The sequence below is a fragment of the Paramesorhizobium salinisoli genome, assembly GCF_003335045.1.
GTDB classification, from domain to species: Bacteria; Pseudomonadota; Alphaproteobacteria; order Rhizobiales; family Rhizobiaceae; genus Paramesorhizobium; species Paramesorhizobium salinisoli.
Map to the genome: position 1 here is coordinate 287,190 of NZ_QOZG01000001.1, position 455,185 is coordinate 742,374.

The following is a 455,185-nucleotide window of genomic DNA, read 5'->3' on the forward strand; positions in this document are numbered from 1 at the left end:
GCGCGGCAGGAATGTCGGCTCGATCAGCTTGCCGCCATTCATCAGCGCCGCGGCGCCGACCGCCGTCTGCAGCGGCGTCGTCATCATGCCATGCCCGAACGCGATCGTCATGGAATGTACCTTCTTCCACACGCGCGGTTCGACCGGACGCGCCACTTCCGGCAGTTCGGTCTGCATACGGTCGAGAAGACCGACTTTTTTCAGGAAGGCCCGGTGACCTTCGATCCCCACCACGTTGGCTTCATGACCGGAGCCGATATTGGAGGAATAGATGAACACCTCCGGCAGGGTCAGCACCCGGCCTTTGCCGTGGAAATCGTGGATTGTCTGCCGTCCGACGCGTAGTGGACGCGACGCGTCGATTTTCGACTGCAAGGTGAACTTGCCGGAATCGAGCGCCATGGCTGTGGTGAAGCTCTTGATCGTCGATCCCATCTCGTAGGTGCCGGCCGACATGCGGTTCAGACGGTCTTTGTCCAAGGCATTGACGGGATTGTTCGGATCGAAATCGGGCACTGAGGCCATCGCCATGACCTCGCCCGTCTTGGCGTTCAGCACCACAGCGCCCGCCGCAATCGCGCGATAGCGCTGCATGGCCTGCACGAGTTCGTCGCGCACGACATGCTGCACGCGCAGATCAATCGAAAGCTTGACCGGCTCCAGTCCCTGCTGGACGGCGAGCCCGGTCGATTGGAGATCCGTCAGTCCCTGCGAGTCGATATATTTCTCCATTCCCGCAATGCCCTGGTTGTCGATATTGACCAGGCCGAGAATGTGCGAGGCGGTCGGACCCCCGGGATAGAAGCGGGTCTTTTCGGTGCGGAAGCCAACGCCGGGAAGACCAAGCGCCATTACCTGGCTTTGCTGGCGCGGCGTCAGGCCGCGCTTGATCCAGACGAAACCGGCGCCGCTCTTCAGCTTGCGATAGGTCGCCTCCCAATCGAGATTGGGCAGGACCGTCGACAGAAGCTCGATCGTCTCGTCGGGATCGACGATGCGTTTTGGTTCGGCAAAGAGCGAAAACGTCTTGATGTCGGTTGCCAGCACCTCGCCGTTGCGGTCGAGGATATCGGGCCGCGAGGCGAGATTCTGAACCGCCGGGCCGTGATAGTCGGCATCCTCGCCACCCTGTGCGGCGTAATAGACAAGCCGGCCGCCAATGATGGCATAGATGCCCATGAAGCAGCCGATGGCCATGATCACGCGGTTGCGTGCCCGGTTTCCGCTTTTCTTGCGCGCGCCGTCGACGGCGATATTGCCCTTATCGGCATTCGCGACCGGCCGCTCGCTCGCGACACTGTCCCTGAACTTTCCGCGCCTGATCCAATTCGCGCCCATTCTACTGTCCCTGCCCTACGCTGCCGGTTTTGATCTGGTCCGGCTTCTTGATGCTCGCCAGAAGTTCGTCGCTCGAGGAGATGATGTTCTCGATATCGTCTGCGGGCCGCTCCGGAATATCCTCGATGCTGCCGATCTGATGGGCGTCGATCGGCTTGAGATCGAGCTCGGATTGATAGACATCGACCAGCTTCTGGAGGCGATTCGGCTGGGTGAGCAGGCTCCAGTCGGCCTTGAGCAGCGTAATCGTATCCTTCTCGAAATTGATCTTTCGCTGCAGCGTGCGGACATCGGCCATCTGCTTTTCCGCGTCGTATTTGATCTTGTAGGTCACGGTCGCCGCAGCGAGCATGATCGTGATCAATATGATGTCGAAGGTACGCAGCACTGGCTAATTCCTGTTCAAATCATTGGCGTCGGGCAGTTTTGGGAGCCCAAAAATCGTGAGATCGGCGGCAAGCGGCGGATTGGCGGTCCGAATAGCAGCACGCAGCTTGGCCGAGCGCGCTCGCGGATTGCGCTCTTCTTCTTCAGGTGAAGGGCCGACCATGCCCTTGCCGAGAGGCGTGAAGCTTGGCAGGCGCTCATGAACCTGTGGCAGATGGCGCGATCCGCCCGTACCGCCCAGCCGATCCGTGAAGAAGCGCTTGACGATGCGGTCCTCCAGCGAATGGAAGGTGACGACCACAAGCCTGCCGCCCGGCTGAAGCGCGCGCTCCGCTGCAAACAGCGCACGCGCCAGTTCGCCGAGTTCGTCATTGACGAAGATGCGCAGCGCCTGGAAAACCCGGGTTGCCGGATGGATCCGGTCCTTCGGATGCCGGCCGACCAGCGCCTCTATCGCATTGGCAAGATCACGGGTTCGCGTGAACGGCTCGCTCACCCGGCGCTTGTCGATCATCCGGGCGATGCGGCCCGCATTCTTCTCCTCACCGAGAAAATTGAAGATGCGGGCGAGATCGCCCAGTTTCAGCCGGTTGACCACATCAGCCGCGCTGACACCCTCGCTGGACATGCGCATGTCCAGCGGCCCGTCCTTCTGGAAGGAAAAGCCCCGCTCCGCCTCGTCGATCTGCATGGATGAAACGCCGATATCGAGAACAATGCCGTCAGGCGTGCCCTGCACCAGCGTGTCGAGCTCGGAAAAGCGGCCCTGAACCAGCGTCAGCCTACCCGGAAATTCCTGCTCCAGGGCACGGCCTGCCGCGATTGCGGTCGGGTCGCGATCGATCGCGGTGACGGAAGCCCCGGCATCAAGGATGCGCCTGGTATAACCGCCCGCGCCGAAGGTCCCGTCAACGATATGCTTGCCGCTTGCCGGCTGAAGCGCCGCGATGACCTCGTCGAGAAGAACCGGAATGTGGCGGGCCGGTCCGCCATCGGCATGAGAACCATCTCCGCCGAGGCCCGCCATCATTCCGTCCCCCTTTGGGGCGGCGCGCCCGCCCCGTTTGCCGTCTGCAGTTCGGCCCGCCGCCGCTCGGCCAGCCTCTCGCGCACTTTCGTGCGATGTTCCTCGAAACGCTCCGGCTGCCACATCTGAAAATGCGTGTTCGCACCCGCAAATGTCACATCCGATGAGATGCCGGTATGTTCCCGGATGAAATCCGTCATCGTGATACGTCCGTCCTGGTCGAGCTTCAGAAAAGTGCCGTCCGCGTGCAGATAGAAGGACATGTCGTCCGCCGTCTCCGCGAAAGGGTCCTCGCTCTCCAGCCGCCCGTCGTACCGGGTCAGGAAATCCGGCCCGCCGACGTCGAATGCCGGCAGATGCAGCGATCGCAACGCATAAAGCTCCGTGTGGCCGGCCTTCTGGATCAACGAACGGAAATGCGCCGGAACGGAGACCCGCCCTTTCGCATCGATCCTGTTCGTCACATGTCCCAGGAACCGGTCCACTACACAATACCACTTCCGCCGCGAAGGGCCGTTTCATCGCAACCCCCTCTCGTCAGGGGCCTCGCCATAAAGCGCGCGAACGAGCGACATCCGGGCCGAGAACCCAGCCTGGCGGCCTGGTGAGACCGCCCCTGACAATGTCGGGAAACACCGTGTCGAACAAACGCTACTGACGATACAAATGGATATCATGGGACACTATGGGCGTCAACGGGATCAAGCTACACGAAGCGGGAAGGCGCCCGACTGTGGGCGCATTTTCCCTCGTTCCTGATTTATCGAATATTAAGCTTAAGGAAGCGTTAGAGCGCTTTCCTCCAGATGAAAGCGGGCGGTGGTCGAGGCGATTTTTACCTGTGAGAAAATCTGCCGATTGCGGGCTGGCGAACTATCGGCCAACCGCCGCCATTCCAGCGATTGCAACCAGGACGGATCTAACGGCGCAGAACAGTTCAAACCATTTTTTTGGGGAACCGCTTCATTTTTCCCGGGTTTCTATCGGGCCCCCTTCAGCGGGAGCAACATCCATCGATATCGGCTCATCACAAACGCGTGCCATCCTCGGCGCGGTCTTGACGAGGCCGTTTCCCGCCCTTATTAATTGCAAATAATTCGCAATTGCATCTTCTGGATCAGGCGAGTCTAGGAATCAAGCAGCATGGATCGACCAGAACCTGAGTTTCCGGATGAATTACTGCTCAAGCGCCGTCCTGAGATGACGTTGAGCGGCTGGCGCCGCGACCGGGGCACTGCTTCCCTTTCCGAGGTCCACAAGTCGGTCCCGGTCAGCAGCGTAGGCCCGAGCTGGCGCAAGGCGCTCGCCTTTTTTGGCCCCGGCTATCTCGTTGCCGTAGGCTATATGGACCCCGGCAACTGGGCCACATCGCTCGCTGGCGGATCGCGCTTCGGCTATGCGCTTCTCGTCGTCGCCCTTATCTCCAATATCATGGCGGTCATACTGCAATCACTTTGCGCCCGCCTCGGCATCGCGACGGGCCGTGATCTGGCACAGGCCTGCCGCGACGCCTACCCACGCGTGGTGTCGTGGCCGCTGTGGCTCATGGCCGAGATCGCCATCTGCGCCACCGACCTGGCCGAGGTCATCGGCACCGCCATCGGCCTCAACCTGCTTTTCGGCATCCCGCTGGAGATCGGCGTGATCATAACCGCGCTCGATGTGTTCCTCATTCTCTATCTGCAGAACAAGGGCTTCCGCTGGGTCGAGGCGCTGGTCATCACCCTCCTGGGCGTCATCGCGGTCTGCTTCCTCATCCAGATCATCATGGCCGATCCGCAATGGGGCGCTGTCATCCGCGGCTTCGCGCCGACGACCGACATCGTGACCAACCCCGACATGCTCTATCTCGCGCTCGGCATCATCGGCGCCACGGTGATGCCGCACAATCTCTATCTCCATTCCGGCATCGTCCAGACGCGCGACTATGGCGAGACGGTGGAGGACAAACGATCAGCCATCCGCTATGCGACGCTCGATTCCACCATCGCGCTCACCTTCGCGCTTGCCGTCAACGCCTCGATCCTCATCCTCGCCGCCGCCAGCTTCCATGCTACTGGCCACACCCATGTCGAGGAATTGGGTGACGCCCATTCCCTGCTCAGCCCGCTGTTGGGTTCGGCAATAGCGCCGAGCCTCTTTGCCATCGCCCTCCTCTGCTGCGGGTTGAACTCCACAGTCACCGCGACCATGGCCGGCCAGATCGTCATGGAAGGCTTCCTCGATATCCGGCTTGCGCCCTGGCTGAGACGCCTCATCACCCGCGTCGTCGCCATCGTGCCCGCCGCCGCCGTCACCATCGCCTATGGCGAAAGCGGCACGGCGAAGCTCCTGATCCTGTCGCAGGTGGTCCTGAGCCTACAGCTTCCCTTCGCCATCATTCCGCTAGTAATGTTCACTGCCAACCGCGGCAAGATGGGCGCGCTCGTCGCGCCGCGCTGGCTCACGGTACTCGCCGCTATCACGACCGTCATCATCGTCGCCCTCAACGTGAATCTGCTCTTCGACTTCATCACGGGATATGGCTCGACTGCAGGGTATTAGGATCGAAAAAGCTACCGGATTAAGTGAAAACAAAGGCTTGCAGTGGCTTCCGGATTCGAGATGAGAGCCAGCCTACTCCTGAAGATTGATGGTCCGCCAGCGCCCCGGCGGCATGCCATATGCCTGCTTGAACTGCCGTGTCATATGGCTCTGGTCGGCAAATCCGCTTGAAAGCGCCGCTTCGGCTAGGGCCGCACCCTGGCGCATTACCCGCTTCGCATGGTCGAGCCGCCGCATGGTCAGATAGCGGTAGGGACTTGTCCCTAATTGCTGGCGGAAATGGCGCGCCAACGCATAGCGATCGAGCCCCGTGATCTCCTCCAGTTGCCCCGATGCGACGGTGCGGCCGAAATTCTCATTGAGAAATTGCCGCGCCCTCTCTACCGCGATGGAGCTGATGGCGGAACTTGACCGCTTGCCGGCGGTTGGATCGCGCGCCAAAAGCGCGTCGGCGATGGCAACGACGATCTGGTCCATCTCCAGCCCTTCCAGCCCGTTATCAAGCGCCGCGAAAGCCGGGCGCAGGGCGACAAGCAGCCGGGGATCATCCGCCGCCACATCGCGCACGAAGGGCAGGCTCCCCGCCCGCTCCCCCAGCGCATCGCGGATCATGAATGGTTCGATATAGAGCATTCGGTAGCGGAAACCTGTTTCCAAACCCGAATGTCCATTATGGACCTCGTCGGGATGGATGACGATGACCTTTCCAGCCGTGCTGTCCACCTTGACGCCACGATAATCGAAGGATTGCACGCCGTTCAGCGTATAGCCGATGGCATAAGTGTCGTGCCGATGCGGATCAAAGGCATGGCCGCCGAAGAAGGCCTCCATCCGCTCCAGCCCAGGTTCGGGCGGCGCAAGCCGGATCCAGTCGTGCGAAGGCGTGCACGATCGTTCAAGACCCGCCTGCACATCTGCGCCAATAACTGCGTTCATGACTGACATTACGCGCTTCGATACCAAAATCGCTATTGTGGTCCGCGACGATCTCGCGACCTGGCAAAAACTCAATGTCGCCAGCTTTCTCGCCGGCGGCCTCGTCGGATCATATCCCGAACTGGCCGGCGAGCGCTACGCCGATGCATCGGGGAAAGACTATGGCCCGCTCATACGCCAGCCGATCCTGATCTTTGCCGCCACCGCCGACGATCTGACAAGAGTCCTGAACCGTGCCACTGAGCGCGGACTGCAACCGTCAATCTATACGCGGGAACTGTTTTCGACGGGCAATGATACGGACAATCGCGCCGCGGTCGCCGCCGTTCCCACCCAAAATCTAGATCTCGCGGGCGTCGCAATCCATGCCGAGCGCAGGATCATCGACAAGATTGTCAAAGGTCTTTCACTGCATCCCTGAAGAAGAGGAAATCGCCCATGGATACCACCATGTCTGATGCAGGCCGGCTCGCCGCCGCATTCGAGGCAATCGACAAATACTGGTCGCCGCGTGTCATCGCGATGGCCAACGGGCAATATGTCAAGATAGCCAAGGTGATGGGAGATTTCGTCTGGCACTGCCATGCGGGGGAAGACGAATTCTTCCTTGTCCATCGCGGCACGTTCGTCCTGCGTTACCGCGATGGAAGCAGCACCGTCCTGAAGACCGGCGACTTCCACGTCATCCCGCGCGGCGTCGAGCATTTCCCTTCGGCGCCGGAAGAAACGTGGATCATTTTCGTTGAACCGGCGGGGACGAAGCACGCCGGCGACAGCGAGACGCAACGGGCGAAATCGATCGAAGAGCAGACCACGCATCTGCGGCACGCTCTCTCTGAACCCGACCGATGAAATGCAAAATGTCAGTTGGCCTGTAAGCCGGGTTCTGTATGGCTGGACTTGCGTCCAACGTGGCAGCCATTCATCTGGGACGGATGTCGCCACCCGCCTCTTGCAACCTACCCGGACGACTGATCCGGAAACAGATCGCCGGGCTTTCACCCGGCACGCCGTCCCTATTCGGTCTTGCTCCCGATGGGGTTTACCGTGCCGTCGCCGTTACCGGAGACGCGGTGGGCTCTTACCCCACCCTTTCACCCTTACCCCGTCATCCCTTATGCCCGGTTTTTGGCATAACGGAAGACGGGGCGGTCTGCTTTCTGTGGCACTTTCCCTGGGGTCACCCCCGCCGGGCGTTACCCGGCATCGTGTTTCCATGGAGCCCGGACTTTCCTCGCCTGCCGCCTTTCGGCATATGACAGGCGCGGCTGCCCGGCCAACTGACAGTGCGTATAAAGGTGCTTCGCGGCCAAAACGCAACAAAAAAGCCGGATTGTCATCCGGCTTTTTTCTGAAAGTTCAATATTTCACGTTTAGAACGAGCGCATATAGACCTTCACCTGGCTGCAATATGCCGCGGAGATCGGGTTCATGCGGGTGGCGCCGTGGCCGGCATTGTACTTGAGGATCGTCCCGCAGGTCGAGCCGCCGCCCAGCTTGCGTGCCATGGCGAGATATTTCATGCCGTACTGCACGTTGGTGGCGGGGTCGTAGAGGCCCGCTGCCGAACCGGTATAGCCGAGCCCACGCGCCGTCGAGAGCTTGACCTGCATGAGGCCAATCTCGCCGGCCGCGCCCCGCGCATCGGCGCGATAGCCACTTTCATGACGCACAACCGCATGGGCGAGCGAGGTCGGAACGCCATAGGTGGCGGCATAGCGGCTGATGATGCCGGCATAGGGCGTCTTACCCGCCGCCGGAGCGGTTACCTTGGCGGAAATCACCTTCTTGGTAACGCCCTCCTTTGAAACGCGCTCGCTCGAAATCTTCCGGAGCGAAACTTTCTGGGGCTTCTTCCTGGCGGACGCCTGCGCGACGTTTTTCCTGGAGGTAGCCTTCCTGGCGGACGCCTTGACAGCTTTCCTGTGCGCAGATGCCGCCTTGCGAGCGGTAGTATGACGTTTTTCCGCCCTTGTTTCTGTCTTGGCTTCGGCTGCTTGCGCGGCTTCTGCCGCTGCTTGCCTTTTTGCCTGTATGATTGCGGCAATGCTTGTCTTTTCGATTGCCGGTGCGCTATAGGCCAAATTTGAGCCAAGCATTCCCACTGCGCCGGCGAGGGCGCACACAAAACTAAATTTTCTTTTCATTAACCTAACCGTTTGGATCTGTTTCAAAAGTCAGGCCGGCACTCGAATGAGAAATCGCCAGCCCAGGCTTTGCCCCTATATGAAGCGGCGGATGCACAATGCCGCCTCAGGAAACATGAGGGTTGATCTGACGGCGAAATGCAGCCGAAGATTGATCCGCAAAATAACTTTAGGTTAACCAGTGTAACAAAAGGCCCTCGCCCGGTATGATGGCGCCGAAAATATTATTTTATATCAGTTACTTAGGACAAAGTGGCGGAAAGCCCAGAAAGTAGCCTGTGCAGCGTCTCGATGGTCGAGATATCCGCGACACCATCAACTTTGTGGGAGCGAAAATGTCGTTGAAACCCCTTTAAGGCCGCTTCCGTCTTCATGTCGAACACGCCATCGATGGGCACATCATAACCGTAAAGTGCCAGCATTGACTGCAGAGCTTCCACCGGTTGCCCTTGATCGCCCGGGGTGAGAAAGCGCCCTCCCCGGATCGGCGATGGCTCGACCCAATGGCCAATGCCGGCGCGATGGAGCCGCTCCCACGGAAACTTCTCACCTGGATCGATCTTGCGCACCGGCGCTATATCTGAATGCGCCAGAACCCGCTCGGGGCGGATGGAATGGCGCGCGCAGATATCCTGGCTCAGCCTGATAACCGCCTCGATCTGCGCATCGGGATAATCCGGAAAATCGCCGCGCGGCCCCTGGTTGACGATCTCAATGCCGACCGAGCATGAATTGATGTCGGTCTCGCCACGCCAGAAGCTGTTTCCCGCATGCCATGCCCGCTTGCTCTCAGGCACCATCTGCACGATCCGGCCATCCTCATGCACCACGTAATGGGCTGAGACTTCGCTCTCGGGACTTGCGAGCAGAGCCTCCGCCGCTTCGCCGCTTTCCATGCCGGTGTAATGCATGATGAGGGTGGTAATTCGCTTTCCGTCCCGGCGTGGGCCGAAATTGGGCGAAGGCCGAACGGACGCTCCCGCGTGATCGGGGACGAAAACGTCTTCTCCTATGGCGGTCATGCGGCTTTCAGTTCTTTCTCGATCTTTTCCCAGGCCCCATTGATCGCCGCTATGCGGTCATTGGCGATGGCCAGGAATTCTCTCGGCACACCCCGCGCGGCCAACCGGTCCGGGTGGTTCTCGGCAGCAAGCTGGCGATAGCGCCGGCGCGCCTCCTCGAAGCTCGCGCTGCGCGGCAGCCCGAGCACGACATAGGGATCGGCATCGCCGAGATGGACATGCCGTGCGGCGATGGCCTGGAAATGCGCCTCGTCGAACCCGAATATCTCGCCGACACGCGTCAGGAACGCCAATTCCCTCTCGTGGACATAATCGTCCGCCTTGGCGATATGGAACAGGCCGTCGAGAATATCCTCGAGGCACTTGCAATTCGGATCCCCCGATCCGCAAAGGGTCGCCATCTGAGCCGCATAGGTTTCATAGCCTGCGGTATCCTGCTTCGCCAGATTATAGAGGCGGGCGACATGCTCCCTTTCCGATTCCGGAATAGAGAATATCTGCTGGAATGCTTCGACCTCGTTACGGGTGACGACACCGTCCGCCTTCGCCATCTTGGCTGAAAGCGCGATCATGGCGATGGAAAAGGATACACGGCGGCGAGTTTCGGGATCGCCCTCGAATGCCGTGCGCACGGCCTCGACAATGCTCGTCAGAGCGCTCGATGCCACATTGGCCACGAAATCACCGACACGAATCCAGATAGACATGAAGGCCTTCTAACCGCAAATACAGGAAACGGCGAGAGGCCGATGCAACCGCCGGAATGGTCTTGAATACGAATCATAAAGCAAATCACGCCAAAACGGGAGCCGGTTTTTCCACCCGGACTTTCATGAACAACCAGATGCCCACGTCGATAAAGCGGACGGCCGGCGCTGTGGCCGGCCGTCACGTTCGGTCGGCTAGCAGCACCTTACTGCACGCCGAGCGCCTTCTGTGCCGCGTCAGCTGCCGCCTCGCCGGCCTGCGTGATCAGAGCATCGCTCTGTCCCGCGGCCCTCGCCGCGGCTTCCGCAGCGGTGCGGGCATCGCCTATGGCCGCGGTCTTCTGGGCAGGCGTCATCGACTTCACCAGTTCCTCGGCGGTCTTCATCGCCTCGGCCTCTGTGGATGATCCTGCGGCAGCGGCTGCCGTCGGCTGGGTTGTCTGTGCTTCGGACGCCTGTTGGCTGTCAGAGCAACCGGCAAGTGCTGCCAGTGAAACTGCAGCAATTGCGAGAATGAAATTCTTATTCATAATATATCCCTCTGTCGTAGCATGCGTTTCATGCAGCGTTATTATCCACAGAAAGATTAAGGAAAAAATTTCCGCATTATTTTAATTTTCAACACTTTATCCGTATATTTCCGGGAAAACGCGGGAAATCATCCGAGTATTCGAAAAAGATACTTGGTAAAATTTGATAACAACATGAAATATTCTGTTTCATAAGTGGAAGCGGCCCAGCACAGCCGGACCGCTTCTCTGTTTTGCCAAATTAGTACCGGCTATTCGCACATCTCTTGGGAGAGTTTTACTGGCTGGGCGAAGAACCAGGCGTCGTGCCGGGCTGCGCCGGAGCCGGATCGGTGGCCGGAGGTGTCGCGTTCTGCTCGGTATTGGGCTGCGTCGCCGGAGCCTGGTCAGGCTGCGTGGCGTTAGTCGTTGTATTGTCGGTGCTATCGCTGCAGGCTGCGAGCCCCAGAACCGAAAGAGCGGCAACCGATGCGATAAGAAGCTTCTTCATTGATATTCTCCTTCGTCTTCAGATAAGCCCGCCCGAATGGGCAAAGCCAACTTCGCAGTCAAAACGGGCAGCTTGGTGAAAGGTTCTCTCAACTTCTCTTACGCGCCGTTACATACCGGAGCCTGCCCCAGCCGACATTGACAAACCAGCTCGGGCCGGACACCCGCCGCAGCCGCCGGCCTGGCAGAGAGCCCGGACCGCGAACGGGCGATTGGGCCACCAGCATTTGATGGCTCGTCACGGGGTTGTTACATCCCGGTGCTAGGCGGAACGAACTCTCTCCCAGAAAGGGATTCGTGCGCCATGCCCGAGATCAGGTCCACAATGAAGCAAGCCGCCCCGCGCAATGAAAAGCTCAACCGCGCCGTGCGTCAAAATTCGCTTTTCTCCAAAGCGGGCGTATCCGAACGACTTTTTGCCCATGTCTTCAAGGGGCTGGTCTATCCCCAGATATGGGAGGATCCGGAAGTGGACATGGCGGCGCTGGAGATTGGCCCCGGCCACCGCATCGTCACCATCGCATCCGGCGGCTGCAACGCGCTTTCCTATCTCACCGCCGATCCGGCCAGCGTCGAGGCGGTCGACTTGAACCAGGCGCATGTGGCATTCAACCGGCTGAAACTTGCAGCCCTCGCCCATCTGCCCAATTACGATGCCTTTTACCGTTTCTATGGCACCGCCGACGACAAGACCAATCTGCAGGCCTATGAGCGATTCATTCAGCCGCATCTCGATCCGCAAAGCCGCGCCTATTGGGAAAAGCGGATGCTCTCGGGCCGTCGCCGCATTTCGATCTTCTGGCGCGATCTCTACCGTCACGGCCTGCTCGGCGTATTCATCGGCATGGGCCATCGCGTCGCCCGCCTCTACGGCATCGATCCGCGAGATATCCTGAAGGCGCGCACCATCGAGGAGCAGCGCACCTTCTTCGACACAGCCCTGGCGCCCCTCTTCGACAAACGCATGATCCGCTGGGCAACGGCCCGCAAATCCTCGCTCTTCGGCCTGGGCATCCCCCCACAGCAATATGATGCGCTGGCGACCGCCGGTAATGGCGACATGGCGGCCATCCTGCGCGGCCGGCTGGAAAAGCTTGCCTGCGGATTCCCGCTGGCAGACAATTATTTCGCCTGGCAAGCCTTTGGCCGCGGCTATAGCGCCGATGCCGAAACCGGTCCGCTGCCGCCTTATCTCTCCCGCGCCAATTTCGACAAGGTGCGGACACGCGTGGCCCGCATGAGCGTCGTCAATGCCTCCTATACGGAGTTCCTTGCCGCAAAGCCCGATGCGTCGGTAGACCGCTTCATCCTGCTCGATGCGCAGGACTGGATGAATGATGCGCAGTTGAACGATGTCTGGCGCGAGATCACCCGCACGGCGGCGCCCGGCGCACGCGTCATCTTCCGCACTGCCGCCGAGCCGAGCATCCTGCCTGGCCGCGTAGATCCCGCCATTCTCGCCCGCTGGGGCTATCGGGAGGAATTGTCGCGCGAACTCCACGACCGCGACCGCTCCTCCATCTATGGCGGGTTCCATCTCTACCATCTGGTCTGAAGGACGTCCGGCATGTTCGGCAAGGTTGAGAAGATCGATCATGGAAGCCTGATGGACCGCGTCTATCGCCGGCAGCGCCATGTCTACGACGCGACGCGAAAATATTATCTGCTCGGGCGCGACCAGATGATTGCCGGTCTTGATATTCCCTCGGGCGGCAGCGTTCTCGAAATCGGCTGTGGCACCGGGCGCAATCTTATCAAGACGATGAATCTGTTTCCCAGCGCACATCTCTACGGCATTGATATCTCCCGTGAAATGCTCGACACCGCGCAGAAGGCGGCAGAGCGCGCGGGTATCGCCGACAGGCTTAAGCTGGCCTATGCCGACGCCGCCCGCTTTGATCCGCAGGCGCTATTCGGGCGCAAGGATTTCGACCGCATCTTCATCTCCTATGCCGTGTCGATGATCCCGCAATGGCAGGCGGTGATGCGCGAAGCGGTGGCGCATCTGGCGCCGGGCGGCGAACTCCATATCGTTGATTTCGGCGACCAGAAAAGGCTGCCGCGCTGGTTTCGGGCCGTCCTCTATCGATGGCTGGAATTGTTCCACGTCACGCCGCGCAACGATCTCTTTGTGCTAGCAAGCTCGATCGCCGCCGGCACCGGCGCAAAGGCCGAGGCGCGCGCACTCTATCGCGGCTTTGCCTGGATTTCAGTCATACGGTGTCCATAAGTTTTTTCAGGTCATGAATTCGGATGACGGCCAGCGGCGGATCGCGTAACGCTTTATAAACGCTGTTTCCAATATGGCCTTTTCCATGAAGCGCACCGCCACCGTTATGCTGTCCCTGTTCCTGTCTGCATTGTCTTTATCTGCATGCACGACGGTGGATTACGATTTTTCCGAGCCGGCAAAAACCGTCAGGACGGAGCGTAAAGTCACGTTTGCCTATCCTGCCGTCCGGGCGCCGAAATTCGGCGACCGCAAACCGCATGAGTGGAAGGGCAAGACCCCCTGGCACTATGCAGTCCATGGGACCGATGTCTCCAAATATCAGAGTTCCATCGATTGGAAGACCGCGCGCGAAAGCGGTATTTCCTTCGTCTTCATCAAGGCGACGGAAGGCGGCGACCGGGCGGATGAACGCTTTGCCGAACATTGGTCCAAGGCGCGTGCGGTCGGAATGCCACGCGGCGCTTATCATTTCTTTTATTTCTGCCGACCGGCAATCGAGCAGGCGCAATGGTTCATCCGCCATGTGCCGCGCGATCCCGGCGCCTTGCCGCCGGTCCTTGACATGGAGTGGAACCATCTGTCGCCCACCTGCAAGCGGCGCCCCGAAGCAAGCGTCGTACGCCGCGAAATGCAAGTTTTCCTCGATATGGTCGAACGCCATTACGGCAAGCGCCCGATCATCTATACGACGGTCGATTTCTTCGACGAGAACGGTCTGGAGAGCATGAAGGAATACCCCTTCTGGCTGCGGTCCGTCGCGGGGCATCCGAGCGAAAAATACGGCTCCCATCCCTGGACCTTCTGGCAATATACGGGGACCGGTAAAGTGCCCGGTATTGACGGCGATGCCGATATAAACGTCTTCGCCGGAAGCCCCGAGCAATGGCGTAACTGGGTCGAGGGCAAAAAGCGCTGATTTCAGCGCCGTCCCGGCCATTATATCAGCCGCAGTCCAAGAATAGTCTCAATTGCGCGCATCTTGCTCTGCCACAAGCTCCCCTACACCGATAGAAATGATCCCGAGAGAACATCATTCATGAAGAAGACCGCCCTTCTGCTGGCAGCATCGTTCTTTGCCTCGACAGCGCTCGCAGCAGCCCAGCAGCCATCCCCCGCCCCCGGCGCCGTCAATGGTACAGCCGATGGGACCGCAGCCATCAAACCGGCTTGCGGCGGCGATATGGAGGCCTGGCTTGATGGCGTGATCAGGGAAGCCCGCGCGGCCGGCGTCACCGACAAGGGCATCAGCGAACTCTACAAGGCCTCGATCGACGACAAGGTGCTTGCCCGCGACCGCTCGCAAGGCATCTTCAACATGACCTTCCTTGATTTCTCCAAGCGGCTCATCTCGGACGCTCGGTTGAGGAAGGGTCGTGAAAACCTGGTCAAATACGCTGATGTGTTCAAGAAAGCGGAAGAGACCTACGGCGTTCCCGGCCCCGTTATCGCATCTTTCTGGGGCCTCGAAACCGATTACGGCGCGGTGCAGGGCGATTTCGACACGCTGAATGCGCTTGTGACATTGTCCTATGATTGCCGCAGGCCGGAACTGTTCCGCCCGCAACTGATCGCGCTCCTGAAGCTGTTCGACCAGGGCGTAGTCGATGCGCGTACGACGGGCGCATGGGCTGGCGAGATCGGCCAGATGCAAATCCTGCCGCTCGATTATCTCGAACGCGGCACCGATGGCGACGGCGACGGGCGCGTCAACCTGAAGGACAGCCCGCCGGACGCGATCATGACTGCGGCCCGGATGTTGCATGATCTCGGCTGGAAGAGGGGTCAACCCTGGCTGGAAGAAGTGCGGCTAACGAAGGATCTCCCCTGGGAGCAGGCGATCCGCACCAACCGCATGCCCCATTCCAAATGGGCGGCATGGGGCGTGGAAGGCATGGACGGCCCGCTCGGGCCCGATGATGGCGACGCCTCGCTGCTTCTGCCGATGGGACGCAAAGGCCCGGCCTTCCTCTCCTATCCAAACTTCGACGTCTTCGTCGAATGGAACAAATCGATCGTCTACGCGACCACCGCCGCCTTTTTCGCTGCTCGCCTTGCCGGCGCGCCCGCTTTGGAGGCAACCACCCCGGAACCAGGTCTCGACACCGAGCAGATGAAGGCGCTGCAGACGAAACTCGCGGCGCGCGGCTACGAAATGGGCAAGATCGACGGCGTCTTCGGCGTGCTGACGCGCGACGCGGTACGCGCCGAACAGATCCGCTTCGGCATGCCCGCGGATTCCTGGCCGACGGCCGAGTTGCTGAACAAGCTTCAGTAGCGAATAGCGAATAGCGAATAGCGAATAGCGAATGTAATCACTGACGATGCATAGGGAGTAGAGATTTTTCTACTCCCTATTTACTACTCGTATCTCACTCATTCCTCACGCCACCCGCTTCTCCTCGCCGAAATATGCTCCGATGATGCCGGCGACATTCTCCGATGCGACGGGCGGGCTGAACAGGAATCCCTGCAATTCACCGCATTGTTCGGCCCGCAGGCGCTCGAGCTGAGCGGCCGTCTCGACCCCCTCTGCCGTGGTGTCGATGCCAAGGCTCGCGCCGAGCCCAATGATCGCCCGCACGATTGCCAATGATTCCGGGCTATTGTCGATTTCGCGCACGAAAGAGCGGTCGATCTTCAGCCGGTTGAAGGGAAACTGCTTGAGATAGTGCAGGCTGGAATAGCCGGTGCCGAAATCGTCGAGTGCAATGCGTACGCCACGCTCGCGAAGCTGCCGCAGCAGCGCGAGATTGGCCGCGCTGTCGTCGAGGATAACAGATTCGGTAATCTCGATCTCGAGCCTTTCGGGAGCAAGCCCGCTCAGACGCAACGCATCTTCGATCACCTCCAGGAGCCCTCCGCTTCGGAACTGCACAGGAGAAACATTGATGGCGACCATGAGCGGATCAGGCCAGGAAGCCGCCTGACGGCAGGCCTCGTGCAGCATCCAGCGTCCGAGCCGATCGATCTGGCCGGTTTCTTCGGCAATCGGAATGAACTCCATGGGCGATACCATGCCGCGGCTCGGATGACGCCAGCGCATCAGCGCCTCGAAGCCGCACAATATACCCGATTGGACCGAAAGGATCGGCTGGAAATGCGCCTCGAACTGGCTGGCGATGTCGGCACTGCGCAAGTCCATTTCCAGCGACCGGCGGGTGCTGACCTGCACATCCATCTCCGGCTCGAAGAAGCGCACCACGCCCTTGCTTGACCGTTTGGCACGGTAGAGAGCCAGGTCGGCGCATCTGAGCAGATCGTCGGCCACGGTCGCGTCAACTGGCGCGACCGCTCCGCCGATGCTGGCGCCAATGCGGACCGGTCTGCCCTCGACGCTGGAAATCAATGACAGTTCCTTGCCGATGCGCCGGGCGAGCACCTCGATCTGCTCCCGGGAGTCCAGTCCCGGTGCGAAGATAGCGAACTCGTCTCCGCCGAGCCGCGCGACAATATCCCCTTCGCGCAGGCGCTTCTTCAGCCGCTTCATCACTTCGATTAACACCGCATCGCCCGCAGCATGGCCGAGTGTGTCATTGATCACCTTGAAATCGTCCAGGTCGATCATCAACACACCGAAAGCCCGCCCACCGGTGGCGAGATCGCTGGCCGCCTCCTCGATGGCGCGTGTGAACACCGTCCGGTTGGCTGCGCCCGTCAGCGGGTCGTGATGGGCCAGATAGGTGACATGCGCCTCGGCCCGGCGACGTTCGGTGATATCCATGATGGTTGAAAGCGTCGCCGGCCGGCCATCGACGAGGACTTCGCTGGCATATTCGATGATATCGAGAATCCTGCCATCGGCCGTACGGTGGCGCAGGCTGGCTTCAGACGAGGCGATATTTTCGTTACTGTTATCCCGCCCGCCAGCGCAGAGATCCGCCCCATCGAGTTTCAGGAATGCTTCGCGGCAATAACCATAAAGGCGCAGAGCCGCCTCGTTGACATTGAGAAAGCCCTCCTCACCGTAGGCACGCACATACATCGGCGCCGGATTGTCGTCGAAGAGCGACCGGAAGAGCGTCACGCGTGATTTGAGTTCACGAATATCGGTCAACGTGACCGCGAGTATTCCGTCCGCGGAATTCACGCCGACCTGCAAGGCAAGCGGGTTTGCACCGAACTGGTAGGTCAGTTCGAACGGTTCGATCGGCTCGCCGCGCGCTGCCCGGAGCAGTCGGGCAGGCACGCGATCAATACCGAGCCGGGCGAGCGCCTGGGAAAGAAGGGTAGATTGCAGGAGATCGGGCTGCGATCCGAGAAATCGTGCAGCAGCCTCGTTGATGCTCAATATGTAGAAGTCGCGCGGCAATCCGTCTTCGCCCACAACGGGATTGAGCCCGAGAATGCCCTGCTGCGAAGCGTTGATCAGCAGTCTGGGGAGATTGAGCAACGCCTTGCGCGGACGCATGATCAGCAGGAAATATTCCCCGCTCCAGCGGCACGAAAGCGGGAAAGCGGTGATCTCAACGGTCGATACATTGTTATCGATCAGCCATCGGCAAAGCGCGAGACGCGGTTCGCCGGCGAGCCGCGATCGACCGATCGCCGAAGCGATGGCCTGCCTGAAGATGAAGGACACATCTCCAAGAACGGGAGCCGCCGTCTCGCTGAGGCGGATAATAGACCTGACTGCTTTGCCGATGCGCAGGATTCTGTCGGCCGCGCCGGGCAGGCAGTGGACCACCGCGATCTCGTCTGCGAAGCGGCCCATATTACCCAGCGTGAAATCCTCGTAGGAAGGCAACGGGGTATTGATGCGTGCGGCCTGCCAGCAATGCAGCATGTAGCGCACGTCTTCGAACTCGGTCGGGATATTGATCGCATCTTCCGGCAAATCGCCTGATGCGTTCACCTCGCCGCTCCAAGGCCCCGCCCTATCGGCATCCGGTGCGCAAAACACCGCTCGCGACACCGCTTCGTTCCTGAATGCAAACATGACAGTTCCTCGTCGGGATCGATGATCCTGACGCTGTGAGGGAGTGAAACACGGAACATGCCGATGAAGCTCGGCTTCGACGGACGGCATCATGCCTCGCGCCTGAACTGCGCGCCGCTCTGGTCGGACTTTAGCCAGCCATCCTTACAAAGGCCTTAAACCTGCCGTGACGAAAACGTCATATGGCAGGCTAGCCCGCCATCGTTTCGAGCGAAGCAAATCCTTCCGGTTCCCCACCCTCATGGAACGGGGTCACAACCTCAACGAAGGTATCGGGATAAAACCCGTTGAAATGGGTGCGCAACGCCATGGAATAGGCGCCGATATGGCCGATTTCGATCCAGTCGCCGGTATCCACCGTCTCCGGCAACCAGAACGGCCGTGACAATATATCGACGGAATCGCAGGTCGCGCCGCAGACCCGGAACGGCACGATGGATTTGGCGTCGCCGCTGCGGCTCTTGATCGCCGGATCGGGGATGAAGCGGGCGGGCAGCGTGATCTTGCCAGTCCATGAATCCGACAGCGAAGCCCATATGCCGTCATTGATGTAAAGCCGCCTGCCCTTGCGAAGCAGCACGCGCACGATCAGCGAAAACGCCCTGGCGACGATCACGCGCCCTGGCTCCGCCACCAGCGGTAGATCGCCGAAGCCCCATTCCGCGATATCGCCGCGCAGGCGCGACATCAATTGGCCTAGCGATGGCATCTCGACATGCTTGCGGCGCGGGTCATGACCATATTCAGCGGGAAAGCCGCCGCCGATATCGAGGCCCGCCAGAGGAACAGCCGCGCGATTGCGCACCCAGTCCGCAGAGCGCAGCGCCCGCTCGTAAGTATCGGGATCGCTGATCTGACTGCCGACATGAAAGCAAATGCCCGTCTTGTAGCCCGTTCGGTGCAGCCGCTGCAAAAGCTCGACCGCGTGGGCGGGCGCCGCGCCGAACTTCTTCGAAAGCTCGTAGGCTGCATGGCCCTTGGTCTGGATGCGGACATAGATGGTGACGCTACCAGGATCGATATCGAGCGCGCGCACGATCCGCGTGACCTTGGCAATCTCGTCCTCATGATCGACCGCCAGCACGCGAATCCCGTAGGTTTCCAGCGCCAGGCGGATATCAGACTGCGCCTTGACCGGATGCATGTAGAGCATCCGCGCATCGGGCGAGGCCTGCCGCACCGCCGCGAACTCCGCCGGCGAAGCGACGTCGAACAGGTCGATCCCGTTCGCCGCCAGCGTTTCAAGAACCATCGGCTCCCCGTTTGTTTTCACCGCATAGGCGGTTTCCCCGGGGAACATCTCCCTGAATCGCCGTGCATCTTCCGCGAGCACTTGAGGACGGAAACAATAGACGGGGTGATCCGGACGTGTCGAAAGTGCGACATCCCGTGCGGTTTCGAATCGTTGCATCGGACCTCCATGCCGGTCTGGCGCGAGGAACCTAACAAGGCTTGATGATAGAAAAAAGCCATTAAGACGAGTTGGGCTTAATTGAGCATTTACAGGATCGACAGCCCGCCGGAAAATGGCAGAATTCTGTTTTCCACCGCGGCGGCTTCATGCTTCACGAAAAGTGAACGAACGAAGTAAACGTTTCTTTTCAGTGATTTAGGTCGAGAAAGAGAAAAAATTTCCCCAAGCTTGCCGCAACGCAGCACAGATTCCGCTTTTTTTGTGACGCGTCCGAGCATAGATTCACCCTGTTAACCCAACGCCACGGGTCATCATTCGATGATTCATGGCGCTTCGAAGGAGGCAGACCGATGGGACTTACACGTTCGCTTAACGTCCTGATGATCTGTGCAGCGTTCGCATTTGTTGGTGCGATGGTAATGGGCCTTCTCCCGTAAGGGCGGCCCAAGACTGCAGATGGGGGTCCTCAATCCCTGGGGAAGATACAAAACGAAAAAGCCCGGCACAGCGTCCGGGCTTTTTCATTTTCAGCAGTACGGGTCAGGCCGCCGCCCCCGCCAGATCCTGGCTTGCCTCTTTGGTCAAGCCTGATTCCGCCCCATGCTTCTGCGGGCGGATGCCGATCAGATGGCAGATGGCAAAGGCGAGATCGGCGCGATTCATCGTATAGAAATGGAAATCCTGAACGCCGCGCTCGACAAGATCGAGCACCTGCTCGGCGGCGACGGCGGCCGAGACCAGCATGTGGGTCTGCGTGTCGCTTTCCAGCCCGTCGAAGCGCTCGGCCAGCCAGGCCGGGATATGCGTCCCCGCCCGCGAACAGAAGTTCGTCACCTGTTTGAAATTGTGGATGGGAAGAATGCCCGGCAGGATCGGAATATAGATGCCGGCCCGGCGCACCCGCTCGACATAGCGCTCATAGAGATCATTATCGAAGAAGAACTGGGTAATCGCCCGCGTCGCACCATTGTCGACCTTGCGCTTCAGCATGTCGATATCGGTGGCGAAGTCGGGGCTTTCCGGATGCTTTTCGGGATAGGCGGAAACGGAAATGTCGAAATCGGCAAAAGCCTTCAGGCCCGCGACCAGCTCGGCGCCGTTGAGATAGCCTCCCGGCGTCGGCCGGTACTGATCGCCCACGCCGCCCGCGGGATCCCCGCGCAGCGCCACGAAGCGCTTGATGCCCAGCGCCGCGAATTCACGGACCACCGTATCGACCTCCTCCTTCGTCGCATCGACGCAGGTCAGATGCGCCGCCGGCGTGACATCAGTCTCCTTCAGGATACGGGCCACGGTGCGCAGCGTGCGCTCCCGCGTCGAGCCGCCGGCGCCATAGGTCACCGAGACGAATTCAGGCTTGAGCGGCGCCAGCCGCGTCACCGTTTCCCAGAGTCGCTTTTCCATTTCCTCCGTCTTCGGCGGAAAAAACTCAAAGGAAACCCGCGTCGTCTGCCCGATATCCGGACGGCGGGAAAGACCGAAAACACTCATCAAACACTCTCCGTCGCGTTTTGAGGGGAAGAGGAAACCGGATCGGCGATAACGAGGCGCGGATCGCAAGCCAGCCAGAGCTTCACGGTGAGCCCCGCTTCACCGCCTTTCGATTCCAGTTCCTGGATTTCTTCGACGGCGAGCCCAGCCTCCGAAAGCCAGCCGCGCATCTGTTCGTCGCTGAAGCCAAGGCGCAGATGCGCATGCTCCTCTCGTAGAAACTCCAGCGTATGCGGCGCGAAATCGACGATCAGCAGCCGTCCGCCGGGCCTGAGCGCCCTCGCCGCCTCGCGGATCGCCGCATGAGGATCGTCGAGGAAGTGCAGCACCTGATGGATGGTGACGAGATCGAAGCTCTCCCGCTCCACCGGCAATGCATAGATATCGCCCTGCCGCACCTGAGCATTGTTGATGCCCGCGCGATCGAGATTGGCGCGCGCCACCGTCAGCATGTCGCGGTTGATGTCGATGCCGACGCCACGCACATAAAGCGGCGAGAACAGCTCAAGAAGACGCCCCGTTCCGGTGCCGACATCTAGCATCGACTGGAAAGGCGTCTTGCCGACGATGCGCTTCAGCGCCGCCTCGACCGCGCTGTCGGAGACATGCAGCAGCCGTATGCGGTCCCAGCTATGGGCGTTGGCGCTGAAATAGGCCGTCGCCTTCTCCAGGCGCTGCGACTTGACTGCCGCCAGGCGCTCCATGTCGCGCTCCAGCAGCGGATCGGCGCCATCGAGCCGGGCGATCAGCGCGCGGGCGATCCAGCCAGGCACCGCTTCATCGGAAAGCCTGAAATAAGCCCAGGCGCCCTCCTGATAGCGATTGATGAGACCGGCTTCGTAAAGCAGCTTGAGATGGCGCGAAACGCGCGGCTGCGATTGACCGAGGATGGAGGTAAGGTCGGAAACCGTCAGATCGCCGCGCGAAAGCAGCGCCAGAATGCGCAGGCGGCTGGATTCAGCCGCCGCTTTCAGCGTATCAACCATCAGGTCGAGATGAAGACTGGTATTGCGCATCGCATTTTCCCGTGAGAGGCATTTGCCTCGAAAGACATAAAGATATGTTTATGTGAAAATGAGAAATCGCGCAAGCGAAAAGCGTGATCGCCAGGATCGAAACGGAAAGGGAAGAATGGCATGAGCACGGGTACAGCGCGCCAGCGCGCCATCGGCAAGTCCTTGACGGTGCTCCTGCCGGCCGTGCCTTATGCTGATTCCGAGCCGATCCGCGCGGCGGCCCAGGCCCCTCATATGAAGACGCTGCCGCCCTCCGTCGCCGTCTGGCTGGCGACGGTCGCCCATGTCCGCCACGTCTACACCGATTACGATGCGCTGCGTGACGAAGGCTACGACAAGGATTCCGCCCGCTTCTTCGTACTCGATGCGATCAACGTCAAACTGACGGAATGGCGCGCTACGCGGCTTCTGAATGCGGATGAAGAGGAGAGCGGCTGAACACGCGCAATCTCAACCCGGATAATACCATTGCTCCGGTATGCGGACTTCCATCTTCTCGTCCGTCTTCACGACACCCGGCTTCTCCACCCAGGCCACCAGCCCTCGAAGCCGCTTCGCTACCCTGACGAATTCCAGCGACATCGCCGTCTCATCGGCAGCGCCGGTATTCTCGGCCAACGCTTTTCCGGCAAACTTGCACGGCGCGTTCTGGCCATCGACCTTCAGCGTCACGCCGCCCTCGAAGAACAGCAGCGTGCGCGGCGGCAGCATGGAGAGGAACGGGATACCCTCAACCGTCATGTTCGCGCCGATCCACTCCGCCTTGACCTCGTCAATCCCGAGGCCGCCTGCGATGACAGCGAGTTCGTCTGGAGCCACGAGCGAAAGCTGTCGCTCGTTGCGCATCTCCGTGCCACGCGGATACCACGGCTCACGGCCGCCTGATTTGCGCGTCAACCCCGCATGGTAATCGCCGCGAATGCCCTCGAACGACAATTCCAGGACGTCGGCTGCCTGCGTGCCGAAATGGCCTTGCAATGCCTCGAAAAGACCGGCGACCCTGCCCGATATCCGGCGGCTCGGCGCGATCTCGGGAACGGTCGTGTTTTCAAGCGACGATAGGAGATCGGTCATGGCATTGCCCCCCTGCTTCGGCAAGAAGGATATAACCCAACCAGCAGACGCGAGCTATCGCGCGGCGCTGATGGGTTCAGGATAAATTTTGATGATTTCAGCCCTTCTGCGCCACGAGAAAGAGACGCGGGAAACGCAGAAGCGCCTTGCCGTCGCGCGCCAGCGGATAATGCTCGGCAATGCGCGCCGTATAGACGGCAAGATAATCGGCCTGCTCGCTCTCATTCAAGGCGTCGAGGAACGGTCTGAGTCCCGTCCCCTTCACCCATTCGACGATCGCCTCCGCGCCCGCCAGCGGATGATTGTAGATCGTATGCCATATGTCGATGCGTGCGGCGTCTGCCGACAGCGCGTCATAATAAGCGGAAACGGGCGGCAGCGGCTCACGCGCCTTGGCCCCGATCCGCTCTGCCCAGCGGGCATCGCGCGCAACTTCCGTCATCAGCCGGTGTGTCGGCTCTGTGAGATTGTCGGGCATCTGCACGGCCAGCACCGCGCCCGGCTTCAACGCCCCGAAAAGTCGCGCCAGATGCGCAATATGATCGGGCAGCCATTGGAAGACGGCGTTGGAGAACAGGAGATCGACACCTCCATCCGGCGTCCACGCCGCCACATCGGCAAGCTCAAAGCGAAGCTTGGGCAGGCGCGCCTTCGCCTTTTCGATCATGTCGGGTGAGCTATCGAAGCCGAGGATTTCCGCCTCCGGCCAGCGCGCCGCCAAAAGTTCGGTCGAATTGCCCGGCCCGCAGCCAATATCGACGATTTTTTGCGGGACCTCTATTGGCACCTGCGCCAGAAGATCCCGTGCCGGCCGGCTGCGTTCGTCCTCGAATTTCAGATATTGGGCGGCGGACCAATCTTTCATCACGAAGCCTCCTTCACACCTGCAAAAAAGAAAAGGCCGGCGTAACAGGCCGGCCTTACTTCTTGTTCTACCGCGTCAGCCGCTTGTACGACACCCGTTTCGGATTGACGCTTTCAGCGCCGAGGCGGCGGATTTTATCGGCCTCGTATTCCTGGAAATTGCCCTCGAACCATTCGACATGGCTGTCGCCCTCGAAGGCGAGGATGTGCGTCGCCAGCCGATCGAGGAACATGCGATCATGGCTGATGATAACGGCGCAACCGGCGAAATTTTCCAGCGCGTCTTCGAGCGCCGCAAGCGTTTCGGTGTCGAGATCGTTGGTCGGCTCATCGAGCAGGATGACGTTGCCGCCCGCTTTCAGCATCTTGGCCAGATGCACGCGGTTGCGCTGGCCGCCCGAGAGATTGCCAACTTTCTGTTGCTGGTCGCCGCCCTTGAAATTGAACGCACCGCAATAAGCCCGCGAATTCATCTCGTGCTTGCCAAGCTTGATGATGTCGTTACCGCCCGAAATTTCCTCCCAGACATTCTTGTCGGCGGCAAGATGGTCGCGGCTCTGGTCGACATACCCCAGATGCACCGTATCGCCGATGCGGATCGAGCCAGAATCCGGCTTTTCCTGGCCGGTGATCATCTTGAAGAGCGTGGATTTACCCGCGCCGTTGGGCCCTATGACGCCGACGATGCCGCCAGGAGGCAGCTTGAAGTCGAGGTTTTCGATCAGCATCCGGTCGCCGAAAGCCTTGGTCAGCCCCTCAGCCTCGATCACCACCTGGCCCAGCCGTTCGCCGACCGGGATGATGATCTGCGCCTCGCCCGGGCGGCGGTTATCGGCCGCCTCGACCAGTTCGTCATAGGCCTTGATGCGCGCCTTGGATTTTGCCTGCCGCGCCTTGGGGCTCTTCGCCATCCACTCGCGTTCGCGCTCCAGCGCCTTCTGGCGGGAGTCTTCCTCGCGGCCCTCCTGCTTCATGCGCTTGGCTTTGGCTTCGAGATAGGCGGAGTAATTGCCCTCGTAAGGAATGCCGCGACCGCGATCGAGCTCGAGGATCCAGCCGGTTACATTGTCCAGGAAGTAGCGATCATGGGTAATGATCATCACAGCGCCCGGATATTGGCGCAGATGGTTTTCGAGCCACCCGGTCGTCTCGGCATCAAGATGGTTGGTCGGCTCATCGAGGAGAAGCAGATCGGGCTGCGACAGGAGCAGCTTGCACAGCGCCACGCGGCGCCTTTCGCCGCCGGAGAGCGTGCTCACATCGGCATCGGCCGGCGGGCAGCGAAGCGCTTCCATCGCCATCTCGACCTGGCTTTCCAGATCCCACAAATTCTGGCTGTCGATGATGTCCTGCAGCCTTGCGCCCTCGTCCGCCGTCTCGTCGGAATAGTTCATCATCAGTTCGTTATAGCGATCGACGATCGCCGTCTTCTTGGCGACGCCCTCCATGACATTGCCCATGACGTTCTTGGTAGCATCGAGCTCCGGCTCCTGCGCCAGATATCCGCAGGTTGCGCCCTCGGCGAGCCAGGCTTCACCGGTATAGTCCTTGTCGAGACCGGCCATGATGCGCAGCACGGTCGACTTGCCGGCGCCATTCGGGCCGAGAATGCCGATCTTGGCATCGGGATAAAACGATAGATGCAGGTTTTCGAGGATTTTCTTGGTGCCGTAGACCTTGTTGAGGTCGGCCATATGATAGATGAACTGGCGTGCCATTGCGCGCATCGTCTCCGCTGCTTGGGGGAAATTTTAATTGCGCCGTATGTAGGCGAATTGGGACGCGGGGGCAATGATGGAGAAGTGCTTGACCCAAAAAGTGCGAAACCGGGCGCGGATATTTCCGTCACCCGGTTTCCCCTCTGGTTCCGCTTGCGGAAGCACCTCTCTTCCATGGGCGGCATGCAAAACGCTGAAGACGGCTTTTCCAAAAGGGTCGAGAAACCCGTTCAGCCGCCCCTGACAAGTCAGGTTATGTCGTCGTTGAAAAGAACACCCTATAAGCCCGCCAGCCCTGGAAGATTGTCTTTCAACCAATTCCGAAAAGCACTTTTGCGCAGCTTCTAAAAATTATCAAGTGGCTTTGCCAAAATAAATTGCACGACTAAATTTTAGGCAAGTTAAGCCAGTGCTGCATATGACAAAGTCATGACAGAACAGCAATTGACTATTGGATCGCCACACAGTCAAGATTATTCATATCTGGCGCACGGGGAGAACGGATTGCCTTTCCAGACAGCGGAACATTTCACCTCGCCTACCGGCGCTGCAATCTCCCTGCGCCATGCGGTGGCCCGTGGCAAACCACGCGCCGCCATTCAGATCAATCACGGGCTGGCCGAACATTCCGCCCGCTATATCGGTTTCGCCAAGCGCCTCGCCGCAGCGGGCTTTCATGTCTACGCGCACGACCATCGCGGCCATGGCGAAACCACGGCGCCGGATGCGCCGCGAGGCATGTTCTCGGTGCGTGGCGGAGCGGCAAAGGTTCTGGCCGACGTCGCCGCCGTCAATACCCATATCCATAGGGTGCATTCGGACCTGCCAATAGTAATCTTCGGCCATTCCATGGGCGGGCTGATCACACTTTCCCATATACTGCGCCATCCAGAGACGGTCGATGCAGCGGCGATCTGGAACGCCAATTTCTCGGCCGGCGCTGCCGGTCGGCTCGCGCAACTCATCCTGAAGGCGGAGCGGATGCTGCTCGGCTCCGATGTGCCTAGCCATATTCTGCCGAAGCTCACCTTCCGCGCATGGGGACGCGGCATCCCAAACCGCCGCACGGATTTCGACTGGCTTTCCCGGGACCCGACCGAGGTGGATGCCTACATCGCCGATTCCCATTGCGGCTGGGACGCCTCGGTCGGCATGTGGCTCGATGTCTTCGATTTCGTCTTTTACGGAGCCCGTGACGGGAATTTCGCCAAAGTCCGGCGTGACATGCCACTTCATCTGGTCGGCGGCGAAAAGGATCCGGCAACCGACAATGGCAAGGCCGTTGCTGCTCTGGTGCAACGCATGCAAGCCATGGGCTTCAGGAATGTGACTGAACGCATCTATCCCGAAACCCGGCATGAAAGCCTGAACGAGATCAACCGCGATGCCATTACCGACGATTTCATCGCGTGGCTGAACAAAATCGTCGAACAATCACCGCGATATCCGCGATAAATTGCCTGTAAGGGGAGATTCCTTTGAAAAAAGTGCCGGACCAAACCCGCAAAAGACAAGACCACCATGTCTGATGCGCCGCTTTCCGGTATCCGGGTGATAGAACTCGCGCGCGTGCTGGCGGGTCCATGGGCCGGTCAGATTCTGGCCGATCTCGGGGCCGACGTGATCAAGGTCGAGAGTCCCAATGGCGACGAGACGCGTGGCTGGGGCCCGCCCTTCGTCACCGCCGCCGATGGCGAAAATCTCTCCGCCGCTTATTTCCATGCGTGCAATCGCGGCAAGCGTTCGATCACCGCCGACTTCACCACCGAAGAGGGCCGGGAAACCGTCCGCGCCCTCTGCCGCACCGCCGATGTGGTCATCGAGAACTTCAAGGTCGGCGGCTTGAAGAAATACGGGCTCGACTATGAAAGCTTGAAAGCGCTCAATCCGCGCCTCGTCTATTGCTCCATCACCGGATTTGGCCAGACTGGCCCTTATGCCAAGCAGGCGGGATATGATTTCATCATCCAGGGCATGTCGGGGCTGATGTCGGTGACCGGCGAGCCGGACCGCGAGCCACAGAAGGTCGGTCTTGCCGTCGCCGATATCTTCACCGGCCTCTACGCCGCGACGGCCATTGAGGCTGCCCTTATCCATGTGGGCCGAACCGGCGAAGGCCAGTGGATCGACATGGCGCTCTTCGACGTGCAATCCGCCGTCATGGCCAATCAGGCAATGAACTATCTCGTGAGCGGCAAGAGCCCGAACCGCATGGGCAACGCCCACCCCAACATCGCGCCCTACGAGGTCGTGCCCACCTCCGACGGGCATTTGATCCTCGCCGTCGGCAATGACGGCCAGTTCGCCCGCCTCTGCGCCATTCTCGGCCTCGACACCCTGCCGGGCGATCCCAGCTTCGCTACCAATCGCGCCCGGCTCGACAACCGCGCGGCGTTGACCGCCACGATCAGCGCGGAGACGTCGAAGCGCACCCGCGCCGACCTGCTCTATGCCTGCATCGAAAGCAGCGTTCCCGCCGGGCCGATCAACCGCATCGGCGAAATGTTCGACGATCCGCAGATCGTCGCGCGCGGCCTGCGCCTCGATCTCGCCGACGGCCACGGCAATAGCATCCCCTCCGTGCGCACGCCCATCCTCATGTCGGCCAGCCCGCTCGTCTATGACAGGCCCTCGCCGCGCCTGGGCGAGCACACGGAAGAAGTATTGGGGGAACTGACAAAGGGGAAGAAGCCATGAAGACGGGTGCCCAACTGATCGTCGATGCGCTTGCCGCCAATGGCGTCAAGCGCCTGTTCTGCGTGCCCGGTGAGAGCTATCTCGCCGTGCTCGACGCGCTGGTGGATAGCGATATCGGCATCACGATCTGCCGTGCCGAAGGCGGCGCGGCGATGATGGCGGAAACATGGGGCAAGCTCACAGGCAGGCCCGGCATCTGCTTCGTCACCCGCGGCCCCGGCGCCACCAACGCCTCCCCCGGTATCCATATCGCCATGCAGGATTCCACGCCGATGATCCTCTTCATCGGCCAGGTGCAACGCGATGCGCGCGAGCGCGAGGCATTCCAGGAAGTGGAATACCGCCGCCATTTCGCGGACATGGCGAAATGGGTGGCGGAGATAGACGATCCTGCTCGTATTCCGGAATTCGTCACCCGAGCCTTCGCGGTGGCGACATCGGGCAGGCCCGGACCGGTCGTGCTCGCTTTGCCGGAGGATATACTCGTCGAGAGGGCGGAGGCACCTGCGCCGCAGGCCTCGCAGCCGGTGGAGACAGCGCCCTCCCCGGCTATGATAAAAAAGCTCCACGAGCTTCTCGAAACCGCCAAGAAGCCCTTCATGATCCTCGGTGGCTCTCGCTGGGATGCCGAAGCAGTCAGCCGCATCACTCGCTTTGCCGAGAGATGGGAACTTCCCGTGGGTTGCTCCTTCCGCCGCCAGATGTTGTTCGACCATCTCCACGCCAACTATTCCGGCGATGTCGGCATCGGCATCAATCCGGTCCTGGCAGAGCGGGTAAAATCAGCCGATCTTCTGCTGCTGATCGGCGGACGTTTCGGTGAAATGCCCTCCTCCGGCTATACGCTGATGCAGAGCCCCTATCCTGACCAGATGCTGGTGCATATACACCCCGACCCGCAGGAACTCGGCCGCGTCTATCGCCCGACGCTTGCCATCAATGCGGCGCCAGATGCCTTTGCGGAAGCAATCGATGAACTGACGCCGATCGGGCCGCTGCCCTGGTCGGGCGAAGCCGCCGCCGCCCATGCCGCATATCTCAAATGGTCGACGCCCCCCGAGAGCGGGCCGGGAGCGGTGGCCATGGGACCGATCATGGCCTGGCTTGAGGCCAACCTGCCCGAAGATGCGATCATGACCAATGGCGCCGGCAATTACGCCACATGGCTGCATCGTTTCCACCGCTTCCGCCGGTTTGGTACGCAGGCCGCCCCGACCTCCGGCTCGATGGGCTACGGCCTCCCCGCTGCCGTCGCCGCCAAGCAGCTCCATCCCGACCGTACCGTTATATGCTTTGCTGGAGACGGTTGTTTCCTGATGAACGGGCAGGATTTCGCCACGGCGGTCCAGTACGATCTTCCCATCATCGTGCTGGTCATCAACAACGGCATGTACGGCACGATCCGGATGCACCAGGAGCGCGAATATCCCGGCCGCGTTTCCGGCACCCAACTCACCAATCCCGATTTCGCGGCACTCGCCAGGGCCTATGGCGGCCATGGCGAAACGGTTGAAACGACGGACGATTTCGCCCCCGCCTTTGAACGGGCAGTTGAGAGCGGCAAGCCGTCGATCATCGAGATCCACCTCGATCCGGAAGCCATCACCCCGGCGCGGACGCTCACCGACATCAGGGAAAAACGCTGAAGCACGGAAAGGTATCACAAGTTCTTCGTGGCAATGTCACGTTTTCGGTGCTATTCAGCCGCGCAATCTCGCACCCGCCCGGGGTGCGTTAAGATTCCGAAGGATTTGGATAGTGCCCGATACGATGATCTCGGTGGTCATTCCCTGCCGGAACGAAGCCGATAATCTCGCATTTCTGCTCGATGAAGTTGACGCTGCCATGGCAGGCCGCGCCTATGAGATCATCGTCGTTGACGATGGCTCCACCGACGCGACCGGCGAGGTTCTGGCAAAGCGGATAAAGGCAGGCCTGCCGCTGCGCCATATCCGCCATGACCGCTCCGCCGGACAGAGCGCCGCCGTGCGCTCCGGCGTCTTCGCAGCAAAGGGCAAGATCATTGCCACGATAGACGGCGACGGCCAGAACAACCCCGCCTATCTGCCGAAACTTAGCGATGCACTTATTGCCGCGGGTCCTTCGACGGGCATAGCGGCCGGCCAACGGTTGAAGCGCACCGACACGAAACTGAAGCAACTTTCCTCCCGCGCAGCCAACAAACTGCGCAGCGCGCTTCTCAAGGACGATACGCGCGATTCCGGCTGCGGCTTGAAGGCGGTCCATACCGAACTTTTCCGGCAATTGCCGTTCTTCGACGGTTGGCACCGCTATCTGCCCGCGCTGGTGATCCGCGAGGGATTTGGCGTCGTCCATGTCGATGTGATCGACCGGGAGCGGCGCCACGGAAAATCCAACTATGGCATTCTGGATCGTGGAGCGCGCGGCATTCTCGATCTGTATGGCGTCTGGTGGCTGCGCCGCCGCCGCAAAATCGTGCCCGGCGTAACGGAGATTACCCATGGCTGAAATGTTCGCCCATCTCGCTGAGTGGCTCCACGATGTCTTCATCAAGCAACTGGACGCCTGGGTGATTCTGGGTTTCGTCGCGCAGGCCTGCTTCAGCATGCGTTTCGTGGTGCAGTGGGTAGCATCCGAAAAGGCCAAGCGAAGCGTTGTGCCCGTCGCCTTCTGGTTCTTCTCGCTGTTCGGCGGCACGCTGCTTCTCGTCTACGCCATCCAGCGACAGGACCCGGTCTTCATCGCCGGCCAGGGCATGGGCCTCTTTATCTACATCCGCAATCTCTGGCTGATCGCTAATGAGAAGAAGGCTGTGACGAAAGTCGATTGAGGGCAAAGTCACGCCCAGTCGGAATCGCTTACCGATTCGGGATCAACCCCTTGGACCGCGTTTTGAAGAAATGAGATCAGCCCGCCACCGGCCCCGCTGGCAGGCTGATGCAATGCTCAGTGCTTGCGCTCTGGCCCCTTCCGCTCCGCTGAAGCAGCCCAAAGATTGATGTCTGCATCTTGGGCGTGAGCGTCCATCTCGCGCAGTTCCTCCTCGCTGAAATCACCGTTTTCCAGCGCCTTCACGCAATCCACGATCTGTTCGGGACGGCTAGCGCCGATGAGGGCGGAAGTGACACGGCCGCCACGCAAAACCCAGGCGAGCGCCAACTGCGCCAGCGTCTGCCCGCGCCTTGCGGCGATTTCGTTGAGCCCGCGAATGCGCGCGATGGTGGCCTCGTTGATGAAATCAGGACGGAGCGATTTGCCCTGCGCCGCCCGGCTCTCCTCGGGTATGCCTTTCAGATATTTCGTCGTCAGCATGCCCTGAGCCAGCGGCGAGAAAACGATCGAGCCGATGCCGAGATCGTCAAGCGTATCGATCAGGCCATCCTCCTCAACCCAGCGGTTGATCATGGAATAGCTAGGCTGGTGGATCACGCAGGGCGTGCCGAGCGCCTTCAGGATCGCAGCGGCTTCGCGCGTGCGCTTTGAGTTATAGGACGAGATGCCGACATAGAGCGCCCTGCCCGAGCGCACGATATGATCCAGCGCGCCGCATGTTTCCTCAAGCGGTGTCTTGGGGTCGAAACGGTGCGAATAGAAGATATCGACATAGTCGAGGCCGAGCCGCTTCAGGCTCTGGTCGCAGCTGGCGATCAGATATTTGCGGCTGCCCCACTCGCCATAAGGGCCCGGCCACATGAGATAGCCGGCCTTCGACGAGATGATCAGCTCGTCGCGATGTGCGCGGAAATCCTCGCGCAGGATGCGGCCGAAGGCGGTCTCCGCAGAGCCGGGAGGTGGACCGTAATTGTTGGCGAGATCGAAATGGTTGATGCCGAAGTCAAAAGCCGTACGGCAGAGCGTCTGCTTCAGCGCGTGGGGCGTGTCGTCGCCGAAATTGTGCCAAAGTCCGAGCGAAATCGCCGGCAGATGCAGGCCGCTGCGTCCGCAGCGGTTATATTTCATCGTGTCATACCGATCGGCACGCGGTTCCCATCCCATCTCAGTTCCTTTCGCGTTTCCTCAGGATGAATATCAGGCAAGCCATTTGTCGTAATCGGACACCAGCAGGTGAACTGGCTTCACATCTTCCTCGATGGTCGAGAAGCGGCCGATCTTTTCGCGGAAGATATTGTCAGTGAGATCGTCATTGACCGTCGATACCTCGCCGATGAGCACATCGCCGCCTTCGCCCCAGAACGCATGCCAGTTGCCCGGCAGAAGCGTTACGCTCTCGCCCGGCTTGAGCTTCAGGAGTCCGCCCGCCTTTAGCGTGACGAGGCGTCCGTCGCAGGCGACCGTGACGTCCGTTTCCTCGTCAACGCTGCCATCGGCTAATGAATTGAAGAGTTCCAGCGTCAGGGTTGCGCCGCCGCGATTGATGATGTCCTCCGCCTTGACGATATGGCGGTGCATCGGCGAAAGCTGGTCTTTGCGCGAGATCATGATCTTTTCAGCATAGAGCATGCCGGTGCCCTTCTTCAGGTCCTCGGCATTGCCGTTGCGCGTCGTGAACAGGAAGAGGCCGAGATCGGCGAACTTGCCCTGGCCGTAATCGGTGATGTCCCAGCCGAGCCGCGCATCGAGGATCGCCGCCGCATCGCTTGATGTGTGGGTCTTCATCTCTTCCGGCGACCAATAGGCGAAAGGCGGCATGACATACCCGAAGGAGCGAATAAAAGCGTCGCTTTCGCGAATGATTTCGTTGATTTCGGAGCGTTTCATAGGTCTCAATTCCTCCATGCGGGGCTATAACGCCGGGTGACGCTTGGTAGCCCCCTTCGCAGCCCCCTGACAATCCTAAAATTGACAATCCCGAACCTGTGCCAGCCGCCACATCCCGGCATTCGTCAGCGGTGTCGTCTTTACGTGAAGCCGATGTCGTTTCTGCATGAGCTTCCATACCCATCCAATGATTAGATCATGGCATTCAGGTGCTGCTCTCTAGGGAGGGCGATAATTGGGAAATCGGTGGGAAACCGATGCTGCCCCCGCAACGGTATCGGAGTCGGAAAACGGCAATAAGACCACTGGGCAAAATCAGCCTGGGAAGGTGCCGCAATCATCCGCAAGGATCGCTCCGAAGCCCGGAAACCAGCCTGAAGGACAAGATTCGACTGATCGCGGCGGGCGGTCAAGCGGAGTCCCGTGTACGCCACGTCCTCAGCCCGGGGCCGTGCGCCGTCGCTGGCCTCTTCTCCCTCGCCGTTCGACTAAACATTCGCTATGCGAGGCAAAGGCATGGACGTTCGCAATGAAATGCTCAAACATCTGAAGGGGCGCAATGCCAATTTCAGCCTAGAGCAGAAGTTCTACACCGACCCAGACTATTTCAAGCTGGATCTGGAGCACATTTTCTATCGCGAATGGCTCTTCGTCGGCCATGATTGCGAATTGCCGAAGACCGGCAGCTACCTGACGCTCCAGATCGGAGCCTATCCGGTGGTGGTGGTGCGCGACGCGCAAGGCCAGATCCGCGCCTTCCACAATTCCTGCCGCCACCGCGGCTCGCGCATCTGCTCTGCGGAAAAGGGAACGGCGGCGAAGCTCGTCTGCCCCTATCACCAATGGAGCTACGAACTCGACGGCCGCCTGCTTTTCGCCCGTCAGGTCGGCCCGGATTTCAAGCCGGCCGAATATGGCCTGAAACCGGTCCATTGCGAGAGCGTTGCCGGCTATATCTTCGTCTGTGTCGCCGATCACGCGCCGGACTTCTCCGCGACGCGCGCCGCGATCGAGCCTTATCTCGCGCCGCATCGCCTGGGCGAAACCAAGGTCGCCTATGAAAGCACCATCATCGAGAAGGGCAACTGGAAGCTCGTCTGGGAAAACAACCGCGAATGCTACCATTGCGCCGCCAATCATCCCGAACTCTGCCGCACCTTTCCCGAAGCGCCCACGGCGACCGGCGTGCAGGGGCTGATGGACGATCCCGAGATCACCGCGCTCTGGCGGAAATGCGAGGCAGCCGGCCTGCCTTCTACCTTCAACATGTCCGAGGACGGCCAGTACCGCATCACCCGCGTGCCGCTGCTGCGCGATGCCGAAAGCTATACGCTTTCGGGAAAGCGGGCGGTGAAGAAGCCGCTAAGCCCGGATGTGACCGAAAGTCATATCGGCACGATGCTGCTGTTTCACTACCCATCGAGTTGGAACCACGTCCTGGGCGACCACGCGATCTCCTTCCGCGTGTTGCCGATCAGCGAGAATGAAACGCAGGTCACCACCAAATGGCTTGTCAACAAGGATGCGGTCGAGGGCGTCGATTACGATCTCCACGAATTGACCCATGTCTGGACCGAGACCAATGACCAGGACCGCCGCGTGGTCGAGGAGAACGCCATCGGGATCAAATCCCCTGCCTATCAGCCCGGCCCCTATTCGGTCGGACAAGAGGGCGGCGTCATGCAGTTCGTCGAATGGTACGCGAATTTCATCACCCCTCGCCTTGAGGGCAAGGCCGCGCCGCTCAACCGGGTTGCATAAGGGAAAAACAGGTCATGACCGTCATGCTGTCCCATCCATTAAAGCACCTCGACGAGATGCTTCCCTGGAACGACAAGCTGCAGATGCTGGAATGCATCTCTGCTGTCGAGGAGGCGCCCGACGTCATGACCTTTTCCTTCCGCACGCCGGATCACAACTGGTTCCGCTACGCGCCCGGCCAGTTCGTGACCCTCGAACTGCCGGTCTCGCCGGAGCCCGTGATGCGCACCTATACGCTTTCCTCGACCCCCTCGCGGCCCTATTCGCTGGCCGTGACGGTCAAGGCGCAGAAGGATTCGATCGGCACGCGCTGGATGCTCGATCATTTGCGTCCGGGAATGCAGATCAGGGCCTATGGGCCCACCGGTGATTTCTCGCTTCACAACCATCCGGGCGAGAAATATCTCTTCATCTCCGCAGGCTCCGGCATCACACCCATGATGTCGATGACCCGCTGGCTGCACGATTGCTCGCCCGCGTCCGACATCGTTTTCATCAACTGTGCCCGCACCCCTGACGAGATCATCTTTCACGATGAACTGCGCCTCCTGGCCACCCGCGTGGAGGCGCTGAAACTCGCCTTTATCGTCAAGCAATCCGCTCCGCGTCATGCCTGGAGCGGCCTGCACGGCAGGATCGACCGTTCCAGGCTAGAACTGCTCGCACCCGATTTCATCGACCGCACCGTCTTCTGCTGCGGCCCCGAGCCCTTCATGCGTGCAGTGCGTGAGGCGCTGCAGGCCATGGGCTTCGACATGGCGCGCTATCATCAGGAGAGCTTCCAGCCGGCGGCCGAAACCGTGGTGACGCCTCCCTCGCCCGCGACCGGCAGTCCTGACGCGGCGTCGCAAGCCGCGACCGTGCGGTTCACCCTGTCCGGCGTCGAGGTGGAATGCGCCGCTGATGACACCGTTCTTCTCGCAGCGCGCAATGCCGGGCTGAAGATCCCGAGCGCCTGCGAGTTTGGCGTCTGCGGGACCTGCAAGGTGCTGTGCAGCAGCGGCGAGACGATGATGAGCCACAATGGCGGCATCCGCGATGACGAGATCGAGGAAGGCTATATCCTCGCCTGCTGCACCCGCCCCATCGGCCAGATAGAGATCGACGCCTGACCCAAATAGCATTCTGTCAGTTGACGAAACGGCATTTCTGACGCACCTCTTCGCCGGGAAAAAATAAGAAAAGATCAGAATGAGGGTGGTTAGGCGATTCCAGGGATCGGAATCGCTCCGGAAACGCGTGGCAGGAGGTTCGCATGGCGGAAGAAGCATTGATTGTGATCGATATGCAGAATGATTTCTGCCCCGGTGGCGCGCTGGCCGTGGACGGCGGCGACGAGATCGTGCCCGGCATCAACCGCCTCATCCAAACGTCCGATCACGTCGTTCTGACGCAGGACTGGCACCCGGCCGGCCATTCCAGCTTCGCCTCCAGCCATCCCGGCAAGAGCCCGTTTGAAACGGTGACCATGCCCTATGGCGAGCAGAAGCTCTGGCCCGACCATTGCATCCAGGGAAACCCTGGCGCCGATTTCCACCCGCAACTGGAGTGGACCAAGGCGGAACTGGTGGTGCGCAAGGGCTTCCGCACGGCGATCGACAGCTATTCGGCGTTTTTCGAGAACGATCACACCACCCCAACGGGGCTCGGCGGCTATCTACGCGAGCGCGGCATCCGACGATTGACGATTGCCGGGCTGGCGACCGATTTCTGCGTCGCCTATTCCGCCCTTGACGCGGTCGAACAAGGCTTTGCCGTCACCGTGCGTCTGGAGGCATGTCGAGGCATCGACCTTGCCGGGTCGATGGCTGAGATGATCGGCCGGATGCGCGGAGCAGGCGTCACGCTCGCCTGAGCGCATTCCAGCCTCCAAGCCGCCAGCGCACGACGGTTTCCGCCTCCTCGGAGCAAACCGCTCTTTGCGAGAACACTGTCGTCGTTGGCACCATGATTTCCCCCGTTCTCCACGGGTCTTTTCCGGTTCATTGCAATGACCACCACCATAGAAGCGCAAATGCGCAGTATCGATTCTTTCTGGCATGAAGCACGCGCCATGCTGGCGCTTGCCTGGCCGATGATCCTGACCAACGTCGCCCAGACGGCGATGACCGCAACCGACGTCATGATGATGGGCTGGATCAGCCCGGATGCGCTTGCCGCGGGCGCCCTTGGCTCCAACCTCTATTACACCCCGATGTTCTTCGGCATGGGGCTGACACTCGCCACCTCTCCCATGCTGGCCCGGCAGCTCGGGGCAAACCGCCATTCCGTGCGCGAGGTGAGGCGCACCGTCCGCCAGGGCCTGTGGGTAGCGCTGTTCATTTCGGTGCCTCTCTGGCTCATGCTTTGGCAGGCTGAAGCGATCCTGCTCCTGATGGGGCAGAAGCCGGATCTTGCACGCGTGGCCGGGCATTACGTCCATACGCTGCAATGGAGTCTCCTGCCCTTCTACGGCTATATCGTGCTGCGCTCGTTCATCTCGGCGTTCGAGCGGCCGGGCTGGGCCATGGTGGTGGTCCTCTTCGCCGTGCCGTTCAACGCGCTGGCCAACTGGTGCCTGATGTTCGGCAAGCTCGGTTTTCCAGCACTTGGCGTCGCCGGCTCAGGACTGGCCACTACGCTTTCGAGCAGCGTGATGTTCCTGGGGCTGATAATCGTCGTTCTCAGGGAAAAGCAGTTCCGCCGTTACAGGCTTTTCGGCCGGTTCTGGCGGGCCGACTGGCCGCGCTTCCTCCAGATCCTGCAACTGGGGCTGCCGATTGCCGCCATCATCGTCTTCGAGGTATCGCTTTTCAATGGCGCGGCCCTGCTGATGGGCCTCATCGGCGCATCCTCGCTCGCGGCGCACGCCATCGCCATCCAGATCTGTTCCCTGGCCTTCATGGTGCCGCTCGGCTTTGGCCAGGCGGTGACCGTCCGCGTTGGACGTTTCTTCGGCGCTGGCGACGGTGAAGGCGTACGCCGGGCCGGATGGACAGCCTATGCGCTCGGCGTCGGTTTCATGACGCTGACTGGGCTTGTGATGGTGCTGGCGCCGCATTTTCTCATCAGCGCCTTCATCGACATCCACGCGGTGCAGAATGCCGAAGTGGTCGCGCACGCCGTCACCTTCCTGATCTTCGCCGCACTCTTCCAGATCGCCGATGGAGCCCAGGCCGTCGGCAGCGGGATGTTGCGCGGCCTTCACGACACGACGATGCCGATGATCTACGCCGCGATCGGCTATTGGGGCGTCGGTATGCCGCTCGGCGTCTATCTGGCGTTCTGGATGGGATGGGAGGGTGCGGGCATATGGACGGGCCTGTTCATCGGCCTCGCCGTGGTAGCCGCCCTCCTTCTCTGGCGCTGGCTCACCCGCGCCAGATGGGTCCCGGCGGAACTGGCTTAGCCGCAGCCGCGCGCGGGTTCCCTACCGCTCGCGCGCGTCCTCCTCCGCCTCCTGCCATCCCGGATTGGCCCTGTTGTAGCGCATGGACGAGATGAGCGAGAGCAGGATCAGCGCCGCGCCGATCAGCCCGGTGATGACTTCGGGAATGTGCATCAATGTCTGGACATACATGATTACGGCGAGGACGAGGATGGCGTAGAACGCGCCGTGCTCGAGATAACGATACCGGCCGAGCGTCTGTTTCTCGACCAGCATGATGGTCATCGAGCGGACATAGAAGGCGCCAATGCCAAGGCCGATGGCGATCACGAAAAGATTGGTCGAAAGCGCGAACGCGCCGATCACCCCGTCGAAGGAAAAGCTGGCGTCGAGCACTTCGAGATAGATGAACGCACCGAGACCGCCTTTATGAACGGTGTTCATCTGCTCTTGCGTGGCATCCAGCACTTCGCCAAGCCCTTCCACGGCCAGGAAGGTCAAGAGCCCGTAGATGGCCGCGGTCAGGAATGTATCGGCCTCGCCCTGCGGCAACTGCCGGGAGAAAACCAGGATCAGCACCAGCACGATGCCGATTTCCACCCCCTGCACGGAAGCAAATTTCGACAGGCGGCTTTCCAGAACCTTGATCCAGTGCACATCTTTCTCGACATTGAAGAAATATTTCATCCCCACCATCATCAGGAAGGTGCCGCCGAAGGCCGCAATCCCGGTATGCGCCTCGCCGATGATGCGCGCATATTCGGCCGGCTGAAAGATGGCGAGGCGTATTGCCGAGATCGGATCGATCCACGCCGCGATGGCGACGACGGCGAGCGGAAAAATGATCCGCATGCCGAACACCGCGATGATGATGCCCCATGTCAGAAAGCGATGCTGCCATTTGGGCGTCATGTCGCGCAGGATGCGCGCATTGACGATGGCGTTGTCGAAGGAAAGCGAAATTTCCAGGATGCCTAGCACGAGGCAGATGATGAAAACCGAAACGGCGCCCTCGATATTGCCCGTGGTCTCATATCCAAGCCAAGCGCCAAGCGCGAGGCCGACGATCGTGAAGAGGAAGGCCCAGGTGAAATAACGAAGATTGGCCATGACCACCCGCTGAAACGAGATGACGATCCACACGCGAGCGACCGGCACCTAAAGCGGCTAAGATGCTTCGGCGTGCCTGGCGGTGCGAACGGCAGCGCAATCTACGAAACCGTTAAGACCTATTTAGAACCGGAACCCCGTGCGAACAAGGGACGAGGGTCGATTCCAACCACGGCGTCGCTTCACGACTCAAAGCGCGGCCCTGCTCGATATAAAAGACCCGAACTTGGCCGATCACTAAAGGCCTATCCGGATGCTTTTTTTGAATATTACAGAGTAAAATCAAATAATACTGTTAAATATCAAAACCAAATGTCGCCAAAATTACTGGCCTTCGCTCTTTTCCTTTAAAGATGCTATTATTTTCCAATAACAAATTCGGCATTATTGGAGTTATCGCAACAAAGTCATGGCTAATGTTATTGTCCTCGCCACTACAGAAGCACGAAACCTCGTACTCTTGGGAATGGGCAATTCTCCAATAGAGATTCGGTGCAACGTATGACTTACAAAGAATGGTGGGCCCGGAGGGACTCGAACCCCCAACCAAGCGGTTATGAGCCGCCGGCTCTAACCAATTGAGCTACAGGCCCCACGCATCACTGCCCTAGCCTAAACGTCTCGCTTAAACAAGCGTTTTGCCCTATTACGCACATATTCACTTGCGACCCATGCAGGGTTGGGACAATTTTTCAATTGGAGCTTTCTTGATGACCAAGGCAACTCAGGCTTTTTTCGGATCTGCGCTTTTCGCCGCCGCGCTCATCGGCGCTACAGCCCTTCCCGCCATGGCCCAGGAGAATGACATGTCAAAGCCCGTGCCGCGCATCATGGTGACAGGCGAAGGCGAGACCACGGCGGCGCCCGACATGGCGATCCTCACGCTCAACGTGCTGCGCGAGGCCGACACCGCCCGCGAGGCCATGACCGCCAACAACGACGCCATGGGCAAGGTCCTCGCCGCCATGAAGGAAGCCGGCATCGAGGATCGCGACCTCCAGACCTCCGGCGTCAACATCCAGCCGCGCTATGTCTATCCCGACGACAAGAACGGTCTGAAGGAGCCGAAGATCACCGGCTATACCGTGACCAACTCGCTCACCGTGCGGGTCCGCGATCTCGACAAGGTCGGCGCCGTTCTCGATCAGTCGGTGACGCTTGGCGTCAACCAGGGCGGCAATCTCAGCTTCACCAACGACAATCCCTCCGCCGCCATCAACGAAGCGCGCAAGCGCGCCATGGCCGACGCCCTGACTAAGGCAAGAACGCTGACAGATGCCGCCGGTGTCGGTCTCGGCCGCGTGATCGAAATCAGCGAGCAGTCGTTCCGCCCGCAGCCGATGCCCTTCGCCCGCAACAAGATGATGATGGCCGAGGCGCAGGCTGCAGGTGATGCGGTGCCGGTCGCAGCCGGTGAAAACACCTATCATGTCACGGTGAACGTCACGTTTGAGCTGAAGCAGTAACAATCTGAGGAAAAACGGGAGCCGGTTTCGGCTCCCGTTTTTCTCGAGACGTTTTTACCACGCTATGAGAAAAGGGCGCCACGAGGCGCCCTTTTTGCATCTACATCCAATCCGTCTTAGCGAATAGTCGGGCATCCCGGAGCGCGCGCGAAGACCACGCTGCTGCGGAAGCCACGCCGCCAGCCATTGACGCGGACGACATTGCGGCGGACGACGACGCGGGGATTGCGGAAGCCCATGCGCATCGCCTTGCGGGCGGCCTGGTTGGCAGTGCAGGCTGGGCCCGGACGATAGCCGGGGCGATGACCCCACCGGTGATCGACCTGCACAACATTGCCCTGGACACCGGACATGACCGAAACCGCCGGCGCGATCGCTGCCGCACTGGCCGGTGCGCCGGCCGAAAATGCGGCCGCAAGGCCGATCACTGCAGGCAGGACGAGACGCTTCAGGGAGATACGTGACATGGGGATTCCTCCATCATGATTGACCGGCAACCCGTTCGCCGGCTCTGTTGCATCGATAGCAGGCACAAGCTGAACGCACTGCCAACTTGCTGTTCATCTGCTATTCATCGGTGCAAATTTAAGGCGGATATCAGCCTGTTCCAGTCATATGTGCGAGAAAGTCGTCGTCGCTCTTCATGTCATGGTCGAAGGCCGTGATCTTGCCGCGCACCGAGATGCCTGCTTCATGCACCGTGTTTGGATCGCCTGATACCAGCGGATGCCACCAATAGAGGTCCTGCCCTTCCGCCACCAGCCGGTAGCCGCAGGTCCTGGGCAGCCAGTCGGATTCCTGGACGATCTCCGGCGTAAGGAAAACGCAGTCCGGCACCTTTTTCTTGCGATCGGGATAATCGGAACATTGGCAGCTCTCCGCATCGAGCAATGTGCAGGCGACGCTCGTCCAGTAGATCTCGTCCGTATCCTCGTCCTGCAATTTGTGCAGGCAGCACCGGCCGCAGCCGTCGCAAAGGCTTTCCCATTCCTTGCGGCTGAGTTCCTCCAGCGTCTTCGTCTGCCAAAATGGTCGCGTCATGCGGGCGGGATACAGCGGCGGGCGCGGTTCGTCCAGTCAAGATGGCGTGCAGATGAACGGATGTTTCAGCAGCGGTCCAGATTTGAACGGCAGGAAGACACCATCGTGACCTGCACCCGAGCCGGAACAAAGTGCAGTCATATTCGTTTGTCAGGCCTTGGTCTCACGAAAATAAAAACCGACCAGAAGTCACCAAGGTCCCGGAGAATAGATGAAACGTTCCCTACTGCTCGCCTCTACAGCCATGCTGCCCCTGTTCATCGCCAGCCCAGCCGGTGCTCAAACGGATATGCTGGAAAGCCATATTCTTCTGGCCCAGCAGGAGGGGGAGCCGCCCGCAGCAGAGCCGCAAGTGGACGAACTCCGCAAGCAGCAGGAAGAAGAAGCTTCGCGCGCGGCGGAAGAGGCAAAACGCGCCGCTGAGAAGGAAGCCGATCAGCAGATCAAGCAACAGCGCGCGGCGGAACAGGACGCCAAGCAAAAAGCTGACGAGGCTGCGGGAGAAGCGGCCGAAACCCAGGAAAAGGTGGAGCAGAAGGCCCGCCGTCAGGCGGACCAGGAAGCTGAGAAGCAGGCCGAGGAAGCCGAGAAGCGGGCACCGGACGAAAAGGCCAAGCGCATAACTGAAGAGGCACAGCGCGAAGCTGAGGCGGCAGCGGAAAAGCAGGCCGAGGAAGCGAAAAAAGAAACGGAAGCCGAAATCAGGCAAACCGAAAAAGCCCAGGAAAAGGCCGCTGAACAGGCAAAGCGCCAAACCATGGATGCCCAGAAGGCAGCCGAAAAGGACGCGGAAAAAGCTGCCGAAAAGGCCAAGCAGCAGGCGGACGACGCGGTAAGGCAACAGGAGGAGCAGAAACAACCGGCTACGCCGACGCCCGACCCGGAAAGTGCTCCCGCTCAAGACCCCGCAAACCCCGCTCCCACCCCGGAGCAGGAGCCGTCAAAGGAATCATCGGAGCAACCCATCCCGGAACAACCCACGCCTGCGGACAAACAGCCGGCAGCTCCCCCACCCTCCGATCAAGTCGAGCAACAGCCAGCCGTCACGCCCGAAGCTCCGTCTTCGAGCGACGCCGCACCGAACACCGAAAAGGCCGCACCCGCGCTCGACAGCGCCAAGGAAGCCACGCCGCCGGCGCCAGAAGTACCGGCGCAGGATGGCGAGCCATCGAAGCGTTCACAAGGGCGGGTCGAAGGCGAACAGGGCGGAGCCCCAGCCGTACCCGACGATACGGCCCAACCCGCCCAGCCCCCTGCCCCGCCGCCGGCAAGCGATGCCGAAGCGCAGCGGCTGGAGAATCCCATCCGCGTCGCGCCGGTCCGCGCCGAGGAAGGCCGGCGTGTCGAGCGCACGCCGCGCCTGGAACGCCGGGAGGGTGCGCAGGTCCTTCAGCAGTTCGATGATCGCACGGTCGTCGAGTTCAACAACAACATCTATGTCGAGAGCCAGGACCGGCCCCGCCTGTCGCGCGATGCACGTGAGGTCTATTACGAAGACCTGCCGCGCCGGCGCACCCGCGAAACCATCGTGCGGCCAAACGGTGCGCAGATCATCACCATCCGCAATCGCTATGGAGATGTCGTTCAGCGTTCGCGCATCACGCCCGATGGCAGGGAGGTCATATTGAGCTATTCGCCCGATGACGACCGCGAAGAGAGGGGCGACTGGCGCGATCCGGGCGACGACCTGCCACCGCTGCGCCTGGCTATCCCCGTAAACGAATATATCTTCGATGATCCGGATGCACCGGAGGATGACTATTACGAATTCCTCGCCCAGCCGCCTGTGGAACGCGTGGAGCGCACCTATTCGATCGACGAGGTAAAGCGCTCGGCACGCATCCGCGACAAGCTCCGCCGTATCGATCTCGATACCGTCACTTTCGCCTTCGGCTCGGCCGATATTGCAGAAGATCAGGTGGCCCGCCTGGAAAATGTCGCCAAGGCCATGCAGGAGGTCCTGAGCAAAAATCCGGCGGAAACCTTCCTGATAGAAGGCCACACAGATGCGGTCGGCTCCGACCGGGCCAATCTGGTTCTATCAGACCGCCGCGCCGAAGCTGTGGCCGTGGCGCTCACCAATGTCTTCGAAATTCCACCGGAGAACATGGCTACCCAAGGCTATGGCGAGCGTTACCTGAAGATCAACGTCCAGAAGCCGGAACAGCAAAACCGCCGCGTCGCCATCCGTCGCATCACACCACTGATCGCTCCCATGGCGAGCAAATAACGCCTGCCCCAGTAGCGCCGGCGGAGAAATCTGCCGGCGCAGAAGCACCGCTCGGGAATGAATTCCGGGCGGTTTGTTTTTCTATCGAGGAAGTCGATTAATTCTGCGGCGTGATTTCACTGTGTGAAGGCTTCCACCTGAAAGCCATTCCTAGTCAAACATCCGTTCGCCTTGTTCGTCGACGATCTGGCGTCCCTTGGAGAGTGATATGTTGACAGCATCGTCGAGGCTGGCGAACTTATCCGCGCGGATGAACTTATGTTCCTTCGTCACGCCGTTCACCTCCTTGGAGATGATGCCGCAGGTCTGGTACTGCCCACCCTCATTGTAGGGCGTGGCCCGGATGCGGAAGCCATTGTGCTCGATTTCCTTGACCGCAGCAGCTTCCCCCGCTCCCTCACGGGCTTCACCGCCACCACCGCCGAAAAGGCGCTTCAGAAAGGACATACCCACCTCGCTTTCGATTTCACGGGCAAACTAGCGGGTTCGAAAGGCGCTGTCGAGACGATCGGCACCGGTCATCGTGGCCAAACCTCCCACCAACCATATCAACGCACGAAAACGCAAAAAGGGCGGCACGAGCCGCCCTTTTTATGATTTCCAAAAAACGATCAGCTATCGAGGAACGAGCGCAGCTTCCTGGAGCGGCTCGGATGCTTCAGCTTCCTCAGCGCCTTCGCCTCGATCTGGCGGATACGCTCACGCGTCACCGAGAACTGCTGGCCGACTTCTTCAAGCGTATGATCGGTGTTCATGCCGATGCCGAAACGCATGCGCAGCACGCGCTCCTCGCGCGGCGTCAGCGAGGCGAGAACCCGCGTCGTCGTATCGCGCAAATTCGCCTGAATGGCCGCGTCGATCGGCAGGAGCGCGTTCTTGTCCTCGATGAAATCGCCGAGATGTGAATCCTCCTCGTCGCCGACAGGCGTTTCGAGGCTGATCGGCTCCTTGGCGATCTTCAGAACCTTGCGCACCTTTTCGAGCGGCATGGCGAGCTTTTCCGCCAGTTCCTCCGGCGTCGGCTCGCGGCCGATCTCGTGCAGCATCTGGCGGGAGGTACGCACGATCTTGTTGATCGTCTCGATCATGTGCACCGGAATGCGGATCGTGCGGGCCTGATCGGCGATCGAGCGGGTGATCGCCTGCCTGATCCACCATGTGGCATAGGTCGAGAACTTGTAACCACGGCGGTATTCGAACTTATCGACCGCTTTCATCAGGCCGATATTGCCTTCCTGGATCAGATCCAGGAACTGCAGGCCGCGATTGGTGTATTTCTTGGCAATCGAGATGACGAGGCGCAGATTGGCCTCGACCATCTCCTTCTTGGCGATGGCCGCCTCGCGTTCGCCCTTCTGCACCTGATTGACGATGCGGCGGAACTCCCCAATGGAAATCGCCGTCTCCTGCGCCAGATTCTGGATCTCGTGGCGCAGATTGCCGATCGCCTTGGCTTCGTTCTTGCTGAATTCCTTCCAGCCACGCGTCGGCAGGGTCGAGACTTTCTCGATCCAGTTCGGGTTAAGCTCGCTGCCCTGGTATTCCTTCAGGAAATCCTCGCGGCGCACGCCATAGGATTCGGCAAGGCGGAGGAGCTTGCCCTCGTTCTGCACCAGGCGCTTGTTGATGTCGTAGAGCTGTTCGACCAGAGATTCGATACGGTTCTGGTTGAGCGAGAGCGATTTGACCGCTGAAATGAGCTGATCCTTCAGCTCCTTGTAGCGGCGCTCCTGGCTCGACGAAAGCGAACCCGACGCGGCGAGATGGCTTTCCACCTGCTGGTCCTGCAGCTTCCGCAGCTTCTTGTAGGTATCGGCGATCAGGTCGAGCGTTTCCATGACCTGGGGACGGAGCTCTGCTTCCATCGCGGCAAGCGACAGATTGGCCTCATCGTCTTCGTCGTCATCCTCCTCCATGGAGGTCTCACCGCCGACATTGGTGATGTCGTCATCGTCACGCCCGCCGCGGCGCGGCTTTTCGTCAACGCGGGGCTTTTCTTCCTCGACCCGCTCGATAACCGGCGCCTGCTTGGCTTCCGGACCGGCATAGGTGGTTTCGAGGTCAATGATTTCCCGCAGCAATATCTTCGAATCGTTGAGCTCGTCGCGCCAGATGATGATGGCCTGGAAGGTCAGCGGGCTTTCGCAAAGCCCGGCGATCATTGTCTCGCGGCCGGCCTCGATGCGCTTGGCGATGGCGATTTCGCCCTCGCGCGACAGAAGCTCCACTGAGCCCATCTCGCGCAGATACATGCGCACCGGGTCGTCGGTACGGTCGGTCGGCTCTTTTTTCGTCGTCGTGGCTGCGACTGCGGTGCCGGTCGCCTCGACCAGTTCGCCGCCTTCTGCCTCTTCTTCGCTCTCCGCCTCTTCGGCGTCGGCGTCCTGCTCGTCATCCTCGACGACATTGATGCCCATATCGGACAGCATCGCCATCGTGTCTTCGATCTGCTCGGAAGTCACCTCCTCGGAGGGGAGAACGGCGTTAAGCTCGTCCATCGTCACATAGCCGCGCTTTTTTGCGACCTTGATCATCTTCTTGACAGCGTCGTCAGAAAGGTCGAGAAGCGGCCCATCGGTTGCGCCTTCGCGCTCGACTTCAGCTTCCTCGTTTTCCTTTACCTTCGTTGCCATATATTCATCTCCAGGCGACCCGGTCGCTTTTCTATAGGGGCAAAGAGTGCGGACGGCTTCGCCAGTTGGGGGCTTCGCACATCGTCATGACATCAGCGATTAGCTGTTTCCTGTTAATGACCGATTAACCCTGTTTTCGGCATCGCAGGTTTTGCATATTCAGGCGGCCATACCGCCCATTTCAGACAACATCGCGGGAAAATTTGCTGAGCTATTGCCAGTTTTCCGTTTTCACCCAATGATTAAAACGTTCTGATTCCGTCATTTTGGCCGCTCGTCAAGAGCGAGTCATCTGATTCGGCCTAAAAAAGCGAATCATTTTGTGCATTCTCATTCCAGCGAATCAGAAACCGCCCGCCGGTCGTCCGGATGGAATCCCGAATCCCTCGATCAATGCTTCAATTGCCTCCGCTTTGCGGATTTCATTCTGGATATCGATAAGACGGCCGAAAACTTCGCCCGTTTCATCGTCCATAAGCGCGGCTTCCACCGCTCTGAGCTCCTTATGTAGAGTTCTTGCGCGTTGATGCAAGTGAACCGCCTGCCGCAATGCTTCGCGCGCGTCCTCTTCCGCTGCTCGTTCCGTCGCCGTCCAGACGCGGGCGCGCCGCACGATAACTTCCAGCGTCTCGATCGTTTCGCCATGGCCTGCGGCGCGCAACGCCTGGCGCATCTCCAGCCCGTCCTGCAGATGTGCCGCCGCCATCGCGTCCAGCATCGCCAAATGCAGCCGGCGCAACTGCGGATGTTCGAGGTCGAGCGCCGCCATCGCCTCGAAATCCTCATCGATCAGCCGGGGATGGTTGATGAGGATCAACAGGATCGCCGTTTCGCGCAAGGGCGGCATTGATGTGGAGGAAGCGCTTTTGACCAGTGATGAGCGGGCGAGGCTTTCGGAGACGGCGAGACGACCCGGAGCGCCGCCCCGACTCCGCTGACCATATCCGCCCTGCCCGTATCCGCCCTGACCATACCCGTTCTGGCCAAAACCGTTCCGGTTGTTGCCCCTCGGATTGTCGTTCTGATTGCCTCGGCGCGCCTGCCCGAAGAACTGCTGCGCCCGGTCGCGCATCTCCTGTGCATAATGCCGCCGCACATTTTCGTCGCCGATGCGCGCCGTTATCTCGCGCAGCCGCGCTTCAAGTTCCGCGCGCCGCTCCGGCGTATCGAACACGCCGCCCGACGCTTCGCGCGTCCACAGCATGTCGGCGAGCGGCCGCGCATCCCTGAGCACGGCATGGAACGCCTGCGGCCCATCCGCCTTGACCAGATCGTCCGGATCCTTGCCCTCGGGCAAAAGCGCGAAGCGCAGCGACTTGCCCGGCTTGAGCGCCGGCAGCCCGAGATCGACAGCGCGATGGGCCGCGCGGATACCCGCCTGGTCGCCATCGAAACAGAGCACCGGTTCCGGGCTCATCCGCCATAGGAGTTCCAGCTGATCCTCGGTCAGCGCCGTCCCCATTGGCGCCACCACCTGCGCGAAACCCGCCTGAGCCAGCGCGATGACATCCATATAGCCTTCCACGGCAATGACCGCCTTGGCCGGCTCGCCGCCCTGCGGCTGGCAGGCCTTGCGAGCGCGCAGCGCATTGTAAAGCATCCGCCCCTTGTGGAAGAGCTCCGTCTCCGGTGAGTTCAGATATTTGGCAGGCGCATCCGGGGAAAGCGCGCGTCCGCCGAACGCGACGACCCGCCCGCGCGTATCCTCGATCGGAAACATGATGCGGTCGCGGAAGCGGTCATAGGAAACGGCGATGCCCTCGCCCGAATAGACCAGCCCGCACGCCTCGATCTGCTCGCGCGTCGCGCCCTTGCTCGCCAGATGTTCCTTGAGCGCATTGCGACTTTCCGGTGCGTAGCCGAGGCGGAACGCCTGCTGCGTCGCCGCGGACAGGCCCCGATCGCGCAGATAGGCACGCGCCTTCGCGCCCGCTGCGGATTGCAATTGCTGCTCGAAAAAGCGCGCCGCCATATCCATTACGTCGTGCAGCGTGGCTCGCTCGGCCTCGCGCTTTTCCGATTCTGCATCCCGCGCCGGCATCGGCACTCCGGCCATATCAGCGACGCGCTGCACCGCCTCGGGGAAATTCAGCCCTTCCAGATCAGTCAGGAACTTGAAATGATCGCCCGTCACGCCGCAGCCGAAGCAATGATAGCGCCCCTTGCGGTCCTCGCAATGGAAGCTTGGCGTCTTTTCACCATGGAATGGGCAACAGGCCCAAAAATCGCCCTTGGCGGCATTGGTCTTCTTGCGGTCGAACGAAACCCGCATCCCGATCAGCGTCGAGATCGGCACGCGGTCTCGTATCTCATCGAGAAAGGAAGGCGGAAAACGCATTTGCACAACGCTCGGGGGGTTCAAATTGGTTTTGGAAAGCCTGATGGCCTCAAGACCATCTGTTACCATACGCCACAACTGTACCGCTCGCCAAACGGTGAGTTCGGTTTATCCCCACGCGAATATACGAATCATCATCTGCACGGCTCCCCGCCAATAAAGCGGCCACCTTCTCTCAGGCCCCGTCACCTGGGCGTTATAAACAGACCATCCAATTGTCATAAAATTGTCACACTACCTGCACGAACGCACGGGAATAATGCCAGGATACCTATTTTTAAGCAAAAAACTGTTTAGCCGGAACATATTTTTTTCTGTTAAGTTACACTTGCTTGAACGATGCCTTCGGTCAGTCCATCGCATTGGTTCGGCGCGCTGTCCCGAAAGGACGTGATCTCGTGAACGGTTCTGTTGTCTTGCTGCATCTGGCTGGAGCGGTCGCCCTTCTCTTGTGGGCGACGCGCATGGTGCGCACGGGCGTCGAAAGAACCTATGGCGACCAGCTGCGCCAGCGCCTGCGTGGCGTGATAAAGCGTCCGATCCTGGCAATCGGCTTCGGCACGGCGCTTGCCATTGCCCTGCAGAGCTCCACGGCGGTCACCCTTCTCGTCGGCTCCTTCGTGGGCTCCGGTTTCGTCAGCGGCATCGCCGGGCTTATGGCCGTGCGCGGCGCTGAGGTCGGCTCAGCCCTTGTCGTCAAGATCCTCAGCTATGACCTGACCATTCTCGTGCCGATCTGCATTCTCGCCGGCACCGCCATTTTCATGACCACCGAGCGGCGCGACTGGCGTCAGAACGGTCGGATACTGGTCGGTGTCGGCCTCCTCATCCTGTCGCTTGAAATGACCGGGCAGGCAACCGAACCGCTGCGCCATAGCCAACTCCTGCCGATCATCGTCGATTATCTCTCGGGCGACCCGATCACTGCCTATCTGCTGGCTGCGCTCATCACCTGGCTGTTCCATTCCAGCATCGCCGGCGTCATCCTTCTCACCACTTTCGCTTCGCGCGGCCTGATTCACCCGGAACTCGGCCTCGTCATGGTGCTCGGCGTCAATCTCGGCTCCTCGATCATCGCCCCGATCCTGACCCGCAACGCCCCCCCCGAAACCCGCGTCGTGCCGCTCGGCAATCTCCTGATGCGGGGCGCGGGCTCGCTTATCGTCCTGGTGCTGTTCCTTACCTTCCATCCCCCGCTGGGCCTGCTTGGCAGCGATCCGGTCAATCAGATCGTCAACGCCCACATCCTGTTCAACATCATCATCCTGCTTGCCGGCATCCCGCTTTCTGGAATGGTGCTGCGCGCTACAGAAGGATTGGTGAATCTCAACAAGCCCAAGGCCCAGCCGCAGCCGATGGCGGCGGAAGAATTGAGCGCCCTTGATCCGAGCGTTCTCGACACACCGTCGCAGGCGCTTGCCAACGCGACCCGCGAAGTGGTGCGCGTCTGCGAGACCGTGGAGATCATGCTGCAACGGGTCATGGATCTCTATGAAAACCCCGATCCGGCGCGCATCAAGGAACTGGCGGCGCTCGACGACCGCGTCGACCGGCGTCATGCAGCCATCAAGCTCTACCTCGCCAAGCTCGCCACCGGGGAGCTTTCCGACTATGAGGCTCTACGCACGCAGGAACTGCTTGGCGCATGCGTCAAGCTGGAGCAGGTCGGCGACATCATCGTGCGCAACATGCTTGCCCATGTGCAGAAAAAGATGGATCGCAAGCTGGAGTTTACCGAGGAAGGCTGGCGCGAGCTGTCCCAGTTCCACGCCTTCGTCCTGGCCAACGCGCATCTTGCCTTCAACGTTCTCGTCTCGCGTGACGGCCACACCGCCCGCCAACTGGTGCAGGAGAAGGATCGGCTGCGCGACATGGAGAAGGATACCAGCCAACGCCATTTCTCGCGCCTGCGCGAGGGAGCGACGCGCAGCCTGGAGACAAGCACCATCCACCTCGACACCATCCGCGATCTCAAGCAGATCAATTCCCTCCTCGCATCGATGGCCTATCCGGTTTTGGAGGAACAGGGCCTGCTCAGGGACACAAGGCTGAAAGTGGCGCAGAGCTGAGGCGGATGCGCCTTCACATGGAAACAGGCGTTATACCTCTCCCTCTGCCCGGTCGGGCATCTCCCCCACAAGGATGGAGATTGGCTGACATGGATCTTACCCTCACTCTTCAACATCTATGATTGGTGGTGAACGTTGATGAAGGCGTAATCTCCACCCTTGTGGGGGAGATGCGCGGCAGGGCAGAGGGGGGTGTCGAGAAGCGCCAACCTGCGCGACCCCTTCAAACAAAAACGGCGGCTCGTTTCCAGGCCGCCGTCGAATCTCCGTTCAGTCCCAAGGCAGCCTACTGCAGCAGTCCCTTGACGATGCCGCTCGCCTTGCTGAAATCCATCTTGCCGGGGAAGCGTTCCTTCAGCGCGTTCATGCACTTGCCCATGTCACGCAGGCCACCGGCGCCGACTTCCTCGACGACATGGGCGCAGGCCTTCTTCACGTCGGCCTCGCAGAGCTGCTGCGGCAGGAATCCGCGAATGACCTCGATCTCGGCGCGTTCGCCTTCGGCCAGTTCAAGACGGCTGCCTTCCTCGTATATCTTCGCTGATTCCTCGCGCTGCTTGATCATTTTGCAAAGGATCGCGCTCAATTCGTCATCCGAAACCGGGTCTTTGCCGGCCGTGCGATTGGCGATGTCGCGGTCCTTCAACGCCGCAAGGATAAGACGGAGCGTCGAAACGCGGCGTTTGTCCTGTGCCTTGACGGCGGTGTTGAGTGCCTGGGCGATCTGGTCGCGCAACATGGCGGTATCTCCTGATTTGGTATCCGATTTTAACGCTTCGTGAACGCGAAATCAATTGTTGCTGAACAGCAAACAATTGAATCTCCTCATGAAATTATTTCGTGGAGCGTTTATCGTAAACGATTGACCGAAGCGTCCGGTTTCTCTATTGTCCAAAGCCTAGCTGGACATTGTTATGGACACGCGGCGGCAGGCTTGATCGGCCCGTCGCGTTTTGTCATGTCATATGGAATGAAACTGGCTTGCTTTCAAGCCCTGTTCACGAACCGATCTGGAGTGCCTGATGACCGCCCCCGCCAAGAAGACCGCGCCCCAAACCGCAGCCTGGACGACGACCAGACCGACCGCCCTGCTCGTGCTCGCTGATGGTACGGTTATCGAGGGCATGGGCGCCGGCGCGACCGGCGCGATCGAGGCCGAAGTCTGCTTCAACACCGCGTTGACGGGCTATCAGGAAATCCTGACCGATCCCTCCTATGCGGGACAGATCGTCACCTTCACCTTCCCCCATATCGGCAATGTCGGAACCAATGGCGAGGATATCGAGGATCTGACGCCGGCGAACCGGTCCGGCGCCGTCGGTGCGGTCTTCAAGGCGAACATTACCGAACCCTCCAATTATCGCGCCGCCGCCGATCTCGACCAATGGCTGAAGAGCCGCGGCATCATCGCCCTTTCCGGCATCGATACCCGCGCGCTGACGGCGTTAATCCGTGAAAAGGGAACGCCCAACGCCGTCATCGCCCATGACCCCTCGGGCGAATTCGACATTCCGGCGCTCAAGAAACGCGCAGCCGCCTGGCATGGCCTGGTCGATCTCGACCTTGCCAAGGACGTCACCTCCGGCCAGACCTCCGTCTGGAACGAGACGCCTTGGGTCTGGAACGAGGGTTATGCCACCGAGGACGCGCCGCGCTACCACATCGTCGCCATCGATTACGGCGTGAAGCGCAACATCCTGCGGCTGATGACCGGGCTCGGCGCGAAAGTCACGGTCCTGCCCGCAACCGCGACGGCGGAAGACGTGCTGGCGCACAATCCGGACGGCATTTTCCTGTCGAACGGCCCCGGCGATCCGGCGGCGACCGGTGAATACGCCGTACCCACCATCAAGAAGCTGATCGACACCGATATTCCGCTGTTCGGCATCTGCCTCGGCCACCAGATGCTGGCGCTGGCGCTCGGCGCCACGACGCAGAAGATGCATCAGGGGCATCATGGCGCCAACCATCCGGTCAAGGATCACACCACGGGCAAGGTGGAGATCGTCTCGATGAATCACGGCTTCGCGGTCGATTCCGACTCGCTGCCCGATGGCGTGGACGAAACCCATATCTCGCTGTTCGACGGATCGAATTGCGGCCTGCGCCTTGCCGGCAAGCCAGTCTTCTCGGTGCAGCACCATCCGGAAGCCTCGCCCGGCCCGCAGGATTCGCACTATCTCTTCAGCCGCTTCTTCAACCTCATTCGTGAGAAGAAGGGCGAACCACTGCTACCGGAACGGCCGCAGGCAGCACACGCCGCCTAAAGCAAAGGTTGAAACAAAACAAAAAAGCCGGCGTTACTCGCCGGCTTTTTTGCATTCCAGTGGGAAAACTCAAATATCTGCGTTGAACGTATCGCAGGAATCGACCTTGCCGGAATTATACCCGCGGGTGAACCACTCGGCCCGCTGCGCCGACGTGCCGTGGTTGAAGGACTCTGGCACGACATAGCCCTGTGCGCGCTTTTGCAGCGTGTCGTCGCCGATCTGGTGGGCGGCGTTGATCGCCTCCTCGAGATCGCCCTGTTCGACGATGCCTTTCTGGTTGGTGTAATAGCCCCAAATGCCGGCGAAGCAGTCCGCCTGCAGCTCGACGCGCACTGATAATTTGTTCGAGTCGGCTTCGTTCATCGACTGCCGCATCTGATTGACACGTGGCAGGATGCCGAGCAGGTTCTGCACATGATGTCCGACCTCATGCGCCAGCACATAAGCCTGGGCGAAATCGCCGGATGCGCCGAAGCGGTTGGCGAGCTCATTGTAGAAACTCAGATCGATATAAACCTTGCGGTCGCCGGGGCAGTAGAATGGCCCGGAGGCGGAGCTGGCGAAGCCGCATGCCGATCGCACCTGATTGCTGAACAGCACCATGGTCGGCGGCGTATAGGTCGCGCCATTCGCCTTGAAGATGCCGCTCCACACATCCTCGGTTTCTGCGAGGATGGTCTTGACGAATTGGGTCATCTCGTCATTGCGCTGCTGCGAAGGCGCGCCGGATACCTGGGTTTGGCTCTGCCCCTGGGTTTGGACAGGCGTAAGATTGCCGTTCAAAAGGAACTGCATCGGATCGAGCCCGCAGGCTTTCAGTCCGAAGAACAGCACGACCAGGATGACGATGCCGGAAATGCCGCCGCCGCGCACCAGTTGGAAGGCCGGTCCGACCATCCCTCCACCGCCGAGGCCGCCCAAGCCCCCCTGGCCAGGGCCGCCCTGGGCTCCGTCATTCTCGCCCCGGAGGTCTTCCACATTGTCGCTTTGCCTGCCGCCTTGCCAGCGCATGATCCCGACACTCCTTGATGCTGCCTGTGGAATTAATGGCGCAAAACACAAATGTTCACAACCAGCCTTTGCACATCCTAACAGGCAAACCGTTTTCGGCGTGATTTTAAGGCAAACGCGGTATTCGCTTTCTTAAGAACAGGCGGAATCCGCCTTGTTCGCGCGGCTTCTGCGACGACATTTCCGAAGAAAGCCCGAAAATAACCATGAATAATCGTGTTTTTGGGGGTTACGCCGCAGCGATCCTTTGCCTATAAGGCCCGCTTAGCCTCATAGACGAATTTTGCTGTCAACCCGCCGGGAAACCCTCGCGGGCTTTCAGGGCAGCGCGTGGCCTAAGCGACAGGATAGCATCATGCCGAAACGTACAGACATTAAATCGATCCTGATCATCGGTGCGGGGCCGATCGTCATCGGCCAGGCATGTGAGTTCGATTATTCCGGCACCCAGGCCTGCAAGGCGCTGAAGGAGGAAGGCTACCGCATCATCCTCGTCAATTCCAATCCGGCAACGATCATGACCGATCCGGAACTGGCTGACGCCACCTATATCGAGCCGATCACGCCGGAAGTCGTCGCCAAGATCATTGCCAAGGAACGGCCAGACGCGCTCCTGCCCACCATGGGCGGCCAGACCGCGCTCAATACTGCCCTGTCGCTCCGGCGCATGGGCGTGCTCGACCGCTACAATGTCGAGATGATCGGCGCCAACGCAGAGGCGATCGACAAGGCCGAAGACCGCGCGCTGTTCCGCGAGGCGATGCGCAAAATCGGGCTGGAAACGCCAAAATCGATGCTCGCCAATGCGACCGATGCCAAGGATAAAGATCGCAAGGCGCACGAGGAACAGCGTAAAGCGCTGAAGGCCAAATATACCGGAGCCGAACTCGACACCGCCTTGGACAAGCTGGAAACCGAATGGCAGCTCGGCGAAGTCGACCGCAAGCAGCGCTATATGGCGCATGCCATGGGCATGGCGGGCCAGGCGCTGGAGCATGTCGGCCTCCCCGCGATCATCCGCCCCTCCTTCACGCTCGGCGGCACCGGCGGCGGCATCGCCTATAACCGTTCTGAATTTTACGAGATCATCGAGCGCGGCCTCGACGCCTCGCCGACCACCGAAGTGCTGATCGAGGAATCCGTGCTCGGCTGGAAGGAGTATGAGATGGAGGTCGTCCGCGACAAGGCGGACAATTGCATCATTATCTGCTCCATCGAGAATCTCGACCCGATGGGTGTCCATACCGGCGACTCGATCACCGTCGCCCCGGCGCTGACGCTCACGGACAAAGAATACCAGATCATGCGCAACGCCTCCATCGCGGTGCTGCGCGAGATCGGCGTGGAGACCGGCGGCTCGAACGTACAGTTCGCAGTCAATCCGGCAGACGGCCGTCTGATCGTCATCGAGATGAACCCGCGCGTGTCGCGCTCTTCCGCGCTCGCCTCCAAGGCGACCGGCTTCCCCATCGCCAAGGTCGCGGCCAAGCTTGCCGTCGGCTATACGCTGGACGAACTGGAAAACGACATCACCGGCGGCGCAACGCCTGCCTCCTTCGAGCCGTCGATTGATTATGTCGTCACCAAGATCCCGCGTTTCGCCTTTGAAAAATTCCCAGGCGCCTCGCCCATCCTGACCACCGCCATGAAATCCGTCGGCGAGGTCATGGCCATCGGCCGTACCTTCCAGGAATCGCTGCAGAAGGCTTTGCGCGGTCTTGAAACAGGCCTCACCGGCCTTGACGAGATCGCCATCCCCGGCATTGAGGAAGGCGACGACAAGAACGCCATCCGCGCGGCAATAGGCACGCCGACGCCCGACCGGCTGCGCATGGTCGCGCAGGCGATCCGCATGGGCATGTCGCTCGAGCAGGTGCATGAGAGCTGCAAGATCGATCCGTGGTTCCTCGAACAGATCGAGGGCATCATCGACATGGAGGCCCGCATCCGCGAGCACGGCCTGCCGCACGACCAGGAAAATCTGCGCATGCTTAAAGGCATGGGCTTCTCCGATGCCCGCCTTGCCAGCCTGACAGGCCAGGATGCCGAGGATGTAGCCAAGCTGCGCGCCAAGCTCGACGTGCATCCCGTATTCAAGCGCATCGACACCTGCGCCGCCGAATTCGCCTCCCCCACCGCCTATATGTATTCGACCTACGAGACGCCCTTTGCCGGTGAGACGCGCTCCGAGGCGCAGGTCTCTTCAGCCAGGAAGGTCGTCATTCTCGGCGGCGGCCCGAACCGTATCGGCCAGGGCATCGAGTTTGATTATTGCTGCTGCCATGCCGCCTTCGCGCTCGGCGACGCCGGCTACGAATCGATCATGATCAACTGCAATCCGGAGACGGTGTCGACCGACTATGACACCTCCGACCGCCTTTATTTCGAGCCGCTGACGGCGGAGGACGTGCTGGAGATCCTACGCGCCGAACAGGCGGCAGGCACGCTCGTCGGCGTCATCGTCCAGTTCGGCGGACAGACCCCGCTGAAGCTCGCCGACGCGCTGGAAAAGGCCGGTATCCCGATCCTCGGCACCTCGCCCGACGCGATCGACCTTGCCGAGGACCGCGACCGCTTCCAGAAGCTCCTGATGAAGCTCGGCCTCAACCAGCCGAAGAACGGCATCGCCTATTCCGTCGAGCAGGCCCGGCTGATCGCCGGCGATCTGGGCTTTCCACTGGTCGTCCGCCCCTCCTATGTGCTGGGCGGTCGCGCCATGCAGATCATCCATGACGAGCGGGGCCTGCAAAGCTATCTGCTCGACACCGTGCCCGAACTGGTGCCGGAGGATATCAAGGCGAAATATCCCAACGACAAGACCGGCCAGATCAATACGCTTCTGGGCAAGAACCCGCTTCTGTTCGATACCTATCTGAGCGAAGCCATCGAGGTCGATGTCGATTGCCTGTGCGACGGCAAGGACACCTATGTCTGCGGCATCATGGAGCATATCGAGGAAGCCGGCATCCATTCGGGTGACAGCGCCTGCTCGCTGCCGGTTCACACGCTGTCTAAGGAAATGGTGACCGAACTCGAGCGCCAGACGGCGGCGCTCGCCAAGGCGCTCAATGTCGGCGGCCTGATGAACGTCCAATACGCCATCAAGGAGGGCACGATCTACGTGCTCGAAGTCAATCCGCGCGCATCGCGCACCGTGCCTTTCGTCGCCAAGACCGTCGGCACGCCGATTGCCAAGGTCGCCGCCCGCATCATGGCCGGCGAAACGCTTGATGAGGCGCTGGGCGCTTATGGCGGCAAGCCGGATCTGGCGACCCGCCCGCATATCGCCGTCAAGGAAGCCGTGTTCCCCTTCGCCCGTTTCCCAGGCGTCGATATCCTGCTTGGACCGGAAATGCGCTCGACCGGCGAGGTCATGGGCCTTGATTACGACTACGCGCTGGCCTTCGCCAAGGCGCAGCTCGGCGCAGGTGTCGATCTCCCGCGCGACGGCACGCTGTTCGTATCGGTGCGCGACGAGGACAAGGCCGGCATCCTGCCCGCCGTGAAGCGCCTTGCCGGCATCGGCTTCAAGGTTCTCGCCACCGGCGGCACTCAGCGCTTCCTGGCCGAAAACGGCGTCGAGGCGGCGAAGATCAACAAGGTCCTGGAAGGCCGCCCCCACATCGAGGACGCCATCCGCAACCGCCAGGTCCACATCGTCTTCAACACCACCGACAGCGCCAAGGCGGTCTCCGACTCAAAGTCGATCCGCCGCGCCACGCTGATGCAGAAGGTGCCGTACTATACGACCCTCGCCGGCGCGGAAGCCGTAGCCGAAGCCATCGCCGCGCTGAAGGCCGGATCGCTGGAGGTCAGGCCGTTGCAGGATTATTTCAACTGAATATCGGAGGTAGGGCGGGAGCTTTGCCCCGCCCTCACCCATATTTATGCACCGGCAGTTCCAGCGGCTCCCCGGCCTCGTTCTTCTCCAGATGCAATATTCGTGAAAACACGTTGCCATGCGTCTTTCGCCGACCGATATGGATGATGGCCGCGTCCTGCAGATGATTGCGTAGAATGTCGAGGACGCGTTCGAGCGCGTCCTCCTCCATGCCGTCGAGCGCTTCGTCCACCACTACCCAGCGCGGATTGATAAGGCTGAGCCGCGCGAAGGCGAGGCATTGCTGTTCGTCCTCGGCCAGTACACGGTCCCAGCGCGCAACGCGGTCGAGACTTCCGGCCAGTCGCTCCAGCCCGCCCCGCTGCAACGCCGCCTGCAGGTCGTGCTCTGAAAAGCGGCCGCTGTCGAGCGGATAGGCGAGCGCGCCGCGTAGCGACGAGGGCGGGAAATACGGCGTGCGCGGCATGTAGACGACATCGCTGCCTTTGGGCAGGCCGATCCTGCCTGCTCCCCACGGCCACAGCCCGGCAAGAGCACGGAACAGGAGCGTCTTGTCGGTGCCGGGCTGGCCGACGATCAGCACGCGCTCCTTCTCGTTGATTTCTATATGTGTCTCGCGCAGTTTCATGCCGCCCTCGGTCGAGACGATTTCGAGATTGTTGATGGTCATGCGGCTGTCTTCATTCTCCTCAATGGCGATCCGTCGGTCGAGCGTACCCATCTCGTCCATCTTGAGCACTGCCTGGCGGAACGAAGCGACGCGCAGCAGCGTCGCGCGCCAATCCGCGATAGCGCCGAAATTATCGACGAACCAGCGCAGCGACGTATGTACCTGCGTGAAAGCGCCAACAGCCATCATCAGCCCGCCGAAGGTCAGTCCCCCGGCGAAATAAACAGGAGCGGCGACAAGGATCGGCGCGACGATGGTGAACCAGCCATAGCCGGCGGTCACCCATGTCAGATTGGTCAGCGCCAGGACGATACGCCTGATGGCGATCAGAACCGCACCCAAATCGAGATCGAGCCGCCGTTTTTCATCGGCCTCGCCACGCGCCAGCGCGATCGCATCGATATGCTCATTGACGCGCATCAGCGAAAACCGAAGCTCCGCCTCCCGCGCGTAGCGGTCGGCATTGATCGTCACCAGCCTGCGTCCGACCATCCATGTCAGCCAGGAAGCCGAAGCCGCATAGAGCATCGCTGCCCAGACCATATAGCCGGGAATGGAGAAATTGTAGCCGCCGACATGGAAGATGAAGCCGCTCGACAGCGCCCACAGGACGCCGACGAAACTGATGAGCAGGATCGACGCCTGCAGCAGCCCGATGCCGAGATCGGCCGTCATCTCAGCCAGATGGCGCGCATCCTCATGCAGCCGCTGATCCGGATTGACGCCGATTTCGCCGGCGCCGGACAGGCGGAAAGCACGACCCGGCACCATCCATTGACCAATCAGATCGCCTGCCAGCCCCTCGCGCAGCTTGAGCTTGAACATCTGGTTGAGCCAGGTCTGCGTCACGTTGAGCACCAGAAGCGTTCCCGCGATGCCAAGGAAAATCAGCAGTTGATGCAGGAACGCGGGCATGTCCCGCCGCGCCAGCGCATCGTAGAACGGCACATTCCAGCGGTTGAGGTAGAGCTGGCCATAGGCGATGGCCGCAACGAGGAGGAAAATCGAACTGCCGGTAAAGATGAGGGCGCTGCGCACTGGCGACGCCCAGAAGGCGCCGAGCATCATCGAACCCTGCGACACGATATCCAAACCGCCACCCATGCCGCCCTTGTCGGGGCCGGCGCGTGAGCGGAACAGGCGCTCGCGCCAGGATGGTGCCTCTTTTCCCGCTTTCGGTGTCTCAGCCTCGCCGGAAACCGGTCCAGACGCTCTGCGCGGGGTCTTCAATGCCATGAGCCCTCCATATGTCTGTTCCCGCCATCTTCCAATCGGGAAGAATCAATATGAGCTCCTCTCTCTTGAAGATGCGCAGGAAGCGCCAATCATGGAAAGATGTGGCAGAAACATATTGATGGCAACATGGGGGTTTTAAGGCGCGCGCTGCATTGATCGCCAGGGCGGACGGCAGCCCGGCAGGATGCAAGGCCACAACCGATAATCCCTCTACAGAACGGCTTGTAATCAAGGCAATTGTGTCATAGAATTTTGCCATCGATATTTCGGTCGAGTGACTTTGCGACCCGTGCGACTAGTTCGCGCTTCCTGACGATCTCCTCTCTATAATCGATCCACGGGCGCGTATGCGAATGATGCGGGCCTTTATTTTTACGACGTTAAAGGAGTTTCCCATGGCTACGGGAACAGTGAAGTGGTTCAACGGCACAAAAGGCTTCGGCTTCATTCAGCCTGATCAGGGCGGCGCGGACGTTTTCGTCCACATCTCAGCCGTCGAGCGTGCAGGTCTGCGCGGCCTCGATGAAGGCCAGAAGATCAACTACGAAATCGTGCTGGACCGCCGTTCCGGCAAGTCCTCCGCAGACAACCTCTCGGTTGCCTGATCACCGCTTCACAGCGATAGAACCAGAATGAAAAAGGCGGGGGAAACCCCGCCTTTTTCTATGCTGATGACCGAACGTTATTCCGGCAGCCAGCCGAGCGGCACATGCCCGGGATCGGCGGCGACGCGGCCGAGCCAGGCCGACACGGCGGGATAGCGCGTCAGGTCGAAGCCGCCGCGTTCCGCATCATGCGTATAGGCGTAGAGCGCAATATCGGCGACACTGATCGCCTCGCCCGCAAGAAAGGGCGTCTTTTGCAACTGCGCTTCCATGACGCCGAGCGCCTTGTCTCCGCCTTCAAGCGTGGCGGCAAGCCTTTCCGGCGTCGCGAGTTTCGCCCGCTCCGGATAGGTCATCAGCGCACGGCGCACCGCTATGGAGGGCTCATGGCTATATTGCTCGAAGAACAGCCATTGATAGACCAGCGCCCGTTCATAGGTGTCGGACGGCAGATACCGAGTGCCTTCGGCCAGATGCAGCAGGATGGCGTTGGATTCAGCAAGGAAGCGCCCATCGTCGAGTTCGAGCAGCGGAAGCTTGCCGTTCGGGTTTTTGGCGAGATATTCCGGCGTCCGCGTCGAACCATCGCGCGAGGACATGGTGACATGGCGAAACGGCATCCCCAGTTTCGCCAGCAAAAGCCGCGGCTTGTAGGAATTTCCTGAATCAGGATGCGAATATAGGACGGGCATGGATCAAATCTCCGGTTACGGGCGATTCATGCCGCACCAGCCGCTTGCCGTCCAATCAGTTCCGCTGAACTGTTCGCCAAGAAATACTGATGTTTCCGCCGTTTACTGCAACACCCCGCGCAAAATCGCCGGCTGGTGAAAGCCGCGATCAAAGCTTTTCTTGCGATTCCCCCCGCATTAGGACATAGCAATGCCGCAAACCGGACCGATGCCCGGCCTCCGGTTGCGGCTAAACAACTGCCATTCAGGAGAACGAACCATGGCATTCCTCGCCGACGCCCTTTCCCGCGTAAAGCCTTCCGCCACCATCGCGGTCAGCCAGAAAGCACGTGAACTGAAGGCGAAAGGCAAGGACGTCATCGGCCTTGGCGCGGGCGAGCCCGATTTCGACACGCCGGATAATATCAAGAAGGCGGCCATCGCGGCCATCGAGCGCGGCGAGACGAAGTACACGCCCATCTCCGGTATTCCCGAACTGCGCCAGGCGATCTCCGCCAAGTTCAAGCGCGAGAACGGCCTCGACTACAAGCCGGAGCAGACCATCGTCGGCACCGGCGGCAAGCAGATCCTGTTCAACGCCTTCATGGCGACGCTAAACCCCGGCGACGAGGTGATCATCCCCGCCCCCTATTGGGTCAGCTATCCCGAAATGGTGGCGATCTGCGGCGGCACGCCGGTTTTTGTCGCAACGACCATCGAGAACGATTTCAAGGTCACGGCTGGTGATCTCGAAGCCGCCATCACGCCCAAGACCAAATGGCTGATCTTCAACTCGCCGTCGAACCCTTCCGGCGCCGCCTATACCGAGGCCGAGCTGAAGGCGCTGACCGATGTGCTGGTGCGCCATCCCCATGTCTGGATCCTCACCGACGACATGTACGAGCACCTGGTCTATGGCGATTTCGTCTTCACCACGCCCGCGCAGGTGGAGCCGTCGCTCTATGACCGTACGCTCACCATGAACGGCGTGTCCAAGGCCTATGCCATGACCGGCTGGCGCATAGGCTATGCCGGTGGCCCGCTACAACTCATCAAGGCGATGGACATGATCCAGGGCCAGCAGACCTCCGGCGCCTGCTCCATCGCCCAATGGGCGGCGGTCGAGGCGCTCAATGGCCCGCAGGACTTCATTCCCGAGAACAAGAAGATCTTCCAGGGTCGCCGCGATCTGGTCGTCTCGATGCTCAACCAGGCCAAGGGCATCACCTGCCCGACGCCCGAGGGTGCGTTCTACGTCTATCCCTCTTGCGCCGGCCTGATCGGCAAGACGGCCCCCTCAGGCAAAATCATCGAGACCGACGAGGATTTCGTCACCGAGCTTCTGGAGAGCGAAGGCGTGGCGGTGGTGCACGGCTCGGCCTTCGGCCTCGGCCCCAACTTCCGCATCTCTTACGCCACCTCGGAAGTGCTGCTGGAAGAAGCCTGCTCCCGCATCCAGCGCTTTTGTGCCTCCTTGCGCTGAGGCAACGGATAGTCGATCGAAACAGAGGGGCCGCAAGGCCCCTTTTTCGTTTCCGGTGATGGATGGCTTGAAAAAAGCGCAAAAAAAAGCCGGACAAACTGTCCGGCTTATAGTTTTGAAGGTGCCGTTTCCGGCTAAACCTCCAGAGGGGAACACTCAAGGATGCGCAATGGGAGGAGGAGACGCATCGTTGAGATGACGTGGATATGAGCCCTTCACCCCGATAATACAAGCGCACGAAATCGCATGGCAGCCATGCGTTTGCTGCATGGCAAAAATCGCCGGGAATCCGCTTCGATTTCAATGCCTTATACGACAGTCACGGGAACGCGACTTCTATTTTAGGTAAAATTCTCAGCCAAGGCGAGTGTTTCCCTGCCTTCGACATGTGCAGTGCAGCGGGAATTTGGGCAAATCATTGCGGAGAAAAACAGCGGCCTGCCCGATTCAGCAGCGAAAATCTTCGCACCGCGTGCGCCGATGGTCCTGTATTTTGATCATTTGCATCGCCGGGCAATGAGACGACGAGGATTGGAGCCGCGACAGCTAAAAACACAGCCGACCAAGGGAAAACCTGCCCAACCGCGCTCAATAGGACCAGGTGCGCGCCTTGGAAAACAGGAAATCGCGGAAGACATGCAGCTTGGCGGAATTCTTCAACGCTTCGGGATAGCAGAAGAACGTATCGAAGGAGGGTATCTCCTCCATGTCAGGAAGAAGCTGAACAAGGCCCGATTCCTTGTCGACCATATAATCGGGCAAGACCGCCATGCCGACGCCGCGCTGCACGGCGCGCTTGATCGACAGGAGATTGTTGACCTGCAATGTCGGTATGCGCGGGCTGCTGTCGCCGCGGCCGGCGATCTCCAGCCAGTTGAGCCCGGTCAGGTAGCTCGGCGCTGGTTCCCCGAAGGTCACGATGCGATGCTCGCCGAGTTCGTCCACCGACGCAAGCTTGCCATGCTTCGCGATATAGCTGGCCGCGGCATAGACATGCATGTGCACCGTGAAAAGTCGGCGCTGGATCAGATCCGGCTGCTGAGGCTGGCGCAGGCGGATGGCACAATCGGCATGCCGCATGGTCAAATCGAGCTCCTCATTGTCGAGGATAAGCTGCAACCTGACATCGGGATAAAGTTCTATGAACTCCTGCACACGCTCGATCAGCCAACCCGAACCAAGCCCGACGGTCGTGGTTACCCGGAGGCGGCCAGTCGGCTTCTCCCGGCTCTCTGCGAGCCGCGAGCGGACATTCTCAAGCTTCATCAGCACGTCATGCGCCGTGCGGTAGAGCAATTCGCCCTGCTCGGTGAGGATCAGCCCGCGCGCATGGCGCTGGAACAACGGCACCCCGACATCCTGCTCAAGCGCGCTTACCTGGCGCGAGATGGCTGACTGCGAAAGATGCAGCGTCTGCGCGGCATGGGTGAACGACCCAGCCTCAGCGGCGGCATGGAATATGCGCAGTTTATCCCAGTCGAGCGGTGCAACCAATTTCCCGTCCTTTAGAGCGTAATCCCGAACTGAGGTCAGCATCAGCAAAAAGATGATAGACTTTTTGGATAAGGATTATGCGTGAAGAATGCCCTAACTGTCAGCTATTCGGCAGCCTGGCGGATCGGCTCCTGCGCGGCGAGCCAGCGTTCGGCTTCGAGCGCGGCCATGCATCCCATGCCCGCCGCCGTCACCGCCTGACGGAACACGTCGTCGGTGACGTCACCGGCGGCAAAGACGCCGGTGACGTCTGTGGCCGTCGAATCAGGCGCCGTCCAGAGATAGCCGTTCGGCTTCTGCTTCAACTTGCCCTCGAAAAGCGAGACCGAAGGCGCGTGGCCAATAGCGACAAAGACGCCATGCGTCTCCAGTTCGCTCACCAGACCCGTCTTGACGTTCTTCAGTCGCACGCCGGTCACGGTGGCGCCCATCGGCGGCTTAGCCTCGGTGCCAACGATCTCCTCGATAACACTGTCCCATATGACCTGCACATTCGGCTTGGAGAACAGCCGGTCCTGCAGGATTTTTTCAGCCCGGAACCCATCGCGGCGATGGACTACCGTGACCGATTTCGCCAGATGCGAGAGATAGAGTGCTTCCTCGACGGCCGTATTGCCGCCACCGATCACCACGACATCCTTGCCGCGATAGAAGAACCCGTCGCAGGTAGCGCAGGCAGAGACACCGCCGCCCATGAAGGCCTGTTCGCTGTCGATGCCGAGCCATTTGGCCTGCGCGCCGGTGGCGATGATCAGCGCATCACAGGTATATTCCGTGCCGGAATCGCCCTTCAGGCGAAACGGCCTGACCGAGACATCGGCCTCGACGATGATATCGCTGACGATCTCGGTGCCGACATTTTCAGCCTGCTTGGCCATCTGCTCCATCATCCACGGCCCCTGCACCGGATCTGCATAGCCTGGATAGTTCTCCACGTCCGTGGTGATCATCAATTGCCCGCCCTGCTGCAGGCCCGCGACGAGCACGGGTTTCAGCATGGCTCGCGCCGCATAGATAGCTGCCGTATATCCGGCGGGGCCGGAACCGATGATGAGGACGGGCGCGTGGCGCTGTGACATGGCGAAATCCCTAAATTTGGCTGCGGGCAACTGACTTTCGGTTCAAGGGCCTCGGCAGCATTGATCGCGCAATGCCCGGAGCCCCCGAAGACATTGCGTCAGTTATTGCCAAAGTAATGTTTCGCGCACCTGTTTTGCAAGGCATGCACTGCATGGCTGGAGGTTTAGCCACAGCTTGTCCGAGGCTTGCAACCTTCGCCCAATGCAGCGAGGGAGGAATTGCCGCCCGGCGCTTATCGCGTTAAGAAGGCCGCAATTGTATTGGGCAGCAGCCAACCGGGATTTTCATCATTTTTCGTACTGTCAGCAATATATGCGCGCGTTTCGGCCTGGTGATGGCGCTCGCCATGCTGGTTCCGGCCGCCGTGGATTTCGGCGACGGCAGCCCTGACTGGCCGGTCTTCGTCCAGACCGCCATTTTTACCGGAATGATTTCCGGGCTCGTGGCGATGGCAACACAAAATCAGGGGGTCCGGTTCTCGCCGCGCCTTGGCTTCCTGCTGACCGCATCGCTTTGGCTGACTGCCGCGTTTCTTGGTGCCCTGCCCCTCTATTTCTCCCATCTGCCGATCAGTTTTGCCGGCGCCTTTTTCGAGTCGATGTCAGGCATCACCACGACAGGCTCTACCGTCCTCACCGGCCTCGACAAGATGTCACGAGGTGTCCTGCTGTGGCGCTCGCTCCTGTGCTGGCTCGGCGGCATCGGCTTCATTGGCTTGGCCCTGTTGCTTCTGCCGTCGCTGCGCGTCGGCGGCATTCAGCTTTTCCATATGGAATCCTCCGACAAATCGGAAAAGATCCTGCCGCGCGTCAACCAGATCGCGCTCGGCATCGTGCTCGCCTATGTCGGGCTGTCAGCGCTTTGCATGCTTTCCTATTTCCTGGCCGGAATGAGCATGTTCGACGCCATAAACCACGCGATGACCACGCTCGCCACGGCCGGATATTCCACCCATGACACATCCCTCGGCTTTTATGCCCATAATCGCCTGCTGCTGGTGATCTCCACCATCTTCATGATGCTCGCCGCACTGCCCTTCGTCCTCTATATCAAGGCGGTCATGCCGCGCCGCCTCTCCTCGCTGGTCGATCCACAGGTCACGCTCTTCCTCTTCCTCGTCGTCGGATTCAGCTTCACGCTCGCCATCATGTTGCGCGTCGGCGACGGCCTGCCCTTTAGCGACGCGCTCATCACCGCCGCCTTCAATCTCGTCTCCATCATCACGACGACCGGCTATGCCACGGAAGACTATTCGCTCTGGGGACCGCTCTCGATCGGCATATTCTTTCTCGCCTCGTTCATCGGCGGCTGCGCCGGATCGACATCGGGCGGCATCAAGATGAACCGCCTGATCATCCTTTGGCGGCTGGCCATCGCGAGCATGACGCGGCTCATCATGCCCCATGCCATCGTCAAGATCCGCTACGGCGAGTCCGAGGTTTCCACCGAAGCGGCACAGACCGTGCTCCTGTTTTTCTTCCTCTACATGGCTTCGCTCATTCTTGGCGCCATGGTGCTCGCCACGCTCGGCCTCGACTTCGTCTCCGCCTTCACCGGCGCCCTCACCGCCCTTTCCAATGTCGGCCCCGGCCTTGGCGACACGATCGGCCCCGTCGGGAATTTCTCGACCGTCAGCGATCCCGCACTCTGGGTCCTGAGCTACCTCATGCTTGCCGGACGGCTGGAGATCGTCACCATCGTCATCCTCTTCACCCGCAGCTTCTGGGCGCGTTGAGCAAGAGCGCGACGCGGCAACATCCGTTTGCGGGAAAACGGGAATCGGATATTATTATTACCCGCAAGCGCAATTTCCTTGCGCAGGAAAGCCTCTACCGGAGCCCAAGCCTATGCCGATCAAGGCCGATCTCGACGATATAGACTGGAAGATCCTGCGGGAATTACAGAACAATGGACGGATCACCAATGTCGAACTGGCCGACCGAGTCGGCATATCTGCGCCCCCCTGCCTGCGCCGCGTGCGTAAGCTTGAGGAAAGCGGCGTCATTCGTGGCTATCGCGCGATTTTGAACGGTTCCGCCGTTGGGCAGGACCTCGTCGCCTTCTGTTCGGTCGGGCTGCACAGGCAGGCGGACGCGGATCTCAAGGCATTCGCCGAGAAGACCAAGCACTGGCCGCTGGTGCGCCGCGCATGGATGGTCTCGGGCGAGTCGGATTTCCTGCTCCATTGCGTCGCCCGCGACATCAATACCTTCCAGACCTTCGTCATCGAGGAACTGACGGCGACGCCCAATGTCGATTCCGTGCGCACCGCCCTCACCATTCGTCCGGTCAAGGACGAGGCCCTGATGCAGATTTAAGTAAACGTTTCCGTCAGGTTTTCTCTCAGAGGAAGCCGTCCGTCAACGCTCCCGCTATGGCTGCGGTGCAGAACAGATAGCTGATCGGCGGTCCGGCCAAGGCATTACGCACCGCAACCGATGCGCGGTAAAGAGGCCGTCTCACTTCCCGGTTGACGATCTCGGAGAGCGTCTTCGACTTGTTCTGCACCACGGTGCCGCCGAGCGCGCCTGAAATTTCCCTGATGCAGATCGGACGCGCGGAAAGGATGCGGACATTGTTCACCCAGCGCATCTGGACCGTCGTATCTACCGGACGGTCGAATTGCCGCGTCATGTCGAGCAGAAGCGCCGCCGCCTCGCGCCCGACAAGTTGCATCTGCATCCCGAGACCAGGCGAACCCGGAGCAATCAGCGATACTTCGCCCGCCTCAGCCACCACAGGCCCTTTTTCGCGGCGTGCGGTGCAGGGAAAGCGGATCAGATCCCGCGGCTGGATCGTCTCCAGCGCCAACCGCAGCACCGGCGCGAAGCTTTGCGCATCCGGCTCGACATCGTCCTCGACGATGAGTCCTGCATCGAGATCCTGATCGATGATCGCCTGCCATGCCTTTCGGTGCGAGAGGAAACAGGCGATTTCGGTCCGGCGCAGGGTAAAGGGATAGGCTGGACGATGGAGATTCCTGCGATAGACCGCATCCGTGTCGCGCTCGGATAGAACGGCCGCATCGACAGCATCGAGAATGCGCGCCGGCAGGCCGAGTTCACCGAGCAGCTTTTCAGCCTGCGGCCTGCGACCGCTGGCGCGCGCCAGATGAATGACAAAGGCTTCGGCTTTCATGTCCTCACCGCGTTTCATCTCCCAAGGCAAATACCTGTTCGTAAACCGTCATGATCGCCGCCGCTTCTTTTTCCAGCGGGAAATTTTCCCGCACATGGGCAAGCGCATTGTCGCCATGCATGGCCGCAAGAACGGGATCGGCAAGATAGGCCCGGATCGCCTCCCGCAACGCGGCGCCATCGCCCGCCGGCACGACCGTCCCGGTCCTGCCCGGCTCGATCATTTCGGCATAGGCTCCGGCATCGCTTGTCACCACCGCCGTGCGCGAAGCCATCGCTTCCAGCGGCGTCAGACCGAAGCCCTCGTTACGCGATGGTGCAACATATAGCGAAAGCCGTCTATACCAAATCCTGACATCCGGCACTTCGCCGAGAAAAAGGAGGCGCTCCTGCAGCCCGGCCTGCGCAATGCGCGCCTTGAGATCGTCCCGGAAGCTCTCGTGCTCGGAGGTTGTTCGTCCGGTGATGACGGCCGTCCAGTCCGGATAATCAGGCAAAAGCGCGATCATCGCATCGACGAAAAGATCCGTGCCCTTTTGATGACGCACCCGGCCGAAGCAGCCGACGGCATAACGTCCAGGCAAGCCGGAGGCCGCAAAATCATCCTCTGCCGTCTGCGCGGGATGAAACCGCCTGGTATCGACCCCATGCATGATGACGGTGTGGGGTACCTTGAGATAACTGCCGGAACGCGCGCTGGTGGCAATGACAGCATCCATGCGCCGGATCAGCCATTTGGTGAAAGGCTTGTGATCGCGCTGGGCGGCGGAGGTGAAGACCAAACGGAGCGGCATGCGCAACACGTCGCGCATGAGCACGCCCGCCACCATCTCATTGTTGCGCCGCGCGTGCCAGATACGGACATCGCGCCCCTTCGGCTTACGCCACAGGCCGAGCAGTGACGACCAGCCGATCTTGGGCAGTCCCTCCGGCAGGCCCGGCCCGAGCGTGGCAATCCGCAGGCCCAACCGTCGCTGCAACGGAATAAGCTGAACGATGGTCGAGGTCACGCCCGAAAGCTGGCGCTTGAAATTGGGCGCGAGGATATCGACGTCGCTTGTCGGTTCTGACACGCGGCCTCTTAGCTGAACTTGAGACCGATAATCTCGTAGGAACGCGCGCCACCGGGAGCGTTGACCTCGATCGTATCGCCCTCGGTCTTGCCGATCAGCGCCCGCGCGATCGGCGAGGAGATGGAGATCCGGCCCTGCTTCACATCGGCTTCCTGGTCGCCGACGATCTGGTAGACCTTTTTCTCTTCGGTATCCTCATCCACCATGGTCACGGTCGCGCCGAATTTGATCTTGCTGCCCGACAGTTTGGAGATATCGATGATCTCCGCGCGTGCGATATAATCCTCGAGCTCGCCGATGCGGCCCTCATTGTGGCTCTGCGCTTCTTTGGCGGCATGATACTCCGCGTTTTCAGAGAGATCGCCATGCGCGCGCGCCTCGGAAATCGCCTCGATGATGCGCGGCCGTTCCTCCTGTTGACGCCAGCGAAGCTCTTCCTTGAGCTTGTCGAATCCGCCTTGAGTCATCGGGAACTTATCCATGCCCAGTCCTTTCCTCTGCCTATGCTGCGCCCTCCTGCCTTGCTGCGGCAGCGGCATTGAGACACAAAAAGAAAACGGCCCCCGAAGCAAAACCTCGGAACCGTTCAAATTTGCTAATCGACATAATATAGCATTGATCACGCAGATTTCACGAAGAAAATTGAATGTCCGGAAGATCATAAAATCGCACATTCACGGGCTGGTGACTTGAACGAAACCGCTGCATCGCTACATTTCAGCCATGACGAACAGAACGACAATTGCCATCGCCGGCCTCTTCGCCATCGCCGCCACCACACTTGGCGGTCTCGATTTCGCCAATGCGCAAGATTCGGCACGGGAAATCGCCACCGAGAAGGTCAAGGTCAAGGCGGAAACGGTCGCGACCGGTCTCGCCTCCCCCTGGAGCCTCGCCTTTCTCCCCGACGGCGCACTGCTTGTGACCGAAAAAGCCGGCACCATGCGTATCGTCCGCAATGGCGAGCTTTCGGAGCCCATATCGGGTGTGCCCAAAGTCTGGAACAGTGGCCAGGGCGGATTGCTCGACGTCGCGCTCGCGCCGGATTTCGAGAAAAGCGGCGCTATCTATTTCACCTATTCTGAGCCCGGCAGCGGTGGCGCCGGCACGGCCATCGCCAGCGCGCGCCTCGTGGACGAGGGTGAGACGGCCCGTCTCATAGATGTGAAGACGCTGTTCTCGACGAAGAAGAAGACGTCACGCGGCCAGCATTTCGGCTCGCGCATCGTCGTTGCGCCCGACAACACGCTGTTCGTCACTTTCGGCGAACGCGGCGACATGAACCGGGCACAGGATTCACAGGATCCTGCCGGATCGGTGCTGCGAATCAACGCCGACGGCTCCGTCCCTGCGGATAATCCGTTCGCCGACGGCCAAAAGGCGCTGCCGCAGATCTGGTCGACGGGACATCGCAATCCGCAAGGCGCCGCCTGGGATCCGGTGACCGATTCATTATGGATTACCGAACACGGCGCGCGCGGCGGCGACGAGGTCAACCGCCCCGAAGCCGGCAAGAACTATGGCTGGCCTGTTATCAGCTATGGCCGTCACTATTCGGGCGCCAAGATCGGTACCGGCACGGCGGCCGAAGGCTATGAACAACCGCTCCACTACTGGGATCCCTCGATCGCGCCGTCTGGCCTCGCCGTCTATGACGGAGCGATGTTCCCTGAATGGCAGGGCGATCTCCTGGCCGGCGCCTTGAAACACCAGATGCTGGTACGACTCGACCGCGACGGCAATGCCCGGATCACCGGTGAGGAGCGCATGTTCAAGGGCGAGTTCGGCCGCATCCGCGACGTCCGCGTCGCCCCCGATGGTTCGGTCTATCTCCTGCCCGACGGCAAAGGCGCGTCGATCATCCGGCTGTCGCGGGCGTGAACGCTAACTGATCACTTTTTCAAAGGCCAACTGGCGGGCCAGTTTTCTGGACCACCTCCGTTGTTGCCGTCGCAATCGCCCTTGCTGCGCGATTGCATGAGCACGAAGGCGATCCCCTCCTGATCGCTTTCCGTCGCCTTCCACACATTGTAATTGCCGCAATCCCCGATGCCTCGTCCTTTGAAAAAGGCGGTCAGCGTCCTGGAACCCTGGCTCCAGTCGATATTCCATGCGGTTCCAGTCGTGGTCGGCCCCTCGTCGCCCATCACAGGTAGAGCCAGCGGGGTCACCCGCCCGGCGTGCTCCTGATAGAACACATAGGGCTGATTATAGGCCCCGCCCGCACTGCAGGGCAGACCCAGCAGTGTTCGGTCGCCGATCTTGGCTGCAAAACCACCGACGGCCGCAAACCTGTCGGCATCCATGTCGCCACAAACGGAGTCTGTGCCGGTAAAATCCGCGCGGATCGCTTTCGGGATCTTGTCGAAACTATCGATTGCAGTGACCTCCGGCTTCGCCGCCGCCGGTTTGTCACCTTTCGCCTGTAGGGCGTCCACCCTCCCGACACGCCCTTGGCTCTCATCCATGAAGATAAGTCCGCCGACAAACCCGGCAAGCGGAAACTCGGCCTTTAGCGGCCCGCTAGTAGTCCGCATTTGAACTTCGGCTTTGCTTCCCGTCTTCATCGCACGGATCAGTTCCGCCATCCCGGCCTTGTCGGCATAACGATATTGGCCGCTGTCTCCCGGCGGGGCGAAAGACGAAACAGGGATATTCAGGACTTGTTTGCCGTCCACGGCAATGCTGACCGTCGATTGCGGCGTCAGTTGCGATGCGGCCAGCACCAGCACCGGTTCAGTCGGGGAACCCGCCGCGCGTTCGATCGACAGCGCATAGATCCCCTGGACTTTGTTTTGGGAGGAAGAAAGCGTGCAGGTCTGAATGAAATCGCAGGCGACGGAAACATCGCGCACTTTTTTATAGGAGGCAAAGACTGGCACGGCGGAACCTGCTATCAGCATAGCAGCGCAAACGGCAACCGGCCCGGCGCGCTTCGTCACGAGTATCTTCCCGAGCATCTGTCTCTCCTTGTTGGCTGCAGGCACTTGCCGCCACAACGCGCAGTGGCTAAGGCTCCATGCAAATCAGCCAGAACAATGAAGGCGCTTTCACAACAAATAGTTTAAAAGCTGCCAAGGAGTGGTAAATGCCGCGTACGCGCGCCAATCTGGTTCTTCTTCTCGCCGGCGCGATCTGGGGGCTCGGCTTCGTTGCGCAATCGACGGCGATGGCCAGCATCGGACCATTGATGTTCATCGGCTTGCGCTTCCTGCTGGCGGCATTGACCGTGCTTCCCCTCGCTATCCGTGAATCGCTTCAGGCACAAAAAGCGCTGAAATCCTCCGACCATTTCGCCTTCCTGTTCATCGGGTTCCTGTTATTCGCCGGCATCGTCGCTCAGCAATTCGGCATGTTGACCACATCCGTCACCAATGCCGGCTTCCTGACAGGGCTTTACGTCGTGATGGTGCCGTTCGTCGGCGTGGTGCTGTTTCGCCATTGGCCGCACCCGGTCATCTGGCCCTGCGCGCTGGCCGCGCTCGTGGGCATATGGCTTCTATCAGGCGGAAAACTCGATGCTCTCACGGCGGGCGACTGGATGGTCATCCTCGGCGCCTTGTTCTGGGCGCTGCAGGTGCTCTTCATTACGCGCTCCCTCGACCGCACCGGGAGGCCGCTGACGCTCTGCCTTGTCCAGTTCACCTTCTGCGCAGTCGTCGGGCTTTTGATGGGATTGGCGCGGGAAGGCGTAGACTGGACGGCCATATGGGCGGCTGCGCCGGAAATCCTCTTCACCGGCATCTTCTCCTCAGGCATCGCGTTTACGCTCCAGGCAATAGGCCAGCGCTACACCACTGCCCCGCAGGCCGCCATCTTCCTGTCATCGGAAGCCCTTTTCGCGGCCCTCTTCGGGGCGCTCCTGCTCGGTGAACGCCTGCCTCCCACCGGGCTCGCCGGCTGCGCGCTGATCTTCGCCGCCATGCTCGCAGTCGAGCTTATTCCCATGATGCGCCAACGTCGCGCCAGCCTATAGGCTCAGGCCTCAATGGCGCGCGACGCCCCAATTCCTTGAGAGTTGCTATCGTACACGACTTATATACTTCTCATGCATAATAATAATCAATAATTCCGAGTATTATCCAGCTTTCGGGAAGGAAGCGCCATGGACACTGCCTTGGTCTGCCTCGACTATATCATCGACATCATGCATCCCGATGGCAAGATTGCCCGCACGGCCGAGCAGGCCGCCAAGCGCGATATCATCGCCAAGGCGAACCGCGCTCTCGCGATAGCCGGCGACAAGGGCTGGTTGCGTATCCTCGTCAAGGTCGGCTTCGCGCCAGGCTATACCGATCAGCCGAAGCATTCGCCCTTGTTCGGCCGGGTGGATGAATTGGGAGCCTTGGCACTTGGAAGCCATGGTACCGAATTTCATCCCGACCTCGACGCGGCGAGCGCCGATCTCGTCATCGTCAAGCCACGGGTCGATGCTTTCTACGGCACAAACCTTGATGCCGCCCTTCGGGCGCGGCGCATCGAACGGCTTGTCGTTTGCGGCGTCAACAGCGTGTGGGCGGTTGAGAGCACTGTGCGCTCCGCTCATGATCGCGACTATGCCGTCTTTATCCTGGAGGACGCATGCGCGTCCGTTGACGAGGCACAGCACAGAAGCGCCATGGAGCGGCTTGCGGCTATCGCGAAGATCATCACAGTCGACGACCTCGCGCGCCTGTGACTCTGGCAATACGCCTCCGCTCCATCTTCGATGCACATCAGCTCGGCCAGGCAGCTCTTGTGCTGGCGCCGATCCTGGCGCTCTCCCTCGTCACTGGCTACGATGCCTGGCTGAAGGCGGCCGTCGTGACGATCTCGACCTTCATAGCCTTCGAGCGCGGTCGTCTCACGCCGCTCGGCGTGTTCCTGCATGCGATCGCCATTCTCGCGGGCTTCCTCCTCATGATTTCAGCACTCCGAGTGCCCCTGCTTTTCGTTCTCGCCGCCTCTCTGATGGCGGCCGGAGCGGTCTGGATGACGACCTATGGCCGCAAGCTGCGCTCGGTAGGCAATTTCACCTTCATCCCGGCTCTCTACATCGCCTGCGAAACGGCGGAAAACACGTCCCCTGGCATGTTCATGGCCCGCGCTGTCGAACTTCTGCCCTATCTCGCAGTCGGCGCGCTGCCGGTTCTCATCCTCGCTATCGTCCACGAATTGATACCGGATACCGAGGCTGCGCAGCGTGCGCGAAACCTCTTTCGCTTGCGGCGGGACGGCGCCGATGAAGAGCGGATCGCTGCGGGCGAAGCGGTGATCGCGGTCATTCTCGCTGTCGCAGCAGCCGCAACACTGGTCGAATGGCGTCATCTCGACCATGGCCAGTGGGTGGTGTGGTCGGCGGCAAGTGTTGTCACGGGCGACGCGGCGACAGCGCATCTGAAGCTGCGCGATCGGGCAATCGGCGCCTTTCTGGGCGTCCCGGCAGGCATCGGCCTTGGCTTCTTTCTGCCGCACGGGCCGCTCTCCTATGGTCTTGCGGTCGTCGCCTCCCTCATGACGCTGGTGGCGTTCCACTCCTACCGGCTGGGTTTCGGCACGCGCTGCGCGGCGATTGCCGTCGCGCTCGTCATCGCCGACCAGTCGACGGTGATCGCCGCGGAGCGTGTGGTCAACGTGCTGATTGGCGGCATCATCGGCGTGGCCTTCGTGTTCGCTGTCCATGCAATGGTGCGCATGTCTCGACCAGTGTAAGGCTGGATACGTCACTCATGCCTTGAAGATCAACGCCGCGCCGCAGGCGATCAGCGCGAAACCCAACAGGTGCTGCCATGTCAGCGGCTCCTTGAGGTACAGCACCGAGAACGCCACGAAAACGGTGAGCGTGATCACTTCCTGTATCGTCTTCAGCTGCGACGTCGAATAGACCTCGTGGCCGATGCGGTTGGCAGGAACCGCGAAGCAATATTCCAACAGCGCGATGCCCCAACTGACCAGGATCACCATGATCAGCGGTACTTTGGTGAATTTGAGATGCCCATACCAGGCGAACGTCATGAAAACGTTGGAAGCGACCAGCATCAGGATGGGCAGGATAGAGGGAGATAAAAGCACCCGCATAGGCGTCCTCGAAAAAAGCACAACGCCCGCCATTGCGCGAGGAGCGGCTGGAAAATCAAGAGTATAACGCCTGGAATGCTGATCCGCCGCGGTGATATCACGGCGACGCCGCTTTTCGGACACAGCTCTTAACGCCGGCGCTGACTCTTCCTTTACGCTTGCCGCCTATCGTCGCCCCGTTCCAGCATCAATGTGGATCAGGCGCCGGCGTTGAGGCGCAGCAGGAAGTATTTGGACATGAGTATCCCGTTGTCCCGGCTCCGTTTGCAGTCTCGCCTTGCCGTGATTCTGGCTGTCGGCGCGGCAGCCTTCATCGCTTCATGTTCGCGCGAGACGGTTCGCCGCCCTGAAGCCGATGTCGGTATGTCGCTTTCCGCACCGGCCAGCCAACCTCCGGCCGAAGAACAGACCTACGGATTCCTGCCGCCGGTTGAAAATCCGGTGACCACAGGTGAAAATATCTACGCGCAATCCTCCGACGAAATGGCCTGCCGCCTGCGGCTGAAGCGGCTCGGCGTAGTCTTTTCGGAACTTCCGCCGATCAATGATGGTGGATTCTGCCGTATCGACAATCCCATTCTGGTGTCGGGTTTTGCCGGCGGCGCGATCGGCTTCAAGCCCGCCGCCAAGCTCAATTGCGCGATCACTGAGGCCTTCGCCCGCTGGGTCAAGGGAGATCTCGTGCCGTCGACGCGTCTGCGCTATCTCTCCGGTGTCGACACCATCTACAATGCCGGCGGATATTCCTGCCGCACGATGAACCACCGGCGCGGCGCCAGGATGTCGGAACATTCGCGCGGCAATGCCATCGACGTTACCCGGATCAAGCTCAACAACGGCAAAGCGGTGAAAGTGCATAAGCCCGGCTGGTTTTCCTTCCGCGAGCGCGGATTGCTCAACAGCGTACGCGCCGAGGCTTGCGATTATTTCACGACCGTACTCGGCCCCGGCTACAACCGCGAGCACAATGACCATTTCCACTTCGACCTCATGCACAGGCGCAACGGCTACCGCGCCTGCCGATAAGGATTCAGGAACAGCAACTTGGAGCCGGCACCTGAATCAACTGGTGAGCGGCGCCCCCGGTACTGGCGTCGGCTTCCCGTTCTTGTCGAGGGCGACCATGATGAATTCGGCATGGGTGACGAGTTCCAGATTGAGCGTCAGATAGCGCTGAGCCCATGCCTGGACTTTCAGCGTGATCGAGCTGCGCCCGACGCGGATGATATCGGTATAGATGCAGAGCGTGTCGCCGATCTTGACCGGCTTGGCGAAGGACATCTCGTTGACGGCGGCAGTCACGACGCGGCCCTGCGCCCGCTCCGCCGCATGTATCCCGCTGGCGGAATCCATCTGCGCCATCACCCAGCCGCCGAAAATATCTCCAGCGGCATTGGCATCGCGCGGCATGGCCTGGGTGCGCAGCGTGAGTACCCCGGTTGGGCTTGCCTCTTTCGTCATTATCGATCGTCCTTTCGTTGGATACGGGAACCAGAATCGCACCCTGCCGCCATGATGATGCAGGGCGGAACCGGTGAGAAGCGATTTATACGACCCCGCCTATAGGTCTGGTCTGTGGCAGGTGTATGCCAAACGCAACAGTCTGCCGCCCAATGCCATCGACCCGTGGATATCGAGGCGATCACGGTTGCGGCACCGCCCGATTGCTGTTGTTGTGCTCACATCCTCCGCAGGTTGCTTGCGGGATTTCGTAGAAATGAAACCGCAGGCGGACGCCGGGACACCTGATGACCACAGCACGAATTTCCGCGCTTCTGCTGACGCTGCTGTTCCTGGCAGGATGCGGCGGACCGCGGGCGGTCCTGTGGCACGGCCCCAACAGTAACGATATCGTGGTCGATACGGCGGCAAAACCGGCCGACATCGTGCCCATCTATGTGGCCACCAGCCGCCAGCGTTCCAACGACCTGTCCCTGCCCTACAATGCCAAGCGCTCGCCCAAGCTCAATTTCGCGCGGGTCGATGTCGGCATTCCGTCCGCCCACAAGAGCGGATTCGTCGAATCGACCGGCTACAAGCCCAACCCGGCCAAGAATTTTGCCGCCGTCGCCTTCCAGCCCTATGACAACGGCAAGGTCTTCCTTGAAAAGCTGAATGCCGCTCTTGCCGCCCGCCCGGCGGACGAGCAGGAAATTCTGCTCTTCGTGCATGGCTACAACAACAATTTCGCCGACAGCACCTTCCGTGAGGCACAGTTCGTCCACGATTTCGGCTTCAAATCGGTCGCCGTCCATTATGCCTGGCCGTCCGCCGGTTCGCTGGGCCTCTATGCCTATGACCGCGATAGCGCCAATTTCGCCCGCGACGGGCTTGCCGAATTGCTCGAGATCGTCAGCCGGAGCAAGGCCAAGCGTATCCTCCTGGTGGGCCATTCCATGGGCACGCTGGTGGTCATGGAGGCCCTGCGCACGCTTGCCATCTCCGGTAAACGCGAGCCCCTCGACCGGCTGACCGGCGTCATGCTCGCCGCCCCCGATATCGACGTCGACGTATTCGAGGAGCAGGTCAGGGATATCGGCAAATTGCCGCGTCCCTTCGCCGTTTTGGTTTCCAGCAAGGACCGGGCGCTCAACCTCTCCGGCCGCATCACAGGCGGCCATCCTCGGGTCGGCGACGGATCCAGTATTCAGATGTTGCGGGACAACGGCATAGCCGTGCTCGACCTTTCCGCTGTTGATGGCGGCAGCCATGACGTCTTCGCCAGTTCGCCCACTTTGATGACGCTCGTGCGCCGGGGCGGTTTGACGGAACGCACCCTGCAAGGCGAAGGCCAGACGCCGGGCGAGGCGATCCTTGCCGACGGTTCCTCCGTCATTGAGGGCGCGGCCTCTCTGGTCATCTACCTGCCGGTACGCATCTTCACCGCCGCCGCCGGACTGCAGCGATGAGCCAGGCGCGGCGGTCAATCGGAACATTTCCTCCCGATTGACGTTATCGAACCGGGACAATCCGCAGAACGGAGCGCATCCATGAAATCCTTGTTGCGAACTGCCGTACTGGCCGCAGGGGTACTAGCCACGACCTTTGCACAGGCCGCTACCGCGCTGGTGACCACCGATTTGAACCTGCGCACTGGACCGGGAACGCGCTATGCCGCTATCGGCGCGATCCCCAACGGTGCACGCGTCCATGTCAACGGCTGCACCGCGGGCTATGGCTGGTGCCGCGTCAATTATGGCGGCACGGCCGGTTGGGCCTCCTCGCGCTATCTTGCGATCCGGGAAGGGTCAGTAGGTTCCTCAGGCGATTTCGGCAACAGCGCCGCCGCCATCGGCATTCCGCTGATCGCCGGGGCGCTGATCGCCGGCGCATTGAGCGACCGCCATTATGACCGCGACCGTTATTATTACCGTGATCGCTGGCACCGTCGGCAATGGGACGGCCGGTGGGACAGGCCGCGCTGGCGCGACCGGCCGCGCTACTGGGATCGTCCCCGTTTTGACCGGGACCGCCCACGCTGGTACGGCAGACGCATCCGGCCAGGCATGGGAGACGGCCCGCACGGCCAATAGTCCGGCAGCCAATTTCGATATGCTCCTGACAACGTAATGTCAGGAGACCCCGATATGAGATGAGGGCCGTGGGGGCTTTTGGTCGACGCGCCCTTTTCATTTTTCCTGACTCTCTCCATATTGGACCCATGGCACCATCAGCAAAGAATTCATCCACGCCACACCCGGACGTGACGTCAGACGTGACGTATGACAACGACACTTCCGAGAACGAGGGTTTCGGCGAAGCGCCTCAGGCCGCGCTGACGGGCACTCCGCTGTCCGGCTCCATAGCCGACTGGGCCGCCGGAATCAGCGCCGAGGCGGAAAAGACAAAGACAGCAAAGCCGAAACAGCCGAAGAAAATACCGGAACGCAGCACGGAACCGTCACGGAGTGGACGCGGCACGTCCATGGGCGGCGCGGCATCGGCCAAGGAGCGTGCGGCGGCAGGCCTGAACCCGGTCGCGGGCCTGGACATCAGCCTGGAAGATGCAACGGGGCTTTCGCCCTCCGGCGCGACCGCAACGGTCCAGGCGTTGGCGGACTTGATTGAATCCGGCAACCCGCTGTTCAAGAACGGCGTGCTGTGGACACCGCACCGCCCTGCCCGCCCGGAAAAATCCGAAGGCGGCATTCCCATCCGCATGGAGACGGAATTCAAACCCTCCGGCGACCAGCCAACCGCGATACGCGACCTCGTCGCAGGCATCAATGACGGCGACCAGACGCAGGTGCTTCTTGGCGTCACCGGCTCGGGCAAGACCTTCACCATGGCCAAGGTCATCGAGGAGACGCAGCGCCCGGCGCTCATTCTTGCGCCGAACAAGACGCTGGCTGCCCAGCTCTATGGCGAGTTCAAGAGCTTCTTCCCCAACAACGCGGTGGAGTATTTCGTCTCCTACTACGACTACTACCAGCCTGAAGCCTATGTGCCGCGTTCCGACACCTATATCGAGAAGGAATCCTCGATCAACGAGCAGATCGACCGGATGCGCCACTCGGCCACCCGCGCCCTGCTCGAACGCGACGACGTGATCATTGTCGCCTCTGTCTCCTGCATCTACGGTATCGGCTCGGTCGAAACCTATACCGCCATGACCTTCGAGATGAAGATCGGCGACCGGCTCGACCAGCGCCAGCTTCTCGCCGACCTTGTCGCCCAGCAATATAAACGCCAGGACATCAATTTCGTCCGCGGCTCGTTCCGCGTGCGCGGCGACACCATTGAAATTTTTCCGGCCCACCTTGAGGACCGCGCCTGGCGCATCTCGATGTTCGGCGACGAGATCGAGACCATTATGGAATTCGATCCGCTGACCGGGCATAAGACCGGTGATCTGAAATCGGTCAAGATCTACGCCAATTCGCACTACGTCACGCCGCGCCCGACGCTGAATCAGGCGATCAGATCCATCAAGGAAGAGCTCAGGCACCGGCTCGACGAATTGAACCGCGCCGGCCGCCTGCTGGAAGCACAGCGCCTCGAACAGCGCACCACCTTCGATCTCGAAATGCTGGAGGCGACGGGCTCCTGCGCCGGTATCGAAAACTATTCGCGCTACCTCACCGGCCGCAAGCCGGGCGATCCGCCGCCGACGCTGTTCGAATACATCCCCGATGACGCGCTGGTTTTCATCGACGAGAGCCACGTCACCGTTCCACAGATCGGCGGCATGTATCGCGGCGACTTCCGCCGCAAGGCGACGCTGGCCGAATACGGTTTCCGCCTGCCCTCCTGCATGGACAACCGTCCGCTGCGTTTCGAGGAATGGAACGCCATGCGCCCGCAGACCATCGCGGTCTCGGCCACCCCATCCAAATGGGAGATGGAAGAGGCGGGCGGCGTCTTCGCCGAGCAGGTCATCCGCCCGACCGGCCTGATCGACCCACCAGTCGAGGTGCGCCCCGCCAAGTCCCAGGTTGACGATGTGCTGGGCGAAATCCGCGAAACCGCCAAGGCCGGTTATCGCACGCTGGTGACCGTGCTGACCAAGCGCATGGCCGAGGATTTGACGGAATATCTGCACGAGCAGGGCGTGCGCGTGCGCTACATGCACTCCGATATCGACACGCTCGAGCGCATCGAGATCATCCGCGACCTGCGCCTCGGCGCCTTCGACGTGCTGATCGGCATCAACCTGTTGCGCGAAGGCCTCGATATTCCCGAATGCGCGCTGGTCGCCATTCTGGATGCCGACAAGGAAGGCTTCCTCCGCTCCGAGACATCGCTGGTGCAGACCATCGGCCGCGCCGCGCGTAATGTGGACGGCAAGGTCATTCTCTATGCCGACCGCATTACCGGCTCGATGGAGCGCGCGATGGCGGAAACCACGCGCCGCCGCGAGAAGCAGACCGAATACAATGTCGCCCATGGCATCACGCCGGAGAGCATCAAGAGCAATATTTCGGATATTCTCAATTCGGTCTACGAACGCGACCATGTCCGGGCCGATATATCGGGCTTCGCCAAGCAGGGCGCGCTGGTCGGGAGCAATCTCAAGACCCACCTCGAACATCTGGAGAAGGAGATGCGCAACGCCGCCGCCGATCTCGATTTCGAGAAGGCAGCCCGGTTGCGCGACGAAATCAAGCGCCTGCGCGAGACGGAGCTTGCCATTGCCGACGATCCGATGGCCCGCGAGGTCGAACTGGAAAGCCCGGTGACGGGGCGCGCCAAGGGCAAGCATAATGCGGGCCGCAAGGTGCATCGCACTGTTGATGATGGAAAGCCTTCCCTTTTCCACAAGCCCGAACTCGACGAGATGGGCACCTCCGGCGCCCATGCGGTGCCGGCTGGGGAAAGCCGCTTCCGCAAGAATTCTCTCGACGAAATGACCGTGCGCCGCACAGAAGTACCAGCGGGCGGCGAGGCCCCGATCAAGCGCGAACGCGCCGGTGTCGGCTCCTATGAGGACCCGGCGGAAGTCTCCCGAAAGAAGCGGCGACCCGGAAAGACTGGCCGGCCTGGGCGGTAAGCGGCCGCGATCCGCCTGGCCTTCATTCGCTTTCGACGGCTACCCGACAATAACCACACTTCAGGAGGGTGCGTTTTCCAGCAATGCTTTCAACTGCTGCAGATCGCGCTTGACCCAACCGGCATCCTCCAGGAACCGCTCCTCATCCATGCCTTCGATCCGGAATAGCGTGAAGATCACTTCACTGCCGCTGCCATTTCGAATGACGCGCAAGGGGATGTAAACCTCCGTTCCATCAGCCAGGATGACCGTATGGTCGGCAACGCCGAATTCATTGGACGGCGAGAACAATATCCGCACGCGGCCCGATGGGCCGTCCGCGAACCATCCCTCTGCAGATTTTTCGAGACCGCTGGCGAGGCCGGACGCCCATAAGGGGAAATTTTCGGGCCGCGCCAGGAATGGACTGACCTCAAGCCAGGGCCGGTCGATGGCGATGCTGATGGTGTGGCTCTCGTAGGTGCTCATACGCATTTTCCTTCAAATGATCGCAGAAGCCTCTCACCCACAAGCTGTCCTCTTCTTCCCCGCTCCAAGCTTGTCGCCCGACGGGAAGAAGAGGACGCCTTGCGGCATATTATCTGCAGGGACCTCTGTCGATGACCCTATAGCCGCCGCGTTCCGCCTCGCAGGAGTTCGGGAAGGTCTGGATGGACCTGCCCCGGCGCCCGCAGACGGGAGCATATTCTTTCGTGCAGAACTCCGGCCGCTCCGGCCTGCCGGGACGCGGTGGGCGAACCGGCCCCGGTCCCCCTCCACCATTCCAGCTTCCGCCATTCGGACGGCCGCCGCATTCGCCACGACCCACGACCCGGAAGCCTTCCGCGCCTGCCTGGCAGGCATTGCCGAAAGTTTGACGCGTCCGGCCGCGCTCGCCGCAAACCGGCGCATAGATCATCGGGCACATCTGCTGACCGCCGGGCTGCATTCCGGGAGCAGAACCGCCACCGTCCTCGACGGCAACACAGCCCGCCAGCAGCAGCGCCGCAAGCGCGCCTAGACCACGCATTCCCTTGGGGATGAACGTCATGAAACCCTCTCCTTGTGCCATGCTGGGACCGCACCGCGCAAAGCCTGCGCGATTCCCGTCACCATGCTATGGTAAGGCAGCACGTCATAATCGCAAGCAGAACACAAACGTACTGGAAGAAAGCCTTCACCACCCCAGCATTGCTTGCTTCGCTTTTTGTCACGTCTATGCTTATTCTTTGCGGAAACGGCGGTTGCTGCGAATGAGGGCACAGCATTTGGGCAAAAGGAAATCCAGCTTCACGATGGACGTCATGCGGCGACGGCTCGGTGGCCTCCTCCACAGCGCCCTGGTTGTCGGCTGTTTGCTGGGTTTGAACTCGACAAGCGCAGAAGCCACCCCCGCGCCGGCGAGCCCTCCGCCCGTCACGGCTCCTGTCTCGCCTCCCGTCACGCCCCCGGACTTGACTGAACAGCCTCCGGCAACCGGCACACCGGCATCGCCGCCGCAAACCTCCCCGGAAAAACCAGCGGCGGCCAAACCAGCGGAGACGACTCCGACAAAACCGAAGGAAGCGCCAACCGTCGCCCAGATATGCTCTTTGATCGCCACGCATGCCGACGGATATGGCGTACCGCGCGATTTCTTCGCCCGACTGATCTGGAAGGAAAGCCGCTTCAATTATTTGGCTGTCAGTCCCGTCGGCGCGCAGGGCATAGCCCAGTTCATGCCCTACACGGCCAAGGAGCGCGGTCTCGCCAATCCGTTCGACGTCAGCCAGGCCATTCCCGCCTCGGCCTCCTTGCTCAAGGATTTGCAGGCTGCTTTCGGCAGTTGGGGATTGGCCGCTGCGGCCTACAATGCCGGTGCCGGACGGATCTCTTCATGGCTCAAATCAGGCGGGTTCCTGCCGCTCGAAACCGAGGGATATGTGCTCGACATCACCGGCCAGCCGGCGGATGATTTCGCCGCAGGCGCAAAACTGCAGCCACGGCCCCTCAACGCCAAGCTTACCTTCGACCAGGCATGTCGTCGCCTGCCCGTCGTCAGGGCTGCCACCGTTCCCATGGCGCGCATCAAGCCCAAGCCTTGGGGCGTCCAGGTGGCCGGCAATTTTCGACGCTCCGCCGCGCTCGGGCAATGGGAGCGGACCAAACGCCAGTTCGGGCCCGTCCTCAAGAACAGCTTCGCGGTGGTCAGCCGTGTCCGCTCGCCACTGGGCCGGGGCGGCATCTATGCCGTCAGGATCGGCGCCGACAGCCGCTCCGAGGCTGATCGCATCTGCAGCAGTCTGCGCTCGGCCGGTGGCGCCTGCATTGTGTTGAAAAATCGTTGACAACCCACACGGGCAGAAGAATTCTCCTGTCAAACCGGGGCCTGAAGCTTATACTGCATGCGGCTAAAATAAGGCGAAATAGTTTTGCCTGCCAAAATTCACTTGCCAAAAATCTCTTCATGGATCAGTCTCACCTCGTTCGGGCATTTTGCGAACAATGGAAGACTGGAAGAACGGCGCGCCGGAACCGCTATAAGTCCCGGGCCGGGAGTTTCCTGGCAATGATCGGCTCCTTCCCTGATTTCGAGAACTGCCTGCATGACCCTCCGCCGGGCGTGGTGCGCATGGCGGTTCTACTAAACCCGCTTTCCCGGAGGGAAGCGGCGCCAAGGAAAAGGAACGGATCCCATGGCACAGACCGGTTCGGTCAAATTCTTCAACAGCGAAAAAGGTTTCGGCTTCATCAAGCCGGATAATGGCGGCCCGGACATCTTCGTCCACATCTCCGCCGTGCAGGCCTCCGGTCTCACGGGCCTGGCCGACAATCAGAAAGTTTCCTTCGACACTGAGCCGGATCGCCGCGGCAAGGGACCGAAGGCTGTGAACATCGCGGTCGCTGACTGACATTCCGTTCCCGGTCCTACCGGAACGAACCCCGGCCGCAAAGCCGGGGTTTTTTGTTGTTCGCTCAACACCCCCTGCGATCTCCCGCCATTGATCTGAGCCATAATAATACCGCGTTGGCCGTTCAGCTTGTGTTCATACAGGTTTGGATAAACCTGCAACCAGGTTGGGATAGAAGCGTTATCCCCACCGGAAATTTCCATGCTTCTGAAGGAGGCAAAAAAAATGAACCGCATTGTTAAGGCAGCAGTTCTGGCCGCTGCATCGGTAGCAGCCGTAGTCGCTCCGCTTTCGATGACCACCGCATCCGCAGGCGACTGGGGTAATCGCGGTGGCGGGGGCTGGGGTCACCATCGTGGTGGCTGGGGCCCAGGCCCGGCCTGGGGCGGAAGGCCATACTACCGTCACCGGAACCGTAGCGGCGACGCTTGGGCAGCCGGCGCCATCGGCCTCGCAGCCGGCGCGCTGATCGGCAGCGCGATGTCGCAGCCGCAATATGCGCCGCCACCGCCGATCATTTACGACCAACCCCCGGTCTATGGTGGCTATTATGCCCCGGCGCCGCGCCGCGTGATCTATCAGCGCTCTGTCGGCTTCCAGCCATGGTCGAACGGATGGTATAACTATTGTTCGAACCGCTACCGCTCATTCAACCCGCGGACGGGCACCTATCGGGGCTATGACGGTGCAGACCATTTCTGCACTGCAAATTGATAGACGGCGGCACTCACATAAATAAAAGTAAAAGCCACCAGAAGTGGTGGCTTTTACTTATTAATACAGAGCAATAGATAAATTTTCTGAATCTATTTACTAAGTTATATCGCGCCTTTTATCCAACCAGGAACGGATTGGTCCGGCGCTCCTCGCCGAAACGCCCGCCCGGTCCGTGGCCGCAGATGAAGCCGATATCATCGCCGAGCGGCAGCAGCTTTTCTTTGATCGAGCTGATCAGCGCCGCATGATCGCCGCCGGGAAGATCAGTGCGCCCGATCGAACCGTTGAACAACACGTCCCCCACATGGGCAAAGTTTGCATCCCTGTTGAAATAGACGACGTGGCCCGGCGCATGGCCGGGGCAGTGCAACACCTCGAACACATGGCTGCCAAAGGAAACCTTGTCCCCGTCCTGGAGCCAGAGATCGGGTGTCATGTTGCGGACGCCGCCGCTAATGCCATATCTGAGTGCGATCATCTCCAGATTGTCGAGGAGAAATTTATCCGCCTCGTGCGGACCGGTGACCTCGATGCCGAGCGCCTCCTTGAGATCGAGAGCGCCGCCCGCATGATCGATATGGCCATGAGTGAGCCAGATCGCCTGCGCGGTGATCCCGTTGGTATGCAGCGCTTCTAGGATACGGTCGACATCGCCGCCCGGATCGATAATCACGCCTGTTTTATCCTCATCATCGAACAGAATCGTACAATTCTGCTGAAAGGGAGTGACAGGAATGATGTGCGCCTTCAATTGACCCATGAATTGTCTCCGGCAAAAGCAGATTTTGTTTCGATCGAGCGGTCGGAAGAATGATACTGCACGGCCTCATTTGAGACCGCAAATGGGTACCGCCCTCTCACCGATCAAGATGGACCTTTTCAGACTGCAACGTCTGCTCTACCGGCGCGACTATAATCACCGAACTGGGCATCATGAAAACGGGCGGTCAAAGACCGCCCGTAAATCGTAATATATGGCAGTTCCCTCTTTTAATCGCCCGCAAAGCGGACGACCACTATCTCATCCAGCATCCCGGCAAAGCCACGCCCACGGCCAGTGTCAGGCCCTATTGGAGCATGTCTATGCCGTCCGGCTCACGCCTTGCTGGCAACCGCGTTCTTGATCAGACCGACAATGGCGGTCACGATGAGTCCGCCAGCGCCGCCGCCGATAGCGTGGCCAACAACGCCGGTGAGGACTGAATCAACGCTGCCATTCGTCAGAAGCGGCATAAGTTGGCCGAGCAAAAGGCCGCCAATACCACCTGCTACGGTATTACCAGCAGTACCGAGACTGAGATTCTTTGCTGCGCCGGCAACATTGCCGCCAAGCATGCCAGTAACCAGCTGAATGATGATCGGAAGAAGAGCTTCCATAATTGTCACCCCGTCAAAGTGTTTCTCGCCAAAGCAGAATCCTCAGGCAAGGTTGATGTTGGACGGTTTACCGGCAAAGTCAAACCAGAACACAGTTCAAAAAGAAAAATGCGGCGAAAACCGCCGCATTTCTTGTTTAAAACTTAACAGAGCATTTCCAGTAAAAAGCAGGAACCAATTTTACCTGCAGAAATAAGTTTATTCTGCTGCTGCCCGTTTTGGCTGAACCTCAGCCATGTAATCGTGCATCAAGTTGGTCGCGACATCGCCAACAGTAAAGCGATATGGCCCGATTTCAGCAACCGGAGTGACTTCCGCCGCAGTTCCTGTCAGGAAGCATTGCTCGAAACCTTCCAGTTCCTCCGGCATGATGACGCGCTCTATCACTTCGTAGCCACGGCGCTTGGCCAGGTCGATGACCGTGCGGCGCGTGATGCCGTCGAGGAAGCAATCGGGGATAGGCGTATGAATGACGCCATCCTTGACGAAGAAGATGTTCGCGCCGGTCGCCTCGGCCACCTGGCCGCGCCAGTCGAGCATCATCGCGTCGGCATAACCCTTGGCTTCCGCCGCATGCTTGGAAATCGTGCAGATCATGTAAAGGCCGGCGGCCTTGGATTTCGACGGCGCAGTCCTTGGATCCGGACGGCGATATTCCGCGATATCGAGGCGGATACCCTTAAGCTTCTGCGCCGGATCGAAATAGCTCGGCCACTGCCAGATGGCGATGGAGAGATTGATGCGGTTGTTCTGTGCGGAAACACCCATGGATTCGCTGCCGCGCCAAGCAATCGGACGCACATAGGCATCCTCGAAACCTTGCTTGGCCAATAGTTGTCGGCACGCCTCGTTGATCTCAGCGACGGAATAGGGAATATCGAAGCCAAGAATACGGGCGGATTCGTGCAGGCGCTCGTTATGCTCGTTGAGCTTGAAAATTTCACCGCCATAAGCGCGCTCACCTTCGAACACGGCGCTGGCATAGTGCAGACCATGGGTCAACACGTGCACCTTCGCATCCCCCCAGCGAAGGAACTCGCCATTCATCCATATGTAACCTTGAAGCTGATCGAACGGAACGGATGCCATGTTAACCTCCAGGCGTTTTCATCCCTGAGCATGATCGGGAAAAGTTGTGGACCTTTCCGGCAAGATCATGCGGCTATAAATTTTCCGGGTTTTCGCGTTACCATCCGTTCCCGGTTATCGAATGGCAGACTATCGAGCAAAACTGATTATATACGCAATTCAGAGAGGGATTATGTCTTGAAAAGCGGTACTAAGTTTATGTTTCTTTCAAAATATGCCCCGACAGCTTAGCGAAAATTATCAGCGCCGCGAAACTAAGTCAACAAGGCTGACATATTTTTACCATGACCGGAGCCAACGAAGTGAAGCGCACCATGGATTCCCGTATTACAAAGGCCCTCTCGAACGAGGACGCACCGGACCTCAATCTGATCGAGTTGCTGTTCTTTGCCTATCGAGACTTCACTGCCGACCCGGATCTGATCCTTGAGAAGATCGACTTCGGGCGGGCGCACCATCGCGTCCTCTATTTCATCAACCGGAAACCTGGCATGACCGTCGCCGAACTCCTGGATGTGCTGAAGATCACCAAGCAGAGCCTTGCCCGCGTCCTCAAGCAACTCATCGATACGGAGCACGTCGTGCAGGTGACCGGCCCCCGCGATCGCAGGCAGAGGGAACTTTATCCTACCGCCAAGGGAAGGGAACTGGCGCTTGCCCTCGCCCTGCCACAGTCGCGCCGTATCGCGCAGGCGCTGCAGGAAAGCGGTCCCGAAAATCGCAGGGCGATCGAATCTTTCCTCAAGGCCATGGTCAATCCCGATCAGCGCGCGCAGATCGACAGTTTGCCCGCCGCGGGTTAGAATTCGCGCAGCGGTGGAATCGTAAGGACGAGCAGGAAACTATATGATGAAGACAAGGGATGCCGACATGGTCATGGAAGAAAAAACAGTTTCCGACGATGCACCGCATCTTCTCGTTGTCGATGACGACACCCGCATCCGTAGCCTCCTGTCGCAATATCTGACCGGCAGCGGCTTCCGCGTGACGGTGGCCGCCAACGCAGCCGAGGCGCGGCGCAAACTGGAAGGCATCGACTTCGATCTGCTGATCGTCGATATCATGATGCCCGGGGAAAGCGGCGTGGCCCTGACAAAATCGCTGCGCGAGCAGAAGGATGTGCCGATCCTGATGCTGACCGCCCTGTCGGAAACCGACAGCAGGATCGACGGACTGGAAGCGGGTGCGGATGACTACCTGCCCAAGCCCTTCGATCCGCGCGAGTTGATCCTGCGGATCAACAATATCCTGCGCCGCGGCTCGGCGCCGCAGCAGCCGAAGATCGAGCAGGTGGTGTTCGGTCCCTACACATTCTTCATTCCTCGCAAGGAACTGAAGAAAGCTGGCGAAAACATCAAGCTGACGGACCGTGAACAGGACATCATGGCGATCTTCGCCGAGCGGGCGGGCGAGACCGTGCCGCGTCACGAACTGACCGGACAGGAAGGCGAGGTTGGCGAGCGCACCATCGACGTGCAGATCAATCGGTTGCGCCGCAAGATCGAGCAGGACCCGGCCAATCCGGTCTGGCTTCAGACCGTGCGCGGCATCGGATACAAGCTCAGCATCGAATGAGTTCTTACAAGAGCCGCGGGAAACTTCTACAAAACCAATCTGGCCTTGGCCGTGTGGCGTCGACCGGAGTTTTGATCTGACAAGATGAAATCGCTCTGGACGAGATCCGCCAGGTGGCTGGCGCGCAAGATGCCCAAGCGGCTTTATGCCCGCTCGCTCATCATCATCATCGCCCCGATGGTGCTGCTGCAGTCGGTCATCTTCTTCGTTTTCATGGAACGCCACTGGCAGATGGTGACTGAGCGTCTTTCGACGGCTGTCGTGCGGGATATCTCCGCCATCATCGACATTATCGAGACCTATCCGCAGGATCCGGGATATGAAAACATCATCCGCATCGCCCAGCAGCGTCTTGCGCTCAACATATCCATCCTGCCGCCCGATCCCCTGCCCCCGCCAGGCCCCAAGCCGTTCTTCTCGATCCTCGATTACTTTTTGAGCGAGGAAATCACGCGCCAGATCAACCGGCCGTTCTGGGTCGATACAGTAGGCGATTCCGATCTGATCGAGATCCGCATCCAGCTTGAAAACAAGGTGTTGCGCGTTTTTGCCCGCCGCAGCCAGGCCTATGCCTCCAACACGCTGATCTTCCTGATATGGATGGTCGGAACAGCGCTGGTGTTGCTCACCATCGCCATCCTGTTCCTGCGCAACCAGATCAGGCCGATCCAGCATCTCGCCCAGGCGGCCGAAAGCTTCGGCAAGGGCCAGCCCATGCCGGAGGGTTTCCGCCCGCGCGGTGCCGAGGAGGTCCGCCGCGCCGGTCTCGCCTTCATCCAGATGCGCGAGCGCATCGAGCGTCAGATCGAGCAGCGCACGGCGATGCTGAGCGGCGTCAGCCATGATCTGCGCACCATACTGACCCGCTTCAAGCTGCAGCTGGCGCTGGCCGGTTCCAAGATCGATGCCGAACCGCTCAACCAGGACATCGCCGACATGCAGACCATGCTCGAGGGCTATCTGGCCTTCGCCCGCGGCGAGGCGTCGGAAGAGCAGGGAACGTTCGATCTCGCTCGCCTCTTCGACAAGCTTGGCGAGGAGGCGAGATTGCGCCAGCGCGAATTCCGGTCAGCGATCGAGGGGGACAGCATCGTGCAGGTCCGCCCGAATGCCTTTTCGCGCCTGATCAGCAATCTGGTTTCGAACGCCTTCCGCCACGCGGAAACGGTCGAGGTGACGGCTGTTCACAGCGAGGCCGGGCTGACCATCACCGTCGACGACGACGGAAGCGGAATTCCCGCCGATAAGCGCGAGGATGTCTTCAAGCCCTTCGTCCGGCTCGACGAGGCGCGCAACCAGGACGCCGGCGGCACCGGTCTCGGCCTCGCCATCGCCCGCGACATCGCCCGCAGCCACGGCGGCGACATCACTCTCCATGACAGCCCGCTCGGCGGCCTGCGCGCGACGGTGAGAATACCGGCTTGAGTTGGAGGGGATAGCCCATGAGGGATGGGCAAACATCCGCGACACGATCCAGAAATCATCAGCTGAGGTGCAGGCATAGCCTTGAATTCGCAGAATGGCGAGCCCATACGTCACTTCCGCAGGATTTGCCTGTCCACGCCGTGCAAGACTTTCTATAATTTCGAGCACGAAAGAGGGCTGCTATGCACCATCAGGAGAACTACAAGGACCGCCTCGACCGGGTGCTCGATTACATCTACGCCCATCTGGAGGATGATCTCTCTTTTGACCGGCTGGCGGAAGTTGCTTGCCTTTCTCCCTATCACTGGAGCCGGATTTATTCGGCCATGCGCGGAGAAACCGTTGTCGCGACGATCCGCAGGCTGAGGCTCCAGCGCGCTGCTGATCAGCTTGCTAACTCCGATCTCGAAATCGGAGCAGTTACCGTGCGTGCTGGCTATAGCTCGACCGACACGTTCGGGCGGGCATTCAAGGACGCATTCGGCGTGAGCCCCGTCGCCTACCGCGAGAAAGGCTCGCACGCTGCCTTCAAGGCCGCTAATGCGGCCAGCGATGCAAGCGGCTTTCCAGTGGTAGTGGAGAGCTTGTCGGAACGCCGCTGCGCCGGGATCGATCACACCGGTTCTTACATGGAAATTGACCATGCCATGGGTAGACTCTTTACCGAGCTTGCCACCCGTCATGCCATGCCGCCCCAGCCCGCCATGATCGGGGTGTTTTTCGACGATCCCGATCTGGGAACTGAGGAGGAATTGCGCTCGCGCGCCTGCCTGCCGGTGGCAAGTTCCGTCACAATCGATGCGCCACTGGTGGAGACGGTTCTGCGCGGCGGGCCATATGCGAAACTGAGCTATACAGGTCCCTATGCCGATATGCGCGGTGCCTACCGCTGGTTTCTGGGCGTGTGGCTACCCGCTTCCGGCTATGAGCCGGATGATGCTCCGATCTTCGAAGCCTATCTCAACGACCCACGTGAGGTGCCGCAAAGCGAATTGCGCACCGATATTCACCTGCCTCTCAAGATAGCGCCATGACGAGTCCGCCTGTCCCTGGACCCGTTGCCGAAGCGCTATCGCGCTACCCGGAGCCGCTGCGGGCGCGTCTGTTGGAGATTCGCGAGATGGTATTTGCGGTAGCCACTGAAACCGAAGGCATCGGCCCGCTGACCGAAACGCTCAAATGGGGCGAACCGGCCTATCTGACCGAGGCAAGCAAGAGCGGAACAACCATCAGGCTGGGCACCACCAAATTGGCACGCCAGGAATGCGCGGTGCTATTCAACTGCAAGACAGAACTTGTCAAAACGTTCCGAACCCATTTTCCTGACGATTTCGCATTCAGGGGAAACCGCGCACTCGTCGTACCCATGGCGCGAGCTCTGCCGCACGAGCCACTGAAACTCTGCCTGCACGCGGCGCTGATCTATCATCGGCGGAAAGGCGCGGGTTCCTGGTCATAACGAAGCGCGGAGTTCGACCACGCCGAGACTGCTCGCAGTTCAGCCTGTTGCTCTCGCAACCCTGATTGTTGACAACCAGAGCTTTGCGGCGGCAAGCGCCAGGAAGCCGAAGTGGAGACGGCGGCCTTGTCATATAGGGTTGTAATGCGGCGGAACGGCCTTCAGCGGTTTGGGAATCCTTTGTCACAGGTCCTAAAACAGCTTGCCGCCGTTCGGCACAGGCTTGTCGACCGAGGCGAGTACGACAGCGCCCTCTTCGTCCGGCAGGCCGAGCGTCAATACCTCGGACACGAATGGCCCGATCTGGCGCGGCGGAAAATTGACGACCGCCAGGACCTGACGGCCGACCAACTGCTCGGGGGTGTAATGCTTGGTGATCTGGGCCGAGGATTTGCGGACCCCGATCGTCTCGCCGAAATCGATCTTCAGCTTGATGGCCGGCTTTCGCGCTTCCGGAAAGGGTGCGGCTTCGATGATCGTGCCGCACCGTATGTCCACTTTCTCGAAATCGTCCCAGCTAATCGTGTCAGGCTTGCTCATTTCTCGTGACCCCGAAAAATATCCTGTTGCGATCAGGCGTGGCCGACGGTCTCGAACAGGACGCTATCCAGCGCCTCGCGCGCCGAAATGCCCGACCAGACGACGAACTGGAATGCCTGGAAATAGCATTCGCAGGCGTCGAGCGCGCTTCCCAGAAGCACCTCAACCTGACGGCTCGTCGGCTCGGCGCCGCCGGCCAGGAGCAGCGACTGGCGAAACATGATCGCGCCTTCCTGCTGCCAGAAATCGAAGTGCCCCATCAGCAATTGCTCATTGATGAGCGAGAGAAGCCGCATCACTTCGTTGACGCGCGGCTCGCCGACCTTGATGTCGAATGCGCATGCCAAGTGAAGTGCCTCGAAATCCTCCATCCAGGAGAAGGAGACATGATAGTCGGTCCACAACCCAGCCACGGACATCGCAATTTCATCGTCGCCTGTACGCTCGAACGACCAGTCGTTTGAATGCGCGACCTGTTCGATGACATCCACGGGATGCGCATCGCGAGCGATTTCAAGCTCAAGAAGGCTCATAACCATTTCCTGTATCTGGAGCAGACCTTCATAAAAAAGTCATGCTCAAAATCTTGACGAGCGCACCACACGCCCGCCTGAAAGACACGCAAACACATACTGATACTGGAGAACGGCCTAAGGCACCTTGACCCGCTAAAACCCCCTGTGCCGTCACCACATGACCCGGTTTCGAATCATGTAGTGTTTTCAGTCTATTGATGCTGAGTCAGAGCGCTAGTCCCTTTTCGAAAAGAGACGCGAAAGCATGTGGACAGAGCCTGCCGTGCAAATGCACCGGGCCGCTATAAGCGACTCTAAGACAAGGGTTTTTGGCGTCCGAAGCCTGTTGATAAATTTTTAAGAATTATCTCGGGGTTTTGTCGAGGCAGAAGACGATTTGGCGGATTTGGGCGCGGATTGCGCCTCGATTTTCGAAAGGCGCGCCTCAAGTGCTTCGATCCGCGCGGTGAGCGCGCTGTTTTCGGTGCGTGCCTTCGCCGCCATTTCGCGCACGGCCTCGAAGTCCTCGCGCTGCACGACATCCATGGAGTTGAGGATGCGCTCGACCTGCGCGCGCATGGCGGTTTCCACTTCGCGACGCACGCCCTGGGCAGCACCGGCCGCGTCGGTCACAAGCTTGGCAAGTTCGTCAAGCACCCTGTTCGTTCCGCTGGTCATGGCAGTCACCTCTGTTGAGCATTCTTAATCAGATAAGCGCCCATATTATGCGATGCAAGCGCCTGATGGAAATCCGTAGCGAATTCATACCTCAACGCGAGCGATCGGACATCATGCTTGACCGGCGCTGGATCGTCTTGCATGGTCCGCGCAATTTTCGGAGAGACCCATGATCGAACCGCTTCTACCGCTTTCCGCCCTCGCCTTTCCCGATATCAATCCGGTAATCTTCTCGATCGGGCCGCTGGCAATCCATTGGTATGGCCTTGGCTATGTCGTGGGCATCCTCTTCGCCTGGTGGTACGGCAAGCGTCTTCTTTCCACGCCCCGCCTCTGGGCCGGCGACCAGCCCCCGATGAAGCCCGAAGCGCTCGATGATTTCGTGCTCTGGGCTGCCCTCGGCGTCGTGCTGGGCGGCCGCATCGGCTACGTGCTCTTTTATAATCTTAGCTTTTATCTCGCCAATCCGCTCGCCATCCCTGCGGTATGGGACGGCGGCATGTCGTTTCACGGCGGCATTCTCGGCACCACGCTCGCCATGATTCTCTTCGCCCGCCGCCACGGCATCGGCGTTTGGAGCATGTTCGATACGGTCGCGGCTGGCGTGCCCGTCGGGCTCGGATTGGTGCGCATCGCCAATTTCATCAATTCCGAATTGTGGGGCCGAGTTACCGACGTTCCCTGGGCGTTCTATTTCCCGAATGGCGGTCCGCTTCCGCGCCATCCCAGCCAATTGTACGAAGCGGCGCTGGAAGGCCTCGTGCTGTTCGTCATCCTGTGGCTGCTCGTCCACAAAGGCCTGAAGCTCAAGATGCCGGGCTATATCAGTGGCGTCTTCGTTGCCGGCTACGGCCTCAGCCGAATCATCGTCGAATTCTACCGCGAGCCGGATCCGCAGCTCGGCTATCTCTTCGGTGGCTGGCTCACCATGGGCATGGTGCTTTCCCTGCCGATGGTGCTGATCGGCCTCTGGGCCGTGCTGCGCGCCAGGAGCGCTGCACGCCGCGCGGCAGCATAATCCCAGCATGACGGCTCTGAAACAGCGCCTCGTCAGGCTGATCGACACCGCAGGACCGATCAGCGTCGCCGAATATATGGCGGCCTGCCTCGGCGACCGCGAGGCGGGCTATTACACGACGCGTGAACCTTTCGGCCGCGAAGGCGATTTCATCACCGCGCCGGAGGTGAGCCAGATGTTCGGCGAGCTGGTCGGCATCTGGTGCGCCGGCGTCTGGCAGGCATTGGGCCAGCCGCAAAATGCAGTGCTTTGCGAAATCGGCCCCGGACGCGGTACGTTGATGGCGGATATGCTGCGCACCCTGGCAAAGGTCGCGCCGGCCTTCCTCGGTTCCGCCCGCGTCGCCATGGTAGAGACCAGCCAGCGCTTGACCGAAATCCAGCAGAAAAAGCTGGCCGGCGCCGTGCCATCCATCACTTGGCACCGCGAGATCGAAGATGTTCCCGAGGGTCCGCTGATCCTTGTCGCAAACGAGCTTTTCGATGCGCTGCCGGTCCGTCAATATGTCAAGGTCAATGGCCGCTTCGTCGAGCGTCTCGTCACGACGATGCAGACTGCCGATGGCACGGAACTGGGTTTTTCCGCAGGCGCCGGTTCGATCGACGCAGCACTTCTGCCGCCCCGCCACGCCCAGGCCCCCGACGGCGCCATCTTCGAGGCCGCCCCTGCCCGCACAGCCTTGATGCAGCGGATCGCCGAACGCATCGCCGCAAGCCGTGGAGCCGCCCTCCTCATCGACTACGGCCATCTCGAAACGGGATTTGGCGACACGCTGCAGGCAGTGTCGAAGCACAAACCGCAAGGCGTCTTCGAAAAACCGGGGGAAGCCGATTTGACCAGCCATGTGGATTTCGCGGCGCTGGCCGACACAGCCCGCGCCTTTGCCTGCCGGACGGGCGCGATGACGCAAGGCGATTTCCTGCTTGCGATGGGGCTGCTCGACCGCGCCGGACAGCTTGGCGCCGATAAGAACGAAGCCTATCGCGAGCAGATAAGAACCGATGTCGAACGCCTCGCAGGCCCCGGGCAGATGGGCACGCTCTTCAAGGTGCTCTGCGTCAGCGATCAAAAGAGCCGCATCTTTCCATTCGATCCGTCAGTTTGACCCGTCCCGCTTTGACGACAATGGAGCGATTGACTTCCCTTTCCCTCTCGCTCAACATCCCGCGCCTTGAGGAGACCTGCTGATGCTGACCATGGACCGCCCTGCCCCGATACGCTCACCACTGCTCCAGGCTGGGGACGGCAAGAATATCGTGCATGGCTTTTTCACCCGTCAGGGCGGCATTTCCCAAGGGATATATCAGGGCCTCAATGTCGGCGCAGGTTCCCACGACCAGCCGCAACATGTCGCCGAAAACCGCCGAAAGGTGGCCCAGAGCCTTGGTGTGCAGCCGGACCACCTCCTGACGGTCCATCAGGTCCATTCCCCCGACGTCATCATCGTAACCCGCCCCTTCGAGGGCGAACGGCCGAAAGCGGACGCCATGGTCACTGCCACGCCGGGCATCGCTCTCGGCGCGCTCAGCGCCGATTGCGGGCCGGTGCTCTTTGCGGATATCGAAGCCCGTGTCATCGGCTCGGCGCATGCCGGCTGGCGCGGCGCCATCGGCGGCGTTCTCGAAAATACGGTGGAGGCGATGATCGCGTTGGGAGCCGACCGCTCGCGCATCGTCGCGGTGCTCGGGCCGACGATCGGACCGGAAAACTACGAGGTCGGCCCGGAATTTTTTGCTCAATTCGTTGAGCGGGATGCTTCCTATGCCGGTTATTTCAGCCCATCTCCGCAGGATGGCTACAAGATGTTCGATCTGTGGAGCTTCATCATCGACCGGCTGGAAGCAGCAGGCGTCGCGGCCGATGCCCTCAGGCAATGTACCTATGCCAACGAGGCGCAATTCTTTTCCTACCGGCGCGCCACCCACCGCAACGAAGCGGATTACGGTCGCCAGATTTCAGCCATAGCCATCGCGGAGTAAACCAATGGCCCTTCATTTCCAGCCGGAAGAGTATGCCGCTCGCCACGACCGCCTGCTTCTGAAGATGGCGGAGGAAAAACTCGATGCGCTGCTGCTCTTCTCGCAGGAGAGCATGTATTGGCTGACTGGCTACGATACGTTCGGCTTCTGCTTTTTTCAGTGCCTGGTCGTCAAGTCCGACGGCTCGATGGTGCTCATGACCCGCTCGGCGGATCTGCGCCAGGCGCGCCATACGTCGAATATCGACAACATCGTGCTGTGGACCGACCGGGAAAATGCCAACCCGGCGATCGACCTGCGTAATATTCTCAACGAGATGGATCTGCTCGGCAGCCGCATCGGCATCGAATACCAGACCCATGGGCTGACCGCCGCCAACGGCCGCCTGCTCGACGAGCAACTGACCAGCTTCGCCAAGCTGGCCGACGTCTCGGGCCTTGTCGATCGGCTGCGTCTCCTGAAGAGCCCGGCGGAAATCGCTTTCGCCCGCAAGGCCGCGAACCTCGGCGACGATGCGCTTGACGCCGCGTTGAAGATCGTCAAGGCCGGCGCCAGCGAAGCCGACATCCTCGCCGCGATGATGAGCGCGAATTTCCAAGGCGATGGCGATTATCCGGCCAATGAATTCATCATCGGTTCGGGCGCCGACGCCCTGCTCTGCCGCTATAAGTCTGGCCGGCGCAACCTGACGAAGAACGACCAGCTCACGCTGGAATGGTCCGGCGTCTACCGGCATTATCACGCGCCGATGATGTGCACGATTCTGACCGGCAAGCCGACCAAGCGGCATCTGGAACTCTATGACGCCGCCCGAGAGGCGCTCGAAGCCGTCGAAGCGGCGCTGACCCCCGCCTCCACCTTCGGCGACGTCTTCGACGCCCATGCCAAGGCGATGGAAGCCCATGATCTGACTCGTCACAGGTTGAACGCCTGCGGATATTCCGTCGGCGCGCGCTTCACTCCGTCGTGGATGGATCCGCAGATGTTCTATTCAGGCAATTCGGAGCGCATCGAGCCCGATATGACGCTCTTTGCCCATATGATCATCATGGATTCCGACAGCGGAACCGCGATGACGCTGGGCCGCACATATCTGACCACGAGCGCCGCCGCCGAGCCCCTTTCGCGCCATTCTCTTGACTTGATTGTCAAGTGAATCGGAATCCTTATAAGTTGCCAATTGAGCGCCATGTGTCCAGTTTTTGGCGTGTAAGAACGATCTAAGTCTTTGAATCTACCCATCGCGCTTTCTGAAAAACGATTCCGGTTTTCGGGCCGATGCAATAGGATGGAAATCGCGGAGATTGCCGCAGCTTCTGGAGCAAGCAGCCGAAAATGAAAAAACAGTTCACTTCGATTGTTCTGCTCCTCGCAGGAGCTCTTGCCGCATGCAACAGCACGGAGGCAACGCTGTCCGTGCCGAGTTCCGGCGGCACTGCCGCGTCTGGTGCAACAACAGGCCAGGCAGCGGGACAGACCGCTACCCAACCGGGCACGGGATCACAGACCGCCGGAACGCTGCGTCTCGACAAGCTGCAGATCGCGCCGATCGTCGGTGCCCCGGTCAGTGTCGTCACGCCGCTGTCGCGCCGGCTCGCAGCCGATGCGAAAGCCAAGGGCGTGACATTGGCCGGACCCAACGAAGCCGGTCAGGCCTATGTCATGAAGGGCTATTTCTCAGCCCTTGCCGAAAACAACGAGACGACGGTTCTCTATGTCTGGGATATTCTCGATCCCTCGGGCAACCGCCTGCACCGCATACAGGGCCAGGAGAAGGTTGCAGGCAGCGCGCCGGATTCCTGGAGCGCCGTTCCCGCCTCCGCGATGGAGGCGATCGCCGGGCGCACCATGCAGGAATACGCATCCTGGCTTGCGGCAAACCGCGCACCGGCCGCGCAGACCGGCGCTTCCGCCCAATAGCAGGAAATCCGCATAAAGCGTTGGAATCTGGCCAATAATCCCCATTTCATGTCCCATTTTCGCTTGCCGGGCCTACGAATTTTTCGGTGATTGTTAGCCACGTATCACTAATGGACGCTTGCATTGTGCGAGAGTCGCGGTAAAAGGCCGCTCATCCATAGGGCTCGACCAGCGCCAGGGGCAGATCAAGCATGAAACTTTTTGCGGGCAACTCCAATCGTGTGCTGGCTGAATCTGTCGCAAAATACCTGAATATCCCCCTTGGAAAGGCCAGCGTCCGGCGCTTTGCCGATCAGGAGATCTTCGTCGAGATTCAGGAGAATGTCCGTGGCGAGGATGTTTTCGTCCTCCAATCCACATCCTATCCGGCAAACGATCATCTGATGGAACTGCTCATCATGATCGACGCCTTCCGCCGCTCGTCCGCCCGTCGCATCACCGCCGTCCTGCCCTATTTCGGCTATGCCCGGCAGGACCGCAAGCCCGGCCCGCGCACGCCGATTTCCGCCAAGCTGGTCGCTAATCTCATCACCGAGGCCGGTGCAAACCGTGTCCTCACGCTCGATCTCCATGCCGGCCAGATCCAGGGGTTCTTCGACATCCCGACCGACAACCTCTACGCCGTTCCGGTTATTGCACGCGATGTGAAGGCGCATTACAGCACCTCCAATGTCATGGTCGTTTCGCCTGATGTCGGCGGCGTCGTGCGCGCCCGCTCGCTGGCGAAGCGCATCGATGCGCAGCTCGCCATCGTCGACAAGCGCCGCGAGCGCCCGGGCGAATCGGAAGTCATGAACGTCATCGGTGACGTAACCGGCAAGGATTGTATCCTTTTCGACGATATCGTCGATTCCGGCGGCACGCTGTGCAACGCCGCCGAGGCGTTGCTGGCCAAGGGCGCGAAGAGCGTCACCGCCTATATCACCCACGGCGTGCTCTCCGGCGGCGCCGTCGCGCGCATCGCCGCATCCAAGCTGAAGGAACTGGTCATCACCGATTCCATCCAGCCCACCGCCGCAATCATCGCCGCGCCCAATATCCGGGTTCTGCCCATTGCCGACCTGATCGGCGAAGCCATCTCCCGCACGGCTTCAGAAGAGTCGGTTTCGAGCCTCTTCGATTAAAGCGGCACTGCAGACCGCCCTTTTTCAGTAGCGATTCCCGGTATTGGTTGAGGAATGGATCTCAGTGACAGGCACTGGGATCCATTCCTCGTCATCTCCATAGCCGCGACGGGCAAAATAGCTCAAGCAGAGCGCTTCGTTATAACAAGAAGCGCTGACCGGCTACTCGGCAGCCGAACGTTCTTCCGCCGCCTCATCCGGTGCATTCGGGTCGCCCGGCCCCGTCTCGCAGCCCAGATCGGGAAAGGCGACGATGCGTTTCCCGGTAAAATCGGTGCGAACCACCAAAAGCCCCCTCTCCTCGAAATAGGTGAGAAGCCGCCGCGCCCGGCTCACGGAATGCGTGCCATAAGCGCGCGCCAGCACCGCGTCGGACGGGCAAGGTGCGCCTGTGACAGCGGCTTGCGCAACGATGAGGAACACACCCTGGACATCGTCGGTCAGGCTTTCCGAAAGATTGAGCGCCTCCTGCCAGGTCTTCCCCGCGGCCGTCTCGCCATCGAGATTGGTCTGCGCCAGCGCCAGCTTGCGGCGGAACGCCGGCAGCGCCAGCGGCTCTCCCGGCACGCGGTGGATGCGGCAACGGACGAGAAAATCCTGATAGAGTACGGCGACGGAGCGGAACGAGGCTTCGGGATCGTCGATGATCTCGCGCATCACCTTGTCGATGAGGTTTTCCCGCTCGGCTTCGGCTATCCCCGGAAAAAGCGGCTCCACCGGCGCTTCGGGCTCCGGCCTCGCCTTCGTGAGTTGCGCCAGGATCTCGGCGGTGGGACGCGGCGGCGGCGGCGCGGGCGCACGCTTCACCATGGGGCGTATCTCGCCGGGACTGGGCGTGAAGATCAGCCCACGCGCATCCTCCGGCGCATCCGGCAGCGGCATCAGCTTGGGGCTGCCCGACCGGGCGGAGGTTTCCACCGTGCCGATCTTGATCGGCAGCGGCCGCCGCGACAGCGCCGGCCCGAGCGCCACGAAATGGCCGCGCGCCAGGTCCCGGAACATTTCCGCCTGCCGCCGCTCCATGCCCAACAGATCGGCGGCCCGCGCCATGTCGATATCGAGAAAGGTCCGGCCCATCAGGAAGTTGGAGGCCTCGGCCGCCACATTCTTGGCGAGCTTCGCCAGCCGTTGCGTGGCGATGACGCCGGCAAGCCCGCGCTTGCGGCCGCGGCACATCAGATTGGTCATCGCGCCGAGCGAAAGCTTGCGCGCCTCGTCCGACACTTCGCCGCCGACGGCCGGAGCGAAGAGCTGCGCCTCGTCCACGACGACCAGCATCGGATACCAGTAATCGCGGTCGGCATCGAACATGCCGCCCAGGAAGGCGGCGGCGCAGCGCATCTGCTGCTCGACATCGAGCCCTTCCAGATTGAGGATGACCGAGACACGGTGCTGGCGAATGCGCGCGGCGATCCGCGTCAACTCGGCCTCGGTGCGGGCCGCATCGACCACCACATGGCCGAACGCATCGGCAAGCGTGACGAAATCGCCCTCCGGATCGATGATGCACTGCTGCACCCAGGGGGCGCTCTGCTCAAGCAGGCGGCGAAGAAGATGCGACTTTCCCGAACCCGAATTGCCCTGGACCAGCAGGCGCGTCGCGAGCAATTCCTCCAGATCGAGCATGGCCGCGGTCCCGCCGGACGTGGCTCCCATGTCGATGCCGACCTTCATCCTGCCTCCTGAAATGCCTGTTCGAATCGTTGATGCCACCGGACGAAGCAATCATCCCTGCAACCTGCCCCCTTTAGCACTCCCATTCCCCCGGCGCGCCTGTCTTGTCGCGAAACCCACAACAAGGTACCGACAGGAACGAAAAATCCCGATCAAACGAAAGTCTTGCATCAGACTTTGGAAGCATTCCAGGATTGTGCGACAAATATGCAGGAACCTGCAACCGGCCACGAGCCGAAATCAAGCTGCGACACCACCGAACGCCCTGCGAACTTGCACATTTGCGACCTTTCCGTTATAGAGCCGCCATCCGTGTAGACACCCTTGGAGGCAACACGGAATGGGGCGGCCTTTCGTTCGCGTGTTCGGACGGCAAATTGGGCCGCTTCATGTTTTTCTGCCCGGCTTGCCGGGAGGAAGAACACTCCAGATTTAGAACCTCGAAAGGAAATGCCATGAGCGAAACATACGAGCTCAAGGCCGAGGCGCGCGAACGGGTCGGTAAGGGGTCCGCCCGGGAACTTCGGCGCAACGGTAAAGTGCCAGCAGTCATCTATGGTGACAAGCAGGCCCCCATCTCGATTGCCTTGCCCTACAAGGAACTCTACTACAAGATTCACGGCGGCGGCTTCAAGACGACCATCGCCACGATCGACGTCGACGGCCAGAAGATCCAGGTCCTGCCGAAGGATTATCAGCTTGATCCGGTTCGCGATTTCCCGGTTCATGTCGATTTCCTCCGCGTTTCGGCGAAGTCGGTCGTTCACGTGAACATCCCCGTTCACTTCGTGAATGAGGAAGCGGCTCCCGGCATCAAGCGCGGCGGCGTTCTCAATATCGTTCGCCACGACATCGAGTTCACCGCGCCAGCCACGGCGATCCCCGATTTCATCGAGATCGACCTGACCGGCCTGCAGCTCGGCGATTCCATCCACATCTCGGCGGTTACCCTGCCGAAGGATGTGACGCCGGTTATCCAGGACCGCGACTTCACCATCGCCACCATCGCTGCCCCTGCCGGCCTCAAGTCCGAGGAAAACGCGGCCGTTGACGCCGCCGGTGTGCCCGCGACGGAAGAGAAGGAAGGCGAGTAATCGTCTTTCCGCATATCGGGGGCCGTTTCCATGCTGCTTATCGCAGGTCTTGGCAATCCTGGCTCCCGCTATGCGAAAAACCGGCACAATATCGGTTTCATGGCGGCGGATGAGATACACCGCCGCCATCGCTTTTCTCCCTGGCAGAAGAAATTCCATGCGGAGATCGCCGACGGCGCCATAGACGGCGAAAAAGTGCTCCTCATCAAGCCCCAGACTTTCATGAACCTTTCCGGCCAGGCGGTCGGCGAGGCCATGCGTTTTTATAAGCTCTCCCCCGCCGATCTCGTGGTCATCTATGACGAGCTGGACCTGCCGGCGGCCAAGCTGCGCATCAAGACCGGCGGAAGCTCGGGCGGGCACAACGGCATCAAATCGATCGATGCCCATTGCGGCAAGGACTACCGCCGCATCCGGCTCGGCATCGGCCATCCCGGCGTCAAGGAACTGGTGCACGCCCATGTGCTGGGCGATTTCGCCAAGGTCGACGGCGAATGGCTGGAACTGCTTCTAGGCGGCATAGCGGATAATGCGGGGTATCTGGTCAAGGGCGACGATAACGGTTTCATGAACCGCATATCGCTGGCCATGGGCGGCGGCGATCCGCGTTCGGGCGAGCGAAAAGAGAAAGCCGCCGGCGAAACGCAAAAGCCCGCCGCAGCGAAGGGCCAGAGCCATATACGCCAGGCGCGCACGCCGAAGTCCGCCGCCGATATCCCGGCCAGCGGACCTATGGCCGACATGCTGAAAAGGCTGTTCGGCAAGAAGGATTGAAATTCGCCTTTAAAGGCATTGAAATAGATAAGGACGGAATATCATGGGTTTCAAATGCGGCATCGTCGGCCTGCCGAATGTCGGAAAGTCGACGCTTTTCAATGCACTGACCAGGACGGCGGCAGCACAGGCTGCGAACTATCCCTTCTGCACCATCGAGCCGAACACCGGTGAAGTCGCCGTGCCGGACCCGCGCATGAAGGCAATCGCAGCCGTCGCCAAGTCGCAGAACATCATCCCGACCCGCATCTCCTTCGTCGATATCGCCGGCCTCGTGCGCGGCGCCTCGAAGGGCGAAGGCCTCGGCAACCAGTTCCTCGCCAATATCCGCGAGGTGGACGCCATCGTCCATGTGCTGCGCTGCTTCGAGGATGACGACATCACCCATGTCGAGGGCCGCATCGATCCGGTTTCCGATGCCGAGACGGTCGAGACGGAACTCATGCTCTCCGATCTGGAAAGTATCGAGCGCCGCATCGTGCAGATCCGCAAGCGCGCCACCACCGCCAAGGACAAGGAAGCGTTGGCTGTCCTGCCCCTGATGGAAAAGGCGCTTGAGCTCCTGCAAGCCGGCAAGCCCGTGCGCATCCTGCTCAAGGACATCGCGCCGGAGGATCTTCCGATTCTGCAGGAGCTGAACCTGCTGACCTCGAAGCCGGTCCTCTATGTCTGCAATGTCGCGGAAAGCGACGCCGTGGCAGGCAACGAGCACACCAGGGCCGTAGCCGCCATGGCCGATGCGCAGGGTGCTGAGTCGGTCGTCATCTCGGCTGCCATCGAGGCGGAGGTAGCCCAGCTTTCCGACGAGGAAGGCAAGGAATTCCTCGATGCCATAGGCCTTGAAGAGCCCGGCCTCGACCGGCTGATCCGCGCCGGTTACAGGCTTCTCGACCTCATCACCTATTTCACCGCCGGACCGAAGGAAACGCGCGCCTGGACGGTGAAGCGCGGCGCCAAGGCGCCCCAGGCTGCCGGCGTCATCCATACCGACTTCGAGCGTGGCTTCATCCGCGCGCAGACCATCGCCTTCGACGATTATGTAACGCTCGGCGGCGAAGTCGCGGCCAAGGAGGCAGGCAAGGCCCGCGACGAGGGCAAGGAATATGTCGTGCAGGATGGCGACGTGATGCTGTTCAGGTTCAACACCTGAGCCATCAGGTTCCAGACGCCGGCGGAGGAGACGGATATGGACATGAAGCCTCATCATTATGCCTATGAGGATTTTACGGTAGGACTGGAACTGCCTCTGGGTCCGAAGAAGGTGACGGCGGCGGAGATCATCGCCTTCGCCAGCGAATTCGACCCGCAGCCTTTCCACCTCGACGAAGCAGTGGGAAAGGCGAGCATTCTCGGCGGGCTCGCCGCTTCAGGCTGGCACACCGTTTCCATGCTGATGCGCATGATGTGCGACGCCTATATCACCGGCTCCACCTCGCAAGGCGCCCCCGGCGTCGATTTCGTCAAATGGAAGAAGCCGGTCCTGGCCGGGGATACGCTCACCGGCAGGAGCAAGGTTCTCGACCGCCGCCTTTCCAGGTCGAAGCCTAATCTCGGCTTCATCACCGTGCACCATGAATTGTTCAATCAGAACGGCGAAAGCGTCTGCGAAGTGCAGCACAGCGCCATGTTCCTCCTTCGCGATCCGCAACGCCAGGCCGAGGAGGCGGCGCGATGAGCCTGCTGGAAGAACAGATCGGCGTCGAGCAGACGCTGGGCAGCTACACCTTCAGCGCCGATGCGATCATCCGCTTCGCCACTCTCTACGACCCCCAACCCTTCCACATCGATCCGGAAGCGGCCAGGAAAAGCAATTTCGGCGGCCTCTGTGCTTCCGGCTGGCACACCACTGCAGTCTGGATGAAGCTCAATGTGCAATCGATGGGAGAAGCGCTGAAGCAAGCCACGGCGCGCGGCGAGCCGCTGCCGGTCTTCGGCCCCTCGCCCGGCTTCGAAAACCTCAAATGGCTGAAGCCCGTCTTTGCCGGCGACACCATCACCTACAAGCGCACCATCAAGGCAATCCGCCCCCTCACCTCCCGCCCCGGCTGGTCGATGCTGAACATGTACTCTTCGGCGTATAATCAAGATGGCCTGAAAGTGATGGAGTTCGACAGCGCCGCGCTGGTGAAGGTGTGACGACAAATTTGGGAACGCTGGCGGGACAGCGCGCCCCTCTGGGCTGCCGCCCATCTCCCCCGCAAGGGGGGAGATTAGCCTTCATAAAATATTCGCACCAATCGCAATCGTTGCAGAATAAGCATCGAAAATCGCGTCAGCCAATCTCCCCCCTTGCAGGGGAGATGTCCGGCAGGACAGAGGGGGCGCTGTCCCGTTAACCTTGCAATTTAACCTGAAGCGCCCTGACCAGCCGGTGGCCGATCAATCCCCTTCGAATTCCACCAGCGTACGCACCGTTACGCCGAGCGCCTCCAGCTTCTTCCGCCCACCCAGATCCGGCAGATCGATGATGAAGCACGCGGCGACGATATCGGCGCCCATCTGCATGAGAAGCTTGGCCGCGCCCTCCGCCGTTCCGCCGGTGGCGATCAGATCGTCGACGAGGATGACCTTTTCGCCCGGCACGATGGCATCGCGGTGCATCTCCATCTCATCGAGACCATATTCGAGACTATAGGCGATGCGGACCGTATCGTGCGGTAGCTTGCCCTTCTTGCGGATCGGCACGAAACCGGCTGAAAGCTGATGCGCGATCGCGCCGCCGAGGATGAAACCGCGCGCTTCGATACCAGCCACCTTGTCGGCCTTGCCGCCCGCATAGGGATAGACCAGTTCGTCCACAGCCCGCCGAAAGGCGCGCGCATTGCCCAAAAGAGTCGTGATATCGCGGAACATGATGCCGGGCTTCGGATAATCCGGGATCGTCCGGATGGCTTCTTTCAATGTTTCACGCAGCGCGGAATCCATGTGATTTCCTTTCGGTCGTACCGATTTTTGCAGGCATCTCTGTCAAAAGAAAGGGCGCCGTCGGCGCCCTTTCTTCAAATAGCGGTTAGATTTATTGCTCAATGCGCGACATTCGCCCAGACCCGACGCTTGACGAGATAGACCATGCCGGCAAACAGGATGAGGAAGATCATGACCCGGAAACCGGTCCGCTTGCGGGCTTCCAGATGCGGCTCTGCGGCCCACATCAGGAACGCCGAAACGTCGCGCGAATACTGATCGAGCGTCTGCGGCGCCCCGTCATCATAGGTGACCTGGCCGTCATCAATCGGCTTCGGCATGGCCAGCGACTTGCCCGCGATGAAATACGGGTTGTAGTGCGTGCCTTCCGGGATCTGCATGCCCTCCGGCGGAGTGTGGTCATAGCCGGTCAACAGCGCATGGATATAATCCGGACCGCCTTCAGCATATTGCGTGAAGATATCGAAGATGAAGGTCGGAAAGCCACGTTCGACGCCGCGCGCCTTGGCGATCAGCGAGAAATCCGGCGGTACCGCGCCATTGTTGGAAGCTGCCGCGGCCTCGTCATTGGGGAATGGCGAGGGGAAATAGTCGGTCGCAATAGCCTTGCGGGTGAACATCTCGCCATCCGCATTCGGGCCGTCCTGGACCTCGTATTCGGCGGCGAAAGCCTTCACCTGGTCTTCCGAATAGCCAAGTTCCTCCAGCGAGCGAAAGGCAACGAGCTTCATCGCATGGCAGCTGGCGCAGACTTCCTTGTAGACCTTCAGACCACGCTGCAGCTGGCCCTTGTCATAGGTCCCGAAGGGACCGGCAAAGGACCACTTTTCCTGCTGAGGCTTGATCATTGGGAAATGCGTCGGCTCCGCCGCGCTGTGTGCTTCCTCGGCAAGCGCGCTGCCGCCGACAAGACCGACAGCAAGCATGACGCCGAGGCTGAGCGTAGCGAGACCGGTGAGGATCGTTTTCATGAGACAGTCCTTAATATCTGGCAGTTCGCTCAGCCTTTGGTTTCCGGAGCGGCGGTCACGCCGGCCATCAGGCCACCGTTTTTCGACTTGGCCAGCACCGCTTCGGTAATCGAGTTCGGCAATCGCTTCGGCGTCTCGATCAATCCGAGAACCGGCATGATGACGAGGAAGAACGCGTAATAGTAAAGCGTGGCAAACTGCGCCATGTGGACATAGCTGCCCTCTGCCGGACGGGAGCCGAGCCAGCCGAGGAAGATGGCATTAACAACGAACAGCCAGAAGAACAGCTTGTACCATGGGCGATAAACGGCCGACCGCACCTTCGACGTATCGAGCCAGGGCACCAGGAACAGCACCGCGATCGAACCGAACATGACCAGAACGCCGCCGAGCTTGGAATCGATCGGGCCGATATTGAAGGTGATGGCGCGCAGCATCGCGTAGAATGGCAGGAAATACCATTCAGGGACGATGTGAGCCGGCGTCTTCAAGGAGTTTGCCGGGATGTAGTTATCCGGATGCCCGAGATAGTTGGGCATGTAGAAGACGAAATAGGCAAACAGGATGAAGAACAGAATCATGCCGAAGGCGTCCTTGACGGTCGCATAGGGCGTGAACGGCAGTGTGTCGGTCTTCGACTTGACCTCAATACCGGTCGGGTTGGTCTGCCCGGTCACATGCAGCGCCCATACGTGCAGGACAACGACACCCGCGATCATAAAGGGCAGGAGGTAATGCAGCGAGAAGAAGCGGTTCAGCGTCGGATTGTCGACCGAAAAGCCGCCGAGCAGCAATTGCTGGATCGGATCGCCAATGATCGGAAAGGCGGTGAAGAACCCGGTGATGACGGTCGCGCCCCAGAAGGACATCTGGCCCCATGGCAGCACGTAGCCCATGAACGCCGTCGCCATCATCAGGAGATAGATAATGACCCCGAGGATCCACAGAAGCTCGCGTGGCGCCTTGTAGGAGCCATAATAGAGACCACGGAAAATATGGGCATAGACGGCCATGAAGAACATGGAAGCACCGTTGGCGTGCATGTAGCGCAGCAGCCAGCCGGAATTCACGTCGCGCATGATCTTTTCGACCGAATCGAACGCGAGGCCGGTCGCTGCCGCATAATGCATGGCCAGCACCACGCCGGTCAGGATCTGTGACACCAGCATGATCGCCAGGATGCCGCCGAACGTATAGGCATAATTCAGATTGCGCGGAACCGGATACGCGATGAAGGAATCATAGACGAGGCGCGGCAATGGCAGCCTTGCGTCGATCCATTTTCCGAGGCCGGTGCTCGGCGTGTAGGTGGAATGTCCGCCACTCATATCGTGTCTCCCAATAACCCTTTAGCCGATCTTGATATGCGTATCTGAGACGAACTGATACGGTGGAATGGCCATGTTCTCCGGCGCCGGGCCGCTGCGGATGCGTCCGGCCGTATCGTAGGTCGAACCATGGCAGGGGCAGAACCAGCCGCCATACTCGCCTGATTCGCCGAGCGGAATACAGCCGAGATGCGTGCAGATACCGACCATGATCAGCCATTTCTCCTTGCCCGCGCCCGCCGAGCGGTCGATGTCGGTGGCCGGTGCATCGGACGCCAGATTGGCGTTGCGCGCGATCGGGTCCTTGAGCGCCGAGAGGGCCGTGTTCTTGGCGTCATCGACTTCTTTCGGCGTACGGTTGCGGATGAATATCGGCTTGCCGCGCCATTTGACCGTCAGCGACATGCCCTCTGTCACGGAGGAGATGTCCACTTCGACCGAGGCTGCCGCCAGCGTCGAAGCATCGGGGCGCATCTGATCGATGAAGGGCCATGCGAGACTTGCCGCCCCCACGGCGCCCGCCATACCGGTCGCTATGTAGAGAAAATCACGCCGTGTCGGCTCAGCCGTGTCGTGTGCGCTCACGAGACCTATCCTTTCCAACTTTCATTTCCACAAGGTATTCCGCGTCCCCTCTCATGAGATCGGCCCATGGCGAATGGGCCGGGCGGAATCCCCCGGCATGTTGCGTGGTTTCTAGGCGTGATGTTGCGGCTTGTCCAGACGGCAGGACGGGAGGACGGCAGGATGTCGCAGGCTGTACACAGCCGTGTTTTTGAACCCAAATCGGCGGTTCAGCCGCTGGCATCGACTTTGCCCAGGAAGCCGCCTGACTGGCGTGCCCAAAGCGCAGCGTAAATTCCGCCGCGCGCAAGCAATTCATCATGCGTGCCTTCCTCGACAATTCGCCCCTGATCCATCACCACGAGGCGGTCCAGCCGGGCAATCGTGGAGAGCCGGTGCGCGATGGCGATGACGGTTTTTCCCTCCATCAGGCGGTAAAGATTATCCTGTATCGACGCCTCCACCTCCGAATCGAGCGCCGAAGTCGCTTCGTCCAGTATGAGGATCGGCGCATTCTTCAGGATTGCCCGCGCGATTGCTATGCGCTGGCGCTGGCCGCCCGAGAGTTTCACCCCGCGCTCGCCGACAAAGGCATCGAAGGCCTTGCGCCCCTTTAAATCCTCCAGCGTCGCGATGAACTCGTCGGCCTCCGCCTGATGCGCGGCGGAAAGCACCTCCTCTTCGGTGGCATCGTCGCGGGCAAGCAGGATATTGTCCTTGAGCGAACGGTGCAGCAGCGCCGTCTCCTGGCTCACCACGGCAAAGGCCCGCCGCAGCGAAGCCTGCGTCACGCTGCTTATATCCTGGCCGTCAACCAGTATACGGCCCTTTTCAACATCGAAGAGCCGCAGGATCAGGTTGATCAGCGTGGTTTTGCCCGCGCCCGATTGACCGACGAGACCGATGCGCTCTCCACCCCTGATGGAAAGGTCGATATCGTCCAGAACGCCGTTCGCTTTCCCATAATGGAACGTAACGTGCTGGATATCGATCGCGCCCTTCGTGACCCGCAACGGCTTGGCGCCCGGCCGATCCTCGAGGCCGAGCGGCGCAGCGACGAGGCGCATCGAGTTCTCGATCAGGCCGAGTTGCCGCAACATGCCGTTCAACTGCATCATCAGCCGGCTGAGCAGCATGCTGAGGCGCAGCACCAGCCCGAGGGTGAACGACACCTCCCCCACCGTCATGATTCCCTTGGTCCACAAATCAATGGAAAGCGCCGTCACACTCACGATCATCAGGCCCGAAAGCGCGGTCAGCATTATCCGCACGCCCGTTATCGAGCGGTAGAACGGTAGGAGCGTGGCCACATAGCGATCAAACCCGTCCCGCAGATAGGCTTCGTCCGCATCTGCAGTGTTGAGCTTGATTGTCTGGATGTTGGAGTAGCTGTCGACGATGCGCCCGTTGATCATCGAGCCGGCTTCGGCGGCCGCCTCGGCGCGAACGCGGATTACCGGCAAATAATGCCGTGCGATGAACCCGAACGCGACGATCCACAGGATCACCGCCGCTGCCAGCCGCCAGTCCAGGCGGCCGACGAGCGTAAGCGTCGTGAAACTGTAGATCAGCATGAACCAGATCACCTGGATGAAGGTAGTCATCAGGTCGCCGGCCGCCTGCCCGGCCTGCCAGACCTTCGTGGCGATGCGCCCGGCGAAATCGTTCTGGAAAAACGCATAGGACTGACGCAGCACATGGGCATTGGCCTGCCAGCGGATCAGATTATAGAAACCCAGCGACAGCGTCTGATCGTCCAGAAGCGTGTTTACCGCCGTGACCGCCAGACGCACGATGAGAACCGTGATCGCCATGAAGAGCAGTTCCGGCCCTGCAGCAGCCATCAGGCCATGCCAGCTCTTGTCCGCCGTCTGGTCCAGGATATCGACCAGCCTGCCCATGAAATAGAACAGCCCCGCCTCTACCAGCGGCGCCAGTCCGCCGACGATGAGGGCGAGCGCAAGCGGGCCCCGCGCCTGCCGGGCATAATGCCAGAGGAAGCGCACCGTCGTACCGGGCGGGCGCAGATCGTCGATCTTGCGGAAAGGATCGACCCAGCGTTCGAAGAAGCTGTAGATCGCCTTCATGCCGTTCTGCTCTTATTCAGCGGCCAATCCCTCCGAAGTGTCATCGAAACCCAGGAAGCCGCCCGACTGCCGCGCCCAGAGACCGGCATAGATGCCACCCTGCGCGATCAGTTCCTCATGCGTGCCATCCTCGACGATCCGGCCCCGATCCATGACGATCAGGCGATCCAGCGCCGCGATGGTCGAAAGCCGGTGTGCGATAGCAATGACGGTCTTGCCCTCCATCAGGCGGTAGAGATTGTCCTGGATCGCCGCCTCCACTTCCGAATCAAGCGCCGAGGTCGCCTCATCGAGAATGAGGATGGGTGCATCCTTCAGCATGACCCTTGCAATTGCAATGCGCTGGCGTTGTCCGCCGGAGAGTTTTACACCGCGTTCGCCGACATGCGCGTCAAAGCCCGTGCGCCCCTTGGGATCGGTCAGCGTCTGGATGAAATCGCCCGCCTCCGCGCCCTTGACGGCCTCCAGCATCATCGCCTCCGTGGCGTCAGGACGGCCATAGAGGACGTTGTCGCGCACCGAACGGTGCAGGAGCGAGGTATCCTGCGTGACCATGCCGATATTGGCGCGCAAGCTATCTTGCGTCACCCCCGCGATATCCTGCCCGTCGATCAGGATGCGGCCGGCTTCGACGTCGTAGAAACGCAGGAGCAGGCTCACCAGCGTCGACTTGCCCGCGCCCGAGCGCCCGACCAAGCCGATCTTCTCGCCCGGACGGATCGTCAGCGCCAGATCGTCGATCACCCCCTTCCCCTTGCCGTAGTGGAAGCGGATATGGTCGAAGACGATCTCCCCCTTCGAGACATGCAGGGCGGGCGCACCGGGCACATCCGTGATCATCTGCGGCTGTGCGATCGATGCCATGCCGTCCTGCACCGTGCCGATGTTCTCGAACAGCGACGACATTTCCCACATGATCCATTGCGACATGCCGTTGAGCCGCAGCACGAGGCCGATGCCGACCGCCACCGCGCCGATCGTCACGGCTTCGCCGAGCCAGAGCCAGATGCCAATGCTGCCGACCGAAAACAGAAGCAGGCAGTTCAGGATGTAGAGCGAGAAATAGAATTTCGTCACCAGCCGCATCTGGCGGTTGACCGTTTCCTGGAAGGTAAGGAGACTTTCGTGGGCATATTCTTCCTCCCGGTTCGAATGGGAGAACAGCTTGACCGTCGCGATATTGGTGTAGCTGTCGACAATCCGGCCCGTCATGATGGAGCGGGCGTTCGCCTGCTCCTCCGAGATGACCCGCATCTTCGGAATGAAGAAGCGCAGCAGCCCGATATAGGCGATCACCCACACCGCGAACGGCACCATCAGCCGCCAGTTCGCCGAGGCCGCGATGATGAGCGTGCCGGTGAAATAGACCACGACATAGTTGAGCACGTCGAGCAGCTTCATCACCGTCTCGCGCACGGCGAGCGCCGTCTGCATCAGCTTGGTCGAGATGCGGCCGGCGAATTCGTCCTGGAAGAAGGTCATCGACTGGCGGATGAGATAGCGGTGGATCATCCAGCGCACCCGCATCGGAAAATTGCCGAGCAGCGTCTGGTGAATGACGAGCGAGTGGAACAGCACCACCGCCGGCAGGACGATCAGAACGACCCCAGCGATCAGCGACAGCCGCCACCCCTCATTGGCGAGGAATGTCTCCCGCGACTGGTGCGAAAGCCAGTCGACGATATTGCCGAGGAACGCAAACAGCGAAACCTCGATCATGGCGATCGTCGCCGCGCCGAGCGCCATCAGCACGATCCACAGCCAGGCGCCCCTGGTGTAATACATGCAGAACGCGACCAGAGTGCGCGGCGGCTCGCGCAGCTCTGTGTCCGGAAATGCCTGTAGCCTTTGCTCAAACCAGCGGAACATTATGAAACCTCATATGCGGTGGCCTCATCGCCCCGGCAAGGTCGCGCGGGGGGAGAGGCGGAAAAGAACGCCGAAACCAGTGGAAGGCTGCCGACCCGCAGCAGCGCCTCGAAACGCAGAATTCTGGACATGACGCAAAACCTGCTAGCGCGGAAAACGGCTGCGGCTCTGGTCAGGACTGGGATACGGAATCTGGAGAAGAACTACCGGAAACGATCGGACGCAGAACCGGGGGACATGGAGGAAGGAGACACCTTCGGCCATGGGAGAAGTCTGGTCGTGCTGATCATCGACACCTCCAGCGGTTCGTTTGCGGGAGTTTGCTATAGACAATCTTTCTACTTTTGGCGAGACCCCACGCGACAAAATGTCCTGCCGCCTGCCCTCAACTGACAGATGTTGCCATTCAGCCACCATCCGGCTACGCCGCCTCCATGGACCTGCGAATAGCCCTCTACCAGCCCGATATCCCCGGCAACACCGGAACGATCCTGCGCATGGCCGCCTGCCTCGGCATCGGCGTGGATGTGATCGAGCCAGCCGGTTTCGACATCTCCGATAGAGCTCTGCGGCGCGCCGGCATGGATTATCTCGAGCAGGCCGCCCTCACCCGTCATCTCGATTGGACGCATTTCGACCGATGGCGGAAGAGCGCCGGCAGTCGGCTGGTGCTGTTCTCCACCAAGGCCGCCGAGCCATATACAAGCTTTTCCTTCGGCCCCGGCGACGTGCTTCTGTTCGGGCGAGAATCGGCGGGCGTTCCTGACCACGTACATGAAAGCGCCGATGCCAGGCTGCTGATACCGATGGTGGAAAACGCCCGCTCGCTCAACATCGCCCTGTCAGCCGCGATGGCCGCAGGTGAAGCGCTGCGTCAACTTCGTCCATGAGCGAAAACGAATCGCGAAACAACGGGATAGAATGAAAGCCGGAATCAGGATGTGAACGCGGCCACATCCCCGAGCACCCCTTCAATCCGCCGTCGGCAGCCGCCTCATCGTGAACTCGATGACGTCGTCCGGCCGTTCGCACCAGCTCTCGATCTCGGTCCAGTAGGCAGCCTTGGGAAACATTGCGAACCATTCCCGCGCCTTTTCGCGGGCGTCGTGGCGCGGCAATGTGAATGTTTCGCGGATGAAGCCATCGCGCGGCAGGCGCTCTTTGCGGGCGCGGCCGGCCTCAAGCTGCTTGCGCAAGCCATTGAGCGGTGGACGGGGCAGATTGGCGGCCATCGTGAACCCTCGCAAAACCCTTCGCCGACAAGGTAGCTTGGTTGTAGCTGGAAAACGAGTCATTTCTTGGGGAGCAAGCCTTTCCGCCTCTGTTCGCTGGCGTTATCCCCTTTGCGCCATATCGAGAGTTTGCTACGAATTGATAAAAGGACAAAATTCTCATGCAACGCCCTGATATTCCAACCACGCTTCCAGCTGAACTCGAAGAGAAGAAGGCCCTCGCCAAGGTCTGGTTCGAGGAACTGCGCGACAGGATTTGTGCGACGCTGGAGCAGTTGGAAGACGATCTGGACGGCCCGCTTGCCGACCGCGAGCCCGGCCGTTTCGTTCAGACCCCCTGGCAGCGCGACGATGGCAATGGCGGCGGCGGCGTGATGTCACTCATGCATGGCCGCGTCTTCGAAAAGGTCGGCGTCCACACCTCGACCGTCTTCGGCGAGTTCTCGCCCGAATTCCGCAAGCAGATCCCCGGCGCGGAGGAAGATCCCCGCTTCTGGGCTTCCGGCATTTCACTGATCGCGCATCCGCAAAACCCCAACGTGCCTGCCGTGCACATGAATACGCGCATGGTCGTCACCTCACGCCAGTGGTTCGGCGGCGGCGCCGACCTGACGCCGGTTCTCGACCGCCGCCGCACGCAGGACGATCTCGACGCACGAGCCTTTCACAAGGCGTTGAAATTCGTCTGCGACAAGCATCGCGATGTCGTCGATTACGACAAGCTGAAGGAATGGTGCGACGAGTATTTTTTCCTGCCGCATCGCAATGAGCCGCGCGGCATCGGCGGCATCTTCTATGATTGGCTGCATTCCTCCGACGAAGCCGGCGGCTGGGACGCCGATTTCAACTTCACCCGCGATGTCGGGCGTGGCTTTTCGGTCATCTATCCACATATCGTGCGGCAGAACTTCAACATGGACTGGACCGCCGAAGACCGCCAGGAACAGTTGGTTCGCCGCGGCCGCTACGTCGAATTCAATCTTCTCTACGACCGCGGCACCATTTTCGGCCTGAAGACGGGCGGCAATGTCGACGCGATCCTGTCGTCCATGCCGCCGACGGTGAAATGGCCTTGAGCCGCTGAACGACCGAATGCTCAGCCCTTCCCGGAAATCTCCGGCAATCTGGCGAGGAGCGCCTCGCGGTCGAGCGAGAAGCCTGATTCGATCCAGATGTCCTCGAGCGCACGCTGTGCGCGGCCGACCTCCGGTCCCTTCTTCATGCCCGCCGCTATGAGATCGCCGCCGGTCAGGGGAAAGTGTGGGGTCTCGTAGGTCTCGGCCTTTTCCAGGAGGCGCGCATAGCGTCCCGCCTCCATCATCGCCGCCGCATCGCCGCTCCCCGCTCCGACGCGGGCTGCCGAAAGCGCCAGCCGCAACCGGTCGACGATCGCCTGCCTGCTGCCGCGATAGATCCGTCGGGCAAGTCCCATGTCGGAGAGGTTCGGCTTCAGCGCATCGGCCCGGGCCCAGGCCTCGATCCTCGCCCGCTCTGCGTTCGACATCTTCAGCCGCTCGCCCAGCGCCTCCATGCGCGCCGCATCCGGTGGGATGAGGCTTTCGAGCCGCAGGAGAGGGTCCGCCGGCCAGCCGAGGTCCAGTTCAGCGCGGGTGAGGCCGTGAATGGCATCAATGCCCCATTTCTCGCTTTCCGGCAGGATGACGTTCAGAACGCCGGTCTGCCGCATCCACAAAAGCGCCCGCGAGGGATCGGGGGCCGAGAGAAGCTTCTTCATCTCGTCCCAGATCCGCTCTTTCGACAGGCCCGCCAACCCATCCTTCAGCCGCGTGCAGGCTTTCAACCCCTGCGCTTCCGGCCGCCCGGACCCGTACCAGGCGAAGAAGCGGAAGAAACGCAGGATGCGCAGATAGTCTTCCTGGATACGCAATTCGGCATCGCCGATGAAGCGCAGCGTCCGCGTCTCGATATCCCTGAGCCCGCCGACATCATCGACCAAAGTGCCGTCGGCCTTGGCGTAGAGCGCGTTGATGGTGAAGTCTCGCCGCTCGGCGTCGGTCTTCCAGTCGCGCCCGAAGGCGACTTTCGCGCGCCGGCCGTCGGTTTCGATGTCGGCGCGCAGCGTCGTCACCTCGAAAGGCCTGCCGCCGGCGACGACAGTCACCGTCCCATGCTCGATGCCGGTCGGCACGGCCTTGAAGCCACGCTCCACGGCACGGCGCATGGTTTCATCGGGCGAGGTGGTCGTCGCGATATCAATGTCGGCGACCTTCTGGTCGAGCAACGTGTTGCGGATGGCGCCGCCCACGATACGCGCCTCCTCGCCATCGCTGGAAAGCGCACCCAGCAGCGATTGCAGGTTCTTGTCGGACAGCCACGGCGCCCGTCCTTCGATGGAAACGATATCGCTCAAGCGTAGAGCCTTTCATAAAGGGTGCGGATGATGCCGGCAGTCACGCCCCAGATGAAGCGCTCCTGATAGGGCATCGTATAGTAGGATCTCTCGCGGCCTTCCCATACCCTGCTCTCGCGGCGGTGGTTGCGCGGGTCCATCAGGAAGGAAAGCGGTACCTCGAACACGTCAGCCACTTCATCCGGATTGGCAACGAGATCGAATGGCGGGCGCAGGATCGCGAGAACCGGCGTGATCGAATAGCCTGTTGTCGTGAGATAGCGCGGCAGACGGCCGAGAAGCTCCGTCCTGTCGGCGGCAAGGCCGATTTCCTCATGCGCCTCGCGCAGCGCGGCATGTTCCGCCGTGCCGTCCCCCGGATCGATGGCGCCGCCAGGAAAGGCGATCTGGCCGGAATGCTTGCGCATGGAGGCGTTGCGCAGCGTCAGGAGCATCGTCGCTTCCGGCCCGCGATCGACCACGGGCACAAGCACCGCCGCATCCCGCATCTTCCCGGCAGTGACCATCTGGTCGAGATCGGACGCAAGTTCGGCATTGAGCAGATGGTCGCCGCGATCCGCGCTCACCCCGTCATGGCCGACATCGGCGATGCGCGCGGCGAAGGCTTGTGCGGAAAACGCGCCTGCTTCTTCGCCATGCCTGGCTTCCCCGGTGATGGCCCTCACGACCGGAACGCCTCCAGCGCGTCGGCAGGCAGGATCGGAAAGACCACGCCGCTCGAGCGGACCGCGAACATGGCCCTGCCGTCGATCTCCACATCCTCGCCCAAGCCCACCAGATCGTACATGACGGGCCGCGCCAGCAGCGCCTCCAGCCTGCCGCGGACCAGGAGATAGGGCTTCAACCCCTCGTTTTCGCGCGCAACCTCGAAGCGCAGCGGATTGCCGGGCCCGGCCTCCACCACATCGCCGACATTGGTGCGAAACGTCAGGACCTGCTCGCCGCCCTCACCCGACACATTCATCTCGACCGCCAGGAATGGCGCATCCTCTACCCGAATGCCCACCTTTTCCACAGGGGTCACAAGATAGGTCCGGCCGTCCCCGTCCTTGCGCAGGATCGTCGAGAAAAGCCGGATAAGCGGTTTGCGGCCGATCGGCGTGCCCATATAGAACCACGTCCCGTCGGCGCGGATTTCCATGTCGATATCGCCGCAGAAATCGGGATTCCACCGCTCGACCGGCGGCAGGCCCTTTTCGCTCGTCCCGTCGGCGCGCGCGCGGGCGATCAGGGCTTCCAGCCCCGCCATGTCCGATCCGGAAACTATACTGCTCTTTCCCATGCGACTCGGTTATTCTCACATTGAAAATTAAGGATACGTCACGAAATAGTCACCGTTTCGCGGCTTGTCAGCATGTCATAGTGATTTAACTTGTCCAGTGAGGGGCCAGTTTTAGAGCACTGTTCAGCTGTCATAGCGGCCGGACCATTTGCGAGGAAGCCATGAGCGTTGTCAAAACAGCCGATCCCATCGATCCCAAAGCTCTGGTTGCCGAAGCCGAGCGCGCCCTTCAGGACATCTCGAAAATCCGCGAAGCCGTCGGCACGGTCATCTTCGGACAGGAGAGCGTCATCGAGCGCACCCTCGTCGCCCTTCTGGCCGGCGGCCATGCGCTGCTCGTCGGCGTTCCCGGCCTCGCCAAGACCAAGCTGGTGGAAACGCTGGGCACTGTGCTCGGCCTCGATGAACGCCGTGTGCAGTTCACGCCCGACTTGATGCCATCGGACATCATCGGCTCGGAGGTCATGGAGCAGAACGCCGACGGCCGCCGCTCCTTCCGCTATGTGAAGGGACCAATCTTCGCGCAGCTCCTGATGGCCGACGAGATCAACCGCGCCAGCCCCCGCACCCAGTCGGCGCTGCTGCAGTCGATGCAGGAATATCATGTGACGGTCGCCGGCGAGCGCCATGACCTGCCCTCGCCCTTCCATGTGCTGGCGACCCAGAACCCGCTGGAGCAGGAAGGCACCTACCCGCTGCCGGAAGCCCAGCTCGACCGCTTTCTCATGCAGATCGATATCCTCTATCCCGAGCTGGACGCCGAGCGCCGCATCCTCCTGGAAACCACCGGCACCTCCGACGCCAAGGCCCGTGCTGTCATCACCGCCCTGCGGCTGAAGGAGATGCAGAACCTGATCCGCCGCATGCCGGTTTCGGAAAACGTCGTGGAAGCGATCCTCAAGCTGGTGCGCTCCGCCCGCCCCGGCGCCGGCAGCGAACATGCCGACCGCCACATCGCATGGGGACCCGGACCCCGCGCCAGCCAGGCGATGACGCTGTGCGCCCGCGCCCGCGCGCTTTATGACGGTCGTCTCGCTCCATCGGTCGACGACGTGAAGGCGCTTGCCGAGCCCGTCCTGCAGCACCGCATGGCGCTGACCTTCGCGGCGCGCGCCGACGGTATGAACGTCCGCGATGTCATCGCCAATCTCGTGAAGGCAGCCATTTGATGGCGGCGTTCGGCGCGCAAGTCCAGCCGGTCGCGACGACCGACGCGCTTGCCCGCGCCAGACAGCGCGCCGCGCTGGTGCCCGATCTCCTGGTCGAGGCGCGCCGGGTGGTCAATACGGTCATCACCGGCTGGCATGGCCGGCGCAGGCGCGGCATGGGCGAGAATTTTTGGCAGTTCCGTCCCTATGTCGAAGGCGAGGCGCTGTCGCGCATCGACTGGCGACGTTCGGCCCGCGACGATCATACCTATGTGCGCGATCGCGAATGGGAAGCGGCGCATACCGTCTGGCTATGGGCCGATCCTTCCGCCTCGATGCTTTTTCAGTCAGATCTCGGCGAAGTCGCCAAGGAATGGCGCTCGCTGGTCATCACGCTGGCTATGGCCGAGCTTCTGTCGCGTAGCGGCGAGCGCATCGCCTATCCCGGCATCATCGCCCCGTTCGCCGCGCGCAATGGCGCTGAAAGGCTTGCCGCAGCCCTCGTCCATTCCACGGGCGTGACCGCCCTGCCCGATATAGCCGGCATCAGGCGCTTCTCCGATATCATCCTGGTCAGCGATTTCCTCCAGCCCGTCGAGGAGATGCAGGAGCTTCTCGAACGTCTGGCCAAGCACGGCGTCCGCGCCCACCTGATCGAGATTGCCGATCCGGCGGAAGAGGTGTTTCCCTATTCCGGCCGCACCGAGTTCCGCGATCCCGAGACGGGCGAAAAGATCACCGCCGGCCGCGCCGAGACCTATGCCCAGGATTATCGCAAGCTCTATCTCGCCCGCCGCGAGACGCTTTCTGACTATTGCAAGCGGCTCGGCTGGAGCTACACCGTCAATCACACCGACCGCCCGGCATCCGAAGCGCTGGTGAAGGTGCATATGAACATGACCGCCGATATGGGCCGTCGCGGAGGTGCGGCATGAATGCGCTTCCGTTTGCCTTCGGCGCACCGATGATCCTCGCAGGCCTCATTGCCTTGCCTGTTATCTGGTGGCTCCTGCGCATGACGCCGCCGCGCCCGCAGGAAGAGGTGTTTCCGCCGCTCAGGATCCTCGCCAATGTGCTGAAGAAGGAGGAGACGCCGAGCAAGAGCCCATGGTGGATGACGCTTCTGCGCCTTTTGCTTGCCGCGCTGGTGATCCTGGCCCTGGCCGAGCCCGTCTGGAACCCGCGTCCCGTCACCCTTGCCGGCAAGGAGCCCGTCGCCATCGTACTCGACAATGGCTGGGCATCGGCCGAGAACTGGAACCAGAAGCTGGAAACGGCGGAGCGCCTCGTCACCGATGCGGAAGCCTCGGGCGCGTTGATCTATGTCATGGGCACCGCGGAGCGCACCAATGTCGAGATTGGACCTTTCGATGCCCCCCGCGCTCTGGAAAGGCTGCAGGCGTTAAAACCCCGTCCGATCCCCGTCAACCGCCAGGAGGCGTTCAACCGCCTTTCCACGTCGATCTCAGCCACCCCCGGCGCACGCGTCGCCTATCTCAATGACGGGATCGAGACGGCGGATGCCGCGGCTGCCCTCGCGAGCCTCGATCAGAGCGGCGCGTCCTCCATGCTCTGGTACAGGCCCGATACGTCTAACCTTGCCGCCCTCACCTCGGTCGAGAACGGTGCCGACGGGCTCGTCGTCCATGCCGTGCGGCCAAGCGACGCCAGCCAGCCGCGCAGCGTCACCGTCGGCGCTTTCGACACTAAGGGCCGCCGGATCGCCGAAACGAGCCTCGCCTTCGCCATTGGCAGCAGCACGGCCGAGGGCCGCATCGAGGCCCCCATAGAGTTGCGCAACGATTTCTCGTTCCTCCGCATCGATGGCGCATCGCAAGCGGCCGCGACGCGTCTCCTCGACAGCAATGCCAAAAGGCGGCGCGTGGCCCTTTTATCCGGCGCAGACGCCGATAGCGCCCAGCCGCTTTTGTCGCCGCTTTATTACATTTCCCGCGCCCTCAACCCCTATGCCGATCTCGTGCAGCCGCGCACCGCCGATCTTGCCGTTTCGGTGCCGGAACTGCTTGAGCAGAATCCGTCCGTTGTGGTGATGGCCGATATCGGCAAATTGCCGGAAGCGGCGGAACAGCGGCTGGCCGACTGGGTCGCCAAGGGCGGGACGCTCATCCGTTTCGCCGGGCCGAAGCTTGCAGGCGCCAGCGACGACGATACGCTGCTGCCGGTCACGCTCAGGCGCGGCGAACGCTCGCTTGGCGGCACGCTTTCCTGGACCGAGCCGCAGCCGCTGGCGGCATTTCCGGCAGCCGGGCCGTTCGCGGGCCTTCCCACCCCACGCGACGTTACCGTGACGCGTCAGGTGCTGGCGGAGCCTTCTCCCGGCCTCTTTGAAAAGAGCTGGGCGAACCTCGCCGACGGAACGCCTCTTGTAACGGGGGAAACCAGGGGTAGCGGCCGGATCGTGCTTTTCCACGTCGCGCCTAATGCCACCTGGTCAAATCTGCCGATCAGCGGCACCTTCGTTGAGATGCTGCGCCGTATCGTTGCCCTCTCGCAGAATCTCGGCGGCAGCGAGGATAAGGGTACGGCAAGCGTTTCGCTTCCGCCTTATCTCATGCTGGCGGCAGATGGCTCGACCATGCCACCGGCGCCGGAAACCAAACCGCTCACCATCGGCGGCGGCGCTACCCCTCAGGTGAGCTATGACAACCCGCCCGGCTTCTACGGCTCCGAGGAGGCGCTTTATGCGCTGAACCTTCTCGGCCCGCAGGCAAAGTTGAACCCGCTCATCCAGCCTTCGCTGTCCTTCCCCGTCACCGCGAGCGCCTATGCCGCCGATGAATCGATCCGCCTGCGCGGACCGCTCTTTGCGGCGGCGGCAATCCTGCTGGCGCTCGATACCCTGCTGGTGCTGTGGCTCGGAGGACATTTCCGCATGGGCGGTCCGCGCAAGGGTGGCCGGATGCAGGGCGGGCGCAAGGCGGCGGCCCTGGGCGCCCTGGCGCTGCTGCTTCTGCCGGCTGTGCTGTTCGCGTCCGCCTCTCCGTTTGCCGGCGGCGGGGCCATGGCGCAGACGACAGCACCCGCCCCTCCCGCTCCACCAGCGGCCCAACCGGAAAGCAGCGACAATGTCGTGCATGACGACAGCAGGCCCGGCGACCAGGCGATGATCGATGCGGTTTCCGTCACGCATCTGGCCTATATCGTTACAGGCGACAAGGCCGTCGACGATATCAGCAAGGCAGGCCTGCAAGGACTTACGCAGTTCCTGATGGAGAAGACGGCAATGGAGCCCGGCGAGCCGATCGGCCTAGACCCGGCGCGCGACGAGCTTGCCTTCTATCCGCTGATCTACTGGCCCATCGATGCCAACGCACCGATGCCGAGCGAGGCCGCGATCGCCCGCATTGACGCCTATATGCAGCAGGGGGGCACGGTGCTGTTCGACACCCGCGACGAATTTGCCGCCGGTGCAGGGCTAGACGGCTCGACCACGCCCGCCGGGCAGCGCCTGCGCGCCATTCTGGACGGCATGAACGTACCGCCGCTCGAGCCTGTGCCGAGCGATCATGTCCTGACGAAATCCTTCTACATCATGCCGGATTTTCCGGGGCGTTACCGTGGCAGCCCGCTCTGGGTGGAGGCCTCGCTCAACAGCGAGAGCCGCCAGGACCGCCCGGTTCGAACCGGCGATGGCGTCAGCCCGATCCTCATCACCGCCAATGATCTTGCCGGCGCCTGGGCCATCGACCAGCGTGGCGCGCCCTTGCTCCCGACTGTTCCCAACGATCCGATGCAGCGGGCCTATGCCCTGCGCGGCGGAGTCAACATCATGATGTACATGCTGACCGGCAATTATAAATCCGATCAGGTCCACGTCCCCGTTCTGCTCGAACGGCTCGGAAACTGAGCGGAGAAACCGATGCATCTGTCGCTTGATTTCCAACCGCTCTTCTCATGGCCCTGGCTTGCGGCCATCCTCGTGCCGCTGGCGCTGCTGGTGCTTGCCGGGCTCTTCTTCCGCCAGCGCGGCGGCGTCATCCGCTTGCTGGCGCTTCTGGCGCTTGTTCTCGCTCTCATCAATCCGATCCTGATCGATGAAGAACGCGAACCGCTGAAGAGCGTCGTCGCCGTCGTCGTCGACCGGAGCCAGAGCCAGGATATCGGCAACCGCCGTGCCGATGCCGACGCCGCCGTCAAGACGGTCGAGGAAGAGCTTGGGAAGCTGCCGCAATTCGACGTGCGCGTCGTGGAGGCCGGGCGCGCGAGCGACGATGATGACGGCACCTCGACAAAGCTGTTCCAGGCCCTGAACGGCGCCTTCCGCGACGTGCCGCCCTCGCGCATCGGCGGCGCGATCATGGTGACGGACGGCCAGATACATGACATTCCGGAAAACGCCGCCGCGCTCGGCTTCAATGCGCCCATCCACGGGCTGATCACCGGAACGCCCGATGAGTTCGACCGCCGTATCCGCTTCGTGCAGGCGCCGCGTTTCGGCATCGTGGGAAAACCGCAGCAGCTCGTCTATACCGTCACCGACGAGGGCCAGAATCCGCAGGCAAGTGGAGCTGCGCGCGTGCGTATCCTCGTCAACGGCAATATCGTAAGCGAGGAAAACGCCGTCATCGGCAGCGAAACGCCCGTCGAAGTGACCTTGCCCAAGGCGGGCGCCAATATCGTCGAGATCAGGACCGATCCGATCTCCGGCGAAGTCACCGAAACCAACAATCGCGCCGTGGCGATGATCGACGGCATTCGCGATAACCTCAAGGTTCTTCTCGTTTCGGGCGAGCCGCACAATGGCGAGCGCACCTGGCGCAACCTTCTCAAGGCCGACGCATCCGTCGATCTCGTCCATTTCACCATTCTGCGTCCGCCGGAAAAGCAGGACGGGACGCCCATAAATGAACTGTCGCTGATTGCCTTCCCGACGCGTGAGCTCTTTGTCGAGAAGATCGAGGATTTCGACCTCATCATCTTCGACCGCTACCAGCACCGCGACGTGCTGCCGCTGCTCTATTATGATTATATCGCCCAATATGTCGAAAACGGCGGTGCGCTGCTGATTGCGGCCGGCTCCGAATATGCGGGCAACCAGTCCATCGCGCGCACGCCGCTCCTGAGCGCCCTGCCCGCGCTCCCCACCGGCGAGATCACCGAAAAGGCCTTTTATCCGCGCCTGACCGACATGGGCAAGCGCCATCCCGTGACGCGTGGGCTGGAAGGTGGGGCGCAGGAGCCGCCGCGCTGGAGCCGCTGGTTCCGCATCATCGACATCAACCAGCCTCAGGGCGAGGTCATCATGAAGGGCGCCGACAACAAGCCGCTCCTCGTGCTCAACCGGGTCGGCGAAGGCCGTGTCGGCATGTTCCTGTCCGACCAGGGCTGGCTCTGGGCGCGCGGCTTCGAAGGCGGCGGTCCCTATGCCGCGCTCTACCGCCGCATCGCCCACTGGCTGATGAAAGAACCGGAACTGGAGGAGGAAGCGCTGACGGCAAGCGGCAGCGGCCGCACACTACATATCCGCCGCCAGACCATGGGCGACAATCCCGGCAATGCCACCGTCATCACCCCGACCGGCCAGACCGTCGAAGTGCCGCTTACCCGCACCGAGCCCGGTATCTTCAGCGGGTCGCTGCAGTCCGACGTGATCGGGCTTTTCCAGGTCGCCAATGGCGATCTGAGCACGCTCGCCCATGTCGGCCCGATCGACGCGCCCGAGTTCACCGACAGCATCTCGACCACCGCCAGCCTCGATCCAGTGGCGCGGGAAACCGGCGGCAGCGTGCGGCGATTGCGAACAGAAGCGGGTCAGGCGAACGTTGAAGTGCCCAGCATCATCGCCGTGCGCAACACGGCGGTGGCGAGTGGCAACAGTTGGATCGGCCTGCGCGAAACCGGCGACACGACGCTCAAGAGCGTCAACCGCCTGCCGCTCTTCTCGGGCTTCCTCGGCTTGGCCGCGATGCTCCTGGTGCTCGGCAGCATGTGGTATCGCGAGGGGCGTTAGAGCAATTCCAGGAAAAAGTGCGAAGCGGTTTTCCGTCCGGAATTGCGTAAAAATAAATGTTTAGAGCGGTTCTCCGATTCGATCAAAACAGGAACCGCTCTAAAGCCTCCGCCCTTCAGGCGCGATCGGCGTGACGCACCAGGCCTGATACATTCTCCAGCGCACGGACCGTGAATTCGCATGCGAGCAACCGGTGGGGATCGACGGGCGCGGGCATCATGATCCGGCCAGGCTCGACCTTGCGGAAACCGAAAGGCCCATAATAGGGCTCGTCGCCGACAAGCACGACCAGCCGGTGGCCGGCAAGCTTTGCCGCCTCCATCGCCTGGCTCATCAGCGCGCGGCCGATGCCCCGGTTTTTCCATTCCGGCCTCACCGCAAGCGGCCCGAGCAGCAGCGCCCGCGTCTTCCCGATCACGATATGCGTCATCCGTACCGAGCCGACGACGATGCCGCCCTGCAGCGCCACGAAGGAAAGCGAGCGGTCGTGCGAGCCGCCTTCACGGATGCGATACGCGGCCCGCGTGAAACGGCCCGGCCCAAAGGCCTGGCTGTTGATGGCTTCGATCTCGGGATCGTGCGCGGGATCTTCCTGCGCGTAGGTCAGTTCGAGTTGCAGCATGGCAAGACGGTCACAAATTGAGAAATCGGAACGCCGCGAAGGGCGCAGACAGGCATCGAGGGCAGCGCGCCTGGCGCCGCTCTGGTTTCATCGTCGGATGAAAGGCAATCCTGTCAAAGCATTTCTCCCGGAATACGGCCGCATCGGGCGCCGTATGGTTAAAACGGCTCCTATCATCAAAAAAACCTGGCGTAAACGAAATAAATCGCAGGTGGTTGCCGGGGGGTTACGCTGCGTTCAACGATCCGCGGCTGCCAAGTCCCACCCCTTTCCCTATATTGAGCTCAAAGGAGATATGACATGGGACTTCTGGTTGACGGCGTCTGGCACGATCAATGGTATAATACATCGGAGAGCGGCGGGCGCTTCGTGCGCTCCAAATCGCAGTTCCGCAACTGGGTGACGGCCGACGGCAGCGCCGGCCCGAGCGGCGAAGCGGGCTTCAAGGCCGAGCCGGGGCGCTATCACCTCTATGTCTCCTATGCCTGCCCCTGGGCGCACCGAACGCTGATCTTCCGCGCGCTGAAGAAGCTCGAGGACGTGATCTCCGTCTCGGTGGTCGATTATCACATGGGCGAGGAAGGCTGGACGCTGTATGGCGAAGATGGCGGAACGGGCGATCATCTCTATGGCGCGAAACGGCTGCACGAGATTTATACCCGCGCCGACCCGAAATATTCCGGCCGCGTCACGGTTCCTGTTCTCTGGGACAAGCAGCGCCAGACCATTGTTTCGAACGAATCGGCCGAGATCATCCGCATGCTGAATTCAGCCTTCGACGAATTCGGCGATGCTTCGCTCGATTTCTATCCGGAGGCCCTGCGCGCCGAGATCGACGAGATGAACAATTTTGTCTATCCCAATATCAACAACGGCGTTTACCGCGCTGGCTTCGCGACGACGCAGGAGGCCTATGAGGAAGCCTTCAGCCAGTTATTCGCAGCGCTCGATGACATCGAGGATCGGCTTTCCCGCCAGCGCTATCTCACGGGCGGCACGCTGACCGAAGCCGACTGGCGGCTGTTCACCACGCTTTTGCGCTTCGACCCGGTCTATGTCGGCCATTTCAAGTGCAACCGGCAGCGGATCGTCGATTATCCGAACCTCTCGAACTATACCCGCGAGCTCTATCAGGTGCCGGGGATCGCCGGTACGGTCAACATGCGCCACATCAAGGCGCACTATTACGGCAGCCATAAGACGATAAACCCAACCGGGATCATCCCTCTCGGGCCGGAGATCGATTATGGCGCGCCTCACGATCGCGACCGTCTTGCGGGCAAGGCCGCATGAGGGTTTCGGCCCTCAGGCTCGCGATTCCGGCTGATCGACGCGCACCGCCTGCCCCGCAAGCGCCACTTTGAACCGCCGCGGCGATGGAATGGGCAACCGGAATCAATTTGACAGGAAAGCCGCGCAAGCGATTCAACCCACTCAATAATTCACCACGAATCCGACGGTTTCTCGCCTTCAAGAATTTCCCTGAGACGGCGGCGCGTTGCCTGTGTTGTCGCCTCCGGCAGATCGTTGAGGGGAAAGAAACCGGATTCAGCGATCTCGCGGTTTCCGACATGCGGAGAAGTCTGGCGGAAATGACGGCAGACATAGAGCGCCACATGGTCCCGCTTGGAGGCATGCGAATTCTTGTAGAGCGCGAAAAGTTCAGGTGCTCCGGTCAATTCGATATTTCCCTCCTCCCGCAACTCCTTCGCCAAAGCCGCGCCGAAGGTTTCGCCGGTCTCGACGCCACCGCCCGGAAACTGCCAGCCAGGCACGTAGGTGTGGCGGATGAGGAAGACTGTTCCCGCCTTCTCGTCAATTACAGCGCCGCGCACCCCCAGCGTCATCGGCCGGCGCAACAGGAAATAGCTGTGGAACAGCCAGTGCCGCAGTTTCATGCTGATGTCTGCCATGTGAACCGCTTCCCTTTCGCTTTTCACGATACAATGCAGCCTGACACTGGATTTGAAACCGCCAACATTCTAAACCGGTAGGCATGTTTCATCTGGCGCACATCTCCGACATACATCTTTCTCCGCTGCCCGGCATCACCTATCGGGAACTGGCGTCGAAGCGTATCACCGGCTACTTCAACTGGCGACGCAACCGGCAAGCCGTGATGACCAGCGGCGCGCTTGAAGCGCTGACTGCGGAGTTGAAGGCACAAGCGCCGGATCATATCGCCATCACCGGCGATCTCGTCAATCTTGCGCTCAATCTGGAACTGGAAGCGGCGCGGCTTTGGCTGGAAACACTGGGCAATCCTGCCAATGTTTCGCTTGTTCCCGGCAATCATGACGCTTATGTGCCGGGCGCCCTCGACAATGCCTGCCGCATCTGGGAGCCCTGGATGCGCGGCGACGGTGTCGACAATGCCGGTCATCGGGTGCAATTCCCCTATATGCGCGTCCGTCAGGGCGTCGCGCTGATCGGCGTATCCTCCGCGCGCGCCACGGCCCCCTTTATGGCCAGCGGAGATTTTGGCGGCGCTCAGGCCAAACGTCTGGCCAAGATGCTGGATGAGGCGGCCGAACGCGGCCTTTTCCGGGTGGTGATGATCCATCATCCGCCGGTGCGGGGCGCAGCACCGGCCCATAAGCGGCTCTACGGGATCGGAAAGTTCCAGAAAGTGGTGAGCAGGCACGGCGCCGAACTTATCCTGCACGGACACACCCATCTTGCAACGCGCTATGAGATCGACGGGCCATCCTGGAAGGTTCCCGTCCTCTGCGTGCCTTCCGCCAGCCAAAGCTTTGGGGCAAAGCGTCCTGCGTCGCGCTTCAACCTCTTCTCCATCGGAAAACAGGATGGGATCTGGACATGCCGCTGGACAGAACGCGGCATTATTGATTCCGGTCAGAAGATCGCAACGATCGCCGAACATAAGATCGATATCGCCCATGCTCTACAGACGGGGAAGATCTCTTAAAAGAGAGCGCAATCCGCAGGGAATGTTGAGATTCCAGTCAAAGCGAAGCGCAAATAGCGGACCAGAAAAGCGATATTTTCGGCCGTCGATCACCGAGCTACGAATATCTAGATCACCAGCTCGATCCGATCCTGTAGCAACAACAGCACGACGCCACAGGCAGCGAGAGCACCGATCAAAAACCAGACGAGCCCCGCGATGAAACCGGTCCATCGGCTCCGCCTGGGGGGCTGGGCAAGCGCGGCAGCCTGAACGGAAACAGGTGTGAGGGCCGCCTCCTCCTTCGCAAGAGCCTCCGAAATTGGCGTGCCGGCGCGCAGGCTGATGAGATCGCCCTCAAGAAGACGCTCCCGCTCAACGATACGTTCTGCAATGTAGGCGGTCACGGCAGCGGAAACGGGGCTGATCTCGGTTGATTCAACGACGACAATGCGCCCCAGCCGCGTATCGCGCACAAAACGGTAGGTGCGCCGGTCCCGCGCCATCATCACATGCGACGTGGCGTCGATCCACAAGCGCGGCTGCAGCCCGGTCGAGAGCGCGAAATCCCACTGCGGATCGTCGGAAGGAACTTCGTCGAACACCGGCTGCAGATCCTGCGCCAGCAATTCCAGCCTGACGCGGTCGGCCTCCTTCATGTCGACGACCACATCCCCACGGTCCGCAGCGGCGATCTTCGCCGTTCGCACCGCATCCGACAGCCTGTGTACGACTGCGGCCGAACTGGCCTTCTCGCTCGTCTCGCTCATGACATGTCCTGTCCTGGGGCCTTGGTTAATCAAGCATTAACCTAGTGCAAGCTGTTGGCAAATGGAAATGTTCTGTTTGCGGGGGCGCAGCCGCTGGAAAGCGCGCGGGAGGAGCGGCATCCGCCCCTCCCCAAGGACAAGACAGTTTACTTCTGGGTTTCTGTGGCAAGCACCCGGTTCGCCGCCGCGATGATCGCCTCGAGCGAGGCGGTGACGATGTTGTCATTGATGCCGACGCCGAAAATCTTGCCCGCGGGATGCGCGATTTCCATGTAGCACACCGCCGATGCGTCAGACCCTTGCCTCAGCGAATGCTCGGAATAATCGACCACCGAAAGCTTGATGCCGAGATAATGCGAGAGCGCATCGACGAACCCATCGATGGGCCCCGTTCCATTCCCTTCGATCCGCTTCGTCACACCGCCATCGCTGATCTCCGCCGCCATGATCCGGCGGCCCTTCCTTTTGGGGTCCGGATAGGTGTGGTGGTCGACGAATTTCAGCCGCGCGCCGGGCTGCTCCACGTAAACGCGCTGGAATTCATCATGGATGCGCTTCGACGGCAGTTCCTTGCCTTCCTCGTCGGTGATCTGCTGGATCACATCGCGGAACTCCACCTGCAGATTGCGCGGCAGGTTCAGCCCGTAATCCGCCTGCAGGATATAGGCGATGCCGCCCTTGCCCGATTGCGAGTTGATGCGGATGATCGCCTCGTAGGAGCGCCCGACATCCTGCGGATCGATCGGCAGGTAAGGCACTTCCCACAGGGGCTTGTTGGCCTGCCGGATCGCCTTCATACCCTTGTTGATGGCGTCCTGATGCGAACCCGAAAACGCCGTATAGACCAGTTCGCCTACATAAGGGTGCCGCTCGGCGATCTTCAACTGGTTCGAATATTCATAGACATCCTTCATCCGGTTGATGTCCGAACAGTCGAGTTCCGGATCGACGCCCTGCGTGAACATGTTGAGCGCCAGCGTCACCACATCCACATTGCCGGTGCGCTCGCCATTGCCGAACAGCGTGCCCTCCACCCGGTCGGCGCCCGCCATCAGGCCCATTTCGGTCGCGGCAATGCCGGTGCCGCGGTCATTGTGCGGATGCAGCGAGACGATCAGGTTTTCGCGATTGTCGAGATTGCGGCACATCCATTCGATCCGGTCGGCATAGATGTTCGGCGTCGCCATCTCGACCGTCGACGGCAAATTGATGATGAGCTTGTTTGCAGGCGTGGGCTGAATGATCTCGCTCACCGCATTGCAGATCTCGAGCGCCACTTCCAGCTCGGTGCCGGTGAAGCTCTCCGGCGAATATTCGAAGCGGTAGCCGCCGCCGGCTTTTGCCGCCATATCGGCGATCATCTTGGCCGCATCGGTGGCGATCTGCTTGATGCCGGCGACGTCCTTGGCGAACACCACGCGACGCTGCAATTCGCTGGTGGAATTGTAGAAATGGATGATCGGGCGCTTTGCGCCTTCAAGTGCCTCGAAGGTACGGCTGATCAGTTCCGGCCGGCATTGCACCAGTACCTGCAGCGAAACGTCGTCGGGAACGTTGCCCTCCTCCACGCACCAGCGCGCAAAGTCGAAATCGGTCTGCGACGCCGAAGGGAAGCCGATCTCGATTTCCTTGAAGCCCATGTCGAGCAGAAGCTGGAACATCCGCGCCTTGCGATCATGGCCCATCGGGTCGATCAAGGCTTGATTGCCGTCGCGCAGATCGACGGAGCACCAGATCGGCGCTTTTTCGATGCGCTTGCCGGGCCAGGTACGGTCGGGAATATCGACCGCCGGATAGGCCTGGTACTTGGCGGCGGCGACGGGCATGCCTTTGGCAAAGGCGGAAGGAGCTTTGTTCTCGTTCATGGCTATTCTCGTTTCCTGAGATCGAGCAGCATACCGGCAGTATATGACCGGATATCGACAGCGGCGATCTGAATCAGCGGTTACGGTTCTGATGTAAAGGGCAAAAGGAGCATGGGCCTGGCGACCATTCGACCGCCGGACGCTCCTCTCAACGAGCCCGACGGTCGCCGATAAGGCCGAGAAGAAGCGAGAGTGGCAACGCGCAAGCCTTCACTTCCGCGAATGCGGAACGAGCGAAGGAGGATATGACCCGGCGCGTGTTCATGGAGACGATTGATAATCGAGACAGGGTGACGACGCAAGAAAATTAAAAGAGCGCCACGCTCCTGAGCCTGCTTCAAAACGGGTCAGGCTCAAGCAAAAGGCACCGCGGCCGTCCCCCTTGGCAGCTTCGCCTCCTCTTCCGGCTCCACGTGGATGATGACGCGGGCGCTGGGGATCACCGTCTTCAACGCGTCCTCGATGCGGTCGCAGATGACATGAGCGTCGCCGACGCTCATGTCAGCCGCCACCACCATATGGAATTCGATGAAGGTAGCGCGGCCGGCGATGCGGGTTTTCAAATCATGCACCTCGATCGCCCCGCCTGCATTGGCGGAAATGATGTCGCGGATACGCATCGTTTCGTCGAGATCGACACCGACATCCATTAGCCCCTGTACTGAGGAATTAATGACATGCCAGCCCTGCCAGAGGATGTTCAGGGCGACGATGATGGCAAGCAGCGGGTCGAGCACCGCCCAGCCGGTGGCCAGCGCCGCGACCAGGCCGATGATCACGCCGACAGACGTGACCACATCGGTCATGATATGCCTGCCGTCCGCCAGCAGCGCCGGCGATTTCTCACGGGTTCCCACGCGGATCAGCAGCATCGCCCAGAAGATATTGATGACGCTGGCGGCGCCGTTGATGGCAAGGCCTATCCCCGGCTGCTCCAGCATGCGTGGCGCCTGCAATGCCCACCATGCCTCGCGGAAGATCAAAAGGGCAGCGACGACGATCAGCACGCCTTCGAGCACAGCCGAAAAATACTCGGCCTTGTGATGACCGAAGGGATGATTCTGGTCGGCGGGCTTGTGGCTGACCCGGATCGCCCACCACGCGGCGACGGCGGCAATCACATTGACGATGGATTCCAGCGCGTCGGAATAAAGCGCCACCGAACCGGTGATGGCGAAAGCAATATATTTCAGCCCGAGAACACAGAAAGCGACGGGAATCGACCATATGGAAAGAAGCTGAATCTTTTTCTTCGTATCCATGGCCAACCCTCTGTAATCGCCTTCATTAAAGCGACTGGCGACGGCATGTCTGCCGCCGCCTATCCATTTTGTCGCGCTATGCCGTGAGCTTTGTCAGGCCGCCCGCTCTTTCGCCCGCCGCGGCAGATGCGCCACGACATTCTCGATCATGCGCATACCGGCATCATGGCCGAGCGTCATAATCGATTCGGGATGGAACTGCACCGCTGCGATGGGCTCCTTCTTATGCTCAAAGGCCATGATGACGCCGTCCTCGGTCTCGGCCGTGACGATGAAATCATCGGGCAAGCGCACCGGATCGGCGAAGATCGAGTGATAGCGCCCGACGGTCACCTCCTTCGGCAAGCCGGAGAAGATGCGCCCCTGCTTCAGCACGCGGATGCGCGATGGCTTGCCGTGCATCGGTTCATGCAATTGCCGAAGCGTGCCGCCATAGGCCTCGGTGAGCGCCTGCAGCCCGAGACAGACACCGAAGATCGGCAGGTTGCGCTGCCGCGCCTTGGCAATTGTCGCCTTGCAGTCGAAATCCTCCGGCTTGCCGGGACCGGGCGAAAGCACCACCAGATCCGGCTTCAGCCGGTCGAACAATTCCTCAGGCACTGGCGAGCGAACCGTCGAAACGGTCGCCCCGGTCTGGCGGAAATAATTCGCCAGCGTGTGTACGAAGGAATCCTCGTGATCGACCAGCAGGATCGTCAGCCCCTCGCCGACGCGCGACGCCGCCCGCGCCTCTCCCGAAGCATTGGCCTTGTGCGCGTCGCGAATGGCCGAGAGCATGGCCGAAGCTTTCAGCTCGGTCTCCGCCTCTTCCTCCTCCGGAATGGAATCATAGAGAAGCGTCGCGCCGGCGCGCACCTGGGCGATGCCGTCCTTGATGCGGATGGTGCGCAGCGTCAGGCCGGTATTCATGTCACCATTGAAATGCACCATGCCGATCGCGCCGCCATACCAGGCGCGCGGGCTCTTCTCGTTTTCCTCGATGAAGCGCATCGCCCAGAGCTTCGGCGCACCCGTCACCGTCACCGCCCAGGCGTGGCTGAGAAAACCGTCGAAAGCGTCCATCCCCTCACGCAACCGCCCCTCGATATGATCGACGGTGTGGATGAGGCGCGAATACATCTCGATCTGCCGCCGCCCGATGACGCGGACGGAACCCGGCTCGCACACCCGGCTCTTGTCGTTGCGGTCGACATCCGAGCACATGGTCAGTTCGGATTCGTCCTTCTTGGAATTGAGGAGCTTCAGGATCTGCTCCGAATCCGAAATCGCGTCATCACCGCGCTTGATCGTGCCTGATATGGGGCATGTCTCGATCCGCCGGCCGTTGACCCGCACGAACATCTCCGGCGACGCGCCGACCAGATACTCGCCGTCGCCCAGATTGATGAAAAAGGAATAGGGCGACGGATTGATCGACTTCAGCCGGCGGGAAATCTCCGAAGGCTTGGTCTCGCAGCGCTCATAGAAGGTCTGCCCCGGCACGACCTCGAAAAGATCGCCGCGCTTGAAGCTCTCCTTGGCCTTCTCGACCAGCCGCGCGAACTCGCCCGGATTGTGATCGCCGCGAGGCGGTATGCTGGCCGAAGGTTCGAACGGCGCGACCACGGTCTCGCGCGACAGCCCCTCCGTGGAGGACCCGCCGAAGGAGAACTCATAGCGGTCGAACCACGCCTTGGCCGAATAATGATCTGCGACCAGTATCTCGTCGGGCAGATAGAGCACCAAATCGCGCTGGTCGTCGGGGCGCTTCAGCTTGAATGCGATGGGATCGAACTGGAACGCCAGATCGTAGCCGAACGCACCATAAAGCCCGAGACTGGCATCGTCCTCGGAAAAAAACAGGCCGACGATGGCGCGCAGCGCCGTGAACACCGAAGGCGCGCGCGACCGTTCTTCCTCCGTGAAATGCCGCTGCGGTTCGGCGATCTCAAGCTCGATCAGTTTTTCTTCAGCCGTTACCACCGTCACGTCGGCAAGACCCTTGAGGACACCAAGGACCGGGCGCAGCATCACCACGCCGCGCGTGTTGAGCGCCTCGATCTTCATGCCGCGACCGCTGGAGGTGATGACCACCGGCGGGTCGATGATCGCGGTATCCCAGCGCGTATAGCGGCCCGGATATTCGTAGTTGGAGGAGAAAACCGCGCCGCGCCGCCCATCGAGCGCGTCGATGCGCGCTTCGATCGCCCCGGCGTAAGCCGTCGGCACCCGCGTCCGTGTGATGGCGATTCCGCCAGCCGTCACATAATCATGCACTTCGTTCTCGGCAGTCATTGCCATCGTCCTCAACTCCGTTGCGCCTCAGCCCTGGCGGCTCTGCGGACGGTCAAACAAAAAGGCCGCCCGGAAATTCCGTTGCGGCCTGATCCCTTTGCGCGCGTGCAAAACGACTGCGTGGCCGCTCTTAGCGGACCCACCACCAGCCATTCGTGACAATGCGCGTGTTGTTCATGCCCCGATTGTTAGCGTCGAGTCGCATTTCTTGCAACTGCAAAATAATATCCGCGCCCCGGGGAGAGGGCGCGAGAAAGGAAAAAGTCCGGACCGTCGAAGCGGTCCGGACTTCCATTGTCCGTTTTGAAGGGACAATATATCAGGCAGGGGTTAGGCGGGGGCTGGTTCCCTGTCCTGATCTCAGAACATCCAAATACCTTGAGTATTAGATATTCGCAATACAACTATTAGGTGATCAAACATATGCAATATGGCTTAACACCTATCTAAGGTTGCATTGATTCGCAAGCAGGAAAACTTCATTTCCGAAGCTTTCTTGCGTTTTCTGTTAAAAAAACAATGAACAGCGGCGCAAGAGTACACCCTTTGCGTGCATCATTCCCCCATGGCAATGAGGCTAGCATTGCCGCCGGCAGCCGCGGTATTGACCGAAACCACCTGTTCCAGCGCGAAGCGCGTGAGATAAGTTGGTCCGCCCGCTTTTGGCCCGGTGCCGGAAAGTCCGGAGCCGCCGAAAGGCTGTGTGCCCACAACCGCCCCGATTGTGTTGCGATTGACATAGATATTGCCGACGTCCAGTCGATCCACAGCCTTGGCGACCGTTGCCTCGATGCGGGTATGCAGGCCGAAGGTCAGACCGTATCCGGTGGCGGCGATCTGGTCGAGCACACGGTCAAGTTCTTTGGCTTTCCAGCGCACGACATGAAGGATCGGTCCGAATACCTCGCGCGTCAGCGCTTCCGGCCGGTCGAGCTCGACGATATGCGGCGCGAAAAAAATCCCCTCGTCGGGCGCGGTGCCGGCGAAGCGGATCTTCTGCGTCTTCCGCATTTCCGCGATATGGTCGGCGAGCATGGCGCGCTGCGCCTCATCGATGATCGGGCCGATATCGGTGGAAGGCAAAGCCGGATCGTCCAGCACGAGCTCCCGCGCAGCGCCCTCGATCATCTCCAGCATGGAATCGGCGATATCCTCCTGCAGATAGAGGATGCGCAGCGCCGAGCAGCGCTGCCCGGCGGACCGGAAGGCCGACATGACCACATCGTCCGTCACCTGTTCGGCCAGCGCCGTCGCATCGACGATCATCGCGTTGAGCCCGCCGGTTTCCGCGATCAGCGGCACGATCGGGCCATCCTTGGCGGCAAGCGCCCTGTTGATCGCCCAGGCCGTCTTGGTCGAGCCGGTGAAGGCGACGCCGCCGATGGCCGGATGCGCGGTGAGCGCGGCACCCACCGCGCCATCGCCCGGCACGTAGAGCACCGCATCCCTCGGCACGCCCGCCTCGTGCAGCAGTTTCACCGCCTCGAAGGCGATGAGCGGCGTCTGCGGCGCGGGCTTGGCGATCACCGCATTGCCGGCGGCAAGCGCCGCCGTCACCTGGCCGAGGAAGATCGCCAGTGGGAAATTCCATGGGGATATACAGACGAACACGCCGCGCCCGCGATGGCGCAGCCGGTCGTCCTCGCCCGTCGGCCCGGGCATGACCTGATCATGGGCGAACTGGCGGCGCGCCTCGGCCGCATAATAGCGGCAGAAGTCCACCGCCTCGCGGATTTCGGCAAGGCCGTCGTCCAGCGTCTTACCCGCCTCGCGGGTCAGCAGATCCATCAGCCTGTCGCGGTTCTCTTCCAGGAGATCGCTGGCGCGTTCCAGTGCCGCCGCACGCTCCTCCGCCGCCACGCGCGACCACGCCACAAAGCCCTTGCGCGCAATCTCGACAGCCCGCCCCGCCTCGTCCGCGCCAGCCGGAATGACGGTGCCGACCTTTATGCCATTGACTGGCGAAAGCACCGGCTCCGCCTTGCCCGAAACCTTGAGACCCGGAATGAGCGGAACCGCATCGACATTGCGCCGCACCGCGCCGATGCCGCTAACGAGGCCGGCCAGCGCCTCCCGATCGCCGAATTCGATGCCGGCCGAATTGCGCCGCTTGCCGTAGAGTTCGCGCGGCAGCGGGATGCCCGGATTGCGATAGCCCCTGCCGTCCTCCAGCCTCGAGGCCGGGCGCACCAGCAGATCTGAAATCGGCACGCTTTCATCGCCCACCACTGAGACGAAGGAGGAATTGGCGCCGTTCTCCAGAAGCCGGCGCACGAGATAGGCGAGCAAATCGCGATAGCCGCCAACCGGCGCATAGATGCGGCAGGCGATCTTCTCGCCCTTCTCGGTAATCTGCTTATAAAGGCTCTCGCCCATGCCGTGCAGCCGCTGGAACTCGAAGCCGCTCTTGTCGGCGCCCGCCATCTCCAGGATGGCGGCGACCGTCAGCGCATTATGCGTGGCGAATTGCGGGAAGATGCGCGGGCGCGCCGCGAGCATCCGCTGGGCGCAGGCGAGATAGGAGATATCCGTCGCCGGCTTGCGGGTGAAAACGGGATAATCGTCGAGCCCGCGCTCCTGCGCCCGCTTCACCTCCGTGTCCCAATAGGCGCCCTTGACGAGGCGCACCATCATGCGCCGCCCGAAACGCCCGGCCAGCGCATCGATATGCTCGATGACGGCCAGCGCACGCTTCTGATAGGACTGGATGGCGAGGCCGAAACCGTCCCAACCGTCGAGCGAAGGATCGGCGAACACCCGGTCGATCACGTCGAGCGAGAGTTCCAGTCGGTCCGCCTCCTCCGCGTCGATGGTGAAGTTCAAATCATAGCTCTTCGCCTTCTGCGCCAAGGCCAGCACATCCGGCACCAGCTCTTCCAGCACCTGTTCGCGATGGGTCGCGAGATACCGTGGGTGCAGCGCCGAAAGCTTGACCGAAATGCCCATGCGATCCGGCAAAGGCTTGCCCCCCGCCGCCTTGCCTATGGCGTCGATCGCATCGGCGTAGGATTTGTAGTAGCGCTTCGCGTCGGCCCGCGTCCGCGCGCCTTCTCCCAGCATGTCGAAGGAATGGCGATAGCCCTTGGCCTCAGCCGCGCGGGCACGCTTCAACGCTTCCCCAATCGTCTCGCCCAAAACGAAATGATGGCCGAGGAAGCGCATCGCCTGCTTGGTCGCGGTGCGCACTGTCGGCAGGCCGACGCGTTTCATCAGCGCGGCGACGACGCCCTCCGGCGTCTCGCCCGGCTTGATTACCTTGGCGGACAAGCCCAGCGCCCAGGCGGAGGCCGAGACGAACCAGGTGTCGCCCTGCCCTTCATGTTCGGACCAGCGGCCCTGCTTCAGCTTGTCCTCGATGAGCTTGTCCTGCGTGGCCGCATCCGGCACCCGCAAAAGCGCCTCGGCAAGCACCATGAGCGCCAGGCCCTCACGCGTGGAAAGCCCGTATTCGCGCAGGAAATCCTCTACACCGCCGATGCCGCTCGCCTGCTTGCGGATCGTGGCGACAAACTCCGTCGCCCGCTTGTCGATGCGCTTGTTGGCCGCCGCATCGAAGCTGACGGCCTTGATAAGCGATGCGACAAGCGCCTTGTCATCGGCCGCATAAGGCGCCGCGAATGGCGGGATCGCCGGCTCGGTGGAGAAACTGGCGGAAGAAGGGGTGGCGGCCTGGACAGGCATTAAAGCTCTCCAAATGAATTTTCACCCATATATTTTATTTTACATAGTTATTCTCGCCGATTAAGAACAGGGTAATAGCGATTGCACCTAAATAAAGGGGAATTTTAGGGAATGAAGGATCTCGACTCGATGGATCGCAAGATCCTGCGCGCCTTGCAGGAGAATGGCAGGCTGACAAATACCGAACTGGCCGACTATATCAACCTGTCGCAGACGGCGACGGCGGAGCGCGTCAAGCGCCTGACACGCGACGGCTATATAACAGGCTATTCCGCACGGCTGTCGCCGAAGCTCCTCGACCGCTCGATGCTGGTCTTCGTAGAGATCAAGCTCGACCGCACGACGCCTGAGGTCTTCGACATCTTCGCCGAAGCGACCCGCAAGAACCCCGACGTGATGGAATGCCACATGGTGGCCGGCGGCTTCGACTACCTGATCAAGGCCCGCGTCGCCGACATGGAACACTACCGCCGCTTCCTCTCCGACGCGCTGCTGTCACTGCCGGGGATACGCGAGACGCACACCTATGCGGTGATGGAGGAAGTGAAGGAAACGGCGAGCATCGCGATTTGAGGGCTCTTGCCTGTAAAAGAGTCCGCTCAGGCTTTTCCCTGCGCCAGATGGTAAGCCACCAAGGCATTGGCATGCCCATGCCCCATCCCATGCTCTGCCTTCAACACCCCCACCATCTCCATATGCTTCTTCCCCTTCAGCCCATCCAGCACCGCCAGCCAATGGCTGATCGGCTGGCCATAGGTCTTCTCGATGGAAGGAAAGTAGGAAGCAGGGCCTTTGACTTTTTCTTCCGGCATTTGTGTCGTCTCCTGTCTTGGTGAATTCGATATTAGAGGCGTTCACCCTTTGCGTTTGCGGCGCGGCGGCGTGTCTTCGCTCAACCGCTTCTCGCGCGGAAAGGCGGCGGCGGTTGCGATGACCGCCAGGCTGCTGCCGACCAGCATGTCCTGCACACGCTCGACCAGCAATCCCGACACATGATTTGAGCCAAATTCGATGAGATCATAGGCAATGAGGATCAGCGCCGTGATAACCGCCGTATGCAACCAATAGCGTCGCGCGAAATGGTGCGGCGTCAGTAGCGAGAGAAACACAACCGCCACGCACAGCAAGGCTGGTGAGCCGAACAGCTTCACGACCAGCCATGCGCCCATAACACCGGCAAAGGTTCCGGCGGTGCGCTCCACCACGCGCACATAACTGGAGTGCGCATCCGGTTGCATCACCAGCATTGTGGTCACCACCACCCACAGCGCATGCCGCGGGTCCAGTTCCATACCGATCCAGAGACCGGCCACCGCCGCACTGGCATAAGCCAGCGCAAACCGGGCCCAGCCATCATCCATTGGCGGTGCCATGCCCACCGGCGAACGCAACTGGGGAAGCGGTCCGAACAGCCATTGGTCCGCCAGCCGCGTCACCGCGACCAGCGCGGCCCCGCCAAGCGCAAAGACAATCAGATGCGGATCTACCTGCGCGATCCCGGCAGACACGATCATCGCCAGGGCGGCAAGGCGCATCGCCATGGCCTGCGCCTTGCCCACGCGATAAAGAAAGCCTGCTGCAAAGGCCGAGGCTGCGAAGACAATCCAGAAGAGCGCCTGATGATTTTCCAGAAGATGCCCGGCCAATACGCCTGCGAACAGGCCCGCGGAACATAGGGCCAGAATGGAAAAACGCTGTCGCAAGCCGCCATCGGCATCGGCGAAATAGAGCAGCAGGCCGGTCACCCCGCCAATGAGTCCGGCTTCCGCTTGCCCCATCGCCGCGCCGACGACAATCGGCCCTCCGGTCGGGATCAGGCATAAAACCGCCCGGCGCAAGGTGTCGCGATCCGACAAGGCGGCGAGAAACGCACGCCATTCCAGCGTCAACTTATCGATCGGACGTTTAGCTGGAATGGAAGGCTTATCGCGAACCATGAGAATAAAGCTTTTCCCGAATAAAGACTTGGAGATTGAGTGACACCTGCCAACTGTAATTGCAAGTTGCTTCAGAGCTCAACCTACTCCTCTACACTGCATCTCCCCAATCCAGCCGCCGCGCCTTGCGATAGGCCTCCCCGTCCCGCTTGGTCACGACCCTCTCCTCCACCGTCCCATCCGCGCGGCACAACTTCAGCTCCACCTTCCCCGAACTCGCTCTCGGCGGCGCAAGCACCCGCGCGCCCGCCGCCACAGCCGGAAACCGCGTCGCGGCGAGGTAGATGTATTTTTCGTCTTCCCACGGCACTTCGCCGCCCTTCGCCAATCGGTGCAGGCGCGAGCGGGCGACACGGCGGGAGAAGTGGCACCAGTCCGGAACCCGGTCTGGAGCCATGAGCGGGCATGTCGCCGCGTGGACGCAGGGGGCGGCGAGATGAGCGCCTTTTTCGAGGAGAAGCTTGCGCACCGCCATCATGCGCCGCCAGCCGGCCGGCGTTCCGGGCTCGACCACGACCAGCATGCCTTTTGCCGCCTGCCAGAGCGTGTTCGTAAGCGCCAGCCCTTCCTCGGGCGAAAGCTCGTCCAGCACATAGGCGAGCGTCACCAGATCGAATTGTCCCGTCTCGGCCACGCTACGCGTCACATTGGCCGATCGCCATTCTATACGGTCGAGCCGCGAATGCCGGGAAAGTTCCTCGCCGAGCGCCCGGATCGAAGGGCTCGCCTCCAGCAGCACGGCCGTTTCGAGAGACGGCCAGCAATCGCTTGCCGCCCATAGCGCCGTGCCCGGCCCGGCGCCGACATCGAGCAGGCTCTTCGGCGCGAAATCGGGGGTGAGTTCGGCAGTGCTTTCCATGCTCGCGCGCACCGCCGCATAGGTCGCGGGCAGCCTTGTCGCGAGATAGGCGCGGGCCGCCAGATCGCTTGACAGATGCAAGGCGCCGTCGCGCGTCTCAGCCCGGTAGCGGCGCGAGAGAAGGTCGGCGGCGCGCTTCAGATCGGCAAGCGCGGAGCCTTCCAGCGCCGCATCGACGGCGAGCCTTAAAGGTGAGGGAAGTTCCATGGCGGGGTCCGGCGCTCCAAGCAAGGCCAGGGAAAGTGGGAACCGGTTTTCCGGCCGGGCTCGTGTAAATAAAAACTAGCGTTCCAGCACCTGCCTTATATCCACCAGGTTGGAGCGTACGCGCAGGATATGAAAGCCCATAGTGGTCAGGTGCGACGGCGTGAACCAGGCGTCCTCGCGGCCATTGGAGACGAGCGTCGGCTGCATATTGAGGGAGGAGCGCAATTGCTGCTCCATCGTGTCCCACAGCCCGTCGAGATGCTTTTCGGCAAGCACCCCCCTGAAATCCGAATGAGCCGCGCGCAGCAGCCCGTAATAGGCATAGAGCTGGCCATAGGCGAACCAGAATCGGTCGTCGGCGCGCGTGTCGAACCAGCCTGCGTGGTAGTTCTCAGCCCGGTCCTTCAGGATCGCCGAGGTGGAGCCCAGATCATTGGCTATGCGGTCGACATATTGGATGAGATTGTCGGCGCGCGCGTCGAACACCGCCTGACAATCCTCAAGCCGCGTGTTGAACGCGCGCAGGTCGCGGATGGCCGCGCGGTAATAGCTCGGCGTCGGCGTCTTCGGGCCGAAGGGGCTCAAGCCGAAATACCAGCTATCCTCGGCGAACTGCAGATTGCCGCGCGCCTTCTGCAGATCGGCGTCGATCTGCGACGTGCCGCGCTGGCGGCCGAGCGAATCCACCAGCTCGATCGCCGTGCGTCGCACAGCGGCATTTATGCCGCGCTGGAACGATGCCTTGTTGTCGAGAAAGGGCGTGCGGTCCCAGGAAAGGCCAAAGAACCCGGCCTTGTAGAGCACCATCGACGAGATCCAGGCATTCTGGTTGACGTTGAAATCAGTGAGGTCGGCGGTAACTTCGGCAATCGCCGAGCGTGCGCATGACTTAGCCGCGACAGGCGCTTGTGCTGGCTGGGGCTGTACCGTGTCGTTCGCAGCGCCGGGCGATGCGGTCGTATCCTCCGGCGCGGCCGGTGACGCAGTAGGAGGCGCGCCGACCGGCTCGCCCGGCGTCTGCGCCTTCTCATAGGCATATTGCGCGGGATAGTCGGGATTGAAATTAGTCCAGACCTGCGTCTGCCAGATGAAATAGACGTAAAGCGCGGCCAGCCCCACCACCAGCAGGCCGACCACGCCCTTCCAGATCAGGCCTAGCTCGAGGAAAAGCCGCCACAGCGCGCCCAGCGGCACGGCAATCAGCCGGGCCAGCGCCAATAGGAGCCGCCCGATAAAGGAGAACACGCCCCGCAAAACCTTCAAAACAGTATCCAGCACGTTTCATCCCCAATTGAACCGACATGTCGTATCGACAAGCAAGGCCGCACCGGCGGCGGCCTCTTCCCCCTCAGATAGAGCGCTTTGCGCAATTCAACAACCGCACAGCCGAAGGTCGCCACCGCCTTGGGTCAGCTTTTTTGCCGTTTCGGGGTTGCAGCGCGCCGGCTGATCCTTAGGATCGCCACTCCCACGCCCTGAAACAGCCACCGGTATTTTTCCGATTCCCCCTAGCGCCCAAATTATCCTGCAGCAATTGTCGTGAACGAAAGCATTTTCGCCGCGCCGACGCTTGAACGGCTGCCACTTTGGTGCTTGGGTTCTTCAATTGGAGACCGGAGAAAAATGAGCCCGGTAATGGAGAGAACAACATGAAGTCCCTACCCCTCGCAATCGCCTCGTCCCTTTTTGCGCTGTCGCTTTCCAGCGCTGCCCTGGCCGCCGAGCCCGAAAGCTGCTCGACAGTGCGCTTTTCCGATGTCGGCTGGACTGACATCACCTCGACCACGGCGGTCGCCACCGAGATCCTCAAGGGCCTCGGTTACAAGACGGATATCAAGGTCCTATCGGTTCCCGTCACCTATGCCTCGCTGGCCAAGAAGGATATCGACGTCTTCCTCGGTTACTGGAAGCCGTCCATGAACGCCGATCTCCAGCCCTATCTCGACAACAAGACGGTCGAGACGCTGCGCACCAACCTGACCGGCGCGAAATACACGCTTGCCGTGCCGAAATACACCTATGAGGCAGGGCTGAAGGATTTCAAGGACATCGCCAAGTTCAAGGACAAGCTCGGCGGCAAGATCTACGGCATCGAGCCCGGCAATGACGGCAACCGCCTGATCCTCAGCATGATCGAAAAGGATGCTTTCGGGCTGAAGGGTTTCCAGGTAGCGGAATCCTCCGAGCAGGGCATGCTGGCGCAGGTCGGCAAGGACGTGAAGCGCAAGGAGCCGATCGTCTTCCTCGCCTGGGCGCCGCATCCCATGAACAAGAATTTCGAGATCGAGTATCTCTCCGGCGGCGATGAGTTCTTCGGCCCCGATTTCGGGGGCGCGACGGTCAACACCAATGTGCGGGCAGGCTATACCGCCGAATGCCCGAATGTCGGCAAGTACCTCGCCAATCTGGAATTCTCCCTGGACATGGAAAATGCCATCATGGGCAAGATTCTCGATGATGGCGAAGAGCCCGCGAAAGCCGCCACCGAGTGGCTGAAGGCCAATCCAGCCGCGCTCGACAAATGGCTCGCCGGCGTCACCACGAAAGACGGCGGCGACGGCCTGGCTGCCGTGAAGACCTCTCTCGGCCTTTGAGTGCCACTGCCGCCCGATACATCCGGGCGGCTTTTTACGCTTGGCGCCGGGCCAAAGGCGGGCGGCAGCGCAACAATGCAATATGTTAGAGACATTTGATGAATCGAATTCTCAAACGATAGATAATGCAGGGAACCTGAAGTTTGGATTGGCTGACTGAATACAAAATTCCGGTCGGGCGCACGGCCAAGACCGTTGTTGACTGGCTGACAGACAATTTTGCATGGCTGTTCGATGGGCTGGCAACCGTCATGCAGACAATGATTGACGGGCTCCTGTTCATTCTCAACGTGCCGCCTCCGCTGGTGACGGTCGCCATCTTCGCAGGCGTGGCATGGTTCCTGCAGCGCAAGCTCTCGGTAGTGCTTCTGACTGTTTTGGGCTTTCTCTTTATCCTCAACCAGGGATATTGGGAGGAGACGATGGAAACGCTGACGCTGGTCCTGTCATCCTGCGTCCTCTGCATGGCTCTCGGCGTGCCGCTCGGCATCGCCGCCGCGCATCGGCCAAGGCTCTATGCCGCAATGCGCCCGGTGCTCGATCTCATGCAGACGTTGCCGACCTTCGTCTATCTCATTCCGGCCATTGTCTTCTTCGGCATCGGCATGGTGCCCGGCCTGCTGGCGACGGCAATCTTCGTCCTCCCCGCTCCGGTGCGCCTCACCCATCTTGGCGTTTCATCGACGCCGGCACATCTGATCGAGGCCGGCGAAGCCTTCGGCGCCTCGCCCCGCCAACTCCTGTGGAAGATAGAACTGCCCTATGCCATGCCGCAGATTATGGCCGGCCTGACGCAGACGATCATGCTGTCCCTGTCGATGGTGGTCATCGCCGCCCTCGTCGGCGCCGACGGCCTCGGCGTGCCGGTGGTGCGTGCGCTCAATTCGGTCAATACCGCCCTGGGTTTCGAAGCCGGGCTGGTCATCGTGGTCGTCGCCATCGTGCTCGACCGTATATTCCGGTCCAAAGCATGATTCCGGACCGACGGTCAGGGCCGGCAAGAATGTTGCGGGCTATTCGGATAAACAACCAAGGAGAGATGGGATGACGGCGATCACACTCGAAAACGTCTGCATCATCTTCGGTCGCCGGACGGATAAAGCGCTGGCGCTGGCCGACGGCGGCGGCACGCGTTCGCAGATCCAGTCCGAAACCGGACATATCCTCGGCGTTCATAATTGCTCGCTCGACATCAGGGAAGGCGAAATTCTGGTCCTGATGGGGCTTTCCGGCTCAGGAAAATCGACACTGCTGCGTGCCATCAACCGGCTCAACCCGATTACGCGCGGCCGCGTCGTCGTCCACGATGGCGGGCACGATGGCGGGCACGATGGCGGGCGCGCTATTGATGTCGGCAATGCCGACAGGACAACATTGCGTCATCTGCGCACCCATCTCGTCTCGATGGTGTTCCAGCAGTTCGGTCTCCTGCCCTGGCGCACGGTCGAAGAAAATGTCGGCTTTGGCCTCGAGATATCAGGCATTGCGAAGGAGAAGCGCAGTGAGGCTGTACGCCAGCAACTGGAGCTGGTCGGCCTCAACGAGTGGGCATCCCGCCGCGTTGGCGAGCTCTCCGGCGGCATGCAGCAGCGCGTCGGCCTCGCCCGCGCCTTCGCCACCGGCGCTCCTATTCTTTTGATGGACGAGCCCTTCTCCGCACTCGACCCGCTGATCCGCGCCCGGCTGCAGGACGAGCTTCTTGATCTGCAGGCGCGGCTCAGGAAGACCATCGTCTTCGTCAGCCATGATCTCGATGAAGCCATGAAGATCGGCAACCGCATCGCCATCATGGAAGGCGGGAGGATCGTCCAGTGCGGGACGCCGCAGGAAATTTTGCTCAAACCCGCCAATGACTATGTCGCGGATTTCGTCGCCAACATGAACCCGCTCGGCGTGCTCAAGGCGGAGGACATCATGGCGCCGCTCGACCGCACCCCCGGCACGCGCCCCTTCGCCGCCACGGCCAGACGCGAGACGCCGGTGCGCGAGATCATGCAGGCGGTGGCGAGCAACAGCGGCGATGTCGGCATTGTAGAAAAGGGTGCGATCATCGGCAAGATATCCGCGGACGATATCATCCGCGGGCTCTTGCAGCATCAGCGGCAGGGGTAGTTACGCCCCCACCGCCGCCCTCTCCTTCTGCCGTGCCGCCACCCGCGCCCGAATGCTCTCCACATCGGCGTTCGGCGTCGCAGCAAACAGCGTCCTGGTATATTCGTGCTGCGGGTCGGAGAACACCTTCTCGCGGGGGCCGTATTCGACCACTTCGCCATAATACATCACCATCACCTCGTCGGCGATGTAGCGCACGACGGACAGATCATGGCTGATGAACACGTAGGTCAGCCCGAACTCGTCCTGCAGGTCTGAGAGAAGGTTCAAAACCTGCGCCTGCACAGAAAGATCGAGCGCCGAGACAGGCTCGTCCAGCACCAGCAGGCTGGGGTTCAGCATGAGCGCCCGCCCAATCGCGATGCGCTGCCGCTGGCCGCCTGAGAACATATGCGGATAGCGGTTGAAATGCTCCGGTCCGAGCCCGACCTTGATCAGCATCTGCATGGCGAGATCGCGCCGCTCGGCAGCCGATTTGTTGGTGTTGAGCAGAAGCGGTTCGCCCAGCACATCGCCTATCTTCTGGCGCGGGTTGAGCGAGCCATAGGGGTTCTGGAAGACAATCTGCACCTTCTGGCGCATTTCTCGCGTCAGCCCGTCGCGCAATATGTCGATCTTCATGCCGTCGATGAACAGTTCGCCTGATGTCGGAGCATCGATCAGTGTCAGGATGCGCGCCAGCGTGGACTTGCCGCAGCCGCTCTCGCCGACGATGGCAAGCGTCTTGCCCTTTTCGACCGAAAAGTTGACGCCCTTGACGGCATGGATGGTCTTCTGCTTGCCGAACATGCCGCCGCCGACATGATAATCGCGAACGATATTGCGCGCCTCTAGAACAGGTTGGGTCATTGTGCGGCTCCCGTTGCGATTTCATCCAGCACGAAATCGGAGACCGTCGGGAGGCGGTCGCCCACCGCATTCTCCGGCAATGCGGAGAGAAGTGCGCGCGTATAGGCGCTCTTCGGCGCCTGGAACAGTGAAAGCACGTCGGCTTCCTCCATCTTGCGGCCCTTATACTGAACGATGACGCGATCCGCCGTCTCGGCGACGACGCCCATGTCATGGGTGATCATGATGAGGGCCATGCCGTGCTCGGTTTGCAGACGCATCAAGAGATCGAGTATCTGCTTCTGGATCGTCACGTCGAGCGCGGTCGTCGGCTCATCGGCGATGAGCAGCTTCGGATTGCAGGCAATCGCCATTGCGATCATCACGCGCTGGCACTGGCCGCCCGACATCTGATGCGGAAACGCGCCGAGACGTGCGGCTGCATCGCGGATGCCGACCAGTTCCAGAAGCTCGACGGCGCGCTTCCGGCTCTGCGCCCGGTTGAGCCCGAGATGCTGCCGTAGCGTTTCCTCGATTTGAAAGCCCACGGTGAAACAGGGGTTGAGGCTCGCGACCGGCTCCTGGAAGATCATCGACATGTCGCAGCCGACGATCGACCGCCGCTGACTTGAGCTCAGCGTGCGAAGATCCGTACCGTCGAATGACATGACGTCGGCCGCTACCGCGGCCGTCTTCGGCAAAAGCCCCATCACGGCCAGCATACCGACCGATTTGCCGGATCCGGACTCGCCGACAATGGCGAGCACTTCGCCTTTGTCGACAGTCAGATCGATCCCGTCGACCGCCTTGAAGGCGCCATGCGCGGTTTCAAAGGAAACGGAAAGATTCCTGATTTCGAGAAGTGCCATCGGATCAGCTCCTCTTCAGCTTCGGGTCGAGCGCATCGCGCAGGCCGTCGCCGGCCAGGTTGATGGCGAGAACCGTGATCAGGATCGCAAGACCGGGGAAGGTCACGACCCACCAGGCCCGCAGGATGAATTCGCGTGCCTCCGCCAGCATGGTGCCCCATTCCGGTGTGGGCGGCTGTGCGCCCATGCCGAGGAAGCCCAATGCCGCCGCGTCGAGGATGGCGTTGGAGAACGACAGCGTTCCCTGCACGATCAGCGGCGCAAGACAGTTGGGAAGGATCGTCTTGAACATCAGCCGCAGCCGCCCTGCCCCGGCAAGCCGTGCCGCGATGACATATTCGCGGTTCTTCTCGGACATCACCGCAGCCCGCGTCAGGCGCGCGAAGTGCGGCTGCAGGACAAGCGCAATGGCGATCATCGCATTCGTCAGTCCCGGCCCCAGAATGGCGACCAGCACGAGCGCCAGGAGCAGCGAGGGAAACGCCAGGATGACGTCCATGACCCGCATGATGACCGTATCGATCCAGCCGCCGAAGAACCCGGCGATCAGGCCGATGATGATGCCGCCGACCAGCGCGATGCTGACGACCACCACGCCGATGAACAGCGAATATTGCGCGCCGTAGATCAGTCGCGAAAGGATGTCGCGGCCGATGGCGTCGGTGCCGAGAATGAATTCAGGCCGGCCGCCCTCCTGCCAGACAGGCGGCGTGAGGAGTGCATCGCGGAATTGCTGGGTGGGATCGTGAGGCGCCAGAAGTGGCGCAAAGATCGCCACCAGGGCGAGTGCCACGAATATCCAGAAACCGATCACCGCACCGCGATTTTCGCTGAAATAGAACCAGAAATCAGCCAGAGCACGGCGGCGCATCGCGCCGGACGAGGTTTCTGCCGGGAGTGTTGCGTTGCTCATGGGAACCTCATTTATGCCGGATGCGCGGATTGATCAGACCATAGAGCATGTCGACGATCAGATTGACGACCATCACCATGCCCGCGATCAGAAGCAGGCCGCCCTGAACCGCAGGATAGTCCCGCCGGAAAATGGAATCGATCATCCATTTTCCAATGCCCGGCCAGGAAAAGATCGTCTCCGTCAGGATCGCGCCCGCCATCAGCACGCCGATCTGCAGGCCGATGGTGGTGATGACCGGGATCATGGCATTGCGCAACGCGTGAAGACCGACCACGCGGCCTGTCGGAAGCCCTTTGGCCCGGGCGGTGCGCACATAGTCCTCGCCCAGCACTTCCAGCATGGCGGAACGCGTCTGCCGCGCGATCACCGCGAGCGGAATCGTCGCCAGAACAATGGTCGGCAAGGCCAGATGCGACACGGCGGAGGCGAACGCGCCTTTCTGCCCCGAGAGCAGGCTGTCGATCAGCATGAAACCCGTCACCGGCGGAAAATAATAGAGAAGCGAGATACGGCCCGATACCGGCGTCCACTGCAGGATGCCTGAGAACAGGATGATCAGCAGCAGCCCCCACCAGAAGATCGGCATGGAATAGCCGACGAGCGCCGTCCCCATCGACAGCTGGTCGAACCACGAGCCGCGCTTCACCGCAGCCAGCACACCCGCCGGAATACCGATGAGCGTAGCGAGAAGGATAGCGCAGAGGCCGAGTTCGAGAGTGGCCGGAAACAGCGTCAGGAACTCCGTGAGAACCGGCTTCTTGGTAATCAGCGAAGTGCCGAGATCGCCATGCATGAGCCGCCAGAGATAATCGAGATACTGTTCCCAGATCGGGCGATCGAAACCGAGTTGGGCCATCAGTTGGGCATGGCGCTCGGGGCTGACACCCCGTTCGCCCGCCATCAGCAGGACCGGATCGCCGGGCAGCACCCGTACAAAACCGAAGGCGACGATGGTGATGCCGATAAATGTCGGGATCAGGTAGGTTAGTTTTCCAAGGATGAAACGCAACATGTACAAAACTCCAACCGGGCGCGGAACATATCGTCCCGCGCCCGGCCGCTTCAGTATCAGAAATTATTCGGCGATGTCGACGTTGTCGAATACATAGTCGCCGAGCGGGCTCTGCTTGAAACCCGTAACCTTGGCGGACATCGGCACGTAAACGGTCGAGTGTGCCAGCGTCGCCCAGGGCGCCTGCTCCTTGAAGATGACCTGCGCCTCTTCATAGAGCTTCGCGCGCTCTTTCTGGTCGGATGTGACCTTCGCCTTCTGGATCAGATCGTCGAACGGCTTGTAGCACCATTGCGCGCGGTTATTGCTGCCGACGCCCGCACAGCCGAGAAGCGTGCCCATGAAGTTGTCCGGATCGCCATTATCGCCGGTCCAGCCGAGGATGACGGAGCCGTCGCGGTCCTTGTCGGATGACTTCTTGAGGTATTCGCCCCATTCCATCGACACGATTTCAGCCTCTACGCCGATTTTGGCAAAATCCGACTGCATGAGTTCGGCGGTGCGGCGAGCGTTCGGCATGTATGGCCGGCTCACGGGCATCGCCCAGAGCTTCATCTTGAGGTCCTTCACGCCGGCGGCTTCGAGCGCCTTCTTGGCCGCTTCCGGATCGTACGGATCGTCCTTGATGGCGTCGTTATAGCCCCACATTGTCGGCGGGATCGGGTTCTTGGCTACCTGGCCCTGCCCCTGGAACACGGCGTCGATGATCGCCTGCTTGTTGAGCGCCATGTTGAGTGCCTTGCGCACTTCCGGCTTGTCGTAAGGCGCCTTCAGCGTGTTGTAGGCGAAATAGGCGACGTTCAGGCCGGCCTGTTCATCAACCTTGAGATTGGAATCGGCCTGCAGGCCCTTGATGTCTGCCGGAGCAGGATAGGACATCAGGTGACATTCACCAGCCTTGAGCTTCTGCGCGCGAACGGCAGCGTCGGTGGTGATGGCAAAAACCAGATCGTCGATCTTCGGACGACCGCCCCAGTAGTCGTCGTTTGCCTTGAAGCGAACGACGGCGTCCTTCTGATAGGCGACGAAGGCGAACGGACCGGTGCCAACCGGGTACTGGTTGAGACCGTCCATCTTGCCATCGGCTGCCAGCTTGTCGGTATATTCCTTCGAGATGATCGAAGCGAACGGCATCGAAATATTGGCCAGGAACGGTGCCTCTGGACGGGTCAGAACGAACTTGACCGTGTTATCGTCAACCTTGACGATATCCTTGATCAGCGTGCCCATTTCCATGCTGTCAAAATATTCGTAGGTGATGCCGGCGGTATATTGGTGCCAGGGATTGTCCTTGTTGCGCATGCGGTCGAAGGAGAAGATCACGTCGTCCGCATTGAAATCGCGGGTCGGCGTGAACTGATCGCTCGAATGGAACTTCACGCCCTTGCGCAGATGGAACGTGTACTCCATGCCGTCGCTGGAAACATCCCAGCTTTCTGCGAGACCCGGCACGACCTTGGTCGTTCCGCTCTCGAATTCGGCCAGGCGGTTGTAAACCGGGTGAGCCGACGCATCGAACGTGTCTCCGCCGGTATAGGCCGCCGGGTCGAAGCCTTCCGGCGAAGCCGGCGAGCAATAGATCAGCGTTTTAGCCGAAGCGCTTCCGGCCATCAGAACGGCGAGCGCCGTTGCGGCCAGTATTTTTTTGTAGAATTTCATGATTCCGCCTCCAAGAGGTATTGTTGCCGCGGACACCCCTTGTCCGCGACCTGCCCCATGGAAGCTCTTGCGACGACTCTTTGCAAGCCCATTTCGTGAAAGAAAGTGGCGAATTTGCAGTTAACGTAAGGGTAATCTGTGGAAAAATATTCTAACAAACACGTTGGGAGTGGAAATTTAGGATTCGCAGAGCCGAAAACGCCGGCACATTTGCTTGCAACCGCCACGGCGCTTCTACAACTTACACCATCTGCGCTGTTCAAAACGGCGGATTGGACCCGGCGAATTTGTCGCTAAAGGCCTTCCGCGCAGAAAAGGAGAAGAATAGTTCCTTCATTGATAAAAATGGCGTCGCCTCATTACTCCCGAGGTGAGTTTCCATGCACCCGTATGAAGATTTCTTCAAAAGACAACTTGTATAGCGGCACGCCTTTGCCATATGTGATCGCACATTCTGCATCCTGCAGTTGATAAGGGCCATGATGCCAGGCAAAAACAACGTCATCCGCCAAACCGACGCCGATGCACGGCGTCTGGCAAAGACATTGTTGCGAACCGCGCGCTATGGCGCTCTGGCGGTTCTCGATTCACGATCCGGCTGGCCTTTGGCAAGCCGCGTCGCACTGGCGACGGATATCGATGGCGCGCCGGTCGTGCTCGTATCGGCGCTCTCGTCCCATACGCCGGCGTTACTTGCCGATAGCCGCTCGTCACTTCTTCTCGGCGAGCCGGGCAAGGGCGATCCGCTGGCCTATCCGCGCATCACGCTGCTTTGCAGCGCCCGCCGGATCGGCCGCGATGATCCGGATTACGAGCGCCTTCGTCGCCGTTATCTGAACCGCCATCCAAAGGCGCGGCTTTATGTCGATCTTGGCGATTTCAGCTTCTTCCGCTTCCACCTTGAGGGCGCCAATCTGAATGGCGGCTTCGGCAAGGCCTTCGTGCTGACCCGCGAGGACCTCATCGCGGATCACGCCTCAAATGCCGAGATAGAAGCTGCCGAACAGCCGGCGCTCGATCACATGAACAGCGACCACGCCGATGCCGTCATGCATTATGCCCGTCATTTCGCAGGCGCCAGGGACGACGGCAGGGTATGGCGAATGAGCGGCATCGACGCCGAAGGTTTCGACCTTGTGGCGAATGATGATGAGGCTCTCCGTGTTCTTTTCAATATGCCCGTGCAAAGCGCGGGAGACATTCACCGGGTGCTTGTGGAGATGGCAAAGGAAGCACGCCAGCAGCTAACCGCATCGAGCGAACTGAATAAAGTGTGATTAAATTCTTGGGATAGCGCGCAATAAAGACTTGCAACAAAAAATTCCATCGTTAGTTGTATATCGCTTTTGCGACTATCGCTTTATTAAAGCAACGATGCAGTCATACGGGGGTAGGACGGCTTTATGAAATCCGAGAGATATTTTACGGATTTGATTGCAAACGCCGACCAGGCGGCAGGTTTTCTGTCGGCTCTGGCGAACAACAAACGTTTGCTGATCTTATGCGAATTGCTGAAGAACGAGATGTCGGTAGGCCATTTGGCAAAGACAGTCAATCTGAGCCAATCGGCCTTGTCCCAGCATCTGGCGAAGCTCAGGGCGCTCAATCTTGTTTCGACGCGTCGTGATGCGCAGACCATTTACTATATCGTATCGTCACATCATATAGAATTGATGCTCGCCACGCTCGACAGCCTTTATATGAACGCAAAACCCGCCGGCGATCAGCTCAGACAATGAGTGACGCAGGAAAGATGGCGGAGCTGAAAGGAGCGTTTCGGCCAGAAGAGCGCGTCCTGAAAATTGATGATGCCGGCGATCCCTGTCTTCTACCCTATCGCGACATCCGCGAGAGGGATCTCGTCGGGCGCCACCAGCGTTTCATCGCGGAGGGCAAGGTCGTCCTCAACGTGCTGCTTTCGTCGGCCCGGTTCGAGCCGGAATCGATCCTCGTCCTCGAGAACCGGCTGAACGGTCTTGAACCGCAATTGCGCCTTTGCCCGGAAGAACTGCCCGTCTACTGCGTCTCGCAGGCGATCATGGATGAAATCGCCGGCTTTCACGTCCATCGCGGCATATTGGCCATCGGCCGGCGCAAGGCCACGCCATCGGCATCCGAATTGCTCTCCGGCTTGCCGGAGCGGGCGCTTGTCGCCGTCCTCTGCGGTATTTCCAATCACGACAATGTCGGCTCGATCTTTCGCAATGCCGCCGCCTTCGAGGCCGATTGCATCCTGATGGACGAGACCTCCTGCGACCCGCTCTACCGCAAGGCGATCCGTGTTTCCGTCGGAGCCGCGCTGAAGGTTCCTTATGCCAGGCAAGGCTCGATCGACGAGATCGTGGCGGCACTGGCGCAAGAAGGGTTCGAAATGCTGGCGCTCAGCCCGTCTGGAGCGTTGAGCATCTACGACGCTCCCCCCGCCCCCCGGTTGGCGCTTTTATTCGGCACCGAAGGCGAAGGCCTCCCCAAACCGCTCATGGAAAAGCTCCGCACGGCGCGCATTCCCATGTCGCAGGACTTCGACAGCCTCAACGTCGCCACGGCCTCGGGTATCGCTCTCTCGCGTTTCAGCCGCTTCGCCTGAGGCAATTTACCGAGCAGGTCGTCGTGTTGAACCCGGAGCTATCCTCTAGGAAAGGCCGAAGATCTACGCCGCCGATGCGCTTGGCGTCTGGCCTGCCAGGCGGCGCAGCATTTCCTCGGCTTGTGGGGCGCGTTCCGAGCGGCCGATGAATCCGCCGCCCAAGACGCGCGCCGTGTTGCTGTCGTCGGAATAAAGCACGCAGGCCTGCCCCGGCGCGATGCCGCTTTCGCCATCGACCAGTTCCACCCATGTCTCGCCCTTGGCGTGATGAAGTACCGCCGGACGCGGCGGCCGGGTGGAACGCACCTTGGCATAAACCTCGAAGCCGGACGCGGGAATACCATCGAGCGGCGCATCGCCGAGCCAGTTGACGTCGCGCAGGAAGACCTTGTGCGTCTCCAGCGCTTCGCGCGGCCCAACGATCACGCGAGCCTGCGCGGCATCGAGATGCACCACATAGAGCGGTTCGCCGGTCGCCACGCCGATACCGCGACGCTGGCCGATCGTATAATGGACAATGCCCTCGTGCTGGCCGAGCACACGCCCGTCAATATGCACGATATCGCCGGGATTGGCCGCTTCGGGCTTCAGCTTGGCGATGATGTCGGAGTATTTGCCCTGCGGCACGAAGCAGATGTCCTGGCTGTCCTGCTTCTTGGCGACCGTGAGGCCCAGTTCCTCGGCGATCGCCCGTACTTGCGCTTTGGGCATATGGCCGAGCGGAAAGCGGAGATAATCAATCTGGTCCTGCGTGGTTGCGAACAGGAAATAGCTCTGGTCGCGGTCCGTGTCGACGGGACGATAAAGGGAGCGATGCGCACCATTGGCATGGCTGCGGATATAGTGGCCGGTGGCAAGGGCCGCCGCGCCGAGATCGCGCGCCGTCTGCAGGAGATCGGCAAACTTCACCGTCTGGTTACAGGAAACGCAGGGAATCGGTGTTTCGCCGCTGACATAGCTGTTGGCGAAGGTATCAATGACCGCCTCGCGGAACCGCGCTTCATAATCCAGCACGTAATGCGGGATTCCGAGGCTTTCCGAAACGCGGCGCGCATCCTCGATATCCTGTCCCGCACAGCACGAACCGGCGCGATGCACTGCTGCGCCATGATCGTAAAGCTGCAGTGTCACGCCGACCACATCATAGCCTTCGCGCTTCAAAATGCCCGCCACCACGGACGAATCGACCCCGCCCGACATGGCAACGACAATGCGGTTGTCTTCCGGCTTGCCCGGCAGATCGAGGCTATTCAACATCATGAGCAGGTCCGGCTTGTGGGCAATGCCCAACGTCTCTCGGGTCATATTTATCAGATCGTGCTTTTATATAGGGCAAATCGCATGACTTTGCCAAGATGCCGCATTCATTTGCGACATGCCCCGGCCGGTAGCCCCTAGAGGGCCCATCAGCCCCCTGCCCGGCCCCTGTCCGATGCCTCGCATCCGGCCAGAAAAGACGAACAAAAGATTAAGATGCGAAACACTATTCGTTACCAGAGCATTACCGCATGCTTAGTCAAATTTTAAAGCTGTCGCATTATGTTGGACTGCGATTAGGTCCTTGAGTTGATGTGTAGAGAGTACAATGACCGATCTGGTAAGACCACGTGTCAAATATGTTATCGGCCCTGATGGCAGTCCGCTGACCATTGCCGATCTTCCACCCGCCAATACGCGGCGCTGGGTCATTCGCCGCAAGGCCGAGGTAGTTGCCGCAGTTCGCGGCGGCCTCCTCAGTCTTGAGGAAGCATGCCAACGCTATACGTTGACGGTAGAAGAGTTTCTATCCTGGCAGTCCTCGATCGACGAGCATGGTCTCGCCGGTCTCCGGACCACCCGTATTCAGCAATACCGTCATTAGATCATGATGCCGGAGATCATTATCGATTTTCCGGAAACGGTCATGTTTTAAATATTGGACATTTGCAATCAATGATTACCGGATGGCCGGCCCCCTGGGCTGGCCATTTTTGGTTTCCGCGTGACACGAAATTCCGGCTGGCTCATAAGGTAAAGCTCGAAAAGACAGGACGGAGATGCGCCTTTGAGCGAAGAACCCAACAATGAAATGACAATTCGCGGGGAAGAAACCGGTACGGGCGGGCGGTATGTCGCGGAAGTTGCCGGCCATGCGGCCGAAATGACCTACTCGCGCGTCAACGCCGCCCTGATCATCATCGATCATACGGACGTGCCTGATGCGTTGCGCGGCAAGGGTGTAGGTCAGGCGCTGGCGTTGCACGCGGTGGAGGATGCACGAAAAAGCGGCTGGAAAATTCTGCCGCTCTGCCCGTTTATGCGCGCCCAATCGCTGCGCCATTCCGACTGGGGCGATGTGATCCAGCAAAGATAGGCTCACCTCCCGGACGAGCCCCATCTATGATCCAGGCTTTTTAGCCGATCATCGCGCGCCGGTCGGCTACTGCGCGTTCCTCGGCGTCGCGAGACTTGCCGTCGCGCTCTTCCAGCGCTTCCGCTTTGGCGAGTTCCGCTTCCGCTTCGGCTAGCGCCGCCTCGGCGGCTTCCTTCTGCGCCATCAGATCGCGGATCGACACGAAAAGATTGTCGCGGCGCTGGCGCGCAGCCTTGGCAAATGTCGGATAGGCGAAATGCGACAGATCGCTGATCCCTGCCTTCTTCTCCTCCGACTGTATCTGCGCGTCAAGCTCGCTGGCCATGCGCTCGAATTCGCCCATCATCAGGTCCAGTTGGCCAAGTTGCCGGCGTTTTTCCTTCACCTGGAACAGTTTAAGCCTCATGAGGCTCTCACGCGGTTTCATACGCAATACTCCTTGAAAACCAGGAACGAACACCAGGAATCTTGGTTCCAAATGGGAGCGCAATGCGTTCACATTTGGAACCAGCCCACCTATCCCGCAACAGAATCACTTCCGAAAACGAAACAGAAAATTAAAGATTTCCCCGTTTGGTAACCTTTTCTTTACGAGCAGCATTAATCATACGCGTTAGGACTTAAGGCTCGGTAAATCCAATGTGGCTTTCTTGCAACAGGAAAACATTGAGTCGAAAGAATCATTTAGGAGAGATTCTTAATGTGGAAAATTCAGGCTTTCTGCATTGGATTTCACGATTTGAATCAGGGAAATACGGCAAATTTTTAATTAAAATCTAAACCCGCTTGCCAAGCGGAATCAGATTTTGTTAACCATTTGCTGGCAACCTTCATACAAAGGCAACGACTGTTCCGTGTGCTGCTTTGAGGGCCATACCTGTTCGGCGGCGGAAAGGGGATTTGAAAGATGCGCGTTCTTTTGATTGAAGACGACAGTGCGACTGCACAGAGCATTGAATTGATGCTCAAGTCGGAAAGCTTCAATGTTTATACGACGGACCTCGGTGAAGAGGGCGTCGATCTCGGCAAATTGTATGATTACGACATCATCCTGCTCGACCTCAACCTTCCGGACATGTCCGGCTATGAGGTCCTGCGCACCTTGCGCCTGTCCAAGGTCAAGACCCCGATCCTGATCCTTTCCGGCATGGCCGGTATCGAGGATAAGGTTCGCGGCCTCGGCTTCGGCGCGGATGATTACATGACCAAGCCGTTCCACAAGGACGAGCTCGTCGCTCGCATCCATGCCATCGTTCGCCGTTCCAAGGGCCATGCCCAATCGGTCATCACGACGGGCGATCTTGTCGTCAATCTCGACGCCAAGACGGTGGAAGTTGGCGGCACGCGCGTCCATCTGACCGGCAAGGAATACCAGATGCTGGAGTTGCTCTCGCTGCGCAAGGGCACGACGCTGACCAAGGAAATGTTCCTCAACCATCTCTATGGCGGGATGGACGAGCCGGAACTCAAGATCATCGACGTGTTCATCTGTAAGCTGCGCAAGAAGCTCGACGCCGTCTCTGGCAGCCAAAGCTACATCGAAACGGTTTGGGGCCGCGGCTACGTCCTGCGCGAGCCCGAAACGACCGACATGCGCGAAATCGCCTGACCTGATCCCAGGTTCAGCCTGAAAGCCCCGCCATGCGGGGCTTTTTGCTATCTGCCCTATATTCACGCTGTGCCGATGCTGGCGAATTGCGCCGTCAGGTAGGGTCTGTCGAAAGGCTTCAGCATATAGCTGAAAGCGCCCGCGCGCTTGGCCCGCATGATCTTCGGCAAATCCACCTCATTGAGGCAGAGCACGATCCTGGCCCGCTTGCCGCCGGGCATTTCCCTTATCGCACTGATGATTTCGAGCGTCGGCAGATCGGGAAGGTCGCTATCGAGGAGGATGACATCCGGCATCTCGGCCATGCATTCCTCGATAGCCTGTGAACCATTCGCGGCATCGGCGACGACCATGACGCCATCCGACAGAATCCGCTTGGCAACTTTTCTGATCACAGATGAATCGTCAACAATGAGACAGCGCGCCATAAGACCTCCCCTGGTGCTCCGTTGAGGAGCCTTTGGGAGGCAATCTAGCCGCCAGCCATGAAAAAACGACCAAGCGATACGGTAAAGTTTTAGCTATTCCTGGCTTGCGGCTGGTGAGGCTGCGGAAAAGACGATTTCCTCCGCCGTGGCGTGAATGGATATGGTCATTCCCGCTTCCTGAGCCAGGAGCAGTGTATAATAAGGCTGGACGGAATGGGCATCGACCGGCTCTTCCGGCATTTTCCCGCTGTGCAGCTCCAGGAATTTCGGCGGCACGCGCAGCATCGGCCCCTTGGCGGTCACGACGAAGCGCGGTTCGGTCTCCGCATTCTCCAGAACCACCGAAAGCGAGCCGCCGCGCGGAATGGCGCCATTGCCGATGAGGATCAGGTTGAGCAGCAGCTTGACCTTGTTCTTCGGCAGGAGGACGCGATTGCCGCTCCAGGTGAATTCGGCCTTCTCGCCCTTCATATATTCGTTCGCGACGTTCTGCGCGTCGCCCGTGTCGATCTGCACCCCGGCCGAACCGGCGGCGCCGAAAGCGATGCGCGCGAACTGAAGCCTTGCCGAAGCGGTACGCGCGCTCGACTTGATCAGGTTCATCGCGTCTTCGTCTGCCCCGCCTTCTTCCAGAAGCTCGAGGCCGTTATTGATCGCGCCGACCGGCGAGATGATGTCGTGGCAGATGCGGCTGCACAAAAGAGCGCCGAGATCGACGGCGGAAAGAACGACGGGCAAGGGCATGGACATATCTCCGGACAGCATGATTGCCTTCAGGCAATCGGACGGGTCTGAATTCTGGTTTCCAGGCCGAATCGCCCGGCTTTATCGCCTCTCTGGATACACAGGGCTTTTGCCGACGGCAAGGAAGCGCGGTCCGCCATGGGAAAATTTGACGGCGGCAGATCAACCGTCATGTGCCGAGTCATCGAAATGCCAAGATCCAAACATAATGATTTGGAAAACAATTAGCTCTTTAATAACGATGATTCGGGCAAAGCGGACGTGAGATCCGCATGCACGTTCTCTTCAGGGTTCCGGCGTCAGACAGAGAAGCGAGCAGCCAGAAGGAAAATTGAATGGCCTCTCTATTTCTGTCCCAATCCCAATCGTGGACCCGTCTGCGGTTTGCAGCGACGTTCGTAGCCTTGTTCGTGGCGGCGTTCCTGCTCGTCCCGCATCAGGCCCGCGCCAACGAAACCTACACGATGGAGGAGATCGTCGAATCCGGCCATCGCTTCTTCGGCTCGACCTCCGGCGGCATTGCGTCGGTGATCGAAAAGGTCTTCCAGAGCTACGGGCTGCCCAACGGCTATATATTGGGCGAAGAAGGCTCCGGCGCGTTTATCGGCGGCCTGACCTATGGCGAGGGCACGCTCTATACCAAGAACGCGGGCGACCATAAGACGTTCTGGCAGGGCCCGTCACTTGGCTGGGATTTCGGCGGCCAGGGCTCCCGCGTCATGATGCTCGTCTATAATCTCGACGATATCCAGAGCATGTATGGGCGCTATGCCGGCATATCCGGCTCGGCTTACGTCATTGCCGGAGCCGGATTCAACGTGCTCAAACGCGAGAACATCCTGCTCGTTCCGGTGCGCACCGGCGTTGGCGCTCGCCTGGGCGTCAATATCGGCTACCTCAAGCTGACACCGGCACCGACCTGGAATCCGTTTTGACGTGATGCACAAGCCTGCTGGATTACGGCGCAGGCTTGTGCCATTCTACGCATGGAACCTTGATCGGGTGGATCGAGGATAGATCATGCAGCATTTCAGCGTTATCGGGCGCCTTTTACGCATCCTGTCGGATGCAGGGCGTGGCGAGGCGTGCAACAGGTCCTGGTCCCGCAAGTGATCGAGTCTGCCCTTTTCTTCATCCTCGGCTTTCTCAGCGCCGTATTTCTCGCCGCGCTGGTCGCGCCATCCATATGGCGGCGCGCCACCATATTGACGCGGCGGCGCGTCGAGACCGAAGTCCCACTGACGCTCAATGAGATCCAGGCAGACAAGGACAGCTTGCGTGCGCACTATGCGATGGCAGTCCGCAAGCTCGAAATGCGGCTGGCCGAACTCAACGAGAAACATGCCGAACAAAAGATCGAACTTGGCGCCAATTACGAAAAACTCAAGCGACTCTCAACGCTGGAACACGAGTTGGAGGCGTTGCGTCAGCGCCAGGCCCAACGCGAGAGCGAGCTTGCATCGACCGCCAACGCGCTTGCTACTGCCGAACAGAGCCTTGGGCAGCACAAGGGCGAACTGGAGATGCTGCAGCTTCGCCACAGCGAGCTTTCAAGCCTCGCGGATACGCTCCGCATCGAGATTGCCGTGCGCGAAACCGAATTGGGGCGGCTGATGGGAGAACTGGACGACATGCGGCACGAACGCAAGAAGACCGATGCAACGCAACGCGAATTGTCGACCGAGGCCAAAACGGCCCAGTCAGCGCTCGCAAGCGAGCGCAAGCGCAATGCCGCACTGGAAAAGAAGCTGGAACGCCTGCTGACGGATCTCACCGACTTCAGGGAGAAACTTGAGCGGCGCGAAACCGAACTGGCGCGGCTGCGCAGCGGCGAAGCTGCCCCCGCCGCACAGGACAAGGCAAAGACCAAAGCCAAACAGGTTCAGTCCAGTGAAGCCAAGCCAGAGCAGGCTACGGCGGACGCCGCGTTGCGCGAGCAGATGCAGGAGCTCACCGCTGAAGTCGTCGCCATGACGGCAGAGCGCGAAGGCCCGCAATCGCCCATTCACAAGGCACTGGAACAGGCGGAAGCGAAGAAAGGCAGCGCAACGGATAACGCCCAGGAAAGCCTCGCCGATCGCATCCGCAACCTGAAAAAGCCGGAATAGCGGAATTCGACGTTCCGGAATGGATCATCGGATCAAGCCGATGATGACGAAGGGCTAATGATGACGCTCCGGGGGCACGGGCGGGTGGCCATCACTGCGACCAGCACCGCCGCCAATCCCTCCCCGCGAAGCGGAAAGGGCGGGGACGAAAAATCGCCCGACGGGCGGTCTAGCGGCCGCAGTCAAATACCTGGAGATGACCGCCCGTCTCCCCATCCCAGGTTTATGGGGCGCTCTTTCTCAATGGCCAGACGCGGAAAGCGGGCGTGGTAGCCTCCCGCTGCCAGCCAAAACTATCCCTTCTTTCCGTGGAATTCTCGGATGGCCGCGATCACGGTGTCCTGGTCGGCCTCGCTCAGATAGGGATGCATCGGCAGGCTCAGGATGCGGGTGGGCAGCGCTTCAGACACCGGCAGGCCTCCGGGCGCTACTGGATAATGCTTGTAGGCCTGCTGCAGATGCAACGGCTTGACGTAATAGATGACCGAGGGAATGCCGGCAGCCTGAAGATGAGCCTTCAAGCCGTCGCGGTTTTCGCTCTCGATCGAATATTGAGCCCAGGCCGAGCGATATCCTGCCGGCAGGTGCGGCACCTTCACCACATCCTTCAGCCCCTCGGCATAGCGTTTTGCCACCACCTGCCGCGCTTCCATCTCATCCTCGAGAATGGCAAGCTTCTCGATCAGGATCGCTGCCTGGATTGTGTCGAGGCGGGAATTGAGGCCGATGCGCACATTGTCATATTGCGTCTCGCCCTTGCCGTGAAACAGCACCGAGCGCAGCGTCTCAGCCAGTTCGCCGTCATTGGTGAACATCGCGCCGCCATCGCCATAGCAGCCGAGTGGCTTGGCCGGATAAAAGCTCGTCGAGGCGACATGGCCGAACGCGCCGCACATCACATTGTCGCGCTTGCCGCCAATCGACTGCGCCGCGTCCTCGATGACAAAAAGCCCCTCGCGCTCGGCCAGCGCCATCATCGCGTTGTATTCGGCGGCAAGGCCGAAAAGGTCGACCGGGATGATCGCCTTCGGCTGCAGGCGTCCTTCCCTGCGGATTTCGGCAATGGCCGCCTCAAGCTGCGCGACATCCATGTTGTAGCTGACAGGGTCGACATCGACAAAAACCGGCTCCGCGCCGGCAAGTGCCACCACCTCGGCCGTGGCCGCGAAGGTGAAGCTCGGGCAGAAGACCGCGTCGCCTGGCCCAATGCCGCGCGCCATCAGCGGCATCAGCAACGCATCCGTCCCATTGGCGCAGGCGATCACATGCTCGATGCCGACGTAATCGGCGAGCCTCTTCTCGAACTCCGCCACTTCAGGCCCAAGAATGTAGCGCCCGTCAGCCACCACCTTGGCGATAGCCGCGTTCAGCCGGTCTCCGATGCGCTCGCGTTGCGCCGCCAGATCGATGAATTGCATGTCTGCTCCAATGACGATTGATCCGCGGCCGATACCTTGCGCGAATCCGGTTGGGACTGTGTAACGCTTCGTTCCGGCAGCTTCCATCGCGCCGCCGTTCAAAGTTTGATCGGCTATGTAACAACGCTTGAGGCTGTTGTCACCGGTTGCTGATCACATCCCCATGTCAGAGATTTTGGCAGATTGCCAGTCGTTAGCCCTGTCACTGGCCATGATTGACGGTGCCGGCGGTCAGGATGCGCAGTACGTTGATCGCTTCCTCGCCGTCGGTACGCGGCTTTGCCCGCGTTTCGATGCAATCGATGAAATGCTGGCATTCGCGGGTGAGCGGCATGCCCTCTCCCACCCGGATATAGGTCGGCTCCTCGGCGGTGAACGCCCATTGCCCGTTGTCCTGCCAGACCGCATGGCGATAGACGGCGAGCTTGCGCTCCCATGGCTCGACATCGTCGAACACGGCCATCGCCTTGGTGCCCACCACCGTCAGACGGCGCTCGCGATAGGGATTAAGCCGAGAGGCGAAGAGATGACCGCGCAGATTGCCGGGGAATTTCAGATGCAGATGGGCGAAATCGCTCAAATGATCGAGAAGTGCTGCCCCCTCGCCGCGCACCTCGACGGGTTCGCAGCCGGTCAGCGCCAGAATCATCGAGAGATCATGCGGAGCGAGATCCCACAGCGCATCGTTTTCGGTGTGGAACTTGCCGAGGCCGAGGCGGTGCGAATGGATATAGCGCACTTCTCCCAGTTCACCCGCCTGCACCAGTTCGAGAAGCTTTTCAAAAGCCGGATGAAACCGCAGCACATGGCCGACCATGAAGACGCGGCCATTGTCGCGCGCAGCCTTCACCTCTGCCTCGGCATCTGCAACCGTCAGCGCGATCGGCTTTTCGACGAGCACGTCCTTGCCATTGGTCACCGCGCGGGTCGCATATTCCGCATGGAACTGCGGCGGCAGCGCCAGCACGATGGCGTCCACATCGTCACGGGTGAAGAGATCCTCCACCTCGATATGCAGCACGCCCTGCTCCGCGGCAAAGCCCGCAGCACGGTCGCTGTTCTGGTCGGAGACGGCGTAAAGCGCGCCGAGACTCTTCAATGTACGAATATGGTTGCTGCCCCAATAGCCGCAACCCAATACTGCAATGCGCGGTGCCATTAATTCCAAGCCTTTGCGTTCGCCACTCCCTTATCGACGCAAAAGCGGGAAGACAAGTCTTGGTCGCGATGAAGAACGCTTGACACGGCATTGTTACCCACCTTATACCCGCGCCGTTCCCGCTGAAAAACAGCGCGAAGCTCCGAGGATCGGGGCAACACCGATACGGCATCGGGGGCGGAGTAGCTCAGTAGGTTAGAGCAGAGGAATCATAATCCTTGTGTCGGGGGTTCGAATCCCTCCTCCGCTACCATCGCTTTTCAGAATGTAGCGCGACGCTCGTTTCTTACAGTTTGACGCTGGTTCTTAGACAGCCGCAATTTTTGCCGCCGGCGTTGCCAGAATGGTTGATCAGACCAGCGGGGCTGGATGCCATAGTAGAAATCTCGTTGCGACAAATATGTTTGCCAGAGTTGGCGCTGTTGCTCGACGTATTGGTGGATGTAAATATTGCCGCTGCCCAATCCCGCCGCAGTCTGCGGGCCATCCGTCAACGCGTAATGTATCATATGTCCGGCATGGCTGGCCGTCCTGAGCGCTTTGTCGATGCCTTGCGATGACAGCGGATCATAGGCTTGTGCCGCGTCGCCCACCGCGATCCAGGCGTCACCGCCGAAGTCTCGCAGTCGCTGGCTGTTCGCAGGTGCGCCCCGGATCGTCCCGCAGGGGCGATAGCCCCTGGCTTTGAGCAATGGTGCTATATGCGTCGCGCCGGCCAGCAGCTGATCGAAGCCTTGCCGTGACGCAGCCAGCCTCGCTGCCGGCAAGTCCCTGTCGGAGTGAAAAACCACCAACCGCCCGGTTTCGCCGCCATCACGGCCTGGCAAGCGGTTGCTGTACCACCAGCCGTCTGGAGCGGCCTCGATCCTTGTATAGCGGTCATCATCCTCGCCGGTGCAGGAAAACCATTGCGCATAGGCGAACAACTGATCGTCATCAGGGACGATCGGGACACCGAGCATCCGGGCTACAACCGCCTGCCGACCAGAACAATCGACGAGATAACGGGCACGATCCTGCCGGATGCCTGCATCCGAGGCGAATGTGAGCTGCCAATTGTAGGAGCCGTCAGCGATACGCGCGCAAGAGCGCAAACTGGTGCCCTTGAGCAAGGTTGCGCCAGCGCGAACCGCATTCGCGCGCAGGGCTTCATCGAAAGCCAATCGGTCGATGCACACGCCGTGGCCGGACGACGTAAAGAAAAAATCCGCGATATCGGCCTGCTCGCTCGCCCATAGCGAGACATTGCCGGCCGTGCTGAAAAGGCCGGGAAGTTGTTGTTCCGGAGATTCAGGGTCTCCAAGGAAGTGTTTGACCAGACCAATCGATGCCGGCGGCAGGGACTCGCCGAGCTTGAAACTGGAGGATTCCCGTCTCTCCACCAACAGCACACGCTGGCCGTACCTAGCCAGCGTGATGGCGGTTGCGGATCCCGCGGGCCCGGAGCCGACAATGACGACGTCCCAGGTTGTGCCGGTCCGCTCGGGCTGCGACATCGGCGGCACGAATTATGTTTTTTTGGCCGGCGGCATATTCAGCGCCGGATCACGCTCTTGCTCGACGAAGACGGTCTGACCATTGTCCTTCAGATAGCTGCCGTCCTCATTCTTGATCGGCAGCACCATCCCCAGCTTTGACCAGGCATAGGCCATCTGGTTGTAACCGTCAGTGGCCGACAGCGGTTCGCCCTGTTCATCATATCCGCGGAACCATTCCTTGTAGGTTCGGGTCTGGTTCGTCTTGTCGTATGCAAAAACGATATCCGGCCGCTGAACTGGCCACCACGCCTGGTTGCAAGACCAGAAATCGCCCTGCCAAGGGCACGACATATAGGCAGCAAGCGAACCGGGCTCGATACCCTGATTGACGCGGAACGCCTCGGCGAAATTTTCCCGATAGATAATGAGATACGGGAATTCGATGCCGGGATGAAAACCGCCGCCGATCGTGGGCTCGAGCGCCGAACTGTCCAGCGCGTGCGGCTGCTCGGCGAGCGGCAACGACTCAAGAGGCACCGGCTTTGGCGGAACGCCGACATCAAAATTCCCGTCAGCCCACTCTTTCATGTGATTGAGTTGTAATTCGGTAAGGCTCAGGAACTGGTTCGGGAAGCTATTGCCCAACTGCTTGTTCTGCAACGGCTTGCCCGCGGTGCCCCAAAGCTTGGGCATCTTGTAGTCTTCCTCGTCTCGCTTGAATTCATCGTTCTTCCAGCTGGTCGGGCGCTCCGGTGGCGGCGGCATCAGTGAATCGACCAGCCGCCCGTTCTTTCCGGCCGCTTGCCGCATCAGGCTATAGACCATCTGCCTTGTCGGCTGGCTGTTCTCGCTTGGATCGATGAAAGCGGCCATATAATCGCTGTTGAGCAAGTTTCCCGGCTGCTTCGGACCATGAGCGGCATCCTTGGAGTCTCCCGTAACGCCCGCAGCCTCGGCGCTCACCCACCCATAGTTAACCGCCTTGGCGAAGATCGGATAGACATCGCGGTAGAAGTTCGTCTTCTGCTTGGCGTAAGGATATGCTTCAGGGAAAGCCTCGTACACACGATCCAAAAGCGACACCACGTGGTACATGTGAGGTGCAAATTTCGGTGGCGCGGTGGCGATCCACGCCCCTGCGTGCGGGTTTCTCGTACCTTCATCGGTCGCCGACTTCACATTGTCGCGCGTGCTCAGGATAGTGCCATCCTTGAGCGTGACCGTGACATCGATTTCACCACCACACGTGTCGTCCCACCATCCCGGAATGTTGAAATATGCAAACTGGTTCGTCAGCGGATTTTTGCCGTCTTCCGGGCCGTTCGGAGGGTTGACCGTCATACTCGGGTTCGACAATTCCACCTTGGGTGTCGTGACGCATTCGCTTTTCCCGGGCGCCGGAACGAACAGCAGGCGGTCCTTGGAATCGAGGCGAAGCTGCCCCAGTTCGATATCGGTGGCTGCTTTGTAAGTCACCTCGACGTCTTTCGAGGGATCCTGCGGTGTGAAACCCTCGAACCGCAATTGCCCGGGCAACGTGCCTTTTTCGATGCCCGTGAAAATATCGCCTTTCATGACGACCGGACCGGCTTCTCCAGAGGCGATCGTATGCACACCGGGATCGATGATGAGCTTGTCACGTTCGATCGGCTTCATACCCGGCTGGATGGACGGGTTGCGCAACATGTCCGGGTCAAACAGATATGCCCCTTGAAAGGCATAATTCGCCGATTTCATGTTCCGGACATGAACCCGCCAGCGAATGGATTGTACGAGGTCTGACTCGGAGGTGAGTTCCGCGACGACGTTGCCGTCGGCATCATAGGCATAGACCCGATATCGCTGCGCCTGGCGTTTCAGCCGCGCACTGCTGTCACGGTAGGTTCCGCCGTTTGGTCCGGGGCCATTGCTGCCGCCGGGATCGACCACGATTCCCGGCGCTTCGGGACCAATGTAAAACTCGTCACTGTCCCCCAGGCGAGCAATGCCTATACCGGGATGGATGCGAATGCTGTTGATCTTATCGGCCACCGCTCAACCTCCAAAAATTGCTGTTTTTAATCCGACTCTGAAAGAGCATTTCAGACAGCCCGGGTTGCTCAGAGAGACGACCGGACGATCTTCCAGTCCACCAGGTCTGCAGAGGCGACCGCGTACCGGTTTCCACAATGTTCGATGTCGGCGTAAGTGAGGCCGCCTGATTGGGCATGGGCCTGCATGGAGAAGCCCCCGCCGAAGCTCGCCTTGATCGATTTCTCGATGTGCGAGGCAGTGGAGGCTGGTGCGCTGTGCGTTTTAGCCTCCCCTTTTCCGGTGCTGCCGATACCGCCCAGCAGGAGAACGGAGGACGCTGCGCATCCCTTTATGAAGTCTCTACGCTCGATGTTCATATTCCGTACTCCCTGGCATTATCGCCCTGACACCAATCATCGCGTCATCTCGACGTTATTTCGTTGAAAAGTATTACGGATGAGGATTTAATATGGAATGAATATTGATTTATAAATTACTTTAAAAATAGGAGACTACTTCATCTTTTTAATAATATTTATCACTGTGCTATATTAAGTAAATATATTTATTTATATAATATTCAAGCTGCTGAAAGATACACATAAAAGAATGGGAAGAAGCCGTCAGCCTCTTCCCACCGACATGATCAATCTCTCCAGGACCTTGTCGCCGCCCCTGCGCTACAAAAAGCCTACAATGCAGCCCTCCGCACATTCCTAGTCGCGATAAAGGAAAATATTCCTAGAATACGGCGTATCTTTTTTGTATTTACGGCGCGTCGTCTGGTGCGTTGAACACGCGCGGGAGCCGATCTGCTCCGGGGCGATCGGCGCGTGAAAACGCCTGGAACGACCCTTCGCTTCGCATCCCCATTCTGGTGCAGTTTATCAACCCGAGAATAAAGCGGCTCGCTTCTAAAATCTCCCCTTGTTTATGCAACAACCATGTTGCATAACATCCTGAGATGTCTGACGAAGAGGGTACAAACCGCATTTACCGGGCGATCGCCGATACGACTCGCCGACGAATCATCGATGAGTTGGCGCTGCGCGATCGCCAGTCCTTGTTCGAGATTTGTGCGCGAATGATATCCAAGCACGGTATCTATCTCAGCCGCCAGGCGTTCTCGCGGCACCTGTCCGTGCTGGAGGACGTCGGCATCATCGAGGTGGAGTGGCAGGGTACGACCAAACTCCACTCCCTGAATAAAGCGCCGTTGGCCGGATTGGCGAACGGCTGGCTCTCCAGATTCGAGGAACAGTGAATGAAAATCTATGTGACCAGTGTCTTCGTCGATGACCAAGCCAAGGCCCTCGATTTTTACACGCGAGTGCTTGGCTTCGAGGTCAAGCATGACGTGCCCGTCGGAAAGCACCGCTGGCTCACGGTTGTCGATAGGAACAATCCTAGTGGCACGGAACTGCTTCTCGAGCCGAGTGAACACCCCGCCGCCAAACCTTTCAAGGATGCGCTGGTGCGTGACGGTATCCCCTTCACGTCCTTCCAGGTCGATGATCTGGACGCAGAATATGGCAGGCTTCGCGGCCTTGGAGTGGAGTTCACGCAGGCGCCCATGGATGCAGGCACCGTCAAGATGGCTGTATTCGATGACACCTGTGGAAATTTAATTCAGCTGGTCGAGATGATCGAACCGGTGTGAGCACTGCCCGACGAGAGATCACGGATTCCGGTTTTGCTCCAACCACAGCATTTTCCCGCCTCCTCCACAGTGGTCTTTGCGGCAGGCTGGCGGTAGTTCCCGTTTACCTGCCGACAGGGCAAGTCTTTTCCGTGAACACCTGAAGCGTTGAAGACGTACGGGCCAGGCGCAGTGGGCGTGTTACTCTATCGATGATTCCGCCAGCTTGATGGTCACCTCAGTTTCCCAATTGGCAGGGTCGGGTTTGGACACTGGATGGCAGACCGCGTCGCCCACGAGCTTGAAAGACTTTCCCTCCGAGGATGCGGGACCTATAATCCAAACGCCATAATACTTAGTCACATCAACGCGCTTGCCTTTGATTGTACTTTACGTCAACTTCCAACTTCTGCCTTTTTCATAAAAGGCACCAACTTAAACTTTGGAGGATAGAATGGCAGACGATAAGAACAAGACCAAGCAAGACAGGTTGCGCATTGCGGCCAACCAGCCTTATGAGGTTGGCTATTTCCGCAAAAAGCACGGATTATCCCAGGATGCGGCTCGTAAGATCATCCAGGAAACGCGTGGCGATCGCGAAAAGGCCAACGAAATGGCCCGGAACCTGAGGAAGTAGCCCGCGCCTCAAAGCCACTGACGCCACGGATCTATACTGCTACCGCGACCGGCCTGTTCGCCCTTGCGTTTGGCAAAGATCAGTTGCGCAGCCGATAGCCGGTCCTGAATATCCACGCGACAATTGCTATGCAGATGAGCAGGAAGACGACGGTCATTCCGAGACTGATCGCGACCGGAACGTCGGATGTTCCGTAAAAGCTCCAGCGGAAGCCGCTGACGAGATAGACAACCGGGTTGAACAGCGTCACGGTCCGCCAGATATCGGGCAGCATGTTGATTGAATAGAAGCTGCCGCCGAGGAAGGTCAATGGCGTGACGATCAGCAGCGGCACCAGTTGCAGCTGCTCGAAGCTTTTCGCCCAGATGCCGATGATGAAGCCGAACAGGCTGAAGGTCACCGCTGTCAGCACCAGGAAAGCGAGCATCCATACCGGATGCTCGATCCTGAGCGGCACGAACAGCGCTGCAGTCGCCAGGATGATCAGGCCAAGCACGATCGACTTGGTCGCAGCAGCCCCGACATAGGCGAGGACAATTTCGAGATAGGATACCGGCGCCGACAGCAATTCATAAATCGAGCCGACGAATTTGGGAAAATAGATAGCGAAGGAGGCATTGGAGATCGACTGCGTCAAAAGCGTCAACATGATCAGCCCCGGCACGATAAAGGCGCCGTAGCTGATGCCGTCAATCTCGGTAATGCGTGAGCCGATGGCCGAGCCGAAGACGACGAAATAGAGCGATGTTGAAATGACCGGCGAAACGATGCTCTGCAGCATCGTGCGGAAGGCGCGCGCCATTTCCATCCGGTAGATGGCCCAGACTGCGTGGAAATTCATGCCTGTTTCCTCACCAGATTGACGAAGATCTCCTCAAGCGAGCTGTTTTCCGTGTCCATGTCGCGGAAGTGGATGCCGGCCGCCTCCAGTTCACGGATCAGCGAAGCGACGCCGGGCCGTTCGCTTTGGTTGTCATATGTGTAGGTGAGTTGCCCGCCATCGGGGGAAAGCTCCAACGCATAATGCGAAAACGCATCCGGAATAGCGTCCAGCGGGCTGCGCAACTCCAGTATGAGCCGCTTGCGGCCCAGCTTGCGCATCAGTTCCGCCTTGTCCTCGACCAGCACGATCTCGCCGCGGTTGATCACGCCGACGCGGTCGGCCATAGCCTCGGCTTCTTCGATGTAATGCGTGGTCAGGATGATGGTGACGCCGTCCTCGCGGAGCCGGCGCACCATCGCCCACATGTCCTGGCGCAGTTCGACATCGACACCCGCCGTCGGTTCGTCAAGAAACAGGATGCGTGGCTCGTGCGACAGCGCCTTCGCGATCATCAGCCGGCGCTTCATGCCGCCGGACAGCGTGATCGCCTTGGCGTCCTTCTTGTCCCATAGCGACAGGTCGCGCAGCACTTTTTCGACAAACGCCTTGTCCGCCGGCTTTCCGAACAGGCCGCGACTGTAGTTGACCGTCGCCCACACGCTTTCGAAGGCGTCGATGGTCAGTTCCTGCGGCACCAGCCCGATCAGGCTGCGCGCGGCACGGTAGTCGCGATTGATGTCATGGCCGTCGACGGTGACGGTGCCCGACGAGCGGTTGACGATACCGCAGACGATCGAAATCAGCGTCGTCTTGCCCGCGCCGTTCGGCCCAAGCAGCGCAAAGATCTCGCCGCGTCTTATGTCGAGATTGATCTCCTTCAACGCCGTGAAGCCCGTAGCGTAGGTCTTGGTGACCCCGGAAATCGAGATGATCGGTTGCATGGCTGAAACGGCTACTTGAAGGAGGGTTGTCTAATTAGCCCACTGAATGTGGGTGCGCGAACTCGGAAGTCAATGCTACTTCGGACAGTTCCGGACATGGAATTCGCCAGAACGTATCCCGATGTAGGCAACCCCTGCCCCGCCGTCCAGCCGAAATTCAACCAGAACACGTTTCCGGCACATCCCATTCTCTCCATATCTCGGAAGGCACGCGTGTATCCGGCCGTTCTGCACGATTGTGTCGTTCCGGCAACGGAAGGGCCGGTTCTCTGTTCCAGCCCCTTATTCGCCGTCGTTTAAGGACACTATTAACCTTCATTTTTTAATGATTTCAGCAAGCCCATCAAGGCGATTTCACATATGCGGGTTGCGGTGTCATGCGTATCCAGAGAACGAATTTTCCAACAATGTCAGATAATTGCAACGAAGCTCCCGAGGATTTTGATCCAATGCCAATGCACGGGCCAATACACGGGACTCCAGTTCCAGCCGAATCCCCCGTCACGTCCCAGCCCTTCAATGCACCTCGTAACCCCGCGGTCATTCCCGCAGCCGTTCCTGCTGCAGCGCATCGGCCTTTGAACCCTGTCCGGCCTCAGCCGCCGGTCGCGCAAAAGCCAGTTCCATCCGCCGCAAGGACCGCGAGGTCCATCCATACGACCCCTCATGCACAGATGACGGCCTCGAGCACCCAGCCAACGCAGACCAGCGAATCCGGTTATCCCCCGGTATGGAAGCATGCGTTTTCGCTGGCCGAGAATGTGCGTTTCACGCGCACGCCGGAATGCGAACTGACGAAATCCAAGGATCAGGCGGAGGAAGCGAGCGTTTCCGGTCAAACCGATCTAGGACCAAAGGACCTCGTGCGGCCCAGGAAAGCGTTCCATACGACAGCGCTTCCAGAAGTCCCGGCAGCTTCAGCTGCCGGGACGGCCTCCGTTTCCCGGCCAGTCGCGCCCGCCTTCAAGCCTGCCCCGATCACCGGTCAGATGGCGTCAAATCTTCCCCTCAGGCAGACTATTGTTACGACCCAATCGCAAGGGACATCATCGTCAAAGGGCACGCAAGCTCGGCCAGGAAGGGACGAGGCTTTCGCCCATCTGTCTGATTTCGCTTTTTGGGAATCCATGGAACTTATGGGCGAGTTGCCTCCAGCGCCAGCCGTGGCGGCCCCCGCCCGGCCCAGGCCGCAGACGGCGCCGACGTCGATCACCACCATGTTCCGCGTCGTGGAGTGGAAGCCCAGTGCGCCGGAAGCCGAAGCGCCGATACCTCCGGCACTGCATGCCGCCGTTGAGATCACTCCCGAACCACCGGTCGCTCCGGCGCAACCCCTGGCCCGCAAGCCGCTCATACATGTCCAGGAGGAGGTAGCGGTCCAGAGCTCCGACGATCATCGGCCCCATGCAGTCGTCACACCGCATGAGGTGGATAACGACGCTCCGCAGGCGACTGTACGCGTTGCTCCCGTCACCATGATGCGGCCCGTGGAGCGAAAGGAACAGCCTTTCGCCTCCGCCCGCATGGAGCTTCGCCTCATGGGCGCCGCGGGGCAGCACGGCTATGAGATGCCGCCGGTTTCGCTGCTGCAGGAGCCGGCCCCGCAGACGGGGGAAGTCATCACGCAGGAGATGCTCGAGCGCAAGGCCGGGCTTCTCGAGAACGTGCTGGAGGATTTCGGCGTCAAGGGCGAGATCATCCATGTGCGCCCGGGTCCCGTCGTGACGCTTTACGAGTTCGAGCCCGCACCGGGCATAAAATCCTCCCGCGTCATCGGCCTTGCCGATGATATCGCCCGCTCGATGTCGGCATTGTCGGCCCGCGTTGCGGTGGTTCCCGGCCGCAACGTCATCGGCATCGAACTGCCCAACGCCACCCGCGAGACCGTCTATTTCCGCGAAATGATCACCTCGCCGGATTTCCAGCGCACAAGCTTCAAGCTCGCGCTCTGCCTCGGCAAGACCATCGGCGGCGAACCCGTCGTGGCGGAACTGGCGAAGATGCCACATCTGCTCGTCGCCGGCACCACCGGCTCGGGCAAGTCGGTGGCCATCAACACCATGATCCTGTCGCTGCTCTACAGGCTCACGCCCGAAGAATGCCGCCTGATCATGGTCGATCCGAAGATGCTGGAACTGTCGATCTATGACGGCATCCCGCATCTCCTGACGCCCGTCGTCACTGACCCGAAGAAAGCCGTCATGGCGCTCAAATGGGCGGTGCGCGAGATGGAGGATCGCTATCGCAAGATGTCGGCGGTCGGCGTGCGCAACATCGACGGCTTCAACAGCCGCATGACTGCTGCCAAGCAGAAGGGCGAAACGGTGCTGCGCACCATCCAGACCGGCTTCGATAAGAACACCGGCGAAGCCCTCTACGAGCAGGAGGAGATGGACCTCGCGCCGATGCCCTATATCGTCATCATCGTCGACGAGATGGCCGATCTGATGATGGTCGCCGGCAAGGAGATCGAAGGCGCGATCCAGCGGCTGGCCCAGATGGCCCGCGCCGCCGGCATCCACCTGATCATGGCGACGCAGCGCCCCTCCGTTGATGTCATCACCGGCACGATCAAGGCGAACTTCCCGACGCGCATCTCCTTCCAGGTCACGTCGAAGATCGACAGCCGCACCATTCTCGGTGAACAGGGCGCCGAGCAATTGCTCGGCCAGGGCGACATGCTGCACATGGTCGGCGGCGGACGCATCTCGCGCGTGCACGGCCCCTTCGTTTCCGACGAGGAAGTGGAAAAGGTCGTCACACATCTGAAGGCCCAGGGCCGGCCCGATTACCTCAACACGGTCACCGCGGACGAGGACGAAGAGGTCGAGCCGGAGGACACCGCAGTCTTCGACAAGAGCGCGATGGCGGCCGAGGATGGCGACGACGATCTCTACGCGCAGGCAGTCAAGGTGATCCTGCGCGACAAGAAATGCTCCACCTCCTACATCCAGCGCCGCCTCGGCATCGGCTACAACCGCGCCGCCTCGCTGGTCGAGCGGATGGAGAAGGAAGGCCTCGTAGGTCCGGCAAACCATGTCGGCAAGCGCGAGATCCTCTCGCAGAACCGCGACAGGAGCGTCTCGCGCAGCGAGGACGACGATATCTAGAGCATTTCAGATTGAAGTGAAAACGCCGGCGGGACAGCGCCCCCCTCTGCCCTGCCGGGCATCTCCCCCTCAAGGGGGAGATTAGCTGATATGATTTTCAGTTCCCGTTCTGCAACGTCTGCGATTGATGCAGCACATCTATGAAGGAGCAATCTCCCTCCTTATGGGGGAGATGGCCGGCAGGCCAGAGGGGGGTGCCTCGCGATTCCGTCAAAACTGGAACCGCTTTAGCATCCTCTGAATTCCCAATGGATAGGCCCGAGAACCGGCTCCGGTTCTCGGGCCTATGTGTTTGTGGCGGGAGGATACATGTCGAGATAACGCGCCCTGCGTTCGGCAAGAACCGGTGCCTTGCTAGAATCCGGCTCGAAGCGCGCACGGATCGGCGGCTTTCGGCAGATCGCCTCGATCGTCCCTGCCCCCGCCGCGACCATTCCAAGACGTGCAGCCCCGAAGGCAGCACCGATCTCGGCCCCTTCGGGCAGATCGAGCGGCAGATCAAGCATATCGGCCAGAAGCCCGTTCCAATAGGCGCTGCGCGAGCCGCCGCCCACCAGCATGCAGGAGCGCGGCGCAGCATCCGCCGCCTTCAGCACGTCGAGACCGTCGGCCAGCGCAAATGCCACCCCTTCCAGCACGGCATAGGCGAGCGCCCCGGCATCATGCTCGGCCCGCAGGCCGCTGAACCCGGCGGTGGCGTTGGGATCATTATGCGGCGTCCGCTCACCTGTGAGATAGGGCAGGAAGACCGGCGCCGCCTCGCGCCGCCCCGCATCGGCGGCAAATTGCCTGGCTTTTTCAATGAGCCCTGCCACATCGTGCTGATGCCCGGTCAGACCAGCGAGCCATGCCAGTGCCGAAGCCGCCGAAAGCGCCACCACCATGCCGTGCCAGCGCTGCGGCAGGGCATGGCAGAAGCCATGCAGCGTCCGCTCCGGCAAGGAGACGAGACGGTCGGTCGAGACGAACAGCACGCCCGATGTGCCAAGCGACAGGAAGCCATCGCCCGGGCCGATAGCGCCTATGCCGACCGCTGAGGACGCATTGTCGCCGCCGCCGCCCGCAATCGGGATTTTTCTCCCGGCAAGGCCCCAATCCGCTGCCACATCGCTGGAGAGATAGGCCGATATCTCCGCCCCCTCAACCAGATCCGGCATCTGCGCTCGCTTCATGTCGCATGCATCGAGAAGCACATCATCCCAGCGCCGCCGCCCGACATCGAGCCACAATGTCCCTGCCGAATCCGACATATCAGACACATAATCGCCCGACAGCCGGTAGCGCAGATAATCCTTCGGAAGGAGCACCTTGGCGATCTCCGCGAAGATTTCCGGCTCGTGCCGCGCCACCCATAAAAGCTTTGGCGCGGTGAAACCGGGCATGGTCGTGTTCGACGAACGAACCATGAAATCCGGCACCCGTTCCAGCAATTCGCCGCATTCGCGCCCGCAGCGCCCGTCATTCCACAGGATCGCCGGGCGCAGGACGGAGCCATGTCGGTCGAGCAATGTCGCGCTGTGCTGCTGGCCGGAAAGGCCGATGCCCTCCAGTTCCAAAAACCGCTGTGGCGCCAGGCCGCGCACCTGTGCGACGGCCTTTTGCGCCGCCTGCCACCATTCCTCGGGGTCCTGCTCCGACCATAACGGCCGCGGGCGCAGCACCTCGACCGGAGCGGAACCCTCGGCGATAAGCACCTGATTTTCATCGAGAAGGACAGCTTTTACGGACGAGGTACCGACATCGATACCGAGATAGCTCGCCATCAGATCGCCAGCCCCTGCTGATCGAAGAGATAGACATGGTCCGGGGCGATGCCGACCGCCAAATCCTCGTTCCTCGTGATCCCGAGGCGACCGGGAGAGACGATGGTCATGACGGGACCATCTGCGGGCTGGGCATAGATCTGGCTGGCGCCGCCAAGATATTCGGTGAAGTCGGCCTTCAGCGTCAGTACCGGATTGGCGGACCGCACCTCCAGATGTTCCGGCCTCATCCCTACCGTCAAATCGTCGCCGATCTTCGTCTGGTGCGGCCCCTTGGTGGCAATGGCGATTGCACCACCGACAAAAGCCGGGCTCGAAACGGTCAACTGCCGTTCCGCCACGGCGGTGACCCTGGTGGGGAGAAAATTCATCTTCGGCGAACCGATGAAGCCGGCGACGAACATGTTGGCGGGGTTGTCATAGAGTTCGGTCGGGGTGCCGATCTGCTCGACGCGCCCTGCCCGCAGCACGACGATACGATCGGCCAGCGTCATGGCCTCGATCTGGTCATGCGTGACATAGACCATCGTGACGCCGAGCGCACGATGCAGCTTGGCGATCTCGACGCGCATCTGCGTCCGCAATTCCGCGTCGAGATTGGAAAGCGGCTCATCGAACAGGAAGAGCTTGGGATTGCGCACGATCGCCCGCCCGATCGCCACCCGCTGGCGCTGCCCGCCGGAGAGCTGGCGCGGCTTGCGTTGCAGGAGTGGTTCGATCTGCAGAATGCGCGCCGCCTCCGTCACCCGCTTCTTGATCTCGTCCTCGCTGGTCTTCACCATGCGAAGGCCGAAGGCGAGATTGTCGAAGACGCTCATATGCGGATAGAGCGCATAGGACTGAAACACCATCGCCACTTCGCGCCGCGCCGGCTCCACATGGGTGACGATCTTCTCGTCGATGAGGACATCACCGCCACTGGTCTCTTCCAGGCCGGCGATCATGCGCAAGAGGGTCGACTTGCCGCAGCCGGACGGCCCGACGAAAACGACGAATTCGCCCTTTTCCGCCGAAAGGCTCACGCCCTGGACGGCAAAATGCTCGCCATAGCGCTTGACCACATTGTCGAGACGAAGAAATGACATATCAGAGGGCTCCAGACAGTTGCGCCGATGGCAAGGCTCCGAGAGCCCGCCCGGCGATTTCTATCTCGTTTCTGGTTTTGAAAAGTGTGAGGTAGATGCGGTAGGCGGCATCATGCGCCTGCTGCCAATAGGGATCGGGATCGAGCACCTTTTGCTCCGGCGCCATCGCCTCCAGGCTACCGAACAGGTCGGCATGAAAGCCGGCGGCGACCGCCGCGACCATCGCCGTGCCGAGAAGCACAGGCTCCCTGGCATCGCTGACGATCAGCCTCGCGCCGATCGCATCCCGATAAAGCTGGACGAGAAGCGGATTGTGCAGATGCCCGCCAGCCAGCGCGACACTGTCGAAGGCATAGCCGCCATGGGCGTTCAGGTGCTCGAGGATTTGCCGGGTCTGCAGCGCCAGCGCCCGCGCCGTGGCGTAATAGGCCTCCAGGAACGAACGCTCGCCGGTTTCCGGGCCAATGCCGGTTGCAAGTGCCCGCACCCGCCCGTCACCGAGTGGTGCGCGGTTGCCGAGCCAGTCCGGCACGATATGGCGGGTGGCCGCAAATGAGGCGCCCTCCTCGTCGAGCAGTTTCAGTATCCGCTCGGCGGTCTGAAGATGCAGTGTGCCGGATGCTTTTCCGGGGCTCGCCGGATGATGGTTGAGCACGGCATCGAGCGCCGTACCGGAAAGACTCTGGCCGGCTTCATGCATCCAGTAGCCGGGAAAGACCGCATCCCTGAATGGACCCCAGACACCGGAAACATGGCGCGCATCACTGGCAAAGGGCATGTAGCAGGTGGACGAGCCACCGATCATCGGAAGTAGATTGTTCATCCGCGCCTGATAATCGCGCCCAAGGACGCCAAGTGCGCCCGCCTCGGCATCGATCAGCCCGATCGCGACGGGAATACCCCAGGGAATGCCGAGGGCCGCGCTGGCGGATGCCGATACAACGCCATGCACCTCGCCCACTTTTCCGGGCTTCTCTCCGAGATGGCCGAGCGCGGTCAGTTCACCGATCCCGAGCCGGTCCAGCAGATCCTGGCACCAGGGTTCGGCTTCACCCGGGAGATAGGGCCACTTACAACCAAGGCCGCAGACCGAATGCCGGTCCGTATCCGTCGCGCGGCGGGCAAGCTCGTCGCAAAGGTCGCGCGCGCCTGTTACCCGCGCCCATGCCGCCGGGCGGTGCCGTTTCAGCCACAGGAGTTTCGGCAGATTGGTTTCCGGCGAGAGCGAGCCGCCGACATGATCGAGGAAGCGGTGGCCAGTCGCGTCGATCTCCGCCGCCTCCGCCTCGCCCCGGTGATCCATCCAGCAGATCACATCGCCGCCGCCGTCGAGCGGCGCATCCCCCTCGGCTTCGATATAGAGGGAAGACGTGGCGTCGAAAGCCAGTCCCGCAACTGAAGACGCCAATTCCGGATGCTGCGCCAGGCAGTCGGTCGAGGCGCGGCAGACCGCCTGCCAGATATCATCCATGCGATAGACGGCATGATGCTCCGCCGGCGTCAGCAATTCGAATGATGCCGATGCCGACGCCAGCAATTGCCCCTCCCGGTCGAAGAGGCCGGCGCGCGCGGAAAGCGTTCCGACGTCGATCGCAAGCAGATGGCTCATTGCGTCCTCATCATGCGCTCAATCTTTCAAAATGGCTTCGGCAACGTCTTCATCGGTGATGAGGCGGTTGACATATCCCGCCCGGAGCACCGCCCTGATGATCGGCACCTTGTGCATGCCGCCCGATGCAAGGACCGATGACGGGATCAGCTTCAGGTCCGAAGGCTGCATCGCCATGACTCGCTGGTTCAGCGGATGATCGACAGGCGCGCCATCCTCATCGAGGAACACGCCGAGAATATCGCCGACAGCACCCGCCGCCTGCAGCGTCGGCAGGTTTTCGGTCACGATCTGGGTCTTCGCCAGAAGCGAATAGTTGGAGAGGTCGCCGCAGGCGATCAGCGCTACAGCCGTCCTGCGACCACGCTCCATCGTCTCGGCGAGCCCGTAATGGGTGAGCAGGGTGGTGCGGCTTTCGCTCGACGGGCAATAGATCGGCGCCGCTACGTAATAGCATTCCGCACCCAGCATGCGTGCGAACTCCGTCGACACCTCGAATGTGTTCGTGCCGGATCCGCGCGTCAGCCCGCCCATCAGCGCCGCAACCCATGCGTTGGGAAGACGGCGCGGCGTCAGATGCCGCCTTGCCGCCGACAGCGTCTGGCCCCAGCCGATGCCGAACCCCTTGCCGTCGACCAGCAGGGGATCGAGCATCGCGGCCGTCGCGCGACCCAGCACGCGATGCAGATCCTCGAAATCGGGGACGGACGGCACGACGGAACAATCGACAAGGCCGAACCGCTCCTTCAGTCTCTCCTCGAGCACCACGCAATGCGTGAGCGGCATCTTGATATCGACGCTGACCAGTCCGTCGCTTCTCGCCTGGACGACGATCTTGTTTACCCGCAGGCGGGTGATGCGCAGCTTGTCGGCAATCTCCTGCTGGGTCAGGCCTCCGACATAATAATACCAGGCGACGCGGGCGCGGATCTGGTCCGTATCGCTTGATACATTGGCCTGTGCTTCGTTTGCGGTGAGTTCGTTCAAGGCATGCCTCGGGATATCTGTTGGGCGAAAGCCGGTTTAAGCACGGATATCGAATGCTTCAACGCTTGGAGTATCGACAGATCGTCCCGCTCGAAAGGATAAAACACCTCCAGGAACACCGGCCTGTCGGCAAGGCCCGCCCGCTGCTGCAAGTCCGCTGCCTCGCCGGGAACGACCGCACCGCTTTCGCTGAAATCCCAATGGCGGTCATACTGGAAATCCGTCTGCTGCAGATGCACCATGCCGATATCGGGCGCCAGCGCCTCGAACCATTCCGCCATTCCCGCACGATCGCGCCCGTAAAGCGGCTCGAACGTGGCGTGCCCCCAGTCGACGCAATATTTCCAACGCACGGGCGATCCCGCCAGATCGGCGGCCATGCGCTTGGCCTGCGCCACCGTCCACGGCCACTCGCGGCGCATCGGCGTCGGCTCGACATAGAGCTCGACGATCCCGCTTTCTCCGGCGGCCTGCGCGAGCCGCCCCATCCGGGCGATCAGATCATCGTAATCCGCCGGCGGGATGCTATCGGGCTCCTTGCCATCTATCCTTGAGGCAATGGCTCCCAGCGGGCCGCCGACACGATAAATCCCAGCACTTGCCGCGAAGCGATAAGCCTTCTTCATCCACGCTTCCGCGACATCGCGGACCCGGGGATCGGGATGGAGAAGCTGGTTGAACGTATAGTGGGCAAGGCCGATGAAGGCGCTGTGGACCGTGATCCCGTACCGATCCGCAGCGCTGCGAATATCCCGGGCGCAATCCGCCAGAATATCCTCCGGCCATGTCGGATCGACGAGGTCGAACGAAAGCTGCACCAGATCGAGGCCCAGTTCCTCGCGCACGATCGGCGCCCAGAGTTCGGGCGTCACCCATCGCTTCACGCAGAACGAAAGATTGATCCCGAGCGGAATGGATACCGGCTGAGTGTCCGTCATTTGGTAGCGCCCATGGTAAGCCCCCGAACCATATGTCTCGATACCAGTAGCGCGAAAATCGTCACCGGGAGCACGATCACCGTGCCCGTCGCCATGATCTTGCCCCACGGCAGTTCATACCCCGACATGAAGCTCGTCGCCATGACGGGCGCGGTCTGGACGCTGCGCCGCGTCAGCACCAGCGCATAGAGAAGCTCGTTCCAGGAGAAGATGAAGCTGAAAATCGCCGATACAGCGATGCCGGGTAATCCAAGCGGCACATAGATCTTGCGGAAGATCGTGAACTGGTCCGCCCCGTCGAGGCGCGCAGCCTGTTCGAGCTCGATGGGAATGGAGCGGAACTGATCGGTGCAGATCCACACCACGATCGGCAGGTTGAAGGTCAGATAGATCAGGACCAGCACCAGATAAGTATCGAGCATCTTGAGCTGCACCGCCAGGAGATAGACCGGCAGGGCCAGCACGATCGGGCTGATCATGCGGTTCGAGATGAACCAGAACCAGAGATCCGACTTGCCACGGAACTCGAAGCGCGCCAGCGCATAGGCCGCCGGCGCCCCGAGCAGCACGGAGAGCGCCGTGGTCAGCGTCGCCACGATAAGCGAATTGACGATCGAGCCGAACACTTTCTCGTCCGCAAAGATGTCGGCGTAATTGGCGAATGTCGGCGTGAAGAACCACACCGGCGGCGATGCCAGGAGGTCGCTCTGGTCCTTGAAGCTGGAGGACACCATCCAATAGAAGGGAAAGAGCGTGAAACACAGGACGGCGATCAATCCCGCTCCGTGCAGCACCCGGCGAAGCGTCGTGGACATCACTCGATCTCCTTGTAGATCAGCCTGATATAGAGACGGCTCAGCACGATGGTCATGATCAGGAGAAGGATCGCCTGGGCGGAAGCCATGCCCATGTCGAAAACCCGGAAACCCACGCGCTGGATATAGATCGAGACGAGATCCGTGGCCGCGCCCGGCCCGCCGCGCGTCATCACGAAGACCATGTCGAAGAGCTTGAGAATATCGGCCGAGCGCAGGATCAGCATCGCTGTGAGACCCGGCAGCAGATAGGGCAGTTGCACATAGCGCAGGAGCGCCGTCTTCGAGCTCGTCTCCAGCCGCGCCGCCTCCTCGATCTCGACCGGCACCATGGACAATCCGGCAAGGAAGATCAGCGCGCAGAACGGCGTCCATTGCCAGATATCCATGACCGCGATGGCGATGAACGCGCCGGTCGGCGAGCCGAGCCAATCCATGCCGCCGATGCCGATGGCGTTGAGAAATTGGTTCGCGACGCCGAAATCGCGGTTGAATATCAGCCGCCCGATCAAGCCGACGACGGCATAAGTCGTCGCCAGCGGCACGACGAGGGATATGCGGGCCAGCGCCCTGAGCATTCCGAGACCCGGCCGGTGCAGAAGCAGGGCGATGCAGATGCCGAAGAAAAGCTGGAAGGGCAGAACCGTCACGTAGAAGCGCGCCGTCAGCCCGAGCGACTGCCAGAACGTCTGGTCGGAAAGGACATTGATGTAGTTTTCAAATCCGATAAAGGGAAAGCCGTCACGCGGACGGGTGATATTATAGCGCCGGAACGACGTCACCAGCGCCGAGATCGTCGGATAGATGCCAATGACGAGCAGCGCGAATACAGCGGGTGCCAGAAACCAGAACGGCGTCCAGCGTCCATAGCCCGGATTAAGCCTCGTCTCAGTGCGTTCCACCAACTCTCCTCCCTTCTGCATCAGGCGCGGCCGCTCATTCAAGATTGGTCTTCATTCCAGGTTGGCCCCTCATTCCAGGTTGGCCCCTCATTCCAGGTTGGTATGGTTGGCGCGCATCGCCTCGGGCGTGATTCCAAGCCTCTCCCGGAGCTTCAGGATCATCACCTCGAAGAGGATGTATTGCGCACCCTCGTAAAGCGAGCCCATCGGCAGGACCGACACGCCAGTCCCAACATCATCCGGCTCAAGATCGTCCGCCATCGTCTGGGCCGGAATGGTGAGCACGTGATCCGCACGTTTTGCCGCCTCGCCATTCGGCTGCGCGGTAATCACAAGCGTCTTTGCACCGGCTGCCTTCGCCTCCCCCATCAGCCCCAAAACGGTCGAGAAACTGCCGGGACCAGCGGAGACGACCAGCAGATCCCCCTCGCCCACCGGCGGCGTTGTCATATCGCCGACGACGGCTGCCTTGAGGCCCAGATGATAGAGCCGCATGGCGAAGCCCTTCACCTGCAATCCTTCACGGCCGACGCCGTAAAGCGCGATCCGCCCGGCATCGGCAATGACCGCAACGGCAGCATCGACCGTCTGCTCGTCGATACGCTCGAAAACCGCGCCAAGCTCGGCAAGCGCCTGATCGTATAGCTTCAAGGTCTCCTCCTCCCCAGGACAAGTCTCGTCCATCAGACCGGGCGGGCAGGATATTCCCCGCCCGCCGCATGTCAGTTTCGCAAATATCAGAGTTACTGCAGCAATTCCCGCTTGCCGTCGTAATAGCCTTCCTTGCCGAGGATATCCTCCATGCGGGTGCCGATTTCCTTGGCGCCGGCCTCTGTCGAGACCTCTCCGAGCATCATCTTGCTACCCCATTCGGCGACAACTTCCGAGATGGCCGGCCAGGCGGGGAAACGCGGACGGAATTCAGGCACACCCTTCTGCCAGGAGGCGACCATCGGCTCGACGAACTTGTATTTCGCCTTGATCTCCGGCTGCTCGTAGATTGATGTGCGGCCGGAAACGCCGCCTGCCTCCACATAGGGACGCGCGATCTCTTCCGACGTCGCCCACTGGATGAAGAGCCATGACGCCTTTTTCAGATCGTCAGGCGCCTGTTCGGCCACGGCGAGCGAAAAACCGCCGAGCGCCGGCAGACGTCCCGCCGGACCGGCAGGCTCAGGCGCGACGGCAAGGCAATCGCCAAGCTTCGAGGTCGCCGGATCGGTCAACGTGCCGTAGAAGGCCGACCATTCGGTGATCATCGACACCTGCCCCTGCGCCAGTGCATTGACGGCCTCGGCATGGTCGAAGCTGACAATACCAGGAGGCATGAACTTCATCAGGTCCTGGCGGAACTGCAGCCCCTTCTGGCTCCCCTCGCTGAGGAGGTTCGACTTGAACTCCTTGTTCAGGAGCGAACCGCCGAAAGGCCAGAGCACACGCATGAAACTGTCGGCGGACTGCGTTTCGCCGCGCCGCGACTGCAGCGCGAACGCATAGCGGTTCTTGCTCGCATCCGTCAGCTTCGGCGCATAATCCGTCAGCAATTCGTCCCAGGTTGCAGGCGGCTTGTCGAAACCCGCTTCCTTGAGCTGGCAGGAATTATAGAACAGCAGCCCCGAATAATTGTCGAACGGAAGGCCATAGGTCTTGCCGCCCCACGAACCGAACGCCTCGAGCAGCAGCGGGAAAAAACCATCCAGCTTCAGATTGGGATCGGTGATCGATGGGTCCGAGGTGAATTCCTCGATCGACGTGATCCAGTTATTTTCTGCAAACTCCCCGATCCAGACGAGATCGACCAGTGCGATGGTCAGGTCACCGTTCGAGGTGAAGTTGAGCACCTGCTTTTCGCGGCTGTTCTCATAGGGAACGATCTCATAATTGACCTTGATCCCCGTCTTCTTCTCGAATTCCGGCAGGAGTTTGATAATCGCCCGATAACCCGGGCGATCCAGGAAAATCACGTTGATTTCCTTGCCTTCGAAGGGCTTTCCGGCGGTCTCCAGCCAGTCCTGGGCCAAAGCCGTCGATGGCAGCGACGCGGCGCTGGCCATGAGCGCCAGCGCGCTCAACGATGCATATAGAAGTTTCCTCACTTTATCCTCCCTGTTTTGGTAATCCATTCGGATAGATCAGGCTCTTTATGTAGCCCGGCGCGTTATCAGCGTGGTTGCGGAACGTGTCGGGTGCCTCGTCAAGGCCGACCTGATGCGTCACGATTGACGCGACATCGACCTTTCCTCCAGCGACGAGTTCGATAGCGCGCGGATAGACCTCCCCCATCCGGCGTGCGAATTTGATCTTCAGCCCACGGCGGCGGGCTTCGGCGGCGGGCAACGTGTAGACATCGCCGTCGGGGATGCCGACAAGCACGATGCGCCCGCCGATTTTGGCGGCAAGGACGGCATCACGGAACCCGAGCGGCGAATTCGTCGCCTCGATGACCAGCGGCGCACCCTCGCGCCTAGTCCACTCGCGTATATCGTCTACCGATTCCCCGACCCGCGAGGCGCCGAGCCGGGCGGCCATGGTCCGCCGATGCTCAAGAGGATCGACCGCCAGAATCTCGCCCGCACCTGCCGCCTTCAGAACCTGCAGGATCAAAAGCCCGATCGGGCCGCATCCGATCAACGCCACTTGTTCCAGCAGTCGCGGCTTGGCCAGATCGACAGCATGAATGGCCACCCCAAGCGGTTCGAGCATCACAGCTTCCAGTGGCCCGAACTCATGAGGCAGCGGCACGATCTGCGATTTCGGCACCCAGATGCGCTCCGTCATCGCCCCGTCAAAGGGCGGCGCGCCGATGAATTTCACATTCGGGCAAAGGTTAGGATGCCCCCGCTCGCAGAACTCGCAATGGCCGCAGGCCTTGTTCGGATCGACGGCCACGAGCGAGCCGCGGGAAAGCCCGAGATCGTCCAGATCCTCGCAGAGATAGCCGCCGAATTCATGCCCTGGAACGAATGGCTCCTTCACGATCGCCGAGCCGATGCCCCCGTCCTTGAAATAATGGAGATCGGAACCGCAGAGACCGACGGAAGCGACGTCGATGAGCACTTCGCCCGGGTTGCCCTCCCGCAGATTGAAGGGGGCGACATACGCGTCGTGGGCTGCACGAATGAAAAGGGCACGGCTCATTGAGGCTTCCGGAAAATAGCATCTAAAAAAGGATTTCAGCGACACGATACAAATGTAAATTATCTTTTTCAAGTGTAATTAACGAGCAGGGCGACCAATGGGAATGGCCGTCTGACTTTGGCCGGGGCGGAACGAAAATGAAGGCAGGTCGGGCCGGACACGGGAAAAAATTAGCCTTGCCACTTCCAGTTTCAATAACCATGGCGGGATCCCGCCATCTCGCCAGGATTGCCGAATGGCAGCTGCCGCTCCATATTCCATTCTTTGGAGGTAGAACGATGTCGATGAAATCCTTGGCTATGGCCGCAATAATCGGTTTCGCCAGCCTATCGCTTTCAGGCTGCGTCAGCGAAGGCGGCACCTATTATGAGGGGTACTCCCGTCCCGGCGGGTATTATGACCCCTACTATGGCGGCGGCGGTTATTATGGTGGTGGCGTCGTCTATGACCGTGATTATTACCGCGGCAGGCGTCATTATCGGGATCGTCGCGACCGTCGTCCTGATTACGCACGTCCGGGCCGCCCTGGTTATCAGCGGCCCGACCGCCCCCAACGTCCGGATCGCCCCACCTATGGAGGAGGTGACCGCCCGCAACGCCAGATCACCCGCCGCACTGACCGGCCGATCAAGTTCGTGGTTCCCACGCCGGATGGCGGCCGTCGCGTGATCACTCCGGGTGCCGACTAAACACATATGCGCCTGCCTGAACCAACGCTTCGTGGCAGGCGCAAATTTTTTATCTCAGCCGGGAAATGCACCTGCCGCTCCAGTTTGGCGCGATGAAACCGATTGACGTCCGGCAAAATATTCGCAAGCCCCAACGGGAATTCAGGTATGACTTATACATAAGTCAGCACGACGCAGTATTATATTCAAAATAACAAGCAAAAACCGTCGATTGCACAACTATTCTGGACGATTACTTTAGGACTCCTCTGCAGTAATTAATTTCCGCCCCTCCTATTATTCGGACACCAAAGAGCATATATACGGATGCGTGCTTCATATGATGGCCGCAGAAAGAACTGCGGTGAAATTCCGGCCCGTCCACGACCACATGAATTCGACGCGTGGAAGGCCCAATAATCGCGTCGGCCCAAGCTTTTGCCGACCAGAACGTTTAAACGGTCAACACCGAATCATGCCCGTTTCGACCCTGTGCGCGTGCCATAAGCTCGCCGCCGGGATTTACCCGAAGCATCACTGATTTCAGACAATATCTTTAAAGATAGGGAGATTTTCGCCATGGCGAAAGGACAGCAGCGCAGCAACCGCGAGACCAGAAAGCCGAAGAAGGAAAAGGTGGCTCCAAAGGCCGAAACGCCCTTCGGTGCCCAGGTCAAGCTGGCCAACAGCACAGTTGATGCCCGTCGCAAGCCAAAGGCTTGAGGGTGGCAAGAATTGGATTCATTCAGAGGAGCTTTTCGATGATCCGCTTCAAAAAAGACGATGCAGACCCGAAGCCGGTTGCGGCCAGGAAGAGTTCAAGTGCTGAGGTCGCCGCTGAGCACGAACAGGAATCCACGCACGAAGAAGCCACCGCCGTCAAACGCAAGGCTGCGGACAGCAATGGAAAAGTGCGCCGCGCACGCCGGACCGTCGAGGACAACAGGCTGCTTTGATCGCATATTCCGGTGATCTGGTCAGGTCACCGGGCGAAGCCGACATCACGAAGCGCGGGATTGTTCTCAGGACTTGCGGAAAAACGAACAGCGGTTTCGATAATTCAAAGCAGGAACCGCCGGTGCATCAGCCCAAACCGGGACCCGTTCCCGGAAAATACGATGCACCAAATCAATAAACTACGGCGTCCTCGTGTAGCGTCCAGAAGGACCCGCGGCGCTGTAGCAGCTAATCAAGGATCTTGTCATGGCGCTTACATTTCCAAACCGAAGCCGGAGTTATGATGACGCGCATCAGCGCGTTCGTTTCATCGGCCATGACGGCATGTTCGAGGTTCCGTTTTTCATCGAAGTCGATGCCTTTTCCAAGCCATCCTCCTCACCCTCTGCCGAAGCGGATTATCTGGCCGCTTTCGATGCCGCGGTAAGTTCAATTCACAATGTCGCGCGGGAAGCCTATTCCAACACCCGCAAGAACATGTACGTGCTGACATCGGGCGATTTTCGATAAGGGAAGCCGGTCATCAGCCGGTATCACTTCATTATGATTTGAATTCGGCAGCGCTACGGGAACACTGTCCTGTTTTGGCGGATTTGGCTTTTTTGCAAAACCAAGTCCCCCAACGCCCAAGGAAAGGTATCCGAGCATGTCAAAACCCACGGCAGCCAAATCCGGAACATTCGAAATCGGCGGAGACATCCAGGTCAACCGTCTCGGCTTCGGCGCCATGCGCATTACCGGCCCAGGCATCTGGGGTGAACCGAAGGACCGGGCGGAGGCGATCCGCACGCTGAAGCGCCTTCCCGATCTCGATGTGAACTTTATCGATACCGCCGATTCCTACGGACCTGATATTTCCGAGGAACTGATCCGTGAAGCCCTTCATCCCTATGGCGACATTCTCGTCGCGACGAAAGGCGGGCTGACACGCACCGGACCGGATCGCTGGTCGCCTGTCGGACGCCCGGAATATCTCATCCAGCAGGCCCACAAAAGCCTTCGCAGCCTCGGCCTCGAGCAGATCGGCCTGTGGCAACTTCACCGCATCGACTCGAAGACGCCGCGCGACGAGCAGTTCGATGCCGTCAAATCGCTTCTCGACGACGGCATCATCCGCCATGCCGGCTTGAGCGAAGTCTCCGTCGCCGACATCGAGGCCGCGTCCAAAGTCTTCAAGGTGGCGACGGTGCAAAACCGTTATAATCTCGTCGACCGGACGAGCGAGGACGTGCTGGATTATTGCGAGAAGCACAATATCGGCTTCATCCCCTGGTATCCGCTCGCGGCGGGCGATCTCGCCAAGCCGAATTCGCTGCTGGATAAGATCGCCAAAAAACATGGCGTGGGGCCGAGCCAGGTCGCGCTCGCCTGGGTGCTGAAGCGCAGCCCGGTCATGCTGCCCATCCCGGGCACATCGAAGATTGCCCATCTCGAGGAAAATGTCGCCGCCGCGGGCATTACGCTTTCGGACGAGGATTTCGCGGCGCTCGATCGCGAAGGCAAGGCACAGTTCAAGGGCTGAACGGAATTCCCGGAAAACGCCGTCCGTCCGGACAAGCCACGATCCCAAAAGGTCACGCGAAATTCTGGCGGGCGGCGCAATCAAGTCGACGAAGACAGAGAAAGGTGAGATACTGACCTCAGTTGCGCCTTAAGCGGTGGATTGCCGTGAGGAGCTTCGCCAGATCGGGATGCAGGCTTGATAAGAAGTTCTGTTGAAAGCATGTTCACCGGACTGGCAAAGGAATGACCGCGTTCACGGAAAGTTCATGCCCGGGAGGTCGATTCAACGTCATGAAGACATAATCCGGGCCTAGCTTTTTCTTTCGGTCCAGCCTGAAGCCGCTTCCGGCTCAATGGGCAACCGATCGTTCAGGAGTTGGAAACATGAATGACGCTACATTCTCCGAACTGAATGCAAAGCTCGACGAACTAGCGAAAAAGCTGAGGAACCCGTTTGCCGGCTTGCAGACGAGTGTTACGCTCACCTCTGAGCAGACTGCCAAATTCGCCGAACTTGACGAAAAGGCCAAACTGCTTCAGGCGAAGCTCCGCGCAAAGCTCAACGATGCGCACGGCGTCGATTGGGAACTGCTGAAGCTCGAATTGCAGAACGACCTCATGCTCCTCACCAACAGTTTCGGGCATTGGGCGGAGCATCTGGACAAGCGCTTCAACAATTCCCATTGATCGCCTCCGCACCGCCCGGTGCAATGGGGTGAGCTATCTCAGGAAATAACCCTCTCCCGCCTTCCCTGGCGTCCTGCGCTCGGCTATTCCTAACGAGATGGGACCAGATGAGAATCCTGTTCAATCTGGCCCCATCCCGCTTTAGCTGATCAATTCAAAACCGCAGGTGCAGCACCGTGTCCCATCAGCCCAATTCCGTCGAAGCCCGAGACATCGCCTATCAGCTCCATTCCTATACGAATGCCCGCAAGCTGGAGGCCGAGGGATCCCTGGTTATCGAGCGCGGCGAAGGCATCTATGTCTTCGACAACAACGGCAAGCGCTATATCGAGGGAATGTCGGGACTTTGGAGCGTCGCTGTCGGCTTTGGCGAAAAGCGCCTGATCGAGGCCGCGACGCGGCAGATGGCGAAGCTACCCTATTACCATACGTTCACGCAGAAAACGCACGGCCCCTCCGTCGATCTGGCGGAAAAGCTGATCGCCATGGCGCCCGTGCCGATGTCGAAGGTCTATTTCACCAATTCAGGCTCGGAAGCCAACGACACCGTGGTCAAGCTCGTCCGCTACCGCTCCAATGCGCTGGGTTTGCCGGAGAAGAAGAAGATCATCTCGCGCCTGAAGGGCTATCACGGCGTGACGCTCGCGAGCGCCAGCCTGACCGGCCTGCCCAACAACCACCGCTCCTTCGATCTGCCGATGCCGGGCATCCTGCACACCACATGCCCGCATTACCGCGCAGGCGCCGTCCCCGGCGAGAGCGAAATCGAATTCTCCAAGCGCTGCGCCAAGGATCTCGAGGATATGATCCTGAGCGAAGGGCCGGAAACCATTGCCGCCTTCATCGGCGAACCGGTGATGGGCGCTGGCGGCGTGATCGTACCGCCCACCGGCTATTGGCAGGCGATTCAGGCGGTTCTCAAGAAATACGACATCCTGCTGATTGCCGACGAGGTCATCTGCGGGTTCGGCCGCACCGGCGAGGCTTTCGGCTCGACCCGGTATGAGATGGAGCCCGACATCATGACGCTGTCCAAGCAACTCTCCTCCTCCTATATGCCGATCTCCGCCGTGCTCATCAACGACAGGGTCTATCAGCCGATCGCCGATGAATCGGCTGCCATCGGCACCTTCGGCCATGGCTATACCGCCAGCGGCCATCCCGTCGCCGCCGCCGTCGCCCTGGAAAACCTTGCCATCATCGAGGAACGCGACCTCATCGGGAATGCCCGAAACCTGAGCCCGCATTTTCTCGCGCGCTTGCGTTCGCTGGAGGCGCATCCTCTCGCCGTGGAAGCGCGCGGCGTCGGATTGATCGGCGCACTCGAACTCTACCATGCGGCTTTCGCCGACGAGCCGGGCGTTCTCGGCGCCATGATGAACCGCGCCATGCAGGAGCGCGGCCTGATTGCGCGCAATATGGGCGATTCCATCGCCTTCTGCCCGCCGCTGATCGTCACGGACGCGGAAATCGACCAGATATTCGATATAACCGCATCGGCCCTCGATACGGTCAAGGCAATGATCGACAATGGCGGGGCGGGCTGACCCGCCCTGCTTCTCGCCGGATCAAACCACCGGAGGATTGAGCCTCGCGAACCCTGCCTGACGGCGGTATGGGAAATAGGGATAAGGTGCGGTGACCTCGCTCGCCGCATCAAGCCTGGCGACCTGTTCGGGTGTCAGCGACCAGCCGACCGCACCGAGATTCTGGCGCAACTGTTCCTCGTTGCGCGCGCCGATGATGACGGAGGAAACCGTCGGGCGCCGTAGCAGCCAGTTGAGCGCTATCTGCGGCACCGTCTTGCCGGTTTCCTCGGCAACCGCGTCCAGCACATCGACAATATCGTAAAGCCGTTCCTCATCCACCGGCGGCCCGAATTCGGCAGTCTCGTGAAGGCGGCTCTGTTTCGGCAAAGGCTGTCCGCGACGTATTTTTCCGGTGAGCCGTCCCCAGCCGAGCGGGCTCCACACCAGCGCGCCGATGCCCTGGTCGCGACCGAGCGGCATCAGTTCCCATTCGTAATCGCGCCCGACCAGCGAATAATAAACCTGATGAGCCACATAGCGCGAATAGCCATGCTTGTCCTGCGCTGCCAGCGACTTCATCAACTCCCAGCCGGCGAAATTGGAGACGCCCGCATAGCGGATCTTGCCCGCGCGCACGAGATCGTCAAGCGCCGACACCACCTCTTCGACAGGCGTTCCCGCATCGAAGGCGTGCAGTTGCAGAAGATCGATATAGTCCGTGCCCAGACGGCGCAACGCATCTTCCACCGCCTTGATCAGCCTTGGCCGCGAGGTTCCGGCTTCGTTCGGTCCCTCTCCCATCGGCAGGCCGGTCTTGGTCGAGATGATCACCTGATCGCGCCGGCCTTTGATCGCCTCGGCCAGCACCTCCTCAGAAGCGCCGTTCGAATAGACGTCGGCGGTATCGAACAGGTTGACGCCCGCTTCGAGGCAGATATCCACCAGCCGCCGCGCCTCGCTAGCGTCCGTATTACCCCATGCACTGAAAAGCGGCCCCTGCCCGCCGAACGTTCCCGCGCCGAAGCTTAGGACGGGAACCTTCAGGCCGGATGTACCGAGATTTCTGTATTCCATGATGTTTTCTCGCTTGTTGTTGTTGATTTTGTTCAGGCATTGCCGGTTGCCACGCAGGCGGGCGCAGCCTTCTGCTCAAGACGGATGCTGACGATCGCAACGGCAAGGCCAGCCAGTGTGATGAGCGCGGCGATCAGCGGGATCGCGCCAAGGCCCGGCCCGTGATCGATCACCGCGCCGCCGGCCCAGGCGCCAAGCGCATTGCCGAGGTTAAAGGCGGCGATGTTGAAGCTTGAGGCAAGACTCTGCCCCGCGCCCTCCGCCTTCGACAGCACCCACATCTGCAGCGGCGCAACCGTCGCGAAGCCCGCCGCACCCAGCAACCCGACGAATGCGACGGCGGCGATCCTGTCGTGCAGCGCAAAGGTCATCAGGCCCAGCACACTGGCCAACACAACGAGCGTGCCGATCACGGTGCGCACGAGATGCCTGTCCGCAAGGCGTCCGCCGATGAGGTTGCCAGCAATCAGCCCGCCGCCGAAGACGAGGAGAACAGGCGAAACCGCACTTTCCGGAAAGCCCGTAATCTCGGTCAGCGCCGGGGCGATATAGGTGAAGACCGCGAAGACGCCGGCATAGCCCAGCACCGTCGTCAAAAGCCCGAGCAGAACCGGCCGCCGCGCCATGGCCCTGAGATCGGCGCGCCAGTCTCCAGCCTCGGGCGCAACCTTGTCCTTCGGGACCAGCAGCGCGATGACGGCGAGAGCAACGCTTCCAACTATCGCCACGGCCCAGAACGTCGCGCGCCAGCCGAATTGCTGGCCGAGCCACGTGCCGAAGGGGACGCCGAGAATATTGGCGACCGTCAGTCCGGTGAACATGATGGCGATGGCCGAGGCCCGCTTGTCCGGCGCGACGAGGCTGGTGGCGACCACCGATCCGACGCCGAAGAACGTGCCGTGGGCAAGGGCGGTGAGTACCCGTGCCGCCATCAGGAAGCCGTAGTCCGGCGCCAGCGCGCAGGCCGCATTGCCTATGGTGAAGATCACCATCAGGCCGAGCAGAACGGCCTTGCGCGGCCAGCGGCTGGTCATGGCGGTCAGAACCGGCGCGCCGGCGACGACGCCGAGCGCATAGCCGGAGATCAGAAGGCCCGCGGATGCGATCGTGACGTGGAGATCCGCGCTGACCTCCAGCAGAAGACCCATGATAACGAATTCGGTGACGCCGATGCCGAAAGCACCGGCTGTCAGGGCATAGAGAGCCAAGGGCATGATAGACGCCTCTCCCTGGATGGTTTCGATCCACCGCTATATGGACGAAAGCCTTAAGGTGATATAGAGAGCGCGCGGGAACATCATTTATGAAATGAATTCATCATGAGCCGCATGGACGTCAATCGCTTCGGCGAAATGGAAGTCTTCGTGAGAGTCGTAGAAATGGGCGGCTTTTCCGCCGCCGCGCGGAGCTGCCGGCTGACGCCATCAGCCGTGAGCAAGCTGATCGCCCGGCTGGAAGCGCGCCTCGGCGCGCGGCTTATCAACCGTTCGACGCGAAAACTCGAGCTCACGCCGGAGGGCTGCGCCTTCTACGAGCGCAGCACGCGCATCCTTGCCGATCTTGACGAGGCAGAACGCAATGCCTCGTCAGGCGAAAAGCCCGCCGGCCGCATCCGCCTCAACACCAACGCCTCCTTCGCCACCCATATCCTGGCGCCACTCGTCCCGGAATTCCTGGCGAAATATCCTGATATAACGCTCGACATCGTGCAGACGGATGCGGTGATCGACCTCCTTGCGGAACACACCGACGTTGCGATCCGCGCCGGCCCGCTGAAAAGCTCCACCCTCGTCGCCCGCAAGCTCGGCGCGACGCGCATGACGATTGTTGCCTCACCGGACTATCTCGGGCGGTTCGGAGAGCCGAAAACCGTTGCCGAACTGGAAAACCACAACCGGATCGGCTTTTGCTATATCAGGACCGTCGAGGGCTGGCCGCTCGTCCACGAAGGCCAGACGGTCATGCTCCCGATCACCGGCAATATCCAGGTCAGCGACGGCGAAGGTATGCGGCAACTGGCACTCGCCGGCACCGGCCTCGCCCGGCTCGCCGCCTTCACCGTCCGCGAGGACATCAGGGCTGGCCGCCTCATGCCAATCATGGAGGATCGCAATCCCGGCGATCTGGAAGAAGTCCACGCCGTCTATCTCGGCCAGGGCGGCCCCCTGCCCGCCCGCGTGCGCGCGCTGCTCGATTTCCTCGCCGAACACGCCCGCGTGCGGTGAGCCCTCGGCATTCGCCAAGGCGAAATCCAATATAAACATTATATTATTATTATAATCAATTTAGCTCATCAATACTTACTTAATTGCCAGACAGTAAAATATAGCTGCAAGACATCATTCAAACTATATACAATATATGAATTATTTTACGTTAATCTCGATAACTATATTGCCTATATTTTTCTGAATCGGAATTCTATGATCACTTCGAAATTAAATGCTCAAACCCTGAGAGCTATTCACGGTTTTTGCCATTTCATTTCCAACCAAGGGCGGCTTCCAGGGCCACCCGAGCATATGATTGCACCTAAATTTATAATGAAATCAATAATATACTCTAATGAGAGGTGAATATCGATGAGCGACCTTCTGAAATGGACCTCAGCCCCTGTTAGTTCCAGTTCCATCCCCAACACGACCTGGCTTTCGCCGCAGGATTTCCCTTCCCTATATACCAGCGCGGCTGCGCCGGCCCTTGCTGTTTTTCAGGACAAGCTATGGATCATGCACCGCGGCGGCGGGGAAAACATGGATCTGTGGTATTCAAACTTCACCCCCCAATCCGGATGGAGGAATGGCGAATGGCAAATCCGCTATAATAACATTCCGGTGAAGAGCCCCTCAAAACCGGCGCTCGCTGTAATCGTCGAGGATAACACGCTGCAGTGCGCATATTTGAGGTCATCTGGGCAGACACAGCGAGGAGGTCATATATCGTTTGTCAGCACCGACAATGGTCAAGATTGGAATCCTCCTGTCACTGAGCATATCCTTCCATCTGCTTCCGGGCCGGCTGTCGCTTGGTTCAGAGACGCATTTTGGTGCGTATTCCGCCAGCTGGAGAGTAATCAATTATGGGTTGCGCTCCTCTACGGCATGGAAGTCGATTCCTATGAGATAAGTAGCCAAAAATCCTCCGCGGCACCCGCGCTGGCTGTATTCAAGGACCAGCTTTGGTGCGTGTACCGCGGCTACGGCAACGACAACAACCTGTATGTTACGACGAGCAACAGGGGTGAAATCTGGGCGCCGCCCACACCAATTCCAGGACAGACCAGCGATTGCGAACCGGCTCTGGTCTATGTATCCGAGAACGACGCGCTTTTATGCGTATACGGGGACGGCAACGGCGGTTCTGTATTTTATTACACATACAACACCACTGGAGACCCCACCAAGTGGTCGTCACCCAAGACGATAAACGGAAACCCGCGTGCTCCGGGAACCGGCGTCGGGCTGGCAGAATATCAAAAGAACATTTACTGCGTCTACCGCACCGCCTGAAAAGAGAGCTCCCGGAATGGCGGCGGCATCCGCCCTCATTCCGGGGCACGAACGGTATCAATCGCATTCTCTGAATGCGCGGCCCCCTGATAGGTTTCGGCAATGAACGTTGCGGATTTTACCCTGCCGGCTTGGGATCAGCCTTCGCAGCCTTGTCCCGGAACAGCTTCCAGCGGGACTGGCTTGCGTTGGGAAGTTTGCCCTTGCCATTCATTTCGTCCGGCTCCGTCTCATGCGCCTGAATCGAGCCTTCCGGCGGATAGACGAGTGTATTGTTCATCTCCTCCTTGTGCGCCTTCAGGAAATCGGGGAATGGAAGCTTTTCCTCAGCCCGCCATGCCGCAACCGTTTTCTCCGCCGCCGCCTGTTTTTCCCTGTCGATCGGGGTATCGTCGGCCGCGTACTCGACCGATGACGGGAATGCGAACTGTGCGCCTGCATCGTCCATGATCTTCATGATATGCATCAGAATGTCCTCGCGTATGGCGAGGAATTCGGCGTGCTCGGCCGTCCTGATATAGGCGATGATCTCGACATCGAGCGAATATTCCCCAAATCCAACGAAGCGGATATGGGGATCTTCCACGACGCGGGGATGCGCGATGAGCAACTGGCGCAATTGCGCAAGCACATAGCGCAGTTGATCGGCCGTCGTCTCGTAGCGCAGTTGCAGCGTGGTTTTGAAACGGATGCGGTCACGCCTGGCATAATTCTCGATCTTCATGTCGGAGAATTCGGAGTTGGGCACCGAAATAACTGTGCGATCGAGCGAACGCACTCGCGTGGACCGCATGCCGATATGTTCCACCGTGCCGAACGTATCGTCGAATTTACAGAAATCGCCGACGCTGACCGGCCGGTCGGCATAAAGCGTCAGGCCGGAAAGAAAATTCTGCAAGGTCGGCTGTGCGGCAAGCGCCACCGCGAGACCGCCGATGCCGAGCCCGGCCAGAACATGCTCGTAGGGGATGGCGAACACCTTGGCGAGAAGCAGGAAGGCCGTGATGATGACCGCGACGCGCGCGACGCCGGTGAGGAGCGAGATCAGCGTCTCGTGATAGCCGGGGATTTCCCAGCGGGTGCGATAGCTTTCGGCCATGTTCCCGATCAGATGCCAGAGAATAGGAACCGTCCCGATCAGCATTCCTGCCCAGGCGAGCGCCTTCACCGGCGTCGCCACGACATCGGGCAACCCCAGGAGGCGTAGCGCGGCAAGCAGGAACAGGCCGAGCACGATGGCCCGTATCGACCACCCGATCACCCGCAGGTGCGGCGCCGGCGGGCCGGATACGCTGGCCGACGTACGGTGCGAAAAGGCGGAGATGACGGCGTTGACCAGGAAGCCGCAGACAATGCCGAGAAGACCCAGGATGGCAAGCATCAGCCATTGCCAGCGATCGGCCGGACCCGCACGCTTGAGCAGGTCCGGGCTGATCGAGCGGGCAAGCGACCGTGCTTTGAAATAAGGATCGTCCGCTGCAAAGGCCGTGAACTCCGGCGCGACCGGCATATCCTCGACGGCGGCATAAAGCCCCCGGATATGATGAAGCGTCTCCGGCGTGAACTGCCAGATCACGCCCCCCTTGTCGGCATCGCCCACCTCGACGGGACCAACGACGATATTGCCCGCCGGGTGCTGGAAAAAGGTGTAAGGTTTCTTGCTCTTGGGGTCGTCAGGGATCTCCTGCCAATAGACATAGCCGATCCGGTCGATGACCTTCTTCAGATATCTCCCGAGCAGTTGGGCTTCGTCGTCGCGCACGGCGGCGTTGAAGCCGAGCATGTTGAGCGTGCTGTCGGCCACCTTGTCATTGCCATTGATGAAGCCGCTCAGCAGCGTCTTGAACGTATCGCGCGGTGTCCTGAGTTTTTCCGGCTCCGCTACCGCATCCACCGGCTCGCCGCGCGCATTGGAGAGCTCCGCATGCTTGGCTTTCAGCGCGGCAAGCGACGGCCCCGCAATGAACCACTTGTCTCCCTTGCGCCGGAAAGCGGCATCGAAGGTCACATTCGTATCGAACTGACCAAGCTTCGCCGTCGCATCGTCTCCCTGTATCTGCCCGTGCGGCAGGTTCCAGAAGCGGAAGGTAAGCTTGTCGAGAACCGTATAGAGCTCATGCACATAATCGCTGATGTTGAGACCGCCACGGTCGGCCTCGCTCACGTCAACGACACTGGCAGCCTTGCTGACCAGCGCCATGCCGCCACCCGCGCCCCGCGAAACACCATCGGCGCCGCTTTCGTTCATCGCCTGCAGGAACGAGCGCATGGTCGTCATCGGGCTCGACTGGTCGACTTCCACGCCCTGGTACTGCGAGGCGTCCACACGGACGCCGGTCCACCATTCCGCCGTGGCATATTCGAAGCGGCCCATGAAGCTCGAGCCATCAGGCGACTGGACAAAGAGGATTTCGCCCTGGCGATTGCCCTCGAACCATCGGCCGATGAGTTGCCGTCCGACGGCCTTGGCTTCGATCCGGCCATTGTAGAGCGCGTATCGGCCTGTCACGTCGGTGCCGGTCTGCTGGAACTCGACCTGCGCGCCGCCGCCGGTCCACTTGGTGTCCCAAAGACCTGTCCAGTTGGCTGTTGCCTGGGACTGGGCCTCCGACACGGAAAACATCAGGCCAAAAAGCGAAAGCATCAGTAAAAGAAAAGTCGAACGCCGCGCCTGCCGCAGTAACCGCCCGAAAATCATGATCATGCGCATCAAAGTCCCCTCGTGACCTTCGACGCTGCCGCATCCAATCGACAGTCTGATCTTACAGCCGCAATGGAATCAACTTACACGGCGGCCGCCGCCGCGCTGATCTTAGCGCAGCTTCCTCATATTTCTATAGAGATAATATATCTTGCCTAACCAGAAGTATCATTGATGCCGAAATTAGAGGAACCCAGCTAAATTCTCTTTTATATCGTCAGGTTGCGCTTCTTTCTTCTACGCTTTTCTCCGGCTCCTTGATGCGGAACCATGCGACATAGAGTGCCGGCAGGAACAGGAGCGTGATCGCCGTGCCGGCGATGATGCCACCCATCATGGCATAGGCCATCGGCCCCCAAAACACCTCGCGCGCGATCGGAATCAGCGCCAGGCTCGCCGCCGCCGCAGTCAGCGCGATCGGCCGCATGCGATGCTGCGTTGCCTCGATCACAGCGTCCCATGGATGCGTGCCCTCCCCGATCAGCTCCTCGATCTGCACGATGAGGATCACCGAATTGCGGATCAGGATGCCGATCAGCGCCAGCACGCCGAGAATGGCGACAAAGCCCAGGGGAGCGCCGCTCGGCACCAGCGCCGCCACGACACCGATCAGGCCCAGCGGCGCCACGGCAACCACCAGGAAAAGCCGCTGGAAGCTCTGGAGCTGGAACATCAGGATCGTCGCCATGACGAACAGCATCAGCGGCACCACGGCGATGATCGGCCCCTGGCTCTTGCCGCTCTCCTCGACAGTGCCGGCCGTCTCTATTGCATAGCCGGCGGGCAGTTTTTCGGCAAAGGACTGAATATCCGGTCCAAGTTCCTCGACAATGGTCGCAGGCATCACACTATCGTTGATACCCGCCGCCACCGTGATTGTGGGAATACGGTCGCGCCGCCAGACCACGGGCTGCTCAAGCTCGTAACGGAAATTGGCGATCGCCGCGAGCGGTACCGCCTCGCCTGCGCCTGTTGCGATCTGGAGATTTCGCAACGTCTCGATCGAGCCCCTCTCCTTCGCGTCGGCCCGCGCGATCACATTGACCAGATAGGTCGCATCACGCACCTGCGTGATCGTCACGCCCCCGACGACGCTGTTGAGTGTCGTGGCGATTGCCTTGGACGTGATGCCGAGTTGCCGGGCCTTGTCCTGCATCACGTCGACCTTGACCATGCGGGCAGGCTCGCTCCAGTCGTAGGTGACGATGCCCAGATGGGGATTGGCGCTCATGATCCCGGCCAGATCCTGCGAAAGGCCGCGCAGGGTCTGAATATCCGGCCCGCTGAGGCGGTATTGCACCGGCCTGCCGACAGGAGGGCCAAGCTCCAGGAACTTCACATAGGTGTCGGTGCCGATGAAATCCCGCCTGAGCGTTGTCTCGAACGCGGCCTTCAGCCGGTTTCGCGCCTCGATGTTCTTTGTAACGATGATCATCTGCCCGAAATAGGGATTGGCCGGCTGCACGTCGAAAGTCAGCACGAAGCGCACCGCGCCCTGGCCGATATAGGTACTCCAGTGGTCGATATCGGGGTTGCCTGCGAGCGTTGTTTTCTCGAAGCGCTCCATCTCTGCCTTTGTCTCGGCGATGGAACTGCTTTCCGGCAATTTCCAGTCGATGACCAGTTCCGGCCTGTCGGAGGAGGGAAAGAACTGCTGCTCGATGAACCGTAGCCCGAAAACGGAAAGCGCGAATGCCAGCACGGTGGCGATGATGGTCAGCCAATGATGGCGGACCGCCAGGCGCAGCACGCGCGAAAACGCCATGAAGAACCGGCGGGGCTTTTCCTCGTGATGGCGCATCGTGGCAGGCATGAAGGTCACGCCAAGAAGCGGCGCGAAGAGCACCGCGACGATCCATGACACGATCAGCGAAACAGCGATGACGACAAAAAGCGTAAACGTATATTCGCCCGCCTGGCTGTTGTTCAGTCCGATGGGCATGAAGCCGGCGATCGTCACCAATGTTCCCGTCAGCATGGGAAATGCCGTGTGGCTATAGACAAAGGTCGCGGCCTTGTTCAGCGGATCGCCCAATTCCAGCCGCGCCACCATCATTTCGACAGCGATCATCGCGTCGTCCACCAGCAGCCCGAGCGCTATGATGAGCGCCCCGAGCGAAACGCGCTGCAGCGAGATATCGAGATAGCTCATCGTCAGGAAAGTGATGGCAAGCACCAGCGGAATCGAAAGTGCCACCACGAAACCGGCCCGGATACCGAGGCTGATGAAGCTTACGATGAGCACGATGGCGACGGCCTCGAACAGCGCGCGGGTAAAGCCGGAGACCGCCTCCTCGACCACCAGGGGCTGGTCCGCCACCTGATGTACGCCAACGCCGACCGGCAGCTCCGCCACCACCTTCTTCATCGTCTCGCTCAACACCTCGCCGAACTCCAGCAGATTGCCGTTGGGCTTCATGCCGATGGCAAGCCCGATGGCATCCTGGCCGTTGAAGCGGAAAATCGATGTTGGCGGATCGATATAGCCCCGCGTGATGGTCGCGACATCCGTCAGCCGGAAAAACCGGTCGTTCACCCGCAGATTGATGGCCCGAAGACTGTCTTCCGAGGTGAATTGCCCATTCACCCGCACGCTCACCCGTTCCGGCCCCGCTTCGATGACGCCCGATGGCGTGATGGCATTCTGATCCTGGAGGCTCTGCATGATGGCCTGTTCGTCCAGGCCGAGCGCAGCCAGTTGCCGCGTGGAGAACTCGAGATAGATGGCCTCGTCCTGCGCGCCGACCAGATCGACCTTGCCGGCATTGGGAACGGTGAGGATCTTAGTGCGGGCATCTTCGACATAATCGCGCAATTGCCGTTGCGTCAGCCCGTCAGCCGTGAAGGCGTAGATATTGCCATAGACATCGCCAAAACGGTCGTTGAAAAACGGCCCCTGCACGCCTTCGGGAAAGGACGATCTGATGTCGTTCAGCATGTTGCGGACGCGAACCCATGTCCCCTCGACATCGCGCCCCCGGGTGGTTGCCTTCAGATTGACGAAGACGATCGTCTTGCCGGCTGTCGTGACGCTGCGGGTGAAATCGAGATTGTCGAGTTCCTCGAGCTTCTTCTCGATGCGATCCGTGACCTGGTTGATCGTCTCCTCGACCGAGGCGCCAGGCCAGTTGGCCTGCACCAGCATGGTCTTGATGGTGAAGGCCGGGTCTTCCTCGCGCCCGAGATCGACATAGGAAAACGCGCCGGCAATCAGGAAAACCAGCATGAAATACCAGACGAGAGAGCGATGGTTCAGAGCCCAGTCCGAGAGATTGAAGCCTTTCAACGCTCTGTTCCTTCCTGCGGAAGCTTGACCTTCTGACCCGCTTCGAGGCTATGCACGCCCGCCGTCACCACATAGGTGCCATCGGCGATATTGCCTGCTGTAAAGCTGTATCCATTGCGCGCCACGATGCTGACATCCTGGGTGCGGACGGTTTGCGTGGCGGGATCGACGACCCACACCATTGTCTTGCCACCCTCCTCCAGAAGCGCCGAGATGGGCAGGAGCACCGAAGGCTGCGTCGCCACCCGGCGCGTGGCGGTAATCGTCGCACCGAGCCGGAAAGCAGCCTGCGGTTCATTAAGCGTTATACGGACGCGCCGTGTTCTCGTGGCCGCGTCGGATTGCGGCGCGATCTCCCTGATACGTCCTCTTGCCCGAATGGATGGAGCCGACTGCAGGATGACGTCGAAAGGCATTCCGATCGAGATATCGCCGATCATGCTGTCAGGAATATCGACGACCGCCTCTCTTGTGTCGGAACGCGCGACCGTCAGCACCGTCTGTCCCGCGCCCACGACCTGCCCCACCTGCGCATTCACCGATGACACGACACCGTTGAAATCCGACCGCAATTGCGCATAGTTGCGCTGGTCCTCGGCCTGGCTCAGCGCCGCCTGCGCCTTTTCGACGCCGGCGCTTGCGGCGTCCAGCGCCTGCCGCGCCGCATCATATATGGATTCCGATATGTTGCCCTGCCGGAGAAGCGTGCTTTGTCGTTCCTCAGCCGCCGACGCATTGGCGAATTGCGCCTCGGCGCTCGCCAGATCGGCGCGCGCCGCCTGGACGCCGAGATCGAGCGCGGAGGGGTCGATCATGGCGAGCGTCTCGCCCTGCTTGACCAGATCGCCGACATCGACATCGCGACTGACAATGCGCCCGAGGGTGCGAAAGGCGAGATTCGCGCTGTAGCGTGGCTGGACGGTGCCGACGAACCCATAGGTACGCTGCACCTGCGGCTCCGCCTTCACATAGAGGACGGGGCGGACTGGCGCGGGTTCCTCCTCATGCTGTTCGCTGCAACCTGCGACGAGCAGCAGCGCTGAAACTCCCGCAAATATCCGGGTTTGCAAGCGAAGCTTTCCGGAAATGCCCATCATTGCCCGACCTCCTCGAGGATATCGACCGCCTCGCCGGAACGCAGCAACTGGGTGCCTCTGGTTACGACACGCTGGCCCTCTTCGAGCCCGCTTACGATGACGACCCGCTCGCGCTCATAGGATAGAACCTTCACCGGGGCGAGGCTCGTGACATTCGTATTCCCTGCGACCAGCCAGACCGCCGGCCGGCCCGCGTCGGAGGTGAGCGCGCTCCAGGGAAGGATCGCGGCGCGCTGGGGCTGCATGCGCACGGAGCCGGTCACCGTCGCGCCGAGCGTCATCTGCGGCGGCGTATTGGCTATGCTGACCTTGACGCGGACCGTGCCGGTAGCCGGATCGATGGCGGGCGATACCTCGCGCACCTGTCCTTTGGCCTGGATTTCGGGATTGGAGAGGAGCGCGATGGTGACGACCGGAACGGCCTTGGCGTTGGCGACCAGCGTTTCCTGTACGTCGAATACGGCGTCGCGCGGCCCGTCCTCCGCAATGGTGAAAACCGTCTCCGTCGCCTGTACAACCTGCCCCACCTCGATATTGCGTGCCGTTATGACGCCCGATATGCCGGCTCGCAACCGGGTATAGGAAAGCTCGTCCTGCGCATTGGCGAGCTGGCTTTGCGCCACAGTCAAGGCGCCTTGCGCAGTTCGCAGCGCCTCCTCTGCCTCGTCATATTGCCGACGCGTGGTAAATCCCTGCGCGAGAAGCGCCTTTTGCCGATCGAATGTCGAGGACGCCTGAACGACTTGCGAGTTCGCCGTGTCGAGCGAGGCCTGGGCCGTGCGGATATTGACCTGCTGCCCGACCGGATCGAGACGTGCAAGCACGTCTTGAGGATCGACATGTTGTCCGACATCGACATTGCGCGCGATGACCTGGCCGCCGACACGGAAGGAAAGATTGGTGAGCGTACGCGCGGCAATCGCGCCGGTCAGCGAGATCTCGGGTGAGAATTGCGTGTATCTGACGGTTTCAACGGCAACCGCGACGCTGTCCACCCCCTTTGCCGCCTCTTCCTGCCTGCCGCAGGCGGAAACAGAGATGGCAAGAATGCCAATGCCGGCAAACCGTCTCCAACCGATCATCGCCGGATGACGCCGCCGCTTCATGTCTGCCATGCTGAAGCCCCCTCACCTCATCTGCGCAGAACTGATAGGTCATCTGCTGCAAGATGCAACCGCTAATAGTTGTAGCGGGTAGATCACTTTTTCCTTCTCATCTTGAAGAGGGTTTCGATAAGGACAGTTTTACCCGTTCGGGCCGGAAGCCGAGGCCGATGAGACGCCGGTCTTTTGATGCGGAAACTGAAGGAATTCATCCAAGAGTCCAAGTTGATTCATGATTTCAAGGATCGACGGATGAATCGTATCGCCCTTAAATCGCGCAGGAAATCCTCATGCCCGCGCCAGCAGATATCCGAGCATCAGCACCTCGTTTCGAGCAACGGCGGCCGATTTGGCCGATGGAACTGCGCAGGTCACGATATCTCCTTGGATGATTCCAGGTGGACCGGAAACTCCGGTGCAAAGCCTGATCAAAGTAACCTCATTGCCGCCCAAGGCAAGATGCGCGCGGAAGCGTCATTTCGACCTTGCAGGTGCTTTCGACTGCAGCACGCTGCGGATCGCGAAGCTCGAATGAATGCGCGAGACACCAGGCAGGCGTGACAGGATTTCCTTGTGAATCGTCTCATAGGCGGCGGCGTTCTGCGCCTCTGCCCGCAGGATGTAATCGGCATCTCCGGTCATCAGGTAACATTCTTGTATTTCCGGATATTTACGCACCGCTTCCTCGAAGCGGTTGAGATATTCCTCTGTCTGCCGCTCAAGCGTGATCTGCACGATGGCGACCAGCCTGTCTTCCGCCTCCAGCCCGCCGACGATGGCGGTATAACCGCGGATCACGCCGCTTTCCTCCAGTATCTGCACCCGTCTCAGACAGGCCGACGGCGAAAGCCCGACCTCCGCCGCGAGTTGGCTGTTGGTCATGCGACCGTCGCGACGCAGGCAGCGAATGATATTGCGATCAATCGCGTCGAGCAGGGACATGCAGAAAATTCCGATAATTAGCAATAAACAGCAATTATTTCCCATAAATACGCAGGAAATTCGGCTGAAAGATAGCACATTCGAATAGTCTTCGTCTAGCATCCCGCAAGAGGCGGCGCGTGGCGAGTGGGGACATGTCATTCAATTTTTCCGATCCGGATATCCTCCCATTGTCGGGTGGGATACTCACCGTCGACCTCAAGGCGTTGCGCGACAATTATGCGCTCATCGCACGCACCGTCGCGCCAGCCAGAACGTCAGCCGTCGTCAAGGCTGACGCCTACGGTATTACCCTTGAGAATGTCGCGGCCGACTGCGGAACCATCGCCTACGAGAAACTGACGTCGCTCGGCCCGCGCTACCAGCGCCACTATATATATAAAAGATGTAGGGAACCCACGCATGAAGATCACCATTCTCGGCGCAGGCGTCATCGGCGTGACTTCTGCCTATTATCTTGCCAAAGCCGGCCATGAAGTGACCGTCATCGACCGGCAGCCGGCCCCGGCGCTCGAAACCAGCTTTGCCAATGCCGGCGAGATTTCTCCCGGCTACGCCTCGCCATGGGCCGCCCCCGGCATCCCGATGAAGGCGCTGAAATGGCTTTTCATGCAGCACTCACCGCTGATCCTGCGCCCGCAAGTCGATTTGGCCATGCTGAGCTGGCTCCTCGCGATGCTGGCCAATTGCACCTCGGCGCGCTACGCGGTCAACAAGAGCCGCATGGTCAGGCTTGCCGAATATAGCCGCGACTGCCTGATCGACCTGCGTGCGCAGACCGGCATTCATTATGACGAGCGGTCGAAAGGCACGCTGCAGCTCTTCCGCAAGCAGGCACAACTCGACGGCATCACCAAAGACATCGAGGTGCTGCGCAAGGACGGCGTGCCTTTCGAGGTGCTCGATCCGACGGGCTGCATCGCCGCCGAACCGGGCCTTGCCCAGGTCCGGCACCTTGTCGCAGGCGGGCTCCGCCTGCCGCATGACGAGACGGGCGACTGCTTCAAATTCACCAATGAACTGGCGAAGCTCGCCGAAAGCCTCGGCGTTAAATTCCATTTCAACGTGACGATCCGACGCTTCAAGCACGCCGGCAACCATATCTCAGCCGTCGAGACCTCCGAAGGCGATATAGCTGGCGACCGCTTCATTCTGGCGCTCGGCAGCTATTCGCCGCTTCTGGCAAAGCCGCTCGGCCTCGACATCCCGGTATATCCGGTCAAGGGCTATTCCATCACCGTGCCGATCGTCGATGCCGACCGCGCGCCAGTTTCAACCATCATGGATGAAACCTACAAGATTGCCATCACCCGCCTCGGCGACCGCATCCGCGTTGGCGGCATGGCTGAAATCTCGGGTTTCAGCAAGGATCTGCCTGCGGCACGGCGCAAGACGCTGGAGCAGTCCGTGGGCAGCCTATTCCCCGGCGCGGGCGACCTTGCCACGGCGACTTTCTGGTCGGGCCTCCGCCCGATGACGCCTGACAGCACCCCGATCATCGGCGCCACCCGCTATGACAATCTCTATCTCAACACCGGCCACGGCACGCTCGGTTGGACTATGGCCTGCGGCTCCGCCCGCGTCGTTGCCGACCTGATCGACGGCCGCAAGCCGGATATCGAGACCGCCGATCTCAACCTGTCGCGCTACGGCTAAAACGTCGGCGGTGTGCAGGCGCTGACGATCTCGCATGGCACGGGTCCAACACAGCGAAAGCGGTGCGGGCGCCTGCTCTCGAAATAATAGGCGTCGCCCGGCCCGAGAATCCGGCGCTCGCTCCCGACCGTCACCTCGATGCGCCCGCTGATCACCACGCCGCCCTCCTCGCCTTCGTGTACCAACGGCACCCGGCCCGTATCCGCGCCCGGCTCGTAGCGCTCCTTCAATATCTGCAGCGAGCGGGCGAAGAGATTGTCGCCCACCTGCAGATAGGAAATCTTGCCCTTGCCGATTTCGACAAGCTCGTCCGCCTGGTAGAATGCCTTCAACGGCGCGTCCGGCTCGATCGCGAAGAATTCCGACAGGCCTATGGGAATGCCGTCGAGAATGCGCTTGAGCGCCCCGACTGACGGATTGGTCTGGTTCGACTCGATCAGCGAGATGGTGGAATTGGTCACCCCGGCCCGCTTTGCCAGCTCGCGCTGCGAAAGGTTATGCCGCATGCGGACATAACGCAGCCTGCCGCCGATATCGATACTCATGATCCGTCCCGCGCTCCGGTGTTGATAATGTTCGATATACGGTAATTCCAGAATATGCCTTAAGCAATATCAGTTACTTACGAAGTGCTAGAAAAGGACTTGTTGCCATCAGGCGAACCGTGTCCTCTCCATCCCAAAGGGAGTTCCACCATGCTGACCAAAGCCAATACGCCAAGCCTCGAGAATTACTGGATGCCGTTTACCGCCAACCGGCAGTTCAAGGCCGCCCCGCGCCTCCTCGCCAGCGCCGAGGGCATGTATTACACCGATATCGACGGCGGAAAGGTTCTGGACGGAACGGCGGGCCTGTGGTGCGTCAATGCCGGCCATGGCCGCAGGCGCATCGCCGAGGCGGTGGAACGCCAGCTCACGACCATGGACTTCGCCCCCTCCTTCCAGATGGGGCATCCCGTAGCGTTCGATTTCGCCGAAAAGCTTGCGGCAAAGGCCCCGGGCGGTGCGGAGGCGAAGCTGGACCGGATATTCTTCACCGGATCGGGATCCGAATCCGTCGATACCGCGCTGAAGATCGCCATCGCCTATCAGCGCGCCATCGGCCAGGGAACGCGCACCCGTGTCATCGGCCGCGAGCGCGGCTACCACGGCGTCGGTTTCGGCGGCATCTCCGTCGGCGGCCTTGTCAACAACCGTCGCGTTTTCCCCACGCTTCCCGGTACGGACCATCTGCGCCACACCCATGATCCCGAGCGTAACAGCTTCGCCAAAGGCCTGCCCGCCCATGGCGCCGAGCTTGCCGACGATCTGGAACGGCTGGTAGCCCTGCATGGCGCCGAGACGATCGCCGCCGTCATCGTGGAGCCTGTCGCCGGCTCGACCGGCGTCCTGCTTCCGCCAAAGGGCTATCTGGAAAGGCTACGCGCCATCGCCGACAAGCACGGCATCCTGCTGATCTTCGATGAGGTCATCACCGGCTTCGGCCGCCTCGGCACGCCTTTCGCCGTCGATTATTTCGGCGTCGTCCCTGACCTCGTCACCACTGCAAAGGGGCTGACCAACGGCGCGATCCCGATGGGTGCCGTCTTCGCCAGCCGCAAAATCTATGACGCGCTGATGCAGGGGCCGGAAGGCCAGATCGAGCTCTTCCACGGCTATACCTATTCCGGCCATCCCGCAGCCTGTGCAGCAGGACTGGCGACACTGGAAATCTATGAGGAAGAAGGGCTTCTAACACGCGGCGCGGAGCTCGCCAACCATTGGCAGGAGGCAATGCATTCGCTGGAGGGCCTGCCCCATATCATCGACATCCGCACCATCGGCCTCGTGGCGGGCATCGAGCTTGCCTCACGCGAGGGTGCCGTTGGCGCGCGCGCCTATGAGATCTTCACCGATTGCTTCAAGAAGGGCCTGCTCATCCGCGTCACCGGCGACACCATCGCCCTGTCGCCGCCGCTGATCGTGGAACGTGAGCAGATCGATACGATGGTTTCCATGCTCAGCGACAGCATCAAGAAAACCGGGTAAATCCCCCCTCTCTGCGGGGGCATCTCCCCCGCAGAGAGGGGGATGCCCCCCGCGATTCCATCAAGGCAGCAATCGCTCGGAACAGCTTGGAAAGACTCATCCTTGCGCCGGTGTGAACCGGGCAATGAGCGCGTGATTGTCGCCGGAATAGGTCAGCCGGACGTGCGTTATCGGCTGACCGGCATTCCAGGTGCGCCGTTCGACGACAAGGCATGGCGAACCCTCGGAAATAGCCAATGCACCCGCCGTCTCCTGGTCCGCCGCCACGGCGCGGATGCTGTGCTCGGCATTGCTCCACGGCACACGGTCGAGCAGCCACGGGCCGGGTGCGACCTGCCGGAAATCCTCGCCATCCGCCTCAGGCACGGCGCCCAGATTGATAATGCGCTCCTCCAGGCAGAAGGGGCGTGGTCCGGCGAAATGCCGGCATGAAAGTTCGAGAAGCAAGGTATCCGTATCGATATCCAGACGCTTGCGGTCCGACGCGCTGGCCTTCCGCTTGCGCATCTTCAGCAACTCGTAGCGGTAGGGCAGCCCGAGTTGCTGCACCTCCTCCCTGATATCGTGGATTTCCAGGACGGCGGCCTGCGATTGCGGTTGGGCGACGAAACTGCCGGAGCGCCGCTTGCGCTCGATGAGCCCGCCCTTGGCGAGTTGCGTCAGCGCCTTGTTCACCGTCATCCGGGAGCAGCCATATTGCTCCGTCAGTTCATGCTCGAAGGGAATGCGATAGCCGGGCGGCCATTCACCGGAGAAGATATGCGCCTCTATATCGCCGAGAATGCGTTGATGCAGCGAAGCGGGCGGGCTCTCGCCTCCATTCCTGTCATTGGAATTATGCACCATTCATCCGTCCTTCGAATCGCCGCAGGTTTCGACCTTAGACTGCACGGGCAGGAGCAAGAATACAAAACGACCGCCGGTCGTTCATCCCTGAAGAAGCTGCCTGAGCACGGTATCGAACCCCCGCGCAGACTTCTCCCGCAGACGATGCCGCCCGCCCTCCACCTGCTTCACGCCGCGCACCCAGACGCTGTCGATTGTTGCACGGCCGGCGAAGATCCAGCCATCCAGAATGGCATCGTCCATCGCGCCGGCAAGCCTTTGCGTATCGAGCGAAACCAGATCCGCCGCCTGCCCCACGGCGATGCCCTCGCCCGAAACGCCAAGCGCAGCGCTGCCGCCGGCAAAAGCGCCGACATAAAGCGCGCATCCCGTCGAGCCCTCCGCCACGGCCATGACGTTGCGGGCTCGATGGAAGATGCGCTGCGAATATTCCAGCTGCCGCAATTCGTCGGCAATGCCTATCAGCACATTGGAATCCGAGCCAATGCCGAAACGGCCGCCATTTGCCGTGAAGAGCGGCGCCTGGAATGTGCCGTCGCCGAGATTGGCTTCGGTCACCGGGCAGAGACCGGCGATCGCGCCGCTCGCCGCCATACCGCGCGTTTCCTCATCGGTCATGTGGGTGGCATGGATCAGGCACCAACGGCCATCGACATCCGCATTGTCGAGAAGCCATTCGACCGGACGTGCGCCCGACCACGCGATGCAGTCCTCCACTTCCTTGATCTGCTCGGCAATGTGGATATGCACCGGCGCCTGCGGCAGGAGCTTGGTCACGGTTGCGAGCTCCTCCGGCGTCGCCGCGCGCAGGCTGTGCGGCGCAACGCCGAGAACAGCCCCGTCGAGCCTCGCCACCAGCGGCTTGCAACCGTCGATCAGTTGCGAAAAACGCTCGAGATTATTGATGAAGCGTCTCTGGCCCTCACTCGGCCCAGCCCCGCCAAAGGTGGAATGGGCATAGAAGACCGGCAGCAGCGTCAGCCCGATCCCGCTCTGCCCGGCAGCAGACACAATGCGCGCCGCCATTTCCGCGATGTTGGCGTAAGGGCTACCGTCCCGGTCATGGTGCAGATAGTGGAATTCGCCGACGCGCGTGAAGCCCGCCTCCAGCATCTCGACATAAAGCTGCAGCGCAACGGCTTCCACTTGCTCGGGCGTCATGGAGCGCGCAAAGCGATACATCACATCGCGCCAGCTCCAGAAACTGTCCGCCGACGGGCCACGCCGCTCCGCAAGCCCAGCCATGCCATATTGGAAGGCGTGGCTGTGCAGATTGGGCATCCCCGGCAGAAGGACGGCATGGCGTTCGTCTCCCGGCATGGCCGCCTGACCGGTCTCGACAGCAGCGATCAGGCCGCCGGCGACGGAAATACGCACATCCCGCGCCCAGCCATCGGGTAGCAGCGCAGACTGCGCATGAATGGCAGTCTGCTTTGCGCCCCTGTTGACCACGCCGTTTCCCGCATCATTTACTGTCACAGCTCTCTCCTCGGCCACTTGCGATTATTCTGCATATGTATATACATTATCCTAAAACAGGGGAAGCAGGAAACCATCATGGCGCAAAGCAAGGATCCCGGCAAAGACCGCCTCTGGCGCAACGCCCGGCTGGCCACCCTCAGCGAAGGCCTGCCCGGCCTCGGCATAGTCGAGAAGGGTGCTGTGGCAATCCGCGACGGGCGCATCGCCTATGCCGGACCGGAAGCTGACCTCCCTTCCTCTCTCGCCTCGCTGGAGCGGATCGACTGCGAGGGCCGGTGGATCACCCCCGGCCTGATCGACTGCCATACCCACCTCGTCCACGCCGGAAACCGGGCGCATGAATTCGAGCTGCGGCTTGCCGGCGCCACCTATGAGGAAGTCGCCAAGGCCGGCGGCGGCATCGTCTCTTCGGTCAAGGCGCTCCGAGCCGCGAGCGAGGAGGACTTGCTCCACCAGACCCTGCCCCGCCTCGATGCGCTGATCGCCGAAGGCGTCACGACAGTCGAAATCAAATCCGGTTACGGACTTGACCTCGAAAACGAGCGGAAATCGCTGAAGGTCGCCCGGCTGCTCGAAAACGAGCGAACCGTAACCGTGCGTACTGCCTTTCTCGGCGCGCACGCCCTCCCCCCGGAAGCCGATGGCGATAAGCAGGCCTATATCGACTGTGTTGCCAATGGGATGCTGCCGGTAATTGCGGCGGAAGGTCTGGCCGATGCCGTCGACGGTTTTTGCGAAGGCATCGCCTTTTCGCCTGACCAGATCGCCCAGGTTTTCCGCGCGGCGCAGAAGCATGGCCTGCCGGTCAAGCTCCACGCCGATCAATTGTCGAACCTGCACGGCGCAAAGCTCGCCGCCGAATTCGGTGCGCTTTCAGTCGATCACCTGGAATATACCGACGAAGCAGGCGTCATCGCCATGGCCAAGGCCGGAACGGTGGCGGTGCTGTTGCCCGGTGCGTTCTATTTCATCCGCGAGAAACAGCTGCCGCCGGTCGAAGAATTGCGCAAGCATGGCGTGAGGATCGCCATCGCCACCGATTCCAATCCCGGCACCTCGCCGCTGACCTCGATGCTCCTCACCATGAATATGAGCGCGACGCTGTTCCGCCTTACCGTCGATGAATGCATCGCCGGCGTGACCCGCGAAGCCGCGCGCGCCCTCGGCCTCCTCGCCGAAACCGGCACGCTCGAAGCTGGAAAATGGGCCGATCTCGCCATCTGGAATATCGAGCGCCCCGCCGAGCTCGTCTATCGCATGGGCTTCAATCCCCTGCATCAGCGGATATGGAGAGGACAATGAACACGACGCTCTTGCTCCAGCCCGGTGCCGTACCGCTGCGTACGCTGGAAACCATCTACTGGACCGGCGCGACAGCGCGGCTGGACCCGTCCTTCCACGCCGGAATCGAAAAGGCGGCGGCGCGAATTGCCGAGATCGCAAGGGGCGACCAGCCGGTCTATGGCGTCAACACCGGTTTCGGCAAGCTGGCAAGCATCCGCATCGATGCCGGCGATGTCGCCACGCTGCAGCGCAACCTGATCCTGTCGCATTGCTGCGGCGTCGGCGCTGCCTTCCCTGAAGAGATCGTCCGCCTCATCATGGGGCTGAAGCTGATATCGCTCGGACGCGGAGCCTCCGGCGTGCGCATGGAGCTCGTCCAGCTCATCGAGGACATGCTGGAGAAAGGCGTCATCCCTGTCATCCCCGAGAAAGGATCGGTCGGCGCATCCGGCGATCTAGCGCCGTTGGCCCATATGGCGGCGGCAATGATCGGCGAAGGCGAGGCCTTTTATGAGGGCGGACGGCTTACCGCCAAAGACGCGCTCTCGAAAGCCGGGCTGAAACCCGTCATCCTCGCCGCCAAGGAAGGGCTCGCCCTCATCAACGGTACGCAGGTCTCCACCGCGCTCGCGCTTGCCGGCCTGTTCCGGGCGCATCGCGCGGCGCAGAGCGCACTGATCACCGGCGCGCTGTCAACCGACGCCGCCATGGGCTCATCCGCACCGTTCCACCCGGAGATCCATACGCTCAGGGGCCATAAGGGCCAGATCGACACCGCCTACGCGCTGCGCACCCTGCTGGAGGGGTCGGAAATCCGCCAGAGCCATCTCGAAGGCGACGAACGTGTGCAGGACCCCTATTGCATCCGCTGCCAGCCACAGGTCGACGGCGCCTGTCTCGATCTCCTGCGCATGACCGCCCGCACGCTCGAAATCGAAGCCAATGCCGTCACCGACAACCCGCTGGTGGTCAGCGACGGCTCGGTGATATCAGGCGGCAATTTCCACGCCGAGCCTGTAGCCTTCGCCGCCGACCAGATCGCGCTTGCCATCTGCGAGATCGGCGCGATTTCCCAGCGCCGCATCGCCCTGCTCGTCGATCCGGCGCTGAGCTTCGGCCTTCCTGCCTTTCTTGCCAAAAAGCCGGGCCTTAACTCCGGCCTGATGATTGCCGAGGTCACCTCAGCCGCGCTGATGAGCGAAAACAAGCAGATGTCGCACCCGGCATCGGTCGATTCAACCCCCACCTCAGCCAATCAGGAAGACCATGTTTCCATGGCCTGCCACGGCGCGCGCCGCCTGTTGCAGATGACCGAAAATCTCTTTTCCATCATCGGCATCGAGGCGCTCACCGCCGCCCAGGGCCTCGATTTCCGCCAGCCCCTTAAGACCAGCCCTGAGCTTTTGAAGATCCACGCGGTTATCCGCGATGCCGTGCCGGAGCTCGAAATCGACCGCTATATGGCGCCCGACCTGAAAGCGGCTAGCGATCTCGTCGCCACCGGCGCGCTCAACGCCAGCATCTCAGCGGGTATTCTGCCGGAGTTGGAGGCGTGAATATGATCGCAATCAGAAAGTCAGCCCCGTCTGAATTCCCGGCTGCGGAGACCCGCCAATGATACCAGTTGAAGTCAGGCAGGGCAATTCGCCCGTCATCCTCGGTCTTCCCCACACGGGAACCGAAGTGCCGCCCGAGATATGGGAAAGGCTCAATCCCAATGGCCGCGTGCGGGCTGATACCGACTGGCACATCCACAAGCTCTATGACGGGCTCCTGTCCGATGCGACCACGGTGCGCGCCACCTTCCACCGTTATGTGATCGATGCCAACCGCGACCCTTCGGGCACGAGCCTCTATCCTGGCCAGAACACCACCGGCCTCGTTCCCGAGACCGATTTCGACGGCGAACCGATCTGGCTTGAAGGCCGCGCACCCGACGAGGCCGATATCAAGGCCCGGCTCGCCGCCTTCCATGCCCCCTATCATGCAGCACTTGGCATGGAGATCGAGCGGGTAAAGGCGATTCATGGCGTCGCCATCCTCTATGACTGCCATTCGATCCGCTCGCATATCCCCTTCCTCTTCGAGGGCAAGCTGCCGGATTTCAACATCGGCACTGATAATGGCAAGACCTGCGCGCCCGAGATCGAGGCTGCGGCAAACGATGTCGCCAAGGCAGCCGAAGGATATACCTCCATCCTCAACGGACGCTTCAAGGGCGGCTGGACCACCCGCCATTACGGCACGCCAAAAACGGGCGTCCACGCCATCCAGATGGAACTGGCGCAATCGACCCATCTCGACGCAGAGACGCCGCCCTTCGCCTATGACGAGGCGAAGGCTGAAAAGCTCCGCGTCCATCTGAAAGCCATTCTCCAGCGCATTGAAGCGCTCGCGCCGGCATTAGAGCGGTTCCTGTTTTAATGGAATCGCTAGGCGCCCCCCTCTGTCCTGCCGGACATCTCCCCCGCAAGGGGGGAGATTGGAAGACACAATCCTCACCGTCCATTCTGCAGCGTTTGCGATTGGTGCCGAACATTCCTGAAGGCGTAATCTCCCCCCATGCGGGGGAGATGGCTGGCAAGCCAGAGGGGGGCGCTGTCCCGCCAGCCTTTCCATCTAAAAATAAAATGCTCTTAAAAGGGAAAGCCGCATGACCAACCCACGCCACAACATCCGCGAAATCCGGGCGCCGCGCGGAACCGAGCTCAACGCCAAAACCTGGATGACCGAAGCCCCGTTGCGCATGCTGATGAACAATCTCGACCCCGACGTGGCCGAGAACCCCAACGAGCTGGTGGTCTATGGCGGAATCGGCCGCGCCGCGCGCACCTGGGATGATTTCGACCGCATCGTCGCGACGTTGAAGACGCTCGAGGAAGACGAGACGCTGCTGGTGCAGTCGGGCAAGCCGGTCGGCGTGTTCAAGACCCATGCCAACGCCCCGCGCGTCCTCATTGCCAATTCCAATCTCGTGCCGCATTGGGCGACCTGGGACCATTTCAACGAACTCGATAAAAAGGGTCTCGCCATGTATGGCCAGATGACCGCGGGTTCGTGGATCTATATCGGCACGCAGGGCATCGTCCAGGGCACCTACGAGACCTTCGTCGAGGCCGGTCGCCAGCATTATGGCGGCAGCCTCAAGGGCAAATGGATCCTGACCGGCGGCCTCGGCGGTATGGGCGGGGCGCAGCCGCTCGCCGCCGTCATGGCCGGCGCCTGCTGTCTCGCCGTCGAATGCAACCCGGAATCGATCGATTTCCGCCTGCGCACCCGCTATGTCGACGCCAAGGCCGAAACGCTCGATGAAGCGCTGGAGATGATCGACCGCTGGACGAAGGCGGGAGAGGCAAAGTCCGTCGGCCTTCTCGGCAATGCGGCAGAGGTGCTGCCCGAACTGGTGCGCCGTGGCGTGCGCCCCGACATCGTCACCGACCAGACCTCGGCGCATGACCCGATCAACGGTTACCTGCCCAAGGGATGGACGATGGCGGAATGGCGGGAGAAGCGTGAAACCGATCCGAAGGCGGTCGAGAAGGCCGCCCGCGCGTCGATGCGCGAGCATGTCGAGGCCATGCTCGCCTTCTGGGATCAGGGAATCCCGACGCTCGACTATGGCAACAATATCCGCCAGGTCGCCAAGGATGAGGGGCTGGAAAACGCCTTCGCCTTCCCAGGCTTCGTGCCTGCCTATATCCGCCCGCTCTTCTGCCGCGGCGTCGGCCCTTTCCGTTGGGCAGCCCTTTCCGGCGATCCGGAGGATATCTACAAGACCGACGCCAAGGTGAAGGAGCTATTGCCCGACAACAAGCATCTGCACAACTGGCTCGACATGGCGCGCGAACGCATCGCTTTCCAGGGCCTGCCCGCCCGCATCTGCTGGGTAGGTCTGGGTGACCGCCACAAACTCGGGCTCGCCTTCAACGAAATGGTGGCCAGCGGCGAGCTGAAAGCGCCTGTCGTCATCGGCCGCGACCACCTGGACTCCGGCTCCGTCGCTTCGCCGAACCGCGAGACGGAGGCCATGAAGGACGGTTCCGACGCCGTCTCCGATTGGCCGCTGCTCAACGCGCTGCTCAACACCGCCTCTGGGGCAACCTGGGTCTCCCTGCACCATGGCGGCGGCGTTGGCATGGGCTTCTCCCAGCATTCCGGCATGGTCATCTGCTGCGACGGCACGCAGGATGCGGCTGAACGCATCGGCCGTGTCTTGTGGAACGACCCGGCAACGGGCGTCATGCGCCACGCCGATGCGGGCTACGAAATCGCTATCGACTGCGCCAGGGAAAAAGGCCTGCGCCTTCCCGCCATTCTCGGCAATTGACGACAAATCACGAGGCGATCCGAAAGCAAGTTCAGGAAAAGTGCGAAGCGGTTTTCGGTCCGGACCTTGCGTGAAGAAGGCCCGCCTCGCCCACTGGAAATCAAGAAGGAAAACGGGGAACTGCAATGACAGATCCAGCAATCGTTCAACACGGCCCGCGCGGCACAGCCGCATTGAAGCTCATCATTTACAGCTTCATCGGCATCTTCTTCTTTTTCGTGCCCGTTACCATCGGCGGCAAATCGACAATTCTGCTGGACCACGCGGCAACGGCAATCGCCGCGAATTTCCGGCCTGCGGCGCTCGTCTTCGTGACCGCGCTGATCGCCTATGGCGCGTTTGCGCCGTTTATCCGCGGCACCTGGAATAAAAACACCACAGAAACCGTGTTTTCCCTGCTGCGCGTCCTGGGCCTCGTTCTCACGGGCATGTATCTGGCGGGCGTCGGTCCGGCGGCTATTTTTCAACCGGACATGCTGCCCTTCCTTTTCGACAAGCTGGTTCTGTCCGTCGGCCTGATCGTTCCTATCGGCGGGCTGGCGCTCGCCTTCCTCATCGGTTACGGGCTTCTCGAACTCACCGGCGTCATCGTCCAACCCATCATGCGCCCGATCTGGCGCACCCCCGGCTGGTCGGCCATCGATGCCGTCGCCTCCTTCGTCGGCAGCTATTCGCTGGCCCTCCTCATCACCGACCGGGTCTACAAGGAAGGCAAATATACCGCGCGCGAGGCGGCGATCGTCGCCACCGGCTTTTCCACCGTTTCGGCAACCTTCATGATTATCGTGGCCAAGACGCTCGGCCTGATGGGGGCGTGGAACCTCTACTTCTGGACGACTCTCATCGTCACCTTCACCGTCTCCGCCATCACCGCCCGCCTCTGGCCGCTGAACCGGATGGACCACCCCGCCGACCGTGACCGGCCATTGCCTGAGGGCAAGGGACGTCTCGTGGCAGCGGTAGACGCCGGTATCGAGCAGGCCCAGAAGGCGCCAGGGATATTGTCCCTGCTCGGCGCGACCTTTCTCGACGGCCTGCGCATGGCATCCATGATCCTGCCCAGCATCATGGCGGTCGGCCTTCTCGGGCTGCTCGCGGCCAAATACACGCCGATCTTCGACGTCCTGGGATGGGCGCTCTACCCCTTCACCTGGCTCGCACAACTCGGGGATCCGATGCTCGCCGCCAGGTCGCTGGCTTCCGGACTTGCCGAAATGTTCCTCCCGGCCATTCTGCTTAAGGATGCCGACCCGGTGCTGAAATTCGTGGCGGCGGTGGTTTCTGTCAGCCAGGTGCTGTTCCTTTCGGCCTCGATCCCCTGCGTGCTCGCGACGTCGGTTCCGCTCAAGCTCCGCGACCTGCTCGTCATCTGGTACATCCGCACCGCGCTCAGCATCCTGCTTACCGCCCCGATCGCCTTCTGGGCAGCGTCCAACGGCTGGCTCGGCTGATGGGCATCGTGCTTCTGAAGGCGGAGGACTATCGCCGCATGCCGTGGAAGAATGGCGGCGGGGAGACGACGGAGATCGCGGTTGTCCCGCAAGGAGCGGGCCTCGCCGATTTCGACTGGCGGGTGAGCATGGCCAAGGTGGCGAGTGATGGCCCGTTCTCGCACTTCCCCGGCATCGACCGGACACTGGCCATCCTCGACGGCAACGGCCTCGAGCTGGCATTTGGGAACGCAAACCGTGTCTTTCTGGATGCTGATACCGATCCCCTGCCCTTTCCCGCCGATATCGCGGTCGATGCCCGGCTGAGCAACGGCCTCGTAACAGATCTCAACGTGATGACCCGGCGCGGCGCGGTCGTCCACAGGGTGAGCAGGTTCGAGATCGATGGCACGACTGAACGGCAAGCCGTCGGCTCGCCCACATTGGTTCTCTGCCATAGCGGCACGCTGGCCGTGGAAACAGGCGGCGTCGGCGTGAACCTTTCCGCGCTCGACTGCGCGCAGATCGAAGCATCGCCGGAAACGTCGATACGCCTTTCCGGCAAGGCGCGCTGCTTCGTCATCGACATTGTCTATGAATGACGGCTGAGCCATGATCGTCGAGCGGCGGGAATCCAGGGAGATAACCACCCTAGCCAGCGGCAGCGTGCTCGCCTAAACTTCTCAACGGCTTAGCGTGGGGAAGTTCAGTGAAAAGTTTCTTTCGATCCCTCAAGTTCGCCAGATCGCCCCAGCGGGTCCCGAGACGGCGGCTTTCGATCGATATCTCGCGCGTCGCGGCCTACGCCGTCGGCGACGTGCATGGCTGCTATGACCAGCTCATGACGCTGGAACGCATCATCGTTGAAGACGCCGGCCAGTTGCCCGGCCCGAAATTGATTGTCATGCTCGGCGATTATGTCGATCGCGGTCCGGCTTCGGCCCAGGTTCTCGAACATCTCCTCGCCCCGCCGCCCCAGGATTTCCATCGCTTCTGCCTGATGGGCAATCACGAGATGGCCATGCTCGATTATCTCGACGGGCATCTCCCGCTGGAGCGCTGGCTGCAGATGGGCGCAAGTTCCACCCTGCTCTCCTATGGCATGGATGTGGACCATATGAGGCGGGTCTACCGTTCGCCCCAGGAACTCGACGACAATATCCGATCAGCCATTCCCGAAAGGCACAAGAATTTCCTGCGTTCCCTGCCGATCCTGATCGACGCCGGCCCCTTCCTCTTCGTTCATGCGGGCATCAGGCCAGGCATACGGCTCGACGAGCAAAAGGACGAAGATCTCCTCTTCATCCGCCGTGATTTTTTGGACAACGCCCATTTACTCGATCGATGGGTGATCCATGGCCATACGCCCGTGGAAAAGGCTGAGCCGGATGGGCGGCGGATCAATCTCGATACCGGGGCCTTTTATTCCGGCAAGCTCAGCGCTGCGCGCTTATGGGACAGGAAGGGCCGCATCCTGTCCACGTGAATTCTTTCACGATTTGCTCGAAGCGGGGCCTGTATCGTCGAGATAATAGTTTGAATAGCGGTTCATGAAATATTCCGAGCTTCCATAGGAGCTGTATTTTGCAAGCCGCTTCATGTCGGTCTTGTTGAGGACGACCCCGAGCACCTTCGGCATGATCTGGCCTTCCGACTGCAATATCGATCTGACGAGCGCACGCGGCGTGACGCCCCATTCCGTCACGACAACGAAACCATCCGCGAGCGGCGCGAAGGCCTTTGAATCGACCACCGGCCCGAGAGGCGGGAGATCGACGATAATATACTCAAAGAAGCCGCGCGCCTCCTCCAGGAAATTTTTCATGCCGGCGCAGGAAATCAGTTCGCTGGTATGCGACAGGTGCCGGTGAACCACCGCCGGCAGGATGGCGAGCTTGGTCTTGGCGTCGATCTTGACCGCGCTCTGCCAGGTCAGGTCTCCGACGACCACTTCAACGAGGCCCTTTTGCGGTGCAAGCGACAGCGCCCGGGTCAGACCCGGATTGCGCAGATCGCCATCGATGAGCAGCGTCTTTGCGCCATTGGCGGCCAAAAGCCCTGCAAAATTGGCTGCGACCGTCGATTTGCCCTCGTTCGGCAAGGCGGAAATAATACCGATCACCTTGCTTTCCCTACCCTGCAAAACCACATCGGCTGCGACCTTGGCGTTGCGCAGGGTTTCGGCAAAAGCAGAGGCAGGCGCGTCAATCGCCACGCGCATCATGTTGGTGACACGCGGCGCGGGTCCCTGGTTCTCCGATGAAGAACCACTGGAACCGGCATCGCCCGAACCGGTGACGACCGGGAGATAACCGAGGAACTTGACGCCGAGCGACGCCCGGACCTCCTCGCCGACCCGGAAAAACCGCTCGCTGAATTCTCGCCATGCACCAAGCCCGGCACCGGCGAACATGCCGAGCAGCAGGGATGCCGCGAGGACCATCGTCCGCTTCGGGCTCGACGGATCGGTCGGCTTCGATGCGACCGAGATGATCCGAGCCTTGGCGATCGGGAACGACTGTTGCTGCGAAGCTTCCTGATAGCGCTTGAGATAGGTCTGGTAGAGGTCACTGAGCGCCAGTGACTTCTGCTCCAGTTCCCTGAGCTGGACAAGCGACCGATTTGCCGTGGAGGTCTCGCCGGTCGCCTTTTTCAGGCTCTCCGCAAGCGACGTCTCGCGCGACCGCGCCACCTCGTACTGGTTGCGCAGGCTGGCCGTCATCTGCTTCAGTTCCTGGAATATCTGTCGTCCGACCTCCTGCTGCTCGGTGCGAAGACTCACGGCCTGCGGATGCTCCTCGCCATAAAGGCCGGTGATTTCCTGGATGCGCTTGGAGATCGTGAGATAGCGGGTCCGCAGCGTCGCGATCACCGACGTGTTGGACTGGTCGGAAAGAACGGCGGCGTTGCTGACCGCCGCCTCGGGCCCGCTGTCGATGATGGACTGGTATTGGTTATACTGCGCCAGCGCCCGCGCCGTATCCGCCTGCGCCAGGATGAACTGGCTGTTGAGATCGGAGAGCTGTTGCTCTGACACCAGCGCGCCCTTGGCCGCGGTGAGGCCATTGGCGGCCCTGAAACGCTCGACCGCGAGCGCCGCCTCTTGCGAGCTCTGTTTCAGGTCGACCAGGCGAGCCTGCAGCCATATGGTGGCGCGCTGCGTGGCATCGAAATTCGCATCGAGCTGATCCGCGAGATAAACATCCGCATAGGCACGCGCGATCCGGCCTGCAAGTTCGGCGTCGTTCGACACATAGCTGAGATCGATGACGAAGCTGCGTCCTTGCCGTTCGACATTCACATTGCCCTGGAGAATCGACGCCGCATATCCGCGCCGCACCGCCGGATTGGACATGTCGGCGCCTGTCGCTTCTCCTCCGCCAAACATGCTGATCAGACTGCGCGCGGCGCCTTTGACACGCGAAACCAGCGAACGCGGCGGGTTCATGAATATCTCATTATCGGCCAGTTGCGCACGATCCACCACCTTGGCGGCGAGTTCGGCCGATTTCAGGATCGCAATCTGGCTCAAAATGGTGGCGTCGGTCTGCGCATTGGCGGGCGCGGGCGACGGCTCGTCGGCCATTTTGCCGAGATTGTCGTCAAGCAGGATGCTCGTCGAAGCCGTGTAATAGGAGGTCGAGAAAACCAGACTGAGAATGCCGAGCAGGAGCCCGAGCCCGGCAACAATGGCGACGGTCCTTGCCTGCCGCTTGGCCATGGCAAGCAGATGTTCGATATCGATGAAATTGTCGGCATCCGACTGCCCCTTCGCGTTTACCGCGAGCCTGCCGTTAAACGGAAGATTGCCTTGATGCATGATACCGCCAATTCTTTTATACGCAGTTCAGATAATGAGAGCGCGGCCCGGACCAGATTGAGGGCCGCGCCCGAGTTGCTTATGCCGCTTCGGTTGCCGGCTCGTGTGACAGGATGATATCGCGCAGCGACTCGAATACCTGACCACTGATATCCGCCCGCGCCAGCGCAAAAGCCACATTGGCTTCGATGAAGCCTTCCTTCGATCCGCAATCGAAAGTCCGGCCTTCGAAGGGAAAAGCGAAGAAATCCTGAGCTTCTGAAAGGCGCAGCATGGCATCGGTCAACTGAATCTCGTTACCCGCGCCGCGTTCCTGGTTTTCCAGTATATCAAAAATATCGGGCTGAAGGATATAGCGCCCGTTGATGTAGTAGTTCGACGGGGCAACGGACGGCGCCGGCTTTTCCACCATGCCGGTGATCTCGAAGCCCTTGCCGATATCGCGTCCCTTGGCGACGATACCGTATTTGTTCGTCTCGGACGGATCGCATTGCTCTACCGCAATCAGGTTTCCGCCGGTGCGGTTGTAGAGATCCATCATGCCGGCCAGGCAACCGCGCGCGCCGAATGTCACCATGTCGGGCAAAAGAAGCGCAAAGGGTTCGTCGCCGATGATGTCGCGGGCACACCAGACGGCATGTCCCAGTCCGAGCGGCGATTGCTGGCGCGTAAAGCTCGTGCTCCCGGCTTTCGGCAGAAGGCGTTGCAAAGAGGCAAGCTGCTCCAGCTTGCCGGACTCCGTGAGTGTAGAGATGAGTTCCGGCTGGATATCGAAATAGTCCTCGATTGCCGCCTTGTTGCGGCCGGTGACGAAGACGATATGCTCGATCCCGGCCTCGAAAGCTTCATCGACGGCATATTGGACCACCGGACGATCCACGATCGTCAACATTTCCTTTGGCATGGATTTGGTCGCGGGAAGAAATCGCGTACCTAGCCCGGCAACCGGAATGATGGCTTTCTTGACGTTCTTCATCGAAATTCCCTTTTCGTTCGAGAGCGGAAGAAAATGCGTTTACTGTTCAAGCCCCACCACCTGTTTCACGAGCGAAGTCATCGCTCCTGATTCAATATCCAACTCAACCCGATCTTTGTAGCGTAACCGATGGCATCAGCCGCTTCAGGCGCACCGCGATCGGCATCGACAGATGGCGCAGCGCCACCGGATCGCTGAGCGCGACCTTGATGATCTCCTTGAACGACCGGCGCTTGATATGCCCGACCAGAGAGATGAAGGATCGCGCTTCCTCGAGGCTTCGCGTCCGCCGTGCCTGGGCGGCTCTCGCCTCTGCATCGAGTTCGAATGTCTCGACAAATTTCCGGTCCGCCTCCAGCATGGAGGTGACATGGTGCAATTCGAGGACCCGTGAGATCGACCCGGAACGAAGATGATAGATGTATCCGACCGCAGGCTCGGCCACTAGTCTGGCGCCCTTTGCCAGGGTGGACGCCAGGAAAATATAGTCCTCTCCGATGCGCAACCCTTCGTCGTAGCGCAGATTATGCGCTTCGATGAAAGCGCGCTCGAATATCGGCTTCATATAGCCGAAATTGAAGGTGGATTTGAAAACGCGGTTCGACGCAATGAAGTCTGCAAGCGTGATCTCCCGGATATTAGCCAGGCGCCCGGCAGGAAACATTGTTTCCCCCCTCGTCTCGCCTTCGCCGATCACCTCGATATTATCGACCACGGCTTGCGCACCGGCGTTCTCGGCCCGCGCGATCATCCGGGCCATGCGATCGGGAAGAACCGCATCATCGGCATCGAGCACCGCAATCCAACGTCCCCTGGCGACTGCAAGCGCTGCGTTGCGCGCACCGCCGGGGCCGCTATTCTCGGCCAGCGTCACCACATGAACCTGGGTTGCCGGAAATGTCGCGGCGATTGCCGCGGTGCGATCGGTCGACCGGTCGTTCGCGACGATGATTTCAACGCTGACGCCGCGCTGCGCCAGCGCGCTTTCGATGGCACGGCCGATCGTCTCCTCGGCATTATAGACGGCGATGATGAAGGTGACGTCAGGTTGCACGGGATTTGCCTCCGCTGGCCGGCGCCATGGCTGTTTCGCCATATTGCTGGATTTCCCGTATGCCCATAAGGCCGCTGATCACACCCACATGCATGATGCCGCGCAGGAGCGAACGGTTGCGACGGGTCGCAGATAAAACCGTAACCAGTGCCGCAGCGAAACTATAAAAAGCCTTCGCCGCAGCAAGGACGATCTGCCTCGCAAGACCAAGGCCCGTAACCTTCCGGCATATGAGCCGCCCATGCGTCTGGCCGACGCGGAAGCGCCGCTTGGCCAGCCATGAAAACCGCGCCCGCCCCGCCGGAACAGGCTCATGCACCCACGCTTCCGGCGCATAGGCGATCTTGCCGCCCGCCTCGCGAAGCTCGGAAAAAAATTGCGTATCCTCACCACCGCTGCGCCCCAGCGCCAGGCTGAAGCGCCGCCCGGCGACGCAAGGCGCGGCGCGCCGCAAAAGAACATTGCACGTATAACCGGTGCGGATTTCACCTCCGACCCAGACAGGGAAGGTCGAGTGGAAATCTCCCTGGCTCATCCAACGCGGCGCCTCCTCGCCATAGGATGCTCGCACAGGCCCCAGCACCGCATCGGCATTCCCGTCAAGCGCGGCGGCCAGGAGATAGGCCAGCCAATCCTCGGAAGCCGTTTCGTCATCGTCGATGAAGGCGATGAAATCACCATTGCTCGCATCGAGGCAGGCATTGCGGGCGATCGATATGTTCGAGGCGGGACTATGGATATAGCGCAGTTCGAAGGGCAGCGATGGCGCGAGTTGCGCGACAAGCTCCCTCGCACTTGGTTCGACGTCATTGTCGGCGATGATGATGCGAATGCTGCAATTCTCCGGCACCACCTGACGGGCGAGCGAACGCAAGGTCGCCTCCAGTTCCCTGCGGCGATAGGTGCAGACGCCGATATCGATCCGAAAGCCCGCCCCCCTACTTTCCGTCACTCCGGTGAGGCCGCTCATGACGGCGTGTCCGTGCGTTTGCGGAAACGAAGCAATTGCAGCCAGAAACCCGTGGACCAGGCAAGATGCATGATCATTGCCGAGATCGCGGCAAGCGGGCCATAGGGGTTGCGCTCACCGACCGCCATCCAGACGCCATAGCCGAGGCAGATCGCCACCCACAGGAAAGCAGGAACCGCAGCCGACCAGTGGAGAACGGCAAGGAAGGTCCCCGCCACGACAGGCAAAACCATCAGCGGCAAAGTCTGTCGAAGCTTCGGAACGATCCTGTGCTTCAGGAGGTTCTTTGCCCTGCCTCTGCCATAGCCGACATATTGCCGGAAGAGCTGGGAAGCCGTGGATCTGGGATAATAGATCATCAGCGTTCTGTCGGTCATCCAGATGCGGAAGCCCGCCTTGGCCAGCCGGTAATCGAGCTCGGCATCCTCATTGTGTGTGAAGGTCTCGTCATAGCCGCCGAACTGCCGAAAGGCCGCGATGCGCATCAGCGCGTGATGGCCATGATCGGTCCAATGGCCTTTCGCGCCGTGGCGGTGCTTGGCGCCGCCATTGCCCAGCTTGGAATTCTGCGCCGAAGCCGTGGCCTTCTGGAACGTGCTGAAACCCTGCGTCGCCATGGCGACGACAACGGAATCCGCGCCCTTCGCCTCCGCCTCCTCGATAAGCCGTTCGCAATAATCGTCGGGATATTCCCCATGCGCATCGATGCGGATGAAATAATCGTAGCCATCGCCGTAGGTGGCCACCGCTAGATTGATCGCCGCGCTCTGGATCCGCTTTTCATTGTGCAGGAGAACGATACGGGGATTGCGTCGCATGATGTCTTCGACGATCTGCACCGTGCCGTCAGTGCTGCCGCCATCGGCGACGACGATCTTCATGTCATGTCGTTCGGCGTCGAGACTGAATTGTTCGAGCAGGGCGCCGATATGCCTGGTCTCGTTCAGGCAGGGGATGATGACGAGGCATCGACCGGCAAAACTCGGCTCTGTGGTATCCGGCACGGCTGTTCCCTCTCCTGTTTTCATCTTGGTCCCCATTCGTCCCTGGCTCGCCAATTCAGGCCGCAACCTGAACGACGGCGCCATGGCCCATCGGCGCAAGCTGGCGCAGGCGACCTACCAACGCGCTGCAATCATCTTCGTTGCACACCCACTTTCGGGTGTCCTGCGCGGCAACCCTTGCGCGCGCATGTTCATAACTTTTCCCATCCAGCCGATCGAACAGCGCGGTGAGTTCGCCGACATCGGGCCTGGACAGCACGTAGCCGATGTCGAGCTCCTTCAGGAAAAGCGACGTCTCCGTCCCCTGCATGGCGATGGGCACGCAATGGTAGCGGCAGCCCTCGTAAAGCCGGTTGGGCAGCAGCCAATCCGAATTCTGCCCTGCCTCAAAAAAATCGATGGCCCAGGAGAAATGCACCTCACCATAGATGCGGGGCAAATCCTCCGGGTTGCGGTAAGAACCATGGAACTGCATGAACGGCTCGGCCGCGACAAAACCGTCGAAATCATCGAATTCCGTATAGGCTGGCCGCCCACGCAGGATTATCTCCACCCTGCCCTCCATCCGGCGCGAGAATTGCGACAGGAGTTCAAGGGAACGACGGCAGCGCAAAGCGCCGAACCAGCCGATCTTCCACGGCTCGCCCGCAGCAGGCCCTGCACCAGGTAAAGACGACGGCGCAATCTTCTGTTCCGGACCCCGCCCGAGTTCCAGCACCTTGTTTTCAACCAGTTCGACAGGCATGCCCATCTGGCCGAAGGGCTCGAAATATTGCCTGACAAAGGCAGGCGACGACGTGATGAGGAGCGATGCGTTGCGAGCAAACGCGCGCTCCGCCGAACGTATCGCCCTACCCGCCAAATCCCGCCTGAGAAGAAGGCGGTGCACGTCGAGGCATTCATAGACGATCGAGACATCCTCTGCCCCGCCCGAAAAGATCGCTCGCGCCCGATTGGCCAGCGCCAGCATTTCCAGATTGCGGCCGATGATGACGTCGGGCTTCGCCACATTCTTCAGCGTTGTTCCGAGGGATAACGCCGCCTGGGCTATGGCCGCAAGGCGCTGGGCGAACCGCCCATCGCTGGTCTTGCCGAGATCGATGGGCATCACTCCCGCAACCTCCGCGATGGGATCATGGCTGCGCCTGAAGCCGGCCAGCGTCACAGCCGCACCACCCACCTGCAGCATCACCACACGGCGACGGACGGCAGGGTCGGAAAGATCATGCACCAGGTACAGGACTTGCAGCATGAAATCATTCCCCAGTTGATCTGGAGCACGCCCGGGAAATGCGTAGCGGCTTTCCACCGGACTTGCATAAGTCAAAGGAATAGAGCGGCCCACAATTCCAAAACAGGACACGCTCCGGATAGGTTAATACAGCCTGTGCTGCGCTGCAACATTGGCGTTCAACGCAACACCGACCATTTATCGAGGAAGTTTACCATGTATTGCTCGATGCCCATAAAAGATTTATGTTGCAGCGCAATATTATTTGAGCGAACAAGCAACGGATTCCGGAAACTGGCATGGATCGCCGGGCGCCGTGAACGCGACGCGGGTGAACTGCGCCGCGACGGGTTCCGCCGGGTCGCTGAACTTTCCAAGCCATGATGTCAGCGTGTCGCTGGCCCAAAGGCTGAGATAAATCTTCTGCGCATGCGTCGGCAGCGCCGCCGGGTTTGCAACGGTGTGGACCAACTTGCCATCGATGTAATAGCGCAGCCGGTCCTTTTCCCAGACAAAGGCATAGTCGTTGAATGCCGTATCCGCATTGCCGGGCACCGGCACCAGCTTCTCATTGCCACCCTTGCCGTTGACATAACTGTTCAGCTGGACGGTAGAGGGATCCTTCCCCAGAAATTCGAAATCGATTTCGTCCCAGGGCTGTTTGTGGGTTGGTCCGATATAGGTGAAGAAGCCGGTATTGAACCCGGAGCCCTTCACCGCCTTGATGCGGGCTTCGTAGGTGCCGTAGCCGAAGCGCGCATGGGTTTGGATCTCGGCGCAGGCGTGCTTGCGATCCTTCGTTTCCTTGCGCACAAAGCCCAGGCTGAGTGTTCCGTCGGCCACCTTCACCTGGTCCGCAGCCCAGGTGCAATTCTGGTGGTCGCCATTGGCCCAGCCGTCGGAAATGTACCAGCGCTTCTTGTCAAGGCTGGAGAAGGTTTCAACGAAGGACTTTCCTGTTTCCTGGCCTGCCACCAGACCGGACTCTTGCGCCTGCAAAGGAGAAACCGGCGCCATGCCCAAGGCAAAAAGGGCCAGGACGGTCGGAAACGGACGGATCGAGCTCAAAATCGTCATAGCAGTTCCTTTTTGAAAGACGGAAAATACATCAGCTACGGCTCCCCACCAGCAGCGCGTAAGTGCCGGGGAATGTCCGGCGCGCAATCGTATTCGACAAGAGCAGGAGCACCCCTCCTATCCCCAGTGCGCCGGCATAGAAGATCACATATTCATGGAAATCGATGCGGTTCCACACCATCCAGAGCAGCAGCAGAACCGGGTAATGGGTACAGAAAATCCAGAAGCTCAGCCCCTTCGTTCTCGCCAGCTGCTGCCCGATCTGCGAGCGGATCAGCAAGGCTGACAGGGCCCAGAAACCTGGAATGCCAACCAGGATGAAGACATTGCGGGTTACGTCCAGCCAATAGGGATAGTCCGGGCCATACTGGTAAAGCGCGGCGGCGAGCCCTGCGCTGGTTACGAGAAAAGCTGCGAAAACCGGCGCCGCATAGCTATCCATCTTCTTGATATCCACCTTGTGTATGGCGAAGAACATGCCAAGGGCGAAACTGAGCAGGATCGACTTGCGCAGCACTATATGGATGGAAACGGGCATGACCGTCAGCATCAGGAGAAACGTCAGGGTGGTAAGCGGATAGCGCTTCACCAGCAGCGCCAGGACCGGAGAAAGCAGGATGCAGACGAAGAGGTCGCGCAGAAAATAGAGCGGCAGGTTGATCGGCTCGCCATCCAGCGCGAAAATCAGGTTGAGCAATTCTGAAAGTCGCACATGGATGACATCAGGCAGATAACCCTCCCCGATGCCGCGGCTTTGCGCGACATAAACGAAGAGGAAGAATGCACTGTTCCAGATCAGCAGAGGCAGCACGATGCTTTGCATCTTGCGTCCCAGGGTTCTCGGATAGTTGAATTTTTCAAACCCGTTGCGCAACAGGAGATAGCCCGAAATCGCGCTGAGACATGGCACGCCCACCCTGAACACGCTTTCGGCAAGAAAAACCCGTAGCCAGTCGATGATCCCGTTTTCCCCATGGAACGGCGCCGTTTCCGGTCCGTAGGGTATATGAACCAACACGATGCCGCATATGAGCGTTATCCGGAGCAGATCGATCCGGGCGGATATGTCAGTATCCATCGTCAGGGCGACACCTCTGTTTTGGCTGTGCCCCCCAAAACAGCTCGTCAGACGAATTCAGGATTAGATTTGATGCCAGTACGTTTGTTGTTGCACTGCATCAATTTCATCAATGTTGGGCTCGGGTGTCAACCGGCAAAAAGTTGCCCGGCCGAGGCGGTGTTTTTCCCTTGAAAATCAACCGATCGATTTATTTGCGGTAACGCCAGGATGGATATTGCCATGGGGCAGCGCCCGATTTGCGCCATATTCGCGGGCGGACAGGGCGATTATGTCTCGTCAGGCGGAACCGTCCGACACAGGCTCGGCCGCTACAATGCCATTCTTGTCGGCAAAATCCGCAACTGTTTCATCCACCCCTTTGAGAAAAACAAGCTGCTTTTCCAGAAAGGCGATGCGCTGCGTGAAACTCTCCATCGTCTGCGTGAAATCATCGATCCTTGCCGAGAGTTTTTCGGTTTCTCCCTCGTTTTCCATGTTTTCCAACGAGAATGCCGCATTCATTGCGACTTCATCATAGCGGCGCTGAAAGCCGCCGCGCTCCCGCTCGATTGCCGCGCAGACTTCATCGACCGCCTGCCGGATACCCGCGAAACGCGAGATGTCGGTACGAAGATCCCTATCGGGGCTTCTTGTCCGGAAGCGAAACAGCGCCATTTCCCTTACCCCTCTCAAGATCATACTGCTGGCACCGCCACATAACGCGCGACGCACAGACAATTGCCGAATTGCATTCGTCCCAAGCTTGTTTGTCGCGCCTGCTACTGTCAAGCACCCGCAACGATGAGCTTCATGTCTAAGGTGCAGCGCACAATTTTTTTGGAAATGCCTCATCTTTGTCTGTATTGTATCCTCGATTTCCGCCACATTCGTCCTCGGCTCACCCGATGCCGGTCATCCACGATCCAAGGCAGAGAGGCTTCATGCGTCCGTTTCACTGGGAATCCAACCACGGAAACTTTGGAGATGATCTCAATCTCTGGCTCTGGGATTTCCTGCTTCCCGGATTGCGCGACGGCAATGACGAAATCCTCCTCGTCGGCGTCGGCACTGTTCTCAATTCGACGCTGCTGCCCAGGAACATTCTCAAGCTGGTGATCGGCAGCGGTTACGGCTATGGCACCGTGCCTCAGATTGCCGACCGCAGCGAGTGGGATATTCATGCTGTGCGCGGCCCTAAGACCGCCGCCAAGCTGGGGCTCGACGCGAAACTGGGCATCGTCGATCCGGCCGTCATGGTCACGGACATGCCCGAATTCCAGAACCTGCCGAAAAAGCACAAGGCCATTTTCATCCCGCATTGGGAATCGGCCATTGGCGGCATATGGGACAGTGTATGCAAGACCGTCGGCCTCACCTACGTCGATCCCTGCGGCGAAGCGAAATCCGTGATCCGGGAAATCGCCCAATCCGAACTGGTTGTCGCGGAATCGATGCACGCCGCCATCCTGGCCGATGCCTTCCGCGTTCCCTGGATCGCGGTGAGCACATCCGGCAACATCAACAGTTTCAAGTGGTGCGATTGGGCCGAATCCGTCGGCAGCAGCTACAAGCCGCATCAGGTTCCGGTTTCAACCCGCGCGGAAGCCATTTTCAAGGGCGAGCGGTTCTGGGGCATCAGTTACGAGAACCGCAGCCATCCCGTGACCAACATTTTTGAAACGCGCTACACCCCTGATGGAACCCTGCTCACGGCTGGCGTAAAGCCGCTGGACTTTTCCATCAAGAACATCGCCAAGCAGGTTTTAGCCGCACCTTCCATCCTGGCGCTGTGGCAGGCAAGCAAGGCCGAACCGAACCTCAGTCCCGATGGCCGGGTAAATGAATGCAAGGAGCGCTTCTCGGAAGCGCTTGAGGGCGTGAGACGGAAATATTTTTAGGGGCCCGCGATTCCCCTATTCCGCCGCAGGTCCGCTGAAGAGATAGCGCAGGGCGGCAGGGGTCTCTGATGCATCCGGCTTTGGACCGCGCTGCGGGAAAAGACCGTCCAGCTTGTCGGTGAAAATACCACCCGCCACCGGCGAAAGCGCGGAGGGATTCTTCAGGCAATAGGCCATGGCGGCGGCTATGCCCTGCTGTGACTTGGTATCCAGAAATTGGCGGTGGTGATATTTTCCACGAATATGGCGTTCATGCTGGCGCACCGCCTCCCGCGCCTCGCCGGAAAGCACGCTGCTCTCCAGCAACGCCTTGTCCGCATCGGCGAGTTGTTTGAGGTCGTCGGTTCGATGTCGCCCGCTCAACGAATCCGATCGCACCACAGCGCCATAGCCGCAATTGTTGATGATCTGGAATCGCGCACCGACTGCCAGCGCCCTGGTATAGAGATCATAGTCCTCGCCGAGGCGGAGCTTTTCATTATAGCGCAGGCCGTGGCGGTCGAGAAAATCACGGCGCATGACCGGCTTCAGGAATCCCAGTTCACCGCGCTGCCGGTTGCGGATCGAAATGTTGCGGGCGACGAATGTCGGCAGGTCGAGAAAGCGCGGATCGGCGGGAAAACGCTTGATCGACGCGGCATCGAAGCCGCTCAGCCACTTCTGGTCGATGAAGACGATGTTGTCAGCCGCCAGATCCCACTCCTTGTCGGCCAGGAGACAGGAAAAGCGGCCGGGAAGGAAAAAATCATCCGCATCGAGAATGCTGATCAGCGGCGACGACGATGCGGAGATGGCTTGATTGCGCGCATAGGCCGGCCCCTTGTTGATATCGAAGCGGATGATGCGCAAGCGTTCGCTTCCGTCGTCGGCAACCCGCGCGGCGTGCGTTGTGCCATCACTAGAACCATCGTCGATGACGACGACTTCCGCCACATGAACATCGCCCAGCGCCGACGATATGGCTGCGCCGATAGTCCCCGCCGCGTTCTTCGCGGCGATGATGACGCAAACCCTGTCGTCCGGTCCGTTCGCACTCGTCTTGCGCTTTGCCTTGGCCACCATGGAAACCTTCGTTCGCGTTCGACACCTGAACCCGCAGCGCGCGAGCAGGCTCGGCGCAAGGATACAAGTGTTTCCCTCCTCCGCAAGAGACCTGGCGGAGCGATTTCAAGCCCGGGCCGAATTTCGAGGTAAATTCAGGGAGCTTTGGTCGCGGAGGTGTTGAACGGCTGCGATGGCGTTTGGGAACTTGCCTCGTCGCTCACCAGCGATTTGCGCCTTTCGGCGTTTCGCGACCTCTCGCGCATCACGAGGAATAGAACCGCGCCGAAATACCCTATCTGGATGATCACCGCGCAGATCAGAGTCTCGATCACGGCCGTCCAAAGGGAATTCGACATCATATAGGTCGTGACCGCAAAGGCGATCAACACACCGAGCATGCCCACCAGAAACTTTGGAAATCTCATATCGTTATGCCCCCATTCCCTACCCGAGTTGGGGCCTTCCAAACTGCTGCATCTTCTGCCTCCCTCCACACCCATGTAAACACGCATGTGGAAACCCGCTTTCGTTATATTGGCCCCGCCCCTATCATTGGGAGAAGGCTTTGAAATTGTATTAAAGCTGCGTACCCTATGCAACATATAGTTTTAACCTGGTTTTTGCGTCTCTGTTCCCCGAAGAAAAATAATTATGAACAGCAACCAAGAAAACGCACCCACGGGACCAGCTCATCAACCTTGCCCTGCTTTGCTTTAACGGCAAGGTACAATCAAAAATTGCGAGCCACGCGCAGTAATATTGGCATGGTTTCTTGGTCGAATGCAAACAGGGTATTTAAAGTATTAACGAGGTCAGTTTTGCATAGTCGACAACATGCGCTAAGCTGCGCAGTAGTATTAATATAAAAATCTGAATTCTAATGAATACATAGTATATCTCTGTATAGATTGGTTAATTCTATCACACATCGGAAACATAACTTAATGTAAACTTCATACACACGATATTACCTCGCATTACAATATTTTATCTCAATGATCTCCCGCTATTTGTTGGGTGCAAGTTATTGAAAAATAGTCCCTAAATCATCTTGACGCCCCATTTGTTACTCGACGGATTCACAAAAATGCCCAATTATACAATCATTACATGCCCTGCAAATGTGTGAGCATGTTGCGAACAACAGCCTGTTGCATTGCACAAAATTCATGTTATCGTTCGCGTGACCATTCGTATCCTTTCATGGAGCAGCATAATGAAGCCTGCAACGAAGTTGGCCAGTTTTCCCTTTTTTCGACCGTCGGAAAAAACGGAAAAACTCCCTGTTGGCGGAGTCCTGAAGCGAACTTTCGATGTGATCGGCGCGACTGCCGGTCTCATTCTTCTCAGCCCGCTTTTTCTTTTGGTGGCGCTCCTGGTTAAATTTTCCGACGGTGGATCTGTGTTTTACGGTCACCGACGGATCGGTCGGGATGGAAATCCGTTCTTCTGCATGAAGTTTCGCACGATGGTGCGAGACGGCGATGCTGTACTGCTCGCCCATTTCGCCGCAAATCCTGAAGCGCGCGCGGAATGGCAAGCCACCCGCAAGCTGCAGAAGGACCCACGGGTCACCAATGTTGGCGCGGTCCTGCGCAAGCTGAGCCTCGACGAGTTGCCGCAGCTTGTGAATGTGCTGCGCGGCGAAATGAGCCTCGTTGGACCCCGTCCTGTCGTTAAGGACGAGATCGACCTCTATGGCACAGCCGCTGTGTATTATTTCAAGTCGCGGCCCGGCCTGACCGGCGTATGGCAGATCAGTGGCCGCAACGACGTTTCCTATGACGATCGCATCGCTTTCGACAGGCATTATGTTGAGAATTGGTCCTTTCAGAAGGACATCTTGATCATTCTCAAGACCATTCCTGCCGTTTGCGCATCGCGCGGATCTTATTGAGCAGCATCAGAATGGCAGACGCATAGCGGGGGCACGCTATGAAGCGGCAGGTTCCGATCAGGAAGCTGCCGCTCATGCAAGTCAGGAATGGGACCACAATCTCTCATTCGGGCTTGCATGAAACAGATGATGAGAGCGGTTCTCCGTTTCGACTGAAACAGGAGCCGCTCCTGAATTTGTAGCGTCAGGGTCTGGCCAGACTTACAGGAGACCATTTGTTGAAAATTGCCCCTTTCGCCCATACCGGCCCCCGTGCCCGGTCTCGTGCCCTTCCCCTAGTGTCGAGCGACCGCTTCCAAGCCATGGCATGGTTGTCGGGCTCCCTTCTTCTCCTGTTCGCTTTGCTGTTGGCAACGTTTCCAGCCAGCGCGGCGGAATACAGGCTGGGCGCCATGGACAAGCTGTCCATCCGCGTCGTCGAATGGCAGACGGCGGAAGGAACATTCCGGGAATGGCCGACGATTACCGGCAATTATACCGTTGGGCCGTCTGGCTCCCTCTCTCTCCCCTTTACGGGTGAGTTGCAGGCCGGCGGAAAAACCACGTCCGAGATAGCCAGCGAAATCGCCAAGACACTCCAGCAGAAGTTCGGCCTTCGCGATCGTCCCGAAGCATCGGTGGAAATCGCCGAATTCCGTCCGATTTTCGTTTCGGGCGACGTGGAGACGCCTGGAAAATATCCTTACGATCCTGAACTGACAGTTTTGAAAGCTGTAAGCCTTGCCGGTGGAATGCGCCGTGCGGAATCGGGCCAGCGCTTTGAGCGGGATTTCCTCAATGCGCGGGGCAATTACGATGTGCTGGTCGCCGAGCGTAACAGGCTTTTGGCCAAGCGTGCCCGGCTGGAGGCGGAACTAGCCAATGCATCGACGATCAAGGTTCCGAAGGAGTTGGCTGACAATCCCAACGCACAGAAGCTGATAGACGATGAGGCGGCAATCATGCTGTCCAGGAAGGACGCGCTGACGCTTCAGCTCAATGCGCTGGACGAGCTCAAGACGCTCTATCAGAACGAGATCGTGTCGCTGGAAAAGAAGACTGTCGTCCAGAACCGGCAAAAGGATCTGATGACCAAGGAACTGGCCAGCATCGGCGGCCTCGCCGACCGGGGGCTCGTCGTCAATTCGCGCGTCATGTCGCTCGAGACATCGGTCGCCGACATGCAGAGCAAGCTTCTCGACCTGGATACCCTTTCCCTGCGCGCCAAGCAGGAGATCAACAAGGCGACCCGCGATGCGACCGATCTGGAAAATACCCGCAAAGCCGAACTGGCGAACGAGATGCAGGCTACCCAGGCTGCGTTTGACGAGACCGAACTCAAGCTTTCAATGTACAAGAACCTGATGACGGAAGCGCTCGTCAATGCACCGGCCGCGGGTGCCCTTGCCGCGAGCAGCGAAAGCGAGGGCCCGACATTGGTCTACAGCATCGTCAGGAACAGCGGAAATGGTGAAACGAAGGAGCTTCAAGCAGAAGAGAACACGCCGCTCTTGCCTGGAGATCTGGTGAAGGCCGTGATCTCCAACGCGCGTTCATGACAGTGGACGCCTTCTGCAGCATCCGCTCCGAAGGCTTCCCACCGGATCGGCCGCGATGACGATGAGAATTGCCAAATCCACACTGGTTCAGCCCGGCGAGAATGCCTGGTACGGCACCCTTGCGGTCGCGCTTTCCGTCTTCATTTTTGCCTATTCAGCCCGCTTTGGCCAGATTTCGGTCCTCATGTTTTATGCCCTTTGGCTGCCGCTTGTACTGGTGGATTATCGGCATGTGATCGGCAATTACACCAGGTTTTCATGGATATTGGCCTTCGGGCTTTTCGCCTGCCTTTCCTTCACCTGGTCGGCGGCGCCCTCGGTCAGCCTGCGCGCCGGCATTCAATATATGACCACCATCATTTGCGCGCTGATCGCATCGCGTATCATCGATTCCAGGACACTCACGAGCGGTGTCAGCCTGGGCGTTGGATTGGTCCTGCTCTATTCGCTGACCTTCGGCCATTATCATTATGATCCGCTGGATGGCTCCTACAGCTTCGTCGGCGCTTTCTCCTCCAAGAACCAGCTCGGCTTCTTCGCGTCACTCGGCCTCTATTTCGTCTTCGCCAGCTTCTTCGTGCTGCGCACCAGTCTCATGTGGCGCTGCGTCGCCGTTCCGCTGGGCGGCTTGTCGGCTTATTGCCTGTTGGCTTCGAGCTCAGCCACATCGATTCTCGCGACGGCCGCCACCATCATGATCACCGCGGCTGTGGGTGTCGTCCTGAAATTCTCGCCGCGCAACCGCCGCTCTTTCTTCATCGTCGGGCTCGTTATCGCCGTGGCGGTCGCGATTGTCGCGATCAATGCAGGCGCCGTGAATCTGATCCTTGGCGCATTCGGCAAGGATACCACGCTCACGGGGCGCACCTATCTATGGGATCAAGGTTTGCGGGCCGCCCAGGAATCGCCTCTCATCGGCGTCGGATACCAAGCCTATTGGGTGCAGGGATTCTCGGAAGCCGAGCGTCTATGGGACGAGTTCTATATAGCCGCTCGCAGTGGCTTTCATTTCCACAACACCTATATCGAGGTGCTCGTCGAACTGGGCTATGTCGGGCTCATCCTTTTGAGCCTCGTTATGATGCGCGTCCTGCTCGGCTCCCTCAGGCGGCTATTGACCGAAAGCTATACGCCCCAGGCGCATCTGATGTTCGGCATCGCCATATTGTTGCTGATCCGCTCCTTCTTCGAAATCGACTTCATGACGCCCTACACGATCGGCGCGTTCCTGCTTTATTATTCAGCCGGAATTCTCGCCATACCGCAGCGTAGCGCATCAAGGGTGATGGAGCCGCCGCAACAGCCTGCGATGAGAGCAAGCCCCGGATGAGCGGAAACAGCTTTGGCGCTGCGCCATCCATCGTTCGCTGCAATGCAATACATCTGTTGCAGGTCTTGGAAGCCGATCATAAGCTTTCGACAGTGATCGGGCACCATATCGTACGAGGGCGGACGGGATGAATCAGCTACGATCGATACAGGTTTTGCGTGCCATTGCGGCGCTTGCCGTCGTGTTCTTTCACCTTTCCCCCTCCTCGTGGACTCTCGGGGCAGCAGGCGTCGATCTTTTCTTTGTCATCTCTGGCTTCATCATGGGCACGGTCGGGCTCCGCGATAGCCCCGGCTCCTTTATGTCCAAGCGCATCGTCCGCATCGTGCCGCTCTACTGGGCCGTGACCTTTGCCATGTGCGCCGTCTCGCTGGTGCCCGGGCTTTTTTCCAACTTTACCTTCGACATGCCCCGGCTTTTCACCTCGCTCTTCTTCATTCCGTTCGAAGACCCGCAGGGCAAGATCTGGCCGCTGATCGTCGTAGGCTGGACGCTGAACTACGAGATGTTCTTCTACGTTCTGTTCGCGCTCGGGCTCTGGCTGCGCCGCCCGATCGTCGCGCCCGTGGTGGCCATCTCCGGGCTGGTGGCAGCCGGATGGATTTTCCAGCCCGAGCAGACCATTCCGCATTTCTACACCAACGCGCTGCTGCTTGAATTCGCCTTCGGCCTCCTGCTTTCACGCGCCGTCTTCTTCAAGAATGCGGCGCTGGGGTCGGCGCTGGCGGTTGCGGGCTTCATAGGCATCTTGTCATTGGGACTTGGCAGCGACACGCCGGATTGGCGGATCATCTATTGGGGATTGCCCGCCGTCGCGATCGTCGCGGGCTTCGTGGCGATCGAGCGTGCCGGCATGTTCCCCGGCCAGGCGCTACTACGCCCTCTGGAAAGGCTGGGCGATGCCTCCTATTCGCTTTATCTGACCCACGGCATTGTGCTCGGCATCATCAGCAAGTTCGTTGGGCATGGGAGTGTATCCTCGATCCTTATCGCCCTTACCGCCTGCATCGCAGTGGCGATGCTGTCATACTATCTCTTCGAGCGCCCCATCGGGCAGATCCTGCGCGGCCTTATCACCCGCCCGACACGGCCAAAAGTCGCCGCATGACCCCGAAAAATTGCGGGATTTCGGGCAAGATCATGCGGAAAAGCAAGCCTGAATTACCAGTCCCAGTTGCCGTTGTGTTTGTCCTTCAGCATGAGGGCCAGCAAAACGGGAAGACCCAGGATACGTGCGGGGTCGAGCTTGAATAATTTGGACAGAAGCGTTCTGTTCGGCACCTTGCCCTTGGCCAGGCCGCGGGCAAGCAGATAGGCATAGACCTTGCTGAACTTGGCAAGCCGCGCCTCGATCATCTGCCTGTCGGGCTGCTCGATCTCGAAGTTCCGTATGAGCTTGGTGAGGAAAACGACGAGATAGCCGTAGCGGTCCACGGTCTGCGGCAGGTTCCAGTCGAAGGCGGAGAAATAGATGTTCACCCCCTGCCCGCAAATGACGTTGCGCTCGGTGGAAAACACCGCCACGCCAGCCTTGCGGGCAAGCGTGATCCACAGCATGTGATCCTCCCCGGCGCTGCGCAGATCGATATCGAATCTCGCTTCCGGGAATTTGGAAAAACGATAGACGACGGTCGATGTCTGGCTCAGATATTCGGTGAGAAAGGCGCTGAAGGCGAGGCGCGAAGGCATCTGGTAGATGTGATCGAACCCCGGCACCGGAGCCGGTACCGGGCTGATCTCGCCCTTCGTCCATTTTTGAAAAATCTCGCTTTCCTCGAACCAGCTTTTGTCGGTGTTGAAGCGCCTATGGTCGCAGAAATAGAAATCATAATCGGGAGAGGCTGAAAGCGTCGCAATCGCCTTGCTCAAATGATCTGATTTCCATTCATCGTCCGAATCGAGAAAGGCGACGAACGACACTTCGCCCGGATCAAGCGCAGCCAGCGCCCGGTTGCGGGCCGCGCCCGGCCCGCCATTTATCTGGCTGATCAGTTCGATCCGTTGTCTTGGATCCGGCGTGATGCTTTCTATATCCCCTGAAGGGGAAACCGGCGAGCTATCGTCGACGATCACCACCTTCAGACGGATATCTCCCGGGAGATCCTGTGCAAATACGGAGCGAAGCGCGCGCGCCAAAATGCCTTTCTCGCGCTGGTAGAAAGGAATGATGACGGCGATGACAGTCTCGGATTTCATATGCCCCTCTTGATCTGCCAATAGGCCCCGAACCGGTCAATTCGCTGTATTTTGTCGATGACGTGAAACCCGCAGGCATAGCTACCGAGCCAAGGCACGAAATTGCTGCAGCGCACAATTAGCGCTTTACGACGTTCCGCATGCCCCTTAAGATTTGGCGGTCTGTTTGGCCTGTACCCGAGTTCGGCCGGAACAGCATCCCAGCAGATATCTTCGCGGCGGCAATCAAAATATGCGACCAATCCTGGCCTAGGACTCACACACGCCTGAGCGTACCCGCAGCACAATCTGGAGCATTGCATGGACAACATCAGGGCGAGCCGCACGATCGTCAAGAATGTCGGCTGGAGCATCCTGTCCAAGATTGTTGTCTTCTCCCTCAAGTTCATCAGCGTTCCCATTCTTGCCCGCCTTCTCACGCCCGCGGAGTTCGGCGTTGTTGCCACCGGCATGATCGTTGTCTTCTTCCTGCTCCTGATAGGCGGCGCCGGCCTGTCTGCCGGCCTCATCCGGGAGGAAAAGGAAGATCCGGAAGCGCAGGATACGGTCTTTTGGACCAATCTGACGGTGGCCAGCCTTCTCGGGACCCTCCTGTATTTCAATGCTGCGTTCGTCGCGAAGCTGCTCGGTGCGCCGGAAGCCAAGTGGCTCCTCCAGATATTCGCTTTCCTTTTCCCCATCTATCTCGGTGCGGACGTCGCCTCCTCCATGCTCTCGCGGCGCATGGCCTTCGCCAAAGACGCCTTCTGGAACGTTATCTCCGAGGCCTTGGGCGCGGTTGTCGCCATTGCGGCCGCTCTTGCGGGCCTCGGTGTCTGGGCGCTGGTTCTCCAGCAATTCGTAAGCGCCATCGTGCGGTTGGGCGGCCTCATGTTCGCCAGCCATTATATGCCGCGCTTCCGCTTCTCCTTCGCCAAGCTCCGTGCTCTGTTCGGCTATGGCAGCCGTATCGCCGGCGCCGACTTCGCCAATTTCATTTCGTTTCAGTCACCCCTCGTGGTGATCACCAGGGTGCTCGGCCTTGCCGATGCCGGCGCCTTCAGCGTTGCCAACCGCCTCTCCGATCTGCCGAACCAGATCGTGCTGTCCGGCCTGATGGGCGTGCTCTTTCCAGCCTTCTCCACCATGTCGGACCAGCCGGAGCGGCGTAGCCGCGCGCTCATGCAGAGCACCCAGATGACCAGCGTCCTGCTTGCGCCGATGCTGTTCGGCTTCTGGGCCGTGGCCGAGCCCGCCATGAGCGTCGTCTTCGGCACGCAATGGACCTTTGCCTGGCCGGTGCTCGGCCTCCTCGCGGTCGCCAAGGGCATCATGACCCCGTGCGGCAGCTTCATTCCCTTCCTCAAGGCCACCGGCCATGCAGGCGTTTTGTGGTGGTTCGCCCTCGCCCGCGCCGCCGTGGTCGTCGTCGGAACATGGATCGGCGCAACGATCGACGGCCTGGTCGGCGTTTGCCTCGCCCTGTGCATCGCCAATGTCTTCATCATGATCGGCTATGCCGCAGTGGTCTTCACCGTCGCGAAGATTCCCGTGCGAGCAGCCATTCATTGCGTTGTTCTTCCCCTTGCGAGCGCGGTTGCAATGGCCGCGCTCGTCCGCTTTCTCCTCGGCTATGCCAGGCCGCATATCGAGAGCGACCTCCTCCTCCTGCTTGCCGGCATCGCGGCCGGCGGGGTCATCTACCTCCCGCTCATGTTTGCGACCCAGCGGGAGGCGCTATCCTCCCTCGCGGCACTCCGCCGCTAAAGCGGAGTGGCTCAGGTCGCGTAGATCCCGTTCACGTAATCCTTCCGCACCGTGTCGAGTTCGACGCCCGGCATCGGCAACAGGCGGAGGATTTCGGACCGCAGAATATCCGGATCGATCGTCAGCCTCTGGAGTGCCAGAGCGAAATTGTGCTCCGCATCCACGCGCGACCATTGGAGAGATTCCAGCGGTGCGCTCATCAGCCGATAGCTGAAGCCTTCATAGGCCTCGCAAGGTTCCTCGACGATGGGAACAGCGCCGCAAATCGCCGCTTCGAAGAAGCGATACGTCCAGGCAATGCCATTGTTCTTGAAATCCCCGCTCGGACAAAGCACGAATTTCGAGTTCAGCAGCAGATCGTAATATCCTGTATTCCAGGACTTGCGCGGAAAGACCCGGCCCTGGTCAGACAGATAGATCTTGACGTTTTCCGTGCCGACATAGTCGGCGATCGAAATGCCAGCCTTGCGGGCGATCTTGCGCACCAATGCGCTGAGGAATGTCGGCTTGCTGTCGGGAACCGCAAGCTGTTCGAGATGCGACAAACGCAGCCAGTCATTGATGGCCGTGCGCCGGCTATCGGTGAGAAGGCCGGCAAAGGAAACATCCACGCCGCGCTCTTCCTGCCAGCGTTCCCGGCAATGGCGAAAGATCCCCGCAGGCACGACGAGCGGCCGCTCGATGGATCCGATCCGTGTCACCGGTGTCATATGGTCGATATAAAGGCCGGAGATTTTACCCGCGCCCGATGTGCCGACTCTGTAGTTGAGCCCGAAAATCCGGTTCAAAACGACAAGCTTTTTTTCGTCGCCCGGCGCGATGCAGATCCGGAACCCGGCTTCGCTGATCGCATGAACCAATCTCAACGTTTGCAACAGATCAAACGGGAGATCGATTGTTATATCAATTGCATTCTCATTCCTTCTGCTCATTTGACTAACCCAATCTGGCTGACCGCCAACGAGATCACGATGACTTCGGCTTGAGCCGAATGCGTCGAACGTGATCCATTCCCATAAGTACGAGCGTGATATCGAACGCTTCGCGCGTTTTTCGCATCATGCTCCTGTTACCTGCCCTAGTCCGGCGTTCTCACGCCCCAGAGCTTCCACGGCGCCTGGCCGCTTGCCCATTCTTTTTCCAGCACCATCTTGTCGCGCAGCGAGTCCATGCTCTGCCAGTAGCCCCGGTGCCAGTAGGCCCCTAGCTTGCCGCGCTCTATGACCCGCTCCATCGGCTCCTCCTCCCAGACTGTCTCATCCCCGTCGATGAGATCGAAGACCTGCGGCTCGCAGACGAAGAACCCGCCATTGATGAGACCGCCGTCGCCCGCCGCCTTCTCGCGAAACGCCCGGACCTTCGATGAATCCTCCGACAGGCCCAGCGCGCCGTAACGCCCCGGCTGGGTGACAGCCGTCAGCGTGATCCAGTTGCCACCCTCCTCATGCGTCTTGATGGCTTCCGGAATGTTGGTGTCCGACACTCCGTCGCCATAGGTCAGCAGGAAGCGCTCCTCGCCGATGGCGTCGCGCGCCCGCTTCAGGCGCCCGCCTGTCATCGTATCGGCGCCCGTATCGAGAACGGTGATCTTCCAATCCTCGGAATATTTGCGCTTCCATGTGATTTCGCCGGTGGCGAGGTCTGCCGTGAAATCACTGTTGATCATGAAATAATTCAAAAAATAGGACTTGATGAACTCAGCCTTGTATCCGGCGAGAATGACGAAGTCGGTGAACCCGTAATGGGAATAGATCTTCATGATGTGCCAGATGATCGGGCGGCCACCTATTTCCACCATCGGCTTTGGCCGGGAGGTGGTTTCCTCCGTAAGCCTGCTACCATAGCCGCCCGCAAAGATGACGACCTTCATAGAACACCCGTCCTTTCGTCTTCCAGGTTTGAGGACTGCTTCTGCGATACAGCCATGCCGAATGCCGAAACCAATTCTTCTTGATGGGTCTCGATCGGAAACAGGGCATCCTGCTGACGCCGCAGGGCATGGGCCACGCTGCCGGAGGGCGTTACGACATCGTCATAGGTGAGCGCCTGGTCCGCAGGAATGTCGCGCTTCAGCCGGCATCCCTCGGCGAGCCCCATGGGCAGCAGGTTTTCCCTGCGTGAAACATCGTAGTTCTCCGCCTCGCCATAGGTCATGTAGCCGCCGATACCATCGATGGTTTCGCCTTGCCGCAACGGCCTTTTCGCAGCCGCGACGACGTCGACCGACGGTGCATTGGTATTGCCGATCACCACGTCGCGGCAGAGCGATACGCGTGCGACCGATATGCCAAACTCGAGTGTCGTCATATGCCAGGCCGTGTAGAAGCTGTAGAGCGGTCCCTTGCCCAGTTTGCCGAGATTGAGGAAGAACGCCTGGTTTTCATCGCGTGCTTCTGCCAGCACATAGATGCCGGGGCTGGGCCTGGTTCCCACGACATAATCGACAATGCCGCCAAGCTCGCGCAACCGGTCGATATCGTAGAAATTCACGAGATCGTCGACATGCCCGTCATATTCCCTGCCGATCATGCCGCGCTGAGAAACCTTCAGCCCCACGGCATTGGCGACGATCGCCTGCTCGGCCGTCATCTTGGTGCCGTCGGCGAAACTCGCGACCATGCTGGGTGTCTGGTTCCACTGTTTGGCGAAGCCTTCCTGCGTGGTCGGGTTACGGGTGCGATCCTGCAGCCCCTTGATATTGCCGCAGACGAGAACCCTGAGCCCCATCGCCTCGACATGGCGCACGAGGTTCATCGTCACTCCGGGCTGGTCGCCATCGGCGCCGGAAAAGATGACGCCTGCAGCCTCGGCCTTCACGCGCAGCAATGGCCCGACAGTAGCGTCGAGTTCGACATTGAGAGAAACGATGTCCTTGCCGTACTCTATGCATTCCATGGTGACGCGCGCGCCATATTCCACATGACCGGTCGTTTCCAGCACGATATCGATCGTCGCGGAGCGCGCGATCAAAGTGGGATCGCTCGTCACAATCCGCTTTCCCGCCTGCAACGCATGGGCCATGGCCGAGGCGCTCGTCACCTCGACGATTTCACTGCGCGCCACCCCCGCATCGACGAACGCCCGGATCGCCCGCTCGACATTGCGATTGCAGATGGCCGCCACACGCAGAACCTTCATGTAGCGCTCGACATTGATGAGCATGCCACGGCCCATGAACCCGATGCCGTACATGCCTACGACGACAGGCCGTCCGGTCTGCAGCCGCGCCTTGATGGCATTATCGACGATGATCATGCCGGCGCTCCATGAACTGAAGCACCATTCGAAAGCGCCGGAGCGCCGGCGAGCGAACGGAAGCCTTCGACGCCGTGGTAGTCAGGATCGAACGACGGCCAGGATCCGTCCTTGGCCGATATCTCGACCGGCTGGCATGGCCATTCGATCGCGAAGAAGGGATCGTCCCACCTGAGACCCCGCTCCTGCTCGGGAGCGTAGAACGCGCTGACGAGGTAGAGCGCCTCCACATCGTCGGTCAACGTGATGAAGCCATGCGCAAAGCCGCGTGGAACATAAAGCATCGTTCGGTTTTCAGCGCTCAAGGTCGCGCCAAACCACTTGCCGAATGTTGGGGAATGGGGACGCAGATCGACGATGCAATCCCAAAGCGCGCCCCGGATGCAGCGAACCACCTTCACCTCCGCCGAAGGCATCAGCTGGTAGTGCATGCCGCGCAGCGTTCCCGCCTTGGCGCTCAATGATGTGTTGATCTGAACAAAATCGGTTTCCAGTCCTGCGGAACCGAATTCGTTTTCGCAGAAAAGCCGTGCGAAAAAGCCCCGTTCATCACCTCTCGTGGTGAGATCGATCAGCCGAGCATCTTTCAATCCCGTTTCACGGAATATCATTGAGCGGTCCCCACATTGCCTTCAGTCAATCTTCTCTCCGCCGCCTCCCTCCGCATCGCCCCCGCAAACTGATCCGGGCGATGGCTGAAGATCGGTGTCTCCTTACAGCGCCCTCCGTCCTTCAGAACCAAAGAAGCTGTAAGCTATTGAAGCGGCGCAGCTGTCCGGAGGCCGAATTCCAGCCTCCGGACAGATGCGCCGGTCCCGGCAGGCCGTGAAGATGCCTTCACGGCCTGCCGCCCCTCATTCGTCTCGCGCCATGAAAATGGCGGATAGGGCCATTTCCGCTGCTCCGTCGCGGAAATGTAAAAATGATTACGCTGCGTTTGCCGCCTCTACGCGCTCGAACACCGGCATCCGCACCGACCGGGCCACGCCCAGATCCGTCCACCGCAAATCAGGCTGCAAACGTCCCTGCTCCAGTGCTGCCTCCAGTACGTTGAACCGGATGAAACTGGACGCACGATAGTCCGGATCGGCGAACCCCATCGCCGTGAGACCGTCTCGTATGTCCTCGATCGCCTCCTCCAGGAAAACCTTGGGCTGATGGTCCGGCGCGAGCGACCGATAAAGCTCGAAATTCACGCGGTAGGAGCGTTTGTCCGGCGGTGCGTTCCGGTTGATGTCGATCTCTGTCCCGGGAATGGTTGCGCGCACGGCCTCTGCCAGTTCCGCCACCTGATAATTCCATTCCTCGCATCCTGCATTCACCGCAAGAAACTTGTCGCCCGCCGAAGAGGCACGCGACATCGCCCACTCGATCGCCCGCGCCATGTCCTTCACATGGATGAGCGGCCGCCAGGGAGTGCCGTCGCTCAGCACCGAAATACGGCCCGTCGTCAGCGCAGATGCGACGAAATCGTTGAGCACGAGGTCGAGTCGGACACGGCCCGAAAATCCGCATGCCGTGGCGAAGCGCAATGCGGTTACAGTCATATCGCTGTTGGCGCAGACATCCCTGAGGCCTATCTCCGCTCCCACCTTGGACCTTGCATAGGCAGTCAAAGGGTTCAGACCGTCATTCTCCGCGCGCGCGCCGCCCTCGGCATAGCCGTACATCGAGCAACTCGAGGCAAAAACGAAGCTCTTCACTCCGGCCTGCGCGGCAAGCTCCGCCACGCGGATCGTCGCCTTCTGGTTGATTTCTTCCGTGACTGCCTCAAAGCGAAATCCCATCGGATCGTTGGAAACAGCAGCCAGATGTACAACCGCATCGACCCCCTCGAACAGAGACCGGTCTAGGTCGCGTACGTCGCGGAAAATTTGGATATCAACCGCACATTCGGGAAGATTTTTCTGGGTTATACAGTGAGCAAAAAGCCCGCTATCCACGCCAATGATAGTTGAATGTGGAACAATATCCCGAATATGCGAGATAAGAGCGGGTCCGACATAACCCATATTTCCCGTAATCATAATATTCATCTTCGCAGACCCCAAATTCACAATATATACTTGTGTAAGCGTCATTCTAAACTTCAAAATCCGAAGTTTAGATCAAGATAAACTTTACGCACGGCGAAATGTGCTATTTTGTTGCAGTGCAACGTAGCATAGGTTTTTTTAACTATCTAGGGGGAAATACAACTAATAGGGAACAAATTTGTTAGGATGCGGAAATCTAACGTGATTTTGCAATTCAACCCTGAATTTTGGCTATCTGTACAGGGGCCGGCATGAGAGTGCCCTCTCCGCGCCCTTTTGGGTCGTCGGCAACGCAACCGGACATGTAAAACCGGACCGGCACTGCCGGCGCCTATCCAATTCATAATGATATTTTACTATGACTGGGGTTTCATCATGGTCACAGCTTCCACGACGGCCCGCAGCCCGGCATCCAGGATTTTGTCGTTGCGCAGCACAAGACCAAGTTGCCGCACCAAACGCGGCCGGAGCGACCGCACCTCCAAATTGCCCTGGGAACCGCTTCCGTCCACCGCCAGCCGCGGCAGCACCGCGCAGCCCAGTCCGGCACCGACCAGTTTCTTGATCGCTTCAACGCTGCCGAGTTCCATGACCGGTTTCGGCACCAGGCGAGCATCGCGAAACCAGCCGTCGATGATATCGCGCGAATGCCCTCCGGGCTCATAGAAAATCATGGGGCGTGCCATGAGTGATGCAGCGTCCACCATCGGTTGCGGGGGCGCATCCCCCGTCGCGAAGATCGCCACCTGCTCATCCCTGATCAACGGCGTGACCTGAAACATCCGGCCCACCGCCGGAAGCGTCACCAGCGCCACATCAATGCTGTTCTCCTCCACGCCTCTCAATATGTCGGGCGTGTTGCCCGTCCGCACGATAATCTCCAGTTGGGGGTAGTTGTTACGCAAATCTCGCAGGATCGGAGGCAGCAGATAGATGCAGGCCGTCGCCCCGGTTCCAAGACGCACACGTCCGACATTGCTGGTGCGATATTTTCCCATCGCGCTTCCCGCATCCGCCACCGCAGCGCTGATCCGGCTGATATGTTCGAGAAGCTCCTGCCCCGCCTGCGTTGGCGTGGCTTTCCTGCCTATCCGCTCCAGGAGCCTCACACCAAGCTGGCGCTCCAACTGCTTGACCTGCAAGCTGACGGCGGGCTGGCTGACGCCGATGCGCTCGGCGGCGGCGGAAAAACTCCCCGTTTCCACAACCCGGGCGAAAGCCTGGAGCTGGGTGAGATTGAAATCCTTCATCAAAGAAACCCTTATGACTCGCATAAGAACAATAAGCTTTATTTTGGAAGGGGCACGCGCCAAATAGATCGCAACACCAACCAATGGAGCCATCCTTGCCAGTCCCATCCGCCATCGATCTCCTTCTGCGCAACAGCGAAACAGGCGACATACCGGAAATCACCGCGATCTATCGCCATGCGGTTCTCACCGGCTCGGCAAGCTTCGAAATCGAGCCGCCGTCCGAAACCGAAATGGCAAGGCGGCGCGAAGCGCTCGCCACCGGCAACTTTCCTTATGCGGTCGCGATCGTTTCAGGCAAACTGGCCGGCTATGCCTATGCCGGACCCTATCGGCCGAGGCCGGCCTATTCCAACACGGTGGAAAGCTCGGTCTATATACGCGAGGACTTCCAGGGCCGAGGCATCGGCAGGAAGCTGATGGCAAGGGTGATCGAGGAAGCCGAAGCGTCCGGCTTCCGGCAGATGGTGGCCGTCATCGGGGATTCCGGCAACCACGCTTCGGTCAGGCTACATGAAAGCCTCGGCTTTCGCGTTATCGGCACGCTGCAATCGGTCGGCTGGAAACACGGCCGGTGGCTGGACACGGTCCTGGTTCAAAGGGCGCTCGGACCGGGAGATACGGCTCCGCCTTCAAGGACGGGCCGATAACGGCTTCAGATCGCCTTCAAATTCACCCGCGCCTCGAGCTTCGCCGCGTCTTCCTTGCGTTCGCTGTAGCGGTCGGTGAGATAGCCAGAGACATCGCGCGTCAATAGCGTGAACTTGACCAGTTCCTCCATCACATCGACCACCCGGTCGTAATAGGAGGACGGCTTCATCCGGCCTGCCTCGTTGAACTCCTCAAAAGCTTTCGCCACCGAAGACTGGTTGGGAATGGTGATCATGCGCATCCAGCGGCCGAGTATGCGCATCTGGTTGACGGCGTTGAAGCTCTGCGAGCCGCCGCAGACCTGCATGACGGCGAGCGTCCTCCCCTGCGTCGGCCGGATGGAGCCGACGGCAAGCGGTATCCAGTCGATCTGCGACTTGAGAACACCGCTCATCGCGCCGTGGCGCTCCGGGCTGACCCAGACCTGCCCTTCCGACCATTCGGCCAGCTTGCGCAACTCCTGTACCTTCGGATGGTCCACGGGCGCTCCATCCGGCAACGGCAAGCCCGAGGGATCGTAGATATGCGTCTCCGCCCCGAAATGCTCCAGAAGCCGGGCAGCCTCCTGCGCCAGGAAGCGGCTATAGGAGCGCTCGCGCAACGAGCCGTAGAGCAGCAAGATACGCGGCCGATGCGTTGAAATCGGCGCCGAAAGCCCCGCGCGAACGGGAATATGAAGAACATCGGCAACGGCATTAGGCAAATCAGACAATGCGTCTTCCCTCTTGGTTAACGACAGCCTCGCCGTCCTCCTTGGCGAAGGCGCCCTTCTGCGGCAAAGGCAGGATGTCGAGCACCATCTCCGATGGCCGGCAGAGCCGGACGCCGAGCGGCGTCACGACAAACGGGCGGTTGATCAGAACAGGGTTCTCCAGCATGGCATCGAGAAGCGCGTCGTCGCTGAGTGCGGGATTGTCGAGGCCGAGTTCGACATAGGGCGTGCCCTTCTCGCGGATGGCCTCGCGCACGCTCAAGCCGGCCTTTTCAATCATGCTTTTAAGCTGATCGCGGCTGGGCGGCGTTTTCAGATATTCGATCACCTCGGGCTCGATACCCGCATTGCGGATCATGGCGAGCGTATTGCGCGACGTGCCGCACGCGGGATTGTGGTAGATTGTGACATCCATCGGATGCTCCTTCAAATATGTTGCTGCTGCGCGGTTGGCTTGACGGATGCGCCCCGCTCGTACCAGCCCTTGCTGCGATTGACGATCCAGACGACCGACAGCATCACAGGCACCTCGATCAGCACGCCGACGACCGTTGCCAGTGCCGCCCCCGAATTGAAGCCGAACAGGCTGATGGCTGCGGCCACCGCGAGCTCGAAGAAATTGCTCGCGCCGATCAGCGCGGAAGGACCCGCCACGCAATGCCGCTCGCCGGAGATGCGATTGAGCAGATAGGCAAGGCCCGAATTGAAATAGACCTGGATCAGGATCGGCACGGCCAGAAGCGCGATCACCAGCGGCTGCGCGATGATCTGCTCGCCCTGGAAGCCGAACAGCATGACGAGCGTTGCCAGCAGCGCTGCCAGCGACAGCGGCTGCAACGTGGCCAGCAAGCGATCCAGCCCTGCCTGCCCGCCACCGGCCAAAAGGCGGTTGCGCACGATTTGCGCGATGATCACCGGAATGACGATATAGAGCACAACCGAAAGGACCAGCGTGTTCCAGGGCACCGTGATCGCCGAAAGACCCAGCAGCAGGCCAACGATAGGCGCAAAGGCGACGATCATGATGGCATCGTTCAGCGCCACTTGCGATAGGGTGAAATGCGGTTCACCCTTGGTCAGGTTCGACCAGACGAAGACCATGGCAGTGCAGGGCGCGGCGGCCAGGATAATCAGCCCGGCGATATAGGAATCAATCTGCATTGCCGGCAGATAGGGCCTGAACAGCCAGCCGATGAAAAGCCAGCCGAGCAGCGCCATGGAAAAGGGCTTCACCGCCCAGTTGACGAACAAGGTGACGCCGATGCCGCGCCAGAATGTTCCGACTTCGCGAAGGGCAGCGAAATCGATGCGCAGCAGCATCGGGATGATCATCAACCAGATCAGCACCGCCATCGGAATGTTGACCTTGGCGACCTCGAACGCGCCGATCGTGTGGAACAGGCCGGGCGCGAGATGACCGAGCGCAATACCGGCGACAATGCACAATGCGACCCAGAGGGTCAGGAAGCGTTCGAAAATCGACATATTACGCTACATCCGTCTTGGGTGAAGATACGCCTTCAGTTCTGCCGATATCGTGCAGCTTTGTGTTCAGCGACATATGGTCGATTGCTTCCATCGGCAGGTTGAGGAAGGCGGAAATCCGGTTCTTGAGATAGCGGGCGGCAGTTGAAAAGGCGCGCTCCTTTTCGATATCGCTGCCCTCGACGGCCGCCGGATCCTCAATGCCCCAATGCGCCGTCATCGGCTGCCCCGGCCAGACAGGGCAGGCTTCGCCCGCAGCGCTGTCGCAGACGGTGAAGACGAAATCCATCTTGGGCGCGTCCGGCCCGGCAAACTCTTCCCAACCCTTCGAGCGAAAACCCTGCGAGGGATAACCAAGCGCATCCAGCACCTTCAGCGCTAGAGGATTGACCGTGCCCTTCGGCTGGCTGCCTGCCGAAAAGGCGTGAAAACGCCCCTGCCCCTCGGCCGTCAGAATGGATTCGGCCAGGATCGACCGGGCGGAATTGGCAGTGCAGAGAAAGAGAACATTGTAGATGCGATCAGCCATTGGACCTCTCCTTAGATCACGACGATTTTGGATTGGTCCAATCCGAAATCATAAACGTGATCGATTCCAAAAAATGAGAGCATGATGTCGCCCGAAAACCGCTTCACACTTTTCGGCATCATGCTCTCGGTGGACAGCATGGAATGATGTCGGCGATCAGCGGCGCGCAAATATCCGGGTGGCCAGCACAGCAATCCTTCAGGAGATAATTGAGCGCCCCGCGGATGCTCGCAAAATTGGCGCGATAGATGATCGAACGACTCTGCCGCTCGGAGACGATCAGCCCGGCGCGCGCCAGGATTGCCAGATGAGTCGACATCGTGTTCTGCGGAATATCGAGAAGCCGCGCAATCTCCCCCGCTGGCAGCCCATCGGGCTCGTGCATCACCAGAAGCCTGAATGCATCCATGCGCGTCGGTTGGGCAAGGGCCGAGAAGGCCTCTATCGTTTGCATCTTTTCCATATTTCGAGATATATCGATATGATTGGCGACTGTCAATCCGGATCGAAGGAAATGCGAACGCCGATCTTGTTATTCTGATAGTCGACCCCGAGCGGAAAGCAGAGGACGCGGCTCCCGCATCACGACATATCGACCGGTGTCTTGTGGGCTGCGATATAGTGCGGAGGAATGGTCTGCCGTTCGATCATGCGGTGAACGCGCGGCTCTGCTGGCCCCCGATGCAGCGCCCTGATCTTGTCGCTGGTTTCCGCATCGGCCTGCGTCCGGCGCTGGTTGTGGCGCACATATTCGACCCATGTGGGGGTATGATAACTCTCGGTCCATATCTCCGGATTCTCGAGATCACGCATCAGCGCCCACTGCCCTGCTCCATCCCGGATACGGATGCGCCTCCGCTCCGCCATGGCGGCAAGGAAAGCGGGAACGTCTTCCCCGGCAATGATGTAATCGATCATGATGACGATCGGGCCGCTGCGCGGCTGCAGATCCAGCCGCAGCAGCGGCTCGCTGAAGCGGTTGAGTGGATCGAGATTGAGCGTCTTGAACTCAGGCAGCGCATAGCGCAATCCGAGCGCAGCCCCGATCAGCATCAGCAGGCCCGACGCGAACAACGCATTGTCCGCACCATACTGCTCTGCCGCCAGGCCCCATATCCAGCTGCCTCCCGCAATGCCGGCAAATGTCATCGTCTGGGAGAGCGACATAGCCCGGCCGACCACCCAGCGCGGCGTCGAAAGCTGCACGGTCACGTTAAACAGCGAGAGCGCCAGAACCCAGCAGGCCCCGGAGATCAGAAGCGCGGCATTGGTTGACCAGACGTTGGAGCTGAAACCGATGATGCCGGCGCTGGCGGCAAATCCGAGGAAGGCCCACCGCACGATCCCTTCGCTCGACAACATCTCGCGCAACCGGCCGCTGAGGAGCGCACCCCCGATCGCCCCGATCCCGAACGAACCGAGCATGACGCCATAGACCAGCGGACCGCCGCCAATCAGATCGCGCGCCACGAACGGGAGGAGCGCCAGGACGGCGCTTGCCGAAAGGCCGAAGACGAAGCCGCGGAACAGCACCTTCCCGATATTCGGCGACATCGCCACATAGCGCAGGCCTGCTCCGATGGCGCGTCCCAGCGTCTCGCGCGGCAGCATGCTCGGCGCGATGCCCGACCGCCAGCGGGTGAGCGCGAAGATGATGGCGAAATAGCTCAGCGTATTCACGGCGAATGCCGCAGCAGCCCCCGCCGCAGCCACGATCACACCGCCGATCGCTGGCCCGACGCTACGCGTGATGTTGAAACCCATGCTGTTGAGCGCCACAGCCCCTGGAAGATCTTCACGCGGCACGAGGTCGCCGACCGATGCCTGCCACGACGGATTGTTGAGCGCCGTCCCGCAGCCGAGCAGGAAGGTAAAACCTAGCAGGAGCCACGGCGTGATCAGGCCGAGATATGCGAAAACTGTCATCACTGCCGAAACCGTCAGCATGAAACACTGGGCGACGAGCATGATCCGGCGCCGGTCGAAATTATCCGCGAGCGCGCCCGACACCAGCGAGAACAGCATGATTGGCAACGCCGTGGAGGCCTGCACCAGCGCGACCATATTCACCGAATTGGAAATGGAGGTCATCATCCAGGCGGCGCCCACGGCTTGGATCAGCCCGCCGAAATTGGATGCAAGGCTCGCGATCCAGATGGTGCGGAACATGTCATGTCTGAACGGAGCCAGTGGCGATTTTCGGTCCGGCACGCTGCGTCTCTTTTTTGATGAACCATCTGAGCCGTGAACTGACACAGTTATAGCCCCGCCAACAGGCAATGCCAGTGGCGGACTGCGGGGGCTTCGCATGGACGTTCACTTTTTAGATCAGGACGTAGGCAAAAGTGGGTGCGATCCTGAACGGATCACCTCCACAAGCGGAACGTTTCATCACGCTGCACGTTTGGCGAAAATGTTCAGTGATTTTGGCCCTTTGACCGGGCATATGGTCACGCATATCATTCTGATGAATGCCTGCGCGCCCCTGATCGCACTGGCATGCAACCGGATTTGGCCGGCAAACCAGCCGAAAAGCCGGATGCCCGTTCGCAATCTGCTCTTTCCCGCCATGATCGTGCAACTGGCCCTGCTATGGGCATGGCATGCGCCGCCCGCGCTCGACGCCGCCATGCGGTCGCATGCGCTTCATCTCCTCATGCAGGCATCGCTCTTTCTCGGTGCGTTGTGGTTCTGGTCGGCGATATTCCTCATCGGCGGTCATCGACGCTGGCGCGCCATCCTGGCCCTGCTGATCACCAGCAAGATATTCTGCCTGCTCGGCATCCTCTTCGTCTTCGCACCGCGCACCCTTTATCCCGCCGTCCTTTCCGGCCACCACGCCGCCCATCTCTCCGGGATCACCGTTGCCGACCAGCAATTGGCGGGACTGTTGATGCTCACCGCCTGCCCGGCAACCTATGTGCTGGCCGGCATCGTCATCGCCACACTCTGGTTCAACGAGATATCCAGTGACACCGCCGCATCTCCGGTTCCCGTGCAAGAGGCGCGGGCATGATCCCAGGAACATTTGCGGCCTGGAAGCGACTGGCTCTTGCTACCGGCATCATCGCCGTTTTCCTCGCCGCCGGCATTGCTGCCTTCATATGGTCCGGCGTCTACAATGTCGCCGCCACGCGCGAGCATTTCGCCATTACCACATGGCTGCTCGAAACGCTCCGCCGCCAATCAGTCGAAACATACAGCTATTTTGTCGAAAGCCCGCCGCCGCTCGATGATCCGGATCTGATCAGCCTCGGCGCTGCGCATTACGAAGGCGGCTGTGCGCCGTGTCATAGCAGGCCGGGTGAACCCATCGACGCGATTGTCAGCGGAATGCTGCCTCCCCCGCCGCCTCTGGCTGACCCCGTCGCACGGCAATCGTCCAAAGAGGTCTTTTGGACGGTAAAGCACGGGCTCAAATATACCGGCATGCCGGCCTGGTCATCTCAGGAGCGTGGCGACGAGGTCTGGGCGCTGACCGCGTTTCTGAGGCAATTTCCCCGTGACGTCGCGGGAGACTATTTCCGCCTGTCAGGTGTAGACCGTCTCCCTCCTGAAACCGGGGAGAGCCCAACGCATGGCGGCGGGACAGTCGCGCTCACCCAATGTATCCGCTGTCATGACGACGCCGACCGGGAAACGATCAGCAACCTCGTCCCAAGGCTTGCCGGGCAATCGCCGGACTATCTCCTGCGCACGCTTGCCGAATATGCCGCCGGCACGCGTCCGAGCGGCATCATGCAGCCGGTCGCGGAAAGCCTCGACCAAGACGAGATGCGCGAGCTCGCCGCCTATTATGCGCGTCTCGGCGCCAAACCACAGCCGAACAACGACAGGCCCGACGCAAAGCGGATCGAGCGAGGCCGGATACTGGCCACGAACGGCGACAGCGAGAACGGTGTGCCGCCTTGCCTTGCCTGCCATTCGGCATCCAGGGCCGCCGCGTTTCCGGCGCTGGCCGGCCAGAACGCCGATTATCTCACCGGGCAATTGCGGCTCTGGCAGAGCGGCGGGCGGGATACCACCGGCTACGGTCAAATCATGGAGACCGTCGCGCGGCGTCTGACAGATGAGCAGATATCGGATGTCGCGGCCTATTTCGCGTCGCTACCGCCGAGTGCCGCGCTGGACAGGCCAACCTCGCCGGAGGCCAGGCAATGATGCGCTGTTGCTTCGTCTGGCCCGCCGCGGCAATTTTGCTCTTCGTCGTGAGCGGATGCGCCGGCGTCCAGTCCGCGCTCGACCCAACAGGCGCAGAAGCCGAGAGGATCAATACGCTCTCCTGGGTGCTCATCATTTTCTGCACCGCCGTCTTCATCATTACCGCCATCATCGCATCGGTGGCGCTTTTCGCCAACGAGCGATGGCGCCAGCAGCTCGCCGGTGAAAGGCTGGTCATCGGCGCAGGACTGATTTTCCCCGCTGTGACGCTGACCTTCCTCCTCGCCTACGGCATCTTCGTTCTCGGCATGGGCGGCGGTTCCGCCGATACCTCAGACGGGCTTCGCATATCCGTCGTCGGCGAACGCTGGTGGTGGCGCGTCATCTACCGCGACGAGAACGGCCGCCGCATCGAAAGCGCCAACGAACTGCGCATTCCCGTGGGCCGTCCCGTCAAGATCGACCTCACTTCGGCGGATGTGATCCACTCCTTCTGGGTGCCCAAGCTCGCCGGAAAGCTCGACATGATCCCCGGGCGGACCAACACGCTGACCCTTGATGTCACAAGTCCCGGTGTCAGCCGCGGTCAATGCGCGGAATATTGCGGCGGAGCCCATGCGCTGATGTCCTTCTTCGTCATAGCAATGCCTGAAAAGGATTTCGCCGCGTGGCTTGCGGATGAAGCCAAGGACGCACACCAGCCGACGGACGAGCTTGAGACGCGTGGGCAGGCGCTGTTTATCGCCAGCGGCTGCGGCGCTTGCCATACCGTGCGGGGCACCGCTGCGACCGGCGCTATCGGCCCCGACCTCACCCATGTCGGCAGCAGGCATTCGCTCGCTGCCGCGACATTGCCCAACAATGCGGAAGCCTTCGCGCGCTGGATACGCGACGGCCAGCACATCAAGCCGGAAAACCTGATGCCGCCCTATCCCATCTTCAGCGATGAGGAACTGGCCAGCCTCTCCTCCTACCTTGCGCAATTGCGGTGAACGGCCATGGAAAACCAACCTCGCTCCGACCTGCCGAACAAGACGCCCCGCCCCAAGGGCGAACTCGAAGAGCTAAAGCGCATATGGGCGACGCCGCGCGGATGGCGCATCGTCACGACGGTGAACAATACCGAGATTGGCCTGCTCTATATCGGGGTCGCATTCCTGTTCTTCCTCATGGCCGGCGTGCTGGCGCTTCTCATGCGGACACAGCTTGCCACCGGGAATAACGATTTCATTGGCCAGGAACTCTATAATCAGATGTTCACTGTCCATGGCACGACGATGATGTTCCTGTTCGCCGTACCGGCGGTCGAGGCGCTCGGGGTTCTGCTGTTGCCGCAGATGCTGGCGGCGCGGGATCTACCCTTTCCCCGGCTCAGCGCATTCGCTATCTGGGCCTATGTCATCGGCGGGCTCGTCTTCTTCTCGACGATCCTTTACGACCTCGCGCCCGATGGCGGCTGGTTCATGTATCCGCCGCTCACGCTCAAGGAATATTCTCCGGGCGACAATGCCGATTTCTGGCTGCTCGGCATCGGCTTCATCGAAATCTCTGCGATAGCGGGCGCAATCGAGATCGTCGTCGGAGCCTTGCGGACCCGCCCGCCCGGCATGACACTCGCCAAGATGCCAATCTTTGCCTGGTCGATGCTCATCTTCGCCAGCATGATCATGTTCGCCTTCCCGGCTGTTATTCTCGCAACCATGATGCTCGAGATAGAGCGCTCCTTCGGCTGGCCCTTCTTCACCGCCGCCAAGGGAGGCGATTCCCTTCTGTGGCAGCACCTGTTCTGGTTCTTCGGCCATCCGGAAGTCTATATTATCTTCCTGCCCGCTGCAGGGCTTGTCTCGATGATGGTGCCGACCATGGCGCGCACGCCGCTCGTCGGCTACCGGCTGATCGTCATCGCCCTGATCGCCACCGGCTTCTTCTCGTTCGGCCTGTGGGTGCACCATATGTTCACGACGGGCATTCCGGCCCTCAGCCTCGCCTTCTTCTCGGCGGCGAGCATGGCGGTCGCCATTCCCTCCGGCATCCAGGTCTTTTCATGGATCGCCACCATCGCCGCCGGCCGCAAGAAATTCCGCATCACCACGGCCTCGCTGTTCATCCTGGGCTTCCTGTTCATCTTCACCATCGGCGGCCTTACCGGTGTTATGGTCGCAATGGTGCCGTTCGATTTCCAGGTCCACGACACCTATTTCGTCGTCGCTCATTTCCATTACGTGCTGGTCGGTGGAATGGTGTTCCCGCTGTTCGCGACCTTCTATTACTGGGCACCGCAGGCGGGCAGGAGCATGCTGTCCGAACGTCTCGGGCGTTGGGTATTCTGGCTGATGTTCTCGGGTTTCAATATCGCCTTCTTTCCCATGCACCTGACCGGCCTGCGCGGCATGCCGAGGCGCGTCTGGACCTATCCGAGCGAGCTCGGCTGGGACACGCTGAACCTGATCTCGACGATCGGCTCCTATATTCTGGGCGCTGGCGTCCTGCTGTTCGTCATCGACCTCGTCCTGCACTTTCGTCCCGGACGCGGTGGCCCGGAAAATCCTTGGCAGGCGGGAACGCTCGAATGGCTACCGAACGATGTCTATTCAAACCGCAGTATTCCGCTCGTCACCAGCCGGGAGCCTCTGTGGGATCAGCCGAACCTCGCCGATGACGTGAAGGAGGGCCGGTATTACCTTCCCAATGCGCCGACCGGCGGACGGGAGACGCTTGTCACCTCCCCGATCGATGCAAAGCCGCAATATGTGATCCAGATGCCCACGTCAGGTTGGTCTCCCCTTCTGGCGGCGATCTTCACGGCGGCCTTCTTCCTGCTTTTAACCGTCAAGCTCGTCACGATCTCGATTGTCTGCGGCATTCTCGCCATTGCCTTCTGCCTGATCTGGGCCTGGGCTCTCGATCCCGGCCCATCCAAGGGCCTGGTTGATATCGGCGGCGGCATTAGCTTGCCCACCTATGTATCAGGCCCGTCGTCTCATTCCTGGTGGGCCATGATCGTTCTGATGTTCGTCGCAGGCTCGCTTTATCTCTCCTATGTCTTTTCCTACCTCTTTCTGTGGACCGTATCGCCCGATACATGGGCCCCTTCCGGCTCCCCCGCGCCACCCGATCTCGGATGGCCGGCTGCGGCAGCGCTTCTCCTGCTGGCAGGTTCGGCACTGATCGTCCTGACCGAGCGCATGCTGCCCCCAGCCGGAACAAAGCGCATGGCGGTGCCCATCGCGATATTCCTGGCCGTGGCCTGTCTTGTAGGATCATTGGGCGTGGAACTTGCCGGACATTGGCGGACAGGCCTTTCCCCCACCGCCAACGCCTATGGAGCCATGGTCTATATGGGGGCGGCATTGTTCGGCCAGTTGGCGTTCACTCTGGTCATATTCGGCGGCTTCACGATCGCCCGTCACTTCGCCGGCAAACTCGACCGTGAGCGGCGCGTCACCTTCGACAATATGGCGCTGCTATATCACTATACCGTCGGTCAGTCCCTGTTCGGCCTGGCGTTGGTCCATGGCTTCCCGCGGCTTGTGGGCTAGAAAGTGAACTTGCATCAAAACAAGGATTTGGAGCGGTTTCCAGAATCATCGCCACAGGAAAGGAGACAGCATGAAAGCCGGAAACGATAACGGTCCGATCGCCGGGGCAATCCTCTTTCTGCTCATCGGGCCGATCATCTGGGCGGCCCATCTCCTGCTGGTCTACGGCCCGCAATCCGCACTCTGCGCCTTCAGGATCGCCGGCAGGACGCAAGTCGATCCCTGGCTGATATCAATGCTGGTCGCCGGCGTGACAGTGATTGCGATGGCAGCGGTCATGTTGACCCTATGGCGCCCACGGCGGGTTGCACGCATCTTCCGTTTCGACGCCGCTGCGAATGACAACCGCTCTTTCATCCTGTCGTCGATGCGCTGGCTGGGCGTCCTCGCGCTCATCGGCATCGCATTGGCCGGCGCTACGACGCTCATCCTCGACCCCTGCGCTCAACTCCGGTGAGCGGCGAGAAAATGGATATGCGGCTTTCCGTGATGCGGCGACCGGTCGATGAACGTCCTGACGCCGAAAACATCCGCGACGAGTTCTTCGGTGAGAACCGTCCCGGGATCACCTGCAGCAATCACCCGCCCGTGGTGCAGGATGGCGATCCTGTCGCAGAACATCGCTGCAAGGTTGAGATCGTGCAGCGCGACGACGCTGGTCACAGGCAATCTTGAGATCAGCGAGAGGATATCCAACTGGTGCTGGATATCGAGATGGTTGGTCGGCTCGTCCAGGAGAAGTTCCGCTGGCGTCTGGGCGAGCGCCCTCGCGATATGAACCCGCTGGCGTTCGCCGCCCGAGAGCGTGTGCCAGGACTGCGCGCGCTTCTCCAACATCCCAACGCTCTCAAGCGCATGATTGACTGCCGCGTCATCCCTCATGGTCCATTGAGAAAGCGGGCTGCGATGCGGCGTGCGACCAAGCCGAACGACATCGTTGACGGTGACCTGCGCGTCCGTCGTCGCCTGCTGCTCGACAATGGCGATCCGCCGCGAAAGCTGCGCGCGCGGTATCAGCCCGATTTCGTCGTCGCCAAGCCGGATCACGCCGCTTTCGACCCGCCTGAGGCCGCAGATCAACCGTAACAGGCTCGATTTTCCCGAGCCGTTCGGCCCAAGCAGACCGAGCATCTGCCCCGCCTCGATATCGAGCGTGATGCCATCGACAATCATCTTGCCGGACGCTGTCCAGCGTGCGTCCTTGACGGATATGGTCATACCGCCCTCCTCGCTTTGTAGAGAATGAATGCAAAAGCCGGCGCGCCGAACAGAGCTGTCACCACGCCAATCGGCAAGATCTGCTGTGGTATGATGATCCGCGAGATGATGTCGGCAAGCACCATGAAGATCGCCCCTGAAATAACCGATGCCGGGATGAGCCGCAGATGCCCCGGCCCGACGATGAAGCGGGCGGCGTGCGGAATGACCAGACCGACGAAGCCAATCGAACCGACGATGCTGACCATCGTCGCGGTCATGATCGCGGTCAGCCCCAGGAGGACGATCCGCACACGGGCGACGGGAACACCAAGTGCGGCGGCGGCATCCGTCCCGAAGGTGAAGGCATCGAGGGCGCGGGCGTGAAATATGCAGACGACAAATCCGCCGAGCGCAACTGGGGCTGCGAGATAGACGTCCGGCCAGCGCACGCCGCCGAGGCTGCCCAGAAGCCAGAACATGACGCCCCGCGCCTGCTCCGCATTGGCCGATGTCGTGACGATATAGGAGGTGAGCGCGTTGAAAAGTTGCGAGCCGGCGACGCCTGCCAGAATGATCCGGTCATGGCTGCCGCCGGAGCCGGCAGCAAGAAGCGAAACGAGGGCAAAGGCACCGATTGCGCCTGCGAAGGCGCCGCTCGACAAGGTGAGAACACCGTGGCCGAAGCCCAGGATCATCACAGCCACGGCGCCGGTCGAAGCACCGGCGGAAATGCCGAGCACATAGGGCTCGGCCAGCGGATTGCGGAGAAGCGCCTGCAGAATGACGCCGGAAAGCGCCAGCGCCGCCCCGCAGCAGGCGGCGACCAGTGCACGGCTCAGGCGATAGCTCCAGATAATGCCTTCCTGGATGCCGCTGATCTCGAAGCCTGCACCGAATACCCGGTTGACCACCGCCTTGAAGGTCGTCGCCAACGGTATCGTCATCTCGCCAATGGAAACCGCCATGGCGATGGAAATCAGAAGCGCTGCGATCGAGAGGACAGCAAGCGAGGCCTGCAGACCTCGCCTCTCCCATTGAATCGGATGGATGCTCAATTCGTCAGTCCGAATCTCTTGATGCCATCGGCAAGCGCCTCGATTCCGTCGATCGTGCGGATCGTCGGGTTCATCGACTGCGCGTTCATCATGACGAAACGTTTTTTCCTGACCGCCTCGAGCTGGCTGGTGACAGGATCAGCCTCCAGGAACCTGATCTTCACGGTCGGATCGTCGGCGGCATAGCGGCGCCGGTCCATTTCCGCGATGACGATGACAGCGGGGTTGGTGCCGATGATCGTCTCCCAACTGACGAGCGGCCATTCCTCGTCCGTATCGATCACGTTTTTTGCACCCAGCGCCTGCAGGATATAGGCCGGCGCGCCGTTTTTACCTGCAACGAAGGCATCGCCCTTGAGGTCCTTGCTCGAAAACCAGAAAATAACAGGCAGCCCCACCGCCTTGCTTCCGGCAACTGACGCGATGGCCTCCGCCTCGCGTTTTTTCAGATCGGTCACGAGTTGTTCGCCGCGCTCGTTGACATCGAATATCCGCGCGAGTTCGCGAATTTCCTGGTAGACCAGCTCCATCGTGAACGGTTCCTTGCGGACACCATCGCCGCCGCCGGAATTGTCCTTGGCGGCGCAATCCGCCGGCGAGATATAGGTCGGAATGCCGAGTTCGGAGAACTGCTCGCGCGTACCGACCCCACCGCTCGGGCCGACATCCGATTCGAACTGTACCGCGACGAGCTCAGGCTCCTGCGCAACGACCGATTCGAAGCTCGGGCTGTTGTCCGCAAGCCGCTTGATCTTCTCATTCTGGCTCTCGAACCCTTTGAGGACCGGCCCAACCCAGACGGCGGTTCCCACCATCTTATCGGCGAGCCCGAGCGAGAGCAGGATTTCCGTGCTGTTCTGGCCGATCGTGACGGCTTTTTCGGGGGCTTTCTTGAAGGTTACCGAAGCACCGCAATTTTTGAGCGTGAGCGGATAAACGGTATGTTCTGCGGCCTTGCCTATCGAAGCACTTGCGATGAGTCCGAAAATGGCCACAAAGGCAAACCCGGTCTTTCGGGCGCGTATCTGAATTGATTTTCGCATAGTCTTACCCTGATAGCTTGATATGTGGAGGCGGCGCGCGCGGTCCTGATGGGCGGCGAGCAAACGGCCGAATGGATGCAGCGCCGGCTTCAGCCGGAGGTCGGCTCCGAAATCGGCAAGGATTGATCAAGCGGATGGAAAATATGCGAAATAAGCCGGTCTACCCGGCTGAAAGACTTGGCCATGATGTCTCCTCTACGAGCAACCCCGCCCGTGAAATTGGATCTTCGACTTCGACGGCAGGTCTCCTGGCTCGCAGATATCTGCTTCACATCTGCCTTCCCGCCAGTTCTTGGATGAACCTGGCAGTGGCATGACATCCCTATAAGGCAAGGGACGTCACAAGGACGTTCAGCAATCCGCTTACAGTTGCGGGGGCAGCCACGGTCTTGGTCCCGATTGGGTCGTCCTCACCGTGTTCCCTATTAATCCCCTCGAAGTCATTCTTCGGGGAACCGTCACGCTGTTTTTAGGACTGCCGGAAGCCCGCAGTCAAGGCGAGCCGGTCCAACAATCTCATCATGTCATATCCGCCGCACGTCTTCCTCCTTGAGTTCCCCGATGTTCAGAGTTCAACTCGTTCGCCACGCGATTTTTGTAACGTAATAACATATCAAGTCAACACTTCATGAGGAAGGCCTGGAAATTTGAGTGCAGGACAAGGGATTTCCGCACCTATGACGGAACAAAATCGCACGCGGCGGGTTACAACCGAAGCTGGCGGTCGGTGCTAAATCCAAGTGAGGTCGTCGGTATTCGGCATGTGAAAGCATCGCCGGTGGAGGGGCTATCGGTTACGAAACGCCTCTCATCAGGCCCGACGGCGATGGTCATCCCCTCCCGTTGTCGCCGGGCCTTCAATTCAACGCAGGATAGCGAGAATAGCTTGTTGACTTTTAGTTAATAATACTATTTATCTCTCGCAACTTCTTGGGGGACCGTACAATGTACGAGACGAATGATCGCGGATTGAAAGACGTGCTGGTCTGGCTGAGTTACGCCAGTGTTTTCGTCGTGGTCTGCATTGTGTTCAATGAACTGCGCGGCGTTATCGCCTGAGACGGAACTCAATATCGACTCGGTGCACCGAGGCATACAGCACTCCCAATAATATCAACAGTAATAATTTAAACGTTGCAGGCCGTCACCCGATTACGGGCAGTTTCTTCGCGGCTTTTCTCAGGATGGTCTGTCTTCACGCATTTGAATGACTCATCCTATGCAATCATACGTATTGCATGGGCATATTCTCTTGTTTTCTCAACCTCCCCGAACTCGACATTCCCAACCTTCGATCGCAGCAGCATTCGCGTTGAAAAGCCCGTGGATTTCCCTTTCCCTACCGATGAAATTTCAGTTGCTTGGAACAATGGACCGCCGAAGAGGTTCCACCAGAACGCGATAAGAAAAAAGAGGATCGACCGCTAAAATCCTGATGGAATCCGACTTGGCAGTCCCTCGCCATGAGGCCTCCGGCATTTTCGGGAGGTCATGTTCAGGTTGCAAATCACGAGGACACCAGATGCCGCTTACTCTCACCAGCCCTGTTTTTGCTGAAGGCGAAACCATTCCCACGAAATATGCGCGCGATGGCGAAAACCTGATGCCGCCGCTGAAATGGACGGGGATACCCGGCGGCACGCAAAGCTTCGTTCTCATTGTGGAAGACCCGGATGCCCCCAAGGGAATTTTCCGACACTGCGCGGTATACAACATCCCGGCGGACCGGGAAGGCCTGCCCGAAAGCATCGATACGAGCCGAGATAATGCGCTGAGTTACGCCATAAATGATTTCGGCAACGCCCACTATGATGGACCGGAACCACCCATTGGCGATGATCCGCACCATTATCATTTCCGTCTGGCGGCGCTCGACGTTCCACGTCTCGCCATCCCCGCGAAGGCCGGTGCCCAGCAGATCTGGCATGAGGCGCGCAAGCATGTGATCGAGGAAGCCGAACTGGTCGGCATCTACCAGCGCTAAAGCAAACTCCCGGAAATGCAAAAAGCTGGAGCAATCCCCCAAAACCCTTCCTGACCTTGCCGCCCTTTTGTTACGCTCGCCCGTTGCCTGAAAGTACGGAACAAAATCATGCCCTTATCCATTTAGCGGGAGCAGACGGGTAGACCCTTGTAAGGAGTGGCATTTGCGGAAGATCGTTTTCGGCGCATTGGCAGGCATCTCGGCAACGATGGCGATGACTGCCGCAATGCGCCAGATGTTCTTTCTTCTGAAAAACGAGCATCGCTATCCGCTGCCGCCACGCGAGATCATGGCGCAAATGCATGCCAAGGCTCCGGAGCGTACGTTGCGCACCGAAACCGTGCTGGCGCATTTCAGTTTCGGAGCCGCTACCGGCGCCCTCTACGCATTGCTGCCCCGGCGCCTTTCGAGCGGTCCGGCCTATGGCGTTCTCGTCTGGGCTCTGAGCTATCTCGGCTGGATCCCCGCGCTCTGCATCCTCTCTCCCGCCACAAAACACCCCATGCAACGAAATCTTCTCATGGTCGCGGCGCATGTCGTGTGGGGCCTTGCGCTGTCCGGCAGCCTGCGCGAACTCGACCGTTCAGCCCACAGCGTCTTCTCCCGTGGAGTGTCGCGGGATGCAATTTCGGGAAGACGGAAATGAAAGTCCTCGTCACAGGGGCCACCGGTTTGATCGGCTCTGCGATCTGCGCCCGCCTTTCCAGCGACGGACATGATGTGACCGCGATGATACGGCCGGGCAGCGCGCCTGTCCCCGCCTTCGTCAGTCGCGTCATCGCCCTCGACATGGCACAGGCCACCCAACCCGGCAACTGGACGCCTTATCTCGACGGAATGGAGGCAGTGGTCAATTGCGTCGGCGTTCTGCAGGACGGCCCGCGCGAGAATACCGAAGGCGTCCACGTCAGCGGCCCGTCTGCGCTGTTTCTTGCCTGCGAAGAGCTTGGCATCCGGCGCGTCATCCATCTCTCGGCCATCGGCGTGGATCGCGGACAGATGTCAGCTTTCTCGGAAACCAAGGCGCGCGGCGACGCGGTCCTCATGGATCGCGATCTCGATTGGGTGATCCTGCGCCCGTCCGTAGTGCTCGGCCGGCCCGTATACGGCGGGAGCGCCCTCTTCCGCGGCCTGGCGGCCCTTCCCCTCCTGCCGGTTATGAAGGATACGGGCGCATTGCAAATTGTACAGCTTGAAGACGTGACCGCTACGGTCGCATTCTTCCTCACAGCCTCGGCGCCGAAGCGGGTGGAGCTCGAACTCGCCGGACCGCAGAGGCTGACGGTGAGCGAAGTGGTGGCAAGCTACCGACGGTGGCTGGGATGGGGCCCCTCCCGGACGTTCGAGGTGCCTCGCCCCCTTGCGACGCTTCTCTATCGGGCTGGCGATCTTGTCGGCACGCTCGGCTGGCGGTCGCCGATGCGGAGCACCGCAGCCCGGGAGATCGTCCGTGGAGCGATCGGCGATGCGACACGCTGGCGTGAGATGACAGGGATCAATCCAAGATCGCTCGATGCCGCACTGGCGGCGGAGCCCGTGACAGTCCAGGAGCGCTGGTTCGCCAAGCTCTATTTCCTGAAACCACTCACCTTCATTGTGCTGGCGTTGTTCTGGCTGACCACCGGCATCCTCTCGCTAACAGCAGGCTTCCAGATCGGCGTCGATCTGATGGTTCGGGCACAAGCCGGCATTCTCGCCGCTCCAAGCGTGGTCGCCGGAGCAATCGCCGATATTCTCGTCGGCTTGGCGATCGCCTACCGCCCGACGACCCGGCGAGGTCTTTACGCGGCGATTGCGCTTTCGCTGTTCTATATTGTGGCGGGCACGATTCTGCTTCCCGAACTGTGGAAGGAGCCGCTGGGTCCGCTCCTGAAAATCTGGCCTATACTGGTGTTACATCTCGTGGCGCTCGCCATTCTGGATGAACGCTGATGCTCTATCTCGTCCTCAAATACCTGCATGTGATTGGCGCTTCGGTGTTGCTGGGCACCGGCGCCGGCATAGCCTTTTTCTTGCTGCTGGCGCACCGGACGGGCAATGCGGCCACTATAGCCGCCGTCGCGCGCATCGTCGTCATCGCGGATTTTGTCTTCACCGCGACCGCAGTGGTGGCGCAGCCCATCACCGGCGTCGCGCTGGCGTGGAATGCAGGCTACTCGCTCACCGAAAGCTGGATCGTGCTGTCGATTGTGCTCTACCTGATCACGGGCGCGTTTTGGCTTCCCGTCGTCTGGATGCAGATGGAGATGCGGCGGCTCGCGACCGAGGCGGCTACCAAAGGCACCGCTCTTCCCGCCCGCTATTTCACACTCTTCAGGCTCTGGTTCATCTTCGGCTTCCCGGCCTTCGGCGCAGTCGCGGCCATTTTCTGGTTGATGATAGCCCGCCCCGCTATCTGGTAAAGATTCCGGCCTTTTCCTGAGAATAATTCGAATTCGGGTCCTCGCACTCCGGAACAATAGCCAAATCCAGAAGTTTGATGTGTGGCGATGCGTGCCGACCGCAAACCCGCCGGTCGGCCGCCCGATACTGAAAGGAAGGAGCCCTAAATGGCAAACATGGATGATTGGCTGAACCAGTGGCTGCGTGACGCACACGCGATGGAAGAGCAGGCGGAGCAGATGCTGAGCGGTCAGGTAGGCCGTCTTGAGAACTATCCGCAATTGCGCGCCCGCATCGAGCAGCATCTGACGGAGACCAAATCGCAACGCGAACGGCTCGAGAGATGTATCGAGCAACGCGGCGCCTCTACCTCCACTGTAAAGGACGTCGCTGGAAAACTCACCGCGATGATGCAGAGCTTCGGCGGCATCATGGCTGGCGATGAAGTGGTGAAGGGAACGCTGGCAAGCTATACGTTTGAGCATATGGAGATCGCATCCTACCGTATTCTGATCGCCGCCGCCGAAGCGGTGGGCGACACCACGACCGCTCGCGTATGCGAGGAGATCTGCCGGGAGGAGGAAGCGATGGCCGCATGGCTCGCCGATCATGCAGACGAGGTAACGCGCGAATATCTGAAACGCGACCAAGTCGAGTTGGAAACGGCCAAGCGTTAGGAAGAGGCGGAGCACCGATTTTCCGGGTCCCGTTCTATTATCATGGACGTCACATCACAACTTCTTGGGGTATCGCAAAAACATCAGCGCCGGACTGAAGTCTGGCGCTGAAATTCATCCGATTTATATTACAAATGCAAGCTTCTGAAACGACGGCAATATTGGAAACGATTTGACTCTTATCCGCATGGAGCCCACACTTTTCAGGTCTTGGGTAACTCCAGTCTTTGCTTCACGGAGATCGACATGCCGATAAGAGGTGGCTATCCCGGCCACGAATCCGCCTATACCAGCGAAGACTGGCGCATCATGCAGTCAGCCTATCATAGATCCACGGCCCTGCTGGGCGCCACCAATACCAGAGATGCGGACCGGCTCGCCAGAGAAGTCATGCGCCTTTACAATCTCGGATATCGGGATATCGAAGCTTTGGCGTTCGCCGCCGCAAATGTCGAGAACAACCGCCGTGAGCACGATCTGGCAACAGCCGCACCCGTTGACCTGTCAGCTTAATGAGGGCGGCGCCTGTCCGGGCCGCCCTCTCAATCCTTATTGCATCTCACCTTCCAGCCATTTCACCTGATCCGGCGTCAGCACGATATCGAGGGCTGAAAGACTGTCCTCCAGTTCCCGCAAGTTCCGCGGACCGATCAACGGAAACACCGGGAAAGGCTGGTTCAGCACATAGGCCAGCGCGATATGGATAGGGCTGCGGCCAAGCTTGCGGGCAAGTTCGATGGCCCGGTCGCGGCGCCCGAAATTCTTCTCCGAATACCACACCCGCACCAGCTCTTCATCGTCCCGCTTGTCGCGTCCTGCCCGTTCGGTGAAGAAGCCGCGCCCCTGGCTGGACCAGGCGAAGTTCGGCATCTGCCGCGCCTCGAGCCATGTCTTCCATTCATCGTCCGACGCCGCGATGCAACCCGCCCAAATCGGCTCTATCATATGGGCCAGCGAGAAATTGTTGGATAGCGCGCCGGGCGGCGTCCGGCCATTCTTCTGCGCATAGGCGATTGCCTCGTCCATGCGCTCCCGCGTCCAGTTCGAGCCGCCATAGGGCCCGCGAATACGGCCGGCTTTCACCTCGGCATCGATGGCATCGACGAATTCCCCGACCGGTATGTCCGTATTGTCCCGGTGCATGAAATAGATATCGACATGATCGGTCTGCAGCCGGTCGAGCGAAGCGGCCAGTTGCCGGCCGATCACATCGGGATAGCAGAGCGGGGAATGTGCGCCCTTGCCGATCACGATCACATCCTGCCGCGGCACGCCCCGGCTGCTATGCCAATCGCCGAAGATCGCCTCGGTCTTGCCGCCGCCATAGACATAGGCCGTGTCGAAGAGATTGCCGCCCGCCTCGAAATAGGCATCAAGCGTCAGCGTGCTTGCCGCGAAATTCGGAAAGAACTCGAAGCCAAGCGCCACTACCGAGGCAGGCTTTTCAAGCCCGGGCATCGCCCGCTTCGGAACCGAATCTCCCTGGCGGAGCGCAGCGCCGGAAATGGTCCTGGTCTTGCTCGCGGCTTTTTCGACGATGTATTCGAGCCCGATCGATGCACGCCATTTGTCCAGCACCTGCAGATTGCCGACGGAATCCGCCCAAGCCATCCCCGGCGATGCGAACTCCTGCCTGCCCGCGCGAATGGCCTCGCCCGCCGCATCAACCTCGAAGGCATAGAGCCATCCATTTTCATGAACCTCAATGCTCTCGGTTGCGCCATCCGGCCTGACGATGTCGATCTTGCCGATACCGCCTTTAGGGCCCGCCGCATACCAGAAATCCCCGACCTCGATGCGGCCCTTTGAGCCGATGATGCGCAGCGTATTGTCCTGCTTCGCCATGATCGAACAGGACACTTCGGCGACGATGCCATTGGGGAATCTCAGCACCGCCGACGCCCATTCGTCCACGCCGGTCGCCCCGAGATGTCCGACGCCGAAGACCTTTTCCGGTTCGGCGAAGGCCTTGCCCTCGACAGCCCCCGCAATCAGCCGGACCATCGAGACGGGATAACCGCCGACATCGAGAATCCCCCCGCCGGCGGTCTCGCTGGAGAAGAGCCGATGCTCGGGGCGAACGCTTCCCATGTTGAAGCCGAAGCTCGAGCGGATGAGCCGCACATCTCCGATCACGCCGCTTTGGACCAGATGGATGAGCTTTGCCGTTTGCGGATGCAGGCGGTACATGAAGGCTTCGCCGGCAAAGACGCCTGCTTTCGCCGCCTCATGAAAGATCGCCTCGGCCTCATAAGCGCTCAGTCCGATGGGCTTTTCGACGAGAAAGTGCTTCCCGGCGCGGGCCGCTTTGATCGCCCATTCGGCATGGCCCGTATGTGGCGTGGCGATATAGACTGCATCGACATCCGGATCGTCCAGCAAGGCTTCGTAGCCGGCGATGATGCGTGCGCCGGCAAACCCCTCCGCAAGCCCGGGCCTGTTCGGATTACGCGTGGCGATGGCCTCCAGCCTTCCGGTATGGGAATGGGCGATACCCTCGGCGAATGTTCGGGCGATGGTGCCCGGTCCGATAATGCCCCAACGGATCGGCGCATGTTCAGTCATGGGAGAAATCCTCTTGATGGAATTGGAGGCCTCTTGGGAATTGGCCAGTTTCTGGATGTCTATTTCAGCCTCTTGCCCGCGCCGTCGAACAGATATGCTCGGCTCGATTTGATCGCGACGACGAACTTGTCGCGGTTGATTTCATTGCGGGATTCCTCGCGCTCGATGACGAGTTGCTCGCCATCCGCGACATTGGCGTAGATGTAGCTGGTATTGCCGAGATGCTCGGCCACATCGACCTTCACCGCGAGATCGGCGTCGCCCTGCCCTGCCTCGGCGAAATGCTCAGGTCGGACGCCGAGCGTCACCATTTCGCCAATGGCGGGCACATCGCGGACCGGCAGGGTCAGTTGCACAGCGTCCTGGTTCACGAGGCTGACAGTGACACTGTCGGGCGTCTTGCCGATGATCCTGGCCGCCATGAAATTCATCTTGGGCGAGCCGACGAAACCGGCGACGAACTGGTTGGCCGGATCATCATAGAGATCGAGCGGCGCGCCGATCTGCTCGATATTGCCACCCCGCAAGACCACGATCTTGTCGGCGAGCGTCATCGCCTCCGTCTGGTCATGGGTGACATAGATCATGGTGGTGCCTAACTCCTTGTGGAGCCTGGAAATCTCGACACGCATCTGCACGCGCAGTTCGGCATCCAGATTGGAAAGCGGCTCGTCGAAGAGGAAGACGCGCGGCTCGCGCACGATGGCGCGACCGATGGCGACGCGCTGGCGCTGGCCACCCGACAATTGCCTTGGCCGCCGGTCCAGAAGCTCGGTGATCTGCAGGATCTCCGCTGCCCGCCTGATCCTCCTCTCCGTATCGGCCTTCGGGTTTCCAGTCATCCGCAGGCCGAAGCCCAGGTTCTGCTCGACTGTCATGTGCGGATAGAGCGCATAGGACTGGAAAACCATGGCAATGCCCCGATCTGCCGGCTCGACATCATTCACCACGGCGCCGCCGATCCAGATCTCGCCACCGGTGATGTCCTCCAGTCCCGCGATCATGCGCAGGAGGGTTGACTTGCCGCAGCCGGATGGCCCGACGAACACGACGAACTCGCCATCACTCACCTCAAGGCTGGCATCCCGGATGATCTCGAAATTGCCGAACCGCTTGACGACATTCTTCAGTGAAAGTTCAGCCATGCAGCGTTTCTCCGTTACTTGACCGCGCCAGCAGCGATGCCGGCGATGAAATGGCGTTGCAGAAGGACGAAGACGACCAGCATGGGCCCGGTAAGCACGACCGCACCCGCCATGATGCCGCCCCAGGAAACCTTGGTAAAGCCGATCAATGTCCCGAGCGCCACCGGCGCCGTCATCATGTCCGGCCGCGAATTGATGAGCAGCGGCCAGAGATAATTGTTCCAGGAAGCCAGGAAGAGGATAATCGAAAGCGCTGCCATGGTCGGTCGGGCAAGCGGCAGCGCGATGCGCAGGAAGATCTGCCATTCCTTGACGCCCTCGACCCGCGCGGCGTCGAACAATTCGCTCGGCATCATCGTAAATGCCTGACGCATGAAGAGCACTCCAAGCGAATTGAACAAAGGCGGCACGACGAGCGCTATCCAGCTATTGGACATCTTGAATTCGCGGGCCACCATGATGAATTGCGGGATCACCACGACGAAGTAAGGCAGGGTTATCGTGCCGAGAATGATGGCGACGACTATGGACCGGCCCAGGAAGCGGTAACGCGCGAGCGCCCATCCGGCCATCGACGTCAGCATCACCGACAGCACCGTATAAACCACCGCCACCGTGATCGAGATCGTCAATGCCCGCAGGAAATTCGTATCAGCCTGCAGATTTCTGAAATTCTCGGCAAAATGCGTAGACGGCAGAAGCTCGATCCGCGGGCTGAATATTCCATGATCCGGCATGGTGGAGAAGACCACCATCATCCACAGCGGAAACAGCCAGATGATTGCAAGCGGCGTGAGCGCCAGATGGAGCAGGAGCGAGCGGGTGGCCGTAGATCTCGATTTCGATTTCATTTCGGTTCACGCCCCAGCCAGAGATTGAGCAGCGAAATCAGCACCGCGAGCGCGGCAATCGTGTAGGCGATGGCGGAGGCATAACCGAAATTCAGCGATACGAAGCCCTGCCGGTAGAGGAACAGGCCAAGCGTTTCCGTTCCGCCGCCCGGGCCGCCCCGATCAGTGATGAGAAAGGGTTCCGTGAAGAGTTGCATCGAGCCAATGATCGACAGCACCATGCAGAACAGGATGATCGGGCGCAGCAGCGGCAGCGTTATGAAGAAGAACTGCCTGATCTTGCTCACCCGGTCGAGCGTGGCTGCCTCATAGACATCGTTCGGAATCGACTGGAGACCGGCAAGAATGATGATGGCGTTGTACCCGGCCCAGCGCCAGGTGACGGCGATGATCAGTAGCGCCATGGCCGGCGGCTTTTCCGCGAACCAGGAAACTGAGGGAATACCGACTGTGTTGAGGAGCTTGTTGATGATGCCGAAATTGAGATTGAACATCAGTCGGAAAACCGCGGCGTAGGCCACCTCGCCCACCACGACGGGCGCGAAAAAAGCAAAGCGGAACAGGCCGCGCGCCTTGAGCAGCGGCGAATTGAGCAAGACCGCCATGATCGTAGCGAGCGTGATCATCACCGGCACCTGGACGACCAGGATAAGCAGCGTGTTTTTCAAAGCGTTGTAGAAAGCGGGATCGCGGGACAATCGCCCCCAATTGAGGCCGGGACTGAAAGTCCATGGATTGACGCGCGTATTCTGAAACGAGAGCAAGAATGAATCGATGATCGGCCAAAGCCAAAAGGCCGTAAAGATAAGGAGATAGGGGGCAAGGAACGCATAAGCGATCCGATTGCGCGACTGCATCGGTGTCCTCCTCCATCAACCGTCGAAATCAGAGTGTCGGCGAGCCGAGGAACACGGCCGCATGCGATTGCATCCGGCCGCGTCTCGAACTTTATTCCGCGATGGGAAGACCCGTGGCGTCGGCGATCTGGCTGGCAGCATCGTCCAAAGCAGCCTTCGCATCAGGATAGTCGCCGCTAAAATATTTGGTCTGGGTGGCTATATAGATCGCGTCCGCGTCACCCTGAAACTGTGTACCGCGGCTCGGCACGACCTTGGGCAGGGTCGAAAGGATATCGGACCAGATGGCCTGGTTGTCCCAATAAGGCTGCGGTTCGGCAACGAAAGGGTCCTTCACCGCGCTCAGGAGCGACGGAACGAGGCCGAAGGATTTCAGCATCGTCACCTGGGCCTCGTCGGTGCCCAGCGCATAGTTGACAAACGCCCAGGCGGCTTCCTTGTTCTTCGAACTGTTGCTGATGGCAAGCGACGAGCCCCCGAGATTGGCGGCGCGCGGACCGTCGGCAGTCAGGCTCGGCATGAGATAGACGCCCCATTTTCCGGCAAGATCGGGCGCTGTCGAGCGGATCGTCCCCTCATACCAGCCGCCATAGAGCTGGCTGGCGACGGCGCCCGCCTTGTTCGCCTGGGCCTTTTCTTCCCAATTGGCGGCTGTGATGATGCCGGCGTCCTTCATTTCCTTGATCTTTTCCAGCGTTGCGACACAGGCCGGCTGGTTGATCGTGATCGATTGGCCATCCGTCGAGAAAAAGCCGCAGCCCTGCTCATTGGTGATCATGCGGAACCATTCGCTATCCGCGTTGAAATCGCCTTGCGTCATGACGACGCCGGAATTGGCTTCGGCGATCTTCTTGCCGGCGGCAATGAAATCGTCCCAGGTCTTGATCGTCTGCGGATCGACGCCCGCCTTTTCGTAGAAGTCGCGGCGATAGAATACCGCGACCGGTCCGGAATCCCACGGCATGGCATAGGCGACATCGCCGACTTCGAGTTCCGTGCGTTTGAAATCAGGAAATTTTGCCTGGATCTCGGCGGTATAACCAAGCTCCTTGAGATTGGCGAAGCAATCCGGAAAGCGGTTCCAATAGACTTCGGCTTCGAAATTCTCGATCGTCACGATATCCGGCAGGCTCTCTCCCCCCGCCGCGCAGCCCGCGAGCGATTTGTCGAAGACCTGATCATTGCCGAGGTCCTGAATATTGACCTTCACATCAGGGTATTTCTTGTTGAAGCCTTCCAAGGTCGATCTCAGCGACGATGCGGCGACATTCCAGCTCCAGATGGTGATTTCGCCCGATTGGGCAAGCGCGGGCAGACAGCCGAGGCCGGAAACAAAACCCAGAGCTGCGGCGCCAAGAAGATTGAAGCGCATTGAAAATCCTCCCTTTTCAATTGCTTGTTCTTTGCGAACCCTGCTAAATTAGCTGCAAGGGAGCGGAAGTCTCCTAAAAGAGGAACATGGAGTTGGCGGAAAGTAAGATTCGGGAAAAACCGATCTATCAACCGGGTGCGAGCAGCATCGAGGGCCTGCCGACTGCCTTGCAAATGTTCCACAATCACCCGCCAGTCATGGCCATGCCCCACTGGCATGCGCAGGTGGAAGTCAATTTTATCATGCACGGCTCCGTTCGCTATCGCGTGAACAACCAGACGATTGAGCTCGGCGCGGGTGACATGTGCCTGTTCTGGGGCGGGCAGCCGCATCAGATGGATTTCTCGTCCGATGATTCCCTCTACGCCGGCGCACACTTGCCGCTGGTGCATTTCTTCCGCATGCGCCTGCCAGACAGCGTCTCCGCGCAGCTCATGCAGGGCGCGACGCTGATCACAGCCGCCACCGATGCCGCTGACATGGAGAATTTTCCGCGCTGGGTCCGCTATACCCGCTCGGGCGACCCGGCCAGGGTCGAACATGCCGTCAACGAATTGCTGCTGCGCGTTGAGCGGATCGTCTTCGAGCCCTATCGGATGATACCGGAAAAGACGATGATCGCCGCCAACGATCAGACCGGCCAGCAATCCTCGCGCACCGTCGCCCGCATGTGCGACTTCATCGCCAACAACTTCCTGCAGGATATCGATTCCGTCGCTATAGCCGTCGCCGCCGGCCTGCATCCAAAATATGCGATGAGCGTCTTCAGGAGATCGACCGGCATGACGCTCAACAATTATGTCAACCTGCTCCGCCTTTCCTATGCGCAGGCAATGCTGCTGCGCGATGAGGTCAACGTGCTGCAGGTCGCCATGGAAAGCGGCTTCGGCTCGCTGAGCGCCTTCAACAAATCATTCCGCAATATCGCCGGCATGCCGCCGTCCGATTTCAGGCGCGCCATGCGCAACTGCAGCCTCGCCTGATCATAATGCCGCCACCTCTTTGAGCCCGATCTGCGCGGCACCCCGATTTTTCTTCGAGACTTGTCGGATCGCCAGATCTCCGTTCGTCCTTGGAACGGCCCACATGGGCGTGACTATCCCGGGAGCCCCGGGGATCATTGAAAGGTGACATGGATCATGACCGAACGAGCTGGAGCGACCGCCACCTCCAACCCGAGCCCGAAAGTCCTGGGAGGGCTCGTGCCCTATCTCCAGGTCGATGGCGCCCTCAAGGCGGCCCAATTCTACAAACGCGCCTTCGGAGCCGAGGAAGCCTTCGTCGTCCCGCCCGATGAACAGGGCCGGACGATGCACGTCCATCTTTATATCAATGGCAGTTCCCTCATGCTCTGCGATCCCTACCCCGACCACGGCCATCCCCTGGAAAAGCCACAAGGCTTCACGATGCAGCTGGTCGTCGACGATATAGACGCCTGGTGGAACCGCGCAGTCGAAGCCGGCGCCGAAGTGGTCATGCCGATCGAGGTGATGTTTTGGGGCGACCGCTACGGCCAGCTCCGCGATCCCTTCGGCATTCTCTGGGCCATGAACGCACCTGTCAAAGCCGGCTGAGGCGTGCGGGAATCATCGCTCGACAAAGGCGCGAAGCCGCGACAAGGCATCGTCCCATTGCTGCGAAACCTCGTCGAGATAGGATTTGATCTCGGCGATCGGTTCCGGCTGCAATGTGAATTGGCTTTCCCGACCGACGCGAGAGCTTTTCACCAGCCCTGCGCTCTCCAGCACGCGCAGGTGCTTGGTGACAGCCTGCCGCGTGATCTCGGTGTCCACCGACAGATTTGCTATCGAGCGCATTTGCCCGTCGCTCAGCTTCATCAAAAGCGAAAGGCGCGTTCGGTCGCCCAGAGCTGCGAAAATAGGTGCTGGATCCGGATCGTGAGTATGAGCGCTATGACTGGACATGGGCCTCGATGTTCTTCATCTGCTCCGCCCAGCCCTCCGCATTCATGCGCAATGCATCCGGCCGCCGATGGCTCGGCAGCGCATCGAAGCCGGACTCCACGACGCTCAGGCGCGTTCCCGTCGATGTCGGTTCCAGCCGGAATTCGACAAGCGTCGGCTCTTCGCCGGAATAGTCAACATCGGGGTCCACAGCATGCGGATGCCATGTGAAGGAGAAATACCGGGGCGCGTCCATGTGCTTGATGACCGCCTCCCAAATGACATGCTCATAACCGGGATAGGTGATGCGGCCTCGGGAAATTTCCCCCGGCACGAAGGGGCCCTCCAGGTTCACACCGAACCATGAGCCGAACTCTTCAAAATCGGTCAACGCACGCCAAACACGTTCGACAGGCGCATTCAACTCGATGCTCTTCTGGATACGATCTGCCATAATGCAACCTCCTGGTTGCTGATAACATGACACAGCGGGTTCAAAAGCGCAACCTTCTGGTTGCCATCAATTAAGGCAGAAATGTGGCAAATTGCTCCCCATTTATTAGGGTTGCGACTCACCTGTCATTTATCGCACAAATTGCAGGCCGGATGTTCCATCGGCGCTGAGGCCCGGCCCCCACCCGCAACCAACACCCAGGTCGGGCCTCTTCCCTTCCCAGAAAAATATCGGTTTCACATCAGTCAGCAAGCGACCAGCGTGGTTTGCGGCTCGCCTGCCTGTCGGCAGGTTGTGCCAAGAGATACGTTTCTCGAAAAACGCTACCAGCAGTTGACTTTTTCAAGGATATACAATCTTTTGCGCCCAATTCATTTTGGGGGCTACAGTGAAAAAACCGAAGGGTAGCACGTTTAAAGACACATTGCTTTGGCTGAGCTATGCTCTGATATTCGTGGCAATCGCACTTGCGTTCAATTATCTACGCAGCACGTTCATGTGATTGGCGAATAACAGGCCGGCGTTGAAGAAGCATCTTCTTCTTGGCATTTGGCGCGAGGAAAAATAACGGCGGGCCACAGGAATGACCCGCCGTCTTTTTTAAAGTTGGACTTGCTTAATCCATGTCGGAATAAGCACGCTTGGCGCGACGGTATTCGACCCCGTCATTAACCCGAATGGTCTTTGCGCTACGGATGATGCGCTCCGGCAGAACTTCCGTACGGTTGATGTACCGGTTCTGCGTTACAACCCGCGGACGCTCGTGAATACGCGTAACGACGTTGGTGCGCACGACCGGCTGAACGCGATTGACAGCCACGATGCGATTGACGTGACGGACATAGCGCGTCTTTTGGACATCACGATAGCGCGTGACGTTCTTCACCTTGCGAACGGTCCTGTAATTATAGACCGTATCCGTGGTCGGGCGCACATTGGCACGGTTAACGATCGTCTTACTAGTCGTTACATGGCGGGTAGGAAGAACGTTCGTGCGGGAGCCATAGCTGTTTTCACGGATCACGGCGGTCTTGTTACGGACGCGCGTTACTACGTTGACGCGGGTCACCGGCTGAACGCGCGTCACGTTCACGATGCGCCGTGTATGCGTCACCATGCGGGGACGCTCGACATCCCGATACTTGGTGACGTTGCGAACCTGGCGGGTGGTTGTTCCATCGCGATAGGTCGTATCGACCTTCGTGGTCGCGATCGGCCTTTTGGTGCGTTCGGCGGCATTGGCAGAAACAGTTATCGCAACCATCGATGCGCTTGCCAGAGCGGCAATGGCAAAGATTGTTTTGAAGGACTTCATCATGACTATGTCTCCTGGGGTTAAATTAGAGAGTTACACATGCTCAGAACTAAGTCCTCAGTCGCCCTCTCAGCTGAACCGGACCTAACCTGAATAACTCTAATCAATATTCTTTTGGATTGTACAACGGGAAAGAAAAACACCACTTATTCTACTTTAAAATAATCCAGATAATTTTTAATTATTTTAGAACAACCGGACAATATTTGCTTCAGTTACATGGCCACTTTCCAGACAAATTCATATGCACTTCTTCGCTTAATCTTCTAAAAATTTATATATCTACAAAAGGAACGAAGATGCATAAAACTATGCAAGTGGGTGTAATTTTTCTGGCCTTCTTTGGCCTTTCTCAAGCCGCCGATGCTGCACAGAACTCTGACTGTAAAGCCCCGGCAGTTCGTAGTCTTCAAAGACTCTCTCCATCAGGGTACGACGTCTATCGTGCGATGAAAGACAAGAGCCAGTTTACCAACTGGATCAGCTGCGATGACATCCAGCTTGATCTTGCAACCGCAGTCCATGAGTCCGTGCACATGCTCACGGAAGAGCGCGATGCCTATCCGCTGATCAACGGCGGCAATGTCAAGCGCCCGCACGAAACCGCAAACTTCTTCCCGCCAAAGCTGATCGCCGGACAGATGGCCAAGAACTTCAATGATCCTCTCTTCATCCAGACCTATCTCAAGCCAGGCTCGGCGTCCTCGGCGGACGATTTCATGTATCTTCTCGATGAGCTCAATGCGTACAGCCACGACCTGAACTCAGCCAGCAAACTCACCTCGGTGCACACCAACGACAGCCAGGTCGATCATCGCGATGGGCTGGCTGCAATGATGGCCTTTGTGGCCGGATATGCTGCAGAGGCGCGCAAGAATCATCCCGGGACTTGGCAAGGCCTGAATGCGCCGAAGACAGCCAAGGTCGTGCAGACGCTCTGGAAGCAGGCTGAAAAGACGATGGCTGCATCCTGCGGGATACCGAATTTCGGGACGAATGACCGCGCATATCTGGGCTATGTCTGCAACAAGAAGAATGCATCCGCGCTGGGCGAAATACTCGGCCGCAGCCCCTCTTGCCCGACGCGCTGCCTCGGCACGACAACCGCATCGGCACAATAAACCAAGCAATGGCCGGACGTGCTGGTCACGTCCGGCCATTGCTTCAAAGTATGATGGCGGGTCGCGCAATAGACGGCCCCGCCGTAACAGAGGTGGAATTGCACTTGCTCCTTGGCAAATCGGGACGGATATGATGCTCTTGGGCTTCAACTGCAACAGTTCGGCGGCCGGAGCAGCCGTGGAGGCGCCAATGATTTATCGACTGCCAATGGATCACCGACTCAAAGGAATTCTCGCGGCGGCGGGTCTGGTTGGTATAGTCACCTCCGTTACCCTGGTATTTACCGACATCCCCAAAGCCGAGATAGACACCGCCGCACCGCGCCTGATCTCCGAATGTGAAAAGGAAGTCGTCGATGCCATTCTGGCGCCGGCAGCGAACGACATCGGAAAACACGCCATGGCCGTTCAGATCAGGCAATGCGACAAACTCGGTTTGGTAACGCCTGAAGAGAAAGAATTCTTCTTGAGCAGTTCGTTGGGCGATGAACTGCGGAAGGAAGGCTATTAACTTTCAGCCCGCCGGCACCCGCTTGAACTCATTGCTTCAACGACGGCCAATGCGCATTTGCGTCGCCAGATCGATCAGTGCCCGCAGTGATGAGGGAACGTGCCTGTGCCCGGGATAATAGAGCGTTAGCCCCGGTATCCACGGGCACCAATCCTCAAGCACCGTCACAAGCCGACCGTCCTCCAGCCGGTCTTGCGCGAAACTCTCCGGGACGAAAGCGATACCAAGTCCGGCAGTGGCGGCTTCAACCATCAGATCGTTGTCGTCGAGTGTAAGCGTGCCGGGCGCGTCGATGGCGATTTCCTCGCCATGTTTGCCAAACTCCCAGCGATAGCGCTTGCCGCTCGGCAGTCGCTGCCGGATGCATTGGTGATTGCTGAGATCGTCAGGCATCGCCGGCCGCGCATGCCTCGCCAGATATCCCGGAGAGGCCACTGTCAGGAAGCGCGTATCGCCGGCGATCCTGACCGCGATCATGTCTTGAGGGACGGCCTCCCCAAGCCTGACACCTGCGTCGAACCCCTCTTTGACAATGTCCACCAGCCGGCCCTCGGATACCAGATCGAGCTCGACTGCCGGACAAAGGGCAAGGAACTCCGGAACCAGACTGTGCAGGAGGAAGCGCGCCGCTCCCTTGCTGGCGTTGATGCGAAGTGCCCCGCTGGGCACGCCGCGGATATCGGCAAGCGAATCGAGCGCCTCGTCGAAGCCCCGCAGAACAGGGCCGAGTTGCGCCAGCAACCGGGCGCCTGCATCCGTCGGCGAAACGCTCCGCGTGGTCCGGTTGAGTAGGCGCACGCCGACATCCTGCTCAAGCCCTCGCAAAGCATGGCTCAGCGCAGAACGGGAAACCCCGAGTTGATCGGCAGCCTTTCGAAAACTCCGGTGTTCGGCAACGGCCGCAAAGGCGGCGAGGTCGTTGAGCGTCGGCTTGGGCATTGGTGAGAATTCTTCACTAGGTTATACCACATAGACATACTTATCTCACCAATCGTTTCTTTCCATATCAATGGCAACCGGAAACTTGACCTACCGGCTGACAGGAAAGGAACACATCATGAGCAAGACTTGGTTTATTACAGGCGCATCCGCAGGCCTCGGACGAATGATGACAGAGCGCCTGCTTGCGCGCGGTGATCGCGTCGTGGGTTCCGTCAGGCGCGAAGACGCCCTCGAGGATCTGCAGCGCCAATATGGTGATCGGTTGATGGCAGTGATGCTGGATCTGACCGACAGAACTGGCATCCGGGCCGCGGTAGACAATGCATTCGCCCGGATGAGCCGAATAGATAACGTCGTCAGCAACGCCGGCTATGGTCTGTTCGGCGCCGCCGAAGAGGTTACCGACGATCAGATCGACCACCAGATCGCCACAAATCTGACCGGCTCCATTGCGCTGATACGCGCCGCCCTGCCCCATTTGCGCCTGCAAGGCGGTGGGCGGATCGTGCAAGTCTCGTCCGAGGGCGGTCAGATCGCCTATCCGAACTTCAGCCTTTACCACGCCACCAAATGGGGCATCGAAGGCTTCATCGAAGCTGTGGCGCAAGAGGTTGCGGCTTTCGGGATCGACTTCCTGATCATCGAACCCGGCCCGACCGCAACAAATTTCGGCGCTGGACTGGTCCAGGCTGCACCGATGGAAATCTATAAGGATTCACCGGCGGGAGAAATGAGGCGTATTCTTGCCGATGGCAGCTGGAAAATAAAAGGTGATGCCGGACAAACAGTTGAAGCGATGATTACAGTCGCGGATCAGAAAAAGCCGCCATTTCGCCTGGCCCTAGGCAGTTCGGCTTATGACGGTATCTCGCGCGCGCTGGAACAACGGCTTACCGAAGTGAGAGAGCAGCGTGAAGTGGCTTATTCTGCCGATTCGAAACTTTTTAACAATGATGAAACAATTATGCCCGACAATTCTGCGAATCGGGCATGAACAAGATCAGAGAACAGTCCGGCTTCAGACAGGAATACACGGACCCACCCCGTGTTTATACGGCAGAAACAGCCGGAAAAGCCACATTAATGGCCATATTCTGACCTAAATACTATGTGGCTGATTCGCGCTAACTAGGCGTACAGAAACAATAAAACGTTACTCTTGGCCTGTTGCGGAAACTGTCGAAAATTACTAGGTGGAACCCGTACGCATGATTCTAGAGGAGCCTATAATGCTAGAAGAAAAGAACACGACCGAGATTATCGAATTCACGACCGAGATCATCACTGCCTATGTCAGCAACAATTCGGTTCCTTCAGCCGAACTGCCAGCGCTGATTGCTCAGATCCACGCCTCGTTGTCTGGCCTGATGGAAGAAGCCGCCCCCGCACCCGCGGAAAAGCCGACGCCTGCAGTTTCGATCAAGAAATCGATCACTGATGACTATCTCATCTGCCTCGAAGACGGCAAGAAGTTCAAGTCGCTCAAGCGGCACTTGATGACCCACTATGGACTCACACCCGAAGACTACCGGGCGAAGTGGGATCTTCCTACCGATTATCCGATGGTTGCCCCGAATTACGCTGCAACGCGGTCAGACCTCGCCAAGAGGATGGGCCTTGGACGCAAGGCCAAGACGCCGGAACTGGTCAAGCCCAGCCGTAAGAAGGCCGCCTGAACCATCAGCGTTCCCAGCCGGTAAATCCCGCCTGGAAAACCTGACTGAAAAGCACTTTGATCTGTCGCCGCTCGGTGGCGATGGTGTAAATGACGTCGGCCGAACGGCTGACGCCGCGTAAATGATCCAGGTGTCTGCAATACCGGGCCTCCTAACTCGAGGCCCGGTATGCTGCAGTGATCACCGTTTCACCTGCAGCCCCGTACTGTCCCGATATGAGCCTTACTGTATAGCTGTCAGCGAAACGGTCAAGGCCTGTCCCATTTTTGACTGTGCACAAGAAGACGTGCTTACTGCTTAGCCAGTTGAAATTGACAAATCTTTCCTCATGAAAGCCCCCTATTAGTCCCACCATGCGATTGCTCCACAGCATTGCCAGTGGGTGCTAAGCACACTTAACTTATGCTTCCTGTGGTGTTCTGTTACTGCTTTGAGGGCGTAGAAGGTATTTTAAACCTTGGGGAAGCACTGCCTTCCTGAGACCCGCTTGCGCAACCTGCGGAGCGCGCCAAGGAACGGGGACCGGCGGTCAAAATCCGCCCCTCGGTATGAATGGCCTGAAGCAGGGCACATGTCTGGCTGGCTTTTGTCCGGTGGCAACCCGGGAATCTGAAGAAAACGGCTCGGCTGATTTCACCGCTCGATTGTCCCAGCCCCTTCCCTTTCTCAGGAAGGGGCTGGATCAAATTTAGTTCGCCGGCGTGAGCGTCAGCGAGGTACCGGTGGCGGCAAGGTTGAGACCAAGCTGGCCCGTGACGCTGACCGTCTGCAACTGGATGGAGCCGGACGTGCCCCCGACGAGGATATTGGCGCCGACACCAGCACCGACGGTGGCCTCCACCGTAGCACCCTGATAGAGGCCGCCAAGCGACCCATGGTGATAGCCGGCGGTCGGAGCAAAGACGGCCCAGATCAGGCGGGAGCGGGTCGTGAAGCCGAGATCAACGCCCATTTTGCGGACAACCCCGGTATAATGATCGAGCGGCTCGCTACCGACTGTCGTGGTAAAGACGCAGTCGGCTGATTTCGCGGAGCCCAGCACGTATCCGACACCGCCGCCGATCGAGCAATCGAGATAGCCGATGCGCACGCCATCGCGTTGGTCCGGCTGTTCGTAGACCGGTGCATGACGTGAAACCACATCGGCCGCAAAGGCGGCCCCGCTGCTCGCCAAAACCGGAAGGGCGGCCAGCGCCGCAGCAATAATCTTCTTCATCCCTGTACTCCTTCATTTATTTCGTGGCCCGGTCATTTTTTGTTTCTGTTGAACGGGCCGGGGTAGCGATGGGCAAAGCATGTGGCGGAAAAATGTCCCTTGGGAGCACATAAATGTCACATGCCTTCACCCCCCACTGCTGTTAAACATGGACGGGACAGGAACGTTCCAAAGAATGGAAGGAATTGCCTTCCCCTGGATCGAATTGGTCAACAGGACCTTTAGACACTATCGAATAGCCGACTGCGGCCGGATTGCGCGATTGGAAAAAATCCTGGCCAATGCCGCCCCGGTAGCGGTGGCGATCCGGACTAATCAAAGACACTTTCCTTGCAAGTCCGCGTCACCACGTCCGCGTTCTCTCCAAGTGCCACACCGGTCGTCACGAATCCTCGGGCAAAGAGGGTCCCGATGAAAGGGGCATACCCCTCATACTTATTGGAGAAATTCTTTGCAGTTAGATATCCACAAACCGTGACAACTCCCCGGTCCTTTACGGCTGTAATCTGGCGAATTCGCGCAGTTTCGGGTTGTTTGAGCAATCCGAGAACGCCTTTTCTGACGCGCTGTATTTCGGCTTTGTTCAGGACATACCGCTCCAGCTTTGGGTGAGCGGTGATAATCGAGGAAGAGGGCTGAAGCTGGGCGTGAGCCATCTTGACGCTCGCATCGGTGCAGACAAGAAATAGAAAGGGCGACATATAAACGAATAATCTTTTGCCATTCATTGTTCTATCTTCCGTCACGCGAGCGAATATTTGCTAATACCATGTCGGCAAAAAACGAATATTCATAGAAGACATTTCCTTGCATTTTACGCATCACCGCCTCCGTAAGACCCCATCTCCAATAGGTCCTGCTGACAGGAACCGGCAGACATCTGGCGACCATCATTGTTGCTGGGCTTTAATCCTAGCCATGAAAATCTGCTCGATGGGGATGTTGGGACTGCCGCAATTTTTGTGTAAGCGCTTCCAAGTCCTGAACGAATATGACCTGACCGCGATTGTTGGTTTCGAAGATGAAGTCCCGCAGCGCCGAACTCTGCGCCAGTTCGACTGACAGATCCCCCACTATCGCCACTCTCGTCCCGAAGTTGGAGAACTTCTGAAGAATCGTTCCGGCCTTCCTTGTGCTGAGGGGAAAGAAGTCCACGGCCAGACGGGCGACAGGCAGCGCAATAACTGTGGCTCCCCTCGACCAGGCGGCGTTGATGAGATCAACCGCATCGCGATCATCACGCAGCCTTGGACCGGTCGGAGAGACCTCAAAGATGCGATCCTCGCCAAGGACGGTCATTCGCGCTGGCCGTTCGTTGGACCAGTCATTGCCAAAGGTCCACTCAAACTCTGCGGCTTGCGCCACCCGCGCGTCGTGCGCCGCGTCTTCGCCAACACGATAGCAGACGAAATCTTCGATATACGCCGCCGGTCCCGCAGCACACAACAACGCCTCTGCCACGGTTCGACTGGGCTCGAGCAGGTACTGCTGCCGCAATAATACGGTCTGGTCATAGAAGCGCTGAAGGCGCACCTCAATCGCGGAGTCCAGCTCGTTTTCGGCCATGTGGTGTTCGTGGTTGCGGCCGGCGCCCAGTCGTTTCTGATTTCGTATGGCCGCGGGCACCTGCTCCGCGGTCGTCCACAGCGGTGCCGCGCCGACGACATGGACGGCTAGCTTCCTGGCGATTTCGTTCGCGGCGACATCGCTATCGGCCCCGCTGACCGACACCAACGCCACCATTCGGCCTAACCCTGGAGCCGGCGCATTGTGGGCATAGGCTCCAATGATTCCATGTTCCGTTTCGAGGATGGCGGTTCTCCGTAGGTGGATGTTCTCGCCGAAGGTCGCCGCCAATCGACTGATGTATCCTGCGACGTCGCCTTGCCCGTCCGGCGACGGAGCCGCCAGCGTTTCGTCGAGCCTGCCCCGGACCGCCACGACGACACGCGCCAGGTCTTCCGCTGCCCGTTGGAATAGCGGATTGCGGCTGACAAAATCCGTCTCTGCGGCCAGTTCGATTATGGCTCCGCAACGCTCCTCGATCATAAAGACGAGAAGGCCTTCCGAGGTCGGTCGCCGTTTGGCCGCCTCCGGGAGAAGCCGCCGCTCCTGCAGAAGTTTGGCGGCTGCGTCGATGTCGCCCCCAGCCTCGACCAGGACATTCTTACAGTTCATCACGCCGGCTGCGGTGCGTTCCCGCAAAGCTTTTACGAGTATGACATTGATCTCGGGCAAACGGCGCTCCTGCTCAAATCATCCGGATTCATCCGGGCTTGTCACCAGGAAGGCTTCGATCTGCGGGCCTTGCCCGGGGATGAAATGATGAGCGTCCGGAAGGAACGATATCTTCAAATCGTCAACGTGCGCTTCCAAGCGCGCCCGGGCGCCGGGGGCGTCAATGAAGGCGTCCTTACCCCCCAGGATCGCCATCACCGGCATTGTGAGACGGCTCAGCGCCTCGTCGCTAAACTGGGGCAGCGAGGCCGTACGAGGCCGGAAGTGCTTGAAGACGAGTTCAGTGAAGCCGGCTGCCGCATCGCGTTCCGGTGAGGGGTCGCCGCTCGGCTTGCCGGCGATCCTCTCCATCATCTTCCGCCGACCCCAGCCTCCAAGCATCAACAGCGGCAACGCCCAAAGCAGGACGTTTCTAGGCCGTCCTACGCCGCCCGGATTGATGACGACCAGCTTTTCCACCCGCTGCGGGCGGCGCGTCGCGAAGTCGAGCGCGAGCCACCCGCCCAGCGAGATTCCCACCAGAGACACGCGTTCAAGCGACAGCGCCGCCAGTACATCGTCCAGCCACCGTGCATGGGCGTCTGAATCAAGGGGTGGCCGACTGGCCGCACTGAAGCCGGCATCGCCGATGATGTCGACGGCGAATACGCGCAAGTGCCGGCTCCACCCGGAGACGTCGCCAAGCCACATGGCGGAATTGGAGGCGGTGCCATGCAAAAGAAGCACTGGCGGAGCTTCCTTGGGCCCGGATTCGATCACAAACGTTTCCCCCTCGCCCGTCGAAACGCGATGGCGTTGATTGGGCGCCGGCCATCGGTCCAGCAATTGCAGATAGCTTTCCTGGATCGCTATCTCGCCTGCCCGCGTTCGATAGCTGGAGGTCATGTGCGACTCTCCAGGAGGATCTCAACAAGCTGAAGCAACTGGACTGCGTCCGACGGACGAGCGACCACGATGATCTTGAGGTGCTCGTTCGCCGGATCATGGACGACGTCCACGTTGAACGGCTCCGCGTACCGGCCATTCGCACTGCGAGCGCCGGTCATCAGAGATGCCATCCGCCGCGCCAGTTCAGCATCCACGTTCGAAATATCGACGATCGTGGTCGAGCGCACTTGGCGCAGCAAACCTCCGGCCGGGCGGCTGTCTCCTACCAGGGCTGCAAGATCGGACCCTAAGATACGATACTGCCGCCCTATTCTAGTGGCGCGCAGCCGACCGTCCCGGATGAACTTGAGGACAGTCTTGGGGTGCAGCTTCAGCCGCTCCGCGGCAAATTCGACGGTGTAAAACTCTTCCGACATTCTCTCGACCTCGAATGGCTTAAGTTCTCTTAAATTCCCTAAATAGGAGAATTATGCCGCAAATAGGCGCATAAGCGACTATATTGCAGAATGAAAGGGAATGTAAGTGAATTTTGAGAGGTTTTCGCTGGTGTCTCAGCGGTCTCGCATCATGAGGTCTCGGGGAATAGACGGCACCCTGTTAGGAGCGGCTGGGGACCCGCAACGTTCGCGGGCTGTACGGCTGAAGGGGATGTGAAGCGTCCGATCTCGCGCTTGACCGCCGTTTCACAGACCGGTTTTTATCAGGGTGGAATTGGCTGGTGCAAAAGTATGGACAGAATGCGGATACGCCTATCTTGGCTGCTCTACGATCATGGCCACGATCCGGCGTACGACCGGCAACACGAAAAGCAAAGTGGGGAATGCGACAATCCAGGAAGCGCCCCACGCATTGGGCCATGCCACGGTGAAGCTGGTTTCCGGCCCGATGCTTGTAGCGGTAGCCACCGCCGACACGATACCGGACATGAGAATAGATAGCATAAGAGGCATGATGATCCGGGCGCTCCCCGCCGGCAGTTTCTTCAGCAGCGGCCGTTTCCACTCGATTTGCATCACTACGCCTCCTTGCCGGGATTGTTCGGTTCCATATCCCCCGGCCGGGCCAGATCCTGAATATACTGACGCAACGACCGAGGTTCGCGTTCCAGCGCAGCGGTCAATGAGAGACTGTTCCCCCCCAACCCGTACTTCCTGTAGTGATCGTGTACCTTCGACAGCAGGTGAATCTGATGGTCGTTGTAAGGTAGACGGACGCTCTGCACCCATTCGCTGAAGCTTGGCTCGAAGGCTTCTATCGGGCGCCCCAGCTCCTCTGAGATGACCGCAACAATGTCGTTGCGACTGAACATTCCCGCGGAGAGCTCGAGCGTGGTGAACGCCAGCCTGTCCTCCGTGAGAGCAACAGCCGCGACCTCGGCAACGTCGCGGTAGTCGACGCGAGCAATTCTGGTGACTTTAGGAAATGGCTCGCCGAAACGGCCGTGCAGAACGATTGACGGCCAGGCCATCCCGATGTTCTGCATAAAGTTCGCCGGATGCAAGATCGTATATTCGAGGCGGGATGAGTAGAGTGCGTCCTCGACCGGTATTTTGCTCGCATGGTTTTTCAGGCGCGTGTTCGTCGGCTGGATCACCGACGAGAATACGAACTTTTTAACACCGCTTCGCTCCGCAGCCTGGACCAGGGCGATACCCATTGCTGCTTCGTCGGGCGCGAACGCCGGGCCGATATGGAAGACGCCGTGCACGCCTCGAGTTGCCTCGGTCAGACTATCCATATCGCGGAGGTCTCCTATGGCGACCTCGGTCGCGCCCATCGAAAGGGCAAGGGCGGCGCGTGCGTCGTCGCGTACGAACGCACGGACGACGGCTTTCCGCCGTAGCAGCTCGGGAACAACCAGACGCGCGAATTTGCCGGTGGTTCCCACGACCAGGATGATGGGCTGAGTGCATCCCACGATGCGTCTCCTTTTGCGTAGTGAAATGTCTGGGAGCACTGTACTTTCTAACGATCTGTGTAACAATTTGCGCTAAGTAAGAGTCTGAATCACGATTTACGAGATAACCATGAGTCGCCTGGAAGACCTTGAAGCATTCATTCATATTGCTGAAGCCGGCAGCCTGACGGATGCTGCGCGGCGTCTTGATCGCTCGCTGCAAGCGGTCAGCCGTTCCCTTGCTACGCTGGAAGAAGACGTCGGCGTTCAGCTCGTCCACCGCACCACACGGTATTCCGCGCTCAGCGAAGCCGGTCAGGCCTTCTATCGGCGGGTAAAGCCGGCGGTGCTGGAAATCAGGGAAGCACGCCTTGAAGCCGCAGATCGTCGGACGGAGCCATCGGGTATTTTGCGCGTGGGTGCGCCAACGCTGTTCGGCCCCGACTTCCTTGTTCCAATCATCGCTGAATATATGGACAGCTATCCGCAGGTCGAGGTCGATCTCCAATTGACGGATACCTTCGTCGATCTAGCGAGCGAAGGGCTCGATCTGGTGGTGCGCATCGCCGACCTGCCCGATTCCAGCTTGCAGGGGAAAAGGCTGGGCGCGCTGCGGCGTGTGGTGTTCGGAGCGCCGTCCTATTTCGCTCGGCATGGCCGGCCTGAGGAACCAGCGGAGTTACGTCGGCACTCCTGCATTGTCCGAACAGTCGATAACCGGCCGGGGCAATGGGCTTTTCAGATTGGCGGAAAGAAACGCATGGTCGGGGTTCGCGGTGCGTTTCGGTCTAACACGATGGCGGCGATCTATTCCGCAGTGAGCGCAGGGCTCGGCCTGGGGTACTCCCCATTGTGGCAGATCAGGCACCTGGTGGATGCGGGCCAGTTGGAGATCATACTGGAGGAATTCGAACCCAGGCCGGTACCGATCCACGCGCTGTGGCAAGAAAGTAGACTTCCTCCCGCCAAGGTTCGCGCATTCGTCGATCTCCTGGCGAGACGGCTCACGCTGGATAACCTCTGATGCGAAAGCGTTAGATCGTCGCCGGCAAACCCCTTATATGCAATATGCAAATCGGCGTTCCCCGGCGGCGAAAACAGATCCCAAAAAGACTGCGGCTATGCGGCGGCGCGCTCGGAACGCCGACACCCTTGCAGCTGCCGCGGCATAGGATTGCCTATTTCGGCATCCGGACAGCCTCCAGCCGTCGCCTATGTCCTGCCGCTGAGCGAAGGGACCGCGCGCGCAGCCTTTCGGCCTGCTTGTGCCGCTGTCTTTATATCGACAACAACCTCCGCTTCGCCGCTGCCAGAGGCCGTACTCACAACGCTGTTCGATCTTACACCTGCAGAGGCACGCGTCCTGTTAAAGATCGGAAATGGGGCGGCACCGTCCAAGAGCGCATCCTCTCTGGGTATCAGCGAGAACACCTTGAAGACCCATCTCAGTCGCATTTTCGCCAAAACAAACACCAGCCGCCAAGCCGACCTCGTCAAACTGGTTTCCGACATCGGCTCACCACTCGCGCCCTCTCACCTGTCTTCCGGCGATACCGCCCCGGTACATTGAACTCCCGAAGAAGCGGTACGACATCAGCCGTGAGCCGGGCGCACTTCCGACCGAAGCCAGTCCGCGGCCGCACCGACACTTGGGGTCGGCGAGCGATCACCCTTCATCACGAGATGGTAGGTGTATCCATCCAGGCTGGGACCGAAGGGCTGCACGAGATGCCCGGCAGCGAGTTCGTCCGCCACTAGGGCCAAGCTGAGCAGCGCGACGCCCTGCCCCGCGACAGCCGCCTGGATGGCGTGACCTTCGTCGGAAAATTGGAGTTGTCCGAGGTCCGACGGGCATGGAAGCCCAGCCTTCGCGAACCAGTTCTGCCAGTTCGGATTGCCTGGCTGCTTTCGCATCCACTCGAAATGGATCAGGGGAAACCGGCCCAGATCGGCAGGATTCCGCACGCCGAGCTTTGGGTTGACGAGCGGTGCAAATGCGTCGGCGAACATCGGCTCTGAGCTAAGGCCAGGATAGTTCCCCTGCCCGTAGCGGATGGCGATGTCGACCGAGCTGACGTCGAGATCGACGGCCTCGTCCGAAGCCTGAAGCTGCAGATCGATATCGGGGTGCAGCTTCCGGAAATTGGCCACTCGGGGAACAAGCCACTTCACCGTGAAGGCGCTGGTGGCCGAGATCGTCACCTGCGCCCGCTTCCTGGATTGCGAAATGCGATCGAGTATCGCCTCGAACGCGTCGAACCCCTCCCGCAGCACTGGATAGAGTTGCGCGCCGGCATCGCTTAGCACGACCTTGCGGATTTTTCGCTCGAAGAGGATCAGCCCTGTGTGCTCCTCGAGCGAACGAATTTGGTGGCTGATCGCGGTGGGAGTAACTGCGAGTTCGTTCGCTGCCCGCTTGAAGCTGCCATGTCTGGCCGCGGCCTCGAACGCACGCAGAGCGGAAAGCGGTGGGAGTCTTCGCATGACCCTGAATCGATAGATGAAATTAGTTCATCTGATACCTGACAATTCGGAGTTTGTCTATCGAGGTTTTCAACGCCACATTGTCGGCATGCCTGAGCTTACCAGATGAGCTCAGCTTTCGCATAAGTCAATTCAGAGGATCAATGCAATGCTGCAACGTATCATCACCAATCCGGACATCTATGAACCCTACCTGCTGTCGCAGGGGATCAGGTTCGGAAACCTCCTGTTCATTTCCGGCCAGGCGGGAGCCGGCGACGACGGCAAGATTGTTGATGGGGGCTTCCGCGCCCAGGGCGAGCAGGCCTTCTCCAACCTCCGGCGAGCGCTCGAGGCAGGCGGCTCGAGCCTGGACGATGTTATCAAGGTGACGATTTTCGTTACCGACATGGGTAACTTCAAAGAGGTCGTGGAACTCCGCCGCAAGTTCTTTTCGGCACCCTATCCGGCCGACACCATCGCCGAGGTCAAGGCTCTATACGATCCCAAGGTTCTGATCGAAATCGAGGCAATCGCGGCCATACGGTCGGCGGGGATTTGAGTGACATGGCAAAGCTTCCACATCAGTTGCAGCGTGAACATTCCCATCGCGTAGAAGCCCTGTTCAGTTCGCTCGATGCTGGCCGACTGACGCTTCGCAACCGCCTCGCGGTCGCGCCGATGACGCGGGTCAGCGCGACGGCGGAGGGTATGCCGACGCAGCATATGTCGGACTATTACACGGCGTTCGCCGAGGGCGGGTTCGGTCTCGTTGTCACCGAAGGCCTCTACACCGACAAAGCCTTCTCGCAGGGATATCTCTTCCAGCCCGGACTCACGGAAGCCCGCCAGCGAGACGGCTGGCGACCGATCGTCGAGCGGGTGCATGACGCCGGTTCGCGCATGGTCGCCCAGCTCATGCACGCGGGCGCTCTTTCGCAGGGAAGCGCGTACAGCGCCGGGACCAGGGGGCCGTCGGCAATTCGCCCGAAGGGGCAACAGATGGCCTTCTATCGCGGCTCGGGAACCTATCCCGTACCGACGGCGATGTCCTTCGAAGAGATCGCTCAAGCCGTCAAGGGCTTCGCGGACGCCGCCCTCCTCGCGAGGGAGGCGGCTTCGACGGCGTGGAGATCCATGCTGCGAACGGCTATCTGCTCGACCAATTCCTCACGGAGGGCGTCAATCTTCGCGACGATCGCCATGGCGGTTCCATCGAGGGACGGTTGCGCCTGATCATCGAGGTTGCGGAAGCCGTGCGGGGCTCGGTCGGCCAGGACTTCATCGTCGGCGTTCGCATCTCTCAGGGCAAGGTCAACGACTTCACGCACAAATGGAGCGGGCGCGAAGATGAGGCGGCGGCGACCTTCGGATCGCTCGGGCAGCTTCCCATCGACTACGTGCATACGACCGAGTTCGAGGCATGGCGACCGGCCTTCGGTGAGGGTTCGAGCCTGGCAGCCCTGGCGAAGAAGTATTCAGGATTGCCGGTGCTCGCGAACGGGTCTCTGCACGATCCCGAGCAAGCCGCAGGCCTTCTTCACAGAGGCGAGGCTGATTTCGTGTCGTTAGGACGTGGTGCGCTTACCCATCCGGACTGGCCGCACCGTGTCAAGGAAGGCGCTTCTTTGGAGACCTTCAATCCCGGTGTGCTTTCGCCAATCGCAGACCTGGCGAATGCAGAGCGGCATCGCACGGCACAGGTTGCCGCATCGGCCTAAGGCGAGGCTGCACCGCCAACGCTCGGCGCCAGCCTCTACCCGTCGATATGGGCGAGGGAATCTCCCCGGCTGCCGCATTTCGAGCCGCTGTGCCTTTACGGCGTAGCCGAGCAGACACCAGTAGATGACCAGGCTTAGGGCAGCACGGGGTGACGGCGTACCGACGCAGTAACCGAACTGGTGGCGGTGGAGACGCGTCAATTGTTTCATTGAAGAAAGTATGGTGCCCAGACGCGGATTCGAACCACGGACACGCGGATTTTCAATCCGCTGCTCTACCAACTGAGCTATCTGGGCATCCTGCTTCGTGGCTTTGGAGGACCTGATCCAACGAAGCGGCGGGGTTGGTAATCCGCCGGAAGCGCGTGGGTTATAACACTTAATTTCAGGCTGTCCAGCATCGGAATGCGAATTTTCGAAGCTTTTCCATGCAATACCGAACAAATCCGTTTCCAAGGCTCATCTTTGTAAAAAACCACGGATAAATACCGTGGAAAACATCGGAAACTTATTCAAATCACTCTAATTTCACCCCATTTCCCCTCGCAATCTCCCTAGATTGAGAAGCAGGATGGGAATGAGGTGGCAGTGAATTCCGTCGGATGGGGTATTGTGGGAACGGGCGAGATCGCGCGGCGCTTCGCGTCCGATCTGCCGCTTGCGTCAGGCGCTGTCCTGCACGCCGTGCATTCGCGCACTCCAGACAATGCCGAGCGCTTCCGTGCAGAAACCGGCGCACAGAAGGCCTACCACGACCTCGACAGCTTCATGTCTGACCCGTACGTCCAGGCGGTTTATGTCGCCACGCCGAATTCGCTGCATCTGGCGCAGACATTGCGGGCGCTCCGAAACCGCAAGGCGGTACTCACCGAAAAGCCCATTGCGCCGTCTTTTCCGGAAGCCGATGTGATCCAGCGCGAGGCGATGCGCCAGAAGACCTTTGCGATGGAAGCCATGTGGACGCGCTTCCTGCCCGCGGTTCAGGCCGCCAAAGCCCGAATCAAGGCCGGCGCCATCGGCGAGATTCGCAGGATCACCGCCGACCTCTCCTATTACAGGCCCTATGATCCCGAAAGCAGGTTCTTCTCACGGGCGCTGGGCGGCGGTGCGGCGCTCGATCTCGGTGTCTATCCCGTTTCGCTGGCGATGTATTTCCTCGGCGAGCCGGAAAAGGTATCCGGTCGCTGGTTCAGCGCAAAAAACGGCGTCGACATGCGCACGGAAATGACGCTGCATTATGCCTCGGCGGAAGCGGAGCTCTCCTGTGGCTTCGACCGGGATGGGGCTAATCATTTTCTCATCGAAGGCAGCGCCGGCGCGATCCGCCTGGACGCGCCCTTCCTGAAGGTCCAGCGCCTCACGCTTTATTCGCCGGCAGCGATGAAATCTTCACTGATCGCACCGTCACCGCAGGGCGATCGCCTGCCGGCGAAGCTGCTCTCTCGCCTTCCCACTCCCCTATCGCGGCTCTGGGGCTGCCGGATCGAGCATCATCCTTTCGAGGGCAACGGGCTGCAATTCCAGGCGATGGCCGTCATGAACGCGCTGCGCGCCGGCGAGACCCGATCTCCCATCATGCCGCTCCAGGAAAGCGTCGCGGTGTTGCGCGCCATCGGCATCGTGCTCTCGCGCTCCCCTATGCCGGAAGCTGAGCCGGCTGCGTAAAGCTGCTGCGCAGTACATAAGGCTGCGGCAGATCATGCGCATTGTTGAGTGCAAGGGCGAGTTCGGTCACATGCAAGGCGACATCGCCAGAAAAGAACGCCGGAATACCGCTGCCGATCGCCCTCGCCTGCGCGGCGATCCCGGCAGCAAAATCGATTCGCGAGGGAAATGCCGGCAAGGCGGCTTCGGCCCGGAGCCCCTTATAGGAGAGCCGCCGCCCCGGCGTCGGCTTCCATGGCAGGGCGCGTTTGACCTTGTCCTCCAGCCAGTCCGCCACCCGCATCTTCAACTGCTTTCCCTCAGTAAGCCTTTCCAGATGCACAGCAGAACGGTTGTCCCAGAGATCGCGCACCGTCAGCGACCCGCCATCCCCGAGAACGGTGAGGGATCGGTCGCGCGGCGCAGCAAGGCCGCAGGTCAACCGGGCAACGACACCTGAGCGGAACTGGATGCAACCGACGGAAAAATCCGGCGCCATGACAATCCCTTCCGTACCCGGCCCCTTGTCCGGAAAAGTGACGGCGGAAAAGGCGGTGAGGCTCGTCGCCGGACCGAACAGCGAAACCAGCCAGGAAAGCGCATAGCCTGAATGTTCCAGCGTACAGCCAATCTCGAGTTCGTGCAGGCCCGGCCATCGCGCGCCGGATCGCGATCGCCATGTCTCCCATTTCCCCCGGAAGACGGGGCCATCCTCCATCTGGGCGTAGACGAGACGCGGCGTGCCGATGGCCCTGTCGCTCAGCGCCTTCCGCACCAGCCTGTTGGCATCGCTGAGCGCATTGGCCGGTGCCGCGCAGAGCGTCAGACGGCGGCGTGATGCGAGAGCGACCAAATCCTGCGCCTCCTCGAAGCGCATCGCCAGCGGCTTTTCGCAATAGACATGCTTGCCCGCTTCGAGCGTCCGCTTCGATATCTCGTAATGGTTTTCCGGCGTGGTCAAATTGACCACGATCGCGATATCAGGATCGGCCAGGACCTCGTCGAGACCGGCATAGGCCCGGACATCATAAAAGGCGCAGAACTGCTTCAGCCGTTCCGGATCGCGATCATAGACGCCGGCAAGTTGCAGCGACGGATGGTTCGGCAGGGTTGTCATGTAGTAATCAGCGACAAACCCGGTGCCCAGAATGGCGATCTTCATGATGTCGTCCCCCTTATGGGGTTTTTCCCACCAACGCCCGCTTCCCGCAAGTTTTTAGCAAAGTTGCGATGAATGAAGCGTGAAAAGCAGTTCAACGCTCGGCCTTATCCGAAGCATCGTCCGAATCGTCGCTGTCCTCGGCCGATTCCACCGCCGGGATGACATAAGCGCCGGTAAGCCAGCGATTGAGGTCGATATTGCGGCAGCGCGGCGAGCAGAACGGATAATCCTCGCGGCTCGACGGCTTGCCGCATTCCGGGCAAGGCCGGGGTGGACGCAATGGCGTTACCTTCGCACCGGGTGCTGCCGATATGTCTTTCTTGCCGCTCATAGCCGAATCTTCAATGCCAGATTTTCAGTGTCAAATCATCGGCCCAAGTTTTCCGCTCAAGCCTAAAACCTTCTGCTCAGGTCAGTGCTTGCCGGATGTCCAGGCGCCATAGACCTGATAGCCCTCTCCGGTCAGAAGGCTGACCGTCTCGTGCAGGGGAAGCCCGACGACATTCGTATAGGAGCCGACGAGCTTGACGACGAAGCTCCCTGCAAAACCCTGGATGGCATAGCCGCCAGCCTTGCCTCGCCATTCGCCCGAGGCAAGATAGCTGTCAAGCTGCTCGCGGGTCAGCCGCTCGAAGCGCACGCGGCTCTCGACCAGCGTCTGCCGCACGCGGCCTTTCGGCGTAATGAGGCAGATGCCGGTGAAGACCTTGTGTGAGCGGCCCGAGAGAAGGCGCAGGCATTCCCTCGCCTCGTCCTGGATCTCGGCTTTCGGCAGGATGCGCCGTCCGACAGCAACGACCGTATCGGCTGACAGGATATAGGACCCGGCAAATTTCTCGTCGGCTTTCAGGCTTTCTGATGCCTTTTCCGCCTTTTCGCGCGACAGCCGGCGCGCCAGCGAGCGCGGGTGCTCGGCGCGAAGCGGCGTCTCGTCAATATCGCTCGGATGAAGATGATCCGGTTCGATGCCCGCCTGCCCCAAAAGCTCGATCCGGCGCGGAGAACCGGAAGCAAGAACAAGCTTTTGTCGAGCGCTCATGAAAGACGTCCCTTCTAGAGCGCCGCGCGTCCCACTGGACGCACAAAGGACGCTCTAACAGTTTAAAATGCTGCATAACTTTATCCTTAGTCGATTCCGATTTAAGGATAAAGTTATGCAGTGGAACGGACGGAATCGGATTATTTGAAACGGTAGGTGATGCGCCCTTTGGTCAGGTCGTAAGGCGTCATCTCGACAAGCACCTTGTCGCCGGCCAGAACGCGGATGCGGTTCTTGCGCATGCGGCCTGCGGTGTGGGCAATGATTTCATGTTCGTTTTCGAGCTTCACCCGGAACATCGCGTTGGGCAGCAGCTCCGTCACGACACCGGGAAATTCGAGGACTTCTTCTTTCGCCATACGTATCCTGTTTCTTCTCTTGGCCGCTCCGCTCATGCGGGCGCGCTGAATTTGCGCGGAACCTATATGATTAGAGTCCATTTGTGAACAACGTAAATCGGCGTAAATTGGCAGGCCTATTTTATTCCGAAGCGCTCGGCGATGCGGCGCTTGAGCCGCTCGCGCACATCGCGGTAGGCATCGAGGATCTGTTCGCGAGTTCCACGGACCAATGTCGGGTCCGGCATCGGCCAATATTCCACATCGACGGAGAAGCCGCGCATGCGTTCCAGCACCGTGTGATGGGCGAGCGGCGTCAGCGTTACCACCAGATCGAAATAACCGTCACCCAGTTCCTCCAGCCCCTTCGGCTGACGCTCGTCGAGCGAAAGCCCCTCCTCTTTCAGGACGGCATCGACGAAAGGATCGCGCTCGCCGCGCCTGACGCCGGCCGACGCCAGATAGATTTTGCGTCCAAGCATATGGCGCGCAAGAATTTCGGCCATCGGAGAGCGGATCGCATTCATGCCGCATACGAACAGAACCGAAGACGGCGCGGCGCGCGGATCAGCCGGCGCTGCCATCGCGCCAGGACGATCAGTTTTTCCCGCCCCCTGCCCCGCCAAAACCGTCTTCAACCCCGCCAATGCAGCACACAGACAAGCGTAAAGAGACGGCGTGCCGTGTTGAAATCCACCTCTATCTTGCCGCCAAGTCGCTCCTTCAGCGTCTGCGAGCCTTCATTGTGCAGCCCGCGCCGCCCCATGTCGATCGCCTCGATCTTGCTCGGCGTCGAGGAGCGGATGGCTTCATAATAGCTTTCGCAGATCATGAAATAATCCTTCACTACCCGTCGGAACGGGGCGAGCGACAGGATATGGGTCGCGACATCCTCGTCGCTTTCGCGCGCAATGGCGAAAATCAGCCGCGATTCGACCAGCGAGAGCTTGAGCTTGTAAGGGCCGCCGGCCTTGTCGCCGACGGGATAGAAGCTGTTCTCCTCGATAAGGTCGAAGATGGCGACGGCGCGTTCATGTTCGACATCCGGCGTGGAGCGTCCGATGGATTCGTCCAGTATGACGTCGATCAGCCTGTTGTCGCCGTCGGATGCCATGGCTGCCCTACAAATTCAGTCTGATGGCGACTGACCGGCCGTGCGCGTCCAGCCCCTCGACGCGTGCAAGCTCGATGGCCGCGGGGCCGAGCGCGCGAAGCTGGTCGGGCCCGAGCTTCAGGATCGAGGTGCGCTTGACGAAGTCCAGCACCGAGAGCCCGGAGGAGAAGCGCGCCGAACGCGCGGTCGGCAGAACATGATTCGACCCGCCGACATAGTCGCCGATGACCTCCGGCGTATATTTGCCGAGGAAGATCGCGCCCGCATTGCGGACCCCTGGCAGAAGCGCTTCCGGATTCGCAACTGCAAGCTCCAGATGCTCGGCGGCAATGCGGTTGACCAGCGGCAAAGCCGCCTCGAGATCTTTCACCAGCAGCACCGCGCCGAAATCCCGCCAGCTTGCCGATGCCGTTTCCGCGCGCGGCAGGGAGCGCAGCTGCCGCTCGACGGCTTCCTCGACGGAGCGCGCGAAGTCTTCGTCATCGGTCATCAGGATCGATTGGGCGACCGCGTCATGTTCCGCCTGCGCCAAAAGATCGGCGGCGATCCAGTCGGGATCATTATCCCGGTCGGCCACGACCAGAACCTCCGAAGGACCGGCGATCATGTCGATGCCGACGGTACCGAACACCAGCCGTTTCGCCGCCGCCACATAGGCATTGCCCGGCCCGACGATCTTGACCACCGGTTTGATCGTCTCGGTTCCATAGGCAAGGGCTGCGACCGCATGCGCGCCGCCGACCCGGTATATCTCGGAAACCCCGGCCAGGCGGGCTGCCACCAGCACCAGCGGATTGAGCACGCCATCGGGGGCAGGCACGACCATGACGATCCGCTCCACACCGGCGACCTGCGCCGGCACGGCGTTCATCAACACTGAACTCGGATAGCTGGCGGTGCCGCCCGGCACGTAGAGGCCAACGGATTCGATCGCCGTCCAGCGGGAGCCGAGCTCGACGCCCAGCGCATCGGTATAGCGGTCGTCTTTAGGCAATTGCCGGCTATGATGCGAGCGGATGCGGTCGCGCGCCAGTTCCAGCGCCTCGACGGTCGCCTGCGGCGCGGCGGCGACAGCCGCGTCGATTTCGGCTTTTGTCACGGCGATCCCGGTCTTTTCCAGATCGATCCGGTCGAAGCGTCTGGAATATTCGATCAGCGCCTTGTCGCCATCGCGGCGAATCCCATCGATGATCTCGCGCACGGCGCGATCGACATCTTCCGAAACCTCCCGCTTGCCGGCGAGAAAAGCGGCAAATTTCGTCTCGAAATCATGATCACTTTGTCTGAGCGTCAGTGCCACGCCGTAAATCCTTAAATGTCGTAAGTACCGCTATCCGAGCCCGCTCGTCAGGCATCATGCTCGGGCTTTGCGCGCGCTTCCCATGCCGGGCCGAGATCGGTCAGCTTAGTTTCGATGCATTCGACATCGAGCCGGACGGCGGCATTGCCCGAAAAGATGAATTCCACGACGCCGGCAGGCATATCGCCAGGGAGGAAGCGAACCGCCAGAAGCGAAAGGACATCATCCTTGCGGCTACGGTCGATGCCACTCGCCTTGACCATCGTCACACAGTCGAAATGCAGCACCGAACGGCGCCGCTCCAAAGTGCGTTTACCGAAAACGCCAGTTGCGGCGCGTTCCCAGACGAAACGATTGGCCACGGCGACGAAACGCTTCTCCCGGGGCAGATAATCGAGATCGCCGACTTTCAGCACCGCATCCTGAAGATGGGCCGAGATGATCTGCAAATCCTCGTCGTCGAGCGCTACAAGCTTGAGCATTTCCATTGGCTTACATTCCATGAAACAGCGGACGCCCTTGTGTTAGGACGTCCGCACGCTCAGCGCAACCGATCAGCGCAATAACGGGAACAAGATGTCAGCCGCTGACGCGTTCGACAACCGCTCCGCAGCGCGAAAGCTTTTCTTCAAGCCGCTCGAAGCCGCGATCCAGATGATAGACGCGGTTGACCATCGTCTCGCCTTCCGCCGCAAGTCCGGCGATCACCAGCGACACCGAGGCGCGCAAATCCGTCGCCATGACGGGTGCGCCCTTCAGCCGTTCCACGCCCTCGACCGTCGCCACCTGTCCGGAAAGCGATATCCGGGCGCCGAGGCGCGCCAGTTCCTGCACATGCATGAAGCGGTTCTCGAAGATCGTCTCGGTGATGCGCGACGTGCCCTTCGCCTTGGTCATCAGCCCCATGAACTGGGCCTGAAGATCGGTCGGAAAACCGGGGAACGGATCGGTGCGCACGTCTACCGCATGAATGCCATGGCCGTTGCGCACCACGCGGATGCCGGAATTGGTCTCGGTGATTTCTGCGCCCGCCTGCGTGAGCGTCTCCAGCGCAGAGGAAAGCAGGCTCGCCTGCGCGCCCTCGAGCAACACGTCGCCGCCCGCCATGGCCACCGCCATGGCATAGGTGCCGGTTTCGATGCGGTCCGGAATCACGCGGACGCGCGCGCCGGAAAGGCTCTCGACGCCCTCGATGCGGATTGTCCCGGTGCCGGCGCCGCTGACATTGGCGCCCATAGCGTTGAGGCAATCGGCAAGGTTGACCACCTCGGGCTCGCGCGCCGCGTTCTTGATGATCGTTTCGCCCTTGGCGAGCGTCGCAGCCATCATCATCACATGCGTCGCGCCGACGGAAATCTTCGGGAAGGTATAGGTTGTGCCGATGAGGCCCTTCTTCGCGGTCGCCTTGACATAACCATTCTCGATATCGATTTCCGCGCCCAGCGCGACAAGCGCTTCGAGGAAGAGATCAATTGGCCGGGTGCCGATGGCGCAGCCGCCCGGCAGCGAGACATTGGCCGTGCCCATGCGCGCCAGAAGCGGTCCGATCACCCAGAAACTCGCCCGCATCTTCGAGACGAGCTCATAGGGCGCCGTGGTGTCGACGATATTGCGCGCGGTGAAATGGATCGTGCGCGAATAAGCGCCATCCTGCCGCTCGCGCCGGCCATTGACGGAATAATCGACGCCATGATTGCCGAGAATGCGGATGAGCTGCTCGACATCGGCCAGATGCGGCACGTTTTCGAGCGTCAGCGTATCGTCGGTCAGCAGCGAGGCGATCATCAGGGGAAGTGCCGCATTCTTGGCACCGGAAATCGGAATGACACCATTGAGCTTGTTGCCGCCGACGATTTTAATGCGATCCATGTTTTTCCACTTTCACGGGATCAGCGCCCGATTTCCAATCAACTCCACAAGGAGCAGGTTTATCTTGATCATGTTGATTTTGAATTAAATCCATCCAAGATCATCAACGCGATCGATTTTGAGAAGCAAGAGCATGATGTCTCCCGAAAATGCTTCGCATTTTTTCGGCATCACCCTCTAGACGAACGGCACCAAAACTTCCATGGACCAGCATTCGCCCGCGCCATACCTAGCGCTATACTCTGATGCGCACATATTATTCCACATCAGTTCTTGACGGTTTATTGACAGGATTAGAAGCCGCTTCTATTCCGTCCACCCTGTCATCCGCATCTCCGGCGCGCCGCGAGCGTGCCTGCGCCTTGCGGCGCGCGAGATTGGCCCGCAATTGCTCGGCAAGCCGCTTCCTGCGTTCCGCCGCCTTGCGATCCCTTGGATCCTGATCGGGTTGCCTGGAATTCTCGTTCATCCTGCCGTCTTATTACTATAGGAATTGCCGGAGGGAAAGCGCATGCCCGACACGCCTGTGGAGGATTTTCACATTATCGGAAAGAATCCCGATTGCTTGCTTGCGGTTTGCGTATTGTTGTGGCAGAAGTCCGCCGCATTCGCGACGTTGCTGCGGTAGCTCAGTGGTAGAGCACTCCATTGGTAATGGAGAGGTCGAGAGTTCAATCCTCTCTCGCAGCACCATTCAATTCACGACATCGTTAGCGCATGTATCTCTCCCGAAGAAGATTCGCTCGGTAGTGAATTATCGACATCGTTCCGACTCGCGCGAAAATAAACCATATCAAGCAATTACAGGTTGATCGCCTACCCACAAACTCCTATATGCACGACGGGCAATTTGTGGGGTGCTTCATGAAAATCACACTCTCGATTCGCGAGTTGACCGCGAATGCATATTCTCTTGGCGAGTTCTCCGCCGAGTTGGATGATGGCCGGCTGATTACAGCCTTTGATGACAACACCATCTGGATCGATGGCGAATCTTTCGGCCTCACGGAAGAATGGCTCGATCGTAAGGTCGAAGTCTCGCGATAGGCATTCACCAGCCTCACTCCAATCTCCGCCGGAAAAGCCATGAGGCGGCGGTGAGCGTGACGATGGCGATGAGCGCGAGCGGGATGGTGTTGGCCAGGACCTCGCTTGCAGGAATATCGCGCAGGAACACGCCTTTGACGATGACGAGGAAATAGCGCAGCGGATTAACAAGCGTCACCGGCTGCAGCCAGCCCGGCATATTTTCTATCGGCGTTGCAAAGCCCGAGAGCAACATCGCCGGGACCATGAACAGGAATGCGCCGAGAATGGCCTGCTGCTGGGTCATCGACAGCGCCGAGATGAACAGGCCGAGCCCAACCACCGCCGCGAGATAGACGATTGCGCTGCCATAGAGAAGCAGCAGCGAACCACGCAACGGGACACCGAAAAGGAAAACCGCGGCAAGGATATAGATCGTCATGTGGAACATCCCGATCATCATCGGCGGCGTCAGCTTGCCGATCAGAATCTCGTGGGTGCGTAGCGGCGAGACCATCAATTGGTCGAATGTTCCAAGCTCCCGTTCGCGCGCGATCGACAGAGCCGTCACGATCAGTCCGATTAACAGCGCGATGCTGGCGATCAGATTGGGCACCATGAACCATTGGAAGATCAGGTTCGGATTGAACCAGTTGCGCGCGACGACGCTGATCTCAGCCGGAGAGGCCTGCTTGCCCGCAGATGTGTCGGCGGCAACGCTCGCGACGATCTGGTTGAGATAGCCGGCGACGATCTGCGATGCGTTCGAGCGACGGCCATCGAGAATGATCTGGATTTCGGCGGGGCGCCCCGCCTCGACATCGCGCGAGAAGGAAGGCCCGATCTGAACCGCCGCGATCACCCGCTGCCGGTCGATGGCCTCCCGCGCAGTGGCCGGATCCTCCGTATGGGTGATGGAGCGGAACGTCGGCGCGCCAGCTATCTGCTCTGTCAGCTCCTGTCCCCAGCTTCCCGCATCACGATTGAGAACCATGATATCGACGTTCTTCACTTCGAGCGTTGCGGCGTAGGAGAAGACGACAAGCTGGATGATCGGCGGCCCGATCAGGATGAGCCGGCTTTTCGGATCGCGCAGGATCGCGAGCAGTTCCTTGATGATCAATGCCTTGAGCCGGATCCACCACATGTCAGCCGATCCTCTTGCGCGTCGAACGGGCGGCAAGGGCGAAGAAGACCGCGCCGATGAGAAGCATGACGGCAATGGCCTGCAGGAACAGCGGCCAGATGTCGCCGGCGAGGAACACCGTCTGAAGGCTTGATATGAAATAGCGCGCGGGGACGACCGTCGTAATCCATTGGATGACGGTCGGCATCGAGTTGATCTCGAAGAGGAAGCCCGAAAGCAGAAACGCCGGCAGAAACGCCGAGAGCAGCGCCAGCTGCGAGGCGAGAAACTGATTCTTCGTAGCAGCGGAAATGAGCAGTCCCTGACCGAGCGCCGGAACCAGGAAACTTGCCGAAAGCGCATAGAGCGCCAGGATCGAACCACGGAACGGCACACCGAACAGGAAGATGGCAAGGAGCATGCAGAGCGTCATCGAAGCCAGCCCCAAAATGAAATAGGGTAGAATCTTCCCAATGAGGAGTTCCGCCGCGGTAACAGGCGTCGCCATGATCGCCTCCATCGTCCCACGCTCCCATTCACGCGCGACGACCAGCGAGGTGAGAAGCGTGCCGACCAATGTCATCACGATAGCGATGGAGCCCGGCACCAGGAAAAAACGACTGGTGAGCTGCGGGTTGAACCAGAAGCGCTGCTCCACGCTGATGGCGGGTGGCCGCGCCGCGGCGTCGGCCCCGCGCAGCGCCGCCCAATTGGCCACGACGCCCCGCGCATAATTCTGCACGAAGCTCGCCGTGTTCGGATCAGACCCGTCGACGATCACCTGGATTGCGGGCGACGTACCTGCTGCATAATCGGCGGCGAATGTCGCGGGAATCACGACGATGCCCCTCACCCGGCTCGTGATCAGATCCTCCTCGAACTCTCGCCTGTCGTTCCCATTCACCACTTCGAAATAACGCGACGCCTGGAAACTCGCCGCCAGATCCCGGGTCACGGGCGTCGGGTCCTCCACCACCAGCCCGATGCGGGTACGGGTCGCATCGAGCGACACGCCATATCCGAAGAGGAAAAGCAGGATCAGCGGCAGCACGAAAGCGATGAGGATGCTGCTTGGATCGCGAATGACCTGATAGGTTTCCTTGCGCACCAGGGCGGCAAGCCGGCGAACCCGATCGAGACGCCTCGAATCGCTCATGCTGTCACCGCCTCCGCTTCGGATTCCTGTACCAGGGTGATGAAGGCATCCTCCATCGTCGGATCTGGATTGTCCTTGCTGGCAACCCGCGCCTTCAGTTCATCGGGAGAGCCGAGCGCGATGGAGCGGCCGCGATAGATCAGCGAAATGCGGTCGCAATATTCCGCTTCCTCCATGAAATGGGTGGTGACCAGCACCGTCACGCCCTTTTCGACCAGGCCGTTGATATGGGTCCAGAACTCCCGCCGCATGATCGGATCGACGCCGGAGGTCGGCTCATCCAGGAAAAGCGCCTCGGGCTCGTGCATGACCGCGCAGGCGAGCGCCAGGCGCTGCTTGAGGCCGAGCGGCAGATCCTTGGCCGACATATCGGCATGCGGCGCGAATTCGAAAATCTCCGTCATCAGCGCGATGCGTTCTCGCTTGCGCCGGCCGTTCAAGCCATACACACCGGCGAAGAAGGCAAGGTTCTGGGCGATGCTCAGATCGCCATAGAGCGAGAACTTCTGGGCCATGTAGCCCAGCCGATTGCGCGCCTCGGCGGTATCGCGGCGCAGGTCGAAGCCCGCGACGCGGCCCTCGCCTTCCGTTGGCTTGAGCAATCCGCAGAGCATCTTGAAGGTCGTGGACTTGCCGGCTCCGTTGGGTCCGAGCAATCCGAAGATCTCGCCGCGCGGAATTTCAAAGGTGATATCGTCGGCGGCGGTGAAATCGCCGAAGCGCTTGGTGAGGCCATGCGCGACGATGACGGGTCGCCCGCCATCGGATGGCAACTTGGTGGTGGCATCCGCAAGTTTGGACCATCCCCCCGGACCACCGCCCAGCATGTCGACAAAAGCATCCTCGAAACGCGGCGTCGCGGGGACCAGCCTGAGCTTCGAGCCGATCTCCGTCTCAACGGGGGACTTGGCGCCGGGGGCAAGCACCAGCCGGATCGCCTCGCCCTGGATCACCCCGTCGATCACGCCTGATAGCTCCAGCGTCTTTGCAAGAATAGGACGGCGCCGCCCCGTCAGGCCGGTCAGCTTGAACACCCGGTCGTCGACGCGGCTGGTCAAACCCGCAGGCGGGCCGGTGAAAAGCAGCTTTCCCTGGTTGAGAAGAAAGACATTGTCGCACATCTCGGCCTCGTCGAGATAGGCCGTCGACCACACCACGCCGATGCCTTCCCGCGTCAGATCCTCGACCATTTTCCAGAGGTCGCGGCGCGAGATCGGATCGACCCCCACGCCCGGCTCGTCCAGCAGCAGAAGCCTCGGCTTCTTGAGCAGTGCGCAGGCGAGCCCCAGCTTCTGTTTCATACCGCCCGACAGCTTTCCCGCGAGCCGCCCGGTGAATCGCTTGAGATCGGTGAAGGTCAGCAATTCATCATAGACGGCGGGGCGCTCCGCCTTGGGCAGGCCCCTGAGATCGGCATAGAGATCGAGATTTTCTTGTACCGACAGATCTTCATAGAGGCCAAAACGCTGCGGCATATAGCCGATAGCTGCCTGGATCGCGGTAGGATTCTGCCTCGTATCGAAGCCCAGCACCTCGATCGTGCCGGAATCGGGCAGCATCAGCCCGGTCATCAGGCGGATCAGCGTCGTCTTGCCCGCGCCGTCAGGCCCGACCAGCCCTGTAATTTCACCGCCTCTAATCCTCCCTTCTATCCCGTCAAGAGCCGGAGGCGCGCTCCCGAAGCGTTTAATGACATCCGTCAACCGGACGAAATCGGCGGCTGCATGTTCCGCCTTCGCAGCCCGGGCGCTCACGGCCCACCTTCGCCGTTCTCGGCGCCTATGCGAACCGTCACCGGCATGCCCTGGCGCAACCGTGTGTCGGCGTTCTCGATGATGATGCGGAGCCGATAGACGAGATCGGTCCTGAGATCCGGCGTCTCGACGGATTTGGGCGTGAACTCGGCAACGGGCGAGATGAAGCCCACCTTGCCCTGATAGGGCTTGTCGGGCGCCGTGTCGGACACGACGTCCACCATCATCCCTGGATGGACCCTGCCCAGATCCGGTTCCGATATGTAGGCCCGCACCCAGACCGGCTTCGTCAGCGACAGGACATAAACGATGTCGCTCGGCGACACGATCGCACCCGGCTCGCGCACCCGCGACAGGACGACGCCGTCGGCTGGCGTGGCAAGATCCGTATCGTCAAGCGATGTCTTGGCGGACGAGAGCTCCGCCTCCGCCGCCTGCAAATTGGCCCGCGCCAACGCGATATCCTCAGGGCGCGTGCCCTCCTGCAGCAGACGCAGCGCCTCGAACGCCGATTGCGACCGCGCCGATGCCATGTCTTTCATGGCCTTTGCCTGATCGAGACCGGCCTGGGAGATCGAGCCGCCCGGCCGGAGCTGCCGCGCCCGTTCAAAAGCCTGGCTTGCATTCTGCAGGTCGGCCTGGCTCTCGGTATAAAGCGCCTGGGCCTGGGCGATCTCCGCCGCGCGCGGACCGGCCTGAAGCTTTTTCAACGTGGCACGCAGGCCCGCGACCTTGGCCTCCGCGGCACGCACACTATCCTCGGCAGGGGCCGTATCTAGGCGCGCGAGAATGTCGCCAGCCTTGACCGTATCGCCCTCATCCACCAGCGCTTGCCTGAGCCGCCCTGCGACGCGGAAGCCGAGTTGCACCTGACGTATATCGACATTGCCATAGAGCGTCAGGCGATCGTCCGGCTGGCTCCCCCAGCCGAGGCGGGACGGGAAATCAAACCACCAGGCTGCCGCGGCACCGGCCACAAGCAGCAGAACGATGATGGCAATAAGCTTCCTGATCATGTGTCCTTACCTTCCGGACCGATAGCGCCAACCAGTTCACGCGCGAGCGCTCGCACGGTTTCGACTTCTTCGGGGCCTATTGCTTTCCACTCGAGTTGCGCCAGTACCGCCGCATGGGCCACCCGGAACACCATGACGCCTCCGAGCAGCGCCATCGTGCGCAGCCGCACGCGTTGCGAGCCAGGAACGTCATCGAGAAGAATGGCAACCAGCCTGCCAATGACCTCGAGCATCGGCTTCATGACGCCGCCATAGACGCGCTTGAAGGCTTCCGTCGGCTCCATCTGCTCGCGAATGAGATAGCGCGCCCAGGGCTCCGATTCACGGCTGACGAACAGCGTCGCGATCGTCTGCAGGACTTCCGTCAGAAGGCTGCGCGCCTCTTCCCTGCCAATGAGCATGCCCGTGGCCTCCGCCTCGGCAAGCCGGGAGCGGGTTCGGTCGCGCAGTGTCGACACATGGGCCGAGATAGCCGCGCCTATATGCTCAGCCGCTGCTATGTAGAGGCCTTCCTTGCTGCCGAAATAATAGGGTATCGCCTGCTGGTTAACGCCCGCCGCCTCGCTCAGCATCCGCGTCGTCGCACCGTCGAAGCCATAGCGACCGAATATTTCGATCGATTTGGTCAGCAGTTTCTCACGGGTGGCATCCCCCCGATCCTCCGGGGTTTTGCGCGCGCTTTTCGTCTCTGGATTTTCTTTCATGACTGCATACTAATTCATTCGAATGAATGAGTCAAACAGGTCAATTAAAAAGCCCGAACATTCTCATTCCTGATCCAAATCGAAGCAGGAAGGTGAAATGGATCGCTAGGACTTCTGCCGCCCTACCCTGGCGAGTATGATCACCGGCAATGTGCCGATTAGGACGATGGCAAGGGCGGCAATGGACGCCTCCTCATAGGACCCGCGCGCCGCTTCGCCATAGAGATGCGTCGCCAGCGTTTCGAAATTGAGCGGCCTCAACAAGAGCGTTGCCGGCAGCTCCTTCATGCAGTCGACGAAGACCAGAAGGCCGGCCGCCGCCAGCGCGGTCTTCGACAGCGGCAGATGCACGTTGCGGAAGGTGCCCGTGGCATTCCGCCCGAGGCTGCGCGCGGCCTGGTCGAATGAGATCGGAATACGGCTGAAGCCCGTCTCGGCGCCGCCGGCCGATATCGCAAGGAAACGCACTGTATAGGCATAGATCAGCGCCGCCCCGGATCCGATCAGCAAAAGGCCCGTTGAGAAGCCGAACCACTCGATGACGCTGCGGTCGATGAACCGGTCGAGGGCTGCGACGGGAATCAGTATGCCGATGGCGATGACGGTTCCCGGCGCGGCATAGCCGATGGCCGAAAGCCGATAACAAACCGCCGAGAACCAGCCGGGCCGTAACCTTGCGGCATAGGCAACGGTGACGCCGAAAGCCAGCACCACCGCCGTCGCGATCGCTGACATGATGATCGTATTGCGGGCTTCCGATACAAGTTGTCCGGACAGGCCCGCCACGTGGAAACGCTTCCAGGCTTCGATTGCGAGATAGCTTGCCGGAGCGACAAACCCGATGAGAACGGGAATGAGGCCGAAGAAGAGAGCCGACGATCCCATGAACCTGCCGAGCTTTCGCGGCGCGAAACTGCGGCTGCGTTGTACCGTCAGGGAATAGCGCTGGCGGCGGCGCGCCCGGCGCTCGATCACGATCAACGCTATTACCAGAAAGAGCATCGCGAGGGCGATCTGCGCCGCGCCCGGTAGATCGGAACGGGTGATCCATGTCGTATAAACGGAAACCGTGAGCGTCTTGACGCCCAGGAATTCCGATGCGCCGATATCGTTCAGGGCTTCCATCAGCGCCAGGCTGACGCCAACCGCGATGGCAGGCCGCGCCAGCGGCAGGGCGACACGCCAGAAGATCCCGCTCCGCCGCGTGCCGAGCGTCCGCGCCGCCTCGACCAGATTGGCTGCCTGCGTCAGGAACATCGCCCGCGTCGTGATATAGACATAGGGGTAAAGCACGAAGCCGAGCAGGATGATGCAGCCCGTCATGGAGCGGATGTCGGGCAGACGGAACTCGCGTGGACTGGAATAGCCGAGCACGGCGCGAATGACGCCCTGGAACGCGCCGATGGGATGGAGAATGTCGAGATAGGCATAGGCGATGATGTAGGTCGGCACGGCGAGCGGCAGAAGCAGCGCCCATTCCAGCATGCCGCGGCCCGGAAAATCATAGGCCGTCACCAGCCAGGCGGCGCCTGTTCCGATAAAGATAACCAGAATGCCCACGCCGAACAGCAGGGTCAGCGTTTGCGCCAGCGCCGTTGGCAGCACGAAGGCCAGAAGATGCGGCCAGAGATCGCCCGAGCCATGCAGCGCCTCCCAGCCAAGCGCCAGGATCGGCGTCGCCACCAGGAGAGCGATGACACCCGCCATGAATAGCCATAGCCGCCCGACCTTTCGGTGGACGGCCTGGATAAGGGAAGAACGCGGCGACACGATTATTGTCATCAAATGGCGGAGGTGCCGCGAAACTGCGGCACCTCTTCGTCCAATCAGTTATCGAAGCCGACTTTTTCAGCCAGTTCGCTTGCTTCCTTGCGATGCTTGGCGATTTCCGCCAGCGGCACCGGATCGACCTTCAATTCGCCGAAAGAAGCGATGATCGGATCGATGGGAGCGCCTGCTTTCACCGGATACTCGAAATTGGCTTCGGCATAGAGCTTCTGCGCCTCGTCGGAAACAAGATATTCGAGAAGTTCAACCGCCTGCGCCTTGTTCGGCGCATGCTTGGCAACGGCCGCGCCGCTGATATTGACCTGCGTGCCACCGTCCTTGAAGGTCGGCAGGATAACCTTGATGGCATCCGCCCAGGCTTTCTGGTCCTCACCGCCCTTGCCGGAGCGCATCAGCCCGACATAATAGGAGTTGGCGATACCGATATCGCAAATGCCGCCGAGGATATCCTTGGCCACGTCGCGGTCGCCGCCGCCGGCCTTGCGCGCGAGATTGTCCTTGACCCCTGCCAGCCACTTTTCCGTCGCCTCGGCGCCATGATGCGCGATGTAGTCGGCGAAGAGCGCGCTATTGTACGGATGCTGGCCCGAGCGAATGCAGACCTTGCCCTTCCATTTCGGATCGGCCAGATCCTCATAGTTGAAGGAGGCCAGGTCGAGGTCCTTCGCGGCATAGAGCACGCGGGCCCGCATCGACAGGGCAAACCAGTTGTTCGCGGTATCGCGCAAATTCTCGGGCACTGCCGCATCGAGCACCTTCGATTCCACGGGCTGGGTCAGCCCCTTTTCGGTGAGATCGATGAGATTGCCGAAATCGACCGTCATCAGGATGTCCGCCGGCGAGCTTTCGCCCTCGGATGCGACGCGCTCGGCCAGCCCGTCCTTCATGAATACCGTGTTGACCTTCACATCGCTCTTCGCGGTGAAGGCATCGAGCAGCGGCTTGATCAATCCGGGCTCACGTGTTGTATAGATGTTCAGTTCGGTTGCGGAAGCGCCGCTGCAGGCAAGGGCCATTACGCTTCCAAACAAGGCCAATTTCACTGCGGAAAGCTTGTTCATGATACGGTCCTTTATCGTCTGGTCATATTTTTAGCAGGCGACTGTTCCGCCTCCCCGACATCGCATCGACCATACTTGATTGACCCAGTCAAGTTATCTTGCTGCCTCATCCCTGTGGAAACACCAGGACACCGCCGGGATCGATGGTGAGATGAAGATGATCTCCGGGTCGGGTTTCGATGCGATCGGTCGTACGCATCTGCAGGGGTTCGGTCACTCCTTCCATCTCTATCGCAAGCTGCTCGATTTCTCCGAGGAACGAGCAGCGCACGACGCGCGCGGGCAACCCTTCGCCGGGAGATGCCAGACGGAACGCCTGTGGACGGATGCAGGCAAGCGCCGGGCTCCCCTCGGGCAGGTCAAGCGCGGCCGGAAACGCGCCAAGGGCGGTCTCGATCACGCCGTTGCGGCAAATGCCGGGAATTTTGTTGAAAGGGCAGAAGAATTCAGCCGCATAAAGCGAATTCGGATGATCGTAGATGTCATATCCGGTGGATATCTGCACGACGCGCCCTTTCTGCATGAGCACGACTTTGTCACCGACGGAAAGCGCTTCTTCCGGGTCGTGCGTGACCATGATGACGGTTGTGCCCAGCGCCCTCAGCGTTGTGACGGTCTCTTCGCGTACCCGCTCGCGCAGACCGCGGTCGAGATTGGAGAACGGCTCGTCCATCAGCAGGATACGCGGCTTCGGCGCGAGCGCCCTTGCCAACGCCACGCGCTGCTGCTCGCCGCCTGAGAGCGTATGCGGATAACGCTTGGCGAGAGCTTCGATCCCGATCCGCGCGATGACCATCGCCGCCCGCTCCCGCGCCTGATGACGCGGCAGCTTCTTCAACCCGAATTCGACATTTTCCTCGACGGTCAGGTGCGGAAAGAGCGCATAATCCTGAAAAACAAAGCCGATATTGCGGTCTTCCGGCTCGACAAAACGACCATTTCCGGCGATTTCGATACCGCCGAGCAGAATGCGCCCGCTATCGGCGGTATCGACGCCTGCGATGATTCGCAAAAGCGAGGACTTGCCGCAACCGGATTGGCCAACAAGGCAGATAATCTCTCCAGGCACGATCGAGAACGATACGTCGTCCAGCGCGAGCGTCTCGCCGAAACGCCGGCTGATATGTTCCAGCGTCAGCGCGCCAGCCGCAGTTTCCGCAAATCCATGCATCATCGATCCTCTACCCGCCGGCGCCATGCGTCGCTATCAGGTTTGTTGATTGCGCAAATCAGGTTTGATGTCAAAATGGAAAGCGAAGATGTGCTCGCAGGCCGCCGGGATCAGTGGGAGAAAAGGCAGATTCAGCCGATTTCGTCCCCGTCCTCTTCCACGTTCTCCATTGCGACTGGAATGTCGGCCAGAAGCTTTTCCTTGTCGAGCAATCCCGCATCTTCCAGCTTCTCGATGTCAGGCAGATCGCGCAACGTCTCGAAACCGAAATGTCGGAGGAAGGCATCCGTGGTGATATAGGTATAGGGTGCGCCGGGCTGCGGGCTGCGCGGGCCGGAGGTGATAAATCCGGCATTGCGCAACTGCCCGATCGTATCCCGGCTCACCTCGCGCCCGATGAAAGCCGAAAGCTCGGTGCGCGTCAGCGGCTGGAAATAGGCTATGGTCATCAGGAGCAATGCTTGCGCCTGTGACAGGCCTGCAGTTCCCTCGTCCATACCCGACGCTGCGCGTATGGCGCTACCATAGGGAGGCCGTGTGCGGTGCTGAAAACCGCCGGCGACGCGAACAAGATCATAGGGTCGCATCCGCAATTCCTCACGGATGTCCTCGATCAGAAGCTCGATGCTGCAATCACTCCCGACCAACCGCTGGAGTACATCCACGCCGACAGGTTCGCTCGCGGCGAATATCACCGCCTCGACACGGTTCATCCATTCGCGCCAGCGGGCAGTGGCCGGCAGGTCCAGCAATTCGCGGTCGAATGCGTCCTTCGGTGGCGATGTCTTCTCCCGGTCCCGCAATGCCATCTGCTAGAGCCCGTAGAGCCGGAAGGTGGTCCGCCCCGTCAGTTCGCGCACCGCCTCGAGCGAAACAAGGCGCTCGAACAGCCGACGCAACGCGCGGTCTGTCATCGCCTGTCCAGGAAAGGCGTCGATACAGGCTGAGGGCAACAATGCATCGTCCTGAAGCAACGCCTCGACAATGCGCGCCGATCCCTTGGCGCGCAGCTTGGGAGCAACCGCCTTCAATCTTTCCGCCCGGCGGGCAATGTCTGCAGCAATGTCGTAAGCCTCCAGGGCAGCCTGGGTGTAGGCGATGAGACAGGCCCTGCGCCACCCCTCCTCGCCGATGCGCAGGCGACGGCGATTGGGGCCCGCCCGGAAGAACGGCTTTTGCGCCTGTGTTACCAGAAGCGGCACGGGCCGCGGCCATTTCAGTCTGTCAGCAAGCGCCAGATCGGCCACCCAGAAGCCAAGCAACTCGGCAGAGATAGGCAAGGCCTTGCCATCATCGAAAGCCTTCACGGCATATTCGGCAGCCTCCATCGCCGCGAAGGGGGCCGGCTTGCCGGCCTGCATCAGCGCGCGGATATGATCCGCGATATCTGCCAAATCCTGATTGGTCTTCAACCCGAAGAATTCCGCGATGGAATTCAGCAACTCCTTGTCAAAGGTCCCCGAATGGCGGGCAAGCCTTCGCCAGGCGAGAAGATTCCTGCCAACCGGGCCGGGATCGCTACCGGGCCGCGTGAGACAGACGGCATCGCGCAGCGCCGCCTCCTCTTCCGGCCTGCCGAGGAGCGAAGACGATGCCGATGCGGCCTTCAGCGCCATACGGCTGCGCCAGATGCCGGACCAGTCAGGCTCGTCCCGGATGAGGCCATCGAGCGCCTGGAGCGCCGCACCCGCCAGGAACGCGGCCTCGGCCTCATCCATCCCCGTCAGGTCGCGCGGCGCCCGTACCCACGGGGCAGGCGAAGAAGCGGCGGAGGAAACGGGCATTTCGGAAGCGATCGAGCGCGCATAATTCATGGCGGCAACATTATGCCAAACCGCGTCCCATCTCCATGGGATTTGCGGCAAACCACAACAAACACGGCTGTCATACGCAAAAAGGGCCGGATATCGCTATCCGGCCCAGTTTCTCCCACAGGAGGGCGCTGGCTTATTTCTGCCAGCTCTTGACCAGTTCGTCATAATTGACGGTAACAGGCTTTTCCTTTTCGTTCTCGACCTTCAATTGCGGCGCGAGATTGCCGTTCTTGACGGCGTCGTCGTGCCAATATTGCAGATCGTGCTCCTCGGCGAGCTTCGGGCCGATATCGCCCTGGACGCCGGCGCGTTCGAGGCGTTCAAGCACCCTTTCCTGCTCGGCGCAAAGCGAGTCCATGGCTTCCTGCGCGGTCTTCGCACCCGAAGACGCATCACCGATCGCCTGCCACCAGAGCTGTGCCAGCTTCGGATAGTCCGGCACGTTGGTGCCCGTCGGCGACCACTGCACGCGGGCCGGCGAACGGTAGAACTCGATCAGGCCGCCGAGTTCGGGCGCGCGCTTGGTGAAGCTTTCATGCCCGATGGAGCTTTCGCGGATGAGCGTCAGGCCGACATGGCTCTTCTTCACGTCCACGGTCTTCGAGGTGACGAACTGCGCATAGAGCCATGCGGCCTTGGCGCGGTCCTCCGGCGTCGACTTCATCAGCGTCCAGGAACCGACGTCCTGATAGCCGAGCTTCATGCCGTCCTTCCAGTAGACGCCATGCGGCGAAGGTGCCATGCGCCATTTCGGCGTGCCGTCCTCGTTGACGACGGGCAGGCCCTTCTTGACGGCATCGGCGGTGAAGGCCGTGTACCAGAAGATCTGCTGGGCGACAGTGCCCTGCGCCGGAACCGGACCGGATTCCGAGAAGGTCATGCCCTGTGCTTCCGGCGGCGCATAGGCCTTCAGCCACTGGAGGTATTTCTCGATGGCATAGACCGAGGCCGGACCATTGGTATCGCCGCCGCGCGCCACGCAGGAGCCGACCGGACGCGAATTTGCATCGACCTTGATGCCCCATTCGTCGACCGGCTTGCCGTTCGGAATGCCCTTGTCGCCATTGCCCGCCATCGAAAGCCAGGCATCGGTGAACCGCCAGCCGAGCGACGGATCCTTTTTGCCATAATCCATATGGCCGTAGACCTTCTTGCCGTCGATCTCCCGACCGGTGAAGAATTCGGCAATATCCTCGTAAGCCGACCAGTTGACCGGCACACCCAGATCATAGCCGTACTTTGCCTTGAAATCGGCCTTGTTCTTCTCGTCGTTGAACCAGTCGTAGCGGAACCAGTAGAGGTTCGCGAACTGCTGGTCAGGAAGCTGGTAGAGCTTGCCGTCAGGCGCCGTCGTGAACGACTTTCCGATGAAATCGTCGAGGTCGAGACCGGGATTGGTGACGTCCTTGCCTTCATTCGCCATCCAGTCGGTCAGGTTGCGCACCTGCTGGTAGCGCCAATGCGTTCCGATCAGATCGCTATCGTTGACATAGGCGTCATAGATATTCTCGCCCGACTGCATCTGCGTCTGCAGCTTTTCGACGACATCGCCCTCGCCGATCAGATCATGGCTGATCTTGATGCCGGTGATGGCGGTGAAAGCCGGCGCCAGCACTTTCGATTCATATTCATGCGTGGTGATGGTTTCGGAGACGACCTTGATCTCCATGCCGGCGAATGGCTTCGCCGCATCGACGAACCATTGCATTTCCTTTTCCTGATCGGCGCGCGAGAGCGTCGAGAGGTCGCCGATTTCCTTGTCGAGAAATCCCTTCGCCTCATCCATTCCGGCAAAGGCGTTGCCTGTAGCCAACAGCAGCACCAGTGCTGTTGTCGATGTGAGTAGGTGCCGTCGCATGTTAAAGTCCTCCCAAGGGTTGCGATTGCTATTTAGTCCAGCGCCCGCTTCGCGAGCTGGCGCTTGTTTCCTCTCCTATACGTAGCGAAATACGCCGATGGCGTAGACCACGGACAGTGCGAGGGCCCACCATAGGTTGGGACCGACCAGCCCCAGCCATGCGAGATTGATGAAAGCTGATCCAAGCAGCGAGACGAAAAGCCGGTCGCCGCGTGTCGTCTCGAAGCGCAGGACGCCGACGCGCGGATTGCCGCCCGGCGAAAAATATTCCCAGACCGCCATGCCGACGAGCAGCGCAAGGATCGTCATGAAGAAGATCGCCGTCGGCCAGGTCCAGGCCATCCATGAGAGATTCATCACACCCTCCCCAGGGCAAAGCCCTTGGCGATATAGTTACGCACGAACCAGATCACGAGCGCACCTGGAATGATCGTCAGCACGCCGGCTGCGGCAAGTACGCCCCAGTCAAGTCCCGACGCCGAAACCGTGCGCGTCATCGTCGCCGCGATGGGCTTGGCCGCCGTTGTCGTCAGGGTTCTGGCGATGAGAAGCTCGACCCACGAGAACATGAAGCAGAAGAAGCATGCCACCCCGATGCCGCTGGCGATGAGCGGCATGAAGATCTTCACGAAGAAGCGCGGGAACGAATAGCCGTCGATATAGGCGGTCTCGTCGATTTCCTTCGGCACGCCGGACATGAAGCCTTCGAGGATCCAGACCGCGAGCGGCACGTTGAACAGGCAATGCGCGATGGCCACGGCGATATGCGTGTCGATCAGCCCGAAAGCCGAATAGAGCTGGAAGAACGGCAGCACGAAAACCGCCGGGGGGGCCATGCGGTTGGTGAGCAGCCAGAAGAACAGATGCTTGTCGCCGAGAAAGCGGTAGCGCGAGAAGGCATAGGCCGCCGGCAGCGCCGCCAAAACGGAGATGACGGTGTTCATCACCACATAGATGATCGAGTTGATATAACCCGAATACCACGACGGATCGGTGAAGATGACCGCGTAATTATGCAGCGTCGGCTTCACCGGCCAGAGCGAAAACGTCGAAAGGATTTCCGCAGTGGTCTTGAAGCTCATATTGATGAGCCAATAGATCGGCAGCATCAGGAAGATGATGTAGAGCGTCGGGATCAGCCACCAGAAGCGGGACTCCTCCCCGCGCCGGCGCATCGTGCGGGCAAGGGCTGTCTGCGCATTCTGCATGGACGACCTCTCGTCGATTTTGCCCTTGCGTTCAGCCATAAGCTTGTCTTCTGCGACACTCATATCAGCGCTCCGCATCATAATTGGTCATGACCGTATAGAAGACCCATGACAGCGCCAGGATGATCAGGAAGTAGATGATCGACATGGCCGCCGCTGGCCCGAGATCGAACTGGCCAACCGCCATCTTGACCAGATCGATGGAGAGGAACGTCGTCGAATTGCCCGGTCCGCCGCCGGTGACGACGAAGGGCTCGGTGTAGATCATGAAACTGTCCATGAAGCGAAGCAGGACGGCGATCAAAAGCACGCGGTTCATCTTCGGCAGCTGGATGTAGCGGAACACCGCCCAGCGCGATGCGCCGTCAATTTTGGCAGCCTGGTAGAAGGCATCCGGGATCGACACCAGCCCGGCATAGCAGAGCAGAACCACGAGGCTCGTCCAGTGCCAGACGTCCATGACGATGACGGTGACCCAGGCGTGCAGCGGGTTCTGCACGTAATTGTAGTTGATGCCGAGCATCGAAAGCGTCCGCCCGAGAAGGCCGATATCCACACGCCCGAAGACCTGCCAGATCGTGCCGACCACGTTCCACGGAATGAGCAGCGGCAGGGACATAAGAACCAGGCAGACCGGAACGCCCCAGCCCTTGCGCGGCATGTTGAGCGCGATGAGGATGCCGAGCGGCACCTCGATCGCCAGGATGATGAAGGAAAAGAACAGGTTGCGCAGGAGCGCGGCATGAAAGCGCTCGGAATGCAGCATTTCCGCGTACCATTCGGTGCCGGCCCAGAAGAACTGGTTGTTGCCGAACGTGTCCTGCACGGAATAGTTCACGACCGTCATCAGCGGAATGACCGCCGAGAACGCCACCAGAAGCAGAACCGGCAGCACCATGAACCAGGCTTTATTGTTCCATGTCTTGTCCATGGCCTATTCTCCCAAAGCCACGCGCCATGAATTGGCGTAGACGTTGATCCCCTTTGGATCGAAATGAATGTGCGGATCGGCGGGAACCTCCTCATCCTCGGCGAGAATGACGGCGATCTCCTGCCCTTCCAGTTGCGTGCGCACGATTTTGTGGCGCCCGATATCCTCGACCTTGCCGATGGTGACAGGCATGCCCTCGCGGCCAAGCCGCACATATTCCGGGCGTATGCCCAGTTCCATCCTGCCCTTGGTCGCAGGCATATCCGGTGCGCCAGGCAGATTGACCACCTGCCCGCCGAACCGGGCCTTTTTTCCCTCGATCTCGACGGGCACGACATTCATGCCCGGCGAGCCGATGAAATAGCCGACGAATGTATGCTTCGGCCGCTCGAAAAGCTCATGCGGCGTGCCGATCTGCACGATCTCGCCCTCATACATGACGACGACCTTCTGCGCGAAGGTCAGCGCCTCGGTCTGGTCATGCGTGACATAAACCATGGTGAAGCCGAAACGCCGGTGCAGTTCCTTCAATTGCGAGCGCAGCACCCATTTCATATGCGGATCGATGACTGTCAGCGGCTCGTCGAACAGGATCGCATTGACATCGGAGCGCACGAGGCCGCGGCCGAGCGAAATCTTCTGCTTCTGGTCGGCGGTCAGCCCGCGCGCCTTCTTGTCCGCCCAGCTTGCGAGATCGATCATGTCGAGCGTTTCGCGCACCTTGCGGTCGATGTCGGCTGCCGCGACGCCGCGATTGCGCAGCGGAAAGGCCAGATTGTCGTAGACCGTCATCGTGTCGTAGATGACGGGAAACTGGAACACCTGCGCGATATTGCGCTCCTGCGTCGACAGATCGGTGACATCCTGGCCGTTGAATAATATCCGGCCGTGCGAGGGATGGATCAGCCCCGATATGATGTTGAGCAGCGTGGTCTTGCCGCAACCGGAGGGGCCGAGCAGCGCATAGGCGCCGCCGTCCTCCCAGGTGTGATGCACTTCCTTCAAAGCGTAATCGGCATCCGATTTCGGATTGGGCCCATAGGCATGACGGATATGGTCGAGTTCGATGCGCGCCATGATTTCCTCCCTACGCCGCCAGTTTCTGGCGAGGGGTGACGGACTTGCCGCTCGCGTCGAAGATCATCAGATGGCGTGGGTCGAGAGTAAGCTCGACGATCTCGCCGGCGTTCAACTCGTGGATTCCGTGCGCCAGCATCGCCCAGCGCGTATTCGCGAAGGCAAGGTGGATATAGCTTTCCGAGCCGGTGATCTCCGAGGCGATGACCTTGGCGCGCATGGCGAAGAGGTCCTTTTCGGACGGCCCGAAGGAAAGGTGATGCGGCTGGAAGCCCAGCACATAGCTGCCATCCTCCATCCCCCGCCAGTCCGCCGGAACGGCAAAGGTGATATCGCCTGGCAGATGGAACAAATCTTCCTTTTTCTCGATGGTAATGATGTTGAGCGGCGGATCGGCGAAGGTCTGCGCCGTGATGAGATCGGCCGGCTGCCGGAAGACATCGATGGTCTGCCCGAACTGCGTGATACGCCCTTCGGAGAGCGTAGCCGTATTGCCGCCAAGCAGCAGGGCTTCCGAGGGTTCGGTAGTGGCATAGACGAAGATCGCGCCCGAGGCGGCGAACAGCTTCGGCAGTTCCGCCCGCAACTCCTCGCGCAGCTTGTAATCGAGATTGGCCAGCGGCTCGTCGAGCAGCACCAGCTTGGCGTTCTTGACGATGGCACGGGCCAGAGCCGTGCGCTGCTGCTGTCCGCCGGAGAGGTTGAGCGGCGTCCGGTCGAGATAGGGCGTAAGCTTCAAAAGTTCCGCGGTCTTGCGCACCTCCCGGTCGATGGTCGCGCTGTCGATGCCGGCGACCCGCATGGGCGAGGCAATATTCTCATAAACCGTGAAAGCCGGGTAATTGATGAACTGCTGATAGACCATGGCGACCGAACGCTTCTGCACCGGCACGCCCGTTATATCCTGCCCATCGAACCACAGGGAACCAGAAGTCGGCACGTCGAGCCCCGCCATGATGCGCATCAGGCTGGTCTTGCCCGCCAGCGTCGGCCCAAGCAGGACATTCAGCGTGCCATGCTCCAGCTTCAGCGAGATATCGCTGAGATGGGTCTTGCCGCCAACGACCTTCGAAACGTTCCGTAACTCCAGCACTCGTCTCTCTCCTCCCGCAAGCAAACGCCACCTGCAAACGTTTACCTGCCAAATACGCTATCTGCTTGCCGCCGCGGCTGTTTTTATACTTTTAGCCGGATTGCCCACGGCTTGCGCCATGAAATCCGCGAGCGCCGCCACCTCCATCGAAGTGAGTCTCAAGCCCCGCTTCGTGCGCCGCCACAGAACGTCCTCGGCGGTCAGCGCCCATTCGTTCTCGATGAGATAGCGAACCTCCGCCTCATAGAGATCGACACCGAAATGCCTGCCCAAATCCTGATAGGAAGCAGCCGCTCCCAGCAGAACATCGGCCCTCGTTCCGTAGAGCCTGAACAGTCTACGGGCATGCGCCTCATCGAGAAAGCTATAACGCTCCCGAAACCTGCGCAATTCCGCGTCGAACGCCGTCATGGGGAAATTACCGCCCGGCAAAGGCGCGGATCGCGTCCAGGATGGCCCCTTGGCGCCCAGAAATCCCTCTATCTTCTCCAGCATATGCTCCGAAAGGCGCCGATATGTGGTGATCTTGCCGCCGAAGACGTTGATCAGCGGCGCGGCGCCTTCCGGCGCATCCTCTTTCAGCACGTAGTCGCGGGTGGCCTCCTGCGCCTTGGACGCGCCATCGTCAAAAAGCGGCCGGACGCCGGAGTAGGTCCAGACGATATCCTCCTGGCTGACCGGCTCGCGGAAATATTCGCTCGCGGCCCGGCTGAGATAGTCGATCTCCTTCTCGGTGATCGTGGTTTTGGCCGGATCACCGTGATAATCCTGGTCCGTCGTGCCGATCAGTGTGAAATCGTCCTCATAGGGAATGGCGAAAATGATGCGCCCGTCATTGTTCTGGAAGAAATAGGCGCGCGGGTCGTCGAATTTCTTGCGGACGACGATATGACTGCCCTGCACCAGCCGGACATTGTGCACGTCCTTGCCGGCAATCCCGGCGACCACATGATCGACCCACGGCCCTGCCGCATTGACAAGAAGCCGCGCCGACACCTGCTCGGTTTGGCCGGAAACCGTGTCTTCAACAGTGATCTGCCACTTCCCGCCGTCGCGGTGGGCTTCCGTCATCTTCGCCCGTGTACGGATCACCACCCCCCGGTCCGCGGCATCGCGGGCATTGAGCGCCACCAGGCGGGCATCATTGACCCAGCAGTCGGAATATTCGAATGCCTTGGTGAACAGTGGCTTCAACGGCTTTCCCGCCGGGTCGCTGCGCATGTCGAGCGTGCGCGTCGGCGGTAGCCGTCTGCGCCCGCCGATATGGTCGTAAAGAAACAGGCCGAGGCGCAAAAGCCAGGCCGGACGCACCCCGCCCTTGTGATAAGGTAGGACGAACCGCATCGGATGGATGATATGCGGCGCGTTGCCCCAGAGCACCTCGCGCTCCATCAACGCTTCCCGCACCAGCCGGAATTCGTAATGTTCGAGATAGCGCAACCCGCCATGGATGAGCTTGGTCGAACCGGACGATGTACCGCTGGCCAGATCGTTCATCTCGGCCAGATAGACCGAATAACCACGCCCCGCCGCATCGCGCGCGATGCCGCATCCGTTGATGCCGCCACCGATGACAAAGATGTCATATGTCGGGTTATCGTCCACAGCCCTTGCCTCAGAGAGCGGAAAGCCGCCCAACGCATTGTTTCTCCCCAAGTCCGACGGAAAAAGCAGCCCTGCTTTTCCGGGAAATGACTCCCTCTCCTGACGGACTTGCCCCATATTTCGCAATGCAGCAATAAATTGCCTATACGAAAGACCAAATGATTATTTCGAAAACAATACGAATGTCAAACGAAAACGATCAGGAGCGAGCGATGGGCGATGTTTCGATCAGCCGAACCTTGAACTCCATGCAGATTTCCCGGATGCCCTGATCGGGGCAATGATCCGTGATGAAGGTATGGACCTGAGAGAGATGACCGATACGCACCGGCGCGGTCCGCTCGAATTTGGTCGAGTCGGAAACCAGAATGACATGGCGCGCATTGGCGATGATGGCCTGCGCCACTTTCACCTCCCGGAAGTCGAAATCCAGCAGCGCGCCGTCCCGGTCGATAGCCGAAGTTCCAATGACGGCGAAATCGACCTTGAACTGGCGGATGAAGTCCACCGCCGCCTCGCCGACGATACCGCCGTCCGAACCGCGCACCACCCCGCCAGCGATGACGACCTCCATGCCCTGGTATACTCGCATCCTGTTGGCAACATTGATGTTATTGGTAATCACCATTAGCGCCTTGCGGTCCAACAGCGCATGGCTGACGGCCTCCGTCGTCGTGCCGATATTGATGAAGAGCGATGCCCCGTCAGGAATGAGATCGGCCGCGGCGGCACCGATCGCTTCCTTTTCTGTCGCAGCGATCTGGCGACGTGCCTCATACTGGACATTCTCGACCCCGGAGGGATAGAGCGCCCCGCCATGGATGCGGGTCAGAAGCTGCTGCTGGCAGAGATCGTTGAGATCCTTGCGGATCGTCTGCGGCGTCACATTGAAGAGCGCCGCGAGATCGTCGACCAGCACCCGGCCATGCTCCTTGGCCAATTCCAGGATTTCATTGTGTCTCGGTATCAGATACATTTTTCAGGGCTTTCGTTTCTCTTTCGAGAATAGATACGAAAGCCGGAAAAGAAAATGGCCTTTCGCAGCGTTCCCTCCCCGCAGCTCAAGCCCTGTCGATGGCAAGGCAACCCGCGGGCGTCCTGGCGTTGATATGCTTGCTGTCGGCATGACCGTGCATGGCAATGATGACGAGATCGTCCCCTGCCCTTATCGGGCGGCTCCACCATCCATTTCTGAGCGTCCATCCCGACGCCACAGCGGCCTCGACCTCGCCGCTATCCGGCCTGAGCAGCGCGCTTTCGTGAACAATCCGTGCGTTGGGAGAAACCTTCGTCAATAATGCCCGCCCTTCCGCGAGCGCCAGATCCTGGTCACCGGCAATGATCAAACGGTGAAAATAATGCCGCGTTCGGCGATATTGAGTGAGATAGGCAATCCTGATCTGATAGGCTGGCATGACGGTCTCCCGTGGCTTGCCAAGCGGGATCGGGGCCTATACCGGCCTATCTTGGCGCATGACATCAAACGATTCCAATGGCCTTCCGCTGCGAATATGTGCAGCTTGGCTCCGCCGTTTCAAGCGATGCTATCCATGATTCACAGGCTTCTCAGAGCTTTCTGGTGAAATCCATATATTGCGTCAGCGCACAGACGAGGTGATAGAAGATCGATGCAGGCACGTTTTCCGCCCGCGCGCGCCCTTGCTCATCAATGAGATCTATCCACAGGCCCTTCGGGGCCGGCTCGATATGCCAGCGGAAGAGCCGACCGACACGCGCCTCTATCTCGGGCTTCAAATCCGGCCCGCCATTGCCGTCAAGCGCAATAGCCGCCTTGATCGCCTCGGTCTGCGGCCAGCTGCGCGAGTTGCGGTCCATCGGCAGGCCATGGCGCGAAACGGAATTGTAAGCGAGCCCCGTTGCCCGGTTCAGCCCGTTGGCAATGGCCGAGGCATAAAGCTTGCGCCCGAGCCGCACCACATCCTTCTGGCCGGAACTCGCGGCAAAGCTGGACAACAGCGACGCCCATTCAAAATGATGCCCCGGTTCGGTCCATTCGCCCTTCTCGCCCGGCACCCGCTCCCAATCCTGGGTGAAGAATTCGCCAAGGGTCCAACTGTCGGGATCGAAGAACCGGCTGCGGAAAAGATCGACAATGCGCGCCGCACGTTCGAGATAGGTGCGCTCACCCGTCACGGTATGCCAGGCAAGAAATGCCTCCAGCAGATGCATATGCGGGTTTGAGCGGCGGACGCAGTGTGGATTGTCACGGTCGCCGGGCTCCTCCAGAAACCCGGTGCAGCGTGCATCCGCGAGATATTCGTCAATGAAGGCGAAGGTCTCAGTCGCAAGCGGCAGCGCGTCCTTGTGCCCCGCCTTGTGTGCGTGGGCCAGCGCCAGCAAAATGAACGACTGATCGTAGGCATCCTCCGTTGCGTCAGCCACGCTGCCGTCAGGATTGAACGTCTTGACCCAGCCGCCGCGCTCGGTGCGGCCATGCGCCTTGACGAAGCGGATACCGTGATCGATCAACTCCTCGGCCGGTCCGTCCCAGCCCATCTCCTTGGCGACCGCAAAGGCGTAGATCTGGCGGGCCATGGTGCGCGTGCGCTTGATCCGTTCGAGCGGCAGACCACTCAGCGACAGCACCTCGAAGAAACCGCCATGCCGTTCGTCCACCCCGACAGTCGACCAGAGCGGCAGGGTTTCCTCGAACAGCCAGTGATGAACACGGGTTGCATAGGCCCCGGCGATCGGCATGCGATCCGGCGCAGGCGTAAACTTCGTTTCGAGCCGTCCGGTCTTTTCCAACTGCTCGACAATCTTGCGAACATGCTGGCTTTCGGAAATCGGCGCGACAAAAGTGGCGTCTTCGGTGGCCACAACGGCCATGTCGCGCAGGCCGACCGCCGAGATCAGTCGCCCCTCGCTGCGCAGATAGCTGTGCTCGCAATCGATGGCGACGACATCCCCCACCACGACATTGCCATCTCCGTCATGCTCGCCTGACTGCGCCCGCATATCGAGCAGCGACTGCCAGGAACCCAGATCGTGAAAGCGGAACCGCGCCTCGACGAGCCCGATATTGCGGATGTGTTCCATGATGGCATAATCGACGGAGATCGAGGGCACGTTTGCGTAGAGATCATGCGGCAAATAGGTGCCTGATACATCCGTCGCCGCCTCATCGAGCGTCGCGACGGCCCCATGCCAGATTTCCGGCGCATGGGCGAGAAAGGCCTCGCGCATGACACTCGCCCGAAACAGGAAAATGCCGGCATTCCAGGAAAAGTTGCCCTGCTCCAGATAGGCCTTCGCCGCCGCCTCGTCAGGTTTTTCGACGAACCGGATCACATCGCGCACGCCGTGGTGCTCGGGTCCGGTCTCGACATAGCCGAAACCGGTTTCGGGGCTGCTTGGGCGAATGCCGAAAACGACCACGCGCCCGCTGGCGGCGGCAGGCACGCCCGTTTCGACTGTTTCCCAAAAATCGCGGTCGGTGGATATTTCATGATCCGAAGGCGCCACAAGCACGAGCGCATCGCCATGCTCACGCAGCGTAATCTCGGTGGCAAGCACAACGGCAGCGGCCGTATTGCGGCCCATCGGCTCGAAGACGGCCCTGCCACCATCAAGCCCGATACCGGCAATATCCTGGCCGATGCGGGCCGCATGGAGCTCCGAAGCGAGCAGATAGACCGGCAAAGGCCCCGCCGGGCGCGCGCGCATCCGGCGGATGGTCTTTTGCAGCATCGACCCCTGTCCGGAAAGATCATGGAACTGCTTTGGAAAATCTTCGCGTGACAACGGCCAAAGTCGCGAGCCGACACCGCCACTCATGATAAAGCTGACAATGAGGCCCGACACGTCTCCACCCTGTATCATTTCCGCTTGAATTGCCTTTTCCTGAATCGCTGTTGCCTTTGAAAGGAGCGCCGGTTTCGCGATTCCATCCGTTATGCCATCTTTTCAGCCATAACTTACCCCCACGATCGAGGCCAATGAAATCCGTCCGGATGCATGGGCGGAATCTATCCCTGGTTTTTTAACGAAACGTCTTGCAGGGAGAAAATAGCGGCGCTATAAGCCGCCATCCATGGTCACGGAGTGTAGCGCAGCCTGGTAGCGCACGTCGTTCGGGACGACGGGGTCGGAGGTTCGAATCCTCTCACTCCGACCATTGGAATTGAGCACTTTGTGCATTTTCCAAAAATCTCATAATTGCAGTCAATCAAAGCGGCAGCGCGAGTGAGCTCTGCTGGATTTTCGTCAAGCACCGCTTTATTGACAGAATAAACAGAAGTGAAAATAAAGCGTAGAAGCCAATACTTGAATCATATTCGGAATCAACACTTTAAGTAATTAAATATATCTGCGATAGCTTTACGGTAAACTATTGAAGTAATTTTATAAATACTTGATGAAAGTCGAATAAACTCGAAGTCTTTGCAAAGAGCAGATCGCGCCCGTCAATGCATCAATCAACATGCAGGTTTTACAGGCCGATCACTACGAAAACACCGGGCTCCATTTACCTCGGGCGATGAAAAACGAATTTTTAAAATGGGGTTTACCGTAAGCGAGAAGCCTGCCTTCAGGCGTCCAGGTTCCGCCGCCTGCCGCGCGCAGAACTGCATCCCCTGCCGCCGTATCCCATTCCATGGTCGGTCCGAAGCGCGGATAAATATCCGCCTCTCCCCGCGCCAGAAGGCAGAATTTGAGCGACGAACCGACCGAAACACATTCGGCGATATCGAAGCCCGTCAAATAGTCATCCGTCGCAGACGTGCGATGCGAGCGGCTGGCGACGGCAATCATCTGTGCCGGACAATCGCGCACGGCGATAAGCCGAGATGCCCCCCGGGAGCCCTTTGCGTCGACCGCAACCTCGCGAGCCTCCCCCGGAGCGCCGGAAAAAAGGAGCCCGCGTACCGGCGCGTACACCACACCGAAAATGGGTACACCACGATCGATCAGCGCGATATTGACCGTAAAATCGCCGTTTCTTCCGATGAATTCGCGCGTTCCGTCGAGAGGATCGACAAGATAGAAGCAGTCCCCGAGATGCGCGGGAGCTCTTCCCTCCGACATTTCTTCTTCAGCGACGATGGAAATATCAGGCGTCGCCTTGCGCAAAGCCGCGAGGATAATCGCTTCCGCCGCCTTGTCGGCCTGCGTCACCGGCGAACAGTCATCCTTGAGAAGAACATCGAAGCCGCCAGCATAAATCTCCATGATCGCGAGGCCGGCGGCAATGGCAGCCTCTTCCATGACGCGAAGCAGCGCATCGCCATCCAGGCCATTAGGAGAGATATCGTTCATTCAGATCGACCAGGAATCGACATTGTAATGGCTGATGATACCCCGTTCGCCGAGATATTGCTCCACTTCCGCCGCCAGTTCCTCCGTCGAACGTCCACTCGTCCTCAGATGGATTTCCGGACTGTCCGGTTTCTCATAAGGCGAATCCACGCCGGTGAAGTTCTTGATCTCGCCACGCAGCGCCTTGGCGTAAAGCCCCTTCGGGTCGCGCTCGATGCATTCCTCGATCGGCGTATCGACGAAGATCTCGACGAATTCGCCCTCGGGCAGAAGCTCGCGCACCAATTGCCGCTCGGCCTGGAAAGGCGAGATGAAGGACACCAGCACGATCAGCCCGGCATCCGCCATCAGCTTCGCCACCTCGCCGACCCGGCGAATGTTCTCCACCCGATCCTCGGCGGTGAAACCGAGATCGCGATTGAGACCATGGCGAACATTGTCACCGTCGAGAATATAGGTGTGTTTGCCGAGCGAATGGAGATGCTTCTCCAGAAGGTTGGCGATCGTCGACTTGCCTGAACCGGACAATCCGGTAAACCAGAGCACCGCCGGGCGCTGGTGCTTCTGCGTCGCCCGCGCGTTTCTGTCGACGTCGAGCGCCTGCCAGTGCACATTCGACGCCCGCCTTAGCGCGAAATCGATCATGCCCGCCCCGACCGTCGCGTTCGTCATGCGGTCGATGAGAATGAACGAACCCGTCGAGCGGTTTTCCCCATAGGGGTCGAAAGCAATCGGCTCGCCGGTCGAGAGGTTGCAGACACCTACCTCGTTGAGCGCCAGATGCTTTGCCGCTTCCTCAGCGAAACTGTTGATGTTGATGCGATGCTTCAGATCGGTGATGGTGACGCTCACCTGATCCGTTTCGGTGCGCAGGAGATAGGTCCGGCCCGGGATCATCGCCTCTTCGTTGAACCAGACGAGATGGGCCGCGAACTGATCCGCGACATCGGGGCGCGCATCGGGCGCGACCAGCATGTTGCCGCGCGACACTTCCACCTCGTCCTCCAGAACGATGGTGATCGCCTGCCCCTCGAAAGCTTGGCTTAGATCGCCATCCTGCGTGACGATGCGCTTGACCCGCGACGCCTTGCCCGATTTAGCCACGACGACAGAGCCGCCGACTGCAATCGTGCCCGATGCGACCGTTCCGGCGAAACCGCGAAAATTCTGGTCCGGACGGTTCACATATTGCACGGGAAAGCGGAACGGCCTGGCGGCGTCGCTCTCATCCAGCGAAACCGCTTCGAGATGCGCCAGCAGCGCCGGGCCGTCATACCAGCCGAGTTTCGCTGATTTCTCCGTGACATTGTCGCCATAACGGGCGGAAATCGGGATAGGCTGAATGGTGGCAAAGCCGAGGTCGCGGGCAAAATCCGTGTAATCGGCAACGATGCGGTCGAACACGCCCTGCGAATAGTCCACGAGATCGATCTTGTTGACCGCCAGCACGATGTGCCGGATTCCGAGCAGGGAAGCGATGAAGGAGTGCCGCCGCGTCTGGGTCAGTATGCCCTGGCGCGCATCGACGAGCACGATGGCGAGATCCGCTGTAGAGGCGCCCGTCGCCATGTTGCGAGTATATTGCTCATGCCCCGGCGTGTCGGCGACGATGAACTTGCGCTTCGGCGTGGCGAAGAAGCGATAGGCGACATCGATGGTGATGCCCTGTTCGCGCTCCGCATCGAGCCCGTCCACCAGCAGCGCGAAATCGATATCGTCGCCATTGGTGCCGTGCTTGCGGCTGTCATTATGCAAGGCGGCAAGCTGATCCTCGAAGATGAGCTTGGTATCATAGAGAAGCCGGCCGATGAGGGTCGATTTCCCATCATCCACGGAACCGCAGGTCAGGAAGCGCAGAAGCGATTTGCGTTCCTGATCGGCCATGAATGCGAGGATGTCATCCGCTTCGTCGGCGACGACAGGTAGATCGATCCTGTTCATCAGAAATACCCCTCGCGCTTCTTCTTCTCCATCGAGCCCGCTTCATCCTTGTCGATGAGGCGGCCCTGCCGTTCGGAGGTACGCGCGATCAGCATTTCGCCGACGATCTCGGGCAAGGTCGCCGCATCCGACTCGATCGCGCCGGTCAGCGGATAGCAGCCGAGTGTTCGGAAGCGGACCATGCGCTCCTCGATTTTTTCGCCGGGCTTCAGTTCCATGCGGCCGTCATCGACCATGATCAGCATCCCGTCACGCTCGACCACCGGACGCTTGGCCGCGAAGTACAGCGGCACGATGGGGATGTTTTCCTGCAGAATATACTGCCAGATGTCGAGTTCGGTCCAGTTCGACAGAGGAAACACGCGGATCGATTCGCCCTTGGAGACGCGGGTATTGTAGATCTTCCACATTTCCGGGCGCTGGTTCTTCGGATCCCATCCATGCTGCGCATTGCGGAAGGAGAAAATGCGCTCCTTGGCGCGGGATTTTTCCTCGTCGCGCCGCGCGCCGCCGAAAGCCGCGTCGAAGCCATATTTGTCAAGCGCCTGCCGGAGGCCGACAGTCTTCATGATATGGGTATGGGTGTTGGAACCGTGGACGAAAGGGTTGATCCCCTGTCGCACGCCGTCCTCATTGATATGCACCCGCAGTTCGAACCCGAGTTCCCGCGCCTGTGCATCGCGAAACGCAATCATTTCGCGGAATTTCCAGGTCGTATCGACGTGCAGGAATGGAAAGGGCGGCTTGGCCGGATAGAATGCCTTCATCGCCAGATGCAGCATAACGGAGGAATCCTTGCCGACGGAATAAAGCATCACCGGATTGGCGAACGTCGCCGCGACCTCGCGAAAGATATGGATCGCCTCGGCTTCAAGACGTTGCAGATGCGTCAAAGTCAGATTCATGACGGCTTGATTCCGTTCCGGGTTCACTTGACCGCCTTGATGACATACCGTGTCCACATGGTATGGGTAAGGCAAGTATTGGGTCGGCTTTTCCGGGTCTTACTGCCTTCAAAGAGGCTCCGCAACCGCTCGTAAATGGCCGGATTGAAGAAAAGGATGAAATCGCAGAATGCCTCTTCTGCACGCTAAAAACATGCTGCGTGACATCAATCGGACAGAACAATGTTCCCACCCGAACTTCATCTTGCTACCGTCTCAAACCTTTTGGAAATCCTACTGATTTTATGAACTATAAGTCAGCCCCTCGGCCCCTCTCTCAATCCGCGCAAAGAAGCGAAGCCCGATGAGCACCGGTCCTGTACGCATATTGGTGACGGGCGCATCCGGCTTTATCGGACGCGCGCTCGTCCCGCATCTGCTGAAAGCCGGCTATGCCGTTCGTGCGACGTCGAGAGCGCCGGATAGACTCAACTCTGAAGGCGTCGAGACGGTAATGCTCCCTCCTCCCGATGCACCTCCGGCTGATTTCGAGGCGCTCATCGCCGGATGCGACCATGTCGTGCACCTCGCCGCGATCGCTCATGCCGCGCGCGAGCAGGCCGCCGCTGCCTATGAAGCGGCCAACAAGGTGCTGGCCGAAAGACTGGCGGAAGCCGCACACCGCGCCGCGCCGGGCAAGTTCGTGTTCATCTCCTCTATCCGCGCGCAATGCGGACCGGTACGCGACGGCATCGTGCGTGAAACCGATCCGGCCACGCCAGAAGACGACTACGGAAGGGCAAAGCTCGCCGCCGAACGGACGATCGCCTCCATATTTGCCGGCAGCGGAAAATTTACTATCCTGCGCCCGGTCCTGGTCTATGGTCCCGGCGTTCGCGGCAATATGGGGATGCTGATCCGCCTCGCCCGCACGCCACTGCCCCTGCCCTTCGCCAGGCTTGACGCAAGGCGCTCGCTCCTCGACCGGGAAGCGCTCTGCGACGCCATCCTGCATGCCATGCGGGAACCGCGCACCGATGGTGGAACCTATCTCGTCGCCGATGCCGCGCCGCTTTCCGTGGCGGAGATCGTCGTTGCGGTCCGGATGGGCCTCGGCCGGCGCGCCGCTCTTTTTCCTCTCCCGCAATCATGGCTGGAGGGCCTTGCCGGCCTCGCCGGTCAGTCCAAGCGATGGCAGGCCGTCACTGGCGGCCTCGTCGCAAGCCCGCTTCTCCTGGAGGCCACGGGCTGGAGCCCGCCGACCGACACCTTCCGCCGCATTGCCGGAAGCGTTCGGCAAGAACGCGGGAAGTGACGCGCTTCCGCCGCGCTCAGATGTTGAAGGCCGCCCCGATCAGCGCCTTCGTATAGGCCGCGGCGGGCGTCTCGAAGATCGCGTCCGTCTCCCCCTCCTCAACGATACGCCCGTTCTTCATCACCACCACATAGTCCGCCATGGCCTTCACCACCGAAAGATCATGGCTGATGAAGATGTAGGAAAGCCCGTGCGCCTGCTGCAGATCGCGCAAGAGCGCGATGACCTGCCCCTGCACCGAGCGGTCGAGCGCCGAGGTCGGTTCGTCGAGGATGACGACCTTGGGCTTGAGGATCATCGCCCGCGCGATGGCAATGCGCTGCCGTTGCCCGCCGGAAAACTCGTGCGGATAGCGGTTGCGCGATGCGGGATCGAGGCCGACTTCCTCAAGTGCCTTGGCCGCCCGCTGGTCCCGCGTGTGCTTGCTGAGCTGCGGCTCGTGGACGAACAGCCCTTCGGTGATGATTTCACCAACTGTCTGGCGCGGCGACAGCGACCCATAGGGATCCTGGAACACCAGTTGCAGCTGGCGCCGCAGCGGCCGCATCGCCGCCCGGTCGAACTTCGAGATATCGGTCGCACCGAAGCTGAAATAGCCGCTGCCGGGAAGGAGCTTGAGCAGTGCCCGCCCGAGCGTCGATTTGCCCGAACCGGATTCGCCCACGATGCCGATGGTCTGCCCCTGCCGCAGGCGTATGCTGACACCGTCCACCGCGCGGAACACCATCGGAGAACCGCCGAGCAGGCCGCCACCGAGCGAGAAATCCACCGCGACATTCAGCCCCTCCAGAATGATTGGCGCATGATCCGGCGGCGGCTCTTTCCTGCCGCTGGGCTCGGCGGCGAGGAGCATCTTGGTATAGCCAGCCTTCGGCCGCTCGAAGATATCCGCGGTCGTCCCCTTCTCCACCACTTCACCGCGGCGCATCACGACCACCCTTTCGGCGAAGTGCCGAACGATGCCTAGATCATGCGTGATCAGCACGATGGCCATGCCGAAACGGCTCTGCAGCGACCGCAGGAGATCGAGGATCTGCGCCTGGATGGTCACATCGAGCGCCGTTGTCGGCTCGTCGGCGATGAGCAGATCCGGCTCGTTCGCCAGCGCCATGGCGATCATCACACGCTGCCGCTGGCCGCCCGAAAGCTCGTGCGGATAACTGTCGATCCGTCGTTCCGGCTCCGGTATGCCGACGAGTTCCAGAAGTTCGAGGACGCGGGTTCTCGCCTGTTTGAAGCTGCCGCCGCGATGATGCACGATGGGTTCGGCAATTTGTCGCCCGATTGAGTAGAGCGGATCGAGCGATGTCATCGGCTCCTGGAAGATCATCGTGATCTTCGAGCCGCGCACCTGGTTCAGGGCCTTGGACGAAAGTCCGATCAACTCCTTGTCGCGATATCGGGCCGAACCAGTGACGCTGCCGTTCCGGGCGAGCAATCCCATGATGCCCATCATCATCTGGCTCTTGCCCGAACCGGATTCGCCCACTACAGCCAGCGTCTCGCCCGCCCTGACATCGAGATCGATACCCCTGACTGCCTCGACCGCGCCATCGGGCGTCGAGAAACGGACCTTGAGGTCGCGAACGGCGAGGATGGTTTCGCCCTTCTCCCTGCTCAGGATTTCGGTCATCTCAGCGGTCCTTTGGATCGAGCGCGTCGCGCAAGCCGTCGCCGACGAAATTCAGCGAAAACAGTGTGGCGACGAAAAAGGCGGCAGGGAAGATCAAAAGCCATGGCGCCGACTGGATGTTGTTTGCGCCATCCGCGATCAGCACACCCCAGCTCGTCAGCGGGGCCTGCACGCCGAGGCCAAGGAAGGACAGGAAGCTTTCGAGCAGGATTACCTTCGGCACCACCACCGTGACGAATATGATCACCGGGCCTATCGTGTTCGGGATGATATGGCGGCGGATGATCTGCCAGTCGGTCGACCCCAGGGCTTCCGCCGCGCCGATGAACTCGCGCCGTTTCAGCGCCAGCGTCTGCCCGCGCACGATACGCGCCATGTCGAGCCATTCGACCGCGCCGATGACGAGAAAGATCAGGATGAAACTTCGCCCGAAAAACACGACGAGCACGACGACGAGGAACACGAAAGGCAGCGAATAGAGGATTTCGACGAGCCGCATCATGACATTATCGACCCGCCCACCGAGATAGCCCGAGACGGCGCCGTAGAAAACGCCGATCCCGAGCGAGACCAGGCTCGCCAGCAACCCGACGGCGATCGAGACCTGCCCGCCGAGCATGACACGCACGAGGAGATCGCGGCCGTTGCTGTCGGTGCCGAAGGGAAAATATTCGCGGCTGACTTTCCCCGTCAGTGTCATCGATTTTCCGTCCTGGCCGGTTCCTGTGACCGCGGTGTCGCGAAACTCGTTCGCGCGGTCGAAATAGCGCGCCGTGCGCGGATCGATAGGCCTGTCCGATGTCACGGTGGCGGTGAAATTCTGCCCCTCGACCTCGAACGACTTCAACTGGACACGGGCGCGCGCGGCGACACTTTCCATGACCCCTTGAAGCGCCGAACTATCCGGCAGCGGCTCCAGGCTGGGCGGCACCAGGATATAGGAAGGAAAGACCTGATCATAGGCATGGCTGACGAAAAAGGGTCCGAGAAACGAGAACAGCGCGATCAGCGCCAGCATGATGCAGCCGGACATGGCGGCGCGGTTGCGCCGGAAGCGGATGATCGCCAGCTGAAACAGGCTGCGGCCAATGGTTTCCGGCGTCGATACATCAGGCACATGGCCAAGATCAGTCATGGCGCACCCTCGGATCGAGGAAACCATAGAGAATATCGACCACCAGATTGAACAGGATAACGAAGATGGCGATGAGGATCACGGTTCCCATGATCAGCGTATAGTCACGGTTGATGGCGCCAAGGACGAAATAGCGCCCGACGCCCGGAATGGTGAAAATCGTCTCCACGACGGCCGAACCTGTCAGAAGCGCCGCGGCGCAAGGCGCCAGATAGGAAACGATCGGCAGCATGGCGCCGCGCATGGCATGGGTGACGACGACGGTTTTCGCCGGCAGCCCATAGGCCCTGGCGGTACGGATGTGATCGGTATTCAGCGCCTCGATCATCGAGCCCCTCGTCAGCCGCGCAAAGACGGCAAGCTGCGGCAGCGCCAGCGCCAGCATCGGCAAAATGAGGAAGCGCAACGAGCCATCGCCCCAGCCACCCGCCGGCAGCCAGGCAAGCATGATCGCGAAGATCAGCGTGAGCACGGGGCCGACCACGAAATTGGGCACCGTTACGCCGATGGTCGAGATCGACATGATGATGAAATCGAGCATGCTGTTCTGCCGCAATGCCGCGACCGTACCGGCCAGTACGCCGCCGATGAGCGCAAGCAGAAGCGCATAGAAGCCGAGTTCGACGGAATAGGGCAAACCCTTGCCGATCAGCTCGGCGACCGTATTGTCCTTGTAGATGAAGCTCGGCCCGAAATCGCCCCTGACAGCATTGCCCATATAGGTCAGATATTGCCGCCATAGCGGCTCATCGAGATGATAGGTCCTCATCAGATTCTCCATCGTCTGTGGAGGAAGAGGACGCTCGAGATTGAACGGCCCGCCCGGGGCAAACCGCATCAGGAAGAAGGAGAGCGTGACGACAACGAACAATGTCGGCACGGCACTCGCCAATCGGCGCAGAATGAAAAGCAGCATGGCATGCTCCAAGCGATGCACGCGGCAACCGGAAGGTCGCCGTGTGCCGCGCTATTGCATTATCGGGCCCAATCGGATCGGGCCTATTCGGCAACGCTCAGGAATTTGCTGAGATGCTGGTTCGGCGCATTGTCCTGCCAGCCCTGCACCTTGTCCGAAACGAGCCAGAGATCGGCCTGCGTCAGCAGCGGGGCAACCGGCTGCTCCTTCATCAGGATTTTCTCGGCCTCATGCAGGATGATCGAGCGCGCTGCCGGATCCCGCTCCGTATAGGACTGCTTCATCAGTGCGTCATATTCGGGATTGTTGAACTTGCCGTAATTGAACGTCTTGTTGCCGCTGACGCTCAAGGCGAGGAAGTTTTCCGCATCCGCATAATCGGCCACCCAGCCGGCGCGGGCGACGTTGAACTTGCCGTCTTCCTGCAGGTAGGCGTAATGCGACGAAACGTCGAGATTGAGCAGCGAGACCTTGGCGCCGAAAATATTCTTCCACATGTCGGCCACCGCAGTCGCCACACGCTCATGGTTCGGATTGGTGTTGTAGCGAATCTCGATATTGAGCGGCTTGCCGCCCTCGCCATAGCCCGCTTCCTTCATCAACTCGACCGCCATGTCCTCGCGATCAAGCTGTGACATGTCGGAAAAATCGGCCTTGGAAGGTTCGCCATAGCTCTCGATACCCGGAGGGACCATCGAATAGGCGGGAAGTTGCGATCCGCTATAGATCTCCTTCGCAAGGAAATCGCGATCCACAGCCATCGAAAGCGCCCGCCGGACACGCACGTCGTTATAAGGCTCGACGCGTGAATCGAAGGCGTAATAATAGGTTGCGAGCGTCGGTGAAACATGGACGCTGTCGCCATAGGACTGGCGCAGCCGGTCGATCTGGTCGGCTGAGAAATTATAGACGAGGTCCATTTCCTTCGCTTCGAAGCGGCGGACCGAAGCCGCCTGGTCATCGATGGGGTAGAATATGACCTTGTCGAGCTTTACATTGGCTGCATCCCAATATTCCGGGTTCTTCTCGACAGTGAGGTTGTCGTTCGGCACATGGCCTGTGAGCTTGAACGCGCCGTTCGAGACCATGATGCCCGGCTGGACGAACTTTGTTCCGTTCTTCTCGACGCTCGCCTTCGAGACAGGCAAAGCCGTCTGGTGCGCCAGGAGTTCGAGGAAGAATGGCGTCGGCTGCTCCAGGGTGATTTCAAGCGTCTTGTCATCTACCGCCTTGACGCCGAGTTGATCGACCGGCAGTTCGCCCTTGTTTACCTTCTCGGCATTCTTGATGGGATAAAGGATATTGGCATATCCCGCCGCCGTCTTCGGATCTTCGATCCGTTGATAGGAAAAGACGAAATCGCCGGCCGTGACGGGCGAACCATCGGACCATTTTGCATCCGGCCGCAGCTTGAACGTGTAGACCGAGCCGTCGTTGGATGCGCTCCAGCTTTCCGCCACGCCCGGCACGATCTTGCCGCTGGCGTCATAGATCGTCAGCCCTTCATAGAGGTCCTTGAGGATAAATTCCTCAATATTGATAGAAGTATGCGCCTGATCGAGCGTCTGCGGCTCGCCGGCATTGCCGCGATGCAGAACGGCTTCGGCGAGCGCAGGGCTCGCGCCGATCAACAGCGATCCGATCAGGGCAGCGGCGCGGAGGCTTATCTTGGGTAGTGTCATTTTGTTCTCCCTCTTTTGGGTTGTGATAAAAGTGAAAGGCAATTCGCCATCAAAGGCAAGGCTATTTCGTAGCTTGACCCCAGTTCTCCGTTCAGCGGCTTTGCGTGGAGAGGGCCCCTGCGACCTTCTGTTTAATCGCTATGCTTTCGTCATGTCCTATGCTTTCTTCGGGGCAGCGAGAGGACTGATTTTGTGCAAATGATTGAATGAAAACAATGCGGCTGAGGGGATATCATGGACAGGATTGATTGCGTGATATCAGGAGCGGGCGTCATCGGCCTGGCGGTGGCGCGCGAGATGGCCAATCGGGGATTCGACACATTGGTCCTCGAATCGGAGAACATGATCGGCACCGGCACGAGTTCGCGCAATTCGGAGGTGATCCATGCCGGGATCTATTATCCCAGTGGCAGCCTGAAGGCGCGCCTTTGCGTCGAGGGCCGCGCTGCTCTCTATGCATATGCCGATGAACACGGCGTTCCCTTCTCGCGCTGCGGCAAGCTGATCGTCGCCTGCCATAAAGATCAGCAGGCTAAGCTTGACATCATCGCCGGACATGCCGCGGCTTGCGGCGTTCATGATCTCAGGCAGCTTTCCGCAGTCGAAGCGAAGGCCATGGAGCCGGAGCTTGCCTGCACAGCGGCGCTGTTTTCACCTTCGACCGGCATTATCGACAGCCACGGCCTTATGCTGGCGCTGCAGGGTGATGCCGAACTGAAGGGGGCGACCGTTGCCTTCAACACCAGATTGCTTTCTGGCGAAGCGGGAGGCGAAGGTATCGTCCTGCGGACCACGGATACGCAGACCGGCCGCTCCTATGAACTCATAGCCGACCGTTTCATCAATGCCGGCGGGCTCTTCGCGCAGCAGATCGCCGCCTCTATCGAAGGCATGCCATCGGCGCATATCCCGAAACAGTACCTCGCCAAGGGCAATTATTTCTCCGCACTCGGCAAAACCCCGTTCTCCCATCTCATCTACCCCGTTCCGGAAGATGGCGGCCTCGGCGTGCATCTGACACTCGACCTTCACGGGCGGATGCGCTTCGGCCCCGATGTGGAATGGATCGAAACCGTTGATTATACAGTCGATCCGCGACGGGCGAAGCGGTTCTACGCGGCGATACGGGCCTATTGGCCGGCCTTGCCGGACGAATCCCTGCAACCTGCCTATAGCGGCATCCGCCCCAAGCTTTCCGGTCCCGGAGAGCCCGCCGCCGATTTCCTGATCCAAGGGCCGAAAACCCATGGAATACCCGGCATGGTCAATCTCTTCGGGATCGAGAGCCCCGGCCTCACCTCATGCCTGGCGATCGCGAAATACACGGCTGACATGGTCACCCCTCATTAGGGCCGATGCGCTGATTTGGCCTTTGTCGCAGGCCGAAAAATTGGCTATGCCACGCGGGTGTACGGTGGGTCTGCGCCGTCGTCCCCATTGCATCAACCCTCATCGGAACCATCATGCTGAACGGAATCATCCTGGCTTTTGCCTCCTATGCGGCGTACGCGTTCAGTGATGCCTGCGTCAAATTCCTCGACGGAAGCCTCTCGCCCTACCAGATCGCTTTTTTCGGCGCCCTGTTCGGGCTGACAGCCCTGCCCTTCATGAAGCGCGAGAACGAGGGCTGGCGAGATATCTTCATCACCCGCAACAAGCCGATGTGGCTCCTGCGAACGATCATGGCCACATCAGGCGTGATCGGCAGCGTCGTCGCCTTCACATATCTGTCTATGGCCGAGGCATTCGCACTGATCTTCCTGCTTCCCGCATTCGTGACGATTCTCTCCGTGATATTTCTGAAGGAGCCCGTCGGATGGAGGAGATGGTCCGCCGTGGCGATCGGCTTCGCCGGCGTGCTGATCGTGCTTCGTCCCGGATTTCGCGAGCTTTCGCTTGGTCACCTCGGCGCGCTGATCGCGGGGTTCAGCGGAGCTGTTGGCATCATCATCTTTCGCGTCATGGGAAACTCTGAAAAGCGTATCACGCTTTATTCGAGCGGACTGTTCGGCCCCATCATTATCTGCGGTCTGCTGACCGCCTTGACCGGCTATGCGAATCCGACGCCTGAACAATGGATTTACCTCGCCGGCTACGGCCTTCTCGCAGCATTGGCCAGCATCCTTTTAATGGTTGCCGCCCGGCGCGCGCCGGCCAGCGCCATCGCCTCCCCGCAATACAGCCAGATGATCTGGGCAGTCCTGTTCGGCTATTTCGTCTTTCACGACACGATCGACCTACCGATGTTGACCGGCATTATCCTGATCATCATTTCAGGCTTGTTCACTTTTATCCGCGAGGAACAAAAAGGCGTGGCGAAACCGCTTTCGGTTGCAACATCCGAACCCGGGCCAGTCCTCACGCCGGAGGAAGCCTCCCCGGATAAAAGCGCATAGGCAAGACCCTTATCCACCGATCAGCGGCACGAACCTGACGCCGCCGAGATCCTCCTCCTCGAATTGGGTGCCGCTCACACGGGTGATCTTCAGGAGGCGCTGGCTGCGAGCCTCAGCGCCAACCGGAATCACCAGCCGCCCGCCGATATCGAGCTGGTCCATCAGCCTTTGAGGGGCCTTGGATGCGCCCGCCGCCACAATGATGGCATCGAAGGGTGCAGCTTCGGGCCAGCCTTTCGTCCCGTCGCCGACACGCAACTCGATATTGTCGAAGCCGAGCTTTTCGAACCGCCCGCGTGCACCCTGTTCCAGCGCCGCGTGCCGCTCGATGGTGTAGACGCTTTTGGCGATCCCCGCCATAACAGCGGCCGCATATCCCGAACCGGTTCCGACCTCGAGCACCTTGTCGCCCGGCTTCACTCCCGCCGCCTCGATCATCAACGCGACGATATAGGGTTGGGAGATCGTCTGCCCTTCGCCGATCGGCAGCGGCTCGTCCTCATAAGCGAACGCCTCGAAACCGGGATCGACGAACGCCTCGCGCGCAACATCGCGCATCGCATCAAGGACATTTCGATCGCTGATCCCACGGCGCACCAACTGCCGGTCAACCATGCGGTAACGATTGTCGGACATGATGTTGGGCATGATCATCGCCTTTCCGGCGCTCAACTCATTAACGGTGCTATTGTTCCCACCCGGAACAAACAAGCGTCTCGGCCATTTCCATCACATCTGAGGATCGCAAGCATGGCCCGCCGTACCTATTGGAAAGGCTATTTGAAACTGTCGCTCGTGACATGTCCGGTCGCGATGATGCCTGCCACGACGGAAAGCGAGAAAATCCGCTTTCATACTCTGAACCGCAAGACAGGTAACCGCATCGTCAGCCGCTACGCCGATGCTGTCTCGGGCAAGCCCGTCGATGAGGACGATGAGGTGAAAGCCTATCAGACCGGCGAAGACCAGTATGTCATCCTTGAAGACGAAGAACTCGATTCCGTCGCGCTGGAAAGCACCCGGACCATAGACATTGATGTCTTTGTCCCGCGCGATAGCATCGAATGGATATGGTATGACACGCCCCACTATATGATGCCCGACGATCCGGTAGGCGAAGAGGCCTTCTCGGTCATCCGCGATGCGATGGCGGCGACTGATACAGTTGGCATTTCACGTCTCGTCATGTACCGCCGTGAAAGGGCTGTCATGCTGGAACCGCGAGGTCGTGGGATCGTCGTTTGGACGTTGCGCTACGGAGACGAGGTTCGCAATCCGGACGATTATTTCGGCGGCATTGAGGACGTCCCTGTCGACAAGAAATTGATGCCCCTTTTAAAAAAGCTGATCGAGGAACGCACCCATCCGTGGGACCCTTCCATGGTAAAGGACCCGGTGCAGGACCGCCTGCTGGATATCATCACCGCTAAGAAAAAGGGACGCAAGAAGCCCGCCAAGGCAAAAGCCGAGGCGGCAGCGGAACCGGATCAGCCCAGCAACGTCATCAACATCATGGACGCCCTGCGCAAAAGCATCTCCTCAGATGGTAAGGCGGGGAAACGGTAGGATTCAGGAAGCCTTCCTGCCTCGCTTTTTCGGTGTTTCCAGCGGAACCGCCGCCGCCCGGAAACCGTCCCAAGGATCCTTGCGCAGCGATGCAAGCCGGGTCGGCATGTTGATTACGGTGAAATAGGCCGGCCCGATATCGGGGCTCAGTTCCTCCCACGTCAAGGGCGCCGAGACGGCGGCGCCAGGACGCGCGCGGCTGGAATAGGGTGCGACGGCGGTAGCGCCTCTCTGGTTTCGCAGATAATCGACAAGGATTTTTCCACGCCGTTTCGATTTGGTAATGGTGGAGACGTAGAGGTCAGGACTGTCGGCCGCCATGGCATCGGCAATCGCCTTCGTGAATGCCTTCACCGCCGGCCACCCGGCCTTCGGCTCCAGCGGCGCCACCACATGCAGGCCCTTCCCGCCCGATGTCTTGACGAACGAGGCCAGCCCTGCCTGGGTGAGCCGTTCCCGCACCTCTTGCGCGGCATCGATTACCGCCTGCCACTCCACGCCTTCGCCGGGATCGAGGTCCATGATGATCATGTCGGGGCGTTCCCAGTCCTGCACGGTCGAGCCCCATGGATGAATTTCCAGAACAGCGCCCTGCACCAGCCCGATCAGGCCGTCGAGATCGTTGATGCTGATCATCGCCTCGCCCGATTTGTCCTTGGGATCCTTTGCGAGGTTGATATCGGGATTGAGACCCTTCCATGCATGCTTCTGGAAAAACGAGTGCCCGGTAATACCCTGCGGACAGCGCACCAGCGCGAGCGGACGCCCCACGATGAAAGGCGCGATATGCCGCCAGATCTCGGTATAGTAATCGGCGAGGCCTTCCTTGGTGACGCCCTCCTCCGGCCAGTAGATACGATCCGGATGGGTCAGCCTGACTTTGCGCCGCGGCGTTTTGGATGTGGTAGGAGCCATTTTGGTGGTTTCCCGCACGACACTCTCCGCCGATTTGTCTTCCCGCAGCCCTCTGAATGAAGCATGCCTGATATGGTCGCCGGCTGTCCAGCTGCGAAACTCGATCTCGGCAACGTTTTCAGGCCTGACGTAACGGACCTGCCGCGCCTCCTCCGCCGTCAGCCGTTCGGCAAAGGGGCTGGAAGGAATGCGGATACGCTCCAGCCGACGATAGAGATCTTCGGCAAGAGAGGCGGTGAACCCGGTTCCCACCCGCCCCACATGTATGAGCTTGCCTTCTTCGTAATAGCCCAGAACCAGCGAGCCGATCGCCTTGTGCGACGTAGACGACGGCACATAGCCAGCAATCACGAACTCCTGCCGGGCCGAACATTTGGACTTGATCCAGTTCTTGCCCCGTCCCGACCGATAGGGGGCATCCCGCATTTTCGAGACAATGCCTTCGAGGCTCAACCGGCAGGCGTGGTTGAGTACGACGCTGCCTTGCTCGTCGAAATGCGAACTGTAACGGATGATCCTGGACTGATTGCCCACAAGCCGCTCCAGCAGCTTCTTGCGCTCGATGAGCGGCAGGCCTCTCAGATCATATCCATCGAAATAGAGCAGGTCAAAAACATAGAAGACAAAACGGTCCGCCCGTCCTTCGCTCAAATCCGCCTGCAGCGCGGAAAAATCCGAAGCGCCGGTTTCCGTCTCTACGACAAGCTCGCCATCGATCAGCCCGGTGCCGAGCGGCAGATCGCGCAGCGCAGCAGCCACCTCATTGCCGAACTTCTTCGTCCAGTCCAGGCCGCTACGGGTCAGGAGCTTGACACGTCCTGCCTCGATGCGCGCCTGCAGCCGATAGCCGTCGAACTTGATCTCGTGGAGCCATTGTGCGCCGGGAGGCGGCTTTGCTGCGAGAGTGGCAAATGTCGGCTCGACAAACGCCGGCAGTGAGGCCTTCGTCGCACCCTTGATGGCTGAGGGATCGGGCATCAAGGGCGGCTCCTCCGCTGGCGGAGCGGGCTTGGTCTTGCGTGTTGTCGTCTTGCGCTCGGTCTTTCCCGTTTTCGAGGACCAGCCCGGCTCCTCGCCCGCAACCTCCTCGACCTTCCGCCCCGTCTTCACCGATTCAGGACGCTCTTCCAGAATGTCCGGCGCGCCCTCGGGCCGTGCCGCCTCGTCCTCCCCCTTGATAAGCAGCCAGTTGACGCGCTTCTCGCGCGGATTATGCGCCATGCGCACCAGATGCCACCGCCCCGACAGCTTCTCGCCGTGAAGCTCGAATTCGAGATGCCCCTTCGCGAAGCCCTTTTTCATATCCGTGACCGGCGTCCAATTCCCGCGGTCCCAGACGATGACCGTTCCGCCGCCATATTCACCCTTCGGGATAGTGCCTTCGAAGCCGCCATACTCCAGCGGATGGTCCTCAACCTGCACGGCGAGCCGCTTTTCACCTGGAACGAGGCTGGGACCCCGCGTCACCGCCCAGCTCTTGAGAACGCCATCTATTTCGAGCCGCAGATCGTAATGTAAGCGACGCGCGGCATGCTTCTGGATGACAAAACTGTTTCCGGCCTTTCGCGCCTTTCGCCCCTTTGGCTCAGGCGTCGCCTCAAAGTTCCGTTTTGTCCGGTACGTTCCAAGCCCTGACATCGATCAGCATGCCTTCCCGGTTCAGCCCGCCTTCCGTTTGGTGGCGGCAGGCGCTTTCTTGGCTTTGGCCCGTGTGGAAGAGGCTTTCTTCTTTTCAGCGCCGGCGCTTTCGCGCAGGGCCTGCATGAGATCAACCACCTTGGCCGCCGGGCGTTCCTTCCTCGCCTCGACAGGCCTGCCCTCCATTTTCGCCTTCACCAGCTCGCTAAGTGCTGTCTCGTATCGATCATCATATTCGCTCGGGTTGAACTTGCCCTTCTTGGTACCGATGATGTGCTTGGCCAGATCAAGCATCTCTCCCTTGATCCTGATCTCCGGCACCTCATCGAAGGCTTCCTTCGCCGACCGCACTTCGTAGTCGAAATTGAGGGTCGTCGCGATCAGCCCCGCATCATAAGCCCGGATCAGAACCGATCGGACGCGGCGAAAGAGAACAGTCTGTGCCAATGCCGCAACTTTGTTGGCGCGCATCCCTTCGCGGAGCAGGACGAAAGCCTCGGTGGCGTGCTTGTCGCTGGGCGCGAGGTAATAGGGCTTATCGAAATAAACACTATCGATGTCGCTGCAGGCGATGAAATCGGAGATGGCAAGCGTCTTGTCGCTTTGCGGCACGGCTGATGCAACCTCTTCGGGTTCCAGCATCAGATATTCGTCAGCGCCGATCTCATATCCCTTGACCTGCTCGTCCCTTTCGACCGGCTTTCCGGTCTGGCTGTCGACATATTCCCGCCTGAGACGATGTTTCGTCGCCCGGTTGAGCATATGAAGACTGATCCGCTCGGATGTCGAGGCGGCCGTATAGAGGGCCACCGGACATACCAGTTCACCGACCTTTAGAAAGCCCTTCCAGTTCGCTCTCGGCGCCACTTTCACCTCTTATGTCAGGATAAGGCCCTCCCTGATCTGTCGGTAACGTAGCTTATTGCGCTTTGTTCCTGCAAGTGGGGCAGGCGCCGCCGGTATAGGCCGGACCATGCAATCACGATTTGAAACATTCAGGGGGTAATACTGCACAAAACGCCCGCTCATGCGTTTACCGCTGAAGGAGGAAGTGCAATGATACATTGTATGAAGGTATTGATCGGTGAAAATGACCGCCTACCAAATAAGACTAGGGGCCAGACAGGCAAAGGACTGCCCGACAATAGTGTTACGCCTCACGACGCCGATCCAGACCAATTTGCCCACACAAAAAAATGAGCTCCAAGGGTGATGTTCGAGAGAAGCTCAGCGAAGAATTCAAGGAAGGAAGCGAAGCTGCCACAGAAAGGTTTGGGCCTCAGCATTGTTAATGCGGCACCACACGACGTACTGAACTAGGGCCGCATTCTGTAGCTGACTGGACCAAGCACAAATCCAAAGGAGTTGGCCATGTCATCAGATGAACGCGATCCGCGCCGCCAGACCCGGAAAGTGACGACGAGGTTCCAAGAGACGATTAGGCATCTGCGCCAGGGTGGCGGGAAGGACAAGCCTCAACTACGGATATTCGGAATCTCCCCTGAAGTCCTCAACGGAAACACCAGGATCTTTGACCATTTTGAGCGCCAGAGTGAAATTGCGTGGCGGAGCTGAACATGGCAAGCATGATCAAATCCAAAATCAAGCGGGATCGGTTTTCCATTCGGCATTACGGAAGGCCGCGCCTGAAACTCAGATCGGTCAGGTCAAGGCGAGCGTCCAGGAGGAACCGTAAGCGCTCGGGTTGCCTCGTTCTTATTTGGCCCGTCCAAGCCACCGTATACCGTAAGCCTCCAATTCCAGACGGAACCGACCTTGCGAAAATTCTGGCGTGCTTCCGCCAAGAAGAGAAATAAGCGGTCCCACGTCGAGCGGCAGTTTTATCTCGACCTTGGTTTTGCTGCCTTTTAAATTATGCAGCAGAATGAGAGGCGTGTATTCGGACTTGTAGTGGAGCGCCAGCACGTGCTCGGAGCTGCTCTCGAGTATACCGCAGCCACCGCTTTGAATTTCCTTGTGCGCGCGGCGAAACCGCGTCAGCTGCTTGATGAACGACAGGAGCGAATCCGGCCTGTTGCATTGCTCCTCTACATTGACGCGCTCAAAGGAGAACGGCCCATCGCGGATCACGGGCTGAACGAGCTTGTTGCGAGAAGCTTTGGAAAAGCCGGCGTTCAAACCGGTATCCCACTGCATCGGCGAGCGAACGGCGTTGCGGCCCGGCTGGGAAAGATCTTCTCCCATGCCGATTTCATCGCCATAGACGAGCAACGGGGCACCCGGCATTGCGAACAGCAGGCTATAGGCCATCTTCAGCCGCCGCTCATCTCCTCCCAGCATTGGCGCAAGCCGCCGCCGCAGCCCTCGACCATAAATTCGCATGTTTTCCTGGGGCGCGAACGCCTTGAAGACGCTCTCAAGTTCTTTCGGCTCCAATCGCTCCAGATCCGCTTCATCGAAATTGCGCAGGAAGTTCGCCCATTGCCCGTTCAACGGCGGCTGCGGAAGCAAGCTCAGGCCTCGATGGATCGGTTCGCTGCTCTCCTGCGCAAGCGCCAGGATCAGATAATTATTGAGCAGGAAATTGAACATCATGTTCAACCGGCTGCCATCGAAGAATTTCTCCAATTGATCCGGATTCTCATCGACTTCGCCGAGCAGCAAGACGTCGGGCTTGAAATTCGTCGCCCTTTTATAGATTTGCCGCAAAACGTCGGGTATTTCCTCGGCTTCGCTGGGCGTCGCCAGCGGGTTCTCCAGCATATGCGACGCCGCATCGACACGAAAGCCGGCGATGCCGAAGCTTAGCCAATAGTCCAGGATCCGCGCGATCTCATCGCGTACATCAGGGTTGGCGTGGTTGAGCCCGGGCTCGAAGTGATAGAACCGGTGATGGTAAAACGCTCGCGCCACCTCGTCATAGGTCCATACCGTCTCTTCTTCACCAGGAAAAATCGTCCCCTGGCCGGGTTCAACGGGCGGTGGGTTCTCTGTCCAGACATAATAATCGCGGTAGCGAGATTTCTCGTTGTAGCGGGCGGCTTGAAACCACGGATGCTGGTCGGATGTATGGTGGACGACCAGATCGACGACGACGCGGATGCCATGTTCGCCCGCCTGTTGCACGAAATCGAGGAAATCGCCGAATAGGCCAAATCTGGTATCGACCCGGAAATAGTCTGTTATGCAGTATCCATTGTCGTCACCGGCCGAGGGATAGAACGGCAAAAGCCAGATACAGGTAACGCCAAGATCGGCAATATATGATAGCCTCGACGTCAGTCCCTTGAAATCGCCTACCCCATCGCCATTCCCGTCGCAGAAGCGCTCGACGTCGACAGCATAGATCACGGCGTCTTTCCACCAAAGATCGTTCATTGTACCTCCAGGATGAGTTCGAACCATCCTCAATGGCTCCGCCGTCTTAAAAGGGCGGTAACGGCAAATGCGAGAGCGGCAGGAACCGTGGCGGCGATCAGCCTGCGGGCGGTGCCGGCGGCCAGGATATGGGCGCTAGGGCGAGCTTCATCGCCGAAGCGCCCACGGGTTCCGTAGTCCTTCTCCTCGTCCGCCGCCTCGAACAGATTGCCCTCATGATCCATGGCGGGTTCGCCGCTGAACTGACCTGACCAGCCGAGATCGGCGAGCTTGCGGTCGAGGTAACCGGGCGCGACGGCACTGCCCGCCATAACTTCAAACGAGGAGGCGCCGACGACAAGCTCGCGTGGCGCGAAATCGGCAGCCCGCAGGATCGCCGCCGCCGCCACTTCAGGCTCATGCACCGGCGCAACCGGCCGCGGCTGGTCGGAAAGCCTGTTGCGCGCCCAATCGAACTGCGGCGTATCGAGCGCCGGCAGCACGACGAACGACATCCGCACCCGGCTTCTCTCCCGGATCAGTTCGCTGCGGATCGATTCAGTGAACCCCCGAACGGCGAACTTGGCGCCGCAATAGGCCGCCTGAAGAGGCAAGCCATGATAGGCGAGCGCCGACCCAACATTGACGATCGTCCCGCGATTCATCTGTCGCATGCGCTTCAGCGCGCTCATCGTGCCATAGACCTGGCCAAGATATGTCACTTCGGTGACGCGGCGGAACTCATCCACAGTTACCTCGGAAAACGGGCTGAAGATGGTAGCCATGGCATTGTTGATCCAGACGTCAATCGGCCCGAACTCACGCTCTGCCTGCTCGGCGGCCGCTTCGATGGCTTCCGCATCCGCCACATCGGTGGGGATGCTTAGCGCCACTCCTCCCGCTTTCTCCACATCGCCACGCGCGCCCGAAAGCCCGGCCCGGCCGCGTGCAAGCAAAGTGACCCTGCAGCCGCGCTTCCCAAAGGCAATGGCAGCCGCCCGGCCCGCGCCGGCGCTGGCTCCGGTGATAACGATGTGTCGTGATCGATCTTGGGGCATAGCGACCTCGTTGGAAAAGACAATTCCTTCCATAACGGGCAGCCGAACCCCGGAGTTCCGTAGCCTGCAGAGGCCTTTAGGCCATCATCTCGATGAGCACGCCTTCATTGCCGCCGAGACGCAACCTGTCCCTCAGGCGCTCGTCGGCACGATCGGCCTTTGTCGAGAGCACGATCCGGCCTGGCCCTGGGAGCGTGATCTCGGCTGGAGCTGCTCCCAGATTGAGCACGATGAGATATCGTTCGTCTCCCATCTCGCGCATATAGGCCAGCACGTCGCCTGACGCGTGGACGGTGGTGTAACTGCCGATGGTGAGCGCATCGCTTTCACCTCGCAGGGCCAGCAATCGACGATAGAGCGAAAGCATGGACGCTGGATCATCGCGTTCTGCCTCGACATTGAACCGCGCGGCATCGGGCGAGATCGGCAGCCAGGGCGATGTCGTGCTGAAACCAGCATTAAACTCGCCGCTCCACTGCATGGGCGTGCGCTGCGGATCGCGACCGAAGCCCCGGCCCGGCACCCGACGTTCGAACGGGTCCTGCACACGCTCGGGCGGAATATCCACGTCCGTCATGGCAATCTCATCGCCGTAATAGATGGTCGGAGTGCCGCGCAGCGTCAAAAGCAGCATGGCTGCGACACGCGCCTGTTCCCTTCCCACCCGTGTTGCGATCCGCGTTTTGTCGTGATTGCTCAACACCCAGTTCGGCCAGCCACCCTCCGGCAGGGCTGCCTCATACTCCTCGATCTGTCTTTGCAGGTGCCGGGCGTTCCACTGCGCCTCGATCAGGTGAAAATTGAAAGGCAGATGCGCGCCGCGCAGATCGCGTCCATAATAGGCGACAAGGCGCGCTACCGGCAGATATATCTCCCCGATCAGAAGGCGGTCGGACCCATATTCCTCAAGTACGCCACGCATTTCCTCCACGACCTCATGCACCTCTGGACGATCGGTATTGTAGATCTGCAGCACCTTCTGGTGCGGCGGCATGCCATCTGTCCAATCCGGGTTCAGGGGGTTGTCGCGGAACTCATCATCCTTGATTAGATGCCATATGACATCGACGCGAAAGCCGTCCACGCCGCGGTCGAGCCAGAAGCGCAGCACATCGTACATTTCCCGGCGCACCGTCGGGTTCCGCCAGTTGAGATCCGGCTGCTCCTTCAAGAACGCATGGTAATAATATTGCCCGGTGGCCTCGTCCCATTGCCAGCCGCCGCCGCCGAAATTGCTCGGCCAGTTATTCGGAGGGCCGCCGTCGGGAGCCGGATCGCGCCAGATATACATGTCGCGCTTCGGATTATCGCGCGAACTGCGTGCTTCGAGGAACCACGGATGCTGGTCCGACGTGTGGTTGGGGACGAAATCAAGCAGCACCCGCAAACCGCGTCGATGTGCTTCCGCCAGCAGGTGGTCGAATTCGGCGAGCGTGCCGAACCGTGGATCGATATTCCTGTAATCGGAAATATCATAGCCGAAATCAGCCATCGGCGAGGGAAAGATCGGCGAGATCCAGATCGCATCGACGCCAAGCCATACCAGATAATCGAGCCGTTCGATGATCCCCCCGAGATCCCCGATACCATCGCCGCCGCTATCCTGGAACGAACGCGGATAGATCTGGTAGATGACACCGCGCTGCCACCAGGACTCCACTCGGGCCTGCTTTTGCAGCCCCTGCGCCGCGCGTGTCAGATCAGCCTTTGAAACAATGTCGTCCATCATGCGCAGCTAACATCGACCGGCGGCCAAAGTTCCGCTCGCCTATGGCACGAACCGGGATTTGAATTACGCAAAACCGCGGACGGATGCCCCGGGCAATCGGTTCGCGACTTCCAAAGCAACTCCGCAGGTCTTCCTGATAGTGCCAAAAAAAAGGCCGGACTAAAAAGCCCGGCCAATGCTGAAGGTTATGACCTCCAGAGGGGAACAGTCGACGTGAAGAGTGGGAGGAGCGACCCGTCGACTAACGCGATAAGAGAGTGATTCTCGGAATGATTCAAGATATATTTCTTCTACATCAGCTATTTTGGGCAAAAACCAAAGTAAAAGGATAATATTCTCTTTATCCAAGAATAATTTTATCCTCCCAATTAGTTGTATGATGCCAATACCGGCACAGTGCTTCTCACATCGGCACAAATCACAAAACAATCCAGACTTGCCTGACCTATCTCCTCCAGGGGGATATCAAAAAATAGTCTAAACTGACAAAGCTAACGATAGATCGGGTTTCTCAAAACCTACACCCTGCCCTTTCTGGATTAGATAAAAACCTTTATCTCACGGTGCGATTTGCCATAGGTGCTTCAAGAAATGTTCGGCAGGAAGCCTCCGAAAGGCCATTAACAAACGATTAAGCAACCAATACTTCACCGGCAATTGAGCACATGCACGCCAGGCGCTCTAAACCCGAAGAAGCAGCGTATCAGTTGCTGGAGATGGCGAACCAAATGGGGTAACAGAGCCTTCTTTGGTTCGCTTCGAAAATAGCGGAGACAAGCGAGCCCGACCTGTGGAGACGAATGGATCTCTCTTCAGCCCGAGTCCGATCCTCGACTTCGGGCCCTGTCGCCCTCAATTCCAACGATCAGTTTCCGCAACAAGCCCGCCAGCGTCTCGCGCTCCTCTGCGTCCAAAGCATGTAGAAATCTGGATTCGCTCGCCATATCGGTGCGGAACGCCTCCTCGGCAAGCGCCACGCCAACCTCGGTCAGCGCCACCAGAACACTACGCCCATCGTGCTGTGATTTCTCGCGTCGGATCAGTCCGCCCTTCTCCAATCGGTCGAGCCGATGGGTGAGACCTCCCGATGAAATCATCAGGGAGGAATACATCTCCGTCGGCGTCAACCGGTAAGGCGGTCCGGATCGGCGCAAGGTAGCGATCACGTCGAATTCGCCCCGGTCGAGGCCGAAACCGGCGAAAGTTGCCTCGATGCTGGGACGTACAAGGTTCGACAGCCGAAAGGCCCTGCCCAGGATCGTCATCGGTTCGGTATCGAGATCGGGTAGCTCCCGCCGCCACTGCTCACGCAGCCGGTCGACATGGTCGCCCTCCCTGCGATCTCCGTTCTGTTCAATCCCGTCAGTCATCCCATACCTCAGCTTTCAAATTCGCAGGTGAACATACACGTTGTGAGTCAATCAGCAAAGATATCTCGACGGGAAGATAACTATCTTGACAGGAAGATAACTATCCGGATATATCTTCTCGTGAAGATAGTTACTGCATAGGCAGTGCGAGAGGAGGCACACGGATGTTCAGGATTCTTCGCCACCAGGAACCACAGCCCGGCCAGAGCCGTACAGTTCGCTTCGAGGGCCGCGACGCGGGCAGCCAGGTCTCATTCTTCCTGGTAGATGCCGAGCCGGGTCGCGGGTCTGTCCTGCATGTCCACCCCTATCCAGAGACATGGATCGTCAGACAGGGCGAGGCCGAGTTTACCGTAGGCGATGACAGGACGCGGGCTTACCCCGGAGATATCGTAGTCGCAGATGCCAATATTCCGCATCGCTTCGAGAATGTCGGCGCGCAACGGCTCGAACTCGTCTGCATCCACCCCAACGACACAATCGTGCAGAAAATTTGTGAAACTGTTCTTGAAAAACGCAAAAGGGAGAACCGCAATGCCAAAGATGATCTTCATTAATCTGCCAGTGCAGAATATCGCCGCAGCGACACGCTTCTACGAGGCGATCGGGTGCAAGAAGAACGAACAGTTCAGCGACGAAAATGCATCCTCGATGGTCTGGTCCGACACCATCACCTTTCAATTGCTGGCGCAGGATTATTTCGCGACATTCGCTACGAAGCCGATTGCCAATTCGCAGGAGACGGTCGGCATGCTGATCGCCCTGTCATGCGAAAGCCGCGAAGAGGTAGATACGATTACCAAAGCCGCTGCGGCGGCGGGTGGCAAGGCCGACATCCGCGAACCGCAGGACATGGGCTTCATGTATCTGCGCAGCTTCGAGGATCCCGACGGTCATGTCTTTGAACCGGCATGGATGGACATGGGGGCGGCATCCGCCCCTACAAGCGAGTAGCAAAGCAGTCGGGCCCGGCTTCCCGGATAGACGATTAATGACCGCCTCCCATTCGGGTGGCGGTCCAATTTAAGTCGACTTCGGCTATACGAAAATGCGTGCTGAATATCCGTGATATCAACTTAAAGCAGAACGTGAGGTATACTAATATATACTACACAATTCCTTTATATTTTGGACTGATAATTAAAATTTCTGAATCAAAACATGAAGTAGAGTACCCCTGTGCGGCGAATTTTTCTATTTTTTTCAGCTGTAGTTCTCATATCCTTTGCGTCGGCATCCTCGGGTACCGCAAGCTTCGACTGCACAAAGGCCGGCGCACCCGATGAGCGCGCCATTTGCGCCATCGGGCGAGGAGTATCATGCTGACGATACCGGCACAGTTTTGGAGTCGAACATGATCCTTTCCACACGAGCAACTGCCATACTCATCGCATGGCTGATTGCTCTGTTCAGCCTCGCCGGATGCACCCCACACCAAGACCGGCCTGTCGGCATACCCAATCCGGCATCAGTCTATTGCATCAAGATCGGCGGCCGTTTGGAAATTCGCCAGGAGCCTCAAGGGCAGTCCGGCTATTGTCATCTGCCTGATGGGCGAGTGGTCGACGAATGGGAGCTTTTCCGCTCGCAAAATCGAAATCGCCAGTGATCGGCTGGGCGATGCCATTACGGAACGCAGGAAGTCGCAGCAAGATCTGAGAATGTTGAATGCCCATGCCAGCCCCCGGGAGATGACATGGGCAGTTACGGCTTGGCGTTGACCGTCATCAAAAATGGTAGAATGATACTGCTGGACCCAGTCCCTTGCGCCAGCAAGGAGGTAAACTTCGGAGGCCCAATTGGATAAAAACATCCGCGAGTTTGATGGGGCATGTCACTGCGGTACCGTACGCTTTCACGTTCGCCTAAAGGACGGGCTTCACTCGGCGCGGCGGTGTACCTGTTCCTATTGCCGCATGCGCGGCGCAGTCGCCGTATCAGCCGGGCTATCTGATCTTGAGATAACGCAAGGGGTTGACGCGCTGACGCTCTACCAGTTCAACACAGGGGTTGCGAAGCACTATTTCTGTTCCAGATGTGGAATCTATACCCATCATCAACGCCGTTCAAATCCCAACGAATACGGCGTCAATGTTGCCTGCCTTGATGGCATAAGCCCCTTCGATTTCCCTGAAGTGCCCGTGAACGACGGCGTATCCCACCCTTCCGACAGAGGAGAGAACACCGGTTCCGACTTGGCTGGAATGCTGAAGTTCATTCCGTCCGAATGACCGGCCGGACTGCGGCGCCGGCCCCGATGAAGCCGCCGCCGCCACGCCGAACAGGATCACAGCATGATCCGCTCCCGCAGCCGGGTGGTCAGGCGGCCTCGGGAATGCGCGCGATAGCCTTGATCTCGAAATCGAAGCCGGCGAGCCAATTTACACCGACTGCGGTCCAGTTTGGATAGGGCGCATCGCCGATCACCCTTTCACGAACGGCCATGATCGTTTCGAACTGCTTTTCCGGGTCGGTATGAAAGGTGGTGACGTCCACCACGTCGTCGAATGTGCAGCCGGCTGCCGCCAGGACCGCATTCAGATTGTCGAAGGCGAGTTGAACCTGGCGCTCGAAATCCGGCTCGGGAGACCCATCCTCCCGGCTGCCGACCTGACCCGAGACGAACAGAAGATCGCCTGAGCGGATTGCCGCCGAATAGCGGTGGATTTCATAAAGCGCCTGCCTGCCGGCCGGGAAGATCGCATCACGTTTGGCCATTTTCTTGTTTCCTTTTACGAGATTGGGTCGTTGGAATATGGGGTGATCAGAGCTGCGCCATGGCGCAGCGCCCTATGCGCCATCGGCCGAAAGCCATAGAGCGATTGCGAGCCCGACGCCGCTCGCGCCGCCGGTAACCGGAGCTATTTTGTCCTTCATTGCCCGTTCTCCTTGTAGAGATGATGAGGCCCAAAGATATACATCCTTTACCTACGTTCAATAACGCACTACATCTACATTAGATATCAAGGAGTATATCGACATGCTTGATGCGATCGGACCATCGCGCGAGGAAGCACTCGGCGCCCGCCATATCCTTGATCATATCGCCAACAAATGGGCGGTGCTGATCCTAACGGTGCTGTGCCCCGAACCGGCGCGCTTCAACGAGATCATGCGCCGGCTGGACGGGATCACGCATAAGGCGCTGGCCGACGCGTTGAAGCGCCTCGAACGGAATGGCTTAATTGTCAGAAAAGTTCTGCCGACGTCCCCGGTCGGCGTGGAATATTCCATTACACCGCTTGGACTCTCCCTGCAGAGACCGTTCGAGGCACTCTACGAATGGGCCCTTGAATATGGCTCCGAGGTGAAGCGGGCCCAGGCGGAGTACGACACGGACAGGAACTGAACCACCGACGCAGCAGAGCTGTGGCTGGTCGTATGGGAACGATGATTTGTTGCGTCTGTCACCGGCTGCGAGCAATGCATCTTACCAGAAGCACTGCTCGCTATTGGTCATCATCGCATCATCGCGGCAACATTGCCGCCATCGACCGTGATTACCGCTCCGGTCGAGGTTCGCGCCCGCACGAGATGCAGAACCGCTTCGGCCACATCCTCCGAGGAAACCTCCCGTTTCAAAAGATTGCCGCGCATATAGACGTCTGGGGTCACGCCCCGCGCACGCGCCCTTTCCTCGACCATTTGGTCGGTCATCAGTCCCGTGCGTATCCGGTCGGGGTTGATCGCATTCACGGTGATGCCATCGGCGGCATGTTCCAGGGAATATTGGCGCATCAAAGCCATAAGCGCCGCTTTGGAGGTCCCGTAGGGGCCGAAATCGGGACCCGGATTCACGGCCTGCTTGCTCACATTGAACACGATAGCCCCGCCGGTCCCCTGCTTCTGCATCATCTTGACCGCAGCGCGCGCGATATAATGATGGCTCCAGAAATTAAGGTCGAATGCAGCCTTGAACACATCGTCATCGACGGCCGTCAAGGCCCCCTGGAATGCCGCGCCCGCATTGGATACCAGCACATCCACCCCACCGAACTGCGCCGCAATCTGCGCAAGAGCATTGTCGGCGGCGGCTGGGTCGGTCAGGTCGCACGCAATGGCGAAGCCCCCCAGCCGCTTGGCTTCAGCGGCGACGCGTTCTGCATCAATATCGATGAGGGCAACTTCCGCGCCCTGGTTTTTCAATAGCTCCGCAATGGCGAGGCCGAGACCACCCGCGCCGCCTGTCACGACGGCGACCTGCCGCGTCAATGGCTTTTCCGTCAGCTTGGTAAGCTTTGCCTGCTCCAGTGACCAGTATTCAATGTCGAAAAGGTCTTCCTCGGACAGTGCCTCAAACTGGTCGATGCCCTCTGCGCCGCGAATGACCTCAATCGTAGCTTCCGCAACATCGGCGCAAATGCGGGCAGATTTCTGCGTGTTTCCAGCCGCAAAAAGCCCGATTCCCTCAATGTAAAAAACGCGCGGCATCGGATCGAGCATTTTCTTGCCCCCGCCCACGCGCGCATTGTTGCGCTCGAAATACGCCTTGTAGTCCGCCTGGTAGGCAGCCACCGCTTCTTTCACACCAGCAGCCCATTGCTCGAGACTGTCAACTTCCGGCTTCGGCAGAGCAATACCATAGCGCTTGATGTGAATGACATGCTCCGGTGTCGCATTGCCCCGACGCACGAGGTCGGCGACGTCAGGCGCGCCGCAAAAATCAAGAACGTCGTCGTTGACGCGGTGCTCGAGGATAAAGCGGCGCGGACGTCCCTCCTCTGATCCGGCCAGGGCAATCGCCCCGCGCAATATCGGCGCGATATCGGCAACCGAAGCCATGGCCCGTGCAGGTTGTGCAGCGCTCGCGGTTCCAAACGGACGCGGCCTGCCTTCGGCAATACGCTTTTCCGCCCGGTCGATCGCGGCAATCATATTTTCGTAGGCTTCACGTGGGTCCTCCGACCAGGTGAAGATACCATGCTTGAGCAGGATCATACCGGGAGCATCGGGGCGTGCAGAAAATGCTTTCAGGCAAGCCTTTGAAAGATCGAAGCCAGGCATGACATAGGGCACGACGATCATCTCCGGGAAAAGGTCCCGGATGATCTCCTCGCCGCGCGGCTGATTGGTGAGCGCCACGATGGCGTTTGCATGGGTATGATCTACATGCTTGAACGGCAGGATCGCGTGGAGGATAGCCTCCACGGATGGGTTCGGCGCTGCCGGATCGAGCAACAAGCGCCGCTGTAGCATGACCATATCGTCATCCGACAAGGTCTCGTAGTTCACCATTGCCTTCAATGGTTCCAGATGCAGAGCAGGAAGGCCCGCCGGTTCGATCTTGCCCATATCCCAGCCGCTGCCCTTGACGCAAAGCACGGAAACTTCACTTCCATCATGGTCAATCAGCCTGGTCTTCACCGAAGTATTGCCGCCGCCGTGCAAGACCAGCTTCGGCTCGGACCCCAGAAGACGCGTCGTATAGGTACGAATGGCAACGTCGTGGTTGACGCCTGCCTTTTCGTACCCGCCGACGATCTTGTCGAAATCCGTCTGTGACCAATTTGATTTCATCTGCCGTTCCCTTAGATCAGCACTGCGCATCAAACGCAGACGCAAAGGCGCAATCATGAAAAATGACAATTTTTCATGGCGCAACAAAGACTTATGGAAGCTCCTCTTCCTATCATATACAATTGACATGATTGGCTGACATTAGTCAATTCGATTGAAGGTCGCGTTGATCAAAAGGCTTTTCTGTGCAACTCAGGCACGACAAAGTCAGCAGGAGACCAGTATGACATCGGGCGCGCCGACACCGTCTAAGCATGCCATCCCGGCCGAGTTCGATGATGTGGTTGTCTGGGCGGCCTGGCTCTATTACGAAAACCAGCTGACCCAGAACGAAATCGCGCACATGCTGGGCGTTTCGCGCGCCACCATCGTCAATTATCTGCAGGAAGCGCGACAAAAGGGCGTCGTCCGTATTCTGATGAACCCGGAAATCGCGACACGGACGCAAATTGCCCGCAAACTGGCTGCAAAGTTCGGCCTCTCCGAAGCGCTCGTCATTCCATCCGAAAAGTCCCCCACTGCCGAAGCACGCCTGAAGGCGCTGGGCGCCGGCGGCGCGCGATTGATGGAACGCATGGTGAAAGCAGGCGAAACCATCTGCGTTTCCTGGGGACGCACCGTACTCGCCATCGCCGATGCGATTTCGCTGCCGCAGCCCATGGAAGGGCTGACCGTGGTGCAGGTCACTGGATCGTCCATGGGTAAACGGGAGTTTTCCGCCGAACTCTGCACGTCGATCATGGCGCGCAACATGGGAGCCACCAGCGTCAACATGCTCGCCCCTGCCGTCCTCAGCACCGCTGCTCTTCGCGATGCACTGATGGGTGAACCGGCGCTCCAGCGGCAATTTGAGTTGATTGGGCAGGCCAGCATGATCGTGTTCGGCGTCGGTAGCCTGGCCGCGGAAAGCACGATGCGCACCGCCGACGTCGCTAGCGACGACGAAATTGACGCCTATGCCCGGGAGGGAGCCGCAGCGGTTCTGATCTGCCGCTTCCTTGATCGCGACGGCAACCAGATCGTTCGCGAACTGGACCAGCGTGTCATCGGCATAGAACTGGATGAACTGCGCAATGTGCCGAACAGGCTCTGTGTCGCAGGCGGAGCACAGAAGATGGAAGCCATCCGCGCGGTACTGGCCGGTGGTTACGCCACGCACCTGGTCACCGATATGGACGCTGCCGAGCGACTGCTTGCCGATTAAAGGAAGGGGCCTCTGCGTTGCCCCTCCCCCTCTTCCGTCGATTTATTGCGATCCTAAGCTTCAGGCTGCGCGGCCTGCAGTTCAGGACGCCGACGTTTGCCGCCGAAGCTGAGCAGCCAGCCGGACAGCCATTCCATGTAGAGATAGATGACGGGCGTCACGAACAGCGTCAGCGCCTGCGAAACCACAAGGCCGCCCACCACGGCCACGCCGAGCGGCTGGCGCAGTTCGGCACTGGCCCCCGTACCAAGCGCGATCGGCAGGGTGCCCATGAGCGCCGCCAGCGTTGTCATCATGATCGGCCGGAACCGCATCAGGCAGGCGCGGTGGATGGCCTCCACTGCCGTGCGTCCCTCGCGTCTCAGCTCAACGGCGACATCGATCATCATGATGCCGTTTTTCTTCACGATGCCGACCAGCATCAGCACGCCGATCACGGCGATGACCGACAGGTCCATGCCACCGAGCCTGAGCGCCGCCAGCGCTCCCACTATGGCGGACGGCAGGCCGGTGAGGATCGTCAGCGGGTGGATGAAGCTCTCATAGAGCATTCCGAGAACGATGTAGATGGTGAGGATCGCCCCGCCGATCAGCAGACCCTGGTTGGAGAGCGAATCCTGAAAGGTTTTGGCCGTGCCCGAAAAGCTGGTCGAGATGTTCTTCGGCATCCCGATCTGTTCCTTCAGCGCGCCGATACGCGTAACGCTGTCACCCAGCGCCACGCCCTGCGGCAGATTGTAGGAGATTGTCACGGCCGGAAGCTGACCAAGCTGGTTGACGGTCAGTGCACCGGCGGTGCGATCGATATGGGCGAAAGCGCCGAGCGGCACCAGGGTTCCGCTGGCGCTCCTGATCTTGATCGACATCATCCGCTCCGGCGTCCACTCGATCTTCGGATCGAGCTCCATGATCACCTCATAACTGTCGGCCGAACCGAAAATGGTGGAAACCTGGTCCGTGCCGAAACCATCATAAAGGCTCGAACGCAATGTGTCGGTATCGACGCCGAGCGCGGCCGCCCTATCCCGATCGACAACGAGCGTAGCCTGCAAGGCATTGTTTTGCAGGTCATTCGTGACGTCGGTGAATGTGATGTGGTCGGCAGCCATCGCATCGGTGAGCTTCTGCGCCCAGATGTCGGCCTGACCGGCGTCGAGCCCCTGCACGACGAGCTGGTAGGCGCTGGCCGCCGAGCGCGAACCGAGGCTCAAATTCTGTACCGGCTGCATATAGGTGTTGATGCCGGGGACATTCGCAAGCTGACGCCTGAGATCAGACAGCACCTTATCGAGGTCGGGCCGCTGGTCCTTCGGCTTGAGCTGCACAAACAGACGGCCCTGGTTGAGACCCGACGAATTGCCTCCGCCCCCCACTGATGAGCCTACATGGACCACATAGGGTGAATCCTGGAAGACCTTCGCGACTTCGCCTTGCAGCTTGACCATGGCGCCAAAGGAAATGTCCTGCCGCGCCCGCGTTGTCACGGAAAGCTGGCCGATGTCCTCCTGCGGGAAAAAACCCTTGGGCGAAGTCTGGATCAGCCATACAGACATGGCGGCCGTTGCCAGAAAGACCAGAAAGACCGCGATGTGGTACTTCAGGCAGAGTTTGAGCAGCCAGTCGTAAGCGTGGAGCAGCTTCCCGCGCTCATAACCCTCTTCCTCGCCCTTCTTGTGCTTGACCACTGAAAGCAGGCGCGAGCACAGCATCGGCGTCAGCGTCAGCGACACGAACATCGAGGCAAGGATGGACACCGTCACCACGACCGCGAACTCGTTGAAGATTCGGCCGATCACGCCGCCCATCAGCAGCACGGGGATGAAGACGGCCACCAGAGAGATCGAGATCGAAATGATGGTGAAGCCGATCTCGCGCGAGCCCTTCAGCGCCGCGTCGAACGCGGAGAGATGCTCCTCCTCCATGTGCCGGAAGATATTTTCCAGCATGACAATGGCATCGTCCACCACGAGGCCGACGGCAAGGGTCAGGCCCATCAACGAGATGTTGTCGATGGAGAAACCGAATATATACATCGCCGCCAGCGTCGCGATCAGCGAGATCGGCACCGCAACCGCCGGAATGATGGTCGCCGTGACACGGCGCAGGAACAGGAAAATCACCATCACCACCAACCCGATGGTGAGCAGCAGCGTGAACTGCACATCGTCCACTGCCTGGCGGATCGAGGTCGAACGGTCGTTGAGCAACTTGATCGAGGCCGCCGCAGGCATCTGATCGTCGAAGGACGGCAGCATCGCCTTCACCTTGTCCACCACATCCACCGTGTTGGCGTCCGGCTGGCGCTGCACAGCCAGCAGAACGGCGCGCGAGCCATCGTACCAGCTCGCCGTCGTCGTGGTTTCCACGGAATCGACGACGCGGGTAACGTCGCCCAGCCGCACCGGATGCCCGTCCTTCGTAGCGATGACGATATTGGAGAAGGCGGCAGCATTGGAAAGCTGCGTATTGGCGGTGATCGTGAGCTGCTGCTGGCTGTTCTGCAGCACGCCGACCGGCGTGTTGCTGTTGGCTGAGCTGATCGCCGTCTGCAACTGGTCGATCGAAATGCCGCGGGCAGCAAGCGCCGTCGGGTCGATCTGAATACGTACGGCATATTTCTGCTGGCCGAAGATCGAGACCTGCGCCACGCCGTCGAGTGTGGAAAGTGAAGGCGAGATCACGTTTTCGGCGAAGGTGTCCAGATCCGTCAGCGGGACGGTGTCGCTCACCAGCGAAAGGATCAGGATCGGCGCATCCGCCGGATTGACCTTGCGGTAGCTCGGTGGCGAGGTCATTTCGGGCGGCAATTGCCGTTGCGTTCGCGCTATTGCAGCCTGCACATCCGCCGCTGCCGCGTCAATATCGCGGTTCAGCACGAACTGGATGGCGATGGACGTATTGCCGAGTGAGTTTGTAGTCGAGATCGAATCTATACCGGCAATCGTCGCAAACTGTTTGATGAGCGGTGTTGCCACCGATGTGGCCATGGTTTCCGGCGAGGCGCCGGGCAGCGAGGCCGAAACATTGATCACCGGGAACTCGGCGTTCGGCAAAGCCGCAACGGGCAGGAATTTGTAGGCGAACAGCCCACCCAGAATCAGGGCGAGCGACATCAAAAGCGTAGTGACGGGCCGGCGGATACAGAATTCGGAGATCATGGCTGCGTGGCTCCCTCGACAGGTGGCTGTCCCTCAGCCACCTTGGGCGCCGGCTGGCCGGGATTATCCGTTGCCTTGGGTTCGCGTGTCTTGGGTTCGCGCACGGCAGCGCCGTCCTTGAGGCGTAACTGCCCTTCGACCACGACGCGCTCTCCGCTTTTTAGTCCCTTAGAAAGGGCGCTGTTCTGGCCAGTCGTCAGCGCTACCTCGACCGGACGGAATTCGACAGTATTGTCCGGCTTGACGACATAGACGAACGGGCCCTTCTGGCTGGGCTGCACGGCGACCGTCGGCACGTAGACCATGTTCGGCATCGTACCCGCGTCGAGCGCCACATTGACATATTGCCCTGGCCAGAGGGCAAGATCCTTGTTGGGCACGGTCGCCCGCGCGAGGATCGTACCCGAGGTGCTGTCCACGCTGGAATCGAGGAAGTCGAGCTTGCCCGAACCGACCGGGTTCGGGTCGCCGTCGTTGCGCAGCGTCACTGTAGCGCTCCCCGGCGCACGAATGGCCTTCTGGAGGAGCGGAAGGTCGCTCTGCGGCAGACTGAAGCTCACGCGCAGCGGATCGACTTGCGTGATCGTCACCATCGGCGTAGCCGATGAACTGCCGGTCGAAGACGTCACGAGATCGCCGACCGAGACGTTGACCGCGCCCAGCCTGCCGGAGATCGGAGCGGCGATCCTGGTATAGCTGAGCTGCACATCGTCAGCGTCTATTGTCGCCTGATCTGCCTGCACCGTCGCCTCATCCGCTTTTTGGGTGGCGAGCGCCTGGTCGTAGGTTTGCTGCGTACCAGCCTGTTTCGCCGCCAGGTCCCTGGCCCTCACGAGATCCTGCTGCGCACCCAACAGCAGCGCCTGGTCCTTGGCAAGCGTCGCCTGATCCTTGTCGCGTTGCGCCTTGAGCGCCCGGTCGTCGAGCGTGAAGAGGAGATCACCTGCTTTCACCATCTGCCCATCTTTTACCGCAATGGAGGCGATCTGGCTTGAAACACGGGTACTGATGGCGACGACGGCGGGCGAAGAGATCGAGCCGATCGCGTAGCGGAGGATCGGGAAATCCGCGGTCTTGGCAGTAGCGGCAACGATAGCGACACCGTCCTGCCCTTGTCGATTGGTGGACCGCGCCTTGCCCGGCTGCACGGTATGTTGTGCCGAAAGAACCTGTTGAACCTTGCCCCACGCTCCCGGCGAGAGATAAACCCCCGCCCCGACCAGGCAAGCTGCTGCGGCAACTGCAAATACGTTTCTTACGCGCATCGCCAATGGACCCTTTCACCCGCGGTTCGGGTTACTGGTTGATACACCGCGGCGTTCTTGCCGCAATCGGCGGAAAATACGGCGTCGCCTCGGCAGAAAAGCGACAAAAGTAGCCATTACAAAGATTTAATGTGCGCCGCATTTCAGTCTCAGCAACATGTCGAGAGACTTACGGGCATCAGGGGACTGTTCCGCAAACGGCACGTCGACAGAAGCTGGACACCGCTCAATACGGCGGCATGAAGGAATTCGTTCCAGCCATATCTGCTTGCCGCAAAAATAGGACATTCGACAATTGGCAAGCTCACCGACCGAGTGCCTAAAGCCACCCTGCCATTCAGCGGCTTTTCCAACCGCCGTCTTTACCGATTGCTATCGCTAAGGGGTCCGGTTGGCCGGTCGCGGCCTACTCATCCACAACCGCAAACGCATCAACCTCTATGAGATAACCAGGAGAAAGGGCGGTGACTCCTACGAGGACGTCGGCAGGCTTGTGATCGCCGAACAGCATCACTCGAGCTTCTTCGACAATCGCCATATGACGATCGCGCTGGTAATCAACAACATAGATCGTAATCTTTGCCACCTGTCCGGGAGAGGCACCGGCGGCGGCAAGGGCTCGACCAAGATTGGCGAACACCTGGCGCGCCTGAACCGCCAGATCACCGGGGCCTACAAGCTTCCCGTCGATGTCTTCCGGTTCCTGACCAGCGACGAATATGAGTTTGGTCCCCCTTGCGACAACGACTTGAGTATAGGTCGTTGGGGTCGGTAGATCGCGCGGATTGATACACTCTAGCGCCATCTTTTTCGCTGCCCTTTTGCTTGCCTCGTCGTTCCGCTGTTCGGGCCATTGGGACGTCTCCTTTGTCAGAGACCACGCCGTAGCTCAAAACCGTTCGAACACTATTGATTACAATAGCTGCATAACAGTTTCCCTGGCTATCCTCTTCTACTCCGCACCATTCTCCCCCTCATTCCCACTCGATTGTTCGCGATATAGCTATCGCCGCTAAGTGTTCCGATCCGCATTGACCATGTGAACCACATGGCATCCGACAGTACGCCCGGCTCATCGGGTGACAGCCATCGGATGACTTGCTTCCAGTGGTGTCGCGGATCTGCCGGTGAGGGCTGATGTCGGTGATTTAGCCGATATCGACGTTCATGGCGAAGTCCCAGGTGCCGGCGCCGTTTTTGGCCAGGCCAATCATCATCAAACCGAGCGCCTCAAGCGTCTGGGCCATGTGCAAGCCGCCCACGTCGAGCGGACGCAGCCCGAGGCTTTCGAGGTACGTCGAGACCCGCGCTTTCGCCTCGGCATCGTCGGCTGCGATGAACGCGTCCAGGCGTCCACCCTTGGCAAGTACGTGACCGAAGATGGTGTTGAGTGCCTTCACGACGTGCGCGCCGGCCGGGAGGCCTTTGGCGGTCTCCTGCGCGCCAGAACTGCCGTGGGGCGTGACGAGGCCCGAGAGGTCGGGGGCAACCGGGTTGGCGATGTCGACGATCACCTTACCAGCGAGCGCTTTCCCAAAGTCGGCCACCGCCGCCGCTGCACCGCTGTACGGCACGGCGAAGATGACGATGTCGCCCGCGGGGGCGGCGCCGTATATCCCAGTGGTCGCTCCGGCTCCAAGTTGGTCGGCGAGCGCCCGCGCCTTGGCGGGGTCGCGGCTGATAACCTCGACAGTGTGTCCGGCCTGGGCGGTACGGCCCGCGATTGCGGCGGCCATGGTTCCTGAGCCGATGATGCTGATAGTGCTCATGTGCAGTCTCCTATTGAGTGGTGGGTATTACTGCTGGTAGTTCCTAAGGGAGGATCCCCGTCTATTGGCCGGACGGATCACGAGATCGCGATACGGCCCGCCGGGAAGTAATGGCCGTTGTCGAGGTCCTTGATCAGGGCCGGCTGAGCGGGATCCCAGCCGAGCGTCTGACGGGTGATGGCATTAGACGCCGGAAGGTCCAGCGTGACCAAATTCGCGAGAAAGCCGAAGTAGCCAGGCAACATCAGTACATCCGCGGGAATGGGTACAGCGGGCACGCCCATACGGCTGCCAATGGCCTCGGCGATCTCGCGGAACCGGATGCCATCGCCCTCAATCCCGTGCCAATATTTGCCAGCCGGCCCCTTCTCCAGCGCCAGGCGGAACAGGAAGGCGAGGTCGCGGGCATGCACAGCCGGCCAGAGGTTCGCGCCGTCTCCGGGGTAACCGATAACGCCCTTCTCCTTCGCAAGCCCGATCAGCAGTTGGAGGAAGCCGGCATCGGTCGTGCTGTGCGCGATGGGAGGAATTCGGACGACCGAAGACCGCACGCCCCGCTCCGCGAGGCCGATCACGGCGAGTTCAACGGCGTTACGAACCCGCAGGGTGCCCTTGTATGCATCGCCGCCGGGAAGGGCCGGATCTTCCTCGGTGGCTGGCCGGCCCAGATTTTCCCACCCCGGCGAGCCGATGCTCCCCGAGACTACGAGCGGCTTTCCGGTCCCCGCCAGCGCCTCGCCGTAGGCGAGCATGATCTGGAGCTCTGCAGCGGCCACGGCGTCGATCCCGCCGGAGGGCAGCAGGTCTTGCCGGTGCGCGACGTGGATGACGCCGTCGGAATCCGCCGCTGCCGCCTTGAGCCCGTCGAGGTCGGTAATATCACCACGGCGCACCTTGGCGCCGAGGGCCGACACCGCAGTCGCGGACGTGTCCGACCGGGCCAGGCCAGTGACCTCATGTCCGGCCGCGATGAGCTCGGGGATGATATACGAACCGATATGGCCGGTCCCGCCAGTAACTAAAACGCGCATAGTGCTGCTCCTTGGGTAATGTGATGCGAGACGTGGTGCCGCGGGCTCAGCCGAGGAGGCTGACGCGGATTGAGAAGTTGGTGTGTTTGATGGCGTGGGTCATGAGGCCCAGCCACAGCATGCAGGCGTGCTCCAGCGTCCTCGCCATAATCAGCCGCCCGGTATCCATCGGACGCAGCCCGAGGCTGTTGATGAAGGACGAGACACGCGCCTTCGCCTGAGAGTCGTCCCCGGCGATGAACACGTCCAATGGATGGCCCCCGATTGGACCGGCAGCCAAAACCTGAGCGTTCTGGGTGTTGAACGCCTTGACGACAGTGGCATTGTCAGGAGCAACCCTGGCGATCTCCTGCGCGCCGAAACTGTCTTCAGGAGTCAGGAAACCCTTGAAGTCGGATTTGATTGGGTTGGTGATGTCGACGATGAGCTTGCCTGCCAGCCTTTCGCCGTACTGCTTCACCACGTCGAGAACGGCCGAATAAGGAACCGCCAGGATGACAATGTCCCCGACGGGAGCGGCGCCAAACCTTCCGGTCGTCGCGCCGGCTCCAATCTGCTTGGCCAGCGCCCGCGCCTTCGCGGCGTCGCGACTCGTCACCTCGACGGTGTGTCCGGCCTTGCCGGCAAGGCCGCCGATCGCTGCGGCCATGCCGCCTGAGCCGATGATACTGATAGTGCTCATGTTCATTTTCCTTGCGCAGCGGACAGCGCCTTTGTTGCCATTTGCACAGATGCACTCTATTTAGTGGTTCGCCGATCCGCTTAATAATCGGATCACCGATCCATATATACGAACCACTGATCCGTTTATCAAGGCATCTCATGCGAGCCGACGCAAAAAAAAATTACAGCCATATCCTCGCGGTCGCGCGTGACGTCGTCACCGAGCACGGTATCAATGCTTCCATGCGCGATATCGCCCGTCGGGCCGAAGTTGGGTTAGCCACGCTGCTTCGTCATTTCCCGACGCGAGAAGCCCTGTTCGAGGCGCTGCTGTGTACGAATCTGGACGCACTGACTCAGAGGGCCGATGAACTCGAAACGTCGAACTCACCTGACGAAGCGCTCATCTCCTGGTTCCAGGAATGGTTGGTGTTCGCTCAAAGCTATAGGGGCGTCGTCGTCATGATGGCCGCCGCCCACACGAACCCGGACTCCGCGCTTTATGCTTCATGCGCCGCGGTGCATTCGGCGAGCGCGCGACTGCTGCTCCGTGCTCAGGCCGAAGGGACGGCGCGCGCCGATATGAATGGGGACGACCTGTTCGCCCTGATGACGGCTCTCGGATGGGCGATCGACCAACCCTCATTCACGTCACGGGCCGATCATCTCTTTCGCATCATTACGAGCACCATCCTGACGAACCCGTCGAGCCGCGCGCCAAGAAAGTAGCACGTTGAACCGGATCGGCATCTGCTGCGCTCGGCCGTCAAAGCCGGTTATTTGCGAATGGACCGCCGAATACGACGGGCTGCCGATGGGCAGGTCGTGTTCATCAGTCGAATTTGACCAGGTCTTTGAAGATCAGATGGCCCCAGCTGTTTCCGCGCGCCTGCACGAGCAGTCCACCTTCCGACAGCCCGCCAAGTTTGATCGGCGAGAAACCCAGATTGTCCGCGAGCGTACCAATCTCCGCTGCGGCGGCGTCATCGTCGCTCGCCAGGAACACAACTCTTCTGCCACCATGCACGGACGGATCCTGGTCAAGGGTGGCAGCGATCAAATGGTTGAAGCCCTTGACCAGTTTTGCACCTGAGAAGGCCTGCTCAATGAACTTGGAAGAAGGCTGTCCTCCCAGTTCCTCAGGGGACACGCCGTAGGCATTGGTCACATCGACGATGGTCTTCCCCTGCCAGGTGGGGAGCGCTTTCGCGACATCCAGGTACGACTCGAAACGGACAGCCAAAAAGATGATGTCCGCCTCAACCGCGTCCGTCAGCTTTTTGGGGATGATCGTAGGTCCGATCGCGCCCGCATCGGCTGCAAAGCTTTCCGGGTCGCGCGTGGTTGCGACGGATACTTCGATGCCCTTGCGGGCAAACGCCTTGGCCAGGGCCTTGCCGAAGCCGATAATTGCATAGGTCATATTTATTCTCCTTTGTTTTACCACGCCCAGTCGGGCTCCGAATATCGAATGGAGCCCGCTCAGGCGTGGTGCGTCAGAGTTGAGCTAGGCCGCCATCGACGGCGACCTCGCTGGCGGTCATGAAGCTGCTGTCCGACGACGCGAGGAAGGCAGCCACGGCTCCGATCTCCGCCGGATCGGCCATGCGCTGGAGCGGTGTCATCGCGCCGTAGGCTTTCTGGCCCTCCTCGCCCAGCGCCTCTTTCGCGAGTTCGGTCGCCGTCGCCCCGGGTGACAGCACGTTGACCCGGATGCCGGTGCCCTTCAGGTCCTCTGCCCAGGTCCGCGCAAGATTGCGCACTGCTGCCTTGCTCGCGCTGTAGGCAGTAAATCCCGGGGCTCCCGTGGTGCCGGCGCTCGACCCGGTCAGGATGATCGAACCGCCTTTACCCATCAGCGGCAACGCCTTCTGGATCGTGAAGATCGTACCCTTCACATTGGTGTCGAAGGTTTCATCAATGTGCTCGGCGGTGATCTTGCCGAGCGGAAGCGGGCCACCCGCCCCGGCATTGGCGAAAACGATGTCCAGCGTTCCGCGCTCGGCCTTCACCGCCGCGTAGAGTTGGTTGAGGTCGGCCTCATCCGAGACCGAGCCCTTCACCGCCCGGGCATTGGGCCCGAGCTCGATGAGTGCCGCGTCGAGCGCATCCTGCCGGCGGCCGAAGATGAAGACGAAAGCGCCCTCCTCGATGAAACGCTTTGCAGCGGCGAGGCCTATGCCGGTGGCGCCACCGGTGATCACGGCGGTCTTTCCATTCAGTCTGGTCATATTGTGTATCCTTCGTTTCGCTATCTCGGGTCTTTGGCTGTACGGGAGTCTTCCCGAGAAGCTCAATATGGCCCTCCCGAAGTCAGCCAGACAGTGAGCAATCGCGCACATCGGTGGTGCGAAAACGATCCATACCGATAATCAACGCCGCGATGTTCGTGCAAACTCCGGCTCTGTATGTTAGAAGAAGCTTTGGAAGCCGCCGCACTGCGCGGCGCGGGAATGCACCATGATCGACTGGGATGACGTTCGCTACTTTCTCGCCGCTGCGCAAGGAGGCTCAGTGCGGGCCGCCGCCAAACGTCTCGGAGTGAACCACGCGACCGTGCTGCGACGCATCGCCCAGCTTGAGGACCGTCTCGGGACACAGATGTTCGAAAAGCTGCCTTCAGGCTACCGCCTGACAGCTGCGGGCGAGGAGGTCCTCGAGTTCGCGGACCAGATGCAAGCGTCGTCGCACCAGTTGGAAACGCGCGTCTTGGGGCGCGATCAAAGCGTGCGCGGACTTCTGCGGGTGACGCTGCCGGCGCCCCTCGCAGCACACCTGCTAATGCCGGACTTCGCGGATTTCGTACGCCTGCATCCGGGCATCGAGATGGAAATCTTGTCGTCCGGCGAACTCGCAAATCTGACCAACCGAGAGGCCGACGTGGCGATCCGTGTCGTCTATGACCGCGAAGCCCTGCCGCTCAATCTTCACGGTCTGAAGGGACCGGAGCTGTACGGCGGCTTCTATATGGCCGGCGATCGACTAGCCGAGTGGCAGGGGGGCGGGCCGGATCCTAGGTGGGTCGCCATAAGTGGTCATGGAGTACCGGACTGGACCCGCGAGGGAGAACTTCTCACGACCGGGACACCGTTCCGGACTATGGATTTCGAAGCGCAGATCGCGGCGGTCCGGCAAGGTATCGGCATCACGACGCTCCCGTGTTTCGTCGGAGATACCGATCCCTTATTGGAGAGGGTGCCAGGTACCAAGCTACACCTGTATGGACCGATCTGGGTTCTCACACAGGGGGAGACACGCAAGACGAAGCGCGTGCGGCTCTTCACCGAGTTCGTATCCCACAGACTCGCCGCCTACGCTCCACTTTTAGCGGGGCTGTCCATATCGCGCGACTGACACGCAGTAGATCGCGGCGACGCTTGCCGGGTCTTGCTCGTTTAGGGGAAGATTGAGGGTAAATGCGGGAACGTCGGCTTCTGTCGCAAACCGGCGTACAACGGTGCAAGCGGGAATGGCTGCAAAGTCCAAGCTGAAGACGTGAGTGTGTACCGCTTCTCAGGCCGCATGCGGAACGGCCGGTCAGGACCGCCGTGCACACTCCTGACTGACGTCAACGGGGCTCGAAGCGGACCCGCCTTTGTGCACGCTATGCTACGCCAGAGCACTCCCGCCAATGGAAGCGGCTTTACACCATCCTGAAGCGGGCGCAGATCGATCCCGTAGGAAAGAAATGGAGTAGGCGATTCAATGGAAATGAAAGACGGACGGGAGCGGCAATTAAGCGAAGGCGAAAACCACCGTCGAAACTACGCTATTGCCGCCGTTGGTATCCGTCACTCCCACTCTAGTATTTTTTTTCGCTCTAAGTATCTGATTTGTTTACGAAAAATAAAATTGTCGAGTGATTATACCGTGAAAGGTACCGTCCAAAACCTAGCCTTTTGATTTTGCTGGGTTTTCAGGGGCGCACCTAGCTGAAAAAATTCTGTGAACTATCGGCATCTATCGGCCGCTTCACAGTGAGGCATAGACCGCAGCTGTCGAATCCGACGCGCCGATAAAGTACCGTCAAAACCGGCAAAATCAATCCTCCACCTCGATCGTGGATCGTTGGGAAGGCGGGCTGGGATCGAGCACATTACATGGACGACAGAGGTTGAGAGGGTGAAGACAGTTTCTCGGGAAGAGCTTTACGAGCAGGTTTGGTCCAAACCCATGACCAAAGTTGCAGCAGACTATGGCGTTACGGGTACGGCGTTGAAGAAGACCTGTGATCGCCACCACATTCCGACACCGGAACGTGGATACTGGGCAAAGCTGGAATACGGCAAGCGGGTCAGCAAGGAAGTGCTGCCGCCACTGACCGAACCAAATTTGGCTACGATCAGGATATCAGGAAGTTCCGACCAGCATTTGTCTCCGTCGGTCCGCGAAGCCAAGGAAAAAGCAAGAGACAGGCTCCACAAGCACGCTGCGGCTAAGCAGCTTATGGTCCCCGCATCAGAATTGGCGCCGAGCATCGTTGAACCGCTATATCTAGCTGCCACGAGGCGCACGATTTCAAAAGCGCGTCCTGATAGCCAAGGTTTCGCCGCGGCCCGCTCGAAAGGCGCTGTCCCGCTCAAAATTGCTCCTGCTTCCATTGAACGGGGAATTCGGGTTCTAAGCCAGTTGTTCGCTCTTGCGGAAACCCAAGGCCATTTGCCCAGGGCAACCGAAGGTGGGTTGGTGCTCTTCGTTGAGAATGAAGCAATTGCGTTCGGCCTAGAGGAACAGCCCGAGAAAACTCTGCATCAACCAACACCAGCCGAGTTGAAGCAGCGTGATGAAAGGATGCGCTGGGGCTACAGCACCGACCCCTGGCCCAAATACGACCACGTTCCGTCCGGTCGGCTCGCTATCGTTATTCACACCAACCCGTATTCAGGTCTTCGCCGCATTTACTCCGACGGAAAGACGCAAGCCCTGGAAAGCATGCTGCCGGACATATTGGCAGGTTTCGTCGTGCACGCCGCGTACATTGGTGAGCGCAGGAGAGAATCCGACGAGCGGGAGCGCCGCCACCGAGACGCCGAAGTTCGACGCCAACGCGAAGAGGAGTTCAATAGTCGCGAGAAGCGCCGCATGGAGTTTGTGGATGCGGTCCATGAACAACTGACCCAATGGGACAAATTGAACGCAGTGCTCCGTCATCTCGAAAAAGCGACGTCCGAGGATGCTGCAAGAGTGACCACAATGAAGACTTGGGTCCGGCAGCGTCTGAAACAGATCGACGCCCTGATCAGTCCCCATTTCCTCGACATTTCGGCGAGATCGTCGAAAGTCGATTTCGCTGAGCCAGATCCTGAAGAGGAAGCGGAACGGGGCCGCTTTTACTATTCTTCCCCCGTCACCCTTCAACTCTGGTCTATCGACGACGCAAAGGGGCTGGCCACCTCGTGCTCGCCGCTGGAGTGGACAGACGCCTTGGCCTTGCCGATTGAGGAAGCCGAGAGAGATTAGACCTCTCAGACGGGCTGATACCAGACCGCGGTTTCAGCGATCAGAATCCGAGGATTTGTATCAAGGTGCGAAATACGCAACCTCTTCGATGCGCGCGACTTCCTGGCGAACGGAGCATCGACGACGCGCTGCGGGAAACCTTTCTCATCTACCTCATCAGCCACGACTGACCTCTTGCCGAGGTGTTGGCCGTGCCCCGCAAAACATATCAAAACTGAGTTCGTACGCGGCTTCGTCGGCATGACGCGGCAAGGTGCGCGAGCGGAATGCACTTCTCTCTCGCTACGAACTGAGTGTGACGCTCTTCTGATGGCTGCATGTAGAGAATGTGGAGCGGCAAGCTTTCCCCTGCGTACCGCAGTTCCTTCTTGAGCTGCGTCAGCGGATCGCCCGCCGGCCCGACAATGAGAATATCAATATCCTGGCCAACACCCTGCAGGGTCGAGCCGAACATGTACGCATCGTAATGCACCAGCGAGACGCAAGTATTCAAAAGATGGACAGCGATCTCGCTCGCCGTCATCAGGCTTTGCTCAGGCGATCCTTCAACTCGTCCCATTTCATTACCTCGCACCCCAGCTCTCGCCCCGCCTCATTCGCTTCGGGCTGCGGTGTGCCATTGGGATTGATGTTCCATACGATGTCGACTGGGCCAAAACGGTCCCATAGAGAGCGAACTTCGTTCGCCGTCGGTTCATAGTCTGCAATCATGCCGATCCGTAACGTTGCGCCACCCCGCAAGGTGATGCGGTGGATGCGGTCGAACTCTCTATCAACCTTCTCCACCCGCCCATATTGCCGCAGAAGCCGATCCGAGAACTTGTAGACCTTGTGCGGCGCCGAGTTAGCATTCCCGTCCAGCGCCGCTGAACCGAGTGTACCGAAGCTTCCCCAGCCTATACGGTTTTCTTCGAGATACTGGATTGCCTCCCCCTCCCAGACACACTCTGCGCGATAGCCGCATAGGAAATCGAGGCCCTCGACCTGTTCCCGGTATCGCGCTGCCGTCGCCTGATCGACCGTCTCGACGGACGTAATTGCCGCAAGTACGTCGGGTCGATCCCGCGTCATGATCCGTATGATGTCACCGCCAACATGTTCCGCGCTCGACTGCCTCTCTTTTGCGAAAGAGGCGAGCGCGTATTTGATCTGCCAGTTCACGTGAAGATGCCCTCCATCAAATCCGGGAAGCGAATGGCGCGGCCGGCGACCCCGCATACGTGACGCTCCGACAGGCCGCGCACATGCTCCTGATACTCAGCGAAGGTGCGCCGCTCATCAGCGGTGGCGAGGCCCAGATTGGCCTCGATGATTGCCAAGGTGCGGTAGTGGTTGGGCAGGATCACGCTTCTCATCCGATGGTCCCAGGCCGCCGCAGTGCCGGATTCCGGATCATATTCGAAGCCCGAGCCTTCCTCGGGTGCGAACTTCTCCCAGATTGCTCGGTTCTCAGCCATGATGCCTGCGACTGCGGCTCGTACCTGTTCCCGATTGTCGTAGGCTTTGATCCCTTGCTTGAGCGCCAGTCGTCCGAGATGATTGGCTTTCCAATCAAGCAGAATATTGCGTGGGTAAGCCTCGGGATCCTTGTCTATCGTCGTATGGCAGGTCGGACACAACAAGATCAGATTTTCGAACGTATCAGGGTCGAAGTCTTCTGCCGGTCGATCTTCATGGCGGGGTCCCGCGTCACCATGCGGGATGACGTGGGCCATTTCAGCGATGTGTTTGTCGCCACCCATTTCAGCGGGAAAGAGTGCATCAAGACAGTCCGGTTTCTGACAATACCCCGATGCAGCCGCGAAGAGGCGCAGTCGTGTTGCAGTTGATATCGCCTTACGATCTGCCATCAAATCTCCAGTCTTCCTTCGCCCCGTTCGAGAACGTCAGCGTTCGAACCGCATTAAATGCGCAGTTTTCGGATCGTAAACATGGCCCGTGATCGTGCCATCCTTGATGCGACCTACGGCCTCATCAATGGCGAATAGAGGAACCAGGAACCACTCCTTGGGCACGATCGGCTGGCCGAAACGATCCTTGATCTCGACATCCAAGCGAGCGGCGCCAAAGACCTTGTGGATCAACGTTTCGAGCTTGGCGCGGTTGATGTTGTAGAGTTCGTAAGTCGCGACGATCTCGACGTCGGCCATGAGGTAGGTTGGATCAAGCCGAGCGTTAGCGATACGCCGGTCGACGCTACCGCCCGTCACGCCGATCTTATGCAGGATTTCGCGGTTGGCTGCGACCAAGGGGTGGTCGGACTTGCTCCGCAACACATAGATTGTGCCACTGGCCTGATCACCATCGCCAGTCCGGTCGTCGAATAACGGGCCGGCGCTGGGCTCGGTAACACGTCGACCAGCCTCGTCCTTGTAAAGGGCGCGCTGCAGTGATCGCAGTAGCAGGTCGCTCTCGGTGCCATTGGAATAGATCACTCGGAGCCGCGCGTCGGTTTCTCCGTTGGGTGCCTTTATCGGCTCTCCAATCTCCGCCACATAAGCGGTCTGGCCGCCAAGGATGAAGAATTGCCCGGCCTGAATGTCGGCTTTCAGGAAACCCGCATCCTTGACGAAGGGTCTTGTGGTCCGACGCCCGCTCTCAAGATCGGCCAGCACCTGTTGGAATAGTGGTCTGAATTTCTCGAAATCCAAGCACTTCTCGCGGTTCGCGATTTCTTCGGCCTCGCGCTTCTCCGCACTGGTGCGCACATGGCGCAGCTTGGTGATGTCGGATGAGCCGGCCGCGCCCTCCAGTTCGGCGAGCAGCTCATCCTCATTCATCGAGTCCGCGGGCGGGCCAGACGCCATGGGCGCATCTGTAAGCAGTCCCTGATGATCAAACTGTGTGAGAAGGGACCGGCATTCTTCCAGAGCGCGCAGTCGGTCTAGCCGAACGGCGTAGAGCCGTTCGAATATATCGCCATGCTCGCCGTGGCGCGGAGCGTGGCCGATTTTCTGGACAAAGCGCTGAATCTCCTCAAAGCCCGCGATGATGCGCTCCTCCCGGGGCGAACGACCGCCCTTCTTTTCCGGGTGCGCGAAATCGTCGAGCTCCGAACGCAGTTCATCAAGGTCAAGATCACTCATAGCGGCCCTCATCCTTAAAGCGGACGAAGGCGGCCGCGCCTTCTGCTAGGTGTTTTTCCCAAGCATCAGCCGAGCTGATTGACGGCAGGCGCCCCCGTTCCCGCTTGAACTCAACGGCGCGCTTGGCGATCACCTTCGCCTCTTCCGGCGTCAGGCTGGTGCGCTTGGCGGCAATCGCCGCGGCGACCTGCTTAAGACTTTCCTCGCTCATCGTCTTGGCGAGGATCGCATACGCTTCGCCGAAGGGATTGACCCGGTCAATCAAGTCGATATCCAACTCACGCACGTCCATGGCGAACTTTCGCACGCCATCGACAAAAGCGGTATTCGCACTCTCCTCGCCGAGCGAGCTGCCCGCCGCTACCTCTTTCGCCTTCTGGGTCAGATTCAACGCCGCCACAGCATGCTGACGTACGGCCTCCTGATCTTCTGCGTCGAGATGAGGGAACTTGTCCTTGATGATCTTACCCATGCGCACCTGGGTCAGTTCTTCGGGGACGAGTTCCTCGTCGAAGAGGCCGCGCTCGATCGTTGTCTTATCCTGCACGAACGCCGCGATCACCTCGTTCAGGTCCTCCTGGCAGATACGCGTCGCTTCCTCGCTCTTCGGTGTGGCAAGGCCTTTGATCTCGATCTGGAACTTACCGGATGCCTCGTTGAAGCCGACGTTGCACTTATTCGGATCGTAGCCGCCCTCGCCATAATCAAAACCCGGCGTCGGCTCATTTTGCGGATTCTTAGGCTTGAACTCGAAGCGCGGCGCCAACACCTGCTCCATTAGCAGGCTCGCCGCGATCGCTTTCAACGTGTCGTTCACTGCTTCGGTGACGATGTCGTCGGCGGCGGCAGGCTCGGCGATCAGGTTTGAGAAGCGGGCGCGGGTCTTACCCGGTGCATCACGGGTGGCGCGACCGATGATCTGCACGATCTCGGTCAGGCTGGAGCGATAGCCAACTGTGAGCGCGTGCTCGCACCAGATCCAGTCGAAGCCTTCCTTCGCCATGCCGAGGGCGATGATGATGTCGACATGATCGCGGTTGTTCTTCTGCGCCGGGTCTTTCAGCGCGGCGGACACGCGGTCGCGCTTGGCTGGATCGTCATCTACCAGATCGGCAATGCGCAGAAACCTGCCCTCTGCCGTCCTGACCAACTGAAAGCCGGTGGCGGGATCGGTTCCCTGCCAGGCGCCCAGCTCTTCGATGATGTGCTCGACTTCCTTGATCTTGTCCTTCGTGCTCTCGCGCGAATTGACGTTCGGGATGTGGATGATCGTCTTCTCGGCCGGGTTCAGCACATTCAGGATGTCGTCGGCATAGGAATCTGAGTAGAAGAAATAGCCGATGTCGAGCTGCTTCAGATACTGATAGCCGTTGAGCTGCTCGTAATAGGTGTAGGTGACGCTCTCGAACTTGCCTTCGTCCTGCGGCGCCAGAACTGCCTCGGCGTCGCCCCGGAAATAGGAACCGGTCATCGCCACGACATGAACGCGGTCGCGCGCGATGAACTCGCCCAGATGCAGACCGAGCTTGTTGTCGGGATTGGCCGAGACATGATGAAATTCATCCACCGCGATCAGCCGGTCATCGAAGGCTTCGAAGCCGAACTTATCGACGGCGAAGCGGAAGGTCGCATGGGTGCAGACCAGCACCTTGTCGCCGCTTTCGAGGAAAGCGCCGAGCGCATTGACCTTGCCGCCATTGTCATTGCCCGGCGCGTCGCAGAGGTTCCATTTCGGCTCGACATGCCAGTCGGCCCAGAATCCGTGATTACTCAACGGCTCGTCATGAAAGCTGGAGCCGATGGATTTTTCCGGCACGACGATGATGGCTTGCTTCACGCCCTGGTTGGTGAGCTTGTCGAGCGCGATGAACATCAGCGCGCGGCTTTTGCCCGAGGCCGGCGGCGACTTGATCAGCAGATATTGCTCGCCCCGTTTCTCGAAGGCGCGTTCCTGCATCGGCCGCATGCCGAACTCATTGGCCTTGGTCGAGCTGCCGTTGGTGGCGTAGCGAACCGAGACGGAGGGGACGGACTTGGTTTCTTGAGTCATTTTCTTTCCCCCGCCACACTCGCAAGCGCCGCCTTGAGCACCTGGAAGCAGACTTTCGCCGTATGTTGATCCGGCGTGAAACCGGAGACCATTTGTTCATATGGATGGATGTAGTTGCGGAAATCGCGCAGACCGTGACTGAATTTCTTCACGTCCGGCTTCAGCAGCCCAGCCTCGCAAGCAACATCAATGAACTGTGCGAGACTCCATTCGTGGAACCGCTTTACGCTACCGTCGCCAGCTTTCGGACTGGCCGAAGCCCGGTTGAAGCGCGCAGGCTCTTTCTGCGCAGCCCCCAGCAGGACAGCTTCCAACACGCTGCCGCACAGGAAGATGGTGGAAAGATATGCGCCCGCGCCCATTGCAGCGCGCGCTTCGCTCAATCTGCTTTCGATGATCGGCACGGCCATCGCCTCGATAGGCAACTTTTGGATGTTGGGGATCGAAAACTCGCTGTGCAGAAAATCGTCGATAGTCTGCACCGGCTTTGAAGGCCCAGGTTTGCCCGAGAGGCGCATGACGATGGCGCGAGATTTTTCGAGAACGGCCGCATCAGCATCGCAGTTGTTCAGGCTGCAGTCGGCCTCATAGGCTTCCAGCAACTCTTCCAGCACCTTTGCAACCAGGGCATCAGGCTCTTGCTCCCAGAACGCCCGCATCTTCTTGGCCTTGGAGGTGCCGTAGGTCTGATACTTCTGCCCGTGGATGTTGACCTTATGGCGGTTGAAAAACTCGCCAAACGTCGCATCGGAATAATCCAGCACGTAGCCGCTCTGCATCCCGAGCAGCTTTTCAAAATAGCGCTTTTCGATATCGGTGAGGCTGCTCATGCCGCGCCCACCTTTCGCTTCTTTCCGGCGCCCGCTACGGCGCTCATCTTGGTGTAAAGCTCGAACAGCTTTTCGAGCCGTTCAGTATCATTCTTGAATCGTCGTCCAATATAGATGCGCTCCAGCACCTCATCGTTACGCTCATGGGCTGCGCGGAGGTCATCGGGCATGGCGTCGGGATCGTAGAGGTCCGCGATGGTAGCAGGGAAATGGGCCTCGCGCGTCAGGAGGATGTCCTCAGCGCAGCGTGTCAGATCGGCCCTGTTCTTCTCGGTCAGAGTAGGCACAGGGAAGGTGTTCCACCCAAGTGTAGTGGAGTACCTGAAGTCCGTTTTCAGTCGGCCGCACACGGTTGCGATCCAGACTCTGTGGAGCGTTGATGAGATGATGCCAAGTTGCCAAATGCTTGGAGCATAAATGGCAAAAGCGGCGTCGGAAATCACTGTGGATTCCGTGAATAAATCGGCCGGCAAAAATTCACGAGATTCCGACGATGTTTTTGCGACCGCAATAGATAATCCGGGTTTGTGTGCCCTTTGCGCAAATTTGTGAGGGATGCTCGCGTATCCTTGCGTTGTCTTTGCCGAAGACGCAGCCCTGAATGAACGAACATCGGAGATGCGTGCTGCAATCCCTCGAACAGAAATTGCAGTGTTAAGATCGGAGTCCTCTATCCACAGACACTTTCGGCCTCTATGGCCGGTCAGTTCTTGCGAACCAACAAAGTTACGAATGAATATTTCGGCACGGGAGTCCTCTTGAACTACAGCTTTGGCTTCATCAGAGGAGAAAAGGAGATTGCCATCATCTCGAGGCATGCTGCCGGAGACCATTCTTCCAAAGCCCAGACTGAGAGGAGCGGAATGAGCTTTGACGTAAATCTCGTCGCCGGCTACTAAGTAAGGCGAGATGCACTGAACATCTCTTCTCGTATCTCCGTCATATAGAGCCGCTGACTTGGGTTTACCTTGGCAAACCCCAATGATAATGCATGTAACAGCAGCATTATTCGAAGCATTGTTTCTCCACTTGAAGCTTCGGTGAGCGAAATAGATATGGCAGTCCATGCCATATAGTCGCGACCAAAGGTGCGCTACTTGTTCTCCTTCGCTTATCGAGCTCGTTGATACAAATGCAAAGCGCGCCTGACATTTGCTTATGAATTCCGCTGCTTTGATAAACCAGCCGACGACGTAGTCGCAGTCCTTAAAATCGTTGTGGCCTTCGAAGAGCAGAGACATATCTTCTTTTTGAGAAGCTGTCTGTTTGCGAGCGCCCTTAAACTGCGGATTGCCGCAAATGTATGTCTCGCCGCCCTCGTTCTCGAAGTCTATCTGCGCCTGATCGAGCGGCGTGTGGAACAGGTCATCGGCCCGGTACTTCACGCCTTTCCTATCAACATCCATCAAGCTGAGCCAATCTAGCCGCAGCGCATTGCCGCAGGTGATCCAGTTCTGCGCATCCAGCGGGAGGAAGTCGCGGAGCGCTTCCTTCTGGCCGCGATATAGCACGTCGCATTGATATTCCGCGATAATGAGCGCCAGCCGCGCGATCTCGGCCGGGAAGTCGCGCAGTTCGATCCCCCGAAAGTTCGTGAGCGGAATTTCCGTACGCCGGTCAGCTTCGTCGCGACGTCGATTGATTTCCGCTTCGATGGCCCGCATTTCCTTATAGGCTATGACAAGGAAGTTCCCCGATCCGCAGGCCGGATCGAACACGCGGATTTTCGACATACGTTTCCGCAGGTTGAGCAACATGCGCGCATTGTCACCAGCCTCTTCCAGCTTCTCTCGCAGATCGCCGAGGAACAGCGGATTCAGCACCTTCAGGATGTTCGGCACGCTGGTGTAGTGCATGCCGAGTGCGCCGCGCTCATCGTCGTCGGCCACGGCCTGGATCATCGACCCGAAAATATCCGGGTTGATCTTCTTCCAATCGAGGCTGCCGATGTGCAGCAGGTAGGATCGGGCGATACGGCTGAAGCGCGGCACATCTGCGCTGCCGGAGAACAGCCCGCCGTTTACATAGTGAAAGCCATCCGCCCAACGCGGGATGCCGGCGGCCGCGCGCTCCTCCGCCTTGGTGTTCATGGCCCGAAACAGCGTGCTGATCACCTCATGCGTGTTCGCAGAGTCCTTCGCGCTCATGGTCTCGACGGCCGATGTGAAGGCGCGGCTACCGTTGAAGATCTCGGTATCCTCCGCGAAGAAGCAGAAGATCAGCCGCGCCATGAAGTGGTTCATGTCGTGTCGGCGCTGCGCGGTGCCCCACTCGGGATTGTCCTTCAGCAGCTCGAGGTAGAGCCGGTTTAGACGGCTCGTCGCGCGAATGTCGAACGAACTTTCACGGACCTGCTTGACCGTGGTGATGCCGGCCAGTGGCAGGAAGAAGCCGAAGTGGTTCGGGAAATCCGCATAGGTGCAGGAGACCGGCGCATCGTCGATCGTGAGGTCTTCGGCTTCGAACAGCTCGCCGTCGGTCGCCAGCACGAAGCGCGCCTTCGCCCGCGCCGTAGCCGGGCTCGCCTTCAACGCTTCCAGCGTGCGCGTGACCTCACCCGGCTTGCAGGTAGCGATGTGAATGTTGTTGGTCTGAAGCACGCCGCCCAGATCGGACTTGTTTGATTCGCCCTTACGCAGGCGCTTGAGGGTGGTCTCCTTGTTCCCGAAGGCCTCGAGGAACGCGTAGGGAAACTCTTCGGCGTCGAACGGCCGCTCCGCGAGCACCGAGATGGCTTCTTCGATTTCAACCGCGTTCATGAGCGCCCTGACTGTCGTCCGGGGTACCAGCAAACGGTTGGACATCGATGCCCTCGGCCTTCTGCATCGCCTCGGCCAGCTCGTAATCGAGTTGACGCATCAACCACTCGCGGGCCGGCAACCCGAAAGCCTTCTCTAGCCGGATCGCCATTTCAGGCGAGATGCCCGACCGCGCGTTCAACAGGTTGCTGAGGGTCTGCCGATCCACGCCGAGAACGCGTGCTGCGTCGGTCACGCTTAGCCCGTGCTTTTCGAGGCATTCCTGCCGAACCACTGATCCTGGATGCATCGCCAATCGACTCGCTCAAACCCTACCGCGGAACCTTATAGTGATAATCGACACTCGACAATCGCTCGTGCGGCATTCGGATCATTCTGTCCACGCAATATTCGCAGTGACCGAGGCGCTCAGCGGGGTGAGCGCATCCACCTTTGCCTAACGACCTCTCGGCAGATCATCCAGGCAGGGCCGGCAACCGCGACGCCGCTGCTACCACATAGAATCCGTGACAGATGCAATCATGGTTCGCCGACGCTGATCCAACGGCCCACGACAACAATACCGCGCACGCGGGGCTTCGAGGGCCGCAATCTGCATATTAACCCAGCAGTTGAACACGTAGTTTTTTCGTGGTGGTCTAATGTCGCCAGATCGATTGGACGACTTCCGCGCTTTTTGAGCTAAATCAGACCGTGACACTTCCTCTCGATAGTGCAGCGCGTCACTGCGAAACCCCGCGGCGGCCTGCCCCTTCTGCGGGGAGCTCCCGCCACCTCCTGTCGAGGATTAGCGAGAAACGTACTCCATCAAGACACACGATCTTGAAAAGTCGGGTGTAATCACGTACATCTTGAATATGTACGATTTACGAGGAAGACGGAGATGCCCCAAGCTGCCGTGGATGACAATAAGCGCATGAATTTGCGGGTTTCGTCGGAAACGAAGGCCAAGCTCGTGCGCGCGGCTGCGCTGCGCAACACCGACCTGACCAACTTCGTAACCCAGACCGCCTTACGCGAAGCCGAAGCCGTTATCGAGGCGGCCGAGGTCGTTCGCCTGACCGCGCGCGATCATGCACGCGTGCTCGAACTGCTGGAAAATCCGCCCAAGCCCAACGCGAAGTTGCGGGCGGCGATAGCGGCGTTGCCCCAAACTCTATGACGCTGCCCGCCTGGAGAGAGGAAGCAATCGCGAAATCGCATGGGCGCCAGTCCTTCGACTGCGGCGATCCGGCGATGAACGATTTCTTCCGACGCTACGCCCGTCAAAGCCACGAACAGAACGCCTCGAAGACCTTCTGTGCGATCGACGCCTCTACGCCCAACCGCGTGCTGGGATTCTACACTGTCGCCCCCTCCTCCGTGGCACACACGGGTGTGCCGGCGTCGATGACGAAGGGGCTGGCCCAGCATGAAGTTTCTGGATTCAAGCTCGCCCGGATTGCAACGGATGTCTCCGTAGCAGGCCATGGATTGGGCGGTCAGCTCCTCGCGGCCGCGGCGCTTCGCTGCCTACGGATCGCATCCGAGGCCGGCGGCGTGCTGCTGATTATCGACGCGAAGGGCGAACGCGCAGCCCAATGGTATGCCAGCTACGGAGCTGAGCGGCTGGAAAACCAGCCCCTCACGCTTGTCATGCCGCTCGCCACTTTCGCCGCCGACCTCAAGACTAAAGGCCTTCTCTGACGGTCGTTCGCAGTTTCTTTCTTTCAGGGTTTGCTAGTGCGACTGACAGTTCTTCATCCAGAATTAAAGCCTCTTATCGCAGAATTCGCGGGCGGTTTGATGCCCATCCGATTGGGTGAAGACACGGCGCTGTCGCTGGTTATCAAAACGCAGAAAGAGGCGATTCTAGCCGCCAAGATGAACGGCTCCTTCGCCTTCTACCTGCCTGCACTTCAATCCTCGACGGTCACTACAACGTCGCTCATCACCGCTTTCTTCGATGATGATGACGAGCCGCTTATCATCAGATCGCCGCTGTTTGGCGATGATGGCTTCTCCCAAGGCATTCTCGAGATCCTCAAGTACGACGAAGTCGATGTCTATTTTTTCGATGAGCAGGATTACGAGTGGATGAGCTTCAGGACGGCCCTGGAGGACAATGGGAGCTGCCTTATCGGCGCCGAGCATATTCACCTGCTTGGCTATCACCCCGAGACAGTGAAGAGCATCCATAGTGTCTTGGGCGATTGGTTCGGAAATCGAACGCCGCAAGACGACGAGAGCGCGATCCGGGCGATATTCAAGGAGGAGCTATCGCCGAACGATATATTTGTCCTCGACATGACGCCCGAGGTGAACGCTTATCAGGGCGGCTCAGGATACCGTCGCGACACTCTCACAAGAACCGAACCCGGCTATTATCAGGAGCGAGATATTTCAGCCTGTTTGCTGCGTGCTTTCGAGCCGCAACAGATTATGATGAATCCGAGACGCAAGGACACCTTCAAGGAGATACTGGACCACCTTGTTCTCACCGGCGAACTGGCAATCCTGATTCAGGCCAAAGACAGCCCGACAACTGAGGCCGGGATTAGCCGCACTCTGGAGCGCAAGCGGCGCTCCACACATAGCCAGATTGATGACGCCATAAGACAAATTAACGGGGCCGCTCGTTATCTACAGCGCGAGCCAACTGCCACGCTCGTTGTTGGCGGCAAGGACATAGAAATATCGCTAGAGCAGCGACGTGTCATCGGACTAGCCATCGTCAAAGAATTGTTTGACGATGAGGGCGAAGCCTATGCGGCCGCCTGCAAAAAGCTCGCCGGTCTAAGCGGGGGCGGCATGGTGATGGACTACAATTCCTTTCACGCCTTTACGCATCGATTCAATACGGAGACGGAGTTCATCCGCGCCCTGGAAACGCTGATCGAGCAGATGAGCACGAATGGCTGGATTAAGGTCAAGGACGAGGTATTCGACGGAGTTCTGGACTGGTTGGAGGAGCTAAGAACACCCCCCGGCAGTTAAATGTGTAATAGCGGCGTCGGATGGGTATGCGACACTAACAAGGTTAAACTCTCCGTGGCGCGGCTCAGGGCGACATAGAGCTTAGCCCGAGCTGCCTTCGTATCGCTGAAATGCTGCCGGTCGCACGCCGCCACCACGACATGCGGAAACTCCAAACCTTTAGCCTTATGTATGGTGCTGACCGCTTTGGAAGGAATGGCCGCACGACTATGCGCCCGGCGTCGTGCGATCTCCGCAAGCCCTTCGTCAGGAGAAGCATAGCGTCCAAGTTGAATCGCGTCGTTATACTCACGGGAATGGTCGATCTTGATAGCAGCGAATGCCTCGTCGTCCTTGGTGAGTGCGCGCAGCGTCGCGAGAAAACGCCCGACGCCTTGATGGTCGGGCTGTTCCAAGATGATGCGTCCAAGGGATTGAAGAATGGCAGGCTTTTTTGTGCGCCGCTTGGTGCAACCCTGTTCAATCTCGTCCAGTAGCAGACGGCTGTATCCGGTTGGAGAAAATCCGGTCGCCACGCCGCTAACGAAATCAACCGCGATCTTGCCAATTTCGAGCGGATTGCCGTTGTGAATGCGTAAGCCATTGCACAACCCGTCAAGCGCCTCGCGTGTATGGCCTTCCCATATCGGGATCGATCGATTGAAGAATGCCCGGAGCGACGATACCGTCGTATTATGTGCCGCAACGACTAAAACCGAGTTGAGCGGTCGCATCAGCTGGGTTAATGGCGTGCGATGCTGCGCGGCAAGTTGATATTGTCCTGGGGCACGGGCAACGTTGTCAGCGCGGATAACGCGAAGACCATTTGGCAAGGCACCGCGTAAATCGACTTGGCCGCCATCACGCAGCGTTGCTCGGGCAGTTAAAACCCACGCACCAAGTGCCGGGTTGGTATTTGCCCAACGGTGCGGCGTGTCCAACTCCTCGAATTCGTTCGCCTGTTCTTTGAGGTCCGTCCATCGCTTGATCTCGGCTGCAATGGCCGTCGCATTCCGGCCGCCGAATATCCGCTGCATGGGATCAGCAAAAATGCGCAGGTAAACGCCCGCCTTATGAAGGGCGAGAATGATCTGGTCTTGGGCTGCGGTTGCGTCTTGGTGTTCGTCGCAAATGATAAGCGGATATCGCCGAGCTAACGCGCTGGCGATCAGCGGCTTTTTGTCGAGCAGGTGCGCGACCTTTATGGCCACTCGATTATATCCGTCTTCATTGGTGCGCGACCAGGCGCTGACGTCCGCTGGAAGATCGAGACGTCCATGATAAGCAGACGCTATCTGGCCGATCAAACTATCGAGGGTGCGGATTTCTACCCTGGTGCGCGACGACGCAGTTCGCGCCGCGAACACGTCGCAGGCTGCGTGCGTATGGGTCAGGATCAGGATACGGCTTTCGATAATTTCGGCAGCATCTGCGGCATATTGCGCGCCTTGGTGGGTTTTGCCACATCCGCCAGGCGCTTCGATCACGACGAGCGAAGCCCCTGACCTTAGCGCTGCTGCAACCGATTCATCACTCATCAGGCAGTTCCGCTATGACCGGCAAATCAACCGACTGCCGGATAGCGTTCACGAACGGCAAAAGCTGGCCTTCGAGCGTGGGCCAGATGCCAAATGCGAGCATTTTTGATCCAAGCTCGAATCCGCCTCCTACCGTTTTGAACCACGTCTTCCCGTGACTTTTGAGCGCCTTCTTTTGATCTTCCGGCGTGCCCGCCGGCACGGAACCGGTAGCCGCTGCAATGATGAGCTTTCGCACATTCTCAGGACTGCCGGCCGCAGCAAGGATCGCGGCGTAGGATTTCTCCTCAATCTTCAAGCGCAATGCCAAGGTGCGCAGCCGCTCCCCAGAGTCCCCATCGGGATCTGCGATGAACTTCTCCAGATCGTTATCGGCGACATGCTCGATGACGTTTTCCTCAAGGCACCCTTTGGGCCATCGCAACAGCAGGCCGCCCAATGCCGTTTTAAGGGTGGCCCATCGTTCTGGCGCGCGCCCCTCATCGTCAGCAAAGCCTGAGAATTTCAAGCCGCTCTTAGCGAGGCTTTCCAGCAATTGGAGCGTTGGGTCATTGCCGCCGCCATCCGTCACCCAAATGCCGTACTCCAGCGGCGTGCTCGACACCGCCTTCAAGATAAGAAATTTTACGAAACCGACCTCCGTTGCGCCCTCGGCCACGATGGCGATCCGCGACAGAAAGGCCTCCGGGTCTTTCATCATATGAGGCGAAGTAGCGTCAGCCAATTTGCCTATCTTCCGCTCGCCGCTGAGATACCAAATGCTCGCGCTGGTCGCGGCTTTGATAGCAGCGACGCTATGGGTGGTGATGAAGGCTTGCGTCGGCGCAGCCATCAACTCTTTTACCAGAACACGCTGGCGATAAGGCTCAAGACCTCGTTCAACTTCGTCGACGATAGTGATTGGCTGTTCATTTTGGTTCGATGATGCAATCTCCAGAGCGGCAAGTCGTCGAGTTCCAGAACCCCAACTGCTCAAAGGTAGCCGGACGTCATGCTTTTCGGCTGTAAGACCAATTAGTGCATTGAGCGAGAACCCTTGTCCGCCAACGAGGCCAAGCCCCAGATTTATGGGCAATGCTTGCTTGCCGAATTGCGTGTCCAGATCGGATAGTTTCTTCTTTGAAGAATCGCCGAGCTTTTCTTCGACATTTTTTTCGCCAATTTCCTTGGCGAGTTTCGCGCGCAAAGACTTGTCGGAAAGCAGTCGGTCGAGAGCAGAACCCTGGATGAGGCGCAAATCTCGATCGTTGCGATCATCTCCCCCGAGCTTCACAAGACCGATCTTACGGCGCACGGAAACCGAAAAATGATCGAACTCACCGTTCGGCTGGCATATCTCATAGGCAAGGTCGCAGTCGGGCGTTCCGCGAACACGAACGACATAAACCTCTTCTTTTCTATCGGTTTCTTCGTCGTCAGGATTGGGCACTACCGGTTTGTTTCCGTCCCATTCCCATGGCCAACTCGGTTTCTTCTGTTCATTGATTCCCGTGTCGGGTGGCAGCTTCAGCACCGCTTCAATGATAAACTCGCCTTCCGGCGCACGCTTCCAATAGTCAGCATCGGAAATGACAACGGAATTTGCTGGGCTGAGCAACAAGCCGACGGCATCGAGGATCGTCGTCTTTCCGTTGTCTCCACCGCCTATGATAACATTCACATGAGGATCGGGAAGCCAGTTAAACGATTCGAGCCCGCGGTATCGCTCGATACGCAGGCGCAAGATCATCGGCACCGCCGGCTTTGCCTCAACCACTTTCTCTTCCCCCATGCGCCCCTCTGACTGAGAACAGAATCAAACTCCCAGACATGCGTTGTGAATAACCTTAAATAGAAAGTTCGATCATCAATAGCTCTCGGCAAGGGCTGACAATATTATCTGAACGATTTGTTCGCTCGCTGTCATAGCAGCACACCTCCTTGCGCCCGGCCGCCGCTTCGCTTTGACCGAGCCGTTGCTTGGGGGCTCTGCCCCCTGGCGCGGCGCAAGGGATCGCTTTGCGCTCGACCGGGACGGTCTCCCCAGCCTTCCGCGCGGATGCGTGTTTCTCACTCTCGCCAAGGGCTTCGATTCGCTTGTGCAGGCCGGGTGATCCCCCTCCGTCCCGGTCGCCCTTGCACCTTACTCCCCCCGGTCTCGCCGACGGGCAGGGTTGCAGCGCAGCGCTGCGCTTCAACCCAAGCCCATAGGAGCAAAGACCATGACCCCGACTGTTGAACACGGCACGACCGCTTTCATTCCGCTCAACAAGCTCAAGAAGCATCCGAAGAATGCCCGCAGGACCCCGCACACCGAGGCGTCTATCGAGGCGAAGGCGGCGAGCATCGCCACCAAGGGCATCCTGCAAAATCTGGTGGTGGAGCCGGAAACGAACGCCGAGGGCGAGCCGACCGGTTTCTATCTCGTCAGCATCGGGGAAGGCCGCAGGCAGGCGCAGTTGCTCCGTGTGAAGCGCAAGCAGATCAAGAAGACCGAGCCCATCCGCTGCGTCATCGACACGGCGAACGACGCGGCGGAAATCAGCCTTGACGAGAACGTGACTCGCGAAGACCTGCACCCTGCCGACCAGTTCGAGCGCTTCCGCGAGCTTTCCGAGGATCGGGGATGGGGTGCGGAGGAAATCGCCGCCCGGTTCGGTGTGACCACCCATGTCGTGAAGCAGCGGATGCGGCTCGGTGCTGTCAGCCCCAAGCTGTTGCAGGTCTATCGCGACGGCGAACTGACCTTGGATCAGTTGATGGCCTTCGCCATCACCGACGATCACGCGCGGCAGGAACACGTCTATGAGAACCTATCCTATAACCGCGATCCGTCGATCATCCGGCGCGACATGACCAAGATGAACGTTGCGGCGACGGATCGCCGCGCGGTCTTCGTCGGCGCGCAAGCCTATGCCGAGGTTGGCGGCAACATCATCCGCGACCTGTTCACCGAGGATCGTGGCGGTTTCTTTGAAGACCCGGCTTTGCTGGACGGGCTTGCTATCGAGAAGCTGGAACGGATCGCCGCCGAGGTGCAGCAGGCCGAAGGCTGGAAGTGGACTGCCGCCTATCTCGACTTCCCCCACGCCCACGGAATGCGCCGTGCCTATCCGCACCCGGTGGAGCTTTCCGAGGAAGACGCCACCGCCTACGACGCCGCGCAGGACGAGCTTGAGCGTCTGACGGCGGAATCGGATGACGCCGATATTGACCTCCCGCCCGAAGTGGATGCGCGGTTCGCGGAGCTTGAAGCCGAGATCGAGCGGATCGACGCCAAGCGTCACGCCTACGATCCCGACGAAATCGCGCGAGGCGGTGTGTTCGTCGTCGTCGCTCATGATGGCGAAACCCGGATCGAGCGCGGCTTCATCCGCGCCGAGGACGAAGCACCGGAGCCGGAAACCGCAGAAGATGGCGAAACCATCATCGACGGCGTGCGCGTCAACGGCGATGGCGAAATCATCGACGGCGACGAGCAGGACGGCGAAGGTAGGGACGGTTCCGCGAACGAACCGGAACTGGAAGAAGACGCCGGGGATGACGGCAAGCCGCTGCCCGATTCCCTCATCCGCGACCTGACTGCGCATCGCACCCTTGGCCTGCGCCTCGCCCTTGGCGAGCAGCCGGATATGGCGCTGATCGCCGTGGTTCATGCGCTGGCCGCGCAGACCTTCTATCGAGGCGGCAGCACGGCCCATTGCCTCGAAATCAGCCCCACCAGCAATTACCTCCCCGCCCACGCGGACGGCATCGAGGACACGGCGGCGGCGAAGATGCTGAACGACCGTCATGCCGGATGGGCGGCGGACATGCCGCGCGATGTGGCTGACCTCTGGGGCTTCGTCGCCGGTCTCGACCATGCGAGCCTCATGGCCTTGCTCGCGCATTGTGCCTCGCTGACCGTCAACGCGGTGAAACTGCCGTGGGAGCAGAATAAGCGCCGCGCCCATGAAACGGCGGACAAGCTGGCGACGGCGGTGACGCTCGACATGACGGCGCATTGGACGCCGACCGTGCGGGCCTATTTCGGGCGCGTCACCAAGGCCCATATCCTCGCCGCCGTGCGGGATGCCCTTGGCGACGAGGCGGCGGAGCGGATCGCGGACAAGAAGAAGGTGGAGATGGCCGAAGCCGCCGAACAGCTTCTGGCCGGCACCGGCTGGCTTCCGCCCGTGCTGCGCACCGGGCGGCCCACATGGCTCACCGATCAGCAGACCGACGCCTTTCCCGTCGAAGCCGCGCCGGAAGCGCAAAACGATGACCATTTCGCCATCGCAGCGGAATGAGGAAGGCAGGCCGGGATCGCGCAAGCGGTCCCGGTCTCCCGTCGGAAAAAATCGCGGCCGCGCGGTTGCCTGCGCGGCCGGATCACCTCGACTATCGCGATGACACGCCCTGTTCAGCATCGGCAGGGCAAGCCGCTCCAGAGAGGAGAAGAACCATGGTTGCCGTCATGCTGATGAGCGTCTTGGCTGTCGCCGGCCTTTGCGTCCTGGCCTACACACTCGCCGTCTATGCGCTCCCGCTCATGCTCGGCGTGACCGCAGCGCAATTCGCCTATCAGACCGGCTCGGGCTTCATCGGCGCCGGTCTTGTCGGCATCGTCGCAGCCGTTGCCGCCTTCGGCATTCTGGCGTTTCTGTTCGATACGCTGCACCCGCCGATCCTGCGCCTCATCTTGGCATTGGTCTTCGCTGCGCCCGCCGCCGTCGCCGGATACGCCCTGACCCATGGCGTCACCAAGGAATCCGTGCCGTCCGAAGTCTGGCGGCAAATCTTCTGCGTCATCGGCGGCGCGTTCGTTGGCGTCTCGGCTCTGATGAGGCTGGCAGCGCCAGTCCGCCGCGTTCGGCTTCACCATCAGTCACGCTAAAGCGGCCCGTCAGTTAATCGGATGACACCCACGTTGGCGGTGGCCCGCTCGGAAACGACCATTCGCGACCAGTTTTTTCTTTCAGCTTTTCCAGTTGTTTTTGTAGTCGGCTTATCATCAGTTCATCAAGAAAAATGACCAGCGGCTCCCACTCAAGCGCACCTCCGACATGAAAACCCATGTTGAAGGTGACGCCTAGATCGAATTTGCCGCCTTCGAAGCCAATGGCTAAATTTCCGCTGATCGTATCGTGACCGGCGTTGTGCGCATATCGTTTATTGCGAAGGTCAACTATCCTGTCATGCACCGGGCGAAGCTTCGCAGGTAACGCTTTCCGGGAAACGCCGCTGCCCAAGCCGCCGTCGACGAGGCGGCAGTATGTCGTAACGAATGCCAAGGTCAGCATATCGTTCTCTAGCGCCCACTCCATCGTCGCTTTAAATTTGGTGGAAACCAATCGATGCTGGATATAACGGAGACTTGCCATCGTGGGGAACGCGTGAACCAGTCGGTTCAAGTTATTTAAATTTTCATCTACGCTCGCGAGAACAGTTTGGCCTTCTTCTTTGATGGCGTAGATGTGCTCCTGCCATTCGGCGGGCAGGTATTTGATCGCCTCCTCGGGGAATGCGATGTATTCTTTCTCGTTATCCTCTTCCACGTCGTCATCCTTGCTTTCAGCATCTCGACTCAAGTTAGCTCCATACTCGCCGTAAATCCCCGAAATTTGGATCGGTGCCACGGGGCGGCAGTCATTTCGCGAACGCCCCGCATATGCGAGGCTTGCGAAAAGCTGGCCTCAATCACCGTCGCACCGACACCAGTGAGATGGGGCAGTTCCGCCCGGTCGATCACAAGGCGGGCCGCAGAGAAGCGCGGGAAACCCGGGTCGGCATGGCGAGCCAAGGTATTCGCACTGCATCCCCCGGGCAGACTCACCGTCAGCACTGGACGCGATCAATACCGCGAGGGAGCGGAACGCAAGATCGAGCGTCAATCAGCCTAACCGGGCGATTGCCGGGCCATGACGATGAAAGTCAGGCAGCAGAGCATCAACCAGCGAAACCCACGCCGTTTTCGTTCTCGAGCGTAGAGGCGCAGGGACGGCCGCCATTGCCGTATTCCCCTGACTTCCTGAAACGGGCGCTCCATCCGCGATCTCGATTGGCATGGGTCTGACCGAGGACCGGCTTCGCCTCGCTCGTCTCCCGCAACGTCCATCGCCAACTTTTTTCCGCCGCCTTCGGCTTTGCATCGCGAAGCAAAAAAGCCGTCACCGGCTGCCTTCCACTTCGTTCCAGCCCTTCGGGTGCAGGGCCGATCGCCCCCGGTCTCACGACCGCCATCGAGGTCGCAATGGAGCGGCTCGACAGGAAAAGGAACACGACAATGGCGACCATCGGCACCTTCACCAAGAACGAAAACGGCGCGGGCTTCACCGGCGCGGTCAAGACCCTGACCCTCAACGTCAAGGCCAAGTTCGTCCCCTCCGAAGGCGAAAGCGAGCGCGGCCCGGACTTCCGCATCTTCGCCGGCGCGACCGAGTTCGGCGCGGCCTGGAAGAAGACCGCCCGCGAGAGCAGCCGCGAATACCTCTCCGTCAAGCTGGACGATCCGAGCTTCCCGGCCCCGATCTACGCCAGCCTGGTCGAAGCCGAGGACGGCAGCGGCCACAACCTCATCTGGTCGCGCCGTAGCGGCGACTAAGGCCAGCCCCACCAAGAAGCCCCGCCCCGAGCGGGGCTTCTCTATGCTCATGTCCGCCGCCTTCAGAGAACAAGGAATCGGGATGCAGGTTTTCCCGTTTTCAGCTTCTGCACATCCCGATCGGATCTTGCCCCCAGCCTCCGCTTCGCTCTGGCCGGACCAGTTGCTTGGGGCTCTACCCCCCGGCGCGGCGCAAGGGATCGCTGACGCTCGGCCGGGCCGGTATCCCCAGCCTTCCTCCTCGTCGTTCCTTCGTTCCGTGCAGGCCGGGTGATCCCCCTCCGGCCCGGCCGCCCTTGCACCTTGCACCCCCCGGTCTCGGCGACGGCCAAGGTTGCAGCGCAGCGCTGCGCTCCAACCCAAGCCCACAGAAGGAAAGACCATGTATCACCAGCTCGCCACCCGGTTCGGCCGCAATGCTCACCAGATCAGCGGACGCGAACCGCTCGACAACGAAGCCCTGTTTCGGCACGTCCCGTCCATTTTCGCCCGCGAGGCCCATGACAGCCGTTCCGAGCGTTACGTCTATGTCCCGACCATCGACATCGTGGAGGGCCTGCGCCGGGAGGGATGGTTTCCGTTCTTCGCCGTTCAGTCGGTTCCGCGTGACGGCAGCCGCCACGGCCACGCCAAGCATATGCTGCGCCTGCGCCGGGATGGCGGTATCGGCAAGCCGGAGGCCGCCGAAGTCATCATCGTCAACAGCCATGACGGGACCAGCGCCTATCAGATGTTCGCCGGGATGCTCCGCTTCGTTTGCACCAACAGCATGATTGCGGGCGAGCGGTTCGAGGAAATCCGCGTTCCTCACAAGGGCAACATTCAGCATGACATTATCGAGGGCGTTTATACTATTGCGGAAGACTTTCCGCGCCTCATCGACGCCAGCGAGACCATGAAGGAAATCCGCGTTTCCGAGGACGAGCGCCGCGTTCTGGCCGAGGCCAGCCTGATTGCCCGCTATGGTGAGGCCGAAAGCCCGCTGCGTCCCGATCAGATCATCATGCCCCGCCGCAGCGAGGATGCCGGGCAAAGCCTCTGGAGCACGTTCAATGTCATTCAGGAGCATTTGACGAAGGGCGGACTGCGTGGCCAGAAGCGCAACGCCGAAGGCCGCATCCGTCGCAGCCAGACCCGCGCTGTCAACGGCATCGACCAGAATGTGACGCTCAATCGCGCGCTCTGGACGCTGGCCGAGGGGATGCAGAAACTGAAAGGCTATTGACCGCCCAAACGACAGGGCCGCCAGCGTCGCGGCCCTGTCCTTCATCAGCAGGCGCAGGCATCCAAAAAATCGCGCCGATCCGGCGAGCGGATCGGCGGTGCGGCCATGCCCGGATACATGGCCGCGCTCGCCGGGCTGCGCCCGGCTCGCAGAATCACGCAAGCAATGTTAAGAAGAAAATAACCAAGACATTGATCGTGTTAGGCGCTCCAGTTATCTGGACAGCGCGACTACAGTTACTTCCAGAGATATTCAAAGCTCTCTATCCGGGCGTTGCTTTGCAGGAGCCCGCATAGAGAGGTAACGCCATGCTGAGCATCGACTGGCGTTCTCCGGCGGCATATAAATTTGCCAAGAGCATTCCCGCTGCCGGTTTCGCTTGGGAATATCTTCGCCGCGATGACGAGTATCGTCGCGAGTTTCGCGCCATTGCCACTTCGGCCGAGCCCGACCCGGAGCGCCTGGAAGCCTTCGTGCAGCGCTGGGGGTTGCGATTTTCCGACCGATCCTGAAACCCCATCCGATCGGCAATCCCTGTTCTGGAATCCGAGCCTTCAGCCGCAAGCGATAGTGCTATCCGCCGTGCAGCGTCGTGACGACGAGACGGAACCAATCATCACGCTGGCGCATCTCGACGGCCTCGACCTGCGCCGGGCCGTCGATGGCTGGCATGGCATCTGGCAGGTGGACGGCGTTGCGCATCAATTCTGGCTGCCAGAAGCGGTTCCCGATGCTGCGGCCTTCTATGCCGCATCCCTGCCGATGGATTCCTTTCTTGAACTGCGCACTCACGCCACCCGCCGTTTCTGGCGCGCGCTCAGCGGCCGCCCGGCCGGTCCCGATTATCGTGCGCTGCCCGCCCAGCTTCGGCAATGGCACATCCTGTCCCTGCGTGCGCTGGATGCTCGTCTTCGTGGCGAGAGCTATCGCGCCATCGCCGAAGTCGTGCTCGGCTTTCGCGGCACAAAGGAGGATTTTGAGGTCGATGCGCGCAAGAACAAGGCTCGCCGCCTGGTTGCCCACGGCATCAAGATGATGCGCGGCGGCTATCGGCTGCTGCTGCACTATCCGATCAAGGCACCGGCCAAATAAGCCTAAGCGCAGCCGCCACCGCGCGCAGCGGTAGCAACTGCTTGTTCCAGAATGCGCCGGTAGCCCGGGCCGGATAGCCATTGCGCGCGGGCCAGATGGCTTTCCCAGCAACGCCGGCTGCGCGCTTCCTCCGTGACCGGATCACGGTGGAGAACGATACGGGCCACTTCCTGCCAGTCCGCACCGTCCCGGTTGGCGTCCAGCAGGCGCAGATAGGTGACATAGTGCTGCTCATCATAGGCGGTAATGTCTGGACCGCTGGGAGCTTCATCTTCGACATCTGGATCAAGCTGGGGCCGCCCACGCATGAATTCTGTCCTTTGCATCAGTGACGCGGACACAATGAAGCAAGTCCGGCAAACTCAATGAATAACACGCCCTGATACGAATAGGAACGATCATTCCTAGAATGATCGTTCCTATGCTGGTTCCCCTCTCACCATGGATCTCAAGGAGATCATGGCGAGGAATCTGCGTCGCGCACGTCATGACAAAAAGCTGACGCAAGAAGAACTCGCCGACCGGGCGGGCCTGAGTATGCGTTATGTCGGCGCCATCGAGCGCGGCGATGTGTCCGCCAGTGTCACGGTCCTTGGTCAGATCGCCGATGCGCTTGAGATCGAGCCCGGCGAGTTGCTGAAGAAAGCCAGCGCGCCGAAGTAATCGGTCCATTCATCCCGACATCCGGAATGCGCTGCCGCGCGGCCCCAAATAACTATACCAGTCAGAGCAACCGGGTGTGCCGCCAGCGCATAGGCGCAAATGCGGCACGCTACCCGTCGCCGATCCCTCGCCATGGTTCGCCATAGCTCGCCGCCACGATGGCCGCGCGCATCAACGACGAACCAGAGGTGATCCCATGGCCAACCCCTTGGCGGGCCTGCCGCCACGACTCTTGCGCACGCAGGAAGCCGCCCGCTTCCTCGGCATTTCCATCCGTACTCTTGAAAAGCACCGGACTTACGGCACCGGCCCGACCTACCGCAAGATCGGCGGTCGCGTCCTCTACACCATTCGCGATCTGGAAGCCTGGTCCGACATCGGCACCCGCAAATCCACCCGCGATCCGAACGCCGGCACGGTCTTTCCCGCCCGCCCGCTGACACCGCAAGAGCGGGGTGAGTGCTGAATGCTGCGCGACGACGATCATAGCCCCGACGCGCAGCCATCCGACGCCAGCGAGCGCAGCCGCCTTGCCCCCTTCGTGGTCGCGACCGGCGATGCGCCGCCGCGCGATCAACGCGACCTGATGGAACGACCGTTCTTTTCACTCGCCAAGGCGAAGCGCACGGCACCCATCCTCTACGAATCCAGCGGCGTCCGCGTCGAGGTCTTCGGGATGGCCGATTACGGTATGGCGACGATCTGGGATGCCGATGTGCTGATCTGGGCCGCCTCGCAGATCGTCGCGGCCGAGAACAACGGCCTTCGGACCTCGCGTTTCTTCCGCTTCACGCCCTATCAGCTACTCATGGCGATCGGCCGCGCCACCGGCGCGCGCGAATATCGCCTGCTGAAGAATGCCCTCTTCCGCCTGCAATCGACCTCCATCCGCACGACGATCCGACAGGGCGAGCATTGGCGGCGGCATCAGTTCTCGTGGATCAACGAATGGGAAGAGCTGACCACCCGCGACGGCCGCGTGGAGGGCATGGAATTCGTCCTGCCGGACTGGTTCTATCGCGGCGTCATAGACCGTTCGCTCGTGCTGGCGATCGATCCCGCCTATTTCCGGCTGACCGGCGGCATAGAGCGCTGGCTATACCGCGTCGCCCGAAAGCACGCCGGACACCAGCCGCACGGCTGGCTGTTCGAGGTCGCGCACCTTCACCAGAAGTCCGGCAGCCTGGCGCGGATTTCCGATTTCGCGCTCGACCTGCGCCGCATCGCCGCCAAGCAAACGCTGCTCGGATATCGTCTCGAAATCTACCGTGAAGGCCGCCGCGAGCTGCTGCAAATCCGGCCCGCCGGCACGTCCACAGTGCCTGTTGAAAAGGGTGTGGAAACACTCGTGACTTCGGGCGCAAGAGGTATCGGGACTTCAGGCGCAGCACTATCGGGACTTCGGGCGCACGGCCCCCAGTTAAGCCTTTGGCCCGAAACGCGGAATCCAACTGCTAACTTAGAGTCTAACAAAGAATATAACTCTTCTTCTTTGACGCACCCGCGCGCGAAGCGTGGTGCCGGTGCCGCCCGCTCCATCGCCGACGTGCTGCGCGACATGCTCGCCGACGATGACCGGCATGGAGGCCGGTCATGAGCGGCAAAGCCTCCCATCGCGCGCATCGCCGTCCGTTGCCGGACGGGCCAGCGCCGTTCACCACCCTGGTCGAACTGACCTTCGAGAAGCGCAAGGTCGAGCACTGGATCAGGTTCGGGTGCAAGAGCTATGAACAGATCCTCGACCGTCGCCGCCGCGTCGTCGGCTTCGCGCCCGACAGCATCTTCGCCTTCGTCCGCTGGGCGGCGGGCGAGCATGGCACGATCATCTCGCGCATCGACATCGTGCGCGCCATCGGTCGCGGCGAGCCATTCCAGACGCTGCCCTTCGTCAGTCCTGGCGGCGAAATTCTGCTCCGCCTCGACGGCTGGCCGAAGGTGCAATGTGCGCTTGCCGCCATCGACGCCGTGGAAGCGCTCGGCCTCGATCCGGCCGACGCTTCGCCCGATCACTGGCGGCACGTTCAAAACCGGCTGAGCGCCGGATTGGAGCCGAACGCCTACACGCCAGAGCGTCATGCGGCATGGATCGGTCGCCGGAGGATCGACCCATGAGCCGCCGCCGCACTTTGGCGGTGATGTTGCTCGCCGTCATCGGCATCGCCGCCACCAGCGCCGTCGAGACGCCGACGAAACTCATCTGGAACGCCACCGCGAGCGCGCCGGTCGGCTTCTACACCATCGAGCCGGCCAACCGGATCGACGTGCCGGAACTGGTCGCCGTCAGGCCGCCCGAACCGCTCGCCGGCTTCATGGTCGAACGCGACTATGTCGGGCGCGGCGTGCCCCTGTTGAAGCGCGTCGTCGGTCTTCCTGGTCAGCGGGCTTGCCGCATCGGCCGCGCCATCACGGTCGACGGCGTGGAGATGGGCGATGCGCTCGACCGTGACCGGATCGGGCGCGCTCTGCCCGTCTGGCAGGGCTGCCGCGTCATCGCCGACGGCCAGCTCTTCCTCATGAATTGGCAAGTCCGAGACAGCCTCGACGGCCGCTACTTCGGACCCATCCCCGCAAGCTCCGTCATCGGTCGGGCGCTGCCGCTCTGGACCGATGAGGACGGCGACGGCCGTTTCGTCTGGCGCGCCCAGACCGGGGCAATGCCGCACTGACCGCCTTCCCATCGGCGGGAGCGGTGTCCGTCGATGGCTTTCCCAACACCACCGCATGGAGACAGTCATGCCGCAAATCGGTCAATTCCATCGCGACGCATCCGGCTTTGCCGGGCAGCTCGTCACGTTCACCCTCAAGCGCGAACTCGTCATCGTGCCCGCAGAACATTCCGACGCGGAGAACGCGCCGAATTATCGCGTTCACTACATCGAACATGACGGCCCGGAGGTGGGCGCGGCGTGGAAACGCACCGGCGGGAAGGCCGGCGAATATCTTTCCGTGCTGCTCGACGATCCCGCCTTGCCACAGCCGATCCGCGCCAACCTGTTCCGCGACGACGATGCAGGATCGTCATGGTCGCTGCACTGGACGCGCCCGAAACCGCGCGAAGAGCGGGACTAAGGCCCATGCGGTCCCGTGTCATCATCGCGGTCAAAGCCTCTATTCCTTTGTTCGCGGAAAAGCCGTCTCATTCCTTCGTCCCGCTCGACCACAAGTCGGCCGGCGCGCGCAGCGAAGGTCAAGGGCGGCCATCGGCCGGCGCTTCGCGCGCACCCTTGACCGCAGCGGGCACGCTGGCAGGCTGGCGGTTCGGCGGAGAAAGGCGGGCACGGCGCTATGCCATCATCCTGATCGCTGGCGCGCTTGCGCTCAGCGCGGGACCGGCGACGACGCTGGCGCAATCCGCGCCGATCGCGCGCACCGTCTCCGCCGATCCCCATGGCGGTCATATCGCTGAGGCGTCGCAGCGCTTCGGCATCCCCGAGCACTGGATTCGCGCCGTCTTGCGCGCCGAGAGCGCGGGCGAGGTACGCGCGATCTCGTCGGCGGGTGCGATCGGGCTCATGCAGGTCATGCCCGACACCTGGGCGGGTCTGCGCGTCCGTTATCGTCTCGGCCGCGATCCCTACGATCCGCGCGACAACATTCTCGCAGGCACCGCCTATCTGCGCGAGATGAGGGACCGCTACGGCACTATCGCGGCGATGCTCGCCGCCTACAATGCCGGCCCCGGCCGCTATGACGAGCATCGCGCGACGGGCCGTTCGCTGCCGGCCGAGACCCGCGCCTATGTCGCCGCGCTCGCACCCGCGCTTAGCGGCGCGGTCGCGGCCGGGACACCGGAGAAGCAATCTGCACCGCCGCCCGATTGGCGCGATGCGCCGCTCTTCGTCATGCGGTCGGGCGACCGACAGAGCGCCGATCCCGTGCAGACTATCGGCACATCAGGCGACGCTCGCCCGACCGTTCCGGTGCGCGAGCGCCACGATGCGGAGCCGCGAGACGGCAGCATGTTCGTGGCGCGCGCCGACGATGGGAGAACGCCATGAGGATGGCGTTTCCCCGTCCGCTTGCGCTGGTTTCGGTGTGCAGTCAGGCAGGGTCGCGCCTGGCTGCATTCCCGGTTCTCAGGGCAGGAAGGGAAGAAAAGGCGGAGGGCAAGATAAAGGAAACCGGCACCATGCGGTGGCGGTTTCAGGGCAAGCCCTTGTCTGCACACTGTTTTGGGGCCGCGCTCGCGGCACCTCGGTTTTGGCCCTCGCGTGCCGCGACGACGCGCAAAGCCTTGGCTTTGCTCGGTTTCGAGCGGCACCATAGCCCGAAGTCGGGCGCTTTCCGCCGTCTCATTGCCTTCGGGCCGGAGGCGCGGCCTTGAGCGACAACGAGGAGTTTCGCTTCCGTCCGAGGCCCGGCCGCGTTCGCAACGATGCGCCCAAGCTCGGCAAGGCCAAGAGCTTCTTCAGCCAGGCCAAGAAGATCGCGCGCCAACAGAGCAACAGTCCGTCGCGGTCATCTGAATCGCCATCGCAGCGCGCCCGCTCGCAGGCATCGGCCAAGGGCGGCAAGACATCACGGGCGAGCAGCGGGCCGGGCCTGAAACGGGGACGCGGCGCGGCCTTAGTGCGCGCCCGCACCCTGTCGGGCGGCTGGAAGCACAGCACGCCGGGGATGCGTCGCGTCGTGGTAAAAACCCGCTACGTTCAGGGCGCCGGCAAGAACGGAAAATCCGCCGCCCATCTGCGCTACATCCAGCGCGACGGCACCTCGCGCGACGGCGAGCGCGGCCAGCTCTATTCGGCGACCGAGGGCCGCGCCGACGGCGCTGCCTTCGTCGAGCGCGGCGCGGACGATCGCCACCAGTTCCGCTTCATCGTTTCGCCCGAGGACGGCGCGGACTTTTCGGACCTCACCGCCTATACCCGCGACCTCATGGCCCAGGTCGAAACCGATCTCGGCACCCGGCTCGATTGGGTCGCGGTCAATCACCACAACACCGGCCATCCGCATGTCCATGTCATCGTGCGCGGCAAGGACGAGCTGGGTGAAAACCTCGTCATCAATGGCGAGTATCTCGCCAATGGCATCCGCGAGCGGGCGAGCGATCTTACGACGCTCGAACTTGGCCCCGTCACCGAGTTTGAGCAGAGCCGCAAGCTCTCCGCCGAGATCGGTCAGGATCGCTTCACCCGCATCGACCGTGCGATGACCGAGGAAGCCGACGGCCGTTTCCTCGACCTGCGCCATGAGCCTGCCGATCCGAAGCGCCAGTTCAATCGCACGCTGCGCCTGCGCCGTCTCGCCAAACTGGAAAAGATGGGCCTCGCCACCGAGCACGCGCCCGGCGTCTGGAAATTGAGCGAGCGGATGGAACCGGTGCTGCGCGAGCTGGGCGAGCGCGGCGACATCATCCGCACCATGCACAAGGCGTTGAAGGCCGACGGGCTGGAGCGCAACCCCATGACCTTCCAGATTCACGACACCGCGCCAGAAGTCCCGATCGTCGGCCGCGTCCTCGACAAATTTCTGACCGACGAGCTGGGCGAGAACCTGACCATCGTGGTCGACGGCATCGACGGGCGCACGCACCATGTCGCCGGCATCGACGCCGCCCGCATCGAGGATGCCCGGATCGGCAGCGTTGTCGAGATCGGCCCGCCAGACACCGCGAGCCGTTCGTCTGACCGCACCATCGCGACGATCGCCGAGGGCGGCATCTATCGGCCGAGCCGTCATCTTGAACAGGCGAAGTTCGAGGGACGCGTGCCGGGCGGCGATTATAAAGGCTATGTCAATGCTCATGTCCGGCGGCTGGAGGCGCTGCGCCGCAACGGCATCGCCGAGCGGATCGACACCGACCGGTGGCGCATCCCCAGGGATTTCGAGAGCCGTGCTGCCGCCTTTGACGCGAGCCGCAACCGGCAGGCCACTATCCGCATCCTCTCGGCCGCCCGGCTCGAACAACAGATCGGCGCGGACGGTGCGACCTGGCTCGACCGGCGGCTTGTCTCGGCCGAGATATCGGATCTCGCGCCGTCGGGTTTCGGACAGCAGGTGCGCGAAGCGATGGACCGCCGCCGCGAACACCATATCGACCGGGGCGACGCGGCCCGTCAGCCGAATGGCGGCATCGCCTATCGGCGCAACCTTCTCGCCACGCTGCGCGAGCGCGAGGTTGCGGGTGTCGGCGGCGAGTTGGCCTCGACCAAGGGCCTGCCTTTCCGCGCCGCCGCCGATGGCGAGACCGTCAGCGGCAAGTTCACAGGCACGATCCACCTATCGAGCGGGAAGTTCGCGGTAGTCGAGCAGAGCCATGAGTTCACCCTTGTCCCGTGGCGACCGGTTATCGACCGCCGTCTCGGCCGCGAGGTCATGGGCGTAGTGCAGGGCGGATCGATGTCATGGCAGATGGGGCGGCAAAGGGGGCACGGCATTTAGGCGATTGCCGAGGTTCGAGCTATCGAAATCTACGAACGATAATTAGTGTTTCAACCCGGCGGCATAATGACGTTGGCGTGTACGTCACACGTCGTTACAGCCGAATTTTCGAGCGGAGCAAGTGTTGGTCAATCAGCGTAGGATTAACGCCATCAGAATTTCGTCGCGGTACTCGGAGCCATTCTTCATAGCGCGCGGCTCGACGCCGTAAGTCTTGAAGCCATGCTTTTCGTAGAGGTTGATAGCGGCTTCGTTCCCTTCCGCGACCGTCAGCATGATCTGCTCCACATGCTCGCGCCCATGGTCTATCACCGCCCGCAGCAGCATACCGGCGACCCCTCGGCCTCGCTGTTCGGGCTCCACGAAAACGCCGGACAGATGCGCCTTGTGAGCGTCCTTGGGGCCGTCCTCCTGCTTGAAGACCGACAGCCCGACGATCTTGCCGTCGACATAGGCGCCGAATGCCACCGAATCTTGCAATCGATCAGCGAACGCCTCCACCGGCTTTTTCGCCTCGCGCTCGTAAACGGACCCGAACATTTCTGGAGCTTTCTTTAGGGCCGACAGCCGGATCTCGCGGAAATCCTCCACATCGGCCGCTCCAAGCCGGCGAATCTGAGCCTCAATCACAATTGTCAATTTTATCCTCAGTTCATAGGCGTCGCAGACAACGGGCCGTGCATTCCATCGGTACGATACCTACAATAACAGAGGCACTGTCGAATAGTATTTCCATTCTTTGTACCCGGGTGTTGCTATAGAGAGCCACCTTGATTTGATCTTAGGAGGCGCTTGGGATGGATGTGGACCGTGAAACAGCTTGTGCGGCTATACCTGTGCCGGCGAGTATGTCTGACGAGTTGGCCGGATATGAATGGGCACGCAACAATGTTGGCGAGTCCGGCGGCTCCGTCTATCGCCTATTCGGCAGGCCAGGTGCGCCCGACCTATTCCTGAAGCATGGCAAAGACGCTGTCGCCGATGACGTCGCTGACGAGATGCTTAGACTGCGGTGGCTGGCTCGACACCTGCCCGTGCCCGCTGTCCGGCATTTCGTCAGCACGCCCGGCGAAGCATGGCTGTTGATGACGGCCGTGCCGGGAGAAACCGCATACCAGGTGCTTGAGGCAAGCCCGACTGCACAGCTAACCATCGTGGACGCACTTGCGGCGTTTCTGCGGCAGTTGCATACGATCCCCGTAAGCGAGTGTCCCTTCAACAGCGATCATCGCTACCGGCTCGCCCGCGCACGCGAACGCATTGACGCCGGCCTGATCGACGAGGATGATTTCGATGAAGAGCGGAAAGGCTGGACTGCCGAACAGGTCTGGGACGAAATGCAACGGCTGTTGCCCCTCACGTTCGACCCAGTCGTAACATACGGAGACTTCTCGCTCGACAACCTCCTGATGATCGGTGGCCAAGTGGTCGGCTGCATTGATGCAGGACGCGTCGGTCTCGCTGACCGGTATCAAGACCTCGCAATACTCTGGAACTGCCTCGGAGAATTCGACCCTTCGCTTCAGGAGAGACTCCTTGCGCAATACGGCATCACCGATGTGGACCAACGCAAGCTCCAATTCCATCTCCTGCTAGACGAGCTCTTCTAGTTGGGCTGGGTGGATTCTTGGATTTCCAAAGCTGAGCAAATCAGATTCATGGCTGTCTTTTTGGAGACAGCCATGGGAAATTTGGAACGGCGATCCTTCCCGGTGAGCCGGTGCGGTTGTCGGCTCCGATCATTGGTGCGAGCACGCACCTTCAGCCACGCCGCTGATGCAAGGTGACGCGGTGTATGCCGACGCACTGATCGCAGAGCTGGCGGCCGACATCGTTGTCGACGCAACCTTAGAGAAAGATAGTTTGGCCAGCACCGAGGCGTTTGGCCTCGCGGTAAGCTAGGTCGGCGGCCACCATATCTTCCATGGCGACGCCCATGGCCTTGTAGATTGTTATTTGCTCATCTGACGTTCGACCTGGCCGCTGACCCAGCAACATAGCACCCAGATCGGTGCCTGCCTCCGGATCAATATTTGCAAGTTCGCAGCACCCCACAGGTGTTGGCATGAAGGAATCTCGCGTCTCGACGAAGAGGCTGCCGCGGGCGATTAGATCGATCGGTAGTTCGCCACCGGGGGGCGCCACGCCAACCGAGGACACGTGAGCTCCTGGTTGAACCCATTCAGCGGATATAACGGGCTGGTAGGAGTGTGTCGCCAGGCACACGACATCTGACGAGCGTACCGCGGCTTTGAGATCCTCAACGGCAGTGACACCTGAATGCTGTGAGGCTAGTGCCTGCGCATCAGCAAAGTCCTTCGAGAAGATTCGGATTTCCTGGAAATCGCGAACGAGTGGCAACAGATGAAGGTGCTGGTTGGCTTGAACACCGGCGCCCACGACGGTCGCGACCTTGGCATTACGCCTGGCGAGCTCTCGCACCGAAAGGACGGCGGAGCCGGACGTGCGAACGGCCGTGATGTAGGTGCCATCCATGACGCAAACAGGCATGCCAGTTTCCGGATCGAAGAGATGAATGGTCGCGAGGTGACTCGGGATGCCCCGGGCGATATTGCCTTCGAACACGTTGACCAGTTTTACGGTCAGATGCATGCCCTTCATCCATGCCGGCATCGCCAATGAGTAGCCTACATCCGGAATATCGAGTTGCGGCCGCGCAGGGTTGACCACAGAACCGGCTGAAAGCGATTTGAATCCGTCCGCTAGCGCGTCGAGCAGCTTACGCAGGTCGATACATTTTTTGACCTCTGCTTCGCTTAACGAGAGCACCTTGATTTCGCCTTTCGAGTGGTTGCTCGATGAAGGTTGCGTTCTGTCCATGATGTTAGTTGCCTTTCGTTTTGATTAATCAGTGCATTTTCAACGGTATTGCCGGAAGCACCGCGATGAAATATAGTAATTTCAATATTATCGCGTGATTATCGCGCATTTTATCAACGGAAAGCGTGAATCCGAAATGAGCAATTTAGACCGTGTCGACCGGCTGCTTCTCCAGCTCCTACAAGAAGATGGTCGCCGGACGGTGCTTGACCTTGCCCAACGCGTTGGGCTGTCACCGACCGGCGCATCACAGCGCATCAAGCGCCTTTTCGGTGAGGGCTTTATCCGAGCTGTCCGGGCTGTGCTCGAACCCTCGAAAATCGGCCGTGGTACCGTTGTCTTTATTGAGGTAAGGCTCGATCACACCGCGCCGCACGTTTTCGACCGCTTTGCGGAAGCTGTTGCGAAGGCACCGGAAATCATCGAATGCCATATGGTGATCGGTGGCTTCGACTATCTGGTCAAGGCACGAATAGCTGACATGGCTACCTTCCAGGAATTCCTGCAGCGAGTCATTCTGCCGCTTCCTGGCGTCAGGGAAACGCACAGTTTCGCATCGATCGGCGATCTCAAGCCTGACGCATTGTTGCCGCTCTGACGCCCCCGGGTTTCTGGATCAGTTGAGGCTGGAGGCAGCACGGGCTGATGGCTGGACAGCGGGGCTATAGCCCCGCTCTTCGATGCCTATTGTTCGAAATAGATTGCGGCCCTCGCTCATCGGATCACCGTCAACCCGATGAGGTGACCGTTGGGTGCAGCGATTCCCGAAGGAGCAACCACGCACTGCGGCGCGTGGGCGGAATAGCTGACCCAATAGTTATTGCTTGCAGCGTCTCAACACCTCCGCTGCAAAAGCTGGCGCGGTGGAAGGCGGCTCCCCTGTCGTCGAGAACAGATGCAATCCGCCTCAAGCCGTTCGTACTCGACGTCGCTGGACGTTCGCTTCATCAACAAACCAAGCGCGCCCCGACCTATAAGTTTTCAGCCGTCCCTACTTGCATTCCATCGTTCTAGAAAGTTATATGCGTCACGCATACATTCTCGACTGCATTGGCGGTCGATGCGCCGAAAGGACGACGCATGAGCGCTTCATCGATAAGGACGATAATACCCCTTTCAATCTTGACAGCAGTGGGCTTGCTCGCGACGGACCTCTATTTGCCCGCAGTCCCGTCTCTCCCCATGGAGCTTGGTGGCACAGTCTCCCAAGCCCAAGCGACCTTGGCTGTTTTTCTGGCAAGCCTCGCATTGTCGCAGATCGTCTGGGGCGTAATTGCCGACCAGTACCACGAGAGGACTATTCTTCAGGTAGCCATCGCCCTTCAGATCGTTGCGGGGATCGCATGTGCGACTGCGGAATCAGTACTTGTTTTAATAGCTGCCAGAGCGGTCCAAGGTTTCGCCGTAGGAGCTGCAACCGTCGTCGTTCCCTCGCTAATACGGCGGCATTTTCGCGGTAAAGAGACCGTCCGAGCAATGTCATGGCTCGGCATTGCCGAGAGTATCATACCCGCGGTCGGCCCGATTGCCGGCGCAGCGTTGCTGCTCGTGGCCGATTGGCGAGCCAGCTTTTGGGCTATGGTCGTTTTAACCTCTGCTTTGGCGCCCTTTGCTCTACGCGCGGTGCCGCCACCTGCCGATCGTAAACGCAATGATAGTTTAGTTGGCTACGGAGAGCTGGTGCGTGACCGCGTGTATTTCGGCTACGCCCTCGGCCACGCGCTTTGCTTCGCTGCGCTTTTGACTTTCGTCGCCAGCGCACCGCAAGTGGTTCAAATCTGGCTTTCTGCGGGGCCGCAGACGTTCGCGACCCTTCAGGCGTTTGGCGTGACGGCTTTCGTTCTCACGGCATCACAGAGCAGCCGGCTCACTGGTTCCTTTGGTATCGATCGGCTGATTGCGACCGGAGTAATGCTGCAAATCGCGGCCTCGGTCGCAATGATGGTGCTCGCGCTAGCGGATTACAAATCGCCATTCATGCTCATCGCGGCTTGGGTGCTATTCTGTGCGGCGCTTGGTCTCCGAGGACCGGCGACGATGGTCCGAGCGCTCGACGTCGCACCTGAAATTGTGGGCAGAGCTTCGGGCCTTCTGATGTTCCTCGCCCTTGGGCTAGCTGCCGGCGGAACGCAATTGGTCGCCCCGTTCCTGTCGGGCGGCTTGATGCCTGTAGCTCTCATCTCCCTCGGATATACATTTGCAAGCGGCCTCCTCATTCTGATGGGTTGCTATTTCCGAGCCAAAGACATGGATCGCCGAATCCTGTATTCGGCTGAAAGGTAGCTGATGAGCGCCTCGGCAGACCCAGAAACTATGCTCGGTACGCTCTCGATGCTGATCGCTGACAGCGTCGCGGCGAGGTTCCGCGAGCTTGGCATGTCACAAACTGAGGCGGCCACGCTACTTTGTATCCACGAACACCCAGGCGTGAATATCGGACATGTCGCTCGTACGGCTGATATTTCTCATTCGGCAGCGGTCCGTTCTGTCGATCGTTTGGTAGACCGCAAGCTTGTGGATCGTTGGATATCGCCATCGGATCAGCGGGCTGTCGAACTAACCTGTTCGCCGATGGGGAAGGCTCTAAGCCAGAAACTATTCAACGCGCGTCGTGAAACCACCCGCTTGTTGATGGATCGGCTCAATCCAAAGCAAAGGACCGCGCTGACAGAATTTGTGGATTTGATGCTCGAAGGTGTCGCGGAGCGACGATCGGCAGCCTGGCGGCTTTGCAGGTTTTGTGACCGAAGCATCTGTCCAATACCAGCATGCCCAATCGGTCGCTGCGTGCAGGTTGAAGATACAGGTGCCATCAGATGACGGACACCGATAAAGCGATGCGACGAAGATCGCTCTCTGTCCCAACGGCCGATCGTCAAAGGGAAATGCCTACTCCGCTGGGCTCGCGGATTCCGCTTGCATCACTGATTCAGACATTGGCTGTCGCTGAACACCTGAACTTTCGCCATGCTGCAAAAACATTGGGTGTCAGCCAGTCTTGCGTCAGCGCTCGCATAAGGGCGCTGGAGGTAGAGCTAGGTATCCTGCTCTTCGATCGCACTACGCGAGGCGTCCGGCTTACCGAGGCTGGGCGCCTTTTTGTTGAACGGGTTGCGACGGGGATCGATCAGCTTGATCATGCCGTGAAGACAGCTGGCATGGCAGCAATAGGGGAATACGGCCGCCTGCGCATCGGTGTTCACGGCCTAATCGCGGGCAGCTTTCTCGACAATCTGCTCGCTGAGTACCGCAGGGCCCATCCCAGCATAGTGGTCGGGATGATCGAAGCGACGGCACGCGATGCGGTCATCCAGATTCGTGCAGGCAGGATCGACGTGGCATTCCTCGTTGGTACGTTCGATCTCCCTGACTGTCATTCTCGGGCAATTTGGACGGAACCACTCGTGGCTGCAATGCCTGCGGATCATCGACTCGCGGGACAAACTTCCGTCACTTGGGCCGATCTCGCGTCCGAGCAGTTCCTTGTTCGCCATGGCGGCACCGGGCCGCAGGTTCACGACCATATCTTGATGCGCCTCGCCGGGCGCTGGCGCCAACCGGCGATCCAGCGTTTTGATGTGGAGCGTGGCACGTTACTGACCATCGTAGCACAGGGCCTTGGCATCACGCTCTTGGGCGCAGCAAGCGGACTGTTTCCGACAGCCGGCGTCGTCTCACTTCCGATCATCGACGAACCTGAGCCGGTTGTCTTCTCGGCGGTCTGGTCGCCGCATAACCGCAGTGCCGCGCTGCAAAACCTGTTTAGCCTCGCCGGCGATCTAAGCCGATCACTCTGATCGAGATCGCGCCTTTGACGACATGTTAACAGCAACCTGTCGAACGAGTTACGCAGCAATACCAATCCAACCTAATCGCCGCCGATGGTATCCGGCAGCCCTCCAATCTGGTTTTACCTATTGCCACTCCCGAAAACCCCCATTCTCTGATCGGCTCCAATATTTTTGCCGATTGGAGCTTGTATGCGTGGAGGCCGAATCCTCTGGGGTCAGATCGCCGTCGTCCTGACCATCGTTTTCGTCACGACCTGGGCGGCGACGCAATGGACCGCCTGGCGTCTGGGATTTCAGCCTCAGCTTGGAAGCCCGTGGTTCGAGCTGGCCGGATGGCCGATCTATTATCCGCCCGCTTTCTACTGGTGGTGGTTCTCGTTCGACGCTTACGCGCCCGCGATCTTCACCGAGGGCGGCATCATCGCCGTGTCGGGCGGCTTCCTCGCGATCGTCGCGGCAATCATGATGTCGATCATCCGCTCGCGCGAGGCCCGGAACGTCGCGACCTACGGTTCGGCGCGCTGGGCCGAGGACAAGGAAATCCGCTCCGCCGGCCTGCTCGGTCCTGATGGCGTCGTGCTCGGTCGATATGATCGCGACTTTCTGCGTCATGACGGTCCCGAGCATGTTCTGTGCTTCGCGCCGACGCGCTCCGGCAAGGGCGTCGGCCTTGTCGTGCCGACGCTGCTGACCTGGCCGGGAAGCTGCATCGTCCACGACATCAAGGGCGAGAACTGGACGCTGACGGCTGGCTTCCGGGCGAAGCACGGCCGCGTGCTGCTGTTCGATCCGACCAACGCACAGTCGTCGGCCTACAATCCCTTGCTGGAGGTGCGACAGGGCGAATGGGAAGTCCGCGACGTGCAGAACATCGCCGACATTCTGGTCGATCCCGAAGGGTCGCTCGACAAGCGCAACCACTGGGAAAAAACCTCCCATTCGCTCCTTGTCGGCGCGATCCTGCACGTCCTCTACGCCGAGAAGGACAAGACGCTGGCGGGCGTCGCCAACTTCCTGTCCGATCCGCGCCGCCCGGTGGAAGCGACCTTGCGCGCAATGATGGACACGCCGCATCTGGGCGAAGCCGGCGTTCATCCGGTCATCGCGTCGTCGGCCCGCGAGCTGCTGAACAAATCCGACAACGAGCGATCGGGCGTGCTCTCGACCGCCATGAGCTTTCTCGGCCTCTATCGCGATCCGGTCGTGGCGCGCGTCACGGCGCGCTGCAACTGGCGCATCGCCGATCTCGTCGGAGGCAAGAAGGCCGTCAGCCTCTATCTTGTCGTGCCGCCTTCGGACATCAACCGAACCAAGCCGCTCATCCGCCTGATCCTCAACCAGATCGGGCGACGGCTGACCGAGGAGCTGACCACCTCCGGCAAACGCCATCGGCTGTTGCTCATGCTGGACGAGTTTCCAGCGCTCGGCCGTCTCGACTTCTTTGAATCGGCGCTCGCCTTCATGGCCGGCTATGGCATCAAGGGCTTCCTGATCGCGCAAAGCCTCAACCAGATCGAGCGCGCCTACGGCCAGAACAATTCGATCCTCGACAACTGCCATGTGCGCGTGAGCTTCGCGACCAACGACGAGCGCACCGCCAAGCGTGTGTCCGATGCGCTCGGCACGGCGACCGAGCTGCGCGATTCCACCAACTATGCCGGCCATCGACTCGCGCCCTGGCTGGGCCATCTCATGGTCTCGCGGCAGGAGACGGCTCGGCCGCTGCTGACCCCCGGCGAGATCATGCAGCTCCCGCCGTCCGAGGAAATCGTCATGGTCGCGGGCACGCCGCCGATCCGCGCCACCAAGGCCCGCTATTTCGAGGACGGGCGCTTGCAGGAGCGCATCATCACGCCGCCGGCATTATCGACGGCTGCGGCTCCCGCATCGTCGGATGACTGGTCCGGCCGCATAGTCCCGGCGGCAGGATCGCCCATGGGCGCTGCCAGTGGCGACGACGGCGACCCGGCCAATGCCGGCATCCGCCGCGAGCCGGAATTGCCCGAGCATGAGGAAATCGTCGCGCCGCCGCCGTCGCCGGCTCAGGAATTCGAGCTACTGGACGACGAACCCGATGTGGACGCCGCCAAGGCCAACACCATGCGCGCCCGGATGCGCATGGTCGCGCGGCAGGCGTCCTTGGACCCCGGCGACGGCATCGAGCTTTGAGGACCGCGCCATGACGACCCGTACCCGCATGAATGTCTATTTCGACCCCGCGCTGCTCAAGCAGGTCGAGGCGCTCGCGTTGCGCCGGAACATCTCGAAATCTGCCATCGTCGAAGCTGCCGTGGCGTCGTTCCTGTCCGGCGACACGACCGAGAAACTGGAGGCGGCGATGTCGCGCCGCCTCGACAAGCTCGGCCGCCAGATCGACACGCTCGACGAAGATCTCGCCGTGCTCGGCGAGGCCGTCTCGCTGTTCGTCCGCTATTGGCTGACCTTCACGCCGGTCGTACCCGACGCCGCGCAAGCCTCTGGCCGTGCCAAGGGGCTGGAGCGGTTCGAGCGCTTCATGCAGACGCTCGGCAAGCGATTGGCGACCGGCGACAGGTTCCTGAAAGAACTTTCGCGCGATCTCGACTCGGTTCGGCCAGGCGGCGAAGACCTCGCGCAACAGACGAACGGTGACTCGCCGGAATAACCGGCCCATCCTATTCGCCGCCGATAGCCGCCGACCGCCGCATGGGGCTAGATACTTGTTGAACAGGCTCGATTTCGGGCTCTTTTAATCATCCCCGATCGGGGAACTGTCTGTTGCTTCCCCTTCAATTTTGGGGACGGCATGACTTCTTCTCACCAGAAACCGGAGGCGATCCAACGCGGCGCGCGCATGTTGCGCACGGCGCTTGGTTCGGCAATCGCGCGCTTTCTGGAAGATCCCGCCGTCGTCGAGGTGATGCTGAACCCTGATGGGCGCATCTGGATCGATCGTCTGTCCGAAGGGCTGTCCGACACCGGCGAAACCCTGTCACCCGCCGACGGCGAACGCATCGTGCGCCTGGTCGCCCATCATGTCGGCGCCGAGGTTCACGCTCGAAGCCCGCGCGTCTCGGCCGAACTGCCAGAATCGGGTGAGCGGTTTGAGGGCCTGCTTCCTCCCGTCGTCGCAGCACCCGCCTTCGCCATCCGCAAACCCGCCGTCGCCGTCTTCACCCTCGCGGACTATGTGCTCGCCGACATCATGACCGCCGATCAGGCCGCGACCCTGCGCGAAGCCGTCGCGGCCCGCGCCAACATTCTCGTCGCCGGCGGCACCTCTACCGGCAAGACCACGCTCACCAATGCGCTGCTCGCCGAGGTGGCGAAGACGGCCGATCGCGTCGTCATCATCGAGGACACGCGCGAACTTCAATGCGCCGCGCCCAACCTCGTTTCCATGCGGACCAAGGAAGGCGTCGCCTCGCTCTCCGATCTCGTCCGCTCCAGCTTGCGCCTGCGTCCTGACCGCATCCCCATCGGCGAGGTGCGCGGCTCCGAAGCGCTCGACCTCCTCAAAGCCTGGGGCACCGGCCATCCCGGTGGCGTCGGCACGATCCACGCCGGCACCGGCATCGGCGCGCTGCGCCGTCTCGAACAGCTCATTCAAGAGGCCGTCGTCACTGTCCCGCGCGCCCTGATCGCCGAGACGATTGACCTCGTGGCCGTCCTCTCCGGCCGCGGCTCCGCGCGCCGGCTCGCCGAACTCGCTCGTGTCGAAGGGCTCGGCCCGGACGGGGACTACCGCATCACCCAAGCCATCCCGACTAGCACAGGAGATCCTTCATGATTCGCACCATCATGCGCGTCCTTCGCACCATCGCGACCGTCGCCGCCGTCGCCTATGTCAACCTCGTCCTGGCGCCTGCCGCCCATGCCTCTGGCTCCTCGATGCCGTGGGAAGCGCCGCTCCAGAAAATCCTTCAGTCGATCGAAGGCCCCGTGGCCAAGATCGTCGCGGTCATCATTATCATCGCGACGGGCCTCGCGCTCGCCTTCGGCGACACGTCGGGCGGCTTCCGTAAGCTGATCCAGATCGTCTTCGGCCTGTCGATCGCCTTCGCGGCCAGCTCGTTCTTCCTGTCGTTCTTCTCGTTCGGCGGCGGGGCGCTCGTCTGATGGCGGTCGCCTTCGAGCAACTGGACGTGCCGGGATTCACCGTGCCGATCCACCGCGCGCTGACCGAGCACATCCTGCTCGGCGGCGCGCCGCGTTCCATCGCGATCCTCAACGGGACGCTGGCCGGGGCCGTGGGTCTCGGCCTGCGCCTCTGGCTGGTCGGCCTCGCAATCTGGGCCATCGGCCATTTAGCCGCCGTCTGGGCCACGAAACGCGATCCGCTCTTCGTGGAAGTCGGCCGCCGACATCTGCGCATCCCAAGTCATTTGTCGGTCTGACGGAGGCGCATATGATGAACCTCGCCGAATATCGCCGCAGCGCCAGCCGCCTTGCCGATTTCCTGCCATGGGCCGCACTGGTCGGCCCCGGCGTCGTCTTGAACAAGGATGGTTCGTTCCAGCGCACCGCGAGTTTTCGTGGTCCCGATCTCGATAGCGCGGTCGCGGCCGAACTCGTCGCGGTCGCCGGGCGCATCAACAACGCCTTCCGTCGTCTCGGCTCCGGCTGGAGCATTTTCGTCGAGGCGCAGCGCCATCAGGCCGCGACCTATCCGAACGACATCTTCCCAGACGCCGCTTCCGGCCTGGTCGATGCCGAACGCAAGGCCGATTTCGAGGAAGAAGGCGTTCACTTCGTCTCCGGCTACTACCTGACCTTCCTGTTCCTCCCGCCTGCCGAGGAAGCCGCCCGCGCCGAGACCTGGCTCTACGAGGGCCGTGAGCGAACCGGCGTCGATCCGCACGAGATACTGCGCACCTTCATGGACCGCACCGATCGCGTGCTGGCTCTGCTCGACGGCTTCATGCCCGAATGCCAGTGGCTGGATGACGTCGAGACGCTGACCTATCTGCATTCGACTATCTCGACCAAGCGCCACCGCGTCCGCGTGCCGGAAACGCCGGTCTATCTCGACGCTCTTTTGGCTGACCAGCCGCTGACCGGCGGGCTCGAACCGCGCCTCGGCGGCGAGCATCTGCGCATCCTCACCGTGATCGGCTTTCCGACCGCGACGACGCCCGGTCTGCTGGACGATCTCAATCGGCTGGCCTTTCCGTATCGGTGGAGCACGCGAGCGATCCTGCTCGACAAGACCGATGCGACGAAGCTGCTGACCAAGATCAGGCGGCAATGGTTCGCCAAGCGCAAGAGCATCGCCGCGATCCTCAAGGAAGTGATGACCAACGAGGCGTCCGCCCTCGTGGACACCGACGCGGCCAACAAGGCCGCCGACGCCGACATGGCCTTGCAGGAGCTTGGGCAGGATGTCGCCGGCATGGCCTATGTCACCGCGACGATCGCGGTGTGGGATGCCGATCCGCGTCTTGCCGACGAGAAGCTGCGCCTCGTCGAGAAGGTCATCCAGGGCCGCGACTTCACGGCCATGATCGAAACCGTCAATGCCGTCGATGCCTGGCTCGGCTCATTGCCCGGACATGCCTACGCCAATGTCCGCCAGCCGCCCATCTCGACGCTCAATCTCGCCCACATGATCCCCCTCTCTGCCGTGTGGGCGGGGCCGGAACGGGACGAGCATTTCGGTGCGCCCCCCTTGCTTTACGGCAAGACCGAAGGCTCGACCCCGTTCCGGTTGTCTTTGCATGTCGGGGACGTGGGCCACACGCTGGTCGTCGGCCCGACCGGCGCGGGCAAATCCGTGCTGCTCGCCCTCATGGCCTTGCAGTTCCGTCGCTACGACCGCTCGCAGGTTTTCGCGTTCGATTTCGGTGGCAGCATCCGTGCGGCTGCGCTTGCCATGGGCGGCGACTGGCACGATCTCGGCGGTGGGTTGACCGAAGGGGCCGAGTTCTCCGTCTCTCTTCAGCCGCTCGCCCGCATCCACGACACCTATGAACGCGCCTGGGCGGCCGACTGGATCGTCGCGATCCTGACCCGCGAAGCGATCCAGATCACGCCCGAAGTGAAGGAGCATATCTGGACGGCGCTGACCTCGCTCGCATCCGCGCCTGTCGAGGAACGCACCATCACCGGACTCGCCGTCCTGCTCCAGTCCAACGACATCAAGCAGGCGCTCCGGCCCTATTGCGTCGGTGGGGCCTATGGCCGGCTGCTCGACGCGGAGACCGAACATCTGGGTTCCGCCGCCGTGCAGGCGTTCGAGATTGAGGGGCTGGTCGGCACCGGCGCGGCGCCCGCCGTGCTCGCCTATCTGTTCCATCGCATCGGCGACCGGCTCGACGGCCGTCCGACCATGCTCATCATCGACGAGGGCTGGCTGGCGCTGGACGACGAGGGTTTCGCCGGCCAGCTCAGGGAGTGGCTGAAGACGCTGCGCAAGAAAAACGCATCGGTCATTTTCGCCACGCAGTCGCTCAGCGACATCGACAATTCGAGCATCGCGCCGGCCATCATCGAGAGCTGCCCGACCCGGCTATTACTGCCGAACGAACGCGCGATCGAGCCGCAGATCACTGCGATCTATCGTCGTTTTGGATTGAACGACCGGCAGATCGAGATCCTCGCGCGGGCCACGCCCAAGCGCGACTATTACTGCCAGTCGCGGCGCGGCAACCGCCTGTTCGAGGTGGGCCTCAGCGAAGTCGGCCTCGCGCTTTGCGCCGCATCCTCCAAATCCGACCAGACGCTGATTGCGAACCTCGTCGCCGAGCACGGCCGCGACGGTTTCCTCGCCGCGTGGCTGCGTGCCCGCGACGCCGGATGGGCGGCCGATCTCATCCCGAACTTCCCCCAAGCAGAATAGGAGACCCTGCCATGAAGACCCGTACTTTCCGCACGCGCGCCGCCGTCCTGGCCGCAACCATGCTCGCCGTTTCGCCCATGCTGGCGACGCAGCCGGCGCACGCCTTCGGCTTCGGCCGTATCGTCTATGACCCGACGAACTACGCGCAAAACGTCCTGACGGCCGCGCGCACGCTGGAGCAGATCACCCATCAGATCACCTCGCTTCAGAACGAAGCGCAGATGCTCATCAATCAGGCGAAGAACCTCGCCAGCCTGCCGTTTTCTGCCCTCCAGACGCTGCAACAGAACGTCCAGAAGACCCAGCAGCTTCTCGGGCAGGCGCGGAACATCGCCTTCGACGTCCAGAAGATCGATGAGGCGTTCCAGAGCCAGTACGGCAATGTCTCGATGTCGGCCACCGACCAGCAGCTCGTCGCCAATGCGCGCTCGCGCTGGCAGAATACGGTCGGCGGGTTGCAGGACGCTATGCGCGTTCAGGCCGGTGCTGTCGGCAATATCGACAGCAACCGCGCGCAGATGTCGGCGCTGATCGGCCAGAGCCAGGGCGCGACCGGCGCATTGCAGGCGGCGCAGGCTGGCAACCAGCTTCTCGCCCTCCAGTCGCAGCAGCTTTCCGATCTGGTCGCGCTTCTTGCCGCCAACGGCCGCGCCGGCGCGCTGAGCGAAGCCGAGCGAGCCGCCGCGGCCGAACAGGGCCGCGAACAGCGCCGCCGCTTCCTGACGCCGGGCTCGGGCTACCAGCCCGGCAACGCCCAGATGTTCAACCGCGGCAACTGAGGGCGCGACCATGGACGGCAAGATACTGGCCCGCCTCGGCGCAATCGTCTTCGTCGCCGTCGCCATCACGGCGACGGTGATCGAGCTGACCCGCAAGGAGGACGCGCCGGCATCTTCGCTGGCGCGCCTTCACCAACCCGCTTCCGATCCGCTGCGCGAAGGCCAGCGCCGTTGCCAGCGACTCGGCCAGAAAGCTGCCGAGGATGGCGATTGCATGCGGGTCTGGGCGGAAACGCGCGACCGCTTTCTCGGCCGCACGCCCGCGCCGTCCTCGCCCCTCCAGATCGAGGGGAATTGATCCATGGGCGGCGCTGGCGTCATCGACAATTTCCTTGGGGTCTTCACCCGCTATATCGATAGCGGCTTCGGCCTGTTGTCGGGCGAGGTCGCCTTCATCGCGACCACGCTTATCGTCATCGACGTGACGCTGGCCGCGCTGTTCTGGTCCTGGGGGGCCGATGACGACATCATTGCGCGCCTCGTCAAGAAGACCCTGTTCGTCGGGGCCTTTGCCTACCTGATTTCCAACTGGAATAACCTCGCAAAGATCGTCTTCGACAGCTTTGCCGGCCTCGGCCTAAAGGCGTCGGGCACCAGCTTCTCGGCCGCCGACCTGATGCGTCCCGGCAAGGTCGCACAGACCGGCCTCGATGCCGCCCGGCCGCTGCTCGAATCCATCTCCGACCTGATGGGTTGGGTCGCCTTCTTCGAGAACTTCATCCAGATCGCGTGCCTGCTCTTCGCCTGGGCGCTGGTGATCCTCGCCTTCTTCATTCTGGCGATCCAGCTCTTCGTCACCCTGATCGAGTTCAAGCTGGCGACACTCGCCGGCTTTGTCCTCATCCCCTTCGGGCTTTGGGGCAAAAGCGCCTTCATGGCCGAGAAGGTCCTGGGCAACGTGGTGTCGTCCGGCATCAAGGTCTTGGTGCTGGCCGTCATCATCGGCATCGGCTCGACCCTGTTCAGCCAGTTCACCCAAGGCTTCGGGGGTGTGACCCCGAGCATCGACGACGCCATGGCGGTCGTGCTCGCCGCTCTCTCGCTTCTCGGTCTCGGAATCTTCGGCCCCGGCATCGCTTCCGGCCTCGTCTCCGGCGGGCCGCAACTCGGCGCGGGCTCAGCGGTCGGCACGGGTCTTGCCGTCGGCGGCATGGTCTTGGCTGGTGCTGGCGCTGCCGGTCTTGCCGCCAAGGGCGGTGCAGCCGCGCTTTCCACCGGCACTGCCGCCGTGCGTGGCGGAGCGACCGCAGCGGGCGCGGCATCCGCCGCCTTCAGCCTTGGTTCGCTCGGCCAGTACGGTGCGGCAGGTGCCGCATCCGGCATGGGCGGCGTCGGACGCGCGGCAGGCTCCGCCGCCATGTCGCCGCTGCGCCGTGCAGCGGCCAGCGTCAAGTCCAGCTTTTCGGATGGCGTGAAGAGCGGCTTCGGCGTCACGGGCGGCTCTTCGACCATGGGGACGGTCGGCGGTTCCGCCGATGCCGCAGCCGACGCCGCTTCCGCCACCCATACCAAGGACCAGCCCGATTGGGCGAAGCGAATGCAGCGCTCGCAGCGCCTCTCGCACGGCGTCCAGACCACGACCCACGCCGTCCGCTCCGGCGACAGCCACGGCTCCGGCTCATCCGTCAACCTTTCCGAAAGTGACCGCTCATGAACCTGTTTCGACGACCCGCCACGCATTACGGCAAAACCCCGCAACCCGAGACCCCATACCAGAAGGCCGCACAGGTTTGGGACGAGCGCATAGGCTCCACCCGCGTGCAGGCGAAGAACTGGCGATACATGGCCTTCGGCTCGCTGGTGCTCTCCGCAGGCTTTGCCGCCGCACTCGTCTGGCAGTCGGTACAGGGAACTGTTGTGCCCTGGGTGGTGCAGGTCGACAAGCTCGGCCAGGCCCAGACCGTCGCGCCGGCCACCGCCGACTATCGCCCGACCGATCCGCAGATCGCGTGGCATCTCGCCCGCTTCGTCGAGCAGGTCAGGAGCATCCCCGCCGATCCGATCATCGTCCGCCAGAACTGGCTTCGCGCCTATGAATGGACGACCGATCGCGGCGCGGGCGCGCTCAACGACTACGCCCGCACCAACGACCCCTTCACCAAGGTCGGCAAGCAGCAGATAGCCGTTGAGGTCTCCAGCGTCATTCGCGCTTCGGCCGACAGCTTCCGCGTCGCCTGGACCGAGCGCCGTTATGAGGATGGCAAGCTCGCGACGACGGAGCGGTGGACGGCGATCTTGACCATCGCCCTCCAGCCGCCCCGAGACGCCGAACGCCTGAAAGCCAATCCGCTCGGCATCTATGTCAACGCCATTAACTGGTCTCGGGAGCTGAGCCAATGAGCCCAGTCCTTCGCACCTCCACCATTCCGGCTCTGTTGCTGTCCGCAACCATGCTGGCCGGCTGCGCCACCAACCGCCCGCCGCAGATCAGCTACGACAACAGCGTCCCGCCGCTGCCGGCTATTCCCGCCGCCGTGACGGACGAGCGTCTGAAGCCGATTCATGTCCCTCCGGCCTGGACGGTCGCGCGTGGCGGCCAGACCGCCAGCACGGCGACCGGCCGCGTCGAGAACGCCAATGCCGCCGCCCGCGTGCAGCCGCGCCGCGAGGGCTACTTCAACGCCATTCAGGTCTATCCGTGGTCGGAGGGCGCGCTCTACCAGGTTTATGCCGCACCGGGGCAGATCACGAACATCGCGCTCGAACCGGGCGAGAGCCTGACCGGCGCAGGCCCGATCGCAGCGGGCGATACGGCCCGCTGGATTATCGGCGACACCGAGAGCGGATCGGGCGTGATGCGCCGCGTGCATGTGCTGGTGAAGCCGTCGCGCGCCGACATCACGACCAATCTCATCATCACCACCGACAGGCGCACTTACATGGTCGAGCTGCGCTCCGGCGAGAAGCCTTATATGCCCGCGGTCGCCTGGGCCTATCCGCAGCCCGCAGGCGGCGGGCGTCAAGCCGTCCCGGCAACGCCGGTCATTCCGGCCGTCGCCGCGCGCAACTACCGCTATGGCCTGACCGGCGGCAGCAATCCAGCCTGGAAGCCGGTCGCCGTCTATGACGACGGCCGCCGCGTCTATGTCGAGTTTCCGCGCGGCATCGTGCAGGGCGAAATGCCGCCGATCTTCGTCATCGGCCCCGAGGGCGAGGCACAGATCGCCAATACCCGCATCTATCAACACATCCTGATCGTCGATCGCCTGTTCGGCGCGGCCGAGCTGCGCCTTGGCAGCGGCGACCGCCAGCAGACCGTCAGGATCGTCCGCACCGACGGGAGGCCGCAGTCATGACCGAAGCCGAATCCAATGCCGCTCCTATGCGCCTTCGCGCCGAAGCGCCCCGCGTCACGCGCCTATCGCGCAAGATGCTCGCCAGCGTGGCGACTGTCGCCCTGGTCGGGATTGGCGGAGCGCTGATCTACGCGCTCCAGACGCGCACGGGCGGCGATGGCGGGGAAGAACTCTATTCCACTTCCAACCGGCAGACCGCTGACGGTCTTGCCGGCCTGCCGCGCGACTATACCGGCCCCGTCCTCGGACCGGCGCTGCCCGGCGATCTCGGCGGCCCGATCCTGTCCGCGCAAAATGCCGGTCAACCTATCGTGCCGCCTGTCGTTGCGACGCCGGGCGTCGACGAGGCCGAACAGCGCCGCCGCGCCGAGGAGGAAGCCGCGCGCCTCAGCACCGTGTTCTTCCAGTCGCGGCAGGGCTCGACGGCCGCCGCGACGCCGGGAGCCACGCCCGGCCTTGCGGGATTTGACCCCGGCAGCGGCGCGGCAGGGCAACCGACCGCCCAGGATCGGCAGCTTGCGTTCCTCAACGCGGCCGCCGACCGGCGCACCGTGACGCCCGATCGCGTCACGCCGCCGGCATCGCCCTTCGTGCTTCAGGCCGGCGCTGTCATATCGGCCGCGCTCATCACCGGCATCCGTTCCGACCTTCCCGGCCAGATCACCGCGCAGGTCACGGAGAACATCTACGATAGCCCGACCGGCGGCATCCTGCTCGTGCCGCAGGGCACGCGGCTAATCGGCCAGTACGACAACGCCGTGCAGTTCGGCCAGCGCCGCGTGCTGCTCGTCTGGAACCGTCTCATCATGCCGAACGGCCGCTCCATCGTTTTCGAGCGCCAGCCGGGCGCGGACCCGCAAGGCTATGCCGGTCTTGAGGATGGCGTCGATTATCACTGGTGGGATCTCGCCAAGGCCGCCGCACTCTCGACGCTGCTCGGCGTCGGCGCGGAACTCGCCACTGACGACAACGACCGCCTGATCCGCGCCATCCGTGACGGCGCGCAGGATACGGTCAATCAGGCCGGTCAGCAGATCGTCCAGCGCCAGTTGCAGGTCGCGCCGACCCTCACCATCCGGCCCGGCTTCCCAGTCCGCGTCATCGTCACCAAGGATTTGGTGCTCGAACCCTACAGGAGTTGACCATGGCCAAGCTGAAACTCGGCCCCATCGCCGACGACAAACCTGTGAAGGTGACGGTGGAGCTGCCAGCGGCGCTCCATCGCGATCTTACAGACTACGGCCGCCTGCTCGCCGAGGGCGGCGCACCCATCGAGCCCGCCAAGCTGATCGTGCCAATGCTCGAACGCTTCATCTCGACCGATCGCGGCTTCGCTAAGGGCCGGCGCACCACGGGCTGAGCCCATGCCGGCGGGGGTCGTACCGGCGATGCCGTTATGCTCCGCCGCCCCGATTCCGCTCTCACCAGCATAATCACCGCACACATCATGCGAACCCGGTTGGTTGGGGTGCCGTGCGCGAGCGAACGCGAATACGGCACGCTACCGGCGCCCAATCCTTCGCCATGGTTCGCCAGACGTCGGGAATGCCGCCAAGTCGCTGACCCGGCCACATTGAAGGAGGTCTGGCATGAACACATGGAATGGCGGAATCGCAGACGAAGGGGCTGGACGATGAGCCAGACACCGGTCTCTCTCAGCAAACGCACCATCCGCAGGCACCAGCTTCGCGAGATCGTTCCCCTGGCCGACACGACCATCTACGACATGGAGCAGCGCGGCGAGTTTCCGCAGCGTTTCTACCTGACCTCTCGAACCGTCGTGTGGGATCTCAGCGAAGTGGAGGCTTGGCTTGAAGAGCGCCGCCGAGCCTCCAAGGCGAAGACGGCCAAGCGTGCGCCGGCACCCGACGTCACGCTCAGGAAGACCCGTCCGGTCAAAGGCTAGGCTCCGAGGCCAGAAGGTCCATGGAGGCCGGATAGAGCGTCGGGGTGCATTTCTGGCCGCCAACCCATGCGTCGATCAGATTGCCCCATTCCTGCATCATGTGGCGGCGCTGGTGCTCATACTCGGCCTTGTTATAGACACCGCGCGAAGAACGCCCGTCCTCGTGCGCCAGGCACTTCTCGATCCAGTCGCTGTTGAAGCCCAGCTCGTTGAGGAGCGTCGAGCCCGTGCGGCGAAGATCATGCACGGTGAACGGCTCCAGCGGCAGGCCCGCCTTCTTGGCTTGCACGACGACCGCCGTGGTGACGCGGTTGAAGGTCGCGCGCGACATCGGCGCATCCGCGTCGTAGCGCGAGGGCAGCAGGTAGCGCGAATTGCCCGCACAGGTCTTGAGCGCGACGAGGATGTCCAACGACTGTTCGCACAGATAGACGTTGTGCGGCTTGGAACGCTTCATCCGCTCCTTCGGGATCGACCACACCGCATTCTCGAAGTCGACCTCATCCCACACCGCGTCCTGCAACTCGCTCTTGCGGACCATCGTGAGCAAGATCAGCTTCAAGCCGAGCCGGATGGTCGGCAGCGTCGCCACATGCTCTAGCTGGCCGAGCATCACCCGAATTTCGGCAGGCGAGAGCGAGCGGTCCTTGGGAACGAACGTCGCGATCGACGCCGGCCCGACCTCCTCGGCGGGGTTCGGCACTTTCTCCCCGTGCAGCTTCGCGAAGGCGAAGATCAGCTTCACGATGTCACGGACGTGGACCGCCGTGGCCGGCGCTCCCCGCTTCTTCACCTTGTCGCACATCGCCCGGAGATCTTCGGGCGTGATTTCCGTCAGCAGCCGATTGCGGAACGTCGGCAGGATGTCGCGCTCGTAGATCGAGCGACGCATCGCGCGGGTGCTTTCGGCCATCCGGTGCTCTTGCAGCCAGCGTTCGCCAAACTCGCCGAAGCTCTTTGCTTCCTTGATGCGGCGCTTCTCGCGCTGCTTCTCCTGGGCGGGCGACCGCCCCTCCTGAATCGAGCGTTGCGCGTCGATCAGCTTCTCCCGCGCCCGGGCCAGAGAGAGGCCCGCCGGCCCGTATCGGCCGAGGGTTAAGGTCTCGCGTCGACCGTGCATACGGTAGTCATAGCGGAATACGACGGCGCCCGACGGGTTCACGACGACATACATACCGTCACGGTCAGAGACCTTGTATAATTTATCCTTTGGTTTCAGTGCCTTGATTGCTGCATCGGTAAGCATCGGACCCTCCTGGATCGTTCAAAAAACGCCAGAGAGCCCCTAAAAATACCGTCAGGCCAAAATCGACCAATCTTGACGGCGAATTATCCTTTATTCTCAATGGAATAAAGTCAAAAAAATACCGTCAAAAGCTCTCTAAGCCATGACGGTATATGCAAATCTGCGATGTCACAAGACGCCCCATACCGTCAGCTCCGCCGTCGATCGCGAGGCTTGCCCAGCGATTGACGGCGAAAGACGGCGGAAAGGAATTTGTTTATTTTCAGTATGTTATGGAGGGTAATCGGCGGTTATCGGCGGCGTTTGGGTAGGCGCGAATTATTCCCACTCGATCGTGCCGGGCGGTTTGCTGGTCACGTCATAGACGACGCGGTTGATACCTTTTACTTCGTTGATGATCCGCGTGGCGGCGCGGCCGAGGAATTCCATGTCGTAATGATAGAAATCCGCGGTCATGCCGTCTACCGAGGTCACCGCGCGCAGGGCGCAGACGAATTCATAGGTACGACCATCGCCCATGACGCCGACGGTCTGTACGGGCAAAAGCACGGCAAAGGCCTGCCAGATCGCGTCGTAGAGGCCCGCCTTGCGGATCTCGTCGAGATAGATCGCGTCGGCCTCGCGCAGGATGTCGAGCTTCTCGCGGGTGATACCGCCGGGACAGCGGATGGCAAGGCCCGGTCCGGGGAACGGGTGACGACCGATGAAATGTTCAGGCAGGCCCAGTTCCTTGCCGAGCACCCGCACCTCGTCCTTGAACAGCTCGCGCAGCGGCTCGACCAGCTTCATGTTCATGCGTTCGGGAAGGCCGCCGACATTGTGATGCGACTTGATCGTCACCGAGGGTCCACCGGTGAAGGAAACGGACTCGATAACGTCAGGATAGAGCGTGCCTTGCGCCAGGAAATCCGCACCGCCGATCTTCTTGGCCTCCGCCTCGAACACCTCGATGAACAGCCGGCCAATGGTCTTGCGCTTGGTCTCCGGGTCGCTCTCGCCCTCCAGCGCGCCGATGAAAAGATCGGCGGCGTCCACATGGACCAGCGGAATGTTGTAATGCTCGCGGAACATGGCGACGACCTCCGCCGCCTCGTTCTTGCGCATCAGGCCGTGGTCGACAAAAATGCAGGTGAGCTGGTCGCCGACCGCCTCATGGATCAGGACGGCGGCAACGGAGGAATCCACGCCGCCGGAAAGCCCGCAAATGACCCGTCCCTTGCCGACCTGCCTGCGGATAGCCTCTATCGCCTGTTCCTTATAGGCAGCCATCGTCCAGTCGCCCTTGATGCCGGCGATCTCGTGGACGAAATTCTGGAGAAGCTTAGCGCCGTCTGGGGTATGCACCACTTCCGGGTGGAACTGGACGGCGTAGAATTTGCGTTTCTCGTCGGCGATGGCCGCGAACGGCGCGCCGTTCGACGTGCCGATGATGCGGAACCCATCAGGCAACGCCGTGACGCGGTCGCCATGGCTCATCCAGACCTGATGACGCGTTCCCTTGGCCCACACACCTTCGAAGAGCGCACTGTCGGCCTCGATTTCAAGGAAAGCCCGGCCGAACTCGCGATGGTGCCCCGCCTCCACCTTGCCGCCAAGCTGTGCGCACATGGTCTGCTCGCCATAGCAGATGCCGAGTACCGGGATGCCGGCCTCAAAGACGACCTGCGGCGCGCGCGGGCTGCCAATCTCGGTCGTGGAGGCCGGACCGCCGGACAGGATCACCGCCTTCGGCTTGACGCGGTGGAAAGCTTCCTCGGCGGATTGGAAAGGAACGATCTCGGAATAGACGCCAGCCTCGCGAACACGGCGCGCGATAAGCTGCGTGACCTGGCTGCCAAAATCGATGATGAGGACGGTGTCGGGGTGTGCTGTGGTGCTCATGCGGAGCATCTAGAGAAAAAGCCCGCTCAATGCAACGGCTTATACGCCGCAGCCCGCAAACAGGTTCGACTTCCTGACAATGTGGGTCAGGAGCTTGTGAATATCCCGTGCCAGTCGCGGGATATTTCACAGTTTCAGTGCACCGGCCGCCAGCGCCGCTTCCAGTTTCCCGACGGCGAGCACCAGCCTTTCATCGATGATGTGGAGATATTCCGTCCAGTCGTCGATGTGGTGAAGGTCGGCGGCGCCGTCCGAAATGCCGCGGAGGCCGATCAATGGTAAGCCGAAGCGCTGGCAGGCGCGCAGGACGGCAAAGGTTTCCATGTCGACCATATCGGCGGCGATGCCGTCATAGGCCGCGCCGGAAACGATGTTGCCACCGGTTGATAGCGACGCTTCCCGGATGTCGGGGATGCGATGGGGCAACGGCACGGTAGCAGGCAGATCGAGAAACGGCGTCTTCCCCTTCTCGAAGCCGAGAGGCGAGGCATCGATGTCGCGATAGGCCACGCTCGTCGCCTGATAGACTTCCGCCTGCTCCAAACGGCGCGAGCCGGCTGAGCCGAGCGAGACGACGAGATCCGGCAAATGACCGGAAGCGGCCGCCGATGCCAAGGCGGCGGAAAGCGCCACGGCAGCTTCGACCGGGCCGACACCAGTCATCAGCGGTTGGAATATCTGGCGCAGATGCGGGCCATATTCAGCCTCGACGGCCATGACGAAGAGAATTTTCTTGCCCCCGATCGGCGTCAAGGGCGTGATTGGGGCCGCGATCATCCCTGCAGACCCTTACGGTCCTGCACGACCATCAGCGTGGCCGTCATGGTGGCGATGAGCTTGGCCTCGGTGTCGGCGACGGAGAAAGCCTGGCCATCGCTTACCATGATGGTGCGGCCGGGCTTCGTCACCTCGCCACGGAACAGGAACCGGTCGCCCTTGCCAGGCGCCAGCAGGTTGACCTTGAACTCGATGGTCAGGACGGCGGCGCCCTGCGGCATCAGTGAAAAGGCCGCATAGCCGCAGGCCGCATCGAGCGCCGCGGAAATGATGCCGGCATGGAGGAAATTGTGCTGCTGGGTCAGATCGTCGCGAAACGGCAGCTCGATCTCGACGATACCCGGCTCGCACAGCGTCAGATCGGCGCCGATCAGCTTCATCGCCGCCTGGCGCGCGAAGCTCTCCTCAACCCGCTCGCGAAAATCCGGCTCTGCTATGCGCGCCTGTGGCATGTCTTCTCCTATGGAAATTCGGCGTTTTCACTCTTCAGACGGAAGGCTCGTCACGCCGGCATTCCACCATGGCGACAGCGGCGCTGCCGGACCACTTCAGCAGCATAGCGCCAGTTTCTTGCATCGCAATATCAGGCGTTACGCTGGAGAACACTGATGTAGAAGCCATCGGTCGAGGTCCGCTCGGGCGAAAGCACCATGCCATGTGAGGGGAAGATGGGGAGAACGTCGCCCGCATCCGGAACGGCGGCATGCCAGAGCGGTTTTGCATCGACACCGGAATAATCCGGATTTTCGCGCAGGAACTCTTCGACCTGGAGATTGTTTTCGGACGCGAACAGCGAACAGGTGACGTAGACTAGGCACCCGCCCGGCTTCACATAGCGTTTCGCGCCGTTGAGCACTTCGCGCTGTTCCATCTCGCGCCGTTCGAGCTGCTGTGGCGACAGGCGCCATTTCGCATCGGGGCGCCTGCGCCATGTGCCGGAACCCGTGCAGGGCGCATCGGTGAGAACGATATCCATCTGGCCTTCGAACTGGACCAGATCCTCCGGATTGGCGTGAACCTGCGTGTTGCGCACGCCGGCGCGCTTCAGCCGGTCGAAGATCGGAGCAAGCCTTGGTTTTTCCGCGTCGAAGGCGTGGATCTGCCCGCGGTTTTCCATCACCGCCGCAAGCGCCAACGTCTTGCCGCCGGCGCCGGCACAATAATCCAGCACCTGAAGGCCCGGCTGCGCGGCCGTGACGAGAGCGGCGATCTGCGAGCCCAGGTCCTGGACCTCGAACCAGCCCTTCTGGAAAGCCGGTTCGGCCTGGACATTCGGATGGCGGCCGAGCGCGCGCAGCGGCGGAACGCGGACGGCTCCGGCGAGAAGCGGCGCTTCGCCCGCGCCTGCGCGCACCAGTTCCTTCAGCACCTTCGCCCGGTTCGCTTTCAACGTATTGACCCGCAGGTCCACCGGCGGGCGGGCGGCAAGGGCCGCGCCTTCGCGCACCCAATCATCGCCGAAAAGCGCTTCCAGTTGCGAGGCGCACCATTCCGGCACATCGGCGCGGATATAGCTGGGAGCGTCGGCCAGGTCGCGGCTTTCCCATGCAGCAAGACGTGTCTCATCGAGCGGCGCAGGCGCAAATTTGTCGTCAACGAGTTCCGCTGCGATACTTTCAGCGCTCATTTCCGCATCGGAAAGCAACGCACCATAAGCGATGTCGTGGGCGTTCCCGCTGTCCATGCGCCAGGCGATGGAGAGCTTACGGCGAAGCGCGTCATAGACGATATTGCCGATGACCGCACGGTCGCCCGCCCCGGCAAAGCGATGCGACAGGCCCCAATCCTTCAGCGCGTCGGATGCAGGGCGTTTGCGCGTTTCGATATCGTCCAATACTTCAATCGCCGCCTGAAGGCGTCCGCCTAGCCGCATGTCATTTCCTTTTGATGTCCTTTGCTGATCCGCATACCCTCCCCCGCGCATAAAAGAAAGCCGGGGGTTTGCGCCCCGGCTTCCATCATAGGCTTTATAAGAGGTGCTTATTCGGCGGCGTCGGCCTTTTCCTCGTTGGAAATGGCGGTTGCCTCATAGCCATGGGCGTCCTTCAGGGCCGCACGAATACCAGCCTCGTAATCCGGGTGAACCAGCCTGAAATGGGCAAGCTGGCGCTCGATGATCTGGCCCGGCACCCCGTTCATCGCGGCGGCGATATTGGCGAAAAGGCGCGCCTTCTGCCCCACATCGAACAGGTTAAAAAGGGCGCGCGGCTGGGAATAGTCGTCATTGTTGAGACGATGATTGTAGCGATCCGCGTCGCCGGAAAGTCTGAGCGGCGGCTCTTTGACGGACGGCTTTTCTCCGGCGCCCGAGAACGAGTTTGGCTCGTAATACGCGTCGGGATTGCCGGTCTTCTGGCCAATGAAATTCATCTGCCCGTCCTTGTGATAATGGTGGACCGGGCAGCGCGGCGCGTTGACCGGTAGCGCCTCATAATGCGTGCCGAGACGATAGCGATGCGCGTCGGCATAGGAGAAGACGCGCGCCTGCAGCATCTTGTCGGGCGAATGGCCGATGCCGGGGACCACATTCGACGGCGACATGGCCACCTGCTCGATCTCGGCGAAATAATTTTCCGGATTGCGGTTCAATTCCATGACACCAATGTCGATCGGCGGATAGTCGCCATGCGGCCAGACCTTGGTGAGATCGAACGGATTGTACGGCGTCTTGTCGGCGTCAAGCTCGGGCATGATCTGCACCTGAACCTTCCACTTCGGGAACTCGCCCTTCTCGATCGCGCCGAAAAGCTCTTCCTGATAGCTTTCGCGCGTCTTGCCGATGACGTTCTCGGCTTCGGCATTGGTATAATGCTTATGGCCCTGCAATGTCTTGAAATGGAATTTCACCCAGAAGCGCTCGCCCTGATCGTTCCAGAAGGAATAAGTGTGCGAACCATAGCCGTTCATGAACATCGGCGCGACCGGCAGACCACGGTCCGACATCAGGATCGTCACCTGATGCAGGCTTTCCGGCGAGAGCGACCAGAAATCCCACATTGCGGTCGCCGAGCGCAGATTGGTCTTGGGATGACGCTTCTGCGTATGGATGAAATCGGGGAATTTCAGCGGATCGCGGACGAAGAAAACAGGCGTATTGTTACCGACCAGATCCCAATTGCCCTCTTCGGTATAGAACTTGATGGCAAAACCGCGCACGTCGCGCTCGGCATCCGCGGCGCCCATCTCACCGGCAACCGTCGAGAAACGCAGGATCAGCGGCGTCTCCGCACCCGGCTGCAACGCCTTGGCGCTGGTATATTTCGAGATGTCACCGGTGATCTTCAGCGTGCCGTAGGCGCCCCAGCCCTTGGCGTGGACAACGCGCTCGGGGATGCGCTCGCGGTTCTGATGCGCCAATTTCTCGATGAGATGATAATCCTGCAGCAGGACCGGACCGCGCTCGCCTGCGGTCAGCGAATTCTGGTTGTCAGAAACCGGCGCTCCGGCGGTCGTGGTCAATGTCGGGCGATCAGCCATAGGAATTATCCTCCATCTCTTCTGATTCAGACCTTGTAGCTCTGGCCTTGGGAAACATGGCCGGTCTTGTCTGCCACGGCCCTGTGTCGCGAATATGGAACTTTTCTAATTATAATTTCCAATTGCATTTCTTGTGTGCTTTGATAAGATTTTCCTATCATGTTTACTGTCCGACAAATGCGCTATTTCGATGCGTTGGCAACCACGCTGCATTTTCGCAAGGCAGCGGAGATGGCGCATGTTTCCCAGCCTGCCCTTTCCGCGCAGATCGCCGAAATGGAGAAGACCATTGGCGCTCAATTGTTCGAGAGAACGCAGAGATCGGTGGTTTTAAGCGAAATGGGGCAACGGCTTCTGCCGCGCATCCGCAGCATATTGCGGGAAATCCGCTCGCTCGAGGAGATCGCCGCGCAGAAACGCGGCGTGCTGCAGGCGCGCATGAGGCTCGGCATAATTCCGACCATTGCCCCATATCTCGTGCCGGTGCTGATCCCCAAACTGCGCGAACACTATCCCGTGCTGAAGATGGAGCTGAAGGAAGCGGTCACATCGAAGCTGATCGAGAATCTGCGCATAGGCGAACTAGACGCCATCGTGGCGGCCCTGCCGATAGAAGACGACATGCTGACGGTTGAGCCGGTATTCCACGACCGTTTCCTGATCGCCACTTCAGCGAACGACAACGATGTCCTCTCCTCTCCGATGACGCAGGACAATGTCGCGGTGGAGCGCCTTCTGTTGCTGGAGGAAGGCCATTGCCTGCGGGACCAGGCGCTCGCCGTCTGCTCGGCGACGAAGCAGCGGCAACTGGTCAATTACGGTGCAACCAGCATGGCGACGCTTCTGCAGATGGTCAGCCACGGCATGGGGCTGACATTGATCCCGGAAATCGCGGTGCGCGCCGAAGCCGGTCACATGAAGATGCGCATCATTCCCTTTGCAGGCACCGAACCCCGGCGCGAAATCGGCCTCATCTGGCGCAGGCAGAGCGAACGCCAGGATGATTTTCGCACGCTGGCGCAATGTATCGCGGAAAGCGCGGCAACGCTCAGGCTGGGACAAGAGGAACTGGCGGAATTGCGAAAATAAAGCCTCGCCCTCGTGGCTTAAGCCTCCGTTAGAGCCGCAAGAGCCAGATCGCCAGCCAGATCCACAACAGCACGATGATGACAAATCCTACAATGAACAACGGGCGGCGCAGCCTCAAATCATTCGAGGTGACGTGCACGGCGGCGTGCAGGGCGCGGCTGATGACGAAAGCCCAAGCCAGGAGAAGAGCGACGAATGTGGCGCCGTTCAGCACATAAAGCGAGAGGCAGACCACATAGAAGAGCACCGGCAGTTCGAACTGGTTCGCCAAGTTGCGGATCGCCGTGGCGCTCGGCACCGGTTCCACGAAGGGCAGCTTGTAGTCCCCTGCCCGCGTGGCGCCGCTCCTGACGGCGTCGACGCGGCGGACGGAACAGAGGAGATAAATAACGAAGATCAGTGCGGTCTGGGCGATCATCGGCCAAAAAATGGCGGTCTGCGACATGCTGTCCCCTTCCAGGAAGTTTCAATCAGATCAATCACATATTGCCGGGATAGTTGGGGCTCTCACGCGTGATCGTTACGTCATGCGTATGGCTTTCGCGCAGGCCCGCATTGGTGATGCGGACGAAGGTCGCCTTGTCGCGGAATTCCTGCAAATTCTTCGCGCCGACATAGCCCATCGACGCCCGCAGGCCGCCCGCAAGCTGATGCAGCACGCCGGAGACCGGTCCCTTGAATGCCACCTGCCCCTCGATGCCTTCAGGCACGAGCTTCAGCTCGTCGCGCACTTCCGCCTGGAAATAGCGATCAGCCGAGCCGCGCGCCATCGCGCCGACCGAACCCATGCCGCGATAGGCCTTGAACGAGCGGCCCTGATGCAGATAGACCTCGCCTGGGCTTTCCTCGGTGCCGGCAAGGAGCGAGCCGGCCATGGCGGCGGAGGCACCCGCCGCCAGCGCCTTGGCAAAATCGCCCGAAAACTTGATGCCACCATCGGCAATGACCGGAATATCCGATTTATGTGCGGCCTCGACCGCCGACATGATGGCCGACAATTGCGGAACGCCAACGCCTGCGACGATGCGTGTGGTGCAGATCGAGCCGGGGCCTATGCCGACCTTGACAGCGTCCGCGCCCGCGTCGATCAGGGCCTGGGTGCCCTCAGCCGTTGCCACGTTGCCGGCGATGATGCGCACCGCATTCGACAGCTTCTTGGCACGGGTCACCGCATCGAGCACGCGCTGCGAATGACCATGCGCGGTGTCGATGACGAGAACGTCCACGCCGGCGTCGATCAGCCGCTCTGCGCGCTCGAAGCCGTCATCGCCGACGCTGGACGCTGCCGCGACGCGCAGGCGCCCCTGGGCATCCTTGGCGGCGTTCGGGTTCAATTGCGATTTCTCGATGTCCTTGACGGTGATAAGGCCGACGCAGCGTCCCTCATCGTCGACGACCAGAAGCTTCTCGATGCGGTGCTGGTGCAGGAGACGCTTGGCCTCCCCCTGCTCGACATTCTCGCGAACCGTGATCAGGTTCTCGCGGGTCATCAGCTCGTGGATCTTCTGGCTGGGATCGGAAGCAAAACGCACATCGCGGTTGGTCAGGATGCCGACGAGGCGACCCGGGCGATTGGTGCTGCCCTCGACGACCGGAATGCCGGAAATGCGATGCGCCCGCATCAGCGCCTGCGCCTCGGCCAGCGTCGCATCGGGGCCAATGGTCACGGGATTGACCACCATGCCGGATTCGAACTTCTTGACCTGGCGCACTTCCTCAGCCTGGAGCTGCGGAGAGAGATTGCGGTGGATCACGCCGATGCCGCCGGCCTGCGCCATGGCGATGGCAAGCCGCGATTCCGTCACCGTGTCCATGGCAGCGGAAAGCAGCGGCAGGTTCAGTTCGATGTCGGCGGCGATCCTGGTACGGATATCGGCCTGACCCGGCATGACTTCGGAGTGGCCCGGCTGAAGCAGCACATCATCGAAAGTGAGCGCCAGAAGTCCGGTGGGCGATTCAATGATACGTGCCATGGCCAATTCCTCTAAATGAAGAAAACGCCGCTCCCTTGTCGGGGCGACGACTCTTTGATGCTTCGTTTGAATTGGCACGGGCTGGTAACACGCTTATGGCGAAATGGGAAGAGACGAAGACAAGATATCCCGTTTTCATTCCATTCACCCATCCATGCTACAGCTGAAAACAGCAACAAAGGGAATCTACCGTGCATCCCGCTTATAAACGTGTTCGCGTTCTCAGACGCTCTCATGTCCTCTGGACGCCACGGCTGTGGAAGCCCCGTCTCGTGTTCTGGGCGGGCGCGCTGGCGATCGGCATCATCAGCGTGGCTTTCGCCTATGTCGCGGATCTGGCGCAAAAGCTTTTCGAAGGTATTATTGGAGGGGGCGGCGGGCTCGAATGGCTCCCGATCCTTATCACGCCTCTGGGCTTTGTCTTCTGCGCCTGGATGGCTCGGAAATATTTTCCGAATTCCGAGGGCAGCGGCATTCCGCAAGCCATCGCCGCGCGCCATCTGACGGATGACGAGGACCGCGAAGGCCTCCTGTCGCTGCGCATGGCGTTCGGCAAGATATTCCTCACGATCGTTGGACTTTTTTCCGGTGCGTCGATCGGACGCGAGGGGCCGACCGTGCAGGTTGGCGCATCCATCATGCTCCTGTCGGCAAAAATCGGCGGCATGGAGCAGGCGCGCGGGCTGATCCTAGCAGGCTCGGCGGCGGGCATTGCGGCGGCGTTCAACGCGCCGCTTGCCGGTATCGTCTTCGCTATCGAGGAGATGGGCCGCTCCTATGCCGCCCGAACCAACGGACTGGTGGTCTCCGCCGTCATTCTCGCCGGCATAGCCTCACTCGGCCTGGTCGGCAACTATACGTATTTCGGCACCACGAGCGTGACGGCGTCCGGCGGCGAGGATTGGCTGCTGGTGCTTGTCTGCGGCGCCGTCGGAGGGCTGGCGGGCGCCATCTTCAGCGCGGTCGTGCTGCAGGCATCGCGCCGCATCAGACGATTCATCCAGCCTTGGCCGCTTGGCCGCACACTGATGATCGCGGGCTTCTGCGGCCTTGCCGTCGCGCTGATCGGCGTCCTCTCGGGTGGAGAGACTTTCGGCACCGGCTACGATCAGGCCAGAAGCGCCATCGAGGGCACGCCGCTGGCGCCGCTGTTTTTTGTAGGCAAATTCCTGGCCGGGGTGCTTTCGACGATATCGGGCATTCCCGGTGGAATCTTTGCGCCATCGCTGGCGGTCGGCGCCGGATTGGGTAGCTCGCTCGGCCTCCTCTTTGGTGCCAACGCCAGCCTCGCCGCCGTGCTCGGCATGGCGGGCTATTTTGCCGGCGTGGTACAAGCGCCGATGACCGCCTTCGTCATCATTCTCGAAATGACCGGCAACCACAACAACGTCATCCCGCTGATGTGCGCCTCGATGATCGGTTATGGCGCTGCGCGGCTCATTTCCCACGAACCCCTCTATCATGGCCTGTCTCGGGTCTATCTCGCCGATGCGTTACGGCTGAGGAGGGCGAGGGAAAGAGCGGGGAGCGATCCGGATAGTGTCGAGTCGCCTCCGGAGAAATGACCGCCTTCTCCAATATGCCTGACTTTTTCAGGATTGCCTTTGCACCCTATTCGGATACGCAGCTCTCGTTCCTGCTGGCGTCGGCATTCATTGCCGGGCTTGCCCGAGGCTTTTCCGGTTTCGGAGGAGCCCTCATTTTCGTGCCTCTGGCGAGTTCCGTTGTCGGTCCGAAACTCGCTGCGCCGCTGCTTTTGATCATCGATGGCGTCGGAGCTTTAGGCATGATCCCGAATGCCATCAGGCAGGCAAACCGGCATGAAGTCCTGACGATGTCTATCGGTGCGTTGATCGGCGTCCCCTTGGGTGTTGCAGCTCTCGCCATGATCGATCCCCTCGCAGTGCGCTGGGGTATCGTCGTGACGGTCGTCCTTTTCCTAGCGCTGCTCGTATCGGGGTGGCGCTACCACAACCAGCCCTCGCCATTGCTGACGATCTGCGTGGGCAGCCTGGCCGGTTTCTTCAGCGGCACTGCCCAGATCGGTGGTCCGCCCGTCATCGCCTATTGGCTTGGCGGCACGATGCCCGTTGGCATCGTGCGCGCGAATATTGTGCTCTATTTCGCCATTTCCACGGTGATCAGCACAATAAGCTATGTTATCGGCGGGCTTTTCGTGGCATCGCTCGCCGCCTTTGCCCTTGTCGTCGGCCCGAGTTATGCGCTTGGGCTTTATCTTGGATCGTTGCTGTTCGGCCAGGCCAGCGATCGGCTCTTTCGCCGCATATGCTACTGGATGATCGGCGCGGCGGCCCTGATCAGCCTGCCCCTGCTCGATCCATTCCTGAGATAGAGCTAAAGCTCCATCTGATACGTCACCGGCACGAAACGATAGCCGACATCGAGCTTTTCGACATAACCGACAGCGGGAAACGGCATGTGATAGCCGATAAAGGGAAGCCGGTCGGTGGCGATCATGTCGAAGACGCGCTTGCGTGTTTCGGCCGCCTGCGTCTTGTCGATGTCGAAGGCTACGTTCCAGTCCGGCCGCTGCAGTGATGCGACATAATGGTTCGCGGTGTCGGCTGTGAGAACCAACTGCTTACCGGCGGATTCCAGACGGAAGATCAAATGGCCGGGCGTATGCCCGAAAGCGGCTTCGCTGGTGATGCCGGGAACAATCAAATCGCCCGGATTGATAAAACTGGTCTTCTCCACCAGCGGTTTGACCTTGGCATCGACCAGTTTGGCGTTGTTCTCGGCGGGGGTGCCCTTCCGGTCGTCGCTCGTCCAGAAATCATATTCGATCTGGCCGGCTGCATAGCGCGCATTCGGGAAGGCCGGCGCGCCACCCTCCATCAGCCCGCCGATATGGTCGCCGTGCAGATGGGTCAGGACGACGATGCTGACCTGATCGGGTGAATAGCCCGAGGCCTGCATGGCGGCGGCGAGTTGGCCCTGGCCGTTCGCACGGCCGCCCTCGCCAAAGCCAGTATCGAATAGGATGAGCTCTGACCCGGTGTTGACCAGCGTCGGCGTGAAGCCATTGACGAATTTGGTCTCAGGCAAAAAATTCTGCCGCATCAGCTCGCCCATGGCGTCCTGCGACTGGTCCGCGCCGAAGGTCGGATAAGGTCCATCGCTGGAGCGAAGTCCATCGAGAATGGTCGTTACCTCGAAATCGCCCAGCTTGAAGCGATTGAAGCGCTGCGGCATGGCATCGGAAAAAGGCACGGCGGCTTCAGCGGAACGAGTCATGATCTGCGGCGAAGCCAGACCGCCGGCGATGACAGCGGATGCCTGAAACAAAGTACGGCGAGAAATCGTGGCGGGTGGCATGGCATCTTCCTCTTCGGCAGTTTCCTTGAGTAGTGCCTTAATCATGAATGATGGACGACAGATGGCAATAAAAAGGCGATGCGTTAAGAAGGAAATCACCTGATTGTGAGATGAACTATGTCGGGATTGCCGCAATAAGCGCCTCCACTAGCTGCAATTCCTTGATATTTCTGTCTTCCCTGATTGGATTTCAGTCTTGAACCGCATTGTTCCCCTTGTTCTCGCCGTCGCGCTCTTCATGGAGCAGATGGATTCGAGCGTCATCTCCACCTCGCTCCCGGCGATTGCGGCCGATATCGGCACAAGCCCGATAGCGCTGAAGCTGGCGCTGACGGCATACCTCGTCTCGCTGGCTGTATTCATTCCGGTGAGCGGCTGGATGGCGGACCGTTTCGGCGCGAAGAATGTCTTCCGCACCGCCATTGCGATCTTCGTGATCGGCTCGGTGGCCTGTGCTGCGTCGAACTCGCTCATCGCCTTCGTGGTAGCGCGCTTTCTGCAGGGCATGGGCGGTGCGATGATGACGCCGGTCGGACGGCTGGTGCTGGTGCGCTCGACGCCGCGCCACGAACTCGTCTCGGCGATGGCGTGGCTCTCCATCCCGGCGCTGGTCGGCCCGCTCGTCGGGCCACCAGTCGGCGGCTTCATCACGACCTATTTCAGCTGGCACTGGATCTTTCTCATCAACGTGCCGATCGGCCTCCTCGGCATCTGGTTCGCCACACGATATCTGCCGGATATCGGCGAGCGCTCGCTGCGCCCGCTCGACTGGCCGGGCTTCGTCCTTTCCGGCGTTGGCATGTCTGCCGTGGTCTTCGGGCTCTCGGTCGTTAGCCTGCCCTATCTGCCGCCTATTATCGGCTTCGCGCTGGTCGGCATCGGCATCGTTTCAGGCATTCTCTACATGCGCCATGCCCGCAGGACGCCCAATCCGCTTCTGGACCTTTCGCTGTTTCAGAACCAGGTCTTCCGCACTGCCGTCATCGGCGGCAGCGTGTTCCGGCTCGGCATCGGCGCCATTCCGTTCCTCCTGCCCCTGATGTTCCAGATCGGCTTTGGTCTCAACCCCTTCCAATCCGGCATGATGACCTTCGTCTCGGCAATCGGCGCCATGGGCATGAAGTTCGGCGCCAACCATATCTTCAGCCGCTACGGCTTCCGCTATACGCTGATGTTCGGCTCCCTGGTTTCGGCCGCTTTCATCGCCATCAACGGCCTGTTCACGCCGACGACGCCCTACGTCCTCATCCTGTCGCTGTTGCTAATCAGCGGCTTCCTGCGATCGCTCTTTTTCACGGGCGTCAATGCGCTGGCCTATGCGGAAATCCCCGACGCCCGCACCAGCCAGGCGACACCGATCACCGCTGTGGCGCAGCAGGTTTCCATCGCGCTCGGCGTGGCGCTCGCGGGCGGCATCCTCGAGATCAGCACGGCGATCCATGGAGGGGCGCTGCGGCTCGCCGATTTCCATCTGGGCTTCTTCATCGTGGCGGGGGTATCGGCGGTGGCTTTCTTCAGCTTTGCCCGGCTCGCACCGGATGCAGGCCATGAGCTGTCGCATAAGCAGATCGAGAAGGAACCGGCGCCAGACAATGCGCCATCGATCTCGCCAAAATAGCTGCGATGGGGCAGCTGAAAATTAGCCCTTGAAGTCCCGCGCCAACAAGTAGAGCTCGACGGATTCAGCGCGCGATGCCGGTGGCTTCACGTGATGAATGGATTTGAAGTTCTGTTTGAGAAGCGTCAACAACTCGTTTTCCGTGCCGCCTTGAAATGTCTTGGTCAGGAAATGGCCGCCGGGCTTCAAGACGGAAACCGCGAAATCGGCGGCGACCTCGCAGAGATGGGCCGTGCGCAGATGGTCGGTGCGACGATGCCCGGTGGTGGGCGCGGCCATGTCCGAAAGCACGATATCTGGCCTGCCGCCAAGCGCCTCGATCAACTTGTCCGGCGCCTCCTCATCGAGAAAGTCCATCTTGAGCAGGATCACGCCGGGCAACGGTTCGACATCGAGATAATCGATGCCGACGACATGCGGATCGTCATTGGTCGAGCCGACGATCCCCGCGGCGATCTGGCTCCAGCCGCCGGGCGCAGCACCGAGATCGATGATCCTCTGCCCCTTCTTCAATATCTTGTAGCGGTCATCGATCTCGATCAGCTTGAAGGCGGCGCGTGACCGGTAGCCTTCCTGCTTCGATTTCTGCACATAGGGATCGTTGAGATGGCGCTCGAGCCAGCGGCGCGACGATTCCTTGATCGTCCCCGCCTTCTTCTTGACACGCGTGTGCAGGCCACGCGTGCCTACGCCACCTCTGCCGCCGGTTGTGGTCGGTTTTTTCATGATATGCGCCTGCCGTTTGCGCGCGGGTTGCGACGGTCGCGCCAGGCGCCGTCCCGCGACATGAGTTCTGTGAGAATGCCTTCGCGCAAGCCTCGGTCGGCAACGCGCAGCTTCTGGCTCGGCCAGACATGGCGGATCGCATCGAGGATGGCGCAGCCAGCCAGAACCAGATCCGCCCGGTCGGCGCCGATGCAGGGATTGGCGACGCGGGCGTCGAAATCCCAGGAGAGAAGCCTGCTGGTCATGCTGGTCACATCGTCCTTGTCCATCCACATGCCGTCGATTCGCTTGCGGTCGTAGCGCTCCAATCCCAGATGGATGCCGGCGAGCGTCGTCACCGTGCCCGACGTGCCGATCAGGTGAAAGCGCGGGCTTTGGGTGAGATCGCCGAGCTTGTGCCGGTCGGCGAAGGCCTCGATCAACTCCGAGACATGGTCAACCATGGCGGCGTAGCTTTCACGCGTCACCTCGCGCCCGCCGAAGCGCTCGGCAAGCGTCACCACGCCGACGGGCAGCGATGTCCATGCCACTATGTGTTCGGCCAGTCGCGGCGAGCGGCGGTTTGAGACATCGATGAGCGCGATCTCGGACGACCCGCCGCCGATATCGAACAGCACGATGGCGTCCGTATTGCCATCGACCAGCGTACCGCAGCCGGAGACGGCCAGTCGTGCTTCGGTCTGGCGATCGACGATCTCGAGGTCCAATCCCGTCTCGTCGCGCACCCGGGCCAGAAACTCCGCACCGTTTTCCGCCGAACGACACGCCTCGGTGGCGATCAGCCGCGATCTGCGAACGGTCCTGGAGGCGAGTTTGTCGCGGCAGACCTTCAATGCTTCGATGGCCCGGCTCATCGCGTTGTCGCCAAGCCTGCCAGTCGCGCCCAGCCCTTCGCCGAGCCTGACGATACGCGAAAAGGCATCGGCGACGCGGAACTGGCCGGGCCGGGTCGGCGAGGCGACGAGAAGGCGGCAATTGTTGGTGCCCAGATCGAGCGCGGCATAGAGCGGGGGCGCATCCGATGGTACAGAGGACGGGGACCTCCCCGACACTGGCCGCGGGCGCGACTGCTCCTGCAGCCTCGGAGCTCCGACAGAGACCGATTGCTTCTCCGGCGCAGAGCCAGTAGCCGCTTGCAACCGAACCTGCTTGCTGCGCTTCGAGCGACGGCGGCGATTGGAAAGCTTGGATGCTGGTTTGGCAGCTGTCGGCGCTATTGGTTGCGCGTCCTGATGCGGCGGCGCAGCGGATGTCGGCTCCGCCTGTGCTGCTCTGTCGCGCACCTTCGCCTTGCCGCGCCGACGACGGCGCGCACGTTTCTTCTGATTGCTATCGAGGCGTCCCGAATCGGAAGCCTGTTGCGGCTCCGCTGATGCGGCTTTGGGCTGGCGGTTCTCCCGCTTGCCGTTCTCGGCGGAATTGCGGGCGTCACCACCCACGCAATCCCCACCTGACGCCCCGTTATGTGACGCAGCGCCTGCGTCCTCTTCGGGGTTCTTCAAAGTCTTGTCCTCAAAGCGCCGCGCGAACCTCCAGGGACGCAAGCAGGCGCTGTCACTCTTTACGTTGCCTCCAATGTAACAGTGCTTTGTGAAATAACCAAGGGCTTCAGCAGGATCAGCAGCAGCTCAGGCGCTAATCTCCGTTTCCGTAGCGGATGACCTGCACCGTCTCCGTGGTGATCAGGCAGCTCTGCGTCATCTTGGTGATCTCGGGGATCAATTTCTCGATCTTTTCGGGCGCATCGACGATTTCCACCACGATCGGCAGATCTTGCGAAAGCCGCAATATCTTGGCGGCATGCAGGACGCTCGAGTGGCCGAAGCCCAGCGGACCGCGCAGGACAGTTGCCCCGGCCATTTGCAACTCGCGCGCCCGGGTGACGATCGCCTCATAAAGCGGCCTGCCGTCGGCGGTCTCGTGGCTTTCTCCGACATAGATGCGCAAAAGCGTCGATTCCCTTGGAAGCGTCATGTCTGTTCTCCAATCATCGATTGATCTGCAGCGCAGATACATATCCGACCCAGGCAGCGGCGAGCGAAAAGAATATCACCGCTGCAAGATAGAGGGCCGCATGGAACAAGCTGCCTTGCTGCAGCAGCAAGAACGCATCGAGGCTCATCGCCGAAAAGGTGGTGAAGCCGCCGCAGAACCCCGCCATCACGAACTGCCGTCCCGCTGGCCCGACCAGCCATCTCCCATCAGGGCCGGTTATGGTGGCAAAGAACATGATGACGAATGATCCGACGATGTTCACGAAAGCTGTTCCCCCTAGCGCACCAAGGCCAAGCCCTGAAGCGATGAAAAAGCCGGACAGAAACCGCAGCAGCGCGCCGATAGCCGCGCCGCATCCGACCGCCAGATACAGTCTCGGACCTTCGGCGTTGCGCAAATATTTACTCACTGCCCATGCTCCAAGAGCGATACGACCACTGCAAAGCCCGCACCAACCGCTATGACGCAGAAAATGGCCGAGGCAGCGATATTGAACAGCGCCTGCCTGTGCTGGCCCCCAAGGGTCAAATTCAAGCTCTGCAGGGCAAAGGACGAGACCGTCGTATAGCCGCCAAGCAGACCGACCACCATGAAATCGCGAAACATCTCGCTGGAAAAGAAGCCCCCGGATTGTCCCAGTCCGGCAAAAGCCCCGATGACGAATGCGCCAGTGACATTGACGACCAATGTTCCCCAGGGGAAGGTCTCCCCGATCCGTCTGCCTACGAAGCCGGACAATAAAAAGCGCACGATCCCGCCGACGAATCCGCCCGCCATCACAAGGACGCAAGCTTCAAGACTCATGGGAGCACACTGGAAAGCCCTTGAAAAACAATTTCAATAAAGTGATCTGCACCAAAAAATCAGGTTTGGACATCATCCTACGCTTTCGCTCGACAGCAAACGGGTAGGAATCATCAGCTTCATCGGGGAAGCGGTTCGGCCATTTGCAGCCCGGCAGAATCCTTTGCCGTATTTACAGGTCGATTGCGTACGACAGTGACGGGATTTCTGTCAATATCAGCTCTAAATGTTTCACGGCGAACCCAACACCGCCGCACCTTCCGCTCTCTCCCTGATCGGGTACATTTCCAGCCGGCGGTTCACCAAACTGCCCGATCAATATTCTTCACCTTGATGGCCCAAGGGGCTTGATTGAAACAGCAAATGTGCTAGAAGGCGGCACCCAACGGGGAGCCGGGTTTCTTGAACCGGGCCAGAAAAGCGTCAACGCTTTTACCCTGCGGCTGCAGAATGCTGCAATAACGGCGTTTTGGGGAATAGGTTAACGGTAGACCCACGGACTCTGACTCCGTTAGTCCTGGTTCGAATCCAGGTTCCCCAGCCACTTGATTTCACTACGCTTTCTCCATTCCATTGCCAGAACATTTCATGTCAGTCGGACGCCCGGTCGGGAATTTTCGTTCTCGTTTCGAGCTTCCGGATCGCCTCTTCCGCCATCCTCGGATCGCGATTGAGGTAATGAGAATCAATGATCGTATTCACGTCGCGCAGGCTGTGGCCGGTGATCGTCGCTATTTGCGGGACCGATGCTTCCACCTGTGCCAACCGCGTGACGGCTGTCCCTCGAAGATCATTGAATGTGACGCCCACAACGCCGGCTGCGGCGCATGCCTTGCGCCATGACGAGCGGAATCCGTCCGCCGTCCACGGCTCGCCATCGCTGTTGCGGAGGATCGGACCGATCTTACCCCGCTTAGCGTCAAGGGCAGCCTTTAGTGGTGCGCCAACTGGGATTACGACCCGCATGCCGGTCTTCGATTGCTGGAGCCTGATCACCTTGCCATCGTATTGCTGCCAGGTCAGGCGCAGGAGATCGCCCTGCCGCTGCCCGGTCCAGAGGGCGAGGATCAGGGGAAGGTGCAGATGCTCGGGCGCGGAAGCGAGGAACGCCTCCTCGTCGACATCCGTCCAGACGTTCTCGGCGCGACTGCCACGATAGAGCCGCCCGCCCTTCTCGCAGGGATTGGCGCTGACAAGGCCGCGCCCGTGCGCCCACGACAGGATGCGCGCGAGCACCTGCCAGCCGTAATCGGCCTGCCGGCGCGAGGCCTTGGCGCGCTCGTCGCGCCATTCCATAAAAATGCCCCGTGTACGCCGGTCGCTCATGGCCGAGAGCGGAAAATCGCCAAACTTCTTCTCGATCAGCTTGATGATCTTGACGTAGTCGCGCTGGGTGCGCGGCGCGAGGTCATCCCAGGTTGAGCTTGCCTGGAAACCTTGAAGAACGGACAGGAGCATACCCGCCGGCGGTCGAACCTTCTGCCTGATCGCCCGGTTGTAGGCTTCCATGAACGCGGAATCTCCCGGCTTTCCTGGCAATGCCGGGCCGCCTTTCCACGCCCAGTAATAGGTCTTGGTCGTGCCATCCGCGAGCCTCTTGGTCTTAGCGTTGATGCCACGAATACCCATGTCCTTCAGGCGAGGTCTACGCATTGCGCTTCTCCAGCCACTTGTCGAGATCGTTCCTTGGAGCTTCGACCCCGCCCGCCGCGACCAAGATAATGCGCCCGGTCGATGGGTCGATTTCTACCCGGCCAAGCTCCATTCCAGCTGCGCACGCACCCTTGACCGCGCGAAACACATCAGCTTGTTTGAAGTGCACATTGCGGGCCATCAGCGATGCCTCTCCGAAACTACGGCGCAACCAAGTATCATTTCGAGATAGTGCATCAGGGCCGACGTGAGGTGGATAAGTTTGTTGTGGGAGGTCATTCACGCGCCTCCCGGAGCAACCTTGCAAGTGCTGCGATCTGCCTGCTATCGACCGAACGGATGGTGTTAATTGCTTTAGCGTGCCGACTGCGCTTCAGCTCGTGTGCATCTTCAGCGTCGAGATCCGCCTCAATGTCTTCGATGGTTTCCCCGTCGCCCCAAGAGTCGGGCGCGATTAGTGAGTCTGAATAGTGGTAGACGTTCCCATTCATCGAAATGCGGGCGCTGAGGGTATTGGCAATAATCTCGATCTCGGTATGTGGATCAAACAAGCCCCGCTCACCCATATCTATTTGGCTATGCCGCCAGTATTCTTTCTCGCAGTCATCCCCATACATGCGGATCAATTCAGCAACGGCCTGTTCAAGCGTATGAGGCTCAGGCAGACCACGTCCGCGCAAAGTAAAATTGGACGTTGCACGCTCGAACGTCGCACGCTCCTCTTCAGGCAGATATTCCGACGGCTGTGCCAAATGTATGTCGGTGCAAACGAGCGTTGCAAAATCACGAACGCTCGTTTCAGCATATGGAGGGCGCTCATCGACAAGCATTGCGATCAGCATACGAGATGCATCTAGATCGGTCATGTCGGGCGCGTTCACGCCACGAGCACCTGAAGTCATCAGGCCACTTTCACGAAGGACACGGAAGGCACCGGAGACAGTTTTCTCTGGCAGACCCAGGATCGACGCTACGCCGACAATGAAACCACCCGACTTAACCAATGCTATGACCCCTATATGAAAAATTTCTGATAGAGGGATACACCCATTCCAGGGGAATCGCAATGGCTATCTGAGATTTTCCATATAGAACCACAAAGCTGGCAGCTAAACGTCACTTCGCCATGAGGGCAATGCGTAAAGCGCGCGCGCCCTAAAAGTGCTGCCAACAAAGATCGGCAGATTTACCGGTCTTGAAGCCCGCGTTATGCAGTACCGCCTTTCGCGTGGCGCAAGATCGATGCTGCTATCTGTCCATGCCAATCCTTTTTGATCATAGAGATCGGCCTATCCACGCCTTGGCAGACACGATCCCATTCCGCCAAGACCTCGGCCTTGATGATCAGGCCCTCCACGGTCCAATCAGGAGCATCCATGATAGCCGAAATACGGTTTCCTAACGCCTCTCTCGCCTTCGTCCAAACAGGCGAAAATCTGCCCTCCTCTGCACGTGCGTCGGCGCGAACCTGACTGTATTTTTTCTCGTAGGTCTCGGCGATTTTCAACAGCTTTTTCAGCCGCCGTTCCTCTTCTTCATAGTGCAGGAAGTCGGCTACCGATCCATCCTTCTTCGCGCGACGCTTATGCCGCCTGGCGTCGCTCAAATCGCAATTCACTCGCCAAGCACCAACCACGATGCGCCTTGGGTGCTCCTCGCCTGGCCGCAAAAGATCCATACCCCAGACATCGCATTCTGCCTCCCCTGGATGTTGCGAATTATCCTGCGGCCGCGCCGAGCCGCAAACAGTGAGTTCATCCGGAGCCAGCGGGGAGGCCTGTTTCCATTTTGCCCGCATGTCTTTATCGGCGCGACGAGCAACTTGGTACGCTTCAACGAAAGACGGAAATTCTGCAGCCAAGGCGATCAGTTCCGGGTTTTCGCGTGGCGCGGCCGCTGCATCGGCAGTGACGACGCCGGCAGCCACGGTGGACGCCACCGAGGCGGCGAGAAGCGAGCGACGATTAACGTGTTGGTTCATAACGCTTTCCTTTTTCAGTATTTGGCACGGCATCTTCGCCGCGGGCGCAGAACACGAGACCAGCAGCTTCCGTAAGAAGGTCAGGCGGTGTGGATTACGGGGATCGTTCTCGCTATTCGAAGCATTGGGCAAACCTTCGGCGGCAGCCGGAAATGTTAAGTTCGGCATGGCGTTATTCCCTAATGGTGAATTTTACACCATTAACGGTAATATCTTTATCTATTTGATGTCAACCATATATGGTGATAAAAACACCTTATGAAGCCGATTCAATGCCGAATGGCCCGCGCGGCCCTCACCTGGAGCACCCATGATCTTGCCAAAGCTGCAGATGTGGGGGCGAATACCGTAAATCGTTTTGAAACGGGACAGGACGCCCGTGTCAGCAGTGTCCAGAAAATGCGCCAAGCGATGGAAGCCGCAGGTGTGATCTTCGTCGAGGAGAACGGCGAAGGGCCGGGCGTGAGACTGAGGAAAGCACTAGGATGAATCGACAGGCATTACTGATCGCGCAAAACTTAGAATCTCATGACGTGAAAGCCCTCCGGATTCTGGTTAAGAAAGCTATGGGCAGCTTCGAGCCACTGGGTTCCATGTCTGGTCTCGGACAGACGATGGTTAGCAGATTCATCGACCGAGGACTCGCCGAGATGGGACTAGCCAACGCTTATACCGGGGAAACTGGATATCGGGCCACGGCGCTGGGCCGGGCCGTCTACACCGCACTCGACCTGCGCAAGCCCAACTCGAGGCCAAAGATTCGCATGCTGGAGCCTCGCATCAATGCGTTACCGTCAAAAATCGGCAGGAAGTCATAGACATACCTCATCGTTCAGGAGAGTACCCCGCATGGAACTGAAAGATTTTATCGCGGAAACGCTGTCGCAAATCATTGAGGGCGTTCGCGAGGCTCAAGCACGTGAAGATGGCGCAAACATCAATGCAGCAATGGGCGGCGCCGAATTTGGCGGCCAGCTAGTGAATGTTGGGACATATGGAGTGGCAACACGGGTCGACTTCGATGTTTCGGTGACAGCAGAGACAAAAGGCGGAGCGGGTGCAAAGCTTGCTGTCTTCGGTGTCGGTGTTGACGGGGGCGCTGGACACACTGCAGGCTCGGCAAACCGCATCAGCTTCAGCGTTCCTGTGCGCCTCCCTGACGGAGATGCGGAACGGCAACAACGCATCAGCGATGAGAAGAGTGCAAAGCTCAAGAGCCTGCGTGAGAATTCTCGTTGGGTGCAGCGTCTATAGGATTGCAATTTCTTTCTTGCCTGAACCTACTCGATGAACTGGGTCGCTCAAGTCGCCAATTTGGCAAGTTGATCAAGTGGCCACGTTGACCACTTAAAGAAAAACGTTTCCGCCCGGAACGTTTTCGGCAATCAAACCACCGACGTGTCTTCCACAGTATCGTGCCGGAAAGGATCGATCACGCTCCCCGCATCCTTCTTAATCTTCAGACTTTTCAAATCAAATAGTTACCGAAAATACCCCCTCCGTCCCGCCTGCTGAGCCACCCTGCCGACAGATATCCGAAAATTATCGCTCTGCTGCCACGTCTGAATCCCGCGCGCCACGCCGACCTGCACCATCGAGGCCACCTCTGAGTTTCCTGTCGCGCCGTTCACGGTCACATTGATGACGGGCGCATTGGTTGTGGACGAATTGTTGTTGGTCGTCATCCCGCGCAAATCAGGCAATCGCGGCGCTTGGATGGTTGGCATATCGACCGCGCCGCCCATCGCGTAGCCTCTGATCCCTCGCCTCATTGCCTCGACCACGCCTACGCCACCAGCCCGGGCAACGTCATTTTGTGACCAAACCACCTCGCCGCGATGGACGATGCCAGCGGGCTCATATTTGCCGCCTGAGCCGGTGTAGCCTCCCTTGTCAAACAGGCCGACACCTGGTGGTGCCGGGAAACTGCTGCCGCGCCCCCCAAGCAGGCCGCCCAAGATGCCCCCAAGCCCTCTGCCAGAGAATAGAGCGTCCAAGCCACTATTTATAAAACGGTCAGCCAGCCGCCCCAATGCATCCGCAAGAACGTCGCTCGCCTTGGCGCCGTCCAACAGGCCGGATGCCAGAGTGCCGGCAAATTCCCGCCCGGCATCATTCAGTTCGGCAAGCCGAGTTTGCTGTTGTTCATACGCTCGATTCTCTTCGTGGATCGCCGCCGTAAGCTCTGCGATTTTGGCTTTTTCCGGTTCTGTAGCCGCAGCCCCGGCCTCACGGAGAGCGTTCATCTTCGCCTTCTCGACGGCCGATTTTCCGATCAAGGAACGCTCGAATTCCAGTTCCGCAATGAGCGCCCGAACCTGATCTGCCTCACGCTTTGCGCGCTCAGCGGCGCCATCTCTACTTCCACCCTTTCCCTTGGACGGATCCGGTGTAACCACGGGTTTTATCGGATTTTCTATTCTAAGCTTTTGTTCGGCCAAGTCAGTCCGTAGCTTCGCCATCGCGCGCCGCTCAAGCTCAGCGCGTATCCGGTCGGCGTCGGCGGTGTTCTTGGCTATCTGGTCATTCGCAGGCCCATCGAACACGCCGCCAAACCTGCCCTTGGTTTTCTCAGTCGCCGCAATGTTTTTTCGAGGAAGTTAAGCTGACTTTGAAGGTTCTCAGTGCCGCGGTTCTCGAAATCTTGGAATATGGATATGAAGTTCGACAGCGCCTGTGCCGCACCAACAATGGTACTTTTCAACGACGTACCCACAGTCGTTGCCACCTGGTTGAACTTCAGATCCAGTTCTTCAGCGGATTTAATGACCTCATCGGTCATCACAGCTCCAAGGTTGTGCGCCTCTTTGATCGAATCCCGAATGCCGTCCGCGCCGCGATCTATAAGCTGGACGAACTTCTCGCCGCCCTGACCGCCAAGGAGTCCGTCGAAGATACGGATGCCGGCTGCGGTATCCCCCAAGCGTTTCGTGCGGTCGATGATTTCCAGCAACAATGCGGATGGATCGGCGAGGCGCTTCTTCACCTCTTCCTGAGATAGGCCAAGGCGCTGAAATGCCTCAGCCGCGCTGCCCTTACCTGTGGTGGCGAATTCGTCCGCGCGCAGATTAAGTTCCTTGAAGGCGTCCGTCATCGCATCGACCGGTATACGCGCTTGCTCCGCAACGTATTTCCACTCCTGGAACTCGCGCATGGCGAGACCGGATGTCTTCGCCTCACGACCTATGTCAGCAACGGACTTCGCAACTTCTCCAAACTGAGTGACGATGCCGGCGATTCCTCCCGCAGCCAACCCACCAAGGAACCCAGCGCCGAGGCCTTTCATCAATCCTGTAATGCGAGAAGCGGAGGCGGCCATCTCTTTTTCCATCCTCCCGGTCATGGTTTTCCCACGCCGCTCGATGCCAGTCATAGTCTTGTCGGTAACGCGGCTGGCGCGCGCCATCTGCTTTTCCATCGCCGCGATACGGGCCTCGACGGTAAAGACAAGCTGTTCGGATTCGGTTCGCGCCATGGCGATGTTCCTTTAAAAATAGGCCATGTCCTCGGACCACTTTTCCGAGGCATAGATCGTGGTTTCAGTACCGGCCGCGCAGCGTGCGACGGCCATTGCGGCGGCAACTGCACCGTCGATGCGGTCGGTTGATTTGGACTTGTTGAATGCTTTGTTGTCGGCCTTGTCCGTCTCGACAGCGATGTTTGAGAAATTCCAGCGCAGGACAGGATGGCCTCCGTGCCGAAAGCGGCGGCCTACGATCGCGCGTTCCAGCTCGCGAATGGCCGGAGCCATCGTTACCCAGCCCTGCCGCATCTCCACGGCAGGTAAGCCGTCCTCGATCAAACGAGCGATCATCTTGCGGCCGTAGTGCGGATCGAACGCGATCTCGCGCACGTCGAAGCGCGCGCAAAGCTCTCTGAGCTGATCTTCGATCACACGCTCGTCGATTACATTCCCCGGCGTCGGCGTGATGAACCCCTCCTCCGCCCAGGTGGGATAGGGAACGCCATCGATGTCGGCGCGCCGCCGCAGATTGTCACCAGGACAGTAGAACCACGGGTGCACGACGAAGCCGTCATCCCCGTCATGCCAGCAGGCCACGATTACGGACAAGTCGCCCACAGTAGAAAGATCCACGCCGAGCCAGCACGGCTCGCCTTCCAGATCGAGAAGATCTACCTCGCTGGCACCTTCGTCATAGACCGACATCTCAACAAAAGGATCAGTTGAATGATCCAGCCAAACATTGAGATGAAGCTGCCGGAAAGCCTCGCGCTCGCCAGGCCGATGTTCCGCCTCGCGAGCTGCCGCGCGCAGCCCCTCGATGTCGGGGAAGCCAAGCGCCAGGCCCGGATTCACCCTGTGCCAGATTTCCTCGTCACGCCAATCGGCATCGGCCGGCGTTTCAAAGAGAATGGGCAGCATGGTCGGATCGTCGATTTCGCCGCGCGCAACCTTTCGGGCATAGTCAACAATCTCATAAGCAATGTTCTCCTGCCCGCGACCGGCTGTCGTGATGATGATCTTGATGGAGCCGGCAACCTTGCGCATGCCGGTGGAGATGACATCCCAAAGATCACGCTTCTTCCATGCGTGCAGTTCGTCGATCAAGGCAAAGACCGGCGTGCGGCCGTGGTGCGTACCGGCGTCATTGCTGATCGCTTCGAGAAACGCGCCCTTCTTCGGGTTCTGGAGCCGGTTCTTCGAATCGACCAGGCGCAGCTTCTTCACGATGTCGTCGGGGAACGAATGCACGATCCCCATGGCCTCCTCGAAGCCGATGCGCGCCTGCTTGCGGTCGGATGCGGCGAACAGGCACTCGCCCCCCGGCACGTTTTCCGGGCCGATCGTATGCAGAAGGCCGAGCGCGGCGCCGAGCGAGGTTTTGCGGTTGCCACGCGGCAGGAGGATGACGACCGTGCGGACGATTCGCCGCCCGTCCTCATGACAGGGTCCGTAGATGCGCCGTACGATGCGTTCTTGCCATTCCGGCAAGTCGAAAGCGTGACCGGGCAACCGCGATTTCGGGTGGCGCAGCATACGCAGGAATTTGACCGCCCGCTCGCCATAGCCAAGCGGATCACCGATCGGCGATCCGTCAAAGATCCAGTCCGGCATGACTGAAGATGTTGTCATCCTCTTTTTCCTTCGAAGGTTGGAATGCCGCACGGGATCGTGACGCGGGGGTGAGACCCATCTCGACCGACAGACGCAACACGACCTGCTGCGCCTTGCCGAGAAGGCTGACGGCTGGGTTTTGTTTCAGTATGCCCTTGCCAGCATCGATCAGCAGACCGTGCTTGTCGATCTGCTCCTGAGCTTGCCGCATGTTCCACAGCGCCATGATGTAGGCGTCCAGGCCGCCCCGCATCGCTTCGTTCATCAGCTTGCGCTCGACAAGATCGATAGAGACCGTGCGCCACTCCTCGGCCATCTCGGCCGGAATATGAGCAGGCACATCGAGCGCGGGAGTCTCGCTCTCCCCCTCGATGACTTTCAGGTCAGGCTTGCGGCCCTTCATGCGCCGGTCCTCGCGGTTCTAATTTCCAGTCCGCGCCGGCGGCCAATCTCCTTCACCTCTTTGATGTCGTGCATGCGTCCGTCATAGATGACGCGATCCGCAAGACCGATGCCGTCAATGAAGCGCGTGCGGAAGATGATCGCGCTCTCGCCCGACGCGCCCCATGTCCGCATGAATTCTTCCGTCGAAGCCTGGATGATCTGCGCGCGCATAGTCGCGTAGGTTGTCCAAGTGTAAATGGGGTTCCCATATCCATCGGTGACGTATGTACCTCGCTGAAGGTCGATAACCCGGTCGAGTTTTCCGGCGCGCATTAAGCCTCCTCCACAGGTGAAAAGAAGGTAACGATGCCATGGGAGTGTTCGCCCGAGGGATCGCGCAGGAAACGGGAGTTCTCGAAACCAGTGTCGAGGACGCGGAAACCGTCGAAGATACCTTCCGCCTGCCAAAGTGCGCGCCGCACCGCGCCGGCAATGGTCTTGCAGCTACGGAATCCCTCCTCCTTGGTCCAGACATGTACTGTCGAATAGACCTCGGACGAAGGGCCGCAATCTATATCATCGCCAACCGTCTGCGCCTCCCCGACCACGACGCAGGGAAAGCGCTCCGGCCGCGCATTGCGATCAAAGATCGCGTCTGCCGGCAGCAATGCCAGAAGCGATGCATTGCTTGTAAGGCGGCTATAGATCAGCCGTTGAACTGCAAGGCTTTCCTCGCTCATTTTCCTTTCCACTCCTCTTTTGCGGCTTTCGTGATCTGCCGTTTGATACGGGCAGCCAACCTCTTCCGCTTCGACCGCACGGCAGGCCAGAAGAAGGGCTGTGCGGTAGTGTCCTTTGTTCCGTATTCGACCAGGTGCGGATAGCGGGCGTCGGTATTACCCACCGTGACGACTGCCGCATTCTCAGAAACGACCTGGCTACCGCCGGGCTGGGAATAGGGCGGCGTGGTCTGTCCTCCGGGCGTCACTACAATGCTGTCGCGTAGCGCACCCGAGTCGACCGGAGCGAGATTGCGGATGGATGCCGCCAACTCCTCCGCCCCTTCGAGGGTCGCGCGGCTCGCAGCCTCGCGGATAGACTTCGGAAGGTCCAACATCCGGCGCTTCAGACGAAGCATGCGATCGCGATCACTGGCCATGTCAGAAGGTCCAGCCCCGATATTCGCGCACGATATCTTCGAGCCCGAGCGGCAGATCCTGCGCATTGACGCCGACGATAGCGGCCTCTCGATTCTCGTACCAATGGGCGGTGAGTTGGCAGACGGCTTCCACCAGAGAAGGTGGAACCGCGTCCGGTTGGAACGTCTCCTCGATCTTGTAGCCGAGCAGTCGTTCTACATGATCCTGCGCGGCCCGGATCTTCCGCTCTATCATCGCATCATCGATATCGAGCGTGACGCCGAGCTGCTGTTTGACCGTTTCGAGATCAACAATCATGGGTTTTCGTCTCCTCACGGCGCTCCTGCGCCTGTTTCGCGCCGGAGTGGCAGGGCCGGCAGAGGGGCTGCCAATTCGAGCGGTTCCAGAAGAGCCGCTGATTACCCTTGTGGGGCTGGATATGGTCGACCAGGGCAGCCGGCACGCCGCAGCGTCGGCATGCCGGGTTTGCGGCGAGGAAAGCCTTGCTTTCCCGCTCCCATTCTGCCGTGTAGCCACGCTGGCGGGCTGTTGGGCGGCGCTGGTCGTGCCGCGCCTTGCGTTCGCGCGCACGGCGCTCCTCGCAAGGGCAGGCAACGCCGGGTGCGATCCGGTGACCACAACCGCAAATACGAGGAGCGCGTGACGGCATGACGTCAATCCACCGGCCGCGATGCGGCATCGCCGAGGATAGCGACCGCCCCGGCGACGATACTCGTCCCGCCGGTCTTGGTCAGGACAAGGCGCACATAGCGCTTGTAGCCGCGATAGCCGAGTTTATAGGCGCTCGACGCCGCCAGTGTGGCCGACGCATTAGTGTCGATCACCGCGGCTGACGCATCCGTGAAGTCTCCGCTGATTGACGTGTCCGATTCCTGCACCTTCACGCCGAAATCGCCATCACCGGCAACCACGCCGGTATTCAACATGAAGGCAACCCGGTTATAGCCGAGAAGGTCGATCACGACGCCGTCGCCGGCTGCCGTCTGCACCGCCGGGGCAAGCGCCTGGACGACGCCGATATTGGAATAGAGGTCTCGCATTGCAGTAGTCTCCTATTGAGGTGAGGTGGGTCTGCAAATTTGCAGACCCGGTTTTGATGTCGTTCGATTATGAGGCGGTCATCTTCAGCTTGCGGAATTTCGCCGCCTGGAGCACGCCGCCACCGACACGACGGGTCGCATGGATACGTGTAATGCCGTCTGTCGCGAGGAGGTACGGGTTCACCAGGATCGACAAACCGACGCGATCGACGATGCGATAGCCGGACCAGTCGCCGTAGATGATCGGGAAATTGCCGTTGCCAATATCTGGCATGTCGATCATCTCGACCACCGGTCGACCGAGGATCGTCTCCGGCTCTCCGGCCTGGTAGGAGGGCTGCCAGAGATAGTTACCCTGCCCGTCCTTCAGCTTGCGGACGGCCGCGAGCGTCGTTCCGTTCATCGCCCACGAACCCGCATTCCGGTACTGCGCCGGCAGCGCGTAAAGCAGATCGATCAGCTTGTCGGCGGAGACATTGGTCGCATGGCCGTTTACCGTGTTCAGGACGTTCTGGTCGTTCATCACTCCCATCGGCTGAAGCACACCGTCGCCGTTGAGGAAGGCCGCACCTTCCTTCTGGCCGAAGTCCTCAGCCAGCGCGAGACGGAGGCCGCCCAAAACCTGACCGGCATCATGATCGACAAGCCCCTCTGTGGCTGCTCGCTGCCACAGCAGTCCGTCACAGCCGGCAATCTGGCCAAGGTGGTCATTGGCCAGGTCAGGCTGACGGGTACAGGCAACGGCAACCAGAACGTCAAGCTGAAGCCCACCCCCTCCAATGCCGGGATCAGTGTCTTCAAGGAAAGTGATCTGACCACGCCCTTGAGCCAGAACGGCGACGGCACCTATACGGTCCAGACCGACGCCAGCGGCCTGGCCACCTTCCGAGTCGGCTCGGTCTCCCATCAGCTGGTCACCCTGACCGCCTCGTGCCAGGGCTTCGAGAACACCACGCCCAACGGCGCAACCAGGCTGGCGATCACCACCATCGATAAAACCCTGTCCACGCCAACCCTGCCGCCGCTGCTCTACACTGATACTTTCCACCCGGTCCCCAGCGATGCATGGGCGTTCCCCGTCAGGATCGCCGCAAACAGGGGCGTCGGCAACAACGATACAGTCGCCGTCATCCTCAACAACAGGATCGTCTTCTACGGAACCGGCAAGCAGCTCATTGCAGGCGTCCCCATCGCCTATGCCGCCCTCAACTCCAGCGCCACCGGCAGCGTCAACACCATTGCCTATGTGGCGATGCAGGACGGCTCCTCTTCGACATATCTGTGTACCCCGGTGAAATTCTCCGCAATAGGCACGCCGCAAACCGGGCCCAATCCGCCCGTCATGCCCACGCTCGATGCGCCGACGATCATTCCCTCCACCGGTCCGATCGCACCGCAGGACATCGTGGGAGGATTGGGGATCGAGCTCCCCGCCTACGCCAACGACACGGTCACGGCCTATTTCTACCTCGCCGGCGTCGATCCCCTGACAGCCAAACCCGTCAACAACATCGTCGCGGTTTCGCAGTCCCCAACCCCCCAACCGCTCGATCAGGTCTATGCGGCGGGCTTCGGACAGCCGGGCACCCTCCAGGCCGATTACGAGGCTCAGGGCGGCACCCTCCAATGGTCCCATGCAGCGGGGCCCATAACCCTGAATACCACATTCAAAATCACCTCCTGAAACAGAGAAGGGAACGGAACAATGAACATCGAAGATAGCGCTTACATCATCACAAGCCTCGTATATGACGTCAATATTTGCGACCCTGGGGGGATCACCAGCGGCAACCACATTACGCTCACAGCAACGGTACGCGATAAAACAAACGCCCTACCGACTTCCCCGCAGACGGTTTACTGGGATTGTTCTCGGAGTGCCGTTCTATTTTCCGCAGACGGCTCTACCATGACATCAACGTCCCAGACAGATCCAAATACAGGTGAAGCAACTATCTATGTGAGCTGCTCCAAAAATGCGATTGCCCTGGTAGAAGCAAGCATGACATCCAATATGGGCAACCCCAAAACAACATTTATAGCTTTCGTTTCGCCTCAGCCAGATGCGAAACCTTCAAGCAACTCCAAAGGCTTGGTTCCTCCGACTGGCCCATCTTTAATCGCGCCTCCAAATAGTTATGCAGATGACGGAAATAACTATTTATATACTTTTGACATGACCCCTAATACGAAACTGGACAACAACGGTTGGGTTGCAGGATTTGTGGCTCAGATCGATTCGTATAATGTCGTATTGGAAAAAGTCCTGCTGTTTCCATCCAATGAACTCTTGAGTGGTCAAGGAGGTCCATATACCTGGGGTTCATTGCTAACCAACCAGTTTGCGGTCCCATATCAAGCCATGCTAACCGCTGGCACCGATTCCTCTAGCAATGGGATCGTGAACATCCCGAATGCCGTGCAATACCTGTACCAGGAAGATCCCAACTCCGACGCATACCTGTCGCCATGGTTCCAGTTTGCCTTGACAGGCACACCTTGGGTCCAGCCGAATCCCAACTGGCCACCAAACTCCAAATATCTGGCGGCCAAAGTTTGGAATCCTTTGCGAGAAATAGAAGAATCCGGTGAAACTACCATCACCAATGACTATTTCTCGTGGGACTCAACGAATAAGGCGTACTGGATCACGTTCCATATACATACAGATTCTCTAAACGTCGGAGACAAAGTCCATCCATACTTTTTCGCTAACGGCTTTATTATCGACACTGACACGAGAGTGTCCCTCTGGGGTCCCAACTTCCCCGCCGGCGGATACACGGTAACTGCAACAAACGGGGTCAACGACGTAATAAAAGTAGATATACCTGCAAATCCGTTGGTGACCATTGCCTCCGGCAGCGGCAATAATTATGGGCAGCTGGACTTCATTTACTTTGTCAATCAAACAAGTTGGTCGTCGAAATTCAAGGCTCCCACACAATTCGATCCTGACAACCTCGATCCTCCGAAAGAGGCATTGCTGGCAGCCAAATGATCCAACCGGTTGGCGGCATTCGACCGTTCGCCAGACAGAATGTTCGGGCGCCCTTCACATCGGGCGCGGGCGGGAGCGATAGCTTCCGCCCTCACCGGAATTCGCAAAGGCTTCTCATGAAGCCTGGCGCCATTTGTGCACTGGCGGAGAACGCATCAGCATTGTCCCTCCGACCGATCCCGACAAGCGGCGGGCATGAATATCCATTCGTGACCGGGTAGCGCATGACAACCGCCATGTTAAGGAATGAAACAATGAATGCCGAAGATAGCCCTTATAAGATCGCGATCCTCGCATATGACCTCAATATTTGCGATATCGGAGACATTGACAGCGGCAACCGGATCAAACTCACGGCAACGGTGCGCGATAACCAAAACAACCCACCGGCTACCCCGCAGACGGTTTACTGGAGTTGCCCTCGGGATACCGTTCTATTTTCCAGGGACGGCACCACCACCACATCGACATCCCAGACAGATCCCCAAACGGGAGAGGCAACAATCTATGTCAGTTCCCTGAAGGTTGCGCTCGCCCTGGTATCAGCAAGCCTCAACCCCAATGGGGCGCTTCCCTTCAATATACAGATAGTTTTCTGTACCATCGCCCCCAATCTCAATTCCTCATTTGCTTCTCCCACCGGCATCAGCGTCATTTCAATACCTACGGTGGATCAAGATGACTCCTACAGTTTTGCCTATAATTTCGCGGTTCTTCCTCAACCCACCGCGAACGATACCGCCTGGGTTGCCGGGTGGACAGCGCAGATCGACCCTCGAAGCAATATCGTACTAGAAAAAACCTTGCTCTTCCCGGCCAGCGGGCAAAACAACCCCTATAGTTGGGGCGCCTTACAGAGCAACGGTCTTAGCGTTCCATATCAAATCATGGATTCGAATGACGGGCTAAGGAACGTCGTGCAATACCTTTACCAGGAGGATGCTGCCTCTGACGCTATAATATCGACGTGGTTTCCTTTTGCGGCATCAGGCACTGCCTGGGCGCAGCCGGATCCCTATAGGGTCGTAAATCGCAATTATCAGCCGCCCGTCATTTGGAATCCAAACACAGAACAAGAAGAGCCAAACCCCACCATCATCAACAATACTTACTTCTGGTGGGATAAAAAAAATCAAATGTATTGGCTCATATTCCACATACATACGGACCACTTGGCGCCAGGAGATAAAATACATCCTTATATATACTGCAATGGTTTCAAATACAGCACAGATCAGAGAGTTTCTTTCTACGCTGATCTTGGGGAATATACCGTAACGGCTGATAAAAACGGAATTAACGAAATAATCGCTGCAATGATACCGGAAAACTCATTAATTACAGCAGCCTATGGCAGCGACAATCAGTATGGGCAGATTGACGTCGCTTACTTCGCCAATCAGATAGATTGGTCGCCTAAATTTTCCTGTGCCACACAATTCGATCCTGAGGACCTCGATCCTCCTGAAGAGACCTCGCCGGCAGCCAGATGATCCAATCGGCTGGTGACATTCGAAGGTCAACCGGTCCAAAAAGGAACAAAGCCATGAATGCCGATGATAACACTTATAACATCACACGCGTCATATATGACGTCAATATTTGCGACCTTTCGATCGGTGCCGCTCCCCTTGATAACGGCAACCGAATCCAACTCACGGCAACGGTACGCGATAACCAAAACAACCCACCGGCTACCCCGCAGACAGTCTACTGGAGTTGCCCCCGAAGCGTGGTTCAATTTTCCGACAAGACCGGCACCATCACGTCGACGTCACAAACGGATTCCGAAACGGGCGAGGCAACAATCTATGTCAGTTCTCCGAAGGTTGCGCTCGCCCTGGTATCAGCAAGCCTCAACCCCAATGGGACGCTTCCCTTCAATATACAGGTAGTTTTCTGTACCATTGCTCCTAATCTCGAATCCTCCTTTGGTCCACCCGCCGGTGCGAGCTTGATTCAGCTACCTTCGGTGCACCAGGATCATATGGATAATTTTTCCTATAAATTCGTGATTTCTCCCAAACCCGCAGCAAAGAATTCCGCTGCGGTTGCCGGATGGACAGCGCAGATCGACCAGCACGGTGCTGTTTTGGAAAAAACCTTGCTGTTCCCCGTAGGCGGGCAAAACAACCGTTACACTTGGGGTGCCTTGCAGCGCAACGGCCTCAATGTGCCCTATCAAGACATGAATTTGACGGATGGCCTAACAAACGTGGTACAATACCTTTATCAGGATGGCTCCCAAAACTCTGCAACGGTATCGAAATGGTTTTCCTATGGGGCAGAAGGTCTAATCTGGGCCCAGCCAGATCCTCATAGGGTCATTAATCCCAAATACCCCCCGCCCGTCGTTTGGAATCCAAATAGAAATCGGGAAGAAAACGGGTCCTACACCATCACAAATGATTATTTTTGGTGGAACGAAAGGCATAAAACGTACTGGCTCACATTTAGGATTCATACAGATACTTTAAATGCAGGAGATATATTATATCTTTTCATATACTCTAACGGGTTTATAGTTGATACAACTGAGAGGATTTCCTATTATACGCGCCTCAGCCAGCATACTGTAACGACTGACGCAAGCGGCGCCAACGAAATAGTAGCCGTGATGATACCGGCAAATCCGTTGGTCACCATTGCCTCCGGCATTGGCAATAATTATGGGCAACTAGACTTAGTTTACTTTGTTAATCAAATAGATTGGTCGACTAAATTTCAGGCTCCCACACAATTTGACCCTGATAATCTCGAGCCTCCGAAAGAAGCATTTGCCGGCAGCCAAATGAGCCATCCGGCTGGAGGCATTCGGCCGCCTGCCAGCCAAAATGTTCAGATCGCCCCTACGACTGGAATCCGACAAGCGTGAATATGTATTCGTGAACGGAAAACCGACTACAACCGCCATGGAAGGACCACAGCGATGAATGTAGAAAACAGTCCGTATAGGATAGCAAACCTCGTATATGCCGACAATATTGGCAGCACTGGAGACATCGGTAGC

Annotated in this window: 431 protein-coding genes, 6 tRNA genes, 1 other RNA gene, 4 pseudogenes and 3 riboswitches (2 of these 445 only partly in view); of the genes and pseudogenes, 191 read left to right on the forward strand and 251 right to left on the reverse strand. The window is 60.2% G+C overall.

Annotated elements, in window-relative coordinates; translation table 11 throughout:
- The 4 genes in view from DUT91_RS01325 to mraZ are tightly spaced (at most 3 nt apart) and all read right to left on the reverse strand, a layout consistent with a single transcriptional unit that may run on beyond the window.
- Positions 1-1,338 carry the 5' portion of a peptidoglycan D,D-transpeptidase FtsI family protein gene (locus DUT91_RS01325; RefSeq protein WP_114438568.1) on the reverse strand. The gene continues 426 nt to the left of window position 1, outside the view, so only the first 1,338 of its 1,764 coding nucleotides appear in the window; the start codon lies at positions 1,336-1,338; its stop codon lies off the left edge, out of view.
- A 1-nt stretch (position 1,339) separates the two neighbouring features.
- Positions 1,340-1,726 (reverse strand): cell division protein FtsL, encoded by a 387-nt coding sequence (gene ftsL / locus DUT91_RS01330; protein ID WP_114438569.1) that lies wholly within the window; start codon positions 1,724-1,726, stop codon positions 1,340-1,342.
- A 3-nt stretch (positions 1,727-1,729) separates the two neighbouring features.
- Positions 1,730-2,755 carry a 16S rRNA (cytosine(1402)-N(4))-methyltransferase RsmH gene (rsmH, locus tag DUT91_RS01335; RefSeq protein WP_200834866.1) on the reverse strand — a complete coding sequence of 342 codons (1,026 nt, stop codon included), beginning with the start codon at positions 2,753-2,755 and terminating at the stop codon, positions 1,730-1,732.
- Positions 2,752-3,237, reverse strand: coding sequence for a division/cell wall cluster transcriptional repressor MraZ (gene mraZ, locus DUT91_RS01340; protein WP_114438570.1), 486 nt, complete (start codon positions 3,235-3,237; stop codon positions 2,752-2,754). The genes rsmH and mraZ overlap by 4 nt, the downstream gene beginning before the upstream one ends.
- A 715-nt stretch (positions 3,238-3,952) precedes the next feature.
- Here mraZ and DUT91_RS01345 point away from each other — a divergent pair.
- The gene (locus DUT91_RS01345; RefSeq protein WP_114438975.1) at positions 3,953-5,296 is read left to right on the forward strand and encodes an Nramp family divalent metal transporter; all 1,344 of its coding nucleotides are present in this window, start codon (positions 3,953-3,955) and stop codon (positions 5,294-5,296) included.
- A gap of 72 nt (positions 5,297-5,368) precedes the next feature.
- Here the strand turns inward: DUT91_RS01345 and DUT91_RS01350 are convergent, their stop codons facing one another.
- Positions 5,369-6,232, reverse strand: a complete 864-nt coding sequence (locus DUT91_RS01350; protein ID WP_200834867.1) for an AraC family transcriptional regulator — start codon at positions 6,230-6,232, stop codon at positions 5,369-5,371.
- Between DUT91_RS01350 and DUT91_RS01355 the strand changes: the two genes are divergently transcribed.
- On the forward strand, positions 6,231-6,653 hold the full coding sequence (locus tag DUT91_RS01355; protein ID WP_114438976.1) for a DUF2000 domain-containing protein: 423 nt from the start codon (positions 6,231-6,233) through the stop codon (positions 6,651-6,653). The genes DUT91_RS01350 and DUT91_RS01355 overlap by 2 nt on opposite strands.
- Before the next feature lie 17 nt (positions 6,654-6,670).
- Positions 6,671-7,084 (forward strand): cupin domain-containing protein, encoded by a 414-nt coding sequence (locus DUT91_RS01360; protein WP_245419432.1) that lies wholly within the window; start codon positions 6,671-6,673, stop codon positions 7,082-7,084.
- Positions 7,085-7,091: 7 nt separating this feature from the next.
- Here the strand turns inward: DUT91_RS01360 and rnpB are convergent.
- From rnpB to DUT91_RS01390, 6 genes are all read right to left on the reverse strand, one after another.
- Positions 7,092-7,516, reverse strand: an RNA gene (gene rnpB / locus DUT91_RS01365) — RNase P RNA component class A.
- Between the two features lie 89 nt (positions 7,517-7,605).
- The gene (locus DUT91_RS01370) at positions 7,606-8,379 is read right to left on the reverse strand and encodes a lytic transglycosylase domain-containing protein (RefSeq protein ID WP_114438572.1); all 774 of its coding nucleotides are present in this window, start codon (positions 8,377-8,379) and stop codon (positions 7,606-7,608) included.
- 242 nt (positions 8,380-8,621) lie between these two features.
- Complete coding sequence (locus tag DUT91_RS01375; RefSeq protein ID WP_114438573.1) at positions 8,622-9,401, reverse strand: peptidoglycan recognition protein family protein; 780 nt, start codon at positions 9,399-9,401, stop codon at positions 8,622-8,624.
- Positions 9,398-10,108, reverse strand: a complete 711-nt coding sequence (locus tag DUT91_RS01380) for a J domain-containing protein (protein ID WP_114438574.1) — start codon at positions 10,106-10,108, stop codon at positions 9,398-9,400. Before DUT91_RS01380 ends, DUT91_RS01375 begins: the two co-directional genes overlap by 4 nt.
- 206 nt (positions 10,109-10,314) lie before the next feature.
- Positions 10,315-10,638 carry a hypothetical protein gene (locus DUT91_RS01385; protein WP_114438575.1) on the reverse strand — a complete coding sequence of 108 codons (324 nt, stop codon included), beginning with the start codon at positions 10,636-10,638 and terminating at the stop codon, positions 10,315-10,317.
- 277 nt (positions 10,639-10,915) lie between these two features.
- A complete protein-coding gene (locus DUT91_RS01390; RefSeq protein ID WP_114438576.1) occupies positions 10,916-11,128 on the reverse strand; it encodes a hypothetical protein in 213 nt (70 codons plus the stop codon).
- 303 nt (positions 11,129-11,431) lie between these two features.
- On the opposite strand from DUT91_RS01390, the gene DUT91_RS01395 reads away from it, so the two are divergent.
- From DUT91_RS01395 to DUT91_RS01410, 4 genes are all read left to right on the forward strand, one after another.
- Positions 11,432-12,682, forward strand: a complete 1,251-nt coding sequence (locus tag DUT91_RS01395; protein ID WP_245419433.1) for a BtaA family protein — start codon at positions 11,432-11,434, stop codon at positions 12,680-12,682.
- A 12-nt stretch (positions 12,683-12,694) separates the two neighbouring features.
- Positions 12,695-13,357, forward strand: coding sequence for a class I SAM-dependent methyltransferase (locus DUT91_RS01400; RefSeq protein WP_114438577.1), 663 nt, complete (start codon positions 12,695-12,697; stop codon positions 13,355-13,357).
- Between the two features lie 85 nt (positions 13,358-13,442).
- Positions 13,443-14,276, forward strand: a complete 834-nt coding sequence (locus DUT91_RS01405) for a glycoside hydrolase family 25 protein (RefSeq protein ID WP_114438979.1) — start codon at positions 13,443-13,445, stop codon at positions 14,274-14,276.
- A gap of 264 nt (positions 14,277-14,540) precedes the next feature.
- Positions 14,541-15,635 carry a lytic murein transglycosylase gene (locus tag DUT91_RS01410; RefSeq protein WP_425373737.1) on the forward strand — a complete coding sequence of 365 codons (1,095 nt, stop codon included), beginning with the start codon at positions 14,541-14,543 and terminating at the stop codon, positions 15,633-15,635.
- 105 nt (positions 15,636-15,740) lie between these two features.
- Here DUT91_RS01410 and DUT91_RS01415 read toward each other — a convergent pair whose 3' ends face one another.
- From DUT91_RS01415 to DUT91_RS01435, 5 genes are all read right to left on the reverse strand, one after another.
- Positions 15,741-18,296: a putative bifunctional diguanylate cyclase/phosphodiesterase gene (locus DUT91_RS01415; RefSeq protein ID WP_160113617.1), complete on the reverse strand. Its 2,556-nt coding sequence runs from the start codon at positions 18,294-18,296 to the stop codon at positions 15,741-15,743.
- A gap of 190 nt (positions 18,297-18,486) precedes the next feature.
- The gene (locus tag DUT91_RS01420) at positions 18,487-19,707 is read right to left on the reverse strand and encodes an alanine racemase (RefSeq protein WP_114438580.1); all 1,221 of its coding nucleotides are present in this window, start codon (positions 19,705-19,707) and stop codon (positions 18,487-18,489) included.
- A gap of 89 nt (positions 19,708-19,796) precedes the next feature.
- Positions 19,797-19,988: a hypothetical protein gene (locus DUT91_RS01425; RefSeq protein ID WP_114438581.1), complete on the reverse strand. Its 192-nt coding sequence runs from the start codon at positions 19,986-19,988 to the stop codon at positions 19,797-19,799.
- A gap of 262 nt (positions 19,989-20,250) precedes the next feature.
- Positions 20,251-21,201, reverse strand: coding sequence for a methylenetetrahydrofolate reductase [NAD(P)H] (metF, locus tag DUT91_RS01430; protein WP_114438582.1), 951 nt, complete (start codon positions 21,199-21,201; stop codon positions 20,251-20,253).
- Positions 21,201-22,217: an ArsR/SmtB family transcription factor gene (locus tag DUT91_RS01435; protein ID WP_114438583.1), complete on the reverse strand. Its 1,017-nt coding sequence runs from the start codon at positions 22,215-22,217 to the stop codon at positions 21,201-21,203. Before DUT91_RS01435 ends, metF begins: the two co-directional genes overlap by 1 nt.
- Before the next feature lie 120 nt (positions 22,218-22,337).
- Between DUT91_RS01435 and DUT91_RS01440 the strand changes: the two genes are divergently transcribed.
- On the forward strand, positions 22,338-22,655 hold the full coding sequence (locus DUT91_RS01440) for a DUF2293 domain-containing protein (protein ID WP_114438584.1): 318 nt from the start codon (positions 22,338-22,340) through the stop codon (positions 22,653-22,655).
- 12 nt (positions 22,656-22,667) lie between these two features.
- Here the strand turns inward: DUT91_RS01440 and DUT91_RS01445 are convergent, their stop codons facing one another.
- The 3 genes from DUT91_RS01445 to ettA form a co-directional block, all read right to left on the reverse strand.
- A complete protein-coding gene (locus DUT91_RS01445) occupies positions 22,668-23,291 on the reverse strand; it encodes an MOSC domain-containing protein (protein ID WP_114438585.1) in 624 nt (207 codons plus the stop codon).
- Between the two features lie 97 nt (positions 23,292-23,388).
- The gene (gene tam, locus DUT91_RS01450; protein ID WP_114438586.1) at positions 23,389-24,156 is read right to left on the reverse strand and encodes a trans-aconitate 2-methyltransferase; all 768 of its coding nucleotides are present in this window, start codon (positions 24,154-24,156) and stop codon (positions 23,389-23,391) included.
- A 67-nt stretch (positions 24,157-24,223) separates the two neighbouring features.
- On the reverse strand, positions 24,224-25,873 hold the full coding sequence (ettA, locus tag DUT91_RS01455; RefSeq protein WP_114438587.1) for an energy-dependent translational throttle protein EttA: 1,650 nt from the start codon (positions 25,871-25,873) through the stop codon (positions 24,224-24,226).
- Between the two features lie 504 nt (positions 25,874-26,377).
- Between ettA and DUT91_RS01460 the strand changes: the two genes are divergently transcribed.
- From DUT91_RS01460 to DUT91_RS01480, 5 genes are all read left to right on the forward strand, one after another.
- A complete protein-coding gene (locus DUT91_RS01460) occupies positions 26,378-27,328 on the forward strand; it encodes an alpha/beta fold hydrolase (RefSeq protein WP_245419434.1) in 951 nt (316 codons plus the stop codon).
- Between the two features lie 66 nt (positions 27,329-27,394).
- Positions 27,395-28,570, forward strand: a complete 1,176-nt coding sequence (locus tag DUT91_RS01465) for a CaiB/BaiF CoA transferase family protein (protein ID WP_114438589.1) — start codon at positions 27,395-27,397, stop codon at positions 28,568-28,570.
- The gene (locus tag DUT91_RS01470) at positions 28,567-30,216 is read left to right on the forward strand and encodes a thiamine pyrophosphate-binding protein (RefSeq protein WP_114438590.1); all 1,650 of its coding nucleotides are present in this window, start codon (positions 28,567-28,569) and stop codon (positions 30,214-30,216) included. Before DUT91_RS01465 ends, DUT91_RS01470 begins: the two co-directional genes overlap by 4 nt.
- Positions 30,217-30,340: 124 nt before the next feature.
- A complete protein-coding gene (locus DUT91_RS01475) occupies positions 30,341-31,060 on the forward strand; it encodes a glycosyltransferase family 2 protein (protein WP_114438591.1) in 720 nt (239 codons plus the stop codon).
- Complete coding sequence (locus DUT91_RS01480) at positions 31,053-31,382, forward strand: lipid-A-disaccharide synthase N-terminal domain-containing protein (protein ID WP_114438592.1); 330 nt, start codon at positions 31,053-31,055, stop codon at positions 31,380-31,382. Before DUT91_RS01475 ends, DUT91_RS01480 begins: the two co-directional genes overlap by 8 nt.
- A gap of 116 nt (positions 31,383-31,498) precedes the next feature.
- On the opposite strand, the gene mgrA is transcribed toward DUT91_RS01480, so the two are convergent.
- Together mgrA and DUT91_RS01490 are read right to left on the reverse strand one after the other, a co-directional pair.
- Positions 31,499-32,548, reverse strand: a complete 1,050-nt coding sequence (gene mgrA / locus DUT91_RS01485; protein WP_114438593.1) for an L-glyceraldehyde 3-phosphate reductase — start codon at positions 32,546-32,548, stop codon at positions 31,499-31,501.
- A gap of 33 nt (positions 32,549-32,581) precedes the next feature.
- A complete protein-coding gene (locus DUT91_RS01490; RefSeq protein ID WP_114438594.1) occupies positions 32,582-33,271 on the reverse strand; it encodes a D-lyxose/D-mannose family sugar isomerase in 690 nt (229 codons plus the stop codon).
- 190 nt (positions 33,272-33,461) lie between these two features.
- Positions 33,462-33,663: riboswitch (cobalamin riboswitch) on the forward strand.
- A 124-nt stretch (positions 33,664-33,787) separates the two neighbouring features.
- On the opposite strand from DUT91_RS01490, the gene DUT91_RS01495 reads away from it, so the two are divergent.
- The 4 genes from DUT91_RS01495 to DUT91_RS01510 all read left to right on the forward strand — a co-directional run bounded on the left by DUT91_RS01495 (position 33,788) and on the right by DUT91_RS01510 (position 38,420).
- The gene (locus DUT91_RS01495; protein ID WP_114438595.1) at positions 33,788-35,032 is read left to right on the forward strand and encodes an aromatic ring-hydroxylating oxygenase subunit alpha; all 1,245 of its coding nucleotides are present in this window, start codon (positions 33,788-33,790) and stop codon (positions 35,030-35,032) included.
- Positions 35,033-35,055: 23 nt separating this feature from the next.
- A complete protein-coding gene (locus tag DUT91_RS01500) occupies positions 35,056-36,144 on the forward strand; it encodes an FAD-binding oxidoreductase (protein ID WP_425373738.1) in 1,089 nt (362 codons plus the stop codon).
- Between the two features lie 143 nt (positions 36,145-36,287).
- Positions 36,288-36,887: a bifunctional nicotinamidase/pyrazinamidase gene (gene pncA, locus DUT91_RS01505; RefSeq protein ID WP_114438597.1), complete on the forward strand. Its 600-nt coding sequence runs from the start codon at positions 36,288-36,290 to the stop codon at positions 36,885-36,887.
- Between the two features lie 159 nt (positions 36,888-37,046).
- Positions 37,047-38,420, forward strand: coding sequence for an MATE family efflux transporter (locus DUT91_RS01510; RefSeq protein ID WP_245419435.1), 1,374 nt, complete (start codon positions 37,047-37,049; stop codon positions 38,418-38,420).
- 21 nt (positions 38,421-38,441) lie between these two features.
- On the opposite strand, the gene DUT91_RS01515 is transcribed toward DUT91_RS01510, so the two are convergent.
- Positions 38,442-39,509 carry a DUF475 domain-containing protein gene (locus DUT91_RS01515; protein ID WP_114438981.1) on the reverse strand — a complete coding sequence of 356 codons (1,068 nt, stop codon included), beginning with the start codon at positions 39,507-39,509 and terminating at the stop codon, positions 38,442-38,444.
- A 516-nt stretch (positions 39,510-40,025) separates the two neighbouring features.
- Positions 40,026-40,102 (reverse strand) — tRNA-Ile (locus tag DUT91_RS01520).
- Positions 40,103-40,219: 117 nt separating this feature from the next.
- Between DUT91_RS01520 and DUT91_RS01525 the strand changes: the two genes are divergently transcribed.
- Positions 40,220-40,975, forward strand: coding sequence for an SIMPL domain-containing protein (locus DUT91_RS01525; RefSeq protein WP_114438598.1), 756 nt, complete (start codon positions 40,220-40,222; stop codon positions 40,973-40,975).
- A gap of 116 nt (positions 40,976-41,091) precedes the next feature.
- Here DUT91_RS01525 and DUT91_RS01530 read toward each other — a convergent pair whose 3' ends face one another.
- Positions 41,092-41,442: an antifreeze protein gene (locus DUT91_RS01530; RefSeq protein ID WP_114438599.1), complete on the reverse strand. Its 351-nt coding sequence runs from the start codon at positions 41,440-41,442 to the stop codon at positions 41,092-41,094.
- Positions 41,443-41,572: 130 nt separating this feature from the next.
- Complete coding sequence (locus tag DUT91_RS01535; protein WP_114438600.1) at positions 41,573-42,016, reverse strand: YcgN family cysteine cluster protein; 444 nt, start codon at positions 42,014-42,016, stop codon at positions 41,573-41,575.
- Between the two features lie 211 nt (positions 42,017-42,227).
- On the opposite strand from DUT91_RS01535, the gene DUT91_RS01550 reads away from it, so the two are divergent.
- Positions 42,228-44,246, forward strand: coding sequence for an OmpA family protein (locus tag DUT91_RS01550; protein ID WP_147272137.1), 2,019 nt, complete (start codon positions 42,228-42,230; stop codon positions 44,244-44,246).
- A gap of 150 nt (positions 44,247-44,396) precedes the next feature.
- Here the strand turns inward: DUT91_RS01550 and DUT91_RS01555 are convergent, their stop codons facing one another.
- From DUT91_RS01555 to dnaG, 3 genes are all read right to left on the reverse strand, one after another.
- Positions 44,397-44,693 carry an HlyU family transcriptional regulator gene (locus DUT91_RS01555; protein WP_114438603.1) on the reverse strand — a complete coding sequence of 99 codons (297 nt, stop codon included), beginning with the start codon at positions 44,691-44,693 and terminating at the stop codon, positions 44,397-44,399.
- A 164-nt stretch (positions 44,694-44,857) separates the two neighbouring features.
- Positions 44,858-46,879, reverse strand: a complete 2,022-nt coding sequence (gene rpoD, locus DUT91_RS01560; protein ID WP_114438604.1) for an RNA polymerase sigma factor RpoD — start codon at positions 46,877-46,879, stop codon at positions 44,858-44,860.
- 343 nt (positions 46,880-47,222) lie between these two features.
- Positions 47,223-49,217: a DNA primase gene (dnaG, locus tag DUT91_RS01565; RefSeq protein WP_114438982.1), complete on the reverse strand. Its 1,995-nt coding sequence runs from the start codon at positions 49,215-49,217 to the stop codon at positions 47,223-47,225.
- Positions 49,218-49,615: 398 nt separating this feature from the next.
- Between dnaG and DUT91_RS01570 the strand changes: the two genes are divergently transcribed.
- The gene (locus DUT91_RS01570; RefSeq protein WP_114438983.1) at positions 49,616-51,286 is read left to right on the forward strand and encodes a Na/Pi cotransporter family protein; all 1,671 of its coding nucleotides are present in this window, start codon (positions 49,616-49,618) and stop codon (positions 51,284-51,286) included.
- Between the two features lie 286 nt (positions 51,287-51,572).
- Here the strand turns inward: DUT91_RS01570 and DUT91_RS01575 are convergent, their stop codons facing one another.
- A complete protein-coding gene (locus DUT91_RS01575; RefSeq protein ID WP_114438605.1) occupies positions 51,573-52,025 on the reverse strand; it encodes a GatB/YqeY domain-containing protein in 453 nt (150 codons plus the stop codon).
- A 283-nt stretch (positions 52,026-52,308) separates the two neighbouring features.
- Between DUT91_RS01575 and carA the strand changes: the two genes are divergently transcribed.
- On the forward strand, positions 52,309-53,553 hold the full coding sequence (gene carA, locus DUT91_RS01580) for a glutamine-hydrolyzing carbamoyl-phosphate synthase small subunit (RefSeq protein WP_114438606.1): 1,245 nt from the start codon (positions 52,309-52,311) through the stop codon (positions 53,551-53,553).
- A gap of 69 nt (positions 53,554-53,622) precedes the next feature.
- On the opposite strand, the gene ypfJ is transcribed toward carA, so the two are convergent.
- Positions 53,623-54,567, reverse strand: coding sequence for a KPN_02809 family neutral zinc metallopeptidase (gene ypfJ / locus DUT91_RS01585; RefSeq protein WP_114438607.1), 945 nt, complete (start codon positions 54,565-54,567; stop codon positions 53,623-53,625).
- A gap of 355 nt (positions 54,568-54,922) precedes the next feature.
- Here ypfJ and carB point away from each other — a divergent pair, with 355 nt between their 5' ends.
- The gene (gene carB / locus DUT91_RS01590) at positions 54,923-58,408 is read left to right on the forward strand and encodes a carbamoyl-phosphate synthase large subunit (RefSeq protein ID WP_114438608.1); all 3,486 of its coding nucleotides are present in this window, start codon (positions 54,923-54,925) and stop codon (positions 58,406-58,408) included.
- 34 nt (positions 58,409-58,442) lie between these two features.
- On the opposite strand, the gene DUT91_RS01595 is transcribed toward carB, so the two are convergent.
- Positions 58,443-60,182 (reverse strand): ABC transporter ATP-binding protein/permease, encoded by a 1,740-nt coding sequence (locus DUT91_RS01595; RefSeq protein ID WP_245419491.1) that lies wholly within the window; start codon positions 60,180-60,182, stop codon positions 58,443-58,445.
- A gap of 79 nt (positions 60,183-60,261) precedes the next feature.
- On the reverse strand, positions 60,262-60,573 hold the full coding sequence (locus tag DUT91_RS25725; RefSeq protein ID WP_160113618.1) for a hypothetical protein: 312 nt from the start codon (positions 60,571-60,573) through the stop codon (positions 60,262-60,264).
- A gap of 136 nt (positions 60,574-60,709) precedes the next feature.
- Between DUT91_RS25725 and DUT91_RS01600 the strand changes: the two genes are divergently transcribed.
- A complete protein-coding gene (locus DUT91_RS01600) occupies positions 60,710-60,919 on the forward strand; it encodes a cold-shock protein (protein WP_114438610.1) in 210 nt (69 codons plus the stop codon).
- 77 nt (positions 60,920-60,996) lie between these two features.
- Here the strand turns inward: DUT91_RS01600 and DUT91_RS01605 are convergent, their stop codons facing one another.
- Positions 60,997-61,611: a glutathione S-transferase family protein gene (locus DUT91_RS01605; RefSeq protein WP_114438611.1), complete on the reverse strand. Its 615-nt coding sequence runs from the start codon at positions 61,609-61,611 to the stop codon at positions 60,997-60,999.
- A gap of 259 nt (positions 61,612-61,870) precedes the next feature.
- Between DUT91_RS01605 and DUT91_RS01610 the strand changes: the two genes are divergently transcribed.
- Positions 61,871-63,073 carry a pyridoxal phosphate-dependent aminotransferase gene (locus DUT91_RS01610; RefSeq protein WP_114438612.1) on the forward strand — a complete coding sequence of 401 codons (1,203 nt, stop codon included), beginning with the start codon at positions 61,871-61,873 and terminating at the stop codon, positions 63,071-63,073.
- A gap of 588 nt (positions 63,074-63,661) precedes the next feature.
- On the opposite strand, the gene DUT91_RS01615 is transcribed toward DUT91_RS01610, so the two are convergent.
- Both DUT91_RS01615 and trxB read right to left on the reverse strand, forming a co-directional pair.
- Positions 63,662-64,567, reverse strand: coding sequence for a LysR family transcriptional regulator (locus tag DUT91_RS01615; protein WP_200834868.1), 906 nt, complete (start codon positions 64,565-64,567; stop codon positions 63,662-63,664).
- Positions 64,568-64,671: 104 nt separating this feature from the next.
- A complete protein-coding gene (gene trxB, locus DUT91_RS01620; protein ID WP_114438614.1) occupies positions 64,672-65,646 on the reverse strand; it encodes a thioredoxin-disulfide reductase in 975 nt (324 codons plus the stop codon).
- Between the two features lie 335 nt (positions 65,647-65,981).
- On the opposite strand from trxB, the gene DUT91_RS01625 reads away from it, so the two are divergent.
- Together DUT91_RS01625 and DUT91_RS01630 are read left to right on the forward strand one after the other, a co-directional pair.
- Positions 65,982-67,382: a TrkH family potassium uptake protein gene (locus DUT91_RS01625; RefSeq protein ID WP_114438615.1), complete on the forward strand. Its 1,401-nt coding sequence runs from the start codon at positions 65,982-65,984 to the stop codon at positions 67,380-67,382.
- A gap of 112 nt (positions 67,383-67,494) precedes the next feature.
- The gene (locus DUT91_RS01630) at positions 67,495-67,965 is read left to right on the forward strand and encodes an Lrp/AsnC family transcriptional regulator (protein ID WP_114438616.1); all 471 of its coding nucleotides are present in this window, start codon (positions 67,495-67,497) and stop codon (positions 67,963-67,965) included.
- Between the two features lie 25 nt (positions 67,966-67,990).
- On the opposite strand, the gene DUT91_RS01635 is transcribed toward DUT91_RS01630, so the two are convergent.
- From DUT91_RS01635 to greA, 3 genes are read right to left on the reverse strand one after another with little or no spacing between them, the layout of a single operon-like run.
- Positions 67,991-68,785 carry a glycosyltransferase family 25 protein gene (locus DUT91_RS01635; RefSeq protein ID WP_114438617.1) on the reverse strand — a complete coding sequence of 265 codons (795 nt, stop codon included), beginning with the start codon at positions 68,783-68,785 and terminating at the stop codon, positions 67,991-67,993.
- Positions 68,786-68,789: 4 nt separating this feature from the next.
- A complete protein-coding gene (locus DUT91_RS01640) occupies positions 68,790-69,857 on the reverse strand; it encodes a glycosyltransferase family 4 protein (RefSeq protein WP_200834869.1) in 1,068 nt (355 codons plus the stop codon).
- A gap of 8 nt (positions 69,858-69,865) precedes the next feature.
- The gene (gene greA / locus DUT91_RS01645; RefSeq protein WP_114438618.1) at positions 69,866-70,339 is read right to left on the reverse strand and encodes a transcription elongation factor GreA; all 474 of its coding nucleotides are present in this window, start codon (positions 70,337-70,339) and stop codon (positions 69,866-69,868) included.
- 241 nt (positions 70,340-70,580) lie between these two features.
- Between greA and DUT91_RS01650 the strand changes: the two genes are divergently transcribed.
- Positions 70,581-71,738, forward strand: a complete 1,158-nt coding sequence (locus DUT91_RS01650; RefSeq protein WP_114438619.1) for a PQQ-dependent sugar dehydrogenase — start codon at positions 70,581-70,583, stop codon at positions 71,736-71,738.
- 11 nt (positions 71,739-71,749) lie between these two features.
- Here the strand turns inward: DUT91_RS01650 and DUT91_RS01655 are convergent, their stop codons facing one another.
- Positions 71,750-72,817 (reverse strand): DUF1176 domain-containing protein, encoded by a 1,068-nt coding sequence (locus DUT91_RS01655; protein WP_200834870.1) that lies wholly within the window; start codon positions 72,815-72,817, stop codon positions 71,750-71,752.
- Between the two features lie 128 nt (positions 72,818-72,945).
- On the opposite strand from DUT91_RS01655, the gene DUT91_RS01660 reads away from it, so the two are divergent.
- The 3 genes from DUT91_RS01660 to DUT91_RS01670 all read left to right on the forward strand — a co-directional run bounded on the left by DUT91_RS01660 (position 72,946) and on the right by DUT91_RS01670 (position 75,548).
- On the forward strand, positions 72,946-73,833 hold the full coding sequence (locus DUT91_RS01660) for a DMT family transporter (protein WP_114438620.1): 888 nt from the start codon (positions 72,946-72,948) through the stop codon (positions 73,831-73,833).
- Between the two features lie 129 nt (positions 73,834-73,962).
- Positions 73,963-74,535, forward strand: a complete 573-nt coding sequence (locus tag DUT91_RS01665; protein ID WP_114438621.1) for a cysteine hydrolase family protein — start codon at positions 73,963-73,965, stop codon at positions 74,533-74,535.
- Positions 74,532-75,548 (forward strand): FUSC family protein, encoded by a 1,017-nt coding sequence (locus tag DUT91_RS01670; RefSeq protein WP_200834871.1) that lies wholly within the window; start codon positions 74,532-74,534, stop codon positions 75,546-75,548. Before DUT91_RS01665 ends, DUT91_RS01670 begins: the two co-directional genes overlap by 4 nt.
- A 15-nt stretch (positions 75,549-75,563) precedes the next feature.
- On the opposite strand, the gene DUT91_RS01675 is transcribed toward DUT91_RS01670, so the two are convergent.
- The gene (locus DUT91_RS01675; protein ID WP_114438987.1) at positions 75,564-75,914 is read right to left on the reverse strand and encodes a DMT family protein; all 351 of its coding nucleotides are present in this window, start codon (positions 75,912-75,914) and stop codon (positions 75,564-75,566) included.
- Between the two features lie 237 nt (positions 75,915-76,151).
- Between DUT91_RS01675 and DUT91_RS01680 the strand changes: the two genes are divergently transcribed.
- The gene (locus tag DUT91_RS01680; protein ID WP_114438622.1) at positions 76,152-76,940 is read left to right on the forward strand and encodes an extensin-like domain-containing protein; all 789 of its coding nucleotides are present in this window, start codon (positions 76,152-76,154) and stop codon (positions 76,938-76,940) included.
- A 36-nt stretch (positions 76,941-76,976) separates the two neighbouring features.
- Here the strand turns inward: DUT91_RS01680 and DUT91_RS01685 are convergent, their stop codons facing one another.
- The gene (locus DUT91_RS01685; protein ID WP_114438623.1) at positions 76,977-77,375 is read right to left on the reverse strand and encodes an acyl-CoA thioesterase; all 399 of its coding nucleotides are present in this window, start codon (positions 77,373-77,375) and stop codon (positions 76,977-76,979) included.
- Between the two features lie 287 nt (positions 77,376-77,662).
- Between DUT91_RS01685 and DUT91_RS01690 the strand changes: the two genes are divergently transcribed.
- The 3 genes from DUT91_RS01690 (at position 77,663) to uvrB (ending at position 82,404) form a co-directional block, all read left to right on the forward strand.
- Complete coding sequence (locus DUT91_RS01690) at positions 77,663-78,823, forward strand: alpha/beta hydrolase (RefSeq protein WP_114438624.1); 1,161 nt, start codon at positions 77,663-77,665, stop codon at positions 78,821-78,823.
- An 81-nt stretch (positions 78,824-78,904) separates the two neighbouring features.
- The gene (locus DUT91_RS01695) at positions 78,905-79,447 is read left to right on the forward strand and encodes an SH3 domain-containing protein (protein WP_114438625.1); all 543 of its coding nucleotides are present in this window, start codon (positions 78,905-78,907) and stop codon (positions 79,445-79,447) included.
- 128 nt (positions 79,448-79,575) lie between these two features.
- A complete protein-coding gene (uvrB, locus tag DUT91_RS01700; RefSeq protein ID WP_114438988.1) occupies positions 79,576-82,404 on the forward strand; it encodes an excinuclease ABC subunit UvrB in 2,829 nt (942 codons plus the stop codon).
- Between the two features lie 60 nt (positions 82,405-82,464).
- On the opposite strand, the gene DUT91_RS01705 is transcribed toward uvrB, so the two are convergent.
- Together DUT91_RS01705 and DUT91_RS01710 are read right to left on the reverse strand one after the other, a co-directional pair.
- Positions 82,465-82,872 carry an SRPBCC family protein gene (locus DUT91_RS01705; RefSeq protein WP_114438626.1) on the reverse strand — a complete coding sequence of 136 codons (408 nt, stop codon included), beginning with the start codon at positions 82,870-82,872 and terminating at the stop codon, positions 82,465-82,467.
- 109 nt (positions 82,873-82,981) lie between these two features.
- Entirely contained in the window at positions 82,982-83,434 is a 453-nt protein-coding gene (locus DUT91_RS01710; protein ID WP_245419436.1) for a Kazal-type serine protease inhibitor family protein, read from the reverse strand.
- A 244-nt stretch (positions 83,435-83,678) separates the two neighbouring features.
- Here DUT91_RS01710 and DUT91_RS01715 point away from each other — a divergent pair, with 244 nt between their 5' ends.
- The 3 genes from DUT91_RS01715 to DUT91_RS01725 all read left to right on the forward strand — a co-directional run bounded on the left by DUT91_RS01715 (position 83,679) and on the right by DUT91_RS01725 (position 85,988).
- Positions 83,679-84,710: an SPOR domain-containing protein gene (locus DUT91_RS01715; RefSeq protein ID WP_425373728.1), complete on the forward strand. Its 1,032-nt coding sequence runs from the start codon at positions 83,679-83,681 to the stop codon at positions 84,708-84,710.
- A 348-nt stretch (positions 84,711-85,058) separates the two neighbouring features.
- A complete protein-coding gene (locus DUT91_RS01720; RefSeq protein WP_114438627.1) occupies positions 85,059-85,274 on the forward strand; it encodes a cold-shock protein in 216 nt (71 codons plus the stop codon).
- Positions 85,275-85,499: 225 nt separating this feature from the next.
- Positions 85,500-85,988 carry a BA14K family protein gene (locus DUT91_RS01725; protein ID WP_114438991.1) on the forward strand — a complete coding sequence of 163 codons (489 nt, stop codon included), beginning with the start codon at positions 85,500-85,502 and terminating at the stop codon, positions 85,986-85,988.
- Positions 85,989-86,106: 118 nt separating this feature from the next.
- Here DUT91_RS01725 and DUT91_RS01730 read toward each other — a convergent pair whose 3' ends face one another.
- The 3 genes from DUT91_RS01730 to DUT91_RS01740 all read right to left on the reverse strand — a co-directional run bounded on the left by DUT91_RS01730 (position 86,107) and on the right by DUT91_RS01740 (position 88,457).
- Positions 86,107-86,751 carry an MBL fold metallo-hydrolase gene (locus DUT91_RS01730; RefSeq protein WP_114438628.1) on the reverse strand — a complete coding sequence of 215 codons (645 nt, stop codon included), beginning with the start codon at positions 86,749-86,751 and terminating at the stop codon, positions 86,107-86,109.
- A gap of 335 nt (positions 86,752-87,086) precedes the next feature.
- On the reverse strand, positions 87,087-87,368 hold the full coding sequence (locus tag DUT91_RS01735) for a hypothetical protein (protein ID WP_114438629.1): 282 nt from the start codon (positions 87,366-87,368) through the stop codon (positions 87,087-87,089).
- 198 nt (positions 87,369-87,566) lie between these two features.
- Positions 87,567-88,457: a branched-chain amino acid aminotransferase gene (locus DUT91_RS01740; RefSeq protein WP_114438630.1), complete on the reverse strand. Its 891-nt coding sequence runs from the start codon at positions 88,455-88,457 to the stop codon at positions 87,567-87,569.
- Between the two features lie 302 nt (positions 88,458-88,759).
- Here DUT91_RS01740 and DUT91_RS01745 point away from each other — a divergent pair, with 302 nt between their 5' ends.
- The 5 genes from DUT91_RS01745 (at position 88,760) to DUT91_RS01765 (ending at position 92,916) form a co-directional block, all read left to right on the forward strand.
- On the forward strand, positions 88,760-89,260 hold the full coding sequence (locus DUT91_RS01745) for a MarR family winged helix-turn-helix transcriptional regulator (RefSeq protein ID WP_425373739.1): 501 nt from the start codon (positions 88,760-88,762) through the stop codon (positions 89,258-89,260).
- A 46-nt stretch (positions 89,261-89,306) separates the two neighbouring features.
- Positions 89,307-90,032 (forward strand): response regulator, encoded by a 726-nt coding sequence (locus DUT91_RS01750; protein ID WP_114438993.1) that lies wholly within the window; start codon positions 89,307-89,309, stop codon positions 90,030-90,032.
- A gap of 84 nt (positions 90,033-90,116) precedes the next feature.
- Complete coding sequence (locus DUT91_RS01755; protein ID WP_114438631.1) at positions 90,117-91,457, forward strand: ATP-binding protein; 1,341 nt, start codon at positions 90,117-90,119, stop codon at positions 91,455-91,457.
- Positions 91,458-91,639: 182 nt separating this feature from the next.
- On the forward strand, positions 91,640-92,491 hold the full coding sequence (locus DUT91_RS01760) for an AraC family transcriptional regulator (protein WP_114438632.1): 852 nt from the start codon (positions 91,640-91,642) through the stop codon (positions 92,489-92,491).
- Positions 92,488-92,916 (forward strand): DUF1801 domain-containing protein, encoded by a 429-nt coding sequence (locus tag DUT91_RS01765; RefSeq protein WP_114438633.1) that lies wholly within the window; start codon positions 92,488-92,490, stop codon positions 92,914-92,916. The genes DUT91_RS01760 and DUT91_RS01765 overlap by 4 nt, the downstream gene beginning before the upstream one ends.
- Positions 92,917-93,108: 192 nt before the next feature.
- On the opposite strand, the gene DUT91_RS01770 is transcribed toward DUT91_RS01765, so the two are convergent.
- The 3 genes from DUT91_RS01770 to DUT91_RS01780 form a co-directional block, all read right to left on the reverse strand.
- The gene (locus DUT91_RS01770) at positions 93,109-93,456 is read right to left on the reverse strand and encodes a tRNA-binding protein (protein WP_114438634.1); all 348 of its coding nucleotides are present in this window, start codon (positions 93,454-93,456) and stop codon (positions 93,109-93,111) included.
- A gap of 32 nt (positions 93,457-93,488) precedes the next feature.
- The gene (locus tag DUT91_RS01775) at positions 93,489-93,989 is read right to left on the reverse strand and encodes a type III secretion system chaperone family protein (protein ID WP_114438635.1); all 501 of its coding nucleotides are present in this window, start codon (positions 93,987-93,989) and stop codon (positions 93,489-93,491) included.
- Between the two features lie 339 nt (positions 93,990-94,328).
- A complete protein-coding gene (locus DUT91_RS01780; protein WP_114438636.1) occupies positions 94,329-94,649 on the reverse strand; it encodes an accessory factor UbiK family protein in 321 nt (106 codons plus the stop codon).
- A gap of 169 nt (positions 94,650-94,818) precedes the next feature.
- Here DUT91_RS01780 and lgt point away from each other — a divergent pair, with 169 nt between their 5' ends.
- From lgt to DUT91_RS01810, 6 genes are all read left to right on the forward strand, one after another.
- On the forward strand, positions 94,819-95,667 hold the full coding sequence (gene lgt, locus DUT91_RS01785) for a prolipoprotein diacylglyceryl transferase (protein ID WP_114438637.1): 849 nt from the start codon (positions 94,819-94,821) through the stop codon (positions 95,665-95,667).
- 7 nt (positions 95,668-95,674) lie between these two features.
- A complete protein-coding gene (locus tag DUT91_RS01790; protein ID WP_114438638.1) occupies positions 95,675-96,772 on the forward strand; it encodes a class I SAM-dependent methyltransferase in 1,098 nt (365 codons plus the stop codon).
- An 82-nt stretch (positions 96,773-96,854) separates the two neighbouring features.
- Positions 96,855-97,646: a peptidoglycan editing factor PgeF gene (pgeF, locus tag DUT91_RS01795; protein WP_114438639.1), complete on the forward strand. Its 792-nt coding sequence runs from the start codon at positions 96,855-96,857 to the stop codon at positions 97,644-97,646.
- Positions 97,647-97,650: 4 nt separating this feature from the next.
- Positions 97,651-98,802 carry a M24 family metallopeptidase gene (locus tag DUT91_RS01800; protein WP_114438640.1) on the forward strand — a complete coding sequence of 384 codons (1,152 nt, stop codon included), beginning with the start codon at positions 97,651-97,653 and terminating at the stop codon, positions 98,800-98,802.
- Between the two features lie 179 nt (positions 98,803-98,981).
- Positions 98,982-99,566 (forward strand): hypothetical protein, encoded by a 585-nt coding sequence (locus DUT91_RS01805; protein ID WP_114438641.1) that lies wholly within the window; start codon positions 98,982-98,984, stop codon positions 99,564-99,566.
- A 191-nt stretch (positions 99,567-99,757) separates the two neighbouring features.
- A complete protein-coding gene (locus tag DUT91_RS01810; protein WP_114438642.1) occupies positions 99,758-100,690 on the forward strand; it encodes a ribose-phosphate pyrophosphokinase in 933 nt (310 codons plus the stop codon).
- 162 nt (positions 100,691-100,852) lie between these two features.
- Here the strand turns inward: DUT91_RS01810 and DUT91_RS01815 are convergent, their stop codons facing one another.
- A complete protein-coding gene (locus DUT91_RS01815; RefSeq protein ID WP_114438643.1) occupies positions 100,853-102,364 on the reverse strand; it encodes a helicase HerA domain-containing protein in 1,512 nt (503 codons plus the stop codon).
- A gap of 455 nt (positions 102,365-102,819) precedes the next feature.
- On the opposite strand from DUT91_RS01815, the gene DUT91_RS01820 reads away from it, so the two are divergent.
- Genes DUT91_RS01820 through DUT91_RS01840 form a run of 5 tightly spaced genes read left to right on the forward strand, consistent with a single transcriptional unit; the run spans position 102,820 to position 106,368 of the window.
- Positions 102,820-103,458 (forward strand): 50S ribosomal protein L25/general stress protein Ctc, encoded by a 639-nt coding sequence (locus tag DUT91_RS01820; protein WP_114438644.1) that lies wholly within the window; start codon positions 102,820-102,822, stop codon positions 103,456-103,458.
- A gap of 30 nt (positions 103,459-103,488) precedes the next feature.
- Positions 103,489-104,232, forward strand: a complete 744-nt coding sequence (gene pth, locus DUT91_RS01825) for an aminoacyl-tRNA hydrolase (protein ID WP_114438645.1) — start codon at positions 103,489-103,491, stop codon at positions 104,230-104,232.
- 43 nt (positions 104,233-104,275) lie between these two features.
- Positions 104,276-105,382 (forward strand): redox-regulated ATPase YchF, encoded by a 1,107-nt coding sequence (gene ychF, locus DUT91_RS01830; RefSeq protein ID WP_114438646.1) that lies wholly within the window; start codon positions 104,276-104,278, stop codon positions 105,380-105,382.
- Positions 105,383-105,418: 36 nt separating this feature from the next.
- Positions 105,419-105,907 (forward strand): MaoC family dehydratase, encoded by a 489-nt coding sequence (locus tag DUT91_RS01835; RefSeq protein ID WP_114438647.1) that lies wholly within the window; start codon positions 105,419-105,421, stop codon positions 105,905-105,907.
- On the forward strand, positions 105,904-106,368 hold the full coding sequence (locus DUT91_RS01840; RefSeq protein ID WP_114438648.1) for a MaoC family dehydratase: 465 nt from the start codon (positions 105,904-105,906) through the stop codon (positions 106,366-106,368). Before DUT91_RS01835 ends, DUT91_RS01840 begins: the two co-directional genes overlap by 4 nt.
- Before the next feature lie 243 nt (positions 106,369-106,611).
- Here the strand turns inward: DUT91_RS01840 and DUT91_RS01845 are convergent, their stop codons facing one another.
- The 6 genes from DUT91_RS01845 to DUT91_RS01870 form a co-directional block, all read right to left on the reverse strand.
- The gene (locus DUT91_RS01845) at positions 106,612-107,157 is read right to left on the reverse strand and encodes an adenine phosphoribosyltransferase (RefSeq protein ID WP_114438649.1); all 546 of its coding nucleotides are present in this window, start codon (positions 107,155-107,157) and stop codon (positions 106,612-106,614) included.
- 98 nt (positions 107,158-107,255) lie between these two features.
- Positions 107,256-108,128, reverse strand: coding sequence for a cytochrome c1 (locus DUT91_RS01850; protein ID WP_114438650.1), 873 nt, complete (start codon positions 108,126-108,128; stop codon positions 107,256-107,258).
- 29 nt (positions 108,129-108,157) lie between these two features.
- A complete protein-coding gene (locus DUT91_RS01855) occupies positions 108,158-109,456 on the reverse strand; it encodes a cytochrome b (protein ID WP_114438651.1) in 1,299 nt (432 codons plus the stop codon).
- Positions 109,457-109,477: 21 nt separating this feature from the next.
- The gene (gene petA / locus DUT91_RS01860) at positions 109,478-110,041 is read right to left on the reverse strand and encodes a ubiquinol-cytochrome c reductase iron-sulfur subunit (protein WP_114438994.1); all 564 of its coding nucleotides are present in this window, start codon (positions 110,039-110,041) and stop codon (positions 109,478-109,480) included.
- A 209-nt stretch (positions 110,042-110,250) separates the two neighbouring features.
- Positions 110,251-112,107: an ABC transporter ATP-binding protein gene (locus DUT91_RS01865; protein ID WP_114438652.1), complete on the reverse strand. Its 1,857-nt coding sequence runs from the start codon at positions 112,105-112,107 to the stop codon at positions 110,251-110,253.
- A gap of 12 nt (positions 112,108-112,119) precedes the next feature.
- Complete coding sequence (locus DUT91_RS01870) at positions 112,120-113,976, reverse strand: ABC transporter ATP-binding protein (protein ID WP_114438653.1); 1,857 nt, start codon at positions 113,974-113,976, stop codon at positions 112,120-112,122.
- Between the two features lie 434 nt (positions 113,977-114,410).
- On the opposite strand from DUT91_RS01870, the gene DUT91_RS01880 reads away from it, so the two are divergent.
- Positions 114,411-114,866 carry a tRNA (cytidine(34)-2'-O)-methyltransferase gene (locus DUT91_RS01880; protein ID WP_114438655.1) on the forward strand — a complete coding sequence of 152 codons (456 nt, stop codon included), beginning with the start codon at positions 114,411-114,413 and terminating at the stop codon, positions 114,864-114,866.
- 81 nt (positions 114,867-114,947) lie between these two features.
- Here DUT91_RS01880 and DUT91_RS01885 read toward each other — a convergent pair whose 3' ends face one another.
- The gene (locus DUT91_RS01885) at positions 114,948-115,208 is read right to left on the reverse strand and encodes a hypothetical protein (RefSeq protein WP_114438656.1); all 261 of its coding nucleotides are present in this window, start codon (positions 115,206-115,208) and stop codon (positions 114,948-114,950) included.
- Positions 115,209-115,369: 161 nt separating this feature from the next.
- Between DUT91_RS01885 and hemF the strand changes: the two genes are divergently transcribed.
- The gene (hemF, locus tag DUT91_RS01890) at positions 115,370-116,284 is read left to right on the forward strand and encodes an oxygen-dependent coproporphyrinogen oxidase (protein ID WP_114438657.1); all 915 of its coding nucleotides are present in this window, start codon (positions 115,370-115,372) and stop codon (positions 116,282-116,284) included.
- Positions 116,285-116,304: 20 nt separating this feature from the next.
- Here hemF and DUT91_RS01895 read toward each other — a convergent pair whose 3' ends face one another.
- From DUT91_RS01895 to DUT91_RS01905, 3 genes are read right to left on the reverse strand one after another with little or no spacing between them, the layout of a single operon-like run.
- The gene (locus DUT91_RS01895) at positions 116,305-117,579 is read right to left on the reverse strand and encodes a CCA tRNA nucleotidyltransferase (protein ID WP_114438658.1); all 1,275 of its coding nucleotides are present in this window, start codon (positions 117,577-117,579) and stop codon (positions 116,305-116,307) included.
- Complete coding sequence (locus tag DUT91_RS01900) at positions 117,576-118,235, reverse strand: CoA pyrophosphatase (protein ID WP_200834886.1); 660 nt, start codon at positions 118,233-118,235, stop codon at positions 117,576-117,578. Before DUT91_RS01900 ends, DUT91_RS01895 begins: the two co-directional genes overlap by 4 nt.
- A 5-nt stretch (positions 118,236-118,240) precedes the next feature.
- A complete protein-coding gene (locus DUT91_RS01905) occupies positions 118,241-118,861 on the reverse strand; it encodes a DUF1285 domain-containing protein (protein ID WP_114438659.1) in 621 nt (206 codons plus the stop codon).
- Positions 118,862-119,022: 161 nt separating this feature from the next.
- Here DUT91_RS01905 and DUT91_RS01910 point away from each other — a divergent pair, with 161 nt between their 5' ends.
- From DUT91_RS01910 to DUT91_RS01925, 4 genes are read left to right on the forward strand one after another with little or no spacing between them, the layout of a single operon-like run.
- Positions 119,023-120,030, forward strand: coding sequence for an AAA family ATPase (locus DUT91_RS01910; protein ID WP_114438660.1), 1,008 nt, complete (start codon positions 119,023-119,025; stop codon positions 120,028-120,030).
- On the forward strand, positions 120,030-120,944 hold the full coding sequence (locus DUT91_RS01915; RefSeq protein WP_114438661.1) for a DUF58 domain-containing protein: 915 nt from the start codon (positions 120,030-120,032) through the stop codon (positions 120,942-120,944). The genes DUT91_RS01910 and DUT91_RS01915 overlap by 1 nt, the downstream gene beginning before the upstream one ends.
- Positions 120,941-123,877, forward strand: coding sequence for a DUF4159 domain-containing protein (locus DUT91_RS01920; RefSeq protein ID WP_114438662.1), 2,937 nt, complete (start codon positions 120,941-120,943; stop codon positions 123,875-123,877). The genes DUT91_RS01915 and DUT91_RS01920 overlap by 4 nt, the downstream gene beginning before the upstream one ends.
- Positions 123,878-123,889: 12 nt before the next feature.
- Positions 123,890-125,980 carry a hypothetical protein gene (locus DUT91_RS01925; protein WP_425373729.1) on the forward strand — a complete coding sequence of 697 codons (2,091 nt, stop codon included), beginning with the start codon at positions 123,890-123,892 and terminating at the stop codon, positions 125,978-125,980.
- Positions 125,981-126,095: 115 nt separating this feature from the next.
- Here DUT91_RS01925 and DUT91_RS01930 read toward each other — a convergent pair whose 3' ends face one another.
- Positions 126,096-126,602: a GNAT family N-acetyltransferase gene (locus tag DUT91_RS01930; RefSeq protein ID WP_114438663.1), complete on the reverse strand. Its 507-nt coding sequence runs from the start codon at positions 126,600-126,602 to the stop codon at positions 126,096-126,098.
- 300 nt (positions 126,603-126,902) lie between these two features.
- Here DUT91_RS01930 and DUT91_RS01935 point away from each other — a divergent pair, with 300 nt between their 5' ends.
- Positions 126,903-127,895, forward strand: a complete 993-nt coding sequence (locus tag DUT91_RS01935) for a glutathione S-transferase family protein (protein ID WP_114438664.1) — start codon at positions 126,903-126,905, stop codon at positions 127,893-127,895.
- A 149-nt stretch (positions 127,896-128,044) separates the two neighbouring features.
- On the opposite strand, the gene DUT91_RS01940 is transcribed toward DUT91_RS01935, so the two are convergent.
- Positions 128,045-128,500: an NUDIX domain-containing protein gene (locus tag DUT91_RS01940; RefSeq protein ID WP_114438997.1), complete on the reverse strand. Its 456-nt coding sequence runs from the start codon at positions 128,498-128,500 to the stop codon at positions 128,045-128,047.
- Between the two features lie 98 nt (positions 128,501-128,598).
- Here DUT91_RS01940 and DUT91_RS01945 point away from each other — a divergent pair, with 98 nt between their 5' ends.
- Positions 128,599-129,531: a metallophosphoesterase family protein gene (locus DUT91_RS01945; RefSeq protein ID WP_114438665.1), complete on the forward strand. Its 933-nt coding sequence runs from the start codon at positions 128,599-128,601 to the stop codon at positions 129,529-129,531.
- Positions 129,532-129,638: 107 nt separating this feature from the next.
- Here the strand turns inward: DUT91_RS01945 and DUT91_RS01950 are convergent, their stop codons facing one another.
- From DUT91_RS01950 to putA, 5 genes are all read right to left on the reverse strand, one after another.
- Positions 129,639-130,280: a hypothetical protein gene (locus tag DUT91_RS01950; RefSeq protein ID WP_114438666.1), complete on the reverse strand. Its 642-nt coding sequence runs from the start codon at positions 130,278-130,280 to the stop codon at positions 129,639-129,641.
- Between the two features lie 146 nt (positions 130,281-130,426).
- Complete coding sequence (leuA, locus tag DUT91_RS01955; protein WP_114438667.1) at positions 130,427-132,145, reverse strand: 2-isopropylmalate synthase; 1,719 nt, start codon at positions 132,143-132,145, stop codon at positions 130,427-130,429.
- A 353-nt stretch (positions 132,146-132,498) separates the two neighbouring features.
- Positions 132,499-133,407: a cation diffusion facilitator family transporter gene (locus DUT91_RS01960; RefSeq protein WP_114438668.1), complete on the reverse strand. Its 909-nt coding sequence runs from the start codon at positions 133,405-133,407 to the stop codon at positions 132,499-132,501.
- A 93-nt stretch (positions 133,408-133,500) separates the two neighbouring features.
- Entirely contained in the window at positions 133,501-135,687 is a 2,187-nt protein-coding gene (locus tag DUT91_RS01965) for an anthranilate synthase (RefSeq protein ID WP_114438669.1), read from the reverse strand.
- 549 nt (positions 135,688-136,236) lie between these two features.
- Positions 136,237-139,362 carry a bifunctional proline dehydrogenase/L-glutamate gamma-semialdehyde dehydrogenase PutA gene (gene putA, locus DUT91_RS01970; protein ID WP_114438670.1) on the reverse strand — a complete coding sequence of 1,042 codons (3,126 nt, stop codon included), beginning with the start codon at positions 139,360-139,362 and terminating at the stop codon, positions 136,237-136,239.
- A gap of 111 nt (positions 139,363-139,473) precedes the next feature.
- Between putA and DUT91_RS01975 the strand changes: the two genes are divergently transcribed.
- Positions 139,474-139,935: an Lrp/AsnC ligand binding domain-containing protein gene (locus DUT91_RS01975; RefSeq protein WP_114438671.1), complete on the forward strand. Its 462-nt coding sequence runs from the start codon at positions 139,474-139,476 to the stop codon at positions 139,933-139,935.
- Positions 139,936-139,961: 26 nt separating this feature from the next.
- Here DUT91_RS01975 and DUT91_RS01980 read toward each other — a convergent pair whose 3' ends face one another.
- The 4 genes from DUT91_RS01980 to DUT91_RS01995 all read right to left on the reverse strand — a co-directional run bounded on the left by DUT91_RS01980 (position 139,962) and on the right by DUT91_RS01995 (position 143,643).
- On the reverse strand, positions 139,962-140,174 hold the full coding sequence (locus DUT91_RS01980) for a DUF4287 domain-containing protein (RefSeq protein WP_114438672.1): 213 nt from the start codon (positions 140,172-140,174) through the stop codon (positions 139,962-139,964).
- Between the two features lie 42 nt (positions 140,175-140,216).
- Positions 140,217-141,299 carry an FUSC family protein gene (locus tag DUT91_RS01985; RefSeq protein ID WP_114438673.1) on the reverse strand — a complete coding sequence of 361 codons (1,083 nt, stop codon included), beginning with the start codon at positions 141,297-141,299 and terminating at the stop codon, positions 140,217-140,219.
- Between the two features lie 91 nt (positions 141,300-141,390).
- Positions 141,391-142,365 (reverse strand): small ribosomal subunit Rsm22 family protein, encoded by a 975-nt coding sequence (locus DUT91_RS01990; RefSeq protein WP_114438999.1) that lies wholly within the window; start codon positions 142,363-142,365, stop codon positions 141,391-141,393.
- A gap of 75 nt (positions 142,366-142,440) precedes the next feature.
- A complete protein-coding gene (locus DUT91_RS01995) occupies positions 142,441-143,643 on the reverse strand; it encodes a DUF2333 family protein (protein WP_425373730.1) in 1,203 nt (400 codons plus the stop codon).
- A gap of 371 nt (positions 143,644-144,014) precedes the next feature.
- Here DUT91_RS01995 and DUT91_RS02000 point away from each other — a divergent pair, with 371 nt between their 5' ends.
- The 3 genes from DUT91_RS02000 (at position 144,015) to choV (ending at position 147,071) form a co-directional block, all read left to right on the forward strand.
- Positions 144,015-144,959, forward strand: a complete 945-nt coding sequence (locus DUT91_RS02000) for a choline ABC transporter substrate-binding protein (RefSeq protein WP_114438674.1) — start codon at positions 144,015-144,017, stop codon at positions 144,957-144,959.
- A 143-nt stretch (positions 144,960-145,102) separates the two neighbouring features.
- Positions 145,103-145,933 (forward strand): choline ABC transporter permease subunit, encoded by an 831-nt coding sequence (choW, locus tag DUT91_RS02005; RefSeq protein WP_114438675.1) that lies wholly within the window; start codon positions 145,103-145,105, stop codon positions 145,931-145,933.
- Positions 145,934-146,003: 70 nt separating this feature from the next.
- The gene (gene choV, locus DUT91_RS02010; protein ID WP_114438676.1) at positions 146,004-147,071 is read left to right on the forward strand and encodes a choline ABC transporter ATP-binding protein; all 1,068 of its coding nucleotides are present in this window, start codon (positions 146,004-146,006) and stop codon (positions 147,069-147,071) included.
- Here the strand turns inward: choV and DUT91_RS02015 are convergent, their stop codons facing one another.
- The 5 genes from DUT91_RS02015 to DUT91_RS02035 all read right to left on the reverse strand — a co-directional run bounded on the left by DUT91_RS02015 (position 147,072) and on the right by DUT91_RS02035 (position 152,355).
- The gene (locus tag DUT91_RS02015) at positions 147,072-147,920 is read right to left on the reverse strand and encodes a dipeptide ABC transporter ATP-binding protein (protein ID WP_114438677.1); all 849 of its coding nucleotides are present in this window, start codon (positions 147,918-147,920) and stop codon (positions 147,072-147,074) included. It lies immediately after the preceding gene.
- The gene (locus DUT91_RS02020) at positions 147,917-148,768 is read right to left on the reverse strand and encodes an ABC transporter ATP-binding protein (protein WP_114438678.1); all 852 of its coding nucleotides are present in this window, start codon (positions 148,766-148,768) and stop codon (positions 147,917-147,919) included. Before DUT91_RS02020 ends, DUT91_RS02015 begins: the two co-directional genes overlap by 4 nt.
- A 4-nt stretch (positions 148,769-148,772) precedes the next feature.
- A complete protein-coding gene (locus DUT91_RS02025; protein WP_114438679.1) occupies positions 148,773-149,681 on the reverse strand; it encodes an ABC transporter permease subunit in 909 nt (302 codons plus the stop codon).
- Positions 149,682-149,688: 7 nt separating this feature from the next.
- Positions 149,689-150,696 carry an ABC transporter permease subunit gene (locus DUT91_RS02030; RefSeq protein WP_114438680.1) on the reverse strand — a complete coding sequence of 336 codons (1,008 nt, stop codon included), beginning with the start codon at positions 150,694-150,696 and terminating at the stop codon, positions 149,689-149,691.
- A gap of 63 nt (positions 150,697-150,759) precedes the next feature.
- Positions 150,760-152,355 (reverse strand): ABC transporter substrate-binding protein, encoded by a 1,596-nt coding sequence (locus tag DUT91_RS02035; RefSeq protein ID WP_114438681.1) that lies wholly within the window; start codon positions 152,353-152,355, stop codon positions 150,760-150,762.
- 479 nt (positions 152,356-152,834) lie between these two features.
- On the opposite strand from DUT91_RS02035, the gene DUT91_RS02040 reads away from it, so the two are divergent.
- The 3 genes from DUT91_RS02040 to DUT91_RS02050 all read left to right on the forward strand — a co-directional run bounded on the left by DUT91_RS02040 (position 152,835) and on the right by DUT91_RS02050 (position 154,942).
- The gene (locus tag DUT91_RS02040) at positions 152,835-153,632 is read left to right on the forward strand and encodes a HugZ family pyridoxamine 5'-phosphate oxidase (protein ID WP_114438682.1); all 798 of its coding nucleotides are present in this window, start codon (positions 152,835-152,837) and stop codon (positions 153,630-153,632) included.
- Between the two features lie 126 nt (positions 153,633-153,758).
- On the forward strand, positions 153,759-154,094 hold the full coding sequence (locus DUT91_RS02045; RefSeq protein WP_114438683.1) for an ArsR/SmtB family transcription factor: 336 nt from the start codon (positions 153,759-153,761) through the stop codon (positions 154,092-154,094).
- 14 nt (positions 154,095-154,108) lie between these two features.
- On the forward strand, positions 154,109-154,942 hold the full coding sequence (locus tag DUT91_RS02050; RefSeq protein ID WP_114438684.1) for a TrmH family RNA methyltransferase: 834 nt from the start codon (positions 154,109-154,111) through the stop codon (positions 154,940-154,942).
- 63 nt (positions 154,943-155,005) lie between these two features.
- Here DUT91_RS02050 and mnmA read toward each other — a convergent pair whose 3' ends face one another.
- Positions 155,006-156,202, reverse strand: coding sequence for a tRNA 2-thiouridine(34) synthase MnmA (gene mnmA, locus DUT91_RS02055; protein WP_200834887.1), 1,197 nt, complete (start codon positions 156,200-156,202; stop codon positions 155,006-155,008).
- Positions 156,203-156,527: 325 nt separating this feature from the next.
- On the opposite strand from mnmA, the gene sciP reads away from it, so the two are divergent.
- Together sciP and DUT91_RS02065 are read left to right on the forward strand one after the other, a co-directional pair.
- The gene (sciP, locus tag DUT91_RS02060; protein ID WP_068882250.1) at positions 156,528-156,803 is read left to right on the forward strand and encodes a CtrA inhibitor SciP; all 276 of its coding nucleotides are present in this window, start codon (positions 156,528-156,530) and stop codon (positions 156,801-156,803) included.
- A gap of 207 nt (positions 156,804-157,010) precedes the next feature.
- A complete protein-coding gene (locus tag DUT91_RS02065; protein WP_114439001.1) occupies positions 157,011-157,295 on the forward strand; it encodes a GNAT family N-acetyltransferase in 285 nt (94 codons plus the stop codon).
- A 40-nt stretch (positions 157,296-157,335) separates the two neighbouring features.
- On the opposite strand, the gene DUT91_RS02070 is transcribed toward DUT91_RS02065, so the two are convergent.
- The gene (locus DUT91_RS02070; protein ID WP_114438685.1) at positions 157,336-157,722 is read right to left on the reverse strand and encodes a flagellar export protein FliJ; all 387 of its coding nucleotides are present in this window, start codon (positions 157,720-157,722) and stop codon (positions 157,336-157,338) included.
- Between the two features lie 480 nt (positions 157,723-158,202).
- Between DUT91_RS02070 and ctrA the strand changes: the two genes are divergently transcribed.
- On the forward strand, positions 158,203-158,904 hold the full coding sequence (ctrA, locus tag DUT91_RS02075; protein ID WP_114438686.1) for a response regulator transcription factor CtrA: 702 nt from the start codon (positions 158,203-158,205) through the stop codon (positions 158,902-158,904).
- A gap of 62 nt (positions 158,905-158,966) precedes the next feature.
- Here the strand turns inward: ctrA and DUT91_RS02080 are convergent, their stop codons facing one another.
- Both DUT91_RS02080 and chpT read right to left on the reverse strand, forming a co-directional pair.
- On the reverse strand, positions 158,967-159,332 hold the full coding sequence (locus tag DUT91_RS02080) for a response regulator (RefSeq protein WP_114438687.1): 366 nt from the start codon (positions 159,330-159,332) through the stop codon (positions 158,967-158,969).
- Between the two features lie 93 nt (positions 159,333-159,425).
- Entirely contained in the window at positions 159,426-160,076 is a 651-nt protein-coding gene (gene chpT, locus DUT91_RS02085) for a histidine phosphotransferase ChpT (protein ID WP_114438688.1), read from the reverse strand.
- Positions 160,077-160,411: 335 nt separating this feature from the next.
- On the opposite strand from chpT, the gene DUT91_RS02090 reads away from it, so the two are divergent.
- Both DUT91_RS02090 and DUT91_RS02095 read left to right on the forward strand, forming a co-directional pair.
- A complete protein-coding gene (locus DUT91_RS02090; protein ID WP_114438689.1) occupies positions 160,412-161,011 on the forward strand; it encodes a DUF1134 domain-containing protein in 600 nt (199 codons plus the stop codon).
- 174 nt (positions 161,012-161,185) lie between these two features.
- Positions 161,186-162,184 (forward strand): coiled-coil domain-containing protein, encoded by a 999-nt coding sequence (locus tag DUT91_RS02095; protein WP_147272138.1) that lies wholly within the window; start codon positions 161,186-161,188, stop codon positions 162,182-162,184.
- A 293-nt stretch (positions 162,185-162,477) separates the two neighbouring features.
- Here DUT91_RS02095 and DUT91_RS02100 read toward each other — a convergent pair whose 3' ends face one another.
- Both DUT91_RS02100 and DUT91_RS02105 read right to left on the reverse strand, forming a co-directional pair.
- Entirely contained in the window at positions 162,478-163,602 is a 1,125-nt protein-coding gene (locus DUT91_RS02100) for a DegT/DnrJ/EryC1/StrS family aminotransferase (protein WP_114439002.1), read from the reverse strand.
- A 202-nt stretch (positions 163,603-163,804) separates the two neighbouring features.
- Positions 163,805-164,761 carry a Gfo/Idh/MocA family protein gene (locus DUT91_RS02105; protein ID WP_114438691.1) on the reverse strand — a complete coding sequence of 319 codons (957 nt, stop codon included), beginning with the start codon at positions 164,759-164,761 and terminating at the stop codon, positions 163,805-163,807.
- A 176-nt stretch (positions 164,762-164,937) separates the two neighbouring features.
- Between DUT91_RS02105 and DUT91_RS02110 the strand changes: the two genes are divergently transcribed.
- Positions 164,938-165,014 (forward strand) — tRNA-Met (locus DUT91_RS02110).
- Between the two features lie 7 nt (positions 165,015-165,021).
- Here the strand turns inward: DUT91_RS02110 and DUT91_RS02115 are convergent.
- From DUT91_RS02115 to DUT91_RS02125, 3 genes are all read right to left on the reverse strand, one after another.
- On the reverse strand, positions 165,022-166,257 hold the full coding sequence (locus tag DUT91_RS02115) for an NAD(P)/FAD-dependent oxidoreductase (protein WP_114438692.1): 1,236 nt from the start codon (positions 166,255-166,257) through the stop codon (positions 165,022-165,024).
- Between the two features lie 12 nt (positions 166,258-166,269).
- Positions 166,270-168,270, reverse strand: coding sequence for a LodA/GoxA family CTQ-dependent oxidase (locus DUT91_RS02120; protein ID WP_114438693.1), 2,001 nt, complete (start codon positions 168,268-168,270; stop codon positions 166,270-166,272).
- A gap of 68 nt (positions 168,271-168,338) precedes the next feature.
- Positions 168,339-168,629 (reverse strand): twin-arginine translocation signal domain-containing protein, encoded by a 291-nt coding sequence (locus DUT91_RS02125; protein WP_114438694.1) that lies wholly within the window; start codon positions 168,627-168,629, stop codon positions 168,339-168,341.
- A 587-nt stretch (positions 168,630-169,216) separates the two neighbouring features.
- Between DUT91_RS02125 and DUT91_RS02130 the strand changes: the two genes are divergently transcribed.
- The 3 genes from DUT91_RS02130 to DUT91_RS02140 all read left to right on the forward strand — a co-directional run bounded on the left by DUT91_RS02130 (position 169,217) and on the right by DUT91_RS02140 (position 170,528).
- Positions 169,217-169,516 carry an ArsR/SmtB family transcription factor gene (locus tag DUT91_RS02130; protein WP_114438695.1) on the forward strand — a complete coding sequence of 100 codons (300 nt, stop codon included), beginning with the start codon at positions 169,217-169,219 and terminating at the stop codon, positions 169,514-169,516.
- Positions 169,517-169,912, forward strand: coding sequence for a VOC family protein (locus DUT91_RS02135; protein ID WP_114438696.1), 396 nt, complete (start codon positions 169,517-169,519; stop codon positions 169,910-169,912).
- Between the two features lie 433 nt (positions 169,913-170,345).
- Positions 170,346-170,528, forward strand: a complete 183-nt coding sequence (locus DUT91_RS02140) for a DUF3606 domain-containing protein (protein ID WP_114438697.1) — start codon at positions 170,346-170,348, stop codon at positions 170,526-170,528.
- 79 nt (positions 170,529-170,607) lie between these two features.
- Here DUT91_RS02140 and DUT91_RS02145 read toward each other — a convergent pair whose 3' ends face one another.
- Together DUT91_RS02145 and DUT91_RS02150 are read right to left on the reverse strand one after the other, a co-directional pair.
- Positions 170,608-171,369, reverse strand: a complete 762-nt coding sequence (locus tag DUT91_RS02145; RefSeq protein ID WP_114438698.1) for an ABC transporter permease — start codon at positions 171,367-171,369, stop codon at positions 170,608-170,610.
- Entirely contained in the window at positions 171,366-172,292 is a 927-nt protein-coding gene (locus tag DUT91_RS02150) for an ABC transporter ATP-binding protein (protein ID WP_114438699.1), read from the reverse strand. Before DUT91_RS02150 ends, DUT91_RS02145 begins: the two co-directional genes overlap by 4 nt.
- Positions 172,293-173,386: 1,094 nt before the next feature.
- On the opposite strand from DUT91_RS02150, the pseudogene DUT91_RS02155 reads away from it, so the two are divergent.
- A pseudogene (locus DUT91_RS02155) lies at positions 173,387-175,402 on the forward strand (DNA translocase FtsK); the annotation flags it as partial.
- A gap of 284 nt (positions 175,403-175,686) precedes the next feature.
- On the opposite strand, the gene xylB reads toward DUT91_RS02155, so the two are convergent.
- From xylB to DUT91_RS02205, 10 genes are all read right to left on the reverse strand, one after another.
- On the reverse strand, positions 175,687-177,165 hold the full coding sequence (xylB, locus tag DUT91_RS02160) for a xylulokinase (protein ID WP_114438701.1): 1,479 nt from the start codon (positions 177,163-177,165) through the stop codon (positions 175,687-175,689).
- Entirely contained in the window at positions 177,165-178,250 is a 1,086-nt protein-coding gene (locus DUT91_RS02165) for an ABC transporter ATP-binding protein (RefSeq protein ID WP_114438702.1), read from the reverse strand. The genes xylB and DUT91_RS02165 overlap by 1 nt, the downstream gene beginning before the upstream one ends.
- 1 nt (position 178,251) lies before the next feature.
- Positions 178,252-179,859 carry an FGGY-family carbohydrate kinase gene (locus DUT91_RS02170; protein ID WP_114438703.1) on the reverse strand — a complete coding sequence of 536 codons (1,608 nt, stop codon included), beginning with the start codon at positions 179,857-179,859 and terminating at the stop codon, positions 178,252-178,254.
- Positions 179,860-179,877: 18 nt separating this feature from the next.
- Complete coding sequence (locus DUT91_RS02175; protein WP_114438704.1) at positions 179,878-180,846, reverse strand: sugar-binding transcriptional regulator; 969 nt, start codon at positions 180,844-180,846, stop codon at positions 179,878-179,880.
- Positions 180,843-181,784 (reverse strand): sugar phosphate isomerase/epimerase family protein, encoded by a 942-nt coding sequence (locus tag DUT91_RS02180; protein WP_114438705.1) that lies wholly within the window; start codon positions 181,782-181,784, stop codon positions 180,843-180,845. Before DUT91_RS02180 ends, DUT91_RS02175 begins: the two co-directional genes overlap by 4 nt.
- Positions 181,781-182,599, reverse strand: a complete 819-nt coding sequence (locus tag DUT91_RS02185; RefSeq protein ID WP_114438706.1) for a carbohydrate ABC transporter permease — start codon at positions 182,597-182,599, stop codon at positions 181,781-181,783. The genes DUT91_RS02180 and DUT91_RS02185 overlap by 4 nt, the downstream gene beginning before the upstream one ends.
- Positions 182,599-183,501, reverse strand: coding sequence for a carbohydrate ABC transporter permease (locus DUT91_RS02190; RefSeq protein ID WP_245419440.1), 903 nt, complete (start codon positions 183,499-183,501; stop codon positions 182,599-182,601). Before DUT91_RS02190 ends, DUT91_RS02185 begins: the two co-directional genes overlap by 1 nt.
- Positions 183,502-183,588: 87 nt before the next feature.
- On the reverse strand, positions 183,589-184,185 hold the full coding sequence (locus DUT91_RS02195; RefSeq protein WP_114438707.1) for an SIS domain-containing protein: 597 nt from the start codon (positions 184,183-184,185) through the stop codon (positions 183,589-183,591).
- Between the two features lie 59 nt (positions 184,186-184,244).
- Positions 184,245-185,597, reverse strand: a complete 1,353-nt coding sequence (locus DUT91_RS02200; RefSeq protein WP_245419442.1) for an ABC transporter substrate-binding protein — start codon at positions 185,595-185,597, stop codon at positions 184,245-184,247.
- A gap of 1 nt (position 185,598) precedes the next feature.
- Positions 185,599-186,639, reverse strand: coding sequence for a zinc-dependent alcohol dehydrogenase (locus DUT91_RS02205; RefSeq protein WP_114438709.1), 1,041 nt, complete (start codon positions 186,637-186,639; stop codon positions 185,599-185,601).
- Between the two features lie 278 nt (positions 186,640-186,917).
- On the opposite strand from DUT91_RS02205, the gene DUT91_RS02210 reads away from it, so the two are divergent.
- The 7 genes from DUT91_RS02210 (at position 186,918) to DUT91_RS02240 (ending at position 192,001) form a co-directional block, all read left to right on the forward strand.
- The gene (locus tag DUT91_RS02210) at positions 186,918-187,328 is read left to right on the forward strand and encodes a hypothetical protein (protein ID WP_147272139.1); all 411 of its coding nucleotides are present in this window, start codon (positions 186,918-186,920) and stop codon (positions 187,326-187,328) included.
- A gap of 558 nt (positions 187,329-187,886) precedes the next feature.
- Positions 187,887-188,030, forward strand: coding sequence for a hypothetical protein (locus tag DUT91_RS26105; RefSeq protein ID WP_200834872.1), 144 nt, complete (start codon positions 187,887-187,889; stop codon positions 188,028-188,030).
- 38 nt (positions 188,031-188,068) lie between these two features.
- On the forward strand, positions 188,069-188,263 hold the full coding sequence (locus DUT91_RS02215; RefSeq protein WP_114438711.1) for a hypothetical protein: 195 nt from the start codon (positions 188,069-188,071) through the stop codon (positions 188,261-188,263).
- 247 nt (positions 188,264-188,510) lie between these two features.
- On the forward strand, positions 188,511-188,774 hold the full coding sequence (locus tag DUT91_RS02225) for a DUF1488 family protein (RefSeq protein ID WP_114438713.1): 264 nt from the start codon (positions 188,511-188,513) through the stop codon (positions 188,772-188,774).
- A 136-nt stretch (positions 188,775-188,910) separates the two neighbouring features.
- Positions 188,911-189,786, forward strand: a complete 876-nt coding sequence (locus tag DUT91_RS02230; protein ID WP_114438714.1) for an aldo/keto reductase — start codon at positions 188,911-188,913, stop codon at positions 189,784-189,786.
- A 365-nt stretch (positions 189,787-190,151) separates the two neighbouring features.
- Entirely contained in the window at positions 190,152-190,454 is a 303-nt protein-coding gene (locus DUT91_RS02235; protein WP_114438715.1) for a hypothetical protein, read from the forward strand.
- A 176-nt stretch (positions 190,455-190,630) separates the two neighbouring features.
- On the forward strand, positions 190,631-192,001 hold the full coding sequence (locus tag DUT91_RS02240; protein WP_114438716.1) for an aspartate aminotransferase family protein: 1,371 nt from the start codon (positions 190,631-190,633) through the stop codon (positions 191,999-192,001).
- 21 nt (positions 192,002-192,022) lie between these two features.
- Here the strand turns inward: DUT91_RS02240 and DUT91_RS02245 are convergent, their stop codons facing one another.
- The gene (locus DUT91_RS02245) at positions 192,023-193,057 is read right to left on the reverse strand and encodes an aldo/keto reductase (RefSeq protein ID WP_114438717.1); all 1,035 of its coding nucleotides are present in this window, start codon (positions 193,055-193,057) and stop codon (positions 192,023-192,025) included.
- Positions 193,058-193,089: 32 nt separating this feature from the next.
- Positions 193,090-194,271, reverse strand: a complete 1,182-nt coding sequence (locus tag DUT91_RS02250) for an MFS transporter (protein WP_114438718.1) — start codon at positions 194,269-194,271, stop codon at positions 193,090-193,092.
- 105 nt (positions 194,272-194,376) lie between these two features.
- On the opposite strand from DUT91_RS02250, the gene DUT91_RS02255 reads away from it, so the two are divergent.
- The gene (locus tag DUT91_RS02255) at positions 194,377-195,282 is read left to right on the forward strand and encodes a LysR substrate-binding domain-containing protein (RefSeq protein WP_114438719.1); all 906 of its coding nucleotides are present in this window, start codon (positions 194,377-194,379) and stop codon (positions 195,280-195,282) included.
- 357 nt (positions 195,283-195,639) lie between these two features.
- Positions 195,640-196,566, forward strand: a complete 927-nt coding sequence (locus DUT91_RS02260; protein WP_114438720.1) for a hypothetical protein — start codon at positions 195,640-195,642, stop codon at positions 196,564-196,566.
- A gap of 118 nt (positions 196,567-196,684) precedes the next feature.
- On the opposite strand, the gene DUT91_RS02265 is transcribed toward DUT91_RS02260, so the two are convergent.
- The 5 genes from DUT91_RS02265 to DUT91_RS02285 all read right to left on the reverse strand — a co-directional run bounded on the left by DUT91_RS02265 (position 196,685) and on the right by DUT91_RS02285 (position 205,695).
- On the reverse strand, positions 196,685-199,276 hold the full coding sequence (locus tag DUT91_RS02265) for a mechanosensitive ion channel family protein (protein WP_114438721.1): 2,592 nt from the start codon (positions 199,274-199,276) through the stop codon (positions 196,685-196,687).
- Positions 199,277-199,484: 208 nt separating this feature from the next.
- Positions 199,485-202,553 (reverse strand): efflux RND transporter permease subunit, encoded by a 3,069-nt coding sequence (locus DUT91_RS02270; protein ID WP_114438722.1) that lies wholly within the window; start codon positions 202,551-202,553, stop codon positions 199,485-199,487.
- Complete coding sequence (locus DUT91_RS02275) at positions 202,550-203,647, reverse strand: efflux RND transporter periplasmic adaptor subunit (RefSeq protein ID WP_114439004.1); 1,098 nt, start codon at positions 203,645-203,647, stop codon at positions 202,550-202,552. Before DUT91_RS02275 ends, DUT91_RS02270 begins: the two co-directional genes overlap by 4 nt.
- Positions 203,647-204,756: an efflux RND transporter periplasmic adaptor subunit gene (locus DUT91_RS02280; protein ID WP_425373740.1), complete on the reverse strand. Its 1,110-nt coding sequence runs from the start codon at positions 204,754-204,756 to the stop codon at positions 203,647-203,649. Before DUT91_RS02280 ends, DUT91_RS02275 begins: the two co-directional genes overlap by 1 nt.
- Positions 204,757-205,227: 471 nt before the next feature.
- Positions 205,228-205,695 carry an Lrp/AsnC family transcriptional regulator gene (locus DUT91_RS02285; RefSeq protein WP_114438723.1) on the reverse strand — a complete coding sequence of 156 codons (468 nt, stop codon included), beginning with the start codon at positions 205,693-205,695 and terminating at the stop codon, positions 205,228-205,230.
- Between the two features lie 134 nt (positions 205,696-205,829).
- Here DUT91_RS02285 and DUT91_RS27365 point away from each other — a divergent pair, with 134 nt between their 5' ends.
- Together DUT91_RS27365 and DUT91_RS02295 are read left to right on the forward strand one after the other, a co-directional pair.
- Positions 205,830-206,171: an alanine racemase gene (locus DUT91_RS27365; RefSeq protein WP_114438724.1), complete on the forward strand. Its 342-nt coding sequence runs from the start codon at positions 205,830-205,832 to the stop codon at positions 206,169-206,171.
- Positions 206,098-207,351: a D-amino acid dehydrogenase gene (locus tag DUT91_RS02295; RefSeq protein ID WP_114438725.1), complete on the forward strand. Its 1,254-nt coding sequence runs from the start codon at positions 206,098-206,100 to the stop codon at positions 207,349-207,351. Before DUT91_RS27365 ends, DUT91_RS02295 begins: the two co-directional genes overlap by 74 nt.
- On the opposite strand, the gene DUT91_RS02300 is transcribed toward DUT91_RS02295, so the two are convergent.
- On the reverse strand, positions 207,348-207,896 hold the full coding sequence (locus DUT91_RS02300) for a cupin domain-containing protein (RefSeq protein WP_114438726.1): 549 nt from the start codon (positions 207,894-207,896) through the stop codon (positions 207,348-207,350). The two genes, DUT91_RS02295 and DUT91_RS02300, sit on opposite strands and share 4 nt — an antisense overlap.
- A 150-nt stretch (positions 207,897-208,046) precedes the next feature.
- Between DUT91_RS02300 and aptA the strand changes: the two genes are divergently transcribed.
- Complete coding sequence (gene aptA, locus DUT91_RS02305) at positions 208,047-209,378, forward strand: omega-aminotransferase AptA (RefSeq protein WP_114438727.1); 1,332 nt, start codon at positions 208,047-208,049, stop codon at positions 209,376-209,378.
- Between the two features lie 96 nt (positions 209,379-209,474).
- Here aptA and hutC read toward each other — a convergent pair whose 3' ends face one another.
- A complete protein-coding gene (gene hutC, locus DUT91_RS02310) occupies positions 209,475-210,224 on the reverse strand; it encodes a histidine utilization transcriptional repressor HutC (RefSeq protein WP_114438728.1) in 750 nt (249 codons plus the stop codon).
- A gap of 81 nt (positions 210,225-210,305) precedes the next feature.
- Positions 210,306-211,676, reverse strand: a complete 1,371-nt coding sequence (locus DUT91_RS02315) for a formimidoylglutamate deiminase (RefSeq protein WP_114439006.1) — start codon at positions 211,674-211,676, stop codon at positions 210,306-210,308.
- Between the two features lie 105 nt (positions 211,677-211,781).
- On the opposite strand from DUT91_RS02315, the gene hutI reads away from it, so the two are divergent.
- The 7 genes from hutI (at position 211,782) to DUT91_RS02355 (ending at position 220,233) form a co-directional block, all read left to right on the forward strand.
- Positions 211,782-213,008 carry an imidazolonepropionase gene (gene hutI / locus DUT91_RS02320; protein WP_200834874.1) on the forward strand — a complete coding sequence of 409 codons (1,227 nt, stop codon included), beginning with the start codon at positions 211,782-211,784 and terminating at the stop codon, positions 213,006-213,008.
- Positions 213,005-214,546, forward strand: coding sequence for a histidine ammonia-lyase (gene hutH, locus DUT91_RS02325; protein ID WP_425373731.1), 1,542 nt, complete (start codon positions 213,005-213,007; stop codon positions 214,544-214,546). Before hutI ends, hutH begins: the two co-directional genes overlap by 4 nt.
- A gap of 58 nt (positions 214,547-214,604) precedes the next feature.
- Positions 214,605-215,414, forward strand: coding sequence for an N-formylglutamate deformylase (gene hutG, locus DUT91_RS02330; protein WP_114438730.1), 810 nt, complete (start codon positions 214,605-214,607; stop codon positions 215,412-215,414).
- A 229-nt stretch (positions 215,415-215,643) separates the two neighbouring features.
- The gene (gene hutU, locus DUT91_RS02340) at positions 215,644-217,317 is read left to right on the forward strand and encodes a urocanate hydratase (RefSeq protein WP_114438732.1); all 1,674 of its coding nucleotides are present in this window, start codon (positions 215,644-215,646) and stop codon (positions 217,315-217,317) included.
- A 125-nt stretch (positions 217,318-217,442) separates the two neighbouring features.
- On the forward strand, positions 217,443-218,768 hold the full coding sequence (locus DUT91_RS02345; protein WP_114438733.1) for a YjiH family protein: 1,326 nt from the start codon (positions 217,443-217,445) through the stop codon (positions 218,766-218,768).
- Positions 218,768-219,349 (forward strand): HutD/Ves family protein, encoded by a 582-nt coding sequence (locus tag DUT91_RS02350; protein ID WP_425373732.1) that lies wholly within the window; start codon positions 218,768-218,770, stop codon positions 219,347-219,349. The genes DUT91_RS02345 and DUT91_RS02350 overlap by 1 nt, the downstream gene beginning before the upstream one ends.
- Before the next feature lie 107 nt (positions 219,350-219,456).
- Complete coding sequence (locus tag DUT91_RS02355) at positions 219,457-220,233, forward strand: metallophosphoesterase family protein (RefSeq protein ID WP_114438734.1); 777 nt, start codon at positions 219,457-219,459, stop codon at positions 220,231-220,233.
- Between the two features lie 6 nt (positions 220,234-220,239).
- Here DUT91_RS02355 and DUT91_RS02360 read toward each other — a convergent pair whose 3' ends face one another.
- The 9 genes from DUT91_RS02360 to DUT91_RS25460 all read right to left on the reverse strand — a co-directional run bounded on the left by DUT91_RS02360 (position 220,240) and on the right by DUT91_RS25460 (position 230,824).
- A complete protein-coding gene (locus tag DUT91_RS02360) occupies positions 220,240-222,567 on the reverse strand; it encodes a polysaccharide biosynthesis tyrosine autokinase (RefSeq protein ID WP_114438735.1) in 2,328 nt (775 codons plus the stop codon).
- A gap of 79 nt (positions 222,568-222,646) precedes the next feature.
- Complete coding sequence (gene galU, locus DUT91_RS02365) at positions 222,647-223,543, reverse strand: UTP--glucose-1-phosphate uridylyltransferase GalU (RefSeq protein WP_114438736.1); 897 nt, start codon at positions 223,541-223,543, stop codon at positions 222,647-222,649.
- Between the two features lie 103 nt (positions 223,544-223,646).
- Positions 223,647-224,597 (reverse strand): glycosyltransferase family 2 protein, encoded by a 951-nt coding sequence (locus tag DUT91_RS02370; RefSeq protein ID WP_114439009.1) that lies wholly within the window; start codon positions 224,595-224,597, stop codon positions 223,647-223,649.
- On the reverse strand, positions 224,587-225,567 hold the full coding sequence (locus DUT91_RS02375; protein ID WP_114438737.1) for a glycosyltransferase family 2 protein: 981 nt from the start codon (positions 225,565-225,567) through the stop codon (positions 224,587-224,589). Before DUT91_RS02375 ends, DUT91_RS02370 begins: the two co-directional genes overlap by 11 nt.
- Positions 225,564-226,595 carry a glycosyltransferase family 2 protein gene (locus DUT91_RS02380; protein WP_200834875.1) on the reverse strand — a complete coding sequence of 344 codons (1,032 nt, stop codon included), beginning with the start codon at positions 226,593-226,595 and terminating at the stop codon, positions 225,564-225,566. The genes DUT91_RS02375 and DUT91_RS02380 overlap by 4 nt, the downstream gene beginning before the upstream one ends.
- A gap of 31 nt (positions 226,596-226,626) precedes the next feature.
- Complete coding sequence (locus DUT91_RS02385) at positions 226,627-227,823, reverse strand: glycosyltransferase family protein (protein WP_114438739.1); 1,197 nt, start codon at positions 227,821-227,823, stop codon at positions 226,627-226,629.
- Between the two features lie 240 nt (positions 227,824-228,063).
- Positions 228,064-228,819 carry an endo-1,3-1,4-beta-glycanase ExoK gene (exoK, locus tag DUT91_RS02390; RefSeq protein ID WP_147272153.1) on the reverse strand — a complete coding sequence of 252 codons (756 nt, stop codon included), beginning with the start codon at positions 228,817-228,819 and terminating at the stop codon, positions 228,064-228,066.
- Between the two features lie 91 nt (positions 228,820-228,910).
- Positions 228,911-229,957, reverse strand: coding sequence for an acyltransferase family protein (locus tag DUT91_RS02395; RefSeq protein ID WP_114438741.1), 1,047 nt, complete (start codon positions 229,955-229,957; stop codon positions 228,911-228,913).
- Between the two features lie 279 nt (positions 229,958-230,236).
- Positions 230,237-230,824 (reverse strand): hypothetical protein, encoded by a 588-nt coding sequence (locus DUT91_RS25460; protein ID WP_147272140.1) that lies wholly within the window; start codon positions 230,822-230,824, stop codon positions 230,237-230,239.
- Positions 230,825-230,880: 56 nt separating this feature from the next.
- Between DUT91_RS25460 and DUT91_RS02405 the strand changes: the two genes are divergently transcribed.
- Positions 230,881-231,837 carry a polysaccharide pyruvyl transferase family protein gene (locus DUT91_RS02405; RefSeq protein ID WP_114438743.1) on the forward strand — a complete coding sequence of 319 codons (957 nt, stop codon included), beginning with the start codon at positions 230,881-230,883 and terminating at the stop codon, positions 231,835-231,837.
- Positions 231,838-231,852: 15 nt separating this feature from the next.
- Here DUT91_RS02405 and DUT91_RS02410 read toward each other — a convergent pair whose 3' ends face one another.
- Both DUT91_RS02410 and DUT91_RS02415 read right to left on the reverse strand, forming a co-directional pair.
- Positions 231,853-232,899 (reverse strand): glycosyltransferase family 2 protein, encoded by a 1,047-nt coding sequence (locus DUT91_RS02410; protein WP_114438744.1) that lies wholly within the window; start codon positions 232,897-232,899, stop codon positions 231,853-231,855.
- 134 nt (positions 232,900-233,033) lie between these two features.
- Positions 233,034-233,306 carry an exopolysaccharide production repressor protein gene (locus DUT91_RS02415; protein ID WP_114438745.1) on the reverse strand — a complete coding sequence of 91 codons (273 nt, stop codon included), beginning with the start codon at positions 233,304-233,306 and terminating at the stop codon, positions 233,034-233,036.
- A 791-nt stretch (positions 233,307-234,097) separates the two neighbouring features.
- Between DUT91_RS02415 and DUT91_RS02420 the strand changes: the two genes are divergently transcribed.
- The 4 genes from DUT91_RS02420 to DUT91_RS02435 all read left to right on the forward strand — a co-directional run bounded on the left by DUT91_RS02420 (position 234,098) and on the right by DUT91_RS02435 (position 238,754).
- Positions 234,098-234,778, forward strand: a complete 681-nt coding sequence (locus DUT91_RS02420; protein ID WP_114438746.1) for a sugar transferase — start codon at positions 234,098-234,100, stop codon at positions 234,776-234,778.
- A 302-nt stretch (positions 234,779-235,080) separates the two neighbouring features.
- Entirely contained in the window at positions 235,081-236,316 is a 1,236-nt protein-coding gene (locus DUT91_RS02425; protein ID WP_114438747.1) for a polysaccharide biosynthesis/export family protein, read from the forward strand.
- Positions 236,317-236,377: 61 nt separating this feature from the next.
- A complete protein-coding gene (locus DUT91_RS02430) occupies positions 236,378-237,646 on the forward strand; it encodes an O-antigen ligase family protein (RefSeq protein WP_114439010.1) in 1,269 nt (422 codons plus the stop codon).
- 127 nt (positions 237,647-237,773) lie between these two features.
- Entirely contained in the window at positions 237,774-238,754 is a 981-nt protein-coding gene (locus DUT91_RS02435; protein WP_114438748.1) for an acyltransferase family protein, read from the forward strand.
- Between the two features lie 53 nt (positions 238,755-238,807).
- On the opposite strand, the gene DUT91_RS02440 is transcribed toward DUT91_RS02435, so the two are convergent.
- Positions 238,808-239,842 carry a glycosyltransferase family A protein gene (locus DUT91_RS02440; RefSeq protein WP_114438749.1) on the reverse strand — a complete coding sequence of 345 codons (1,035 nt, stop codon included), beginning with the start codon at positions 239,840-239,842 and terminating at the stop codon, positions 238,808-238,810.
- Positions 239,843-240,142: 300 nt separating this feature from the next.
- Between DUT91_RS02440 and DUT91_RS02445 the strand changes: the two genes are divergently transcribed.
- Complete coding sequence (locus tag DUT91_RS02445; RefSeq protein ID WP_114438750.1) at positions 240,143-241,588, forward strand: lipopolysaccharide biosynthesis protein; 1,446 nt, start codon at positions 240,143-240,145, stop codon at positions 241,586-241,588.
- 11 nt (positions 241,589-241,599) lie between these two features.
- On the opposite strand, the gene DUT91_RS02450 is transcribed toward DUT91_RS02445, so the two are convergent.
- The 6 genes from DUT91_RS02450 to DUT91_RS02475 form a co-directional block, all read right to left on the reverse strand.
- On the reverse strand, positions 241,600-242,520 hold the full coding sequence (locus tag DUT91_RS02450) for an exostosin family protein (RefSeq protein WP_147272141.1): 921 nt from the start codon (positions 242,518-242,520) through the stop codon (positions 241,600-241,602).
- Positions 242,521-242,666: 146 nt separating this feature from the next.
- Positions 242,667-243,458, reverse strand: coding sequence for a glucose-1-phosphate cytidylyltransferase (rfbF, locus tag DUT91_RS02455; RefSeq protein WP_114438752.1), 792 nt, complete (start codon positions 243,456-243,458; stop codon positions 242,667-242,669).
- Positions 243,455-244,843: an NAD(P)H-dependent oxidoreductase gene (locus tag DUT91_RS02460; RefSeq protein ID WP_114438753.1), complete on the reverse strand. Its 1,389-nt coding sequence runs from the start codon at positions 244,841-244,843 to the stop codon at positions 243,455-243,457. Before DUT91_RS02460 ends, rfbF begins: the two co-directional genes overlap by 4 nt.
- The gene (gene rfbC, locus DUT91_RS02465; protein ID WP_342634434.1) at positions 244,840-245,433 is read right to left on the reverse strand and encodes a dTDP-4-dehydrorhamnose 3,5-epimerase; all 594 of its coding nucleotides are present in this window, start codon (positions 245,431-245,433) and stop codon (positions 244,840-244,842) included. The genes DUT91_RS02460 and rfbC overlap by 4 nt, the downstream gene beginning before the upstream one ends.
- Positions 245,434-245,769: 336 nt before the next feature.
- Positions 245,770-246,924: an NAD-dependent epimerase/dehydratase family protein gene (locus tag DUT91_RS02470; protein ID WP_342634435.1), complete on the reverse strand. Its 1,155-nt coding sequence runs from the start codon at positions 246,922-246,924 to the stop codon at positions 245,770-245,772.
- Positions 246,925-247,235: 311 nt separating this feature from the next.
- The gene (locus DUT91_RS02475; protein WP_114439012.1) at positions 247,236-248,129 is read right to left on the reverse strand and encodes a LysR family transcriptional regulator; all 894 of its coding nucleotides are present in this window, start codon (positions 248,127-248,129) and stop codon (positions 247,236-247,238) included.
- 83 nt (positions 248,130-248,212) lie between these two features.
- On the opposite strand from DUT91_RS02475, the gene DUT91_RS02480 reads away from it, so the two are divergent.
- Complete coding sequence (locus DUT91_RS02480; RefSeq protein WP_114438755.1) at positions 248,213-248,779, forward strand: GNAT family N-acetyltransferase; 567 nt, start codon at positions 248,213-248,215, stop codon at positions 248,777-248,779.
- Between the two features lie 5 nt (positions 248,780-248,784).
- Here the strand turns inward: DUT91_RS02480 and arsH are convergent, their stop codons facing one another.
- From arsH to DUT91_RS02510, 6 genes are all read right to left on the reverse strand, one after another.
- On the reverse strand, positions 248,785-249,492 hold the full coding sequence (gene arsH, locus DUT91_RS02485; RefSeq protein ID WP_114438756.1) for an arsenical resistance protein ArsH: 708 nt from the start codon (positions 249,490-249,492) through the stop codon (positions 248,785-248,787).
- On the reverse strand, positions 249,485-249,907 hold the full coding sequence (gene arsC / locus DUT91_RS02490) for an arsenate reductase (glutaredoxin) (protein WP_114438757.1): 423 nt from the start codon (positions 249,905-249,907) through the stop codon (positions 249,485-249,487). The genes arsH and arsC overlap by 8 nt, the downstream gene beginning before the upstream one ends.
- A gap of 11 nt (positions 249,908-249,918) precedes the next feature.
- The gene (gene arsB / locus DUT91_RS02495) at positions 249,919-250,977 is read right to left on the reverse strand and encodes an ACR3 family arsenite efflux transporter (RefSeq protein WP_114438758.1); all 1,059 of its coding nucleotides are present in this window, start codon (positions 250,975-250,977) and stop codon (positions 249,919-249,921) included.
- 1 nt (position 250,978) lies between these two features.
- Complete coding sequence (locus DUT91_RS02500) at positions 250,979-251,506, reverse strand: arsenate reductase ArsC (protein ID WP_114438759.1); 528 nt, start codon at positions 251,504-251,506, stop codon at positions 250,979-250,981.
- Between the two features lie 118 nt (positions 251,507-251,624).
- Positions 251,625-251,969, reverse strand: coding sequence for an ArsR/SmtB family transcription factor (locus DUT91_RS02505; protein WP_114438760.1), 345 nt, complete (start codon positions 251,967-251,969; stop codon positions 251,625-251,627).
- A gap of 119 nt (positions 251,970-252,088) precedes the next feature.
- A complete protein-coding gene (locus tag DUT91_RS02510; protein ID WP_245419500.1) occupies positions 252,089-253,675 on the reverse strand; it encodes an MFS transporter in 1,587 nt (528 codons plus the stop codon).
- A 277-nt stretch (positions 253,676-253,952) separates the two neighbouring features.
- Between DUT91_RS02510 and DUT91_RS02515 the strand changes: the two genes are divergently transcribed.
- The 5 genes from DUT91_RS02515 to DUT91_RS02535 all read left to right on the forward strand — a co-directional run bounded on the left by DUT91_RS02515 (position 253,953) and on the right by DUT91_RS02535 (position 259,663).
- The gene (locus DUT91_RS02515) at positions 253,953-254,522 is read left to right on the forward strand and encodes a cytochrome c oxidase assembly protein (protein WP_281032579.1); all 570 of its coding nucleotides are present in this window, start codon (positions 253,953-253,955) and stop codon (positions 254,520-254,522) included.
- Positions 254,519-255,667, forward strand: coding sequence for a c-type cytochrome (locus tag DUT91_RS02520; protein WP_114438763.1), 1,149 nt, complete (start codon positions 254,519-254,521; stop codon positions 255,665-255,667). Before DUT91_RS02515 ends, DUT91_RS02520 begins: the two co-directional genes overlap by 4 nt.
- Positions 255,664-256,659, forward strand: coding sequence for a cytochrome c oxidase subunit II (gene coxB / locus DUT91_RS02525; RefSeq protein WP_245419449.1), 996 nt, complete (start codon positions 255,664-255,666; stop codon positions 256,657-256,659). The genes DUT91_RS02520 and coxB overlap by 4 nt, the downstream gene beginning before the upstream one ends.
- A 6-nt stretch (positions 256,660-256,665) precedes the next feature.
- Positions 256,666-259,206, forward strand: coding sequence for a cytochrome c oxidase subunit I (gene ctaD, locus DUT91_RS02530; RefSeq protein ID WP_114438764.1), 2,541 nt, complete (start codon positions 256,666-256,668; stop codon positions 259,204-259,206).
- A gap of 70 nt (positions 259,207-259,276) precedes the next feature.
- Complete coding sequence (locus tag DUT91_RS02535; RefSeq protein WP_114438765.1) at positions 259,277-259,663, forward strand: hypothetical protein; 387 nt, start codon at positions 259,277-259,279, stop codon at positions 259,661-259,663.
- Here the strand turns inward: DUT91_RS02535 and DUT91_RS02540 are convergent.
- From DUT91_RS02540 to DUT91_RS02550, 3 genes are read right to left on the reverse strand one after another with little or no spacing between them, the layout of a single operon-like run.
- Positions 259,651-260,424 (reverse strand): ABC transporter ATP-binding protein, encoded by a 774-nt coding sequence (locus tag DUT91_RS02540; protein WP_114438766.1) that lies wholly within the window; start codon positions 260,422-260,424, stop codon positions 259,651-259,653. The two genes, DUT91_RS02535 and DUT91_RS02540, sit on opposite strands and share 13 nt — an antisense overlap.
- Positions 260,421-261,425, reverse strand: a complete 1,005-nt coding sequence (locus DUT91_RS02545) for a FecCD family ABC transporter permease (RefSeq protein WP_483466841.1) — start codon at positions 261,423-261,425, stop codon at positions 260,421-260,423. The genes DUT91_RS02540 and DUT91_RS02545 overlap by 4 nt, the downstream gene beginning before the upstream one ends.
- 32 nt (positions 261,426-261,457) lie before the next feature.
- On the reverse strand, positions 261,458-262,504 hold the full coding sequence (locus DUT91_RS02550; RefSeq protein WP_114438767.1) for an ABC transporter substrate-binding protein: 1,047 nt from the start codon (positions 262,502-262,504) through the stop codon (positions 261,458-261,460).
- A gap of 221 nt (positions 262,505-262,725) precedes the next feature.
- A riboswitch (cobalamin riboswitch) is annotated at positions 262,726-262,979 on the reverse strand.
- Positions 262,980-264,026: 1,047 nt separating this feature from the next.
- On the opposite strand from DUT91_RS02550, the gene DUT91_RS02555 reads away from it, so the two are divergent.
- The 6 genes from DUT91_RS02555 (at position 264,027) to DUT91_RS02580 (ending at position 268,060) form a co-directional block, all read left to right on the forward strand.
- Positions 264,027-264,488, forward strand: coding sequence for a YbhB/YbcL family Raf kinase inhibitor-like protein (locus tag DUT91_RS02555; RefSeq protein WP_114438768.1), 462 nt, complete (start codon positions 264,027-264,029; stop codon positions 264,486-264,488).
- Between the two features lie 163 nt (positions 264,489-264,651).
- Positions 264,652-265,134 (forward strand): hypothetical protein, encoded by a 483-nt coding sequence (locus DUT91_RS02560; protein WP_200834876.1) that lies wholly within the window; start codon positions 264,652-264,654, stop codon positions 265,132-265,134.
- Positions 265,131-266,420, forward strand: a complete 1,290-nt coding sequence (locus DUT91_RS02565; protein WP_114438769.1) for an SDR family oxidoreductase — start codon at positions 265,131-265,133, stop codon at positions 266,418-266,420. Before DUT91_RS02560 ends, DUT91_RS02565 begins: the two co-directional genes overlap by 4 nt.
- A complete protein-coding gene (locus tag DUT91_RS02570; RefSeq protein ID WP_114438770.1) occupies positions 266,420-266,890 on the forward strand; it encodes a DUF2269 family protein in 471 nt (156 codons plus the stop codon). The genes DUT91_RS02565 and DUT91_RS02570 overlap by 1 nt, the downstream gene beginning before the upstream one ends.
- 147 nt (positions 266,891-267,037) lie before the next feature.
- On the forward strand, positions 267,038-267,547 hold the full coding sequence (locus tag DUT91_RS02575) for a ferritin-like domain-containing protein (RefSeq protein ID WP_114438771.1): 510 nt from the start codon (positions 267,038-267,040) through the stop codon (positions 267,545-267,547).
- Between the two features lie 246 nt (positions 267,548-267,793).
- Entirely contained in the window at positions 267,794-268,060 is a 267-nt protein-coding gene (locus DUT91_RS02580) for a hypothetical protein (RefSeq protein WP_114438772.1), read from the forward strand.
- A gap of 36 nt (positions 268,061-268,096) precedes the next feature.
- On the opposite strand, the gene DUT91_RS02585 is transcribed toward DUT91_RS02580, so the two are convergent.
- From DUT91_RS02585 to DUT91_RS02605, 5 genes are all read right to left on the reverse strand, one after another.
- Positions 268,097-270,112 (reverse strand): aldo/keto reductase, encoded by a 2,016-nt coding sequence (locus DUT91_RS02585; RefSeq protein WP_114438773.1) that lies wholly within the window; start codon positions 270,110-270,112, stop codon positions 268,097-268,099.
- A gap of 59 nt (positions 270,113-270,171) precedes the next feature.
- Positions 270,172-271,257 (reverse strand): ABC transporter ATP-binding protein, encoded by a 1,086-nt coding sequence (locus DUT91_RS02590; RefSeq protein WP_114438774.1) that lies wholly within the window; start codon positions 271,255-271,257, stop codon positions 270,172-270,174.
- A gap of 14 nt (positions 271,258-271,271) precedes the next feature.
- Positions 271,272-272,108 carry a carbohydrate ABC transporter permease gene (locus DUT91_RS02595; protein ID WP_114438775.1) on the reverse strand — a complete coding sequence of 279 codons (837 nt, stop codon included), beginning with the start codon at positions 272,106-272,108 and terminating at the stop codon, positions 271,272-271,274.
- Positions 272,105-272,965 (reverse strand): carbohydrate ABC transporter permease, encoded by an 861-nt coding sequence (locus DUT91_RS02600; RefSeq protein WP_114438776.1) that lies wholly within the window; start codon positions 272,963-272,965, stop codon positions 272,105-272,107. Before DUT91_RS02600 ends, DUT91_RS02595 begins: the two co-directional genes overlap by 4 nt.
- A gap of 91 nt (positions 272,966-273,056) precedes the next feature.
- Positions 273,057-274,337, reverse strand: coding sequence for an ABC transporter substrate-binding protein (locus DUT91_RS02605; RefSeq protein WP_114438777.1), 1,281 nt, complete (start codon positions 274,335-274,337; stop codon positions 273,057-273,059).
- Between the two features lie 86 nt (positions 274,338-274,423).
- Here DUT91_RS02605 and DUT91_RS02610 point away from each other — a divergent pair, with 86 nt between their 5' ends.
- The gene (locus tag DUT91_RS02610; protein WP_114438778.1) at positions 274,424-275,320 is read left to right on the forward strand and encodes a helix-turn-helix domain-containing protein; all 897 of its coding nucleotides are present in this window, start codon (positions 274,424-274,426) and stop codon (positions 275,318-275,320) included.
- 156 nt (positions 275,321-275,476) lie between these two features.
- Positions 275,477-275,911, forward strand: a complete 435-nt coding sequence (locus tag DUT91_RS02615) for a VOC family protein (RefSeq protein ID WP_114438779.1) — start codon at positions 275,477-275,479, stop codon at positions 275,909-275,911.
- Between the two features lie 12 nt (positions 275,912-275,923).
- Here the strand turns inward: DUT91_RS02615 and DUT91_RS02620 are convergent, their stop codons facing one another.
- The 3 genes from DUT91_RS02620 to DUT91_RS02630 form a co-directional block, all read right to left on the reverse strand.
- Positions 275,924-276,262 carry an ArsR/SmtB family transcription factor gene (locus DUT91_RS02620; protein ID WP_200834877.1) on the reverse strand — a complete coding sequence of 113 codons (339 nt, stop codon included), beginning with the start codon at positions 276,260-276,262 and terminating at the stop codon, positions 275,924-275,926.
- Positions 276,249-276,695: an SRPBCC family protein gene (locus DUT91_RS02625; RefSeq protein WP_114438780.1), complete on the reverse strand. Its 447-nt coding sequence runs from the start codon at positions 276,693-276,695 to the stop codon at positions 276,249-276,251. Before DUT91_RS02625 ends, DUT91_RS02620 begins: the two co-directional genes overlap by 14 nt.
- 616 nt (positions 276,696-277,311) lie before the next feature.
- Positions 277,312-278,013: a hypothetical protein gene (locus DUT91_RS02630; RefSeq protein ID WP_114438781.1), complete on the reverse strand. Its 702-nt coding sequence runs from the start codon at positions 278,011-278,013 to the stop codon at positions 277,312-277,314.
- Between the two features lie 296 nt (positions 278,014-278,309).
- Here DUT91_RS02630 and DUT91_RS02635 point away from each other — a divergent pair, with 296 nt between their 5' ends.
- Entirely contained in the window at positions 278,310-279,131 is an 822-nt protein-coding gene (locus DUT91_RS02635) for a hypothetical protein (RefSeq protein ID WP_147272142.1), read from the forward strand.
- Between the two features lie 190 nt (positions 279,132-279,321).
- On the forward strand, positions 279,322-279,642 hold the full coding sequence (locus DUT91_RS02640) for a hypothetical protein (RefSeq protein ID WP_147272143.1): 321 nt from the start codon (positions 279,322-279,324) through the stop codon (positions 279,640-279,642).
- A 36-nt stretch (positions 279,643-279,678) separates the two neighbouring features.
- Here the strand turns inward: DUT91_RS02640 and DUT91_RS02645 are convergent, their stop codons facing one another.
- Positions 279,679-280,581, reverse strand: coding sequence for a LysR family transcriptional regulator (locus DUT91_RS02645; RefSeq protein ID WP_114438784.1), 903 nt, complete (start codon positions 280,579-280,581; stop codon positions 279,679-279,681).
- Positions 280,582-280,699: 118 nt separating this feature from the next.
- On the opposite strand from DUT91_RS02645, the gene DUT91_RS02650 reads away from it, so the two are divergent.
- Positions 280,700-281,578 (forward strand): SDR family oxidoreductase, encoded by an 879-nt coding sequence (locus tag DUT91_RS02650; RefSeq protein WP_114438785.1) that lies wholly within the window; start codon positions 280,700-280,702, stop codon positions 281,576-281,578.
- A gap of 235 nt (positions 281,579-281,813) precedes the next feature.
- Positions 281,814-282,260: a Ros/MucR family transcriptional regulator gene (locus tag DUT91_RS02655; RefSeq protein ID WP_114438786.1), complete on the forward strand. Its 447-nt coding sequence runs from the start codon at positions 281,814-281,816 to the stop codon at positions 282,258-282,260.
- Positions 282,261-282,948: 688 nt separating this feature from the next.
- Here the strand turns inward: DUT91_RS02655 and DUT91_RS02660 are convergent.
- From DUT91_RS02660 to DUT91_RS02690, 7 genes are all read right to left on the reverse strand, one after another.
- Positions 282,949-283,476, reverse strand: coding sequence for a DUF992 domain-containing protein (locus DUT91_RS02660; protein WP_114438787.1), 528 nt, complete (start codon positions 283,474-283,476; stop codon positions 282,949-282,951).
- A gap of 311 nt (positions 283,477-283,787) precedes the next feature.
- The gene (locus tag DUT91_RS02665; protein ID WP_114438788.1) at positions 283,788-284,204 is read right to left on the reverse strand and encodes a hypothetical protein; all 417 of its coding nucleotides are present in this window, start codon (positions 284,202-284,204) and stop codon (positions 283,788-283,790) included.
- A gap of 184 nt (positions 284,205-284,388) precedes the next feature.
- Positions 284,389-285,714, reverse strand: a complete 1,326-nt coding sequence (gene tsf, locus DUT91_RS02670; protein ID WP_114438789.1) for a translation elongation factor Ts — start codon at positions 285,712-285,714, stop codon at positions 284,389-284,391.
- Between the two features lie 18 nt (positions 285,715-285,732).
- Positions 285,733-286,599 carry an alpha/beta fold hydrolase gene (locus DUT91_RS02675; RefSeq protein ID WP_114438790.1) on the reverse strand — a complete coding sequence of 289 codons (867 nt, stop codon included), beginning with the start codon at positions 286,597-286,599 and terminating at the stop codon, positions 285,733-285,735.
- Positions 286,596-287,018, reverse strand: a complete 423-nt coding sequence (locus DUT91_RS02680; protein WP_114438791.1) for a helix-turn-helix domain-containing protein — start codon at positions 287,016-287,018, stop codon at positions 286,596-286,598. The genes DUT91_RS02675 and DUT91_RS02680 overlap by 4 nt, the downstream gene beginning before the upstream one ends.
- 333 nt (positions 287,019-287,351) lie before the next feature.
- The gene (locus DUT91_RS02685) at positions 287,352-287,615 is read right to left on the reverse strand and encodes a DUF2798 domain-containing protein (protein WP_114438792.1); all 264 of its coding nucleotides are present in this window, start codon (positions 287,613-287,615) and stop codon (positions 287,352-287,354) included.
- Between the two features lie 2 nt (positions 287,616-287,617).
- Positions 287,618-288,520, reverse strand: coding sequence for an NmrA/HSCARG family protein (locus DUT91_RS02690; protein ID WP_114438793.1), 903 nt, complete (start codon positions 288,518-288,520; stop codon positions 287,618-287,620).
- A gap of 109 nt (positions 288,521-288,629) precedes the next feature.
- On the opposite strand from DUT91_RS02690, the gene DUT91_RS02695 reads away from it, so the two are divergent.
- Entirely contained in the window at positions 288,630-289,523 is an 894-nt protein-coding gene (locus DUT91_RS02695) for a LysR family transcriptional regulator (RefSeq protein WP_114438794.1), read from the forward strand.
- A gap of 150 nt (positions 289,524-289,673) precedes the next feature.
- Positions 289,674-290,069 (forward strand): helix-turn-helix transcriptional regulator, encoded by a 396-nt coding sequence (locus DUT91_RS02700; RefSeq protein WP_245419451.1) that lies wholly within the window; start codon positions 289,674-289,676, stop codon positions 290,067-290,069.
- Positions 290,070-290,092: 23 nt separating this feature from the next.
- On the opposite strand, the gene gcvA is transcribed toward DUT91_RS02700, so the two are convergent.
- Entirely contained in the window at positions 290,093-290,983 is an 891-nt protein-coding gene (gene gcvA / locus DUT91_RS02705) for a transcriptional regulator GcvA (RefSeq protein WP_114438795.1), read from the reverse strand.
- A 148-nt stretch (positions 290,984-291,131) separates the two neighbouring features.
- On the opposite strand from gcvA, the gene DUT91_RS02710 reads away from it, so the two are divergent.
- Together DUT91_RS02710 and DUT91_RS02715 are read left to right on the forward strand one after the other, a co-directional pair.
- Positions 291,132-291,524 (forward strand): RidA family protein, encoded by a 393-nt coding sequence (locus DUT91_RS02710; RefSeq protein WP_114438796.1) that lies wholly within the window; start codon positions 291,132-291,134, stop codon positions 291,522-291,524.
- Positions 291,525-291,643: 119 nt separating this feature from the next.
- Positions 291,644-292,683: pseudogene (locus DUT91_RS02715) on the forward strand (NADH:flavin oxidoreductase).
- A 221-nt stretch (positions 292,684-292,904) separates the two neighbouring features.
- Here the strand turns inward: DUT91_RS02715 and DUT91_RS02720 are convergent.
- A tRNA-Phe gene (locus DUT91_RS02720) sits at positions 292,905-292,980 on the reverse strand.
- Positions 292,981-293,265: 285 nt separating this feature from the next.
- Between DUT91_RS02720 and DUT91_RS02725 the strand changes: the two genes are divergently transcribed.
- The gene (locus tag DUT91_RS02725) at positions 293,266-294,348 is read left to right on the forward strand and encodes a Gfo/Idh/MocA family protein (protein ID WP_114438797.1); all 1,083 of its coding nucleotides are present in this window, start codon (positions 293,266-293,268) and stop codon (positions 294,346-294,348) included.
- Here the strand turns inward: DUT91_RS02725 and DUT91_RS02730 are convergent.
- The 10 genes from DUT91_RS02730 to DUT91_RS02775 all read right to left on the reverse strand — a co-directional run bounded on the left by DUT91_RS02730 (position 294,320) and on the right by DUT91_RS02775 (position 301,618).
- Positions 294,320-295,489: a Gfo/Idh/MocA family protein gene (locus tag DUT91_RS02730; RefSeq protein WP_114438798.1), complete on the reverse strand. Its 1,170-nt coding sequence runs from the start codon at positions 295,487-295,489 to the stop codon at positions 294,320-294,322. The genes DUT91_RS02725 and DUT91_RS02730 overlap by 29 nt on opposite strands.
- Positions 295,490-295,580: 91 nt before the next feature.
- Positions 295,581-295,820, reverse strand: a complete 240-nt coding sequence (gene yacG / locus DUT91_RS02735; RefSeq protein WP_114438799.1) for a DNA gyrase inhibitor YacG — start codon at positions 295,818-295,820, stop codon at positions 295,581-295,583.
- Positions 295,821-295,901: 81 nt separating this feature from the next.
- Positions 295,902-296,528, reverse strand: a complete 627-nt coding sequence (locus DUT91_RS02740) for a Maf-like protein (RefSeq protein ID WP_114438800.1) — start codon at positions 296,526-296,528, stop codon at positions 295,902-295,904.
- Between the two features lie 140 nt (positions 296,529-296,668).
- The gene (gene infA / locus DUT91_RS02745; protein WP_002965531.1) at positions 296,669-296,887 is read right to left on the reverse strand and encodes a translation initiation factor IF-1; all 219 of its coding nucleotides are present in this window, start codon (positions 296,885-296,887) and stop codon (positions 296,669-296,671) included.
- Between the two features lie 116 nt (positions 296,888-297,003).
- A complete protein-coding gene (locus DUT91_RS02750; protein WP_114438801.1) occupies positions 297,004-297,450 on the reverse strand; it encodes an arsenate-mycothiol transferase ArsC in 447 nt (148 codons plus the stop codon).
- 50 nt (positions 297,451-297,500) lie between these two features.
- A complete protein-coding gene (locus DUT91_RS02755) occupies positions 297,501-297,980 on the reverse strand; it encodes a UPF0262 family protein (RefSeq protein WP_114438802.1) in 480 nt (159 codons plus the stop codon).
- Between the two features lie 7 nt (positions 297,981-297,987).
- Positions 297,988-299,280 (reverse strand): histidinol dehydrogenase, encoded by a 1,293-nt coding sequence (gene hisD / locus DUT91_RS02760; RefSeq protein ID WP_114438803.1) that lies wholly within the window; start codon positions 299,278-299,280, stop codon positions 297,988-297,990.
- 47 nt (positions 299,281-299,327) lie between these two features.
- A complete protein-coding gene (locus tag DUT91_RS02765; protein WP_114438804.1) occupies positions 299,328-299,768 on the reverse strand; it encodes a DUF2948 family protein in 441 nt (146 codons plus the stop codon).
- A gap of 91 nt (positions 299,769-299,859) precedes the next feature.
- Positions 299,860-301,149 carry a UDP-N-acetylglucosamine 1-carboxyvinyltransferase gene (gene murA / locus DUT91_RS02770; protein WP_114438805.1) on the reverse strand — a complete coding sequence of 430 codons (1,290 nt, stop codon included), beginning with the start codon at positions 301,147-301,149 and terminating at the stop codon, positions 299,860-299,862.
- Positions 301,150-301,405: 256 nt separating this feature from the next.
- Positions 301,406-301,618 (reverse strand): hypothetical protein, encoded by a 213-nt coding sequence (locus DUT91_RS02775; RefSeq protein WP_114438806.1) that lies wholly within the window; start codon positions 301,616-301,618, stop codon positions 301,406-301,408.
- A 149-nt stretch (positions 301,619-301,767) separates the two neighbouring features.
- Between DUT91_RS02775 and DUT91_RS02780 the strand changes: the two genes are divergently transcribed.
- Positions 301,768-301,842 (forward strand) — tRNA-Thr (locus tag DUT91_RS02780).
- Between the two features lie 171 nt (positions 301,843-302,013).
- On the forward strand, positions 302,014-302,196 hold the full coding sequence (locus DUT91_RS02785; RefSeq protein WP_114438807.1) for a hypothetical protein: 183 nt from the start codon (positions 302,014-302,016) through the stop codon (positions 302,194-302,196).
- A gap of 13 nt (positions 302,197-302,209) precedes the next feature.
- Here DUT91_RS02785 and DUT91_RS02790 read toward each other — a convergent pair whose 3' ends face one another.
- The 20 genes from DUT91_RS02790 to DUT91_RS02885 form a co-directional block, all read right to left on the reverse strand.
- On the reverse strand, positions 302,210-303,322 hold the full coding sequence (locus tag DUT91_RS02790; RefSeq protein ID WP_114438808.1) for an ABC transporter permease: 1,113 nt from the start codon (positions 303,320-303,322) through the stop codon (positions 302,210-302,212).
- Between the two features lies 1 nt (position 303,323).
- The gene (locus DUT91_RS02795; RefSeq protein ID WP_114438809.1) at positions 303,324-304,457 is read right to left on the reverse strand and encodes an ABC transporter permease; all 1,134 of its coding nucleotides are present in this window, start codon (positions 304,455-304,457) and stop codon (positions 303,324-303,326) included.
- Positions 304,454-306,211: an ATP-binding cassette domain-containing protein gene (locus DUT91_RS02800; protein WP_114438810.1), complete on the reverse strand. Its 1,758-nt coding sequence runs from the start codon at positions 306,209-306,211 to the stop codon at positions 304,454-304,456. The genes DUT91_RS02795 and DUT91_RS02800 overlap by 4 nt, the downstream gene beginning before the upstream one ends.
- Positions 306,208-307,224, reverse strand: coding sequence for a secretion protein HlyD (gene hlyD, locus DUT91_RS02805; protein WP_114439017.1), 1,017 nt, complete (start codon positions 307,222-307,224; stop codon positions 306,208-306,210). Before hlyD ends, DUT91_RS02800 begins: the two co-directional genes overlap by 4 nt.
- Complete coding sequence (locus DUT91_RS02810; RefSeq protein ID WP_114438811.1) at positions 307,224-307,931, reverse strand: CerR family C-terminal domain-containing protein; 708 nt, start codon at positions 307,929-307,931, stop codon at positions 307,224-307,226. The genes hlyD and DUT91_RS02810 overlap by 1 nt, the downstream gene beginning before the upstream one ends.
- Before the next feature lie 105 nt (positions 307,932-308,036).
- Positions 308,037-309,758, reverse strand: a complete 1,722-nt coding sequence (locus DUT91_RS02815; protein WP_425373741.1) for an ABC transporter permease — start codon at positions 309,756-309,758, stop codon at positions 308,037-308,039.
- Positions 309,758-310,735: a Fe(3+) ABC transporter substrate-binding protein gene (locus DUT91_RS02820; protein ID WP_425373742.1), complete on the reverse strand. Its 978-nt coding sequence runs from the start codon at positions 310,733-310,735 to the stop codon at positions 309,758-309,760. Before DUT91_RS02820 ends, DUT91_RS02815 begins: the two co-directional genes overlap by 1 nt.
- Positions 310,736-310,886: 151 nt before the next feature.
- A complete protein-coding gene (locus DUT91_RS02825) occupies positions 310,887-311,954 on the reverse strand; it encodes an ABC transporter ATP-binding protein (protein WP_245419453.1) in 1,068 nt (355 codons plus the stop codon).
- A gap of 128 nt (positions 311,955-312,082) precedes the next feature.
- Positions 312,083-312,760 (reverse strand): SMC-Scp complex subunit ScpB, encoded by a 678-nt coding sequence (gene scpB, locus DUT91_RS02830; RefSeq protein WP_114438814.1) that lies wholly within the window; start codon positions 312,758-312,760, stop codon positions 312,083-312,085.
- Positions 312,761-312,763: 3 nt separating this feature from the next.
- Positions 312,764-313,765: a DUF1403 family protein gene (locus DUT91_RS02835; protein WP_245419455.1), complete on the reverse strand. Its 1,002-nt coding sequence runs from the start codon at positions 313,763-313,765 to the stop codon at positions 312,764-312,766.
- A gap of 133 nt (positions 313,766-313,898) precedes the next feature.
- Positions 313,899-315,623 carry an ABC transporter substrate-binding protein gene (locus DUT91_RS02840; protein ID WP_114438815.1) on the reverse strand — a complete coding sequence of 575 codons (1,725 nt, stop codon included), beginning with the start codon at positions 315,621-315,623 and terminating at the stop codon, positions 313,899-313,901.
- A 75-nt stretch (positions 315,624-315,698) separates the two neighbouring features.
- The gene (locus tag DUT91_RS02845; protein ID WP_114438816.1) at positions 315,699-315,980 is read right to left on the reverse strand and encodes a DUF2160 domain-containing protein; all 282 of its coding nucleotides are present in this window, start codon (positions 315,978-315,980) and stop codon (positions 315,699-315,701) included.
- Positions 315,980-316,870: a carbohydrate ABC transporter permease gene (locus tag DUT91_RS02850; RefSeq protein ID WP_425373743.1), complete on the reverse strand. Its 891-nt coding sequence runs from the start codon at positions 316,868-316,870 to the stop codon at positions 315,980-315,982. The genes DUT91_RS02845 and DUT91_RS02850 overlap by 1 nt, the downstream gene beginning before the upstream one ends.
- Before the next feature lie 25 nt (positions 316,871-316,895).
- On the reverse strand, positions 316,896-317,762 hold the full coding sequence (locus DUT91_RS02855; protein WP_114438818.1) for a carbohydrate ABC transporter permease: 867 nt from the start codon (positions 317,760-317,762) through the stop codon (positions 316,896-316,898).
- Between the two features lie 3 nt (positions 317,763-317,765).
- Entirely contained in the window at positions 317,766-318,839 is a 1,074-nt protein-coding gene (locus tag DUT91_RS02860) for an ABC transporter ATP-binding protein (RefSeq protein ID WP_114438819.1), read from the reverse strand.
- Between the two features lie 10 nt (positions 318,840-318,849).
- The gene (locus DUT91_RS02865; RefSeq protein ID WP_114438820.1) at positions 318,850-319,932 is read right to left on the reverse strand and encodes an ABC transporter ATP-binding protein; all 1,083 of its coding nucleotides are present in this window, start codon (positions 319,930-319,932) and stop codon (positions 318,850-318,852) included.
- A 57-nt stretch (positions 319,933-319,989) separates the two neighbouring features.
- Positions 319,990-321,537: a glycerol-3-phosphate dehydrogenase gene (gene glpD / locus DUT91_RS02870; RefSeq protein ID WP_245419457.1), complete on the reverse strand. Its 1,548-nt coding sequence runs from the start codon at positions 321,535-321,537 to the stop codon at positions 319,990-319,992.
- Between the two features lie 199 nt (positions 321,538-321,736).
- Positions 321,737-322,513 (reverse strand): DeoR/GlpR family DNA-binding transcription regulator, encoded by a 777-nt coding sequence (locus tag DUT91_RS02875; RefSeq protein WP_114438822.1) that lies wholly within the window; start codon positions 322,511-322,513, stop codon positions 321,737-321,739.
- Between the two features lie 85 nt (positions 322,514-322,598).
- Positions 322,599-322,952, reverse strand: a complete 354-nt coding sequence (locus DUT91_RS02880; RefSeq protein ID WP_114438823.1) for a hypothetical protein — start codon at positions 322,950-322,952, stop codon at positions 322,599-322,601.
- 151 nt (positions 322,953-323,103) lie between these two features.
- Positions 323,104-325,362 carry an AGE family epimerase/isomerase gene (locus DUT91_RS02885; RefSeq protein WP_114439020.1) on the reverse strand — a complete coding sequence of 753 codons (2,259 nt, stop codon included), beginning with the start codon at positions 325,360-325,362 and terminating at the stop codon, positions 323,104-323,106.
- 236 nt (positions 325,363-325,598) lie between these two features.
- On the opposite strand from DUT91_RS02885, the gene DUT91_RS02890 reads away from it, so the two are divergent.
- Positions 325,599-325,675: transfer RNA gene (locus DUT91_RS02890), tRNA-Pro, on the forward strand.
- Positions 325,676-326,004: 329 nt separating this feature from the next.
- Here the strand turns inward: DUT91_RS02890 and cysQ are convergent.
- Genes cysQ through cysD form a run of 3 tightly spaced genes read right to left on the reverse strand, consistent with a single transcriptional unit; the run spans position 326,005 to position 329,663 of the window.
- A complete protein-coding gene (gene cysQ / locus DUT91_RS02895) occupies positions 326,005-326,817 on the reverse strand; it encodes a 3'(2'),5'-bisphosphate nucleotidase CysQ (protein ID WP_114438824.1) in 813 nt (270 codons plus the stop codon).
- Positions 326,818-328,758 carry a sulfate adenylyltransferase subunit CysN gene (gene cysN, locus DUT91_RS02900; RefSeq protein ID WP_114438825.1) on the reverse strand — a complete coding sequence of 647 codons (1,941 nt, stop codon included), beginning with the start codon at positions 328,756-328,758 and terminating at the stop codon, positions 326,818-326,820.
- Positions 328,758-329,663 (reverse strand): sulfate adenylyltransferase subunit CysD, encoded by a 906-nt coding sequence (gene cysD / locus DUT91_RS02905; protein ID WP_114438826.1) that lies wholly within the window; start codon positions 329,661-329,663, stop codon positions 328,758-328,760. Before cysD ends, cysN begins: the two co-directional genes overlap by 1 nt.
- Before the next feature lie 343 nt (positions 329,664-330,006).
- Between cysD and DUT91_RS02910 the strand changes: the two genes are divergently transcribed.
- Positions 330,007-330,957, forward strand: coding sequence for an NAD-dependent epimerase/dehydratase family protein (locus DUT91_RS02910; RefSeq protein ID WP_114438827.1), 951 nt, complete (start codon positions 330,007-330,009; stop codon positions 330,955-330,957).
- Positions 330,958-330,973: 16 nt separating this feature from the next.
- Here DUT91_RS02910 and DUT91_RS02915 read toward each other — a convergent pair whose 3' ends face one another.
- The 4 genes from DUT91_RS02915 to DUT91_RS02930 all read right to left on the reverse strand — a co-directional run bounded on the left by DUT91_RS02915 (position 330,974) and on the right by DUT91_RS02930 (position 336,323).
- A complete protein-coding gene (locus tag DUT91_RS02915) occupies positions 330,974-332,590 on the reverse strand; it encodes an ABC transporter ATP-binding protein (RefSeq protein WP_114438828.1) in 1,617 nt (538 codons plus the stop codon).
- A gap of 1 nt (position 332,591) precedes the next feature.
- Complete coding sequence (locus DUT91_RS02920) at positions 332,592-333,725, reverse strand: ABC transporter permease (RefSeq protein ID WP_114438829.1); 1,134 nt, start codon at positions 333,723-333,725, stop codon at positions 332,592-332,594.
- On the reverse strand, positions 333,718-334,641 hold the full coding sequence (gene oppB, locus DUT91_RS02925; protein WP_114438830.1) for an oligopeptide ABC transporter permease OppB: 924 nt from the start codon (positions 334,639-334,641) through the stop codon (positions 333,718-333,720). Before oppB ends, DUT91_RS02920 begins: the two co-directional genes overlap by 8 nt.
- An 83-nt stretch (positions 334,642-334,724) precedes the next feature.
- Entirely contained in the window at positions 334,725-336,323 is a 1,599-nt protein-coding gene (locus DUT91_RS02930; protein WP_114438831.1) for a peptide ABC transporter substrate-binding protein, read from the reverse strand.
- A gap of 234 nt (positions 336,324-336,557) precedes the next feature.
- On the opposite strand from DUT91_RS02930, the gene DUT91_RS02935 reads away from it, so the two are divergent.
- A complete protein-coding gene (locus DUT91_RS02935) occupies positions 336,558-337,673 on the forward strand; it encodes an NAD(P)/FAD-dependent oxidoreductase (RefSeq protein WP_114438832.1) in 1,116 nt (371 codons plus the stop codon).
- Between the two features lie 113 nt (positions 337,674-337,786).
- Complete coding sequence (locus DUT91_RS02940) at positions 337,787-338,719, forward strand: DMT family transporter (protein WP_114438833.1); 933 nt, start codon at positions 337,787-337,789, stop codon at positions 338,717-338,719.
- Between the two features lie 15 nt (positions 338,720-338,734).
- Here DUT91_RS02940 and DUT91_RS02945 read toward each other — a convergent pair.
- Positions 338,735-339,355, reverse strand: a pseudogene (locus DUT91_RS02945) (protein-L-isoaspartate(D-aspartate) O-methyltransferase); the annotation flags it as partial.
- 114 nt (positions 339,356-339,469) lie between these two features.
- On the opposite strand from DUT91_RS02945, the gene ku (DUT91_RS02950) reads away from it, so the two are divergent.
- Positions 339,470-340,285, forward strand: a complete 816-nt coding sequence (gene ku, locus DUT91_RS02950; protein ID WP_114438834.1) for a non-homologous end joining protein Ku — start codon at positions 339,470-339,472, stop codon at positions 340,283-340,285.
- A gap of 3 nt (positions 340,286-340,288) precedes the next feature.
- Here the strand turns inward: ku (DUT91_RS02950) and ligD are convergent, their stop codons facing one another.
- From ligD to DUT91_RS02985, 6 genes are all read right to left on the reverse strand, one after another.
- A complete protein-coding gene (ligD, locus tag DUT91_RS02955; RefSeq protein WP_114438835.1) occupies positions 340,289-342,838 on the reverse strand; it encodes a DNA ligase D in 2,550 nt (849 codons plus the stop codon).
- Between the two features lie 21 nt (positions 342,839-342,859).
- A complete protein-coding gene (gene ku / locus DUT91_RS02960) occupies positions 342,860-343,711 on the reverse strand; it encodes a non-homologous end joining protein Ku (protein ID WP_200834878.1) in 852 nt (283 codons plus the stop codon).
- An 843-nt stretch (positions 343,712-344,554) separates the two neighbouring features.
- Complete coding sequence (locus DUT91_RS02970; protein ID WP_114438837.1) at positions 344,555-346,177, reverse strand: alpha-amylase family protein; 1,623 nt, start codon at positions 346,175-346,177, stop codon at positions 344,555-344,557.
- Between the two features lie 29 nt (positions 346,178-346,206).
- On the reverse strand, positions 346,207-347,214 hold the full coding sequence (locus tag DUT91_RS02975; RefSeq protein WP_114439023.1) for an SDR family oxidoreductase: 1,008 nt from the start codon (positions 347,212-347,214) through the stop codon (positions 346,207-346,209).
- Between the two features lie 76 nt (positions 347,215-347,290).
- A complete protein-coding gene (locus DUT91_RS02980; protein ID WP_245419459.1) occupies positions 347,291-348,943 on the reverse strand; it encodes an alpha-amylase family glycosyl hydrolase in 1,653 nt (550 codons plus the stop codon).
- 812 nt (positions 348,944-349,755) lie between these two features.
- Positions 349,756-350,313 carry a MarR family winged helix-turn-helix transcriptional regulator gene (locus DUT91_RS02985; protein ID WP_114438838.1) on the reverse strand — a complete coding sequence of 186 codons (558 nt, stop codon included), beginning with the start codon at positions 350,311-350,313 and terminating at the stop codon, positions 349,756-349,758.
- A 164-nt stretch (positions 350,314-350,477) separates the two neighbouring features.
- On the opposite strand from DUT91_RS02985, the gene DUT91_RS02990 reads away from it, so the two are divergent.
- The 4 genes from DUT91_RS02990 (at position 350,478) to DUT91_RS03005 (ending at position 352,544) form a co-directional block, all read left to right on the forward strand.
- Positions 350,478-350,870, forward strand: a complete 393-nt coding sequence (locus tag DUT91_RS02990; protein WP_114438839.1) for a cupin domain-containing protein — start codon at positions 350,478-350,480, stop codon at positions 350,868-350,870.
- Positions 350,848-351,267, forward strand: a complete 420-nt coding sequence (locus DUT91_RS02995; protein WP_114438840.1) for a VOC family protein — start codon at positions 350,848-350,850, stop codon at positions 351,265-351,267. The genes DUT91_RS02990 and DUT91_RS02995 overlap by 23 nt, the downstream gene beginning before the upstream one ends.
- Positions 351,268-351,595: 328 nt before the next feature.
- Complete coding sequence (locus tag DUT91_RS03000) at positions 351,596-351,922, forward strand: putative hemolysin (RefSeq protein WP_245419461.1); 327 nt, start codon at positions 351,596-351,598, stop codon at positions 351,920-351,922.
- A gap of 190 nt (positions 351,923-352,112) precedes the next feature.
- Positions 352,113-352,544 (forward strand): GFA family protein, encoded by a 432-nt coding sequence (locus DUT91_RS03005; protein ID WP_114438841.1) that lies wholly within the window; start codon positions 352,113-352,115, stop codon positions 352,542-352,544.
- An 88-nt stretch (positions 352,545-352,632) separates the two neighbouring features.
- Here the strand turns inward: DUT91_RS03005 and DUT91_RS03010 are convergent, their stop codons facing one another.
- Positions 352,633-353,031 carry a RidA family protein gene (locus tag DUT91_RS03010; RefSeq protein WP_114438842.1) on the reverse strand — a complete coding sequence of 133 codons (399 nt, stop codon included), beginning with the start codon at positions 353,029-353,031 and terminating at the stop codon, positions 352,633-352,635.
- A 262-nt stretch (positions 353,032-353,293) separates the two neighbouring features.
- Between DUT91_RS03010 and DUT91_RS03015 the strand changes: the two genes are divergently transcribed.
- Positions 353,294-353,662 carry a winged helix-turn-helix transcriptional regulator gene (locus DUT91_RS03015; protein ID WP_114438843.1) on the forward strand — a complete coding sequence of 123 codons (369 nt, stop codon included), beginning with the start codon at positions 353,294-353,296 and terminating at the stop codon, positions 353,660-353,662.
- 110 nt (positions 353,663-353,772) lie between these two features.
- Here DUT91_RS03015 and DUT91_RS03020 read toward each other — a convergent pair whose 3' ends face one another.
- Positions 353,773-355,830 carry a bifunctional aldolase/short-chain dehydrogenase gene (locus DUT91_RS03020; protein ID WP_114439026.1) on the reverse strand — a complete coding sequence of 686 codons (2,058 nt, stop codon included), beginning with the start codon at positions 355,828-355,830 and terminating at the stop codon, positions 353,773-353,775.
- Positions 355,831-356,053: 223 nt separating this feature from the next.
- On the opposite strand from DUT91_RS03020, the gene DUT91_RS03025 reads away from it, so the two are divergent.
- Positions 356,054-357,034 carry a sugar-binding transcriptional regulator gene (locus DUT91_RS03025; RefSeq protein WP_114438844.1) on the forward strand — a complete coding sequence of 327 codons (981 nt, stop codon included), beginning with the start codon at positions 356,054-356,056 and terminating at the stop codon, positions 357,032-357,034.
- 53 nt (positions 357,035-357,087) lie between these two features.
- Here the strand turns inward: DUT91_RS03025 and DUT91_RS03030 are convergent, their stop codons facing one another.
- From DUT91_RS03030 to DUT91_RS03055, 6 genes are all read right to left on the reverse strand, one after another.
- Positions 357,088-360,192: an efflux RND transporter permease subunit gene (locus DUT91_RS03030; protein WP_114438845.1), complete on the reverse strand. Its 3,105-nt coding sequence runs from the start codon at positions 360,190-360,192 to the stop codon at positions 357,088-357,090.
- Positions 360,189-361,457, reverse strand: a complete 1,269-nt coding sequence (locus DUT91_RS03035) for an efflux RND transporter periplasmic adaptor subunit (protein WP_114439027.1) — start codon at positions 361,455-361,457, stop codon at positions 360,189-360,191. The genes DUT91_RS03030 and DUT91_RS03035 overlap by 4 nt, the downstream gene beginning before the upstream one ends.
- A 406-nt stretch (positions 361,458-361,863) precedes the next feature.
- A complete protein-coding gene (locus tag DUT91_RS03040; protein WP_114438846.1) occupies positions 361,864-362,262 on the reverse strand; it encodes a RidA family protein in 399 nt (132 codons plus the stop codon).
- Positions 362,263-362,605: 343 nt separating this feature from the next.
- On the reverse strand, positions 362,606-363,226 hold the full coding sequence (locus DUT91_RS03045; protein ID WP_114438847.1) for an NADPH-dependent F420 reductase: 621 nt from the start codon (positions 363,224-363,226) through the stop codon (positions 362,606-362,608).
- A gap of 77 nt (positions 363,227-363,303) precedes the next feature.
- Positions 363,304-364,257, reverse strand: coding sequence for an SDR family oxidoreductase (locus DUT91_RS03050; RefSeq protein WP_114438848.1), 954 nt, complete (start codon positions 364,255-364,257; stop codon positions 363,304-363,306).
- Between the two features lie 46 nt (positions 364,258-364,303).
- On the reverse strand, positions 364,304-364,939 hold the full coding sequence (locus tag DUT91_RS03055; RefSeq protein ID WP_114438849.1) for an NADPH-dependent F420 reductase: 636 nt from the start codon (positions 364,937-364,939) through the stop codon (positions 364,304-364,306).
- Positions 364,940-365,079: 140 nt separating this feature from the next.
- Between DUT91_RS03055 and DUT91_RS03060 the strand changes: the two genes are divergently transcribed.
- On the forward strand, positions 365,080-365,649 hold the full coding sequence (locus DUT91_RS03060) for a TetR/AcrR family transcriptional regulator (RefSeq protein WP_114438850.1): 570 nt from the start codon (positions 365,080-365,082) through the stop codon (positions 365,647-365,649).
- Positions 365,650-365,752: 103 nt separating this feature from the next.
- Here the strand turns inward: DUT91_RS03060 and DUT91_RS03065 are convergent, their stop codons facing one another.
- Entirely contained in the window at positions 365,753-366,343 is a 591-nt protein-coding gene (locus tag DUT91_RS03065) for an NADPH-dependent F420 reductase (protein WP_114438851.1), read from the reverse strand.
- A gap of 73 nt (positions 366,344-366,416) precedes the next feature.
- Positions 366,417-367,151 carry an SDR family NAD(P)-dependent oxidoreductase gene (locus DUT91_RS03070; protein WP_114438852.1) on the reverse strand — a complete coding sequence of 245 codons (735 nt, stop codon included), beginning with the start codon at positions 367,149-367,151 and terminating at the stop codon, positions 366,417-366,419.
- A gap of 229 nt (positions 367,152-367,380) precedes the next feature.
- Here DUT91_RS03070 and DUT91_RS03075 point away from each other — a divergent pair, with 229 nt between their 5' ends.
- On the forward strand, positions 367,381-368,274 hold the full coding sequence (locus DUT91_RS03075; protein ID WP_114438853.1) for a LysR family transcriptional regulator: 894 nt from the start codon (positions 367,381-367,383) through the stop codon (positions 368,272-368,274).
- A gap of 768 nt (positions 368,275-369,042) precedes the next feature.
- Positions 369,043-370,380, forward strand: a complete 1,338-nt coding sequence (locus DUT91_RS03080) for a hypothetical protein (protein WP_147272144.1) — start codon at positions 369,043-369,045, stop codon at positions 370,378-370,380.
- A 5-nt stretch (positions 370,381-370,385) separates the two neighbouring features.
- Here the strand turns inward: DUT91_RS03080 and DUT91_RS25730 are convergent, their stop codons facing one another.
- Genes DUT91_RS25730 through DUT91_RS03120 form a run of 9 tightly spaced genes read right to left on the reverse strand, consistent with a single transcriptional unit; the run spans position 370,386 to position 379,394 of the window.
- A complete protein-coding gene (locus DUT91_RS25730) occupies positions 370,386-370,544 on the reverse strand; it encodes a hypothetical protein (protein ID WP_160113620.1) in 159 nt (52 codons plus the stop codon).
- A 44-nt stretch (positions 370,545-370,588) separates the two neighbouring features.
- Positions 370,589-370,903 (reverse strand): nucleotidyltransferase domain-containing protein, encoded by a 315-nt coding sequence (locus tag DUT91_RS03085; RefSeq protein ID WP_114438855.1) that lies wholly within the window; start codon positions 370,901-370,903, stop codon positions 370,589-370,591.
- Positions 370,903-371,541 carry a hypothetical protein gene (locus DUT91_RS26110; RefSeq protein WP_200834879.1) on the reverse strand — a complete coding sequence of 213 codons (639 nt, stop codon included), beginning with the start codon at positions 371,539-371,541 and terminating at the stop codon, positions 370,903-370,905. The genes DUT91_RS03085 and DUT91_RS26110 overlap by 1 nt, the downstream gene beginning before the upstream one ends.
- The gene (locus DUT91_RS03095) at positions 371,538-372,230 is read right to left on the reverse strand and encodes an HNH endonuclease (RefSeq protein WP_114438856.1); all 693 of its coding nucleotides are present in this window, start codon (positions 372,228-372,230) and stop codon (positions 371,538-371,540) included. The genes DUT91_RS26110 and DUT91_RS03095 overlap by 4 nt, the downstream gene beginning before the upstream one ends.
- Positions 372,231-372,266: 36 nt before the next feature.
- Positions 372,267-373,466 (reverse strand): GIY-YIG nuclease family protein, encoded by a 1,200-nt coding sequence (locus tag DUT91_RS03100; RefSeq protein ID WP_114438857.1) that lies wholly within the window; start codon positions 373,464-373,466, stop codon positions 372,267-372,269.
- A complete protein-coding gene (locus DUT91_RS03105) occupies positions 373,459-375,516 on the reverse strand; it encodes a DEAD/DEAH box helicase (RefSeq protein WP_114438858.1) in 2,058 nt (685 codons plus the stop codon). Before DUT91_RS03105 ends, DUT91_RS03100 begins: the two co-directional genes overlap by 8 nt.
- Entirely contained in the window at positions 375,513-376,346 is an 834-nt protein-coding gene (locus DUT91_RS03110) for a hypothetical protein (RefSeq protein ID WP_114438859.1), read from the reverse strand. Before DUT91_RS03110 ends, DUT91_RS03105 begins: the two co-directional genes overlap by 4 nt.
- Positions 376,343-379,105, reverse strand: a complete 2,763-nt coding sequence (locus DUT91_RS03115; RefSeq protein ID WP_114438860.1) for a class I SAM-dependent DNA methyltransferase — start codon at positions 379,103-379,105, stop codon at positions 376,343-376,345. The genes DUT91_RS03110 and DUT91_RS03115 overlap by 4 nt, the downstream gene beginning before the upstream one ends.
- Positions 379,092-379,394 (reverse strand): HigA family addiction module antitoxin, encoded by a 303-nt coding sequence (locus DUT91_RS03120; protein ID WP_114438861.1) that lies wholly within the window; start codon positions 379,392-379,394, stop codon positions 379,092-379,094. The genes DUT91_RS03115 and DUT91_RS03120 overlap by 14 nt, the downstream gene beginning before the upstream one ends.
- Positions 379,395-379,988: 594 nt before the next feature.
- Here DUT91_RS03120 and DUT91_RS03125 point away from each other — a divergent pair.
- From DUT91_RS03125 to DUT91_RS03135, 3 genes are read left to right on the forward strand one after another with little or no spacing between them, the layout of a single operon-like run.
- Positions 379,989-380,267 carry a type II toxin-antitoxin system TacA family antitoxin gene (locus DUT91_RS03125; protein WP_114438862.1) on the forward strand — a complete coding sequence of 93 codons (279 nt, stop codon included), beginning with the start codon at positions 379,989-379,991 and terminating at the stop codon, positions 380,265-380,267.
- Entirely contained in the window at positions 380,264-380,791 is a 528-nt protein-coding gene (locus DUT91_RS03130; RefSeq protein WP_114438863.1) for a GNAT family N-acetyltransferase, read from the forward strand. Before DUT91_RS03125 ends, DUT91_RS03130 begins: the two co-directional genes overlap by 4 nt.
- Positions 380,792-380,827: 36 nt before the next feature.
- The gene (locus DUT91_RS03135; RefSeq protein WP_200834880.1) at positions 380,828-382,081 is read left to right on the forward strand and encodes a hypothetical protein; all 1,254 of its coding nucleotides are present in this window, start codon (positions 380,828-380,830) and stop codon (positions 382,079-382,081) included.
- Here DUT91_RS03135 and DUT91_RS03140 read toward each other — a convergent pair.
- Both DUT91_RS03140 and DUT91_RS03145 read right to left on the reverse strand, forming a co-directional pair.
- Positions 382,078-383,598: a UvrD-helicase domain-containing protein gene (locus DUT91_RS03140; protein WP_114438865.1), complete on the reverse strand. Its 1,521-nt coding sequence runs from the start codon at positions 383,596-383,598 to the stop codon at positions 382,078-382,080. The genes DUT91_RS03135 and DUT91_RS03140 overlap by 4 nt on opposite strands.
- On the reverse strand, positions 383,591-385,369 hold the full coding sequence (locus DUT91_RS03145; protein ID WP_114438866.1) for an ATP-dependent nuclease: 1,779 nt from the start codon (positions 385,367-385,369) through the stop codon (positions 383,591-383,593). Before DUT91_RS03145 ends, DUT91_RS03140 begins: the two co-directional genes overlap by 8 nt.
- A gap of 430 nt (positions 385,370-385,799) precedes the next feature.
- Here DUT91_RS03145 and DUT91_RS03150 point away from each other — a divergent pair, with 430 nt between their 5' ends.
- Both DUT91_RS03150 and DUT91_RS03155 read left to right on the forward strand, forming a co-directional pair.
- Positions 385,800-387,866, forward strand: a complete 2,067-nt coding sequence (locus DUT91_RS03150; RefSeq protein WP_114438867.1) for a ParB/RepB/Spo0J family partition protein — start codon at positions 385,800-385,802, stop codon at positions 387,864-387,866.
- 155 nt (positions 387,867-388,021) lie between these two features.
- Positions 388,022-388,453, forward strand: a complete 432-nt coding sequence (locus tag DUT91_RS03155) for a hypothetical protein (protein WP_114438868.1) — start codon at positions 388,022-388,024, stop codon at positions 388,451-388,453.
- A 13-nt stretch (positions 388,454-388,466) separates the two neighbouring features.
- On the opposite strand, the gene DUT91_RS03160 is transcribed toward DUT91_RS03155, so the two are convergent.
- Both DUT91_RS03160 and DUT91_RS03165 read right to left on the reverse strand, forming a co-directional pair.
- Positions 388,467-389,195, reverse strand: coding sequence for a hypothetical protein (locus DUT91_RS03160; protein WP_114438869.1), 729 nt, complete (start codon positions 389,193-389,195; stop codon positions 388,467-388,469).
- Between the two features lie 310 nt (positions 389,196-389,505).
- Complete coding sequence (locus DUT91_RS03165; RefSeq protein ID WP_147272145.1) at positions 389,506-389,853, reverse strand: hypothetical protein; 348 nt, start codon at positions 389,851-389,853, stop codon at positions 389,506-389,508.
- On the opposite strand from DUT91_RS03165, the gene DUT91_RS03170 reads away from it, so the two are divergent.
- From DUT91_RS03170 to DUT91_RS03185, 4 genes are all read left to right on the forward strand, one after another.
- Positions 389,843-390,160 (forward strand): DUF736 domain-containing protein, encoded by a 318-nt coding sequence (locus DUT91_RS03170; RefSeq protein ID WP_114438871.1) that lies wholly within the window; start codon positions 389,843-389,845, stop codon positions 390,158-390,160. The two genes, DUT91_RS03165 and DUT91_RS03170, sit on opposite strands and share 11 nt — an antisense overlap.
- Positions 390,161-390,542: 382 nt before the next feature.
- Complete coding sequence (locus tag DUT91_RS03175; RefSeq protein ID WP_114438872.1) at positions 390,543-391,385, forward strand: DUF932 domain-containing protein; 843 nt, start codon at positions 390,543-390,545, stop codon at positions 391,383-391,385.
- A 308-nt stretch (positions 391,386-391,693) separates the two neighbouring features.
- Positions 391,694-391,897, forward strand: coding sequence for a transcriptional regulator domain-containing protein (locus DUT91_RS03180; RefSeq protein ID WP_114438873.1), 204 nt, complete (start codon positions 391,694-391,696; stop codon positions 391,895-391,897).
- Between the two features lie 70 nt (positions 391,898-391,967).
- Positions 391,968-392,477: a DUF2285 domain-containing protein gene (locus DUT91_RS03185; protein WP_425373733.1), complete on the forward strand. Its 510-nt coding sequence runs from the start codon at positions 391,968-391,970 to the stop codon at positions 392,475-392,477.
- A gap of 2 nt (positions 392,478-392,479) precedes the next feature.
- On the opposite strand, the gene DUT91_RS03190 is transcribed toward DUT91_RS03185, so the two are convergent.
- Positions 392,480-392,785 (reverse strand): DNA -binding domain-containing protein, encoded by a 306-nt coding sequence (locus DUT91_RS03190; protein WP_114438875.1) that lies wholly within the window; start codon positions 392,783-392,785, stop codon positions 392,480-392,482.
- A 133-nt stretch (positions 392,786-392,918) separates the two neighbouring features.
- Between DUT91_RS03190 and DUT91_RS03195 the strand changes: the two genes are divergently transcribed.
- From DUT91_RS03195 to DUT91_RS26115, 9 genes are all read left to right on the forward strand, one after another.
- The gene (locus tag DUT91_RS03195) at positions 392,919-393,140 is read left to right on the forward strand and encodes a helix-turn-helix domain-containing protein (protein WP_114438876.1); all 222 of its coding nucleotides are present in this window, start codon (positions 392,919-392,921) and stop codon (positions 393,138-393,140) included.
- Positions 393,141-393,336: 196 nt separating this feature from the next.
- The gene (locus DUT91_RS03200; protein ID WP_114438877.1) at positions 393,337-393,606 is read left to right on the forward strand and encodes a helix-turn-helix transcriptional regulator; all 270 of its coding nucleotides are present in this window, start codon (positions 393,337-393,339) and stop codon (positions 393,604-393,606) included.
- Complete coding sequence (locus DUT91_RS03205) at positions 393,607-394,737, forward strand: replication initiator protein A (protein ID WP_114438878.1); 1,131 nt, start codon at positions 393,607-393,609, stop codon at positions 394,735-394,737.
- On the forward strand, positions 394,734-395,252 hold the full coding sequence (locus tag DUT91_RS03210; RefSeq protein ID WP_114438879.1) for a DUF2840 domain-containing protein: 519 nt from the start codon (positions 394,734-394,736) through the stop codon (positions 395,250-395,252). The genes DUT91_RS03205 and DUT91_RS03210 overlap by 4 nt, the downstream gene beginning before the upstream one ends.
- On the forward strand, positions 395,249-395,806 hold the full coding sequence (locus DUT91_RS03215; RefSeq protein WP_114438880.1) for a S26 family signal peptidase: 558 nt from the start codon (positions 395,249-395,251) through the stop codon (positions 395,804-395,806). The genes DUT91_RS03210 and DUT91_RS03215 overlap by 4 nt, the downstream gene beginning before the upstream one ends.
- Positions 395,807-395,873: 67 nt before the next feature.
- On the forward strand, positions 395,874-396,209 hold the full coding sequence (locus tag DUT91_RS03220; protein WP_114438881.1) for a DUF736 domain-containing protein: 336 nt from the start codon (positions 395,874-395,876) through the stop codon (positions 396,207-396,209).
- Between the two features lie 5 nt (positions 396,210-396,214).
- Complete coding sequence (locus DUT91_RS03225; RefSeq protein WP_114438882.1) at positions 396,215-397,138, forward strand: lytic transglycosylase domain-containing protein; 924 nt, start codon at positions 396,215-396,217, stop codon at positions 397,136-397,138.
- A complete protein-coding gene (locus DUT91_RS03230) occupies positions 397,135-397,464 on the forward strand; it encodes a hypothetical protein (RefSeq protein ID WP_147272146.1) in 330 nt (109 codons plus the stop codon). Before DUT91_RS03225 ends, DUT91_RS03230 begins: the two co-directional genes overlap by 4 nt.
- An 827-nt stretch (positions 397,465-398,291) precedes the next feature.
- Complete coding sequence (locus tag DUT91_RS26115; protein WP_200834890.1) at positions 398,292-399,524, forward strand: DUF3363 domain-containing protein; 1,233 nt, start codon at positions 398,292-398,294, stop codon at positions 399,522-399,524.
- Between the two features lie 132 nt (positions 399,525-399,656).
- Here DUT91_RS26115 and DUT91_RS03240 read toward each other — a convergent pair whose 3' ends face one another.
- Positions 399,657-400,154, reverse strand: coding sequence for a GNAT family N-acetyltransferase (locus DUT91_RS03240; protein WP_114439029.1), 498 nt, complete (start codon positions 400,152-400,154; stop codon positions 399,657-399,659).
- Positions 400,155-400,321: 167 nt separating this feature from the next.
- Here DUT91_RS03240 and DUT91_RS03245 point away from each other — a divergent pair, with 167 nt between their 5' ends.
- Positions 400,322-401,134: an APH(3')-I family aminoglycoside O-phosphotransferase gene (locus DUT91_RS03245; RefSeq protein WP_114438885.1), complete on the forward strand. Its 813-nt coding sequence runs from the start codon at positions 400,322-400,324 to the stop codon at positions 401,132-401,134.
- Between the two features lie 238 nt (positions 401,135-401,372).
- Here DUT91_RS03245 and DUT91_RS03250 read toward each other — a convergent pair whose 3' ends face one another.
- A complete protein-coding gene (locus tag DUT91_RS03250; protein ID WP_114438886.1) occupies positions 401,373-402,365 on the reverse strand; it encodes an ornithine cyclodeaminase family protein in 993 nt (330 codons plus the stop codon).
- Positions 402,366-402,501: 136 nt separating this feature from the next.
- Here DUT91_RS03250 and DUT91_RS03255 point away from each other — a divergent pair, with 136 nt between their 5' ends.
- From DUT91_RS03255 to DUT91_RS03345, 18 genes are all read left to right on the forward strand, one after another.
- Complete coding sequence (locus DUT91_RS03255; RefSeq protein WP_114439030.1) at positions 402,502-402,963, forward strand: Lrp/AsnC family transcriptional regulator; 462 nt, start codon at positions 402,502-402,504, stop codon at positions 402,961-402,963.
- 482 nt (positions 402,964-403,445) lie between these two features.
- A complete protein-coding gene (locus DUT91_RS03265; RefSeq protein WP_114438887.1) occupies positions 403,446-404,648 on the forward strand; it encodes an MFS transporter in 1,203 nt (400 codons plus the stop codon).
- Positions 404,649-404,651: 3 nt separating this feature from the next.
- Positions 404,652-405,185: a MarR family winged helix-turn-helix transcriptional regulator gene (locus DUT91_RS03270; RefSeq protein WP_114438888.1), complete on the forward strand. Its 534-nt coding sequence runs from the start codon at positions 404,652-404,654 to the stop codon at positions 405,183-405,185.
- 65 nt (positions 405,186-405,250) lie between these two features.
- Positions 405,251-406,162 (forward strand): LysR family transcriptional regulator, encoded by a 912-nt coding sequence (locus tag DUT91_RS03275; protein ID WP_114439031.1) that lies wholly within the window; start codon positions 405,251-405,253, stop codon positions 406,160-406,162.
- Between the two features lie 183 nt (positions 406,163-406,345).
- Entirely contained in the window at positions 406,346-408,325 is a 1,980-nt protein-coding gene (locus DUT91_RS03280) for a conjugal transfer protein TraG (RefSeq protein ID WP_114438889.1), read from the forward strand.
- A 10-nt stretch (positions 408,326-408,335) separates the two neighbouring features.
- The gene (locus DUT91_RS03285; protein ID WP_114438890.1) at positions 408,336-408,800 is read left to right on the forward strand and encodes a ribbon-helix-helix domain-containing protein; all 465 of its coding nucleotides are present in this window, start codon (positions 408,336-408,338) and stop codon (positions 408,798-408,800) included.
- A 141-nt stretch (positions 408,801-408,941) separates the two neighbouring features.
- The gene (gene trbB / locus DUT91_RS03290) at positions 408,942-409,925 is read left to right on the forward strand and encodes a P-type conjugative transfer ATPase TrbB (protein WP_114438891.1); all 984 of its coding nucleotides are present in this window, start codon (positions 408,942-408,944) and stop codon (positions 409,923-409,925) included.
- Complete coding sequence (locus DUT91_RS03295; protein ID WP_114438892.1) at positions 409,922-410,254, forward strand: TrbC/VirB2 family type IV secretion system protein; 333 nt, start codon at positions 409,922-409,924, stop codon at positions 410,252-410,254. The genes trbB and DUT91_RS03295 overlap by 4 nt, the downstream gene beginning before the upstream one ends.
- The gene (locus tag DUT91_RS03300; RefSeq protein ID WP_114438893.1) at positions 410,254-410,532 is read left to right on the forward strand and encodes a VirB3 family type IV secretion system protein; all 279 of its coding nucleotides are present in this window, start codon (positions 410,254-410,256) and stop codon (positions 410,530-410,532) included. The genes DUT91_RS03295 and DUT91_RS03300 overlap by 1 nt, the downstream gene beginning before the upstream one ends.
- 11 nt (positions 410,533-410,543) lie before the next feature.
- Complete coding sequence (gene trbE, locus DUT91_RS03305; protein ID WP_114438894.1) at positions 410,544-412,973, forward strand: conjugal transfer protein TrbE; 2,430 nt, start codon at positions 410,544-410,546, stop codon at positions 412,971-412,973.
- 11 nt (positions 412,974-412,984) lie between these two features.
- The gene (trbJ, locus tag DUT91_RS03310; protein ID WP_114438895.1) at positions 412,985-413,752 is read left to right on the forward strand and encodes a P-type conjugative transfer protein TrbJ; all 768 of its coding nucleotides are present in this window, start codon (positions 412,985-412,987) and stop codon (positions 413,750-413,752) included.
- 10 nt (positions 413,753-413,762) lie between these two features.
- Complete coding sequence (gene trbK-alt, locus DUT91_RS03315) at positions 413,763-414,050, forward strand: putative entry exclusion protein TrbK-alt (protein ID WP_114438896.1); 288 nt, start codon at positions 413,763-413,765, stop codon at positions 414,048-414,050.
- A 3-nt stretch (positions 414,051-414,053) separates the two neighbouring features.
- Positions 414,054-415,406: a P-type conjugative transfer protein TrbL gene (gene trbL / locus DUT91_RS03320; protein WP_114438897.1), complete on the forward strand. Its 1,353-nt coding sequence runs from the start codon at positions 414,054-414,056 to the stop codon at positions 415,404-415,406.
- Positions 415,403-416,092: a conjugal transfer protein TrbF gene (trbF, locus tag DUT91_RS03325; RefSeq protein ID WP_114438898.1), complete on the forward strand. Its 690-nt coding sequence runs from the start codon at positions 415,403-415,405 to the stop codon at positions 416,090-416,092. The genes trbL and trbF overlap by 4 nt, the downstream gene beginning before the upstream one ends.
- Positions 416,089-417,048 (forward strand): P-type conjugative transfer protein TrbG, encoded by a 960-nt coding sequence (gene trbG / locus DUT91_RS03330; RefSeq protein WP_114438899.1) that lies wholly within the window; start codon positions 416,089-416,091, stop codon positions 417,046-417,048. Before trbF ends, trbG begins: the two co-directional genes overlap by 4 nt.
- Positions 417,045-418,190 carry a TraB/TrbI/VirB10 family type IV secretion system protein gene (locus tag DUT91_RS03335; RefSeq protein ID WP_114438900.1) on the forward strand — a complete coding sequence of 382 codons (1,146 nt, stop codon included), beginning with the start codon at positions 417,045-417,047 and terminating at the stop codon, positions 418,188-418,190. The genes trbG and DUT91_RS03335 overlap by 4 nt, the downstream gene beginning before the upstream one ends.
- A 2-nt stretch (positions 418,191-418,192) precedes the next feature.
- Positions 418,193-418,408 carry a DUF2274 domain-containing protein gene (locus tag DUT91_RS03340; protein WP_114438901.1) on the forward strand — a complete coding sequence of 72 codons (216 nt, stop codon included), beginning with the start codon at positions 418,193-418,195 and terminating at the stop codon, positions 418,406-418,408.
- A 273-nt stretch (positions 418,409-418,681) separates the two neighbouring features.
- Positions 418,682-418,954, forward strand: coding sequence for a helix-turn-helix transcriptional regulator (locus tag DUT91_RS03345; RefSeq protein ID WP_114439032.1), 273 nt, complete (start codon positions 418,682-418,684; stop codon positions 418,952-418,954).
- On the opposite strand, the gene DUT91_RS03350 is transcribed toward DUT91_RS03345, so the two are convergent.
- The 6 genes from DUT91_RS03350 to katA all read right to left on the reverse strand — a co-directional run bounded on the left by DUT91_RS03350 (position 418,944) and on the right by katA (position 426,335).
- Positions 418,944-420,200: a tyrosine-type recombinase/integrase gene (locus tag DUT91_RS03350; protein WP_114438902.1), complete on the reverse strand. Its 1,257-nt coding sequence runs from the start codon at positions 420,198-420,200 to the stop codon at positions 418,944-418,946. The two genes, DUT91_RS03345 and DUT91_RS03350, sit on opposite strands and share 11 nt — an antisense overlap.
- A gap of 318 nt (positions 420,201-420,518) precedes the next feature.
- A complete protein-coding gene (gene guaA, locus DUT91_RS03355) occupies positions 420,519-422,081 on the reverse strand; it encodes a glutamine-hydrolyzing GMP synthase (protein ID WP_114439033.1) in 1,563 nt (520 codons plus the stop codon).
- A gap of 126 nt (positions 422,082-422,207) precedes the next feature.
- Positions 422,208-422,858, reverse strand: coding sequence for a 5'-methylthioadenosine/S-adenosylhomocysteine nucleosidase (locus DUT91_RS03360; RefSeq protein WP_114438903.1), 651 nt, complete (start codon positions 422,856-422,858; stop codon positions 422,208-422,210).
- On the reverse strand, positions 422,855-423,310 hold the full coding sequence (locus DUT91_RS03365; RefSeq protein ID WP_114438904.1) for a PaaI family thioesterase: 456 nt from the start codon (positions 423,308-423,310) through the stop codon (positions 422,855-422,857). The genes DUT91_RS03360 and DUT91_RS03365 overlap by 4 nt, the downstream gene beginning before the upstream one ends.
- A 131-nt stretch (positions 423,311-423,441) precedes the next feature.
- Positions 423,442-424,731, reverse strand: coding sequence for an RsmB/NOP family class I SAM-dependent RNA methyltransferase (locus tag DUT91_RS03370; RefSeq protein ID WP_114438905.1), 1,290 nt, complete (start codon positions 424,729-424,731; stop codon positions 423,442-423,444).
- 107 nt (positions 424,732-424,838) lie between these two features.
- A complete protein-coding gene (katA, locus tag DUT91_RS03375; RefSeq protein ID WP_114438906.1) occupies positions 424,839-426,335 on the reverse strand; it encodes a catalase KatA in 1,497 nt (498 codons plus the stop codon).
- Between the two features lie 159 nt (positions 426,336-426,494).
- Between katA and DUT91_RS03380 the strand changes: the two are divergent.
- Positions 426,495-427,443 (forward strand): annotated as a pseudogene (locus DUT91_RS03380) (hydrogen peroxide-inducible genes activator); the annotation flags it as partial.
- A gap of 9 nt (positions 427,444-427,452) precedes the next feature.
- Here DUT91_RS03380 and DUT91_RS03385 read toward each other — a convergent pair.
- Both DUT91_RS03385 and guaB read right to left on the reverse strand, forming a co-directional pair.
- A complete protein-coding gene (locus DUT91_RS03385) occupies positions 427,453-427,869 on the reverse strand; it encodes an MAPEG family protein (protein WP_114438908.1) in 417 nt (138 codons plus the stop codon).
- Positions 427,870-427,903: 34 nt separating this feature from the next.
- Positions 427,904-429,397 (reverse strand): IMP dehydrogenase, encoded by a 1,494-nt coding sequence (gene guaB, locus DUT91_RS03390; protein WP_114438909.1) that lies wholly within the window; start codon positions 429,395-429,397, stop codon positions 427,904-427,906.
- 191 nt (positions 429,398-429,588) lie between these two features.
- On the opposite strand from guaB, the gene DUT91_RS03395 reads away from it, so the two are divergent.
- Both DUT91_RS03395 and DUT91_RS03400 read left to right on the forward strand, forming a co-directional pair.
- Positions 429,589-430,962: a chloride channel protein gene (locus DUT91_RS03395; protein WP_114438910.1), complete on the forward strand. Its 1,374-nt coding sequence runs from the start codon at positions 429,589-429,591 to the stop codon at positions 430,960-430,962.
- 14 nt (positions 430,963-430,976) lie between these two features.
- Entirely contained in the window at positions 430,977-431,750 is a 774-nt protein-coding gene (locus tag DUT91_RS03400) for a sulfite exporter TauE/SafE family protein (RefSeq protein WP_245419508.1), read from the forward strand.
- Positions 431,751-431,752: 2 nt separating this feature from the next.
- Here DUT91_RS03400 and DUT91_RS03405 read toward each other — a convergent pair whose 3' ends face one another.
- Entirely contained in the window at positions 431,753-432,736 is a 984-nt protein-coding gene (locus DUT91_RS03405; protein ID WP_114438912.1) for an MBL fold metallo-hydrolase, read from the reverse strand.
- A 196-nt stretch (positions 432,737-432,932) separates the two neighbouring features.
- On the opposite strand from DUT91_RS03405, the gene DUT91_RS03410 reads away from it, so the two are divergent.
- The gene (locus tag DUT91_RS03410) at positions 432,933-434,354 is read left to right on the forward strand and encodes a DHA2 family efflux MFS transporter permease subunit (protein ID WP_114438913.1); all 1,422 of its coding nucleotides are present in this window, start codon (positions 432,933-432,935) and stop codon (positions 434,352-434,354) included.
- A 21-nt stretch (positions 434,355-434,375) separates the two neighbouring features.
- On the opposite strand, the gene DUT91_RS03415 is transcribed toward DUT91_RS03410, so the two are convergent.
- The 5 genes from DUT91_RS03415 to crcB (DUT91_RS03435) form a co-directional block, all read right to left on the reverse strand.
- Positions 434,376-435,080 carry an RlmE family RNA methyltransferase gene (locus tag DUT91_RS03415; protein WP_114438914.1) on the reverse strand — a complete coding sequence of 235 codons (705 nt, stop codon included), beginning with the start codon at positions 435,078-435,080 and terminating at the stop codon, positions 434,376-434,378.
- Positions 435,077-436,582, reverse strand: coding sequence for a Ppx/GppA phosphatase family protein (locus tag DUT91_RS03420; protein WP_114438915.1), 1,506 nt, complete (start codon positions 436,580-436,582; stop codon positions 435,077-435,079). Before DUT91_RS03420 ends, DUT91_RS03415 begins: the two co-directional genes overlap by 4 nt.
- Before the next feature lie 133 nt (positions 436,583-436,715).
- Positions 436,716-437,054 (reverse strand): DUF190 domain-containing protein, encoded by a 339-nt coding sequence (locus DUT91_RS03425; RefSeq protein ID WP_114438916.1) that lies wholly within the window; start codon positions 437,052-437,054, stop codon positions 436,716-436,718.
- Between the two features lie 13 nt (positions 437,055-437,067).
- Entirely contained in the window at positions 437,068-437,484 is a 417-nt protein-coding gene (gene crcB, locus DUT91_RS03430) for a fluoride efflux transporter CrcB (protein ID WP_245419467.1), read from the reverse strand.
- The gene (gene crcB / locus DUT91_RS03435; protein WP_114438917.1) at positions 437,481-437,879 is read right to left on the reverse strand and encodes a fluoride efflux transporter CrcB; all 399 of its coding nucleotides are present in this window, start codon (positions 437,877-437,879) and stop codon (positions 437,481-437,483) included. The genes crcB (DUT91_RS03430) and crcB (DUT91_RS03435) overlap by 4 nt, the downstream gene beginning before the upstream one ends.
- A gap of 97 nt (positions 437,880-437,976) precedes the next feature.
- Positions 437,977-438,056, reverse strand: a riboswitch (Fluoride riboswitch).
- A gap of 293 nt (positions 438,057-438,349) precedes the next feature.
- On the opposite strand from crcB (DUT91_RS03435), the gene DUT91_RS03440 reads away from it, so the two are divergent.
- Positions 438,350-438,423, forward strand: a tRNA-Gln gene (locus DUT91_RS03440).
- Positions 438,424-438,470: 47 nt separating this feature from the next.
- Here the strand turns inward: DUT91_RS03440 and DUT91_RS03445 are convergent.
- From DUT91_RS03445 to DUT91_RS03460, 4 genes are all read right to left on the reverse strand, one after another.
- Complete coding sequence (locus DUT91_RS03445; protein ID WP_245419468.1) at positions 438,471-439,532, reverse strand: tyrosine-type recombinase/integrase; 1,062 nt, start codon at positions 439,530-439,532, stop codon at positions 438,471-438,473.
- Positions 439,525-439,713: a hypothetical protein gene (locus DUT91_RS03450; RefSeq protein WP_114438919.1), complete on the reverse strand. Its 189-nt coding sequence runs from the start codon at positions 439,711-439,713 to the stop codon at positions 439,525-439,527. The genes DUT91_RS03445 and DUT91_RS03450 overlap by 8 nt, the downstream gene beginning before the upstream one ends.
- Before the next feature lie 94 nt (positions 439,714-439,807).
- On the reverse strand, positions 439,808-440,536 hold the full coding sequence (locus DUT91_RS03455) for a hypothetical protein (protein ID WP_147272147.1): 729 nt from the start codon (positions 440,534-440,536) through the stop codon (positions 439,808-439,810).
- 203 nt (positions 440,537-440,739) lie between these two features.
- Positions 440,740-441,681 (reverse strand): hypothetical protein, encoded by a 942-nt coding sequence (locus DUT91_RS03460; RefSeq protein WP_114438921.1) that lies wholly within the window; start codon positions 441,679-441,681, stop codon positions 440,740-440,742.
- A 111-nt stretch (positions 441,682-441,792) separates the two neighbouring features.
- Between DUT91_RS03460 and DUT91_RS03465 the strand changes: the two genes are divergently transcribed.
- The 3 genes from DUT91_RS03465 to DUT91_RS03475 are packed head-to-tail and all read left to right on the forward strand — an operon-like array spanning position 441,793 to position 442,767.
- The gene (locus DUT91_RS03465; protein ID WP_114439035.1) at positions 441,793-442,002 is read left to right on the forward strand and encodes a helix-turn-helix domain-containing protein; all 210 of its coding nucleotides are present in this window, start codon (positions 441,793-441,795) and stop codon (positions 442,000-442,002) included.
- Entirely contained in the window at positions 441,999-442,331 is a 333-nt protein-coding gene (locus DUT91_RS03470; RefSeq protein WP_114438922.1) for a hypothetical protein, read from the forward strand. Before DUT91_RS03465 ends, DUT91_RS03470 begins: the two co-directional genes overlap by 4 nt.
- 31 nt (positions 442,332-442,362) lie before the next feature.
- The gene (locus DUT91_RS03475) at positions 442,363-442,767 is read left to right on the forward strand and encodes a hypothetical protein (RefSeq protein WP_114438923.1); all 405 of its coding nucleotides are present in this window, start codon (positions 442,363-442,365) and stop codon (positions 442,765-442,767) included.
- A gap of 227 nt (positions 442,768-442,994) precedes the next feature.
- Here the strand turns inward: DUT91_RS03475 and DUT91_RS03480 are convergent, their stop codons facing one another.
- The 11 genes from DUT91_RS03480 to DUT91_RS27255 all read right to left on the reverse strand — a co-directional run bounded on the left by DUT91_RS03480 (position 442,995) and on the right by DUT91_RS27255 (position 450,810).
- Positions 442,995-443,792 carry a hypothetical protein gene (locus tag DUT91_RS03480; RefSeq protein ID WP_147272148.1) on the reverse strand — a complete coding sequence of 266 codons (798 nt, stop codon included), beginning with the start codon at positions 443,790-443,792 and terminating at the stop codon, positions 442,995-442,997.
- A 236-nt stretch (positions 443,793-444,028) separates the two neighbouring features.
- Positions 444,029-444,988 (reverse strand): hypothetical protein, encoded by a 960-nt coding sequence (locus DUT91_RS03485; RefSeq protein ID WP_114438925.1) that lies wholly within the window; start codon positions 444,986-444,988, stop codon positions 444,029-444,031.
- A 12-nt stretch (positions 444,989-445,000) separates the two neighbouring features.
- A complete protein-coding gene (locus tag DUT91_RS03490) occupies positions 445,001-446,608 on the reverse strand; it encodes a terminase large subunit (protein ID WP_114438926.1) in 1,608 nt (535 codons plus the stop codon).
- Positions 446,571-446,993: a phage terminase small subunit P27 family gene (locus tag DUT91_RS03495; RefSeq protein WP_114438927.1), complete on the reverse strand. Its 423-nt coding sequence runs from the start codon at positions 446,991-446,993 to the stop codon at positions 446,571-446,573. The genes DUT91_RS03490 and DUT91_RS03495 overlap by 38 nt, the downstream gene beginning before the upstream one ends.
- Complete coding sequence (locus DUT91_RS03500) at positions 446,990-447,307, reverse strand: phage head closure protein (protein ID WP_114438928.1); 318 nt, start codon at positions 447,305-447,307, stop codon at positions 446,990-446,992. The genes DUT91_RS03495 and DUT91_RS03500 overlap by 4 nt, the downstream gene beginning before the upstream one ends.
- On the reverse strand, positions 447,307-447,714 hold the full coding sequence (locus DUT91_RS03505) for a DUF3168 domain-containing protein (protein WP_114438929.1): 408 nt from the start codon (positions 447,712-447,714) through the stop codon (positions 447,307-447,309). Before DUT91_RS03505 ends, DUT91_RS03500 begins: the two co-directional genes overlap by 1 nt.
- Entirely contained in the window at positions 447,711-448,133 is a 423-nt protein-coding gene (locus DUT91_RS03510; protein ID WP_114438930.1) for an HK97-gp10 family putative phage morphogenesis protein, read from the reverse strand. The genes DUT91_RS03505 and DUT91_RS03510 overlap by 4 nt, the downstream gene beginning before the upstream one ends.
- 1 nt (position 448,134) lies before the next feature.
- On the reverse strand, positions 448,135-448,431 hold the full coding sequence (locus DUT91_RS03515) for a head-tail connector protein (RefSeq protein WP_114438931.1): 297 nt from the start codon (positions 448,429-448,431) through the stop codon (positions 448,135-448,137).
- Positions 448,421-448,813, reverse strand: coding sequence for an HNH endonuclease signature motif containing protein (locus DUT91_RS03520; RefSeq protein ID WP_342634437.1), 393 nt, complete (start codon positions 448,811-448,813; stop codon positions 448,421-448,423). Before DUT91_RS03520 ends, DUT91_RS03515 begins: the two co-directional genes overlap by 11 nt.
- Positions 448,788-449,174: a hypothetical protein gene (locus tag DUT91_RS03525; RefSeq protein ID WP_114438932.1), complete on the reverse strand. Its 387-nt coding sequence runs from the start codon at positions 449,172-449,174 to the stop codon at positions 448,788-448,790. Before DUT91_RS03525 ends, DUT91_RS03520 begins: the two co-directional genes overlap by 26 nt.
- A 67-nt stretch (positions 449,175-449,241) precedes the next feature.
- Positions 449,242-450,810, reverse strand: coding sequence for a phage major capsid protein (locus DUT91_RS27255; protein WP_342634438.1), 1,569 nt, complete (start codon positions 450,808-450,810; stop codon positions 449,242-449,244).
- A gap of 69 nt (positions 450,811-450,879) precedes the next feature.
- Here DUT91_RS27255 and DUT91_RS25470 point away from each other — a divergent pair, with 69 nt between their 5' ends.
- The 4 genes from DUT91_RS25470 to DUT91_RS03555 form a co-directional block, all read left to right on the forward strand.
- Positions 450,880-452,175, forward strand: a complete 1,296-nt coding sequence (locus tag DUT91_RS25470) for a hypothetical protein (RefSeq protein ID WP_147272150.1) — start codon at positions 450,880-450,882, stop codon at positions 452,173-452,175.
- A gap of 254 nt (positions 452,176-452,429) precedes the next feature.
- A complete protein-coding gene (locus DUT91_RS03545) occupies positions 452,430-453,668 on the forward strand; it encodes a hypothetical protein (RefSeq protein WP_147272151.1) in 1,239 nt (412 codons plus the stop codon).
- A gap of 53 nt (positions 453,669-453,721) precedes the next feature.
- The gene (locus DUT91_RS03550) at positions 453,722-455,050 is read left to right on the forward strand and encodes an Ig-like domain-containing protein (RefSeq protein WP_114438937.1); all 1,329 of its coding nucleotides are present in this window, start codon (positions 453,722-453,724) and stop codon (positions 455,048-455,050) included.
- A gap of 54 nt (positions 455,051-455,104) precedes the next feature.
- Positions 455,105-455,185 carry the 5' portion of a hypothetical protein gene (locus tag DUT91_RS03555; RefSeq protein WP_114438938.1) on the forward strand. Its footprint extends 1,173 nt past the window's final position, so only the first 81 of its 1,254 coding nucleotides appear in the window; the start codon lies at positions 455,105-455,107; its stop codon lies off the right edge, out of view.

What these genes read in the sequence shown, in the direction of transcription:
- rsmH (WP_200834866.1), bottom strand. Translation starts at nt 2,755, where the DNA reads ATGATGGCGGGCCTCGGCGGAGATGGTTCTCATGCCGATGGCGGACCG.
- DUT91_RS01345 (WP_114438975.1), top strand. Translation starts at nt 3,953, where the DNA reads ATGACGTTGAGCGGCTGGCGCCGCGACCGGGGCACTGCTTCCCTTTCC.
- DUT91_RS01355 (WP_114438976.1), top strand. Translation starts at nt 6,231, where the DNA reads ATGACTGACATTACGCGCTTCGATACCAAAATCGCTATTGTGGTCCGC.
- DUT91_RS01350 (WP_200834867.1), bottom strand. Translation starts at nt 6,232, where the DNA reads ATGAACGCAGTTATTGGCGCAGATGTGCAGGCGGGTCTTGAACGATCG.
- DUT91_RS01360 (WP_245419432.1), top strand. Translation starts at nt 6,671, where the DNA reads ATGGATACCACCATGTCTGATGCAGGCCGGCTCGCCGCCGCATTCGAG.
- DUT91_RS01370 (WP_114438572.1), bottom strand. Translation starts at nt 8,379, where the DNA reads ATGAAAAGAAAATTTAGTTTTGTGTGCGCCCTCGCCGGCGCAGTGGGA.
- DUT91_RS01375 (WP_114438573.1), bottom strand. Translation starts at nt 9,401, where the DNA reads ATGACCGCCATAGGAGAAGACGTTTTCGTCCCCGATCACGCGGGAGCG.
- DUT91_RS01380 (WP_114438574.1), bottom strand. Translation starts at nt 10,108, where the DNA reads ATGTCTATCTGGATTCGTGTCGGTGATTTCGTGGCCAATGTGGCATCG.
- DUT91_RS01385 (WP_114438575.1), bottom strand. Translation starts at nt 10,638, where the DNA reads ATGAATAAGAATTTCATTCTCGCAATTGCTGCAGTTTCACTGGCAGCA.
- DUT91_RS01390 (WP_114438576.1), bottom strand. Translation starts at nt 11,128, where the DNA reads ATGAAGAAGCTTCTTATCGCATCGGTTGCCGCTCTTTCGGTTCTGGGG.
- DUT91_RS01395 (WP_245419433.1), top strand. Translation starts at nt 11,432, where the DNA reads ATGCCCGAGATCAGGTCCACAATGAAGCAAGCCGCCCCGCGCAATGAA.
- DUT91_RS01400 (WP_114438577.1), top strand. Translation starts at nt 12,695, where the DNA reads ATGTTCGGCAAGGTTGAGAAGATCGATCATGGAAGCCTGATGGACCGC.
- DUT91_RS01405 (WP_114438979.1), top strand. Translation starts at nt 13,443, where the DNA reads ATGAAGCGCACCGCCACCGTTATGCTGTCCCTGTTCCTGTCTGCATTG.
- DUT91_RS01410 (WP_425373737.1), top strand. Translation starts at nt 14,541, where the DNA reads ATGGAGGCCTGGCTTGATGGCGTGATCAGGGAAGCCCGCGCGGCCGGC.
- DUT91_RS01415 (WP_160113617.1), bottom strand. Translation starts at nt 18,296, where the DNA reads ATGTTTGCATTCAGGAACGAAGCGGTGTCGCGAGCGGTGTTTTGCGCA.
- DUT91_RS01420 (WP_114438580.1), bottom strand. Translation starts at nt 19,707, where the DNA reads ATGCAACGATTCGAAACCGCACGGGATGTCGCACTTTCGACACGTCCG.
- DUT91_RS01425 (WP_114438581.1), bottom strand. Translation starts at nt 19,988, where the DNA reads ATGCTCGGACGCGTCACAAAAAAAGCGGAATCTGTGCTGCGTTGCGGC.
- metF (WP_114438582.1), bottom strand. Translation starts at nt 21,201, where the DNA reads ATGAGTGTTTTCGGTCTTTCCCGCCGTCCGGATATCGGGCAGACGACG.
- DUT91_RS01435 (WP_114438583.1), bottom strand. Translation starts at nt 22,217, where the DNA reads ATGCGCAATACCAGTCTTCATCTCGACCTGATGGTTGATACGCTGAAA.
- DUT91_RS01440 (WP_114438584.1), top strand. Translation starts at nt 22,338, where the DNA reads ATGAGCACGGGTACAGCGCGCCAGCGCGCCATCGGCAAGTCCTTGACG.
- DUT91_RS01445 (WP_114438585.1), bottom strand. Translation starts at nt 23,291, where the DNA reads ATGACCGATCTCCTATCGTCGCTTGAAAACACGACCGTTCCCGAGATC.
- tam (WP_114438586.1), bottom strand. Translation starts at nt 24,156, where the DNA reads ATGAAAGATTGGTCCGCCGCCCAATATCTGAAATTCGAGGACGAACGC.
- ettA (WP_114438587.1), bottom strand. Translation starts at nt 25,873, where the DNA reads ATGGCACGCCAGTTCATCTATCATATGGCCGACCTCAACAAGGTCTAC.
- DUT91_RS01465 (WP_114438589.1), top strand. Translation starts at nt 27,395, where the DNA reads ATGTCTGATGCGCCGCTTTCCGGTATCCGGGTGATAGAACTCGCGCGC.
- DUT91_RS01470 (WP_114438590.1), top strand. Translation starts at nt 28,567, where the DNA reads ATGAAGACGGGTGCCCAACTGATCGTCGATGCGCTTGCCGCCAATGGC.
- DUT91_RS01475 (WP_114438591.1), top strand. Translation starts at nt 30,341, where the DNA reads ATGATCTCGGTGGTCATTCCCTGCCGGAACGAAGCCGATAATCTCGCA.
- DUT91_RS01480 (WP_114438592.1), top strand. Translation starts at nt 31,053, where the DNA reads ATGGCTGAAATGTTCGCCCATCTCGCTGAGTGGCTCCACGATGTCTTC.
- mgrA (WP_114438593.1), bottom strand. Translation starts at nt 32,548, where the DNA reads ATGGGATGGGAACCGCGTGCCGATCGGTATGACACGATGAAATATAAC.
- DUT91_RS01490 (WP_114438594.1), bottom strand. Translation starts at nt 33,271, where the DNA reads ATGAAACGCTCCGAAATCAACGAAATCATTCGCGAAAGCGACGCTTTT.
- DUT91_RS01495 (WP_114438595.1), top strand. Translation starts at nt 33,788, where the DNA reads ATGGACGTTCGCAATGAAATGCTCAAACATCTGAAGGGGCGCAATGCC.
- DUT91_RS01500 (WP_425373738.1), top strand. Translation starts at nt 35,056, where the DNA reads ATGCTGTCCCATCCATTAAAGCACCTCGACGAGATGCTTCCCTGGAAC.
- pncA (WP_114438597.1), top strand. Translation starts at nt 36,288, where the DNA reads ATGGCGGAAGAAGCATTGATTGTGATCGATATGCAGAATGATTTCTGC.
- DUT91_RS01510 (WP_245419435.1), top strand. Translation starts at nt 37,047, where the DNA reads ATGCGCAGTATCGATTCTTTCTGGCATGAAGCACGCGCCATGCTGGCG.
- DUT91_RS01515 (WP_114438981.1), bottom strand. Translation starts at nt 39,509, where the DNA reads ATGGCCAATCTTCGTTATTTCACCTGGGCCTTCCTCTTCACGATCGTC.
- DUT91_RS01525 (WP_114438598.1), top strand. Translation starts at nt 40,220, where the DNA reads ATGACCAAGGCAACTCAGGCTTTTTTCGGATCTGCGCTTTTCGCCGCC.
- DUT91_RS01530 (WP_114438599.1), bottom strand. Translation starts at nt 41,442, where the DNA reads ATGTCACGTATCTCCCTGAAGCGTCTCGTCCTGCCTGCAGTGATCGGC.
- DUT91_RS01535 (WP_114438600.1), bottom strand. Translation starts at nt 42,016, where the DNA reads ATGACGCGACCATTTTGGCAGACGAAGACGCTGGAGGAACTCAGCCGC.
- DUT91_RS01550 (WP_147272137.1), top strand. Translation starts at nt 42,228, where the DNA reads ATGAAACGTTCCCTACTGCTCGCCTCTACAGCCATGCTGCCCCTGTTC.
- DUT91_RS01555 (WP_114438603.1), bottom strand. Translation starts at nt 44,693, where the DNA reads ATGTCCTTTCTGAAGCGCCTTTTCGGCGGTGGTGGCGGTGAAGCCCGT.
- rpoD (WP_114438604.1), bottom strand. Translation starts at nt 46,879, where the DNA reads ATGGCAACGAAGGTAAAGGAAAACGAGGAAGCTGAAGTCGAGCGCGAA.
- dnaG (WP_114438982.1), bottom strand. Translation starts at nt 49,217, where the DNA reads ATGCGTTTTCCGCCTTCCTTTCTCGATGAGATACGAGACCGCGTGCCG.
- DUT91_RS01575 (WP_114438605.1), bottom strand. Translation starts at nt 52,025, where the DNA reads ATGTTGCGCGACCAGATCGCCCAGGCACTCAACACCGCCGTCAAGGCA.
- carA (WP_114438606.1), top strand. Translation starts at nt 52,309, where the DNA reads ATGACCGCCCCCGCCAAGAAGACCGCGCCCCAAACCGCAGCCTGGACG.
- ypfJ (WP_114438607.1), bottom strand. Translation starts at nt 54,567, where the DNA reads ATGCGCTGGCAAGGCGGCAGGCAAAGCGACAATGTGGAAGACCTCCGG.
- carB (WP_114438608.1), top strand. Translation starts at nt 54,923, where the DNA reads ATGCCGAAACGTACAGACATTAAATCGATCCTGATCATCGGTGCGGGG.
- DUT91_RS01595 (WP_245419491.1), bottom strand. Translation starts at nt 60,182, where the DNA reads ATGGGTGGCGGTTTGGATATCGTGTCGCAGGGTTCGATGATGCTCGGC.
- DUT91_RS25725 (WP_160113618.1), bottom strand. Translation starts at nt 60,573, where the DNA reads ATGGCAAAATTCTATGACACAATTGCCTTGATTACAAGCCGTTCTGTA.
- DUT91_RS01600 (WP_114438610.1), top strand. Translation starts at nt 60,710, where the DNA reads ATGGCTACGGGAACAGTGAAGTGGTTCAACGGCACAAAAGGCTTCGGC.
- DUT91_RS01605 (WP_114438611.1), bottom strand. Translation starts at nt 61,611, where the DNA reads ATGCCCGTCCTATATTCGCATCCTGATTCAGGAAATTCCTACAAGCCG.
- DUT91_RS01610 (WP_114438612.1), top strand. Translation starts at nt 61,871, where the DNA reads ATGGCATTCCTCGCCGACGCCCTTTCCCGCGTAAAGCCTTCCGCCACC.
- trxB (WP_114438614.1), bottom strand. Translation starts at nt 65,646, where the DNA reads ATGTCACAGCGCCACGCGCCCGTCCTCATCATCGGTTCCGGCCCCGCC.
- DUT91_RS01625 (WP_114438615.1), top strand. Translation starts at nt 65,982, where the DNA reads ATGGCGCTCGCCATGCTGGTTCCGGCCGCCGTGGATTTCGGCGACGGC.
- DUT91_RS01630 (WP_114438616.1), top strand. Translation starts at nt 67,495, where the DNA reads ATGCCGATCAAGGCCGATCTCGACGATATAGACTGGAAGATCCTGCGG.
- DUT91_RS01635 (WP_114438617.1), bottom strand. Translation starts at nt 68,785, where the DNA reads ATGAAAGCCGAAGCCTTTGTCATTCATCTGGCGCGCGCCAGCGGTCGC.
- greA (WP_114438618.1), bottom strand. Translation starts at nt 70,339, where the DNA reads ATGGATAAGTTCCCGATGACTCAAGGCGGATTCGACAAGCTCAAGGAA.
- DUT91_RS01650 (WP_114438619.1), top strand. Translation starts at nt 70,581, where the DNA reads ATGACGAACAGAACGACAATTGCCATCGCCGGCCTCTTCGCCATCGCC.
- DUT91_RS01655 (WP_200834870.1), bottom strand. Translation starts at nt 72,817, where the DNA reads ATGCTCGGGAAGATACTCGTGACGAAGCGCGCCGGGCCGGTTGCCGTT.
- DUT91_RS01660 (WP_114438620.1), top strand. Translation starts at nt 72,946, where the DNA reads ATGCCGCGTACGCGCGCCAATCTGGTTCTTCTTCTCGCCGGCGCGATC.
- DUT91_RS01665 (WP_114438621.1), top strand. Translation starts at nt 73,963, where the DNA reads ATGGACACTGCCTTGGTCTGCCTCGACTATATCATCGACATCATGCAT.
- DUT91_RS01675 (WP_114438987.1), bottom strand. Translation starts at nt 75,914, where the DNA reads ATGCGGGTGCTTTTATCTCCCTCTATCCTGCCCATCCTGATGCTGGTC.
- DUT91_RS01680 (WP_114438622.1), top strand. Translation starts at nt 76,152, where the DNA reads ATGAGTATCCCGTTGTCCCGGCTCCGTTTGCAGTCTCGCCTTGCCGTG.
- DUT91_RS01685 (WP_114438623.1), bottom strand. Translation starts at nt 77,375, where the DNA reads ATGACGAAAGAGGCAAGCCCAACCGGGGTACTCACGCTGCGCACCCAG.
- DUT91_RS01690 (WP_114438624.1), top strand. Translation starts at nt 77,663, where the DNA reads ATGACCACAGCACGAATTTCCGCGCTTCTGCTGACGCTGCTGTTCCTG.
- DUT91_RS01695 (WP_114438625.1), top strand. Translation starts at nt 78,905, where the DNA reads ATGAAATCCTTGTTGCGAACTGCCGTACTGGCCGCAGGGGTACTAGCC.
- uvrB (WP_114438988.1), top strand. Translation starts at nt 79,576, where the DNA reads ATGGCACCATCAGCAAAGAATTCATCCACGCCACACCCGGACGTGACG.
- DUT91_RS01705 (WP_114438626.1), bottom strand. Translation starts at nt 82,872, where the DNA reads ATGAGCACCTACGAGAGCCACACCATCAGCATCGCCATCGACCGGCCC.
- DUT91_RS01710 (WP_245419436.1), bottom strand. Translation starts at nt 83,434, where the DNA reads ATGACGTTCATCCCCAAGGGAATGCGTGGTCTAGGCGCGCTTGCGGCG.
- DUT91_RS01715 (WP_425373728.1), top strand. Translation starts at nt 83,679, where the DNA reads ATGGACGTCATGCGGCGACGGCTCGGTGGCCTCCTCCACAGCGCCCTG.
- DUT91_RS01720 (WP_114438627.1), top strand. Translation starts at nt 85,059, where the DNA reads ATGGCACAGACCGGTTCGGTCAAATTCTTCAACAGCGAAAAAGGTTTC.
- DUT91_RS01725 (WP_114438991.1), top strand. Translation starts at nt 85,500, where the DNA reads ATGAACCGCATTGTTAAGGCAGCAGTTCTGGCCGCTGCATCGGTAGCA.
- DUT91_RS01730 (WP_114438628.1), bottom strand. Translation starts at nt 86,751, where the DNA reads ATGGGTCAATTGAAGGCGCACATCATTCCTGTCACTCCCTTTCAGCAG.
- DUT91_RS01735 (WP_114438629.1), bottom strand. Translation starts at nt 87,368, where the DNA reads ATGGAAGCTCTTCTTCCGATCATCATTCAGCTGGTTACTGGCATGCTT.
- DUT91_RS01740 (WP_114438630.1), bottom strand. Translation starts at nt 88,457, where the DNA reads ATGGCATCCGTTCCGTTCGATCAGCTTCAAGGTTACATATGGATGAAT.
- DUT91_RS01750 (WP_114438993.1), top strand. Translation starts at nt 89,307, where the DNA reads ATGAAGACAAGGGATGCCGACATGGTCATGGAAGAAAAAACAGTTTCC.
- DUT91_RS01755 (WP_114438631.1), top strand. Translation starts at nt 90,117, where the DNA reads ATGAAATCGCTCTGGACGAGATCCGCCAGGTGGCTGGCGCGCAAGATG.
- DUT91_RS01760 (WP_114438632.1), top strand. Translation starts at nt 91,640, where the DNA reads ATGCACCATCAGGAGAACTACAAGGACCGCCTCGACCGGGTGCTCGAT.
- DUT91_RS01765 (WP_114438633.1), top strand. Translation starts at nt 92,488, where the DNA reads ATGACGAGTCCGCCTGTCCCTGGACCCGTTGCCGAAGCGCTATCGCGC.
- DUT91_RS01770 (WP_114438634.1), bottom strand. Translation starts at nt 93,456, where the DNA reads ATGAGCAAGCCTGACACGATTAGCTGGGACGATTTCGAGAAAGTGGAC.
- DUT91_RS01775 (WP_114438635.1), bottom strand. Translation starts at nt 93,989, where the DNA reads ATGAGCCTTCTTGAGCTTGAAATCGCTCGCGATGCGCATCCCGTGGAT.
- DUT91_RS01780 (WP_114438636.1), bottom strand. Translation starts at nt 94,649, where the DNA reads ATGACCAGCGGAACGAACAGGGTGCTTGACGAACTTGCCAAGCTTGTG.
- lgt (WP_114438637.1), top strand. Translation starts at nt 94,819, where the DNA reads ATGATCGAACCGCTTCTACCGCTTTCCGCCCTCGCCTTTCCCGATATC.
- DUT91_RS01790 (WP_114438638.1), top strand. Translation starts at nt 95,675, where the DNA reads ATGACGGCTCTGAAACAGCGCCTCGTCAGGCTGATCGACACCGCAGGA.
- pgeF (WP_114438639.1), top strand. Translation starts at nt 96,855, where the DNA reads ATGCTGACCATGGACCGCCCTGCCCCGATACGCTCACCACTGCTCCAG.
- DUT91_RS01800 (WP_114438640.1), top strand. Translation starts at nt 97,651, where the DNA reads ATGGCCCTTCATTTCCAGCCGGAAGAGTATGCCGCTCGCCACGACCGC.
- DUT91_RS01805 (WP_114438641.1), top strand. Translation starts at nt 98,982, where the DNA reads ATGAAAAAACAGTTCACTTCGATTGTTCTGCTCCTCGCAGGAGCTCTT.
- DUT91_RS01810 (WP_114438642.1), top strand. Translation starts at nt 99,758, where the DNA reads ATGAAACTTTTTGCGGGCAACTCCAATCGTGTGCTGGCTGAATCTGTC.
- DUT91_RS01815 (WP_114438643.1), bottom strand. Translation starts at nt 102,364, where the DNA reads ATGAAGGTCGGCATCGACATGGGAGCCACGTCCGGCGGGACCGCGGCC.
- DUT91_RS01820 (WP_114438644.1), top strand. Translation starts at nt 102,820, where the DNA reads ATGAGCGAAACATACGAGCTCAAGGCCGAGGCGCGCGAACGGGTCGGT.
- pth (WP_114438645.1), top strand. Translation starts at nt 103,489, where the DNA reads ATGCTGCTTATCGCAGGTCTTGGCAATCCTGGCTCCCGCTATGCGAAA.
- ychF (WP_114438646.1), top strand. Translation starts at nt 104,276, where the DNA reads ATGGGTTTCAAATGCGGCATCGTCGGCCTGCCGAATGTCGGAAAGTCG.
- DUT91_RS01835 (WP_114438647.1), top strand. Translation starts at nt 105,419, where the DNA reads ATGGACATGAAGCCTCATCATTATGCCTATGAGGATTTTACGGTAGGA.
- DUT91_RS01840 (WP_114438648.1), top strand. Translation starts at nt 105,904, where the DNA reads ATGAGCCTGCTGGAAGAACAGATCGGCGTCGAGCAGACGCTGGGCAGC.
- DUT91_RS01845 (WP_114438649.1), bottom strand. Translation starts at nt 107,157, where the DNA reads ATGGATTCCGCGCTGCGTGAAACATTGAAAGAAGCCATCCGGACGATC.
- DUT91_RS01850 (WP_114438650.1), bottom strand. Translation starts at nt 108,128, where the DNA reads ATGAAAACGATCCTCACCGGTCTCGCTACGCTCAGCCTCGGCGTCATG.
- DUT91_RS01855 (WP_114438651.1), bottom strand. Translation starts at nt 109,456, where the DNA reads ATGAGTGGCGGACATTCCACCTACACGCCGAGCACCGGCCTCGGAAAA.
- DUT91_RS01865 (WP_114438652.1), bottom strand. Translation starts at nt 112,107, where the DNA reads ATGAAGGCGATCTACAGCTTCTTCGAACGCTGGGTCGATCCTTTCCGC.
- DUT91_RS01870 (WP_114438653.1), bottom strand. Translation starts at nt 113,976, where the DNA reads ATGTTCCGCTGGTTTGAGCAAAGGCTACAGGCATTTCCGGACACAGAG.
- DUT91_RS01880 (WP_114438655.1), top strand. Translation starts at nt 114,411, where the DNA reads ATGGACCTGCGAATAGCCCTCTACCAGCCCGATATCCCCGGCAACACC.
- DUT91_RS01885 (WP_114438656.1), bottom strand. Translation starts at nt 115,208, where the DNA reads ATGGCCGCCAATCTGCCCCGTCCACCGCTCAATGGCTTGCGCAAGCAG.
- hemF (WP_114438657.1), top strand. Translation starts at nt 115,370, where the DNA reads ATGCAACGCCCTGATATTCCAACCACGCTTCCAGCTGAACTCGAAGAG.
- DUT91_RS01905 (WP_114438659.1), bottom strand. Translation starts at nt 118,861, where the DNA reads ATGGGAAAGAGCAGTATAGTTTCCGGATCGGACATGGCGGGGCTGGAA.
- DUT91_RS01910 (WP_114438660.1), top strand. Translation starts at nt 119,023, where the DNA reads ATGAGCGTTGTCAAAACAGCCGATCCCATCGATCCCAAAGCTCTGGTT.
- DUT91_RS01915 (WP_114438661.1), top strand. Translation starts at nt 120,030, where the DNA reads ATGGCGGCGTTCGGCGCGCAAGTCCAGCCGGTCGCGACGACCGACGCG.
- DUT91_RS01920 (WP_114438662.1), top strand. Translation starts at nt 120,941, where the DNA reads ATGAATGCGCTTCCGTTTGCCTTCGGCGCACCGATGATCCTCGCAGGC.
- DUT91_RS01925 (WP_425373729.1), top strand. Translation starts at nt 123,890, where the DNA reads ATGCATCTGTCGCTTGATTTCCAACCGCTCTTCTCATGGCCCTGGCTT.
- DUT91_RS01930 (WP_114438663.1), bottom strand. Translation starts at nt 126,602, where the DNA reads ATGCTGCAACTCGAACTGACCTACGCGCAGGAAGATCCCGCGCACGAT.
- DUT91_RS01935 (WP_114438664.1), top strand. Translation starts at nt 126,903, where the DNA reads ATGGGACTTCTGGTTGACGGCGTCTGGCACGATCAATGGTATAATACA.
- DUT91_RS01940 (WP_114438997.1), bottom strand. Translation starts at nt 128,500, where the DNA reads ATGAAACTGCGGCACTGGCTGTTCCACAGCTATTTCCTGTTGCGCCGG.
- DUT91_RS01945 (WP_114438665.1), top strand. Translation starts at nt 128,599, where the DNA reads ATGTTTCATCTGGCGCACATCTCCGACATACATCTTTCTCCGCTGCCC.
- DUT91_RS01950 (WP_114438666.1), bottom strand. Translation starts at nt 130,280, where the DNA reads ATGAGCGAGACGAGCGAGAAGGCCAGTTCGGCCGCAGTCGTACACAGG.
- leuA (WP_114438667.1), bottom strand. Translation starts at nt 132,145, where the DNA reads ATGAACGAGAACAAAGCTCCTTCCGCCTTTGCCAAAGGCATGCCCGTC.
- DUT91_RS01960 (WP_114438668.1), bottom strand. Translation starts at nt 133,407, where the DNA reads ATGGATACGAAGAAAAAGATTCAGCTTCTTTCCATATGGTCGATTCCC.
- DUT91_RS01965 (WP_114438669.1), bottom strand. Translation starts at nt 135,687, where the DNA reads ATGGCAATGACTGCCGAGAACGAAGTGCATGATTATGTGACGGCTGGC.
- putA (WP_114438670.1), bottom strand. Translation starts at nt 139,362, where the DNA reads ATGCCTGTCCAGGCCGCCACCCCTTCTTCCGCCAGTTTCTCCACCGAG.
- DUT91_RS01975 (WP_114438671.1), top strand. Translation starts at nt 139,474, where the DNA reads ATGAAGGATCTCGACTCGATGGATCGCAAGATCCTGCGCGCCTTGCAG.
- DUT91_RS01980 (WP_114438672.1), bottom strand. Translation starts at nt 140,174, where the DNA reads ATGCCGGAAGAAAAAGTCAAAGGCCCTGCTTCCTACTTTCCTTCCATC.
- DUT91_RS01985 (WP_114438673.1), bottom strand. Translation starts at nt 141,299, where the DNA reads ATGGTTCGCGATAAGCCTTCCATTCCAGCTAAACGTCCGATCGATAAG.
- DUT91_RS01990 (WP_114438999.1), bottom strand. Translation starts at nt 142,365, where the DNA reads ATGGAACTTCCCTCACCTTTAAGGCTCGCCGTCGATGCGGCGCTGGAA.
- DUT91_RS02000 (WP_114438674.1), top strand. Translation starts at nt 144,015, where the DNA reads ATGAAGTCCCTACCCCTCGCAATCGCCTCGTCCCTTTTTGCGCTGTCG.
- choV (WP_114438676.1), top strand. Translation starts at nt 146,004, where the DNA reads ATGACGGCGATCACACTCGAAAACGTCTGCATCATCTTCGGTCGCCGG.
- DUT91_RS02015 (WP_114438677.1), bottom strand. Translation starts at nt 147,920, where the DNA reads ATGACCCAACCTGTTCTAGAGGCGCGCAATATCGTTCGCGATTATCAT.
- DUT91_RS02020 (WP_114438678.1), bottom strand. Translation starts at nt 148,768, where the DNA reads ATGGCACTTCTCGAAATCAGGAATCTTTCCGTTTCCTTTGAAACCGCG.
- DUT91_RS02025 (WP_114438679.1), bottom strand. Translation starts at nt 149,681, where the DNA reads ATGAGCAACGCAACACTCCCGGCAGAAACCTCGTCCGGCGCGATGCGC.
- DUT91_RS02030 (WP_114438680.1), bottom strand. Translation starts at nt 150,696, where the DNA reads ATGTTGCGTTTCATCCTTGGAAAACTAACCTACCTGATCCCGACATTT.
- DUT91_RS02035 (WP_114438681.1), bottom strand. Translation starts at nt 152,355, where the DNA reads ATGAAATTCTACAAAAAAATACTGGCCGCAACGGCGCTCGCCGTTCTG.
- DUT91_RS02040 (WP_114438682.1), top strand. Translation starts at nt 152,835, where the DNA reads ATGATGCCAGGCAAAAACAACGTCATCCGCCAAACCGACGCCGATGCA.
- DUT91_RS02045 (WP_114438683.1), top strand. Translation starts at nt 153,759, where the DNA reads ATGAAATCCGAGAGATATTTTACGGATTTGATTGCAAACGCCGACCAG.
- DUT91_RS02050 (WP_114438684.1), top strand. Translation starts at nt 154,109, where the DNA reads ATGGCGGAGCTGAAAGGAGCGTTTCGGCCAGAAGAGCGCGTCCTGAAA.
- mnmA (WP_200834887.1), bottom strand. Translation starts at nt 156,202, where the DNA reads ATGATGTTGAATAGCCTCGATCTGCCGGGCAAGCCGGAAGACAACCGC.
- sciP (WP_068882250.1), top strand. Translation starts at nt 156,528, where the DNA reads ATGACCGATCTGGTAAGACCACGTGTCAAATATGTTATCGGCCCTGAT.
- DUT91_RS02065 (WP_114439001.1), top strand. Translation starts at nt 157,011, where the DNA reads ATGACAATTCGCGGGGAAGAAACCGGTACGGGCGGGCGGTATGTCGCG.
- DUT91_RS02070 (WP_114438685.1), bottom strand. Translation starts at nt 157,722, where the DNA reads ATGAAACCGCGTGAGAGCCTCATGAGGCTTAAACTGTTCCAGGTGAAG.
- ctrA (WP_114438686.1), top strand. Translation starts at nt 158,203, where the DNA reads ATGCGCGTTCTTTTGATTGAAGACGACAGTGCGACTGCACAGAGCATT.
- DUT91_RS02080 (WP_114438687.1), bottom strand. Translation starts at nt 159,332, where the DNA reads ATGGCGCGCTGTCTCATTGTTGACGATTCATCTGTGATCAGAAAAGTT.
- chpT (WP_114438688.1), bottom strand. Translation starts at nt 160,076, where the DNA reads ATGCCCTTGCCCGTCGTTCTTTCCGCCGTCGATCTCGGCGCTCTTTTG.
- DUT91_RS02090 (WP_114438689.1), top strand. Translation starts at nt 160,412, where the DNA reads ATGGCCTCTCTATTTCTGTCCCAATCCCAATCGTGGACCCGTCTGCGG.
- DUT91_RS02100 (WP_114439002.1), bottom strand. Translation starts at nt 163,602, where the DNA reads ATGCAATTCATCGATCTGGCGGCGCAACGCGAGCGCATCGGAGACCGG.
- DUT91_RS02105 (WP_114438691.1), bottom strand. Translation starts at nt 164,761, where the DNA reads ATGGCACCGCGCATTGCAGTATTGGGTTGCGGCTATTGGGGCAGCAAC.
- DUT91_RS02115 (WP_114438692.1), bottom strand. Translation starts at nt 166,257, where the DNA reads ATGTCGCAGCCCGAGCGGACCGGCACAACCTGGGACGTCGTCATTGTC.
- DUT91_RS02125 (WP_114438694.1), bottom strand. Translation starts at nt 168,629, where the DNA reads ATGAACATCGAGCGTAGAGACTTCATAAAGGGATGCGCAGCGTCCTCC.
- DUT91_RS02130 (WP_114438695.1), top strand. Translation starts at nt 169,217, where the DNA reads ATGTCTGACGAAGAGGGTACAAACCGCATTTACCGGGCGATCGCCGAT.
- DUT91_RS02135 (WP_114438696.1), top strand. Translation starts at nt 169,517, where the DNA reads ATGAAAATCTATGTGACCAGTGTCTTCGTCGATGACCAAGCCAAGGCC.
- DUT91_RS02140 (WP_114438697.1), top strand. Translation starts at nt 170,346, where the DNA reads ATGGCAGACGATAAGAACAAGACCAAGCAAGACAGGTTGCGCATTGCG.
- DUT91_RS02145 (WP_114438698.1), bottom strand. Translation starts at nt 171,369, where the DNA reads ATGAATTTCCACGCAGTCTGGGCCATCTACCGGATGGAAATGGCGCGC.
- DUT91_RS02150 (WP_114438699.1), bottom strand. Translation starts at nt 172,292, where the DNA reads ATGCAACCGATCATCTCGATTTCCGGGGTCACCAAGACCTACGCTACG.
- xylB (WP_114438701.1), bottom strand. Translation starts at nt 177,165, where the DNA reads ATGGCGAGCTATCTCGGTATCGATGTCGGTACCTCGTCCGTAAAAGCT.
- DUT91_RS02165 (WP_114438702.1), bottom strand. Translation starts at nt 178,250, where the DNA reads ATGTCATTTCTTCGTCTCGACAATGTGGTCAAGCGCTATGGCGAGCAT.
- DUT91_RS02170 (WP_114438703.1), bottom strand. Translation starts at nt 179,859, where the DNA reads ATGAGCCATCTGCTTGCGATCGACGTCGGAACGCTTTCCGCGCGCGCC.
- DUT91_RS02180 (WP_114438705.1), bottom strand. Translation starts at nt 181,784, where the DNA reads ATGACGGACACTCAGCCGGTATCCATTCCGCTCGGGATCAATCTTTCG.
- DUT91_RS02185 (WP_114438706.1), bottom strand. Translation starts at nt 182,599, where the DNA reads ATGTCCACGACGCTTCGCCGGGTGCTGCACGGAGCGGGATTGATCGCC.
- DUT91_RS02195 (WP_114438707.1), bottom strand. Translation starts at nt 184,185, where the DNA reads ATGGACGAGACTTGTCCTGGGGAGGAGGAGACCTTGAAGCTATACGAT.
- DUT91_RS02205 (WP_114438709.1), bottom strand. Translation starts at nt 186,639, where the DNA reads ATGAGCCGTGCCCTTTTCATTCGTGCAGCCCACGACGCGTATGTCGCC.
- DUT91_RS02210 (WP_147272139.1), top strand. Translation starts at nt 186,918, where the DNA reads ATGTCGATGAAATCCTTGGCTATGGCCGCAATAATCGGTTTCGCCAGC.
- DUT91_RS26105 (WP_200834872.1), top strand. Translation starts at nt 187,887, where the DNA reads ATGGCGAAAGGACAGCAGCGCAGCAACCGCGAGACCAGAAAGCCGAAG.
- DUT91_RS02215 (WP_114438711.1), top strand. Translation starts at nt 188,069, where the DNA reads ATGATCCGCTTCAAAAAAGACGATGCAGACCCGAAGCCGGTTGCGGCC.
- DUT91_RS02225 (WP_114438713.1), top strand. Translation starts at nt 188,511, where the DNA reads ATGGCGCTTACATTTCCAAACCGAAGCCGGAGTTATGATGACGCGCAT.
- DUT91_RS02230 (WP_114438714.1), top strand. Translation starts at nt 188,911, where the DNA reads ATGTCAAAACCCACGGCAGCCAAATCCGGAACATTCGAAATCGGCGGA.
- DUT91_RS02235 (WP_114438715.1), top strand. Translation starts at nt 190,152, where the DNA reads ATGAATGACGCTACATTCTCCGAACTGAATGCAAAGCTCGACGAACTA.
- DUT91_RS02245 (WP_114438717.1), bottom strand. Translation starts at nt 193,057, where the DNA reads ATGGAATACAGAAATCTCGGTACATCCGGCCTGAAGGTTCCCGTCCTA.
- DUT91_RS02250 (WP_114438718.1), bottom strand. Translation starts at nt 194,271, where the DNA reads ATGCCCTTGGCTCTCTATGCCCTGACAGCCGGTGCTTTCGGCATCGGC.
- DUT91_RS02255 (WP_114438719.1), top strand. Translation starts at nt 194,377, where the DNA reads ATGAGCCGCATGGACGTCAATCGCTTCGGCGAAATGGAAGTCTTCGTG.
- DUT91_RS02260 (WP_114438720.1), top strand. Translation starts at nt 195,640, where the DNA reads ATGAGCGACCTTCTGAAATGGACCTCAGCCCCTGTTAGTTCCAGTTCC.
- DUT91_RS02265 (WP_114438721.1), bottom strand. Translation starts at nt 199,276, where the DNA reads ATGCGCATGATCATGATTTTCGGGCGGTTACTGCGGCAGGCGCGGCGT.
- DUT91_RS02275 (WP_114439004.1), bottom strand. Translation starts at nt 203,647, where the DNA reads ATGGGCATTTCCGGAAAGCTTCGCTTGCAAACCCGGATATTTGCGGGA.
- DUT91_RS02280 (WP_425373740.1), bottom strand. Translation starts at nt 204,756, where the DNA reads ATGAAGCGGCGGCGTCATCCGGCGATGATCGGTTGGAGACGGTTTGCC.
- DUT91_RS02285 (WP_114438723.1), bottom strand. Translation starts at nt 205,695, where the DNA reads ATGTCCCTGCTCGACGCGATTGATCGCAATATCATTCGCTGCCTGCGT.
- DUT91_RS27365 (WP_114438724.1), top strand. Translation starts at nt 205,830, where the DNA reads ATGTCATTCAATTTTTCCGATCCGGATATCCTCCCATTGTCGGGTGGG.
- DUT91_RS02295 (WP_114438725.1), top strand. Translation starts at nt 206,098, where the DNA reads ATGAAGATCACCATTCTCGGCGCAGGCGTCATCGGCGTGACTTCTGCC.
- DUT91_RS02300 (WP_114438726.1), bottom strand. Translation starts at nt 207,896, where the DNA reads ATGAGTATCGATATCGGCGGCAGGCTGCGTTATGTCCGCATGCGGCAT.
- aptA (WP_114438727.1), top strand. Translation starts at nt 208,047, where the DNA reads ATGCTGACCAAAGCCAATACGCCAAGCCTCGAGAATTACTGGATGCCG.
- hutC (WP_114438728.1), bottom strand. Translation starts at nt 210,224, where the DNA reads ATGGTGCATAATTCCAATGACAGGAATGGAGGCGAGAGCCCGCCCGCT.
- hutI (WP_200834874.1), top strand. Translation starts at nt 211,782, where the DNA reads ATGGCGCAAAGCAAGGATCCCGGCAAAGACCGCCTCTGGCGCAACGCC.
- hutH (WP_425373731.1), top strand. Translation starts at nt 213,005, where the DNA reads ATGAACACGACGCTCTTGCTCCAGCCCGGTGCCGTACCGCTGCGTACG.
- hutG (WP_114438730.1), top strand. Translation starts at nt 214,605, where the DNA reads ATGATACCAGTTGAAGTCAGGCAGGGCAATTCGCCCGTCATCCTCGGT.
- hutU (WP_114438732.1), top strand. Translation starts at nt 215,644, where the DNA reads ATGACCAACCCACGCCACAACATCCGCGAAATCCGGGCGCCGCGCGGA.
- DUT91_RS02345 (WP_114438733.1), top strand. Translation starts at nt 217,443, where the DNA reads ATGACAGATCCAGCAATCGTTCAACACGGCCCGCGCGGCACAGCCGCA.
- DUT91_RS02350 (WP_425373732.1), top strand. Translation starts at nt 218,768, where the DNA reads ATGGGCATCGTGCTTCTGAAGGCGGAGGACTATCGCCGCATGCCGTGG.
- DUT91_RS02360 (WP_114438735.1), bottom strand. Translation starts at nt 222,567, where the DNA reads ATGCATCAAGGCAATCTTCCGTTTAACGGCAGGCTCGCGGTAAACGCG.
- galU (WP_114438736.1), bottom strand. Translation starts at nt 223,543, where the DNA reads ATGAAGAACGTCAAGAAAGCCATCATTCCGGTTGCCGGGCTAGGTACG.
- DUT91_RS02375 (WP_114438737.1), bottom strand. Translation starts at nt 225,567, where the DNA reads ATGAGCGGCCTCACCGGAGTGACGGAAAGTAGGGGGGCGGGCTTTCGG.
- DUT91_RS02380 (WP_200834875.1), bottom strand. Translation starts at nt 226,595, where the DNA reads ATGAAAACAGGAGAGGGAACAGCCGTGCCGGATACCACAGAGCCGAGT.
- DUT91_RS02385 (WP_114438739.1), bottom strand. Translation starts at nt 227,823, where the DNA reads ATGCTGCAAGTCCTGTACCTGGTGCATGATCTTTCCGACCCTGCCGTC.
- exoK (WP_147272153.1), bottom strand. Translation starts at nt 228,819, where the DNA reads ATGGCGCCGGTTTCTCCTTTGCAGGCGCAAGAGTCCGGTCTGGTGGCA.
- DUT91_RS02395 (WP_114438741.1), bottom strand. Translation starts at nt 229,957, where the DNA reads ATGGATACTGACATATCCGCCCGGATCGATCTGCTCCGGATAACGCTC.
- DUT91_RS02405 (WP_114438743.1), top strand. Translation starts at nt 230,881, where the DNA reads ATGCGTCCGTTTCACTGGGAATCCAACCACGGAAACTTTGGAGATGAT.
- DUT91_RS02410 (WP_114438744.1), bottom strand. Translation starts at nt 232,899, where the DNA reads ATGGTGGCCAAGGCAAAGCGCAAGACGAGTGCGAACGGACCGGACGAC.
- DUT91_RS02415 (WP_114438745.1), bottom strand. Translation starts at nt 233,306, where the DNA reads ATGAGATTTCCAAAGTTTCTGGTGGGCATGCTCGGTGTGTTGATCGCC.
- DUT91_RS02420 (WP_114438746.1), top strand. Translation starts at nt 234,098, where the DNA reads ATGAAGCCTGCAACGAAGTTGGCCAGTTTTCCCTTTTTTCGACCGTCG.
- DUT91_RS02425 (WP_114438747.1), top strand. Translation starts at nt 235,081, where the DNA reads ATGGCATGGTTGTCGGGCTCCCTTCTTCTCCTGTTCGCTTTGCTGTTG.
- DUT91_RS02430 (WP_114439010.1), top strand. Translation starts at nt 236,378, where the DNA reads ATGAGAATTGCCAAATCCACACTGGTTCAGCCCGGCGAGAATGCCTGG.
- DUT91_RS02435 (WP_114438748.1), top strand. Translation starts at nt 237,774, where the DNA reads ATGAATCAGCTACGATCGATACAGGTTTTGCGTGCCATTGCGGCGCTT.
- DUT91_RS02440 (WP_114438749.1), bottom strand. Translation starts at nt 239,842, where the DNA reads ATGAAATCCGAGACTGTCATCGCCGTCATCATTCCTTTCTACCAGCGC.
- DUT91_RS02445 (WP_114438750.1), top strand. Translation starts at nt 240,143, where the DNA reads ATGGACAACATCAGGGCGAGCCGCACGATCGTCAAGAATGTCGGCTGG.
- DUT91_RS02450 (WP_147272141.1), bottom strand. Translation starts at nt 242,520, where the DNA reads ATGAGCAGAAGGAATGAGAATGCAATTGATATAACAATCGATCTCCCG.
- rfbF (WP_114438752.1), bottom strand. Translation starts at nt 243,458, where the DNA reads ATGAAGGTCGTCATCTTTGCGGGCGGCTATGGTAGCAGGCTTACGGAG.
- DUT91_RS02460 (WP_114438753.1), bottom strand. Translation starts at nt 244,843, where the DNA reads ATGATCATCGTCGATAATGCCATCAAGGCGCGGCTGCAGACCGGACGG.
- DUT91_RS02470 (WP_342634435.1), bottom strand. Translation starts at nt 246,924, where the DNA reads ATGACGCTTACACAAGTATATATTGTGAATTTGGGGTCTGCGAAGATG.
- DUT91_RS02475 (WP_114439012.1), bottom strand. Translation starts at nt 248,129, where the DNA reads ATGAAGGATTTCAATCTCACCCAGCTCCAGGCTTTCGCCCGGGTTGTG.
- DUT91_RS02480 (WP_114438755.1), top strand. Translation starts at nt 248,213, where the DNA reads ATGGAGCCATCCTTGCCAGTCCCATCCGCCATCGATCTCCTTCTGCGC.
- arsC (WP_114438757.1), bottom strand. Translation starts at nt 249,907, where the DNA reads ATGGATGTCACAATCTACCACAATCCCGCGTGCGGCACGTCGCGCAAT.
- arsB (WP_114438758.1), bottom strand. Translation starts at nt 250,977, where the DNA reads ATGTCGATTTTCGAACGCTTCCTGACCCTCTGGGTCGCATTGTGCATT.
- DUT91_RS02500 (WP_114438759.1), bottom strand. Translation starts at nt 251,506, where the DNA reads ATGGCTGATCGCATCTACAATGTTCTCTTTCTCTGCACTGCCAATTCC.
- DUT91_RS02505 (WP_114438760.1), bottom strand. Translation starts at nt 251,969, where the DNA reads ATGGAAAAGATGCAAACGATAGAGGCCTTCTCGGCCCTTGCCCAACCG.
- DUT91_RS02510 (WP_245419500.1), bottom strand. Translation starts at nt 253,675, where the DNA reads ATGTTCCGCACCATCTGGATCGCGAGCCTTGCATCCAATTTCGGCGGG.
- DUT91_RS02515 (WP_281032579.1), top strand. Translation starts at nt 253,953, where the DNA reads ATGGTCACGCATATCATTCTGATGAATGCCTGCGCGCCCCTGATCGCA.
- DUT91_RS02520 (WP_114438763.1), top strand. Translation starts at nt 254,519, where the DNA reads ATGATCCCAGGAACATTTGCGGCCTGGAAGCGACTGGCTCTTGCTACC.
- coxB (WP_245419449.1), top strand. Translation starts at nt 255,664, where the DNA reads ATGATGCGCTGTTGCTTCGTCTGGCCCGCCGCGGCAATTTTGCTCTTC.
- ctaD (WP_114438764.1), top strand. Translation starts at nt 256,666, where the DNA reads ATGGAAAACCAACCTCGCTCCGACCTGCCGAACAAGACGCCCCGCCCC.
- DUT91_RS02535 (WP_114438765.1), top strand. Translation starts at nt 259,277, where the DNA reads ATGAAAGCCGGAAACGATAACGGTCCGATCGCCGGGGCAATCCTCTTT.
- DUT91_RS02540 (WP_114438766.1), bottom strand. Translation starts at nt 260,424, where the DNA reads ATGACCATATCCGTCAAGGACGCACGCTGGACAGCGTCCGGCAAGATG.
- DUT91_RS02550 (WP_114438767.1), bottom strand. Translation starts at nt 262,504, where the DNA reads ATGCGAAAATCAATTCAGATACGCGCCCGAAAGACCGGGTTTGCCTTT.
- DUT91_RS02555 (WP_114438768.1), top strand. Translation starts at nt 264,027, where the DNA reads ATGCCGCTTACTCTCACCAGCCCTGTTTTTGCTGAAGGCGAAACCATT.
- DUT91_RS02565 (WP_114438769.1), top strand. Translation starts at nt 265,131, where the DNA reads ATGAAAGTCCTCGTCACAGGGGCCACCGGTTTGATCGGCTCTGCGATC.
- DUT91_RS02570 (WP_114438770.1), top strand. Translation starts at nt 266,420, where the DNA reads ATGCTCTATCTCGTCCTCAAATACCTGCATGTGATTGGCGCTTCGGTG.
- DUT91_RS02575 (WP_114438771.1), top strand. Translation starts at nt 267,038, where the DNA reads ATGGCAAACATGGATGATTGGCTGAACCAGTGGCTGCGTGACGCACAC.
- DUT91_RS02580 (WP_114438772.1), top strand. Translation starts at nt 267,794, where the DNA reads ATGCCGATAAGAGGTGGCTATCCCGGCCACGAATCCGCCTATACCAGC.
- DUT91_RS02585 (WP_114438773.1), bottom strand. Translation starts at nt 270,112, where the DNA reads ATGACTGAACATGCGCCGATCCGTTGGGGCATTATCGGACCGGGCACC.
- DUT91_RS02590 (WP_114438774.1), bottom strand. Translation starts at nt 271,257, where the DNA reads ATGGCTGAACTTTCACTGAAGAATGTCGTCAAGCGGTTCGGCAATTTC.
- DUT91_RS02595 (WP_114438775.1), bottom strand. Translation starts at nt 272,108, where the DNA reads ATGAAATCGAAATCGAGATCTACGGCCACCCGCTCGCTCCTGCTCCAT.
- DUT91_RS02600 (WP_114438776.1), bottom strand. Translation starts at nt 272,965, where the DNA reads ATGCAGTCGCGCAATCGGATCGCTTATGCGTTCCTTGCCCCCTATCTC.
- DUT91_RS02605 (WP_114438777.1), bottom strand. Translation starts at nt 274,337, where the DNA reads ATGCGCTTCAATCTTCTTGGCGCCGCAGCTCTGGGTTTTGTTTCCGGC.
- DUT91_RS02610 (WP_114438778.1), top strand. Translation starts at nt 274,424, where the DNA reads ATGGAGTTGGCGGAAAGTAAGATTCGGGAAAAACCGATCTATCAACCG.
- DUT91_RS02615 (WP_114438779.1), top strand. Translation starts at nt 275,477, where the DNA reads ATGACCGAACGAGCTGGAGCGACCGCCACCTCCAACCCGAGCCCGAAA.
- DUT91_RS02620 (WP_200834877.1), bottom strand. Translation starts at nt 276,262, where the DNA reads ATGTCCAGTCATAGCGCTCATACTCACGATCCGGATCCAGCACCTATT.
- DUT91_RS02625 (WP_114438780.1), bottom strand. Translation starts at nt 276,695, where the DNA reads ATGGCAGATCGTATCCAGAAGAGCATCGAGTTGAATGCGCCTGTCGAA.
- DUT91_RS02630 (WP_114438781.1), bottom strand. Translation starts at nt 278,013, where the DNA reads ATGATGAAGTCCTTCAAAACAATCTTTGCCATTGCCGCTCTGGCAAGC.
- DUT91_RS02635 (WP_147272142.1), top strand. Translation starts at nt 278,310, where the DNA reads ATGCATAAAACTATGCAAGTGGGTGTAATTTTTCTGGCCTTCTTTGGC.
- DUT91_RS02640 (WP_147272143.1), top strand. Translation starts at nt 279,322, where the DNA reads ATGATTTATCGACTGCCAATGGATCACCGACTCAAAGGAATTCTCGCG.
- DUT91_RS02645 (WP_114438784.1), bottom strand. Translation starts at nt 280,581, where the DNA reads ATGCCCAAGCCGACGCTCAACGACCTCGCCGCCTTTGCGGCCGTTGCC.
- DUT91_RS02650 (WP_114438785.1), top strand. Translation starts at nt 280,700, where the DNA reads ATGAGCAAGACTTGGTTTATTACAGGCGCATCCGCAGGCCTCGGACGA.
- DUT91_RS02655 (WP_114438786.1), top strand. Translation starts at nt 281,814, where the DNA reads ATGCTAGAAGAAAAGAACACGACCGAGATTATCGAATTCACGACCGAG.
- DUT91_RS02660 (WP_114438787.1), bottom strand. Translation starts at nt 283,476, where the DNA reads ATGAAGAAGATTATTGCTGCGGCGCTGGCCGCCCTTCCGGTTTTGGCG.
- DUT91_RS02665 (WP_114438788.1), bottom strand. Translation starts at nt 284,204, where the DNA reads ATGAATGGCAAAAGATTATTCGTTTATATGTCGCCCTTTCTATTTCTT.
- DUT91_RS02675 (WP_114438790.1), bottom strand. Translation starts at nt 286,599, where the DNA reads ATGACCTCCAGCTATCGAACGCGGGCAGGCGAGATAGCGATCCAGGAA.
- DUT91_RS02680 (WP_114438791.1), bottom strand. Translation starts at nt 287,018, where the DNA reads ATGTCGGAAGAGTTTTACACCGTCGAATTTGCCGCGGAGCGGCTGAAG.
- DUT91_RS02685 (WP_114438792.1), bottom strand. Translation starts at nt 287,615, where the DNA reads ATGCAAATCGAGTGGAAACGGCCGCTGCTGAAGAAACTGCCGGCGGGG.
- DUT91_RS02695 (WP_114438794.1), top strand. Translation starts at nt 288,630, where the DNA reads ATGAGTCGCCTGGAAGACCTTGAAGCATTCATTCATATTGCTGAAGCC.
- gcvA (WP_114438795.1), bottom strand. Translation starts at nt 290,983, where the DNA reads ATGCGAAGACTCCCACCGCTTTCCGCTCTGCGTGCGTTCGAGGCCGCG.
- DUT91_RS02710 (WP_114438796.1), top strand. Translation starts at nt 291,132, where the DNA reads ATGCTGCAACGTATCATCACCAATCCGGACATCTATGAACCCTACCTG.
- DUT91_RS02730 (WP_114438798.1), bottom strand. Translation starts at nt 295,489, where the DNA reads ATGAAGATCGCCATTCTGGGCACCGGGTTTGTCGCTGATTACTACATG.
- yacG (WP_114438799.1), bottom strand. Translation starts at nt 295,820, where the DNA reads ATGAGCGGCAAGAAAGACATATCGGCAGCACCCGGTGCGAAGGTAACG.
- DUT91_RS02740 (WP_114438800.1), bottom strand. Translation starts at nt 296,528, where the DNA reads ATGAGCGCTCGACAAAAGCTTGTTCTTGCTTCCGGTTCTCCGCGCCGG.
- infA (WP_002965531.1), bottom strand. Translation starts at nt 296,887, where the DNA reads ATGGCGAAAGAAGAAGTCCTCGAATTTCCCGGTGTCGTGACGGAGCTG.
- DUT91_RS02750 (WP_114438801.1), bottom strand. Translation starts at nt 297,450, where the DNA reads ATGGCAGCGCCGGCTGATCCGCGCGCCGCGCCGTCTTCGGTTCTGTTC.
- DUT91_RS02755 (WP_114438802.1), bottom strand. Translation starts at nt 297,980, where the DNA reads ATGGCATCCGACGGCGACAACAGGCTGATCGACGTCATACTGGACGAA.
- DUT91_RS02765 (WP_114438804.1), bottom strand. Translation starts at nt 299,768, where the DNA reads ATGGAAATGCTCAAGCTTGTAGCGCTCGACGACGAGGATTTGCAGATC.
- murA (WP_114438805.1), bottom strand. Translation starts at nt 301,149, where the DNA reads ATGGATCGCATTAAAATCGTCGGCGGCAACAAGCTCAATGGTGTCATT.
- DUT91_RS02775 (WP_114438806.1), bottom strand. Translation starts at nt 301,618, where the DNA reads ATGAACGAGAATTCCAGGCAACCCGATCAGGATCCAAGGGATCGCAAG.
- DUT91_RS02785 (WP_114438807.1), top strand. Translation starts at nt 302,014, where the DNA reads ATGAAAATCACACTCTCGATTCGCGAGTTGACCGCGAATGCATATTCT.
- DUT91_RS02790 (WP_114438808.1), bottom strand. Translation starts at nt 303,322, where the DNA reads ATGTGGTGGATCCGGCTCAAGGCATTGATCATCAAGGAACTGCTCGCG.
- DUT91_RS02795 (WP_114438809.1), bottom strand. Translation starts at nt 304,457, where the DNA reads ATGAGCGATTCGAGGCGTCTCGATCGGGTTCGCCGGCTTGCCGCCCTG.
- DUT91_RS02810 (WP_114438811.1), bottom strand. Translation starts at nt 307,931, where the DNA reads ATGAAAGAAAATCCAGAGACGAAAAGCGCGCGCAAAACCCCGGAGGAT.
- DUT91_RS02820 (WP_425373742.1), bottom strand. Translation starts at nt 310,735, where the DNA reads ATGGCCCTTGCCTGCAGCGGCGCTTCCGCAACCGAACTGAACATCTAT.
- DUT91_RS02825 (WP_245419453.1), bottom strand. Translation starts at nt 311,954, where the DNA reads ATGATGCATGGATTTGCGGAAACTGCGGCTGGCGCGCTGACGCTGGAA.
- scpB (WP_114438814.1), bottom strand. Translation starts at nt 312,760, where the DNA reads ATGGCATTGCGGGACCGGGAGAAGACATCGCCACCGAAGGACGCATTC.
- DUT91_RS02835 (WP_245419455.1), bottom strand. Translation starts at nt 313,765, where the DNA reads ATGAATTATGCGCGCTCGATCGCTTCCGAAATGCCCGTTTCCTCCGCC.
- DUT91_RS02840 (WP_114438815.1), bottom strand. Translation starts at nt 315,623, where the DNA reads ATGCGACGGCACCTACTCACATCGACAACAGCACTGGTGCTGCTGTTG.
- DUT91_RS02845 (WP_114438816.1), bottom strand. Translation starts at nt 315,980, where the DNA reads ATGAATCTCTCATGGATGGCCTGGACCTGGCCGACGGCGATCTTCTTC.
- DUT91_RS02850 (WP_425373743.1), bottom strand. Translation starts at nt 316,870, where the DNA reads ATGGCTGAACGCAAGGGCAAAATCGACGAGAGGTCGTCCATGCAGAAT.
- DUT91_RS02855 (WP_114438818.1), bottom strand. Translation starts at nt 317,762, where the DNA reads ATGGACAAGACATGGAACAATAAAGCCTGGTTCATGGTGCTGCCGGTT.
- DUT91_RS02860 (WP_114438819.1), bottom strand. Translation starts at nt 318,839, where the DNA reads ATGGCGCGCATCGAACTCGACCATATCCGTCATGCCTATGGGCCCAAT.
- DUT91_RS02875 (WP_114438822.1), bottom strand. Translation starts at nt 322,513, where the DNA reads ATGTATCTGATACCGAGACACAATGAAATCCTGGAATTGGCCAAGGAG.
- DUT91_RS02880 (WP_114438823.1), bottom strand. Translation starts at nt 322,952, where the DNA reads ATGCCAGCCTATCAGATCAGGATTGCCTATCTCACTCAATATCGCCGA.
- cysQ (WP_114438824.1), bottom strand. Translation starts at nt 326,817, where the DNA reads ATGAACGATATCTCTCCTAATGGCCTGGATGGCGATGCGCTGCTTCGC.
- cysN (WP_114438825.1), bottom strand. Translation starts at nt 328,758, where the DNA reads ATGAACAGGATCGATCTACCTGTCGTCGCCGACGAAGCGGATGACATC.
- cysD (WP_114438826.1), bottom strand. Translation starts at nt 329,663, where the DNA reads ATGAATCTGACTTTGACGCATCTGCAACGTCTTGAAGCCGAGGCGATC.
- DUT91_RS02910 (WP_114438827.1), top strand. Translation starts at nt 330,007, where the DNA reads ATGAGCACCGGTCCTGTACGCATATTGGTGACGGGCGCATCCGGCTTT.
- DUT91_RS02915 (WP_114438828.1), bottom strand. Translation starts at nt 332,590, where the DNA reads ATGACCGAAATCCTGAGCAGGGAGAAGGGCGAAACCATCCTCGCCGTT.
- DUT91_RS02920 (WP_114438829.1), bottom strand. Translation starts at nt 333,725, where the DNA reads ATGACTGATCTTGGCCATGTGCCTGATGTATCGACGCCGGAAACCATT.
- oppB (WP_114438830.1), bottom strand. Translation starts at nt 334,641, where the DNA reads ATGCTGCTTTTCATTCTGCGCCGATTGGCGAGTGCCGTGCCGACATTG.
- DUT91_RS02930 (WP_114438831.1), bottom strand. Translation starts at nt 336,323, where the DNA reads ATGACACTACCCAAGATAAGCCTCCGCGCCGCTGCCCTGATCGGATCG.
- DUT91_RS02935 (WP_114438832.1), top strand. Translation starts at nt 336,558, where the DNA reads ATGGACAGGATTGATTGCGTGATATCAGGAGCGGGCGTCATCGGCCTG.
- DUT91_RS02940 (WP_114438833.1), top strand. Translation starts at nt 337,787, where the DNA reads ATGCTGAACGGAATCATCCTGGCTTTTGCCTCCTATGCGGCGTACGCG.
- ku (WP_114438834.1), top strand. Translation starts at nt 339,470, where the DNA reads ATGGCCCGCCGTACCTATTGGAAAGGCTATTTGAAACTGTCGCTCGTG.
- ligD (WP_114438835.1), bottom strand. Translation starts at nt 342,838, where the DNA reads ATGTCAGGGCTTGGAACGTACCGGACAAAACGGAACTTTGAGGCGACG.
- DUT91_RS02970 (WP_114438837.1), bottom strand. Translation starts at nt 346,177, where the DNA reads ATGAACGATCTTTGGTGGAAAGACGCCGTGATCTATGCTGTCGACGTC.
- DUT91_RS02975 (WP_114439023.1), bottom strand. Translation starts at nt 347,214, where the DNA reads ATGCCCCAAGATCGATCACGACACATCGTTATCACCGGAGCCAGCGCC.
- DUT91_RS02980 (WP_245419459.1), bottom strand. Translation starts at nt 348,943, where the DNA reads ATGATGGACGACATTGTTTCAAAGGCTGATCTGACACGCGCGGCGCAG.
- DUT91_RS02985 (WP_114438838.1), bottom strand. Translation starts at nt 350,313, where the DNA reads ATGACTGACGGGATTGAACAGAACGGAGATCGCAGGGAGGGCGACCAT.
- DUT91_RS02990 (WP_114438839.1), top strand. Translation starts at nt 350,478, where the DNA reads ATGTTCAGGATTCTTCGCCACCAGGAACCACAGCCCGGCCAGAGCCGT.
- DUT91_RS02995 (WP_114438840.1), top strand. Translation starts at nt 350,848, where the DNA reads ATGCCAAAGATGATCTTCATTAATCTGCCAGTGCAGAATATCGCCGCA.
- DUT91_RS03000 (WP_245419461.1), top strand. Translation starts at nt 351,596, where the DNA reads ATGAGCGCGCCATTTGCGCCATCGGGCGAGGAGTATCATGCTGACGAT.
- DUT91_RS03010 (WP_114438842.1), bottom strand. Translation starts at nt 353,031, where the DNA reads ATGGCCAAACGTGATGCGATCTTCCCGGCCGGCAGGCAGGCGCTTTAT.
- DUT91_RS03015 (WP_114438843.1), top strand. Translation starts at nt 353,294, where the DNA reads ATGCTTGATGCGATCGGACCATCGCGCGAGGAAGCACTCGGCGCCCGC.
- DUT91_RS03020 (WP_114439026.1), bottom strand. Translation starts at nt 355,830, where the DNA reads ATGAAATCAAATTGGTCACAGACGGATTTCGACAAGATCGTCGGCGGG.
- DUT91_RS03025 (WP_114438844.1), top strand. Translation starts at nt 356,054, where the DNA reads ATGACATCGGGCGCGCCGACACCGTCTAAGCATGCCATCCCGGCCGAG.
- DUT91_RS03030 (WP_114438845.1), bottom strand. Translation starts at nt 360,192, where the DNA reads ATGATCTCCGAATTCTGTATCCGCCGGCCCGTCACTACGCTTTTGATG.
- DUT91_RS03035 (WP_114439027.1), bottom strand. Translation starts at nt 361,457, where the DNA reads ATGCGCGTAAGAAACGTATTTGCAGTTGCCGCAGCAGCTTGCCTGGTC.
- DUT91_RS03040 (WP_114438846.1), bottom strand. Translation starts at nt 362,262, where the DNA reads ATGGCGCTAGAGTGTATCAATCCGCGCGATCTACCGACCCCAACGACC.
- DUT91_RS03045 (WP_114438847.1), bottom strand. Translation starts at nt 363,226, where the DNA reads ATGAGCACTATCAGCATCATCGGCTCAGGAACCATGGCCGCCGCAATC.
- DUT91_RS03050 (WP_114438848.1), bottom strand. Translation starts at nt 364,257, where the DNA reads ATGCGCGTTTTAGTTACTGGCGGGACCGGCCATATCGGTTCGTATATC.
- DUT91_RS03055 (WP_114438849.1), bottom strand. Translation starts at nt 364,939, where the DNA reads ATGAGCACTATCAGTATCATCGGCTCAGGCGGCATGGCCGCAGCGATC.
- DUT91_RS03060 (WP_114438850.1), top strand. Translation starts at nt 365,080, where the DNA reads ATGCGAGCCGACGCAAAAAAAAATTACAGCCATATCCTCGCGGTCGCG.
- DUT91_RS03065 (WP_114438851.1), bottom strand. Translation starts at nt 366,343, where the DNA reads ATGACCTATGCAATTATCGGCTTCGGCAAGGCCCTGGCCAAGGCGTTT.
- DUT91_RS03070 (WP_114438852.1), bottom strand. Translation starts at nt 367,151, where the DNA reads ATGACCAGACTGAATGGAAAGACCGCCGTGATCACCGGTGGCGCCACC.
- DUT91_RS03075 (WP_114438853.1), top strand. Translation starts at nt 367,381, where the DNA reads ATGATCGACTGGGATGACGTTCGCTACTTTCTCGCCGCTGCGCAAGGA.
- DUT91_RS03085 (WP_114438855.1), bottom strand. Translation starts at nt 370,903, where the DNA reads ATGACGGCGAGCGAGATCGCTGTCCATCTTTTGAATACTTGCGTCTCG.
- DUT91_RS03095 (WP_114438856.1), bottom strand. Translation starts at nt 372,230, where the DNA reads ATGGCAGATCGTAAGGCGATATCAACTGCAACACGACTGCGCCTCTTC.
- DUT91_RS03100 (WP_114438857.1), bottom strand. Translation starts at nt 373,466, where the DNA reads ATGAGTGATCTTGACCTTGATGAACTGCGTTCGGAGCTCGACGATTTC.
- DUT91_RS03105 (WP_114438858.1), bottom strand. Translation starts at nt 375,516, where the DNA reads ATGACTCAAGAAACCAAGTCCGTCCCCTCCGTCTCGGTTCGCTACGCC.
- DUT91_RS03110 (WP_114438859.1), bottom strand. Translation starts at nt 376,346, where the DNA reads ATGAGCAGCCTCACCGATATCGAAAAGCGCTATTTTGAAAAGCTGCTC.
- DUT91_RS03115 (WP_114438860.1), bottom strand. Translation starts at nt 379,105, where the DNA reads ATGAACGCGGTTGAAATCGAAGAAGCCATCTCGGTGCTCGCGGAGCGG.
- DUT91_RS03120 (WP_114438861.1), bottom strand. Translation starts at nt 379,394, where the DNA reads ATGCATCCAGGATCAGTGGTTCGGCAGGAATGCCTCGAAAAGCACGGG.
- DUT91_RS03125 (WP_114438862.1), top strand. Translation starts at nt 379,989, where the DNA reads ATGCCCCAAGCTGCCGTGGATGACAATAAGCGCATGAATTTGCGGGTT.
- DUT91_RS03130 (WP_114438863.1), top strand. Translation starts at nt 380,264, where the DNA reads ATGACGCTGCCCGCCTGGAGAGAGGAAGCAATCGCGAAATCGCATGGG.
- DUT91_RS03140 (WP_114438865.1), bottom strand. Translation starts at nt 383,598, where the DNA reads ATGAGTGATGAATCGGTTGCAGCAGCGCTAAGGTCAGGGGCTTCGCTC.
- DUT91_RS03145 (WP_114438866.1), bottom strand. Translation starts at nt 385,369, where the DNA reads ATGGGGGAAGAGAAAGTGGTTGAGGCAAAGCCGGCGGTGCCGATGATC.
- DUT91_RS03150 (WP_114438867.1), top strand. Translation starts at nt 385,800, where the DNA reads ATGACCCCGACTGTTGAACACGGCACGACCGCTTTCATTCCGCTCAAC.
- DUT91_RS03155 (WP_114438868.1), top strand. Translation starts at nt 388,022, where the DNA reads ATGGTTGCCGTCATGCTGATGAGCGTCTTGGCTGTCGCCGGCCTTTGC.
- DUT91_RS03170 (WP_114438871.1), top strand. Translation starts at nt 389,843, where the DNA reads ATGGCGACCATCGGCACCTTCACCAAGAACGAAAACGGCGCGGGCTTC.
- DUT91_RS03165 (WP_147272145.1), bottom strand. Translation starts at nt 389,853, where the DNA reads ATGGTCGCCATTGTCGTGTTCCTTTTCCTGTCGAGCCGCTCCATTGCG.
- DUT91_RS03175 (WP_114438872.1), top strand. Translation starts at nt 390,543, where the DNA reads ATGTATCACCAGCTCGCCACCCGGTTCGGCCGCAATGCTCACCAGATC.
- DUT91_RS03180 (WP_114438873.1), top strand. Translation starts at nt 391,694, where the DNA reads ATGCTGAGCATCGACTGGCGTTCTCCGGCGGCATATAAATTTGCCAAG.
- DUT91_RS03190 (WP_114438875.1), bottom strand. Translation starts at nt 392,785, where the DNA reads ATGCGTGGGCGGCCCCAGCTTGATCCAGATGTCGAAGATGAAGCTCCC.
- DUT91_RS03195 (WP_114438876.1), top strand. Translation starts at nt 392,919, where the DNA reads ATGGATCTCAAGGAGATCATGGCGAGGAATCTGCGTCGCGCACGTCAT.
- DUT91_RS03200 (WP_114438877.1), top strand. Translation starts at nt 393,337, where the DNA reads ATGGCCAACCCCTTGGCGGGCCTGCCGCCACGACTCTTGCGCACGCAG.
- DUT91_RS03205 (WP_114438878.1), top strand. Translation starts at nt 393,607, where the DNA reads ATGCTGCGCGACGACGATCATAGCCCCGACGCGCAGCCATCCGACGCC.
- DUT91_RS03210 (WP_114438879.1), top strand. Translation starts at nt 394,734, where the DNA reads ATGAGCGGCAAAGCCTCCCATCGCGCGCATCGCCGTCCGTTGCCGGAC.
- DUT91_RS03215 (WP_114438880.1), top strand. Translation starts at nt 395,249, where the DNA reads ATGAGCCGCCGCCGCACTTTGGCGGTGATGTTGCTCGCCGTCATCGGC.
- DUT91_RS03220 (WP_114438881.1), top strand. Translation starts at nt 395,874, where the DNA reads ATGCCGCAAATCGGTCAATTCCATCGCGACGCATCCGGCTTTGCCGGG.
- DUT91_RS03225 (WP_114438882.1), top strand. Translation starts at nt 396,215, where the DNA reads ATGCGGTCCCGTGTCATCATCGCGGTCAAAGCCTCTATTCCTTTGTTC.
- DUT91_RS03230 (WP_147272146.1), top strand. Translation starts at nt 397,135, where the DNA reads ATGAGGATGGCGTTTCCCCGTCCGCTTGCGCTGGTTTCGGTGTGCAGT.
- DUT91_RS26115 (WP_200834890.1), top strand. Translation starts at nt 398,292, where the DNA reads ATGACCGAGGAAGCCGACGGCCGTTTCCTCGACCTGCGCCATGAGCCT.
- DUT91_RS03245 (WP_114438885.1), top strand. Translation starts at nt 400,322, where the DNA reads ATGGATGTGGACCGTGAAACAGCTTGTGCGGCTATACCTGTGCCGGCG.
- DUT91_RS03250 (WP_114438886.1), bottom strand. Translation starts at nt 402,365, where the DNA reads ATGGACAGAACGCAACCTTCATCGAGCAACCACTCGAAAGGCGAAATC.
- DUT91_RS03255 (WP_114439030.1), top strand. Translation starts at nt 402,502, where the DNA reads ATGAGCAATTTAGACCGTGTCGACCGGCTGCTTCTCCAGCTCCTACAA.
- DUT91_RS03265 (WP_114438887.1), top strand. Translation starts at nt 403,446, where the DNA reads ATGAGCGCTTCATCGATAAGGACGATAATACCCCTTTCAATCTTGACA.
- DUT91_RS03270 (WP_114438888.1), top strand. Translation starts at nt 404,652, where the DNA reads ATGAGCGCCTCGGCAGACCCAGAAACTATGCTCGGTACGCTCTCGATG.
- DUT91_RS03275 (WP_114439031.1), top strand. Translation starts at nt 405,251, where the DNA reads ATGCCTACTCCGCTGGGCTCGCGGATTCCGCTTGCATCACTGATTCAG.
- DUT91_RS03280 (WP_114438889.1), top strand. Translation starts at nt 406,346, where the DNA reads ATGCGTGGAGGCCGAATCCTCTGGGGTCAGATCGCCGTCGTCCTGACC.
- DUT91_RS03285 (WP_114438890.1), top strand. Translation starts at nt 408,336, where the DNA reads ATGACGACCCGTACCCGCATGAATGTCTATTTCGACCCCGCGCTGCTC.
- trbB (WP_114438891.1), top strand. Translation starts at nt 408,942, where the DNA reads ATGACTTCTTCTCACCAGAAACCGGAGGCGATCCAACGCGGCGCGCGC.
- DUT91_RS03295 (WP_114438892.1), top strand. Translation starts at nt 409,922, where the DNA reads ATGATTCGCACCATCATGCGCGTCCTTCGCACCATCGCGACCGTCGCC.
- DUT91_RS03300 (WP_114438893.1), top strand. Translation starts at nt 410,254, where the DNA reads ATGGCGGTCGCCTTCGAGCAACTGGACGTGCCGGGATTCACCGTGCCG.
- trbE (WP_114438894.1), top strand. Translation starts at nt 410,544, where the DNA reads ATGATGAACCTCGCCGAATATCGCCGCAGCGCCAGCCGCCTTGCCGAT.
- trbJ (WP_114438895.1), top strand. Translation starts at nt 412,985, where the DNA reads ATGAAGACCCGTACTTTCCGCACGCGCGCCGCCGTCCTGGCCGCAACC.
- trbK-alt (WP_114438896.1), top strand. Translation starts at nt 413,763, where the DNA reads ATGGACGGCAAGATACTGGCCCGCCTCGGCGCAATCGTCTTCGTCGCC.
- trbL (WP_114438897.1), top strand. Translation starts at nt 414,054, where the DNA reads ATGGGCGGCGCTGGCGTCATCGACAATTTCCTTGGGGTCTTCACCCGC.
- trbF (WP_114438898.1), top strand. Translation starts at nt 415,403, where the DNA reads ATGAACCTGTTTCGACGACCCGCCACGCATTACGGCAAAACCCCGCAA.
- trbG (WP_114438899.1), top strand. Translation starts at nt 416,089, where the DNA reads ATGAGCCCAGTCCTTCGCACCTCCACCATTCCGGCTCTGTTGCTGTCC.
- DUT91_RS03335 (WP_114438900.1), top strand. Translation starts at nt 417,045, where the DNA reads ATGACCGAAGCCGAATCCAATGCCGCTCCTATGCGCCTTCGCGCCGAA.
- DUT91_RS03340 (WP_114438901.1), top strand. Translation starts at nt 418,193, where the DNA reads ATGGCCAAGCTGAAACTCGGCCCCATCGCCGACGACAAACCTGTGAAG.
- DUT91_RS03345 (WP_114439032.1), top strand. Translation starts at nt 418,682, where the DNA reads ATGAGCCAGACACCGGTCTCTCTCAGCAAACGCACCATCCGCAGGCAC.
- DUT91_RS03350 (WP_114438902.1), bottom strand. Translation starts at nt 420,200, where the DNA reads ATGCTTACCGATGCAGCAATCAAGGCACTGAAACCAAAGGATAAATTA.
- guaA (WP_114439033.1), bottom strand. Translation starts at nt 422,081, where the DNA reads ATGAGCACCACAGCACACCCCGACACCGTCCTCATCATCGATTTTGGC.
- DUT91_RS03360 (WP_114438903.1), bottom strand. Translation starts at nt 422,858, where the DNA reads ATGATCGCGGCCCCAATCACGCCCTTGACGCCGATCGGGGGCAAGAAA.
- DUT91_RS03365 (WP_114438904.1), bottom strand. Translation starts at nt 423,310, where the DNA reads ATGCCACAGGCGCGCATAGCAGAGCCGGATTTTCGCGAGCGGGTTGAG.
- DUT91_RS03370 (WP_114438905.1), bottom strand. Translation starts at nt 424,731, where the DNA reads ATGCGGCTAGGCGGACGCCTTCAGGCGGCGATTGAAGTATTGGACGAT.
- katA (WP_114438906.1), bottom strand. Translation starts at nt 426,335, where the DNA reads ATGGCTGATCGCCCGACATTGACCACGACCGCCGGAGCGCCGGTTTCT.
- DUT91_RS03385 (WP_114438908.1), bottom strand. Translation starts at nt 427,869, where the DNA reads ATGTCGCAGACCGCCATTTTTTGGCCGATGATCGCCCAGACCGCACTG.
- guaB (WP_114438909.1), bottom strand. Translation starts at nt 429,397, where the DNA reads ATGGCACGTATCATTGAATCGCCCACCGGACTTCTGGCGCTCACTTTC.
- DUT91_RS03400 (WP_245419508.1), top strand. Translation starts at nt 430,977, where the DNA reads ATGCCTGACTTTTTCAGGATTGCCTTTGCACCCTATTCGGATACGCAG.
- DUT91_RS03405 (WP_114438912.1), bottom strand. Translation starts at nt 432,736, where the DNA reads ATGCCACCCGCCACGATTTCTCGCCGTACTTTGTTTCAGGCATCCGCT.
- DUT91_RS03415 (WP_114438914.1), bottom strand. Translation starts at nt 435,080, where the DNA reads ATGAAAAAACCGACCACAACCGGCGGCAGAGGTGGCGTAGGCACGCGT.
- DUT91_RS03425 (WP_114438916.1), bottom strand. Translation starts at nt 437,054, where the DNA reads ATGACGCTTCCAAGGGAATCGACGCTTTTGCGCATCTATGTCGGAGAA.
- crcB (WP_114438917.1), bottom strand. Translation starts at nt 437,879, where the DNA reads ATGAGTCTTGAAGCTTGCGTCCTTGTGATGGCGGGCGGATTCGTCGGC.
- DUT91_RS03445 (WP_245419468.1), bottom strand. Translation starts at nt 439,532, where the DNA reads ATGCGTAGACCTCGCCTGAAGGACATGGGTATTCGTGGCATCAACGCT.
- DUT91_RS03450 (WP_114438919.1), bottom strand. Translation starts at nt 439,713, where the DNA reads ATGGCCCGCAATGTGCACTTCAAACAAGCTGATGTGTTTCGCGCGGTC.
- DUT91_RS03460 (WP_114438921.1), bottom strand. Translation starts at nt 441,681, where the DNA reads ATGCCGAACTTAACATTTCCGGCTGCCGCCGAAGGTTTGCCCAATGCT.
- DUT91_RS03465 (WP_114439035.1), top strand. Translation starts at nt 441,793, where the DNA reads ATGGCCCGCGCGGCCCTCACCTGGAGCACCCATGATCTTGCCAAAGCT.
- DUT91_RS03470 (WP_114438922.1), top strand. Translation starts at nt 441,999, where the DNA reads ATGAATCGACAGGCATTACTGATCGCGCAAAACTTAGAATCTCATGAC.
- DUT91_RS03475 (WP_114438923.1), top strand. Translation starts at nt 442,363, where the DNA reads ATGGAACTGAAAGATTTTATCGCGGAAACGCTGTCGCAAATCATTGAG.
- DUT91_RS03485 (WP_114438925.1), bottom strand. Translation starts at nt 444,988, where the DNA reads ATGGCGCGAACCGAATCCGAACAGCTTGTCTTTACCGTCGAGGCCCGT.
- DUT91_RS03490 (WP_114438926.1), bottom strand. Translation starts at nt 446,608, where the DNA reads ATGACAACATCTTCAGTCATGCCGGACTGGATCTTTGACGGATCGCCG.
- DUT91_RS03495 (WP_114438927.1), bottom strand. Translation starts at nt 446,993, where the DNA reads ATGAAGGGCCGCAAGCCTGACCTGAAAGTCATCGAGGGGGAGAGCGAG.
- DUT91_RS03500 (WP_114438928.1), bottom strand. Translation starts at nt 447,307, where the DNA reads ATGCGCGCCGGAAAACTCGACCGGGTTATCGACCTTCAGCGAGGTACA.
- DUT91_RS03505 (WP_114438929.1), bottom strand. Translation starts at nt 447,714, where the DNA reads ATGAGCGAGGAAAGCCTTGCAGTTCAACGGCTGATCTATAGCCGCCTT.
- DUT91_RS03510 (WP_114438930.1), bottom strand. Translation starts at nt 448,133, where the DNA reads ATGGCCAGTGATCGCGATCGCATGCTTCGTCTGAAGCGCCGGATGTTG.
- DUT91_RS03515 (WP_114438931.1), bottom strand. Translation starts at nt 448,431, where the DNA reads ATGATTGTTGATCTCGAAACGGTCAAACAGCAGCTCGGCGTCACGCTC.
- DUT91_RS03520 (WP_342634437.1), bottom strand. Translation starts at nt 448,813, where the DNA reads ATGCCGCATCGCGGCCGGTGGATTGACGTCATGCCGTCACGCGCTCCT.
- DUT91_RS03525 (WP_114438932.1), bottom strand. Translation starts at nt 449,174, where the DNA reads ATGCGAGACCTCTATTCCAATATCGGCGTCGTCCAGGCGCTTGCCCCG.
- DUT91_RS27255 (WP_342634438.1), bottom strand. Translation starts at nt 450,810, where the DNA reads ATGGGACCATTGGAGGGTGCCGCCCTGAGCCTCGTAATCGGCCTGGAG.
- DUT91_RS25470 (WP_147272150.1), top strand. Translation starts at nt 450,880, where the DNA reads ATGAACATCGAAGATAGCGCTTACATCATCACAAGCCTCGTATATGAC.
- DUT91_RS03545 (WP_147272151.1), top strand. Translation starts at nt 452,430, where the DNA reads ATGAATGCCGAAGATAGCCCTTATAAGATCGCGATCCTCGCATATGAC.
- DUT91_RS03550 (WP_114438937.1), top strand. Translation starts at nt 453,722, where the DNA reads ATGAATGCCGATGATAACACTTATAACATCACACGCGTCATATATGAC.